The following is a 459542-nucleotide window of genomic DNA, read 5'->3' on the forward strand; positions in this document are numbered from 1 at the left end:
GATGTTCCGGCGGTGTCCTACTCTCCCACACCCTGTCGGGTGCAGTACCATCGGCGCTGACAGGCTTAGCTTCCGGGTTCGGGATGGGTCCGGGCGTTTCCCTGTCGCTATGGCCGCCGTAACTCTGTGAAACTGTCACACGGAACTCGGGGTTTCCGACCGTTCACACTTGTGTGGTGTGTGGTGGGTTGCCGTGTTCTGAAACGTGTGTGTTGTTTCAGATACTGCACAGTGGACGCGTAGCTTCTTTGTTGGTAAGTCCTCGGCCGATTAGTACCAGTCACCTGCACCGATTGCTCGGCTTCCAGTTCTGGCCTATCAACCCGGTGGTCTGCCGGGGGCCTTACCCCCTCGAGGGGGTGAGAAACCTCATCTTGGAACAGGCTTCCCGCTTAGATGCTTTCAGCGGTTATCCCTTCCGAACGTAGCTAACCAGCGGTGCTCCTGGTGGAACAACTGGCACACCAGAGGTTCGTCCGTCCCGGTCCTCTCGTACTAGGGACAGCCTTCCTCAAGTTTCTGACGCGCGCGGCGGATAGAGACCGAACTGTCTCACGACGTTCTAAACCCAGCTCGCGTGCCGCTTTAATGGGCGAACAGCCCAACCCTTGGGACCTACTCCAGCCCCAGGATGCGACGAGCCGACATCGAGGTGCCAAACCATCCCGTCGATATGGACTCTTGGGGAAGATCAGCCTGTTATCCCCGGGGTACCTTTTATCCGTTGAGCGACACCGCTTCCACTTGCCGGTGCCGGATCACTAGTCCCGACTTTCGTCCCTGCTCGACCTGTCAGTCTCACAGTCAAGCTCCCTTGTGCACTTGCACTCGACACCTGATTGCCAACCAGGCTGAGGGAACCTTTGGGCGCCTCCGTTACATTTTGGGAGGCAACCGCCCCAGTTAAACTACCCACCAGGCACTGTCCCTGAACCAGATCATGGTCCGAGGTTAGAGGTCCAATACGATCAGAGTGGTATTTCAACGTTGACTCCACGAATACTGGCGTACCCGCTTCACAGTCTCCCACCTATCCTACACAAACCGTACCGAACACCAATACCAAGCTATAGTGAAGGTCCCGGGGTCTTTTCGTCCTGCCGCGCGTAACGAGCATCTTTACTCGTAATGCAATTTCGCCGAGTCTGTGGTTGAGACAGCAGAGAAGTCGTTACGCCATTCGTGCAGGTCGGAACTTACCCGACAAGGAATTTCGCTACCTTAGGATGGTTATAGTTACCACCGCCGTTTACCGGGGCTTAAATTCTCAGCTTCACCCATTGCTGGGTTGACCGGTCCTCTTAACCTTCCGGCACCGGGCAGGCGTCAGTCCGTATACATCGTCTTACGACTTCGCACGGACCTGTGTTTTTAGTAAACAGTCGCTTCTCTCTGGTCTCTGCGACCCCGACCAGCTCGGGAAGTAAATTCCGTCACCAGCCGTGGTCCCCCTTCTCCCGAAGTTACGGGGGCATTTTGCCGAGTTCCTTAACCACAGTTCTCTCGATCGCCTTGGTATTCTCTACCTGACCACCTGTGTCGGTTTGGGGTACGGGCCATGTATCAACTCACTAGAGGCTTTTCTCGGCAGCATAGGATCACTGAATTCGCCTCAATCGGCTACGCATCACCTCTCAGGCTGATGAGATCCGGATTTGCCTAGATCTCGCCCTACAGGCTTACACCAGTACAACCACTGACTGGCCCAGCTACCTTCCTGCGTCACCCCATCGCTTGCCTACTACCAGCGAAGGTCCCATGCAGCCCCATCAGGTTCCCCGAAGGGAATCCGTCCGGATTTGGATGGTTAGTACCACTGATTCAGCATGGGCGCGGATACACGGGTACGGGAATATCAACCCGTTGTCCATCGACTACGCCTGTCGGCCTCGCCTTAGGTCCCGACTCACCCTGGGCGGATTAACCTGGCCCAGGAACCCTTGGTCATTCGGCGGACGAGTTTCTCACTCGTCTTTCGCTACTCATGCCTGCATTCTCACTCGCGCACCCTCCACACCTGGATCACTCCGGCGCTTCCCTGGGTGCACGACGCTCCCCTACCCACCCACACCACTGCACAACCCCTCGTAAGGGGAAATGGGTGTTGTGTGAGTGCCGCGGCTTCGGCGGTGTACTTGAGCCCCGCTACATTGTCGGCGCAGGATCACTTGACCAGTGAGCTATTACGCACTCTTTCAAGGGTGGCTGCTTCTAAGCCAACCTCCTGGTTGTCTTCGCGACCCCACATCCTTTTCCACTTAGTACACGCTTAGGGGCCTTAGCCGGCGATCTGGGCTGTTTCCCTCTCGACTACGAACCTTATCGCCCGCAGTCTCACTGCCACGCTCTCACACACCGGCATTCGGAGTTTGGCTGATTTCGGTAAGCTTGTGGGCCCCCTAGACCATCCAGTAGCTCTACCTCCGGTGTGAAACACGTGACGCTGCACCTAAATGCATTTCGGGGAGAACCAGCTATCACGGAGTTTGATTGGCCTTTCACCCCTACCCACAACTCATCCCCTCAGTTTTCAACCTAAGTGGGTTCGGGCCTCCACGACGTCTTACCGTCGCTTCACCCTGGCCATGGGTAGATCACTCCGCTTCGGGTCTAGAACATGCGACTCAACCGCCCTATTCGGACTCGCTTTCGCTACGGCTACCCCACACGGGTTAACCTCGCCACATGCCACTAACTCGCAGGCTCATTCTTCAAAAGGCACGCCATCACCCACAGTGGTAAACCACTCGCAGGCTCTGACGGATTGTAAGCGCACGGTTTCAGGTACTATTTCACTCCCCTCCCGGGGTACTTTTCACCTTTCCCTCACGGTACTAGTCCGCTATCGGTCACCAGGGAGTATTCAGGCTTATCGGGTGGTCCCGACAGATTCACAGCAGATTTCACGGGCCCGCTGCTACTCGGGGACACGCATCGACAGTCACCATGTTTTCGTCTACGGGATTCTCACCCTCTACGACAGGCCGTTCCAGACCACTTCGACTAACACCGGTGATTTCTCACTGTCGCCCAGGCCGGCAGACCCGGGACACACGCGCCCCACAACCCCACACACACAACCCCTGCCGGGTCTCACATGTGCATGGTTTAGCCTCTTCCGCTTTCGCTCGCCACTACTCACGGAATCACTATTGTTTTCTCTTCCTGTGGGTACTGAGATGTTTCACTTCCCCACGTTCCCTCCACACGCCCTATATATTCAGGCGCGGGTAACACGACATCACTCGTGCTGGGTTTCCCCATTCGGACACCCTCGGATCTCAGCTCGGTTGGCAGCTCCCCGAGGCATATCGCAGCCTCCCACGTCCTTCATCGGCTCCTGGTGCCAAGGCATCCACCGTACGCTCTTACACACTTACTAACAAAGATGCTCGCGTCCACTGTGCAGTTCTCAAACAACACACAAAACCAAACCCATACCAGCACCAGCCGGCAGAAAAACCCTGCCGCGGTATGACTGAAGTCCAGCCTCGTCGTTTTGTTTCCCTAGAGACAAACACTCACGTGTTCCCTCAGGACCCAACAGTGTGTCGATATATTCACCACGCCCGAGGCAAGAGCCCCGAACATATGCAATGAAACCAGTCAGCGTTCCACCCATGAGCGTCCGCAGTCCCACGATTGGGGACTCAGCGGTCTCTGCCAGGACAACTTCACCTCTGTGAAGCGCCACTGGAGATGTGCTCCTTAGAAAGGAGGTGATCCAGCCGCACCTTCCGGTACGGCTACCTTGTTACGACTTCGTCCCAATCGCCGATCCCACCTTCGACGGCTCCCTCCACAAGGGTTAGGCCACCGGCTTCGGGTGTTACCGACTTTCATGACGTGACGGGCGGTGTGTACAAGGCCCGGGAACGTATTCACCGCAGCGTTGCTGATCTGCGATTACTAGCGACTCCGACTTCACGGGGTCGAGTTGCAGACCCCGATCCGAACTGAGACCGGCTTTAAGGGATTCGCTCCACCTCACGGTATCGCAGCCCTCTGTACCGACCATTGTAGCATGTGTGAAGCCCTGGACATAAGGGGCATGATGACTTGACGTCGTCCCCACCTTCCTCCGAGTTGACCCCGGCAGTCTCCTGCGAGTCCCCGGCATAATCCGCTGGCAACACAGGACAAGGGTTGCGCTCGTTGCGGGACTTAACCCAACATCTCACGACACGAGCTGACGACAGCCATGCACCACCTGTACACCGACCACAAGGGGGGCCGTATCTCTACGGCTTTCCGGTGTATGTCAAACCCAGGTAAGGTTCTTCGCGTTGCATCGAATTAATCCACATGCTCCGCCGCTTGTGCGGGCCCCCGTCAATTCCTTTGAGTTTTAGCCTTGCGGCCGTACTCCCCAGGCGGGGCGCTTAATGCGTTAGCTACGGCACGGATCCCGTGGAAGGAAACCCACACCTAGCGCCCACCGTTTACGGCGTGGACTACCAGGGTATCTAATCCTGTTCGCTCCCCACGCTTTCGCTCCTCAGCGTCAGTTACTGCCCAGAGACCCGCCTTCGCCACCGGTGTTCCTCCTGATATCTGCGCATTTCACCGCTACACCAGGAATTCCAGTCTCCCCTGCAGTACTCAAGTCTGCCCGTATCGCCCGCAAGCTTGGGGTTGAGCCCCAAGTTTTCACGGACGACGCGACAAACCGCCTACGAGCTCTTTACGCCCAGTAATTCCGGACAACGCTCGCACCCTACGTATTACCGCGGCTGCTGGCACGTAGTTGGCCGGTGCTTCTTCTATAGGTACCGTCACTTGCGCTTCGTCCCTACTGAAAGAGGTTTACAACCCGAAGGCCGTCATCCCTCACGCGGCGTCGCTGCATCAGGCTTGCGCCCATTGTGCAATATTCCCCACTGCTGCCTCCCGTAGGAGTCTGGGCCGTGTCTCAGTCCCAGTGTGGCCGGTCGCCCTCTCAGGCCGGCTACCCGTCGTCGCCTTGGTAGGCCATTACCCCACCAACAAGCTGATAGGCCGCGGGCCCATCCTGCACCGATAAATCTTTCCACCACCAACCATGCGATCAGTGGTCATATCCGGTATTAGACCCAGTTTCCCAGGCTTATCCCAGAGTGCAGGGCAGATCACCCACGTGTTACTCACCCGTTCGCCGCTCGTGTACCCCGAAAGGCCTTACCGCTCGACTTGCATGTGTTAAGCACGCCGCCAGCGTTCGTCCTGAGCCAGGATCAAACTCTCCGTTGAAGACTCACAACCACACCCCTACCCACCCGAAAGCAGGACACAGGGCGCAATCAGAGAAACAATCGCGAGTCCGAAAACCCAGCAAAACAAAACGCCAGCTCAAAAATTTGAACTGACAAATATAAACCCCGACCCGCATCACACGGGGGTGCAACCGGCCGGGAACCAAACAAAACAATCATTTGGCACTGACATTCATCGACACACTATTGAGTTCTCAAAGAACACGCACACACCATCACACCCCACCAACAGGGACGATCCGGGGCAACCGCTCCAGACTACCTCAACCCCACCACACCGTCAAAACCAGCAACGGCCAACAATGGAACCAAGATTTCCCGATCCCAACAAGACCGGCACTCGAGCCTACCAGGCGCCACCGTCCAACCTCGTTCACCCACAGCCTCTCAGCCCCGGGTCGGTGTCCGTGTCGCTCTGACTTGGAAAAAGTTACGGCACCACAACCACAGAATCAAATCGCCTGGTCACGGCTCGATACTGCCCTCATTTCCGCAGGTCACCGGCCCGCTTTCGGGCGCCGGATCCGGGTGCGGCGCAAAATCTTTCGGTGTGGCGCCGACCACATTTGCGAAAGCCCAGGTCTGGCAGGTTGACCCGCGTCCGGGCCGGCACCAACCCGCGTTCTCGCACTACTGCGCCTTCTTGGCCGCGCGTACCAGTCCCCCGCCGATGATCAGGCGCTGAATCTCGCTGGTGCCCTCGTACAGCCGAAGCAAGCGCACTTCGCGATAGATCCGCTCCACGGCGACGCCGCGCATGTACCCAGTGCCGCCGTGGACCTGCACTGCCAGGTCGGCGACCCGGCCGGCCATCTCGGTGCAGTACAGCTTGGCCACCGACGGTGCGATCCGTCGGTCTTCACCACTGACGTATTTGCGCGCACTGTCGCGCACCAGCGCCCGCCCTGCCGCCACGCCGACCTGCTGATCGGCGATCATCGCCTGCACGAGTTGGAAATCCCCGATCGGTATTCCGCCCTGTGTGGTGACGGCGGCGTAGGCCACCGATTCGTCGAGCGCCCGTTGCGCGGCGCCGACCGCCAACGCCCCGATATGCACGCGCCCGCGCGCCAGGGCCGTCATCGCCGCGCGGTACCCGGCCTCCTCGGTACCGCCGACAAGCGCGTCCTCGTCGACGACAACGCCGTCGAAGGAGACCTCGGCAGTCCACGCCCCCTCCTGGCCCATCTTCTTGTCCTTGGGGCCCACCGACACGCCGTGCGCATCGGCCGGGACGAGAAATACTGCAATTCCCGTTCCACTTTCGTCGGCCGGGCGGGTGCGCGCGAACACCACGAACAAGTGCGCCGACGGCGCATTGGTGATGAAGCGCTTCGTGCCGGTGATCGTCCACCGACCGTCGGCGAGCGTGGCACGTGTGGTCAGGCCGGCCGGATTCGAACCGGCCTCGGGTTCGGTGAGCGCGAACGAGGCGACCACATCGCCGGCGGCGATCCGCTCCAGCCAACGCGACTTCTGCTCGTCGGTGCCGAAATTCACCAGTACCTGTCCGGCGATTCCGTTATTGGTGCCGAACATCGACCGCAGCGCCAGCGAGGTGTATCCGAACTCCATGGCCAATTCGACGTCCTGGGTCAGATCGAGGCCGAGGCCTCCCCACCGCTGTGGAATCGCGTAGCCGAACAGGCCCATATCCGCGGCGGCCCGGCGCAGATCGTCGGGAATGCGATCCGTTTCGGCGATCTCACCCTCCCGCGGGACCACCTGTTTGCGGATGAATTCGCGCGTCTGGGCGAGAATGTCGGCGAAATCTTCGTCGCCGACCTCGGGTGCGGAATTCGGTTGCACGGCTTACTCCTTCGGTCCGGCGACGACTCCGCCGGAGATCAGATCCGCGACCTCGGCGGCCGGGAGGTCGAGTAGGTCGGTCAGCAGCGCTTCGGTGTCCGCGCCGAGCGCAGGGGCGGGAGTGGCATCGAAGTGCCGCCCGCCGAACATTGCGGGCAACGCAGCGGCGAGGTAGCTGCCGATCCGGGGCTGCTCCAGGTTCGCGAACAGTGGATTGCGTTCGAGCGCACCGCCGGCCACAACTTCGCTGAACGTCGCATATCGCTCGTGCAGGATCGTTGTCTTTGCCAGCGCCGCCGCGACCTCGTCCCCGCCGCGCTCGCGGAACCACGACGCGAAGAGTGCCGTGAGCACTTCCCGGTGGCGGTAGCGGTGCTCTTCGAGCCCGAAGTCCGCACCGAGCGCGGCGGCCAACGCGACCACTGTCTCGCCGGTCCCGGTCAGCTCGACGAGATCGCGAAAATGCCGGTTGGTGAGTGCGACGATCATGAACCGCGCGCCGTCGCGGGTGACGAAGTCGATTCCGTACGTGCCGTAGACGGCGTTGCCCGATGCCTCGCGTCCGCTGCCGTTGATCTGCACCTCGGTGAGATATCCGAGGGCACCCGCGGTGGCGAGAGCGACGTCCTCCAGCGGGAGCGTGATGTGCGCCCCCTCTCCTGTGCGTTCGCGATTCCGCACGGCCGCCGTCACACTCAGCGCCGCGTACAGGCCACAGGCGAGATCCCACGCGGGCAGGACGTGATTGACCGCACCGGAATGGTCGACCGGGCCGGTGAGGTAGGGAAACCCGAGGCCCGCATTGACGGTGTAGTCCACCGCGGTGCCCCCGTCGTGGCGCCCGAGTACCTCCAACGTGATGACGTCGCGCCGCAGCCGAGCGAGCGTTTCGTGGCCGAGCCAGTCGCGCCCGGCCGCATTGGTAACCAGGATCCCGCCTGCGGGTCCGGGAGCGGTGATCAGCCGCTGCAGCAGGCGCTGCGCGTCGGGAGAACGCAGATCGCAGGCCAGCGAACGCTTTCCCCGATTGAGTCCGGTCCAGTAGATGCTCTCGCCGTCGGCCGTCACCGGCCACCGCCGGTAGTCGGCGGCACCACCGAGCGGGTCGACGCGAATCACGTCCGCACCGAGTTGGGAGAGGGTGAGCCCGCACAGCGGTGCCGCCACGAAGCTCGATAGCTCGACGATGCGCAGCCCTGCGAGCGGACGGGAATCGGGTGGTGTCACGGCAAGCTCCTGCGAACTTTGTACGGCAAAATATGGTGCCCTGTTCCTATCAGTTTCAGGAGCTGGTGTCCGACGGCATCGTCTACCGGGTTCCCGAGCGCGGCCGGGTAATCCCGCCACGCCGAGCTCATCCGATCAAGGTGACGACTTTCCGACGGCCCGAGGCTTAGCCTGCTGAAATGTCCACCTCACCGCACAGGCGAAACGAGACCGGAATCCGAGTCGTGGCCGTCATCGTGCTGATTGCCGTCGTGTTGGTTGCCGCGCCCATCCTGGTCGCGCTCATCTTCTGATCACCGAGGAGTTCACGATGGACGAGAAGTATCCGGGCGGCTGGGGTCTCTTCGCGGGACTCATGCTGATTCTGGTCGGCGTATTCAACGGCATTCAGGGCATCGTGGCGCTCACCGCGCCGGAACGGCTGTTCGTCGGCGAGGAGCATCTCGTGCTCCTCGACTTCGATCGCTGGGGCTGGGTATTGCTGTTCTGGGGAGTCATCCTGGTGGTCGCCGGCGGTGCGCTGCTGGCCGCCGCTACCTGGGCGCGCGTATTCGGCGTCACCGTGGCCCTGCTGAACGCGGTCGGGCAACTGACCTGGCTCGGCACTCAACCGTGGTTGTCGTTGCTGCTGATCGCGATCGACATCGGCGTGGTCTGGGGCCTGACCGCGGGATGGCCGGACGAACGCACCGAACGCCGACCGCAGCTCTGAACCGGCGCGCCGTTTCACGCACGGTGAGGTGAATACCACGCATCGGGCCCACGGTTCGATAGGCTCCCTGCCGTAACACGTCTCGGCCCGCCCACCCAGCGGCGCACGTGCGGGTCGTTTTGGCGCCACCGGCGAAGGGGCACGCGTGCTGTCCAGCAACACCGAACGACTGTCCTCGCGCGCACGACGCCCTGTCCGCAATCCCGAGTCGATAGTGCACCGTGCCCGACTGCACCACGCACTCACCGGCGCGCTCACGGGACAGGTTCCGGTTGTCTCGATCTGCGCCCCCGCCGGGTCGGGCAAGACGACACTGCTCGTCGACTGGGCCGATCGGCTCGCGCATACGGCACCGCGTGGACCGTCCCTCGCGTGGGCGACGCTGACCGAGCGGCACAACAGCGCGGCCGCCATTCGCGCGGAGGTGCACGCCGCCGTGTCCGAGGCGATCGGATTCGGCACGGCGGGCGACTCTCACCACTCGGCGGCACTCGAGAATCTCGCGGCAGGTCTACAGGCAATCGACACGCCGATCTGGCTCGTCCTGGACGACACCCATGTGCTGCACGATCCCGGCGCGTTGACCACCCTCGAGCAATACCTGCGTTGGGACCATCCGCAACTGCGGATCGTCCTCGCCGGCCGCTACGAACCACCACTTGCCTTGCAGCGCATGCGCATGGAGCAACGAATCCTCGAGATCGGATACCACGACCTCGCTTTCACGGCCGGCGAAACGGCAGCGATGCTCGCCGAGCACCAAGTGCGGCTGTCGGAGCGCGACCTGGACAAGCTGATGGCGCGGACCGAAGGCTGGGCGGCGGGGGTAAGACTGGCGGGAATGTCGCTGGCCAGCCATCCCGACCCGGCCCGCCTGCTCGCCGACTTCTCCGGTGACCACCGCGCGGTCGCCGATTACCTCATCGACGAGGTGCTCACCGGCCAACCCGAACACGTTCGAGAATTCTTGCTGCGCACGTCCATCGCCGAGGAATTCACCGCCGATCTGGCCGAGCAGTTGACCGGCAACTCCGAGGCACGCCGCATCCTCGGCGAGTTGGAACGCCGAAACTGCCTGATCACGCGCACGGCCGAGGCACCGCCCGCCTATCGGTACCATCCGCTGCTGCGCGATTATCTGCGCGCCGAGGTCGGTCGGATCGGCCGCTCCGCAGTCGAGCAGCTCGAGCACGTCGCGGCGGGGTGGTACGCGCAATTCGGCGACGCGCTGCTCGCCCTCGAACATGCACTGAAAGCGGCTTCTACCGACGATGTGCTCACGGTGCTCGAACAGTCGGGACTGTCGTTGGTCCTCGACGGCCATGGAACTGCGGTCTCCCGTTTCATCGCACGGGCGAGCCGCAATACCAGAGAGCAGCCACTCGTCCAGCTGATCTGTGCCGCCGCAGCGCTGGCAGAGGGGTCGGCCAGCGTCGCGCGGTCCATCCTGGCCGAGTACGACCGCGGTGCGGCGGCGCTGGAATTCGATACCACGCGGACGCAAACACGGCGGCTGGCCACTCTGCGCGCGGCACTCATGCTGCAGTGCACCACGTTCGACGGCGATGCGGTGCCCGATGCCGCGGATACTGCAGCCGCGGCGGCGGGCTCGGGCGACGCGGAACTCGATGCGTTCGCGCTGTTGCAGGCCGGCCTGGCCGAGCACGCGCGCGGCCGGCTCGACGCCGCAGCCGAATTGCTCGAGAGTGCGGTGCAACACGCTCGCATCGCCTCCGGAACACGAATCGTGCAGTCCACGCTCGCGGCCCGCGCGCGCCTGCAGCTCGGTTCGGGGAGTTTGACCACGGCCGAAGCGACCGCCAACGAGATACTGGAAATCGCTCGCCACGAACACAGTCCGGACGGCGACGGCGTCCATACCGCGTGGTTGACGCTGGCGTGGTGCGATTTCCTCCGCGCCGCGGACACCGAAGCGGCGGCCGGCCACGCCCAGTTGACGGCGGACCGGCTACGCACTCACAACCCAGGGCTCGCGCGCGAAGCGGCCCTGCTCGCGCGACTGTGCCGTGTCGATGACGCGCCGGCGGACCGCGCCACGGCGCGGGCCGTGTACGAATCGTTCTGGGCGACGATCGCCGCCCACCCAGCACCGGGATTCCTCGAACTGGCCACGATACCGGTGGTGCATGCCCTGCTGCGGGCCGGTGAGACCGGCCCACTGACCGAATTACTCAGGTGGACAACAGAATCCGCGACTCGAAGTGGCGAGCCGGAGACCGTTCGCGCAATCGTCGACCTGTCCGCAAACCGGCCCTCCCGGGTTCGCGATACGCTCTCCCCGATCATCGCAGGCACCGTCATCTGCGCGTCGTCGGCGACCCTGGTATCTGCGGTCGTGACCGAGGCAATCAACGCGGCGCAACGCAACCACACACCAAGGGCCCACTGGGCACTCACCGAGGCACTGCGTCACGCCGCGGCCGAGCAGGTGGTCCGCCCGTTTGTCGACGCGAGCGGCCCGGTCCGCGCATTGCTGATCGCGGGCACGGGACGGTTCGGACGCGTCGAAGAGTTTGCTGCGCAGGTTCGCTCGGCGCTACCGACCGGCGATCGCGCCAACGAACCCATCGCGCTGACCGTCCGAGAACTCGAACTGCTTCGGGAGCTGCCGTCGTGGCGCACCGCGGATCAGATCGCCGCCGACATGTGCCTGTCGGTCAATACGGTAAAGACCCATCTGCGCGGCATCTACCGCAAGCTCGATGTGACGTCCCGACGGGCCGCGGTCGCTCGCGCGCAGTCGCTCGGTTTGCTCTGAGTCCTACCGCAGTCCCGAACTCCGGCAGAACGATTCACCAACTCCGGGTGATGTGGACGTGCCGGCGCGGTGACATCCTGGTTTGAAGGCCGAAAGCGAAGCCACCCCGAGGAGTCTCGTGTCCGATTCCGCCGCTACGTGGCCGCCAGGAGTTCGGTACGAATTCGTACTCGCCGAAGCTGCCTCCGAGCGGGTGCTCGCCGCGTTCCCCGAATTCCGCACCGCCACCGCCCATGGATCGAACACGGTCCTCTTCGGTCCCGTCGCCGATCCGACCGAACTCCGCGGCCTGCTCGCACGGTTCGACACCCTCGGACTCACCGTGCTGGAAATGCGCAGGCTGCCCGACTGACCAGTGGTCGGTCGGGCAGCCCGATTGCGCGGCTACCGAAATTCAGAGGTCGGGATTCCAGGTGGTCACGGCCCAGATCACCACGATATCGAGGGCAATGATCAGGATTGCCCACAGCGGATACCACGGGATCCAGAGGAAGTTCGCCACGATCGACAGCGACGCGATGACCACTGCCGCGATCCGTGCCCATGCCGCACCGGTGAACAATCCGAGCGCGGCAGCGATCACCAGGATGCCGACGACGATGTGGATCCAACCCCATGCCGTCGTGTCGAACTTGTAGATGTAGTCGATGCCCTTGACGAAGATCTCGTCGGAGGCGACAGCCGAGATACCCTGCAGCACCGACACAAGGCCCACCACGAGCAGGAGGACCCCGGCGACAAGGGAAGTGCCGCCCGCCCAGGCCTGTTTCGTGGAGCCCTGCTTGGTGGAGTCTGGAGCCGGTTGTCCGGTTGTCATGGATATCCTCCTGCACCGTTCACTGTTCGAAACGCCGACAGCTTCGATGATGCGGTGGGCCCGGTCGGCCGGTCCTCATCCCTGGCGGGTGATCTTTGTGCGCCGCCGAATTCCTCAGGCCACCCGGCGGATATCAGCGCCGAGGCCCTGCAGATCCTCGATGAAATGCGGATAGCCCCGGTCGATGTGATAGACGTCATGCACCTCGGTGACCCCGTCGGCGACCAGTGCGGCGAGGACGAGCCCGGCGCCGGCGCGGATGTCGGAGGACCACACCGGCGCACTCGACAGCCGCGGCACCCCCCGGACGACTGCATGGTGGCCGTCGGTCCGGGCGTCCGAGCCGAGGCGGATCATTTCCTCGACGAACCGGAAGCGTGCTTCGAAAACGTTCTCGGTGATCATCGACGTGCCGTCCGCGATTGCCGCGAGTCCGATCGCCATTGGCTGCAGGTCCGTGGGGAACCCAGGATAAGGCAGCGTCGAGAAGTTCACCGCCTTCGGCCGATGCCGCTGCTTCACCCGAAAACCATCCGGCTCGCGATCGATCTCGGCGCCCGTCGTAGCCAGTTTGTCCAGCACGAGCGACAGATGCTTCGGGTTCACCCCCGTGACCCGAACGTCGCCAATCGTCATCACCGCCGCGATCGCCCACGTGGCCGCGACGATTCGATCGCCGATCACACGATGCTCGGTCGGCACGAGCTTCTCCGCACCCTGGATGGTGAGCGTAGAGGTGCCCACGCCACTCAACTCGGCACCCATCTGGATCAGCATGTGGCAGAGGTCGACGATCTCCGGTTCGCGCGCGGCATTGTCGATCACCGTCTCGCCCTCGGCGAGGACGGCGGCCATGAGGATGTTCTCGGTGGCGCCCACCGACGGGAAGTCCAGCCGGATTCGCGCACCCTGCAACTCATCGGCACGAGCGACGACGCAGCCGTGCTCGATTTCGCTGTGGGCGCCGAGCAGGCGCAGGCCGGACTGGTGCATGTCCAATGGACGCGAACCGATCGCGTCACCGCCGGGCAGCGCGACAACCGCGCGACGGCACCGGGCCACCAGCGGACCGAGCACACAGACCGATGCGCGGAACTGGCGAACCGCGGCGAAATCGGCGTGATACTTCGGCTCGGCCGGCGTCGTGATTGCGACGGTGTCGCCGTCGAGGACAACCTCGCAGCCGAGGCCACGCAGCACCTCGGCCATCAGCGGCACGTCCAGGATGTCCGGGCAGTTCGTGATGATGCTCGTCCCCTCGGCCAGTAACGCGGCCGCCATCAACTTGAGCACGCTGTTCTTGGCGCCGCCGACATGGACTGCGCCGGACAGCGGCACCCCGCCCGTCACCAAGAACCGTTCACTCACAATGGCACAGCGTAGTCAGCCGGGTTCGGTGGGGCGAAATGACGGCACATCGGCGCACCCAGCGCGACGGCCCCGCGGCGGTACGGTTGCGGCATGGCCGTGCATCTCACCCGCATCTACACCCGCACCGGAGACGACGGAACCACCGGTCTCAGCGACTTCAGCCGGGTATCGAAGAACGATCCTCGCCTCGTCGCCTACGCCGACTGCGACGAGACGAACGCCGCACTCGGTACCGCGATCGCCCTGGGCAATCCCGAGCCTGCGGTACGCGAAGTGCTGCGACAGATACAGAACGATCTGTTCGACGCGGGTGCCGACCTGTCCACCCCGGTTGTCGAGAATCCGGAGTATCCGCCCCTTCGGGTCCAGCAGGAGTACGTGGACCGGCTCGAGCTTTGGTGCGACGAATTCAACGCGGACCTGCCGAAACTGGACTCGTTCATTCTGCCCGGCGGCACACCACTGGCCGCGCTGTTGCACTCCGCGCGCACGATCTCGCGACGAGCCGAGCGCGCGGCATGGGCTGCCATCGATGCCAGTCCGGAGACCACAAATGCATTGCCGGCGAAATACCTCAACCGACTGTCGGATCTGCTGTTCATCCTGAGCCGCTACGCCAATCCCGAGGGCGACGTGAAGTGGCTGCCGGGTGCCGGCGGAAATGCAGAGAAAAGCGCCGATTGATTGCCGCTCAGCGGCGGTGCCGGATGTGCCGCTCAGCGGCGGTGCCGGATATGCCGCTCAGCGGCGGCGCCCGCGGAGGGATCGGCCCGACGGCCGGGATTCCACCCACGACAGGAACGCGGTGAGCGCACCGCGGTCGAGACCGATTTCGTAGCTGCCATCGGCGTCGCGCACTTCGATGATCGCGACCTCGTCGGTCATCAGATCGTGCTCGGATCCCTCGGGTGAGCGGCGTTCCACCACCACGATGCTGGACCGATGGAGCCTGCTATCCGGACCGAGCCGCAAGCTGGACAGCTTGAAGAACACCAGGGCACCTTCGCCGTAGCGGATCAGGCCATGACGCCAGCCATGCCCCGCCCCATTCGGCAATGTGCGAACGAGCGCCGCGGTCCCGCCCCGCCGCAGCATCACCAGGCGGTAGAGGGAGGCTCCAGCAAAATAGGCGAGCAGCACGACCAGAATGATGAGGAGCACCATTCCGACCCGCACTGCTCGCCTATCTCCTTGCGTGCTGTACCGGCGCTAAACCGTGCGGCCTACGGCGCGCAGCCGCGCGCGGCCCCTGGCACTGACCTTCTCGTCGTCGGACTCGGCGTCACGTGTCGCCCGGTCCACGTCGATCTCGTCGGCAGCCTGCGCATCCTCCGCGAGGATGGTCACGCCTTCCTTGGTGACCGACAGAAAGCCGCCGTCGACCGCGTAGATCAACTGCTCGCCGTCGGTCGTGTCGATCCGCACCGACGCATCCGCAACCAGCTCGGCCATCAGCGGGATGTGATGCGGCAGAATGCCGATCTCACCCTCGACCGTACGGGCGAACACGAACGTCGCCTCGCCCGACCAGATCTTGCGCTCGACCGCGACCAGGTCGACCTTCATCTCAGCCATTCACAAGTCCTTTCGGGGCTGGGCGTCGATCGGCGCTGCGCAGGCTCCGGCTAGAGCTTCGCACCGAGGCTCTCGGCCTTCTGCGCCAAGTCTTCGAGTCCACCGATCATGAAGAACGCCTGCTCGGGCAGGTGATCGAACTCGCCCTTGGTGAGCTTGTCGAACGCCTCGACGGTCTCCTTGACCGGCACGTTGGAACCGGCCTGACCGGTGAACTGCTCGGCAGCGAACATGTTCTGCGACAGGAAGCGCTCGATCCGACGCGCGCGGTTGACCAGCTGCTTGTCCTCTTCGGACAGCTCGTCGATACCGAGGATGGCGATGATGTCCTGCAGGTCCTGGTAGCGCTGCAGGATGCGGATGACTTCCTGCGAAACCCGGTAGTGCTCTTCGCCGACGATGCTCGGCTCGAGGATCGTCGAGGACGATGCCAGCGGGTCGACGGCCGGGAAGATGCCCTTCGAGAACACCGTGCGGGAAAGCTCGGTGGTCGCGTCGAGGTGGGCGAACGTCGCGGCAGGCGCGGGGTCCGTGTAGTCGTCGGCGGGCACGTAAACGGCCTGCATCGAGGTGATCGACTTGCCCTTGGTCGACGTGATGCGCTCCTGGAGCTCACCCATCTCGTCGGCCAGCGTCGGCTGGTAGCCCACGGCCGAAGGCATCCGGCCGAGCAGGGTCGAAACCTCGGAACCGGCCTGGGTGAACCGGAAAATGTTGTCGATGAAGAGCAGCACGTCCTGGTTCTGCTCGTCGCGGAAGTACTCGGCCATCGTGAGAGCCGAGAGGGCGACACGCATGCGCGTGCCCGGCGGCTCGTCCATCTGGCCGAACACCAATGCGGTGTCCTTGAGTACGTTCGCCTCCGCGAGCTCGACCCACAGGTCGTTGCCCTCACGGGTGCGCTCACCGACGCCGGCGAACACCGAAGTACCGCTGAAGTTCTTGGCGATACGGTTGATCATCTCCTGGATGAGCACCGTCTTGCCGACACCGGCACCGCCGAACAGGCCGATCTTGCCGCCGCGCACGTACGGAGTCAGCAGGTCGACGACCTTCAGACCGGTCTCCAACACCTCGGTACGACCCTCGAGCTGATCGAAGGCGGGCGGGCGGCGGTGGATCGACCACTTGTCGAAGTCGTCGCCGTAGCCCGGCTCATCCAGGCAGTGGCCGAGGGCGTTGAACACGTGGCCCTTGACGCCGTCGCCGACCGGCACGGAGATGGCGCTACCGGTATCGGTGACCGGGACGCCGCGGACCAGGCCGTCGGTGGGCTGCATGGAGACGGTGCGCACGAGGTTGTCACCGAGGTGCTGTGCCACCTCGAGGGTCAACGTCTTCGCCATCTCGGGGAAGGTGATCTCGGCGTGCAGCGCGTTGTACAGCTCCGGGATCGAATCGCGGGGGAATTCCACGTCGACGACCGGCCCGGTTACCCGGACCACGCGACCGGCGCGCTCGGTGGAGCCGGCTTGGGTAGTAGCAGCGGGGGCAGTCATCTAGTCGTCACTTCCTGTTGCGGCGAGCGCGTCAACGCCACCGACGATTTCACTGATTTCCTGGGTGATCTGTGCCTGGCGAGCACGGTTCGCTTCCAGCGTGAGGCTGCGAATCAGCTCATCGGCATTATCCGTGGCGGCCTTCATCGCGCGGCGGCGCGCAGCCGATTCGGACGCCGCCGAGTCGAGCAGCGCGGCATAGATGCGGGTTGCGAGATAGCGCGGCAGGAGCGAATCGAACAGCTCCTTCGCCTCCGGCTCGAACTCGAACTCGGCCTTTTCGTCGGTCGTCTCGGTCTCTTCGATCGCAAGCGGGGCGATCCGGTGGGCGACGGCAGTCTGGGTCAGCATCGAGGTGAACTCGGTGAATACGATGTGCAACTCGTCCACGCCGTGCTTCTTGCCCGGGTAGTCGTCGTCCTCGTCGGCCGACCCGACCATGAAGTCCGACACCAGCCGCTCGGCGATCTCGACCGCGTTCGCATAGGTGGGCTGCTCGGAGAAGCCGGTCCACGACTGCGCGACCTCGCGGCCACGGAAGCGATAGAAACCCTGCGCCTTACGGCCGACCGTGTAGATCGTCGGTGTCTTGCCCTGCTCGCGCAGGTGGCCGAACAGCTGCTCGCCGACGCGAAGCGCGTTGGCGTTGTAGCCGCCGCAGAGTCCGCGATCCGAGGTGACCACGAGGACACCTGCGGTGTGCGCGTTCTCCTTCTCGACCAACAGCGGATGATCGAGATCGGCTTCGTCGGCAAGCGTGGTGAGCACCTTCGTCATCTCTTCCGAGTACGGACGCGCTGCTTGGACTCGGGCCTGCGACTTCGAGATGCGCGAAGTCGCGATCATCTCCTGGGCCTTGGTGATCTTCTTGATCGCCCCGGCGGACCGGATTCGCCTTCTGAGTACTCGTAGTTGTGCGGGCATCTACGGCCGTACCCTCAGCTCTCGTCCGACTGCGAACGGCGGACCTTCACCGATTCCTGCGCCGGGCTCTCTTCGAGGGGCTCGACCTCCGGGTCGTTGACGACCGGTGTGCCATCCGAGGTCTCGAAGCCACGCTTGAAGTCGGCCACCGCGGAGTTCAGTGCCTCGGTGTTGTCGTCGCCGAGCTTCTTGGACTCGCGGATCGAGGTGAGAACGTTCTCGTGCCGCGCCTTGACGTACTCGAGGAAGTCCCGCTCGAAGCGAATGACATCGCCAACCGCGATGTCGTCGAGGTGGCCCTTGGTACCGAGGAAGATCGCGACGACCTGTTCCTCGACCGCGTACGGGCTGTACTGCGGCTGCTTGAGCAGCTCGACCAGGCGAGCACCGCGGTCCAGCTGCGCCTTCGAGGCCGCGTCGAGGTCCGAGGCGAACGCGGCGAACGATTCGAGCTCGCGGTACTGCGAGAGCTCGAGTCGCAGCGAGCCGGCGACCTCTTTCATGGCCTTGATCTGCGCGGCGCCACCGACGCGGGAAACCGAGACACCGACGTTGATGGCCGGACGCACGCCCTGGTTGAACAGGTCGGTCTCGAGAAAGCACTGCCCGTCGGTGATCGAGATGACGTTGGTCGGGATGTAGGCCGAGATGTCGTTGGCCTTGGTCTCGATGATCGGCAGACCGGTCATCGAGCCGCCACCGAGTTCGTCGGAGAGCTTCGCGCAACGCTCGAGCAGGCGCGAGTGCAGGTAGAAGACGTCACCCGGGTATGCCTCGCGGCCCGGCGGGCGACGCAGCAGCAGCGAGATGGCGCGGTAGGCCTCGGCCTGCTTGGTCAGGTCGTCGAACACGATGAGGACGTGCTTGCCCTGGTACATCCAGTGCTGGCCGATCGCCGAACCGGTGTAGGGCGCAAGCCACTTGAAGCCGGCCGAGTCGGAGGCCGGGGCGGCGATGATGGTGGTGTACTCGAGCGAACCCGCATCCTCGAGCGCCTGGCGAACGCCGGCGATGGTGGAGCCCTTCTGACCGATCGCGACGTACACGCAGCGAACCTGCTGATCCGGATCCCCGGACTCCCACGCCTTCTTCTGGTTCATGATCGTGTCCACGCAAACCGCGGTCTTGCCGGTCTTGCGGTCACCGATGATGAGCTGACGCTGGCCGCGGCCGATCGGCGTCTGCGAGTCGATCGCCTTGATGCCGGTCTGCAGCGGCTCACTGACACCCTGGCGCTGCACCACGGTCGGGGCCTGCACCTCGAGCGGGCGACGCTCCTCGGCCTTGATCTCACCGAGTCCGTCGAGCGGAGCACCGAGCGGATCCACGACGCGGCCGAGGAACTCGTCGCCAACCGGCACCGAGAGCACCGAGCCGGTGCGCTTGACCTGCTGGCCCTCTTCGATCTTGTCGTACTCGCCGAGGATGACGGCGCCGATGCTGCCCTCATCGAGGTTCAGCGCGACACCGAGGATGCCCCCGGAGAATTCGAGCAGTTCCTGCGTCATCGCCGATGGCAGACCTTCGACGTGCGCGATACCGTCACCGGTATCGGACACGATGCCGATCTCCTCGCGCGACGTCTCGGACGAGAACGACGCGACATACGATTCGATCGCGCCTTGAATCTCTTCGGATGAGATCGTCAACTCCGCCATGGCTCTCGATTTCCTGCTTTCGAAATTGGGTTCGGCTCTGTGTGTTTGGTTGTCCGTTCGGCCGGCGGCCGAGTCGGCTACTCGGGTAGGTGGCTCGCAGCCTTGCTCAGCTTCGCCACGATGGTGCCATCGACGACCTCGTCGCCGATCCGGATCTGTAGACCACCGAGCACCTCGGCGTCGACGTCCACCTGTACCGAGATGGTACGGCCGTAGATTCGGGACAGCACGTGCGACAACCGGTCGTACTGCTGCTCGCTCAGCGGCGCCGCCGCCACGACGTGGGCGACGGATTCGCCACGGCGGGCCGCGGCCAGCTCGGCCAGCACCGGCACGATGTCGACGATGTTCTGACCGTTGAGCAGTCGCGTGGTCTGCCGAAGCAGTTCTGCGGTGTACTGGGTCGGCTTGTCCGCAATCACGCTGTCCAGCAAGCCGATTCGCTTGTCGATCGGCTGGTCGACCTGACTGAGCAACGAGGCGAGGTGCGGGTTGGCATCCAGCGTCCGGCCGAACCGGAACAGCTCGTCCTCGACGTCTTCGATCTTGTCCGCGCGCTCCGCGGCGACGAGGACGGTCAGCCGAGCCATCCGCTCCAGCGCCTCGGGCAGGTCACGGGTGACCGACCAACGCTGCTCGACCGCGGTCCGTGCGACATCGATCGTCGGCTGGCTCGCCTTACCGGTAAGGAGTTGCTCGATCATCGCGACCTTCGGCGCTGAATCGTCTTCGCGCGCCGCGAGATACTTGCGCAGCACGGAATGCTCGACCAGCAGGCCCGCCAGGGAGGCAAGCTCGTCGGCGAACCCGCTCAGCTCGGCGGTGTCGACGTTGCCGACGACGTCGTCGAATCGACGCTGTACAACCTGCATCGAGTCGCGGCTAGCCGCATGCATCAGGAAACCCCACTGTTCTTCGACACTGCCGGATCGGACGAATCCTCCGCGCCAGCCATCGATTCGAGTTCGTCGAGGAATCGGTCCACGCTGGCCGACCGTGCTTCCGGCTCGGACAGCTCGGTGCGGACCCGCTCGCCGGCCTTGGCGACGGCCTCGCTGCCGAGGTCGGCGCGCAACTGCCGGATGAGCTGCTGACGCTGCAGGGTGATCTGCTCGTTGCCCTGTGCCTTGATCCGCTCCACCTCGGCGTCGGCCTGTTCGCGCAGCTGCTCGGAGATGCGCTGTGCATCCGCCCGAGCCTCCTCGCGGATCTTGGCCGCTTCGAGGCGCGCCTTCTCGACCGCGTCGGCGTGCTTGCGCTCCGCCTCGGCGAGCGCCTGGCGTGCCTTTTCGCTCTCGTCGAGCTGCGTCTGCACCGTCTGCTGCTGGTTCGCCATCATCTTGCGGATCGGCGGCGCAGCGAAGCGCCAGAGCACATAGATGACGACGGCGAGCGCGACGAGCTCAGAGATCGTTGTAGCCATTACCGATTACCCCCGCCCGGACTGATCGGCCAGATTCGCCGACGTCGAGGCACCCTCGACACCGAGAACCCGGTTGGCCAACGACTCGGACAGCGGGCCGACGCGTCCCTGCAGCTCTTCGGCCACCTGGCGGCCCTGATCCTGCAGCTCCGTGGATGCACGCTGTGTGATCGCGTCGGATTCCTGCTTGGCCCGATCGCGCATCTCATCGAGCACGGCCTGGCCCTCGGACCGACCCTCCTCGCGAATCCGCGAGGCCTCCGCGCGCGCCCCGCCGAGTTCTTCCTTGAAGGAGGCATCGGCATCGGCGAGCTCACGAGCTGCCTGATGGTTGTCGTCGGTCGTCTTCGAGACACGGTCGTCCCGCTCGCGAAGCACCTCGGCGATCGGCGGCACCACGAACTTCATGATCACGACGAGCACCACCACGAAGATGAGCAACTCGACGAAGAACGTCGCGTTCGGGATGAGGAAGTTACTGGTTTCGCCTTCTTCGGCAGCCAACAGCAGTGCGCTGTTCATCACTGAGAGATGAGGCCCGGCGTCGCGAACACGAAGAGCGCCATGAACGCGAGGTTGATGAAGTAGGCCGCCTCGACCAGACCAACGGTGATGAAGAACGGGGTGAACAGTCGACCCTGAGCCTCCGGCTGGCGTGCGACGCCCGCGATCAGCTGGCTACCGGCCAGACCGTCACCGATGCCGGCACCAATCGCACCGCCGGCCATGATGAGGCCACCGCCGACGAGCGCACCAGCGGTGATGATCCCGTTCACCAGTTCCACATCTGCCATGTCTTTCACTTCCTTCTGTGTTGTGACGAAAAGTTGCTCGAGGAGTCGAGCCGCGAACTGGGGAAACCCCAGCGTGCTTAGTGGGCTTCCTCCAGCTCAGTGGACTGGCTGAAGTAGAGGATCGTCAGTAGGGCGAAGATGAACGCCTGGATCAGACCGACGAAGAGGTCGAAAAGCTTCCACACGGCGTTCGGCGCCCACAGGATGTATGCGGGGAACAGCGCGATCAGCGTGAGCATGATGCCGCCGGCGAACATGTTGCCGAAGAGTCGCAGCGACAGCGAGATCGGCTTGGCGATCTCCTCGATGATGTTCACCGGCGCGAGGAACGCGACGTGTCCCTTGGTCAGCTGCTTGAGGTGCTTGAAGAAGCCGCGCCGACGTGCGCCGGCGGTGTGGTAGGCGACGAACACGAACAACGCGAGCGCATAGACGAAGTTGACGTCCGACGCCGGCGGCGCGATCAAGTGCGTGTCACCGATCGAGATCTCGAACACCGACAACCAGTTCGAGATGAGGATGAAGGTGAACAGCGAGATCGCGAGCGGAAGCACGAACGGAGCGATTTTCAGCCCCATGGCGCTCTCGATCTGACCGCGCATCTGAACGGTCACGGCCTCCCAGAAGAGCTGGACGCCGTTCGGTACGCCAGAGGTGATCTTCGAGCGCAGCACGAACGCGAGTACGAGCACGATCGCGGCGGCGACGAGTGTCGCGTATATCGTGTCGATGTTGAAGGTGAACCCGCCAATGTCGACCTGACTGTGATGGCCGACCTCGATCTGGGCTTCCGCGAGGATGTCGGTCGTTGCGAGGAGGCTGTCAGTCATGGCCGCTGACGAAGTCCTTTCACTACGGGCACAGTGGTGCTGAACACCAAAATGGCTTGGAATGCAGCCAATCCGAAGAAGACCCCGACACCGTCAGGCTGCACGAGGAAAGCTATCACGAGCGCGACCGCGGTAATGACGAGCAACCGCGACGCGGACGACACCGCTATTTGGCCTTTGCTGGGATGGGCTTCGGCCGTCACCTTGGCGACCGAATGCTGCACCAATTTGATGTTCAGCAGGCCCATTGCCATACCGAGGATGATGAATGCGCCGAGGGCTGGACGCCCGATCGACCAAGTAAGGGCAAGGGCGACGATGCCTATGGCCGCGACGATGATCGTCGGCCGCCGCAGGCTCAACGGCACCCGGGGCATCAGTGGTGCCGGCGCTGGCGTAGCCATCTGCCTATTACCTCAATCCTTCAAGAACGTTCGGAACTGCAAGATCGACGACACGACCGCGCCGAGAACGCCGACCCCGAGCCCGATGAGTATGCACAGCGGCGAGGTGTCCAGGCGGTCGTCGAGAAACCAGCCCAGTACCAGGCCGAGCACCACGAAGCCTACTATGTTGGCTCCGACGCCAATCAGCTGCCTCGGACTCGGCGGCACGTTCGACATTGTCGAGCCGTCAGGTCTCGTCGAAGTCGAACGCAGTGGCCACATTCACCGGCTGACTCCTTCGCGGTTGGTTCGTGCCCAATCGCAGTCAGCCCTCAACGCGACCGGCGCTGATCAGCGGGGCAGGGAAAACGTACCACCGCGGCGGGAGCCGCGGTCCACCCTGTCCACGACGCAGTGTAGTAGGTGATCGGACTCGGGTCGACACCGGGTATCCCGGGCGAACCGGACGCTACCATCCACTCTCATTCCGGACGTTCGCGCAGCGACGGAACGGCCGTCACGACGAGCGCAAAAACGAGCCCGCCGGCAAGCATGAGGACCACGATTCGACGGTCCAACAACGCGGTACCGACCGCACCGAAGGCCAGGACGCCGACCCACAAATAGATCAGCAGCACGACGCGACGGTGCGAGTGACCGACCTGCAACAGGCGGTGATGCAGATGCATCTTGTCCGGACTGAACGGGCTGACACCGGCTCTCGTCCGCCGCACGATCGCCAGGAGCAGGTCGAGCACCGGGATGAACATCACCGCGCCGACCAGGAGGAGCGGCGAGAGCAGGCCGAGGATGTCGCGACTGCCGTAGGCGTTCAGCGGAATCCGGCCGGACGCGCTGGTCGAGATCGCCGCAAGCATCAGGCCGATCAGCATGGAGCCCGAGTCGCCCATGAAGATCCGGGCGGGCTGGAAGTTGTGCGGCAGGAAGCCGAGACACGCGCCGGCCAGCGCGGCGGCCATCATCGCGGGCGGGTAAACGCTCACATCGCCGCCCTGCTCGTGCAGCAGTCCCATCGTGAAGGCGCAGATCGCGAGCGCGGAAATCAGGCCGAGCCCCGCCGCGAGTCCGTCGAGTCCGTCGACGAAGTTCATCGCGTTGACCATGACCACCGTGACGCCGACCGTGACCAGACCGGCCTGCAACTGGTCGAGCACGATGGTGCTTCCGCCGCCGATCGGCGAGTACACCACGAACCAGCTGACACCCATGATCACCAACAGACCGGCCGCCGTGACCTGGCCCACGAACTTGGTCAGCGCGTCGAGGCCCCACCGGTCGTCGATGATTCCGACGAGCATGATGACGCCACCCGCGACGAGGGCGGCGGGCACATCACTGGTGAAATCGAATCCGCGCTGCAGCGCGGGCAGCTGACCGGCGAACAGCAGCGCCGCGAGTATTCCGACGTAGATTCCGACGCCGCCCATCCGCGGAATGGGCGTGGTGTGCACGTCCCGATCGCGCGGCACCGCGACCGCACCGAATGCCAGTGCCAGCACACGCACCCCGCCGGTGGCGAGAAACGTCACCACGCTCGCGGTGAACAACACCAACAGCAGCTCCCTGATCGGGACGCCGGCACCACGGTTCTCCTGCGCGACATACAGAACCGACTCCACGGTGCTCACCAGCTCGCGGGCACTTTCACCGCGTGGTACCGGACCGGCAATTCCGGCCGGTGCGACTCGGGGCGCCGGACCTGCACCTACGCCGCTCCGCTCGTCAGAGAAGCTGGATCGACACCGAGCACCTCGGCGACGTCGGCGACCGAGACCGCACCCGCGCGCAGCACCCGCGGCGAATCGCCGGTGAAGTCGACGATGGTCGAAGCGACCGAATGCTCCGCCACGCCGCCGTCGAGATACACAGACACCGACTCACCGAGTTGCGCGCGGGCCTCTTCGACCGTCGTCGCCGGGGCCGAACCGGACACGTTCGCACTCGACACGGCAAGCGGGCCGACCTCACGCAGCAGTTCGAGCGCGACCGGATGCAACGGCATCCGCACCATGACGGTGCCGCGGGTATCACCGAGATCCCAGGACAGCGACGGCGCCTGATGCACGACGAGACTCAGCCCGCCCGGCCAGAATGCGCGGATCAGCTCACGCGCCTCTGGCCGCACCGAGTAGACGAGACCGTCGATGGTGTGCCACGACCCGACCAGCACCGGCACCGGCATGTCCCGCCCGCGGCGCTTCGCGGCAAGCAGAGCCGAGACCGCTCCGCTGTCGAAGGCGTCGGCGCCGATTCCGTACAGCGTGTCGGTGGGGAGCACGACCAGTCGACCGGACTTGAGATTGGCTTTTGCCGAGGACAGGCCGGCCGCGCGGGAAGCGGTGTCCCCGCAGTCGTAAACGGTGCTCACTCCCCCATCCTTACATTTCGGGTCCCACCCTCCGGGCGGCACACCGCTGCCCGCGCGATCGAGCCCGAGTCGCAGGTCGGTCAGTCCGCCGCGCGGCGGGCGGTGACATATCGCGGCTTCCCGGCCAGATCGAGGTGCTCGGTGATATCGACGAACGCACCGTCCTCGGCCAGGAGCGCCGCCACCCCGGCACCGTTGGAGTCGTCGTGCTCGATCGCCAGCCCACCGTCGACGCGCAACCAGCGGCGCAGGTTCGGCGCCATCCCCGCGATCACATCGAGGCCTTCGGCCCCGGCGAACAGCGCCTGCGGTGGATCATATTCGGCCACTTCGGGTTCCAGCTCCGCACCGGCAGGGATATAGGGCGGGTTCGCGACGATCACATCGACACTGCGGGCGAGTTCGGGCAGCAACCCCGGGTCGCAGACATTACCCGTGGTGAGCGTGATCGGCGTATCGCCGGCCTGCGACCGATGGTCGGCATTGCGGCGGGCCCAAGCAAGCGCACGCGGATCGAGCTCCACCGCGTGCACTCCCACATCCGGCCGCGCGTGCGCGACGGCGAGGGCAAGGGCTCCGGATCCGGTGCACAAATCGAGCACAGTCGCGCCGTGCACGGACCGTGCCTCGAGAAACGCCAGCGTCCAGGCCAGCAGCAGTTCGGTTTCCGGACGCGGCACGAAGACTCCGGGCCCTACCTCGATATCGACACTCCCCATCGATGTGATGCCCGTGATGTATTGCAGAGGAATACGTTTCGCGCGTTGATCGATCATTGTGCGATAGGCCTCCAGCATCGCGGGCTCGATGAGCGGAACCAACGCCAGACGAGTCCGCGCAACACCGAGCAGATGTGCTGCAAGCTGCTCCGCGTCGGCCCGCGGACTCCCGACTCCGGCGGCGCGCAGCCGCTCGGTCGCCGCGGCGAGCGCATCCCGCAACGGTTGTCGACTCACGGCTACCAGCGTGTCACACCGGCACAGGGCGATGGGTGACCCTGCGGCCAACGCCGGTGCGCGTCTTCGTCCGATGTCACTCGGCGGCCAGGCGTGCCTCGCGGTCGGCAGCGCCGAGTGCGTCGAGCAGCGCGTCCATGTCGCCATCGAGCACTGCGTCGAGGTTGTGCGCCTTGAAACCGATCCGGTGGTCGGCGATCCGGTTCTCCGGGAAGTTGTAGGTCCGGATGCGCTCGGAGCGGTCGACGGTCCGGATCTGGCTCGCCCGTCCGGCCGACGCTGCGGCGTCAGCCTGCTCCTCCGCGAGCGCCTGCAACCGCGCGGCGAGCACCTGCATGGCACGCGCCTTGTTCTGCAGCTGCGAACGCTCGTTCTGGCAGGTCACCACGATGCCGGTGGGCAAGTGCGTGATCCGCACCGCGGAGTCGGTGGTGTTCACGCCCTGGCCGCCCTTGCCCGACGAGCGGTAGACGTCGATTCGCAGATCGGTTTCGTCGATCTGCACCTGCTCGACTTCTTCGGGTTCCGGGTAGATCAGCACGCCGGCAGCCGAGGTGTGCACTCGCCCCTGCGATTCGGTGACCGGCACCCGCTGCACCCGGTGCACACCGCCCTCGAACTTCAGTCGCGACCACACCCCGTCGCGAACGGCATCCCGGCTCTTGATCGAGATGGTGGCCTCTTTGTAGCCACCGAGATCCGACAGCGTGGCGTCGAGCACCTCCACCTTCCAGCGGCGGCGCTCTGCGTACCGCAGATACATCCGGGCGAGATCCGCGGCGAACAGTGCCGACTCCTCGCCGCCCTCGCCGGATTTGACCTCGAGCACCACGTCGTCGGCGTCGTGCGGATCGCGCGGCGCGAGCAGGTCGGTGAGAGTGTGGTCGAGTTCGTCGACTGCCGATTCCAGATCCGGAACCTCGGCCGCGAAGCCGGCGTCGTCGGCAGCAAGCTCGCGGGCCGCGGCCAGATCGTCACGCGCGGTCTTCAGCTTGTTGTAGGTGGCCATAATCGGCGCCAACTCGGCGAACCTCTTGCCCACCCGGCGCGCGTTCGCCGGGTCGCTGTGCAATGCCGGATCCGACATCTGCTGTTCGAGACCGGCGTGCTCGGCGAGGATGTCGTCGATCGCCGATGGGCGCGTGGTAGCCATATGTTTTCGCTCCGCTGTGGTGCCGTCCGAGTCAATCCCGGCCAAACAAACCGACGCCCGGCCTGCGAGAACAGGACGGGCGTCGGTCGACGAGCTAGGAGTCGGCGGTCTTCTTACCGGCGCGCTTGCCGTAGCGGGCCTCGAAGCGGGCCACGCGACCACCGGTGTCCAGAATCTTCTGCTTGCCGGTGTAGAACGGATGGCACTGCGAGCAAACCTCGACCTGAATGTGGCCGGACTCTTTGGTGCTCCGCGTCTCGAACGTATTCCCGCAACCACACACGACCGTGGTCGCGACATAGTTCGGGTGGATTCCTGCCTTCATGGTGTCCTCTCACATTGGTCGCCGGGTCGCCTCCGCCATTCGGAGACGTGAACCGGAACCGGACTTCGGCCGTTCAGTATGCCAGAGTGCGTGGCCAGGCCACTAATCCAGCGAACGACGTATCGGTCAACACCGCGGCGGGGCGCTGTGTTCCCGCCGCGGCGAAGCGCTGCTTTCGGGTAGCTGCTACTCGTTCGTCGCACCCGGTGCAGTCTTGGTGACCTGCATCAGGAATTCGATGTTGTTGTTGCTCTTCTTCAGTCGGTCGATCAGCAGGTCGATCGCCTGGTGGGAGTCGAGTCCGGACAACACGCGGCGCAACTTGTACACCACCGCGAACTCGTCCGGCGACATCAGCAGTTCGTCCTTGCGGGTGCTGGACAGGTTGACGTCCACCGCGGGGAACACCCGACGCTCGGCGATCTTGCGATCGAGCTTGAGCTCGGCGTTGCCGGTGCCCTTGAACTCCTCGAAGATCACCGTGTCACCGGTCGAACCGGTCTCCACCAGCGCCGACGCGATGATCGTCAGCGATCCGCCGTTCTCGATGTTGCGCGCGGCGCCGAGGAAACGCTTCGGCGGGTAGAGCGCGGTCGAGTCGACACCACCGGAGAGAATCCGGCCCGATGCCGGCGACGAGTTGTTGTACGCGCGGCCGAGGCGGGTAATCGAGTCGAGCAGCACCACGACGTCCTTGCCCGCTTCCACCAGCCGCTTCGCGCGCTCGATTGCGAGTTCGGAGACGGAAGTGTGATCGCTCGGCGGCCGGTCGAAGGTGGAGGCAATGACCTCGCCCTTCACCGAACGCTGCATATCGGTGACCTCTTCGGGACGTTCATCGACCAGCACGACCATCAGGTAGCACTCGGGGTTGTTGGTCGCGATCGCGTTGGCGATGTCCTGAATGATCGTCGTCTTGCCCGCCTTCGGTGGGGAGACGATCAGCGCGCGCTGGCCCTTGCCGATCGGCATTATCAGGTCGATCACGCGGGTCGTCAGCTTGTTCTGCTGGGTCTCGAGGCGCAGTCGCTGGTTCGGGTAGAGCGGCGTCAGCTTGTTGAACTCGGGACGCCGCTTGGCCGCGTCCACATCACCGCCGTTGACGGTGTCGAGTCGCACCAGCGGATCGAACTTCTGCCGCTGGTTGCTCTGCTCACCGTCACGCGCTGCACGCACCGCGCCGGTGATCGCGTCACCACGACGCAGCCCGTTCTTGCGAACGAGGTTCATCGACACGTACACATCGTTCGGGCCGGCCAGGTAGCCGGACGTCCGCACGAATGCGTAGTTGTCGAGCACGTCGAGGATGCCGGCGACCGGCTGCAGGACGTCGTCCTCGCGGATCTCGGGCTCGGCGCCTTCACCACCACGGTCACGTCCACCGCGCCGACGCTCACGGAAGCGGCGTCCGCGACGGCCGCGACCATCTTCGTCGTCGCCACGATTGTCGTTGCGGTTGTCCCGGGGCCCCTGGTTCCGGTCACCCTGATTGCGGTCGCCCTGATTGCGGTCGCCCTGGTCCCGCTGATTGCGGTCACCCTGATTGCGGTCGCCATCGCGCTGGTTGCGGTCGCCCTGGTCTCGCTGGTTGCGGTCACCCTGGTTCCGGTCGCCGTCGCGCTGGTTGCGATCGCCCTGGCTCGATTCGCCCTGGTTACGCTCCCGGCGACGCTCGCTCTGCGAACGGTCGCCGCGATCGGAACGCTCGCCCCGGCCACCTTGGTTCTGGTCGGTGCGGGCGCCATCGGCGCGGTTGTCGGCGCGTTCATCCGCATCCGGACGCGTCGCCGACTCCGGCCGACCCGCCTCGGCCGTGTCGATGCCGGTCAGTTCTTGCTGGGTGCCGGACTGGCCGGCTTCCCGAGTCACGCCGCGGCGGGCGCGACGCCGCGGGGCGCGCTCCTCGGAGCTATCGGCATCGGCGACCGCGGTATCGGCGGTTGCCGTGTCAGCGGCGGGCGCTTCGGTGGCCGGGGCTGCGGCAACCGGCGCGGATGCGGCCGGGGCACGATCGCCACCGGTTTGCTGCGCGTTGATGGCGGCGATCAGATCGCCTTTGCGCATGCCGGAAATGCCCTTGATGCCGAGTTGAGCGGCCAGGGATCGCAGTTCGGGCAGCACCATTGCGGACAACCCCCCACGCGCCGCGGCGGAAGCCCGGCGTCCGGTATTCGGCTGTGAAGAATCGCTCGCCTGGCTCACCGAGGAATCGGCCTCAGAGGTGGCGACAGGCGTCGCGAGCAGGTCCGTATCGGTCACGGAGATCCTTTCCTTCCCTCGCTCACCTTGTGCAAAGTCGAGGGGTCGTTCCGCATTTCAGATCGGTTACTGAAATCGGATGCGCCGCACCTGTCGGTGCCAGTCGATCGGTCCTGTCTCCACCATCGAAGTCGGTGGGAGAGACTCACGTCGTCAGCGCAGGTACCTCGACCGATCGATAGCCGAACGGCCACGGGATATCTGCTTACGAATTGAACCGACGTCTACAGCGCACGATGTGCGGGCGTGTTTCACTTTAGCCCCATTCAGCATGGTCGGCAAGGAACGCCCCCCGGCGGCGCGCCGAAAAGCGTTATCCACAGGGCGCGCCGCAAAACCCCCGCGGCGCCGGTCTGTGCACCTGAACGCCCACGGCGTCAGCGCACCTGCACACCTTCTGCCAATGGCAGATCCAGTGCGGCGAAACCGGCTTCGGTCGCGAGCTCGCGCAGCGACTCCGGCAGCGGCGCCACCAGCAGCGCCAGCACCGTGGGTCCGGCACCGGACACCGTCGCAGCGATTCCCTCGGCGCGCAGCTGTCCAACCAACTTCGTCGTCGCCGGGAGTGCCGGTGCCCGCTGGGATTGATGCAAGCGGTCCTCGGTGGCGGGCAGCAGCAGATCCGGACGCTGGGTGAGCGCAACCACGGCCAAAGCGGCACGGCTCAGGTTGAACGCGGCGTCGCGGTGCGAAACCACCTCCGGCAGCAGGCCCCGGGTGTGCGCGGTCGACGACCGTTCGGTCGGCACGAACGCCACCGTTCGGATCGCGGGGTGCGCGTCGAGACGAACCGCTCGGTAGAGCCGGTCGCCCGTCTCGTCGCCTTCCTCGGTCCACGACACCACGGCACCACCGAGCACGCTGGCCGCGGAGTTGTCCGGGTGCCCTTCGAACTCCGAGGACAGCTGCACCAACTGCTCATCGGTGAGCGCGAGTGCCGGGTCGAGCTTGGCGGCAAGCCCATTCGCTGCCGCGAGCCCGCCGACCACGGCCGACGCGGACGAGCCGAGCCCCCGCGAGTGCGGAATAGCGTTGCGGCACACGACATCGAGTCCATCGGCCCAGACGCCGACCGATTCCAGCCCGCGCTCGACGGCGCGCACGACGAGGTGCGATGGCCCCCAGGGAACGTCCTCGGCCCCCTCCCCCTCGACCCGGATCGTCAGACCCGACGTTGTCGTCGTCACCTCGATCTCGTCGTAGAGCCCGAGCGCCAGACCCAGACTGTCGAAGCCGGGCCCGAGGTTTGCGCTCGATGCCGGCACCCGCGCTGTCACGGTGAGACCGGCCGGCAAGGTCTCGGTCATCTGTTCCCCCCGCATCGCGTCATTCGAGTTCGAGCGCGGCCGCGACGGCGACCGGATCGACCGGAATCGGTTGTACCACGGGCATTCCCAAGAGCGCGGTGTCGGGATCCTTGAGGCCGTTGCCGGTCACCGTGCAGACCACGGTCAGCCCGGAATCGAGCCAGCCCTCCGCACGCGCGGCAAGCAGGCCTGCGACGCTGGCGGCCGACGCCGGTTCGACGAAGACACCTTCTGTCGCTGCGATGAGCCGATAGGCCTCGAGGATCTTCTCGTCCGTCGCGGCCCGGAACGCGCCACCGGACTCCTCCTTGGCCGCGACGGCGCTGTTCCACGACGCCGGAGCACCGATGCGGATCGCTGTCGCGATGGTCTCCGGGTTCTTCACCGGCGCACCGTGCACCAGTGGCGCTGCACCCGCGGCCTGTACGCCGAGCATGCGCGGCTTCACCGTGGTGAGGTGGTCGTCGAAGTACTCCTTGTACCCGCGCCAGTAGGCGGTGATGTTGCCCGCGTTGCCGACCGGCAGCACATGCACATCCGGCGCGCGGCCCAGCGCGTCGCAGATCTCGAACGCGGCGGTCTTCTGACCCTCGATGCGCACCGGATTCACCGAGTTCACCAGACCGATCGTGGGGAACTCCGCGGTCGTCTTGCGTGCCAGCTCGAGACAGTCGTCGAAGTTGCCCTCGACCTGGATGATCTTGGCACCGTGCATGACCGCCTGCGCGAGCTTGCCCATCGCGATCTTGCCCTGCGGGATGAGCACGGCGCAGGTCATGCCTGCGCGGGTCGCGTATGCGGCTGCCGACGCCGAGGTGTTCCCGGTGGACGCGCACAACACCGCCCGCTGACCGCGGGCGCGCGCGTCGGTGACGGCCATCGTCATGCCGCGGTCCTTGAACGAACCGGTCGGGTTGAGGCCCTCGACCTTGAGGTACACCTCGCAGCCGGTGAGCTCGGACAGATGCGTGGCGGGTACCAGCGGTGTTCCGCCCTCGTACAGCGTCACCGGGTCCCAGTCCGGCCCGATGGCGAGCCGGTCGCGATACGCCTCGATCAGCCCCGGCCAGGGCTGGTGCACAGCGGTGCTCATTCTTCGGTGCCTTCCATTCGCAGGACGCTGTTCACAGCGATGACGTCTTCGATTTCCGCCAGCGCCGCAACAGTTTCCGCAAGCGCGGACTCCTTCGCCAGGTGGGTCACCACGATCAACCGGGCGCCTTCACCGGCGCCTTCCTGTCGCACTGTGGAGATGCTGACTTCATGGGCGGCAAACTCGGCCGCGACTCGGGACAGCACGCCCGACCGGTCTTCGACATGCAAGTTGACCAGGTACCGGGTGGGCGTGTCGCCCATCGGCGCGATCGGCAACTTCGCATAGGTGGATTCGCCCGGTCCGCGGCCGCCGTAGAACTTGTTGCGCGCGGCCATGACCAGATCGCCCATCACGGCGGACGCGGTCGGCGCGCCGCCCGCGCCCTGCCCGTAGAACATCAGCCGACCCGCGTTGGCGGCCTCGACGACGACCGCATTGAACGCCCCGTTGACCGAGGCGAGCGGGTGTTCACGGGGAACGAGTGCCGGGTACACACGGACCGAAATCCGTTCCTTGCCTTCGGGGTCCACCACGCGCTCGCAGATCGCGAGCAGCTTCACCGTGCACTGCAGCGCACGCGCGGTGGCCAGATCGTCGGCGGTTACCTTGCTGATCCCCTCGCGGTAGACATCGGCGGCGGTCACCCGGGTATGGAACGCCAGCGACGCCAGGATGGCTGCCTTCGCGGCCGCATCGTAGCCCTGCACATCCGCCGTCGGGTCGGCCTCGGCGTAGCCGAGCCGGGTTGCCTCGCCGAGCATGTCGGCGTAGTCGGCACCAGTATCGTCCATCGCCGAGAGGATGAAGTTGGTTGTCCCGTTGACAATTCCGACGACGCGGTCCACCTGGTCGCCGGCCAATGACTGCATGAGTGGACGCACTACCGGGATCGCACCGGCGACGGCTGCCTCGAAGTAGAGGTCGGCGCGGTTGCGCTCGGCGGCCTCGGCGAGTTCCCCGGTGTAGTCCGCGAGCAGTGCCTTGTTCGCGGTGACAACGGACTTGCTCGCGTTCAGCGCGGCGAGGATCAGCTCACGAGGCGGATCGATTCCGCCGATCACCTCCACCACGATGTCGACATCGTCACGGGCGACGAGCGCTTCCGCATCGGCGGTCAACAACTCGGCGGGCACGCCGCGATCGATTTCGACATTGCGCACCGCGATCCCGCGCAGTACGACCGGCGCGCCGACACGCGAATGCAGGTCGACCGCGTGGTCGCGCAGGATCCGCACGACCTCCGTGCCGACGTTGCCCATGCCGAGGACGGCCACGCCGATCGGTCGGACGGTGTCGGATGGGCCACTTGTCATGCTGGTCACTCGCTTACCTCCAGGCTGAGCAAATCATCGACGTTCTCTCTACGTAGGACCAGTCGCGCCGCGCCGTCCCGGACCGCGACCACGGCGGGTCGCGGCAGCAGGTTGTACCGGCTCGACATCGAATAGCAGTACGCGCCGGTGGCCGCGACGGCGATCAGGTCACCCGGTCCGACATCGGCGGGCATCCAGGTATCGCGGATCACGATATCGCCGCTCTCGCAATGCTTTCCGACGATTCGAGCGACCACCGGTTCGGCCACGCTTTCCCGCGACATCAGGGCGCTGTGGTACTCGGCCTGATACAGCGAGGTGCGGATGTTGTCGCTCATCCCGCCGTCGACACTGACGTACCGGCGGCTGGCATTGGCGCCGAGCCGCACGTCCTTGATCGTGCCGACCTCGTAGAGCGTCACGGTGCCGGGACCCGCGATGGCGCGGCCGGGCTCGACGGCGAGCGTCGGCGTCGGCAGTCCGACGAGGGCCGACTCGTCGGCGACGATCTTGGTCAGTTTGCCCGCCAGCTCGGTCAGCGGTGGCGGGTCGTCGCTGGGCACGTAAGAAATGCCGAGACCACCACCGAGGTCGATCACCGAAACCTGCGAGGTCTTCTCGACGCCGAACTCGGCGACGAGGTCGTGCAGCAGTCCGATCACTCGATGGGCAGCGAGTTCGAAACCGTCCACCTCGAAGATCTGGGACCCGATGTGGCTGTGCAGACCGACCATCCGCAGGTGATCGGTCTCGAACACCCGACGTACTGCTCTCATCGCGTCGCCGCCGGCCAGCGAGAAACCGAACTTCTGGTCCTCGTGGGCGGTGGAGATGAACTCGTGGGTGTGCGCCTCGACGCCGACCGTAACGCGCACCAGCACGTCCTGGACCACGCCTGCCGCGGCGGCGACCTTGTCCAGGCGTTCGATCTCGATCAGCGAATCGAGCACGATATGACCCACCCCGGCACGCACCCCGGCGTCGAGTTCAACAACCGATTTGTTGTTGCCGTGCATAGCAATTCGCTCCGGCGGGAACCCCGCATGCAATGCGATCGCCAGCTCGCCGCCGGAGCAGACATCGAGCGAAAGGCCTTCGTCGGCCACCCAGCGGGCGACCTCACTGCACAGGAACGCCTTCGAGGCGTAGTGCACATGCTCCGCGCTGCCGAACGCGGCGGCCATGTCGCGGCACCGAGACCGGAAATCGTTCTCGTCGATGACGAACAACGGGGTGCCGAATCGCTGCGCAAGCTCGGTCACCGGCACACCTGCGAAGCTGACCACGCCGTCGTCGCCACGGACCGCGCCGCGCGGCCACACATGTTCGTGCAGGTGCGTCATCTCGCTTGGGCTGCGGGGCTTTTCGGGCAGCGTCGGAGCGTGGGCAACCTCGGCGTGCCGGGGACCGGCGGGATGCGCGCTCACATCTGCTCCGGTGCGGTCACGCCGAGCAGGCGCAGGCCGTTGCCGAGGACCTGGCGGGTCGCCTCGCACAGGGCCAGCCGGGCGGTGTGCAGGTCACCCGCCTCCTCGTCGCCCTGCGGCAGAACTCGGTCGGCTCCGTAGAAACGGTGATAGGCGCCGGCGAGCTCTTCGAGGTAACGCGCAATCCGGTGTGGCTCACGCAGATCCGCAGCGGAGGCCAGCACGCGCGGGTATTCCCCGATGGTGCGGATCAGCTCACCGGCGTGGTCGGTGGTGAGCAGCTCCAGCTTCGGATCGGCCGCGGTGACGCCGAGATCGGCGGCATTGCGCGCCAGCGAACACAGCCGGGCGTGGGCGTACTGCACGTAGTAGACGGGGTTTTCGTTGCTCTGGCTGGTCCACAACGCGAGATCGATGTCGATGCTGGTATTCACCGAGCTGCGCACCAGTGCGTAGCGCGCCGCGTCCACCCCGATCGCGTCGACGAGATCCTCGAGTGTGATCACCGTGCCTGCACGCTTGCTCATCTTGACCGGGACGCCCTCGCGCACCAGATTCACCATCTGGCCGATCAGCACCTCGACGGTTGCCGGATCGTCGCCACAGGCCGCCGCGGCGGCCTTCAGGCGACCGATGTAGCCGTGGTGGTCGGCCCCCAACATGTAGATACAGAGGTCGAATCCGCGTGCCCGCTTGTCCTGGAAGTACGCGATGTCACCGGCGACGTAGGCGGAGTTGCCGTCGCTCTTGATCACGACGCGGTCCTGGTCGTCGCCGTACGCGCTGCTCTTGAGCCACCAGGCGCCGTCCTTCTCGTACAGATCCTTCGACGACTTGAGCGCCTCGACCGCGCGGTCCACCGCCCCGGAATCGAACAACGCGCTCTCGTTGTAGTACACGTCGAACTCGGTACCGAAATCGTGCAACGACTGCTTGATCTGACCGAACATCAGCTCGACGCCGGCAGACCGGAACAGCTCGTGCCGCGGCGCCTCGGGCAGGTCGACGGCCCCGGGGTTCGCAGCGACGATCTGGGTCGCGATGTCGGTGATGTAGGCGCCCGCGTAGCCGTCCGCCGGTGTCGGTTCGCCGACGGCGGCCGCGATCAGCGACCGGGCGAAACGGTCGATCTGAGCGCCGTGATCGTTGAAGTAGTACTCCCGGGTGACGTCCGCGCCGCGGGCGGCCAGCACCCGGCCGAGCGCATCGCCGACGGCCGCCCACCGAGTGCCGCCGAGATGGATCGGTCCGGTGGGGTTGGCGGAAACGAACTCCAGGTTGATCTTCGTACCGGCGAGCGTGTCGGAGTAGCCGTAGTGCGGGCCTTCGGCGATCACCTTGGCGACGATCGCGCCCTGCGCAGACGCGGCGAGGCGGATGTTGAGGAAGCCCGGTCCGGCGATCTCGGCAACCTCGATGCCGTCCGCCGCGGTCAGTGCTTCGGCGAGCCAGCCGGCCAGCTCGCGGGGATTGGCACCGGCCTTCTTACCGATCTGCATCGCGATGTTGGACGCGTAGTCGCCGTGCTCGGGGTTGCGCGGGCGCTCGACCTTGAGCTCCGCGGGGAGCACGGACGGGTCCAAGCCGTGTTCGGCCAGCACCTTCGCGGCGGTACCGCGCAGGAGTTCGGCAAGGTCAGCAGGAGTCACGAGTCCTTATCCTATGGTCTGTCCGGGTCGGCTCCGTATCCGGACCGGCCCCGACCTGCGCGGACCTCTCGACGGCACCGTTCAGTTTGTCCTCAGCATCGGTACGTAAAGTAGGGTCGCCCACTGGGCGGAAAGCACCGCCATGTGCTGCGTCGTTCCGCCCCTACGCAGGTTGTCCTACGGCGAAAGAGCAGACGATCGATGCCCAACCGTTCGGATAGTGGTTCCGGAGGCAAGAGTACCGGCGCAAAATCGGCGAAAGCGATCAAAGCGGCGTCCAAGAAGAGTCCCGGCGCCGGCAAGAAAATCGCCAAGCGACGCGAGATTCCCTGGATGACGCTCGGCGCTATCGTCGTCGTCGCCGCGCTGGTCGGTCTGCTCGCCTACAACCTCGTGCCCAAGTACCGCGATCAGGCCGAGGCGGAGAAGTACACGCCGAGCGAGAGCAACCAGGACCCGTCCGCCGACATCGACGGCGTGGTGAAGATCGAATATCCCGCCGCGCTGCACGTCAACGCCAGTCAGCGGGTCGCCTACGATCATTCGCCGCCGTTCGGCGGTCCGCACGACAGTGTCTGGGCGACCTGCACCGGCGTGGTGTATCCGCAGGCAATCCGGACCGAGAATGCGGTACATGCGCTCGAGCACGGCGCCGTCTGGATCACCTACAACCCGGACAAGGTGCAGGGCGGCGATCTCGACGCCTTGAAGGACAAGGTCGACGGCAAGCCGTACTCGCTGATGTCGCCATATCCCGGCCTCGACACCCCGGTCTCCGTGCAGTCCTGGGGCCATCAGCTGAAGGTGGACAGCGCCGACGACAAGCGCATCGGCCACTTCATCGCGGCGCTGCGCCAGAACAAATACACCTACCCAGAGGTAGGCGCGAGCTGCTCCACGATCCCGGGTTCGTTCGATCCGGCCAATCCGCCGCCGTTCGATCCCACTCCGCCCGGGTCCGACGCGGTCCCGATGAATGGCGCCGGCCTGCAGCAGGACCAGACCGAAATGGGCGGTGGACTGCCCAGCGGGCTCGGCGGAGCCGGACTGCCGAGTGACCCCGGTAGCGGCGGTGGTGCGCCGGTCGCACCCGCGCCGTAGAGCGACCGTCTGCGCGCGGTAGGCCCCGTTCGAGGAAGGACGTCATGACCGATTCGGCACCCGAGCCGAGCGCTGCCGTCGATGGCTCGCCGGACGTCGAGCACCGTCCGGCCAAGCGCAGCCAACGCACCGCGCTCACGGTGCTCGGCCTGGTGGCGGCGGTTGCGGTCGGCGTCGCGCTCGGCTTCCTGCTGAAGCTGCCGCTCGGTGACGACACGGTCACCGTTCCGGACTCCGATAGCGTCGACGTCGGGTTCGCGCAGGACATGACCGTGCACCACAGCCAGGCGGTCGAGATGGCCACGATTGCGATCACCCAGTCGCAGGACCCTGCGGTGCGCAACCTCGCCTACGACATCCTCACCACGCAGCAGAACCAGATCGGCCAGATGCAGGGCTGGCTGGCGCTGTGGGACAAGCCCTCGTTGCCATCCGGTGAGCCGATGCAATGGATGGCGCACGATGACGGTCACCAGCACGAGCACGGCGAGAGCGCCACTGAGACAGAGTCGGGCAACGCCTCCGGAACACCGTCGGGTATGGCCATGCCGGATGCCGAGATGGCCGGCGGTGCGAGCGCAAAAATGCCCGGCATGGCGAGCAGCGCCGAGATCGCGTCGCTGCGCCAGAACACCGGTACCGCCTTCGACGTGCAGTTCCTGCAACTCATGCTGCGCCACCATCAGGGTGGGCTGACGATGATGGAGTATGGCGCCGACCACGGCGAAACCAGTGTTGTCCGCGACCTCGCGAACACGATGGTGAAGACGCAGAACAGCGAGTCCGAACTGATGACCCAGATGCTCGCCCAGCGCGGCGCACAGCCGTTGCCGATGAATTAACACCGCTCGACGCCCACGATCAGGGCGGATCGGCGCTCGAGTCGGCCATCATCAGCGTCTCGCCCGGACGGTGGAAGCGATTGATCCGTGGGCGCTGTCGAGGATCGACATGCGGCGGTGGGTGCCAGTGCGTTATGCACCGTGGACCCGTCGTCGTGCGCCACTGATCTGCACTGGGACCGACGAGTTTGTGGTGCGACGGGCAGGCGAAGGTGAGGTTCTCGGTATCGGTGGCACCACCGTCCGCCCATTCGTGGGTGTGGTGGGCCTCGCTCCGATATCCGGGCATATCGCAGCCGGGGAACGAGCAGCCGATGTCTCTGGCGTGCAGCACGATCCGTTGATCCGGCGACGCGATCCGCTTGGACCGTGCCAAGTGCACCACGCGACCCTCGACATCGAAGATCGACAGGTAGTGAAATGCGTGTGCGGCCATGCGGATCAGATCCCGAATCGGGACCAGTGATCCGCCCGCCGTCGCGGCGGGCCCGGCAAGATCCTTCAGTTCCGGCAACGTCGTCGAGACGATCGCCGTGACCGGTAGTCCGCGATGTCGACCCAGCTCCCCCGAGCCGAGCAGCCCGCGGCACATCGCCTTCAACGCATCGTGTTGACGCTGGCCCGCGGTCCGATGGTCGCGGCGCGCAGTGTCCTCGTCGGGTGCGCCGTCCACGATCGGAGATTCGTCCTCGGGGTTGCACATCCCGGGTGCGGCGAGCTTTTCGAAGATCGGCTCGAAATAGGCGCGCAATTCGGGGTCGATACGTCCGGTCAGGTTGCTCATACCGTCCACGCCCTGCTTGCTCAACCAGACGCCACGCTTGCGCGCACGGTCCATCTCATCGAACTCCCTATCCGGGCTCAGATAGGCCGCGAGCCGATCCGCCACCTTGCGCAACTCGTCTGGACGCATCGATTCGGCGCATCCGGCCAAATGCGTCTCGGCCTGCTCGCGCGTGCCCGCGTCGATCACATGCGGCAAGTGTTTCAGGAACGACCGAATCACCTGCACATGCCCATCACCGAGCACACCGCTGCGGACCCCGGCCGCCGTCGCGGCAAGCTCCGGCGCGAGTCGCTCCCCGGTAACCGACACCCGACCCGCCAACTGCTCGGCAGTGTCGAAGCGTCGCTTCGCATCCAGGCGGGTGGTCCGCAGCGCGTCTGCGACGACCTGATGGGTGTGTTCACCACCGAAATCCTCGGCAGTTCGGGAATCGCGAAGGCTCTGCAGCACCTCGTAACCCACGCTCGACTGCCGCCGCCCCGCAGCCTCCAGCCGCCGCAACACCGCCAGCCGCCCGGCACTGGTCATCGCCCTGAAATCGACCTCGGCCAGCACGGATACCGCGGCGTCGAGGCAATCCAACGCCTGAGCAGCATCCGCATTAGCAAGCATGTTCGAAGTGTAACGAGGGCGTACGACATGTTCGGCGCGTCGCCGTAGACCGGTGTCCCAGCGGCACTGAACGGCGATTTTGGCGCGGCGGAACGCATGCGATAGGCTTGCGCCCGCCCAACTGGCACACCGTTTTCCCGGTGCGCCCCCGTAGCTCAGGGGATAGAGCGTCTGCCTCCGGAGCAGAAGGCCGCAGGTTCGAATCCTGCCGGGGGCACCCTCTGACCAGCGGATATAGTGGCTGAGTCGCCGACCGGCAGAATACGGGCACATTCCGTTCCTCTCGATTATCCGAGAAGGAACCACGCCATGAGCACTACAACCGCGCCAGCCACCGGGCAATCGACCTCGGCGAGATGCTGGCGCGCCTCCGCTTCAACACGACCTGCTCTTCGACGTGCTGCCGACGGCTGAGGCCGAGTACCCCAGCAGATTTGAGTAACACGGTGTAACGGAACGTGAAAATTGCAGATTGACTCACTGACGGTCGATGTCACCCGACGCTCGACCGGACGGTCACGGTCTGCCCTCGACCCCTGACGAGGGCAGACCGCCACGGCCTGCCCTCATCCCCTGACAGAGAGGGCAGGCCGTTCCGCGTTCCGTAGAGGCACGCACTTTCGCGTACCCCTACGCGATGAACAATAAACCGATAACCCAGCTGATGCGGTGGCTGGCGACCGAGCCGACTGCCTACGCCGGCGAAGAAGTTACGCCGACGGGCAACCGATCACCGCGCGGCGCTCCGGCATCTCGGCGGCGAGTGCCCGAATCTCGGTTGCTGTCAGCATCCGCGATTCAGCGCGGGTGCGGTGCTTGTGGCGGTACGCGCTCTCGCTCCACCCCGTTACCGGCTCGGGCCAGGACCTGAACGCGCGATAGCTACGGCGCAAACGCATCGTGGTATCGCTGCGAGTGCTAACCATGTCGAGCGCGCAGGCGCGTTATCGTCGGCAATGAGCACCGCCCACAACCGAAGCGAGGATGGCGCATGACCACCGACGAGTTCGCGTACACGGGGTGCGACAACCTGGAGGTGATGGCCGAGGCCGTCAACTACAACAGGTTCCTGCTCGACTGCGTCGACGAGCACGTCGCCTCGCCGGACGTTCGCGTGCTCGACTTCGGCGCCGGCGCCGGAACGTATGCCGACATGCTGGCCGAGCGCGACATCAAACCCGACTGCTTCGAGCCGGACAGGGACTTGCAGCAGTCGCTTCGGTCGAAGGGGTATCGCGTCGTCGATGCCGACGCAATGACCGCCAAAACCGAACAGTACGACGTCATTTACACGCTCAACGTCCTCGAGCACATCAAGAACGACCAGGAGGCATCGGAACATCTCGCAGCACTGCTGCGCCCCGGTGGCACGTTGGTCGTCTATGTACCGGCACTCGAAATGCTCTTCACTGCGATGGACGTCAAGGTCGAGCATTACCGCCGCTACCGGCGCACTCAGCTCAACCGGATTCTCCGCAATGCGGGGCTCGAGATCGTGCACTCCCGGTATTGCGATCCGATCGGTTTCTTCGCCACGTTGGCGTACAAGATCATGGGACGCAGCGACGGCACGATCAACCCTCGGGCCTTGAAGCTCTACGACCGCGCGGTGTTTCCGCTGAGCCGGGCACTGCACCTCGTGACGGGCAAGTTCTTCGGCAAGAACATTCTGGTCGTCGCCACCAAGTCGTAGCTAGCGAACTGCCCTCAACTCCACTCCGGCCACTCGCCCGTGCTCGACTGTGGCCGTCATGTACGTGCACTCCGGCTGTCGCCGACGGTCGGTGGGCGAACCGGGGTTCAGCAACCGCAGTCCCGATGCCGCCGTCGTATCCCACGGAATGTGGCTGTGCCCGAACACAAGTACGTCGGTGTCCGGGTAGGCAGACGCCATCCGTTTCTCCCGCCCCGCGGCGGCACCCGTTTCATGGACGACGGTGAACCGGACACCCGCGAGCGTCGCGTCCGCCCGCTCGGGCAGGCGCGCGCGGATGTCGGGCCCGTCGTTGTTGCCCCAGCACGCCAGCAACCGGGCGGCTCGATCGTCGAGCGCCTCTACCAACTCGACATTCACCCAGTCGCCGGCGTGGATCACCACCTCGGCGCGGTCGACTTCGGTCCACAGCGCCGCGGGCAGGTCACGCGCCCGCTTCGGGACGTGCGTGTCGGACATCAGCAGCAGTCGCACAGTCTCCAGTCTGCCGCTGGGCCCGAACTACCGCTGAATGGCCTTGGTCTCCAGGAACTCCTCCAACCCGAGCACTCCTGCCTCCCGGCCCACACCCGACTGCTTGTACCCGCCAAACGGTGCCGCGACGTTGAACGCGCCGCCGTTCACTTCGATCTGGCCGGCACGCATCCGCCGGGCCACCCGCTCGGCACGCTCCGGGTCACCCGACCACACGCCGCCGGCGAGGCCGTACGGCGTCGCGTTCGCGATCCGCACCGCGTCGTCCTCGTCGCGGTAGCCGATGATCGACAGCACCGGGCCGAAGATCTCCTCCTTCGCGATCGTCATGTCCTCGGTAACACCGGAGAATACGGTGGGACCGACGAAGTACCCCGTCTCGAACCCGGTCTCGCGGCCGTCGAGCACCGCCGTCGCTCCTTCGGCAATGCCCTGCTCGATATAGCCACGGACGCGCTCGAGCTGGTTGGAGTTCACCAGCGGACCGAGCACCGACATCGGGGCAGTCGGGTCCCCGACAACGAAGTTCTTCGCGACCTCCGCGGCGATCGCCGTGGCCTCGTCCATCCTGTCGGCGGGCACGAGCATTCGGGTGAGCGCGGAGCAGGTCTGCCCGGAGTTCAGGTAGCACTTCTGCACGCCGTCGGCGACCGCGGTGGCGAGATCGGCGTCATCGAGAATCACGTTCGCCGACTTGCCGCCGAGTTCGAGCGCGACCTTCTTGATCGTCTCCGACGCGACCGCGGCGACGCGTTTGCCCGCCCGCGTGGAACCGGTGAACGAGACCATGTCCACCTCCGGATGACCGGCGATCGCCTCGCCCACCACTGGGCCGTAGCCGCTGACGAGGTTGAAAACTCCTGCCGGTAACCCGATCTCGTCGAAGATGTCGGCCAGTGCATAGGTGATGAGCGGCGCCACCTCGGTCGGCTTCAGCACCACCGTGCAGCCCGCGGCCAGCGCGCCGCCGACCTTGAGTACCACCTGATGCAGCGGATAGTTCCATGGCGTGATCGCGCCGACGACGCCGATCGGCTCGCGCACGATCTTGGAGTTGCCGATCTCCTGTGCGTCGAAGTTGTAGTTGGCCGCGAGGTCGGCGAAGGCGAACAAGTTCGCCAGCGGCAGGCCGATCTGCACCGGACCCGCGAAGCCCACCGGCATGCCCATGTCCTGCGACACGAGCGCGGCGAGATCCGCCATCCGCTGCTGCACAATCTCGCCGGCCCTGCGCAGGTAATCGCCACGTTCGGCACCGCTGAGGACCGACCACGAGTCGAATGCGGCACGCGCGGCGGTCGCGGCGCGATCGACGTCGCCCGCGGTGCCCTCGGCCACGGTGGCGATGACCTCTTCGGTCGCGGGGTTCACCACCTCGATGCGCCCGCTCCCCTCGGATTCGACCCACTTCCCATCGATGTAGATCTTGGTCCGGTCCAGTACGGCACCCATTTTGGTCACGCCTTCCATTCACCGACTCCGCTGTTGGTCGGCATGAGAGTACGACGGGCGATAGCTCTCACGCGGCAGTTTCGGCACGCCGGTTCCATATTCGGGCCATCATGATCGACATGAAGTTCCGCACCGTCGTCGAACTCGGCGGGAAAACCGCAACCGGCTTCGAAGTGCCCGCGGATGTTGTCGCCGCACTCGGTGATACCAAGCGGCCACCGGTGCAGGTCACCGTCAACGGCCACACCTATCGCAGCACTGTCGCGCCGATGGGCGGGCGGTTCCTCGTTCCGCTCAGTGCGGAGAACCGCACCGCAGCCGGAGTCACCGCGGGCGAGGAAGTCGACGTCGAGATCGAGGCCGATACCGCGCCGCGCGAGGTGACCGTGCCCGATGACCTTGCCGCGGCCCTCGACGCCGAGCCCGCCGCTCGAGCGTTCTTCAACTCGATGTCCTACAGCAACAAGCGTTTTCACGTAATGCAGGTCGAGGGCGCGAAAACCGAGGCGACCCGGACGCGACGGGTCGAGAAGTCGCTGACGATGATGCGCGAGGGTCGCGCACGCTGATTCGCGACAGGACCAACGTCGCTAGCCGTCAGGGCAGACCGGCGCGCGGCACGTCGACGTGGACGGCCCGCAGTTCGGCCTCGCGGGTGTGCATCCGATTCTCTTCGATGAAGTCCGGTGCCGCACAGAGAAACAGCGTGCGCCCGTCCTCGCCGCCGAGCATGCATGCGAACACGCCCGTGCCGACGGCGATTTCCTCGGCGATACTCCCGCCCTCGCGCACGCGCAGCACCCGTCCGCCGAGCGCGTCGGCAACCCATACCGCGCCTTCGGCGTCGAGGCAGCAGCCGTCGGGTGCCACCGCGATCTCGCCCAATGCCTGTTCGAGGTCGGGGGCGCTCGGCACGTCGCCGAAGCTCGCCCACGTGCGCCGGTTCGTCAGCTCACCGCCGGGTCCGATGTCGAACGCTGTCATCCGGTTGGCCAACGTCTCGTCGACGATCAGCACGCCGGCCTCGGTGATCACGCTGCCGTTCGGGAAATGCAGATCCTCCGCGACTCGGTGCACGGCGCCGTCCGGGTCGACGCGCAGCAGGCAGGCCGTTTCCAGTGGTGCGCCGCCGAACAGGTCGAAGCCGAAGTTCCCCACGTAGGCCCGGCCGTCCCGGTCGATCACCATGTCGTTCGGGTAGCCGCCGACGTGCTCGGCCAGGTCGGCGTGCGTGACGAGCGCCCCGTCCGCCTCCCGACGCAGCAACCGATGGTCGCGCATCGACACGACGACGAGCCGACCGTCGGGCAACCAGCCGAGTCCGGACGGCTGTTGGTCGACGGTCGTCTCGAGCCGCACGTCGGTGCCGTCCGGCGCGGCAGAGACAACCTCGTGGGTGTAGAAGTCGGCGAACCAGATCCGCCCGTCGTGCCAGCGGGGACATTCGAGATAGGAGTAGCCGGACAACACGGTCTCGACGGTGCGACTCATGGCGAGCTCCATTCGACCGGGACCCCATCGGCCCGTTCTCGAACGCGAGTCTGCCAGCATCGCCGGGCGAAGATGCCCGATTCGCGAGCGCGATCAGTCCCAGGATTTGCGCCCGAGGTACGCCAGCAGGCGGGTCTGCTCGTCCGCCCGGGCGGGGGGTTCGATCGCGGGACCGCAGACGCCGTCGCGACGCACGTTGTCCCCGAGCGCGTCGGTGAATCCCTTGACGAGCGCGAGGTCCTGCGCCGGGATTCGTTCGTCGGTGCCTGTGGCTTTCGCGATATCCCATCCATGAATAACCAGGTCGAAGGCGTAGAAGGTGGCCAGACTGTCGGCGATCGTGGTCCTACCGAACACGCCCTCGTACTCCTTGCCGCCCTGTGCGGGGTCGTCGAGCACGGCCTGGATCGCAGAACTGGTGTGCTGCCAAGCCGCCACCGGGTCGACCGCGACGTCGGGTCCGGCCGGCAGATCGATCCCGCCCTGCCCGGCCAAGAACTGGCGTTCGGTCTCGATGACGTGGCCGAGCACGTCGCGCGCCGACCAGCCCTCGCACGGCGAAGGGGCGTCCCAGCGCTCGGCAGGTACCGCGCGCACGCGCTCGTCGAGAGTCCGCGCCAGGCGGCGGTACCGGTCCGGATTGGTTTCGGTGTGCGGTGTCGTCGTCATGCTGCCGATTCTTCATCCACCTCGGCGTCGTCGGCTTGAATATTTCGGACATGGGCTCGGTCGGTTTGCGCGGACGCAAACAGTGGTGCACCACCGTGCCAGTCGGGCACCTCGCTCGCGAGCAACTCGGTCGGGGTCTGCTCCGCGAACCGCTTGCACTCCCGCGACAGATGCGATTGGTCGGCGAACCCGCATTCCCAGGCCAGTTCCGCGAGCGGTGTCGACGGATACTGCCTGGCCCGCGCCATGAACCGCTGCAAACGCAGGATCGACCGCAGCATCGCTGGGCCGTAGCCGAATGCGTCGTTGCAGCGACGCTGTAGCTGCCGCTCGGTGAGCGCGGCGGCATCGGCGAGCGCACCGACGGTCCACGAGTTGCGCAGCAGGGCCGAACCGACATGGGTGGCGAGCGGATCGGGATCGCGGCGACGGGCGCTCAACGCGCGGGCCAGCTGCTCGAGCAGGTCGAGTCGCGCCGTCTGATCCGGCGCATCATCGAGCCTGCCGATGGTCGCACGCTGCGCGGCCGAGCCGAACAGGTCGGCGAAATCAACTCGCCTGTTGCGCAATTCGGCGATCGAGGTGTGCAGCAGCGCGGCCGCGGCGCCGGGGCGCAGCCGGATTCCGACGGCGTCGGTGTCCGGCGGCATCGAGAACGTCCACGCAGCAGTTTCCGGGCCGCACACGCGGATCCCCGATCCGACGATGTAGAGCACGTCGAGGCAACCGTCCGGAACGAGGCGGTGCGTGCCCTCGACCGCCGCCGTCCAGCCGCATACGAGCTGCTCGGACAGGTCCGGGGGTGCCGGCGTCGGGGTGTACCACGACATGAACTCGATGGTAGGGGCGGACACCGACACGTGCACCCACCGGCACGGCGCGTGCGTACCTGCGCAGTTCGCCGGGGCGGATTCGGGTAGCGCGCTACTCGTGTCCCGAGGCCCCGGCCGCCGGATCCTCGATGGACGTGCGATCGGCGCACGCCGGCCCAGGAAGGACCACCACGATGCCGCAGAAATATCAGGTCGTCGGGGGCGACACGCTCTGGTCGATCGCTCAGCGGTTCTATGGCGACGGGCGCCTCTACTCCGCCCTCGCGATCATCAATTCGCTACCCAACCCGAACAACATTGTGGTGGGGCAGGAGTTGCTGATTCCGTACATCACCTACCGGCACGAGGTGGTCCCCGGCGATACGAAAGCCGCCATCGCCGCGCGCTACTACGGCGACCCGACGGTGCTCTGGCCGTTCGAACTGGCCAACCATGTCGCACAGCGGGACATCCATCCGGGCGAGCGCCTGCTGATCCCGAACCTCGCCGATGCCGGCCATCACACCATCGTCCCGGGCGAAACCCTGCCCGATCTCGCGCTGCGCTGGTACGGCGAATCGGTGCTGTGGACGCTGATCTCGCTGGCGAACCATCTCGACGACAGCGTCGTCTTCCCCGGCCAGGTGCTCAACAAGCCGCAGCTGAACCGCCGGTATGTCGTACGTCCGGGCGACACCCTCTGGGCACTCGCCGAGCACAACTACGGCTCGCACAACCTCGTGACGACGACGCCGTTCCTGGCCGCCGCCAACCTCATCGGCGACCCGAACCGGATCGACGTCGGGCAGGTGATCTTCTTTCCCGCACTGAGCCTCTGACGGCGTTACGGCCGGCGACCGCCCATCGCCACGGTGATCTCGTCTGCGGCGCGCACCAATGCCGCGCCGCGCTCGGCTATCTCGTCACGGGTGATCACCGCGCCGACGTGCATGGTGATCACCATCGACTGTCGCGAGTCCGCGTCGTAGGTCGGCGCGGCGAGCAGGCTCACCGGGCGCTCGCCGGCGTCCTCGTCGTCGAGCAGCACCCGCTCCCCCAGACTCGATGCCATCTCGCCGAGCAACTCGCGTAGCTCGGACGGAAGATGATGCGCCGCAACGCCTGCCATCGCGGTGTGCAGGCGATGCCCCATCGGTGTGAGTGTCTCCACCAGGTATCCGGTACGCCGGCATTGTGCGACGACCCGCTCGAGCCGCGCACGATCCGGTCGGACCGGCAGCGTCGGTTCGCGATGCAGCCAGCCCTGTAGGTTGCGGTCACTGCCCCACAGCACGTACATCAGTCCGACCGGCGGGGCGAAGGGATAGACCTCGCCGACCTTGGCCGTGGGACGGACGCGCGGCGGGCAGGTGAGTTCGAGGATCGTAATGCGATCACCGATCACGCCCGACGCGGTGCACGTGGTGTCGAATTGCGAGCTCAGCTCATCCAGGTACCGGCGCGCGATCGGACCGACTGCGAAACCCTCCTGCGCTGCTCGTCCCGCCGCAATCAGTGCGGGCCCGAGACCGTAGGTCTTCGCCTCGGCGTTGCGGACGAGATAACCGCCATCCGCGAGCGCGGACACGATGCCAAGGCATGTCGGCTTGCTGATGTCGAGCCGCCGCGCGAGTTCCGAGAGGCCGAACTGCCGCGTCGGGTGCGCGGTCAGGAAATCGAGTACTGCCACCACTCGTTCGGTGGGCGGCGAGCGGCGTGCGCTCGCCGCCTGTGCTGCTACGGGCTCCGACATTGACCACTTCCTGTAACACGTTCTATTCTGGGTTTATCACATTTGCTACCACCACGGTACATATTTGGACCACCCCCAGGAGGCGTCAGTGCTGACCGACCCGCTCGCCGAAGCGATGGCCGAAGCCGAGAAGCTCGTGCAGGCGGCCCCGCATATCCGCACCCAGCAGGATCTGTCCGAGGGCTACCGCTATCTCGCCGGCGGCATCCTCGCCTCGGTGCACGCGCAATGGGCCTGGGACCGCGACCAGCCGTTCTTCGTCACGGGCACCGGCCCGTTCATGAAGATGGGCCTGGACAACCCCGACACCTTGTATTGGGGCACCCGAATCGACGACAGCCACGAGTACGTCGTGCGCGGGATCCGCGGTACCACGGCCGATCTCAGTTTTCAGGTGCTCAGCGGCAACTACACCGCCGACAATGTGCCGGGCAGCGAGAGCGCATTCGACGACCGCGCGTTCGATATCGCCGAGGACGGCAGCTTCGAGATCACGTTCGGCCCGGAGTCGTCCGAAGGTCGGCGCAACTACTTCCAGCTCGCGCCCGGCTCGACGCAGCTCGTGGTCCGCGAGGTCTACAGCGACTGGGATCAGCGTCGCGGCACGATCTCCATCAGCCGCACCGACACCGCCGGCATCCCCCCGGCTCCCCTCACCCCGGAGGACGTCGAAAAGCGTTACGCGCGTTCGGCAAAGGCGTTGGTCGACCGGGTGAAGACCTGGCTGCAGTTCCCGGAGTGGTTCTACCTCAAGTTGCCGGTCAATACGCTGACCGAGCCGCGCCTCACCCCGGGCGGTCTCGCCACCCAGTACTCGTCCGTGGGTCATTTCGAACTTCGCGACGATCAGGCAATCGTGATCAGCGTGCCCCGCGCCGACGTGCCCTACATGGGGTTCCAGCTCGGCAGCCGCTGGTACATCTCGATGGACTACAGCTATCACCAGACTTCGCTCAATCACAATCAGGCGCAGGTCGATCCGGACGGCAACATCCGGATGGTGGTCAGCGCGCGCAACCCCGGCATCACGAACTGGCTCGAAACGAATGGTCACGAGACGGGCATCCTGCAGTTCCGCTGGCAGCGCGTCGATCGCGCGCTCGGCACCGCCGACGGACCGACCGCCGAGGTCGTCGATATCGACGAGGTGGCCAAGCACCTGCCCTACTTCGAAGACAACCGCATCACCGAAGACGAGTTCCGGGCCCGGATTGCGCGCCGCCAGCAGCAAATTGCCGCGCGGATGCTCGGCTGACCCGGCGTACGAGGAGACAAAACAGAATGACCGAACGCACAAATGTGGGCACCGTCGAGGATCTGCACGCCTCGGCAACGAAGATCACCGGGATCACCGACTTCGGCGATCCCGGCTACCAGGAGGGCTTGCAGGTACTGCTCGACTCCTTCGCGCACGATGCCGACCTGACTCCGTTGGGCAGCAGGGTGTTTCGTGCGTTCCTGCGCGGCGCACTGGTCGCCCGCGGGCTCAGCGAGGCGGCCTTCAAGCAGTACCCCCAGCATGCCGAGGTAAAGATCGATCGCCCGATCTTCGTCACCGGCCTCCCCCGGACCGGCACCACCGCGCTGCACCGCCTGCTCACCGCCGACGTGGGGAACCAGGGCCTCGAGCTGTGGCTCACCGAGATGCCGCAGCCGCGCCCGCCGCGCGAGACCTGGGCCGACAACCCGATTTTCGAGCGGATCGACGCCGGGTTCCGGCAGCACCACATCGAGAACCCCGAGTTCATGGGCCTGCACTACATGTCCGCCGCCGAGGTCGAAGAGTGCTGGCAGCTGCTGCGTCAGTCGTCGAAGTCGATCTCCTACGAGACGCTCGCCTACGTGCCGACCTACTCGCAGTGGCTCGACAAGCAGGACTGGACCGACGCGTACGCGCGGCACAAGGCCAACCTGCAGCTGATCGGCCTGAACGACCAGAACCGCCGCTGGGTGCTCAAGAATCCCAGCCACCTCTTCGCGCTCGACGAGCTGATGGCGGTCTACCCGGACGCGCTGATCGTGCAGACCCACCGCGCGCCGCGCACCTGCATGCCGTCGGCCTGCAGCCTTGCCGAACAGGCGAGCAAGGGCTGGTCGAACCGGTTCCAGGGCGACGAGATCGGCAGCACCCAGCTCGAACTCTGGAGCCGCGGCCTGCGCAAGTTCCAGGAATCGCGCACCAAGTACAACCCGGCGCAGTTCATCGACATCGACTACCGCGACTTCGTCAAGGACCCGATCGGCACGTGCGCGGGCATCTACGACAAGTTCGGCATCGAACTCACCGATGACGCGCGCACCGCGATGGACGAGATGCACACCGAAAGCCGCAGCGGCGACCGGAAACCGGTGCACAAGTACACGCTCGAGGAGTACGGGCTCAGCGAAGCGGCTGTCGACGAGGCATTCGCCGACTACAAGTTCGCCTGAGGGACGGCCGTCGGCCCGAGCGGACCGGGCAACGAATCACCCGGAAAGCTACGGGCGGGATGCACCTCGAAGGTGAACACCCCCGCCCGCACTCCCGGGTCGTCGGCCATCAGCGCTGTGGTCTCGTCGACATCGTCGGCGAATATGCCAATCCCGCACACGTCGCTGTCGTCGAGGACGGGGCAGACGATGGCAAGTTTGCCCGCGTCACGCAGCGCGAAGTTACGCCGGCCGTGCTCCCATACGATCGCGTCCGATCCTGCCGATCCGTACTGCGGACCGGCCTTCAGGATCACGACCGAGAAGTCGTGGCTCGTCGCGAGTAGCGCGCGCATCTCGTCGTCGGAGAACGTCCTCATCCGCGGTGCACCTCCGGGTGGCGGCCATACCATGAGCCATGCTCACCAACCGCGACCCGGAGCCGAGATGAGCCCTGCTGCGATGCGTCCCGGCACGGCCTTCGCGTGTCTGGTCTACGCGTTCACGGTCGTGATGCTCGGCACCACCCTACCCACGCCGATGTACGCGCTGTATGCCGAAGAGCTGAACTTTTCGACGCTCGTGACCACGGTCATCTTCGCGACCTACGCCGCCGGCGTGCTGGTCGCGCTGATCGGCTTCGGCCGCTGGTCGGACACCCTGGGCCGCAAGCCACTGCTGCTCGCCGGCGCATTGTTCGCGGTCGCAAGTGCACTCGTGTTCGTCACCGCGGGGCCGGTGTCGCAACTGCTGATCGGCCGGTTCCTTTCCGGCCTGTCCGCGGGCATCTACGCCGGCACCGCGACCGCCGCGGTCATCGAAGCAGCACCCGAATCCTGGCGGGCACGCGCACCGGCGGTCGCAACCGCCGCCAACATGGGCGGCCTCGGCCTCGGCCCACTCCTGGCCGGGATACTCGTGGAGTACGCGGCCTGGCCACTGCACCTGGCGTTCCTGGTGCACATCGTTCTGCTGGTCGTGCTGCTCGCCGGCGTGACGTTCGTGCCGGAGACGGTGAACGTCGTCCCCGGCGCGCGGCCCGCCATGCAACGGCTCGCCGTCCCCGCCGCGATACGACCGCTGTTCATACGCGCGGCAATCGCCGCATTCGCCGGCTTCGCGGTGTTCGGCCTGTTCACCTCGGTCGCGCCCAGCTTTCTCGCGCAGATCATCGGCGTGAGCAACCACGCTGTAGCAGGGTTGATCGTGTTCTCCGTGTTCGCCGCATCAGCGGTCGCCCAGATCGCCGGGCGCGGGCTTGCCACCAACACCGCACTCATAGCGGGTTGCGCGCTGCTCGTCGTCGGCACGCTGGTCATCGCGGCCGCGCTGCTCACCGAATCGCTGCCCGTGTTGGTGGTCGCAGCGCTGGTGGTCGGCGTCGGCCAGGGCATCAGCTTCAGCAAGGGACTCGGCGGAATCGCGGCGGCGACCCCGATCGCACACCGCGCGGAGGTGACCTCGACGTACTTCGTGGTGGCCTATATCGCGATCTCGGTACCGGTGATCGGGGAGGGCTTCGGCGCCGAACAGTGGGGGCTGCGCACAGCGGGGATCGTGTTCACCCTGCTCGTGGCCGCGCTGGCGCTCATCGCGCTGATCGCCACGGTGCTGGCCGCCAGGCGTGCGCACACCGCCGTCGATACATCGGTGGTCGAGTAGCCCGGCACAGTTCGGGGCGCGCGGCAGCACCGCGCGTCGTATTCTCGGTTTCGGTCGGGGGCGCGCCGGGCCTGCACGTGCTTGTCGAGCGGGGGGGCACACCGCGCTTGATTGGTTCGCAAGTCCATTGCAAGCGCACGCTAAGTGGGCGCTAAGCGGTACCCGATTACCTGATGTGGACACGCACCACAACCCACCGAAGGAATCCGATGTCCACCTCCATCGAGGAATTCTCGCCCGCACTCCCCTCCGTCATCGACCAACTTCGGTCGGCCGTCGCCGGCTCGGTGCATGCGCCCGGCACCGGCGGCTACGACCTCGCGGTCGCCCCCTTCAACCTCGCGGCCGTCCATCACCCCGCCGCAGTCGTGGTGGCCTCCAGCGCCGCGGACGTCGCCGCCACCGTTCGGATCGCCCGCCGGGTCGGCAAGAAGATCGCAGTGTTTGCCACCGGGCACGGCGCCGCCGCCGCGACGCCGGACTCGATCATGATCAACACCAGCCTGCTGGACAACGTCGTGATCGACCCACAGGCCAAGCTCGCCACCGTGGGTGCGGGCGTGCGCTGGCAGCGCGTGCTCGACGAGGCCACGCCGCACGGCCTCGCTGCCCTGTGCGGATCGGCGCCGGATGCGGGCGTCGTCGGCGTGACGCTCGGCGGCGGCATGGGACCGATCGCGCGCACCATGGGATTCGCAGCCGACCATGTCATCGAGATCGAGGTCGTGACCGGCGACGGAACGCTGCGCCGGATCAACGCCTCGACCGATCCGGACTTGTTCTTCGCCATCCGTGGCGGCGGCGCAGCGTTCGGCATCGTCACTCAGATCACGTTCCGGCTCTTCGAAATTCAGACCCTGCACGCGGGTGGACTCTTCTTCGACATCGTGGACGCGGCGCGGGTCGTGCACGGGTGGCGCGAATGGGTGCAGCAGATCCCCGAATCGGTGAGTTCCTCGATCGCGATCCTGAATCTTCCTCCGCTGGAGGATCTTCCGGAGCCGCTACGCGGACGCAGCGTCGTGCATGTGCGCTACGCCCACGTCGGTGACGTGGAAAACGACGACGCGCTGGTCACCTACCTGCGCTGCCTCGGGACGCCGATCCTGGACAACCTCACCGAGATCATGTACGCCGATATCGCGGCAATCCACGCGGACCCCACCGACCCACTGCCGGTGATGGAACGCTCGGTGTTGCTGCGCGAACTCCCGGTCGAGGCGGTGGACGAATTTCTCGCGGTCGCCTCGCCGTCCGGCGGTCTGCCTTTGATCCTGACCGAGATCCGCGCGATGGGTGGGGCGATGTCGCGTCAGCCCGAGGTGCCCAATGCGGTCGTGGGACGCGATGCAGCGTTCAACCTGTTCACGCTCGGCCCGGATGTGCCGGACCTGCACGACGTCCTGCCCGGCGCGTTGGAGTCGGTGCTCGGTGCGATGGCGCCGTACGCCACCGGCGCCGCGCTGCCCGGCTTCGCCGGTGAACCCACCGGCGAGCCGGCCAAGCGGGTCATGACCGGCTGGAGTCCGGAGACCCTCACCCGCCTGGTCGCCATCCGCGATCAGTACGACCCCGAGCGGATCTTCGCCGGGGCGGCACGCTGGTAATCCCCTGCGCCCCGCCCGACCGTGTGCGGTTTGCGAGCCCACCCGCTCGCAAACCGCACACTGGGTTGGCGGACCGGGGAAATGGGTACAACGAGCGAAACGCTGGCGCATTCTCCGCGACTCAGTGCACGTTTGTGATGCCATGCAATCCTGACGGTGCGTCGTAAAGTATTTTATTCCAACATTTTTGGAACAATTGCTTGATTTCAGTGCACAGTCGTTTACTGTTGCAGTATGGCCGAACGAGGTGCTCGACCGACCGTGTCCAAGGGACGGCGGCTGGCTCTGCGCGCAATCCGGCACCTGTTCAGCCCACTTCGCCCCGACGATTACCTCGAGATGATCAACCCGCTCTGGACGACCAGAGAACTGCGCGGGCGGGTGGAGCAGGTGATCCCGGAGGGCAGCGACGCGGCAACCGTGCTGATCCGCCCCGCACACGAATGGAGTGGCCACAAACCGGGCCAATACGTCCGGCTCGGCGTGATCATCGATGGCGTCTACCACTGGCGGGCGTACTCGCTGACCTCGGATCCCGAGGCCGCCGACGGACTCATCAGCGTGACGCCGAAACTCGTCGAGAACGGCGTGGTGTCTCCGTACCTGGTCGAGCGCATCGAACCCGGCGCGGTGGTCCGCCTCGGCGAGGTCGAGGGCGTCTTCACGCTGCCCGACGAGCTACCGGACAAACTTCTGTTCATCAGCGCAGGTAGCGGCATCACGCCGATCATGAGCATGCTGCGCAGCCTGCACCACCGGGACGCCGTCCGGGACGTGGTGGTGATCCATTCGGCCCACACACCCGAGCAGGTGCTGTTCTCCGAGACACTGCACGACCTCGACGAGCAGCACCCCGAGTTGCGGCTGCTGCTGCGCATCACGAGCAAGGAAGGCCGGATCGGACCGTCCGATCTCGACGAGGTGTGCCCGGACTGGCGCGAGCGCGACGCGTTCTGCTCCGGGCCGGCCGAGATGCTCGACGACATCGTCGCGCATTGGGAAGCCCACGGCGACGCTGACAAGCTGCACTTGGAACGGTTCCAGCCGATCATCGGCGGCGGCGACGCGGAGGGCGAAGGCGGCACGGTGAGCTTCCTCGACAGCGAGGAGGAGACGCACTGCGACGGCGACACGCCGATTCTCGTGGCGGGCGAAAAAGCCGGCCTGACGCTGCCCTACGGCTGCCGGATCGGGATCTGCCACACCTGTGTCGGGACGCTGAAGTCCGGCCGTTTGCGGGATCTGCGCACCGGCGAGGTGAGTGAGCCGACGGGATCGAGCGTACGCACGTGTATTCACACCGCCGAAGGAAACATCGAGATCGATTTGTAGGAGGCAGCAGTGTCGATCGAGACCGACAAGCGCGACACCGACAAGCGTGACAGTGACCCCCGCAAGACCGACAAGCCCGATATCGACGCCCCGGACATCGACAGTCCCCTCGCTCACCTGAGCAAGGAAAACTTCGACGCGCTCGAGCGCGAGTTCGATGCGATTCACGACGAGGTGTACGGCGACCTCGGCGAACGAGATCGCCGGTACATCACCACGGTGATCTCGGTGCAGCGCCAACTCGCCGTGGCGGGGCGGGCAATCCTGCTCGGCTCCTCCAATCGCGGCGCATGGCTGGCGGGCACGGCATGCCTCGGGATGGCGAAGATCCTGGAGAACATGGAGATCGGCCACAACGTCATGCATGGCCAGTGGGACTGGATGAACGACCCCTACATCCATTCCTCGGTGTGGGACTGGGACACCGCCTCGACGGCCGAGGCATGGAAGCACTCGCACAACTACATCCACCACACCTTCACCAACATCCGCGGCAAGGACAAGGATCTCGGCTACGAGATCATGCGCATCGATCCCAACCAGAAGTGGCAGCCGGTCTATCTGCTGCAGCCGTTCTACAACATCGTGCTCACGGCGTTCTTCGAGTGGGGCGTCGCCGTGCACGACTTGGATATCGAAGCGATCCGCCGCGGCGAGAAGCCGATGAAGGAGGTCCTGAAGGATCTGCGCGGTATCGGTGGGAAGGCGCGGCGCCAGGTCGTCAAGGACTACATCGGCTGGCCGCTGGTCAGTGCGGCGGCCTTCGGTCTGGCACAGGCCGCCTCCGGTGGGCGGCTGCCGCAGCCGGGCTCGTCACGCATTGCCCGCAGGCTGCGGGGGCGCGGCGGTGCGAAGACCTCCGCCGTCGCCGACGCGCTCGACCGTTTCGCACCCGGGATGGAGCGCACCTTCCTCGCCACGCTCGCCGCCGACTTCACCGCGAACATCATCCGCAATGTCTGGGCCCACGCGATCATCTTCTGCGGACACTTTCCCGACCAGGCCTATACGTTCTCCCAGGAGGAAACCGCCGACGAGTCGCGCGGCCAGTGGTACGTGCGCCAATTGGTCGGCGCAGCCAATATCGAGGGCAGCCCGCTGTTCCACGTCATCAGCGGCAACCTCAGCTATCAGGTCGAGCACCACCTCTACCCGGACATGCCGAGCAGCCGATACTCCGAGATCGCGCCCAAGGTCCGCGACATCTGCGAGCGGTACGAACTGCCCTACAACACCGGCCCGTTCGGCAAGCAATGGGGGATGGTCCATCGCACCATCGCGCGACTGGCGTTCCCCGGCGGCAAGCCCCGACCCAAGCCGGGCCCCTACCCCGGCGACCGCTCCCGTTCCGGTGCCGCGGCCCCCAGCGAGGCCGCTCGGTTCCGGCAGCGGGTTCCTGCGGGACACAACGACTCCGGACCCGAACACACTACGGGGGGCGTCGAGGTCGACCCGCCGCCGCGGCAACACTGACCCGCTCCGCCCCCGCGACCGGCAAACATCGCGCAACCGGCGACTAGTCGAGGTCGGAGCACTACACTGCCGCGTTATGAGTGCGCACCGCTATGTGCTTTTCGGTGGCCTCGAGGTCGTGACCGACTCGGGGCCGCTGGCGCTGGGCACTCGCAAGCAGCGGGCTGCCTTGGCGCAGCTGTTGCTTGCCGGCGGGCAGATCGTGGGGATCGGGCGACTGATCGAAGGGATCTGGGGCGAGGACGCCCCCGACCGCGCCGAAGCGTCCGTGCAGTCGTTCATCTCCGGGTTGCGTCGCGCGCTCGAACCCGACCGCGCGCCACGTGCGCAACCGCAACTGCTCGTCACCCGAGGTACCGGGTACGCCGTGCTCGCGCCGCGCGAGAGCGTCGACGTCTGGCACTTCACTGATCTGGTCGAGCGCGGACGGCAACTGCACGACGCCGGCCAACTCACCGAAGCCGGCTCGGTGCTGCGCGACGCGCTCGCCGAATATGCCCCGCTGCTGCCCGAGTTCGACTCCTACCCGTTCCAGGTCGAGGCGGCCGCACACTTCGAGCGCATTCACAGCGCCGCGCTGGAACTGTCCTACGAGATCCGGCTCGACCTCGGCGAGGCGCGCATGCTCGCCGCCGATCTCGAGGCTGGGCTGAACCAGAATCCGCTGCACGAGGGCTTGTGGTACCTGCTCGCAGTCGCACGCTACCGGATGGGCAGGCAGTCCGAGGCGCTCGCCGCACTGGCCGATTGCCGCCGGGTGCTCGCCGACGAGATCGGTGTCGACCCGAGCCCCCGCATCCGTCAGCTCGAGCGCGACATTCTGTCCCAGGCACCGCACCTCGACGGCCAACGGCGCAGCGTGCGTGTTCCCAACGATCCGACGAATCCCTCTGCTGCCGAAGATGTTTCGTCGCCCGAACCAGCCGGGCAGCGCGACGACCGACCTGATCCCGATCCCGCGCTCCTGGCGGCCAACGCCGTGGCCGAACCGACGCATGCATTGATCGGGCGGCTCGACGAACTGGCCATCCTGCACGATGCGGTCGTCACCGCGACCGGGGGCGGAGATGCGATCGTCCTCGTCGAGGGCCCGTCCGGGGCCGGTAAGACGGCCCTGCTCGATGAGGTCACCCGCCGTGCGCACGCGCACGGCCGCATTCGCACCCTGTGGGGCCGCTGCGTGGAAGGCGAAGGGGCGCCGGCGATGTGGCCGTGGGTGCAAATCCTCGGCCAGGCGTTGCCCGACCTCGACGACGACTACCGCGCCGAACTGCTCGACACCGAACTCGGCCGAATGGTCATCTCCGGAGCCACCGTTGTCCCGCCGCCGGTCATTCCCGACGTCAATGCCCGGTTCCGGCTCTTCGATCAGGCTGCCGACCTGCTCGAGGGCGTCGCCGAACACTTCTCGTTGATCATCGTGATGGACGACGTGCAGTGGGCGGACGCGCGATCGCTCGAACTACTCGTTCATATCGCCGCCCGGCGACCCAACCGCGCGATGTTCGTCGGGTCGCTGCGCACCGACGCGAATCTCGAACGCAACGCCCTCAAGCAGGCGCTCGCCGCGCTGAGCAGGCTGCCATCGCACCGACGGCTGCAACTCGGTCCGCTGGCACGCGACGAGGTGGGCGAACTGATCCGGCAGGAGACCGGCATCTGGCCGTCTGCAGATCTCGTGCGCGCCATCGACGACCGTACCGAGGGAAATCCGTTCTATACCCGCGAGCTTGCTCGGCTGCTGCGCGACAGCGGCAAGCTCGACCACGGCGTCGACGTATCGGGCGTCCCATCCGGGGTGCTCGATGTCGTCCGCGGCCGACTCGCCGGCATCAGCGAGACCACCACCGAGCTACTCCAAGTGGGTTCGCTGATCGGCAAGCAAATCGACCTCGAATTGCTTTCCGCAGCAGCGGGTCTCGATATCGAACAGACGCTGGACGGCCTGGAACCTGCCGAGTCGCTGCACGTCGTCGAACCCATCCCGGCGGACCCGTTTGCGGTGCGCTTCACGCACGATCTGATGCGCGAGGCGATCGCCGAGACGGTGCCCGCGGCGCGGGCGCGACGAGTCCACCTGCGCATCGCCGACGCACTCGCCGCCGGGGGCGGCGACGCGGACCGCGTCGAACGCCTCGCGCACCATCTCTGGTCGGCCGGCCCGCTCGCGCCCCGGGAACGCACGGCGCAGGCACTGGTCGACGCCGCCCGTATCGCAATGGCGCGCTTCGCCTACGAAACCGCGGAACGGCAGGCGGAGCTGGGAGCCGAGCTGGCTGCCAAGATCGGGGCGCGCGACCTCGAGCTCGACGGGCTGATCGTGAAGACCGCCGTGGTCAGCATCAGGCAGGGTTACGTCGGCGTACTGCCGGGGATGCTCGAGCACGCCGAGCAGCTCGCCGTGGCGCTCGGCCGCGACCGGGAAGCCGTGGAGATTCTCTACGGGCGCTGGTCCGCGCTATCGCAGCAACTCGACCTCGGCCCGAGCAGTGAGCTCTCCGTCCGGCTCAATGAACGGGCAGCGGGCGCAAGCGACCCGGTTATCCGGCTGTACGCCTTACATGCCGAGGGTGTCACGCACTGGGATCATGGCCGGATCGGCGAATCGTATCGGGCGTTGCTGTTGGCGAACGAGATTCTCGCGCGTGAGATCGAGCCGGAACCCGCCTTGATCGGCACACTGCGCCACGACGTCAAGATCCTCGCCCCCGCATTCCTGGCATATATGACCATGATCCATCTCGGCGTCGAAGCCGGCCGGGCACGCTTCGCGGAACTCGCACGGCGAATGGGCGAGGACCGCTATGCCGTCATCGCATGGAGTGCGTTCGCTGCATCAGCCGCGTCGATGGCAGGTGACGCCGAGAGTGCCGAACGAAGCGGCGCATTTGCGCTCACCGGTGACGCCGCGGCGACCTTCGAATTCCTCGGCACCTATTCGGTATTCCAGTACTGGTGGGCTCGTGCGATGCACGGCGACACCGAAGAGGGCATCGAGCAGATGCGCATCATGCTCGACCGGAATCCGGACCTCCGCCGGACCGGGTACGCCCTCTGGCTCACCTTGTTCGCCGAAGCCCATCTGGTAGCCGGCGCACTCGACGAGGCGGGTGCGGCGCTGGAGCAGGCGGACAAGGCCATCCGCGAAAACGGGCAGCGCTACCCGGAGCCCGTGACGCGGCTGATGCACGCCCGCCTCGCTCACGCACGCGGCCTACCCCGCGAGCAGGTTGCGGAGATACTGCGAGCCGCTCGCGACCTTGCCGCCGCGACCGAATCGACGGTCCCGCTGGATCGCATCACCGCATTCGCCGCCGAGAACGGCTACCGGCTCGACTGAGTAAACAGCCTGCCACCTGGGCGGACCGGACGCTTCAACTGGGTCCCAAACAAACCTCGAGTGGGTCGCAAGCCGTCGTTGGGATTGTCGTACGTGACCGGCCGACGCGAGCCGGAACAGACTCCGACCCAAGGACGCACGATGACCACGCTCGACGAGTTCACCCAGCCGACCGCCGGACAGACCATCGACCCGACCCTCGAAACCCTGCGCTCCCGAGTGACCGGCCAAGTTGTCACCGAGTGCGATCCCGGGTACGACGCCGCGCGGGCCGGCTTCAACCTGCACTTCGACCAGCGTCCCGCCATCATCGTCGTTGCCGCGACTTCACAGGATGTCGCCGAGGGCGTGCGCTTCGCCGCCGACCACGGCCTGCGCGTCACGATCCGCGCCACCGGACACGGCCCGGGCCGCGAGCCGAGCGGCGCAGTCATGATCAACACCTCCGCACTCACCGACGTCCGGATCGACCGCGAGCAGCGGACCGCGACGATCGGCGCCGGCGCCAAGTGGGGTGCGGTCCTCGGCCCCGCTCAGCAACACGGGCTTGCGCCGCTGCTCGGCTCCACCACCGACGTGGGCGCCGTCGGCTACACGCTCGGCGGCGGAATGGGCTGGCTGGCAAGGCAGTACGGGCTGTGCTCGGACTCTGCTCGCACGTTCGAACTGGTAACGCCGGACGGAACGTTGCTGCGCACCAGCGCAACCGAGCATCCCGAGATCTTCTGGGCACTCAAAGGCGGCGGCGCCGGAACGCTCGGCGTGGTGACCTCGATGGAGATCGAGCTGTACCCCGTCGAGACGGTCTACGCCGGGAACCTCTTCTACCCCATCGAGAATGCCCGTGCCGTCATGACCCGGTGGCGCGATTGGGTGCGCGATGCCGATCGCGGGCTCACCTCCTCGGTCGCCATCATGCACTTCCCACCGCTCGAGTTCATTCCCGAGCCGTTCCGCGGGCGCAGTTTCGTCATCGTTCGCGGCTGCTGGTCGGGCGACCCCGATGCGGGAGCCGAGTTGATCGACGGGTGGCGGCAGTGGCGCGCACCGGCGATGGATACCTGGGGTCCGCTGCCGTTCGCCGCCGCGGATGCGATCAGCATGGATCCGACCGACCCGGCGCCGGCGATGGCGACCACGGAATGGTTCGACGCACTGCCGGATGAGGCGATCGACACCATTCTGGCCACGATGATCCCCGAACCGGGTACCCCGCCACTGCTGCTCGCGGCCGAGATCCGGCACGCCGGGGGCGCTATCGCGGAGTATGCGCCCGCCGCCGCGAATGATCTCGGCCGGTCCGGCGAGTTCCTCCTCGCGCTGATCACGATGGTGCCGGAGCCGCAGCTGGGACTCGTCATCGAAGCCGCCATGCGTGACGCGAGGGCGACTCTCGAGCCGTACGTCAACGGCGCGGCGTACCTCAATTTCCTCGAGGGTGAGGAGCGCGCCTCGCGCGCGGTGACGGCGTACAGTCCGGACAACCTGGCCCGGCTGCGCCGGGTGAAGGTGGCCCTCGATCCGGGCAACCGGTTCTGCCACGGTTTCGGAATTATCTGAGCCACAGTAAGACTCGTCTCGACACCGTCGGCGACCTACGGCCGCCGACGGTGCTTTCGGTCTGCACGACGCGGCGATACAGTGATCGTGCACGCCGACGATCAGGAGCCGATCATGACAGCGCAACCCGAGCAGGAACGATCGGTGGAATTCGAACGGCAACGCGAACGTATTCGCGCCTCGTATTTGCGCCCCGCCGAGTCCAGACCAGCATCCTCGGCGCGCGGCTTGCACCACACCGCACTCGTCAGCAGCGACGTCGAAACTACGGTGCGCTTCTATCAGGACCTGCTCGAGTTCCCACTCACCGAACTCATCGAGAACCGCGACTATCCCGGTTCATCACACTTCTTCTTCGATATCGGCAACAACAACCTGCTCGCCTTCTTCGACTTTCCCGGTCTCGATCAGGAGCCCTACCGCGAGGTGCTCGGCGGCCTGCACCACGTGGCGATCAGCGTGGATCCGCGGCGCTGGGAACGGCTGCGCGACAAGCTCACTTCCGCCGGTGTGGAGTTCGTCGAGCACAGTGACGTGTCGCTGTACTTCCGCGACCCGGACGGGGCACGGATCGAACTGATCGCCGACCCACTCGGCGAGATGTACGGTTCGAAGGTGCTCTAGGCGCGGCCGGGTGGGTTTGGTCGGTCGTATCGCTGGGAATGCGGAGACGGCACCCTGTCAGCCCGCAAACGAAAGGATCACCGAGATGGCACTCGAAGACGATGACATCAGCACTTCGGACGGTACGGCCGGCGGCGAAGGTACTGCCGACGGCGGCTCCAACCCGGAAGGCCACGACGGCGGCGCCGACGGCACGGCCGACGCGGGTGAAGGCACTGCCGACGGCGGCTCCAACCCGGAAGGCCACGACGGCGGCGCCGACGGCACGGCAGGCGGTGCGGGCACGGGCGGTGGCGAAGGAACGGCCGATGGCGGCTCCAATCCCGAGGGCCACGACGGCGGCGCGGACGGCACGGCCTGATTCGTGCTCGACCGAGTGGTCTCCGTCGACGCCCAGACATTCGCCCGCGAATTCTGGGGGCGGGCACCGCTGTTGAGTCGCGCGGACGAACTGCCGCGCGACTTCGATGACCTGCTGTCGAGCGACGCGGTCGACGAACTCGTCGCGGAACGAGGTGTCCGAGCGCCATTTCTGCGGATGGCGCGCAACGGCGACGTGCTGGATCGAGGGTGCTTCACCGATTCCGGTGGATTCGGCGCCGAAATGCCCGACCAGGTGGACTCGGCGCGGGTACTCGCCGAGTTCGCCGCGGGTGCAACGATCGTGCTGCAGGGCCTGCATCGCCTCTGGCCACCGATCATCGAGTTCGTCCGGTCGGCGGTCGACGAGATCGGTCATCCCACGCAGACCAACGCCTATGTCACGCCCGCGAGCAACCGCGGTTTCGAGCCGCACTACGACGTGCACGACGTGTTCGTATTGCAGGTGGCGGGCAGCAAGCATTGGCGCGTGCACGCACCGGTGCATGCCGATCCCCTTCCCAATCAACCGTGGACCCAGCATCGCGCGGCGATAGCGGCGCGCAGCGCGGAAGAACCGGCGATCGACACCGAACTCGCACCGGGGGACGCGCTGTATCTGCCGCGCGGCTGGATTCATTCGGCAGATGCGCTGGGCACGACCTCGATCCACCTGACGGTCGGCGTCGGACCCTTCACTCGCTACGACATCGTCCATCGCGTGCTCAGTGCGTTGGCCGAACAACCGGAGCTCCGGGGGTCGTTGCCACTCGGACTCGACCTCGCCGATCGCGACGCGGTTTCCGCCGAGGTTCGCAAGACCCTGCCGGCGATACTCGCCGCGCTGCGGTCCCTGCCGGGCGACGCCGCGATCGCGGACTCGATCGGCAACCGCTTCGCCGAACTGACCCGCCCCGCCGCGGTGCGTCCGCTCGCGACGGTCGAGTCGATCGGCAACTTGACCGACACCGCGACGGTGCACTGGCGACGCGGGCTGCTCGGTTCGCTCGAATCGAACGGCGGGGCCCACGTCGACCTTCGACTACCCGGCAAGACAATCACCTTTCCCGTGGCCTGCCTTCCAGCGCTGGAATCGATCGCAACCCGCCGTCCGGTGACTGCCGCGACCCTGCCCGGGCTCTCGTCCGCCGACGGCCTGGTCCTGCTGCGCCGGCTGTTGCGCGAGGCCGTCGTGGAGGTGGCATGAGCGGGCCCGATCGGCAGTCGTGCACCGACGCCGCGCTCGACCGGCGTGATCCGATGGCGGGCACCGGGTCACGCGGAATGCGGTGGTTCATGGTGGAACTCGAAGGCGGCTGGGGACATTCCGCCTTCATGGACTCCCCCAACGTCATCGATCCTGGCCTCGGCCGGACCGTGGTCAAACGCGCGGAAAAAGCCGGCATGCGGATCGCCGCGATCCGCCGGCCCGGACGCCGATCGTCGACACCGCGCTGGCGGTGGGCGATCGCGGACGCCCGGCCCGGATCGGAGTCGCTGCACTGGGGCGAGGTGGATGACCCACGCGAACTCACCGAAGTGCCATTGGACGGCTCGGCGGGAACCGAATCCGGCGACCCACTGGTCGCCGTGTGTGCGCACGGCAAACACGATCAGTGCTGCGCGGTGCGGGGCCGCAAGGCGGCCGCCCAGATCGCCGAGCGCTATCCCGAATGGACCTGGGAATGCTCACATCTCGGCGGTGACCGCTTCGCGGCGACGATGATCGTGCTGCCGCACGGGCTGTACTACGGTCGCGTCGACGGCGCCGAGGAGCCGGCCGACCTGGTGCGCCTGTTCGTGAACGGCCGCGTGGACGATCGCTTCCTGCGGGGGCGCAGTTCGCTGCCCGAGGTCGTACAGGCTGCCCAGCACCACGCCCGCCGCCGGACCGGCCACGACCGGATCGCCGACTTCGCACCGGTTTCGGTCACGCCCGATGACATCGAGACCGTCGTGGTGCTCGCCGCCCGCGACGGGCAGGTGACCGTGCGGATCGCCGAGGAGATGTCCGAACCACTGCTCACGACGTGCCATGCGCGGGTACCGGGTCGGGTCCGGCAGTTCCGGCTGGTTTCGATCGACGGGGTGTAAGGCCTCGAAAGTCCTTGTCACCACCCGAATAGCGATCTAGGTCACATAATTCGTATTCAGTATGAGAATTAAAATACGCTGCGCTCATGCAGCTCACGCAGTTCACCGATCTCGGGCTCCGGGCCGTTATGCGCCTGGCAGTCTCGCCGGTGAACGAGCGGCCCAGCAGCCGCACGATCGCGGAAGAACTCGCGGTCTCCTATACCCACATGACCAAGGTCATCACCCGCCTCGGCGAACTCGGGATCGTGGACGCCCGCCGCGGCAGAAACGGCGGTCTCGCGATCACCGAGCTCGGTCGCACCGCCACCGTCGGCTGGGTCGTCCGCAAGCTGGAAGGCCTCGACGAGGTCGTCGAGTGCGACGGGGCGAACCCATGCCCCCTGCGGCACGGCTGTTCGCTACGCTCGGCGCTGCGGCTCGCACAGGATGCGTTCTTCGCGTCGCTGGACTCGCTGACCATCGACGACCTTGCCCAACCACCCACCACAAACGTGCTGCTCGCCCTTCCGCGGGTTCGCAGCGAGGTATTGCCCACTCGAACGATTGGAGAATGACATGCTTTCGTCTGCCTCGAAGGAAACCATCCGGGCCACCCTGCCCGCAGTTGGCGCCGCGATCGGCGAGATCACCAACCTGTTCTACCGAAAGCTGTTCGCAGCGCACCCCGAACTCGAGCGCGACCTGTTCAACCGGGGCAACCAGAGCCAAGGCGCGCAGCAGCAGGCACTCGCCGGCGCCGTCGCCGCATTCGCCACGCTGCAACTCGACCCCGACCCGGCCCGGGTACAAACCATCCTATCGCGCATCGCCAACAAGCATGCCTCCCTTGGCGTTACGGCCGACCAGTACGCCGTCGTACACGAACATCTGTTCGCTGCGATCGTGGAGGTCCTCGGCGAGGCAGTGACGCCGGAAGTCGCGGCCGCCTGGGACGAGGTGTACTGGCTGATGGCCGAAACCCTGATCGCAATGGAGAAGGGTCTCTACGACGCCGCGGGTGTCGCCTCCGGTCAGGTCTGGCGAACTGTCCAGGTGCGGGAACGTCGGCACGAGTCGGCCGACTCGGTGTCGTTCGTGCTTACCTCGACCGACGGCAGCGCGCTGCCGCGTTTCGTTCCAGGACAGTATCTTTCGGTGGCAGCTCACCTTCCCGACGGCGCCCGCCAGATCCGGCAGTACAGCCTCTGCTCTGCCCCACTGCTCGGCGACTGGCGGATCACCGTCAAGCGCATCCAACCGACCCCACTCGAGGACGGCTCAATCGCCCCGGCGGGCGAGGTGTCGAACTTCCTTTTCCACAACGTGTTCGAGGGTGATCTGCTCGAGGTCACGACTCCGTTCGGCGACCTCGTGCTGCCCGACGACGACCGGGCGCCGCTGCTGCTGGCGTCCGCCGGAATCGGCCTCACACCGATGATCGGGATGCTGCACCACCTCGTGGCCACCGAAGATCCGCGGCCGGTGGCAGTGCTGCACGCTGACCGATCCCCGAGCGCGCACGCCCATCGTGCCGAACTCAGCGCGCTCGTCGACCGCCTCCCGAGTGGCGTGATGTACCGCTGGTACGAGGATCTCGGTGGGCGCACCGCCGGTGCCGGAATTGCCGGCGGTCGCGCCGATCTCACGGCGATCACCCTGCAGCCGGGCACCCGCGCATACCTCTGCGGCCCGCTGCCCTTCATGATCGGGCTGCGCGAAGCGCTCCTCGACCGCGAGGTCGCCGCGGAGAACATCCATTACGAGGTCTTCGGCCCGGACAACTGGTCCCCGTCGCCGGCCTAGCCGACGAGTCGCACTACAGCAGCGGGAAGCCCTGGCTCTGCAGGGCTTCCCGCTGCTGTGGTCGTATCGGCAAGTCGGCCGGACCCACCGGCCGCTGGGACCGCGCGACTCCGTCACACATCGCCAATCAACCCGCCCTAGCCGTCACCGAACTCGGCGACACTGCTACCGTCGGGTGGCTCGTGCGCCGACTCCGAGGGGCTCGATGAGGTCGTCGAATGCGATGGCGCAAACCCGCGTGCCGGCAGCGCGATTTCACCCGACCCAACGATTGGAGACCGAGATGCTGTCGGCGGCCTCGAAGGACGTCATCCGCGCCACCCTGCCCGCGGTCGGCGCCGCGATCGACAGGATCACCCCGCTGTTCTACCGCAAGTTGTTCGCCGCCCACCCGGAACTCGAGCGTGACCTGTTCAACCGGGGCAACCAGCTCAGGGGCGTGCAACAACAAGCACTCGCCCGATCGATCGCCGTGTTCGCGACACTGCAACTCGATCCCGACCCCGACCAAGTCCACACCGTCCTCTCCCGCATCGCCAACAAGCATGCTTCCCTTGGAATTACGGCCGACCAGTACGCCGTCGTGCACGAGCATCTATTCGCCGCGATCGTGGAGGTGCTCGGCGCAGCGGTGACCCCGGCCGTCGCGGCCGCGTGGGACGAGCTCTACTGGCTGATGGCCGAGACTCTGATCTCGATGGAAAAGGGTCTCTACGCCGCAGCCGGCGTCACCCCTGGCTACGTATGGCGCACGGTGCGGGTGCGCGAACGCCGGCACGAATCGGCGGACTCGGTGTCGTTCGTGCTCACCTCCACCGATGGCGCCCCGCTACCGCACTTCGTTCCGGGACAGTATCTTTCGGTGGCTACCCTCGGCATCGACGGTGCCCGGCAGATTCGGCAGTACAGCCTGTGCTCGCCACCGCGAATCGGTACCTGGCGGATCACAGTCAAGCGGATTCGCGCGACCCTCCATCCCGGCTCGGTCGTCCCGTCGGGCGAGGTATCGAACTTCCTGTATTACAACGTGTTCGAAGGCGATGAGGTCTACGTCACTACACCGTTCGGCGACCTCACCCTGCCGGAGGAAGCTTCCGCGCCACTCTTACTCGCGTCAGCGGGCATTGGTTGCACGCCGATGATCAGCATGCTGCACCATCTCGTGGACACCAAGGACCAGCGCCCCGTTGCCGTGCTACACGCCGACCGCTCCCCGAGCGCCCATGCCCACCGCGCCGAACTCGCCACGCTCGTCGACCAACTCCCCGGCGGTGTGATGTACCGCTGGTACGAGGAACTCGACCGCCGGGCGCCCGGCGGCGGAGTCTACGTCGGCTACGCCAATCTCGCCCCGATCAACCTCGCCCCCGATACCCGCGCCGTTCTGTGCGGCCCGCTGCCGTTCATGATCGGGCTGCGCGATGCGCTGCTCAATCGGAATCTCGCCGCCGAGAACATCCACTACGAGGTGTTCGGCCCGATCAGCTGGCAGACCGCTCCCGTCTAACCCGGCACAGGCGTCAGAGCAGCGGGAAGCCCTGGTTCTGCAGGGCTTCCCGCAGCCGGTGGCGGCCGTTGAGCGTCTCCGGGCCGGCGAGGCGATCGATCACGCGGTCGGTCCAGGAATGCGGCAGGTTCTCCTCGGCGTAGAACTCCGCGATGCGCTGCTCGTAGGTGTCGACGTGGTCGCGCTGGCCCGGCAGTGCATAGGTCTCGTGGTGCAGCACGGCCTGCTGTGGCAGACGCGGTTTCACCCGTCCACCCTCGGCCGGGTCCGGATGACCGACCACAAGGCCGAAAGTGGCGAACACGTGCGGCGGGAGCCCGAGTTCTGCGGCCACCTCCTCCGGCCGGTTGCGCAGCGCCCCGATGTAGACCGTGCCGAGGCCGAGCGATTCCGCCGCCAGCACCGCGTTCTGCGCGGCGAGTGCCGCATCGATGAATCCGACATAGCTCGACTCGAGGTAGTCGGCACCGTCCAACGCGATTCCGCGCTCGTTCGCGAGTTCCCGAATCCGCGCGAAATCGGCTGTCCAGACCAGCAATACGGGCGCCTGGACAATGTGCCGCTGCCCGTTGGCAAGTTCGGCCAGCCGCGCTTTGCGCTCCGGGTCACGCACCGCGACCACGCTCCACACCTGCAGGTTCGACGATGTCGCCGCCGACTGCGCAGCCGAAACCAGCACGCGCAGAGTTTCATCCGAGACGTCGTCGGGGAGGTACTGCCGCACCGACCTGTGCGCGTGGATCAAAGCGAGTGTGTCGTTCCACGCCTGCGGGGCCGGCAGGGTGTCGTCACGGTAGCGGTGATGCAGGGCGTCGATTCGCGTGGCAGCGGTGGTCATAGCACGCTATGCAATCGGATCGTCCGCGTCCGGTCGAGGATTCGGTTCAGCGTGCGCCTTATGCCGCGCCGGTTATCCCACGTCGCCTAGTCCCCAGCGAACGGCCACATACCGAGCCGCTGCTCCGCGCGCGTCTCGTACGGCCGGGCGCCAAGTGCCCGAGCCCGGCGTTGCGCCGACTCGACCTCCGCGCGCGCACCGTCGCGGCCGAGGATGCCGCGCACCGTGCCGCGATAGAGCCCCGACGGGCCGAGGCACACCAGCCCGGGCCACTGCACGATCAACGCATCACCCCAGCCCTCGGTGTGGGGTTCGAGCGCAGCTGTGAACTCGCGCACCGCCTCTCGATGCTCGGGCGCCAGCTGCCCGACCGATAGCAGTGCCTCGATGAGCAGCGGCACCCGGACCGCGAGCCGCGGGCCGTGCAGCCGGCCGGGGAGTCCGATGATGGTCTCCGCCAGGCGCAGGGCACGCTCGTAATCACCTACCTCGGCCGCCGCCATCGCGACCACGAGGGCGAAGTCCTCGTCGAAGTCCTCGGCCATCTGGTCCGCCGCCTCGAGCGACTCGGCCAGCCGCCCGCGATGCCACAATTCGATCGACCGGCTGGTCAGCAACGACACCTCCGCGAGCTGCCGTGCCGCGGCACTCACTGCGCCGAGGCCCTCCGCAAGGCGGGTCATCAGCGCATTGGACTGCTCGTACTCGCCGCGCAGCACCGAGTACATCACCTGCCACCACAGCTGCATGGCCTCGATATCGGTGCCGCCGTCGGCCGCGAGGCGGGCGAACTCCGCCGACAGCCGCCGTACCAGCCGCAGGTCACCGGATTCGAGTGCGCACACGCGGCGCAGATGCAGCGCGGTGGCCCGGGCCTGCGGGTCGGACCCGGCAAGTTCGGCGAGTTCGTCGGCGATCTTCTCCCGGTCCGCCAGCGTGGCCGGTTCCCAGCGGCAAACGAACTCGGCCAGCCGAACTTGTGGCCAGGATCGGGCACCCGGGGCGCTTCGTGCCAGCGCGTCGGCCAGAAGGTCGAGATCTCCGGCGGCGCCGTGGACGGCACGGTCCGCGGCCTCGATCGCAAGGATCTCCGCATTGAGGTCGGTATCGAGGTCGAGGCGATGCGCCAGCGCTTGCGTGCGCAGCGCCGACGACCCGGACTGGACGACGCCGGAACCGGAGAAGTAGCCGCCGACGCCGCGCGGGGATGCGAGTAGCGCGGTTTGGGCCAACCCCGCCCAATCACCTGCCTCGGCGAGCGCGCGGCCGGCGCGATCGAAGTGCTCGGCCGCCACCTCGTAGTCCCCGATCCGGTTGAGTGCCTGTCCGGCAAGGGAATCGAGCTCGACCAGGAGGGCATGATCCGCCGGGTCGGCATGGCGGAACCCGCGCTCGGCGAACTCGGCACAGTCACCGAACGCGCCCCGTCGCAGCGAGTCGCGTGCGGCCGCGGCGCAGGCACGCGCGGCGGCCGAGTCGATCGCGTCGAATGCGGCGGCGCTACGGTGCAGTGCCAGCGCGGCGAGCGCATCGGGCACGAGTTCGACGAGCACGTCCGCGACGCGGCGATGCAGCTCGGCCTTGTGCACCGCGCCAATCCGGTCGAGCACCGCGCCGCGCACGAGATCGTGCACGAACACGATCTCCGATTCGGACACCGACACGAGTTGCGCCGTAGCGAGTTCGCGCAGCCGATCGTCGAAGCCCGGTGCCGCATCGGCGGCCGCCGCAAGTCCGATCGATGCCCGCGCACCGATCACCGCCACGATCTCGGCGAGTGACCCCGCCCCGGCCGAGACCGATTCGAGTTTCGCGGCGGTGACCGCGGCTGTGCCGCCGTCGGATACCGACAGGCCGGCGCGGACCAGGTCGCACAGCTGCCGGGCAAGGTATGGGCTGCCATGGCTCTGTGCGATGAGGTCGTGGCGGACATCGGATCCGACGTCACCGAGTTCGGTGCCGACCAGCTCGCCGATCGAATCTTCCCCCAACGCGCCGAGCTCGATGCCGACGTGGCCGCCCGCCGCGCGCAACGCCTGCACCAGCGAATCCAGCTCCGGTGCAAGCGGGCCCGGGCGGACGGTCAGCATGAGTAACACGGGATGCGCGCGCAGCACTCGGATCGCCGCGGCGACGAGCCGCACCGAGTCCGGGTCGGCCCAGTGCAGATCGTCGATGACCGCGACCACATGCCCGGTTTCCCTGGCGATTTCGGCGAGCAGCGCCGCGAGGTCGCGCGGCGTGGGTGCCGCCGGCACGGTACGCCCGTTCAACGCCGCCTGATCCAGCCATGGCGCCACGGTTTCGAGTGGACCGGTTCGCCCACCGGCGATGCCACCACCGAACAATGCGTTGGCGTTGTGCCGCCGTAGCGCGTCGAGCACCACCGCGGTCTTGCCTACGCCCGCCGGGCCGCGCACGGTGACGACGGTCAACTCGCGTTCGCTGCGCTGCCAGGCGCGGTCGAGCAGTTGTGCGACGTCGTCCCGGCCCACCAGTCCCGACTGTGCCGGCACCCGAGCCGGTACCGGAAGTTCTTGGGGTTCGGCAGCGTTGCGGATTTCGTTCTCAACTCGAACCGTGTCCTGCGCGGGATCGAGGCCGAGTTCGTCGCGTAGGCCGCGGCGCAGCCGGACCAGGACGTCGAGCGCCTCGGCAGTTCGACCACCGTCGCGCAGTGCGAGCGCGAGCAGCCGAGTAACGCCTTCCCGCAACGGATGCCGCTCCCGCGCGTCGGTCAGCACCGTGACGGCCTGGCGGGCGCGGCCGAGCACGATCAGGCCTTCGGCACACATTTCGGTCAGTTCCGAGCGCAGCTCGTCGATCCGGGCCCGCTCCGGGGCGATCTCCGCGATGTCGTCGATCTCGGCGAGGACATCGCCGCGCCAGAGACCGAGCGCTCTTTCCAGTAGTTCGACCGACCGGCCGACTTCGCCGTCCGCGGCGGCGGCCCGGGCGTCCCGCGACAGTGCGTCGAGCAGGTCAAGATCGGTGTTCGCGCCGGCGCACCGCAGGACATATCCGCTCGCGACAGTTTCGATCCGGACTTCGGGGATGTCGCGCAACGCTCGCCGCAGCCGGGACACATAGCCCTGCAGGGTCACGTGGGCGCTGTCCGGCGGATTGCCGCGCCAGAGCAGCTCGCACAGGTACCCCGCACTGCGCGTGGTGCGCTCGGCGGCGAGCAGCACCAGCAGTTCGGCGTGTTTGCGGGCCGGAATCACGATGATCGAGCCATCGGGCCCGCGCACCTGCAGCGGGCCGAGCACCGCGATCGCGGGCGACGCATCGGCTTCGCGTTCGGACCAGTCGCGCACCAGCGTCACACCAGCGCACCCGTCGACTCTTGGCTCATGACCACCACACAAGCACTCCTGCCAACCTCCACCTCCCACATCGCCGTTCCGACGGTCGGTGGCCCATCTCGCGAGACTGTAACGCGGATGTGCGGTTCCGCGCTGAGCATCGGCGGTGCGCTGTGCATCGCCGGCGGCACACTGCACCCGATCGTCGCGGGGAAGGGACACTCGGTCGAGGCGCTGACAAGCCCCGGCACCCCGGTCGCGCAGTCCCTGCTCGGCGTCGGCACCACCCTGCTGATCCTCGGCCTGCCCGGCATGTACGCGTGGATGAAGCCGCGCCTCGGCACGGCCGGATTCATCGGCACCGTGCTTTACCTCATCGGCAACATCACCACCGCTGCGGGGCACCTCGCGATCGAGATTTTCGTCGCGCACCCGCTGGCGACCAATCCAGAGACGGCGCACCTCATCGCCGACAACGACAACATGATCGGGACAACCGCCTTCGCGGTGTTCAACCACGGAGGCGGACTCGTGATGCTGGCCGGCATGGGCTTGCTCGGCGCGAGCATGCTGAAGAATCGAGCAGTACCGACGTGGATCTCGGTGCTCACGCTGATCGGCATGGTCGGGTTCTTCCTGCCGATCCCGGCGACCGAAGGGCTGTCCGGCTTGATCTACGAGGCGCCCCGCGGAATTGCCGTCGCGGCGATTGGTGCGCTCATGATGCGCCGGCCGCGCGGGCTCCGCCGCTGGGCGATGACCCGCTGACCACTCCCCTGTCCATCCGCACCGGGTCGCCTCATGGCGGCCCGGTGCTGTCGTTTCCGGTGGCGCCATCGTCGCCCGCGACAAGGACCTCACTCGGGTGGTGAAAATGGTTGACGCGCGGGCGTTGTCGCGGATCAACGTGGATCGGTGGGTGCCAGCGGGTGTGCGAACGCGGACCAGCGGTCGTATGCCACTGGTCCGCGCCCCGGCCGGCGAGTTTGTGGTGGGCGGGGCAGGCGAAGGTCAGGTTGTCGATGTCGGTGGGGCCGCCGTCTGCCCACTCTCGGATGTGGTGCGCCTCGGCCGGGTAGCCCGGCACGGTGCAGCCGGGGAAGGAGCAGCCGGTGTCGCGGGCGTGCAGCACGATCCGCTGATCCGGGCTTGCGATCCGTTTGGCGCGCCCAAGACACAGCGGGCGGTTGTCGATGTCGTCGAACACCGCGAGATGGTGGTTGGCGTGGGCGGCGAGCCGGATCAAGTTGCGGATGGGGAGAAGGGATCCGCCCGCGGTTGCCGCGGGTCCGGCCTGTTCGGTGAGCTCGCGCAGAGTGGTCGACACGATCACCGTCACCGGTAGACCGCGATGCTGCCCCAACTCGCCGGACGCGAGCAGTCCCCGGCACATGGCCTGCACCGCATCATGCCGGCGCTGCCCCATCGAGCGCGTATCGCGCTGGGCCTCATCCTCGTTCGGCTCACCGTCGACCGCGGGTGAATCGTCCTCGGGGGTGCACATCCCGGGCGCGGCGAGCTTCGCGAACATCGGCTCCAGATAGGCCCGCAACTTCGGATCGATCAGGCCGGTGAGGCTGCTCATCAGATCCGGGCCCTGCTGCCCGAGCCAGATCCCGCGCTTTCGGGCGCGATCGTCGTCGCTGAACTCGCCATCCGGATTCAGATACACCGCGAGCCGGTCGGCAGTCTTCTTCAACTCATCCGGGGGCATATTTGTGGCGAACCCAGCCAGCTGCGCCGCGGCCTGCTCCCGCAGCATCCGTGATCGAAGACATGTTCGAAAATCTATCGCGGCCCACCGACAAGTTTCCTCCCGGCAAGCCCCGGGTATCCCCCGACCACCCCGGCATTAGGAGCCCACCGATGGACCCGATCGTCATTGTCATCATCGTCGTCGCAGTGATCGCCGTTCTCGCGCTGATCGCTGTTGTCGTGCGCAACAACAATCGCAAGCGCCGCGCCATCAAGGCAGATGAGCTGCGCACCAACGCGATGCAGAACGAGGCGAACGCTCGGCAGCGTGAAGCCGACGCCGCAGCGGCAGGAGCCGAGGCCAAGCAGGCGCAGGCCGATGCCGCCGCCAAGTCACTCGAGGCGGACCAGCTCCGGTCCAAGGCCGCACATAGTCGCACCGATGTGGACCAGCAGTTCGCTCGCGCGGACAAGATCGACCCGCGTGTCGATACCCGCCGTGGCCACGCCACCGGTGACCAGGCCGGCCACGCCACCGGTGACCAGGCCGGCCACGCCACCGGTGACCAGACCGGCCACGCCACCGGTGACCAGACCGGCCGCAACGGCGACGTTCAGCACAACCAGCGCGCCTGAGTCGTCGGAACCCCGACATGCCGATATGGCGCGGGTTGGACCGCGCCATATCGGCATGCGCGTCGCGAGCGAGTGACGGGATTCGAACCCGAGACCGACCCGGTTAGCCGGCAGAACCGGTGCCCCCGACGGGCGGTCCCGTGGGCTCCGACACGTTGACCACCGAGGCGTCCGACGAGGAGCCCAGGACACCTGCCGCGCCGCTGTACACGGCGGTGACGCCGTGTGCGCCGACGGTCGCGAAGCTGTGGGTCAGCGTCGCAGTCCCGCCGGTCACCGGGACCGGAGAGCCAATCGCGGTGGTGCCGTCGAAGAACTGGACACTACCGCCGGCCTGACCCGGGGTCACGGTCGCGTTCAGCGCCACGGCCTGGCCCGTGATCGCGGTGGCCGGTGCGTCGAGCGTGATTGTCGTGCGGACCTCGTCCGGCGCCGGGACCGACACCTCGATTGTGCGGGCGGCCGCGGTGGATGCCGCGAAACCCTTGACGCCGTTGAAGGTTGCGGTGATCGATTGCGTGCCCGCCGTGGCGAACTCATGGGCCAGCGTCGCGACGGAACCGGACACGGCGACGGGGTCGCCGATCGCGGTGGTGCCGTCGAAGAACTGGACGGTGCCGCCGGCCGGTGCCGGGTCGACGGTGGCGGCAATGCTGACGGCCACCCCGGTCGTGGCGTGGCTGGGCGTGGTCAGCGTGGTCGTGGTGTCCTGGACGGGGGTGCTCACGGTGACGACGCTCGCCGCAGAGGTGGACCCGGTGACCCCCGATGCACCGAGGTACACGGCGGTCACGGAGTGCGCGCCGTCGGTGTCGAAGATGTGCGGGAGCGTCGCGGTGCCATTGGTCAGCGCGACCGGTGCGCCGAGGTTGGCGTCGCCATCCTTGAACTGGACGGAGCCACCGACCGTGGCCGGGCTCACCGTGGCGGTGAGGTCGACGCTCACGCCGTTGTCCGCGGTCGCGGGGGTCGCGAGCGTGGTCGTGGTGGCCGTGTCCGGGCGGGCGACGACGTTGATCGACGCCAGCGCACCGGCGCCGGAGTTCAGTGCAGCGCCACTGCTGTCACGGGGCGAGCAGCGGGTTGCCGACCAGTAGGACACGCCTGCGACGGGGTCCTTCTCGCGGATCAGCGAGGTGTAGAAGTTCTCGTCCGCTTTGTAGTTTGCGGCGTTGCCTGCGGTGCGGACCTTCGGCTGCACGACGGATCCGACCGGCCCCGCCACGGCCGTCACCTCGATCGCCGGGAGCCGGAAGCTGGTGTCGCCGCTGATGTTGACGACGATGCCGCCCTCGGCGCCGTCGTTGGTGCTCGGCCCGTTCCCGACGGTCTCGTTGCCGCCGGACAGGCGCAGCACCGGGCCGGCCGCGTCTGGGCTGCCGTTCTCGGCGACCCGCACCACGGTCGGCGCCTTGCCCGCGAGGTTCACCGCAGTGCCGGGAACCACGGTGGCGGAGACGAACTGGGCGCCCTCGGGTACCGCGTAATCGAACTTGATCCGCGAGACGCTGGAGCGGTTGCGCAGGTTCTCGCCCTTGCCGGGCAGCGTCTGTGCCTTCGGCTGCAGCCGGTAGGTGAAGGTGTCACCGGTGATCACGGTGGCGGGGGCGTCGACCGTGACGCCGGCGGCGATGGTCTTGTCGGTGGTGTCGAGCAGGCTCTTGAACTTGCCCCAGCAGGCGGCGGTGAAGTCGGTGTTCGTGGTTGCGGCGGAGGCCGGTACGGCGAACAACAGTCCGCCGGTGGCTATCCCGGCGGCCGCGAGGACCGCCACTGCGCGGCGCATGGGCGCGTGCGACATGAGTACTCCTGAATTGGTGGTTCGAGGGTGGTGAGTGGTCGTGCGCCGAACTACAGACCGGCGGAACCGGTGCCGCCGCCGCTCGCCTCGGACGCGGTCACGGCGAAGGGGGCGGACGTGGAAGCCACATAGCCGCCCGCACCGCTGTAGACGGCGGTGATGGAATGGCCACCCTCCGTAGTGAAGGTGTGCGGCAGGATCGCCGCGCCGTTGACCACGGTCACCGGTCCACCGATCTTGTCGGTGCCGTCCATGAACTGGACGGTGCCGCCCGCGGAGGCGGGGGACACGGTGGCGGACAGGTCGACGGACTTGCCGACCGTAGCCGTGGACAGGGCAGTCACCTTGGTGACGGTCGCGATGTCGGACGGCGCCGGGGCGCTGACGTCGACGGTGGCCGAGGCCGACTGCGAGGCCGCGAAGCCGGGCGAGCCCTGGTAGGACGCGGTGATGTTGTGGTGGCCGGCACTGGTGAAGGCGTGTGCCAGGGTGGCAACGCCGCCGACGACGTCGACGGGCCCGCCGATCGGGGTGTTGTCCTCGGCGAACTGGACGGTGCCACCCTCGGGCGCCGGGGAGACCGTCGCGGACAGGGCGACCGCGGACCCGGAGGTCGCGGTAGCGGGCACGGTCAGCGTGGTCGCGGTCGGCACGGTGACCACCGCGGCGGGCGTGACGTTGACGGCCTTGGCCGCGGAAGACGAGGCGAGGAACCCGGTTGCGCCGCTGTACACCGCGGTGACGCCGTGTGCGCCCAGCTCGGTGAACGTGTGCGCGAGGGTCGCAACGCCCGCCGTCACCGGCACGGGTGCACCGATGGTGGTCATGCCGTCGAAGAACTGGACGGTGCCGCCGGCCTGTGCGGGGGCCACGGTGGCCGACAGCGTCACGGACTGGCCCTGGGTCGCGGTCGCCGGCGCGGTCAGCGCGGTGGTAGTGGCTACGTCAACTGGTACCGCGGCGGTCACGTTGACGGTGGCCAGGGGCCCGCCGCCGGCGTTCAGCGTGGCATCGCCCTTTGCGTTCTTGGGGACGCAGCGGGTGGGTGCGTACTGGGTGCCGAGGAGGCTGGCCTTGGCGAGCATCGTGTAGTAGTTCTCGTCGGCGTTCGAGTTGGCGGCGTTGCCACCGACCCGCACCTTTGGGGTGATGGTGCCGGCGGATCCGGCCACGACCGTCACGTCGACGGCGGGCAGCTGGAAGGCGCTGTCACCATTCGCATTGGTGCTGCCGTCGAGGTTCTTCTTGAGCTTCGGCGCGATGATGCCGCCGTCGGAGTTGAGGCTCGAGGTCGGGCTATTCGCGATCACCGCGTTGTTTCCGGACAGGCGCAGGATCGAACCGGCCGGATCGACGCTGCCGGCGTTGTTGACGCGCAGCACGTTGGGGGTGACGCCGCTCAGGTTCGCGCCGGTGTCGGGCACGACGGTGGCGCTGACGAAGGTGGAGTTCGCCGGGATCTCGAAGTCGAATTTGAGTCGCGACAAATTTGTCGTGGTGGCGCCCTGCGCTGTGTCCGGGTAGCTGGACGGCGCGGTCTGAATCCGGTAGGTGAAGGTGTCGCCGGCAGTGACTGTCGCCGGTGCGTCGACAGTGACCGACGTGGCTGTGGGCTGATCCTGGTTGCCGACGATGGGAGCGGTGGCGATACAGAAGTTCGTGAAGCTCACGGTGGCAGCGGAGGCGGGGATGCCGGTGAGGGCAAGCCCCGCGGCTACGGCGACGGCGCCGGTGGCCGCCACTGTGCCGCGAAGGGAACGTCGAGACATGGGTGACAGGGGTCTTTCGTCAGGGGATCGCCGATGTTGAGCGTCTGACCAACACTTGTCGATCGTTTGACCAACAACGGCGTGCGCGGGAGCGCTCCGGGAAACTAGCAGAACCGTAACGGGTGTCACAACATGGTCTAAAACACAAACGTGTCACACCCGGGCCACACGCGCGGGCCCGACTTCGGAATGCGACGACAGCGGGTGCCTTCGGTTGAAGGCACCCGCTGCCGTGTTTATTCAGTCCACGAGATCGGTCCGGTTAGAAGGACGAACCGGTGCCTCCCCCGGTGGTGGAGGCCGACACCGTGATCAGGCGCGCGTCCGAGTTCGACGCGATGAATCCGGTGGTGCCGCTGTACTCCGCGTGGAGGGAGTGGCCGCCGGTGGTGGTGAAGGTGTGCGGCAGGGTCGCCACACCGTTGACCACGGTCACCGGTCCACCGATCGTGTTGGTGCCGTCGAAGAACTGGACGGTACCGCCGGTCGCTTCGGGGGACACGGTGGCCGACAGCGTCACGGACTGGCCCGTGGTCGCGGTCGCCGGCGCGGTCAGCGTGGTGGTGGTGTTGACGTCACCCGGTGCGGGGTCGGTCACGGTGATCACGCTGGCCGCCGAGGTGGAGCCGAGGAATCCGGTGGCGCCGCTGTACACCGCGGTGACGCTGGGTGCGCCCGCTGCGGTGAACGTGTGGGTGAGGACCGCAACGCCCGCGGTCACCGGCGCGGTGCCGATGGAAGCCGCACCGTCGAAGAACTCAACGGTGCCGCCGTCCCCTTCGGGGGACACGGTCGCCGACAGCGTCACGGACTGGCCCGTGGTCGCGGTCGCCGGCGCGTCCAGCGTGGTGGTGGTGGCAACGTTGGCCGCCGACACGTCGATCACGCTGGCCGCCGAGGTGGAGCCGAGGAATCCGGTCCCGCCGCTGTACACCGCGGTGATGCTGTGTGCGCCGTTGTCGGTGAACGTGTGATCGAGGGTGGCAACACCCGCGTTCACCGCCACCGGGGCACCGAGATCGGTCGCGCCGTCCTTGAACTGCACGGTGCCGCCGGCCTCAGCCGGGGACACGGTCGCCGACAGCGACACGGACACGCCGTTGGTCGCGGTCGCCGGCACGGTCAGCGCCGTGGTGGTGGCAACGTTGGCCGCCGACACGTCGATCACACTGGCCGCCGAGGTGGAGCCGAGGAATCCGGTCCCACCGCTGTACACCGCGGTGATGCTGTGTGCGCCATTGTCGGTGAACGTGTGATCGAGGGTGGCAACACCCGCGTTCACCGCCACCGGGGCACCGAGATCGGTCGCGCCGTCCTTGAACTGCACGGTGCCACCGGCCTCAGCCGGGGAAACGGTCGCCGACAGCGACACGGACTGGCCGTTGGTCGCGGTCGCCGGCGCGGTCAGCGCCGTGGTGGTGGCGACGTCAGCCGCCGACACGTCGACCACACTGGCAGCCGAGGTCGAGGCGAGGAATCCGGTCCCGCCGCTGTACACCGCGGTGATGCTGTGCGCGCCCACTCCGGTGAACGTGTGTGCGAGAGTCGCAACACCCGCGGTCACCGGCACGGGAGCACCGAGATCGGTCGCGCCGTCCTTGAACTGCACGGTGCCACCGGCCTGAGCCGGGGAAACCGCGGCGGACAGATCCACCGACAGGCCCTCGGTCGCGGTCGCCGGCGCGGTCAGCGCCGTGGTGGTCGCGACGTCAGCCGCCGACACGTCGACCACACTGGCCGCCGAGGTCGAGGCGAGGAATCCGGTCCCGCCGCTGTACACCGCGGTGATGCTGTGCGCGCCCACTCCGGTGAACGTGTGCGCGAGAGTCGCAACACCCGTGGTCACCGGCACGGGAGCACCGAGATCGGTCGCGCCGTCCTTGAACTGGACGGTGCCGCCGGCCTCAGCCGGGGAAACCGCGGCGGACAGATCCACCGACAGGCCCTCGGTCGCGGTCGCCGGCGCGGTCAGCGCCGTGGTGGTGGCGACGTTAGCCGCCGACACGTCGACCACACTGGCAGCCGAGGTAGAGGTGATGAATCCAGCTGCGCCGCTGTACACCGCGGTGATGCTGTGTGCGCCATTGTCGGTGAACGTGTGATCGAGGGTGGCAACACCCGCGTTCACCGCCACCGGGGCACCGAGATCGGTCGCGCCGTCCTTGAACTGCACGGTGCCACCGGCCTCAGCCGGGGAAACGGTCGCCGACAGCGACACGGACTGGCCGTTGGTCGCGGTCGCCGGCGCGGTCAGCGCGGTGGTGGTGGCAACGTCAGCCGCGGTCACGTTGATCGTGGCCAGGGGGCCAGCACCCGCGTTCAGCGCGCCATTCTTGGTGTCCGAGGGGACGCAACGGGTGGGTGCCCACTGGGTGCCGAGGAGGCTGGCCTTGGCGAGCAGGGTGTACCAGTTCTCGTTGTTGTTGTACAAGGCGGCATTGCCGGTGGTCCGAAGCTTCGGCTGGATGACGCCGGGGGCTCCGGCCACGACCGTGATGTCGACGGCGGGCAGCTGGAACCAGCTGTCACCGGCCGCATTGACGCTGCCGTCGAGGTTCTTCTTGGTCTTCGCCGCGACGATGCCGCCCTCGGAGTTGGTGCTGTTGTTCGCGCCGTTTGCGATAACCGCGTTGTTTCCGGACAGGCGCACGATCGTACCGGCCGGATCGGCGACACCGGAGGTGTTGACGCGCAGCACGTTGGGGGCGACGCCGGTATTGACGTTAACGCCGGTGCCGGGCACGACTGCGGCGCTGACGAAGGTGGAGTTCGCCGGGATCGCGTAGTCGGCCTTGAGTCGTGTGATGTTTGTCGTGGTGGCGCCCGAATCCTTGTCCGGGTAGGCCGACGCCAGGTTCTGAACCCGGTAGGTGAAGGTCTGGCCTGCCTGAACCGCCGCCGGAGCGTCGACAGTGACCGAGTAGGCGGTCGGCTTGTCCACGTTGCCGATGATCGAGGTGGCGGCACAGAAGTCCGTGAAGTTCACGGCGGTAGTGACAGCGGAGGCGGGGGTGCCGGTTAAGGCAAGCCCCGCGGCTACAGCGACGGCGCTGGTGGCCGCCACTGTGCCCCTAAGGGAACGTCGAGACATAGGTAACAGAGTCTTTCGTCAGGGGATAACCGATGTTGAACTTTTGACCAACAGATGTTGAGCATCTGACCAACAACGGCGTGCGCAGGGGCGCACGGGGAACTTAACAGAACCGTAACGCGCGTCACAATAGGGTCTTAAATACGAACAGGTCACACCCAGGTCAGCGCGCTGGCCACACTTCAGAACGCGACCAACCGCATGGTCAAGCGCCTATTCGAGAGTGCTGAGCACGACGCTTGACGTGCGCGGGAGCGCGTCCGGAACATAACAGAGCCGTAACAAGCGTCACAATATGGTCTAAAACACACATGCGTCACACCCAGGCCACGTCGCGGGCCAGACTTCAGAACGCGACGACCAGATGGCCAAGAGCGACCAAATCTGTTGCGGAGATCTCGAGCGCGCGGGCGCGGTGCTGACGGGCGGATTACAGCCGGAAGTCGCGCGCCGAGGCCCTTGGACGACGGCGGCGAGGCCGACCCGACGAGGCCTGGCAGGACTCGGAGATCATCGAAGCGCAGGCGAGGAAGTCGAAGAACGCGCCCCGGCCGACTCGAGTTCGCCCGCCGTTTCGAAATAAGCCGCGCGGCAGCGCCACTGACTCACGGATTCTGCAGCGCTGCAACCGGATACGTTAGCGGCAGACTAGCGGCCATGCAGAAGCGTAGGCGCAGCGACGCCTGCGCCGGTTGGGTGCCGTCACGCCGCCCGCTTTTGCACCGGCTAGACCTCCGCCGCACCGAGCGGGCGGTGCGCAAAGGCAGCATTCTTGGTCGTCCTACGAGTCCGTGACCAGCACATATTCGGTTGTCGCCCGTCCCTGCCAGGGTGGACGTTGCGAGCGAGTGACGGGATTCGAACCCGTGTAACGGCCTTGCAGGCCGGTTGACACAGTTGCTGAAGGTTGCTGACACCCACGATTTGTGCAGGTAAGGGCGCTTCATGTGTAGTTGCTGGCCGTTCGCTGGCGGCAGCGTACCTCCGCCGTACCTCCAGTGGGCGTGGCACGCTGGACTGTCGGTGCGGCGTGGGAGAATTGTGGTGGCATCACGACGAGCTCCGACGGAGGAAGCGTGCGCGCGTACTGGCCGTGGTTGGGCACCACCGTTATCGCGCTGATTGCGATCGCAATCAGCGCACCGCCAGTCCTCACGGCCTGGCCGCGATGGGTCCTGTTAGGGGTCGGCGCGCTGCTACTGGTCGGGGTGCTGCTGTCGTTTCCTTGGCCGACATCCAATGGCCCGCGCCCGGTGCTGGGCGGCGGGGTCAAGCAAGTTCAGCGCGCTGGCAAGAATTCCAAGCTGGTGCAAGGCCGCGATATCACCATCAACGGCGGAATGGGTGATCAGCGGCCATGAAAGACCAACGCCAAGAAGCTGGAGATAGTTCCAATCTGTACCAAGGGCAGAGCGTTGAAGTCCACAACCACGGACCAACCATTCAAGAGGTTCGGGATATTGCAAAGGGAGTGTTTTACGAGAATTACCTAGTCCTCTCTGACCGAGCGATGGCAGAAGTTCGGGATCGTATTAATGAGTTCACTGACCTATTGCTGACAAAGCTATTCACCTCACCTCCGGAAAACGTCGAAGAGTTCGATACGCCACGAATGCTTGCGGCCACATACAAGGCCCAAAAGCAATACGCCGAGTCTGGCGACCGAGAGCTCGCCGAAATACTTGCGGACATTCTTGTTGCAATGTCAGGAGCAGAATCCAGAAGCCTTGAAGACATCATTCTAAATCAGGCAGTCGAGGTGGCTGGTAAGTTGACGCCAAACCAGATCAACGGCGTTGCCACAATCGTTAGCTTGCTGTTGATCGATTTAAAAGAGTACCCCTCGACCGTCACAGCCTTGTTCGATTTCGTTGATGAGCTGGTCAAGCCGTACTATGGTCACATACCAGTAAAATCCGCGGAATACCGGTACATGAGCGCATTGGGCGTAATATCTGAGCTCCCAAGTCCCCTTGACCCCTTTGAGATGCTCACGGCCCATAACCCAGGGTTATTCGTAAAGGGATTTACGCTCGACTCCCTCCCGGCGGAACTAAAGATCTACACGATGCCGCCGCACGACGGTGGCGAATACTTTGAGGAACATCCGGATCATCCAAAATTCTTCAGGGTCAAGCTACCGATAGTGCGACTGATTCGTGAGCGACAACGCGCCAATCGTCTCGATTCACCCCCTTATACTTTCCTGGAACAGTTCGTGACAAGGTACGCATTGGGGTCTCGTCAGATTCGAACCTTGTGCCATCGCCACAAGCCCGAACTCGCGACGTTCCTTGATACGCTGGCGAACTCTCGGGCGGTGGATTTCCGACCAAGTTCCGTCGGAATCGCCATTGGCCACGCGGCAATGAGAAGACGCCTACCGTCGATATCCCTCGACGATCTCCTCCACTAGTCTGCTCAGAATTGGGTTCGCATCAGCCGCGCCACAACGCCACTACATTCTCCACCTGCGGCGGCCAGGGAGCCATTGCACCTAGTGCCGTCATGGCGTCCGTGTGGTCGTCCTCGAACAGGTGCGCGTACACGCCCAGCGTGACATTGGTGTTGGCGTGCCCCATGAACTTGCTGAGAACGAACGGCTGGATGCCCGCTGCGATGCACAGGCTGGCGTAGGTGTGCTGCAGGCTGTGGAAGTCGTGGCCGGTGGGATACCCGCCCCAGAGAGGTTGGCGCGCAACAGAGCCGGGCGGAACACCCCGCCGTAGAAGTTGCGATGCACCACCGGCAGGTCCCAGTCCAGCACCAACCCCACCGACGCCGAGACCATCGCCACTTTTGGCCGGGGCGTGGTCACCAACAGCACGGAGAGTAAGTACGACTTCGTCCAAAGTAGCTTGGCCCCTGCCTATCTCACCGAGGAGAACGTCATCGGCAAGGTAGCACCCGGTACGTTCGGCGGACTGGAAGTACTCGGCAGCTACGGGCCAGCCTGGGTCTGTCCGTCGTTTTACCTGCCACCGGGCTACGTGGCCACCATCGCCACCGACGGACCCAACGCCGCGCTGAACCCGGTCGCGTTCCGACAGCACGTCAACCCGGCTTACCAAGGGCTGCGGATCATTCCGGGCCGCGACCAGCGATATCCACTGCGAGATTCCTTCTTCGCGAGGGGCTTCGGCTGCGGGGTTCGGTACCGGGGTGCCGCGTGCGTGGTCCAGGTGACCGCAGGCACCACCTACACCCCGCCGACCTGGGCGTGGTCGGGATGGGCGTCCCGGCGAATGAGTCCATGCTTGGCAAGGCGAGCGAGTTCCAGCCCGGCCCCGACGCCGGCGAATTTTCGTGGGGTGCGGGCCTGGTGCCGAAGGGTAACGAAGCCCTGCCCCCGGACCAGGGCGGAATGTATTCCGGCAAGTGCCCGCCGCTGACCGAGACCGCAGCCGCAGCCTCCACCGAGCAACGCTATGAGGCTCGCCGTGCCGCCCATCTGACCGCCCTGGATGCCGAACTGGCCGCCCGGCGCGGTGATGTGCTGGACGGCGCGGGTGACGCCCCCATGGCTCCCGTCTGGGTGAAGGTGGCATGGTGAGCGCCCGACGCAGCAGCTACAGGCGAGACCGGCTCGGCCGGTTCGCCGGGCAGACGCTCAAACGCCAGCAGCCGCCCGCCCTCTAGACCTCGAGGGCGTGGCCACCATCCACGCGCTTCCGAGTCCGCGCCCTTCGTCGCACAAGCCCGGCGAGGGGCGCGGTGCTGTTCGGGTGCTGGGCGCTCAGGGTATCCACGCCTATATGTATTTGGTGTACTGCGGGCAATAGGACTTTATCGCGGCGTCTACAAACGCGTCGGCTGCGGCGATGTTGCCAAGTACGCGCATCTCCACAACAGGAGCGCTGTCGAACACATCTGCGATGTAAGCAACCGTCTCCGAATGTATCCGAGTGGGCGGCGTCGTATATTCCAATCCTTCGATGTGACTGCAGACCGCCGCAGCCCCGCTCACAAATCGGCTCGGACTTCCCTGCACATCGATTCCGTTCACCTCCAGCGTGCGAATGAAACCCGCGTCTCCGGTTGGCAGACTGGAAGTCGTTAAGGCCGATCTCGTCGTGGTCCTTGAGCTTGAGGATAAACCGGCGGACGATGATTCGTCACTGCCGCAGCCCGCCGCGAAAACCATCGCAGCAAGTGCTGCCAGGCAGATGGGTCTTGTCGCGGTCCGCATATGCCCGATCCTGTCGGCAATAGCCGGAATGTCCAGACTGTACCCCGACTGCCGGTGCTCTCGTCGCATTCCTGACGACAGCGGCTCCCCCATCCGACATTTAGCCGAGCAGGAACGTCAAACGCATACCGTGCCGCACTGCGGGCCTCGCCCGGCTGTACCTCCGCCTCAGCTATTCAGGCCGTGCGTAGCGGTACGCAAACGGTGCCCGCTAGTGCGCAGAAGGTGGCATCTGCCGCCATCCCACGAGCCTCTGACCAGCACGTATTCGGTTGTGTTCACCGCCCCTGCCAGGGCGGATGTCGCGAGCGAGTGACGGGATTCGAACCCGTGTAAACGGCTTTGCAGGCCGGTGCCTAGCCACTCAGCCACACCCGCAACAGGACCCAATGTCCCAGGCGATTGCGCCCGGCGACAGGCTTGCAATCAGTGTGATCCGAAGTCGTTTCACTCCGGCATGGTGACGATTGCCCGGTTGTCCTTGGGGAAGAACTACAGGTCGTCTTCGGCCAGAACGCAATCCACCGCGATGTTGCGATCGGGTCCGTCCGGACGAGGCGCGCGTCCGCAAAATACCGCGGAAGCCGCCGTTACCGCCGTGACGATGAATTCGGCGCGGAACGTTCGTTTCTGCCGCCGACATGGGAGCGGCGCCACGCCACACGGTCGGGCGGTCGAAGCGACCGACCTGCCCATCCCGACCGGCCCACGTGCGAGAATCGCAGCATGCCGTCGCCCAACCCACTCCCCCTCGATCCGATCGAGGAGGCGCACCGTCAGTGGACCGTTCACGGCTGGGGCGACGTGGCGGACGGGATGGCCGCGGTGACGTCGGTCATGCGCGCGCAGCAGATCATGATGGCCCGGGTCGACGAGGTACTCAAGCCGGCCGGGCTCACGTTTGCGCGCTACGAGTTGCTCATGCTGCTGAGTTTCAGTCGCGCCGGTGCCCTTCCGATGGCGAAAGCCAGTGCGCGGCTCCAGGTTCACCCGACGAGCGTGACCAATGCGGTGGACCGACTGGAGGCCGCACACCTCGTCAAGCGGGTGCCGCATCCCAGCGACCGCCGTGCGACACTGATCGAAATCACCGAGGCGGGTAGAGAACTCGCGGTGAAAGCGACCGAGCAATTGAACGAGCGCGTGTTCGCCGCTCCCGGGCTCGCCGAGGACCGGATCGAGACGCTCGTGCGTGCGTTGGCCGAGCTGCGTCGCGCCGCCGGTGACTTCGACAGCGGCGCGACGCCGACCAAGTGGACGTAGCCGCCCGGATCACTCGTGGCGGAAGCTCGGATCCCGCTTCTCGACGAAGGCGGCCATGCCTTCCTTCTGATCCGCGAGCGCGAACAGTGAGTGGAAAACACGCCGCTCGAAGCGCACACCCTCGGCGAGAGTGGTTTCCAGCGATCGGTTGACGGCTTCCTTGGCGATCATCGCGACCGGCAACGACTTCGAGGCGATCGTCTCGGCGGCCTTCAGCGCCTCGTCGAGCAGCTCGTCCGCCGGCACGACGCGCGAGACCAGCCCCGCGCGCTCGGCCTCCTCGGCGTCCATATTGCGGCCGGTCAGGATCAGGTCCATCGCCTTCGCCTTGCCGACAGCCCGGGTAAGTCGCTGCGAGCCACCGATTCCCGGGATCACGCCCAAGTTGATCTCCGGCTGGCCGAACTTCGCGGTGTCCGCGGCGATGAGGATGTCGCACAGCATCGCCAGCTCACAGCCACCACCGAGCGCGAACCCGGCGACAGCCGCGATAGTGGGCTTGCGCGCCGCGGCGAGCCGGTCCCAGCGGGCGAAGAAATCGGACATGAACACGTCGACGTACGACTTCGGCTGCATCTCCTTGATGTCCGCGCCGGCCGCGAAAGCCCGCTCGGATCCGGTGATCACGATTGCCCCGATCCCCGGATCGGCCTCGAGATCATCGAGCGCGACGATCATCTCGTCGAGCACCTGGGAGTTCAGCGCGTTGAGCGCCTTCGGTCGGTTCAGCGTGATGAGACCTACGCGGCCTCGACGCTCGAGCAGAATCGTTTCGAAATCACTCACTGTGCGGCATCTCCCGATCGTTGACGAATCTCGGTCACGATAGCGGAGAAGTCCTTGCCCGCATTCTCCTGCTTGAACCTGTTGTAGATCTCTGCTGCGTGTAGTCCGAGCTGGCCGTCTACACCGTTGGCCCGCAATGCATTAGCGGCGAGGCCGAGATCCTTGTCCATCAGCGCGGTCGCGAAACCGGGCTGATAGTCGTTGTTCGCCGGGCTGGTCGGCACCGGGCCGGGCACCGGGCAGTAGCTCGTCAGCGACCAGCACTGGGCCGATGCATTGGAGGCGACGTCGAAGAACGCCTGGTTCGTCAGCCCGAGCTTCTCACCGAGCACGAACGCCTCGCTGACCGCGATCATGGAAATGCCGAGCACCATGTTGTTGCAGATCTTCGCGGCCTGGCCGACGCCGTTCTCGCCGCAGTGCACGACCTTGGCACCCATGACGTCGAGCGCCGGCTTGGCCGACTCGAAGTCCGCCGCCGACCCGCCGACCATGAACGCCAGCGTGCCTGCCGAGGCACCGGCAACGCCGCCCGACACCGGCGCATCCACCGCGCGATGCCCCGCCTTGTGCGCAAGGTCCGCCGCGGTCTTGGCGTCCGCGACGTCGATGGTCGAGCTGTCGATGAACAACGTGCCCGGCTTGGCGGCGGCGAGCAGCCCACCGTCGTAGAGGTCGATGACATGCTTACCGCTCGGCAGCATGGTGATGACGATGTCCGCCTCGGCCACCGCGGCATCCGAGCTGGCCGCGATCGTGGCGCCGTCCTTGGCGGCCTGCTCGAGCGCGGCGGGGACCAGGTCGAAGCCGACGACTCGGTAGCCGGCCTTGACCAGATTCGCCGCCATCGGCCCGCCCATATGACCGAGACCGATGAAGCCGACTGTGGTGTCGGCCGGAGCTGCAGTGCTCATAGCTGTCCTTCCCGTCCGTGTCCGAGCTGTCCGTCCCGACCGATGCCCAGCACAGCAGGCGGGCGCAGGCCCAACTCCAATTCGCCGAGATCGGCGAAGAATTCGTCGACTCGCGCATCGGTCACTTCGGCCAGCGAAGCCGGCGACCACTGCGGATTGCGGTCCTTGTCGACTACCTGGGCGCGGATGCCCTCGACCAGGTCGGACCCTTTCAGGCAGGCGAGTGAGACGCGGTACTCGTCGTTGAGCACGTCCTCGATCGATGCTGCGTCCGCCGCGCGGCGCAGCGAGCGCAACGCCACCTTGATCGAGGTCGGTGACTTCGCCAGGATTTGCGCTGCCGCCGCGTTGGCCTCGGGCTCCGGCCGCGCCTGCAACCGCGCAACGATCTCCTCGACGGAGTCACCCGCGTAGCACTCGTCGATCCATTCCCGCTGCGCGAGCAGCGCCGAATCCGGTGCCGACTCGGCGAACCCGCGCACCACCTCGCGAACCTCGCCACCGCGCAGTGCCGCGAGCAGCCCGGGCACCTTCTCGCTGGGTACGTAGTAGTCCGCGAAGCCGAGTGCGATGGCGTCGCCTGCCTTCATCGTGTTGGTGGTGAGGGCGACGTGGGCCCCCGTCTCCCCCGGCGCGTGCGCCAGCAGGTGGGTGCCGCCGACGTCGGGCACGAATCCGATGCCCACCTCGGGCATGCCGATCTTCGACCGCTCGGTGACAATCCGGTGGCTGCCGTGCGCCGAGACGCCAACGCCGCCGCCCATCACAATGCCGTCCATCACCACCACGTACGGCTTCGGATAGCGCGCGATGAGCGCGTTGAGGATGTACTCGTCGCGCCAGAAGTCGCGGGACTCGGTACCACCGTTCTGGGCGTCGTGATAGATGGACACGATGTCACCGCCGGCGCACAGGCCGCGGTCGCCGGTACCGGTGACGACAACGGCGCGAACCGCCTCGTCATCGGACCATGCTTCCAGCGCCGGCGTAATCTCTCGCACCATGGCGTAATTGAGCGCGTTGATGGCCTTCGGCCGGTTGAGGGTGATGAGCCCGAGCCCATCGCGCACCTCGATCAGCACGTCCGCACTCATGCTGCGCTCACCACCGCGCGTGCGATTACCACTCGCATGATCTCGTTGGTTCCTTCCAGAATCTGGTGCACGCGAAGGTCGCGCACGATCTTCTCGAGTCCGTACTCGCTGAGGTAACCGTATCCACCGTGCAACTGCAGCGCCTCGTTGGCAACTTCGAAGCCGGCGTCGGTCGCGAAACGCTTTGCCATGGCGCACAACTCGACCTTGTCGGGAGCATCGAGATCCAGCGCCTCGGCGGCCCGCCAGAGCAGTGTGCGCCCGGCCTCCAACTCGGTGCGCATATCGGCGAGCCGGAACTGCAGCGCCTGCGAATCGAGCAACCGATTGCCGAAGGCCTTGCGCTCGGCGAGGTAGGCAACCGACTTCTCCAGCGCAGTCTGCGCGCCGCCCACCGAGCAGGCGGCGATGTTCAGCCGGCCACCGTTGAGTCCGGCCATGGCAATCCGGAATCCGTTGCCCTCGACGCCGATCAGGTTCTCCGCGGGGATCCGGACGTCTTCGAAGATTACCTGCCGGGTTGGCTGCGCGTTCCAGCCCATCTTCTTCTCGTTGGCGCCGAATGACAGCCCGGGAGTGTCCTTTTCGACGATAAACGTCGAAATCCCCTTGGGACCGGCGTCGCCGGTGCGCGCCATCACGACATACACATCGGACACACCCGCACCCGAGATGAACTGCTTGACCCCGTTGAGCACGTACGAGTCACCGTCGCGCACCGCCTTGGTGCTCAGCGCCGCCGCATCGGACCCCGCGCCGGGCTCGGTGAGGCAATAGCTCGACAGCAGTTCCATGGTGCACAGGCGAGGCACGAAGCGCCGGCGCAGCTCCTCGGAGCCGAACGCGTCGACCATCCAGGTGGCCATGTTGTGGATCGAGATGTAGGCCGAAATCGCCGGGCAGCCGGTGGCCAGCTGTTCGAAGATGCGCACCGCGTCGAGACGTTTCAGTCCGGATCCACCCACGTCCTCGCGAATGTAGATGCCGCCCATGCCCAGACCCGCGGCCTTGCGCAGCACGTCGACCGGGAAGTGCTTGGTCTCATCCCATTCCACCGCGTTGGGCGCGAGGTACTCGTCGGCGAAGTCGCGTGCCGTCTCGACGATCGCACGTTCGTCGTCATTCAGATTGAACATGAGGGTGTTCAGTCCATCGTCGGGATCACGAAGTGGTCGGCGTTCTCTTTGAGACCGGACGGCCAACGCTGCGTGACCGTCTTGGTCTTGGTGTAGAACTTGATCGAATCCGGTCCGTGCTGGTTGAGATCGCCGAAACCGGACGCCTTCCAGCCACCGAAGGTGTGGTACGCGATCGGTACCGGAATCGGGACATTGACGCCGACCATGCCGACCTGCACCCGGGTCGCGAAGTCCCGCGCAGTGTCACCATCGCGGGTGAAGATCGCGACGCCGTTGCCGAACTCGTGCTCGCTCGGCAGTCGCAGCGCCTCCTCGTAGTCGTGCGCGCGCACCACGGTGAGCACCGGGCCGAAGATCTCTTCGGTGTAGATCCGCATGTCCGGTGTCACCTTGTCGAACAGCGTTGCGCCGGTGAAGAATCCGTTTTCCGATCCCTCGAGCTTGAATCCCCGGCCGTCCACGACCAACTCGGCGCCCTCGTCGACACCGATCTGCACGTAGTTGGTGACCCGCTCGACAGCCTCGCGAGTGATCAGGGGACCGAAGTCGGCACCCTTCTCGTCGCTGCGCCCGACATTGAGCTTGTGCACCCGCTCGGTGAGCTTCTCGACGAGCTTGTCGGCGGTCTCCTCGCCGACCGGCACCGCGACCGAGATGGCCATGCAGCGCTCACCGGCCGAGCCGTAGCCCGCGCCGATCAGCTGATCGGCGACATCGTCGAGGTCGGCATCCGGCATGACGATCGCGTGGTTCTTCGCACCGCCGAAGCACTGCGCACGCTTGCCGTTGGCCGTCGCGGTTTCGTAGATGTACTGCGCGATGGGGGTGGAGCCGACGAACCCGACGGCCTTGATCCGCTCGTCGCGTAGCAACGCATCGACGGCCTCCTTGTCGCCGTTGACGACGTTGAACACGCCCGCGGGCAGACCGGCCTCGAGGAACAGCTCGGCGAGCCGCAGCGGCACCGAGGGATCGCGCTCGGAGGGCTTGAGCACGAAGGCGTTGCCGCAGGCCAGCGCAGGTCCGGCCTTCCACAGCGGGATCATCGCGGGGAAGTTGAACGGGGTGATGCCCGCGACCACGCCCAGCGGCTGACGCATCGAGTAGACATCGATGCCGCCACCGGCGCCCTCGGTGTACTCGCCCTTGAGCAGGTGCGGGATACCGGTGGCGAACTCGATGACCTCGAGGCCGCGCTGGATGTCGCCCTTGGCGTCGGGGATGGTCTTGCCGTGCTCGGAGGACAGCAGCGCGGCCAGCGAGTCCATTTCGTCCTGCACCAGGGCCAGGAACCTCATCAGCACCCGCGCGCGTCGCTGCGGGTTGAATGCCGCCCATTCCTTCTGCGCCTCGGCGGCATTGGCGACCACCGCGGCGACCTCGGCAGTGGTGGCCAGCGGGACGTGGGCCTGGACCGCACCGGTGTTCGGGCTGAAGACGTCGCCGAAGCGACCGGACGTGCCCTCGATGTGCTTGCCGCCGACGAAATGCGTCAGTTGTCGAACCATTGCTTCATCCATTCTGTTGAATCACGGCGTGGGTGCGCGGTCATGTGATGCCGCGTCAGATTGGGATGTCTAGCATCCTATAGTTGGACGTCCATCAATGTCTAGGTCGATTGCTCCGGGACCGAACGAGTGAGAGAGTGCGAAGCCATGGTTGTCACCACTGCACGGCAGAAATTCGACGAACTACGCGCCCGGCCCGAGGGAGTCACCCCCGCCGAGCTCGATGACCTGTGGGCGCGCCTCGCGCCGGCCCGAGCCGAGGACATCCTCGGCGAATGGCAGGGCGACGACTTCGCGACCGGCCACAAGCTGCACGACCAGCTGGTGGCCAGCAACTGGTTCGGCAAGACGTTCGTCAGCGCCTTCGATGCCAAGCCGCTGATCTGCCGCGATGCCGACGGCAACCTGTACTCCGACAAGAAGTCCGGCAACGGTGAGGCCACGCTGTGGAACATCGAGTTCCGCGGCGAGGTGACCGCGACGATGGTCTACAACGGCGCGCCGATCTTCGATCACTTCAAGCGCGTCGACGACCGCACGCTGATGGGCATCATGAACGGTAAGCCCGAGTTGGTGCTCGACAACGGGCAGCACTACTACTTCCTGCTCGAGCGGGTGAGTTAGTCCGGCAGCCGGCGGTATACCGCCTGCAGGTCGCGCACTCCGGCGATGACGGCGCGTTCGTCCTCGCCGGTCGCCCGCAGCGCCCTACGCAACAGCACCGGATCCAGGTCCTCCCAGGCAGCTCGAAACTCCGCGACGGGCAGGGCGGGTAGCTCGGTCCGGTCGCCGTAGAGGTCGTCGGGGTCCGGGCCTGCCCGGTCCTCCACCCCGGCGATCAGCGCGTCGAGGTCTACCCCGCGCAGGACGAGCATGTCGAGCGGGCGCTCGTCGAGTCGCTCGGCGGTGAGGAAGGCGACCGCCGCAATGTGTTTGCACGGCCAGCCGGTATCGGGGCAGGTGCAGTCGAAGTCCAGTTCGGCGGCCGAGCGCGGCAACAGCAGCGGACCGAGCGCGGTGGGTAGCGACCCGGACACCGTTTCGGCCAGCATGCCCGGCGCGCCCCGCACGACGTCGACGAGTTCGGCGAGCCGCTCGTCGTCGAAGGTGCGCAGCGTGAGCACCGAGGTGAACGGCCGCGGCTGGCTGCCCTGGACCTCGGCGGTGACCGCGCCAGGCTCGATCCGCATCGCGACGACCTGACCGGCGCGGGCGTAGGTCTTGCCGCGGGTGAGCCGCCCCGGATCGGCGTGCTCCTCGATCGCCTCGACGAATGCGCGACCCCACCAGGTGCGCCCGAAGGCGCCGCGCCGATTGGACGACTCGACGCCACCCCGGACCGGACGGCGCTTGCCGTACTGGCTGAAGTCGCGTGGCGGGCTCATTCGCCCACCGCATCGTCGCCGAGGCGCATCAGATCGCGCAGCGCATCGGTGCTCAGCTCGGTCACCCAGTTCTCCCCCGCCCCGACGACGAGATCGGCAAGTTCCTGCTTGCCACTCAGCATCGCATCGATCCGCTCCTCGATCGTGCCGACGCACACGAGCTTGCGAACCTGCACATCGCGGCGCTGCCCGATTCGGAATGCACGGTCGGTGGCCTGGTTCTCTACCGCCGGGTTCCACCAGCGATCCAGGTGCACAACATGATTCGCGGCCGTCAGGTTGAGGCCGGTACCACCGGCCTTGAGCGAGAGCAACATGATCGGCGGACCCTCCGGTTCGGCGAAGCCGGTGACCATCGCGTCGCGGCGCGCCTTGCTCACGCCGCCGTGCAGGAACGGCACTCTGGTACCGAACCGTTCGGTCAGGTACGGCGCGATCAACTCGCCGAACTCGCGAAACTGGGTAAACAACAACGCCTTCTCACCGTCCGCGAGGACCGACTCGAGCACGTCTTCGACCAGGCCGAGCTTGCCGGATCGGTGTGACCCGCGGCGCAGCACAGGCGACCCGTCGGAAAGGTAATGCGCGGGGTGATTGCATACCTGCTTGAGCCGGGTGAGCGCGGCGAGCACGGCACCTTTGCGGCCGATGCCCTCGGACTCTTCGATCTGGCGCAGCATCTCCTCCACCACGGCCTTGTAGAGCGACGCCTGCTCGGCGGTGAGGTTGGCGCGCACGGTCATCTCGAACTTCTCCGGCAGATCCGAAATCACGTGCGGATCGGTCTTCACTCGGCGCAGCACGAAAGGCGCAGTGGCCGTGCGCAATCGTGCTGTCGCCGTCTCGTCGTGATCGCGCTCGATCGGCACCGCGAAGCGGGCGCGGAAGGACTGGGCACTACCGAGCATCTTCGGATTCGCGAAGTCGAGGATCGACCGCAACTCCTCGAGCCGGTTCTCCACCGGGGTGCCGGTGAGCGCGAGCCGGTGCCGGGCCGGAATCGACCGGACCGCACGCGACTGTGCCGTCGCCGAGTTCTTGACGTGTTGCGCCTCGTCGAGAACGACTCGGTCCCAAGTCAGTTCGCGCAATTGCTCGACGTCGCGGGCCGCAATCGCGTACGTGGTGACCACCAGATCGTGCTGCGCGACGGCGTGGGCCAGTGACCCGCCCTGCCGACGTCCCGGCCCGTGATGCACCAGCACCCGCAGCGAGGGCACGAAACGCTGCGCCTCTCGCTGCCAGTTGCCGACCACCGACATCGGGCAGACCAGCAATGTCGGATTCCCGTTCGCCGTGTTCTTCTCGTGCGCGAGCAGCGCGAGCAGCTGCACGGTCTTGCCCAGGCCCATATCGTCGGCGAGGACAGCGCCCAGGCCAAGGCGGCTCATCGCGGCGAGCCAGTTCAGTCCGCGCAGCTGATACGGCCGCAGTTCCGCATCGAGTTCGGCCGGTACCGGAACTTCGGCGGGCGGTTCCTGCGGATCGAGCAGGCTACGCACCCACCCCGTCGCAGTCACTTCGTCGACCGGCAACGGCGGTGCGTGCGCCGCGGTGAGTTCACCGATCAACTCGCCCAACGTCGTCTCGGTCTTCTCGTCGTGGCCGGCGACATAGCGGGCGGCACGGGCGAGCACGACATGGTCGGCCTGCACCCACTGCCCACGAAGCCGAACCAGGTCGGCCTTCGCGCGCGCGAGCCGCTCCATCTCGTCGTGGGTGAGCACCGAGTCGCCGAGCGCGAGTTCCCAGTCGTAGCCGACGAGTTCGTTCATGCCGACCGACGTGCCACCCTCGGTGGTCACCGCGGGGGTCTGCACCCGCAGCCGGAGCGAGGGCGCGAGGCGGTTCCACGCGCGCGGCAGCAACACGTTCACCCCGGCCTCGCGCAGCGCCATCGCACCGTGCGTGACGAGATCGGTGACAACGGCGGTCGGCAGCAACAGGTCCAGGCTCGCCGAATCGCTGGGAACATCGCGCAGCCGCGGGTACACGGCCATCGCCTCACCAAGCTTGCGGCCCGCGATCCGCAGTAACTCCGCATCGGCGCTGCGCATCGCAATCGGTTGCGGTGCTTCACCTTCGGGCCGAAGGCACACCTCCAGTCGCCAGAACACCGCAGCCGGGTCCGCGTCGTCGTCCACCTCGTCGGGCTCGAGCAGCCGCAGCACCAGTTCGGGTTCGTCGACCGTGAGACTGGTCCGCCACTGCTCGAGGGTCCGGCCCACCGCGTGGCTGCCCACCTCGAGCGGCTCGTGCGTGAACAGCGACTGCGTGAGCGGATGATCGGACCACTCCTGGGCACCGGTCTCGGCCAGCCGCAGCCGCACCACCGGATCGGTCAGCTCCGCAACCAGATCGGCCAGCACCGCGGACGCCGGACCTTGTGCACGCTGCACCGCGGGCATCGCGACTGCCAACTCCGCGAGCCAGGCGCGTTGCCGTTCGCCGCCGAGCAGCCGCCACCGCGTCCACCATTGGCCCTCCGCCCGATGGACCTCCGGGACGACCCGGCCGGCCGCCACCCAGCGTTCTATCCCCCGGGCAACATGGGCGAGATAGCGCAGATCGCCGGACTGCCCGGCGCGGGATCCGCGCTGCAACAACACTTCCGCGGCCGCATGCGGTGCGAGCGCCCGAGCAGGTAGTTCGACGGTTTCCACACCGGCCCCGCCGGGCACCAGAACCTCCACGCGATGCCGGAATCGCGCACGCGTCAGCGCGGCGAACGCCTCGGACAGCGGCGGGCCCTCGATCTCGTCCCGCCACAGCAGCAGGCCCGCCCCCGGCGACCAGAGCCCATGCAGCATCGCACCATCCAACCAGGTGCAGCTACTGCGGCTCCGGCGCCAGCCCGATCGGTCGCACTTCCACGGCGAAGTTCAGCGGCGCGCTGTCCTTGCCGGGAGCGGTCGAAATGTATCCGGCGATCTCGTACACCCGTTCCGGGCTTTCGCAGTCGAGCACCCAGTATCCGGCGAGGAACTCCTTGGACTCGGGAAAGGGGCCGTCGGTGACCAGCACGGCGCCGTCGGGCTGGGCCTGCACCAGCCGTGCGTCCTCCGGCCCGGTCAATCCCTGTGCGTCGACCAGTTCGCCGGACTCCGCCAAGCGTTCGTTGAGGTCGTGCATGAACCGGACATGATCCATCAACTCGTCCGGCGTCAGCGACGACATCGTCTCCGCCATGTCCGCCGCGGTTCCCGTCATCAACAGCATGTACTTCACTTCGGCTCCTCCGGATCGGCGTGCACGGTTCTCCGTGGCTCGTACCAGTGTTCGGCGGCCGGGTCGCCCGCCAGATTCCAGCTCCACGAGATGGTCGGCGTAATTCGCATGTACCAGCCGGGGCCGACGAGGCCGACCCGCTGCACGGCCTCCTCTGCGCGACCGTAGACCCGCAGGCAGCGCGCCGCGAACGGATCGAGCGACAACAACTCGTCGAACACGAGCGAGATCTTCGGGTTGCCCGCCTCGACATTGCGGAACTTGCGGGTGCGGAGCACGTCGTCACCGACGCCGCCCACCCAGAAATACGTGCCGTCGAACTCGAAGGCGAGCGGCACGACGTCTGGTTGTCCATCGGGCCCGACGGTTGCGACCCGGGCCAGCGGCTGCGAGCGCAGGAACGCGATCTCGTCCTCGGTGAACGACATTCGTTCTCCTCTCGGCGCGGAGCCTGCGGAGCGCCCATCGGCACCGTACGGCGCGGAGCCTGCGGAGCGCCCATTGGTATCGCCTCGCGCGGTCCGGTCTCATCCTGCCCGACGCGCCACGCTGCCGGAGTCTGTCGGTGCGAACGGGCACACTGCGTTCGTGCTTCGGGGGATGCTCATGTGGTCGTCGACCATGGTGGCTGCGTGCCTGGTCGCTGGATGCGGGTTGGTCGGCACCGACGTGACGCCCGCGCCGGGCAGCCCCTCCCGTACCCAGGTCGAACAACTCCTCACGGCGGTCGGTGTCATCGCCGCGCGGCCACATCCCGGCGGCTACCAACGCGGGTGCGGCGCGGGCCAAGCGTGCGTTTTCGGACCCACGTGGACCGACGACACCGATGCCCCCGGCGGTCACGACGGCTGCGACACCCGCAACGACGTGTTGGCCGTCCAGCTCACCGCGGTCACGTACCGCGACGGCACCCGAGCCTGCGTGGTCGTCGCCGGCCGGCTGGCCGACCCCTACACCGGACGCAGCGTCGGGTTCGATAAGGCGCGCGCCGGCGATGTGCAGATCGACCACGTGTATCCGCTGGCTGCCGCGTGGGACATGGGTGCCGGGGCCTGGCCGGTCGAGCAGCGTCGGCGCTTCGCCAACGACGTCGCCGCGAACCTGCTCGCAGTCACCGGCTCGGTGAACCAATCGAAGGGTGATCGCACCCCCGCGGACTGGCTCCCACCCAACCCCGCCTACCACTGCTTCTACGCGGGCAAATATCTGACCGTGGCGGTGCGGTACGGACTGCCCGTCACCGCGGGGGACCGGGAGGCGTTGCTGCGGGTGGCTGCGGGGTGCGATCCATGACGGGCGACAGGGAAGGCACGTAGAATGACATCACTTGATGCGCAAATTGATGAATTGGGAGGTGGCGTGCGTACAACTCTCGCGCTCGACGACGACCTCGTTGCCGAGGCCACTCGGTTGACCGGGACCACCGAGAAGACCGCGCTCGTTCGCGAAGCATTGCGCGCGCTCATCGAACGAGAAAGTGCCCGGCGCCTCGCGCGTTTGGGTGGGACGCAACCCGAGGCAGCCGCACCACCTCGCCGCCGGACCGGCGCTTGATACTCGTCGATACGTCGGTCTGGATCGAACACCTGCGATCGGGACTTCCCAGCCTCGTCCACTCGCTCGACGCGGCCGCAGTCCTGGTGCATCCCTGGGTCATTGGCGAACTCGCTCTCGGCAATCTCACGAACCGTATCGAGATACTCGGGCTGCTGCGGAGGTTGCCACAGTCTGCAGAGGCCGAAGCGGACGAGGTCCTGTTCATGATCGAACACGAATCGCTGACTGGCAGTGGGATCGGATATGTCGATGCACAGCTGCTCGCGTCCACCCGACTGACTCCCGGCGCTCGGCTCTGGACACGGGACCGACGATTGGCGGCAGCGGCCGACCGTCTGGGGATGCGTTACGACCGGGACGCAGGTTCACCCTGACAAACCACGACGGCAGCAGCCGCGCACGTTCTAGCGTGGAGACCGTGGACCACTCGCGCAGTATCGACAAGGACACCACCCTGTGCATGTCGCTGGCCGCCCGGCCGAGCAACTTCGGCACGCGGTTTCACAACTATCTGTACAACGAGCTCGGGCTCAACTATCTCTACAAGGCTTTCACCACAACCGATCTCGCCGCGGCAGTCGGCGGCATCCGCGCGCTCGGCATCCGTGGGTGTGCGATTTCGATGCCCTACAAGGAAGACGTCATCGAACTCGTCGATGTTATGCACGACTCCGCCGTGGCGATCGAGTCGGTGAACACCATTGTGAACGAGTCGGGCACACTGCACGCCTACAACACCGACTACCAGGCGGTGGCCGACCTGCTCACCGAGCACGCACTGCCAACCGAGTACTCGTTCGCGATCGCCGGCAGTGGCGGAATGGCGAAGGCGGTCGTCGCCGCACTGCGCGACTCCGGGTTCACTCGCGGCACCGTGGTCGCGCGCAATCGTGAAGCGGGACAGGCACTTGCCGACAAGTACGGCTTCGACTGGGCGCCCGAACTCGCGGACGCGCGGCCCGACCTGCTGCTCAACGCGACCCCGATCGGGATGGAGGGTGGACCGGAGGCCGGCGCGATACCGTTCACGGCGGACGCCGTGGCCGCCGCGTCCGCGGTCTTCGACGTGGTCGCGAAGCCACCCCACACGCCCCTGGTCCACACCGCCGGGCAAGCCGGCAAGACGGTGATCACCGGCGCCGAGGTGATTGCCCTGCAGGCCGCCGAACAGTTCGCCCTCTACACCGGAGTGCGGCCCACGCGCGAGCAGATCGACCGCGCCTCGGAGTACTCGCGCGCCGCGGGCTGAACCCGGTGTCACTCCGGCCCGGTCGCCACCGGCCGATCCGGGTCGTTGGACCACTGCGACCACGAGCCGGGGTACAGCGCCGCGTCGATCCCCGCGACCGCGAGCGCCGCGACCTGATGCGCCGCCGTCACTCCCGACCCGCAGTAGACGGCGACCGGCCGGTCCGCGGCGAGTTCCGAGAATCTCGTGCGCAGTTCCTCGGTCGAGCGAAAACGGCCGTCCTCGGCGAGGTTCGCCGTGGTCGGTGCGCTGCGTGCCCCAGGAATGTGACCGGCGCGCGGATCGACCGGTTCCAGCTCACCGCGGAACCGCTCCGCCGCACGCGCATCGAGCAGCACACCGCGAGTCGGCCAAGCCGCGGCCGCATCGCCGTCGATTACCGGTAGCCCACCGCCACGCAGCGTCACGTCACCCGCCTCGCGGACCACCTCTTCTCCACTCGCCACCGCGGCGCCGCTCGCCTGCCATGCCGTCCAGCCGCCATCGAGAATGCGCACATCGCGCAGCCCGCCCCAACGCAGCAGCCACCAGGCGCGCGCGGCAGAGGTGCCGCCGACCGCGTCGTACACGACTACCGGACTCGCGGCGCGAATCCCCCACCGCCTCGCCGCGGCTTGCAGGTCGCTCGGCGACGGCAATGGGTGCCGCCCCGCTGCAGGCGAAGGCGGCTCTGCCAATTCCGTGTCCAAATCGACGTAGACCGCGCCCGGGATGTGGCCCGCCAGATAGTGGCGCCGTCCATTCGGATCGCCGAGCGCCCAGCGTACATCCAGTACCACGGGGACGGTGGCCGCCGCGCGCAACTCTTCCACGGTGGTCAGCACATCCGAGCGGGACCGATCGTCGTTGTCGCTCATGATAATTCGTTGTGAAGCAGCTCGGCCATGGCGGCGCCGAAGGCAACGAACGTCACCGTCGAGACCGACGTCCGCGTGCCGCGCACGGCGGTGACCGCCTGATGCGCCGCGTCGCCGGCGGGCCACCCGTACACACCGGAGGAAATCAGTGGGAATGCCACGGTCCGTGCGCCGAGCGAATCGGCGACCTCGAGACTGCGGGTGTAAGCCGATCGCAGCAGCGCGGAGCGGTCCTCGCTCTTCGAGTAGACCGGCCCGACCGTATGGATCACCCAACGGGCAGGCAGTCGACCCGCGGTCGTGGCAACCGCATCACCCGTGGGCAGCCCATCTGGATACGTGCTGGCACGCAACTCTCGGCATTCTGCGAGGATGTCCGGCCCCCCGGCCCGGTGGATCGCGCCGTCCACGCCACCCCCGCCGAGCAGGCCGGAGTTCGCCGCGTTGACGATCGCATCGACATTGATTTTGGTGATGTCGCCCTGGACGACTTCGATGTCGGTCACGGCGACCATCATGCCGCGCTGCGCGCACTATCGTCAGGCGAGTGAGCGCCGGATCGGAAACAACCACAGTGCAAGCCGACGACTACCCCCTGCTCTGGCCGGTGCCGACCCGCTGGTCCGACAACGACCACTACGGCCACGTCAACAACGTCGCCTACTACTCGTACTTCGATACCGCGGTGAACGCCTGGTTGATCGAGGCAACCGGAACCGACATCCGCGACCTACCCGCGATCGGCATCGTCGCCGAGACGTCGTGTCGTTACCTGAGCGAACTCAGCTTTCCCGATCGGCTCCGCGTCGGGCTCGCGGTCGAACGCCTCGGCAAGCGCAGCATCGTCTACGCCCTCGCGATCTTCCGCGAAGCAGGCGATGGGTCGCTCACACCTGCCGCCACCGGGCGCTTCGTGCACGTGTACGTCGACCGCGACACTCGTCGACCGGTGGAGCTTCCGGCCGCGATCCGCACGGCCGCGGCCGGCCTCGTTCGAGACTGACGGGTCAGCGATCGCCGACCAGCGCTGCCTGGTACCGGCGCATGCCCGCGAGCCATCGCTCGTAGTCACCGGCCTTGTGCCGGAAGAACTCCCCCACCTCCGGATGCGGCAGGATCAGAAAACGCTCCTCGGCGATCGCGGCCAGCACGTCGTTCGCGACATCGTCGGGTGCGAGCACCGCGCCGGACGACGTGACCGCTCGGGACGCGAGTTCGGCGTCGGCCGAACCGGTGTGGAACCCGGACCGCAACAACGCCGTCTCCACGCCCATCGGGCACAGACAACTCACGGCGATTCCGCGATCCCCATAGGTCACCGAAAGCCATTCCGCGAACCCGACCGCGGCATGCTTGGACACCGCATACGGCGCCGACCCCAGCTGGGTGAGCAGACCGGCGGCGGATGCGGTCGAGACGAAGTAGCCGCCACCGCGTTCGAGCCAGCGTGGCACGACGACGCGGGCGGCCCGTACGTGTGCCATGACGTTGACTCCGAAGGCGGCCGCCCACTGCTCCTCGGTGCTGTCGAGTCCAGGCCCGCCGGTGACACCGGCGTTCGCGAAGTACAGGTTCACCGGGCCGAACTCCGCTTCGGCGCGGTCGACGAGTTCGACGATCACGCGTTCGTCGGACACATCTCCTTCGAAGGCGAGCGCGTGGCCGGAGTGCTGGGCGTCGATCTCGGCGACGACGCTGCGTGCACCGGCGCCGTCGAGGTCGGCGACCACGACGCGCGCCCCGCTGCGGGCCACTCCACGAGCGATGGCTGCGCCGATACCCGCACCCGCACCGGTGACCACGGCGACTTTGCCTGCGATATCCATTCGGCGAGGTTAACGGCTGCCGCACGGGCCGAGAACCCCGATGCCACTCGCGGCGAGATTCTGCCGAACCCTACGGTTTGCCGCTCTTGTCCGCGCGGAACTAGTGGTAGGAAGCAGACATGCAAATCGCCGCCGTCGTCTGCTCCGTCATCCTCGCGTTGATGGCGTTGGCGTACGGCATCCCCGAGGTGCAGGTGCGGGGGCTGGCGTCGAGGTTCCTGCTCAGCCGCGGCCTGGGTCCAATGGTCGTGCGCGGACTCGGTGTCGGAAATCTGATCGCGGTCGTGGGCCTGATGGCGGGGCTGTTCTGGAATCCGGTGGGCATCGCCGCCGCAGCGCTGGTCGTAATGCTGTTCGGTTGGGCCGTCGCGTTCCACTTCATGTATGGCGATTTCGGCAATCCCGACATTCGCAACTGGGCACTGAACACCGCCGGCGGGCTGGGGTTCGCGGTGCTGACCCTTGTTGTGCTGCTCGTCTACCAGTTCTGGTGAGCCGAATCAGCTGCCGCGTTGCTCCTGCGCGAGCCGGGCGAGCAACGGCGTGGTCCGGGGGCCGACCAGCTCACGCATGACCAGACCCATGTTCGTGCGCTCCACGCCCGGGATGCGCAGGATCCGACCCGCGATCCGGTACAGATCGTCGGCGTCGCGGGCGACCACCTTCACGGTCAGATCCGTCGCGCCCGTCATACCGCACACCTCGGTCACCTCCGGAAGCTCGGCGAGTTCGGCGACCACCGAGTCGAGCCGGTGCTGATCGACAATCGTCGCCACGTAGGCCGAGAGCGGGTAACCGAGCGCGCGCGGGTCGACACGGCGATCGAACGAGCCGAGGACCCCGGCACTCTCCCATCTGGCCAGCCGCGCCTGCACCGTGTTCCTGGCCAGACCGAGTCGCTGCGCGAGTTCGACACCCGTCGAACGCGGGTTCTCGCTCAGCAGCATCAGCAGTCGGGCATCCGTCGCGTCCAAACTGGTCATATGACGCAGTATGACACCGAACCGTAACCAATATGCGGGCATTCTGCGCAACTCGCGGACTTCGACTTGCGCAGTCCGCATTCTCGTGGATCCTGTGAAGTACGACACACCAGTCGCGCACGCTCAACTGCCGAGCGCGCCCACAAGGCACGCTTTTCGCAGCGAAGGAGGTCGCCATGCCGGACGCCCATGCTCATCCCGTGCAATTGGTCCAGCCCGACGGCCGGCGCGTTCTCGACCGCGAGTACGCCGCGCTCGTCGCCGATATCGGGCCGACGGACCTTCGAGCCATCTACGACGACCTGGTGGTGTCGCGGCGCATCGACGCCGAGGCCACGGCGCTGCAGCGGCAGGGCCAGCTCGGCCTCTGGGCACCGTTTCTCGGCCAGGAGGCTGCGCAGGTTGGCTCCGCGTGGGCGCTGAACCCCGACGACTACGTGTTCCCGAGCTATCGCGAGACGGCGGTGGCGTATTGCCGAGGCGTCGATCCCATCGCGTTGCCGCGCATGTGGCGCGGTGTCGGCCACTCCGGCTGGGATCCCGCGACGGTCAACCTCGCCACCCCGGCAGTGGTTGTCGGTGCGCAGGCACTGCACGCGACCGGTTACGCCTTCGGCGCCAAGATGGACGGCGCCGAGATCGCGACGGTCGCCTACTTCGGCGACGGCGCGACCAGTCAGGGCGATATCGCCGAGGCACTCGTGTTCGCGAGCAGTTGGTCGGCACCGGTCGTGTTCTTCTGCCAGAACAATCAGTGGGCGATCAGTGCTCCCGTGTCGATCCAGAGTTCGTCGCCGATCGCGAGTCGTGCTGCGGGATACGGTATTCCGTCCATTCAGGTGGACGGGAACGACGTACTGGGTGTACTCGCGGTGACCCGCCAGGCGGTCCGGCGTGCCCGGGACGGCGGTGGGCCGTCGTTCATCGAGGCGATCACCTACCGGATGGGCCCACACACGACCGCCGACGACCCGACCCGCTATCGCTCGTCGGCCGAACTCGAACTGTGGCGAACGCGCGACCCGATCGACCGGCTGCGCAGGTTGCTCGATCGCGAAGGCCATCTCGACGAAGACTTCCTCGCCCTGGTCGCCGCCCATGCCGACGAAGTTGCCGCGCGACTGCGAGCCGCGACGATCGACATGCCAAGTCCGGCACCACAAACCATGCTCGACCACGTTTACGCCACACCGCATCGACTGCTCGACGCCGAGCGAGAAGTGTTCGCCGATTCTCTTGCCGGGGAGGCCCAGTGATGCTCACAATGGCTGCCGCGCTCAACGCGGGACTACGCAAAGCGATGGAGACCGACCCGAAGGTCCTGATCATGGGTGAGGACGTCGGCACGCTCGGCGGCGTGTTCCGGGTGACCGACACGCTGCAGAAGGATTTCGGCGCCAACCGAGTGCTCGACACGCCGCTGGCCGAATCCGGGATCATCGGCACGGCATTCGGTCTGGCGCTGCGCGGATACCGCCCGGTCTGCGAAATCCAGTTCGACGGTTTCGTCTACCCGGCGTTCGACCAGATCGTCTCCCAAGTTGCCAAGATTCATTACCGCACACAGGGAAAGGTCAAGGCGCCGCTCACCATTCGAATCCCGTTCGGTGGCGGAATCGGCTCCGTCGAGCACCACTCGGAATCCCCCGAAGCCTACTTCGCACACACCGCGGGACTGCGGGTCGTGGCGCCGAGCAACCCCGCCGACGCGTATCAGATGATCCAGCAGGCGATCACGCTCGAGGATCCGGTGATCTTCTTCGAACCCAAGCGGCGCTATTGGGACAAGGCCGAAGTCGACCTCGACGCCGCGCCGGACCTCGCCCTCGACCGCGCCCGCGTCGTCGTGCCGGGCACCGACGCGACGATCGCCTGCTACGGCACCATGGTCGCGACGGCCACGGCCGCGGCAAAAATCGCTGCCGATGAAGGCCATTCGCTGGAGGTGATCGACCTGCGCTCGCTGGCGCCGATCGACTTCGACACCATCGAGACCTCTGTTCGCAAGACCGGTCGACTCGTGGTCGTGCACGAGGCGGCGGGGTACGTCGGGCTCGGCGCGGAGATCGCCGCGCGCATCGGGGAACGCTGCTTCTACCAGCTCGAGGCGCCCGTGCTGCGGGTATGCGGCTTCGACATCCCCTATCCGCCCGCGAAACTCGAGGAACACCACCTGCCCGACCCGGACCGGATCCTGGCCGCGGTCGACCGCACCCTGGCAGCTTAGGGGCCCGGATGACGACGCAGGAATTCTGTCTGCCCGATCTCGGCGAAGGGCTCACCGATGCGGAACTCGTCTCCTGGGCGATCGCGCCCGGCGATGTTGTCACGCTGAACCAGAACGTCGCCGAGGTGGAGACCGCGAAGGCGCTCGTCGAACTGCCGTCCCCGTTCGCGGGCACGGTGACCGAACTGCTCGCCGAGCCGGGCGACACCGTCGCCGTCGGCGCTCCCCTACTACGAATCACCACCGACACACCGGCCGGCACAACTCCGCCCGCGGCGGCCGAATCTGCACCGAATACCACCGCGCGGCAGGCGGTTCTCGTCGGCTACGGGCCCTCCGATGCACCGGTGTCGCGACGCCGGCGCCCGCCTGCGGAGCCCGCTGCCGCAACGACGAATGGCACGGCGGCCCCCGCCCGACCCGACGCCGTGCCGGCAGCACGCAAACGCGCCCGCGAACTCGGCATCGACCTGACCGAGGTGATCGGCACCGGCGCGTCCGGCGCGATCACGTTCAACGACGTCGAGGCGCACACCGACCTCGCTCCGAGCGAACCGTCCGCGCGCGAGACGCGGATCCCGATTGCGGGGGTGCGCAAGCGGACCGCGGCGGCAATGGCGTTGAGCGCGCGGACCATTCCGCAGGTCACCGAGTTCGTGACCTGCGATGTCAGCGCGTCGGTCGAGCTGCTCGACCGGCTTCGCACGACCGCGGCATTCGACGGCGTGAAGCTCACTCCACTTGCACTGGTGGCGAAGACGGTGATCGCCGCCCTCGCCGACCACCCGACGCTGAACTCCCGCTGGGACGAGGACAGCCAGGAGATCGTGCTGCACCACTTCGTCAACCTCGGCATCGCCGTCGCCTCCCCGCGCGGCCTGCTCGTGCCGAAACTCGCCGACGCGGGGCGACACAGGCTTCCCGACCTCGCTGCCGAGCTGACCCGGACCATCGAGGTCGCCCGCTCGGGCGCCGCGACACCCGCCGACCTCACCGGCGCCACGTTCACCCTCACCAATGTCGGCAGCTACGGAATCGACACCGGCACGCCGATGGTCAATCCAGGTGAGGCAGCGATCCTGTGCCTCGGCACGTTCGCGAAGCGACCGTGGGTGCTGCCCGGAACCGACGACGTCGTCGCACGCTGGGTCACTACGCTCGGCCTGTCATTCGACCATCGCTTGGTGGACGGCGAGCAGGCCTCGAAGTTCCTCGCCGATGTCGCGGCCATGCTGACCGACCCGGGACTGTTGCTGACGCGTCTCTGACGGCTCGGCGGGCGCCGACTAGCTTGGACAAGCGTGACTGCTCCCGTCGTGGCACCCGATCTGCGCGCGGCCCGCGCCGGCGTATTCGGGATCTTCGGGCTCAACGGTTTCATGCTGGCGATGTGGGTCGTGCACATCCCGGTGATCAGCGAGCGTGCCGACGTATCGAAGGCGACGCTGGGCATGCTGCTGCTGTTCCTGGCGGGCGGCGCATTGATCGGCATGCAACTCTCGGGGCCGCTCGCGGATCGATTCGGCAGCCGAACCATCGTGGGCGTCGCCGCGGTCACCCTGTGTGCGACCGTGCTCGGGCCCGGCTTCGCCACCAATGCAGTCGCGCTCGGTGCGGCGCTGGTCGCGTTCGGGTTCGCCAACGGCGCGCTCGATGTGTCGATGAACGCGCAGGCCGTGCACGTCGAGCAGCGCTATGGCCGGCCGATTCTCTCCGCCTTCCATGCCTTGTTCTCCTGTGGCGGGCTGGCCGGCTCACTGTGCGGTGCGGCGACGCTCGCACTCGGCTGGGATGTGCGCGCGACGTTGTTGGTCGCTGCGACGGTGGGTTTCGCGGTCACCGCCGGGTGCACATCCCGCATGCTCGGCCATGTTCCCGAGCGCCACACCGATACCGCCGCGCCCACCCGCGGCTCGCGGATGATTCTCGTCCTCGGGCTGATCGCGTTCGCGCTGCTGATGTCGGAGGGCGTCGCAACCGACTGGAGCACACTGCAGGTCAAGGAGCATCTGGGCACCAGTGATGCCACTGCCGCGCTGGCGTTCGGCGCGTTCTCGGTGATGATGACCGTCGGCAGGTTCGGCGCCGATCGGGTCAGCGCAGCAATCGGCCCGATGCGGGTGGTGCGCTACGGAACCCTGATCGCCGCCGTGGGGATCACCATGGTGATGCTGTCGGTGTGGCCCGCGCTGACCCTCGCGGGATGGGCGCTGTTCGGCCTCGGCCTGTCCGGCGGAGTCCCGCAGATCTTCACCGCAGCGGGCAACCTGTCCGGCAGCCCGGGCACCAATATGTCCCGGGTCTTCACCATGGGCTACCTCGGCCTGCTCGCCGGTCCGGCGATCATCGGCTGGCTGACCAAACTCGTCCCGCTGACCTCGGCGCTGGTGGTACCACTCGTCGCCGTGTTGCTCACCGCGATCTTCGCGCGGGTGGTGGAGCAACCGAACGCATAGTTGTTCCGGCGAAATCGGCCTTGCGAGCCGGAACAACTATGCGGTGGGCGGGGGTTAGAGCGCCTTGAGTTCCTCGGTGACCGCGCCGACGGACTTCTTGGCGTCGCCGAACAGCATGCTGGTGTGATCGGCGTAGAACAGCGGGTTGTCGATACCGGCGAATCCGGAGTTCATCGAACGCTTGAGCACGATTACCGACCTGGCCTGATCGACGTTGAGGACCGGCATGCCGTAAATCGGCGAAGACGCGTCTTCCCGCGCGGACGGGTTGGTGACGTCGTTGGCGCCGATCACCAGGGCGACATCGGTGCGATTGAACTCGCCGTTGATGTCGTCCATTTCCTTCATCACGTCGTATTCGACGTCGGCTTCGGCGAGCAGCACGTTCATGTGGCCCGGCATGCGCCCGGCGACCGGATGAATCGCGTACTTCACCTCGACACCCTTGGCCTCTAGTAGCGACGCCATCTCCTTGACGGCATGCTGTGCCTGCGCGACGGCCATGCCGTAGCCGGGCACCACGATCACCTGGTTGGCGTAAGCCATCTGGATGGCCGCGTCCGCCGCGGAGGTCGCCTTGGCTTGGCGCTGTTCGCCGGCGCCTGCGGCCACCGCAACGCTGCCGCCGCCGAACCCGCCGGCGACGATCGCGGGAATCGAGCGGTTCATCGCCTTGGCCATGAGGTTGGTGAGAATCGTGCCGGACGCGCCGACAATCATGCCGGCCACGATCATCGCGGTGTTGTTCAACGCAAGACCCGCTGCGGCCGCAGACAACCCGGTCAGTGCGTTGAGCAGGGAGATCACCACGGGCATATCGGCGCCGCCGATGGGCAGCACCACCATCAGCCCGAGCACGCCGGCGCCGACCAGCAGGATCACCATCCACCACGGATCCACCCCGCCCTCGGACGCGCCGAGGCCGATCAGCACAGCCGCGCCAACCGCGACGATCAGCAACAGCAGGTTCACGGGCTGCTGCAACCGGCCGAGCCCGATCGGCCGGCCCGGCAGGATTTCCTGCAACTTGCCGAACGCCACCAGCGAACCCCAGAACGAGATCGAACCGATGATCGCGGCGAACAGTGATCCGACGATGATGTGCGCGGTCGGTTCCTCGCCGTGCTTGAAGTTCGAGAAGCCGCTGGTGTCAAGGAATTCCGCCCACGCGATGAGCGCGACCGTGCCACCACCGACACCGTTGAACAGCGCCACCAGCTGCGGCATCGCCGTCATCTTCGTGTATCTGGCCGGCGGAATGCCAAGCGCGACACCGACGACCAGGCCGAGCGCGATCAAAATCCACTGACTGGTGTCCCGGATCGCGATCAGCGTCGCGATCACGGCGATCGCCATGCCCACCGCGGCGATCTGGTTGCCGCGCACCGCGGTCTTCGGACCGGTCAGGCCCATCAGACCGTAGATGAACATCGAGAACGCGACGATATAGAGAATGTTGACCAAGTAGTCCATCAGCGCGAGCCCTCCTCGGCAGCAGCGTCACCCTTGGCAGCCGAGGTGTCAGCAGCAGGAGCCTTGGCGGGTTCTTCCTTCTTCGACTTGAACATGCCGAGCATGCGATCGGTGACCACGAATCCACCGATCACGTTCAGGGTGCCGAAGATCAGCGCGACGAACAGGATGATCTGGATCCCTACCGACGGGTCCTCCATCCGGCCCAACGTCACGAGTGCGCCGAGCACCACGATGCCGTGGATGGCGTTCGTGCCCGACATCAGTGGCGTATGCAGGGTATTGGGCACCTTGGAAATCACGGCGAACCCGACGAACCCGGACAACACCAGGATCGCGATGTTCGCGAGAAGTTCGTCATACATCGGAATCAGTTCCCCTCTCGGGTGACACAGGAATCGGCGAGCACCTGATCGGAGAAATCGGGGGCGAGCTTGCCGTCCACCAACATCAGCTCGAGCAATGCCGAGATGTTCTTCGCGTACAGCTCCGAGGCATGCTCGGGCATCGTCGCGGGCAGGTTCAGCGGCGAGCAGATGGTCACGTCGTGCTTGACGACCGTCCGGCCCGGCTCGGTGAGCTCGCAGTTGCCGCCGGTCTCACCGGCGAGGTCGACGATCACACTGCCCGGCTTCATGCCCTCCACTGCCGCTGCGGTCACCAGCCGCGGCGCGGGTCGGCCCGGCACGAGTGCGGTGGTGATGACGACGTCGAACTTCTTGATCGCATCCTCGAGCGCCTGCTGCTGCTGCGCGCGTTCGTCTTCGGTGAGTTCGCGCGCATAGCCGCCCTCACCCGCGGCGTCGATACCGAGATCGAGCCACTGCGCGCCGACCGAACGCACCTGATCGGCCACCTCCGGTCGCACGTCATACCCGGTCGGACGGCCACCGAGCCGCTTCGCGGTCGCCAACGCCTGCAGGCCGGCGACACCGACGCCGAGCACCAGCACAGTCGCCGGCTTCACCGTCCCCGCCGCGGTGGTGAGCATCGGGAAGAAGCGCGTCGACTCCGACGCCGCCAGCAGAACCGCCTTGTACCCGGCGACGTTCGCCTGCGAGGACAGCGCATCCATCACCTGTGCGCGCGAGATCCGCGGAATCGCCTCCACCGCGAACGCCTGCACGCCCGCCGACTTCAGGGCACCGATCTTGGTGTCGGCGTTGCGCGGCGCGAGAAACCCGATCAGCGTCTGACCGCCCGAGAGCCGGGCGGTCTCCTCCTGCGTCGGTGGCGCCACCTTCACCACCACATCCGCCGACCACGCATCACCGATACTCGCCCCCGCCGCGGTGAACAGCTCGTCGGGAATCAACGCCCCCACACCCGCCCCGGACTCGACGACCACGTCGACCCCCTTGCCGACCAGGCCCGACACGATCTTGGGCACGAGGGCAACGCGACGCTCACCATCGGCGGTCTCGCGCACTACCCCGACACTCGGACGGTTCACAATCACACCTTCCAACACCGGATCGGTTGTCTCCACAGCTTTCGACTTCCCCTGGTTTCGCGGTACTAAGTTGTCCACCCCTCAAAGTCATAGACCCTACTATGAGAGTTGCGTTTCTCACAGAGCGTGGCGCGAGGCCGAGAGCCTAACCCAGATCTCCCACCGATGGTGCGCCGAAGTTACGCTCCCGTAGGTGACAGGTGGTGTACCCGAAGTCTTACGCACCCTCGCCCGGTCCGCGCGCCGGCCGGTCGTCCTGACCGGTGCCGGGATGTCGGCGGAGAGCGGCGTACCGACCTTCCGGGATGCGCAAACCGGCCTGTGGGAGCGGTTCGATGCCGCGTCGCTGGCCAGCCCGGATGCCTGGAACACAGACCCCGCAGTGGTGTGGGCGTGGTACCAGTGGCGGGCGGGGCTCGTTCGCCGCGCCCAGCCCAACGCCGGGCACCGCGCGCTCGCCGAATGGGGCGAACGGACCGACCTACGCATCGTGACGCAGAACGTGGACGACCTCCACGAACGAGCGGGCAGCGTGGTCGCCGCGCATCTGCACGGCAGCCTGTTCGAGCCCAGATGCAGCGTCTGCGGTACGCCGGCCGGTCCCATCGAGCCGCTGACCGAGCCGGTCGAACGCCTCGATCCCCCGCCGTGCGCACGATGCGGCGGCCCGATCCGCCCTGGCGCGGTGTGGTTCGGCGAACCAATGCCGACCGGACCGCTCGACGTAGCGTTCGACTGCGCGAGAACCTGCGATCTGATGCTCGTCATCGGCACCTCGGGTGTCGTTCACCCCGCCGCCGGACTACCCGTGCTGGCCCGCGAGTCCGGCGCGACCGTTGTCGAGATCAACCCCGATCCCACCGGGATCAGCCACGCGGTGGATCACGTCTGGCGCACCACCGCCGGGATCGGGCTCCCAGCGCTCCTTACCGACTGACGCCACGACCGAACGCGAGCTCGCGCAGCCGGACCCAGTCCCAGACCGGCGGCAACGTCCTCGGGCCCGGACGATCGCGGGGCACCCGGACCCGGAGCGCACCGGGCTGGATCCGGCAGTGCACCGGTGTCGGCAGGGTCACCGCCTCACCGTCGATACCGACCGCAACCTCCGGGGCGTCGGATTCGACGCTGACTTCGTTCGCGTGGAGCCGCACCAGCCCGCGGGTGCGCACCCGCCGGAACAACGCGACGGCCTCACCCGCGCTGCGCACGGAGACCGTCACCACACCGAGCGTGCCGTCGTCCATTCGGCTGCGCCGCCCCAGTCCTGCCAGATCGTCGGTCCGATACGTTCCGTTGCTCACCAGCACGGCCTGCGGGTGCTCGATCGTGCGGCCGTCGATCCGGGCCACCAGCGCGCCGCCGCGCCGCCGGTCGAGCACGTCCGGCAGCTGACGCAGCACGGTCTTCATCTTGTCGTCCCGGTAGGCGGGGTTGCGCACGATTTCCGCGTACGCGCCGAACGAGGCGTTGTTCACGAACGGATGCCCACCCACGTTGCCGAGATCCACCCGGAGGTCGACGCCGTCGCGCAACGCCGAGAGCGCCTGCACCGGATCGTCACGGTCGAGGCCCAGGTCGAGGGCGAAGTGATTTCGGGTGCCCGCGGCGATCACCAAGAAAGGCAGACCATGAGCCGCCGCGACTGCGGCGACGGCGGCTTGCGTTCCGTCGCCGCCCGCAGCGCCGAGCAGATCGGCGCCACGCGCAACCGCCCGTTCGGCGAGCGCCGTCACGTCCACGCGCCCCGGGCCCTCGAGCAGCACCACCCGCGCACCCATCGCTTCCGCCCGTCGGACGAGGTCGAAGCGGCCGACCTTGCCGCCACCGGAGTTTGGATTCATCAGCAGAACCGGACGCTCCGGCGGGGTGGCGGGGAACTCCGGCGAGGGCGGTACGCGGCGGTCGCGGGCCAGCGCGGCACGCGCGCACCACCCGCCGCCGCCGAGCAGCGCCACCACCGGCAGCACGACCCAGAGCAGTCCGTTCGCGATCACGGCCACCAGCACCCCGAGCGGAACCAGGACGGCAACGGCCAACGCGATCCAGCGGACGGTGGCGCGATTGACGAGAAACTCGTACAGCGCGGCGATGGTGAGTACCGCACCGGCGAGACAGACCAGCAGCAGGGCGACGGCCACGAAGAGCCCGGCGATCAAGAGCAACACGATGGCGAGCAGCACCGCCGCCACCGCGCCACGAGCAAGCCAACGCGCTCGCGGGTCCACCTCGGACGCGACCTGCTCGGTGGACACCACGTCGACCTCCCTCTGCCGGCTGTCATTCCCTGACGTCGCCGCCGCGCCTAGGGTTACCCCGTGAGTTCCTGCATCTTCTGCGAGATCGTGTGCGGCGACGCTCCGGCCAACAGAGTGTACGAGGACGACGAGCTACTTGCGTTTCTCGACATACGCCCGATCACGCAGGGCCACATGTTGGTTGTCCCGAAGTCACACTCGACCGAACTCGCCGATCTCGATGCGGACGCCGGCGCGCGGATGTTCCGGCTCGGCCACCGGCTTGCGCTCGCGCTGCGCCGCAGCGACCTCGCCGCCGACGGCGCCAACCTCGTGCTCAACGACGGCACCGCGGCTTTCCAAACCGTCGGCCACGTGCACCTGCACGTCGTGCCACGTCGGCACGGCGACAAACTGCGCTTCGCGACCGGCCTGATCTTGCGCCGCAGCAAGGAGCCCGAGGCGACCGCGCTGGCCATCCGCGCCGGCCTCGACCGGTTCGAAACCGAAGGAAGCTGAGATGAGCCGCCGCCCGACCAGCGTCGATTTTCATTTCGACCCGATGTGCCCATTCGCCTTTCACGCCTCCATCTGGATTCGCGAAGTGCGCGCACGGACGGGTCTCGACATCGGCTGGCGGTTCTTCAGTTTGGAGGAGATCAATCGGGTCGACGGCAAGAAGCACCCGTGGGAGCGAGACTGGTCCTACGGCTGGTCGCTGATGCGGATCGGAGCGTTGCTGCGGCGCACCGATATGGCCCTGCTCGACCGTTGGTATGCGCTGATCGGCACCGAACTGCATCTGCGCGGCGGTAAACCACACGATCCCGAGGTGGCGCGCGCGCTCCTCGACGAACTCGGGGTCGGCGCGGCGCGCCTCGACGAGGCGCTGGCCGATCCGACCACCCACGACGACGTTCTCGCCGATCACCGCCGCGTGACCGAGGGCGGCGGGTTCGGTGTGCCGACGCTGTTCTTTGCGGACGGCCAGAAGTTCTTCGGGCCGGTGCTGGTAAACCCACCCACCGGCGATGCCGCGGTGCGCCTGTGGGACTTGGTGATCGGACTGCTGGAGTTCCCGAATGTGTACGAGATCCAGCGGCCCAAAGGCGAGTCCGAGACAGCCGATATCGGCGCAGCACTGCAGCCCTATCTCGCGGGCCGGGACTGGGTCAGCATCGACCGCGGCCGGGTGATCGACCTGTCCGGCATGGGGCAGCTCAGTTCACCGCAGCCCGCGACGCCGCCTGCGTAGTCCGGAAGCGCTGCTGATACTTCGACGGTGAGATGCCAAGCCGCGCAATGAAAGTCCGGCGCAGCGCCTCCGTGCTGCCGAAGCCTGCGGCGGCGGCGACCGCGGTGACACTCGCGCCGGCCTCGAGCTGGATCCGGGCCATGTCGAAGCGCAGCGCGCCGACGTACTCCGCGGGCGAGGTATCGAGCTCGTCGCGGAACAGCCGGGTGAGGTGGCGAACGCTGACGTTTGCCTCCTTGGCGAGTTCGCCGACCGAATAGGGCCGGGCCGGATCGGCCTCGATCAGGTCGGTGATCTGCCGGACGATCCGGGTGCGCGGGGCCGGCGCGCGCAACGAGGCAGAGAACTGCGACTGACCGCCGGACCGGTGCATATAGACGAGAAGCAGCTGCGCGACCTGGCGGGCGACATCCGCGCCGTGGTCCTCCTCCACCAGCGACAGCGCCAGATCGATGCCCGCCGCGACACCCGCCGACGTGTAGACCCGCCCGTCCCGGACGAAGATCGAATCGGGCTGCACCAGCACCTCGGGAAACCGGCGCGCGAGATCCTTGGTGAACTTCCAGTGCGTGGTGGCGCGGTGGCCGTCGAGTTCACCGAGTATCGCGAGCACGAAAGCACCGCTGCAGATCGAGACCAGCCGCCGGGTGCGACCGGCGAGCCCGCGGGCGGCGTCGAGCAGCGCACCCCGGGCGAAGATCTCCGGCGGTTGCTCGCTGCCCGGCACGATCACCGTGTCGAATACGCCGGCGTCCGCCGCGGCCGCATGCACCGAGACCTTCCCGCCGACCGAAGTCGCGACGTCCCCGCCGTCCGCGGACAGCAGGACGATCTCGTAGCCGCCCACCGCCTGGTTCGCTTCCACGAACACCTCGGCCGGACCGACATAGTCCAGCATCTTCACCCCGTCGAACAGCAGGATGCCGATGCGGCGACGTTGCGCGGTGACGATGGATGCCCGATTCACAACGCTCATCCTGCGCTACCCGCGCACACGCGCGCGCCGTGAAGCCCCCTGCCCCGGCGCGAGGATGTCCGCAATCGTGGGAAACGTGTCCGCTCCGGCGGGTCCGCAACGGCGGCGAATCGTCGATAGTCGAGGTCGAGCGCCTGCTCGTACCCCCGACCTTCAGGAGTTCCAATGCCCTACATCACCACTTCCGACGGAACGCAGATCTATTACACCGATTGGGGGACGGGGCAACCCGTCGTGCTCAGTCACGGTTGGCCGCTGAGTTCGGATGCCTGGGCGGTCGAGCTCAAGCTGCTCGCCGACAACGGCTACCGCGCCATCGCGCACGATCGCCGCGGTCACGGCCGGTCGTCGCAGCCGTGGTCGGGGAACGACATGGATACCTATGCCGCCGATCTCGCCACCCTCGTCGATGCCCTCGATCTGCACGATCTCAATCTCATCGGGCACTCCACCGGCGGTGGCGAGGTCGTTCGCTACGCCGCGCAGCACGGCGCGGGACGGGTGTCGAAGGTCGTCACCGCCGGTGCCGTGCCGCCGGTGATGGTGAAGTCCGAAGCCAACCCGGAGGGCACGCCGATCGAGGCGTTCGACGGTATTCGCGCCGGTGTGCTGAAGGACCGGTCGCAGTTCTATCAGGACCTGTCCGTCCCGTTCTTCGGCGCGAATCGCGAGGGCGCGGACGTGTCGCAGGGACTGCGTGACGACTTCTGGCGCCAGGGCATGCTGGCCGGCCTCGCCGGGGCCTACGACTGCATCAAGGCGTTCTCGGAGACCGATTTCACCGACGACCTGCGCGCACTCGATGTCCCGATCATGATCGCGCACGGCGACGACGATCAGATCGTGCCGATCGCCGATGCCGCGCACAAGTCGATCGAACTGGTCAAGCACGGGACGCTGAAGGTGTACCCGGGCGCCCCGCACGGTATCCACGGCGCCTATCAGAAGGCACTCGGCCAGGACATCCTCGCGTTCTTCGCCGAGTGACCGGCACCACCGAGGGATGACGATGCGCGCCTCCCCGACCGTCGTGCTGGTGCACGGCGAGCGCACCGACGCCGCGAGCTGGGCGGCCGTGACGAGACTCCTGCTCGAACGCGGCCACCGGGTTCTCGCGCCGGCGGTGGGCAACCGCAGCCTTGCCCACGACGCGGCCCGGATCCGCGGGATCGCCGAACGGATCGGTGGGCCCGTGCTGCTGGCCGGGCATTCCTACGGCAGCGCGGTCATCACGGTGGCCGGGGAGGCCGCCAACGTCGTCGGGCTCGTCTACGTGGCCGGCTTCGTCCCGGAGGTGGGCGAGACCATCGGCGACCTGATCGACGGGTTCCCCGAGACCGAGCTGACCGTGGAACTACTCGGTACGGCGTCGGCCGACCCGGCTACGGCCGCGGCGTGGCGCAGCACAGCGGCGTGGGGCATCGTGTCGAGCGCCGACCGGACAATCAATCCGGATGTGCAGCGCTTCGGCTACAAAAGGGCCGGTATCACCGACATCGTCGAACTCGACGCGCCGCATCTCGTGCCGCAGACCCACCCCGAGCAGGTCGCGAAGGTCATCACCGACGCGCTCGCCGAACTCACGTGATGAGCGACGCGAGGTCCCGATCGACACCGGGTTTACAGTGAGCCCATGACCGCGCAAGACACGCCGTTGCTCGACCAGAAGCTCGTCACGAATGCACTGCTTGCGCAGTGGGATGTCACCGACAGCATCGTTTCCGGGCTCGACGCCCACGGCTGGCGCACACCGACCCCCTTGCCGGGCTGGACTGTGCAGGACGTGGTCTCGCACATCATCGGCACCGAGTCGATGCTGCTCGGCATCGATCCGCCGAAGGCCGAACTCGACGCGCCGGTTGCGCACGTGCGCAACGAGATCGGCGGTTTCAACGAGCTGTGGGTGGAGGGACTGCGCGACCGATCCGGCGAACAGATGCTCGCGCAGTTCCGCGACGTCACCGGGCAGCGGCGCCGAATCCTCACCGAGCTCACCGCCGAACAGTGGGCGGCGCCGTCCTGGTCACCGATCGGGCAGACCAGCTACGGCAGGTTCATGCGGATCCGACTGTTCGACTGCTGGATGCACGAGCTCGACATCAGGGACGGACTGCGGCGCTCGGGTGAAGAGGGCGATCAGCGCGCCGAACTCGCGTTCCCGGAGATCGAGGCCTCCATCGGCTTCATCGTCGGCAAGCTCGGCAAGGCGCCCGACGGCGCCCGGGTGACCCTCGAACTCACCGGCCCGTTGGCGCAGACGATTCACGTCGCGGTCGATGGTCGCGCCAAGCGTGTTCGCGAACTCGACGGCCCGGCCACCACGACGCTGACCCTGGATTCGCGGCTGTTCGTTCGCCTCGTAGGCGGTCGCACGACGTTCGACGAGCACCGCGACGAGATCGGCCTCGACGGGGACGCAGAGCTCGCCGAGCAGCTCGCGCGGCGTCTGGCCTTCACGATCTGATCGCGTGCAGCTGTTCCTGGCGAGCTACCGCTTCGGCGCGCACCGCGACCGGTTCCTCGCCCTGGCCGGTGACCGTAGGCGCATCGCGGTGATCGCAAATGCGTGCGACAGCTGGGGTGAGGCAGCGCGAGGGTCCGCGCTGACCAGCGACCTCGCCCCACTGCGCAGACTTGGTTTCGACGCGCACGAGATCGACCTGCGGGACTTCGTCGGGGGCGCGGACGACCTGCGCACGGCGTTGACCGACGCTGGGCTCGTGTGGGTGCGCGGCGGCAACACCTTCGTGCTGCGCGCGCAGCTCGCCCGCACCGGTGGCGATCGACTACTGCCGCAGCTGATTTCGCAGGGAACCATCGGCTATGCCGGCTACAGTGCGGGGGCGTGTGTGCTGACGCCGTCGCTGCGCGGTCTCGACGCAGTCGACGACCCGACCGAGGTGGAACCGACCTGCGGTGTCGAACCGATCTGGACGGGCCTCGGACTTGTCGCGCAAGCGATTGTGCCGCACTGTGATTCGGATCCAGACTCGGCGGCGGTGGCCCAGCGGTACCGCCGCGACGGTGTCGCGCACTGGGCGCTCACCGACGATCAGGTCATCGTCGTCGATGGCGGATCGCCCCAATTACTTTGATATATGGAATTTCGGCTCACACTATGAGCGACAGTGGAGCGAGGCGGTCGAGCGCCGCCCACGACGTGCGGCAGCGTCGCGAAGTCATCTCGTCTGCCTCGGCGAGCAGGATGTCGAGCAGGGCCCGCGGGTTGGCGCGCCAAGCCGAGCCGAGATCGCGCACCACATCCTCGGACACAAGTCCGCTCGCTCCGAGCGCCCGCAACCAGACGTCGATCTCGCCTCGGTGCAGTGCCTGAATGGTTGCGTAGTCCGGGCCGCCGTTATGACACTCGCCGCAGAACATCGCCACCGCAATATCGCGGGGATTCGTGCGCTTCGTCGTGGCCACACCACACCTCCCGTCGGTCTTCGGGCCACCTATGAATCGAGTGGGTAGTGGCGCAGACGGTAATCCCGCCAGAGGCCGATTCCGGCGTCGTCCGGGCGGCGATCTGGTAACAGAGTGACGAGAGTGGCCAATGGGACCATCGCGGAAACCCCCTCGAACTTCGCGAATCGTCGGCCCACACCCCGCGTAACGTGACGCTCGTGAGCCTCACGGAACTGATCGCGCAACTCCCCGACGGATCGGTGCTGACCGACCCCGAGGTCACCGAAAGCTACCGACACGACTGGGCCCGCGACCCCAACGCGGGCAAACCGCTCGCGGTGGTCCGGGCGACCAACACCGCGGACGTGCAAGCCGTAGTGCGCTGGGCGAGTGCCAACGCGGTGCCCGTCGTGCCGCGCGGCGCGGGATCGGGACTGTCCGGCGGTGCCACCGCGGTGGACGGCGGAATCGTGTTGAGCACCGAACGAATGCGCGAGATCACGGTCGATCCGGTGACCCGTACCGCCGTCGTCGGACCGGGACTGCTCAATGCCGAGGTCAAACAAGCCGTCGCAGAGCACGGACTGTGGTACCCGCCGGATCCCTCGTCATTCGAGATCTGTTCGATCGGCGGCAATACCGCCACCAACGCGGGTGGGCTCTGCTGCGTGAAGTACGGCGTCACCACCGACTACGTGCTCGGCATGCAGGTGGTGCTCGCCGACGGCACCGCGGTGCGACTCGGCGGGCCGCGCCTCAAGGACGCAGCGGGGCTGTCGCTGACCAAGCTGTTCGTCGGCAGCGAGGGCACGCTCGGCATCATCACCGAGATCACGTTGCGACTCATCCCCGCCCAGCCGCAACAAACCACCGTGGTCGCAACCTTCGCGACCCTCGAGGAATCCGCCGCCGCGATCCTCGCGATCACCCGGCTGCTGCGGCCTTCGATGCTCGAATTCATGGACAAGGTAGCGATCAACGCCGTCGAGGACGAGCTGCGGATGGGCCTCGACCGCGATGCCGAGGCTCTCGTGATCGCACGCTCGGACGCGCCCGGGCCCTACGCTGCGGCCGAGGCCGAGACGATGGCGCAGGCCTGCCGGGACAACGGCGCGGTCGAGGTGTTCCACACCGATGACCCCGAAGACGGCGAAGCCTTCTGCGCGGCAAGACGTTTCGCGATACCGGCGGTCGAACTCAAAGGCGCGCTGCTGCTCGAGGACGTCGGCGTACCGGTCCCGCAGCTCGCGGCACTCGTTCGCGGTATCGCGAACATCGCGGCCGAACGCGACGTGATGGTGTCGGTGATCGCACACGCCGGTGACGGCAACACCCATCCGCTGATCGTCTACAACCCCGACGATGCGGAAATGACCGACCGCGCGCATGTCGCGTTCGGCGAGATCATGAGCCTCGCGATCGGCCTCGGCGGCACCATCACCGGCGAACACGGCGTCGGCCGGCTGAAAAAGGCCTGGCTACCGGACTATCTCGGTCCCGAGGTGATGGACCTGACGAAGCGCATCAAACAGGCGCTCGACCCGCAGGGCATTCTCAACCCGGGCGCGATCCTGTAGGAACAATCCGCTCGCACGAGTCGTTGCACGCCGTATGGCGACCACGATCGAACACAACGAAGCCAAGAGCCGCTACGAGATCTTCTTCGACGGCGAACTCGCGGGGTATGCCGAGTACGCCGAACGGGGCGGAGTGCGGGATTTCAACCACACGCTGACGCTGCCGCAGTTTCGTGGGCACGGCGTGGCGGCCCAGGTGGTCGAGCATGCGCTCACCGACACCCGCGCGGTGGGTTCGAAGGTGCGGGCCAGTTGCTGGTACGTCGACGAATACATCGCCACGCATCGCGAGTTCGCCGATCTCGTGGGGTGAGCGCCAACCCCGTTGAACGAGGGCCCCTTCCGGGGAGCACGACTAAGGGAATGCGGTGACCCGATCGCCCCAGGCCTCGCGCAGTTCGTGATCGGGGTCGTCGGCCAGGGTGTCGGTCGAGTCGATCAACAGCGTCGCCCGCTTGGACTCGTCGTAGGGCGCCCAGTGTTTGGATGCGTCGAGGGCGGCCGGTACACCGTGTGCCGCAAAGGCCAGCCACCGGCGCTGAATCCGTCCGGCGACCTCCATGGCCGACTTCTTCCCGCCGAGCCAGAACGTCGGATCTCGCTCGATAGTGCCGAAATTGCCGAACACGTAGGGCAATTCCATCGCGTGGCCGGCACCGACCCGCGCCGCCTTGAGCATCGGGGTCGCATAGTCGAATCGGTAGAGCCAGGTCGGGGCAATTCGGCTGTGGCCCTCGGCAATCCACACACTCGGCATCCGGAACCCGGCATCGGTCGCCAGCGCCATCGCGCCGCGGCTCTTACCGATATGCGGGTAGGCCGCGACGATCTGCGCGACCCGGTCCGGCGGTAGGTCCGGGTGTTCGGCGGCAAGTTGGCGCAACATCTCGCTCACCGTGGAAGGCGTGACCGGAATCAGCGTGGAGCGCAGCATCCGGAACAGTGTCGTCTCGTCCTTGTTGGTGCCGATGATGAGCGGCACCGGGTGCGCGAGCCCCTTGCGGAACGCCGACACCGGGTACCGCGGAATCAGCTCGCCGTCCACGACGGGTGCGATCGCGAGGGTGCCGGGCACGGTGGTGGCGACCTTGTCGATCAGCCGGTTGGTGGCCTCCGCGATCCGCCCGGCCGGCATCTCGTACAGGTCGGCCGCCATCCTCGGGGTCAGGCCGAGCAGGTCGAGGAACAGGCTCGCCACATTCGCCGCCCGCTCGGGCCCGTACACCGACGTCGCGGGCGGGCTCTGCGCGATGGCCCGGTGGAACAGCCCCTCGGTGGCCGGGATGGTGAGCAGCGTCGTCACCGAGGCGCCGCCGGAGGACTCCCCGAAAATCGTCACCTTGTCGGGGTCACCGCCGAAGGAGGCGATGTTGTCGCGCACCCACTCGAGCGCGGCGATCTGATCGCGCAGCCCGAGATTGGAATCGAACTGCGCGTCATCCGAGGACATGGACGAGAAGTCGATGAACCCGAACGCACCGAGCCGGTAGTTGATCGTGACCACCACGACGTCCCCGAGTGCGGCGAGCCGGCGACCGTCGTAGATTGTCTGCGCCCCGGTGCCCAGGCAGTACGCGCCGCCGTGGATCCACACCATGACCGGCAGCGGGCGCGTCGACGAGCTATCGGGCGCGACGGCATATGCGGGTGCGAAGACGTTGAGCCAGAGACAGTCCGGACCTTCGTGCAGACCGTCTGCGACCGGCACGAAATTGTTCAGGCTCTGTGGGGCGATTTCACCGAACTTCGTGCAATCTCTGATCTGTGTCCACGGCTCGGGCGGGCGGGGTGCGCGGAACCGGCCGGGCCCCGCGATCGAGGCCGCGTACGGAATGCTGCGCCAGATCGAGGTCGAATCCTCGCGCACGCCGCGAACCGGCCCGCAGGTTGTCTCGACCACCGGTCCCGCGCCGATGACCGGTTCGACCGCAGTGTCGGTGACCGGTGCGGCCGGGGTGTCGAATTCGTCCATTCCCGGCTCCCTTCCGTTGCCGACACTAGCGCCGCCGCGCACGGCTGCTAGTGTCGGCTCTCTGACACGGGGTGCGCCGCGACTGCGGAGCTGAGATAAGACCCGCGAACCTGATGCAGGTAATGCTGACGAAGGGATGTCACGGTGAACGCTTGTGATGATCGATATACGGACCGGATGTGGGCCGAGACCGAACGACTGCGCAAGTCGATCGACGAACTCGAGTTCCTCCGCCGCCTCGGTGACGGCACGCTCCCACTCGACGTCTTCCGCACCTATATCGAGCAGGATGCGCTGTACCTGGCGGGCTACGCGAAGGCGTTGGCCCTGCTCGCGGCCCGCTGCCCCGACCCGGTGACGGGGGGATTCTGGGCGCGGTGCGCCGCGACGGCGGCGACGGTGGAGTTGTCGCTGCACGAAGGCTTACTAACCGGTGGCACCCTGCCCGAACCGGTGGGGCCCGTGACACACTCCCCCGCCTGCCTCGGCTACGTCTCGTACCTGATCGCTGCCGCCGCGACCGAGCCGTACCCGGTCGCCGCGGCGGCGGTGCTGCCTTGCTTCTGGATCTACGCCGATGTCGGGCGCAGGCTAGCGGCCAGCGCCAAGGACGTGCTCGCCGGCGATCCGTCGCATCCGTACGCCCAGTGGGTCGCGGCCTACGACGCCCCGGAGTTCCAGGAAGAGGTCGTCGCCGCCTGCGCCGCAGTCGACCGGGCCGCGCAAGATGCGACCGAGTCGGAGCGGGCGGCGATGCTCGACGCGTTCGTCATCGCGTCCCGCTACGAGTTGATGTTCTGGGACACCGCGCTGCACCCGACACCGTGGCCCGCAGCATGAACCGGACCCGACAGGACCGCACCCGACGCCGCGGCGCCCTGCTGGTGGTCGCCGCACTGCTGACGAGCGTCCTCGCGGCATGCGGGAACAACTCGACCGACCCGAACACCATCCGCTTCGCGCTGGACTGGACGCCGAACACGAACCACACCGGACTGTTCGTCGCGTTGCAGGAGGGCTACTTCGCCGACGCCGGCCTCGACGTGCAGGTGCTGCCGTACAACAACACCTCCCCCGACACCCTGATCGATTCGGGCAACGCCGAGGCCGGCATCAGCTTCCAATCGAGCTCCACCTTCGCCAAGGCCGCAGGTGCCGATATCGTCTCCGTCCTTGCGCCGCTGCAACATTGGGCGACCGGCATCGGGGTGCGCGCGGACCGCGCCGACATCGCGAGCCCACGCGACCTCGACGGCAAGACCTACGCGGGATTCGGCGATGCCGGTGAAGTCGAGACCCTGAAACAGGTGATCCGCAACGACGGCGGCACCGGCGAGTTCCGCAACGTCACGCTCGGCACCTCCGCCTACGAGGCCGTCTATTCCGGGCAGGCCGATTTCACCGTGCCCTACATCGCGTGGGAGGCCATCGAGGCGCAGCACAACGGCACGCCGTTCAAGATCTTCGATTACACCGACTACGGATTTCCCGACGCGTACGCGATCGTGGTGAACGCGGGCAACCCGTGGCTCACCGAACATCCCGAGCAGGCCCGCAAGTTCGTGCAGGCGCTGCAGAAGGGATACCAGCTTGCCGCCGACGACCCGGCGCGTGGCGCGCAGGATCTCATCGACGCCAACCCGGGTGCGTTCACCGACGAGGCAATGGTGCGCGAGAGCCAGGACATGCTCGCCGCGAAATACATGAAGGACGAGAATGGCCGGGTCGGCACCCAGACGCTGGACCGCTGGACCGGTTACTCGCGGCTGCTCTACGAACACGGTTTGCTCGTCGACGAATCGGGCAAACCACTGACCGCCGAACCGGATTGGTCGACCTACTTCACCGATGACTATCTCGACCGCACCTGACGCCCCGACGCGCTCGCGCCTGGCAACGATCGCGCCCGCGCTGATCTGCGCGGCGGTGATCGTGATGGCGTGGCAGGTGTACGTGATGGTCAGCGGCGTCAGTCCGCGGGTGCTGCCCGCGCCGAGCCGGGTGATCGAACAGGGCTGGGCGCATCGCGAGGCGATCGCGACCAACGCCACCGCGACACTCTGGGTGACCGTCGTCGGCTTCGCCATTTCGCTTGTGCTGTCCTTTGCCGTGGCGATCGCCATCGACTTCTCCGGGTTGCTGCGCCGCGCGCTGGTGCCGATGTTCGTTGTGTCGCAGACCCTGCCGATCATCGCGATTGCGCCGCTGCTGATCATCTGGTTCGGATTCGGGTTGCTGCCCAAGGTGATCGTCGTCGTACTCAGCACGTTCTTCCCGATGGCGATCGGGCTGATCGAGGGGTTCGCCGCCACCGATCGAGACGCCGGCGCGCTGCTGCGCAGCATGGGCGCGTCACGATGGAGTGAATTCCGTTATGTGCGACTGCCCTCGGCGATGCCGCGGTTCTTCACCGCGCTGCGGATCGGCATCACCTACGCCGTCGTCGCCGCCGTGTTCGCCGAATATGCCGGGGCCAGCGAGGGGCTCGGCATCTACATGGCGCAGCAGAAGAACACGTTCCGCACCGACCTGGTGCTCGCCGCGGTGGTGGTGACCGCGGCAGTCACCATCGTGCTGTTCGCCTCGACCTATGCGGTGGAGCGGATCGTTGCGCCCTGGATCGAGCAGGAACGCAGGTCGCAGTGAGCGACGTCGCGAACCAGGGGCGGCTGCCCGAGGTCGGCATCGAACTTGCGGGCGTGCGCAAATCGTTCGCGATGCGCAACGGCGCACGTCCGGTGCTCGACGGGATTTCGTTCACCGTCGCGCCCGGTGAGTTCGTCGCGATCATCGGCCCGAGCGGGTGCGGTAAGAGCACGGTGTTCAACCTGCTCGCCGGCCTCGATTCGGCCGATGACGGACTGTTGCGGATCGGCGGTGACGAGCCGACGAGCGACCGCAAGCACGCCGGTGGGCACTGCGCCTACATGCCCCAGAAGGACCTGCTGTTCCCCTGGCGGACCGTCCTGGACAACACCGCGTTGGGACTCGTCGTGGCCGGGGTGCCGAAAACCGAAGCGCGGCAACGGGCGCGCGAACTGTTCCCCGCCTTCGGCCTGTCCGGTTTCGAGGATGCCCGGCCGTTCCAGCTCTCCGGCGGGATGCGCCAGCGTGCCGCGATGCTGCGCACCGTGGTGCAGGATCGTCCCGTGCTGCTGCTCGACGAGCCGTTCGGCGCCCTCGATTCGTTGACCCGCACCGAGATGCAGAACTGGCTGCAGGACGTGTGGCAGCGCTACCGGCGCACTGTCCTGATGATCACCCACGACATCCGCGAGGCCATCTACCTCGCCGACCGGGTCATCGTGCTGTCCGCGCGCCCGGCCCGGGTGCGGCGCGAGGTTGCCGTACCACTGCCCCGTCCGCGCGAATTGTCGATGCTCACCGCCCCGCAGTTCACCGCCCTCGAGCAGCAATTGATCGAGGTGCTGCACGAGGAATCCCGGCGCGCGCTCGCCGAACAGGAGTCCGGGCCGCGCAACTGAGCGCCGCGGCCCATCGACGCGGAACCTGCCGGATCAGTGCTTGCGGTCCACGTGCCCGAGATCGCGTTCGGGAAGTGCGACGTCGCGCACTCGTTGTTTCAGCACGGCGATGTCGGGAAAGCCGCCTTCGGACTTGCGATCCCACACCTGCTGCTCGTCGACTGTGACCCGGAAGACGCCACCGGCCCCGGGGACGAGTGCCACCTCGCCGAGTTCGGTTCCGAAGGTGTTCAACAGTTCCTGCGCCATCCACCCCGCGCGCAACAGCCAGCGGCACTGCGTGCAGTATTCGATCGCGACGCGTGCCGTGCCGTGCTCGGGAAGATCACTCATGCACACACGCTAGCCGTCCACTCGGCGCGCGCGCTGTTCCAGATAGCGCCGCTCCGGGGCGCTCGTGGTCCGTCGCGCCGCATCACGGTAAGCGGCTGCCGCGGCAGCGCCGTCGCCGTTCATCTCGAGCAGATGCGCGCGCACCGCCCGCAACCGGTGGTGCTCGGCGAGCCGCTGGTCGTCGTCCAGCGTTGCCAGTAGTTTCAGGCCGGCCTGCGGACCGCGCACCATCGCGACCGCGACCGCGCGGTTCAGCGTGACCATCGGTCCCGGCGAAAGGCGCTCCAGCACGCCGTAGAGCGCTTCGATTTGCGCCCAATCGGTTTCTCCCGCGGTCGGCGCCTCGTCGTGCAGGGCGGCGATCGCGGCCTGGATCTGATACGGGCCGGCCACACCACTGCGCAGCGCCTCGGTGACCAGCGCGACGCCCTCGACAACCACGTCGGCGTGCCACCGGCCGCGATCCTGCTCGTCGAGCGGCACGAGCGAACCATCGGGGCGCACGCGCGCATCGCGGCGTGCGTCGGTGAGCAGCATCAGGGCCAGCAGCCCGGCAACCTCGCCGCTGTCCGGCAGCAGCGCGCGCACGGTGCGCGTCAACCTGATCGCCTCACCGGTGAGGTCGGACCGCTGCAGTTCGTCCCCCGACGTCGCGGTGTAGCCCTCGTTGAAGATCAGGTAGAGCACATGCAGAACCGCGGTAAGCCGGACCGGTAGCTCGTCGGCGGTCGGCATGGTGAACTGCGCGCCGCTGCGGCGCACCTTCTGCTTGGCTCGGCTGATCCGTTGCGCCATCGTCGATTCCGGTGCCATGAACGCCGCGGCAATTTCGTCGGTGGCCAACCCGCCCACCGCGCGCAGCGTCAGCGCGACCTGGGACGACGGGGTCAGTGCCGGATGACAGCACAGGAACAGCAGGGTCAGCGTGTCATCGCCGGCAGTCTCGTTCTCATCCGCGGCCGGCGCACTCGCCCGGGCCGAGGGATCCATTGTGGCCGCGCCGACCTCGCGCGCCCGCCGGGCGGACTCGCTGCGGAACTGATCGGTGAGCCGCCGCGACGCGACGGTGATGAGCCAGGCGCGCGGATTGTCCGGCAGTCCCTGATCGGGCCACTGCTGTGCGGCCGCGAGCAGGGCTTCCTGCACGGCGTCCTCCGCCGCGTCGAAATGGCCGTACCGACGAACGAGCGCACCGAGGACACCGGGCGCGAGTTCGCGCAGGAGCTCCTCGGTACGCGGCGGGAACGTCACGGCCCGAGGGTACCTATTCCTCCAGCACCGACAGGATGTTTCCCGCCGGGTCGGTGAACCAGGCCAACGCCGGGCCGTGCGGAGCGCGCGATATCCCGTTCTCGTCCTGATCGAACCCGTCGTATCGCAGGAATTCAATTCCGCGCGAGGCCAATTCGCGCACGGCAGCGTCGACATCGGGCACCGGGAAGTTGAGCACGGTGAACGTTGCCGGGACGTGGTGTTCGCCCTTGGGGTAGATCAGCACCCGCCCGCCGTCGGCGATGGTGAGCGCGAGCAGGCCCATCTCGTGGTCGGCCACGGGCAGGCCGAGGGTGTCGCCATAGAAGGTCTTGGCAGTGGCGAGGTCGTCGACCGAGAAGCCGCCGAATGCCTTGGTGTGGTCGAGCATGTCGTGTCTCCTTCGTTCTCGTGATGCGATCGCATCCGCGAGGTCGAAACCACGATCCGCGTTCTCGACATTACTCGGGCGGTCATCCGGCGAGCTCGAGTTCGGACAGTTCGTCGGCGACGACCAGATCCACCTCTTCGGGGGTCAGTCCGCACAGCAGGTGTGTCAGCAACATCGATCTCACCTCCTTCGCCTTTCCTGTGGTCTCATCAATACGTCGAATTCGCGGCGTCGATTTCGACATCCTCGTGACACCGAAAGTGCCGAACAACAAACGAGGAGGCTGTCATGAAGTACGTGATCCTGATCTACAGCAATCCGGACTCGTGGAATTCGCTGACTCCGGAGCAGCAAGAGGCGGTCGGGCAGGGACATGCCGACCTGGCCGCGGAGCTGACCGCGTCGGGCAAATATCTGGCCGGTACCGGGCTCGACGACCACAAACTCACCACCACGGTGCGGGTCCGCCGCGGCGAGGTGACCACCACGGACGGCCCGTTCGCAGAGGCGAAGGAGCATCTGGCCGGGTTCTACCTGATCGACTGCGCCGACCACGATGAAGCGGTGGCCATCGCCGCGCGGATGCCGGACGCGGCGATCGACTTCGTCCTGGTTCGTCCGGCGCTGCACTGAAGGTAAATTCCACCGTTCCCCAATCCCACCAGATGACCGGCACGAAATGCGTACGGTCTGTCCATGCGCTTGCGCTTCGTGCTGATCGTGCTGGCAATCGTCGCGCCAATCCTGATGTCCGTCGCCGCGCCGGCGGCGGCGGACACCGGGTTCGGCCACGCCGGTCGATGGATCACCGATTCGCAGGGCCGGGTCATCGTGCCGCACGGGGTCAACATGGTGAACAAGCACGCCCCCTACACCCCCGAAGCGGTCGGATTCGACGCCGACGATGCGGAGTTTCTCGCGGCAAACGGGTTCGACACCGTCCGGGTCGGGCTGATCTGGAAGGCGATCGAACCGGAGCCGGGGCGCTACGACGACGAATACCTGGCGAGCATCCGTCGCACCGTGGAAACCCTTGCCGCGCATGGCATCACCAGCTTGATCGACATGCACCAGGACCAGTTCAACGAGCGCTTCCAGGGCGAGTTCGCACCGGACTGGGCGGTGCTCGACGACGGACTGCCCGCACAACCACGGCTCGGCTTCCCGGTGAACATGTTCGTGCAGCCCGGGTTGTGGCGGGCATACGAGAACTTCCTCGGCAATGCGCCCGGGCCGGGCGGCGTCGGTATTGCGGACCGGTTCGCCGCCGCGTGGGCACACAGCGCGGCGTACTTCCGTGGCACCGACGGCGTGCTCGGGTACGACCTGCTCAACGAGCCGTGGCCGGGCGCGAGTTACCCGACGTGCCTGTTACCGGGCGGCTGTGTGGACGACGACAAGCTGACCGCGCTGTTTCGCAAACTGACCGACGCCGTCCGCAGCGCCGACCCGACGACGATGGTCTTCGTCGAACCGGTGCCGACCAGCGTGGCACCGACGCGGATCGGCGGCATGGACGACCCGAATGCCGGGCTGTCTTTCCACTATTACTGCGTGTGGGCAGCGGTGACCGGCGCCGGCTGCGACCAGTTGGCCGAGCAGGTATTCGGGTCCGCGGAGGCCTACTCGCAACGCACCGGCGCCGCGTTGCTGCTCACCGAGTTCGGCGCCACCGACGACCTGCGTCAGATCGACGCGGTGGTCGACCGCGCAGCGGCACACGGCACCGGCTGGCAGTACTGGGCGTACTGCGGCTGTGCCGACCCGACGACGACCGATCAGGGTGCGCAGGGCTTGGTTGGTGATCCCTTCGTGCCGCCCACCGTCGCCAACGTCGACGCCGGCAAGCTGTTCGCTTTGGCCGTACCGCATCCGAAAGCGGTGGCCGGAGTGCCAGTCTCGTCGCAGCTGGACCGTGCAACCGGCGCATACGAGCTGACCTATCGCACCGCCCGAGCCGATGGCGCGGGCGATTTCGCCCCCGGGTCGGTATCGACCGTGACGATTCCGCGGGTGCGCTACCCCGCCGGCTACGCCGTCGAGGTGCACGGCGCGAGCGTCGACTCCCCGCCCGACGCCGGTGTGCTCGACCTGCGGTCGCTGCCGGGGGCGGGCGAGGTGACGGTGCGGGTCACACCGCGCCGAGACACGCCACAGGGACCGTGAACGGGCCCTGACTAGGCTTGCCCCATGCTCGTCACGCCCGAGTACGGCCACTCCTCGCTCGCGGATCTCGTGCCGTCGGTGCTGGCGATCCTCGGTGTACCCGGCGAGTCGGACCGGATCGGACTCGACCTGCCCGGCGTCAAGCGGGTCGCGATTCTGCTGATCGACGGGATGGGCGCAAACCTGGTCGCGACGCGCAGCGAGTACGCACCGTTCCTCACCGAACTGCCCGCCACAACCCTGACCGCGGGCTTCCCGAGCACCACCGCCGCGAGCCTGGGTTCCCTCGGTACCGGCGTCCCCGCCGGTGAGCACGGCATCGTCGGGTACCTGCTCGCGGTGCCCGGCCACGAGCGGCTGATGAACCCGTTGAAGTGGCGGTTGCAGGGTGCGGGCCCGAAGGTGAACCTGCTCGACGAACTCGTTCCCGAACAGTTCCAGCCGGTGGGCACGGCGTTCGAGCGCGCCGCCGCCGATGGTGTGGCGGTCACCCAGGTGGGGCCGATGTACCAGGACGGTTCGGGCCTGACGCGCGCCGCGCTGCGCGGCGCGGATTTCCGGGCGAACTTCTCGGCCGGCGATCTGGTGGATGCGGTGACGACCGCGCTGAGCGCGGGCGATCGCAGCCTGGTCTACGCCTATCACGGCGACTTGGATATGATCGGTCACGTCCGCGGTCCGGAGTCCGCCGCGTGGGCGCTCGAACTCTCCCAGATCGATCTGATGGCGCGGATGATCGCCGAACGGCTGCCCGCGGACGCCGCGCTGCTGATCACCGCCGATCACGGCATGGTGACCGTGGCGGATCCGATCGACTTCGACCGTGAGCCGAGCTTGCAGGCCGGTGTGCGAACGCTGGGCGGGGAGCCGCGCGCCCGCCACGTCTACACCGTGCCGGGCGCGGCCGACGATGTACTCGCGGCATGGTGCGCACAACTCGGCGACGACTTCCTGGTCCAGTCACGCGCGGACGCGATCGCCGCCGGGTGGTTCGGCCCGGTCGTCTCGCCACGGATCGTGGAGCGCATCGGCGACGTCATCGCCGCACCGACGTCGGCCCGCGCGGTCATCCGCTCCGGAGTCGAACCGCTGCAGTCCCGCCTGATCGGTCATCACGGTTCGCTGACGGCGGCCGAGATGCTCATCCCGCTGTACACGGCGAGCTGAGCGAGTGAGCCTGCTCGAATTCGTCCTGCTCGTCGTCGCGGGGTTCTTGTCCGGCGTGATCGGTTTCGTCACCGGTCTCGCCTCGCTGGTTTCCTATCCGGCGCTGCTTGCGGTCGGCGTGCCACCGGTCGCAGCGAACGTGACGAACACGGTGGCCCTCGTTGCGGTTGGTATCGGGTCCACCGCCAACTCCGCCGGCGAACTGTTCAGCCGGGGCAGGCAGCTTGCGTGGTGGTGTGTGCTGGCCGGGATCGGCGGCGGGGTGGGTGCGCTGATCCTGCTCACCGCACCGGCGGAGTCGTTCGAGGCGGCGGTGCCGTTCCTCGTGCTCATCGCGGCGGCGGCGCTACTCGCGCAGCCACGGTTACGCGCCCTCGTCGGACGGGCAAATCTGCCGTTGTTGCTGCCGATCGGGATCCTGGTGATCGCGGTGTACGGCGGCTACTTCGGTGCCGGCGCGGGCGTCATGTTCATCGCGCTGTTTCTCATCGCCACCAGCGAAGGCATCTGGCAGGCGACCGTGGTGAAGAGCCTGCTGCTCGGCATCGCCAATCTCGTCGCGGCCATCGGGTTCGCCGTGTTCGGTCCGGTCGATTGGCTCGCCACCCTCGCACTCGCGATCGGCATGCTGGCCGGTGGTTGGTGCGGCCCGCCGGTGGTCAAGGTGCTGCCGCCGAATCTGTTGCGGATCGGGGTGGCGATCGCGGCGATCGGCCTCGCGGTGTGGCTGTTCATCGGCTGACTTGCCGCTTCCAGCGCGTCGGGTTGTGCAGCTCACATTTCCGTGACGCAGAGTAACGGCAATGTTGCCAAACTGATATAAACGTCGGTGCTAGCTCTGAGCTAGCACCCTGTCCGCACCCGAACAACGAGAACCAGCGGGGATCCAATGACGAGACAAAGACGGGTAGTGACGGCGTTCGCCGCCGCATGCGCCCTTGCCATCGGCGGCGCGTCCACCGCTTCTGCGGAAGACGTGCCCTCCCTCGATCAGGTGTTCAACCCCTTCGTGCTCAGCACCTTCGCCCAGGCCAATATCGCGCCGCCGGAGAACTGGCTCCCACGCCAACCCGTCAACGACCCCTGGTACCAGGCGCCCACGCTCGATGCCAATGCGAAACCCGGCACGCTGCTCAAAGCGCGACCGTCGACGCTGCAGGTGTACGGCGTGCAGCCCGGGAAGGTCCGGGCCTGGCAGCTGATGTACGTCACCACCGACTTCGACGGTTCGAAGACCGTCAGCACCGGAATCCTGATGATTCCGCAGGACGGTACGAAGCGCGAAGACCGCAAGCTGGTCGGCTACTCGGAGGCCAACGACAGCCTCGCTCCGGGATGCATGCCCAGCACGCAGTGGACCGGCGGCGACCAGATGGACCCGTCGTTGTTCTCGGCGCTGCCGCCGGTGGCGCAGATGTTCGGCAACGGCTGGGCCGTGATGATGAGTGACACCGCCAACGATGGTGCGCCCGGCGCGAAGGGCTTCTCGGTCAGCCAGTTCTCCGGTCCCGCAACGCTCGATGGCCTGCGGGCCGCAATCGCGCTGTCCGACGCCGATCTGCCCGCCGACATCCCGATCGGGCTGTACGGCATCGCGGGCGGCGGTGTCGCAGCCGGCGTGGCGGCCGAAAAGCAGGCCACCTACGCACCGGAGCTCAACGTCGTCGGTACCGTCCTGCAGGCGATGGTGGTCGACGCCGCGACCTTCGAGCGCAAGGCTGACGGTGGTATCGGCTCGGGCTTCGTGTTCGCGAACTCGCTCGGCTACGCCGCGAAGTACCCGGAGATCGACCTCGACAAGGAGCTGACTCCGCTCGGCAAGGCGATGGCGTCGGTCTTCCAGCAGAGCTGCCAGCAGCTCTACCTCGGTGTGCCGTTCGTACCGCTCTCCGCGCTCTATACCAATGGCCGCCCGGCCGACAATCCTGCGTTCGAGCGCGCCTACCGGGAGAACCGGATGGGTCAGCTCGCGCCCAAGGCGCCCGTGCTGATGACGTCGAGCCGCGACGACTTCCTCGTGCCCTACACCGACGTCGAAGAGCTCATCGCGCGTTACCGCGCCGGCGGCACCGCCGTCACGGTCGACCCGAGCCACCTCGGCGTGCTCGACCTGCTCAACCCCTACCACGTCGGTGCGGACCTGCTCGGCATGCAGAACGTGGAATGGCTCGACACGAAGTTCAAGGAGACCCGATGAAGGTCCGAATGATCGCCGCGACCCTGGCCGTGGCGGCGACCGCCGCAACCACTGCGCTGCTCGCCCCGGCCGGAGCGTCCGCGTCGCCGGCTCTGGACACCTATCTCGACGCACCGCGCACCAACGAGACCGCGATGCACGTCGGTGGTGTCAACCCCGAATTCTCCACCGACCCGGTCGAATTGCGCACACTGCTCGACGAGGCACGCGCCGAGGGCATCGCACCGAAACGGTATGCCGCTCTGCTGCACCAGTATTGGCTGGCGGTGGCGACCCGGAACGCGAATCTCGATCTGAACAAATGGGATCCGCAGCTCGGCCTGGCCGCCAACGTCGGGAACATGCAGAACACGTTCGCCTACTACCAGAAGCTGCAGCGCGATCACCCGGACTTCCTCTGGACCGGACAGGGCGGCATGGCCGGGCCCTCGTTCGGTGCGGGGATCATGGACGTCGACATGGGACGCGCCGTGCTCGGCGTGCGCCAGGTGCGCGACGCCGTTGCGGGCATCGTCGGAACGCTCGACCACGCCGCCGCGCCGGCGACCGCGAAGCTGAACGACGACGTCCGCGCGGTGCTCGAGGTAGGCCAGTCGATCACCGCCGAGGACATCTCGCACTTCCAGGTCGAGGTCATCGGGATGAGCAAGCACATCTTCGCCGACCTGATTCCGCAGCACGAGGCGTTCCTCGCCGGCGGCATGACCGCGATCGACGAGTATTACGACGCCGGGCTGATCGACGACTCGGCGCACGACGCATGGCGCAAGCTCACGGCCGGCGGCCCGCAGAACGTGTTCGAGGGCAACCGGGAACTGCTGCACCGCGAACAGTTCCAGACGATCGGTGATCAGTGGGACACGGCCCGCAACAACAAGGGTTCGGTCGGTCGTGCGCTGACCTACTTAAGCACCGTCGCCGCCGATCCCGCGATCCCGGGACTCATCCCGCCGCGCGAGTACAAGCCGCTCACTCTTACTGCGGCGGATCTCGACGTCACCGATCCCGCGGTCGCCGCCTGGCACATGCAGACGCCGCTACCGGCGTTCAACTGGTCCGATCGTGACGACCGGTGGGAGTACATCATGGACAAGATGCTGCCGACCTACCGCGCGCTGAAGCAGAACAATCCCGCCCTGTGGATGGCGACGCTGAGTAAGCCGATCGACCAGCAGTTCCTCGAGCAGCGGGCCCTGATCCGGCTGCCGCAGATGATCACCTCGATGGCACGGGTGACCAAGCCGTACGTCGGCTGATCGCGCTGGCTGACCGAAAGCGCCGGGGCGCACCGCGATTGTGGTGCGCCCCGGCGCTTCTTTGTCACCAGGGCAGGGGAATCCACTGGCCGAAGAACCAGAAGCCGTGCGGCGCAGCGCCGAACTGCGGGTGCTGATCGTGGTTGTTCCGGTTGCTGTCCCAATTGTTGTTGTCGCGGTTGTTGTTGTCGCGGTTGTTGTCCCAGTTGTTGGTGTCACGTTGCTGATCCTGCTGCCAGGTGGGCTGCGGATCCTGATTGTGGGTGGGCTCCGCGCTTGCGACTCCGGCACCGACTCCGAGCGCGGCGAGGGCGATTCCACCGGTGGCGGCGGTCTTCACGAGCATCGACTTCATTTCTGCTCCTTTTCTTGGATACTGCACCGGAACTCGCGTTCCGGTACATCCACCAGCATCACCAGCCGCCCTGGCGACAACCTCCGGCGCACCTGCCAGTCTGCTGTGTGTCGAGAATCCGGCGCGCGAGCGCGCATCCGTCACCGGGTCGCCGACGCCCACAGGGCCGGGTGCGGCTTCGCCCAGGGCATCGCTTTGCGCACATCGTCGGGATTGCGGCCCAGCAGGACCGCGTAGCGCGCCGCGACCGCCGCGGTCCGGCTCTTACCCTCGACGCAATGCACCAGGACCCGCTTGCCCGCGCGGCGCAGGTCGTTGATGGTGCGCGCGGCATCGTCGAGCACGAAGTCGAGGTTGGCGTTGCGGTCGACACCGCCGTCAACGAGCCAGAACTCGATGTGCTCGGCGCGAATCGGCGTGGTGCCCACGCGACAGAGGCTCAGCACCGCGTCCACCGGTTCCGTGCTGTAATGCGCCGCGCCCGAGAGCACGACACCGTCGTCATGCGGGTGGACCGCCTTGTGATCGGTGCGGTAACCCTGGTAGTCGATGATGTCGGCCTGCGGCCAGCCCAGCTCGTCCCGGCCGCTGTCGAAGGCGATGCGAACGGCCAAGCGCGCCAGGTCGTTCGACCGCAGCCCGGGGTAGCCGTGCATGATCCGGCGCCAACGCGCCGGGATCGCGGATACGCCCCAGCGCGCGCCGAGCAGACCGCCGGCGATGGCCGCTGTCGTGTCGGTGTCCGCGCCGGCCCGCACGCACAGTTCCAGCGCCTGCTGCAGGTGCCGGGGACTCGACGCGTCGGCGTTGGTGATCGCCCACCACGCGGTCTGCAGGGCGTGTACTACCCAACCGTTGTTCGAGAAGTTCTCCGGCGCACCGTGTTCGGCCTCGTCGAGCAGGTGGTTCCACCGTCCAGGGTCGGACGAGAGCGTCACCGCCTTGCGAACACCGTCGAACGAACCGTGCAGCACGGCGTACCGAATGGCCGCGGACCAGATCCGGCAGGCGTCAACCGCCTCGCCTGCGGGGTGGGTGAGTTCGCTGACCGCGGCTGCCGCGTCGACACAGCCCTGCAGATCGTCGAGGTAGGCGAGCGCAACCGGAGCGGTACGCATCAGCGAGCCGTTGCCCTGCTTGTGCTCGCCGAGATTCTTGGCATGCCAAACCATGTCGACGGCGGTGCGGGACCGGTGCGACAACACGGCCCTGGTCTGATTGCCGATGTCGGCGGGGTCCGAGTCGTACCACCGGAGGAATTCGGCGGCGACCGCGTCGAGTCCTTCGCTCGTGCCGAGATCCGCACTCTCGGCCAGGGCGCGTGCGACGCCGATCGTCATCGACGTGTCGTCGGTCCACTCGCCGGGGGCCCAGCGGAAGTGCCCGCCGCCCACCATGTCGATCACCGCGTTCTTGCTCGGCTTGGTGAACTCGTAGCCCGCGCCGAGCGCATCACCTGCCGCCGTACCAACCAGCACACCCGCCACCCGATCGCACTGCACCGCCGAAAGCCGCATATCCATCTCCTTAGATCATCTTTACTTTAAGTTAGCGCATTCTCACGCTAAGGGCAACCCGGTTCGTCGGCGCCCACTTTTCGGCGCTAGGCGCGGGATCCCGCGCGATTGGTGAAAAAGTGGGCGGGGAGTTCCATCTCCCAACAGCTGCGGCTCACCGCGCTGCCTCCCGCACCGCAGCGACAAGCTCCTCCAGATACACCGCAACGCCATCGGCATCGTTGGCCGGCAGCACCCGGTCGGCGAGCGCCTGCACCTCCGGCAACGCGTTCGCCGGACACAGCGCGGTGCCCGCCCAGGCGAGCATCGCGGCATCGTTGACCGCATCGCCGAGCGCGGCCACCTCGTGGGCTTGGATGCCATGCTGGGCGCACAGCGCCGCGAGCGCGCTCGCCTTGGACACGCCTGCCGCGACGAGTTCGACGTAGGGCGCGCCGGAATGGGTGAGCTCGACCCCGGTGATCCGAATCCCGTCGAGCGCCCGATAGAGATCGATGCCGACCACGTCGGGGTGGCGCGCCACGATCTTGACCACCGGCTCGTCCAACCGTGCCGGTTGCTGTTGGGACAGCTCCATCGTGGCGGGGTCGCGGTGATGGTCGGAGAAGACCGACAGCGCGGCGTAGCCGGGTTCGGCGACGAAATGGGTCGGACCCACCGACGCGAACGTCAGGCCCCCAATCGCGTCTTTGAGCTGCGCGATCGCGGACCGGCCGGTCGTGTCGTCGATGGCCGTGACACGCACGATCCGGGGCGTCCCGTCCGCGAGGTCGATGATCACCGCGCCGTTCGCGCAGATGGCGGTGCCGCGGAAACCGCTCTGCTGCGCGAACTCGTGCACCGAGTGCCGTGCGCGGGCGGTGGCCCAGACCAAATCCATGCCGACCGCGTTCGCGGCCTGCATAGCGGCGGCGGTTCGGGCCGAGATCGTCCGATCCGGACGCAGCAACGTGCCGTCGAGGTCGGTCGCGACGAGCCTGATCGGGGCCACACCTTGCGATGATGCCAGCCCCGCAGCGTCGGATGGGGTCGGTCTACGGTGGAGAGGGTGAGTACACAACAAGTCCCCACCATCACGCTGAACAACGGAACGACGATCCCGCAGCTCGGACTCGGGGTCTGGCAGGCCGAGGACGACGAAACCGAGGCCATCGTCCGATATGCGCTGGCCGACGCCGGCTACCGGCACATCGACACCGCCGCCGCCTACGGCAACGAGGCCGGTGTCGGCCGTGGCATCGCGTCATCGGGCGTGCCGCGCGAGGACATCTTCGTCACGACGAAGTTGTGGAACGCCGACCAGGGTTTCGATCCGGCACTGCGCGCGTTCGACACGAGCCTGGACAAGCTCGGGCTCGACTATGTCGACCTGTACCTCATCCACTGGCCGCTACAGAACAACGAGCGCCTGCTACGCACCTGGGACGCACTCGAAAAGATCGCCGAGTCCGGCCGGGCCAAGGCGATCGGTGTGTGCAACTTCGAACCGCAGCACCTGCAGGTACTCGTCGACCGCGGCGGTTCGCTGCCGGCCGTCGACCAGGTCGAGTTGCATCCGAACCTCCCCCAGCAGGCAATTCGCGCCGCAGCGGCCGAGCATGGCATCGCGGTCGAATCGTGGAGCCCGCTCGGTGGCACCAGCGGGTCGGGCTGGGGCCGGCACTCGAAACCGAACACCCTGCTCACCGACCCGGTGCTGCAGTCGATCGGCGAGCGGCACGGAAAGTCCGTGGCGCAGGTGATCATTCGCTGGCACCTGCAGAACGCCCTCATCGTGATCCCGAAATCGGTACACGAGGAACGGGTCGCGCAGAACATCGACGTGTTCGACTTCGAGCTCAGCGCAACAGATCTCGCCGAGATCGCCAAACTGGACGACGGCTCCCGGGTCGGTTTCCATCCGGACGAGATGAACCTCGGTGCGCCCGAATAACTCAGTTCCGCGCTAATATGGTCGGTCATGGCACGCTGGCGAGACGAACACGGCAAAGCCCTGACCGACTACGAGCGGCCGTCGGTCGCCGTCGACACCGCTGTGCTGACCGTCGATGGCGACCGGCTCGCGGTACTGGTGGTGCCGGGCCGCGGCACCCGGCCGATGCTGCCCGGCACATTCCTGCACCCCGGCGAACGACTGCGCGATGCCGCACGCCGAGCTTTGGCCGGCAAGGCCGGGTTGCACGACGTTGCGTTCGCCCAGCTCGAAATGTTCGACGATCCGAAGCGTGACCACCGGGGCTGGGTGCTGTCGATGGCGCATGCCGCGGCGGTGCCGCGCGACCGGTTGCCCGCCGACGCGTTGCTCGTCCCGATTTTCGAAGGCAGCGCGCGCGAACGGCTCGAGTACGACCACGACGCGATGGTGCGCCTCGCCGTGGCCAAACTGCGCCGCCAGTACGCCGAGCACGTCGATCCGGCACGGTTTCTCGGCGAGACATTCACGGTGCTCGAGCTGCGCCGCCTCTACGAGACGGTGTTCGGCCGGACCTTTCCGAAGGACACCTTCCGCAGACACGTGCTCGACGGCCTCGAGAACACGGGTGCGATGTCGGTGGTCGGCGGCGGGCGGCCGGCGGAATTGTTCCGCCGCAGCGGTGTTCCCCTGCCGTCGGCCGCGGTCGCCGCGTTCGATCACAACCCCGGCTGACCCGCCCGGCGCGCGTCCCCGAACCCGGCGCCCGGGCGACGTACGCTGCGCATATGGTCGCGGTGCGGGCGTCGCTGCTGATCGCTTTCGGTGCGATCGCACTGGTCTCGTGCGGCAGCGGGGTCGACGACGTCGCGACATCCGGACCCGTCCTGGCCCCGAGTGCGGATGCCGCGACGGCGACCGCGCCGCCCATCACCTCGCCGGCACCCACCACCGAGGTCACCGAAACGAGCGCGGACCCGGACGAGTTCCGTGGGCCCCAGCCCGGATCCTTCTACTTCGTCACCGCCACCTCGAAGTTCGAATGCGGCATTCTCGCCCAGGTGGAGGCGATCGCCGGCTGCCACGGCGAGCTACCGTCGAGTGCTCCCCCGGTGCCGAGCAGCGGTGCGCCGAGCAAGACCACCGCACCCAACGCGATCAAGGTCTCCGGCGACACGGCAGGAAAGTTCTACAGCGCAGGTGACCCGCAGTTCCACCGTTTCGAGGGCACGGCGCAGGTGCTGCCGTACGGGGAGACGCTCGTCGCCGGTGGATTCACCTGTTCGGTCGACGAAACCAGCGGCGTCACCTGCGAATCGAAGGCGGGCCACGGGTTCACCGTCTCCGACAGTGCCTACGACGTGTGGTGAGACGCGTCAGCGAGTACCGATGGTTTTCGCCAGGTCGACGAGCGAACTGCGCGCGGCCGCCAGACTCGCCTCACCCTGCGCTGCGAGGGGCGCGAGCGGTGCAACCCGGTTGGCGAGGGTGAGCTCGGCCGTCACCACGAACACGTCCATGCCGAGCGCAACCCCGAGCACTTCACGCAACGGGGGAATGACGAAGTCGGTTCCCTCACCGGGGGTTCCGGGCGCGTAGGTGTTCCCCCGGCTGGACACGACCACGATCGGCTTGCCGGCGAAAGGCTGCGTCGGGCCGTCGAGCGGCATGGTCGTACCGAGCACGCAGATGTGGTCGAGCCAGGCTTTGAGCGTGGACGGGATGCCCCAGTTGTACATCGGCGCACCCACCACCACGGCATCGGCGGAGAGCACCTCGTCGATCAACTGCTGCTGCAGCGCTTCGGCTTCCGGAGCTACCTCCTCCCCCGGCACCCGCAGCCGCGGCGCCCAGTGCTGGGCGTTGGTCTCCAGATGCGGCAACTGATTGGCGTGCAGATCCCGGTAGATCACCGAATGGTCGGGACTGATCGCGTGCCAGGAATCGGCGAAAAGCGCGGTGAGCGCGCGGCTTGTCGAACCGGTGCGGTCGGCCGACGAATCCAGGTGCAGCAGTTGGGACAATCCATACTCCTCATGATCGGCGCGGAACAAGACCTGCCGTGGACCTCCAGTATCGCCCCTACCCGTCGACGATCGCCGCCAATGGCCGCGCGCCGCTCGCGAAATCACCAGATGGACTGGTGTCTGGACGCATGGTCAGCCATGATGTGCACGACGACAGGAGACACGAACATGATGGACATCCAGCAGATCAGCGATCAACTCGAGATCACGGCGTTGCTGCACCGCTACTGCCGGGCGGTCGACAGCCGGGATCTCGACCTGTGGCTCACGGTATTTACCGAGGATGCCCACGTGGACTACACGGCCGCTCCCGCCGGCGCGGCGGGCACCCGCGACGAGATCGCCGAGTGGCTGCGCACGAGCCTGGCGTTGTTGCCGATGTCGCAGCACTTCGTCACCAACATCGAGATCGACCTCGACGGCGACGCCGCTACCGTGCGGGCGATGTTCTACAACCCGCTGCAACTGCCCGGTGTCGAGGGGCCCAGCTTCTGCGGCGGCTGCTACCACCATCAGGTGGTCCGCACGCCCGACGGCTGGCGCAGCCGCGACCTACGCGAAGAGATGGTCTGGTTCGACAACAACCCGTTCGCAGCGGCCTGACGAAGGTCGCGGCCGGGCCGGCGCTACACGTCGACGATGGCCTCCAACGGCCGAATTCGCGACGCGCGCACCGCGGGCCACAGCGCCGCCAGCACGCCGACCACAGCCGAACCGATCAGCATCGCGACGACCTGACCCCACGGCACCGCGATCACTTCGAGGCCTTGATCGCGCAGGGTCCGGATGAACCCGGAGCCGAGCCCGAGACCGAGCAGCACGCCGACGAGCGCACCGAACACGGCAATGAGCATGGACTCCAGATAGATCGTGCGTCGAACCTGCTTGCGGTGCATACCGACCGCGCGGAGCATGCCGATCTCGCGGCGCCGCTCCACCACCGATAGCGCGAGTGTGTTGACGATGCCCAGGATCGCGATCACGACCGCCAGCGCGAGCAGACCGTAGAGCACGGCGAGCAGGGTATCGATCTGCGCTGCCTGCGCACCCTTGAACTCCTCTCGGTCCTGCACCTGCACGATCACAAACGGGTCGGTGGCCTGCTCCAGCGGCCCGCGCAGGGTCTCCGGGTCGACATCGGGTGCCGCATTGACCATGACCAGGAAGTCCGAGCGCAGGCTCTCCGGCGTGATCTGCTGGTACGCCTGCTCGGAGACCACCCAGCTGCCGAGCAGTCCGGTGGTCTTGTAGATGCCGCTCACCTGGACCGGGACGTCTTCCCCGTCGTTGCTGGTGAGCGTCACGGTATCCCCGAGCCGCCAGCCCTTCGCGTCGGATTCGGTGTCCGAGACCAGCATTCCGTTGTCCGGCAGGGTCGCGCTGCCGTCGAGAATGTCGATGTCGAACACGTCTTCGATCGGGCCGCTCACCGCGACGCCGTTGCCCGCCGATTTGTCGCCCACCTTCGCGAGCACGAAATGAACGGACACCGCTTCCGCGACACCCGGCACCGCACGCACGGCGGGGGCCGCACCGACCGGGACACCCATCATCTGCGGCCCCTGCAGCACATAGTCGGACTTCACGCCGTTGTCGATGATCTGGTCGACGCTGGCCTTCGCCGACGACCCGAAGATCCCGATCACCGAGACGAGCATCAGGCCGAGCGTCAACGCGAAAGCCGTTGCCGCGGTGCGACGCGGGTTGCGGACCGCGTTGGTGCTCGCGAGCCGGCCGACCGTGCCGAACGGGCGGGCGAAGATGGCACCGAGGCCGCCGACAACCGGACGAGACAGCCAGGGTGCACCGAGCAGCACCGCGAAGATCAGGGCCAGCGCACCGACGCCGACGGTCGCGGCCGCCCCACCGCCGGTCGAGGACGCCCCGAGCACGACGGCGACGACCCCGAGGACGCCGAGCACTGCGGCGATGATGGTGCGCACCCGCAGCGACTCGCCGACCGAGACGAACTCCTCGCGCATCGCTTCCACCGGAGGGGTTTTCGCGGCTCGCCGGGCGGGCGCGTACGCGCTGAGCACCGTCACCACGACACCGACCACGAGGGCGACCACCACCGTGCGTGGCGACAACTGCAGCGTGCCGGACGGCAGCCCGAGATCGAAGGCGTTGAGCAGCTGGCGAAGTCCGTAGGCGAGCCCGACGCCCGCCGCGAGCCCGATGACGCTGCCGATCAATCCGATGATCAACGCCTCGAGCACGACCGAACGCCCGACCTGTTTTCGGCTTGCGCCGACCGCGCGCAGCAACGCCAGTTCGCGCAGCCGCTGCGCCACGATCATCGAGAAGGTGTTGTAGATGATGAAGGTGCCGACGAGCAACGCGATCGCGCCGAACGCGAGCAGGAAATAGTTGATGAAGCTGAGCGCCTGCTGAATCTGGTCGAGCTGTTCGTCGCGTACCTCGGTACCGGTCTGCACCTTCAGATCCGGAAATTCCTGCGCCACCCGATCGCGCAGTTCCTCCTGCGCTACGCCGTCGGCGGCCACATCGAAGTAGGCGACGTGCTCACCATCGGTGAACAGTTGGCGGGCCTGGTCGGAGACGAACTGGACGCCGATGAAACCGCCGGTGTCCGACGGGATCGAGTAGATGCCGGCGACTTTGACGTCGATCGTGCCGCGCGCTGGGACGAGGACCTTCGTCGGATCGCCGACGGCGAGCCCGGCACGTTCGGCCGCACCGACATTGATCGCGACCTCGCCCGGCACCGCCGGCGGGGAGCCCTCGACGAACTTGGCGGGCTCCTCGATCGCCTGACCCGGCGGCAGATACGACTCGCCGATGCTGGGCGCACCGCCGGTCTGCACCGGGTCGCCCTCTTTGTCGAGCAGCACGACCTGGCCCGAGGTCCCCGGCGCGACCGCGCGGACGCCGTCGATGGTGGCGAGTTGCGCACCGACGGTGAACGGCACCCCGCTCGACAACTCCTCCTCGGTGCTCACGCGCACGTCGACGCCCTTGGCGACCTCGTCGAAGATCCCGTCGAAGGTGTGTTTGAGGGTGTCGGTGAAGACGAACGATCCGGCGACGAACGCGGTACCGAGCACGACAGACAGCACCGTCAGAACGAGCCGCAGTTTGTGCGCGGCGAGATTGCGCAACGACACCTTGCGCATGGGAGAACCGACGATCGAGGCCATCAGTTCGTCTCCAGAGACTTCATCTTGTCCAGCACAGCTTCGGCGGTCGGCTCGCGCAGTTCGTCCACGATTCGGCCGTCGGCGAGGAACACGACCCGGTCGGCATAGCTCGCGGCGCGCGGATCATGGGTCACGATCACGACCGTCTGGCCGAACTCGTCGACCGCTGCGCGCAGAATCGACATCACCTCGCCCGACGACCGTGAGTCCAGGTTTCCGGTCGGCTCGTCGCCGAAGATGATCTCCGGCTTGCCTGCGAGCGCACGCGCGCAGGCGACGCGTTGCTGCTGCCCGCCGGACAGTTCGGCGGGGCGGTGGTGCAACCGGTCGGAAAGCCCGAGCCGGCCGACGACGTTGTCGAGCCACTCGCGGTCCACCTTGCGACCCGCAATATCGAGCGGCAGCGTGATGTTCTCCAGCGCGGTCAGCGTCGGGACCAGGTTGAATGCCTGAAACACGAACCCGATGCGGTCGCGGCGCAGCTGCGTCATCAGCTTGTCGGACAGCCCGGTCAGGTCGGTCTCACCGATGCGCACCGAGCCCTCGGTCGCGTTGTCCAGGCCGGCGAGGCAGTGCATCAAGGTGGACTTACCCGACCCGGATGGCCCCATGATCGCGGTGAACTCGCCACGGGTGAAGCCGATCGATACGCCGTCCAGTGCGCGGACCCGGGTGTCCCCCGACCCGTAGACCTTGGTCAGGTCGACGGCGCGAGCGGCGGTCGTCTCCGTGGTGGCGGTATCTCCGGTTTCGCTGCCGATGGCCTGCGACGTCATGACTGCCTTTCGTGTCCCAAATCCGTATGCCGCCGCACTACATCGCGGCGCGCGACGCGCCGGCGAGCGGCACTGTCCGATTCATCCTTGTCGAGGCGACCTCGGCCGCGCCATCCGGGAGGACCCTGAATTTCGGTTCGGGGTTCGGCCCTGTCGGGACCGCTCGTTAGGCTGCGAACATGCGGATTGGAGCACACGCACGTAACGACGGCGACCCGATCGGTTTCGGTGAGAAGCTCGGCGCCGACTTGATCCAGATGTTCGTCATCGACCCGCAGGGGTGGGAGAAGCCGAAGCCGCACCCGAAGGCCGAGCAGATTCTCGCCAGCCCGATCGACGTGGTCGTGCACTCCTCGTACCAGATCAACGTGGCCAGCCTGAACAACCGGCTCCGGATGCCGTCCCGACAGGCGGTGGACCTGCAGGCAAAGGCGGCCGCGGAGCTGGGCGCGTTCGGTCTGGTCGTGCACGGCGGTCACGTCCGCAAGCAGGAGGAAGTCGCCACCGGCATCGAGAACTGGCGCAAACTGTTCGAACGGCAGGAGGACAAAGGCGGCTTCGCGGTCCCGATCCTGATCGAAAACACCGCGGGCGGCGACCATGCCATGGCCCGCTACTTCGACTCGATCGCCAAGCTGTGGGACGCGGTCGGCGATTACGGCGCCGGATTCTGCCTGGACACGTGCCACGCCTGGGCCGGCGGCGAGGAACTGGTCGGCGTCGTCGACCGGATCAAGTCGATCACCGGCCGGATCGATCTCGTGCACCTGAACAGCTCCCGCGATGAGTTCGATTCCGCCCGCGACCGGCACGCCAACTTCGCCGACGGCACGATCGACCCCGAGTTGCTGGCCGAGGTGTGCCGAACGGCGGGCGCACCGGTGATTCTGGAGACGCCCGAAGGTGGTGTCGCCGACGACCTGGCGTACCTGCGCGAACACGTGAGCTGAACGAGAGGGAATCATGACGTACGCGTTCGAGCCGCGCGCAACGCTGCGTGACGTCACGTTGCGGGACGGGTTGCAGCTGACCGGCAAGGTGCTCCCGACCGACCGGAAGGTCGAGATCGCGCGGACGCTGCTATCGGCCGGAGTCGCCGAGTTGGAGATCGGTTCGATGGCCCGGCCGGATTTGGTGCCGCCGATGGCGAACACGCTCGAACTCATCGCCGAGCTGACGCCCGAGGAACTCGAGCGGTGCTGGATCTGGGTGGCCACGCCGCGGCACGTCGAACGCGCCCTCGCCGCCGGGGCCCGCAACTTCCAGTACTGCTTCTCGGTCTCGGACGCGCACAACGAGGCGAACATCGGGCGCAACACCGAAGCGAGCGTCGCGGCGATGCCGGTGGCCGTGCAGCTCGCCAGGGACGCGGACGCACGGATTCAGCTATGCCTGGCAACGTCGTTCACCTGCCCGTTCGAGGGACAGATCGACCCGCAGCGGGTCATGGACATCGTCGGTGACGACCGCACCGACGGCGCCTGCGACATCGTCATCGCCGACACTCTCGGGCAGGCCGTTCCCGCGCAGGTGTCGTCGTTGATCGGCGCGGTGCACGCACGGAACCCGGAGCACCGCATAGTCTTTCACGGGCACGACACCTGGGGCCTCGGCGTCGCGAACAGCCTCGCCGCGATCGCGGCGGGCGCCTCGGTGGTCGACGGCTCCCTTGGCGGACTCGGCGGCTGCCCCTTCGCCCCCGGCGCGAGCGGCAACACCTCGACCGAGGACCTGCTGTTCGCGACCCGCCCGGACTGGTTCACCCCGGACACGCTGGAATCGTTGGTCGTGTTGACCGAGCAGACACTCACCGAACTGGATGAACCGAATCGGTCGAAGGCCGTGCAGGGGGCGCGTTCGAAGGCGAACGCCTTCGAGTGGGTGCTCGAGCGCGGCTAGGTCTACGCCGCTTTCGCGAGCAGCTTCTGCAGCTCGGTAATGACGACCTCGCGTGCAGCGGGAATCAGCTCGACGCGGTCGCCCGGTCGCACCAGGTAGCGGCCGTCGTCGGTGACGTCGACCCACGAGAGTGACCGTTCGACGGGCGGAGCGTGCGATTCGAGTTGTAACTCCGCCAACAGGTATCCGACACCCGTTTTCGGTTGACGCAGCACGCGCCGGATGTGTTTCGATTCCGTCGCGGTTGTTGGCGAGGTCAGCATGCTGGGCTCGCGCTGCACTTCGTCGAACGGCGCCGCCCGGCGTTGTTCGCGCCCGGTTGGGCGTTCGGGCAGCTGGGTAACGAACTGCGCCACCAACTCCGCACGCTTGCCCAACCACAGGCTCAGCTCACCCGGCTCGCCGGCGGACTGGCCGACCACCGTCGCGGTCGGACCCGAGGCGGCGCCGAGGATGCGCACCCTTGCCGGCCCGTCGGTGCCGAAAGCGGTCAGCCGGATGGGCGCGCGCGCGAGCAAGCCGAGCGCAACCTGCAATTCCGCATCGACGGTTCCCGCACGCCACGGCGCCAACTCCCGAAGATGTTCGGCCCGTTCATCTTCCGTGCGCGCCGACGGGCGCACACTCAGCGGATACGGCATCCGGTCTGCGTCGGCCACCTCCCACGCGTAGACGAACTGATCGGGCGTGAAGGTCCAGTTCACGCCTCGTCCCACACGCCGATCACCGGCGGCGCGATCGGATCGATGTGACCGATCAACTCGCTGCCGTTCTCCGCCGTGATCAGATACGCGGGCGTCTCGTGCTCCTTGTCGCCCTCGCCCTTTCCACGCTGTCCTGCCGGGACCATGCCCGCCGGCGGCATCGCTTTGGCCGCGGCCGCGACGCTCTGGCCGGGCCGCATGGTCTCGCTGCCGGCGGCGGCACCGGCCATCGCACCACCGAGCGCACCGACGCCCAGGCCGGTCATCCCCTCGGTACCCTCGCGTTTCTTGTCGTCACGTCGCGCTCCCGTGCCGCCGAGGAAGCCTCCGCCCGAGCTGCCCGAACCGGAGCCGCTGCCGTGACCGCCGGCTAGGCCGCTGCCCGAGGTCGAGCCGTCCGCGGCCGAGTTTGCCGGGGAGGTAAGGGAATTCGGGTTGGTTCCGGCGCTCGCCGCGCGGGTCGCGTCCGGGGTACTTCCCGCGCCCGTCGCGTCGGTGCCGCCCTGACCGCTCGTGGCATCGTTACCGGCAATGGCGTCGGTTGCGCCCTGGTCGCCCGACGGTGTCTCGCCCGAACCGCCGTTCGATCCGCCGGAACCACCGAAACCGCCTGTGCTGCCGTTGGTTCCGGTCAGAGTGCCATTGATTCCGCCGGACCACGTACTGCTATCGCCGCTCGAGGTGAGGGCGCCCGGCGCCACGAATGCGGGCACCGCGTCCCCGACCGGCTTCAAAGTCGGCACGTAGATGCTGTTCATCACCCGAATCGCTTCTTGGCGAGCAGCTTCCGCACGTTCAGCCTGCTGCTTCGTGTTCGATGCAGTGTCACCACTGATGATCGCGAGGACCGTGTCCGCGGGAGTCGGCTCGGGCTCGGGCGGCGGAACCGCGGTCTTGATCGCGGAGACCGCGTAGCCCGCCTGGTCGAGACGGGAAGTGACCGAGCCCATCACCTCTTGCGCTGTGTGGGAGGTCTTGGAGACGTCGGTCAGCGCGTTGCCGAACGCGTCGGCCGCCGTGCCGCTCCAGCCGCCTTTCATGGTGCCGGAGATTTGGAGGAGCGCGGCGAAGATGGAGGCGGAGAGTTTGGTGCTGGTGTCGTGCCAGCGATCGGCGGCAGTGTGCAAATTGCCTGGGTCCATCCTCCGAACATGGTTGAAGATCTCTGCGTGGGAGAATGATTCGAACGCTTCGAGCGTCGCGACGTAATCTGGATCGACCGCGGCGGTATGCTCTCCCGCACGCGTATCGGCGACTTTCTCGGCGTTAGCCTGATCCGCACTGGACCGAGCCGCTCGGAGCACTTCTGGCGGAATGAACGGAAGCGATTCGGTCATTTCAGTTTCCTCCCGGCAGCGATGGTTCGATTGCGGTGGCAATTCGCACGGTCTCGGTGCACAAGTCCAAAACCTGTCCATCGGTCGTTCTATCGTTCAAAAGTAGGCCGTCGATGTAGACGTGGCCGAATCCCGTACGCATCACGACGGGGCAGGTCGAATCACCAGTGCGGCTAAGCCCATAGAAGGCGTCCCGACCGTTGATCGAAGTCTCCGTTATTGACGGTCGATCAGGCCGACGCAACTGACGATCATCCGCCAATTCCTCATCGTAGGTACCGTTCCTGGCGAAGATGCTCGCAGCCAACTCGTCACCATCGACGGAGCAGCCAATCGATGAAGTCACGTCACCGACTAGGTCTTTGCGTTCGAGCGTTGCAGGGTCGAGACCCGCATCACGCAGGACCGCGGGATCAATATCGAGGCACGGATCAAACGGGATCGGCGGCTGGCCCGACCCCAATTCCGGCTCAGCGAGCTTTGACGGCACGGCCGACGATGCGACAAGCGTTGATGTCTCCTCGACCGACTCCCCTTCCGTGCCGCAAGCGACCAAGATCGCCGCACCCGACAAGACGAGTCCGATGCCAACAAGGCGAACCTTCACTTAACGCCCTCGCCCACGGTGTCGATGGCGCCCCCCGTAGCCACGTCCTGATTGGCATATGCGGCACCGGCGGCACGTACGCTGCCCGCGAGTTGTTTGATCTGGGCGACGAACTGACCGAGGTGTTCGCGAGCTTGACCGACTTTCCCTTCGAATCCAGCCTGGAGCTGATCTCCGGAACCAAACGTCCCGAACCCCTGCGGGTGAGCGGCATCCGCAACATCTACTTCGCTCTTGCCCACAGAAGCGGCGAGGTCATCCAAGATCCCCGCGATCTTCTCCGCGACCCCGTCCTCGATCCGCAGCTCCCCACTGCCGACCCCGGCCTGGAACGCCGCCAGCCCGCCTTGCGCCTCGCCGGTCATCCTGAACCCCCGCTTCCGTGGTTGACGGCTTCAGATAGTAGGACGCAGCCGTACCCGCGCGGGTTCCGCCCTTTTACAAATTCGGGCGCTGCCGCCACCAATTCGTGTTGTCCTCGTAGGCCTTCGCGGCGTTGAGCACGCGCACGTCGGCGTGCCGCGGCCCGACGAATTGCAGGCCGACGGGCAGACCGGTGGCGGTGAAGCCGCAGGGGACGGTGATGGCGGGCTGCTGGGTCAGGTTGAACGGGTAGGTGAACGGCGTCCAGCCGGTCCACCACTTCGCGCTCGACCCTTCCGGCACGTCGCGACCGGCCTCGAAAGCCACGATCGGCATCGTCGGGGTCACCAACAGGTCGTATTGCTCATGAAAGGCGCCCATCTGCACGCCGAGGTTCATCCGGCGCGCGGTCGCCTCCAGATAGTCCTGCGCGCTGTAGGAGCGACCCTGTTCGCATGCTTTCGCGAGTTCGGGATCGAGTTCGGCGCGTTGGCCGTCGGTGAGGTGTTCGGTGGCCTTCGCCGCGCCCGCGAACCACAGGCATTCGAATGCCCACACCGGGTCGTCGAAACCGGGATCCACCGTTTCGATCTGTGCGCCGAGTTCGCCGAGCACCTCCACGGCCCGGGCGACGAGGTCTGCGACCTCCGGATCGACTGCGACGTGGCCGAGGTCGGCGCTGAACGCCACTCGCAGACCGGTGAGTGGGGTGTCGAGCGCGAACCGGAACGGCGCGGTCGGCGTCGCCAGCGCGGACCAGTCCCGCGAATCCGGTCCAGTGACGACGTCGAGCATCAACGCCGTGTCTGCGACGGTGCGCGTCATCGGACCGACATGCGCGAGTGTGCCGAACGGGCTCGGCGGATAGATCGGCACCGTTCCGTACGTCGCTTTGAACCCGACGACACCGCAGAAGCTGCCCGGGATGCGCACCGAGCCGCCGCCGTCGGTGCCGACCGCGAGCGGTCCCATGCCCGCCGCGACCGCCGCCGCGCCACCACCACTCGACCCGCCGCTGGTGCGCGCCGGATTCCACGGGTTCCGGGTGATCCCGGTTAGCGGGTTGTCGGTCACGCCCTTCCAGCCCAGTTCGGGCGTGGTGGTCTTGCCGACCAGCACGGCGCCCCCTTCGCGCAGCCGCGCGACCGCAGGCGAATCAACCGGCCAATCCTGATTCGGGTCGACGCTCTTCGAGCCACGTTGGGTCGGCCATCCGCGAGTGAGCAGCAGGTCCTTGATGGAGGTGGGAACCCCGTCGAGGGGGCTCGCCGGCTGCCCGGTGCGCCAGCGCCGCTCCGATTCGCGCGCGGCGGGCAGGGCCGCCTCGGCGTCGGCGAGTGTGAAGGCGTTGAGGACCTGGTCGCCCTTGCCGATTCGATCGAGTACCGACTCGGTCGCCTCGACCGGCGAAACATCGCCGTGCCGGTAACCGGCGACGAGTTCGGTGGCGGTCCAGTCGGCAAGGTCCGCGGGTCGCTGATCGGGCACGGTCGTCACCCTTCCGGATAGTAGATTGTCAACAATCTAGCGGCGGCACGCGTTGACGTCCAGCTAGGCCTCCGACCTGCTCTTTCTACCGGAGCATCACCCGAGGCCGACGTCCCGAACGGGAACATCGTCCCCGTCAGCCATGCATGTCCGACAACACTGCGGACCGCCACGCGAAATCGCGAAAAAATGTGCGCGCGTTGTCTGGCGCGGCCGGGGTTGTAGGCCGCACACTGAGGCCACGGCACGACGACGGCGCGTAGCTCGACTCCAGGATTTACGCGGACGAAACGCCCCGGAGCCGATCGATCTACATATCAGCTTCACAATCGAACGTGATGGTTCGACGTCGCACCAGGATCGTAGATTGTTGACAATCCTGCCAGGGGGTGAACCGATGAGCGTGACCACAGACCAGACCTATCTCGGGGTCATAGTTCCCTACGATTTCGCGCTGGACCGTGAGATCTGGAAGTGGACACCCAAGCGGGTTTCCCTCCTTGTCACCCGGACTCCGCAGCTCGGTCTTCCCTCGACGGTCGCGATGGCCGAGTCGATCAGTGACGAATCGACCATCCGCAACGCCACCAAGCAGTTGCTCACCACCGAGCCCGCCGCCGTGGTTTACCTGTGCACGTCCGGCAGCTTCATCCGCGGCGCCGCCTGGGAGCGGTACATGCACGAGGTGATGGGCGAATCCGGCGCACCGGCGACGGTGACCACGGCCGGCGCGCTGGTGAACGCGTGCCATGCGCTCGGCGTCCGACGCCTGGCGCTGGCAACGCCCTACCTCGACAGCGTCACCGACCGGCTGCGCGCCTTCCTCGATCAGAGCAATGTCGGGGTGGTCAACAGCATCGGACTCGGCCACGCCGAGCGGATCTGGCAGGTTCCCGAGCAGCACGTGCGCGAATTGGTGCTGGCCAGCGACCATCCCGACGCGGATGCCGTCTTCATCAGCTGTACCAACCTGCGCACCTACGGGCTCATCCGCGAGCTCGAAGCCGAACTCGGCAAGCCCGTGCTCACGGCGAACCAGGTGTCGATCTGGGCCGCACTGCGTGCTGCCGGGATCAAACAACCCGACATCAAGCAGCGGCTCTTCCTCGACACCTGGCATCGCCGTCGCCGGAGTCCGTCAAAGGCCACCCTCGCGGCGCTCGAATCGCAGCGACTCGCCCTCCATACCGCGTAACCACAGATCCTGCGCGGCCTCGGCAATCTCGTCGAGGCCGCGCACGATCGTCGCGAACACATTGCCCGGCACGAACCCGAAATCCGGGTTGAGCAGCAGATTATTGCGCTCGTAGAACAGCGCCAGGTCAATTTTCGGTGCCGCGTCGCCGCCATAGCCGTGCGACTTCGGCGTCAGCTGCCACGGCTCGAAGGTGAAGTACATGACATCACCCGGAATCGGCGTGATGGTCGGGTTCTCCGGGCCCGGCTCCTCGGGCGCGAACGCGTCGACGAGCGTGTAGATCTCGTTGCGCGCGTACTTCGCGTGGAAGACCCCGGCCTCCTGCGGCAGCGCGCCCCAGACGGCCGCGCAGGTGCGCGGTGCGAGATCGTCGTGCAGCTCCGCCACACACGTCACGCCACGCTTGGTCAACGAAATATCGATGTATCGGGTCACGGACGGCCCCTTTCCAAGTTCGCGGTTCTCCTGCAAAGTGTAGATTGTTGACAATCATACGGATTCGTTACGAAGGAGGCGCATGAGCACCCACGAGCCCACGATCGGAATCCTTTACCCCGGGTTCTCCGCCGAGGACGACTACCCGCGGTTCGAGGCGCTGCTCGGCGGTGACGTCACACTGCCCGTGCAGCACACGCTGATGAACGAGGACGCACACCGACTCGACGCCCTGCTCGACTGGGGCCGGCCGGAGACCCTCGCCGCGGGTGCCGATGCGTTGCGCGACAAGCAGATCGATGCTGTCTTGTGGGCGTGCACCAGCGGCAGCTTCGCCTACGGCTGGGATGGTGCACACGAGCAGGCGAGCGGGCTCGCCGAGCATGCGGGCGTGCCGGCGTCCAGCACGTCGCTGGCGTTCGTGCACGCGCTGCGCGCGCTCGAGCTGAAGACCGTGGCCGTCGCCGCGACCTATCCTGCCGATGTGGCAGCGCTTTTCGTCGATTTCCTCAACGCCGGCGGTATCGAAGTGGCGAAGGTCAGCAGCCACGAAATCATCACCGCCGCCGAGGTCGGCACACTCACCGCGGACCGACTGCTCGACATCACCGTCGCGGGCGACGACCCAGCGGCACAGGCGGTGCTGCTGCCGGACACCGCGTTTCACACCGCGGCTCACCTCGAACTGCTCGAGCAGCGACTCGGCAAACCGGTCCTCACCGCCAATCAGGTGACGGTATGGAAATCGCTACGACTCGTCGGGGCCCCGGTGCACCGTGTCGGGCTCGGGCGGCTGTTCCGGGACGCCGTCGGGGTCTGACCGGCCCTTCGTCGCACACTTCCCGACGCCGCGCACACGTTGCAGCACACGGAACCCTATGCGGGACAACAGGAAGTGTGCGGAGCTCAGTGGACGTAGCCGCTGTGCTTGTCGACGATGTTGAGCGGCTGCTCCCCCGCGGCGTAGCGCTCGAAGTTGCGCACGAACAGCCGCTCCAGCCGCTCCCGCCAGCCGGTCGCGTCCCCGCTCATATGCGGTGAGACGAGGACGTTGTCCAACTCCCAGAGCGGATGATCGGCCGGTAGCGGCTCCTCGTCGAAGACATCGAGTGCGGCGCCGGCAATCGTCCCGCCCCGCAGCGCGGTCACGAGATCGTCGGTGACGACCAGTTCGCCGCGGCCGACGTTGATCAGGCGCGCCGACGACGGCAGGGCCGCGAGCACCTTCGCGTCGACCATGCCGCGCGTCGCGTCGGTCAACGGCGCCAACAGGATCAAGTAGTCGACGTCGGGCGCGAGGTCCGCCAGATCCGCACTCTCGTGCACGACCCCGAAGTCCGGATCGTCGGCGCGGCCGCGGCGACCCGCACCGGTGACGTCGCAGCCCACCGCACGGAGCAGTCGGGCCGTCTCCCGGCCGATCGCACCGGTGCCGACCACCAGCGCCCGCTTTCCCTCGATAGTCTCGGTCTCGCGGTGCTGCCAGACTCGGTCGCGCTGAAATCGCGCCGAGGCCGGCATGTCCTTGGCGAACGCGAGCATGCTCGCCAACACGAACTCCGCGATCGGCCGGTCGAATATCCCGCGCGAATTGGTCACCAGCACATCGGATTCGACCAACTCGTCGAACAACAGCGTGTCGACGCCGGCAGCTGCGACGTGCACCCATCGCAAAGCATCGGCAGCATTCCACGCCTCCTGCAGCGCCGCCGAGAAGAAGTCCCAGACGAGCAGGACGTCGGCTCCAACCAACTGTTCGTGCAGCGTCTCCGTCGTGGCGTAGCGGATCTCGGCCGGCAATTCGTCCAGGGCCACGGGTCGGTGGTCGGCATGCAGAACTGCGATGACGGGTCGGCTCATAGGCTCGGCTGCCCCGCCAGTTCGCGCTGTGCCATCAGCATCGTCAGGTCCTCGACGGCGGTGCGCAGGTGCGTGTGGATCGCCTCGGCAAGCACATCCCACGGCCCGGTCGCCAGCAGATCCACCAGATACTGATGCTCCTCGGCCAGCGCCTCCGGCCGGTGATAGGCATTCTCCAAGTGCACCATGCAGATTCGTGCCTCCGCGGCCAGCGTCGAATAGATCCGTACCATCCGCGAGTTGCCGGTCGCCTCGACCAGGGTGGCGTGGAACTTCAGGTCCTGCTTGGCCAGGTTCTTCCAGTCCCCCGCCGCGATCAGGTCGGGCATCGTCGCAACGACGCGCGCCAGCCGGGTAATCGCGGACTCGCGCAGCGCCGGATTCCCCTCCAAAACGGTTCGGGCCGCAGCCAGTTCGATCGCCTCCCGAGCCGCGTAAATCTCCGTCACGTCACCCGGCGTCAGCTCGACGACGAACACGCCGCGGTTGCGGTGGCTGACGAGCAGGCCCTCCTGCGCGAGTCGTTGCAGCGCCTCGCGCACAGGGCCACGCGAAATCGCCAGTTGCTCGGCAAGATTGGCTTCCGACAGCTGCTCGCCCGGCGCGTACGAGCCGTCCAGGATCCGTTCGCGCAGCCGGTCGGCGATCACCACCGAGGTCTGCTGCGCGTTCAGCGGAGTGAGGCGTCGGGTCATAGCAGTCTCCTAGCTCCGCGGAATGGCGAGATACTTGTACTCGAGGAACTCGTCGATCCCGATTCGGCCGCCCTCGCGCCCGAGGCCGGACTGCTTCACACCGCCGAACGGTGCGGCCGGGTTCGACACCAGCCCGGCGTTGAGACCGACCATGCCAACCTCGAGCTGCTCGCTGAGGGAGAACGCGCGATCGACATCCTGGGTGTAGACGTACCCGACCAGCCCCCACTCGGTGTCGTTGGCGGCCTGCACCGCATCCTCTTCATCGTCGAACACCGTGATCGCGGCCACCGGCCCGAAGATCTCGGTGCTCATCAACTCCGCGTCCGGACCGACGTCGGTGAGCACGGTCGGCGGGTAGAAGTAGCCCGCACCCTCGACTGCCGTACCGCCGGTGACCACCCTGGCACCCCGATCGCGCGCATCCGCCACGAGTCGTGCCACCTTCTCCAGGCCCGCCCGATCGATGAGTGGCCCGATGTCCGTACCGTCCGCGGCGCCGTCGCCGACGGTCAGTGACGTCATCCGGTCGGCCAGTTTGGTCGCGAATTCCTCTGCGACACTGCGGTGCACGAAGAACCGATTGGCCGCGGTGCACGTCTCGCCCATGTTGCGCAGCTTGGCGATCATCGCTCCCTCGACCGCGCGGTCGATGTCGGCGTCCGCGCACACCAGGAACGGAGCGTTGCCGCCGAGTTCCATCGAGGTCCGCATCACTGTCGTCGCCGCCTGCGTCAGCAGCAGCTTGCCGACGTCCGTCGATCCGGTGAAGCTGAGCTTGCGCGCGATGCCACCTTCGAGCCAATGCCGCACGACCGCACCAGGATTGCTGGTCGGCACTACGTTCAGGACGCCCGCGGGCAAACCGGCCTCCTCCAGGATCCCGGCGAGCGCCAGCGCGGTGAGAGGAGTCTGCTCGGCGGGTTTGAACACCATCGTGCAGCCGGCCGCGATGGCCGGGCCGATCTTGCGGGTGCCCATCGCGAGCGGGAAGTTCCACGGCGTCACCAGGACACACGGGCCGACCGGCTCGCGGGTGACGATGATCCGGTTCTTGCCGTCGCCGGTGGTGGTGTGGTCACCGCCGATCCGGACCGCCTCCTCGGAGAACCAGCGGAAGAATTCGGCGCCATAGGCAACTTCGCCCCGCGCCTCGGCGAGTGGTTTGCCCATCTCCGCCGTCATGATCGCGGCGAGTTCGTCGGTGCGGTCGAGGATCAACTCGTAGGCACGCCGCAGAATCTCGCTGCGTTCGCGCGGTGCGGTGCGCGCCCAGTCACGCTGCACGGCGGCAGCAGCACGGATCGCCCGCTCGGCGTCGGCGACCGAACCGTCCGCGACCTCGGCGACGGGTTGCTCGGTCGCCGGGTTGATGACGGTGAAAGTGGCGCCGGATTCTGCGGGCGCCCACTTGCCGTCGATGTAGAGCTCGGTGGCGATACGGCTCTCGGTCACGGTTGGTCCTCCTGGCGATCGGGGTCGAGCAATTCGGCTAGATGCAATGATTCCCTGCCGAGCTGATCCACCTGCATTCGGCAGCTGAATCCGTCGGCCAAGACGGTCGAATCGGGTGGGCCGTCCCGCAATGCCGGCGCGAGTCCCTGCTCGGCGACCTGCATACTCAGCCCGTAGTGGTCGGCCTCGAAGCCGAAGTTGCCCGCGACGCCGCAACATCCGGTGGCCTCGGCAACCTCGATCACGCCGATGCCGGCGAGCGCGCGACGCTGCGTCGTGTTACCGAACGTGGCGTACTCGTGGCAGTGTGTTTGCACCGTCACCCGTTCGGGCAGCGGCACCGACGGCTGCCAGCCCGATGCGGTGAGCTCGCCGATCGCGGCCGAGAAGCTGCGAATGCGCTCGGCCACGCGCCGCGCCGCCGCGCTGTGCACCAGTTCGGGCAGATCCTTGCGCAGGGCCGCGGCGCAACTGGGCTCGATCACGATGATCGGCGCGGTGCCGCCATCGTCGAGGCGTTCAACGGTCTTCTGCAGCACTTTGCGCGCCCGCCGCAGCTGACCGGTCGAGATCCAGGTCAGCCCGCAGCAGGCGTCGGTGCGGCACTCCACGCGCCGGCCGGCGTCGGCAAGCACGCGCTGGGCGGCACCGGCGACGTGCGGGCGGAAGGCCGCGGTAAACGTGTCGACCAGCAGCACGGCGTCGGGGTTCGGCTCGGAGGGCCGCAGTTCCGCCCGCAACCGGCGCCGCGACGCGAAGTCGGGCAACGTCCGCTCGGTGGTGAGTCCGGCCAGGCGCATGCCGGTCGGTGCGATCGCACTGCGGGCCAGCCGGTTCACCAGCGGCGCGGTCCAACCCGCTATTTTCGCCCACACCGGCAGCCAGCCCAGGCTGTAGTGCGACATCGGCCGGCGGCGACGGCGGTAGTAGTGATCGAAGAACTCGGACTTGTACGTCGCCATGTCCACGCCGGTCGGACAGTCGGTGGAACAGGCCTTGCACGACAGGCACAGGTCGAGCGACTCACGGACCTCGTCGGAGCGCCACCCCGCCTCGACGGTCGGCGCGTTACGGATCATCTCCTGCAGCACGCGAGCACGCCCACGGGTGGAGTCCTTCTCGTCGCGCGTGGCGCGGAAACTAGGGCACATCACCCCGCCGCTACTCGACCGGCACCGGCCGACGCCGACGCAGCCCTGCGCGGCGTGCAGCAGGGGTGCGACACCGTGGCCGGAACCGAGATCGAATGTCGTCGACCAGTCGCGGTTATCGGTATGCGCGAGCGCCAGATCCGCCATGGTCGGCGCCGGATCCACGATGCTGCCGGGATTGAGCAACGCCTGCGGATCCCACAGCTGCTTGAACTTGGCGAACGCCGACATCACCGACGGCGAGTACATCAGTGGCAGCACCTGCGAGCGGGCGCGGCCGTCACCATGCTCACCCGAAACCGAACCGCCGAACTGCACGCACAACCGTGCGGCCCGATCGAGGAAGGCGGCCATCACTTCCCGGCCTTCCTCGGTGCGCTGGTCGAAATCGATACGCACGTGCATGCAGCCGGCGCCGAAATGTCCGTACATGACACCGGTGAGCCCGAATTCGTCGAGCAGGACGCGCAACTCGACAAGGTAGTCGGCGAGCCGATCCGGCGCGACCGCGGAATCCTCCCAGCCGGGCCATGATTCGCCACCACCCGCGAGTCGTGAGGCCAGGCCCGCCCCGTCCTCGCGCACGCGCCAGAGCGAGGCCCGCTCGGCGGCGTCGTGCACGACCCGGCCGTCCACGAGCCGGCCCGCACCGCGCAACCGATCGAGCAGTTCGGCACCCTTCGCGCGCACCTCTTCCGGGTCCGGCCCGTCGAGATCGACGTAGAGCCAGGCCTGTCCCTCGGGCAGCCCGACCACGGAGTCGTCGCCGCGGCGAAATCGCATCGTCTCCACGATCGCGGCGTCGATGCCCTCGACCGCGGCCGGTTCGTATTCGAGGATGGTCATGACATCGCGTGCGGCGTCCACCACGTCGCGGTAGCCGAGGCTGAGCAACATCGCCGCCGGCGGCACCGGCACGAGCGCGACCTTCGCGGCCACGATGACCGCGCAGGTGCCCTCACTACCGACCAGCGCACGAGCGACATCGAAACCGTTCTCCGGCAAGAGGTTCGCAAGATGATAGCCGGATACCTGGCGCGGAATTCGGCCCAGTTCGACCCGGAACTGGGCGAGGTACTCGTCGGTGAGTTCGCGCATCGCATCCGAGATCGCCGCTGCCTGCGCGACCGCGCGCACATCGTCCGGGTCGGCGGCGTGCAGTCCGGTGCGTGTCGCGATGAGCCGATACCCGTCCGTGGTCACCAGGTGCAGCGCGAGCACGTGATCGGAGGTGCGTCCGTAGCGCACCGAGTGGTTGCCGCAGGCATCGTTGCCGATTGCCCCGCCCACCGTCGCCCGGGATTTGCTCGACGGGTCGGGGGCAAAGGTCAACCGGCCGTCCGACGCGGCCGCGACGGCGGCCTGAAGGTCGGTGAGAACGATGCCGGGTTGTACTGTCGCGGTGGAGTTCTCGACGTCGATGTCGAGCACTCGGTTCATGTACCGGGAGAAGTCGATCACCACTCCTGTCCCGACCGCGTTCCCGGCCATCGAGGTGCCGCCGCCACGCGAGGTGATCGGCACGCTGTCCCCGACGCAGGCCGTCACGATCGCGGCGACCTCGTCGACATCACGCGGGAAGGCGACGGCGGACGGCGAGACGCGGTAATTCGATGCGTCGTAGGAATACTCGGCGCGGCGGCGTGGTCCGTCGTCGAGGAGGGGCGCTCCGCGGGCTCCGCGCCGGAGGTGGATCGCGCCCCCGGCAAGTTCGCCGAGCAGCGGGGTATCAACCACCCAGACCCACCTTCAGTGCCGCGGCAAGCCGCTGTACGCCGTCGGCGATCTCGTCCGCGCGCACGATCAGTGCAGGCACCACGCGGACCACATTGCCGTAGCCGCCGCAGGTGAGCAGCAGCAGATCCTGGTCCACGGCGGCCTGTTGCACCGCCACCGCCGCAGCGGGGTCGGGCTCGCCCTCGGCCGTGGTGAACTCGAGTGCCTGCATGAGTCCGAGACCACGCACATCACCGATCTGCGGATGCTGGGCCTGCAGTTCCTGCAGCGCGGCCCCGAGCTGATCGCCACGCACCCGCGCGTTCTCGACCAGACCTTCCTCGCGCACCACGTCGAGGGTCGCGACCGCCGCCGCCGCCGCGACCGCGTTACCGCCGTACGTGCCGCCCTGCGAGCCGGGCCAGGCCTTGGACATGAGCTCGCTCGACGCGGCGATCGCGGAGATGGGGAATCCGCTCGCGAGCCCCTTCGCCGTGATGATGATGTCCGGGGTGGCGGTGGAATACTCGTGCCCCCAGAACTTTCCGGTGCGACCGACACCGGCCTGCACCTCGTCGATGATCAGCACGATGCCATGCCGGTCGGCGCGCTCGCGCAGTCCGTCGAGGAAGCGCGGCGGCGTCGGCAGGTAGCCACCGTCACCGAGCACCGGCTCGATGATGAATGCCGCGGTATCGGGCACGCTCGACACCGTCTGCAGGAGGTAGTCGAGCTCGCGCAGCGCGAAGTCCACGGCGGTGTCGACGTCCCAGCCGTAGCGGTACGCGTAGGGAAACGGCGCGAGATGCACACCGGCCATCAGCGGCGCGAACCCGCTGCGGAACTTGGTGCCTGCGCTGGTGAGCGACGCGGCGGCAACGGTGCGGCCGTGGAAACCGCCATGGAAGGCGATGATGTTCGGCCGCCCGGTTGCCATGCGCGCGAGCCGGATCGAGGCCTCGACCGCCTCGGAGCCGGAGGTCGCATAGAAGACACTGTCCAGCCCTCGGGGCAGGACCTCGCCGAGCTTGTCGGTGAGTTCGAGCAGTGGACGGTGCAGCACGGTCGTGTACTGCGCGTGGATGATCGAGCCCGCCTGGGCGCGCGCTGCCTCGACCACCTTGGGATGGCAGTGACCGGTACTGGTCACACCGATGCCGGTGGTGAAATCGAGGTAGCGGCGTCCGTCGGTGCCGAAGATCCAGCTGCCTTCGGCGTGATCGACGACCACCGGAGTGGCCTGCTTGAGGATCGGGCTCAGCGTCGTCATGCACCAATGGTTGGGCCTGACCGACAGATTGTCAACAATTTACAACTAGCGCGGGAGCGAAGGCGCTCCCACCAGGGTCCTGGACGGATTTCAGCCGGCAGAGGTGCCGGCCATAGCCCGCACAGGAGCCTCGACCGGTTCGAGCCGGCCCTGCTCCTCGGCCCGCATCTTGAGCAGGATGAGTCCGGAGACGGACGCAACGATGAGACACAGCACCGCCGGAACCACCTGCAGCCAGGCAATTCCGATCCCGGCCCCGATGAGACCGGCGACAAAAGCACACCACCCGATGGACTTCGAAACGACAGATGCCATTGGACTGAACTTCCTCACGAAAGGTGGTAGGGATTCTCAGTAGTTAACTTGCGTCACACAGGTTACGAGGAGTCCCACCTGACACCATGCCGCGACACGCGCCATCACCTGCGCCGATACCAATCCGATACCGACGTGTCCGGGGTGGAGAAAGCCGGCTACAACTCGACGCGCGCGTAGTCCGACAGCCGAGCGCTGAGCACCTGCACATGCTCGCGCGCACCACCGAAAGTCTGCTCGATCGCGGTCAACCGCGCGACGTAATGCGACACCGGGTATTCGGCGGTGATGCCGATACCGCCGTGCAGCTGCACCGCCTCCTGCCCGATGTGCCTGGCCGAGCGCGCGACCTGCAGCTTTGCCCGTGAGGCGATGACCGTATCGATCCGGTCGTCCTCGATGGACATCGTGAGGTATGTGCTCATGCTGCGGGCCATCTCCAGCGAGACGTACATGTCCGCCGCGCGCTGCGTCAGCGTCTGGAACTTCGCGAGCGGGACACCGAACTGCTTGCGGGCCTTGAGGTATTCGGCAGTCAGCCGCAACGCCTCGTCCATCGCGCCGACCGCTTCCGCGCACAGGGCGTCCTGGGCACGCACCACCGCCGCCTCGATGTGCGTCGCCGCATCCGTTGCCTCGCCGAGCGGCTCGGCCGGTGCGGAGCTGAAATCGAGCTGGGCGCCGCGCAGCCCGTCGTAGGTGCGGTAGCCGGTACGTGCCACACCATCGGCCGCGGGATCGAGCAGAAACAGCCCGGTCCCACCGTCGGGCAGCTTTGCGCTGACCACCAGTTGATCCGCGCAATCACCGTGCGGCACAGGGTTTTTGCTGCCGGTCAGCCGCCAGCCCGACTCGTCGTGCGAGGCGACGGTGGCGAGATCGGTGTCGGGCCACCGCGAACCGGGCTCGGCGTGCGCGAAACCCAGCAGCGAAGCGCCCTCGGCGACCTGCGGCAGAATCTTCGCGCACTGCTCCGCGCTGCCCGCCGCCTCGATCAGCCAGCCGGGCAGCAGCACCGCGTCCAGCAACGGCTCCGGCGCGAGCCGGCGGCCGATCTCGGTCAGCACGGCTGCGGTCTCGACGGGGCCGGCCCCCATGCCGCCGTTCTCCTCGGTGAAACTCAGCCCGAGCAGACCGGTCTCGGCGAGCTGACGCCACACGTCCCGGCTCCACCCGAGTTCGGTCTCGATGACCTTGTTGCGCTTCTCCGCGTCGTAGCTGCGCCCGAGCAGTTCGCGCGCCGTATCGCGCAGCAGCGCCTGTTCTTCGGTGAGTTGAAAGTCCATGGCGCGCCTCACAATCCCAGAATCGTCGAGGCAATGATGGTGCGCTGCACCTCGTTCGATCCGCCGTAGATGGACACCTTGCGGTAGTTCAGGTAGGACGGCGCGGTGCGCTGCGCCCAGTCCGGGGACGCGACACCCGGGCCTGCCCGATAGGGCAGTGCGTCCGGCCCGGCAACCTCGAGCAGCAGCTCCGTGGCGGCCTGCTGCAGTTCGCTACCGCGCAGCTTCAGCACCGACGACACCGGATTCGGCGCACCGTCGGCCGACCCGGACACCACGCGCAGCTGGGTAACTTCGAGGGCGAGCAGTTCGTTCTCGATCTCGGCGAGGCGCGCAGCGAACAACGGATCGTCGAGCAGCGTGCCGCCACCCACCTTGGTCGCCGCGGCGCGCTCCTTCACGACACCGAGCTTCACCTTGGTTCGACCGACACCGGCGATACCGGTGCGCTCGTTGCCGAGCAGGAACTTGGCGTAGCTCCAACCGCGGTTCTCCTCGCCGACGAGGTGATCGGCGGGCACCCGGACGTTCTCGAAGAACACCTCATTGACCTCGTAGCTGCCGTCGATCAGTTTGATCGGGCGCACGGTCAGGCCCGGCGTGTCCATCTCGATGAGCAGCATCGAGATGCCGGCCTGGCGCTTCGGCGCAGTCGGGTCGGTGCGCACCAGACAGAAGATCCAGTCCGCGTGCTGGGCCAGCGTCGTCCAGGTCTTCTGCCCGTTGACGACGTACTCGTCGCCGTCGCGCACCGCGGTCGTGCGCAGCGAGGCCAGATCCGAACCGGCCTCGGGCTCGGAAAAGCCCTGGCACCACCAGATGTCGAGGTTCGCGGTCGGCGGCAGGAAGCGCTCTTTCATCTCCTGCGAGCCGAACTCCGCGATGACCGGGCCGATCATGTTCGCGTTGAAGGTCAGCGGCTCCGGGACGCAGGCCAGCTGCATCTCGTCGAGCCAGATGTGCCGCTGCGTCGGGGTCCAGTCCTGTCCGCCCCACGCGACGGGCCAGTTCGGCACCGCAAGCCCCTTGGCGTTGAGAGTCCGCTGGGTGCTGATGAAATCCTCGCGGCGCAACTCGACGCCGTTGCCAACCCGTTCCCGAACATCGGCAGGGATCTCGGTGGTGAAGAAAGATCGAAGCTCATCGCGAAACGCGCGTTCCTCGTCCGTTAGCGCCAGTTTCATAGCTGATTCCTCGCGGCTTTGGGAGTTTCTCTTCGCAACGTACTCCACCCCCAGCTGTGCTTGGGCGCCGCCGTCTCGCCGGCCACTCGGCTACGCTCATCGGTCAATATGAGCGATCACTGCGCGCCGCGATGACCTACTTCGCGCTGGTGCGGCACGGCGAGACGGACTGGAACCGGCACGGCCGGCTGCAGGGCTCCTCGGACGTCCCACTCAACGACACCGGCCGCGCACAGGCGCGCGAGGCGGCACATCGGCTCGCGGCGAGCGACTGGGACGTGCTGGTGAGTTCACCGCTGTCGCGCGCGTCCGAAACCGCCGACCTGATCGGCGCCGAACTCGGCCTCACTCGCTCCGCGAGCTATCCGGACTTGCGTGAACGCCACTACGGCGAGGCCGAGGGCCTGACCGACTACGAGGCGTATTACGAATGGCCGCACGGGCTTTATCCCGGGCTGGAGCCGCGGATCGAGGTCGCTCGGCGCGGGCTTCGCACGCTGTCCGAGCTGCACACCGAGCACCCCGACTCGGCCGTGATCGTGGTCGCGCACGGCGGTGTCATCCGCGCGATCCTCGACGTGCTGTTGCAGACTCGCCGTTCCCCGCGCATCCTCAACGCCGGAGTCAGCACGGTCGGCGTGGACGACGACGGCTGGCAAGTGCGCAGCATCAACGGCATCGATATCCCGAGTATGGACATCTGAATCCTGGAGGCGTCGTGCGCATCGAGGCGAAACTGGCCGAACTCGGTTTGACGCTCCCCGCGGCTCCCGAGCCACCGCCCGGGTTTCAGTTCGCCTTCGAATGGGCGCGGGTGCGGGGCAGTCGCGTGTATCTGTCCGGACACTCGGCCCAGCAGCCGGACGGATCGTTCGCGGGCCCGTTCGGGCGGGTACCGACCGAAGTGAGCGTCGACGACGCCATCGACGCGGCGCGGGCCGCGGCGTTGTCCATGCTCGGCACACTGGCCCGCACCCTCGGCGACCTGGACCGGGTCAGCGCGTGGCTGACCGTATCCGGCGCGGTGCAGGCCGCGCCGGGATTTCCGCAGACCACGGTGATCCTGAACGGGTTCTCCGATCTCGTAACCCAGGTGTTCGGCGCACAGGTCGGCGCGCACGCCCGCACCGCGCTCGGACATTCCGCGCTGCCGATGAACAACGCCGTGGTGATCTCCGCCGAGGTCGAGATCGACGGCTGAGCGCGCACAGGCGAGTAACATACGCAACATGCGTAACATCGGCATGCTGGTCGTCATCGCCGCGGCGGCCCTCATTTCGTCGGCGTGCAACGAGGGCGGCACGTCCACACCGGCGGCTACCGCCGGCACTGCCACCACCACCACGACCGAACCAATCCCTGCCGACAATGCCGACAAGTCCGCGGAGCACACGACCGACGCCGACCTGACCGTGCGTGACCTGCGCATCGGGCGTCAGGACGGCTTCGACCGGGTGGTCTACGAATTCGGCGGCACCGGCACGCCCGGCTACCGGGCCAGCTACGTCCACAGCGCCGTGCAGGACGGCAGCGGCAAACCGATCGAGGTGCCCGGCGAATCGATTTTGCAAGTGTCCATCACCGGCACGTCCTATCCGTTCGACAGTGGCATCGAGCCGTATTCCGGCGCCAACCCGCTCGCCGAACCGAGCGCCGAGGTGGTGAACGCGGCCTACCTCGGTGCCGTCTACGAAGGCGTCACCCGATCGGTCATCGGGGTGCGGGGCGCGAAGCCCGCATACCGGATCAGCACGCTGTCGAACCCGACCCGACTCGTCGTCGATATCGCCGGGTGAAACTGCCCGAGTTGCGGCACCGACCTGCTGGTAGGTTCGCGTCAACCCGACCCCGGGGAGCGAGGAGCGAATTTTGAGCGTCACCACTACCGCCCGCCGTGCCGCGGCGGCCGCCGTCCTGACCGCGGCCGCCGTCACTCTCGGTGTCACCGCACCGGCATCCGCCGCCCCAGCCGTCGATCGCAGCCTGCCGACACAGGTGCGCGATGGCCTCGACCAGCTGCGCACCGACGCGGGTGATTCGCTGCAAGCCCGGCTCGCGGTGAGTGCGATCGAAACCGGCGCCCGCACCAAGGTGTCCGGCACCTACGCACAGTTCGCCTACATGGCACCGACCTTCGGCTGCTCCGCCGGCGTGACGTTGACCGCGGCCAGCGGCGCCGGCGGCGCGGTGGGCGCCAACACCGGGGCGGGTCAGATCCGTTTCCAGGCCGCCCCCGCCTACACCGGATACGCCATAGGCTCGGGGCTCAACGTGGCCTGGCTCAACGTGAACACCGGGGCGAGCGGGGTGACACCGCTGGACGGCGTGACCGAATACAACCTGCCGTCGCTGGCCAGGGTCGTCGACTCGGGCCCCGGAAACATCGTGGCCGCACTGTGGGGCACGGTGACCTATCCGGCCGCCACCTGTTTCGTCGCGCCGACCGTCGGACTGTTCAACGTCGAGCCGGCACCCCCGCCGCCACCGGCGTAATCACGGCACCGCCAGCGGCTCACTGATCCCGGTCGCGGTACTTCTTCTTCGGCTTACCCGCGCCACCACCGCTGCCTTGGTGTCCGGGCGCGCCCGAATCGCGCTGTAGCTGAATCAACTGGCCGCTGATCCGGGTGCGGCGCAACGCCTCCAGCGTCTCGCGCGAGAGGTCGGCCGGCAGTTCGACGAGGCTGTGATCGGGCCGGATGCTGATATGCCCGAAATCGCTGCGCCGCAGTCCACCCTCGTTCGCGATGGCACCGACGATCGCACCCGGCACCACGCGATGGCGCTTGCCGACGCTGATCCGGTAGGTGGCGAACTCGACTCCGCCCTTGCCGCGCGGCGGACCGCTATCGCGGTTGTCCTCGCGCCGCTCGCGGCGGTGGTCGTCGTGCCGTTCGCGGCGCTCGCCCTCGAACTTGCGCACCGGGCGTTCGCGCCGTTCCCGCTCCTGCACGGGCGGCTCCGGATCCATCAGGATGTTCTCGCCATCGCGCGACTGCACCGCCAGCGCGGCGGCGATATCCGCGAGCGGGATGTCGTGCTCGCGCTCGTAGTCCTCGACCAGTTTGCGGAACAACCCGAGATGCTGAGACGAGAGCGACTCGGTGATCGAATCGGCGAATTTCACCACGCGCTGTGCGTTGACGTCTTCGACCGACGGCAATTGCATCTCTTGGAGCGGATGCCGGGTGGCCCGCTCGATCGACTTCAGCAGATGCCGCTCGCGGGGCGCAACGAACAACAGCGCCTCGCCGGCGCGCCCGGCCCGGCCGGTGCGACCGATCCGGTGCACGTACGACTCGGTGTCGTGCGGGATGTCGTAGTTCACCACGTGCGAAATGCGATCCACGTCGAGTCCGCGGGCCGCGACGTCGGTGGCAACGAGGATGTCGAGCGACCCCGACTTCAGCTGCCCGATGGTCCGTTCCCGCTGCGCCTGCACGATGTCGCCGTTGATCGCGGCCGCGGAGAATCCCCGCGCGCGCAACTTCTCGGCCAAGTCCTCGGTGGCCTGCTTGGTCCGGACGAAGATGATCATCGCCTCGAACTGCTCGACCTCGAGCACCCGGGTGAGCGCGTCCAGCTTGCGCTGATGCGACACCAGCACCCAGCGCTGCGAGATGTTCGCCGCCGTCGTGGTTTTCGACTTGACGGTGATCTCGACCGGGTCGTGCAGGTACTGCTTGGAGATCTTGCGGATCGCGGGCGGCATGGTCGCCGAGAACAGCGCGACCTGCTTGGTGTCCGGGGTGTCGGCGAGGATGCGCTCGACGTCCTCCTGGAACCCCATTTTGAGCATCTCGTCGGCCTCGTCGAGCACGAGATAGTCGAGCTTGCTCAGATTGAGACTGCCCTTCTCCAAGTGGTCGATCACACGGCCGGGGGTGCCCACCACCACATGAGCGCCGCGGCGTAGGCCGTGCAGCTGCACACCGTAGGCCTGGCCGCCGTAGATCGGCAGGACGTGCAGCTCGGGGATGTGCGCGGAGTAGCGGCCGAACGCCTCGGCGACCTGGATCGCGAGCTCGCGCGTGGGCGCAAGCACAAGTGCGCGCGGCTCACGCGCGCTGACGTCGAGCCGCATCAGGATCGGCAGCGCGAACGCCGCCGTCTTGCCGGTGCCGGTCTGCGCCAGTCCGACCACGTCATCGCCCGCAAGCAGCGGCGGAATCGTGGCGGCCTGAATCGGAGACGGCGATTCGTAGCCGACATCGGAGATCGCCGCGAGGACCGGCCCGCTGATCCCCAGATCGGCGAACGTCAGAACCTGCGGATCGGAACCGGTGTCCGAACCCGCATCGCCCGACTGATCGTTGCCCTCATTGGTGCTCATTGACCTGGAGTTTAATGCGTCCCCACGGCCCCGCCGACGTTTGGTGGCAATTCGGTATGCCCGCCGCGCGCGTGGATGAATCCGTCCCGCCACGGACGCCGTTGTGCCCTAACGTGAATGCGTGTCCACGCAGCCCGACATCCGCGTCCCGATCGCCGTCGCCCAATTCGCCCCGCGCACCGACAAGGACGCCAATCTCGCCGAGATACGTCGGCTGACGACCGAAGCCGCCGGGGACGGCGCACGGCTCGTCGTCGCCCCGGAGTACTCGATGTTCACCGGCCGGAAGTTGGATGCCGCCGCGGTGGCCGCCGCCGAACCGCTCGACGGTCCATTCGTGACCGGGTTGTCGGCGATTGCGCAAGAACTGGCGGTGTATCTCGTCGCCGGGATGAACGAGTCGGTACCGGGCGAGGACCGGTTCTCGAACACGCTGGTCGCGCTCGCGCCGGACGGATCGCTGATCACGGTCTACCGCAAACTGCATCTCTACGACGCATTCGGATTCACCGAGTCCGACGTGGTGCGACCGGGCGACATCGTCGAGCCGGCGACATTCCCGATCGACGGCATCGTCGTCGGCCTGCAGACCTGCTACGACGTGCGTTTCCCCGAGGTCACCCGGCGGCTGGTGGACGCCGGCGCCGGGGTGGTGGCGCTGCCGGCGCAGTGGATTCCCGGCCCACTCAAGGAAGACCACTGGGCGACATTGGTGCGCGCGCGGGCGATCGAGAACACGGTCTATATCGCCGCCGCGGACCAGAGCGCCCCCTCGGGTGCGGGCGGCAGCATCATCGTCGACCCGATGGGGGTGCCGATGGCCGCTCTCGGTGAGCGCACCGGCACCGTGACCGCGACCGTCTCGTCGCACCGACTCGACGAGGTGCGGCTGCGCAACCCCGCACTCGAACTGCGTCGGTTGCGTTGATCCACCGCGCAGTCGTGGGTCGCGGCGGCGAGTAATCTCGGAGCCCGATGGTCTATGCGAATCGTGTCGCTGCCGGTCGAGCACTGGCGAAGTCACTCGGCCATCTGCGCTTGGCCAATCCCCTCGTCCTCGGGTTGCCGCGCGGCGGCGTTCCGGTGGCCGCCGCCGTCGCCGATGCGCTCGACGGCGAACTCGACATCCTGCTCGTCCGAAAGCTCGGCGTGCCATGGCAACCCGAACTCGCCATGGGGGCGATCGGTGAGGGGGGCGCGAAGGTGCTGAACAGCGACGTCCTCGCCACCACCAAAGTCAGCGCCGAGCAGCTCGCCGTGGTGGAGCGGCACGAACGCGCCGAACTCGCCCGTCGCGCCACGGTGCTGCGCGGCGGGCGGGAACGTACCGCGCTGCGTGGCCGCACGGTGGTGATCGTCGACGACGGTATGGCAACGGGCGCAACCGCAGCCGCGGCCTGCCGGGTCGCGCGCACCGAGGGCGCCGCGCGAGTGGTGGTCGCAGTTCCGGTGGCGGCCCCGGAGTCGATGCGCCGCCTCGGTGCCACGGCCGACGAAGTGGTGTGCCCGTCCGTCCCCGCCGATCTCGGTGGCGTCGGGGCCGCGTACGCCGACTTCCATCAGCTCTCCGACAGGGAGGTGACCGACCTGCTGCACTGGTGAAAGACGCAAAAACGGACGTTGTGGTCATCGCAACACCCCCGCTATGTAGGCTGATCCGAGGTAGCGAGACGCTCGTGTACCGATCAGTAACCCCGTGGAGGGAGCCCCAAGATGCGCGAATTCGAAGTGCCGGCGTCGTTCACGATTCCCGCGGACGTATCGATGGCCGACACCGTGTTTCGGTACGCGGCGGAATCCCCGTCGTTCGTGCCGTTCAAGGTACCGAGCGGGGGCGGGGCGTGGTCGGATGTGACCGCGGCCCAGTTCGCCGCCGATGTTGCGGGCGTCGCGAAGGGGCTGATGGCTTCCGGCATCGAATTCGATGACCGCGTAGCCATTTTGGCCGCCACCCGCTACGAGTGGGTCGTTCTCGACTACGCCATCTGGACCGCCGGCGCCTGCGCGGTCGCGATCTACGAGACGTCGTCGAGCGAGCAAGCCAAATGGATACTCGAAGACTCCGGCACCAAACTGCTTGTGCTCGAAGCACCCAAGCATCGGGCGACGATCGACGAGATCGGCGACGGGCTGCCGGATCTGAAGGAAACCCTGCAGATCGAGCCATCCGCCGAAAAGCCGGGTGCGATCGCCGAACTCACCGAGCGCGGCAGGAACGTCTCCGACGAAGATCTGCATGCCCGCCGCAACCAGGTGGGCGCGGGCTCCCCGGCCACGCTGATCTACACCTCCGGCACCACCGGCAGGCCGAAGGGCGTCGAACTGACGCACTCGAACCTCTACGCGGAGGCCATCGGCGCCACGAAGGCGCTGCATGACGCGCTCGCGGAGGGCAAGCGGACGTTGATGTTCCTCCCGCTCGCACACGTCTTCGCGCGCGCGATCTCGGTCGGCGCTTTCGAGGCGAAGGTGACGGTCGGCCATACCGCGGACTGGACCACGCTGGTCGAGCAGTTCGCCGTGTTCAAACCGCACTTCGTGCTGTCCGTGCCGCGCGTGTTCGAGAAGGTCTACAACAGCGCGAAACAGAGCGCGCAGGACGGCGGCAAGGGCCGGATCTTCGATCTCGCCGCGTCGACCGCGATCGAGTGGAGTAAGGCTCAGGACACGGGCGGGTCCGGACTGCTGCTCAACGCCAAGCACTGGCTGTTCGACAAGCTGGTCTACGGCAAGATCCGCGCCGCGCTCGGCGGCGAATGCGACCGTGCGGTGTCGGGTGGCGGTCCGCTCGGTGAACGGCTCGGACACTTCTTCCGCGGGATCGGACTGCCCATCTACGAGGGCTACGGACTCACCGAAACCACGGCGGCCGTGTCTGTGAATACCACCGACCATATGCGCGTGGGCAGCGTCGGGCGTCCGCTCGACGGCCACGCAGTCAAAGTCGCCCAGGACGGCGAGCTGCTGGTCAAGGGCCCGGTCGTGTTTTCCGGCTACTGGCACAACGATGACGCCACCGCCGAGTCGTTCGACGGCGAATGGTTCAAGACCGGCGACCTGGGGCAGATCGACGAGGACGGCTTCGTCTCGATTACCGGCCGCAAGAAGGAAATCATCGTCACCGCCGCGGGCAAGAATGTCTCCCCCGCCACCCTCGAGGACAAGCTGCGCGCACACAGCCTGATCAGTCAGGCGATGGTGGTCGGCGATGCCCGCCCGTTCATCGGCGTACTCATCACCCTGGACCGCGAGGCCCTGCCCGGCTGGCAGGAGCGCAACGGCGTCGCCGCCGATGCTCCGATCAGCGAGCTGGCCAAGAATCCGGCGCTCGTCGCCGAGATCGAGAAGGAGGTCGCCAACGCGAACAAGGCGGTCTCCAAGGCGGAGCAGATCAAGAAGGTCCGCATCCTCGAAGCCGACTGGACGCTCGAGACCGGCGAGCTGACCCCGAAGATGTCGCTCAAGCGCGCCGTCGTGCTCAAGCAGTACGAGAGCGACGTAAACGCGATCTACAGCTGACGGGTGAACGCCCGCGTCAGGCGGCCGGGCCGCCGGCCTTGGCGCGGGCCAACGTCTTCTTGAAGATCACGAACGGCAGCAGCAGGTGCGCGACCAGCGACACCACCCACACGATCACGGTGGCCAGCACCCAGGTACCCAGGCCGTCGATCGACAAGCTGTCGGTCACCAGCGTGGTCACGATCAACGCGATGAGGGTCGAGACCAGGGCCGTGCTGCCGAGCAGCGCCGGCGCCCGGGTGACCGCGGTCTGCCGGATCAGCGGCTGGAACAAGATGTCTGCGCCGGTGAACAAGACGAGCGCGATCAGAAAGCCCTCGGCAGTCATCGACATGCCCGACAAGGTCAGGTCACCGACAATCAGCCCGAGCGCGTTGGCAATCAGCCCCACGACCAATACTGCGAGCAATCGCAACATGTGCCACAGCGTATCCGTCGCGACCCGGTTCGGTGCGGCATCGCATCAACCGAGCGGTGGCCCCAGAATCCACTCCGCGACATCGGCGCTCACCCTCGCCTGGACCGGCTCGTGCAGCAGGTCGTGGCCCGCATCGGAGTACTCCCGCAACTCGATTGCGGGGTCGGATGCCACCCAGCTCCGGACCGCGTCGATGGGTGCCAACCGGTCGTCGACACCGTGCACGACGAGCGTGGGCAGCGTCGGCGTCGCGACGTCACCGCCGGTCACGCCTTTCGGCGTACCGCACAGCACCAGTCCCGACACCGGCGTGGCGGCGGGTGCGTGCAACGCGGCCAGCGCGGTCGCGGCGCCGAGCGAATGACCGAAGACGAACACTGGAAGCTCGCCGTGCTGGGCGGCAGCCAGCCCGATCAGCCGCTGCGCGTTTTCACCCAGGTCCGCCAGCGGCGCGGCCACGCCCTCGGCGCCCTCGGAGAGCCCGTGGCCGACATGGTCGATCGCCCATACCTCGATGCCGGATCGTCCCATCGCCCGGCCGAACCGGTGATAGTCGCTGCTGCTCTGCCGGATACCGTGCAGCAGCACGACCAGCGCGCGCGGGTCGTGCACCGTCCAGACGCGGTAGTGCACGCGTCCGCTGACGCCGTCCAGGAATGGCACCGTCACATTCTCGCGCACCCTGTCGGTACCGCCACCTACAGTGAACGACGGCCGAAACAGGGAGGGGCGCGCAGTGTTTCTGCTCGACGACACGGTGGTGTACAGCGCGAGCGATTTGGCGCAGGCTTCGCAATGCGAGTTCGGTTTGCTGCGCACGCTCGACGGCAGACTCGGCCGCAGCGCCGCCACCGAGCAGGCGCCCGACCCGATGTTCGAACGCACCGCCGCCCTCGGGCACGCGCACGAGATTCGCAAGCTCGGCGAGTTCCGCGCCCGCTTCGGCGCGGGCGTGGTCGAGATGTCCCGGCCGGCGCCGAGCCGCGACGCACTCGCGGAGGCGAACCGGGCCACCCTCGCACATGTGCACGCGGGCGCCGATGTCATCTATCAGGGCTGCTTCTTCGACGGTCGCTTCCTCGGTTTCTGCGACTTCCTCGTCCGCGACGGCGAGCGCTACGGCGTCTATGACACCAAGCTCGCCCGGCACGCAAAGGTGCCGGCGCTGCTGCAGCTCGCCGCGTACGCGGAAGCATTGGCGGCCAACGGAATCGAGCCCGCTCCGCAGGTCCGCTTGCTGCTCGGCGACGGTACCGAGTCGGCGAGCGTACTCGCCGAAATCGCGCCCGTGCATGCGGCGCGGCGACGCCGCCTGATCGAGATCATCGACGCGAAACAGGCCGATCCCGAACCCGTCCGCTGGTCCGATACCCGCTACCAGGCCTGCGGCTGGTGCGATGCGTGCGCACCCGAAGTCGAGGCGAGCCGCGACCTGCTGCTTGTCGCCGGAATCCGGGCGACCGCACGGGAGCGGCTCATCACCGCCGGAATCGTCACCATCGATGCCCTCGCGACCGCCACCGGTCCGGTGCCGGACCTGGCCGACCGCACCTTCGCGACGTTGCAAGGGCAGGCCGAGATTCAGTTGCGCGCCGAATCCACGGGAGCGGCCGTCTACGAGGTCTTCGCCCCGGATGCGCTCGCCGCGCTGCCCCCGGCCGATCCGGGTGACATCTTTTTCGATTTCGAGGGCGATCCGCTCTGGTCGGAAGGAGGCTCCCCGGACTGGGGACTCGAGTACCTGTTCGGCGTGGTCGAATCCGACCCGGTGGGCACCGCGATGTTCCGGCCGTTCTGGGCACACGACCGGCGCGGCGAACGCGCGGCCCTGCTCGCGTTCCTCGACTACGTCACCGAACGCAGGCGCCGACACCCGAAGATGCACATCTATCACTACGCGGCGTACGAGAAATCGGCGTTGCTCCGACTGGCCGGTCGGCATGGCGTCGGGGAGGAAATCGTCGACGACCTGCTGCGCGGCAACGTCCTGATCGATCTCTACCCGATCGTGCGGGCCTGCCTGCGGGTCGGCGAGCGTTCCTACAGCATCAAGAAACTCGAGCCGCTGTATATGGGTGACCAGCTGCGCGCCGGCGATGTCACCAACGCCGCCGACTCCGTCGTGGCCTACGCCAACTACTGCGACGCACGTGATTCGGGCCGTCGCGACGCCGCCGCGGAAATCCTGCGCGGCATCGCCGACTACAACGAATACGACTGCGTCTCCACGTTGCGGTTGCGCGATTGGCTGCTCGGGCACGCCGAATCTGCGGGGGTGACACCGCGTCCGGTCGGCTCGTTCGACGCGACCGAGGAGGAACAGGGCCCGCTGGAACGAGCATTGCGCGAGTACGCGGGAGACGCGTTGCCGGGCGACCGCGGCCCGGACCAGTCCGCGGCTGCCCTGCTGGCCGCGGCCCTCGGATACCACCGTCGAGAGGCGAAACCGTTCTGGTGGGCACATTTCGAGCGGCTGTCACACCCGGTGGACGAGTGGTCCGACACCAAAGACGTGCTGGTAGCCGAAATGGTTGTGGTGCAGAGGGACTGGTACCGCGAAGGTCGGAAGAACCCACGCCGCGAACTCGCCGTCACCGGGCGGTTCGATACCGGCAGCAACGCACGCGGCGACGTGAAGCTGCTCTACGACCCGCCGGCACCGGCGGGCCTCGCCGGTGCCGAGACCGACCTCACCCGGCGCGTCACCAGCCGGGCCGCGGTGGTCTCCACCGAACTCGACGCCGACTACGCCGACGTCGTCGTGGTCACCGAGGTACTGCCGCGCGGCGTCGAGAGCTACTCACAGCTCCCGATGGCAATCGCGCCGGGAGATCCGATCCAGGCGGGCAGCCTCGAAGCGGCAATCGAGTTCGCGGCCCAACAGACATGCGACAGCCTCCCGACCCTGCCCGCCTGCGCGGCCGTCGACATCCTGCGCAGGCGTCCGCCACGGACCCGCAGCGGTACTCGATCCCCCGTGGTTGTCGGCACCGACTACGCGCGCGCGATCACCGACGCGGTCCTCGACCTCGACGACTCCTATATCGCCGTGCAGGGCCCGCCCGGCACCGGCAAGACCTACACCGGCGCACGAGTCGTCGCGGAACTCGTCGCCAAGCACGGCTGGAAGATCGGGGTGGTCGGCCAATCCCACTCGGTCATCGAGAACTTCCTCGACGGAGTGGTCGATGCCGGTGTCCCGGCGGCGTCCGTCGCCAAGAACACCGCGTCGCCCGGCCACGCGTGGACGGCGATCGAGAAGTACGGGCATGCCGAGTTCCTCGACAACGCCGGCACTGCCGGGTGCGTGATCGGCGGCACCGCCTGGGATTTCACCAACGAGAAGCGGGTAGAGCGTGGCTGTCTCGACCTGCTGGTCATCGACGAGGCCGGTCAGTTCGCGCTGGCGAACACGATCGCGGTCGGCGTGAGCGCGCGAAACCTGTTGCTGCTCGGCGACCCGCAGCAGCTGCCGCAGGTCAGCCAGGGCACCCATCCCGAGCCCGTGGATGCCTCCGCGCTCGGCTGGCTCGCCGCCGGGCACGGCACGATCCCCGCGGACCGCGGCTACTTCCTCGAACACACCTGGCGGATGCATCCGGCCGTGTGCGAACCGGTTTCGCTGCTGTCCTACGAGGGCAGGCTGCACTCGCACGAGGCCGAAACCACCGCACGCGACCTGCACGGCGTCGCGCCGGGGCTGTGCACCGTGCTCGTCGACCACCGCGGCAACGCCACCGAGTCCATCGAGGAAGCCGACGAAATCGTGCGCCGCGCACGGGCGCTGCTGGGGACGCCGTGGACGTGCAAGGGGGCGACCGCAGCACTGGACCAAACCGGGATTCTCGTCGTGGCGCCGTACAACGCGCAGGTGCAGCTGATCCGTGCCCGGCTTGCCGCAGCCGGGCTCGACGACGTCATGGTCGGCACGGTGGACAAGTTCCAGGGCCGCCAAGCTCCGGTGGTGATCGTCTCGATGACCGCATCCGCGATCGAGGACATTCCGCGCGGGATGGGATTCCTGTTGTCGCGCAACCGGCTCAACGTCGCCGTATCGCGCGCGATGTGGCAGGCGATTCTGGTGCGCTCGCGGCTGCTCACCGAGTACCTGCCGCCGACCCCACAGGGATTATCGGATCTCGGTGCGTTCATGCGACTGTGCGGCGACCGAACCGAGTCGGGAGCGGACCGCTAGCCGAAGCACTGCCCTTCGCCTCGGTAGGTCGGCACCGTCGTGCGTCTGCCGTCGGCCTCGACGAGGTGCACGCGGTCGAACCGTTCGCACAGTTCGCCGGCCTTCGCGTGCCGGAACCACACCCGGTCCCCGATCGCGAGCTCGCCGGCCTTGCCCCCGGTCAGCGGCGTCTGCACCTCGCCCGCGCCCTCGCTGGCGATCAGCTTCATCCCCGGCGGCCAGGCCGGTTGCGGCACACGCGAATCCCCCGCCGGACCGGAGGCGATGTACCCACCGGAGAACGCCGTCGCAATACCCGGCGCCGGCCGACGCAGCACGGAGGTGGCGAAGTACATCGCCGGATGCGGGGTGAAGCTGCGGTAGTCGTCGAACAGCGTCGGCACGTACAGCCCCGAACCGGCAGTCACCTCGGTGACGACCTCGTCGGCGACACTCACCTCGATCGAGCCCGAGCCACCGCTGTTCACGATCTCGAGCGGGCCGGCCACGTTCTGCACTGCGGCGACAACGGCCCCGCGGCGGCGCAACATGTCCCGCGCCGAGGCCCATTTCAATCGCCGGACCGCGAACCGGGTGTCGGGCAGGCCGGCAATCTGCGCCTCGTAGGTCATCACGCCGACGACGTCGAAACCGCGTTGCAGCGCCGCAGCGGCCAGTGCCGCGGCCTGCGCCGGGGTGCGCAGCGGCGAGCGGCGTACGCCGAGATGCACCGGGCCGACCCGCAGCGACGCGTCCACGTCGAGACACACCCGCGGACGCAGTTCCGGGTTCCCGACGGAGCCGCGGATCACGCCGAGCTGGTCGATGTCGTCGACCATCAGTACGATCGCAGCGACGAGTTCGGGGGCAGCGGCGTAGTCGCGCAGCGCGGCCCGATCCGTCGTCGGGTAGCCCATCAAGATGTCGGTATGCCCATTGCCGGCCAGCCAGATGGCTTCGCGCAGCGAATAACTCATGATGCCGCGGAACCCGCCCGCGCCGGCGAGCGTCAAGGCACGCTGCGGCGTGAGCGCTTCGTCGAGCACTGTGCGGCAGCGCACCGACTTGCTCGCCAACCGGATCGGGACCGAGCCGGCCCGGCGGATCAGGTCCGCCGCGTTGGCCCGGAGGGTGGGCATGTCGATCGCTGCCAGCGGCGGATCGAGGTCCGCCGTCGCCCGAGTCAACCGCTCGATCACGGCGGTCGCCGAACGACTGCGGGCCTTGCGCATCGACGTCACGGTTCCAGTAAAGCCTTCCTCACCACGGACCCACCCCGACCCGTGCAGTCAATCACCTAATTGGACGGTCGACCAGTTGTAACATCTCACCCGGCGCTACCCTGGCCGAATGCGGATGATGGGCCTGCGCGCCCTGAGCGGCGTCGTGTCGGCGCTCGTGATCCTCGGTGTCGCCGAACTACTCGCGGCCGGATTCGGTGCGGACAGTTCGCCCGTGCAGGCACTCGGTTCCGCCATCATCGACCGCACACCCACCGCGGTCCGCGAAAGTGTCATCGATATTTTCGGCACGAACGACAAAGCGTTCCTGTACGCGTGCATGACCGTCGTCGCGATCGTTCTGGCCGCGCTCGCCGGGATCCTCGAACGGCAGCAGCGGCCCATCGGGTCGGTGCTGTTCGCAGTCTTCAGCGTGCTCGCGGCCGTGGCCGCGCTCACCCGCGCCGACGCGACGTGGACCGCCGCGTTACCGGCACTCGTCGGGGCGGTGGCCGGGATCGCGAGCTTGCGCGCCCTCGTGCGGCGGCTGGATGCACCGCAACAACCAGCCGCGGCCTCCGTCGCGAACCGTCGCGAATTCCTCGGACTCGCCGCCGGTCTCTGCGCCGCCGCACTGCTCACCGGCGCGGCGGGGCGGTGGATCGGGTCCCGGGTACGTGATGTGAGCGGGAACCGGGCGACGGTCGTGCTGCCCGCGGCAACCGACCCGGCCCCGCCCATCCCCCCGGCTGCCGACCTGCGTGTCCCCGGACTGTCGAGCTACGTCACCGAAAACAGCGAGTTCTACCGAATCGACACCGCGTTCACCGTGCCGCAGCTGTCGACCGACGAGTGGTCGCTGCGCATACACGGCATGGTCGACCGCGAAGTGACGCTGACCTACGCAGACCTCACGGCACGTCCGGCCGTCGAACGAGCGGTCACGCTGACGTGTGTCTCCAATCCGATCGGCGGCGATCTCGTCGGCAACGCCACGTGGCTCGGCTACCCGATCGCGGACCTGCTCGCCGAAGCCGGACCGCATCCCGACGCGGACATGGTGCTCTCTCGCAGCATCGACAACTTCACGGCGGGCAGCCCGCTCGAGGTGCTCACCGACGGACGTGACGCGCTGCTGGCGATCGGCATGAACGGTGAGCCGCTGCCCATCGAACACGGCTATCCGGCACGGCTCGTGGTGCCCGGCCTGTACGGCTATGTCTCGGCGACGAAATGGGTGGTCGAACTCGAGGTCACCCGATTCGACCGGGTCCAGGCCTATTGGACCGAACGCGGCTGGTCCGAGCGCGGCCCGATCAAGACCGCATCCCGCATCGACACCCCGCACTCCTCGGCGAAGCTGCCCGCCGGGCAGGTCGCTGTCGCCGGCGTGGCCTGGGCGCAGCATCGGGGCATCTCGGCGGTCGAGGTTCAGGTCGACGATGGCGACTGGCATCCCGCACGACTGTCGGAGCAGTACTCCGGCGACACCTGGCGACAGTGGGTCTACGACTGGGACGCAACCCCCGGTCCGCACACCGTTCGGGCGCGCGCCACCGACGGCACGGGGGCGGTGCAGACCGCGGAGACCGCCGACGTGATCCCGGACGGCGCGACGGGTCTACCCGCAATATTCGTTCACGTGCAGGACTGACCGGCTCCCCGCGCTCGGCGGACCGTAGTCCGGTCCGGTTAGTGTCGAAGCCGTGACGACGAACATGACGGCGGCCGACGCCGCGGGGAACACCGAACCGGCCGACGCAGTGGACGAAGCGAAGGCCGAGGCGGGCCAATTCCGGCTCGCCGGCGCCTGGAACTTCCGCGATCTCGGCGGGCTGAGCACCACCGACGGCGCCACCATTGCACCTGGGATCCTGTTCCGGTCCTCGCACCTCGCGGGGCTCGAACCCGCCGGGCAACGCACACTGCTCGAGCTCGGCGTCACCGACGTCTTCGACCTGCGCGGGCCGCGTGAGATCGCGCACGACGGGTCGGACCACCTGCCCGACGGCGTCACGCTGAACGTGCGCTCGTTCCGTGGCGACGAAAGCGGCATCCCCAGCGACAGGCTCGCGCCGCACGAGACCGCGCCGCGTCGCACCGTCGAGAATGCGCGCAAGTACATGGAGGAGGCCTACGCGAAGCTGCCGACGCTCGACGGCGCCGCGGTGGCGATTGCCGACGCCGCCCGCCGCATCGCCGACGGCGGCGGTGGCGTGCTGTTCCACTGCGCCGCAGGCAAGGACCGCGCGGGCTGGCTCGCGATCTCGCTGCTGACCGCGGTCGGGGTCACCGAGGACGACGTACTCACCGACTACCTGCGCAGCAACGACGCGATCGAACCGCTGCGCACGTCGCTGCTCGGACGATACGGGGACAAATTCGACCTGTCCGACGAGATTCTCGGCGTGACCGAGGACTACTACCGAATCGGCATGCGCACCGTCGCCGACTCCTACGGCACCTTCACCGAGTACCTGGACGCGATCGGTGTCGACGAAGGCCTCCGGGTCCGATTGCGCGAACGCGTCCTGACCTGATCGGGCCGGCTCAGGCCGTCAGGCGGACGAATCCGTTCCGGTCGATCTCGACCTGATCGCCAGTGTGAAACCAGTTGCCGGTGAAGCTCTGCGCCGTCGCTTCCGGGTTGTTCCAGTAGCCACGTGTGACGTTCGGCCCGCGGCAAAGCAACTCGCCCACACCGTGCTCGGCGTCCGGGCCGAGCAGCGCGAGTTCGGTACCGCCGAACGGGGCTCCGACGAATCCGGGCCGATCGTCCGGACACAAGCCGGACAGCGCAAGCCCGATTCCGCTGGTCTCGGTGGCACCCCAGACCGACCACTGCGACGCGGCCGGGAACACCCGGCCGACACGCTGCGCTTGGGCGGCGGTCAGCGCACCGCCGGAGCAGCACACCGTCGTCACCCGTGCGTCGGTGGGCACCCGGTCGGTGCACAGATCCCGCAGGACATCCGCCGTCGTCGCCACCACGTCGACCTGTTCCTGGCGTAGCGCGCGAACGAGCGCGTCCGCACCGAACTCCGACGGGATCACCACCGTTCCGCCCACCGCGAGCGTGGGCAGCAACTGGTCGACGCAGCCACTGGCGTGCGCGAGCGGCACCATCATCAGGTTCCGCATCCCGGTGTTGACGAGACCGAGCGTGTCGACGACCGATTCGATGGTCGAGAGCAGGTTCTCGTTGGACAACTCGACGCCTTTGGGCCGGCCGTGCGTGCCGTTCGTGTAGCAGAGCAGCGCGACCTCGCCGAGGCTCGCACCGTCGTCGATGAACGCGGTGGCGTCGGGCATGTCGTCGTCGAGCACGAAGTCGACCGCGCTGTCGTCGAGGACGTAGGCCGCATCGCCGCAGCCGGGGCGGTCGTTCACCGGTACCGGTACCGCTCCGCTGAGCAGCGCCCCAAGGAACGCCTGCACCCAGCGCGCGCCGTTATCGAGCCGGATGCCGACGCGGTCGCCGTACCCGATGCCGCGGGAGTTGAGTCCGCCCGCAATCCGCGCGGCCGAACCCCAGAGTTCGCGGTAGGTGAGGCTGGGCCCGCCGATCTCGACGACGGCGACCCGGTTCGCATACCGGTGCACGCGGACGTCGAGCAACTCGGTAAGTGCGGGACTGAGATCGCCATAGCGCAGCACCCCGTCCGGGCCGCGGGTGACCGAGCCATTGCGCGACGCACCGAGCAGCGGGTACTCGACTGGCACCGGCGAAGTGAGACCACGGGCCAACAGCGACATCGAACCTCCAAGCGCGGGGCCCGCGGAGCGCTCATTTGTCCGTGGGGCTGACACGTTGATGTCCGACTATATGGCGTCCATCACATTTCGTCTCGCTGGATTTGGCGTGAAGTTCGCTCGTGTTGGCGTCGCGCCGGCCTCAGCGCCCGGTGTAGCTCGCCTTGCCCGGCCCGACCTCGAGGAAGCTGCGCACCGCGCCGCGCAGGTCGTCGGTATCGAACAGCGCGCCGGACACCTCCGGAGTCACCGAGTCGGCGTGCGCCACTCCACCGGATCGCCACGCACCGATGATCTGTTTGGTCGCGTCGTGCGCGCGGGTCGGCCCGTCCGCGAGCTTGGTGACCAGTGCCAGGGCGGCCGCGTCGACGTCCTCGTGAACCGCGTTCACCACGCCCCACTCGCACATCGTCCGGGCGTCGTAGAGATCTGCGGTCATCACCAGTTCGCGGGCCCGGCCCGAGCCGGCCCGTTCGGCCAGCCGCTGCGGGCCACCCATCGACGGGGTCAGTCCGACCACCGTCTCGACGAGACCGAACTTCGCGCCGGGCGCGGCGAGGATGATGTCGCAGCCGAGCGCGATCTCGAACGCCGCGGTGAGGGTGAGCGCGTGTGCGGCGAACACCACCGGGCACGGCAGCGCCTCGATCCGATGGATGAGCCGGGCGAACAGGTCGCGCCAGAGGTCCGCACCGTCCTCGGTGGACATGCCGTCGAAGTGATGCACGTCGACGCCACCGGAGACGACCCGGCCCTCGGCACGGATCAGCACCGCCCGTGGCGGGCTCGCCACCAAGTCGGCCACATCGGTGGCGATCGCCTCGAACATCGCGGGGTCGAACAGGTTCAACGGCGGATGGGCGATGGTGATCGTCGCGATGGTCGCGCCTGCAGCGGTAGTCGATCGTTCCAGTCGGGTGCGGCTCGAATCGGGCATCAGCCGATCGTATTGGGGGCCACCGCCGCTTCTTCGGCGGGCCGACCGGTCCCCGGTGCCGGCTTCGCCGGGCGGACGAAGAACAGCGACGCGACCACGCCGATGACCAGGATTGCGGCCGGCAGCAACAGCGATTCGCTCAGCGCGGTGCTGAAGGCCTCCTTGACGGGCTCCGGCACCGGCCCGGACAGCGAACCCTCCCCGGCACCACCCCCGAGTCCCTGTGCGGCCATGCGCGCGGTGATCAGTGCGCCGACACCGGCGCTGCCGAGTACCGACCCGACCTGTCGCGTGGTGTTGTAGACGCCCGCGCCCGCGCCCGCCTGGTGCATCGGCAGGTTGTGCGTCGCGGTGGCGCCGAGCGGCGCCCAGATGCAGGCGTTCGCCAGACCGATGAACGCGGCCGGAAGCATCAACTGCCACGCCGGCGTGTCGACATTCATCACGGCGGTGAACCACAGCAGGGAGAGTGCGAACAACGTGAAGCCGAAGGTCGGAATGATTCGCGGGTGGGTGCGATCCACCAGGCGTCCGACCAACGGCGCGAAAATACCGGTGACGACCGCCATTGGCGCGAAGACCAGCGCGGACTTGGTTGGCGAGTAGCCGTGCACGGCCTGCAGATAGAAGAAGGTCGGCAGCATCATGGCGGTGACGGCCGCGCCCATCGCGCTGATTCCGACGTTCGCCAGCGAGAAGTTGCGGTCGCGGAACAATTCGAGCGGCAGCAGTGGCTCACCGCGGCTGCGTGACTGGTAGTAGACAAAGACGCCGAGCAGGATCACGCCGGCCGCGATCGTCAGCCAGATCCGGCCGGACCAGTCGTAGGTGCTGCCCTCCTGGATGCCGAACACGAGCAGGAACATGCCGAGCGCGCTCAGGATGACGCCGGGGATGTCGAACTTGTGCTCGTTCGTCGGCAGGGCGGGCACGAAACGTACGGCGAGGACGAATGCGACGATGCCGACCGGCACGTTGACGAGGAAGATCCACTCCCAGCCGAGGCTGTCGACGAGGACGCCGCCCAGGATCGGTCCGACCAACGTGGCGATGCCGGCCACCGCGCCCCAGGCGCCCATGGCTGCGCCGCGCTTGTCCGGCGGGAAGATGCGGGTGATGACGGCCATCGTCTGCGGCGTCATCAGCGAGGCGCCGAGGCCCTGCACCGCGCGAGCGGCGATGAGTGTCTCGATATTCGGTGACAGCGCGCACCACAGCGAGGCGGCGGTGAAGACCGTCAGCCCGACCAGGTAGACGTTCTTCGGGCCGTACTTGTCGCCGAGCCGTCCGGTCACCAGCAGCGGCGCGGCGAAGGCCAGCAGGTAGGCACTGGTCACCCAAACCACGCTGTTGACGTCGGCCTGCAGATCGGTGAGGATCGCCGGGTTTGCCACCGCGACGATCGTCATATCCAGCAGGATCATGAAGAATCCCACGCAAAGCGCCCCGAGCGCGATCCATGGGTTGCGTTCGGTTGTCACGAGTTGACCCTCGACTTCTCTTTGCTGCCATCCGGCAGTTCGGATGGATTGATGAATGGCGGCGTGCCGGGCCATGGGAGATCACCGTTGCCGATCTCTTCGACGAGGTTGCGCAGGAACTGGTCCTCCGCCTCGGCCTGGGTGCGCAAATAGCCGATCACGATCCAGAACACACGCGGCACTGCGCGACTCTCGGCTCCCGCGGTGAGAGCGTCGTACTCCGCGATATCGGCTTCGATTGATTCGATGCGGCGTCGGAGCTGCCGCGTCACGTCCTCGGCGGTCAGGTTGTGCGCCTCGGCGAGCGCCACGGGAAACAGCGGATACTCCCGTTCGGCGGTGCCAAGAATTTCACCGACGCGCGATGTGAGCGCGGCCCTGCCGACCGCGGTGATCTCGTAGGTGGTGCGTTCCGGGCGGTTGCCCGCCCGGTCGGTGCCGCAGGCGCGCAGCAGTTTCGCGTCCTCCAGCCGACCGACGGTGTGATACAGCGAGCCGGGCCGAACCTTGACGATCCGGTCCTCGTGCCGCTGCTGCAGCACCTGCACCATCTCGTAGGGGTGCATCGGGCGCTCGAAGAGCAATGCGAGCACGGCAATACCCAGCGGGCCGAGCGCTCTGCGTCCCGGTTTCATCGCCGCACCTCCCCTCGACACGCAACCTACGACTCGGCACCGACATAGTCCGCGCCAATTAGTCCACATGGAATATACGGCGTGGAAGTCGCGGGTTCAACGGTCCATGTAGCGGCTATCCAGGAGGCATGGCCGCAAAATCTGCCAACGGAGAAGCCGAGCAAGCCACGTTCACGCGCGACACCCGGTACATCAACACCCGCATCACCGAGGACGGCCGCGCCGGATACCCGGTCGAACCGGATCGGTATCGGCTGATCGCCGCGCGCGCCTGCCCGTGGGCGAACCGCGCGCTCATCGTGCGCCGGCTGCTCGGTCTCGAGGACGTCATTTCGCTCGGCCTGTGCGGGCCGACCCATGACGAGCGCAGCTGGACGTTCGATCTCGATCCCGACGGCGTCGACCCGGTACTGCAGATTCCACGGCTGCGCGACGCCTACCTGGCGCGCGACCCCGACTTTTCGCTCGGCATCACGGTGCCCGCGATCGTCGATGTGCCAACCGGCCAGGTCGTCACCAACGACATCTTCTCGCTCACCGTCGACCTGTCCACCGAATGGGCGAAGTACCACCGCGAGGGCGCGCCGCAGCTCTATCCCGAGGCGCTGCGCGCCGAGATCGACGAGGTCGCGGAGCTTATCTACAACGACGTCAACAACGGGGTCTACCGCTGCGGGTTCTCCGGATCCCAGCGGGCATACGACCTCGCCTATGACCGGCTGTTCGCGCGGCTCGACTGGCTCACCGAGCAGCTCTCCGCCCGGCGGTACCTGGTCGGCACCACCATCACCGAGGCCGACGTGCGGCTGTTCACCACACTCGTTCGCTTCGACGCCGTCTACCACGGGCACTTCAAGTGCAACCGGCACAAACTCACCGAGATGCCGGTCCTGTGGGCCTACGCGCGCGATCTGTTCCAGACCCCAGGCTTCGGCGACACCATCGACTTCGGGCAGATCAAACGCCACTACTACGTCGTGCACACCGACCTGAACCCGAAGCAGATCGTGCCGAAGGGCCCCGACCCGACCGGCTGGCTCTCCCCGCACGGCCGGGACGAACTCGGCGGGTTGCCGTTCGGCAACGGCACACCACCGCCAACGCCGGCGCCCGACGAGACCGTCCCGCCGCTGCACGCGCTCTCGTTCTGACGCGCTACTCCCCCGCGTAACTACCGAAGGACCAGAACACGCCCTCCGGATCGCGGCAGACGAAATCGCGCCCACCGTAATCCTCGTCGCGCGGCTCGCGGACGATCTGTGCGCCGCCGGCGACCGCGCGGCGGTAAAGCTCGTCCACGTCGTCGGTCACGATGTAGATCGAGCCGACACCGGGCGGCAGGTCGCGCAACGCGCTCTCCTCGCGCACCGAGCCGAGCATCAGTCCGCCGCCGCCGGGCCAGTCGAGTTGGGCATGCTCCACGACGTCGCCCTCGCCGTAGACGGCAGTCTCGACGAAGCCGAACACGTCGACGAGGAAGCGGATGGCGGCGCGTGCGTTGCGGTAGGTCAGGGTCGGCCAGATGACCGTCGCGACTCGCGCACCGGTCCCAGCCGTTCTCGTTGATTCGGTCGTATTCGTCATGGCAGCAAGTCTTCGCCGGCTGCCGGTCCGCTTGCTTGGACAAATGCGAACTCGTTCGCCCGCCACGCCGACGGTGACATCCCGGCCAGCTCCCGCCATTCCCGCGCCATATGCGCCTGGTCGTAATAGCCGCAGGTCGCGGCGACTTCGGCGAGCGACGGGATTGCCGGACGGCGTAGGTGGTTGTGCGCGACCGAGAATCGCGCGATCCGCGCGGACTCCTTCGGGGTCACGCCGAACTCCGCACTGAATCGGCCGACCAGATGCCTGCGGCTCCAGCCGAGTTCGGCGGCGACATCCGCGACGCGGGTGCGTCCCCCGCTGCCAACGAGCAACCGCCATGCGCCGACCAGCGGCGCGCCGATGCCAATCTCGCCGCGGCGGCCGATTTCGCCGGCCAGCCTGCGAGTGAGCACGTCGTCGAGAATCCCGAACCGGGCGTCCCACGATTCGGTCGCGGCCAGTCGCTCGCGCAACTCGCTTCCATCGCCACCGATCACCGCGTCGAGATCCACGATCCACGCGCCCAACTCGGCGGCCGGGACGCCGAGCAGCGCACGCGCGCCCAGCGGGGTCAGCGACAACTGGACGCCGTGCTGATTGCCGTCGTGCACGATCGTGACCGGCGCGGACGTGATACCGCTGGCCAGCGCTTCGAAGCGTCCGCTCGATTGCTGCGGATGCGAGGGGGTGCCGATCTCGAGCGCATCGCCGATGGTGATGACGACGGTCAGGTGCGGCGAGGGCATGCCCACGTGGGTGCCCGGCGGATACCCGGCGAGCCGGTAGCCGTCGTAGGTGCGTAGATACGGCCGCAATACCGGGGCGGGCTCGCGCCGAGCTCCCGCCGAATTGGAGCTCACGATTTCAGGGTAGGCAGTGTGCGACGCCCGCGCGATCGGGTTCCAGCTGCCGGGGACCACGGAACCCGGACGGATCCGCGAACGTTGGACAGGACATCGATACCGGGACAAACCGGACGCGACGAAGGGACGAACAGATGGCGCCGTCGAAATTGGATCGCACCGTGGTGTCGCTGCTCGACAACGGCGCCAAGCTGCAGTCTCCCGCGATCGATCGGTACGTCGGTCGGCTGCGCCGCGCCCATCCCGACGACACACCCGGGCAGATCATCGATCGCCTGGAGAAGACCTTTCTCAATTCGGTGACCGGTTCGGGCGCCGCAGTGGGGGCCACCGCCGCGGTCCCGGGCGTCGGAACCGTCGCCACCCTGGCCGCAGCGGGCGCCGAGGTGGTGTTCTTCCTCGAGGCCTCGGCGGTGATGACGCTTGCGGTGGCGTCGGTGTACGGGATCCATCCGGCCGATCACGAGCAACGGCGCGCGCTCGTGCTCGCCGTCGCACTCGGCGAGAGCGGCACCGCCATCATGGCCCGCAGCACCGGACGATCCGCGAAGAGCTGGGTTTCGATGATCGGTACGCGCATTCCGGGACTCGAGAAGACGAACCGAAAACTGTTGCACCGCTACGTCACCCAGTACGCCGCCAAGCGCAGCGCGTTGCTACTGGGCAAGGTGGTGCCCGCCGGTATCGGCGCGGTCATCGGCAGCTTCGGCAACCGGGCGATCGGCAAGCGCACCATCGCGCACGCGCGCGCGGCGTTCGGCCCGGCTCCCACGGCATGGCCGGTCGGCGCGGGTGGCAATGTCATCGACCTCCGACCTGCGATCGAAGCGTGACCCAGCCGATCTGGTCATGTGACCAATGTCTCTGCTAGTGTTTCGCCTCACATGTTGACGGCTCCGTCAGGCGCCGACACGAAGCAAGGCGGAGTGCAATGGCGCATGATTCGCCCCCGTTGGGGCTGCACGTGGAGACCTACGGCAAGGGTCGGCATACCCTGCTGCTGATCCACGGTTTCTCGGACAATCTGTCCACCTGGCAGCGTGTGATCCCCGAACTCGCCAGGGAGTACCGCGTCATCGCCGTGGACCTGCCCGGCTTCGGCCGGGCGAGTGCCGCGTGGCCGGATCCGCTCATCCCCGGCTATGTCGCACTGCTGCGTGAACTGCTCGTCTCGCAGCGCCGGGGTCCGGTGACGGTGATCGGAAACTCGCTCGGCGCGGTGACCGCGCTGGCCCTGGCGACCGAACACCCCGAACTCGTGTATCGCGTCGTCCTCGCAGACATGCCCGGGATCGACGGCATCCCGCGCTACTGGAACATGATCGGCAATCGCAATACCGAACGCGCGCTCCGGCTCCTCTCCCTGCCGGTGCCCGCCCCCGTGTTGCAGCAGGTGATGGAACACGGCTACAGCCTGGCTGGGATGCGCCATCCGCGGCAGCCCGGCAGCAACGAGATCCGCCGCGCCTTCGGCACGCACTACGCGGACAAGTCACGCACCATGTCGCTGCTCCCGATCGCCCGCCAGCTGTTCGCCGAACTGCAGACCATGCCGATTCGCCGCATGGTGCGCGAATTGACCGTGCCGGTACTGCTGCTGTGGGGCCAGCACGACATCCTCACCCCGTCGAACAAGGCGCGCAGTTTCGTGAACGGGCCCGCTCGCCGGGTCGTGGTGATCCCCGATTGCGGGCACTGCCCGCAGTGCGATCGGCCCGACGAGTTCCTTGCCACGGTGCGGCCTTTCGTCGAACAGCCCTTCCTGCTCGCGGGCTGAGTCGGGCTTCCGCCGCACGCGCGGTGCCGGCCAGTAGGCTCGTGGCGATCCGAATACCGGAGACCCACGACCCCGATAGTTGGGCGGAGCCGACGATGAGTTCCCCGTTCGCCCGGCCGGGCGGCATCGACCTGCGGGTAGTCGACCTCACCAAGGAGTTCGGTCGAATCCGGGCGGTCGACGATCTCAGCTTCTCGGTGCCCGCCGGTGCGGTCACCGCGTTCCTCGGCCCGAACGGCGCGGGTAAGACAACGACGTTGCGGATGATGCTCGGCCTCGTCCGGCCGACTGCAGGGGTGGCGCTGTTCGGCGGCAGTCCCTACGCGGCCCTGCCGGAACCCGCGCGAACAGTGGGCGCGGTTCTCGACACCGTCGGCCTGCATCCCGGCCGCACCGCGCTCGGCCACCTCGAGGTGTTCGGCGCGGCGGTCGGTGTTGCCCGCGGGCAGTCCGCACGGATGCTGGCCATGGTCGGACTCGAGCGATCCGCCCGGATGAAGGTGCGCACGTTCTCGCTCGGCATGCGACAACGGCTGGCACTGGCGACCGCGCTGCTCGGCGAGCCGCGCGTCCTCGTTCTCGACGAACCGGCGAACGGCCTCGATCCGGAGGGCACTGCCTGGCTGCGCGAGTTCCTCCGGTCGTTCGCTTCCCGTGGCGGAACGGTGCTGACGTCGAGCCACATCCTGCGCGAGGTGGAACACAGCGCCGACAATCTCGTCGTCGTCAATCGGGGCGCGCTGGTCTACGAGGGATCGCTGGAGTCGCTGCGCCGGCACAACCAAGGCCGGGTGTTGGTGGCGAGCGCGTCCCCGGCACGGCTGGCCACCGCGCTCGCCGCGAACGGCTATATCGATGCGCAGGTGCAGCCCGACGGCAGGCTCGCGGTCGCCGGATGCACCGAAGCCGAGGTCGGTGCGGTCGCGAATGCAGCCGGGGTCGAGATTTTCGGCATGGTCGCCGAGCAGGTCGACCTCGAGCAGATCTTCCTGGCCATGACGGCCACTCCCCCGCCCGGAGGTGGCCTGCGTTGAACACCGGACTGCTCGTCTCCGAGGCCCGCAAGGTCACCACCCTGAACTTCTGGTGGGCGCTGCCGATCGCACCGGTCGCGGTCGGCATGTTCGCCAGCGCGATCTACGCCGGCCTCGCCGACGCGCTCGACCCGTACGACGATTCGGGGCTGTCCACCGGCGCGGCATCCATCGGTCTCTACTTCGCGCTGGCGTGGGTGATCCTGTTCGCGGGCATCTTCGGTGCGGTCAATGCGGGCACCGACTTCCGGCACAAGACGCTGACACCGACCTTCCTCATCGCGCCGCGTCGCGACGGCGTGGTCGCGAGCAAATACGTCGTCACCATCGTCGTCGCGCTCGGTTACGGCCTACTCGCCGAGGCGACGAGCCTGATCTGCATGTCCGTGTTCGGCGGCGGCCGCGTGGAATGGTCTCCGACGCTGCTGGCCGTGGTCGCAGCCGGCGCGTTGGCCGCGGTGTGTTGGTCACTGATCGGCGCCGGGCTCGGGCTGCTGCTCGGTTCCCCGATCGGCGCCGCGCTCGCACTGGTCGCGTGGTATCTCGTCGGCGAGCTGACGGTGTCGACGATCGCGGCCGGGTTGGGTTTCCAACGCCTCGGTGGTCTGCTCCCCGGCGGGGCGACCCTGTCCACGGTGGCGGTCGGTTCGCTCGACAACTCCGACGTCTTCGTGTCCTGGCCGGTGGCGCCCGCCGTGTTGCTGGCGTGGACGGCGCTGTTCACCGGCGCCGGTTGGTGGGTCGTCCGGCAGCGCGATATCACCTGAACCCGCTGCCGCGTTGTCGTCGGCGAGGACGACCGTGTCGGGTTGTCGTCGGCGACGACGACCTTGTCGGGAGCGGGTACTAACGTGGCGAGCAAATGAAAGGCCACCCCGATTACCGCCCGGAGGGCTGGATTCGCCGGCTGTGGCAGCAGTGTTGGTCGCAGCGCGGCGTGACCATCGGGGCGCTCACGGCCACCACGATCGCGGCGCTCGTCGAGATCGCGGGACCGCTGCTGACCAAGAACGCGGTCGATTCCGCCAGCGCGGGCGCCCTCGACCGCATCGCCCCGATCGCGCTCGCGCTGGTCGCGCTTGCGCTGGTCCGGTTCGGCTGCCAGTACAGCCGTCGCATGCTCGCGGGCAAGTTGTCGCTCGGCGTGCAGCACGATATGCGGCTGGAACTGCTCGGCTCGTTGCAGCGCCTCGACGGCCGTGGCCAGGACCAGATCCGCACCGGACAGGTCGTCTCCCGTTCGATCACCGACCTGCAGCTCGTCCAGGGATTGCTCGCGATGGTGCCGCTGTCCGCGGGCGCGTTGCTGCAGTTCGTGCTCGCCCTGGTGGTGATGACGCTGCTGTCGCCGCTGCTCACGCTCGTCGCGCTACTGATCGTGCCCGCCGTGATCGTGGTCGTCTATGTCGTGCGGCCCAAGCTGTTCGCGGCGACGTGGTCGGCGCAGCAACGCGCGGCCGATCTCGCGCAGCACGTCGAGGAAACCGTCACCGGCGTGCGGGTGGTGAAGGGTTTCGGCCAGGAGGCCCGCGCGGTCACGACGTTGGAGCGGCATGGTCGGCAGCTGTACGCCGAGCGGATGCGCGCGGCACACATCAACTCGCGGCTGACTCCGGTGCTCACCAGCCTGCCGCAGTTGGGGCTGGTTGGGGTGATCGCGCTCGGCGGCTGGCTCGCCATGGAAGGTTCGATCAGCGTCGGTACCTTCCTCGCGTTCGCCTCCTATGTCGCGACCATGACGGCGACGGCCCGCACGATCTCCTCGGTCGTGATCATGGCGCAGCTCTCGCGCGCGGCGGTCGAGCGCGTCTACGACGTGATCGACACCAGGCCCGAGGTGGCCGACCCAGCCACACCGATCGACCTGCCCGACGGTCGGCTGGGCGTGCACATCGACAATGTCGCCTTCGGCTTCGACACCGACCGTGGCCGGGACGTCCTTCGAGGGCTCGATCTGGACATCGCGCCGGGCGAAACCGTCGCGATAGTCGGCCGCGCGGGGTCGGGCAAGACGGCGCTCTCCCTACTGCTGCCCCGCTTCTACGCGCCGCAGACCGGCCGGATCGCGCTCACCGATGGGGACGGCACTGTCGTCGATGTCGCGCAAGCGCGGGCCGACGACCTACGCGGCGCGATCGGCCTGGTCTTCGACGAGCCGTTCCTGTTCTCCGACACCGTCGCAGCGAACATTGCGCTCGGCCGTCCCGACGCCACTGCCGAGGAGATCCGGCGGGCCGCGAAGCTGGCCGCCGCCGATCAGTTCATCGCCGAGTTGTCCGACGGCTACGACACGGTGGTGGGTGAACGGGGGCTGACCCTGTCCGGCGGTCAGCGGCAGCGGATTGCGCTCGCGCGCGCGTTGCTCGTCGAGCCGCGCATCCTGATCCTGGACGACGCCACCTCCGCGGTGGACGCCGAGACGGAGGCGGCAATCTTCGACGCGCTCGGCTGGACCGGTGCGGGAACCGGCGGACGAACGACCCTGATCCTCGCGCATCGTCGGTCGACGCTCGCCCTCGCCGATCGCGTCGCCGTGCTGGACGAGGGCCGGATCTCCGACATCGGCACGGTCGACGAACTCGACGTCCGATGTCCGCTCTTCCAGACCCTGATGTCGACCGGCGACGGCGCCGATCCGATCGGTCCCGACCCGACCGAAGACGTCGATGCCGCAATCTCCTCGCCGCTGTGGCCCGACGTACCGGACGCCGAGGACGTGCCTCGTGACGGCGCAGGCGAGCAAGCCGCGAGCAGTGCAGGCGCGGGTCGCGGTGGGGGTGGTCCGATGTCGGGCGCGCTGGGCGCCATGGCAGCCACGCCCGAACTGCGTGCCGCGGTCGACGCGTTGCCACCGGCCACCGAGGATCCCGCGCTCGACACCGACGGACTGCGCACACCCGATCCGGGATTTCGGCTCGCTCGCCTACTGCGCCCGGTCCGTGGCCTGCTCGCTGTGGTGATCGTGTGTCTGGCGCTGGATTCGGTGATCGGCATCGCGTTCCCCGCCGTGGTGCAGCGCGCTATCGATCACGGTGTGGTGCCCAACGACCCGAGCGGGCTGTGGTCCGCCGTCGCCGTCGGTGTCGTACTGGTCGTGGTGGACTGGGCGCTGCTCACCCGGATGACGGTGCTCACCGCGCGCGCCGGCGAGCGCGTGCTGTTCGCCCTGCGGGTGCGCTCGTACGCGCATCTGCAGCGGCTCGGCCTCGATTACTACGAGCGGGAACTGTCCGGCCGGATCATGACGCGGATGACCACGGACGTCGACGCGCTGTCGACGTTCCTGCAGACCGGCCTGTCCACGGCGGTGGTCAGCGTGCTGACCGTGGCCGGGGTCTCGGTGGCGTTGCTCATCACCGACGTTGCGCTCGGCGTCGTCGCGCTCGCGGTGGTGCCGCCTCTGCTCGTCGCGACGTTCCTGTTCCGCCGGGTGTCCTCGGTCGCCTATGCGGTGTCGCGCGAACGGGTGTCGATCGTGAACGCCGACTTCCAGGAAAACATCGCTGGGCTGCGCGCCGCGCAGGCCTACCGCCGCGAGGCCGGCGCCGCACGCCGGTTCGCCGAGCGCGCCGAAAGCTACCGCAGCGCCCGGATGCGCTCGCAGCGCGCGATCTCGATCTACTTCCCGCTCGTCGCCCTGCTGTCCGATCTCGCGCTCGCCGCGGTGATCTACGTCGGCGCGAGTCAGGTGGCCGAAGGTACGACGACGCCGGGTGTGCTCGTCGCGTTCGTGCTCTACCTCGGTCTGCTGTTCGGTCCCATCCAGCAGCTCTCCCAGGTGTTCGACGGTTATCAGCAGGCCCGGGTCGGTTTGACCAGAATCGGCGATCTACTCGCCACCCGCAGCTCCATCGAGTCCACCGGATCGGGCGCGCACGGCGACGCGGTGCCGATCATCGGCCATCTGCGCGGCGAAGTCAGCCTCGATCACGTCGACTTCCGCTACGCGGGCGCATCGTCGGATGCGCTGTCCGACGTTGCGCTCGACATCCCGGCGGGTTCGACGGTCGCGCTGGTCGGGCGCACAGGCGCGGGCAAGTCGACCGTGGTCAAGCTCCTCGCCCGGTTTTACGACCCCACCGACGGCACGGTCCGGATGGACGGCGTCGACCTGCGCCGCTTCGAACTCGCCAAGTACCGCGGCCGGCTCGGCGTGGTCCCGCAGGAGGCGCACCTGTTCACCGGCGATGTGGCAAGCAACATCGCCTACGGCCGTCCGGAGGCGAGCCGGGCGCAGATCGAGGCCGCGGCCCGCGCGGTCGGTGCGCTGGAGACCATCGCGGCGCTGCCGCTCGGGATGCGGCAGCCGATCGGCGAGCGCGGCCAGGGACTGTCCGCCGGTCAGCGCCAGCTCGTCGCGCTGGCCCGCGCCGAGCTCGTCGACCCGGACCTGCTGCTGCTCGACGAGGCGACCGCGACGCTCGACCCGGCGACCGAGCGCAGAGTGCTCGACGCCGGCCGCGCGCTCACGACCCGCCGGACGGCTGTCGTTGTCGCGCACCGCCTCGTGACAGCGGCCACAGCCGACCTCGTCGTGGTGGTTGATCACGGTAGGATCATCGAGGTCGGCGAGCACGCGACGCTGCTGCGCGCCGAAGGTCACTACGCCCGGCTGTGGGGGGCCGCGCAGGGCCGAAGCGGAATAATCTCCTACCCGGATGAGTCTTAACCCTGGGGTGCGGAAGAGCTGTGTGCACGCTGCAATGTCGCGGCGTGTGTCGACTACGCAATCGCCAATGGCGGCGGGGAATGCGGGCGTGGGCAAGCGGAGAGGATTAGCCTCGAAGACACAGGCTCCACACCTTCGAGAGCTTGTGTAGAAGAGAAAGAGGCGAACGTCTGCCGTGAGCAGCTCCACAACGCAGTTCGGTCAGAACCAATGGCTGGTCGACGAGATGTACCAGCGGTTCAAAGAGGATCCCTCATCAGTCGACGCGAGCTGGCACGAGTTCCTCGCGGACTACACGCCAGAACCCGCCGAGGGCGGTAACGGCGAGGCGACAGGATCAGCCTCGACCCCAGCCAAGTCCGGTAACGGCACACCCGCCGCGAAGCCCAAGCAGGCACCCGCCGAGCCGAAGGCAAAGCAAGAAGCGCCCAAACAGCAGCCGGCCAAGCAGGAGGCGCCCAAGCAGGCGCCCGCCAAGCAGGAAGCTGCCAAGCGGGAGGCACCGAAGCAGCAGCCCGCCAAGGAACAAGCACGCGCCGCCGCATCGACCACCCGGCGGCCGCAGACCACTCCCGCGCCTTCCTCCAACGCCGCGAAGACCTCGGGCGGGGCGAAGCCGACCAAGGACTCCCAGCCCAAGGGCGAGACGAGCCAGGTGCTGCGTGGTGCTGCCGCAGCGGTCGCCAAGAACATGTCGGCGTCGCTGACGATCCCGACCGCGACCAGCGTGCGCGCGATCCCGGCCAAGCTGATGATCGACAACCGGCTCGTCATCAACAACCATCTCGCCCGCACCCGTGGCGGCAAGATCAGCTTCACCCATCTGCTCGGCTACGCGATCGTGCAGGGCGTCAAGAAGTTCCCGAACATGAACCGGCACTTCGCCGAGATCGACGGGAAGCCCAACGCGATCACGCCCGCCCACACCAACCTCGGGCTCGCGATCGACCTGCCCGGCAAGGACGGCAGCCGCACTCTCGTCGTCGCCGCGATCAAGGGCTGCGACGAGATGACCTTCGGCCAGTTCCATGCCGCCTACGAGGACGTCGTCCGGCGCGCCCGCGACGGCAAGCTCACGGCCGATGACTTCACCGGCGTGACCATCTCGCTGACCAATCCCGGCACGATCGGCACCGTGCACTCGGTGCCTCGGCTCATGCCGGGCCAGGGTGCGATCGTCGGCGCCGGCGCCATGGAGTACCCGGTCGAGTACCAGGGCGCGAGCGACGAGAAGATCGCCGAGATGGGCGTCGGCAAGCTGATGACGCTGACCTCCACCTACGATCACCGCATCATCCAGGGTGCCGAGTCCGGCGATTTCCTGCGCACGCTGCACAACCTGCTCATCAGCGACGAGTTCTACGACGAGATCTTCCATCAGATGGGGATTCCGTACGAGCCCGTGCGGTGGCGCAAGGACATTCACCTGCGCGGCATCGACAAGAGCACCCGGGTGCTCGAACTCATTGCCGCCTACCGCAACCGCGGCCACCTGATGGCCGACAGCGATCCGCTGCGGCTGGTCAAGGACAAGTTCCGCAGCCACCCCGATCTCGACGTCACGACCCACCAGTTGACGCTCTGGGACCTCGATCGCGAGTTCAACGTCGCCGGTTTCCACGGCGAAGAGCGGATGAAGCTGCGCGATGTGCTGTCCGTGCTGCGCGATGCGTACTGCCGCCATGCCGGCGTCGAGTACATGCACATCCTCGAGCCCGAGCAGTTGCGCTGGCTGCAGGACCGTGTCGAGCAGAAGCATGTCAAACCGACTGTGGCGCAACAGAAGTACATCCTGAGCCGGCTCAACGCGGCGGAGGCCTTCGAGACGTTCCTGCAGACCAAGTACGTCGGCCAGAAGCGCTTCTCGCTCGAGGGCGCAGAAGCCGTCATCCCGATGATGGACGCGGTGATCGACAGCAGCGCCGAGTACAAGCTCGACGAGGTCATCATCGCCATGCCGCACCGCGGCCGGCTCAACGTGCTCGCCAACATCGTCGGCAAGCCGTATTCGACGATCTTCACCGAGTTCGAGGGCAACATGAACCCCTCGGCCGCGCACGGCTCCGGTGACGTGAAGTACCACCTCGGTGCCGAGGGCACCTACATCCAGATGTTCGGCGACAACGACATCAAGGTCTCGCTCACCGCGAACCCCTCACACCTCGAGGCGGTCGACCCGGTGCTGGAGGGCCTGGTGCGCGCCAAGCAGGACCTGCTCGACAAGGGCGACGGCGAGGACGGCTTCTCCGTCGTGCCGCTGATGCTGCACGGCGACGCGGCCTTCGCCGGCCAGGGCGTCGTCGCGGAGACGTTCAACCTGTCCATGCTGCGCGGCTACCGGACCGGCGGCACGATCCACATCGTGGTGAACAACCAGGTCGGCTTCACCACCGCCCCGGAGTACTCGCGGTCGAGCGAGTACTGCACCGATATCGCCAAGATGATCGGCGCGCCGATCTTCCACGTCAACGGTGACGATCCGGAGGCGTGCGTCTGGGTGGCGCAGCTGGCGGTCGACTTCCGCCAGCGGTTCCACAAGGACGTCGTGATCGACATGATCTGCTACCGGCGCCGCGGCCACAACGAGGGCGACGACCCGTCGATGACGCAGCCACATATGTACGACGTCATCGACACCAAGCGCAGCGTCCGAAAGAGCTACACCGAGAGCCTGATCGGCCGTGGCGATATCTCGCTCAAAGAAGCCGAAGATGCACTGCGCGACTACCAGGGCCAGTTGGAGCGGGTCTTCAACGAGGTGCGCGAACTGGAGAAGTACCCGCCGGAGCCGAGCGAATCCGTCGAGCTGGATCAGCAGATCCCGCACAAGCTCGTCACCGCGGTGGACAAGTCCGTGCTGCACCGGATCGGCGACGCGTTCCTGAACGTGCCCGAGGGCTTCAGCGTGCATCCGCGCGTCAAGCCGGTGCTCGACAAGCGCCGGGAGATGGCATACGAGGGCAAGGTCGACTGGGCGTTTGCCGAGTTGCTCGCGCTCGGTTCGCTGATCGACGAGGGTCGCTCGGTACGGCTCACCGGACAGGACACCCGGCGCGGCACGTTCAGCCAGCGCCACTCGGTGCTGATCGACCGCCGGACCGGGGCGGAGTACACCCCGTTGCACAACATCGGCAGCGACAATCCCGGCCGCTTCGCGGTGCACGACTCGCTGCTGAGCGAGTTCGCCGCGGTCGGCTTCGAATACGGCTATTCGCTTGGCAATCCGGACGCGCTGGTGCTGTGGGAGGCGCAGTTCGGCGACTTCGTCAACGGCGCGCAGTCGATCATCGACGAGTTCATTTCCTCCGGTGAGGCCAAGTGGGGCCAGCTGTCGCAGGTCGTCATGCTGCTCCCCCACGGCCACGAGGGCCAGGGTCCCGACCACACGTCGGGCCGGATCGAACGCTGGCTGCAGCTGTGCGCCGAGGGCTCGATGACGGTGGCGGTGCCCTCGACACCGGCGAACTACTTCCATCTGCTGCGTAGGCATGCCCGTGACGGCATCCGGCGTCCGCTGGTGGTGTTCACGCCGAAGTCGATGCTGCGCAACAAGGCCGCGGTCAGCAACGTCGAGGACTTCACCGACGGCAAGTTCCACTCGGTGTTCGACGAGCCGACCTACGAGACCGGCGACGGCGACCGAAGCAAGGTCAAGCGGATCCTGCTCACGAGCGGCAAGGTGTACTACGAGCTGCTCGCGCGCAAGCAGAAGGAGCACCGCGACGACGTCGCGATTGTGCGGATCGAGCAGCTCTACCCGATCCCTGAGTATCGGCTCGCCGAGGCGATCGACCGGTTCCCCAATGTCAACGACATCCGCTGGGTGCAGGAAGAACCGGCCAACCAGGGTGCGTGGCCGTGCTTCGGCCTGATGCTGCCGGAGAAGCTGCCGGAGCGACTGTCCGGTATCCGTCGCATCTCGCGCCGCGCCATGTCCGCGCCGTCCTCGGGTTCGAGCAAGGTGCATGCCGTGGAGCAGCAGGAGATCCTCGACGAGGCCTTCTCGCCGACGCAGTGAGTCTGAATCGGCGTTCACTTCGGGCAGCAACGGCATGACTTTCATCACATTTTGATTCCCGGTTCGCGCATCCCAGGGTGCGCGGACTTGGGGATCGCCTACGCGGCTGTACCGCATTGGCGGTGTTGCCCGCGCACTGCCATACCCGCAGGTCAAGCCGCGTTAATCACGCAGCTTGCGGCCGGGACTGTCCCAGGCAACTCGGCGCGGCAGCGTTCCACGTCACCGTTCACCGAAGTACTCAGAGGCTTCTACGTAACGGGGAACGACCGTAACGCGAATGAACTGTTACAGTGCCGCGACGGTCGGGGACTGAGCACGTTTCACGAACACAACATCTAAGGACCAACATGCGCATCAAGCCTTGTCGCGACGGCATCGGCATCGGATTTCTTCCCATCATTCTCGCCCTCGGCCTCGACCTCGGCAGCTCCAATCTCGGCAGCTCCGATCTCGGTAGCTCCAACTTCGGCAACGGCTACAACCCCTCCTGACGTACCTTCGGTGAGACCGGGCCGGCTTCGTAAGCACGGTTCGGCCGTTCCCGGATTCGAGCAGCACGCCGTGGAGCATCAGGAGTTCCTCGGCGAGGCCTTGTCATCGAACAACTGAATTGACGTCTCTGCCACCCGTCCGGCTCGACTGCGTCTATGCGCATCATTCGAGCCGGACGTTTGGTATCTGGACCTCCCGGTGATCGCCGAACTCAGCGCGGTCGGGCTCGATTTCGAGTCCCCTGCGCTGTTTGGGCATGAGCCCGGCCGACCGGGGGTTGTTTCCTGCGCTCCGCGGGCGATGCACAGCCTGTTCCAGCGCCGCGAGGATATGCCCGCCCCGCGATACCGATCCAGGCGCTCAACGAGCTCGCACGCGGCAAGTCGTTCCTGCCCTACATCGCCGACCGTTTGATCGGCGTCGGCCGCTGGCTTCTGCACGAGCCCGAAGCCGCGCTGTCGTTCCAGTCCCGTCCGGCGCTCCTCGCGGTGCTCGGCGACCCTTCCGCCGAAGGTTCTCGAGTGATCATCGCCACACATTCGCCGCTCCTCGCGGCCTGTCCCGGGGCGGCGATATGGGAAATCGGCGAAACCGGTATCGAAGCGCGCAACTGGACGAGCTGGAAATTGTGGAGAACTGGCGATCCTTCATGGGTGATCCGAATCGTTTCCTGCGTTACATGTGAGCGTCATCACATGCACCGTTGACAGCTGATTCGCAGATAACGCGAAGGTAGCGAACGCAATTCAATTGTTATGGTCGAATTTGTCGGTGGTCGAGCAACATTCAGCCCGCCGACACGAAATTAGAAGAACAGAAAGGACATTCATATGATTCCCGTCATCATCGATGCAGGTAGCGGTGCGCTGAACGTCGGCCTTGACACGCTGGCGGCAGCTTTCCACGGCGTGCTGAACACCCTCTTCACCGGGTCGTTCGGCGGCTGATCTCGGTTTTCCGAGTGAGTTGAAAACGTCTGCCCGGGTCGCGTTCGCGGCCCGGGCAGACGTTTGTCCAGAGCGCTCTGCAGATCACGAGGAAATATCAGCTGGCGCGGACCACTTTTGGTTGCGCATATCTCGGAATGTAGCGGCCGAGTAGGCCGGCACCCGCCCCGGACAATGCGGACACGGTAAATATCGCGAGCGGCAACGTGCCCACGGCGACGACGAACGCGATCGATAGTGGTCCGAGCAGAAATCCCGCGTCATGGGTGAGGCGCCACGCGGCGAGGAACTCGGCGCGGCCGGTGGCGGGCGCTACGTCCGCCCCGAGCGTCATGATCACCCCGTTGCCGAATCCATTCCCGATCCCCAGCACCAGCGCCACCGCCGTGAACCCCACCAGGTCGGTGGTGAACGGCACCGCGAAATACCCGATCGCGAGCACGATGATCGAGGGTAACGCGACGAATGCGCGGCCGAACCGGTCCATCAGATGCCCGGCCGGATACGAACACGCGACGTCGAGCGCCGCGCCCACCCCGAAGATCAGGCTGGCAGTGGCCGGAGACAGCCCCAGATGGTGCGCCCACAGCGGTAGCACCGCCTCCCGGGAAGCGCGCGCCACGCCGAGCAGCAACGAGCCGGCACCGAGCGTGCCGAGCAGTCGGCGGTGTTCGGCGAATACCGTCCGCAGCGAATGCGGCTGCGCCTGTGCGCGGGCGCCCTCCGGGTCCGGCAGCCGCGCCATCAACACGCCCGCCGTGACGACCGCAACGAACTGCACCATGAATCCGCCGCGCACGCCGAGTCCCCAGATGGCGAGCGAACCGAGCAGCGGGCCGAGGAAGAAGCCGAACCGCATCGCACCACCGAACAGCGACATCGCTCGCGCCCGCCACGCGAACGGTACGGCGAGCGACAGGTAGTTCTGCCGCGCGAGTCCCCACACCGAGTTGGCCAGACCGACGGCGAGGATGCCAGCGCACAGCCACAACACGGTCGGGGCGAGGATGCAGATCAGCACGCCGATCGCGGCGATGCTGCTGGCCACGATGATCGATCGGCGCTCCCCCAGCCGCGCCACCACCTGACCGGCCTGCAGGTCACCGAGCACCTGCCCGAGTCCGACCAGCGCTACGGTCAGCCCGGCCACCGCGACGCCGGCGCCGAGGTCGAGAGCAGCGAGGGTCATTACCGGCGCGGCGGCGCCCATCCCGATGCCGTATGCCGCGGCGGGGATATACACCGTCGACGCCAGCGCGGTCAGTGGATTCGAGGCCGACGGGGCATCGGTAGGCAACGGGACTTGTCTCCTGCTCGGTTACACGGGTCGTCCGGGTCACCGCAGTTTCCGCGACATCGTTGCGTCGGCGAAAGGGTTCGGCGCGGGGTGATCGGATTGCGCGGGGTTTCAGCACGCGGCCGGCAGACGAAACTAGCCGAACGGCTATTTTTCGGACGCAACCCGTGCGATCCTCTCCGGCATGCGGATCCCGAAAAGCAACACGAAGATTTCACTCACGGCTCGCGCGCTCCGGTTGGGCGTGCTTGTCGCCGCCGCGTCGGCAGCCATCCTTCCGAGCGGTATCGCTGCGACAGCCCACGCCGATCCCGCGCCACTTCCGGTGCCCAATCAGTTCCTCCTCGACGCGACCCGCAGCGCATTACAGGCTCCGACCGCCAGCCCGCCGGGAACCAACGACTGGTCGTGCAAGCCCTCGGCTTCCCATCCCGAACCGGTGATTCTCGTCCACGGTCTCTTCGCCAACCGCAATAACAACTGGCAGACCTACGGACCGCTGCTGGCCAACAATGGGTACTGCGTATTTGCCCTCACCTACGGCTCACCCGATGGAAACCCGGATGCGCTGCTCGGCGGCCTGGCGCCGATGGAAAGCAGCGCTGCCACACTGGATGCATTTGTCGACCGGGTACGGCAGGCGACCGGAGCGCCGAAGATCGCACTCCTCGGACATTCCGAGGGCGCCACGATGCCCTACTGGTACATCAAGTTCGGCGGTGGCGCGGCGAAGGTCTCCAAAATGATCGGACTCGCCCCCGTCGTCCACGGAACCAGCGGCCAGGAACTCCCGGCCGGCATCGACACCCGCTCCCTCGGCGCGTCGGCGGTATTCCAATTCGCCGCCAACTCCCCGTTCATCCGGCAATTGAACGAGGGCCCGATCACCGTGCCCGGCGTCGTCTACACCCAGATCGTCACCCGTTACGACGAACTCGTCCGCCCGTACACCGCGGGCATCATCAACGAACCCGGCTCGACGAACTACACCGTTCAAGACCTGTGCCCGCAGGACTTCGCCGACCATCTGTCCATCAATTCCGACCCCGCTACCGCACGAGTGGTTCTCAACGCCCTCGACCCGGCACACCCGCAACCGGTCGCATGCACGTTGGTGTTACCGGCAATCGGAGTTCCGCCGAGCGGTTTGGGCGGCTGACGCGGGCCCGACGGCAGCGCTTACGTCAACCTAGGGCGAGACGGTGGCCGCTGCCCAGCCGTAGTCGGCCTTACCGGCCGGTGTCCGCTTGACCTCGTCCACGAATGCGACCGTGCGCGGGATCTTGTAGCCGGCAAGAGATTTGCGGCAGTGATCCTGGACGTCTTCGAGCGTGAGTCCGGGCAATTCCGGATAGGTCGCGATAACCGCCGCCACCTGTTGGCCCATGCGCTCGTCGTGGATCGGAACGACGAGCGCATCTGCGATCGCCGGATGTGCATGAAGTGCAGCCTCAACCTCTTCGGCAAAAACCTTCTCGCCGCCGGTGTTGATACATTGCGAGCCGCGTCCGAGGAAGACGATGGAGCCGTCGGCTTCGATCTTGCCCATGTCGCCGAGAACCGACATTCGGACGCCGTCTGCGCGAGTCGGGAACGTTCGGGCGGTCTTTTCCTCGTCCTTGTAGTAACCGAGTGGGACATTACCGACCCGCGCGATGTATCCGATCTCGGCCGAACCGGGCGGGATCTCGTTCAGGGCCTCGTCGACCAGGATCATGTTGGGGGAAGGCGGCATTCGGAGGGTGCCCAGTTCGTCGATCGTGAACGCGCCGTCGTTACCCGATTCCGAGGCGCCGAAGTTGTCGCGCAGCAGCAGGTCCGGCTTCACGGCCAGCATGCGGTCGCGAACGCTGGTCGACCAGAGCGCGCCTCCCGAGGTGATCGAGAACAGCGAGCCGAAGTCGACTTCGCCTTGGCGCCGTTCCATCTCGTCGACCAGCGGGAGTCCCATCCCGTCGCCGACGATCAGAATGACCTGCACCGATTCCGTTTCGATCGCTTCGACGACCTTTGCCGGTGCGAAATCGCGATGGAGGACAACGCGAGCTCCGAGAGTGAAGAAGGTGAACAGCGAGTACAGCGCGGCGCCGTGCATCAGCGGTGCGGCGATGAGGAACGCCAGTTCCGGGAACTCCTTCGCTGCCGCCGCGATCTCGTCCAAACTCTGCCTGGGTTCATCACCGTAGGGATTTCCACCGGACAAGGGCTTGCGAAAGAAGTCGTCGTGTCGCCACATGACGCCCTTCGGGTAACCCGTGGTGCCACCGGTGTAGAGCACGTAGAGGTCATCGCCGGTACGGGCGGCAAAATCCGCGACAGCCGGCAGCTCACGCGCGCGGAAGAAGGACGTCATTGCTACCCCGCGCGCCTCGGCGGCCGCTCGAAGGCCGTCGGTGGTGTCACCGACCACGATCACCGTCCGGAGCGTCGCGCACCGGTCGAGGATTGTTGCCAGCACATTCTGATGCTCGGCAAGTTCGACCACGACAGCAACCGAGTCGGCGTTGGTGAAGATGTATTCGAGTTCGGCAGGCGTGTACCGATAGTTCACGTTGATCGGCACGGCGCGGATCTTGATCAGGCCCAGGATGCTCGTGACGTGCTCGACACTGTTCTTCAGGAACAGGGCGACGTGATCGCCCGCCGATACGCCGGCCTCGGCGAGCATCGCCGCGGTCTTGTTCGCCGCTGCATCCAGCGCGGCGTAGGAGATGTTCTCGCCTTCGTAGGTCAGCGCGATGCGGTCGGGCACTGCGGACGCAACTGCTTCGAAGATGTCCGCGAGGTTGAACTGCATCGGATTCCTTTCGTCGCCTGCGCGATGCCGAGAAGATCGCCTCAACCTAGAACAGGTTCCACCTGTCCGAAAGACTTCGAACCCGATCGGCTCGGTGTGGCGCGTCAGGCCAGCAGCTGGGCCGCGACGTCCGGGGTCAGCGCGACGGCGGGCAGCGCCCGGAAGTTGAGCTCGATCAGTTCTTCGCGCGAGATCTGCCTGCCGCGCAGCCAGCTGATCGTGGTCTCCTCGAGGAATGCGATCCAGCCGCGCACCGCCAGTTCGAGCTGCGCCCGGTTCGCCACGTCGACCGGCAGGTTGCCCACCACACGCGCGGCGTTGGTGGCGCGGTTCGCCTCGAAGACCGCGACGAACTCCGGGTCCGCGCTGGCCGGGCCGCGCAGCTGCGAGATGTAGGCCTCGCGGTGCTCGGCGACATAATCGACGTAGCGCTCGATCGAATCCCGCAGCATGTCGAACGGCGCCAGCTCGCGATTCGGCTCGGTCGCCTCGAGCAGTTCCTCGCTGGCCAGCCGGACGATCGCGAGGTGGAAGTCACGCTTGGTGGAGAAGTAGTGGAACAGCAGTCCCTTGGAGATGCCCGCCTGCTTGGCGATCTCGTCGACCGACAGCGCTTCGAGCCCGCGCGTGGAGAGCATCTCGACGCCGAGGCGGATCAACTGCGCGCGGCGTTCCTCGGGACTGAGGCGCACTCGTTTGACGTCCATCGATCGCCACTCTAACTGAACTATGGTCAATAGCTATTGACTCCTACTCAGCAGTTCTCTAATCTGCGTTACATGAGTCTTCCAGTTACAGATAACTCGGCGGCCACCGACTCCGTGCCACACCACGTGCGCACGCTGATCATCGGCAGCGGCTTCGCCGGTCTCGGCGCCGCCATCCGGCTGCGCCAGGACGGCCGCAACGACTTCCTCGTCCTGGAGCGGTCGAACGAGGTGGGCGGCACCTGGCGCGACAACACCTACCCCGGTGCCGCCTGCGACGTGCCGTCGCATCTGTACTCCTACTCGTTCGCGCTGAACCCGGACTGGTCGCGCTCGTTCTCCGCGCAGGGTGAGATCCAGAGCTACATCGTCTCGGTCGCCGACAAGTACGGCGTGCGCGAGAAGCACGTCTTCGGCTGCGACGTCACCGGCGCCCGCTGGAACGCCGACCGCGCGCACTGGGAGGTGGACACGAACCTCGGGTCCTACACCGCCGACTTCGTGATCAGCGCCGTCGGCGCACTGTGCGAGCCCGCACTGCCCGATATCAAAGGCATCGAGTCGTTCACCGGCGAGATCTTCCACTCCGCGCAGTGGAACCACGCGTCGGACCTGCGCGGCAAGCGCGTCGCCGTGATCGGCACCGGCGCATCGGCCATCCAGATCGTGCCCGCCATCGCGCCCGAGGTTGCCCACCTCGATGTGTACCAGCGCACCGCACCGTGGCTGCTCCCGCGCATGGATCGCGCCTACACCGCGCCCGAGCGCTTCGCATTCAAGTACCTCCCCGGGTTCCAGCGGCTGTCGCGCGCCGGGATCTACGCGATGCGCGAGGCCCAGGTGGTCGGCCTGGCGAAGAACCCGAAGTTCATGAAGCCGCTCGAACTGATCGCACGTGCCAAGCTGCGCGCCGAGGTGCGTGACGCCGACCTTCGCGCGAAGGTGACGCCGAACTTCCAAATCGGCTGCAAGCGGATGCTCATCTCGAACAACTACTATCCGGCGCTGGGTCGCGACAACGTCGACCTGGTGACCGACGGTATCGCCGAGATCCGCGAGAACGCGGTCGCCAGCGTGGACGGCACGGTCCGTGAGGTCGACGCCATCGTCGTGGCAACCGGCTTCCACGTCACCGACTCGCCCACCTTCGAGACCATCACCGGCCGCGACGGACGCACGCTCGCAGCAACTTTCGAAGAGATCGGCCAGCAGGGCTACAAGGGCACGACGGTCGCGAACTTCCCGAACATGTTCTTCCTGGTCGGGCCGAACACGGGCCTGGGCCACACTTCGATGGTGTACATGATCGAGTCGCAGATCAACTACGTGGCCGATGCGATGCGCACCATCGACCGGAGCGGCCTGCGCACCGTCGAGGTCCGCCGCGACGCGCAGGACGCCTACAACCGCGATCTGCAGGATCGGCTGTCCGCGAGCGTCTGGATGAACGGCGGCTGCGCAAGCTGGTATCTGGACAAGCATGGCAACAACACCACGCTGTGGCCGGGGTTTACCTTCGAATTCCGAAGCCTGACAAAGAATTTCGACCTTTCCGCCTATGACACCAGCAACGTCGCGCGGGGCGCCGATATCATCGAACTCGCCGACGAGAAGAAGACCGACGAAAAGAAGGTGGCAGCTCGATGAGCACGTTCGCAGGCAAGGTCGTCGTCATCACCGGCGCCGGGTCCGGTATCGGTCGAGCGCTCGCGGTCAACCTCGCGGGTAGGGGCGCCAAGCTCGCGCTCTCCGATATCGACACCGAAGGTCTCGCCGAAACCGTGCGCAGCTGCGAAGCACTCGGCGTCGAGGTCAAGTCGAACCGGCTCAACGTTGCCGAGCGCGAGGCCGTGCTGATCTACGCCGACGAAGTGGTCGCTCATTTCGGCAAGGTCAACCAGATCTACAACAACGCCGGCATCGCGCATCACGGTGACGTCGAAAAGTCCGAGTTCAAGGACATCGAGCGGATCATGGACGTCGACTTCTGGGGCGTCGTGAACGGCACCAAGGCATTCCTGCCGCACTTGATCGCCTCCGGCGACGGCCATGTCGTGAACATCTCCAGCCTGTTCGGACTCATCGCCATCCCCGGTCAAAGCGCTTACAACGCAGCGAAGTTCGCGGTGCGCGGCTTCACCGAGGCGCTGCGCCAGGAGATGCTGGTCAACAAGCACCCGGTGCAGGTGACGTGCGTGCATCCCGGCGGCATCAAGACCGCCGTGGCCCGCAACGCCACGGTCAACGATGGCGACGATCAGCAATCGTTCGCGGAGTTCTTCGACCGCAAGCTCGCGATCCACACCCCCGAGTACGCGGCCGAGACAATCGTGCAGGCCGTCGAGAAGGGGCGCGGCCGGGTGCTGATCGGTTACGAGGCCAAGGCGCTCGACTTGCTGGTCCGGCTCACCGGTTCCGGGTACCAGCGACTTGTCGCGATGACAACTTCGCGGATCATGCCCAAGCAGGTGCGCTAGGCTCCGCCGAATGCGGACAGTTCAGTTGCCACTGCCCCTCGCCCGGGCGATGGCCCGCGCCAGTCTCGGCACGATCCTCACTACGCGGCTTTCCTGGGCTCAGCAGCGCGCATTGCTCGACCTTGTGGCGAAGGTGGTCCCGCTGCCACCGAACACGACCGTCGAGCCGCTCGTCCTGGGCGGACGGCCGGCGGAACGTGTCACGGTCGGCACGCCGGACCGGGCAACCGCGGTGCTGCACCTGCACAGCGGCGGGTACACGACGGCGTCGCCGGTCACGCATCGCTCGTTCGCCGCGCTGATCGCCCGCGACACCGGCTCGGCGGTCTACCTGCTCGACTACCGGCTGGCACCCGAGCATCCGTACCCCGCTGCGATCGACGACGGGGTCGCCGCATTCGCAGGGCTGGTCGACGACATCGGGTATGCACCGGAACGTATTGCGATAACGGGCGATTCGGCCGGGGGTGGCCTCTCGCTCGCGACCGCCCGCCGACTGCTCGACGAGCGCGGCATCCGTCCCGCCGCGCTCGGTCTGCTCTCCCCCTGGGTCGATCCGGACACGGTGCTGCCCGCCACGCGCGACACGGTGCTCAACGTGAACTGGTTGCGCGCCTGTGCGCGTGCGTACCGCGGTTCCGCCGAGACGACCGACCCCGGCTACGCCCCGCTGCACAACGACCTGTCCGGTCTGCCGCCGACGCTGATCCAGATCGGCACCACCGAGTTGTTCCATCCTCAGGCCAAGCGGCTCGATGCGAAGATCCGGGCGGCCGGTGGCGAGGTGGTACTGCAAGAGTTCCCGGAACTCTGGCACTGCGCCCAGGTCCAGGCGGTCTCGATCGCCGCGGCGGCCGACGCGGTCGCCCAGCTCGCTACGTTCCTGCGCGCGCGGCTACAGCCCGTGGACGCCGAGCCAGGTACCGGCGACCTCGGCTGACGGGGCACCGTCTGCGACCGCCTCGGCCATCTCGGTCAGGCCGGCGGTGGTCAGCTCGCCGGCGACGACGTTGAGCCGCTGAATCTGCGCCTGCGTGAGTTCACCGGTGCGGAACGCCGGCAGCACATTCTCGGCGCGCCCGGCTTCGCCCGCGGCCCCGGCAGGCACATCCCCGCTCGCTGCATCGCCGCTCTCTGCGACCCATTGCGCCTGTGCGTAGTCGGACACCGAAATACCTTCCGGGAGTGAACGGTTGAGTTCGACGTAGACATCGTCGGGATCGGTTGCCGCCGCATTCGGGGCGAGGTGGATCAGATATGCGCCGGACTGTTCGGGCACGAGCGTGACGCGGCCGCCGTCGAGTGCGGTGAGGTAGTCCGTGCGCGCACCCAGATTCAGATCGGTGCGCACGTCGGCGCCGTCGTGCGCCAGTGCCCCCGCGTAGATCTGGGCGACGAGTTCGCTGCGCGCCGAGTCCCCCGAGCCGACCACGATCAACCGGTTTTCCGGCACCGCGGACACCGTATCGACGGAATCGCAGGCCGCGCATGCGAACGCGGCGACGCAAGCAAGCGGGACCGTCGCCCATCGCAGTCGCGCGGACCGATTCACGCGCACACTCACCTCTCTCGTCGTTGCCGCGGGCTATGGTAACCGAGACCGGGATCGACCTCCCATGCCGGAAGGGACGGGCATGAAGACCTCCGCACGCCGGTGGCTCGCCGCAGTCACAGTGACCGTTGCACTTACCGCCGTGGCATGTGGCGACGAGGAAGATCCGTTGAGTAGCGGCGACGGCAGCTCGACCGAGGCAAACAGCCTCGTGATCGGCTCGGCGAACTTTCCCGAGTCCGAGACCGTCGCCGACGTCTATGCGGAAGCACTGCGCGCCAACGGCTTCGACGTCTCCACCAAGCTCAACCTGGGCAGCCGTGAGGTCTATATCCCGGCGCTGATGGACGGCTCGATCGACCTGATCCCGGACTACACCGGAAATCTGCTGCTGTACCTGGACAACGACGCCACCGCGAAGTCTGCCGACGAGGTGACGGCCGCCCTCACCGGCACCACTCAACTCGTGCACCCGGAGCTGGCACTCGGCACGCCGGCGCCCGGAGAGGACAAGGACGCGGTGGTGGTAACCCGCGAGACGGCCGATAAGTGGCAGCTCGAGTCGATCGCCGACCTCGCGCCGCACTCCGCGGAGATCACGTTCGGCGCTCCGGCCGAGTTCGGGTCGCGTCCGGTCGGGCTGCCCGGGCTCGCGGCGAACTACGGGGTGAACGTCTCCCCCGCGAACTTCGTCCCGATCGCGGACGGCGGCGGCCCGGCCACCGTGGAGGCGCTGCGATCCGGTCGGATCAACGCGGCCGACATCTTCACCACCTCGCCGGCACTAGAGCAGAACAACTTCGTGGTGCTCGCCGACCCGCTCAACAATTTCCCGGCGCAGAACGTGGTGCCCGTGATGCGCAGCGCCAAGCAGTCGGACAAGTTGCGCGCCGTGCTCGACGCCGTCTCGGCCAAACTGACCACCGATGCCCTGATCTCGCTGAACGAGAACGTCTCCGGCGACGCGAAGATCGAACCGGAACAGGCCGCCAAGGATTGGGTAGCCGAGCAGGGGCTCGACCAGCCGATCGGGTAACTGCACCGAGAAGGGGCCGGGGTTGATCGAGTTCGACGGGGTCACCAAGACCTATCCGGACGGCACCACCGCGGTACACGACCTCGACCTGCGGATTGCCGAGGGCACGTTCACCGTCTTCGTCGGGCCGTCCGGCTGCGGCAAGACCACCGCGATGCGCATGATCAACGCGATGATCGCGCCTACCTCCGGGGTCGTTCGGGTGGCGGGACGCGACGTGGCGAAGACCGACGCGGTCGCGTTGCGCCGCGGTATCGGCTACGTCATCCAGAGCGCCGGCCTGTTGCCGCATCGCACGGTGCTCGACAACGTCGCGACCGTGCCGGTGCTGCTCGGTACCTCGCGGCGGACCGCGCGGCGCGACGCGTTCGATGTGCTCGAGCGCGTCGGCCTCGACCCCGCGCTTGCGAACCGGTACCCGGCACAGTTGTCCGGCGGGCAGCAGCAACGGGTCGGGGTGGCGCGGGCGCTCGCCGCGGACCCGCCGATCCTGTTGATGGACGAGCCATTCAGCGCGGTCGACCCGGTGGTCCGCGCGGATCTGCAGGCCGAAATGCAGCGTCTGCAGGCGCAATTGCACAAAACCATCGTGTTCGTCACCCACGACATCGACGAGGCGATCCGGCTCGGCGACCGGCTCGCGGTGTTCGGTCGCGGCGGCGTGGTCCAGCAATACGCCCCGCCCGACGTCGTACTGGCCGCGCCGGCAACCGATTTCGTGGCCGGCTTCGTCGGCCGCGACCGTGGCTATCGCAGCCTGTCCTTCCGCACCGGCGACGAGGTGGCGCTGCACGACCTGCCGACCGTGCGCACAGCCGACGTCGCGGCGCTCGGCCTCGACGAGGGCGAATGGCGGCTCGTCGTCACCGAGTCCGGTGCGCCGCAGGGTTGGATCGATGCACGCGGAGTCGCAGCGGTCCGGTCCGGTTCCGCGCTCGCCGACAGTACGGCGGCGGGCGGGTCGCTGTTTCCGCGCGGCGGCGATCTGCGGCAGGCGCTCGATGCCGCGATCTCCGCACCGTCCGGGATCGGCGTCGCGGTCGACGACGACGGCCGGGTGATCGGCGCGGTGCATGCCGAGGACGTGCTCGACCAACTCGCCCGGCAGCGTCGCGCCGATACCGCACGCCACAATTCGGGTAGTCGCGATGGCACCGGCCCGCAACGGGATTCGGCACCATGAGGTACCTGATCGAGAACTTCGGGCATGTCGTCGAGTTGGCGCGCACGCACCTCTACCTCGCGCTCGTGCCACTGCTGGTCGGGCTGCTCATCGCCATCCCCGCCGGCGCGCTGATCCGCCCGGTCCCCTGGCTGCGGCGCGGCACGCTCACCATCGCCGCCATCGCATTCACCATCCCGTCGCTGGCACTGTTCGTGACGCTGCCGAGCCTGCTCGGCCTGCGCGTCCTCGATCCGCTCAATGTGGTGATCGCCCTGTCGATCTACGCGACCGCGCTGCTGGTGCGGGCGGTTCCGGAAGCCCTCGACGCGGTCCCCGCCGACGTCATCGATTCGGCCACCGCGATGGGCTTCACCACCCTGCGGCGCACCCTCACCGTCGAATTGCCACTCGCCACACCGGTACTCATGGCGAGCATCCGGGTTGTCGCGGTCACCAACATCTCGCTCGTCTCGGTGGGTTCGGTCATCGGGATCGGCGGGCTCGGGCAGCTATTCACCCAGGGCTACCAACGCGACTACCCGCAGGAGATCCTGGCCGGAGTCATCGCGATCGTGGTGCTCGCGCTGGCCATCGACCTGGCGCTGTACCTGGCCGGGCGCGCGCTGACGCCCTGGGCGCGCCTGCCCTCGACTAGGTCGGCGCGCCGGTCGATTCGCGGCAGCCTGCCGGTGGTCCGCACATGAGCCTGTTCGCCGACGCCTGGGCGTTCATCGCGGACCCGGCGAACTGGTCCGGCCCCACCGGAATCGCGCATCGCATCGCCGAACACCTCTGGTACAGCCTGCTCGCGGTGGCCGGTGCGGCGGCGATCGCCGTACCGCTCGGCGCGGTGATCGGCCATACCCGTCGCGGTGCCGTCGTGCTCGTCGGCGTCGTCAACGCGCTGCGGTCGCTCCCGACGCTCGGCCTGCTCACCTTCCTGGTGCTGCTGCTCGGACTCGGGCTGATCCCGCCACTCGTCGCGCTCGTGGTGCTCGGCATTCCGCCGCTGCTCGCCGGCACGTACGCCGGCATCGTCAACGTGGACGACGCCGTCGTCGACGCCGCGCGGTCGATGGGCATGACGCAGTGGCAGGTGTTGAGCCGGGTGGAGTTGCCGAACGCGCGACCGCTGCTGCTCGGTGGATTGCGCAGCGCCACCCTGCAGGTGATCGCGACGGCCACCGTCGCCGCGTACGTGAACCTCGGCGGCCTCGGCCGCTACATTTTCGACGGGCTCGCGCTCTACCGCTACGACCTGGTGCTGGTCGGGGCCATCCTGGTCGCGGTGCTCGCGCTCGTCGTCGACGGACTACTCGCGCTCGTGGTGTGGGTGTCGGCACCCGGCAGCCACCGGTTGCGGCGGACACCGCGTTGGGTGTCCGCCGAGATCAGCCGACGCACGGCGCTGCCAACCGCTTAGGTTGTGTGCCGACCGGCCTGCCGCATCAGGCGACGCCGTCCGCGCGCGCCGCGGCCGCGACGGCCTCGGCCACGGCGGGGGCGACCCGCGGGTCGAGCGGGCTCGGCACGATCTTCTCCGGGCCGAGTTCGTCGGCGACGACCGACAGGATCGCCTTCGCGGCGGCGATCTTCATGTTCTCGGTGATGCGACGCGCACCCGCGTCGAGCGCACCCTTGAACACGCCGGGGAAGGCGAGCACGTTGTTGATCTGGTTCGGGAAGTCGCTGCGGCCGGTCGCGACGATCGCGGCATGTTTCTTCGCGTCCTCGGGCAGGATCTCCGGGTCCGGGTTCGACAGCGCGAACACGATCGAGTTCGGGGCCATCGAGGCGATGAGCTCCTCGGGGATCTTTCCGGCAGACACACCGAGGAACACGTCGGCGCCGTCGAGTGCCTCGGCCGCTCCGCCGTGCACGCCGCGCGGGTTGGTCCGCGCCGCGAGATCAATCTTGACCGCGTTGAGATCCTCGCGCGCCGACGAGACGACGCCCTTCGAGTCGAGCACCACGACGTCGTTCACGCCCGCGGCGAGCAGGATGTTGGCGCACGCGACACCGGCAGCGCCGGCGCCGGAGATGACCACTTTCAAGGGCTCGATGTCGCGATCGAGCACCCGGACGGCGCCGTGCAGAGCGGCGAGCACCACGATCGCGGTGCCGTGCTGATCGTCGTGCATGACCGGGCAATCGAGCGCGTCGACGACCCGGCGCTCGATCTCGAAGCAGCGCGGGGCCGAGATGTCCTCGAGGTTGACCGCGCCGAAGCTCGGGCGCAGCCGGATCAAGGTCTCGACGATCTCGTCGACATCTTTGGTGTCGAGCACGAGCGGGATCGAGTTGAGCCCGGCGAACTTCTTGAACAGCGCCGACTTGCCCTCCATCACCGGGAGCGAGGCGCGCGGGCCGATATCACCGAGGCCGAGCACCGCGGAACCGTCGCTGACCACCACGACGAGCCGGTCGGTCCAGGTGTAGCGCTTGGCCAGTGTCGCATCGGTTGCGATGGCACGGCTGACCTGCGCGACACCGGGGGTGTAGGCGATGGAGAGGTCCCGTTGAGTCTCGAGCGGCGACGTCAGCTCGACCGAGAGCTTGCCGCCGATATGGCCATCGAAGATGTCCTCATCGGTGATCGCGGAGACAGTGGGGGTGTGGTTCATCGCTTCGGTCACAACCAATAGGTTTGCACCTCGCGCCCACCCCGAACACACCCGGGTGGAGAATCACTGCGACCCGGTCCGGATTGTGAGCACCGCCATCAATCGTTTGCGCTGTTCACCGGCCCGGTCAGCCCCACCACTGTGTCCAAAACAACAGCCCGGTAGTGACCAGTACGACCAGGCACGCAACGAACGCGGCCAGGCCACGCTTGCGATCGGCGTAGATCTGCGCTGCAACGGCGACAATCGCGGCGATGACGTGTCCGCCGATCGACACGCCGCCGGGACCGGCGAGTCCGTGATCGTCGCCGAAGACCGCGCTGCCGATCACGACCAGGGTCAGCACGACGAGACCGCCCGCGAGCAAGCCGGTGAACGCACGCAATATCCGCATCCGATCAGCGCTCGCCGTCGGACCGGGTCGCCCCGGCGACGAGCACCGAGACACCGGTCGCTCGCGCGGCCAGCGCCTCGAATGCCTCGGGATCGGTGCTGCATTCCCCGAGTCGCAGGGCCTTGTTGTCGCCGTGGTAATCCGACGATCCGGTGCCGATCAGGTCGAGGCTTGCGGCCAGATGTGCGAGCAGCGCGCGATCGTCGTCGTTGTGGTCGGGATGGAAGATCTCGAGGCCACCGAGACCAAGCTCGGCGAGTTCCTCGATGTGGTCGAGTGCCAGCAGCCGGCCACGCATCCGCGCCCTGGCATGCGCGATCACACTGACACCACCGGCCGCGGCGATCATGGCCACCGCATCGTCGAGCGGCGCGTCGAGCTTCGGCACGTAGTACTTGCTCTTGCGGGAGAGCAGGTCCTCGAAAGCCTGCCCCACGGAGTCGACCACGCCGGCCGCAACGAGCGCGGCGGCCAGGTGCGGGCGGCCCGCCGAGGTGCCGACTCGGGCGAGCACGGCGTCCGGGTCGATCGGGTAGTCCGCCGCGATCTTGACCGCCATCGACCGCAACCGCCCGATCCGCTCCTCGCGTTGCCGGATCCGCTCGGCAGCGAACGTGGCATCGGCGGGGTCGAACAGGTAGGCCAGCAGGTGCACCGGGACCGGGTCGCCGTCCTCGCCGCGCCCCTCGCACGACATCTCCATGCCCCGGACCAGGCGGAATCCGGCGGGCGCGCGATCGAGGGCAGCTGTCGCCTCGTCCCAGCCCGCGGTGGTGTCGTGGTCGGTGATGGCCACCACGTCGAGGCCTGCGGCCACCGCGTTGGCGACGAGTTCGGCCGGAGTGTCCGTCCCGTCCGAAGCGTCCGAATGGGTGTGGAGATCGATGCGCACGGGGTCCATCCTGTCAGTCCCGCGACCGGAGAACGCGCTGCGCGTTCGGGCGTACGATGCGCTCGTGCCATCTCTTCCCGCACTGCCGTCGATCCGCACTCAGGGCCGCCCCGCGGGTGCGCCGCCGCGCGTTCGCGTGCCCGCGTCCGAGGCCGTGGTCGACTGTGCGGTGTACCGCGACGGGCACCGGCTGCGCGGCAGATACAGCCACGCGGCCGCGCTGGACGAGGTCCGCGAGCATGGGACCGGTTTCGCCTGGGTCGGCCTGCACGAGCCCGACGAGAACCAAATGGCGGTGATCGCGGAGACCTACGGGCTGCACGAACTCACCGTCGAGGACGCCGTGCACGCGCATCAGCGGCCCAAGCTCGAACGCTACGACGACCTGCTGTTCATGGTGTTGCGGACGGTCAAGTACGTCGAGCACGACCTGCGCGAGCCGAGCGAAATCGTCGAAACCGGCGAGATCATGATCTTCATGGGGCCGGACTTCGTGGTGACGGTCCGGCACGGCGACCACACGCAACTCGCCGGTGTGCGCCGCCGGCTCGAGGCGGACCCGGATCAGCTCGAATTCGGACCGTCGGCCGTGCTGCACGCCATTGCCGACCACGTCGTCGATACCTATCTCAACGTCACCACCGAGCTCGAACGCGACGTCGACGAGATGGAGGAAGAGGTCTTCACTCCCGGCGGCGACGTCCCGATCGACGCGATCTACCAGCTCAAGCGCGAGATCGTGGAGCTGCGGCGGTCGGTCACGCCGCTGGCGGTGCCGCTGCAGTCGCTCGCCCGCGGTGCAGCCGGTTCGATCCCCAAGGAGGTCCGGCGCTACCTGCGTGACGTAAGCGACCACCACGCCACGGTGTCGGAGCGGATCACCGAGTTCGACGAAGCCCTCAGCGCGCTCGTCGACACCGCGATCGCGAAGATCGCAATGCGGCAGAACACCGATATGCGCAAGATCTCGGCATGGGTCGCGATCGCGGCCGTGCCGACGATGGTCGCGGGCATCTACGGGATGAACTTCGACAACATGCCCGAACTGCACTGGACCTACGGCTACCCGTTCATCGGCGGGATCGTCGCGGTCATCTGCGCTGGGCTGTTCTTCACGTTCCGCCGCAACCACTGGTTGTAGCCACCCGCCGCAATTCGGATAAGGATCGCCGCGACGGCGGGTCAGAGCGAGGCCGCCGACCGCTCCGGGTCGTACGGATCGATCCCGGCCTCGCGCCACGCTTCGCGCAGCGCGTCCGCGCCACGCAGCCGGATCCAGGCTGCCTCGGTCGCGGACAGCGGCGCGGCCTCGAGGAATTGCACCGGCTCGGCGGGTGGGTCGAGCGGCAGGTCGGCGATCTCGCCGACGCCGAGCAGGACGGCGCTGAACGGCGAATCGTGCCAGAGCGGTTCGCCGAGATCCATCAACCGGTCGACCCCGAGCACGACGCCTTCGACGGCGGGCGATGCGGCCAGCACCGCGAGAGTGCGGTGGATTCCGGACGCCGTGCCCGCCCCGCCGCGCAGCCGCACCAGCACCTCGGCGCGCGGGCCGCGCACCGGGTCGGTGACAAACTCGTTCGGATCGGCCATCGGGTATCGCGAACAGCCGACCGTGGCGTAGGTGACCAGGTCGTTGTCGTCCGGGCCGAACCGCAGCACCTCGACCGGTTCGAGGCCGACGAACGTCACCGAGGCCGCGGACGGATGCTCGTCGTGCAGCGCCGTGCACAGATGGGCGCGCACACTGGCCACGACGTCGGTCACCGTTCCATTCTGCATCCGACGATCCGGCGGTCGGCGACCACCACCGAGGTGGCGGCGGATAGCCTTGCCGCCGAACGACTCTCGCTCAGATCGCCAACCGGGCGAGCAGGTTGCGGGCATGTTCGGCGGACTTCGGGTCACACAACACGTCGTAGCGTCCGGCGACCAGCTGCATCGTCGAGGCGAAATCGCGCTGACCGCGGGTGGCAGCGTAGGGAATCGAGGTCGAGATCACACCGAAGACGACACCACCGACGATGCCGACCAACAGCGGCCCGAGCAGGCCGCCGGTGAAGATACCGAGTAGCAGACCGAGGAACACGCCCAGCCAGGCGCCCGAAACCACACCGCCGCCAAGGACTTTCGACCAGGTGAGCCGTCCGAGCACCCGCTCGACCTGCATCAGGTCCACCCCGACAATCGTCACGTCCTGGACCGAGAACTGCTGGTCGGCCAGGAAGTCCACCGCGCGTTGCGCTTCGGCGTAGGTGGGATACGAACCGACCGGCCAGCCCGACGGCGGCGTCGGCAAACCTCGATCCTGGCGGTTCGCTGGTCCGAGTGGATTCGTCATTCCCCCATTGTGCCCCGCTACGGCGGATTGCATTCAGTCCGCGGGTGGGGTGAACGTCTGGGTGCGGGCCAATCCGGCTGCTCGCCCCTTGGCCGCGATGACCCGCGCCATCTTCGCGCTGGCCTCGTCGATCATCTCATCGCCGAGCATCACCGCACCGCGCGCGCCGCCCGCCACGGAGGTGTGGAACTCATAGGCATCGAGGATGAGTTCGGCGTGGTCATAGTCGGATTGACGTGGTCTGAAGATCTCGTTGGCGGCGTCGATCTGACTCGGATGCAGCACCCATTTACCGTCGAAACCGAGCGCCGCCGTGCGGCCCGCCGCTCGCCGGAACGCGTCCACGTCCCGAATCTGGAGGTACGGACCGTCGATGGCCTGCAACCCGTGCGCCCGGGCGGCCAGCAGGATCGTCATCAGGATGTGGTGGTAGGCGTCGCCGGTGTCATACCCCTCCGGCTGCTCCCCCACCACCAGGGTGCGCATGTTGATGCTGGCCATGAAGTCGGCCGGCCCGAACACGAGAGTCTGCACTCGCGGGCCGGCGGTGGCGATCTCGTCGATATTGCGCAGGCCGAGGGCATTCTCGATCTGCGGTTCGATCCCGATCCTCCCGACGGGCAGCCCGTCGGCCTTCTCCAGTTGGGTGAGCAGCAGATCGAGCGCGATGACCTGTGCCGCCGAGGTGACCTTCGGCAGCAGGATCGCGTCGATATTGGCGCCGGCGCCCTGCACCACGGCGATCACGTCCGCGTAGGTCCATTCGGTGGTCCAGTCGTTGACCCGCACCACCCGAATCTGGTCGCCCCAGCCGGGCGAGTTCAGTCCGGCGATCACGTTGGCCCGCGCATCGGCCTTCGCCGCCGGCGCCACCGCGTCCTCCAGATCGAGAAAGACCGCGTCTGCGGGCAGCCCTTTGGCCTTCTCGATCATCTTCGTACTGCTCCCGGGCACGGCGAGCACGGAACGTCGCGGCCGCATGACACTCCCTCCAGATGAGTCCGAACAAGGATCGACGCTTTAGCCTTGCAAGCATGGCAGCGACGAAGGTGTTCGCCGCCAGGCTCGCCGGCCTGGTGGTGCTAGGCCCAGACGGCGAGTCTATCGGCCGGGTGCGCGACGTTGTCATAGCCATCCGGCTCAACCGTCTGCAGCCACGCGTCCTCGGCCTGGTCGTCGAACTTCCCACGCGTAAAAGGATTTTCGTCCCCATGCTGCGGGTCACCGCCATCGAACCCGGTTCCATCACGCTGAACACCGGCAACGTGAGTCTGCGCCGGTTCGCCCGGCGCCCGGGCGAGATCCTCGTACTCGCACAGGTTCTCGATTCGCGGGTGCAGGTCGACGATCCGGAACTCGAGCAACTGTCCGGAATTGACGTCGTGGTGGTCGATCTCGGTATCGAGCAGCAGCGCACACGCGACTGGGTGGTTTCCCGGATCGCGGTTCGCGCACCTCAACGCAGGCTCGGTCGCCGCTCGGCGATGCACGTCGTGGACTGGCAGCACGTGCACGGCCTCACCCACCACGAGCTGTCGCTGCCCGGACAGGGCGTCGGACAGCTTTTGCAGCAGTTCGACGGGCTGCGTCCCGCCGACGTCGCGAACGCACTGCGCGAACTGCCGGAGAAGCGCCGCATCGAGGTCGCGCTCGCCCTCGACGACGAGCGGCTCGCCGACGTCGTGCAGGAGCTTCCCGACGACGACCAGATCGAACTGCTCGGCAAGCTCGAAGCAGGCCGGGCCGCCGACGTGCTCGAGGCCATGGACCCCGACGATGCGGCCGACCTGCTCGGCGAGTTGCCGGAGAACGAGGCCGAGTCCCTGCTGCGGCTGATGGATCCGCAGGAGTCCGAGCCGGTGCGACGGCTGCTCGAGCACTCCCCGGACACCGCCGGCGGGCTGATGACGCCGGAGCCGGTGGTGCTGTCCCCCGCTACCACAGTCGCGGAGGCGCTGGCCCGGGTCCGCAACCCGGACCTGACCCCGGCGGTCGCGACGCTGGTCTTCGTGGTCCGACCGCCCACGGCAACGCCGACCGGGCGGTACCTCGGCTGTGTGCACCTGCAGCAGCTGCTGCGCGAGCCGCCGGCGTCCTTGGTCGGCGGTGTCCTGGACACCGATCTGCCCAAACTCGACCCCGAGGACTCGCTCGCCGCGGTGACCAGGTACTTCGCCACGTACAACCTGGTCTGCGGCCCGGTGGTGGACGACGAAGAGCACCTCCTCGGCGCGGTCACCGTCGACGACGTCCTCGATCACCTGCTTCCCGAGGACTGGCGCGAACAGGAGGGTGTCGATGAGTGAGAAGTCCACCCAGATCGCCCGGCAGCGCCTCGACACGCCGCGCGAGCCGCGGTTCCGCGTGCACTTCGACGCCGACGCCGTAGGGCGGGTCGGCGAGACCGTCGCACACTTCCTCGGCACCGGGCGCTACCTCGCGATTCAAACCACGATCGTCATTTTCTGGATTGCCCTCAACCTGTTCGCCATCCGACTGCAATGGGACCCGTACCCGTTCATCCTGCTGAACCTCGCGTTCTCCACCCAGGCCGCTTACGCCGCGCCGCTGATCCTGCTCGCGCAGAATCGGCAGGAGAACCGCGACCGCGTCGCGCTGGAAGAGGACCGGATGCGCTCGGCGCAGACGAAAGCGGACACCGAGTTCCTCGCGCGCGAACTCGCCGCGCTGCGCATCGCGCTCGGCGAGGTCACCACGCGCGACTACCTGCGACGTGAACTCGAGGATCTGCGCGACGCTCTGCTCTCACCGGAGGAGGACGAACCGGACAGCGAGACCGCGAAAAGTGCGGCCACACGCGGTGGCGGCAAGCCGAAATCGGCGCGCCGATCGGGTTGATTCCGGCGCGGCGCCGTGATGGTTGGGCCGATACCGTATCGAGCGTTGTCACCACTATGTAATGTTGGACACGTTAACCAGGGTGACCTCCGCGTCGAATTCGAGACCAGTTGAACTGCGACCCGACGGCTCGAAGGTCACCGAAGGGTCTACCGGGGTGGGTGTTTGCCGTAATGCGTTGGACAGGCCCGATAACGGTCTCGGCATTGATCGCCGCAGGACTGGTCACGGCGAGCTCATCCGCCGGGCTGTCGGCGAGCAGCACCGAGCCTTCGACACCCGAGAAACCCGAGGTCGCGACCCTTGCTGCGGCCGAATCGCCCACGATCGACGCGGTGCCGGTCGGCACCATCGGGCTCATCCCGGCCTCCCCGAAGCCGGCCCGCACATTGCGCGCCTACACACCGGAGCCGCAGACTCCGTTCGCCGGCGCATTGCCGCTGCACGACGTCGCCATCCCGTCGGTGTTCGGTCCGCTCGGCATTCCCGAGATCGTGCTTGCCGCCTATCGCAACGCCGAACTCGCGCTCGCGACGTCGGAGCCGAACTGTGGGATCAGCTGGAACCTGCTCGCCGGTATCGGCCGGATCGAGTCCGGCCACGCCGGTGGCGGGCGCACCGATGCCGCGGGCACCACGACCACGCGCATTCTGGGTCCCATCCTGGACGGCCGGCTCGCCGGGAACGCGATCATCCACGACACCGACGGCGGCGCGATCGACGGCGACAAGGAACACGACCGCGCGGTCGGGCCGATGCAGTTCATCCCGAGCACCTGGAAAGCCTGGGCGTCGGACGGCAACGCCGACGGCACGGCCGACCCCAACAACGTCTTCGACGCCACCCTGTCCGCGGGCAAGTACCTGTGCGCAGGCGGGCTCAACCTGCGCGACCCGCAGCAGGAAGTGCGCGCCGTGCTGCGCTACAACAACTCGGTCGCGTACGCGGCGGACGTGCTGAGCTGGTCGGCCGCCTACCGGACCGGCGGCGCACCGACCGAAGTCGCCCTCTCCCCCGATCTCGTGCCGCCCGGCGCGTCGCCGATCGACATGGCCTCGCTGCTGCAGGCGGACGCGACGACCACGACCACCACCACGACGACGACGACCACCACGACCACCACGACGACGCCGACGCCGACCGAACAGATGGTCACCATCCCCGGGCTGCCGCCGATCCCGTGCGGCATCTTCTGTCCGCCGCCCCCGCCTGCCCCGCCGAGCCAGGCACCGGCGCCGACCGAACCCGCCGCGCCCGGTCAGCCGGCGGTGCCCGCCGCGGCCGCGGCACCGACGACCACCACCACGACCACACCCCCGCCTCCGCCGCCGATCGGTGCGCCGCTGCTGCCGCCGCTGCAGTTCGGCGCAGGCATCCTGCAGATCCCTCAGCTGTTCCCCGCTGCGCCCGGTTCTCCCGAAACCCGCTGATTTCGAACTGATTTCCCGCACCCGGCCGCCGAACGTCGCCACCGAGCCGCATGAACGGAACCGTTCAGTCGATCTGATCGACTGAACGGTTCCGTTCAGTCGATGGGCGGGCAGTGTCGGTCCGCGCAGGTCATCGGGGCGTGGTCACGGCGGCATAACAGCGGTGTTTCGAATCAGGTACCTTCGTTTTCGATCTTGTTATCGAAAGCAAGCCCCTGCGTGGGGCGACTGGAGGAATCTGTGGGACGCCATCGGAAGAAATCGAATCCGACCGGTCGGCACCACACCATCATCGCCCTCTCCGCGCTCGTTCCGGGAGGGCTGATTTCGGCCGCGGCGACCGCCGGCGCCGACGTCCACGGCACGCACCTTGCGGCACAGGCAGCACGGGAACCCGCCGTCGCCGACACTCCTGCCGCACCGCCGGTCGTGCCCGCCGAAGCGAACGCCCCGGTGGCGCCCGTCGCTGCCCCGCCGCCACCGCCACCCCCGCCGGAGCCTGCCCTCCCGGCGAGCCTGGCCGCGGGACCGCTCGGCGTTCCCGCGATCAATCTGGCCGCCTACAAGAACGCCGAACGCCTGCTCGCCGAGCAGGACCCCGCCTGCGGCATGCCATGGACGCTGCTCGCCGGGATCGGACGGGTGGAGTCGACCCACGCGAATGACGGCCGCGCGGGGCCGGACGGCACGCTGAACCCGCCGCTGTACGGACCGGTGCTCGACGGCAGCCTGTCCGGCAACAACGTCATCAGCGACACCGACGGCGGCGCGTTGGACGGCATCGCCGGCTACGACCGCGCGGTCGGCCCGATGCAGTTCCTGCCCGAAACCTGGCACCGCTACGGCGCGGACGGCAACGGCGACGGGAGGGCCGATCCACAGAACCTGTTCGACGCGGCTCTGACGACCGGCCGCTACCTCTGCGACGGCGGGCTGGATATGCGCGATCTCAGCCAGCAGACCCGGGCGATTCTGCGCTACAACAATTCGATGGCCTACGTGGCCAACGTGATGGCGTGGTCGGTCGGGTACGGGTCGGGCATCGCGCCGAGTTCCGACGAGTTGCCACGGATTTGACCCGCACGTAGGGCGGATCCGAGCGGCGGGGCGCACTCCGTAGGATCGTGACCATGCCTGTTATTACGGAATCCGACGTTCGCGCTGCCCTCGCGCGGGTGAACGACCCGGAGATCCGCAAGCCGATCACCGAGCTCGGCATGATCAAGAGCGTCCGGGTCGGCGACGACGCCAGCGTCGATGTCGAGGTCTACCTGACCACCGCGGCCTGCCCGATGCGCACCGAGATCACCGACCGGGTCAGCAAGGCTGTCGCCGATGTGCCCGGGGCGGGGCAGGTGCGCGTGGAACTCGACGTGATGAACGACGAGCAGCGCACCGAACTGCGCAAATCGCTGCGCGGCGACAGCGCGGAGCCGGTGATCCCCTTCGCTCAGCCCGGATCGCTCACGCGCGTCTACGCCGTCGCATCCGGCAAGGGCGGCGTCGGGAAGTCCAGTGTCACAGTCAATCTCGCCGCCGCGATGGCGGCACGGGGCCTGTCGGTCGGCCTGCTCGACGCCGATATCTACGGCCATTCCATTCCGCGCATGCTCGGCACCGATGCCCGCCCGACCCAGGTTGAGCGAATGATCATGCCGCCGGTCGCGCACAACGTGAAGATGATCTCGATCGCACAGTTCACCAAGGGAAATACGCCGGTGGTCTGGCGCGGCCCGATGCTGCACCGCGCCCTGCAGCAGTTCCTCGCCGACGTGTTCTGGGGCGATCTCGACGTGCTGCTGCTCGACCTGCCGCCCGGCACCGGCGACATCGCCATCTCGATCGCCCAGCTGATTCCGAACGCGGAGATCCTCGTCGTCACCACCCCGCAGCAGGCGGCCGCCGAGGTCGCCGAGCGGGCCGGCGCGATTGCGCTGCAGACCCGGCAGCGCATTGTCGGCGTGGTGGAGAACATGTCCTGGATGGACCTGCCCGACGGCACCCGGATGGATGTCTTCGGCAGCGGCGGTGGTGCGGCGGTAGCCGAACGCCTCAGCCGCGCGGTCGGCGCAGACGTTCCGCTGCTCGGCCAGATCCCGCTCGAACAGGCGGTCCGCGAAGGGGGCGACGACGGTATGCCGATCGTGCTCAGCGCGCCGGAGTCCCCCGCCGCGAAGGCACTGCAGGCGATCTCCGAGAAACTCGCGGTGCGCCAACGCGGCCTCGCGGGCATGTCGCTGTCGATCGACACCACCCGGCACGGCTGACTCGCTCCCCGCCTGCGCAGCGCGGCGCCGCTAGGCTGGAACGATCGACGGCATATTCCGCAGCGGCGCTCGAGGCGCCCGTCGCGAGGAGAATCCGTGCAGCTCAGAGACCGGGTGGTCCTTGTCACCGGAGCGTCCACCGGAATCGGACGTGCCATTGCGTCGCAAAGCGCCGCGCGCGGCGCACACGTGCTCGTGCACGGCCGTGACCACAACCGCACCCACCGTGTCGCCGCCGAAATCGGCGGATTTCCGCTGGTCGGCGACCTTTCCCGCAGCGAGGACCTGACCCGGCTGCGCACCGCGGCCCTCGACCGCTTCGGCCGGGTCGATGTCCTGGTCAACAACGCAGGCGTCGGTTGGGCGGGACCGCTGACATCGATGACGCCCGCGCAGTTGCGTCAGGTCATCGAGGTCGATCTGCTCGCGGCACTGGAATTGAGCCGCGCACTGCTGCCCGCGATGGTGGCGCGAGGCGAGGGCGCGATCTGCTTCGTCTCCTCGATCGCGGGGCGCACCGGGGTCGCGGGTGAGGCGGTGTATTCGGCGGCCAAGGCCGGCATCGACATGTTTGCCGAGAGCCTGCGCGCCGAGACCACCGGCACCGGTGTGCACGTAGGGGTCGTGGTGCCGGGCGTCGTGCGCACGGGATTCTTCGACACCCGCGGTCGCCCGTACACCCGCAGCCGACCGCGCCCCGTACCGCCCGACGACGTGGCCGCCGCAGTGCTGCGGACCGTGACTACCGGTCGGGCCGAGGCATGGGTACCCGGCTGGCTTCGGATCGCGCCCGCTGTGCGCGCGCTCGCGCCCGGTCCGTACCGCTGGTTGAGCACGCGGTTCGGTGAGCAGGTCCGGGTCGAGCCCGAACCGACCAGCACGGACTCGGACGCATCGTGATCATCGTCCTCGCTCTCGGACTCGGCGCAGCGTTCCTGTTTGCGCTCGCCGCCTGGTACCAGCAACGCGCGGCCCGCTCCGCCGTGCACAGCGATCTCACCTCCGGCCGCGAGATCCCCCGCGCGACAGCCTTGATTCGGGTGTTGCTGCGCAGCCGCACCTGGCTGATCGGCTGGGTGATCAATCTGTGCGGGTTTCTGACCCAGGCGATCGCGCTGCACTTCGGCTCGGTCGCCGCGGTGCAGCCACTGATGTCGACGCAGTTGCTGTTCGCCCTGCCGTTGTCGGCGGCCGAGCAGCGGCGCTGGCCGACGCGGCGGGACTGGTGTGCGGGCGTCCTGGTGTGCGGCGGTCTGGTCCTGCTGCTCACCGTCGGCGACGCCGCACCGCTGTCCGGCGATCCGCACCGGAACCGGGTGCTGCTGGCAACGGTGAGCGCGATCGGACTGATCGCGGTGCTGCTCGCGCTGAGCCGGCGCGCCTCGCTGCGCACCGCGAGCATGCTCATCGCGGTCGGTGCCGGAGTGTGCTTCGCGATGAGCGCAGTTTTCATGAAGCTAACGATCGACGACCTCGTCAACGCGGGCGTGACGGCGACCGCCGTCGACTGGCCGGGCTACGCGTTGGCGGGTTCGACGCTGGCCGGCCTGCTGCTCGAACAGCAGGCTTTCGCGAGCGGCACACTGCCATCCGCGGTCGCGGCGATGAGCGTGACCAACCCGGTTGTCAGCCTCACCATCGGCCTGATGGCATTCGATGTGCCCGCTCCGACTGCCCCCGGCGCACTGGCCGCTATCGCCGCGTCGGGGGTGCTCATCGCGCTGGGTATCACCGGTTTGGCGAACTCGCCGAGCATGCAGGCGATGTACGGATCCGGTGCGGCGGCAACACCGTCGGGAAGGGTACCCCCGCAGGGCATGAGCAGCAGAAATACCGCGGCCGCACCGAAGCGATAGGAGACTTTGCCGCTCGAACCTGGCATATTGGGCGGCATGCCATTCGACGTGAAGACCGCCGATGTTGTGCCTGCCGGCGGTTCCGTCGAGGTTGCCACCCTGGAATCAGGCGGCGCGCGAGAGGCTCCTGCAAGCGCCCAGCAACATGACAGCAACCACATGGTCATCGACCTCGGCAAGGTGCGGCCGACGATTCTGCGCGGCCTGCGCCTACTCGTCGAGACCGTGGTCATTCCCACGCTGCTGCTCTACGCATGCACCATGACGGTCGGCGCGGTGTGGGGCTTGATCGCCGTCCTCGGCTGGTGCGCGTTCACCGTCGGCTTGCGATTCCTCACCCGGCAGCAGGTGCCGGGCACCTTGCTGCTCGCGGTCGGGATGATCGTCGGACGCACCCTGGTGTCGCTCGCGTTCTCCAGCGTGTACGTCTACCTTTTCCAGCCCATCGTCGGCTCGCTGTTCATGGCCGCGCTATTTCTCGGCAGCGCCGCGATCGGCCGCCCGGTGACGATGCGGCTCGCGCAGGACTTTGTGTCGCTACCCGCGCGGTTGTTCCACGACAAGCGGGTGCGCCGGATGTTCACCGAGGTGGCGCTGCTGTGGGGCGCGTCCCGGCTGATCGACGCCGGACTCGGCTTCGGCATGCTGCACTTCGGCGGCGTCGATGCCGGCCTGCTCTCCCGTGGCACGCTGAGCGCGTTGCTCACCGTCGCCACCGTCGCGGTCTGCGCCGCCTGGGGCTGGAACAAGCTGCGCCGGATGCCGGGCCTCACCTTCCGAATGGCGTGACCCCCCAAAAGGCGTGACCGCCGGGGCCAACGCGCCTCGTTGTGTTATTACCGAAGGGTGATCGTCGCTTCCGACGCACCGCACACCCGCCCGAACCTGTGGCGCGAACTCGCCGCCGGGCTGGCGGTCTTCGGCGTATACCTGGTGGTCGATTTCCTCGGTGGACCGGCGCGCCACGCAGCGGCCGATCGCAACGCCGAGTACCTCATCGACATCGAGCGCTGGCTGCACATCGACAACGAGCGGTCCCTCAACGAGTGGCTGACCCCGCACGAGTTGCTCACCACGCTCGCCAACTACGAGTACGCCGTCACCTACATCGCCAGCGCGTTCCTGCTGCTGGCCTGGCTGTACTGGCGCCATCCGGCCGACTACCGGCGGGCCCGCAGCTCGTTCATCGTGCTCAATCTGCTCGCCATCGCCTGCTTCGTGTTGTACCCGGTCACCCCGCCGCGGCTGCTGCCGGAGCTCGGCTACGTCGACACCGTGCTGCAGGGTGGCACCGTCGGTTCGTGGGGGACGCCGCTGGTGAGCAACGCCAACCAGCTCGCCGCCATGCCGTCGCTACATATCGCCTGGGCGCTGTGGGTCAGCGTGGTGCTGGCCCGGCTCGCGCAGGGACTCTTCGTGCAGTCCGTCAGCGCGGTGCACGTCGCGGTCACCGTGTTCGTCATCGTCGCCACCGCCAATCACTACTGGGTGGACGCCATCGCCGCCATCCCGTTCATCTGGGCGAGTGTCGCGGTCGTGGACTGGCATCGCACCAGAGTCACCCCCGCCACCGTGCCCGCCGCCGACGCATTCTTCCTGCACGTCGAAACCGACAATGCGCCGCAGCACGTCGGAGGCATGGTCGTACTCGACACCTCCGGCCCCGGCGTGCCGAGCCTCGACGAGGTGCGCGCGCTGATTCGCGACGAACTCGGCAACCTGCCGCGCTTCCGGCAGCGCATCCTGGCGGCCACCCGCTGGCGACGTGCACGCTGGGTGGACGCCGACCCGATCGACTGGAAATGGCACGTATGCGAACGTCTCGCGCCCGTTGCGCCAGGCGGCCCGGTCGACGGGGTCGACGGGGTCGACGCTGCGGCCGCCGCACTCGGCCGCGCGGTCGCGGACCTCGCTGCGCAGCGGTTGCCCCTGGACCGCCCGCCGTGGCGGATGGTCCTGGTTCGCGAGATCACGCCGGGTCGCACGGGGCTGGCGTTCCTGGTGCATCACAGCGTGGCCGACGGGATCGGCACGGTCGTGCAGGCACTGCAGTTGCTGCGTCCGCGCATCGCCCTGCCCGACGCCGACCCGCCGCCGCCGAGCCGGGTCCGCAAGGCCGCGGCGATCGGTGCGGGCCTTGCGCAGTTGGCGACCGACGGCAGCCCGGCGAAGCGCCTCACCCAGGCATCGGGGGGTCGCGAGTTCGCGACCACGAGGCTGGCCATGCCGACGGTGCGAGCAGTCGCCCACGCACACCATGCGCGGGTGACCGACCTGGTGCTCGGCCTGGTCGGCACCGCGATCGTGCGCATCCACCCGGAGTTCGCCGCCGCGGCAGGTGGCCGGCTGCGCGTCTCGGTGCCGATCATGTTGCGCGAACCGGGTTCCGCGGCCGAGGGCAACGTCACCGCGGCGGTGCTAATCGACATTCCGCTCGGCGAGATGAGTACGGCGGCGCGCATCGCCGAAATCCGCACCCGCAGTGACCGCTTGCGCACCCCCACCCGCGCACTCGCCTCGCGCTTCGTGATGAGCACGGTGCTCGGCGTCTGTCCGGTGCCGGCTCAGCGCTGGTTCGCGCGAACTGTCTACGGCCCGGCGATCTTTCAATCGATCGTGTCCAACATGCCCGGTCCGGACACCGACCTGAGCTTCTGCGACGTCCCGCTCGAGTACGTGGTGCCGATCCTGCCACTGGCCCCGGGGGTGCCGCTCGCGCTGGGCGCGCTGAGCTGGCATGGCCAACTCGGCCTCGGCCTGGCCGGCGATCCCGCCGTGCTGCGCGCCCGCCCACTTTTGGACGAGATCGCCCACGTACTCGACGAACTCGCCACCGACGCAGCCCTCGCCCCGCAGGAAACGAGTCAGTCCTCCTCGGAGGTTCCCCATTCGAGCGCGAGCAGCATCTGGGCACGCGCCCGCGGTGAATCGAGCGCACCACCGAAATGAGTGCGTAACTGCGTCAGTCGATATCGAACGGTCTGCGGATGCACGAAAAGTTCGTCGGCCACCGCAGACCGATCACCCATGTGGCGCAGCCAGGCGACGAGTGTCTCGGTGAGCCGTTCCCGCGTCGCCGGCGCCAGATCGGCCAGCGGGGCGAGCACCTGACGACGCAGCGCATTGATCGGCCGCGGGTCACGGTGCACGATCAGCGTGTCGAGATTCTCGTTGACGAAAATGGGATCGCCGGCGAGCAGCCCACGCCGCTGCAGGTCCATCGCCACCTGCGGCAGCCGCGTGCTCGCCGGTAGCACCGCGAGTGGGACAACGGGCCCGACAACGGCTTTCGCACCGCGCAGCACCTCGGCGAGGCGGGCGCGACGGTCCCGACCCAACGGACCCGGCACGATCGCGCCGTACAGGATGGGGGTGCGGATCGGCAGGCACAGCGCATCGAGCCGATCCACCACCGTCCGCGCCGCCCCGTCCGACTGGTCGACGAGGACGACGCACCCCTCGCCCGGTAGCTCCCAACGCGCCCGCTCCGCGGCGTTGCTCACCGCGACGCTGTCGGAACGGCCGGACAGCAACAGGTCCGACAGTTCGCGTCGGAAGCGTTCCCGCTCGGCCACCGCCTCGGACTGCTCGAGCACATATCCGTTCGCCGACGCCGAGGACAACTGGTCGACGAACACGAACACCGCCTCCGCCAGTGCCGCGAGCACCTCCGACGAGAGGCGCATTTCCAGCGCGATCGTCGACACTTCTCGCCAGGCCGCTCGTGCACCGACCTGATACGCGGTGAGCAGCACGGTGAGGTCGCGACCGTGCCGCCATTGCAGGCGGCCGATCTGCTCGAAAACCAGCTGCACCGTCGACTCGGTGGCGAGTGGTTCCGGCTCCTGATGGTCGAGGCCACGCGAAGCCATCTCGATGAGGCGGTGCACGAACAGTCCCGACGCCTCGGCGACGTCCACGCCGTTGTCGTCGAGAAAGCGCGCATAGTCGGGCCAGTCCATCCGGAGTAGATCGCCGACCTGATCGAGCAAACTCGGCAACCGGGTAGCGAGCGCCCGTTCGAGTCGTTCGAGGTCTGGAGCACTCCGTAACGCACCCCTCCCTGGGTGCTCCGCAGGCTCCGCACCTGGGTCTTCCATTTGTCAGGAATAGCACGATTTGCCGCGGCGTGTCGGCCTCGTTTATCACCAGAGGATAAAAATAGACGCCGAGAACTACCAATCGAAGTGCAGATTTGGCGTCACGTGCCAGGAAACAATGATGATCATGTGCGCGATGCACTTCGCATCGGAATCGAATTCGATGCACGCCGAGGAGAGCGCCGAGAACTTTCCGGTCGCTCTTCGGTTGTTGCCCGGTGGTATCCGAAGGGACCTGCACGCCCTCTACGCGGTCGCGCGAACCATCGACAATCTCGGCGACGAGACACTCGGTGGACAGGCCGCGCGCGATCGGGTCGCGGCGCTCACCGAGTTCCGCAGCGACCTGCGCGGGATTTGGGGCGGCGCCCCACCGCGGCATCCGGTACTGCGCGATCTCGTCCCCACCGTCCGCGCCCACGACCTGACCGTGCAGCCGTTCGAGCAACTCATCGAGGCGAATCTCGTCGACCAGCGGGTGACGCGGTACGACACCTTCGCCGATCTGATCGGCTACTGCCGGCTCTCCGCCGATCCGGTCGGGCGCCTCGTACTCGCGGTGTTCGGGTGCGAATCCTCCACCGTCGCCGAACTATCCGACCGGGTATGCCGCGCTCTGCAGCTCGTCGAGCACTGGGCCGATGTCGCCGAGGACCGTGCGGCCGGACGCATTTACCTACCCGGCCAGGACATGGCCCAATTCGGGGTTACCGAGTCCGATCTCGACCGCCCGCATGCGAGTGCCGCCCTGCGCGAACTGATGCGGTTCGAAATCGATCGTGCTGCAGCACTATTGGAGTCCGGAGCCCCGATCGTCGGGCACCTGCACGGCTGGGCGCGGGTCGCCGTCGCCGGCTACGTCGCCGGGGGCAGGGCCGCCGTACACGCGCTGCGCCGCACCGGCGGGGACGTGCTCGGGTGCACCGCGACGACGAGCAAGCCACGAACCGCTGCCATTGCGCTGCGCCTGCTGGTCGCTCCCACACGCCACGCGAGGTCCGACGAAGGAGGCGGCACTTGACCACACTCGACGACGCCTACCGGACCTGCGCGCAGATCACCCGTACCGAGGCGAAGAACTTCTACTACGGCATCCGGCTGCTGCCTGCGCCCAAACGCTCCGCGCTGTGCGCGGTGTACGCCCTCGCCCGGCGTATCGACGACATCGGCGACGGCGATCTGCCGCCGGCACGCAAGGTTGCCGAACTCGCCAAGGTCCGTAAGTCGCTCGAGGATATCGACCGCGCCGCCGACCCGGTATTGGTCGCGGTTGCCGATGCCGCGCAACGATTTCCGGTGCCGATCGGCGCATTCGAGGAGCTGATCGACGGCGTACAGATGGATCTCGACGGCGCCGACTACGCCGATTTCGCCGCGCTCGTCGTGTACTGCCGACGCGTCGCCGGCTCGGTCGGCCGGCTGTGCCTGGCCATCTTCGGCGGCGACGTCGGCGCCGGGCGCTGCGGTCAAGGCCTCGACCCGCGGACGAGCACCTACGCCGATCAGCTCGGTATCGCGCTGCAACAGACCAACATCCTGCGCGACGTGCGCGAAGACCTACTCAACGGCCGGATCTACCTTCCCCGCGACGAACTCGACGCGTTCGGCGTCGAACTCGCCGTCGACGACAGTGGCGAACTCGTGGACCCCGATGCCCGGCTCGCCGCCCTGCTTCGACACTGCACTGCCCGTGCCGAGGACTGGCACGCGCTCGGCATGCGCCTGGTGCCCCATCTCGATAAGCGCAGCGCCGCATGCACTCTGGCGATGGCCGGGATCTACCGGCAGCTGCTGACCCGGATCACCGCCGACCCGACCTGTGTGTACCGCGAACGGATGTCGCTCTCCGGTGTGGAGAAGGCCCGCGTGGCCACCGCTGCACTCGCGCGGGCGGCGCGATGAGCGAGCATCGGGTGGCCGTGATCGGTGGCGGTCTGGCCGGGATCACCGCGGCACTGCGGTGCGCGGACGCCGGGGCGGCCGTGACCCTCTATGAGGCACGCGGTTTTCTCGGCGGGCTCACCTTCTCGTTCCAGCGCGGCGATCTCTGGGTGGACAACGGGCAGCATGTCTTTCTGCGCTGCTGCACCTCGTATCTGGCGCTGCTCGATCGGCTCGGGGTGACCGGCTCGATCGCGCTACAACCGCGGCTCGACATCGCGGTGCGCAGCCCGGGCGCGGCAGGACGGCTGCGGCGCAACGGGTTACCCGCTCCGCTGCACCTGTCCGGGTCGCTGCTGCGCTATCCGTGGCTGTCCCACACCGAACGGATCCGGTTCGCCCGCGCAGCGTTGGCCCTGCGCGCGGTCGATCGTGACGACGCGCGCACGGACCGGCGCAGCTTCGGGGCCTGGTTGCGCGCACACGGGCAGAGCGAACGCGCGATCGCCACACTGTGGGACCTCGTCGGTATCGCGACACTCAACGCCCGCGCCGACGATGCCTCGTTGGCGTTGGCCGCGACGGTATTCCAGATCGGCATGCTGAACGCCAACTCGGCCGGCGATATCGGCTGGTCGATTGTGCCGCTGCAGCAGTTGCACGGTACCTCCGCGGCCACCGCGCTCACCCGCGCGGGTGCGCAGGTCCGGTTGCGCGCCAAGGTGACCGAACTGGGCGCCAGTGGCGCCGGCTGGACCGTCTCCACCGCCGCCGGATCCGACGGCTTCGACGATGTCGTGCTCGCTGTGCCGCCGCCCGTCGCCGAGCACATCGCACCGCCCGGCGCCATCGCGCTACCCACGGGCTGGGCCGAACAACTCGGATCGACCCCGATCGTGAATGTTCATGTGGTCGTAGACCGTCCGGTGCTGCACAGCCCGTTCCTCGCCGGCGTGGACAGCCCCGTGCAGTGGGTGTTCGATCGAACGCCGCAGTCGGGTCTTGCCCAAGGGCAATACCTGGCGATCTCGCTGTCGGCCGCCGACGACGTCATCGACGTGGCGACCGCCGACCTGCGTGCGCGTTTTCTGCCTGCGCTGGCAGAACTGTTGCCCGGCTTCGCGGCCGCACGCGAGGTCGACTTCTTCGTCACCAGGCAGCGCACCGCAACATTCCGGTCCGCGCCGGGAAATGCCCGGTACCGGCCGCCGCCGGCGACCGCATTCTGCGGGCTCTACCTCGCCGGCGCGTGGACCGACACCGGTTGGCCCGCAACGATGGAAGGCACTGTGCGCAGCGGTGATGCTGCTGCGGCCGCTGTCCTCGACAGTGCCCGGGCCAGGGCGGCGAAGGAGGTCGCGTGACCGCAACGGTGGATACCCTCGGTTCCGGGCGCGAGCTCGTTTCCGCGGCGCTGCGCGACGCGGTCGCCCGCCTGGACCCGGCGATGCGGCTCGTCGTCGCCTACCACCTTGGCTGGTGCGATCCGCATGGTAATCCGCTCGACGGCAACGGCGGCAAGGCCGTTCGCCCCACCATGGCGCTGCTCGCCGCCCAGGCCTGTGGCGCCCCGGCGGCCGACGCACTGCCCGGTGCGGTCGCGGTCGAACTGGTGCACAACTTCTCGCTCGTGCACGACGACCTGATGGACCGCGACACCGAGCGTAGGCACCGCACGACCGTGTGGGCCGTGTGGGACGACGCGACCGCGGTGCTGGCCGGCGACGTCATGCTGTCGCTGGCGCACGAAGTGCTGCTGGATTGCGATTCGCCCTACGCGATCCAGGCAGGTCGTGTGATCACCACGGCCACCCGCGAGCTCATCCGCGGTCAGGCTCAGGACATGGCCTTCGAGCAGCGCGACGATGTGCGCCTGCCCGAATGCGTGGACATGGCGCTCGGCAAGACCGGTGCGCTGCTTGCGGCGAGCGCCGAGGTCGGTGCAGTGCTCGCGGGCGCCACACCCACGACGGCCGCCGCGATGTCGGACTACGGCCGCCATGTCGGCCTCGCGTTCCAGCTCGTCGACGACGTCCTCGGCATCTGGGGCCGCCCGGAAACTACCGGCAAGCCGGTGTTCTCGGACCTGCGCGCGCACAAGAAGTCGCTGCCGATCACCTGGACCGTCGAGCGCGGCGACGGCGCGGGACGTCGGCTCGCCGCCTGGCTGGTCGGCGCGCCGGACGAAACCACGCCGGAGACGGAGTTGCGCGCGATCGCCGGTCTCGTCGAGGACGCGGGCGCGCGCGACTGGGCGCTCGCGCAGGCACGGCGCCGCATCGGTCTGGCCGAACGCGCGCTCGACTCGGTCCCACTACAAGACGCACCCTGCGCAGCGCTGCGCGATCTGGCCCGCTTCATCCTCGACAGGGAGGCATGAATGACGCAGACCGCCGATCGCACCGACACCACTCCCGCAACAGCAGCCGCGGTCCTGCAGGCGGCCGTGGCACTGCTTCGCTCCCAGCAGCACGAAACCGGTTGGTGGAAGGGCGCGCTCGATACGAACGTCACGATGGACGCCGAGGATCTGCTGATGCGCGAATTCCTCGGCATCTCGACCCCGGCGATCACCATTCCGGCGGCCCGCTGGATTCGGTCGCAGCAGCGGGCGGACGGAACGTGGGCCACCTTCCACGGTGGCCCGGGCGAGCTGTCCACCACCATCGAGGCCTGGGTGGCGTTGCGGCTGGCCGGCGACGAGCCGGACGCGCCGCACATGCGCGCCGCGGCCGAATTCGTTCGCGCCGAGGGCGGTGTCGAGGCGAGTCGGGTATTCACCCGAATCTGGTTGGCGCTGTTCGGCCTCTGGTCCTGGGACGACTGCCCGAACATGCCGCCGGAGATCATGTTCCTGCCGTCCTGGGCACCGCTGAACATCTACGACTGGGGCTGCTGGGCGCGGCAGACCATCGTCCCGTTGACCATCGTCGGCACGCTGCGCCCCGAGCGCCCGCTGGGTTTCGGCATCGATGAGCTGCGCGCCGGAACCCGATCCAACGACACGCCACCGGTGTTATCCGCCATGGGCGTGTTCGCGCGGCTGGACACCGCCCTGCACAGCTACGGCAGGCACGCGTTCGGACCTGCTCGCAGGCTCGCGATGCGCCGTGCCACGGAATGGATTCTGGCCCGGCAGGAGTCCGACGGCGGCTGGGGCGGAATCCAACCACCATGGGTGTATTCGCTTCTTGCGCTGCACCTGATGGGATATCCGCTCGATCATCCGGCGATGCGGGCCGGCCTCGACGGGCTGGAGACGTTCGTGCTCTACGAGGATTCCCCGGATGGTCCGACCCGACGGTTGGAGGCCTGCCAGTCACCGGTATGGGACACCGCGCTCTCGCTCGCCGCGCTGCTCGATGCCGGTGTTGCGCCGGATGATCCCGCGGTACTGCGCGCCGCGGACTGGCTGCTCGCCGAACAGGTCACCAGCGCGGGCGGCGACTGGCAGGTGCGCCGACCGGACCTGCCGCCGGGCGGCTGGGCATTCGAGTTCGCCAACGACACCTACCCCGACACCGACGACACCGCCGAGATCGTGCTGAGCTTGCGCCGGGTTGCGCACCCGGCGCCCGGCAGGCTCGCCGCCGCGCTCGACCGCGCGGTGGAGTGGACCGCGGGCATGCAGTCGCGCGATGGCGGCTGGGGCGCGTTCGATGCCGACAACACCAGCAGGGTGCCCACCATGCTGCCGTTCTGCGATTTCGGCGCGGTAATCGATCCGCCGTCGGCCGATGTCACCGCCCATGTGGTGGAAATGCTCGCCCGCGAGGGCGACCGATATTCCGCGCGCGTACAGCGCGGGGTGCAGTGGCTGCTCGACAATCAGGAGCCGGACGGCTCCTGGTTCGGCCGCTGGGGCGCCAACTACATCTACGGCACCGGCGCGGCGGTGCCCGCACTCATCGAGGCGGGTGTCGACCCCGGCTCGTCGGCCATCCGATCGGCGGTGCGCTGGCTGACCGAACACCAGAATCCGGACGGCGGCTGGGGCGAGGACCTGCGGTCCTACCGCGACCCGGACATGTGGGCCGGGCGCGGCGAATCGACACCGTCGCAGACCGCGTGGGCGCTGATCGCGCTGGTTGCCGCAAGTGCCGACCCATCTGCGGTACGTGCCGGCATCGAATACCTGATTGTGACGCAACGTATCGATGGCGGCTGGGCCGAGGACAGTTTCACCGGCACGGGGTTTCCGGGCGATTTCTATATCAATTACCACATGTACCGGCTGGTGTTCCCGATCTGGGCGCTCGGCCGTTACCTCGGGTGCCGACCATGACGGCCTACGCAGCGGCCACGGTCTGCACCCCGCTACGCAGCGAATACGCGGCGCTGCGCGGCCGGGTCGCGGTGCCGGTGCGCCGGACCGGCCGTGGCCCCGATCGGCGATTGCCTGCGGCCGGCCCGGTGCTCGTCGCGGGGGTCGCGGGTGCGCTCGGCACCACACTGCGTCCCGGCGATGTCGTTGTCGCCAGCGAGTTGCGCACCCGGACCGACACACTGATCAGCCCCGCTGCGGTGCTGCTCGCGGCGGAGTTGCGCCGACTCGGTCTGCCCACCCATCTCGGGCCACTGCTCTCGACGGACCGGGTGGTGGACGGCAAGGCACGCTCGGCAGCCGCGGCAACCGGTGCCATCGCCGTCGATACCGAATCTGCCTTCCTCGCCGCACAGGCACCGGCCGGTCAGACCGTCGCGCTGCGCACCATCGTCGACACTCCCGAGTCGCCACTCTTGCGGCCGGGAACGGCGTGGCGCGGATACTCCGCGCTGCGGATGCTGCGGGCGGCCGCACCGGCGATCGACGCCTGGGCCGCAGCCACCGGCGAGCGCGAACTGCTGCTCGCGGGTCCGCGTTCGTTCTGCGCGGGGGTGGAACGGGCCGTCGAGATCGTCGAGCGTGCCTTGGCGCAGTCCACGGGGCCGGTCTATGTGCGCCGCCAGATCGTGCACAACCGCCACGTCATCGACGACCTGCGTGGCCGCGGCGCGATCTTCGTCGACGAGGTCGACCAGATTCCGGCGGGCTCGGTTGCGGTGCTCGCCGCGCACGGCGTGGCACCGTCGGTGCGCCGGGCCGCCGCGGCTCGCTCGCTGCGCGTGATCGATGCGACGTGTCCCCTGGTCGCGAAGGTGCATTCCGAGGTTCGGCGCTTCGCCGCGAAGGGCAACACCGTGCTGCTGATCGGCCACGACGACCACGAGGAAGTGGTCGGAACCCGCGGCGAGGCGCAGGACAACGTGATCGTGGTACCCGATCCTGCTGCTGCCGAACAGGTTTCGGTGCCCGATCCGGACAAGGTCTCCTACGTCATGCAAACCACCTTGGCGGCGGACGAGGCCGAACGAACCGCCGAGGTCTTGCGCGCGCGGTTCCCGATGGTCGACGTTCCCACCAGCGACGATATCTGTTACGCCACCACCAACCGGCAACAGGCAGTACGTGCGGTCGCGCGGGAGGCCGACCTGGTACTCGTGCTCGGTTCGCAGAATTCGTCGAATTCGCACCGGCTCGCCGAAGTCGCCGCCCGCTGCGGCGTTCCGGCCCACCTGGTCGACGATGCCGGCCAGGTCCAGCTGTCGTGGCTGGCCGGCGCGCGCCGGGTCGGCATCACCGCGGGCGCGTCGGCGCCACCGCAACTGGTGGACGAACTTGTCGCGTGCCTGTCCGGGCTCGGCACCACAGCCGTCCGCGACGTCACCGTCGTCAACGAGGACATCCGATTCACACTCCCGAGAGAGGTGAGCTGATATGGCAATGCCCCTGCACCTGTCCCTGCGGCTGGGCGGCTATCTGTTCAAGCAGAAGCTGTTGCGCAAGGAGAAGTTCCCGATCCTCGTCGAGCTCGAACCGCTGTTCGCCTGCAATCTCGCCTGTGCCGGCTGCGGCAAGATTGCCCATCCCGCGTCGGTCCTCAAGCAGCGCATGCCGGTCGACCAGGCCGTCGGCGCCGTGCTGGAGACCGGCGCACCGATGGTCTCCATCGCCGGTGGAGAACCGTTGATGCACAAGCAGATCGACGAGATCGTCGAGCAACTGCTCGCCAAGCACAAGATCGTGTTCCTGTGCACGAACGCGGTACTGCTGCCCAAGCACCTGCACCGGTTCTCCCCACACCGCAATTTCGCCTGGATCGTGCATATCGACGGACTACGCGAACGTCACGACGCGTCGGTCTGCAAGGACGGCGTGTTCGACCAGGCCGTGGCCGCAATCAAGGAAGCCAAGGCGGCAGGGTTCCGGGTGATGACCAACACCACGTTCTTCGACACCGACAGTCCGCAGGACGTCATCGACGTGCTCGACTATCTCAATGACGAACTGGGCGTGGACAATATGCAGATCTCGCCCGGGTATGCCTATGAGCGGGCGCCCGATCAGGAGCACTGGCTCGGGCCCGAACAGACCAAGGCGCTGTTCGCGAAGGCGTTCTCCGGGGGTCGGCGAAAGAAGTGGCGGCTCAACCACTCCCCGATCTTCCTGGATTTCCTCGAGGGCAAGGTCGATCTCGACTGCACGGCGTGGGCGATCCCCTCGTACTCGATCAAGGGCTGGCAGCGGCCGTGTTATCTGCTCGACGACGGATACGTCGACACCTACCAGGAACTGCTGGACGGCACCGATTGGGACGCGTTCGGCCGCGGCAAGGACGAACGCTGCGCGAACTGCATGGCGCACTGCGGATACGAGCCGACCGCGGTGGTCGCCACGCTCGGTTCGTTGAAGGAGACGATCCGGGCCGCGGTCGGATCATGATGATCATGATGGTGTTGGAATCATGACGGCGGCGCCCGAGCTGCGGCCGGCCTCGAACGCGGCGGTGCTCGACGCTCTGCGCAGCCCGGACGACCTGCGCGATCTTCCGGCCGCGGCGCTGCCCGCGCTCGCCGCCCAGATCCGCGACCGGCTGGTCGATGAGGTCACCCGCAACGGTGGCCATCTCGGACCGAACCTGGGCGTGGTCGAGCTGACCATCGCGCTGCACCGATGTTTCCGTTCACCGCACGACGCGATCGTCTGGGACACCGGGCACCAGTCCTATGTGCACAAAATGCTCACCGGCCGCCAGCACGATTTCGGTGGGTTGCGCACCGCGGGTGGACTTTCCGGCTATCCGTCGCGCGCGGAGAGTCCCCACGACGTGATGGAGAACTCGCACGCGTCCACCGCGCTCTCCTACGCGGACGGGCTGGCCAAGGGGTTCGCGCTCGCCGGCACCGATCGACGGGCCGTCGCCGTGGTCGGTGACGGCGCACTGACCGGCGGGATGTGCTGGGAGGCGCTGAACAACATCGGGCACAGTCGTCGTCCGGTCGTGGTGGCGCTCAACGACAACGGCCGCTCCTACGAGCCGACCGCGGGGGTGATCGCGAGCCATCTCGCCGCGCTGCGTTCGGGTTCCGGCGCCGGAAATCTGTTCGAGTTGTTGGGCTTCCAGTACCTGGGCCCGGTCGACGGGCATGACATTGCCGCGCTGGAACGAGCACTGCACGCGGCGCGCGCACTCGACGTCCCGGTCGTGGTGCACTGTGTCACCGCGAAGGGCGCCGGGCATGCGCCTGCGCTGGCCGACGAGGCCGACCGGCTGCACGCCGTTCGCCCCGCACCGGTGCCGGGCGCGACCAAACCCGGTGCGGCGCCATCCTGGACGGAGGTATTCGGCAGCGAACTCGTCGCACTGGGCCGCCGCGATCCGCGACTGGTGGCGATCACCGGGGCGATGCTGCGTCCGACCGGGCTGTTCGAATTCGCCCAAGAGTTTCCCGACCGGGTCTTCGACGTCGGTATCGCCGAACAACACGCGGTCACCTCGGCGGCGGGCCTCGCGATCGCCGGTATGCATCCGGTCGTCGCGCTCTATTCGACGTTCCTCAACCGAGCGTTCGACCAGGTCCTGCTGGACGTGGCATTGCACCGACTGCCGGTGACCTTCGCCCTGGACCGCTCCGGCGTGACCGGGGTCGACGGGCCGTCGCACCACGGCATGTGGGATGTCTCGATGCTCGGCCAGGTGCCCGGGATGCGGGTGGCCGCGCCGCGCGACGCGCGGCAGTTGCGTGCGTTGCTCGCGGAGGCGGTCGGCGATGACAGCGGACCGACCGCGGTGCGATACCCCACCGGCCGAGCGCCGCGCGACCTCCCGGCCTACGGCCGTCTCGGCTCCGCCGATGTGCTCACTCCTGGCAACGGCGAGCCGGACGTACTGCTCGTTCCGGTGGGAGCACTCGCCGAGGGGACCGTGGCGGCGGCGGAACTGCTCGCGGCGGACGGGATCCGCGCGAACGTCGTGGACCCGCGCTGGATCCTTCCCGTCGACCCGGCGCTGGTATTCGCCGCCGCGCGCTATCGCCTCGTGGTGACGATCGAGGACAACGCGGTGGCCGGCGGGTTCGGCGACTCGTTCGCCCGGGTGTGGCGCGCTGCCGCACAACCGGCCACGCTGCTCACCCTCGGCCTCACGCCCGGTTTCGTCTCCGCCAGACCACGATCGGACATCCATCGGCTACACCGGCTCGACGCGGAGGGAATCGCGGCTGTGGTGCGCGCACATCGCGCGTCTGGCCGAGCGCGCGAATCGGTTGCGGTCCGCCGCTACCTACGCTGAGCCTCGCTCAGCTCGGGGCTTCGTCACCACTGTCGACCGGTAGTTGGTGGTCACGCTCACCGGCGTGGCCGGGCACATCCTCGTCCGCACGTTCGTCCTCGACGCGTTGTTCGAGGTCGTCCAGGACGTTTTCCAGCCCGCTCGGGTCCGAGAAGTAGACCGGTTCACCGCGTCGGCCACTTCGGCTCGAATCACTCATGGTTCCTTCGTACCCGAACTCGGGCCGGCGATACCGCTCAGGTGGCGTCGGGATCGATCGGCGGGGCCTCGTTTGCGGAAAGTGGCTGCTGCCGTCGGGCCGGCTGCTGCGGTGCGCCCGCGGACTCGGCTGCGGCATCGAATTTCTTGTTGTCGAACTTCCCGGTGAAGATCGAGTCGTCACCGTCGAGCAGGTGTTTGGTTATCGCCGAACGCGGCGTCATACCGCGCATCTTGTTGATTTCGGACAGCGGCTCGCGCAGTTGGTCGAACTCGGGACCGAGCTCCTGTTTGAGCTGGTCGGTTGCACCGCTGGCGTAGTCGCGCACCTGCCGCAGCGTGCGCGAAGTCCACTGCACCGCACCGGGCAGCCGCTCCGGGCCGAGGATCACAAGGGCAGCGACGAGCAGCACCACCATCTCGCCCCAGCCTATGTTGCCGAACACTCAGCCAGGATACCTGTGCTGCGCCGCCAACCCGTCGCCAAGGGCTGTTGACATCACAGCTAGTCCGATGTGAGCGTCACTTGGACCTCGACCGGGCGACCGTCGCGGATCAACGTGACCGGCACGGTCGCACCGATGTCCTGCATCTGCGTCGCGACGACGAGTTCGTCGGAATTGGTGACCTCGCGGTCGCCGACCTTGACGATGACGTCGCCCTCCACGATGCCGGCCTGCTGAGCCGGGCTGCCCGCTCGCACATTGGCCACCTCCGCGCCGCTGGTCGCGTCATTCACGACCGACCGCGAACTGATGCCCATCTCGGGGTGATGCATCTCGCCGTCCCGGATCAGCGCCTGTGCCACCTTGGTGACCACGTCGGCGGGGATCGCGAAGCCGAGGCCGACCGAGCCGCCGCTCTCGCTGCGGATCGCGCTGTTGATGCCGATGACATGCCCGTCGTAGTCGACCAGCGGGCCACCGGAGTTGCCCGGGTTGATCGCGGCATCGGTTTGCACCGCGTCGATCACCGCGTCGGTGTCGGTGCCTTCGCCGGACAGTCGCACCGGGCGGTTGAGCGCACTGACGATGCCGGAGGTGACGGTCTTGCTCAGCCCGAGCGGGGAGCCGACCGCAACGACGTCCTGGCCGACCTGGATGTCCTCGGACTTGCCGAGTTGCGCGACGGTGAGGTTGTCCACGTCGACCTTCACCACCGCGAGGTCGGTCTTGATGTCGCGACCGACGATCCGGCCGGGCACCTTCGTGCCGTCGGAGAAAACCACCTGCAGCGTCGAATTCGCGGGATCGCTCGCGGCCATCGAAATAACGTGGTTGTTGGTGACGATGAAGCCCTGGCCGTCGATCACGACACCGGAACCGGTGGAGGCGTTGTCGCCGAGCGTGGACTGGATCGACACCACCGCAGGCAGCACGGCCTCGGCGACCGCGGCGACCGTACTGCGTGGATTGTCACCGGCTTCGACCTGCGACAGCGACACGTTGCGTGAGGTGAGATTCTCCCCGGTTTCGGCGGTCAGCCGGCCGACGAGCCCGCCGACGACCCCGATCAGCAGTGCAACCGCGGCCAGGGTGACGAGCGCTCGCGGTGCGACGCGGGAACCGAACAGCACTTCGCGAACATCGAGCTTCTTTGCCGGCACGGTCGCGGAGGTGCTGGGCTCGGTCAGCGCGGGCGGCCCGAGGCGCGCACCGGCCGACGGATCACGCCAGGGATCGTCCGGAGCGGCGTCGGTCTCGGTGTCGAGTCCGGCGTCGGGATCGCGCTGAATCGTGTCGGTCTCGCCCGCGGGCCGGCCGAACGCCTCGGCGAGCACCGGATCCGGACGACCGACGGTGAGCGCCGGGTCGTTCTGGACACGGGGACCGCCGGACGCGAACGGACCGGCATGTCCGTCGGGGCGGCCGAAAACCTGTTCGGTGCGCGGGTCGACCTGCGGCCGATACACCGGGCGCGGACCGAGCACGGGCGCGTCGGAGGGCCGCAGCGCACTCGCGCGCGAAGCATCATCCGTCGTCGGAGAATTCGCATTCCGGTCGCCCGAGGTGGACGACCCGCCCGGTTCCGAGGTCACTCGGCCGACTCTACTTGCGCCGGCGCAGGGTCCAACGCTTGCTCCCGCCGTCGACACGCGGATCGGGTGCGCACGCGGGAAATTCGCCGAGCGGAATCCGGCTCAGCAAGCCGAACAGCGAGTTGGGCATGGTGATGTCGTCGCCCGCGCAGTGCCGCAGCTCTCGACTGGCCTGCCGCTGGGCTTCGACCTCGGCGGCACACTCGGGGCACATCGCAAGATGGTTCGCGGCGCGCATGTAGGCGTTCATGCGCAGTTCGCCGTCGACGTAGGCGGCAATCGCTTCACTGGCGAGATGGTCGGTCGAGCCGAAGCGCCGTCCGTCGTGCGGATCGAAAGGGGAGGGCGACCAGCCGCGAAACTCGCCGTGGGTCATCGATTCCTCCTTCGTTCTCATCGCTGGGTCACACCCGTTCGATGCGTTGCCAGATGCGCACGGATGGCCTGCCTGCCGCGGTGGATCCGACTCCGCACAGTACCCAGCTTCACTCCCAGTGTGGCACCGATCTCCTCGTAGGACAGTCCCTCGATGTCACACAACACGACCGCGGCGCGAAATTCCGGCGCAAGCGAATCGAGTGCGGACTGCAGGTCGGGCGCCAAGCGGGCGTCGTGGTACGCCTGCTCCGGGCTGGGCCCGTCGGACGGCACCCGGTCGTAGTCCTCTGGCAGCGCCTCCATCCGGATGCGGTTGCGCCTGCGCACCATGTCCAGGAAGAGGTTGGTGGTGATGCGGTGCAGCCAGCCCTCGAAAGTGCCGGGCTGATAGTTCGACAGCGAGCGAAACACCCGAATGAAGGTCTCCTGGGTGATGTCCTCGGCGTCCTGGGCGTTGCCCGACAGCCGGTACGCCAGCCGGTACACCCGGTCGCCGTGTTCGCGGACCAGTTCCTCCCAGGACGGCATCGCGGCCTTGCCCTCGGTGGCGTCGAAGGCGGCGGTCCCGCTCAATGGCGCGTCGGCGTCGTCGTCCGCCTGCTCGAAACGCGCATCACCATCGCTTGGATCGACATCGTCGCGTGCCGCGGCGCGCAGCGCATCATCGGCCGCGACCGCACGCAAGGTGCCTTCGGGCCGGTCAACGGTATCGCGCACAACATCGATCATTCGGATGGTGAATACCTCCTCGTAGGGACCGCACGTCACGGCGAACGCGTACCCTGCAAAACCCCCCGGAAGTCCGGTTTGTTCCCGGTCCGCGCGCCGACTGCGCGACGTGATCGCGATCGAAACGCTCTTGCGTGAGGATCACTCTCGTCGCTCTCCCTGAGGGCGGCCGTATGTGCAACCTGAGGTATCGCTGAGAAAATTCGCCGCGACCTGCCGCGATTCTCGTCGCGCCTCTGCGAGCTGCGCCGACATGGGCGATAGCCTCGGCAGTGTGGCCACGAACGCGGAGAAGACGCTGAGCTACGTCGAAGAGTCCGTCATCGAGGACGAGGTGCTGGTCGCGGCGCGGGAACGCGCTGTGGACCTCGGTGCCCAACCGGTGTCGCCTGCGGTGGGCGCGGTACTGAGCATGTTCGCTCAGCTGCTCGACGCCAAGACCGTGGTCGAGGTCGGCACCGGGGCAGGCGTGAGCGGGCTGTGGCTGCTCGACGGCATGCGCGAGGACGGCACCCTCACCACGATCGATGCCGAACCCGAGCATCAGCGCGCCGCCAAGGAGGCGTTCAAGGCCGGCGGTATCCCCGGCACCAGAACCCGACTGATCAACGGCCGCGCGCTCGACGTGCTCCCACGGCTTGCCGACGGGTCCTACGACCTGGTCTTCGTCGACGCGACGCCCACCGACCACCCGCTCTACGTCGAGCAGGGCGTGCGCCTGCTGCGCCCCGGCGGGCTGATCGTTTTCCACAATGCCCTGCTCGGTGGCAAGGTCCCCGACTCCTCGGCGCGCGATGCCGCCACCCTGGCCGTGCGCGCCGCCGCGCGCGCGATCGCCGAAGACGATCAGCTCACCAAGGTGCTCGTCCCGCTCGGCGACGGGCTGCTCTGCGCCTCGCGCGGCTGACCGCACACCCCCAATTTCCCCGACTGAACGGAACCGTTCAGTCGATCTGATCGACTGAACGGTTCCGTTCAGTCGATGCTTTGGGCCTTGCGCAGGAGCTGAACACACGTTTAGCATATTGAACATGCGTTCAAACGACGCCGATCTGTCCACCAAGGCACGGATCAGGGACGCGGCCATCGAGGCCTTCGGCACCAACGGGTTCGCCACCGGGGTGCGCGCGATCTCGACGGCCGCCGGCGTCTCGCCCGGGTTGGTCATCCACCATTTCGGCTCCAAGGACGGCCTGCGCGTCGCCTGCGACGAGCGGGTGCTCGAGATCATCCGCGACCAGAAGCTCGCGAATCTGCGCGAGCCGGGGGTGGGCCGGATGCTCACCACGCTCATCGACGTGGAGGAATACGCTCCCGTCGTCGCCTACATGGTGCGCAGCTTCACCGCCGGTGGACCGCTCGCACAGTCACTGTTCACGCATATGGTCGACGACGCCGAGCAGTATCTGGCCGAAGGCGTCGAGGCGGGCGTGCTGCGGCCGAGCCTCGATCCCCATGCGCGAGCGCACTACCTCACCCTGGCCAACGTCGGCGCCATGATTCTCGATCTGCAACTGCGCACCCAACCCGACGAGGCGATCGACTTCCGCGACGCGGTCCGGCGGGTCTCCGACGCGGTCGCGCTGCCCGCCCTCGAGCTGTACACCCAGGGCCTGCTCACCGATTCCACGATGCTCGGCGGCTATCTGGCCGCGCGGGCGGCGAACTCCTGACGGGAGGCGTTATGGCCACGGTCATCGAAGCGACCGGTCTGAGCAAGAAGTTCGGCACCGCGCTCGCACTCGACAAACTCGACCTGCACGTCGAGGCCGGTGAAGTACACGGCTTCCTCGGCCCGAACGGCGCGGGCAAATCGACCACGATCCGGGTCCTGCTCGGCACCTTGCGAGCGAGCGGAGGTGATGTCCGGGTGCTCGGCGGCGACCCGTGGCACGACGCCGTCGCGCTGCACCGTGCCATCGCCTATGTGCCGGGCGATGTCACGCTGTGGCCATCGCTGACCGGCGGCGAGACCATCGACCTGCTCGGCCGGATGCGCGGCGGGATCGACACGAAGCGCCGAGACGAACTCATCGAGCGGTTCGACCTCGATCCCCGCAAACGCAACCGCGCCTATTCGAAAGGCAACCGGCAGAAGGTTGCCCTGGTGTCGGCGCTGTCCGCGCCGGCGCGACTGCTGCTGCTCGACGAGCCGACCTCGGGACTCGATCCGTTGATGGAGCAGGTCTTTCGCGAATGCGTCGCCGAGGCCCGCGAGCGTGGTGCGACCGTGCTGCTGTCGAGCCACATCCTCTCCGAGGTCGAGACGCTGTGCGAGCGCGTGACGATCATCCGTGCCGGACGCACCATCGAGAGCGGCTCGCTGGCCTCCATGCGCCATCTGAGCCGCACCGCGATCACCGCCGAATTGACCGGTGACCCAGGTGATCTGGGCCGACTTCCGGGCGTCTCCGATGTGCGCATCGAGGATCACACTCTGCATTGTCAGGTGGATGCCGATCATCTCGGCGAGCTGATCCGGATACTCGGCGACGCCGGGGTACGCAGCCTGGTCAGCAACCCGCCGACCCTGGAAGAACTCTTCCTGCGGCACTACCGCGTCGATCCCGCGGGGGTGGCGGTATGACCATCACCCTGGCGCGACCGGCGCAGGCACCCGTCACTGCGGGTGATTTCACCGGGACGCTCGGCATGCTCCGGTTGTTCCTACGCCGCGACCGAATTGTCTTGCCGCTGTGGGTCTTACTGCTCTCGCTTCCGCTCGCGTCGGTCTACGTCGACAGCATCGCGAGCCTATATCCGGACGAGTCCGACCGCGCCGGATTCGCCGCCTCGATCCTGTCGAGCCCGGCTCAGCTGGCGTTGTACGGGCCGCTGTACAACACCAGTCTCGGTGCGACCGGGATCTGGAAAGCCGGGATGTTCCACACCCTGATCGGTGTCGCGGTCATCCTCACGGTCATCCGGCATACCCGCGCCGAGGAGGAGACCGGCCGGGCCGAGTTGATCGACTCCACCGCGGTCGGCCGGTATGCAAGCCTGACCGCCGCGTTGTTGCTCGGCTTCGGCGCGTCGATGGCGACCGGCCTGATCGGCGCTCTCGGTTTGTTCACCACCGATGTGCCGAAGTCGGGTTCGCTCGCTTTCGGCCTCGCGCTGGCCGGCAGCGGGCTGGTCTACACGGCGGTGGCCGCGGTCGCCGCACAGCTCAGCGCGAACGCCCGCACCAGCCGCGGGATCGCGTTCGCCGTGCTCGGCGCCGCGTACGCGCTGCGCGCCATCGGCGATGCAGGCGGCAGCGCTGCGCTGACCTGGCTTGCGCCCCAAGGATGGTCGTTGCAGGTCCGACCGTATGCCGGTGACCGATGGCCGGTCCTGCTGCTGCACATCGTCGGCACGGTCGCCCTCACCGCGCTGGCCTACGGCTTGCTGCGCCGCCGCGATCTCGGTGCCGGGCTGATCACCGAGCGGCCCGGCTCTGCCTCGGCGCCACGGTGGCTGCGCGGCAGTTTCGGCTTGGCCTGGCGGCTGCAGCGCGGCAGCCTGCTGGCCTGGACGATCGGCCTCGCCGGCTACGCGGTGGTGATCGGCTCGGTGGTGCACGGCATCGCCGACGAACTCGGCGGCGGCGATGCCATTCGCGACATCGTCACCCGAATGGGCGGGACCGCCTCGCTGGAGGATGCCTTCATCCGACTCGCCTTCACCATGCTCGGGATCGGCGCAGGCGCCTATGCGATTTCGGCCGCGCTACGCCTGCACGCCGAGGCGGACGCCGGTCACGCGGAGCCCATCCTGTCCGCTGCGGTTGGCAGAATACGCTGGGCAGCAAGCCATCTGGTGTTCGCTCTGCTCGGCCCGGTGCTGTTGATGACGGTCGCCGCCTGCGCGTGCGGGCTGACCTACGGCATCGCGGCCGGCGACATCGCCGGCAAGCTGACCGACGCGTTCGGCGCGGCGATGCTGCAACTTCCGTCCATCTGGCTGCTCGCCGGGACCGCGCTCGCCTTATTCGGCGCGCTCCCCCGCTTCGCACCGGCCGCGTGGGGGGTCCTGTCGGCGTTCATCGCGTTGTATCTGCTCGGGTCGATCTCCGGGATCCCGCATTGGGTGCTCGACCTGGTCCCGTTCGCGCACACCCCCGTCATCCCCGGCGGCACGTTCGACGCCGCCGCGATGCTCTGGCTGCTCGTCATCGACGCCGCCCTGATCACGTTCGGGCTGTTCGCCTTTCGACGACGGGATCTCTGAGCCGGGCCGCGACTAGATCCATACGCCCTTGCCGATGGCGACGACACCGCCGGTGCTGACCGCGAAGCGCTGCCGGTCCCGCTCGAGGTCGACGCCGATGATTTCGCCGTCGTTGACGACGACGTTCTTGTCGAGGATCGACTTGCGCACCACCGCGCCCCGCCCGATCCGCACGCCCGGCATGATCACGCTGCCCTCGACGGTCGCGCCTTCCTCGATGTAGACGTTGCTCGACAGCACCGAGTTCCGCACGGTTGCGGCGGACAGGATGCACCCGGCACCGACCACGGACTCCTGCGCGAGACCGCCCTGTACGAACTTCGCGGGCGGAAAGTTCTCCGCCTCGCCACGGATCGGCCAGCGCCGGTTGTAGAGATTGAACACCGGATGTACCGACACCAGGTCCATGTGCGCGTCGTAGAAGGCGTCGATGGTGCCGACGTCGCGCCAGTACCCGCGGTCACGATCGGTGGCGCCCGGCACGACGTTGTCCTTGAAGTCGTAGACCGCCGCCTCGCCCTTCTCCACCAGCTGCGGAATGATGTCGCCGCCCATGTCGTGGTCGGAGTCGGTGTTCTCCGAGTCCGCGCGGATCGAGTCGACGAGCACCTTCGTGGTGAAGACGTAGTTGCCCATCGACGCGAAGGTCATGTTCGGGTCGTCCGGCGTGCCGGGCGGATGCGCGGGCTTCTCCAGGAACTGCGTGATCCGCCCGGACTCGTCGCTGTCGATGCAGCCGAACGCGCTGGCCTCCCGGCGCGGCACCCGGATTCCGGCGACGGTCACGCCGGCACCGGAGTCGATGTGCTGCTGCACCATCTGCTCCGGGTCCATCCGGTACACGTGATCCGCGCCGAACACCACGATGTACTCGGGGTCCTCGTCGTAGATCAGGTTCAGCGACTGCAGGATCGCGTCGGCGCTACCGGTGTACCAGCGCGGGCCGAGCCGCTGCTGCGCAGGCACCGGGGTGATGTACTCGCCGCCGAAGCCGGACAGCCGCCAGGTCTGCGAGATATGCCGGTCCAGAGAGTGCGACTTGTACTGAGTGAGCACGCAGATTCGCAGATATCCGGCGTTGACCAGATTGCTGAGCACGAAGTCGATCAACCGGTATGCACCGCCGAACGGGACGGCCGGCTTAGCCCGGTCCGCCGTCAGGGGGAACAGACGCTTCCCGGCACCCCCGGCGAGCACTATCCCGAGCACATGCGGCTGGCTCCTCACACGTGCAAACCTATCGGCACGGCGTGGACCTCGCTAGCGATATGGACAGCGTTTTGCAATCGAATGGCTCACCTCCGCAAAGCGGAACTGTCGCCCGGAGCCGCCAAGCGGACTACGTTTGATTCGTGCGAGTGGCGATGATGACGCGCGAGTATCCGCCCGAGGTCTATGGCGGCGCCGGAGTGCACGTGACGGAGCTCGTCGCGCAGCTGCGCAGCCTTTGCGACGTCGACGTGCACTGTATGGGTCAACAACGCGAAGGCGCGGTCGTGCACACCCCCGATCCGGAACTGGCCAATGCCAACTCGGCGTTGCAGATCCTCTCGGCCGAGCTGCGCATGGCCAACGCGGCCGCAGGTGTCGACGTCGTGCACTCGCACACCTGGTACGCAGGACTGGCCGGGCATCTGTCGGCGGCGTTGTACGACGTGCCGCACGTCCTCACCGCCCATTCACTCGAACCGCGCCGGCCCTGGAAGGCCGAACAACTCGGCGGCGGCTACCGGGTGTCGTCCTGGTCGGAACGCACCGCCGTGGAGAACGCCGCTGCGGTGATCGCGGTGAGCGAAGGAATGCGGCTCGACGTGCTCGACGCATACCCGGCGCTCGATCCCGCCCGCGTGCACGTCGTGCACAACGGCATCGACACGCAGGCGTGGCACGGCGGTCCGCCCGCCGACGGGCAGCGGCAGGTGCTCGACGAACTCGGCGTGCGCCGGGATGCCCCCATCGCGGCCTTCGTCGGCCGGATCACGCGACAGAAAGGCGTGCAGCATCTCCTCGCTGCGGCAAGGGAATTCGACCCCGACATCGCCCTGGTGTTCTGCGCGGGTGCACCGGACACGCCCGAGATCGAGGCCGAGGTGCGCGCCGGAGTCGCCGAGTTGGCGCAACTGCGCGACAACGTCTACTGGGTGCGGGAAATGCTTCCGACCGAGCAGATCCGCGAAATAGTTTCCGCTGCAGATGTTTTCATCTGCCCGTCGGTGTACGAGCCGCTCGGCATCGTGAATCTCGAGGCGATGGCCGCGGAGACCGCGGTGGTCGCCTCCGATGTCGGCGGCATCCCCGAGGTCGTCGAGGACGGCGTCACCGGCGCGCTGGTGCATTACGACCCGGCCGACACCGATGCCTACGAGCACGCGCTCGCGCGAGCCGTGAACGAGGTCGCCGGGGACCGCGAGCGGGCCGCCACGATGGGTCGCGCCGGGCGTGCCCGCGCGATCGAGGACTTCTCCTGGGCCGAGATTGCCCGGCAGACCGTGGCGATCTATTCCGACGTGGTCGCCAAGCACGGCTGATCCACCGCACGGTAGCGAGTGACGAGCACCGAAGCGGTGACCTGCGAGGTTTCGCCGAGCGACTCGATCAGCCCGGACCGACGGCTCGGATCACCGTGATGGGCCGAGGGCCCCATTCCGACCAGCGTGGCGACCTCGTTGCGGCGCAGTGTCATCGGGAACTCGACTGCTCGCCGGCCGATCTGCTCGAAGCGCCCGGCAAGTGACTCGTCGAGCCGGCGCTCCTTGTGCTCGTCCACTCGGACCATCTCGAGCGGTTCGATCAGCTCGCCGAGATGGCGGGCCGTCGGGGTCACGACGACGAACATTGCGCCGGGCGCGAGCACCCGGGCGATCTCGGCGGCATTGCGCGGCGCGAAAACCGAAAGCACGACGGAGACGGCGCCGTCGCGGACCGGCAGTCCCTGCCACGCGTCGGCGACCACGGCGGCCGCCCGCGGGTGTGCCCGGGCGAGCCGACGGGCGGCGGGCTTGGACACGTCGAGCCCGACGCCGATGCCGTCGGGCGCCGCATCGAGCACCCGGTTGAGGTAATAGCCGGTACCCGCCCCGATATCGAGCACCCGGACCGGTGTACCGGCGTACTCCACGACCAGCTCGGCAAGTGCCGCCGCGATCGGCTCGTAGTGCCCGGCGGCGAGAAATCGCTGCCGCGCGTCGACCATTGCGACCGTGTCGCCGACCATCGGGGTGGAGCGCCCGGTGAGCAACGCGACGTAGCCCTGCTTCGCGATGTCGAAACTGTGTCCACGCGCGCACAGCAGGCGCTGCTCCTGCGCAGTCAGCGACTCGGAGCACACCGGGCAACGCAGCAGATCGACCGCCGACGACAAGGCAACGGTCACAACGCCGCCGTGGACAAAAAAGAGCCCCGTATCCCGCGGCGCGGTCTACGGGGCTCGCCGGCGGGATCTCCGCTAGCTGGTGACACCCTTGAGTTCATCGCCCAGAGCCGCGGCTTCCTCGGGGGTCAGTTCGACGACCAGACGTCCTCCACCCTCGAGTGGAACCCGCATGACGATCCCCCGACCTTCCTTGGTTGCCTCGAGGGGACCATCCCCAGTGCGGGGCTTCATGGCCGCCATCCTCAACTCCCTCCGGATCTGCGTCGGTAATTCGACGCCTTTCGATTCCTCATCGGCCCGTCCCAGGACGAGCCTCGACCAACCATTCTTCCCTATCCCAACAAAGCGCGGGTATCGAGTCCATAATGTCGCCGCGCCGAGCGGTTAAGGTCCGGCCCCCGCGCTCGCGGCGACGCCAGTATCGACCCAGCAATCGACCAGGTGGTCGTTCACGATCCCAGTGGCCTGCATCAGCGCGTAAGCCGTGGTCGGACCCACGAATGCGAAGCCACGACGCCGCAACTCCTTGGCCATCGCTACCGACTCGGGAGTGGTCGCGGGGACGTCTGCGGGTTCACCCGGACGCCGATGCGAGGCCGGCGCGAACGACCACAACAGGGTGGCGAGGTCGGTGTCGAGATCGAGCACCGCACGCGCATTGTTCACCGCCGCGCGGACCTTGGCCCGGTTGCGCACGATGCCGGCATCGGCGAGCAGACGCTGCTCGTCCGATTCGCCGAAGCGGGCCACGGTCTCGACGTCGAAACCGGCGAACGCGGCGCGGAACGCCGGGCGCTTGCGCAGGATGGTCAGCCACGAGAGACCCGACTGAAAGGCCTCGAGACAGATCCGCTCGAACAGCGCGTCACGCCCGTGCACCGGCCTGCCCCACTCGGTGTCGTGGTAGTCGAGGTTCAGCTGCGCCGACAGCGCCCACGGGCAACGAACCCGGTCGTCGGTCATCGCGACGGTCACGACCGGCGTTCCGGTGCCGGCTCGGCGGAAAGCTCCTGTACCTGGGCCCGCAGCGCGTCGATCTCCGCCGCGAGCCGATCCAACGCCCAGTCGACCTCACCGGACTTGTAGCCACGCAGCGTCTGCTGAAAACGCAGCGCGCGCACGTCGGTCCCGGTGACGTTCTCGGCGGGTAGCACGGTGGCGGTCGTGCCGCGCGGCAGCGGACCGAGTTCCTCGGACCGGCCGAAGACCACGCTGGCCAGCGCGAAGAGGGCCGCCGCGACGACAGCGACGATCAGTACGTACAGCAGCATCGTCAGCATGGCGTCGATCCTGCCAGCTACCGCCGACAGCCGAACCGCGACAGGACCGGGATCAGCTGCGCAGCGTGTTCATCGGCGGGCGGTCGGACAGCGACACGTCGGTGCTGGCCGGGACGAACGACCCCTGTTCGATCGGGAACTGCGTCAGCGGGGCGCCGGAGTCCGGCACGCCACAGCGACCCAGGATCGTGCCGACGATCTGCCTGCTCATCGCACCGAGCTCGTTCAGCGGCCGGTTGCGATGTTTGCGCACCCCGAGGTTGACCTGCCCGATCGCAGACAACCCGAGCCGGTCGTAGGTGTCGAGCAACAGGCCGATCTCCACCCCGTAGCCGGGCGCGAACGGCACCGCACTCAGCAGTTCTCGGGTGCCGGCGTACTCGCCGCCGAGCGGCTGCAGGACGCTGGATAGGTCCGGCCGCAGCGCGGCAAGCATCGGGCGGGCGACCAGCTCGGTCACCCGGCCGCCGCCGTTCGCGTCCTCGTTTCCACCGACCTTCAGCGGGCGCCGGTAATAGCCCTTCACCAGGTGGATTCCCTCGGCGGTGAGCAGCGGGCCGAGCAGGTTCGGCACGAACGAGGGATCCGGATCGATCAGGTCGGCGTCTATGAAGGCGACCAGGTCGCCGCTCGTCGCCGCGAGCGAGCGCCACAGCACCTCGCCCTTGCCCGGTACCGGAGCCAGCTCCGGCACCGCCTCCTCCCGGTTGACCACCGTGGCGCCGGCCGCGCTCGCCCGGGCCGCCGTCGCGTCGATGGAGCCGGAGTCGAGGACGACCAGCTCGTCGACCAGGCTGCCGAGCAGCGGGCGGATCGTCTCGATCACGCCGGCCACCGTCGATTCTTCGTTCAACGCGGGGAGCACCACCGAGACGGTGCGTCCCTTCTTTGCTGCCACCAATTCCCGGATTTTCCAGGACGGTGCATCCCAGGTGTTCGCCTCGGCCCAGTAGCGGTGTGCTGGGCGGTTCTCGATGTCGGTAACGGTCATGCCAAACCTCGCAGGGTGTGTGCCGGCCTGCGGGCACCGATGATCGCAGCGACCATATCGACAACGCGGCGCGTCTGAGCCACTTCGTGCACGCGGAAGACCCGCGCGCCACCCGCGGCCGCCATCGCCGTCGCTGCCAAGGTGCCCTCCAACCGCTCGTCGAGTGCTACCCCAAGAGTCTCCCCGATAAAGTCTTTGTTGCTCAGGGCCATAAGGACTGGCCACCCGGTGTTTACAAGAACGTCCACTCGCCGCAACAACTCGAGCCCGTGATAGGTGTTTTTCCCGAAATCGTGCGTCGGGTCGATGAGAATTGCGTCCTTCGGCACACCGAGTTCGCACGCCCGTTCGGCGGCTGAGACAACCTCGGCGAGCACCTGGGCGACCACGTCGTCATAGCGCACCCGATGTGGTCGGGTGCGCGGCACCGCGCCACCGGTGTGGCTGCAGACGATGCCCGCTCCATGTTCGGCCGCGACCACGACCAGGTCCGGGTCCGCACCCGCCCAGGTGTCGTTGATCAGGTCCGCGCCCTCGGCGACGGCCCGGCGAGCGACCTCACCGCGCCAGGTATCGACGCTGATCAGGAGGTCGGGATACTTCGCCCGGATCGCCGCCACGAACGGCACCACGCGACGCGCTTCCTCGGCCGCGTCGACCACGTCGCCCGGACCCGCCTTCACACCCCCGATGTCGACCAGATCGGCGCCCTCGCCGACCGCACGGTCCACCGCGGCCATCGCCGCCGCATCGCTGAAGGTGGCGCCACGGTCGTAGAACGAGTCCGGCGTGCGATTGACGATCGCCATCACCAGCGCGCGATCCGTCGCGACGGGCTTGCCGCACAGCGTGCCGGCAGCGGATACCGAGAACATGCTCCCCATGGAAGCACGCCGCCGGCTTTACCCGGACCTCAGCTCGGCGCTGCCCGAGCGTCAGCCCTTCGGCAGCTTGCCCGCGGCGACCTCGTCGGCGTAGCCCTCGTAGGCCTCGACATAGCCGTCTGCCCGCCCCTTCAGCACATACAGTTCGGAGTCGTCGTCCTGCTCGAATCCCTGTTTACGCAACTCGACCTTCTTGCTCTTGAACGTCGAGGTCTGCTCCAGTGAATCGACGACCCGGATGAACAGCGGGACCGCGTACTCGGGCAGCGCATCGAACAGCTGCGAGGCCACTGCCGCGCCGTCGAACTTCTCGCTCTCGTGCAGGGTCACCGCCGCCATGCCCGCCTTGCCGTCCGCGCCCTCGACCGCGACGCCGTAGACAACCGCCTCGTCGACCGAGTCGACCTTGCCGAAGGCGGACTCCACCTCGGTGGTGGCGACGTTCTCACCCTTCCAGCGGTACGTGTCACCGAGCCGGTCGACGAACGCGACGTGGAACCAACCCTGCCTGCGCACCAGGTCGCCGGTGTCGAACCAGCAGTCGCCCTCGTCGAATCCGTCGCGCACGAGCTTCGATTCGGTGGCCTCGTCGTCGGTGTACCCGTCGAACGGTGTCCGGTCGGTGACTTTGGCCAGCAGCAACCCGACCTCGCCTCGATCGACCCGGCGGAGCTTGCCGTCGTCGCCGCGGCGCGGCTTGCCGCTCTCCTCGTCGTACTCGACGACGGCGTGCGGCAGCGGACACAGCCCGGCGGTGCGGTCCACATTCAGCGCGTTGACGAACGCGATGTTCGCCTCGCTCGCTCCGTAGAACTCCACCACCCGGCTGATCCCGAAGCGCTGTTTGAACTCGTCCCAGATGTCGGCGCGCAGCCCATTGCCCACCATGAGCCGCACGCCATTGTTGCGGTCCGATTCCCGCGGCGGCTGATTGAGCAAATACCGGCACAGCTCGCCGATGTAGACGAAGCCCGTTGCACCGTCGCGCTCGGCGTCGTCCCAGAACTTCGTCGCCGAGAACTTGCGCCCGAGCGCGAATGTCGCGCCGCCCGCAAGCACCGACGAGAGGGCCACCGTCAATGCGTTGTTGTGATAGAGCGGCAGGCAGCAATACAGCACGTCCTTGCCGTCCAGTCGCGTTGCGAGACTGCCCAGCCCGGACATGCTCTGCAGCCAGCGGCCGTGTGTCATGACGCTGGCCTTCGGCATCCCCGTGGTGCCGGAGGTAAAGATCAGGAAGGCCCGGTCGCGGCCGAGTATCTGGGCGCACACCGTGGGGTCGTCGGTCGACGCGTGCCCGGCCGCGGCCTCGATCTCGGCGGTGTCCACCTCGTTGCCGGGTTCGCGGTCCAGGGATTCCAGCGCATCGCGGCACTCTTCGCCGTAGATGAGCAGCCGCGCCTCGAGCAGTTCGATGCTGTGCTCGAGCACCTCACCGCGCTGATTGTGGTTGAGCAGTCCGGCGGTCGCGCCCAGCTTCACGATCGCGAGCACCAACAGCAACGTCTCGGGCCGGTTGTGCCGGAGCACGCCGACCACGTCGCCACGCTCGACGCCCCGGTCGGCGAGCACATGCGCGAGCTGATTCACCTTCGCGTTCGCCTCGCCGTAGCTGAACGCCTCGCCCTCGAAGCGCAGGAAATCGCGCTCCGGATGCCGGTGCGCGGCCCGCTGAAACTCCAGCCCGACCGACCACTTGCTGTCCCGGCCCTTCAGCAACCCGAGCGCGCCGACGGCCATCCCGGGCAAATCGGGTATCACCGCCGGCAGGCGCTTCGCGATGTCGAGCACTCCGACGGTGTGCGAGCTCATTCTCGGTTTCCTCCTGGTCCGGCGGCGACGGCGCACGCGTCCAGCGCGGTGGCGACGTCGGACGTCCGGATCAGGCGCTGCAACGCCCGGTCCCCGACGAAGCGACGCTCCCGCAAACCGTCGAGCCAGTCGAGCAGTCCGCGGTAATGCTCGAACGGGTCGAGCAGCACCACCGGCTTCGCGTGCATACCCAAGTACCCAGCGGTCCAGGTTTCAAAAAGTTCCTCGAGCGTGCCGATCCCGCCGGGCAGCGTGATGAACGCGTCCGCGCGGTCCTCCATGATCTGCTTGCGCTGGCGCATCGTGTCGGTGACGACGAGTTCGTCCGCCAGGGTGTCGGCGACCTCGCGGTGCACGAGCTGTTTGGGGATAACGCCGACGGTGTGCGCGCCAGCGGCTCGTGCCGCGTCGGCGAGCGCACCCATCATCGAGACGTTGCCGCCGCCGGAAACGAGCTGCCAGCCGCGGCGGCCGATCTCGGTGCCGAGTGCGGCTGCGAGGTCGAGACATTCGCGGTCGTCGGTGCCCGACGCGCAATACACACAGATCGACAGCGAAGCCACACGGTCAGGGTAGTCGGATCACGCGCTGAGGTAGCCGCGCAGCACCTGCTCGGCGGCCACGATCCGGTCGATGCGGACATGCTCGTCGCGCTTGTGGGCGAAGTTCGGGTCGCCCGGTCCGTAGTTCACCGCGGGGATGCCGAGCGCGGCGAAGCGCGCCACGTCCGTCCAGCCGTACTTTGCCCGCACCTCACCGCCGGCCGCGGCGATCAGGTCCGCGGCGGCGGGCGCGCCGAGCCCCGGCAACGCCCCCGCTGCCGCGTCGGTGCGCTCGAGTTCGACGTCGAGGCCGTCGAGCACCTCGCGGACGTGTTCGGTCGCCGCCTCGATCGTGCGGTCCGGCGCGAACCGGAAGTTGACGTCGAGTTCGGCGACATCGGGCACAACGTTGCCTGCTACGCCGCCGTCGATCCGGACCGCGGACAGGCCTTCGCGATAGACGCAGCCGTCGATGTCCACCTGGCGCGGCGCGTACTCGGCCAGCCGGGTGAGCACCGGAGCCAGACGATGAATCGCGTTGTCGCCCAGCCACGATCGCGCCGAGTGCGCCCTGGTGCCGTGTGCGCGCACCCGCATACGCAGCGTGCCCTGACAACCCGCCTCGATCCACCCATCGGAGGGCTCACCGAGCACCGCGACGTCACCACGCAACCACTCCGGCAGTTCGCGCTCGATCCGGCCGAGACCGTTGAACTCGGCCGCGATCTCCTCGCAGTCGTAGAAGATCAGCGTCAGGTCGTGCGCCGGGTCGGTGATGGTGGCGGCCAGGTGCAGGAACACCGCGTCGCCGGACTTCATGTCCGCGGTGCCGCAGCCGTACATCACGTCGACGCCGTCGAGGCTCGCGCGCCGACTCGGCACGTTGTCCGCGATCGGCACCGTATCGAGATGCCCGGCGAGAATCACCCGGCTCGGCCGGCCCAGGTTGGTGCGGGCGAGCACCGCGTCCCCGTTGCGGAGCACCTCGAACACGGGCGCCTGGGCGCGCAGCGCAGATTCCACGACATCCGCGATCTCGGCCTCGTCGCGCGACTCGCTTGCGATGTCGACCAACGCGGCGGTCAGCGCAACCGGGTCGGCGTGCAGATCGAGTGTGTTCACGCCGCCCACCCTATTCACCACCCCCGACCGCCGCGGTGGCCTCCTCGATGATCGCGCGCATGGCACGCTCCGCCCCCGCGGCGTCCCGGCGCCGGATCGCCCGCGCCACCTCGTCGTGCAGTTCGATGGCCACCGGGTTCGGTGTCGCCGGCATCATTCCGTGATGGGTGCGGCCGGTCAGCACCTCGGCGACGACGTCGTAGAGCGCGCGCAACATCTCGTTTCCGCTCGCGTCGAGCAGCGTGCGGTGAAAGATCTTGTCCGCGAGCAGGTATGCCTCCAAATCACCGGCTCTGGCGTGCACCGACATGTCCGAGACGGCGGCGGCCATGATTCGGCCTTGATGCGCGTCGGCGCGGTCGGCCGCCAGCGCCGCGGCAACCGGCTCGAATCCGCGCCGCAACTCGGTGAGCGAGAGGAGTTGCTCGGCACGGTCACCGTCCTCGAGTCGCCAACGGATCACCCTCGGGTCGAACACGTTCCACTTCGCGCGGGGCTGGATCGTGATCCCCACCCGGCGCCGCGAGGCGGCCAGGCCCATCGACTCCAGCACCCGGACCGCCTCGCGGGCGACACTGCGTGAGACCGAGTACTGGGCACCGATGCCGTCGAGCGTGATCACCTGCCCGGCGACGAGTCGACCGGAGACGATTCCGCTGCCGAGTCCGTCCACGACGCTGCCGTGTAGTTCACCAACGTTTGCAGGCACTACCACGCAATCATCATGTCATCATCGCGACTATCTGGATAAAGAAATGATGAATATCCGCTAACTACTTGCAAAAGTATGACTTTATTGGTCATGATGTGACGGCAGACACACTCATGAAGGAGCGTTGCGATGCAAGACCTCGTCGTTATGGGGGTATCCGGGTCCGGCAAATCAACGGTCGGAGCCGCGCTCGCGCAGCGGTTGCGCGTGCCGTTCGCCGACGCCGACGACTTCCACCCACCGGCCAACATCGCGAAAATGACCGCAGGTCACGCCCTCGACGACGAGGATCGACGGCCATGGCTCGACGCGCTCGGCAACTGGCTCGCGTCGCACCCCGACGGCGCCGTGCTGAGCTGTTCGGCTCTCAAACGCGCGTACCGGGACCGGCTGCGCGACTTCTGTCCCGATCTGGAGTTCGTGCATCTGCATGGCGAGCGCGCGGTGATCGAGCGCCGCCAATCCAGCCGCCCGGGGCATTTCATGCCCGCTTCCCTGCTCGACTCGCAGTTCGCCACCCTCGAGCCGCTCGCTGCCGATGAGCGCGGGCTGCTCGTCGACGTCGATCAGAGCGTCGACACCATCGTCACCGCGTACCTGGCCGAAACCGGCACCACCCCGGACACTCGACAGCCTAGGGAGAACTGATGTCCACCGTGTCCACGCTCGCGGCCACCGAGATGGTCGAACCGGTCGCGGCCGGCTGGCAGCTGATCACCGCGGCATTGGCGGGCATCGCAGTCATCGTCGTGCTGATCACCGTCGCCAAGCTGCACCCGTTCCTCGCGCTGATCTTCGGCGCGCTGACCGTCGGAATCATTGCGGGCGAGAACATTCAGAAGGTCCTGGCGTCATTCGCGACCGGCTTCGGCGCGACCGCGGCGGGCGTTGGCATCCTTATCGCGCTCGGCGCAATGTTCGCCAAGTTGCTCGCCGACTCCGGCGGCGCCGACCAGATCGTCGACACGATCATCGGGCACGCCTCGGTCCGCGCTCTGCCGTGGGCGATGGCGCTGGTCGGCGCCATCATCGGTCTGCCGATGTTCTTCGAGATCGGCCTGGTCCTGCTGATGCCGGTGATCTATCTGGTGGCGCGGCGGGCGCAGGTCTCCATCATCACGATCGGCATTCCGACGCTGGCCGGCCTGTCCGTCATGCACGGCCTGGTGCCGCCGCACCCCGGGCCGCTGATCGCCATCGACGCACTCGGCGCCGACCTCGGCGTGACGCTGGCACTCGGTGTACTGGTCGCGGTGCCGACCCTGATCATCGCCGGGCCGCTGTTCGGCAAGGTTGCCGGCCGGTGGGTGGACGTACCGCCCCCGCACACGTTCGATACGGACGATTTCGCCACCGAACTGAAGCGCCGCCCCTCGTTCCGCGTCACGATGTTCAGCGTTCTGCTCCCGGTCGTGCTGATGATGGGCAAAGCGCTGGTCGACATCTTCATCAAAGATGAGGACGATCTCGTCCGGCAGACCTTCGATGTGCTCGGTACCCCACTGGTTGCGCTGCTGATCTCCGTGATCGTCGCGATGTTCACCCTCGGCCGCGGCTCCGGCATGACCCGGCCGGAGATCTCCAAGTGCGTGGAGAACGCACTGCCGGCGATCGCCGGGATCCTGCTCATCGTTGCCGCGGGCGGCGGGTTCAAGCAGGTGCTGATCGACACGGGCATCGGAACACTGCTCGCGGACTGGGCCAAGGGCGCGAATATCTCAGTCATCCTGCTGGCCTGGGTACTCGCGGCGCTGATCCGCCTCGCCACCGGGTCGGCGACCGTCGCGACCATCACCGCCTCGTCGCTGATGGTCGGCCTGGTCGAAGGTCTGAGCACAGGTGAGACCTCGCTGGTGGTGCTCGCCGTCGGCGCAGGATCGCTGTTCTTCTCCCATGTCAACGACGCCGGTTTCTGGCTGGTGAAGGAATTCTTCGGCCTCTCGGTCGGCCAGACGATCAAGACCTGGTCGATCATGGAGACGATCCTGTCGGTCTGCGGCCTGATCTTCGTATTGCTACTCGGCCTGGTGATCTGACCCGGCCTGGATCGCCGCCCCCGTCTGCAGTGGTCAGCGAGTCAGTGATCCCAGATCTTGCCGTACGTGGTCACCGAATCCCCCCGGGGCGTCGTCACGGTGAGAAATGGACGGATGCTGATCATGCCCATCACTCCGGAGATCGAGCCGTGCACTCCTTGGATCGCGATGGTCCCCGCGGGACCGGCGACCTCAGCAGCGGCGACGTCGACCGTCTGGATGCCCGGTCCGTAGCCGACACTGAACGAATAGCCCGCGGTCGGAAGCAGATTCTTGAACTGGATTCCCGGTAGGTTCTGGTCGGTGTCGCCACCCGGGGTCGTGTAGTTCGTGCTCAGCGTGCCGGTCGGCGAAAACGGATACCCGACCTGATAGCCGAGCGTGAACACGCCGGTGAAGGTCTCGGCGCCGGGGCCGCTGACGGCATAGCCAGCGAGACCGTCATGGAACCACTCTCGCGAGAGCGGGTTGCGGTCGAGCGGTGGCACGAACTGGAAGCTGGTGTCCGACAATTGCACTTCGATGCGCAGACCCGATGGCGTCACCAACGACGACGTGTTGTCGACCGCGGCACCGGCGGCCCCGGTGCCGAAGACCATCGCCGCGGCAACCCCAAGGACGAGGGCCACCACTGATACGACCCGACGAACGGATGCCTGCGAAGCCCTACTTGTCATGACGTGACCACCTAGATTTCCCGCGCTCATGCGCGTGCGCGACCTGAGGTCGGCGGACCGGATACCGACAGCGAATTTCACGAGAGCAAGGCCCGGTCGGGTACGTCGATCGGCGCCTGACGTGAGCGTATTGCGTTAGGGGTCCCTAACAACGCGAAATGACCGATGTTGCAGAGAATTAGCGGTGTCGTCCGTGCGGCTACGGCGTGGCCGTTCGCGCTCCCGGGTCGAATCCACCCGGAATTTCGTACACCGCACCGTCGAAGCCCGCCCGGAACAACCGGCCCTGCCCGAACCCACCGGTTCCGCGCCCGTAGCTCAGCACGCTCGACAACGGCAATCCGCTTGCGAGCACGCAGAATTGGTTCGGCGCATCGATGCGGATGACCTGGCCGCCGGCATTGGTCGGCACGATCGGGCGGTCCTGCGAATCGAGTGTCAGCCCGTCGGGCGCGGCGAAGACGTCCGTGCCGCCGAAGGTCAACAGCGACTCCGGTGCACCGGGATTCGCCGTCGGGATCCGGCTGACCCCCGGGTTGACGAACGTCCGGGAAACGTAGAGGTAGCGGTCGTCCGCGCCGAGTACCGCACCGTTCGCACTGGGGAACCTGCCCCAGTCGGCCTGCACTACTCCGTTCGGATACACCCGACCGATCAGCTGACCGAAATCGTTGGTGGCGTATATCGTTCCGTCCCGGGCCACGTCCATCCCGTTGGCCGCGCTGAGCCCGGTGACGAACGGCGTGAGATTGCCGGTGGCAACGTCGAGTTTCGCGATCGACGCCTGCCGCAATGTGTCGCCGAGCAGCACCCGCGGATCCGCGCCGTAGCCGACCAGCAGCGTGCCGTCCGGTGCCCAGGCGAGTGCGCCTGCGCCGGTTCCACCCGGGACCGTAGCTATCGGGACCGCTGCGGCGCCGGGTGCGTCGACCCGGTAGACGCGCCCAGTGAAGAGGTCGGTCGTGTACAGCCGACCGCTCGGATCGATGGTCAGCCCTTCCAGTGCGGCACCGGGCACGCGGGCCACCAACACCGGCGGCTGCCCGGCGCCGGGGCAGATCGGTGCCGCGGCGACCGTCGGTGCGGAGATGACCGTCGCCGCGGCGGCCGCGAGCGCCCCGCAGCAGAGCGAGACGATCGACCGGAGACCTACCCTCGATGTGCGCATTCCGCCATTCTCGGCTTTCGCGCAGCCCCGGGTGAGCAAACAACCGAAGAGCATGCCCAAGTAATCTCTACTGGCGTGAGCGCAACGGGAGCAACAGCAGTCGGCATCGCCAACTTTTCGACGGATGGCACGGTCCTCGATACGTGGTACCCGAGCCCTGAGCTCGGCAGTTTCTCCGCTTCGGAGACGACGCAGCTCGACGATCCGCCGGCCGAGCTGGCCGCGCTCGTCGGAGACGACGAGGCCAGGGGTGTGCGGCAGGTGGCGGTACGCACCACAATCGCCGACCTCGCGGCGCCGCCGATCGACGCCCACGACGCCTACCTGCGGCTACACCTGCTCTCGCACCGGCTCATCCGCCCGCACGGCGCGAACCTCGACGGCATCTTCGGGCTGCTGGCCAATGTGGTGTGGACCAACCACGGTCCCGCGGCGGTCGACGGCTTCGAGCAGGTGCGTGCCCGGCTGCGCGCGCGGGGACAGGTGACCGTCTACGGCGTCGACAAGTTCCCCCGCATGGTCGACTACGTCCTGCCCAGCGGAGTCCGCATCGCCGACGCCGACCGGGTGCGACTCGGCGCCCACCTGGCCGCCGGCACCACCGTCATGCACGAGGGATTCGTCAACTACAACGCCGGGACCCTGGGCAACTCGATGATCGAGGGCCGGATCTCGGCCGGCGTGGTGGTCGACGACGGCAGCGACATCGGGGGTGGCGCCTCGACCATGGGCACCCTGTCCGGCGGTGGCAAGCAGGTCATTTCGGTCGGCAAGCGCTGCCTGCTCGGCGCGAACGCCGGCCTCGGCATCTCCCTCGGCGACGACTGCGTGCTCGAAGCCGGCCTCTATCTCACCGCCGGGACCAAGGTCACCGGGCCGGACGGGACCGTCGTCAAGGCGGCCACGCTGAACGGCCAGAGCAACATCCTGTTCCGACGTAACTCGGTGTCCGGCGCGGTCGAGGTCGTGCCATGGAAAGGCACCGGCATCGAGCTGAACGCCGCGCTGCACAAGAACGACTGACCGCGCCCGTCTACACGTTTTTCATTGCGGCCGGCGCGGCGAGCAGTTTGCCGCCCGCTCGCACCCACTCGCCGACCACTCGCGGTGCATCGCGCACGGGGTTGTAGACGTCCTCCTGCTCGGCGAACAGGCCATTGCCCGCATAGACCACGCGGGACCAATTCGGGAAGGCGAATTCGACCCCTGCCTCGGTCGGGTGGTCGAGGATGTTGTCCACACCGAAGACGACGGCATCGTTCGAATCGTCGAATGCGCGCCAGGTCTGGGCAATTCGCATATGCGGGAACGGCGCCATGACCTCGCGGATCCAGGACCGAACCGCTTCGCGACCGTGGAACGTGCCGTAGGCGTGCTCGATGTAGACCACGTCGGGGGTGAAGAGATCGGCGAATCCCGACCAGTCCCCCGAACGCGAACAATCCGCCACTACGTCGTCGTAGTGGCGGATTGCCGCAAGTACTTCTGTGTGCTCGAAGCGGCCCACCGGTGCTCCTCGTTCGACTCGGCTATCACTGGAACGTGTTCCAATAATAGCCGCGCCGATCGCGCGTCCGGGACTAGACGGCCCAGGCCTTGCCGTAGGTCGTCACGCTGTCGCCGCGACTACTGGTGACGGTGACGTACGGCCTAACGTTGGTCTGCCCGAGGACGCCGGTGACGGTGCCATGGAAGCCGGCGATCCGGATCGAACCCTCCGCACCCGAGATCGCACCCGAGGCTACCTCGACGGTCTGGACGCCCGGACCGAATCCAGTGGAGATCTCCACGCCCAGGGTGGGGATCAGGTTCCCGAGGGTGGGTCCGGAATTGGTGCCGACGCTGATGCCGAGCGACGGCGTGCTGTAGGAGAACTTCAGCTGACCGCTCAGCGTGGCCGGGTAGCCGACCTGGTACCCGATGGCAACCTTGCCGGAGAAGTCCTTGGTGTCGCCACCGCCAACCCGGAAGCCCGCGACGCCGCTGTGGGTCCATTCACGGGTGAGCGGATTGCCGTCGAGCGGAGCCATGAACTGGATGTTCGTGTCGGACTGACGGGCCTCGATCGACAGTCCGTCGGCGGTGACGATCTCCGTCGCGTTGTCGAGGGCGGCGTTCGCCGTCCCTGCCCCGAGGATCAGCGCCGCCCCGGTCGACGCCGCGATCGCCAGAGCGATCGACTGAGCAGCAATCCGCTTGCGGAGCTGAGGGCGAAAACGTGCCATTACGTGTGTCCAATCCTGTGCCGCCGACATGTGCTGGGCCCCCGATCGGCATGACCCATACTACTCGCGCTTTCCGGTGTAGCAATCATCCTGCAAACCTTGGATATGGTCGCGTTTGAGACTGTCCCGTGACACGGATTGCGAGCCCCCGCGTTTCGGTAGGAAAGCACTGCCGACCAAACCCGCGATGAGAGTATCGGCTAACCCCACGCCAAGCAATTGTTTCGCACACCCTGCGCGTGTCTCAATTACCCGAGAAACCCACTGCGTCCAGCGCATACACGGAAAGGGTGAATTTTCAACTGCTAGGTCATCGCCCGCTGCGTGTTTGCTGTTACACCACGTGGCGAACAGTGTTTCGTCCGGACGAGCGGGCCGGGGACCAAGCCAGTGTCGGGGTCGGCGACCGCAAACGGGGCCTCGATCGATACCGGATCGAGACCCCGGCGCACCGCCGCGCAGCGACCCCGCGAACTGCCGGCCGGCGCCGCCGAGGGGACGGTTCTGCAACCATCCAGCGCACTCACGAGCGCGGGCCGGCTACTGCGCGGCGCGACCGAGTCTCTTCTTCTGGACTTTGCCCATCGCGTTGCGCGGCAACTCGTCGACCACGATCACCTCGCGGGGGCGTTTGTGCACCGACAGCTGCGTCGCGACGTGCTCGATCAACTGCTCCGGCGCGACGTCCGCGGCGGGCCTGAGCACGACGAATGCGACGACCCGCTGGCCGAGGTCGGGATCGGGAGCGCCGATCACGGCCACCTCGGCAACCTGCGGGTGGCCGAGCAGCGCCGTCTCCACCTCTCCCGCCCCGATTCGGTAGCCGCCGGACTTGATGAGGTCCGTCGACTCGCGACCGACAATGCGGTGGAATCCGTCGGCGTCGATCGCGGCGACGTCACCGGTCTTGAACCAGCCGTCCTCGGTCCACACGTCCGCGGTCGCCTCGGCGCGGCCCAGATAACCGTCGAACAGCATCGGCCCACGCACCTGCAATCCGCCGATGCTCTCCCCGTCGTGGGCTACATCGCCGCCGTGCTCGTCGCGCAGCCGCGTCGCCACGCCTGCCACCGGTACGCCGACCCAGCCCGGGCGCCGCTCCCCGTCGGCACGGGTGGACACGGTGATCATCGTTTCGCTCATGCCGTAGCGCTCCACGGGTGCGTGCCCGGTCAGCTCGGCGATCCGCTCGAACACCGGCACGGGCAGCGGTGCGCTACCGGACACCAGCAGCCGAGCCGAACTCAGCGCTCGCGCCGACTCCGGATCCTCGGCGATTCGCGACCACACGGTGGGCACACCGAAATACATCGATCCGCCCGCCCGGGCGTAGGCCTGCGGGGTCGGCTTTCCGGTATGGACGAGCGGGCTGCCGACCCGCAGCGGCCCGAGCAGGCCGAGAATCAGCCCGTGCACGTGGAACAGGGGAAGACCGTGCACCAGCACATCGTTGGCCGTCCATGCCCACGCCTCGGCGAGGGCGTCGAGACCTGCCATGATCGCCGACCGGCGCAGCACCACTCCCTTCGGCGGCCCGGTCGTGCCGGAGGTGTACAGCACGAACGCCGCAGCCTCGGGCGCCGGCTCCGGATAGCTGTGCCAGGAGCGCGCATGCAGCCGCACCGGGATCACCGGCAGCTCGACGCCGCACTCGCCGGGGGCGACGCCGAGCCAGGCCTGAGCACCGGAATCGCGCAGGATGTGCGCGAGTTCGGCAGTACCGGAATCGGGCGGCACCGGGACCGCAGTCACCCCCGCGATCAGGCAACCGATCACCGCGAGCACCGTGGTCGGGGTGGGCGCAGCGAGGATCGCGACCCGATCGGCCCGGGCGACCCGCTCGGCCACCGAGGTTGCCGCACCGATGAGGTCGCTGCGCGAGAACGTCGTATCGGCGATCGTGACCGCGTCCGGAATGTCGGCGCCCTGGGCGACGGCGTGCGGATTCAGGGAACTGAGGAGCACGCCGAAACGGTACCGCCGGCTCGGTGCGGCGCGCGCGTGAGCCCGCTCAGGAGCGGGTGGCCAGCGAACGCACGAAGAAGCGCAGGTTCGAGGGGCGCTCCGCGAGCCTGCGCATGAAGTAGCCGTACCACTGGCTGCCGTAGGGCACGTACACGCGCATGGTGTGGCCCGCGTCGGCGAGGCGAGTCTGTTCGATGTCGCGGATGCCGTACAACATCTGATGTTCGAAATCGGTTGATTTGCGCCGGGTTTCGCGGGCGAGCCGGCCCGCCTCGGCGATCATCGACGGATCGTGCGAGGCGACCATCGGGTAGCCGCCGCCCCGCATCAGCACGCCGAGGCAGCGCCGGTAGGAATCGTCCACCTCCGCGCGGTCGGTGAACGCCACCGACTCCGGTTCTGCATAGGCGCCCTTGCACAGCCGGATCCGCGATCCCGGCCCGGACAGTTCCCGGCAGTCGTCCTCGGCGCGTCGCAGGTAGGCCTGCAGCACTGTGCCGAGCCAGGGGAACTGCGAACGCAGTTCGCGCACGATCCCCAGGGTGGTGTCGGTGGTGGTGTGGTCCTCGGCGTCCACGGTCACCCAGACGCTCGACTCCTGCGCTTGCGTACAGATCTTCCAGGCGTTCTCCAGCGCGATCTTCGGCCCGTCCGTCGGCAGGGCGGCGCCGAGCGCGGACAGTTTCACCGACACCTCGGTCGGCATCACACCGCGCTCGTTCGCCGTTCGAGCACCGAGCGCGGTGATCAATGCGAGGTACTCGGTGACCGTCGAATCCGCGGCCGCGCGGTCGGTTGTATCCTCGCCGAGGAAGTCGACACTCACAACGCGGTCGCTTGCCAGCAACTCGGAGACCACCTCGAGCACCTGCGGCCGTGCCGCACCGGCGATGAACCGCTCGACGATGCGCCTGCTGACCGGGGCGCGGGTGACGGCCCGTTCCATTCGCGGCGAACGGGCCGCGGCGAGGATCGCCGGACGAAGCGGGTTGGACAGACGACTCACAGGTCGCCACCCATATGCGGGTACCGGTAGTCGGTCGGCGGCACGAAGGTCTCCTTGATCGTGCGCGCCGACGTCCAGCGCAACAGATTCAGCGGCGATCCCGCTTTGTCATTGGTGCCCGACGCCCGCGCGCCACCGAATGGCTGCTGCCCCACCACCGCACCGGTCGGCTTGTCGTTGACGTAGAAGTTGCCCGCCGCGAACCGCAGTGCGGACGCGGCCTCGGCTACCGCCGCTCGGTCCTGCGCGACCACCGCACCGGTCAGGGCGTACGGCGCGGCAGATTCGACCTCGCCGAGCACATCGGCGAATGCGCCGGGGTCGGCGTCGTCGTAGACGTGTACCGACAGGATCGGACCGAAGTACTCCGTGGCGAACGCTTCGTCGCGTGGGTCCTGCGCGAGCAGCACTGTCGGGCGCACGAACCAGCCGTCCGTATCGTCGTACTTCCCACCGACCGGGATCTCGACACCCGGTGCGCCGCGGGCCCGTTCGATCGCGGCGACGTTCTTGTCGTAGGCCCGCCGGTCGATCACTGCGCCGCCGAAGTTGGTCAGGTCTGCGACATCGCCATAGCCGAGTTCGTCTGCCTGCGCCAAGAATTCGTCGCCCATTCGCCGCCACACCGAGCGCGGAATGTAGGCGCGCGATGCGGCCGAACACTTCTGGCCCTGGTACTCGAAGGCGCCGCGAATGAGTGCGGTGCGCAGCACGTCCGGATCCGCGGACGAGTGTGCGACGACGAAGTCCTTGCCGCCCGTCTCACCGACCAGCCGCGGATAACCGCGGTAGCGTTCGATATTGGCCCCGACCTCGCGCCAGAGGTACTGAAAGGTCTTGGTGGACCCGGTGAAATGGATGCCGGCCAGGTGCGGATCGGCCAGCGCGACCTCGGACAGTTGCGCCCCGTCACCGGTGACGAGGTTGATCACGCCGGGCGGCAGCCCTGCTTCCTCGAGCAGCCGCATGGTCAGGTACGCCGCGAGCGTCTGCGTCGGCGAGGGTTTCCACACCACCGTGTTGCCCATCAACGCGGGCGCGGTCGGCAGGTTGCCTGCGATCGCACTGAAGTTGAACGGCGTGATCGCGTAGACGAATCCCTCGAGCGGTCGGTATTCCAGCCGATTCCACACGCCCGGCGAAGAATTCGGTTGCTGAGCGAGAATGTTTCGCGCGAAAGCGACGTTGAACCGCCAGAAGTCGACGAGTTCGCAGGGCGCGTCGATCTCGGCCTGCGCCACGCTCTTGGACTGGCCGAGCATCGTGGCGGCGGCAATCGTTTCGCGCCACGATCCGGACAGCAGATCAGCTGCGCGCAGCAGAATCGCAGCCCGATCGTCGAAGGACATCGCCCGCCATTCACCGGCCGCGGCCAGCGCGGCGTCGATCGCGGCGCGCGCCTCCTCGTGGGTGGTCTGCGAGTAGCTGCCCAGCACGGTGCGGTGTGCGTGCGGTTCGACGATCTGGGCTCGCTCGCCGGTGCCGCGGCGATGCTCGCCGCCGATGACCAGGGGTACGTCGATGGGCTCGGCTTCGAGCTCTTTCAGCTTCGCGGTGATCCTGGCCCGCTCCGGACTGCCCGGCGCGTAACCGTGCACCGGCTCGTTGGTGGGTTCCGGAACCGATGTGATCGCATCCATGGCGCCCTCCGTATTTTCGGGTCGCTCCGCAGGCTCCGCTCCTGCTTCACTCGCCAGGTTAGCGCCAGATCGGCCGCGCGGCGCCGCACGTGCCGAGGCGAAACCGCGCGAACATCACGCCAGACGCAGCGCGGCTTCCTCGATCCGCTCATCGGTCGCGGTGAGCGCGACCCGCACGTACTCGGCACCGCCGGGGCCGTAGAAATCACCGGGTGCGACGAGGATTCCGCGCGCGGCCAGCCAGTCGAGCGTGTCGCGGCAAGGCTCGCCGCGGGTGGCCCACAGGTAGAGACCGGCCTCGGAATGATCGACAGTGAATCCGGCACCGAGCAGCGCGGCGAGCAGTCGCTCGCGCCGGGCGCGGTAGCGCTCGCGCTGCTCGTTCTCGTGCTCGTCGTCGTTCAGCGCGGCGGTCATCGCGGCCTGCACCGGGAACGGCAGCATCATGCCCGCGTGCTTGCGCACGGCGAGCAGTTCGCGGACGAGGGCCGGGTCGCCGGTGACGAAGCCGGCGCGGTAACCGGCGAGGTTCGACGTCTTGGACAGCGAATGCACCGCAAGCAGATTTGTGTGGTCGCCGCCGCACACCTCGGGATCGAGGATCGAGGGGGCAAAAGGAGCGGAGCCTGCGGAGCGACCCGAAGGCGCCCCCTCCCAGACCAGGCCCAGATAGCACTCGTCGGAGGCGACAATGGCGCCACGCTCGCGGGCGAAGTCCACCACCTTGCGCAGATGGTCCACGCCGAGCACCCGACCGGTCGGGTTGGACGGCGAATTCACATAGATCAGCGCGGGCGACTGCGGACCGAGTCGGGTCAGCCCGTCCGCGCGCACCACCTCCGCACCGACAAGCAGCGCACCCACCTCGTAGGTGGGGTAGGCCAACTCGGGGATGACGACCAGGTCGCTTGGACCCAACCCGAGCTGATGCGGCAACGCCGCGATCAGTTCCTTGGTCCCTATCGCCGGCAGCACCGCGTCATCGGCGATGCCGCCGATGCCGTAGCGCCGCAACAGCGCCTTCGCAGCCGCCTGACGCAGTTCCGGCGTGCCCGCCGTGAGCGGGTAGCCGGGAGCGTCGGAAGCGGCGCTGAGTGCGTTGCGAATCACCGGCGCCACGGGGTCCACCGGGGTCCCGACCGAGAGGTCGACGATGCCACCGGAATGTCCGGCCGCGGTCGCCTTCGCCGCGGCGATGGTGTCCCAGGGGAAATCGGGAAGCCGTGCCGACACCGGCCGACGGCTGATCCGATTGGTCAAATCAGTCCTCACCCATGGGCGGGAGTTCCTTGATGAACGCCGGGTCGTGATCGACCTTGCCCAGCTTGGCTGCGCCGCCCGGGGAGCCCAGGTCGTCGAAGAAGTCGGCGTTGGCGCTGACGTACCCGTTCCACTGGTCCGGCGCGTCATCCTCGTAGAAGATCGCCTCGACAGGGCAAACCGGTTCGCACGCACCGCAATCCACGCACTCGTCGGGGTGGATGTACAGCATCCTGCCGCCCTCGTAGATGCAGTCGACAGGGCATTCCTCGATGCATGCCTTGTCCATCACGTCCACGCATGGCTCAGCGATAATGTACGTCACTGCCGTCCCTCGTTTCCCTTACCACTCGATGTCACCTGCGAGTGCGACGCGCCGATCGGCGTATCGCGTCGCTCGATGCAAGAGTATCGCCCTGCCGATCGAACGCATTCCAATAAGCCTGCCCTTACCACACCCACCGGTCCGGCAACGCTCGTTCGTGTGCCGATCCGCTCACGCCGCCGGGCTGCCCTCACGCTGCGCGTACTTGGTCGTGCGCTCCCGGGCGGGCCGGTCTATCCCCTCGGCGATCGCGCGCAACTCGGCGACCGTCTTCGCCGAACCGTGCTGCGACCCGGCCATGCGCGAGATGGTCTCCTCCATCAGGGTGCCGCCGAGATCGTTCGCGCCGCCCTCGAGCATCACCTGGCTGCCCGTGACGCCGAGCTTCACCCAGCTGGTCTGCACGTTGTGGATACGGCCGTGCAGCATGATCCGGGCAAGGGCATGCACCGCGCGATTGTCCCGATTCGTCGGCCCCGGCCGGGCCGCGCCCGCGAGGTAAAGAGGCGCGGACTGATGCACGAACGGCAGCGGAACGAACTCCGTGAACCCACCGGTCTCGTCCTGGATCCCGCGCAGCACCCGCAAATGGCCTACCCAGTGTTTCGGGTTGTCGACGTGGCCGTACATCATCGTCGAGCTCGAGCGCAGCCCCACTTGATGCGCGGTGGTGACCACCTCGACCCAGCTCGCCGTCGGCAGCTTGCCCTTGGTGAGCACCCAGCGCACCTCGTCGTCGAGGATCTCCGCGGCAGTGCCCGGGATGGTGTCCAGCCCGGCCTCACGCAGCTCGATCAGCCAGTCCCGGATGCTCTGCCCCGAGCGCGCAGCGCCGTTGACGATCTCCATCGGGCTGAACGCGTGCACGTGCATGGACGGCACCCGCTTCTTCACCGCCCGCACCAGATCGGCGTAGCCCGACGCCGGCAGCTCGGGGTCGATCCCGCCCTGCATGCACACCTCGGTGGCGCCGTCGACGTACGCCTCCCAGGCACGGTCGGCGACGTCGTCGGTGGACAGCGTGTACGCGTCCGCGTCGCCCTTGCGCTGCGCGAACGCGCAGAACCGGCAGCCGGTGTAGCAGATGTTGGTGAAGTTGATGTTCCGGTTCACCACGTAGGTGATCTCGTCACCTACCGTCTCCCGGCGCAGGTCGTTGGCCAATGCGGTCATCGCCTCGAGCCCCGGACCATCCGCAGTTGCCAGCGCAAGGTACTCGGAATCGGTGCAACCGGCCGGGTCCTGCTCGGCCGAGCGCAGCGCGGCCAGCACGTCGGTGTCCACCCGCACCGGCGCGCTCAACGACAACACCTGCTCGCGCACGGTTTCCCAGTCGCCGAACGCGCTGCCGAGGTCGCTGCGCGTCTCGGTATTGCGCCCATCGGTGTCGATCGCGGCGTGCAGGTCGGTGCGGCCGGCCGACTCCCACGACTCGTCGGGTTCCTGCCACGGCAATCCCACCGGGGTCACATCGGTACGCGCGAGTCCGGTCGCCGGATCGGCGAGGGCGGCGACGTGGCGGGCGATCCTCGGGTCGATCCACGGCGAGCCCGCCAGGACGTATTCCGGCTGTGCGGCGGTGCGTTCGGTGAGCGTGTAGCCGGCATCCGCGGTGATCTCGGCGAGCGTGTCCAGGTTCGGCCAGGGCCGTTCCGGGTTGACGTGGTCGGGCGTGAGCGGCGAAACACCACCCCAGTCGTCGACACCCGCCTCGACCAGCTCGCGGCATTCGGTCGCCGACACCAGGTTCGGTGGCGCCTGAATCCGCATCCGCGGCCCGAGCAACAGGCGGGCCACCGCGATGGTGGCGCGGAACTCCTCGATACCCGCGTTCGGGGCGTGCCGCATCACGGTGTCGTCCTTGGCCAGGAAGTTCTGCACAATCACTTCTTGAATGTGCCCGAATGCCTTGTGCGACTTGCGGATCGCCATGATCGACTCGGCCCGCTCGCGCACCGTCTCGCCGATGCCGACCAGGATCCCGGTGGTGAACGGCACGGACAATCGGCCCGCGTCGGTGAGGGTGCGCAGCCGCACGGCCGGGTCCTTGTCCGGGCTGCCGTAGTGGCATTCGCCGCGATCGGTGAACAGCCGGGTCGACGTGGTTTCGAGCATCATGCCCATCGACGGCGCGACCGGCTTGAGCCGCGACATCTCCTCCCAGCTGAGCACGCCGGGATTGAGATGGGGCAGCAACCCGGTCTCTTCCAGCACCCGGATGGACATCGCGCGCACGTAGTCCAGCGTGGAGTCGTAGCCACGCTCGTCGAGCCACTGCTTGGCCTCGGGCCAGCGGTCCTCGGGGCGGTCACCGAGGGTGAACAGTGCCTCCTTGCAGCCCAGCTCCGCGCCCCGGCGGGCGATATCGAGCACCTCGTCCGGTTCGAGGTAGGCGCCGCGCCCCTCGGCCCGCAGCTTGCCCGGCACGGTGACGAACGTGCAGTAGTGGCATTTGTCCCGGCACAGCCGGGTGAGCGGGATGAACACCTTGCGCGAATAGCTGACCGTCTTCGGCCGGCCCGCGGATTCCAGCCCCACGTCGCGCACCCGTGCCGCCGAACGACACAGGTCGGCGAGGTCGTCGCCGCGGGCGGTCAGCAGCACCTCGGCCTCGTCGACGTTGAGCGTGGCGCCGTCGCGAGCGCGGCGCAGCACCCGTCGCATCGCCGACGACGTCGGCACCGGACGCGCCGCCGAGGATGTCGGCACAGGCGCGAGTTTGGCGGGCACAGTCGGATCCGGCAGCAGGGTCACGACGTCGATCATGCGCCACCCCGGACCCGGCCTGCCACCGTGGGGGCTGACGTGCTGGTCGTGGACGGTTCGGCGGTGTTCGGGGAGCATGGCGACATGTCGCGCGTGACGATGGTCGACCCGGCCTGGCGGCCCAGCCACAAAGCGCGCTGGTTGTGGGCGATCAATGCCGCGCTGCTCTGGCTCGTCGTACTCGTCGCGCAGGTGGTGTGGGCAGTCGCCGACGGTTCGATCGCCCGCTGGCACGCGGTGGCCCTCGTGGCAACGCTGGTCGCCGGCGCCGTGCACATCGGGGTGGTACCCGCCTGGCGCTACGCGGTGCACCGCTGGGAGATCAGCGAGAACGCCGTCTACACCAGGACCGGCTGGTTCAACCAGGAGCGCCGGATCGCACCGATCTCGCGAGTGCAGACCGTGGACACCGAGCGCGGACCGATCGACCGGCTGCTCGGGCTGGCCACCGTCACGGTCACCACGGCCTCGGCCGCGGGCGCGGTGAAGATCACCGCGCTCGATCTCGATGTCGCCGAGCGGACCGTCGCACGGCTCACCGCGATCGCCGGCGGCACCGGCGAGGACGCGACGTGACGATCTCGGTGCCACCGCCCGAGCAGGGCGCGGCGGCGCAGGCCCACGAGGAGGTGTTGCCCTGGCGGCGGCTCGACCGGCGCATGCTGCTCGTCCATCCGGTGCACGAGGCGGTGCGGCTCGCGCCTGCCCTCCTCGCGGCCGTGCTGCTGGGCAGCCGAAGCGACAACCATGTGTGGGGCCTGCTCGGTCTGGCCGTCGTGGTCGGCCTCGCGATCGCCCGCTGGTTCACCACGACCTACCGGATCGGGCCGGTGCACATCGAACTGCGCACCGGACTGTTCCAGCGCAAGTTGCTCTCGGTACCGCGCTCGCGGATCCGATCGGTGGACGTCGAGTCGACGCTGCTGCACCGAGCGCTCGGTCTCGCGGTGGTGCATGTCGGCACGGGTCGGCAGGAGCGCAAGGACACCGGTTTCCGGCTCAACGCGCTCGATGCTCGCGGCGTGCCGCAATTGCGGGCGGCGCTGCTGCGCACGGCACCGGCGGAAACCGCACCCGACGAAGCACCGGTTCGGCCGGCTCCACCGGTTGGCATCGAGATCGCGCACTTCTCCCCCGGTTGGGTCCGCTACGCGCCGCTTTCGCTGACCGGGCTGGCCATCGTCGCGCCGGTCGCGGGGCTGCTGGCGCAGTACGGCGCGGTCGAATGGGTAGCCGAATCGGGCGCGGTCACCGGCGGGGTTCATGCCGCGGAACGGCTCGGCGTGCTGGTCGCGGTGGTGATCGGAATTGCGCTACTGCTCGCCCTGACCAGTGCGGCCGCGTGCGCGTCCTATCTGCTGCGCTGGGGCGGGTTGCGCGTCGTGGACGACGGCGCCACCCTGCACTGCGAAAGCGGCGTGCTGACCACGCGGGCCGTCACACTCGATCGCAACCGGCTGCGCGGCGCGACCGTCGCCGAACCCCTGCTCCTGCGCGCGGTCGGTGGCGGCGAAGTCGAGGCAATCATGACCGGGAGCCGACGGCAGCAGAAGGTGCTTCCGCAGTCGCCGCGCGGCGAGGTCGATCGGGTGATGAATCATCTGCTCGGCTCGGCGGCGCAGTACTCGGTCGGGCTGCGCACGCACGGGCCTGCCGCGGCGCGCCGACGGGTTACGCGGGCGGTGCTGCCGGTGTTGCTCGGCGCCCTCGGCCTCGCGATCGCGCAGCTTGCCGGCGCACCGATTCCGTGGCCGGCATGGCTCGCCGTGGCGGTACTCGCGACGGCAGCACTCGCGCTGGCCTGGGACCGCTACCGCGGCCTCGGCCACGCGGTACTGGAAACCGAACCGAACTGGCTGATCACCCGCAGCGGCTCGCTCGACCGCGAACGGCACTGCATCGAGGCAGACGGCATCGTGGGCTGGACGGTGCGGCAGAGCTTCTTTCAGCGCCGTGCGGGCTTGGCGACGGTTTCGGCGGCCACTGCGGCCGGCGCCGGCCGCTACGACGTGGCGGACTTGCCGGCCGGGCAGGCTTGGGATCTGGTTGAGCAGGCGCAGCCGGGCGCGGGCGATCGCTGGGCCGTCCACAGCGCGCGCACAATGGTTGAGTGACCGCCGCAGGCATCGACAGCATCACCGCGCTCGACGCTGCAGTCACCCAGTGCCGCGCCTGCCCGCGCCTGGTCGCCTGGCGAGAGCAGGTCGCCCACGACAAGCGCGCGGCCTACCGCGACGAAACATATTGGGGCAGGCCAGTTCCCGGATTCGGGCCGCCGGACGCGCGGCTCTTGATCGTCGGGCTGGCACCGGCCGCGCACGGCGCCAACCGCACCGGGCGAATGTTCACCGGCGATCGCAGTGGCGACGTACTCTATGCCGCGCTGCATGCGGTCGGCCTGGCGAGCCAACCGACGGCCACCCGACTCGACGACGGCCTCGAACTCTTCGGCACCCGGATCACCGCGCCGGTGCACTGCGCACCGCCGGACAACAAGCCGACCCCTGCCGAGCGCGACCGTTGCCGCAGCTGGCTGGAGACCGAACTACCGCTGCTCGCACCGACATTGCGGGCGATCGTCGTGCTCGGCGGCTTCGGCTGGCAGGCGCTGTTACCGGTCCTGGCCGCAAGCGGATGGGCGGTGCCGCGGCCACGGCCCAAGTTCGGTCACGGCGCGCATGTCACGCTGTCCGGCCGCGAAAACCCGCTGGAACTCTTCGGCTGCTACCACGTCAGTCAGCAGAACACCTTCACCGGACGGCTGACGCCGGCAATGCTGGAGCAGGTGCTTGCGACTGCTGCCACGGCAGCAGGACTTCAGCGGGCGACCGGCGCGGCCATGTCACGAAAGATCAGATAACCGGCCGGCACCAAACCCAACGCGAGCAGCAGCAACGACTGCCACGACTGGATCAGCAGCACATCGCCCCCCGGGCCGCCCAACGCGCACAGCAGGAAACCCGCGCCCCAGCCGACGAGCGGCCACCCGGCGCGGCGCGTCGGTCCGGTGATCGTGCGCGCGATCAGAACCAGCACCACGTTGGCCAGCCCGGAGATCAGCGCGCTGATCGGAAACGCGACCGCACCGAGATAGGTCGGCAGAAACAGCACACCGAGGACCGCGCTGAGGAAACCGTCGAATACGAGCACACCGAGCGTGACCCGGTCCAGCAGAGGCGTCACCGGGCCGGCTCCGCAATACCGGCGAACAGGTCGGTCTCCCGACCCGCCGCGTCCACCGGTCCGAGTTGCCCGCTCACCAGTACGAACTGCTCCTCGCGCAGGATCGGCGCAATGATGTTGTTGGACAAGGCATATTCGGTGCCCGAATGGGCGACCGTCACTTGCGTGGCGTGCGCCCGCAGCGCGTTCGACTTCGCCAGGTAGACCTCCGACACATCGATCGCCGTGGTGACCACCGCAGGATCGACGGTCCAGATCTCCCCCGGCTCGGGCCGCCGCCAGCCCCGCGGTACCTCGGTGATGCCGGCCTGCGCGGCCGCGAGCGCGGCCGCGTCGGTGACCGTCCAGTAGAACTTCGCCGGATCCCACGGCGCACCACGATCCGGGTCTTCGTCACTGCCGGCGAGCGCCAGGGCGTCGGTGCAGATCCGGTGTGCCCGAATGTGATCGGGGTGGCCATAACCGCCCACCTCGTCGTAACAGACCACGACGTGCGGGCGCAGTTCCCGGATCACCGCCACGAGCTCGCCGACGACCTCGTCCGCATCGGCGTTGACAAACGCCCGCGGGTTCGCCGCTGCCGGTGTCCCCGCCATGCCGGAGTCGCGCCAGCGTCCCGCGCCGCCGAGGAAACGCGGTCCGGCCGCCCCGAGTGCGGCCAGCGCGCGGGTCAATTCGAGGACGCGGTAGCCGCCGAGTTGGTCGGCCGCATCGGCGGTCAGGCCGGCCCACTGCGCACCGATCACCTCGCCTTCCTCGCCGAGCGTGCAGGTCAGCACGGTCACCTCGACACCGGCCGCGGCGTAGCGGGCGATCGTGCCGCCGGTGGTGATGGTCTCGTCGTCGGGGTGCGCGTGGACGAGCAGCATGCGCCGCGCGACCGTGCCATCGTTCGGTGGTATCGGGTCCACGCTCATCTCTGTGTCCGGCTCATCTCGGTACAAGGTTCATCTCGGTACAAGGTTCATCTCGGTACAGGGTTCATCTCGGAACAAGGCTCCATCCGGTCGCGTCGCTGAAGATGCCGGTCTGAATCGGCCCGACCAGCGACACGCCGATGACCCCCGGGCCGGCGGCGACAACACTGGTGTCCTGCAGCACCGGCAGCACCGTCGCCAGCCGCCACAAAGCCGGTTCGGCAGCCGCAATCAGCATGGGCACGTCACCGAGCCCGCGCAGTGCCGCGTCGATGCCGATCTGCAGGCCCGGATCGCAGACCCCGGACAGGTTGCTCGGCGCCCGCGTGGACTGTCCGGCGGGAACGGGTGGTGTCGGCGTCGACGCGCTCGGAGCCGGCTTCGGCGTCGGTGAGCCGTCCGCCGGCGCGCGCCCATCGGTCTCATCGGACGCCGGCAGCGGGCAGCCGAACCGCGATGCCAGCGCGGTCGCCGGGTCGGAGCCGGCCCGCACCCAGCCGACCACCGCGTCGATGTCGCCGTCGAGCAAATCGCTGCCGTAGAGATCGTCGGGCGCAATCTGGCGCACCGTCGCGTCGACGCCCGCGGTGCGCCACTGGTCGGCGACCGTATTCGCCACCGCAACGGCGGTCTCGTCGTTCTGCGGCGCGCCGATCCGCACCGCGAGACGCCGACCGGCGATGGTCAGCGGGGCCGAGGTCGGTACCGCGGTCGGCGCTGCCGCGGTCGACATCGGCGGCGCCGCCGCGGTCGACATCGGCGGCGCCGCCGCGGTGGAACCGGATGGCGGTACCGCCGGATCGGGCCGGTAACCCGCCTGCGCGAGCAGGTCGTAGGCGGCCGCACCCTCCGGCCACGGCGGCACGGTCGCGACGTAGCCCGGATCCGAGGGCGCGAGCACCTGGCCACGCGCGGGCCGCGCCTCGTTCGCGGTGTCGGCGCCGACGACGGTGAGCAAGTCGGGGTCGAGCAGGCCGAACAGCGCGGTGCGCACTCGTTGGTCGGCGAACGCTCCGGTGCGCCCGTTGAAGGCCACCTGCAGCACGCGCGGCTGGAAGACGATGCCGGTGCGCACGCCGGGGATCGCCGATAATTGCGCCTTGGTTCCGGAGGCGCCGTGCACCTCGGCGACCTGCGCGTCGTTCGACCGCATCGAATCGGCGAGCTGCGCCGATGACCCACCGCGCCGCATCAGAATCTGGTCGGGCGTGGCCGGCTGATCCCAGAACCGGTCGTTGCGTTCGAGCAGGATCTCGTCGCGGCCACGGTCCACGGACTTGATATGAAACCGGCTGCCGGACACCGCGATCGTGTCGCCGAGTCCGCGTTCGAATCCGCCGGGGGCGTCCTTCACCAGATGGGAGGGCACCAGGTCGGTGAACAGTTCGCGCCAGGCCGGGTAGGGCGCGGCCATCGTGACGGTCACGGTCTTGCCCCCACCGGAGGAACCGACATCGGCGATCAGGTCGTAACCCGCGGGATCCACCACGCCCGGGGTGCTGGTCATCTGCTGCCACAGATAGCGGAAGTCCTCCGCCGCAATCGGCGCACCGTCCGACCACTGGGCGTCCTGGCGCAGCTGATAGGTGATCGTGAACGGTTCCTGGTTGGTGACCTCGGCCGAGGTCACCACCGAACTGTCCGGCACCCAGCCGGTCCCGCCCTCCGGCGTGGCGACCGGGCGGAACGGGCTCGGCAGCACCAGAGTCGCGACCGCGGCCGAGGCGGGCGACAGATTTGCGAGCAGATGCGGGTTGAAGCCCTCACCGATGTCGTCGATCCCCACCACGACGGTGTTGCGGTCGGCGGTCGTGGTCGGGGTCTTCGGCGTTTCGGTGCTCTCGATCGGTGGTGGCGGGTTCGCGGTGCACGACGTCACGGCCAGTACCGCGCACGCCACGGCAAAGATCGCTCCCACACCGCGTCGCGTCGAACCGCCTACCACCGAGAGATGCCCTTTCCGCCCGCGACGCTACAGCGCGGCGCGGTCACGTGCCTTGGACCGCGACCGCTCCCGGGCCCGGTCGGTAGCCGACAGGTGCACCTTGCGTACGCGCACGACCTCCGGAGTGACCTCGACACACTCGTCGCCGGCACAGAACTCCATCGCGCCTTCGAGTTCCAGCTTGATGGGCTTGGCGAGCGTCTCCATCACGTCGGCGGAGGACTGACGCATGTTGGTCAGCTTCTTCTCGCGGGTGACGTTGATGTCGAGGTCCTCCTGGCGGGGGTTGATGCCCACCACCATGCCCTCGTAGGTGTCGGCGCCGGGCTCGACGAAGAAGGTGCCGCGGTCGGCGAGCTGGATCATCGCGAACGGTGTGACGCTGCCGGTGCGGTCCGAGACGAGCGAGCCGGTGTGGCGGGCGCGGATCTCGCCCGCCCACGGCGCGTAACCGTGGAACACGGCGTTGGCAATGCCGGTGCCGCGGGTCTCGGTGAGGAAGTCGGTGCGGAAACCGATCAGGCCGCGCGACGGAACGATGAACTCCATCCGTACCCAGCCCGCGCCGTGGTTGGCCATCTGCACCATCTTGCCCTTGCGGCCGGCGAGGAGCTGGGTGATGGCCCCGAGGAACTCCTCGGGGGAGTCGATGGTGAGCTCCTCGTAAGGCTCGTGCACCTTGCCGTCGACCTCGCGGGTGACCACCTGCGGCTTACCGACGGTCAGCTCGAAGCCCTCGCGACGCATCTGCTCCACGAGAATGGCGAGCGCGAGCTCACCACGGCCCTGTACCTCCCAGGCGTCGGGTCGGCCGATGTCGAGGACCTTGAGCGAGACGTTGCCGACCAGCTCCTGATCGAGACGGGACTTCACCATGCGCGCCGTCAGCTTGTGTCCCTTAACCCGGCCGACGAGCGGCGAGGTGTTGGTGCCGATGGTCACCGAGATGGCCGGCTGGTCGACGGTGATCCGCCGCAACGGGACCGGGTTGTCGAGATCGGCGAGCGTGTCGCCGATCATGATGTCGGGGAAACCGGCGACGGCGACGATGTCACCGGCCACGGCCTTCTCGGCGGGGTGGCGCTCGACGCCGGTGGTGGCGAGCAGTTCGGTGATCTTGGCCTTGGTGACGACGGGTTCGCCGTCGACCTCGCGGCACCAGGAGACCGTCTGTCCCTTGGTCAGCTCGCCGTTATGGATGCGGACCAGCGCAATCCGACCGAGGAAGGTGGAGGCGTCCAGGTTGGTCACATGCGCCTGCAGCGGCGCATCGACGTTCCCCTTCGGCGCAGGCACGTAGTTCAGCAGCACGTCGAACAGGTCGTCGAGATTCTCGGCATCCGGTGCGTGACCATCCGCGGGCGCGACTTTGGACGCTTTGCCCTCACGACCGGAGGCATACAGGACGGGGAGGTCGAGGGCGAGTTCCGCGGCCTCGGCGGCCTCGTCGTCCAGATCGGAGGCCAGATCGAGCAGCAGATCGTGGCTTTCCGAGACGACCTCCTCGATACGGGCGTCGGGACGGTCGGTCTTGTTGACCACGAGGATCACCGGCAGCGACGACGCGAGCGCCTTGCGCAGCACGAAGCGGGTCTGCGGCAGCGGACCCTCGGAGGCGTCCACGAGCAGCACGACGCCGTCGACCATGGACAGGCCGCGCTCCACCTCGCCGCCGAAGTCGGCGTGGCCGGGAGTGTCGATCACGTTGATGACGGTGATCGAACCGTCCGGGTTGTGCCGGTGCACAGCGGTGTTCTTCGCGAGGATGGTGATGCCCTTCTCGCGTTCCAGGTCACCGGAGTCCATCACCCGGTCCACCAACTCGGCCCGCTCGGCGAAGGCACCGGACTGCCGCAGCATGGCGTCGACGAGCGTGGTCTTGCCGTGGTCGACGTGCGCGACGATGGCGACGTTGCGGAATGTCCGCAACATCGTGGTTTCTGGGCTCGACACGCTGTGCTCCTGGTTGTCCTGCCGCACGACAACGACCGATTCGGCCCCTCGCCCGCGCGACGACTTGCGGCGACCGCAGCTGCGAAACGCCCGATTCCGGCCGCAAGGGTTTACACCGCAGCCACGAATACCCTACCGCCCGGTGCACGTCGCTCGTGCCGCCGCGCGCCAAAAGACCTGGTCGTTCGATATCGGGTGACGTTCATCACCGCATCGACAGACGGCATGGCATATCGGATCGGGCCCACCGATGGCTAACATGCGGCCAACCATCCCCAACGAAGGGCGCGGCACACATGGGTAAGGCCGACGCGGCGAAAGTCGCCTCGCTGAAACCGAAGAAGAAGTGCTGCCGCAGTCGCAAACGCTGTGTGCGCTGCCCGGTGGTGATCAAGCGGATGCAGCGGGCCCAGGACGACGGCCTGCAGGGGAAGCATCTGCGCAAGGCGCTTCGTGCGGCGCGCGAGCGGTAGCGGCGGCGGCGACTCGGCCGGCGCAAGCGCCGGCGGCGAGTTCGGCCAGCAGATCGTCGAGCCAGCGCCGGTCGTTGGGCACCAGGTCGATCGCGGTCAGCTCGGCCGCGTCCACCCAGCGCAGTTCGGCATGATCCAGTGCGGCCGGCTCGCCGGATTCCAACCGCGCCAGGTACGCGCGCAGCACCATATCGCCAGGTAGCGGCACGTCGACGCCGATCCGGTCACCCGCGTTGGCTTCGACGCCGAGTTCCTCGCGCAACTCGCGCCGCAGCGACTGCGCAGGCGTTTCGCCCGGTTCCACTTTTCCGCCGGGCAGTTCCCACATTCCGGCGAGTTCGGGCGGCCGGGTGCGCTGCGCCAGCAATAGCCGGCCATTGCGGAAAATGGCCGCCGCCACCACTTCCTGCATGACTAACATCATGCGGTATGGCGACACTTCTCACCGACGCCGAACTACAGACCCGACTCGCCAACCTCCCGGACTGGACCCGCGACGGCGACGCGATCTCTCGGACCGTCGAATTGCCGAGTTTTCCGGATGCGATCGAGTTCGTTCGCCGGGTCGGCGAAGCGGCCGAGGAGGCCAACCATCACCCCGATATCGACATTCGGTGGCGGAAGGTCACACTGACGCTGTCCACGCACTCGGAAGGCGGGCTTACCGAAGCGGACGTGTCGATGGCGCGACAGATCGATCTGCTGACCTCCGATCGGTAGCGGCACGGCGCTCGTCGCGCACCCGGTAGCCGATCAGCAGGCCGTAGAAGGCGAGCACGCCGATCGCGTCCACCGCGCCGAGCCAGGCGAGCAACCCCGGACGCGAGACCAGCCAGATCGAGTCCTGGAAGAAGCTCAGCACCCACGCGACACCGACCAGCGACGTGACCAGCCAATACCCGGCGACGACGCGCGCACCCATCCGGTCGCCGTACGGGCCGTGCAACAACCAGATCGCCATCGGCACGATCCACACCCAGTGATGCGACCAGGAGATCGGCGAGAGCATCAGGCCGAACAGTTGCACCACGATGAGCGTGCCGAGTCGGTCGTCCCGGGCGAGTGATCGCCAGGCCAGCACGGCAAGCAGTGCGAGCACCGCCAGGCCTGCGACCAGCAGCGCGCCGGTTTCGACGTCGTGCCCGACCAACCGGCTGAGCGCGCCGCGCAGCGACTGGTTCCAGACCGAGCCGACCGGCCCGATCCGCGACGCGTCACCGAGCAGCGTGCCGAAATACTCGTGCGCCTGTTTGCCGGCGACGAGGTAGCTGAGGCCGATGGTTGCGGCGAAGACCACCGCAGACCAGACGACCGTCGCCCAGCGGCGCTGGGCGACGAAATAGAGCCCGGATACCGCAGGGGTCAGCTTGATCCCGGCCACGACGCCGATGAGCAGTCCGGACAGCCACCAACGGGTGCTTGCCACCGCGACCATCACGCCGAGCACGAGAAAGACGTTCACCTGGCCGTAGTCCAGTGTGGTTCGCACCGGTTCGGTCCACATGCCGACCGCGGTCCACAGCATCGCGTAAGAGCGCGACTGCGGCTGCGCGCCGCGTTCGCCGAGCACGAGGTTCAGGCTGATCCGCACGACCGCGTAGAGCGCGGCCACCGACGCCAGCGTCCACACGACGCCGACCACCTCGATCGGCAGGAAGTGCAGCGGATAGAAGACCAGCGCGGCGAACGGCGGGTAGGTGAACGGCAACGGAAAATCGGGTGTGACCTCGGCGTAGGTGAAGTCGTAGAGATCCCCGTCGGACAGCGTGGCCGAGCCGTCGACGTAGACGTGCAGATCGACGAGGTTGAAGCCGCTCGGCAGCAGGAACATCCAGAGCAGCCGCGCGAGGACCGCGAGACCGAGGAGCACCGGGGCAAGTCGAAGCATTCTGCTCACGACGGGCGTGCTCACGACAGGGGGCTCACGAACGGGGTCCTCGTGCTCGGCTACGGGAGGCAATCGGGTCGCAACGAGACTAACGTTCGGCATCGGACGACACCGGCGCAGGGCGAATGCGTAGTAACAATTGCATCACTAGTCACATGAGTCACACGCGTAACACGATACGCTCGGAAAGCGTTCCCCTGTATGTGTCGCCGCCGACCGAACCAGGCTTGCGCGCGAAACCGACCGGCTGTACTTGTTCGCGCTTCGTTACATATAGAGTGTCGTCGCGAGTCGGTAACAGTCCGTTATGGCCGGTTGCCCGAGATACGGAGGATGGGACAGAGTGCATCGCACCCGAGAGATGCGGCGAGCTGCCGTTGCAGTAGCGCTGACCGCTTGCGCCACCCTCGGCACCGCCACCGCCGCGGTCGCCGCCCCGGCGCAGCCGGCACCGGCGCCTACTGCCGTACCGGGCCTGCCGCTCGACGTTGCGGCGTTATTCCATCCCGCGGTGCAGGCCGGCGTCCCGGTCGACGCGCTGGCAGCCCTCGCGCCCGCCATCATCGGCGCGGTCGTCGGCCCGGCGGATTCGAAGGAGCCGACGGCTCCCACCGACGCGGCCGCGCTGAGCAAGCCACACGAGGTTGCCGCCGGCGACCCGCAGGAGCAGCTGCTCGCGCAGGCACGCACCCTGATCGAGAACGCACCGCTGCCACCCGAGATCAAGTCGACGCTCGAGCGCGTCATCACCTTCCTCGATGGCAGCGGCGGCGGCGGACCGGAGATTCCCAAGAACGGCCCCGTCATCGCGCAGTTCCTCTACCCGACCGTCGGGCAAGACTGCATCTCCGGTGGTGGCGACTCGATCGGTGCGGCACTCGCCGTGCCCGGCCCCGCCGCGCTCCCGCCGCCGGGACCGAAAGAGCACCAGACCGGCTTCGTGTTCACCGCACTCGGCACCGCGGTGCCGGCGGCCACGCAGGCGAAGCCACTCACGGTGACCTGGCTGAACCTCGACACCCGCAAGACGGCGACTCAGGACCTCACCGACAAGGCCCAGATCAACCACCCCGACGGCCCGGCAACGCTGAGCACGGTCGCCGACACCGGCGCGGGTCGCGTGATCGCGGTCGTCTCCGGTTCGCTGACCACGCAGGCGGAGGGCGAGGCACCGCTCACGTGCGAGTTCCTGCCGACGATCGGCTTGTTCACCGTCGCCTGATCCGGGCAAATGTCGCTGCCTGATCACGCGATGTGGTAGACCCGGCTGGTGGCGACTGACAGCCGGTCCATCCGTTCGCGGCACGCACATCGGTCGATTCTGTCGATCCGCTCCGAGAGATCAATCCTGTCGATCGGCTCGGCGTACTCGATTCTGTCAATCGGTAGCGTCGGATCGATTCTCTCGGTCGGCTCGGCGTACTCGTTCGGTTCGGTGATCTCGAGCGCGTCATTCGCCAGCCTCGGTTCGGCACTGTCCGGGCTCTCGCGGTGGTCGATGCTCGCCTGGCGCGGTAACCACAGCGCACCCGAACCCCGACCGGATCTCCATGTGGTCGCCGATGAACCCGACCTGCGCGGTTCGATCACCCACCACACGCAGACCTGACGGGCTGCGCGTGACAGCCCGGGTCAGTCCAGCTCGACGGTGAGGTAGTGCTGCAGCACAGGTCCCACCAGCCGGGCCACTTCCGCTATGGACAGTGATGCGAGCGGTTCCACAGCCATCACATAGCGCGCCATCAGCACGCCCACCACCTGACTGGCCAGCAGCTCGGCGCGCAGCTCCGCCCGATCGCCGCCGAGCAGTTCGGCGATGGGCCGCAGGCTATCGCGCATGACGACGTCGCGGAACTTCGCCGTTGCCGCCGGCTCGTTCACCGTGGCGCGATAGAAGGCGAGCCAGCGTTCGCGAATCATCGGATCCTCGAAACTGCCGAGTACCTGCTCAGCCAGCCGCTCTCCCAAGGTTTCCGGGGCACCCGCCGCGAGGACCTCCCGCAACGTGTCCGCGGGCCGCACCGGCAGTTCGACCGCGGCCTGGAAAAGTTGCTGCTTGGTCGGGAACCAGTGCGTCACCATCTTCGGATCGACATGCGCCTCGACTGCCACGCCGCGGACACTGGTTCGGTCGTAACCACGCTCGGCGAACTGCCGCCGCGCAGCATCGAGAATCGCGGTGCGCGTCGTACCGACGCCGGGCCGTCGTCCGCGCTGCGCGCTTGTCCGACCGGACGACGCGTCCTCTGGATGCTTGACCATTCCTCGCTCGAAGTCGTTGAATTCCCTATACGTCGAATTTTCGTGCCAGTCTAGCCAGGAGGCAGCAGTGCGAGCGATGATCCTCAAAGAGTTTCTGGAGTTGCGGCGCGACAAGCGCACGCTGGCCATGCTGATCGCGTTGCCGATCGTGCTGCTGATCATCTTCGGCTACGCGGCGAACTTCACCATTACCGATATCAGCACACACGTGGTCGGGCCACAGGCAGAAGCTGTCGGGCGGGCCCTGCCCCCGCTGTTCGACGTCACCGAGATCGATCCGACTGCCACCGGACAGGATGCCCAGGATCAGGTGCGCGACAACGAGGCGAACGTCGTGATCGACACCGGCACAACGCCTCCGACGGCCTACATCGACGGGTCGGACCTGTTCACCGCGCAGACCGCGAGTGCCGCACTCGGCCGGGTGGGCGATCGGGTGACGGTGGACATCCTCTACAACCCGGACCTCACCACGTCCTGGGTGATGGTGCCCGCGCTCGTCGGACTCATCCTCACCTTCATCGGCACCATCGTCACCAGCCTCGGCCTGGTGCGCGAACGACAATCGGGCACGCTGGAGCAGTTGGCGGTCATGCCATTTCGGCCCTCGGATGTGATCGTCGGCAAGATCGCACCGTACTTCATTCTCGCCGCGCTCGACATGGTGGTGGTGACGCTGCTCGGAGTCTGGATCTTCGGCGTGCCGTTCAACGGCAGTCCGCTCGTTTTCGGAGTGGGCGCGGCGATCTTCCTCTTCGTCGTGCTCGGCGTCGGGGTGTTCATCTCGACCGTGTCGCAGACTCAGGGGCAGGCGATCCAAACCGCGATCTTGTTCGTCATGCCGCAGATCCTGCTGTCCGGCTTCATCTTCCCGCTGTCGGCGATGCCCGCGGCCATCCGCTGGATCGGCTATTGCCTGCCCTTGACGTACTTCGTGCAGATCGCGCAGGGCGTGATGCTGCGCGCGGCGCCGATCGCCTCGCTGTGGGTGCCGTTCGTCGTGATCACGGGCATGGCCATCGTGGTGTTCACCGCTGCGGTGCTGCGGTTCCGCCGCGATCTCGCCCCGCGGCAACGCCGCGAACAGCCCGCCCCGGAGCAGGCGCCGGCATGACCGAGTCGCATTGGGGTGTAGCGGGTCTCACCGTCACGTACGGATCGGTTACCGCTCTCGACGAGGTGACGCTGGATATCCCCGACGGTGCGGTCGCCGCGGTTGTTGGCGGCGACGGGGCGGGCAAGACAACCCTGCTGCGCACGATCGCCGGTGCTCTCGTGCCGGCGAGGGGGCGCGTGCTCGCCCCGCCGTTGCCCGAGGTCGGCTTCATGCCAACAGCTTCCGGAGTTTGGCGCGAACTCACCGTGGACGAGAACATCTCCTTCGTCGCGGCTGCATACGGTATCCGGGGCGGCGCACTCGGACGCCGCCGGGACGACCTGCTCGAGCAGACCGGTCTGGCGCGGGCGCACCAAAGGCTCGCGGGCCAGTTGTCGGGCGGCATGCGGCAGAAACTCGCGTTCGGTCTGGCCATGCTGCACCAGCCCCGACTCCTGGTCCTCGACGAGCCGAGTACGGGCGTCGATCCGGTCAGTCGCGTCGACCTGTGGCGGATGATTTCCCAGGCCGCCGCGCAGGGGGCCGCGGTTGTGATGGCGACGACCTACCTCGACGAGGCCGAACGTTCGTCGTCGGTATTGGTGCTCGACGGTGGCCGGACCCTACTGGCCGGTGCGCCCGAAGAGGTCGTCGCAGACGCGCCCGGTGTTGTCGTGCAAACCTCCCGCCCGACGGTGCGCGAGCACGCATGGCGCCGCGGCCGGCAATACCACGAGTGGGTACCGGAAGGCGCCGTGGCCGAAGGCGATCCGGTACCCCGAGATCTCGAGGACGCCGTGATCAGCGCCGCGCTCGCCAAGGAGGCCGCTCATGCCTGATCCGCTGGTCTCCGTGCAACGCGTCACCCGCCGCTTCGGCGACTTCACCGCCGTCGAGGACGCCTCGCTGACGGTCGACGCGGGCGAGATCGTCGGCCTGCTCGGCGCCAATGGTGCGGGCAAGACCACCGTCATCCGCATGATGCTCGGATTGCTCGCGCCGACGTGGGGGATCCTCCGGTTGTTCGGTGAGCAGCCTTCGCGCGATACCCGGCAACGACTCGGATATGTCGCGCAGGGTCTCGGCCTCTACGACGACCTGACCGTCGCCGAAAACCTCGAGTTCCTCGCGAAGGCGTACGACACGCCCGTTCCGGCACTGCCCGCCGCGCTCGAAGCCGACCGGGGCTCGCTCGTGGGGGCGATCGGGCTGGGGCGGCAACGCCAGCTCGCGTTTACCGCGGCACTCGCGCATCACCCAGAACTGCTCGTGCTCGACGAGCCCACCTCCGGGGTGGATCCGCTCGCCCGCGCGCGGCTCTGGGACGTCATCCATGAGCAGGCCGAAGCCGGCGTCGCCGTGCTCGTCACCACGCACTACATGCAGGAGGCACAGCAGTGCGACCGGCTGGTGATGATGTCGCGCGGCCGCACGGTCGCTGCCGGCAAGGAGGCCGACATCATCGGGGATACCACCGCCGTCGCCGTGCACACCGACCGGTGGCAGGACACCTTCGCGGCGCTGAATGCGGCGGGGATGCCGGTCACCCTTGCCGGGAAGCGCGTGCGGGTCGCGAATGTGGGAGCGGCCGAGGTCCGCTCGGCCCTTTCGGCTGCAGACGTGACCGCAACGGTCGAGGACGTGCCGGCCACCCTGGAGGAGGCGATGACGGCCCTCGACCGAGGGATCAGAGCCCAGGCGTGAACCCGGACTGCACGAATTGCGAGGCCAGTTCGTAGGCCGTCGCGCCGACCCAATAGGCGAGGTTCAGCAGTAGCTGTTGCACGATGTCCTCCCTTGTTTGCGATTGACGTATTCGGTTGGGTACCAGCTGGTTCGGCCCCCACCATCGCGGCTAGGCCAGAGACCACTGTCCGTAGTCGGGCTGCAGGATCGCATTGAGGTCGACCCCCACGCCGTCCACCTCGTCGTCGTCGATGGCGAATTGGTGTAGGTGCGCAGCCGGATTGACGTACCCCTCCGGCGTGCCCCAGTCGTGCTGCCAATACCAGCGGCCGAGCCCAGCGGTATGAGCCAGATCGATCGTCGGTGAGTTCGCGTAGACGCCGGTGTTCTCGACACCGACCACCGACTGCCAGCCGAGCAGGTAGGGCGCGATCATCGTGGCGAACTCGACGGCGTTCGGGTTGTCGTCGATCGAGGCGTAAATCGGACTGTTCTCCGGCCCGCCGGCCGCGAGATGCAGGCCGAGACCCCGTTCCGCGTGCCGCTTGCCCGCCTCGAGTCCGCCACGCCAGTCCGCGGTCGGCCCCTTGCCGAACTGGTAGCAGGACACGATCTCGAGACCCGCGGCGGTGAGCGCTTCGACCTCGTCGTTGCGCAGCGGTTTGCCGACCATCCATTCCGCGCCGGGGCGACGGTCGGAAACGTATCGGATCACCCCGGTATGCCCGGCCGCGGCGATGGCCTCGGCCGAGGGAATCCCGCCCGCATAGTCGAGAAGCGTGCCGAGTCCGTCTGCGCGGGCGACCGAGACCCTGCTCGCGAGCCCGGCGAACCCGATGGCGGCGGTGCCGACCGCCGTCAGCCGAAATAGATCGCGACGCGAAACCTGCACGTGATGCCCCTCCTGCGCAGCGGGCGAAACCGGACAATCGAGGGAAGTCACCGGCGCGCCTTCCCCATCTTTCACAGGCGCGCCGGTAACATTTTGGGGTTTCGCCATTCCACCACAAACAACATTGGTTACGCCAGACTCATTGGCAACTTACGACACTGTTGTTTCATCGGTTACCAGCCCCACCGGCCGCGAGTACGGTGAAATTCGTCCCCGAAGCGCGGGAATCGTTGACGGATGGGGCTGTTTGGCCATGAGCAAAGAACAGTGGTGGGTCATCGCGCCGGAGAGCGGGTTCGCGTTCGAGCAGCGCGCGAACGGCGATCTCGTGGTGTTCGAGCGGTCCGGAACCGAGGAACACGTGCTGCACGGCTACGAATGGATGCATCGCACGGACCAGGGCGACATCAAGGTGCATGGCGAGGGGCCACCACCGTTCGGCGTGTGGCAGACCTGCTGACCGCGACTGCATAGTTCTTCCGGCACTCTGCCCGGTGTCGGCCGGAAGAACTATGCCGCCGCCGCGCGGCGCTACGCGTTCCAGTCCGGATCGGTGCCGTAGATCTCGCGGTATTCCTTGACGTAAGCCCGCTTGCCGATCAGCCGCCACATCAGCCGGGCGATCAGCGGCATGTTCGCCAGGAACTTCTTGCGGTCCTCGGGCGAGACACCCTGCAGGATGAAGCCGAGGAAGACGAGCTGGCGGTCCTTTGGGATGCCGGCGCGACCGCGCTCCCCCATCGCCTCCCACTCCTCGACGCTCATCACCGTCTCCACGACCGGCAGAATGTGCCGCTCCTCCTCGCCCATGTGCTCGTCCAGCCGGGCCGACAGCTCGGTGAGCGTCTTCGCGAGGTCCTCGCGGACGCCCCAGTCGGCGGTCTCGGCGAACCGTGCCGCCTGGGCTTGGGCCCGTTCGTTGAGCTCGGCGATGCGCTCGTGCTGCTCCTCCATACGCAGGATGAGCTCACTATCGGTAGGCGCGCGATCGAGCAGCAGCGGCCACATCATCTCGTCCTCGGTGGTGTGGTGGTGATGCAGTCCGCTGGACATCTCCTCGACGAAGGAGACGATCCGCTGTGCGCGCTCGCCATCGCCATCGGCGACGCCGCGCACCAGGCCGGGCAGCGCGTTGAAGTGGCGGCGGAACGTGTTGTGCACGATCACCATTTCGCCGGTGTCCGGACGGGTGGCGGTGTCGGTGGTGAGTGTCATGGCATTGCTCCTTGCTGGGCTGGTGGGTGAACTCGCAATCGAGCGTCGCCCGCCGAACTTGTCGTCCACTTGCAGCGCACTAGTAGCCGACTCGCCTTAGGCTGAATCGGTCATGATTCGCTTCCGGGTTCTCGGCTCGCTGACGGCAACCGTCGATCCGGGCGGTCACGGCCCGATGCGTCTCGACGGCGCCCGGTCGGGTCCCGATGCGATCGATCTGGGTGGTCGCCGACAACGCGGCGTCCTCGCGCTGTTACTGGTCGCGCGGGGTGACGTCGTCTCGGTCGATCGGCTGATCGAGGATCTGTGGCAAGGCGAACCGCCACCGCGCGCGCTCGGCGCCCTGCAGGCGTACGTCTCGAATCTGCGCCGCCTGCTGGAGCCCGACCGCGCGCCGCGCGCTCCCGCATCGGTACTGATCAGCAGTCCGCCGGGGTATGCGATCCGGCTCGACACCGAGAGCGTCGACGCGTGGCGATTCGAGGCCGAGCTGAGGGCTGCGCCCGGGCAATCCGACCCGCGGCTCCGCCGCAGAGCTATCGAGGACGCACTCACACTGTGGAATGGATCGGCCTACGCGGAATTCGCAACCGAGCCGTGGGCGCAACCCGAGGCGACGCGACTAGAGGATCTACGGCTGTCGGCGCGGGAAATGCTCGCCGCAGCCGCGCTCGATGCCCGCGACCCGGCCGCCGCGGCCGCCGAAGCGCAGGCGCTCACCCGCGAGCATCCGCTGCGTGAGGAGGGCTGGCGCCTGCTTGCCCTGGCCCGATATGCGCTGGGGCGCCAGGCCGATGCACTCGCGGCGCTGCGCCAGGCTCGCGAGCTACTCGCCGACGAGCTCGGGATCGATCCGGGGCCGGCGCTCGTGCAACTGGAGAGCGACCTGCTCGCCCAACGGATCCCGGTCGCCGGCCCGCCCGCTGCCGAGCCGACGCCACCGGCCATAGCAGCGCCGGAAGGACCGACCGAACAGGCCCATTCGGTACTGCACGATGAGCCCGCCGCTGTCGCGGTAGATGGATTCGTCGGTCGCGACGAGGAACTGCAGCAGTTGCACCGCGCCGCGGACACAGCTCCTGCCCGGTCCCGGGTTGTCCTGCTCAGCGGTGAGGCCGGCAGTGGAAAGTCATTGCTGCTCAATCGGTTCCGCCGCGATTTGGAATCCGCGGGTTGGTTGGTCACCGTCGGCCGCTGCCCCGAAACGGAGGGTGCACCACCCGCGTGGGCGTGGGTCGAGGCGCTGCGTTCACTCACCGTGACGGTGGATCCCGGCGAGAACGGCGAAGCGCTGGCACCGTTGCTCGATGACAACCTGGTCGCGGCCGCCGACACCGATGCGTCCTACGGACGGTTCATGCTGCATCGCGCGGTCGCCCGGTACCTCGCCGATGTGACCCGGCGGCGGCCGTTGGCGATCCTGCTCGATGACGTCCACCGCGGCGATGCGGAAACCCTTGCGCTGCTGAGCAGCATCGTCGATAACACCGCGGTGCTCGCGGTGTTGGCCTACCGCCCCGACGAGGTGAGCCCCAGACTCGAGGGCGCGCTGGCCGCGATTGCGAAGGCGACGCAGGCGCGTATCAAACTCGCCGGGCTTGCTCCCGATGCCGCCGCATCGTTGCTGGCCTCCGCATCGGGCACCGCGCCGGACGCGCAGACCGTCGCGGCCCTGCTCGAACGCACCGGCGGTAACCCCTTCTACCTACGCGAGAGCGCGCGCCTGCTGGGCAGCGAGGGCGAGCTCGTCGCCACCTCCGAAGTTCCCGAGGGCGTGCGAGATGTGCTGCGCAGGCGGTTCTCCCGGCTGCCGGAGATCTCGGTGGCCGCGCTGCGCATGGCGGCGGTGATCGGGCGGCAGGCCGACGTCGAGGTGTTGTTGCAGGCCAGCGAGGCCGACGAGGACTCGGTGCTCGATGCGATCGAGGCCGGTGTGGTCGCCGGCCTGCTCGACGAACCGGATCCGGGGACGGTCCGTTTCACCCACGCACTCGTGCGAGACACGCTCTACCAGGACATTTCCCGGTTACGCCGATCGCGATGGCATCTGCGGGTGGCCGAGGCGATCGAAGCGCTGCGCCCCGGCGATGTCGCGGCACTCGCCCACCACTTCGGTGAATCGCTGTCCGCGGGTACCGCCCGCCGGGCCGCCGACGCGGCGCTCGCCGCCGCGGATCAGGCCGAGCGCCGGTTCGCCCACGACGCCGCGGCGGACTTCTTCCGCCGTGCGCTCACCGCGCTGGACCGCCTGCCCGAGGGCGACCATTCCGGCGAACTCGTCGCCGTGCTTGCGCGGTTGAGCGGCACGGAGATCCTGGCCGGCGATGCCATGTCGGCCCGCGAATCGCGGGACCGCGCGATCGACATCGCCAGTGCGGCCGGGCGCGACGATCTGCTGATTGCCGCCCTCACCTGTTGGGACACCCCGACGCCGTGGGTCAACCGGGCGTATGGCGATGTGGACGAGCGGGTCGTCGAACACATCGAGCACTCCCTTGCGGTTCCCGACCTTGCCGAGTCGACCCGAGTTCGGCTCCTGATTGCGCTGGTCGCGGAGGTGTCCGGCGAGCGCAACGACCGTGCCTATGAAGCCGCGATGGAGGCGGTCGACGTGGCGCGGCGCGGCACCGATCAATTGCTTCTGGGACTCGCACTTTCCGCCCGAATATCGGTGTTCGAGGTACCGGGCGCGGAGCCGGAACGCGAGCGGTATGTGACCGAGCTGACCGCGCTCGGTGAAGGGGCCGGCCTGCCGGCGTTTGCATTGATGGGCCATTTTGCGGCCATGCAGATCGCCGCGACGGCGCTGGATTTCGCCGGCGTGGAACGCGAGCTCGCGCAGACCGAGCGGCTCGCCGACCGGTTCCAGTGGCGGCAGGCACAGGCGATCAATCGGATGTCACGGGGTTTTCTCTATCACCTGCGCGGTGACCTCGACCTGGCGCGCGAATCCTTCCTCGACGTGCATGAGCAGATGAAGCGCGATGGCGCGATGCTTGCCGATGGCATATTGCTGATGGCGATGTTCTCGCTGATGTCCACCGAGGGCCGCCTCGCGGAGATGGCCCCGCTGGTCGAGGCCTACGCGGCGGCGCCCGATGCCATCGCGGATGCGGTCGCGCTGACGCGGCACGCAGCGGGCGACGGCGAGCGGGCGCGGCGACTGTACGACGGCCCGACACCGATCCGCCCCGACTATTTGCGTTCCCTGATGCTCACGATCCGCGGCATGACCGTGGTCGCACTCGAGCTCACCGAACATGCCACCGCGGTGTATCGCGACCTGTTGACCTATCGCGGCCAGATTGGCGGCGCGGTATCCGCGGCGTTCGCGATGGGTCCGGTGGACACCGTGCTCGGCGACCTCGCGCGCCTGCTGGACGATCCCGACACCGCAAAAGAGCACTACGCGGTGGCCTTGGCTGTCGCAACACGCTGCGGCTGTCCGCAATGGATCGCGGCTGTAAACGACCGCCTCCAGGATTGATCAACCCAGCTCGACTCGGCTCCTGACGAACCACAAGTCGGTCACAAGTACCCAACGCGACCCTTTCGAGGACACCACACCACTGCGTCCTGAAGAGGCCATCATGAGAGCGTTCCTGTATCGGGTCGGCGAAACCAGCGCCGCTCATCCCTGGCGGGTGATCGGCACCTGGGTTGCCATCCTCGTCGCCGCGTTCGGTATCGCCGGCGTCATCGGTGGTACGCCGCACGACAACTACAACGTCCCCGGGCTGTCCTCGCAGTCCGGTATCGATCTGCTGCGCGCACACTTTCCGGAGTTCTCCGGCACCGATGCCCGCGTCGTCGTGCACTCGGACGACGGCCCGGTGGCTGCAACCGAACTCACCGAACTGCAGCAGCGGCTCGCCGACGTCGAGGGCGTCAGCCACGTATCCCCACCGCGGATCTCCGAAGATGGCGACACCGCGCTGATCGGGCTCAATTACGACATTCCAGTGACCGATTTCCAGGGCACCGAGGGCATCGATGCACTGCGCGCGGCCACCGCAGCCGCGGAACAGTCCGGGTTGCAGGTCGAACTCGGCGGCGAGGTTCCCGAGAACGTCGGCACACCGAGCGGCACCGCCGAGGCCATTGGCATCGTCGTGGCATTGGTCATTTTGCTGTTCGTGTTCGGCACGATCGTCGCCGCCGGCCTGCCACTGCTGGTCGCGCTCATCGGCGTCGGTGTCGGCATGGCCCTGATCACGATCATGGCCGGTTTCACCGATATCAGCGTCAACGCGCCGAGCGTGGCCATGATGGTCGGCGTGGGTGTCGGCATCGACTACGCGCTACTGCTGGTCACCCGCTTCGCCGACGCACTGCGTCCCTCGGGCGGCGTGGGAGGTCCCGACGTCGTGCGCCGGGCCGCCGGAGTCGCCACCAGCACCGCCGGAGTCTCGGTGATCTTCGCCGGCACGACCGTGCTGATCTCGCTGTTCGGTTTGCGGATTGCCGGCCTGGCCGTGTACTCCTCGTTCGGCTACGCGACATTCGCGATGGTTACCGCCGTCATGCTCGCGTCCATCACGCTGGTCCCCGCGGTGTGCGGGCTCGCCGGGTTCCGGATTTTCGGCCGCAACATGCGTCGGCTCGCGCCGCGCAAGTCCCGGCACAACCGGCCACCGGTCACCGAGCGCTGGGCGCGTCGGGTCGGCAACCGCCCGCTGCCGTATGCCGTTGCCGCACTGGCACTGTTGCTCCTGCTTGCCGCCCCCGTCCTGCAGATGCGGACCTGGCCGCAGGACGCGGGCAGCCAGCCGACCTCGAACACGACGCGGCTCGCCTACGACCTCGTCGCCGCCGAGTTCGGACCGGGTGCGAACGGCCCGTTCCTGGTCGCAGTCGATCTCGAAGCCAACCCGGCCGCCGCCCTGCCGACGCTGGCCAACAGGCTGGCCGCCGACCCGGGCGTCGCCGCGGTCTCCCCGGCATTGATCGCCCCCGACGGCGCCGCGGCCGTACTGGAAGTGGTGCCCAGCACCGGGCCCGCCGATGCGGCCACCACCGACACCATGGACCGGCTTCGTGCGCAGCTGCCCACCGACAGCTACCTGACCGGTATGACGCCGGTCCTCGACGAGATCTCCGACCGGCTCGCACATCGCCTGTGGCTGGCCATCGCAGTGGTCGTCGGACTGGCGGTGCTGCTGCTGACCGTCGCGTTCCGGGCACCGGTCGTCGCGATCAAGGCCGCGCTGATGAACCTGCTCGCCGTCGCCGCGACCTACGGCGTCATGGTTGCCGTCTTCCAATGGGGTTGGGGTGCAGGCCTGCTCGGCCTGCCGCACGCCGTGCCGGTGTCGAGTTGGGTGCCGCTGCTGATCTTCACCATCCTGTTCGGGCTGTCCATGGACTACGAGGTGTTCCTGCTCTCGCGCGTCCGGGAATACTGGCTGAAATCCGGCGATGCCCGGGAAAGCGTGACCCGCGGACTGTCGTCCACGGCGCGGGTCATCACCGGAGCGGGCGCGATCATGGTCGCCGTCTTCGCCGGTTACGCACTGGATTCCGAGCTGACCATCAAGATGATCGGCGTCGGGCTTGCGACCGCCGTGCTGCTCGATGTGACCGTGGTGCGGATGATCCTGGTGCCGGCCACGATGGCACTGCTCGGCCGAGCGAACTGGTGGCTGCCGAGTTGGCTGGATCGCATCCTGCCGAATCTCGATATCGATGGCAATACAGCGCCCGATGCTCCGGCTCGAGCGCCGAAGGAGGAACCGGTTCCGGCAAAGGTGTAATCGGCACGCACGGTACGGCGGTCGCGGGCAATCAGCTCGCGGCCGCCGTGCTGTGGCGCAGGTACGTGAGCACGCGGTGCGGATGCCCACAGTAGATCGGCACCCACTTTCGAGTAGTGCACTACTCGCGCACCCGCCCGCGCTGTCGCCGAAACTCGTGACGAACTGCAGTCCGCCACAAGGGCCCAACGCCGCGCTCTCCAGGACACCACTTCACCTGCCTTCGGAGGACACCATGAGAGCGCTCCTTTATCGGGTCGGCGAAACCAGCGCCGCCCATCCCTGGCGGGTGATCGGCACCTGGGTCGCCATCCTCGTCGCCGCGTTCGGTATCGCCGGCGTCATCGGCGGCACCCCACACGACGACTACAACGTCCCCGGGCTGTCCTCGCAATCGGGAATCGACCTGCTACGCGCCCACTTCCCCGAGTTCTCCGGCACCGATGCTCGGGTGCTCGTGCACTCCGACAACGGCCGGATTCCGGCCGCGCAGCTCACGGAGTTGCAGCAACGGCTCACCGGTGTCGAGGGCGTCAGCCGGGTAGCCCCGCCACGAATATCCGCCGATGGCGACACCGCCCTCATCGCACTCAATTACGACATTCCCGTGACGGATTTCCAGGGCAAGGAAGGCATCGACGCGCTGCGCAACGCCACCGCGCGTGCCGAGGCAGCCGGCCTTCAGGTCGAACTCGGCGGCGGGGTGCCCGAGAATGTTGGCACTCCGAACGGTACCGCCGAGGCCATCGGCATCGTGGTGGCGCTGGCGATCCTGCTGTTCGTCTTCGGCTCGGTGGTCGCCGCCGGACTGCCACTGCTGGTCGCGATGATCGGCGTCGGTGTCGGCATGGCACTGATCACGATCATGGCCGGCTTCACCGAGATCAGCGTGAACGCGCCGAGCGTCGCCATGATGGTCGGCATCGGCGTCGGTATCGACTACGCGCTACTGCTGGTCACCCGCTTCGCCGACACGCTGCGTCCCTCGGGCGGCGTTGGCGGTCCCGCCGTCGTGCACCGCGCCGCTGGCGTCGCCACCAGCACCGCCGGAGTCTCGGTGATCTTCGCCGGCACGACCGTGCTGATCTCGCTGTTCGGTCTGCGGATGGCCGGGCTCGCGACCTACTCCTCGTTCGGCTACGCGACATTCGCGATGGTTTTCGCCATCATGCTCGCTTCGCTCACGCTGGTCCCGGCGGTCTGCGGGTTGGCCGGGTTCCGGATTTTCGGCCGCAACATGCGCCGGCTCATGCCGCGCAAGTCGCGCCGCAACCTCCCCCCGGTCACCGAACGATGGGCCCGCCGAGTCGGCAACCGGCCACTGCCGTATGCCGTTGCCGCGCTGGCACTGTTGCTGCTGCTCGCCGCCCCGGTCCTGCAGATGCGGACCTGGCCGCAGGATGCGGGCAGCCAGCCCACCTCGAACACGACGCGGCTCGCCTACGACCTCACCGCCACCGAGTTCGGACCCGGCGCAAACGGCCCGTTCCTGGTCGTAGTCGATCTCGAAGCCAACCCGGCCGCATCGCTGCCGGCGCTGGCCAATCGGCTCGCCGCCGACCCGGGCGTCGCCGCAGTCTCCCCGATACTGATCGCCCCCGACGGCGCCGCCGCCGTGCTGGAGGTGGAGCCCAGCACCGGACCCGCCGATGCGGCCACCCCCGGAACCATGGACCGGCTTCGTGCGCAGCTGCCCGCCGACAGCTACCTCACCGGTTGGACGCCGACCCTCGACGAGGTTTCCGACCGGTTGGCGCATCGCCTGTGGCTGGCCATCGCAGTGGTCGTCGGATTGGCAGTGCTGCTGCTGACCGTCGCGTTCCGGGCACCGGTCGTCGCGATCAAGGCGGCACTGCTGAATCTGCTCGCCGTTGCCGCCACCTACGGCGTGATGGTCGCGATCTTCCAATGGGGTTGGGGCGCAGGTCTACTCGGCCTGCCGCACGCGGTGCCGGTGTCAAGCTACGTGCCGCTGCTGATCTTCACCATCCTGTTCGGTCTGTCCATGGACTACGAGGTGTTCCTGCTCTCACGAGTCCGGGAATTCTGGCTGAAATCCGGCGACGCCCGGGAAAGCGTCACTCGTGGCCTGTCGTCCACCGCACGGGTCATCACCGGAGCGGGCGCGATCATGGTCGCCGTCTTCGCCGGTTACGCACTGGATTCCGAGCTGACCATCAAGATGGTCGGTGTCGGCCTCGCAGTCGCGGTCCTGCTCGATGTGACCGTGGTGCGGATGATCCTCGTGCCCGCCAGCATGGCCTTATTGGGCCGGTTCAACTGGTGGATTCCCGGCTGGCTCGACCACATCCTGCCGAATCTCGACATCGACGGCGAGCACCTCGAGTTGGAGCCGGCGCGAGCCACTGTCGAGCGGGAGCCCGAACCTGCACGAGTATGAGGTGAGCGCAGGAGGTGAGCGCAGTGGCCGCGTTCGGGCGCCGACTGTCAGCCAGTCGCGGCAGTGCCGCGGTGCAACTGCTGCAGCGCGCGGTGCTGCAGGACTTGGACCTCGCCTCTGCGCATCCCCAGTGCCGCCGCAGTGTCGGGCGCGGAGAGCTTCTCGATGACACGCAACCACAGCACCGCCGCCGTCGCAGGCCCGCTCGAGCGCATCACGATGGACAGCGGAGTCGTCGGTTCCGGATTCGCGAGCCGAACGTCGTCTTCGGCGAATCCGCCGAACGCCCGATGCAGACAGCCCAGCAGTGCCAGGGACTCCGGGGTGGCCAGACCGTTTTCGCTGATCACGGCGGTAACAGCGTGCGGGTGGAGGTCCCGGGCGAGCGAGTCCGCGCGGTCCCAGCCCTGCGGCCCACGCCCCAGGAGCGCGCGGCAGTACCGGACCACGACGGGCCAGCACGCGGCACTCACAGCACGCGCCTGCACATCGGACATGACTTGGCCCCAACTTCCGAGGCGATCTCGGACCCAGCTGGACGTTGACCAGCGGTTAGCGAGCTGCGCTCGAATCCCGACTCGATTTGACCCTGCCGACCCCGCGTCGGCGACGAAACGAGTATAGCTGCACAAACCGCCCAAAAGGTGATTCAAATGGCAAATAGCCATAGATTCGCTGCAGGTCACAAAACGACAGGCAATCGACCGTCACTGGGCACGTCGATCGAAGCCGAGCGTGCGTTCCCACACCCGATTGACGGTCGCGATGACCGTCTCGTCGTCGTATTCGAAGCCGTCCTGATCAACCGCGGCCGCGAGCGCCATCCGCTGCGTCATGAAGGTCAATGCGTGCGCCGTGTACGTCGCGTCGAGATCGGGGTGGACGATCCCCTCGGACTGCCACCGGACGATCGCCTCGGCCACCCGGTCCAGGTTCTGCCCGAGCAGCGAGAGCTGCTGCGCGCGGATCTCCGCGCTGTCTTCGCTCGCTTGCGGGACCAGACTGATCAAACGGGCGTTGCGCCGATATCCCTGGATGTAGGCCCGGTTCGTCTCCCGCAGGTGCTGCACGGGATCGCGCCGACCATCCATATCGGCGTAGCCGACCGAATCCGCCATGTCATACACGACTTCCGCGATCAGCTCCCGGAAGATCTCCTGCTTCGAGCGGTAATAGTTGTACAGCGTGCCGGTGGAGACGCCCGCCTCGGTGGTGATATCGGCAAGCTTGCAATTGAAATATCCGTCGCGCTCGAAGATCACCCGGGCAGCCTCGAGCAACCGCCCCCTGGTGCGCTCGCGCCGCGGATCCTTCCTGGTCCGCCGCGAGCCTGTCGACACGGTCGCCGGCTCCGCGGCGTCTGTCGTCACCGTCGCCGGCTCCGCACCGCCGAGCACGTCGGGAGTGGACTCGTCCGGTCCGGGGTCACTAGTCACGGGTGGGCCCATATCTCCAGCGTCGGTCGGCTACTGCCATCGCGCACATCGCAACACATGGCCACCAACCGCGACAAGGGAAAGCAAATCTTGACGTCAGTCTCAATTCGCGCCTAACCTCTCGGTGACTCACATCACATCAGTGCACACAGTGTGCTCGACCACACTCCGAAGGGGAGTGGATTGGATGCGACGACGCCCGGCGATACGGACGAAAAGGGCGGCGAGAGAAGTTCTTGACGCAACTCTCACCCTTCGCTAACTTGACGTGACTCAGGTCACATCAGTGACGCGAGTCGCCGGTCGCTCCCGCGAACGGAGTCCACGAAAACTCACGAGCGACGCGCGATCGGGTGCGCCTCGCCCCGTCGGAAAGGTGCACGATGCGCACGAGATCGGGACGAATTCTCGCGGCGTTGGCCGCGTCGGCAATGCTCGTCCTCGCCGCCGGATGCAGTAGTGACGACGATTCCGGATCGTCGGACACCTCGTCGGCGGCACAAGCGTCCGGGACCAAGGCCACCGGTACACCGGTGAAGATCGGACTGTTCGATCCGTCGGCAGGCCCAATCACCAACCCCGGGGTCGCGGTCGGCGCCGACGCCGCCGTCGACTACATCAACAACACCCTCGGTGGGCTCAACGGTCAGCCGATCGAGCTGGTGCCATGCGCTGTGGACGGCACCTCGCCGGAGTCCACCATCGGCTGCGCGAACCAATTCGTCCAGGGCGGCGTGGTCGCCACCGTCGATGGCTACAACACCACCTCGAGCGCGGCGCTGCCGATCCTCCAATCGGCGGGAATCCCGATGATTGGGCAGATCCCATTCGATTCGGTCACCGGCGCACGCCCGGACAACCGGGTGTATTTCGCCGCGCCGCAGGCCTCCTTCCTCATCGGCGCGCTCCAGTCCTTCCAGGCGCAGGGCAAGAAGTCGGTCACACTGGTCGTCGCAGACCTCCCCGCGACGCACCAGACGGTCGACGCCATCCTCGGGCCGGTCGGTCAGCAGATGGGCATCACTGTGACCGGTCAGTATTACGCGCCGGCCAACCCGAACTTCACTGCCGTCGCGTCGGCGATCAAGAACACCAACCCGGATGTCGGCGGTCTGATGGCCTCGCCGGATGAAGCCACCTGCACGAAGCTCGCGCAGTCGCTGGATTCGGTGGGCTACGAAGGCACCAAGTTCATGGCGGCCTGCACCGATTTCATCGAGACACTGGGGGCGAAAGCCGCAGGCGCCGAGATGTATTCGCCGATCTGGCTACCACAGGCCAAGGATTCCGCACCGCAGCTCGCGCAGGAGCAGCTCGACCTCGCCACGGGCTACATCGAGGATGCCGGCGACACCGCGGACTTCTACACCTACAGCACGTTCGGAACCTTCGTGAACATTGCCAACGCACTGAACACCGCCAAGTCCGAACTGACCGGCCCGGCGATCCTGGCGACGCTCAAGGGACTCACCGACTTCCAGAGTTTCCTCGGTCCGGTGGTGAGCTGCAACAAGCCGACCTCACCGAACTGCACCACCCAGATGCTGATGTACGAGGTGGGCGATGACCAGACGATCACGCCGATCGGCGAGGGCTACATCACCCCGAACCCGCAAATCATGGCGATGATTCCGGGCGCGACGTAATCCAATCCCAAAGGGCGTGGGCCGCTGCGGATTCGCGGCGGCCCACGCGGGTTTTGACACTGCGGATGGACAACTGAGAGAGGCGTGATGGGAGAGTTCCTGCAGTTCGTTTCGCTCGGCCTCGCGGCCGGCGCCGTCTACGCCGTCTTCGCGTCGTCGCTCGTTGGGATCTACGCCGCGACCGGCATCATCAACTTCGCGCAGGGTTCCATCGCGCTCTGGGCCGCCTACGTCGTCGCGGCGCTGCGCCACGATGGAACCTTCGTACTGCCGATCGGCAGCATCTCCCTCGGCAGCAAGGCCAACCCGACGGCGATGGGCCTCGCGGTCTTGCTCGGCGTGCTCAGCTCGACAGTCATCGCCTTGCTCGCGCACTACCTGGTCTTCCGGCCGCTGCGTCAAGCGCCCGTGCTGGGGCAGGTGGTGGCGTCGGTCGGCCTGATGCTGTTCCTGCAGTCGCTCGTCATGCTCCGCTTCGACAAGAACCTGATCGCCAAGCCGATCCTGCCAACCGAGTCTGTGGAGTTTCTCGACGCACGCATCAACATCAGCGACCTGATCATGGCGGGGGTTGCGATCGCACTCACCGCAATCATGTGGGCGTACTTCAAGTTCACACGATTCGGCGTAGCCACGCGGGCCGGTGCCGAGGACGAACAGGCGGCCCGCCTCACCGGCTACTCTCCCGACCGGCTCGCGGCCATCGTCTGGGCCCTCACCGGCGCCTCCTCGGCATTGGTCGTGGTGCTCGGTGCACCGACGATCGGCCTCGACGCGACCAGCTACGCCTTCTATGTGGTGCCCGCCCTGGCTGTCGCCCTGGTCGGCCGGCTCACCTCGTTTGGTATCGCCTGCGCAGCCGGCCTTGTGCTCGGATCCTTTCAGGCCGTGCTGATCTGGCTGGCCACCAAGACGTGGTGGCCGGAGTGGGCGCAGGCCGGCCTCGGCGAGGCCATTCCATTCGTCGTGGTGATCGTCGCGCTGTTCATCCTCGGCGGCCGCATCCCATCGCGTGGCTCGCTCGACGCGGTCCGCATGCCGGCCGTCTACATTCCGCGGATGCGCCCGATCCCGCTGGTTGGGGCATTCGGTCTCGCGGTTGCCGCGATTCTGCTGACCTCCGGCAGTTGGCGCTTCGGCGTCGTCACCTCGATCATCCTGACGTTGATCGCGCTGTCGCTGGTGCTGCTCACCGGATACCTGGGCCAGATCTCGCTGGCCAGCATGGCCTTTGCCGGTGTCGCCGGGTTCGCGCTGTCCAAACTCACCATCGATTGGAGCGTGCCGTTCCCGTTCAGCATCCTGCTCTCGGCGCTCATCGCGACCTCGTTCGGGATCGTGGTCGGCATCCCCGCACTGCGGATCCGCGGCGCCCAACTCGCGGTGGTGACATTGGCCGCGGCGCTGGCCATTCAGGGCTTCGTACTCAACAACCCCGCACTAACGCCGTTCGAGGGCAACCTGATCGAGGATGCGAGCTTCCTCGGCATCGATCTCGGCGTGCGTGAGGGCAGCAACCTGACCACGGTCCCGTTCTCGATAATGGTGCTCGTCGTGGTCGCCATCCTGACCTTCGCGGTGATGCGCATGATGTCCGGCGCCACCGGCCGGGCGTTTCTCGCGGTGCGCTCCAACGAACGTGCCGCCGCGGCAGCCGGTATCAATGTCGCGACGACGAAGCTGCTCGGCTTCGCGGTGTCGGCGTTCCTCGCCGGCGTCGGCGGTTGCCTGATCGGCTACAGCCGCGGGCAGATCTCGGCTGCATCGTTCACGGTCGTCACGGGCCTTGTCCTACTGGCCCTGACCTACGTCGGCGGCATCACCAGTGTCACCGGCGCCGTCATCGCCGGTCTCGTGGGTCCGCTCGGCGTCGGCTATGTATTCCTCACCGACACCTTGGATCTCGGCGAGTATTACCAGCTGATCGCCGCAGCCGGGCTGCTCATTGCAGCCGTGCTCAACCCGCTCGGCATCGCGGGCGGCACACGCGACGCCTACGAGCGCTTCGTTGCTTCGCGGCGGGGGCGCGACCCGGATGACACAGCGCCCGAACCGAACCCGCCGACCACCCGGACCCCGGAGGTAAGCAATGCCGGCTGATCTCGCACCGCCACCCGACCCCGTGGCAGCACCGGCAATCGATTCCGCGCAGCCCCTGCTCGACGCTCGTGCGCTATCGGTCCGCTATGGCGGCGTACTCGCCAACGACAACATCACCCTGTCCGTCGCGGCGGGTGAGGTGGTGGGTCTGATCGGACCGAACGGCGCCGGTAAAACGACCTTCGTCGACGCGGTCACCGGGTTCACCAAGGCACGGGGCGAAGTGTCGCTCGCGGGCGAGCGCATCGACGGGGCCGCACCGCATCGCCGACGCAAGGCCGGCCTGGCCCGTACGTGGCAGGCCGGCGAACTGTTCACCGACCTCACCGTGGCGCAGAACCTCGCCGTCGCCGTGCAACGTACCGGTGTGTGGACGATGTTCCGCGACATCTTTGTCGGCACACCGCCGCCCACGGATCAGATCGCGCAGGCACTCGATCTCGTCGGGCTTTCGTCAGTGGCCGACCGGCACCCGGACAAGTTGGCACTCGGTCAGCAGAAACTCGTTGGCGTGGCGCGCGCACTGGTTGGCGGCACCCGGATGGTGTTGCTCGATGAGCCCGCCGCAGGTCTGGATACCCACGAGAGCCGCCAGTTCGGCGGCGAGTTGCGTCGGGTCGCGGCGACCGGCGTCGGCGTGCTGCTCATCGACCACGACATGACCCTGGTACTCGATGCGTGCGACCGGATCTACGTGCTCGACTTCGGCAAGATCATCGCTTCGGGCACGCCGAGCGAGGTCCGCACCGACCCGGTGGTGATCGCGGCGTATCTCGGTGCGGCCGAGGAGCTTTCCGCCGCCCCAACCGACGGTGAGGAGCAGCTCCGATGACCGTGACCGAAACCGCGACCGCCGCACTGGAAGTCGACGGCGTGACCGCGGGGTACGGCGGTGTCCCCGCGATCCGCGACATGAATGTGTCGGTGCGCCCCGGGGAGATTCTCGCGCTGCTCGGCCCGAACGGCGCGGGCAAGACCACCACACTGCTCACCTGCGTCGGTGCGCTGGTGCCGATGAGCGGAAGCGTGCGCGCACTCGGCAGCCCGATCGACAAGCGCATCGAACGAAACGCCCGCCGCGGCGTGACGCTCGTGCCGGACAACCGGGGCGTCTTCCACAAGCTCACCGTCGCGGACAACCTGCGCCTGGCGCGGCGCAAGGGCCGCACCTCGCTCGACACCACCCTCGACCACTTCCCCAAGCTGCGCAGTCTGATGAACCGCCGCTGCGGGCTGCTTTCGGGTGGTGAACAGCAGATGCTGGCACTGGCCAAGGCGCTGCTCACCGACCCCAAGGTGCTGCTGGTCGACGAGATGAGTCTCGGCCTGGCGCCGATCGCGGTGCAGGGTCTGTTGCCCACGCTGCGGGCCATCGCCGACGACCACAACATGGCCATCGTGCTCGTCGAGCAGCACATCGACCTCGCCCTCTCGATCGCCGACAGTGCGATGGTGCTGCACCACGGCCGGGTCGCCCTGAGCAGCAGCGCCGCCGACCTGCGGCAGAATCGGGAGTCGGTGGAGGCGGCCTACTTCGGATTGCCCGCGAAGTAGCCTTTCGACCATGACCACTCTCGCCGACCTCGTCGGACAGATCGGCTCCGGCGCCGTCGAGGTGCTCGACCTCACCGCACCACTGAGCGCCGCCACGCCGATCCTGCATCTCCCCGAGCCGTTCGGGAACACGATCTCCGCCTCGCTGGAGCCGATCAGCGACTTCGACGACGACGGGCCGATGTGGAGCTGGAACAACCTGCACACCGGCGAACACACCGGCACCCACCTCGACGCGCCGACGCACTGGATCACCGGCCGCGACGGCAGCAGCGTCGACACCATCCCGCCGGAGCGGCTGATCGGTCCCGCCGTCGTCGTCGACGTGGTCGCCGAGGTCGAGCAGAACCCGGACTTTCTGCTCGAGCCCGAGCATCTCGAGGCGTGGCAGCGCGAGCACGGCCCGATTCCCGCCGGCGCGTGGCTGATCCTGCGCACCGGTTGGGGTGCACGGTCGCGCGATGCGGAGCGATTCGCCAACGCCGACGAGAACGGACCGCACACGCCCGGCCCCTCGGTGGCAGCGGCGCGCTGGCTCGCCGAGACCAGTCCGATCACCGGGTTCGGGGTGGAAACCGTCGGCATCGATGCGGGGTCCGCAGCCGGCTTCGACCCGATCTTCCCTGCGCACTACTTCCTGCTCGGCAACGACAAATATGGATTGACCCAATTGCAGAACGTCGACAAGCTACCACCCCGCGGTGCCGTCCTCGTCGTTGCGCCGTTGCCCATCGTGGGCGGAACCGGCAGCCCGGCACGGGTTTTCGCGCTCATCGAACGGGACTGACGCCATGCTGGTCAGCGATTTCGTCGGCCGCACACTCGCGAACCTCGGTGTCGGCCATGCCTTCGGCGTGGTCGGCAGCGGTAATTTCGAGGTGACCAACGCGCTGCGCGCCGCGGGTGTGCCGTACCTGGCCGCCCGCCACGAGGCGGGCGCCGCGACGATGGCCGACGCGTACGCACGCATGTCGGACACCGTTGCCGTCCTCACCACGCATCAGGGCTGCGGGTTGACGAACGCGCTGACCGGAATCACCGAGGCCGCGAAGAGCCGCACACCCCTGATCGCGCTCACCGCGGACACCGCAGGTTCGGCGGTACGGTCGAACTTCCGGGTCGATCAGGACGCGCTCGCCAGCGCGGTTGGCGCCGTCCCGGAACGGATCCACTCCGCCGCGACCGTGCTCGACGACACGCTGCGCGCGTACCGCACCGCGGCCAACGAGCGCCGCACGGTGGTGCTGAACCTCCCCCTCGACGTGGCGGCGATGCCCGTTCCCGACGAACTCGCGGCCGCCACAGCCCGGCACCTGCCTACCGCCCGGCCGATCCGCCCGGCCGGCGAGGCCGTCGAGGAACTGGCCGGACTACTCAACCGCAGCGCACGACCGGTTTTCGTGGCCGGCCGCGGCGCACGTCACGCCGGATCCGAACTGCGCGAACTCGCGCAGCGCTGCGGCGCCCTGCTCGCGACCTCCGCCGTGGCGAACGGACTGTTCACCGGTGATCCGTTCGGGATCGGCATCTCCGGCGGGTTCGCCACACCGCTTGCTGCGGAGCTGATTTCGCGGGCCGATGTGATCGTCGGTTGGGGCTGCACGCTGAATATGTGGACGATGCGACACGGCACGCTGATCGGGCGCGACGCGCTCGTGGCACAGGTCGACGTCGAGGATGCGGCGCTGGGCGCCAACCGCCCCATCGACCTCGGTGTGCTCGGCGATGTCGGCGAAACCGCGCGCGAGCTGTCGGCCTACCTCCCGGCGGCCGTGCCGGGCTATCGCAGCGACAGCGTGCGCGAGCGCATCGCAGCCGAAGGGCATTGGACCGACGTCGCGTTCGACGACCTGTCCACGCCCGACCGGATCGATCCGAGACTGCTCACCCGCGAGTTGGACGAGCTACTGCCGGCGCAGCGCGTGGTCGCCGTCGATTCCGGCAACTTCATGGGCTATCCGAGCGGCTATCTCGCGGTGCCCGACGAATTCGGGTTCTGCTTCACGCAGGCGTTTCAGTCGATCGGGCTCGGGCTGTTCACCGCGGTCGGTGCGGCACTCGCGCGGCCGGACCGGCTCGCGGTCGCCGCGGTCGGTGACGGCGGCTTCCTGATGAGCATCGCCGAGTTGGAAACCGTTGTCCGAATCGGGCTGCCGATGCTGATCGTGGTCTATAACGATCAGGCCTACGGCGCGGAGATCCACCACTTCGGCGCGGATACCGACCTGGGTGCGGTCACCTTTCCCGATACCGATATCGCCGCCATCGCCCGCGGTTACGGCGCCGCCGGGGCGACGGTCCGCACGGTCGCCGATCTCGCCGCGGTGCGGGACTGGCGCTCCGCCGGCCCCACCGGGCCGCTCGTCATCGACGCCAAGATCGCCAACGACGGCGGATCCTGGTGGCTGGCAGAGGCGTTCCGGGGCCACTGAAATTCGGGGTCACTGAAATTCGGGGGCACTGAGTTTCGGTGTCACTGAAATTCGGGGCCGCTGACCTTCCCGGAGTCGACGGACGCGGCCGCGCGCAACTGTTCGCTCAACAGTTCGGCGTAGCGATCGAGATCGGTCACCGCGGTGCTGGTGATGATCGACACGGTGACCGTGTCCCCGATGCCGTGCACACCGTGGGTGAGCGCCATCGCGGGCGACAATGCCGGGAATCCGGCCGTGAAGCGCACCCGCCCGCCACCGAACTCCAGGTCGTCCGCACCGCGGAACACGCTCGACACCACGGTGTTTCCGGCGACCGTCGGTGGTGGCGTGTGCAGCGGCAACGACCTGACGTCGCGCCACATCGCGGGCGCGGGAAGGACCGAGGTGACCTGCTTGGCCCGCACGAACAGCGGGTTCACCATTCGTTCCCGCAGCTTCGCAAGCGAGGTCCCGATCGCCTCCGCCCGCCGGTCCGAATCGGGCTCGTCGGGATACAACTCGACGCCGACATTGCCGAAATTGTTGCGCGCCGGGTTGGTCGGATCGTAGGGACGCGAGACCGTGACCTCCGCACCGAGCCGTTCCGGTCGCACGCCGGTGGCCGCCTCCAGGTAGCGGGAGAGCGCGGCGGAGATGGCATCGAGCACCGCCACGGTGACCGTGACACCGGGCTTGCGCAGCCCGGCAGCCGGTACCACCACCATCCGTACCGATCGGGTGGGACCGGGGTCGACATTGACCACCGTCGGCTCCTGCGCCGGATACGGTGCGGGCAACTCTCCCGCCGCGGTCGCGCGGTCGAGTTCCTGCTCGGCGCGATAGGTCTGCACCCCCGAAACGAGCCCGGCGCCGAACCGCCACGGCAACTGCGCAATCCCGAGTGCCAGCAGCGCTGCGGCGGGCACCGGCCAGACTCGCATCGGCAGGTCGGGCGGATCCGCCGGGCCGAAGATCGCTCTGGCGAGCGCGGTCGACCAGACGCCGTCGGCGAGCGCATGCGATACCTGGAGCACCGCGACAAGCGCGCGTTCGTCGCCGCAGTTGGGTGCACCACGGACGGCGCGGAACACGTGCAGGCGCCATGGCGTGATGCGGGCGTCCAGCGGTACCTCGAGCAGTTCGCCGAGCGCCTCCTGCACGCCGGCCCACGACCGATCGGCGAGCGTGTGCACGAGGACCTGATCGTCGGTGAACTCGCGGCGCACCCAGTACGGGTAATCGAGGTGGCTCGGCACGTCGTGGATCCGCAGTTGCAAATCGGCGATGCGCGCGGTGCGCTCGGCGATGAAGGCCCGTAGCTCGGCAGGCTCCGCGTCACCACCGGCGAACGCATACAGCAGGTATTGATCGTTGTGCAGCCGGCGCCCGAGCCAGTACATCTGGGCGTCGCGAGGTGCCAGCCGTCCCACCACCGGAACCGGTGCCAGCAGCGAGAGCAGGCGCAGCGGGTTCAGCTCCACAGTGCCGCCACGAGCACGTTGACGATGGCGAGCACGCCTACGGCGTGCACCAGGTTGACCACGCCGTCACCGCGCTTCTCGCGGGCGCGTTCCACCTCGGCGAGCGCGACGACGACGAATGAGATCACCAGTTTCACCGCGATCTTGGCGTGGTTGTAATCCTTGTCGAGCGACCCTTCGCCGAGCCCGACGAGGATGAGACCGGTCACGAGCTGCAATCGAGCGCCCCACACCACGAGCTCGGAGATCTGCGGGGCCCGCAGCACCGCGGCGTAGCCGCCGACCAGCGCGGCCATACCGAGCAGATGCGCCGCGACGACGATGTTGTAGACGACGGTCATGCACAGACTGTATCCACCTCGCCGCTACAAGCCCGGCAGTCCGTCCAGACTCACCCTGTTGCGATCCGCGCGGTACTCCGCCAGGCCCTCGGCGCCCTTCTTCTCCGCCCACAGGTCGAGCACGTCGCGGTCTTGGACGTAGTCCATCCGCGGTACCGCGTAACCGCAGGAATCCGACACCCGTGCCACGTCGACAACGATGATCGCTCGCGCTCCGGCTCGCTCCGGAAAGTGCTCCGCCAGCTTCGGATACTCCCCGTCCTCGAGCGCGACGACGCGCCCCCTGCCGTGCAGCCGGACAATGTTCGGCCTGCCCTCGAAGGCCATGAACATCAAAACGATGCGCCCGTTCTCCCGGACATGCGCGATCGTCTCGACACCGCTCCCGGTGAGGTCGAGATAGCCGACGGTGTGCTCATCGAACACGGCGAACGTGCCGGACCCACCCTTTGGCGAGACATTCAGCAAACCGTCGGCACCGAGTGGGGCCGTGGCCACGACAAACAGCGGCTGCTGCCGCAACCAGTCCGCGAGCTTCGGCTCGATCCCCTCGTAGACCTTCCCCATCGCCCGAGTCTACGACCGCCCTCAACCGGCGAACGCACGCAGGAACAGCGCCTCGGCCACCGCAAGTTTCTCGATCTCGGTGGGGTCGACACTCTCGTTCGGCGCGTGGATGAGGCAGCGCGGTTCCTCCACCCCGATCAGCGCGATCTCTGCTTTCGGCATGACGCCGGCGAAGACGTTGCACAGCGGAATCGATCCGCCCTGCCCGACGCTGCCGAGGTCGGCGCCGTACGCCTCCTCCATCGCGGTACGCAGCGCCGCGTAACCCGGGCCATCGGTCGCCGCTCGGAACGGAGAGCCGACCGCCTCGGGCTCCACCGTCACGCGCGCCTGCCACGGCGCCCTGGCTTTCAGGTGTGCCGCGAGCGCATCCTGGGCCCGTTGCGGATCCATTCCGGGCGGCACCCGCAGGTTCAGCCGGGCCGAGGCGCGCGGCGCGATGGCGGCCGCCGAGCCGACCACCGGCGGGCAGTCGATACCGAGGATGGTCAGCGCCGGACGTGCCCACACCGTGTCGGCCACCGACCCGGTCCCGGCGAGTGCGACCCCGTCGAGCACGCCGGCATCGGTCCGGAACTGATCTTCGGGATAGTCCACCCCCGTCCAGGACTGATCCGACTCGAGTCCGTCGATGACGGTGTTGCCGGCATCGTCGCGCAGGCCGGCGAGGATATGGACAAGGGCCGCGAGCGCGTCCGGCGCCGGACCGCCGAACATGCCCGAGTGCACTTCACCGGCGAGCGTCTCGACATGCACAACGACGTTCGCGATCCCGCGCAGCGTCGTGGTCACCGTCGGCCGGCCCACCGCCGCATTACCGGTATCGACGACGAGCACCATATCGGCGTCGAAGAGTTCCGGACGAGCCTGCACGAGCTCCTCGAGCCCGCCGGTGCCCATTTCCTCGGTGCCCTCGGCCACCACCCTGATGCCGAGCGGGAACGGCGCGCCGAGCGCGCGCAGCGCCAGCAGATGCATGACGATGTTGCCCTTGCAGTCCGCAGCGCCGCGGCCGTACCAGCGTCCATCACGTTCAGTCAACTCGAATGGGTGACTGTGCCAGAGCTTTTCGTTGCCCGGCGGTTGAACATCGTAGTGGCAGTACAGCAACACGGTCGGCGAGCCGGCCGGCCCGGGCTGGTGGCCGACCACGGCGTTCGAGCCGTCCGGGGTCTCGACGAGATCGACCGCGCCGATACCGGCGGAGTGGAACGCGTCGCGCACCCACTCCGCGGCGCGCTGGCACTCCTCGGGCGGGAACTGCCGCGGATCGGCTACCGACCGCATCGCGACCAGCGTGGCCAACTCGGATTTCGCGGTCGGCATCAGTTCGGCGACCGCCGCTCGAATATCTCCTGCCACGTCGCCTCCTATGCGTGGGCCCGCGCCTCCTCGGTGTCCTTGTGCTGCACGACTGGCGGTCCAGATTCGGGAGTATTCCACCGCGCCGGGGCGGCTCACCGACGAAAACTGACAATTTCACCGATCCGTGACCGCATCTTTTCGTGCTCGCGGGTAGTGCCCATTTGCGAGAGCCGAGACGTAACGTGAGGCAGGCAACGAGAGCAATCGGCATGCACCGCGACCACAGGAGTGACAATGACTGTCGCGCAAGCCCGGGCGGATGAACCCGCCGCCGGCATCGAGTATCTGCGAACCGATCCCGACCTGCCACCGGTGGGCGTCGTGGACCGCAATCCGATCACCCCGGCCAAACGCGCGATCTTCGCCGTGATTGCGCTGCTCGGCGCAGTCGCGTGGGTAGTGATCGCGGTGGTCCGGGGCGAACACGTCAGCGCGGTGTGGTTTGTCGTGGCCGCACTGTGCACGTACGTGATCGCATTCCGGTTCTATGCGCGATTCATCGAGTACCGGATCGTCAAGCCGCGCGACGATGTCGCCACTACCGCCGAGATCATGGAAAACGGCAAGGACTACATGCCGATGGACCGGCGGGTCCTCTACGGCCACCACTTCGCCGCGATCGCGGGCGCTGGACCGCTGGTCGGCCCGGTGCTCGCCGCACAGATGGGGTACCTGCCGGGCACGATCTGGATCATCGTCGGCGTCGTGTTTGCCGGTGGGGTGCAGGACTATCTGGTGTTGTGGGCCTCGAACAAACGACACGGCCGCAGCCTGGGACAGATGGCCAAGGAGGAACTTGGCCCGATCGGCGGCACTGCCGCGATCATCGCCGTGCTGGTCATCATGGTCATCCTGCTCGCGGTACTCGCACTGGTGGTCGTGAACGCGCTTGCGGAGAGCCCGTGGGGCGTGTTCTCCCTCGCCATGACGATTCCAATCGCCCTGTTCATGGGCGTGTACATGCGTTATCTGCGGCCCGGAGCCGTGGCCGAGGTTTCGCTGATCGGTGTCGCGCTGCTGCTGCTGGCCATCGTCGCGGGTGGCTGGGTGGACGACACCGCCTGGGGCCAGGACTGGTTCGGCCTTTCCCGGGTCACCATCGCCTGGCTGCTCATCGGCTACGGCTTCGCCGCCTCCGTCCTGCCGGTGTGGTTGCTGCTCGCCCCACGTGACTACCTGTCCACCTTCATGAAGGTCGGGACGATCGCGCTGCTGGCGGTCGGAATCCTCGTTGCGCGTCCAGCGATGGAGATGCCCGCCGTCACCGAGTTCGCCCGTGCCGGTAACGGTCCCGCGTTCGCCGGTTCGCTGTTCCCGTTCCTTTTCATCACCATCGCCTGTGGTGCGCTGTCCGGGTTCCACGCCCTGATTGCTTCCGGCACAACGCCGAAGCTGCTGGCCAAAGAATCGCAGACAAAGATGATCGGCTACGGGGCGATGCTCACCGAGTCGTTCGTCGCGATCATGGCGCTGATCACCGCCTGCATCCTCGACCCGCATCTGTACTTCGCGATGAACGCACCGGCAGCAGTCACCGGCGGAACCGCCGAGACGGCCGCGCAATACGTCAACGGCCTACCGATTCCCGGCAGCCCGATCAGCGCGGCGGAACTGAGTCGGGCCGCCACGGATGTCGGCGAGGAGTCGATCGTTTCCCGCACCGGTGGCGCGCCGACGCTGGCCGTCGGCATGTCCGAGGTGATGCACGGGTTCATCGGCGGGGAAAGTCTGAAAGCGTTCTGGTACCACTTCGCGATCATGTTCGAGGCCCTGTTCATCCTCACCACCGTGGACGCCGGCACCCGGGTCGCCCGGTTCATGCTGTCGGATTCGCTGGGGAACTTGGGTGGTCCAGCGCGCAAGTTCAAGGATCCGTCCTGGCGGGTCGGTGCCTGGATCTGCACGCTCGTGGTCTGCGCGGCGTGGGGGTCGATCCTGCTGATGGGTGTGACCGATCCGCTCGGCGGCATCAACACCCTGTTCCCGCTGTTCGGTATCGCCAATCAGCTGCTCGCCGCGATCGCCTTGACGGTGATCCTGACGATCCTGGTGAAAAAGGGCATGGTGAAGTGGGCGTGGATTCCCGGCATTCCGCTGGTCTGGGACCTCGTGGTGACGATGACCGCGTCCTGGCAGAAGATTTTCTCCGGTGATCGCGCGGTTGGCTACTGGTCCCAGCACAACGCGTTCAAGGAGGCCAAGGACGCAGGCAAGACCGCGTTCGGCAACGCCAAGACGCCGGAAGCGATCGACGCGGTCATCCGAAACACGTTCATCCAGGGCACGCTCTCGATCGTGTTCGCGGTCCTGGTGCTGATCGTCACGGCGGCCGGGGCCTGGGTGTGCCTGCGCGCCATTCGGTCCGGCGGAGCGTCCACCACCGAAGCACCCGAACAACCGTCGAAGATCTTCGCTCCGCGAAGTTTCATTGCCACCCCGGCGGAACGTGCAGTGGAGAAGCAATGGGACGAGTTGTTTGCCAGCGGCGCGATCCGACCGGCCGGCGCCGCCCATGCCCGAGCGGAGCATCATGGCTGAGGGCGCGATTCGGGTTCCGTTGCGTGGCATAGCGAATGCAGCGCGCGGGGTCTGGTGGTGGTTCACCTCGGTGCTCGGCGATCACGACTACGAGCGGTTCGTCGCGCATATGCACGCCCGCCATCCGGGTGAGCCGATTCCCAGCGAACGGGAGTTCTGGCGCAGCCGGTATGCCGCGGCGGAGGCCAACCCCGCAGCACGCTGCTGCTGACCGGAAAGGTTTCTACTGTGCCGAGTAAGAAGCGTTCCTGGAAAGAACTTTCACCGCGTGCGCGGGTTCGGATCGTCATCGCGGCTGCGGTGCAGTTCGCCCTGACCGCGGCGGCGCTCGCGGATCTGCGACGGCGAGATCCCGTGCAGGTACGCGGCTCGCGTCGGGTCTGGGCCGCCGTCTCATTCGTGAACTTCGTCGGACCGATCGCCTACTTCGCGTTCGGAATTCGGCGCGACGGTGTCTGATGTGCCGCGCTTCGGCGCGACGGTGTCTGATGTGCCCCGCGCTTCGGCGCGGACTGCCTGACTTGCAGCGCCGGTGGCGCCCGTGTGCACGGGCGCCACCGGCGCGTCAGGGGTTCGGAACTCTAGTAGTAGTGCGCGCGCCCACCCACGGCGCGTCCCATCGACCCGAGCAGCAACAGCACCAGGCCGACAACCAGAGCGATGATTCCAAGTATCCAGAGGATCTGGATACCGAAGATGAATCCCAGCACCATCAGGATGATTCCAGCGACTATCACGATCGACTCCGCTCTTGTATTCGGTTGTTACTTACTCGGTTCGGGAAGTGCGCAGTCCGTTACCTTGGGGTTGACCCCGAGGTAATTGAGCGGACCGGCGACCACGGTCAGCGCGACCGTTCCCGCTCCTGCACAGTTCATCGGCGTGTTCTCGAAATAGTCACGCTGCCAGGCAGCAAACGCGCCGATGACCAGCCATACGACGACCAGAATTCCCAGTAGACGACCGGTGCCCGCGCGCCGCAATCGAACTCCGCTGCGTGTCCGCTGCATTCGTATCTCTCCTCCTCGAAACCGTGCCGTCGTCGGCAAACCCCGGATACCCGAAATCCCGTCGGCCAAACCCGTTTCGTTCCCCCGTCGCTCAGCTTCGTCGACCCCGCGCAGGTGTCATCGGCGGCACAGGGGGAACATGCTCGGTATGGGACTCACAGTGGCAGTGACCGGACCAACCGGTGAGATTGGCGTCTCGGCGGTTGCGGCATTGGAGAACGAGCCGTCGGTGCAGCGCATCCTGGGCATGGCACGACGGCCGTTCGACCCGGCGGCGCATGGTTGGCGCAAGACCAGCTATCGCCGAGGCGACATTCTCGATCGCGCGGCGGTCGATGATCTCGTCGCGGAAGCAGACGTCGTCGTGCACCTTGCCTTTGTCGTGCTCGGCTCCCGTGCGGAGAGCGAGCGGGTCAACCTCGCCGGCACTCGCAACGTCTTCGAGGCGACATCGGCGGCGCAGCGCCCGAAGCGACTGGTGTACACGTCCTCGGTGGCCGCCTACGGTTATCACGCCGACAATCCGGTGCCGCTCACCGAGGACGTGCCGACCCGCGGTTCGGACGAGCACTACTACTCGCAGCAGAAGGCCGCGTGCGAGGCGGCGCTGCACGACGTGACAGGAGACGACACCGACCTCGAGGTGTACCTACTGCGGCCGTGCATCGTGGCCGGACCACGCGCGACTGCGCTGGCCGACGCGATGCCCTGGAACAAACTTCCGGCGACACTGCAATCGGTGACCCGTGCGGTGCCGATCCTGAAGCCGCTCGTGCCCGACCCCGGCCGGACTCTGCAACTGGTGCACCACGACGATGTCGCGAACGCTATCGCCCTCGCCGCAACCACGACCACCGCGCCGTCCGGCGCCTACAACATCGCCGGCGACGGCGACGTGAGCTTCGGCGAAGTCGTCTCGGCCCTCGGCGGCCGGCCCGTGCCGGTACCCGAGATCTCGGTAGCCGCCGCGTCCGCGATGTTGGCGCGCTTACCATTCGTGCCCAGCACGGCCGAATGGTTGCACATCGGTCGGACCTCGATGGTCATGGACATCGACAGAGCGCACGATGTACTCGGCTGGCGAGCGAAGTACACCGCGCGACAGACGCTCGATGATCTGGCCGGCGCTCGGTGACACAACAAAATCGCCCCGGTCGGCTGCTGCCGACCGGGGCGATTTGTGATGAACCGGGTGTTGCTCAGGCCCCGAGCGCCGGGCCCAGGGTGCCGAACCAGGCTTCGTGGAGCCGGTCCTGCCAGTAGTTCCACCAGTGGATGCCGTTGGCCGTGATGTGCACCTGCACCTTGGCGCCGGCGAGCTGGGCGGCCGGGACGAAGGTCTGACTGCTGATACCCGCAGCAGTCTCGAGCGGAACGAGCTGCACGAAGCGCACCGGATCGAACTGGCCGCTAACCGGGTTGACCGAGGGCTCGCTCAGCGGCGATCCCTCGCCGGCGGACACGTACACCGATTTGCCGCGCAGCGCGCCGACATTGAGCAGCGGGTCGTTGCGGATCCACGACGGCGACGGCCAGAAACCCCACATGTTCAGCGGGTTGCCACCCATCTCGGCGACCGAGGCCTGGATACCCTGGGCGAAGCCGGGCGAGCTGGCCGTCGGGTAGCCGCTGAACGAGGCGACGCCCTTGTAGAAGTCCGGGCGGTGGATCGCCAGGTTCAGCGCGGACGTGCCGCTCATCGACAGGCCGGCGATCGCGTTGTTCACGCCGTCGCTACCGAACTGCGATGCCATCACCGGCGGCAGCTCCCTGGTCAGGAAGGTCTCCCACTTCACCCGGCCGAGCTTCGGGTCGTCCCGCTCCCAGTCCGAGTAGAAGCTGCCCCCGCCACCGAACGGGATGGCGACGTTGACGTGCTTGTCGGCGAAGAACCGCTGGACGTCGGTGTTGATCAGCCAACCGTTGTCGTTCTCGGGGGCGCGCAGGCCGTCGAGAAGGTACAAGGTTGGCGCGGGTCCACCACCGGCAGCCTTGAGGACCTTCACCGGAATGTCCTTGTTCATCGCGTTGGAGTGCACGTACACCAGCGCGGTGTCCGCCTGCGCGACGCCGGTTCCGGTGAAGGTGACAGCGAAAGCTGCCGCGAGGAGCGCTACCACGGCCACTGCAAGTGACCTCACGCGACGAATCATCATTCGATATGTCCTTTGGCTTTCCCGAATCAACCGGCCGAACGGAGAATAACAGGGCCATAACGCACACGTTCAATTCGATGCTGTACCGATGCGGAAACTTCACTGTCCCACACCATTCGTCCAATTTCAGCTGTTCGCTCGTCTCGCGGAGCAAAAGCACAGGTCAGCGGGCATCCCGGAAAACCGGCTCGCGCCCCGCCTTGCGGGCCAGGGTGGCTTCCTCGAAGTTGTCGGTGAGCAATCGCACCAGCAGTTGACCGAGACCTTCGGCGTGCATATGGGCCTCGAGCGACGATGCGTCGAGCCCGGACCACAGCGTGCGTTTGGTCAGCTCGATACCGGGCCGGGAAAATTTCGTCATGCGCTCGGCGAGATCCAGGCACTCGGTGAGCAGGTCCGCGGCGGGGACGCGGCGCGAGACCAGCCCGATCCGCTCCGCCTCCTCGGCGCCGACGTCACGGCCGGTCAGCATGATCTCGAAGGCCCGAGACGTGCCGATCGCACGCGGCAGCAGGTAGGACAACCCCAACTCGCTCGCGGTCAGCCCGTTGTTGATCCCCGCGGCGCGGAAGTAGGCGGCGTCGGAGGCCACCCGTACGTCGGTGGCCAGCGCCAGGCACAGCCCGCCGCCGATCGCGGCCCCGTTGATTGCGCTGATCACCGGCTGATGCAGCCGACGCAACGTCAGCACGACGGTATCGAGCATCTCCATCGCTCGTAGCGCGATGGAAGTCTGGGTGAGGCCGTCGATACCGCCCGGGCTACCTGCGGAGGTCTGGTCGGCGCCCGAGGAGAAGCCACGCCCGGCCCCGGTCAGCACGACCGCACGGATGTCGTTGTCGTTGCTGATCGACTCCAGGGCCTCGCGCAGCGGCACCATGACGTCGAACGCCATCGCGTTCATCCGCTCGGGCCGGTTCAGCGTCACCAGCGCGATGTGCGGACGCGGATGCTCGACGACGACGTAGTTCATCCGGCCCACTCTAGAACACGTTCTAGTCGCGGACGAGGCTTGTCGACGGCCGAGGGCGCGTCGTCACCGCCCCCGCTGCGAGGCCGCCGCGTGCTTGCCGAGATCCGCGAGGGTCAGCAGCCGCGTCGGTGACCTGTCGATGATCTGCCGGGTCGTGACGCCCAGATTCGCGTCGACGTGCAGCAGCTCGCCGCTGCCCAATGGTCGCCAATCCGGGTGCTCGTCCATCCGCTCGCTGGCCAGAACCACCGCCGGGTGCTCGGCGAGCGCGGCGGAGCGCGCCCGGACGGTGCCCGCGGGGCTGGCATGTTCGAGGTGCCGATCGCCGTGCATGCCACCACTTGCACGCTCGAGCACGAACAGGTCGTGGGTGTCGGGGTAGCGCAGCGCCCACAGTTCGTCGGCAGTGGTGAGGATCAGGTTGATCGCGTAGATCGGCAGCACGTCGGCCACCCAGCGCGCCGCCGCCTCGATACCCGCCGCCACGTCACCGCCGTGTTCGTCGACTCGCTTGGTGATCAGCGCGAAGAAACGCTCGGAATCGGTGTCTCCCGAGACAAGTTCGCGATAGTCCCCCAATTCCGCCTCCAGTGCGGCGAGGTCGCCGATCACGCCGTTGTGCGCGAAGATCCGGCCGCGCTGTTCGAACGGGTGGGTGTTCTCCGGCCGCAACCCGCCGGTCGACGCGTATCGGATGTGCGCGAGAAAAGTCGCCGAGCGCCGCTCCTTCGCCTCTTCGGCGAACTCGCGATCCGCGAAGGCCGCGAGCGGCTGTTTCTCGACCACCGGCGTGCCGTCGTCGGCGAAGGTGCCCAGTCCGGTGCCGTCCGGCTCGCGGCGGCTCTGCGCGGCAAGGCTGTCCGAAGCATCCAGCAACCAGAACGTGGCGTGCACCCGCTCGGGCGATGCCGAGAGACCGAAGAGTCGACACATCGAGGAATGTCCTTCCGGCAGCCGGCGCGACCGCGTTGCATGAGCAGCACGGCCGCGTAGACCAGCAGCTCATGGTTCATCTTGATCGAGAGCAGCACCTCCGACGACGATGCGACGAGTCAGCGATCCACCCGCCGGCGGTACGGCTCGCGCCCCTTCGGCTGCACGGGGGGCCTGCGGTACGGAATCCGCTCTATCGGCAGGGTCACCGGATGGTCCTCGAGCAGGAACGGCTGACCGTGGTGTTCGAGTTCGATCGGATCGCCGGACAGCAGCCGGTAGGTCGCGCTGTCGTGGCTGATCGCGACGACGATCTTGCTGTCCCGGATCACCATGCGGAAGGACATATAGGTCAGCTTTTCGAACAGTCGGGGCGCGAAGGTGATCTTGCCACCGTAGTCGCGCATTCCGCCGAATCCCGCGACGCAGTCCATCCACGCGCCGGCCAGGGCCGCGATGTGCAGGCCGCTGCTGACGTTGTCGTGCAGGTCGTGCAGGTCGGTGAAGACGGTCTCCACCAGGTAGTCGAACGCGAGGTCGAGGTACCCCACCTCCGCGGCGACGACCGCCTGACAGCACGCCGAGAGCGACGAGTCGCGCACGGTGAGCGGCTCGTAGTAGTCGAAGTTGCGGACCTTTTGTTCGGGTGTGAAGGCGTCCCCGCGCAGGTACATCGCCAGCACGAGGTCGGCCTGCTTGACCACCTGCTTGCGGTAGAGGTCGTAGTAGGGATAGTGAAGTAGCAGCGGGTACTTGCCGACCGACGCGTCGAAGTCCCACCTGGCCTGCAGGGTGAAGGATTCGGACTGTTGGTGAACGCCGAGTTCCTCGTCGAAGGGAATCGACATCCGGTCCGCACAGCTCTGCCAGCGGGCCATCTCCTCCACGTCGACGCCGTGCTCCCCCGCCACTTCCGGCCGCCGTTTGCACACCGCGACCGCATCGCGAAGATTTTGCTGCGCAACGAGATTGGTGAAGACGTTGTTGTTGACCACGGCCGTGTACTCGTCCGGCCCGGTGACCCCGTCGATCCGGAAGTTGCCGCTGACATCGAAGTGCCCGAGGCCGGACCACAGACGTGCGGTTTCGACGAGAAGTTCCACCCCGCACTCGGTTTCGAACTCCTCGTCGCCGGTCGCGGCTAGGTAGCGCGCGGTGGCGTTGGCGATGTCCGCGGTGATGTGCACGGCGGCCGTGCCCGCGGGCCAGTAGCCCGAGCACTCGTCACCGTTGATCGAGCGCCACGGCACCATCGCACCGGTCTGACCGAGTTCGAGCGCGCGCCGCTTGGCCTTGCCGAGCGTGGCGTGCCGCCACCGCAGCACCTCCGCGGCGGCGGCCGGCATCGTGTACGTCAGCATCGGAAGCACGAAAGTCTCGGTGTCCCAGAAGGTATGGCCGTCATAGCCCGGCCCGGTCAGCCCCTTCGCCGGAATCGCGCGCGCCTGCCCACGTGCGCCCGCCTGCAAGACGTGGAAGATCGCGAAGCGCAGTGCCTGCTGCAGCTCGGCGTCTCCGTCGATCTCGATGTCGGCGTCGAGCCAGAAGTCGTCGAGGAACTCGCGCTGCTCGTGCGCCAGCGCGTCCCAGCCGGTGCGCATCGCCATCGCCAGCGCCGCATCGACCTGCGACCGCAACGCAGGGACCGATCGCCGCGCGGACCACCCGTACCCGACGTACTTGACCAGCGTGATGCGCTCGCCCTTGGGCACATGCGCGGCAACGGTCAGGCGGGCGAGGTCGCCGTCGGCACGGATGAATTGGTCCGCGGAGTTCGGGCAGTCGACCTCGTGGTCCATCCCGGCGGCGACGCGGATATTCGAATTGCGGGTGTGGTGCACCAGAACGGCCCAATTGTTGCGGCACATCGCGTAATCGGAGATGAGTGGCGATTCCAGTGCGGCGGCAAGCCGCGGGTCGTCGCCCGGCGCCGGGACGGGTTCGTTGGCCAGCAGATCGGACTGCAGGACCATCTCCATGTCCTCGCCGACCGCCTCGACCTCGTACTTGATCGCCGCGACCGTCCGCTTGGTGAACGAGACCAGCCGCTCGGAGGTGACCTGCACGGCGCGCCCGGTCGGGGACGTCCACAACGTGCGGCGGCGCAAGGTGCCCGACCGGAAGTCGAGCACGCGGTCGTGTTCGATGACCCGGCCGTAGCGCATGTCCATCGGTTCGTCTTCGAGGAGCAGTCTGATGATCTTGCCGTCGGTCACGTTCACCACGGTCTGCCCGGATTCGGGATAGCCGTATCCGCTTTCGGCATAGGGCAGTCCGCGGAACTCGAAGAAGCCGTTCAGGTAGGTCCCCGGCAGCACCACCGGTTCACCCTCGTCCAGGGTGCCGCGCAATCCGATGTGGCCGTTGGACAACGCAAGTAGCGATTCGGAGCGCTGCAGGCCGTCGTCCGGGACACCTCGCACCCGCAATGCCCACGGGTCGACCTCGAACCACGCGCTCGGCCCCGAGGTCATCGATCGAGCAATTCCGCGAGGTCGGTCACCACTACGTCGGCGCCGGCCGACCGCATCGCCGCGGCGTGCTCGGCGTTCCCCACCCGATCGACACCGACCACGTAGCCGAACCCGCCGGCCTTACCCGCCTCCAGTCCCGAGATGGCATCCTCGAAAACCGTCGCCTCGTCGGGCGCCACCCCGAACGCCTCGGCGCCGGCGAGATACGCGTCCGGAGCGGGCTTTCCGGGCATCCCGGCCGCGGCGATGTCCCGGCCGTCGATCCGCGCCCGGACGAATCTCGACAGGTCGGCGGCGTCGAGCACATCGGCGCCGTTCTTCGACGACGTGACCACACCGATCTGCAGTCCCGCCTTCTCGACCGCCTCGAGGTAACGGACCGAGCCTGGGTACGGTTCCACCTCGCCGCGCGCCACGCAGGCCAGGAACTCGTCGTTCTTTCCGGTGCCGATCGCCTCGACCGTCTGCTCGTCGACCTCGATCCGGCGCGAGCGCAGAAACGTCCGGACGCCGTCGAGCCGGGCCCGGCCGTCCACGTAGCTCAGGTAGTCCTGCTCCGTGAACGGTTCGAACCGGTCGGGATCGCGTTGTCGCAGAAAGGTGTCGAACGCCTGCTTCCACGCTCTGCGGTGCAGCACCGCTGTACTGGTCAGGACACCGTCCAGGTCGAAGAGCACGACCCGGATCGAGTCCGGCAGGCCCAACATGGGGCTGACGCTACCCGCAGCGCGGTGATCTTTCGTGCCGAATCGACGCGCTAAGGGTGCATCGCATCAAGCCGTTGCGTTGGCGTGATCCCGCTCGACGGAGTATTCCCCGGATTCCTGCCCGGCCTGCGCTTTCGCCTTCACGACCGGAATGAACAGGACGATCGCGACCGTCGCGAACGCCGCGACGGCACCGACGACGAAGCACAGCCGGAAGGCCGACTCGGTCGGGACGACCGCAGACCCGAACGGGATCGTGGACCGGGTCAGCAGCGCCGCCATGACGGCCGAGGCCGTGGTGGTGCCGACCGAGCGCATGAGCGAGTTGAGCCCGACCGCCGCACCGGCCTCGTTCATCGGCACCGACGACATGATGAGGGTGGGCATCGCCGCGTAGCCGATCCCGACGCCGGCCGAGCTGATCAGTGAGGCGAGTGCCAACTGCCACGGCGCGTGCATCAGCAGCGTCGCCGCGAGATACCCGGTGCCGAGCACTGTCGCACCGATCATCAGCGTGTACTTGGCGCCGATGCCGTTGATGAGGCGGCTCGAGACGGGCGCGAACACCAGCATCATCAGGCCACCCGGGGCCATCCAGAGCCCGGCGGCGAGCAGCGACTGCCCGAGCCCATATCCGGTCGCTGCCGGCATCTCCAGCAACTGCGGGATGATCAGTGCCTGCGCCATCATGCCGAAGCCGACCGTCAGACCGGCCAGATTGGTCAGCAGCACCGCGGGCCGCGCGGTGGTGCGCAGATCGACCAGCGGATCGGTCACCCGCAGCTCATACCAGCCCCACAGCAACAGGACCACGATGCCGCCGATCAGCAGGCCGAGCGTCTTGCCGTCGCTCCACCCCCAGGCATTGCCCTTGGTGATCGCGACGAGCGCGCTCACCAAGCCGATCGCGAGGCCGATGACACCGCCGAGATCGAGCCGACCGCCATTCTCGTCGTGCACATGCGGAAGCAGCGTCAGGACGGCGATCATCACCACGAGACCTGCACCGGCGGCGAACCAGAACAGCCCGTGCCAGTTGAAGTTCTGCGCGATCCAGGCCGACAGCGGAAGGCCGATGGCACCGCCCACGCCGAGGGTGGCGCTCATGGCCGCGATGGCGGTGGAGGTGAGGCGCGGCGGCGTGATCTCGCGAATCAGGCTGATGCCGACCGGAATGAAGCCCATCGCGAAGCCCTGAACCACCCGACCCGCAATGACGATGGGAAGGATCGACGACACTGCACAGATCAGCGAGCCGACCACCAACAGCGCCGCACTGACCGCGAGCACCCGCTGCTTGCCGTACATGTCGCCGAGGCGTCCCGAGACCGGCATCGCCACCGCGGCACCGAGCAGCGTCGCGGTGACCACCCACGACGCGTTGCCCACCGAGGTGTTGAGCAGGTGCGGCAACTCCGGCTGAATCGGGATCACCAGCGTCTGCGACAACGCTGCCATCATGCCGCCGAAGCACAGCACGATGATCGGCACAATCGCCGTCCCGAAACCCGTCTCCTCGACGGCAGCGACGTTCGGTGACGCCGGAGAATTCGTTGCGCGGTCCATCTCCCACCCTTCTTCGATAGTATGTAGCATACATATAGTTGTATGACGCACAAATCCAATGGATCCGATGCCCGATTCGGTAGATTTGTGCCGTCGTCCGACCCGGGGAGGCGTTCGAGTGGAAAGCCACACACCGTGGCCTACGGCCTTGCACGGCGAACTTGCCGAGGAACTTCGGAAGGTCACACGGCGCAAGCTCGATCTGCAGGATGGACAGCTCGAGACGTCGGCCTTTTCGATCCTGTGGATCCTCTCCGACGGGAAGCCGCGCACATTGCGTGAACTGGCCGACGAACTGTCGCTCGAACAGTCCACGGTCAACCGCCAGGTGAACAGCGCGATCCGGCACGGCTATCTCGAACGATTCGAGGTCGACGGCAGCATCAGCCGGATGATCAGACCGACCGAGCGCGGCGAGGCGGCCTTCGAGCACGACGGTCTGCAGCGGGCCGAGCGCCTGAACACGGTCTTCGCCGAGTTGCCGCACGCGACCCTCGACGCGCTGGTCTGGAGCCTGCGGGAATTCAACGACGCCTACGACGGCGTGCTCGAACGGCAGAAGCGCACCCCGCCGGGTCGGCGGACCACCGCCTGAGCGGGACTCCGCCGCGACCGCCACGTAGGGTACTTGCCGTACGCAACTATCTACTAAGGAGCGGTTGTGGCGCCGCAGCGTCTCCGGACCCCGTATTGGGTGACCTTCATCGTGCTCGCCGTGGCAACCGCGTCGTTCGCGCTGATGCAGTCGATGACCGTCCCGGTGATTCCGAGCATCGAAGCGCAGATGCACACCGATCAGACCACGGTCACCTGGGTGCTGACCGCGTACCTGCTCTCCGCATCGGTCTTCACGCCGATCATCGGGCGAATCGGCGACGCCGTCGGCAAGGAGCGCATGCTCGTCTTCTCGTTGGCGATGCTGTGCGCCGGATCGGTATTCGCCGCCTTGTCCACCAGCATCGGCCTGCTCATCGCCGCCCGTGTCGTACAGGGCGTCGGCGGCGGCGTAATGCCGTTGTCGTTCGGCATCATTCGCGACGAGTTCCCACACCACAAAGTGGCGGGCGCGGTCAGCGTGGTGTCCTCGCTGACCGCGGTCGGGTTCGGCGCCGGCATCGTCGCGGGCGGACCGATCGTGCACGGACTCGGCTACGCGTGGCTATTCTGGCTACCCGCGATCGTCACCGCACTCGCCGGACTGGCCGCACTCGTCTTCGTGCCCGAATCACCGGTACGCACACCCGGACGGATACCTGTGCTCCCGGCGCTGCTGCTGTCCGGCTGGCTGATCTGCCTGCTGCTCGCGCTCAGCCGCGCACCGCATTGGGGCTGGTCCTCTCCCAAGGTGATCGCCCTGGTCGCCCTCGCGGTCGTCATCGCCATCGCCTGGGTACTCGTCGAAACGCACGCAAAGGTCCCGCTGGTCGATATGCGGATGATGCGACTGCGCGGCGTCTGGACGACAAATCTCGTCGCATTGCTGGTCGGCGTCGGCATGTACGCCGCGTTCGGCTTCCTGCCGCAGTTCATTCAGACACCGACGCACGCCGGCTACGGATTCGGCGCCAGCGTCACCGAGTCCGGGCTGGTGATGCTGCCGATGGCAATCGCCTCATTCATCACCGGCCTCATCGCCGCGCCGCTTGCCGTACGAATCGGCCCGAAGGTGGTTGTCGTACTCGGCTGCTCGCTGGGCTCGGTCGCGATGTTCTCGATGGCGTTCTTCCACGACGAGGTGTGGCAGGTGGCCGCCGTCAGCGGGCTCGCCGGCTTCGGCGTCGGACTGACCTTCGCCTGCCTCGCCGGCCTGATCATCGCGTCGGTACCGCCCGAGCAGACGGGCGTGGCGAGCGGAATGAATGCCAATATCCGCACGATCGGCGGGTCGATCGGATCGGCGGTCATGTCGAGCATCGTTGCCGCCAAGCTGCTCCCGGACGGGTTGCCTGCCGAATCCGGGTATACCGCGGGCTTCGTCTTCCTCGGCGCCGTGTTCGTCGTCGCCGCCTTTGCCGGACTGACCATCCCGGCGTTGTCCGAGCAGGAGGTCGAGGATCGGCTGGAAGCCGAACCCACCTCGGTGGTCGGCGCGGGCGCCACACGCTTTTCACGCTGATCGCGCATCCACGCACTCGGTAGCATTGCGTCGTGACGTCGGTCTTCGAATTCGCCGGCAGCTACTGGTGGCTGGTCTTCCCCATCGGTGGCGTGGTCGGCGGCTGGGCGAGCCGAGTTGCTCGCTACAACGAGAAGCGCCGCCAGGACAAGATCGAGCTCGAAAGAGTTCGCGCGAGTGCCAAAACCGAGCAGCTGAAACTGACCCGGGCCACCAACGCCCAGATCCACAAGTCGCTCGCCGCGCACGACGCGCTCAACCAGCGGTGGTTCGACTACGAGGTCGATCTCGCGACCATCATCGACTATCCACTGATGACCGATCTTCGCGAGCCGCTGACGCTGCAATTCCATCGCGCGAAGCTGGCCGCGGACGACCTGCGCCCGGACGACCCGGGCGAGCTGTTCGATATCGACCGCTACACCGAGTACCGCGACGCGGTCCACGCCTACTCGCTCGCCTTCGACACTGCGGAACGAGAAGCGAAGCGCCGCAAGCAGTCCCATTTCAATCCGATCGAGCGTGCGGCACTGGAACGGGCACGCAAGCTGGTCATGGTCGCGATGGACGAGGCGGCCACCCCTGCGGAGCGGCAGTCCGCCTACCGCAAGGCCAGGCGCGAACTGGACGGGCTCATTGCACTGCCCGAAGTCTCGACGATGCGACTGGAACAGCGCATCGCGGGAGCGCTGGAATCGGCGCCACACACGCACACCGAGTGAGACATGCAGGTAGATGTCTCCCGTCTAACGTTGGGCCGATCGGGCGTTTCGCTCGCTCGTAGTGAGGGTTTGCTCGATATGTGAGTAACTCATTTTTGCGCCGGACGAAACCTGTCGCACCCCGTCGGTAGGCTTCGAATATGAGTTCGAAGCCGGAGGCTGCGGAGGTGCTGGAGGCACTCCGTACTGCGGTGTCCGCTGTCTCGGAATTGGACTTCGGGGGCATGTCGAACGAGGACCGTCTCAGGGTGCTGCGCGAACTCGAGAGTGTCACTCGCACGCAAGCGAGTATCGCGCACGAGGTGTTGTACCTCTTCGCGCAGCAGCGCGTTCCGGGGGAGTTCGGTGGCGAGCATTCGCATCAAGTGGTCGCGGATGCGTTGCGGATCAACCGGACTGACGCGAAGCGGCGGTTCAATACTGCCGAGGACCTCGCATCACGACGCTCGTTCACCGGCGAGCCGTTGGAGCCGGAGCTGCCCGCCACCGCCACCGCTGTGCGCGAGGGGGTGCTCGGTGACGGGCATGTGCAGGTGATCCGCTCCTTCCTGCAGCACCTCCCGGCGGCGGTCGATGCGGGGACACGGGAGCAGGCCGAGGCGCAGCTCGCCGGCTTCGCGGCGACGATGCGCCCGGACGAATTGAAGAAGATCGCGGACCGGCTTGCGGCGTATCTGAACCCCGATGGCGAGTTCTCCGATGATGATCGCGCCCGGCAGCGTGGGATCTGGCTCGGTAGGCAGGGCCCGGATTTGATGAGCAGCATCAACGGCCTGATCGATCCGGAGTTGCGGGCCTATCTGGAACCGATCTTCGCGAAGCTCGCCGCACCGGGAATGTGCAACCCGGACGACGAGGCACCCACTGTTGACGGTGAACCGAACGAGGATGAGGTCAAGCGCGATACCCGCTCGATGGGGCAGCGGCAGCACGACGCGGTGAAAGCGATGTGCCGCAGCCTGCTCGCGTCCCGCGAGTTGGGGCAGCACCGCGGGCTGCCGGTAACGGTGATCCTGTCGACCACGCTGCGTGAGCTCATCGACCTCGCTGGACCGGCGGCGACCGCGGGTGGGGCACTACTCCCGATGCCCGACCTGATCCGCCTCGCCGCCCACGCCCAGCACTACCTCACGGTCTTCGACGACGTCGACGGTCGCCCGCTCTATTTGGGCAGGAGCAAACGCATCGCAAGCCCGGATCAGCGGACCGTGCTGCACGCCCGCGACGTCGGGTGCAGCTTCCCGGGCTGCAACGTGCCGGGCTACCTGGCCGAGGCCCACCACGTCCGCGAATGGGCAGATGGTGGCCCGACCGATATCGACAACCTGACCTCAGTCTGCCCCCAGCACCACAAGCTCGCCGGCCGGAGCCCGGACCAGTGGTACACGTCCGCTGGTCCGCGCTCCCGTACCCGATGGCACCCGCCCGTACACGTCGACCCCCGACAACGCCCACGCATCAATCACTTTCACCACCCTGCCGAAGTCCTCGTCAGCGAGACGACCGATGACCCGCCCTGAGTGATCGGGTGGTCACATCCTCGCGTTTTGCCCGTGACCGGCCGTCGCGTCCCCTAGCGTGGTGACAACGACCTGTCCGGTGCGGGAGAGGAAAACGCGGTGCCGCGAATCGTCTACAACCACCACTCGGAGATTCACTTTCGCGCCAACGAGCTGATGGTCTATGTCCAGCTCGCGGCTCAGGCTCGTTTCCGAGCCGGGCAGGGCTTCTTCTTCACCGCGGGCGGCAAACACGACAACGAAGACGAACGCCGCACCGCGCGGTGGTTCCACCCGTCGATCCCGCTCGAGTTCTACTACGACGACGAGCCGCAGTTCGAGATCGAACAGGAGACCGTCGACGCGTTCATCTCGCGATCGCGATCCGAATTCGGCTTGAATCTTGCACCCGAAGACGCGTGGGTCTTCGCACGGCCGTCGGAGAAGGACGAGGACGAGTCCGACGAGGACCAGTCCGGCGACGAGGACCAGTCCGGCGACGAGAACGACAGCGGCGACAAGAACGACAGCGGCGACGAGGACGAAGCCGAGGACCGCGACTGACGCCGGCCCGCAGCTACTCGATCAGACCTTCGCTCTTCAGCCAGTCGTACGCGACGTCGGAAGGGTCCTCCCCGTCGATATCGACGCGACCGTTGAGCTCCTGCATCAGATCATCAGTGAGCCGTTCGGAGACCGGGCCGAGCAGATCCGCAATTTGCGGGTAGCGCTCGATGATTTCGCCGCGCACGACTGCCGAGCCGCTGTAGGGCAGGAAGAACTTCTTGTCGTCGTCGAGGACGACAAGGTTCAGGTTTTTGATCCGGCCGTCGGTGGTGTAGACCATGCCGAAATTGCACGGATCACTGTTCGCCGTAGAGGTGTAGACCACACCGGCATCCATGCGGGTCACCTGGTTCGCAGGAACCCCGTTCGGGGTGTTGTACGGGATGCCGTACGTCTCGAGCATGGGCAGGAAACCATCGGCGCGGCTGAAGAATTCGTCATCGACGCAGAACGTCCGCTCGGCAACCGGAAGCGCGGCGACGTCGGACAACGTCTTCACCTGCAGGCGTTCGGCCGTCGGCGTCGAGGCGCCGAACGCGTAGGTGTTGTTGAAGTTGGCCGGCGGCAGCCACTCCAGGTTGTGCTCGGCCTTCTCGATGTCGTGTACCCGCTGCCAGAGCTCTTGCGGATCCGAGATCGTCTCGGTCTGGTTGTGGTAGTTGACCCAACCGGTTCCGGTGTACTCCCACAGAATGTCGGCGTCGCCGCTTAGCTGGGCCTGTCGAGACGAGGCGGAGCCAGGCGCCCCGGTCATGTCGGTGATATTGGCGCCCGCTGCGGCCAGGTAGGTAGCGGTGATCTTGCCGAGCAGGATGCCCTCGGTGAAGCTCTTGGACGTGACCACCAGGTCCGCACCGTCCAACGGCTGGTCTCCGCCGGGCAGGCTCGCTTCGCGGAAGGTTCCCGACGAGCTCACCAAACCGCAGCCGGACAGCAATGCCACGACCGCAACAAGTGCGGAAAGAATGGTGACCAGCCGTGCTCGGGACGACCTCATGAGATGCCGCGTGGGGTCGCGGCCAGCTCGAACAGCCTGCCGAGCCAGTCGATGATCATCGCCAGCAGCGCGACCAGGATTGCGCCGGAGATGAGCAGCTTGGGCAGGAACAGCGTGACCCCGGTCGTGATCAGCGTGCCGAGACTGGTCGCGCCGATGAAGGTGCTCAGCGTTGCGGTGCCGACCAGGATGACGAGTGCGGTCCGCACACCGTTGAGGATCACCGGCACAGCGAGCGGAAGCTCTACCTGGAGCAGCGTCCGCGTGGCCGAGTAGCCGATGCCGCGCGATGCCTCGATCGTGCGCTGATCCACTTGCCGAATTCCGGTGATCGTGTTCTGCAGGATCGGCAGTATCGCGTACACGACGAGACCGACAACCGCAGTGCGGAATCCGGTGCCCAACCAGAAGGTGAACAGGACGAGCAGGCCGACGGCAGGCGCGGCCTGGCCGACGTTGGCGATATTGACCACGATGTTCTCGTACCGCTTCAACGACTTGCGGGTCAGCGCGATGCCCAACGGAATCGCGATGACGATCACGAACGCGGCGGCCGTCAGGGCGAGCTTGATGTGGTCGAGGATCGTAATTCGCAGGTTGTCCCAGCCCAGTGATGCCGACTCGGTCGGGGTCAACGTCGTTGTCGTGTACCAGCTGAAGTACCCGACGCCAACGACCACGATGATGAGCGGTTCGAACCACACATCCATCGGCAGCCGGCGCAGTCGTGTCATCACTGCGTGCCCGATCCATCGTCGGCGGTGCCGACATTCGATTCCTCGTCTACGACGACGTGCGCTTCGTCGCGGACGACCACATGGGGTTCGTCCTCGGCCGCCACCACCGGCGTCGGCGACGAATCGGATCCGTCGATGTAGCTCTCGTACGAGATCTTGCGTTCCTCGGCGCGCACATCGGCCAGCTTGGATTGAATCGTCTGCGTTACCGAGCCGATGCCGATTGAACCGATCACCGCGCCACGACCATCGGTCACCAGCGCAGCACCCTGGCTCGCGGCGAGCATGGCATCGAGCGCGTCGTTCAGGGTCGAGGACTGAGCGACGACTGCCATCCGACGATCGAGGTAGTCGGAGACGACCGGTTTCGTCGCCACCTCCGCCACCGACGGCCACGACCGCGGCCGTCCGGCCTCGTCGACGACGACCACCCACGTTTGCCCGGACGCCCGCGCACGGTCGATCACGCCCTGGGACGACTCGCCGATCCGCGCGGTGAGCACGTTGTCGTAATCGACGTCCTTCACACGGGTGACGGTCAAATACGCCAGCTTGGCCCCCGACCCGACGAACTCCTCCACGAAGGGCGTCGCAGGGTCGGTGAGGATCTCCTCCGGTGTCGCGTACTGCTGAACGTGCCCCCCCTCGGACAGGATAAGAACCTTGTCGCCGAGCTTGGTGGCCTCCTCGAAATCGTGCGTGACGAACACGATGGTCTTACCCAGCTCGTGTTGAATCGCGATCAAGCTGTCCTGCAGCCGAACCCGGGTGATGGGATCGACCGCGCCGAACGGCTCGTCCATGAGCAGGACGGGCGGATCGGCTGCGAGCGCACGGGCCACCCCGATGCGCTGCTGCTGTCCACCGGACATGTCCTTGGGCAGTCGGTCGGCGAAGATCTTCGGGTCGAGACCGACGAGATCGAGCAGGTACTCGGTCCGATCGGCGATCCGCTTCTTGTCCCAGCCGAGCACCCGCGGGATGGCACCGACGTTTTTGGCAACCGACCAGTGCGGGAACAACCCACCGGACTGAATGACGTACCCGATCGACTGCCGCAGCTTGTTCGAATCTTCTCGGGTGACGTCGCGTCCGCCGATGAAGATCCGGCCCTCGGTCGGCTCGATCAGCCTGTTGATCATCTTGAGGGTGGTCGTCTTGCCGCAGCCGGACGGGCCGACGAACGCGACGACATCACCTGCGGTGATCTCGAGATCGAGCCGCGCGACCGCCGGTTTGTCCTGGCCCTTGAAGTGCTTGACGACGCCGTCCAGCTTGATGGACGCGCCGGTGACATTGCGATCCGGTGCGGTCGGGGCGGGCCGGCTGGTCACATCGTCGGTCATTGGAGTCCCTTTGCGATGGTGAAGCGTCCGAGCAGGACGAGGAGCGCGTCGAACACCAGCGCGATAATGACGATGAGGACCGTTCCGGTCACCGTCATTTCGAGGGCATTCGCGCCACCGAGCCGGGACAGTCCGTTGAAGATCAGCGAGCCGAGGCCCGGACCGAGCACGTAGGCGACGATGGCGGCGACGCCGACGATCATCTGCGTGGAGATCCTGATGCCGATGAGTATTACCGGCCAGGCGATCGGAAATTCGACGGTCAGCAGAATGCGCCAGCGCGACAACCCGATGCCTTGCGCGGATTCGATGACCGACGCGGGCACGGAGCGCAACCCGACGATCGTGTTGCCGATCACCGGCATCGTTGCGAAGAACGCCAACATGATGAATGACGGGACCACCCCAAGCCCGAACGGGACGAGCAGAATCGCCAGCAGGGCCAGCGACGGAATCGTCAGTGCAACGCGACTCGACGTCAGGGTGAGCGCGGACACGAACGGGAGCCGATAGACCGCCACCGAGATGAGAAGTGCCGCGACGGTACCGACAAAGACCGTTTGAAACGCAAGGGACGCGTGTTGATACGTCAGGAACGCCAGCGTCTCGCCCCGCCCCTGAAGGTAATTCCACAGGTCCACTGGATTCCCATCATCAGCCACTACGGCCGGCAACTGTCTGGTGAGGTCAATATCCGCGTTGAAGGTGACAGTAACCCCCACTGCGCGCTCGGGCAGGGAAACCCGCGCGGTCGGCGAGTTGCGGGCTACGCCACGGCGGTCAGGGAACCAGTTGTGGAGTACGACTCGGCATTGCCCGCGATCACAGTGCTCGGCACGCCGTCGACGCCGACCGGGATGTCACCGGCCAGGGTGATGCGGGTGAGCTTGCGGTGTTCGGTGCCGTCGTAGTCATCGACGGCGTAGTGCTGCGTGGCGAGGTTGTCCCAGATGGCGACGTCGCCCAGTTCCCAGTTCCAGCGGACGGTGTTCTCCAGCCGCGTCACCCGGTCCTGGAACAGCCGGAACAGCGCGCGCGACTCGCCGCTGGACAGGCCGACGATCTCCTTGACGAAGCAGCCGAGCAGCAGCGCCCGTTCGCCGGTTTCCGGGTGCACGTGCACCACGGGGTGTTCGGTTTCGAAGTACCTGGACTCGAACTCGCGGCGGTACGCAACGGTGCCATCGTCCGGGCGCTGCACGGATTCGGCGGCGTAGTCGTAGGTGTTGCTGTGCCGGGCACGCAGGTTCTCGGCCAGCAGCTTGAGCGGCTCCGGCAGCACGTTGTACGCCTCGACGGTGGAGGCCCACGTGGTCGAGCCGCCGTAGGTGGGCAATGTGACCGCGCGCAGAATCGACGCCCGCGGGACACGATCGACGAAGGTGACGTCGGTGTGCCAGACGTTGGACCGGCCGCCGTGGCGAGAGTCGATGGCCAGGCTCTTCGCGCCCGCCGAGCTGAGTGTCGGGTGCGGGGTGGTCGGGTTGCCCAGCAGCTGGGCGAACTCGTACTGTCCGTCCTCGGTCAGGTGCTGCTGATCGCGGAAGAAGATCACCTTGTGCTCGTTGAGCGCCGCGCGGATGGTCGCCACCGTCGCTTTGTCCAGGTCACCGCCGAGCCTGACCCCGCGGATCTGTGCGCCGATGTGGCTACCGAGCTTTGCCACCTGCGCGGCGGTCGGCGGGTAAGCGGTGTCAACGACGGACATGGCGGGGCCTTTCGTTCGAACCGGACGATCGGCTCAGACGCAACCACCCACTGCTCGACCTGGCCAGGTTTACAGTCAGCCGGATCGAAACGAATGGAGAAATCGACGTGATCCTCGACGACGAGCCGTTGCTCGCCTCCCCCCACCTCCATGTCGACGGAACGTGGGTGGCGCCGGTCGACGGCGGAACACGCGAGATCCGCAATCCTGCCGACGGCACGGTCATCGCCAAGGTCGACGAGGCCGGTTCCGTGGATGTGGCAAGGGCGGTTGCCGCTGCCCGGCGCGCGTTCGATGCCGGTCTTTGGTCGACGCGTCCGAAGGAAGAACGGGCCGGTTTGCTGGTTCGCGTCGCCGAACTGCTGGGCGCGCACCGCAACGACGTCGCCCGTATCGAGACACTCGACACCGGGAAGACACTGCGTGAGAGCTATATCGATATCGACGATGTCATCGCGGTGTTCCGGTACTACGCAGACCTGGTCGCCAGGGAAACCGACCGGCTGATCGACACCGGGAACCCGGCGGTGATCAGCCGCGTCGTGCACGAACCGGCCGGTGTGTGTGCGCTTATCGCGCCATGGAACTATCCGCTGCTGCAGATGTCGTGGAAGATCGCTCCGGCACTGGCGGCGGGCGCCACGACGGTGGTCAAGCCGAGCGAGGTCACACCGCTGAGCACGATCGCGCTGACCCGGTTGATCGAGCGGGCCGGGGTGCCGGCCGGGGTCGTGAATCTGGTGCAGGGCGACGGCGCCGTGGTGGGGGCCGCGCTGACCGGCGCATCGGATGTCGACTTGATCTCGTTCACCGGCGGAGCGTCGACCGGGGTGGCCATCGCAAGACAGGCCGCCGAGCACGTCACCCGGGTCGCGTTGGAACTGGGCGGCAAGAATCCGCATATCGTGTTCGCCGACGCGGACCACGACAGCGCCGTCGATGCGGTGCTCACCGGCGTCTTCCTACACTCCGGGCAGGTGTGCTCGGCCGGGACCCGGCTGATCGTGCACGAATCCATCGCCGACGACTTCGTCGCGGAGCTCGCTCGTCGCGCCGCCGGGATCCGCGTCGGACCCGGCATGGATCCGTCGAGCCAGACCGGTCCGCTGGTGTCGGAGGAGCACCGCGCGAAGGTGGAAGGGTATGTGGCGCTGGGTATTGCGGAGGGTGCCGAACTGGTTGCCGGTGGGCGGCATCCGAACGATCCGCGGCTCGCGAGCGGAAGCTATTACCTGCCGACCATTTTCGACCGCTGCCGGCGCGACATGCGGATCGTGCAGGAGGAAACGTTCGGCCCGATTCTCACGGTGGAACGCTTCGCCACCGAGGCCGAGGCGATCGCATTGGGCAACGACACGTCCTACGGTCTGGCGGCCGGCGTCCGAACCGGCGACCCGGACCGCGGGGAACGGGTCGTGCGGGCGCTGCGACACGGAACCGTGTGGCTCAACGACTTCGGGCCCTACACTCCCGCCGCGGAATGGGGTGGCTTCGGCCGTTCCGGCACCGGTAGGGAACTCGGACCCAGCGGTTTGGCCGAATATCAGGAGAGCAAACACATCTGGCACAACACCACACCGGCCGTGGGCGGCTGGTTCTCGGCGGGCCCGACCACTCCGGAGCGTTGATGTCCTACCTGTTGCTCACCTGCGCCATCCTGGTGGAGGTGCTCGCCACCAGCATGCTCAAGAGCACGGACGGGTTCACCCGACTCTGGCCGACCGTCGGGTGCCTGGTCGGGTATGCGGTGGCGATCTGGCTACTCGCGCAGTCAATTTCGCACGGCATGCAGGTCAGCATCGGCTATGCAGTGTGGTCTGCGTTGGGCACCACGCTGATCGTGATTATCGGCGTGCTATTTCTCGACGAGCCGATCACGTTGCCGAAGGTTGTGGGGGTCGTGCTGGTGATTGCCGGGGTGGTCACGCTGAATCTGGCAGCCGCGCACTAGCGGCTGTCGAAGAGACCCCAATGACCGGTCGGAACACGCTTAGCCGGTACTATTTCGTCGGCGTCGGGGTGGGCGAGGGCACCAGGTTCAAGCCCTCGTAGATCTCGTCGAGGACGGTGGGCAGCAGCGCTTGTGCTGTGGTCTTGCCCTCCGGCGACAGCGTCAGATTCGTCCAAATGACCAGCGTCACATCGTTATCCGGGTCGTAGCCCATGAACGAGTTGAAGCCGGGAAGCTCGCCACCATGGTAGAACATCGCGGCTTCCGGACCGAACCGCTGATACGAGATCCCGTACCCGTACTGCTGCCCGTCGGGGTTGTCGGGGTCCTCGGCTTGACGGCTATCAACCCACTGCTGCTGGTAATCGGCGTCGAAGACCTTGCCGCCTACCAACGCTTTCATCCAGGTGGCGAGATCATCGGCCACTGAAATCGCGCCTCCTGCCGCGTAGGCATAGGACGGGTTCTGGTTGGTGTAGTCGTTCGGCTGCAACGTACCGGCCGCTGCGGCGGCCTGGATGTCGGCGGGATACGGATCGTCGGCGAGTGCGTAATACGTTCCGCCGTACATGTAGCCGTGCGAGTAGGGGGCCGGAATGGACGTGTCGGTGGGCGCGAGAAGCGACGTCTGCGTGAGGCCGACCGGGCCATACAGTCGGTCTTGGAGTTGCTCAGCAAGCGGCCGGCCGCCGGCGGCCTCGGCGACGAGACCCAGCAGTGCATAGTTGGTGTTGTTGTACTCGTATTCAGCGTCTGGTGCGAAATTCGGTGGATGCCGGAAGGAAATATCCAGTACCTCCTGCGGCGTCCAGACCCTGCCCGGGTCGGCATCCATGGCGGCGGAGAGGGCGGGGTCCATCGTGTAGTTGTAGAGTCCGCTACGCATTTTCAAAAGATTTGCGACGGTGATATTTTCCCCATTGGGAACATCCGGGACATATTTCGACACCGGATCATCGAACTTCAGTTTGCCGTCCTGGGCGAGCAACACATTCAGCGCCGCAGTCATGGTCTTGGTGTTCGAGGCGATCCGGAAGTGCGTGTTTGCCGCGGGCGGTATCTGCGCGCCGATCTCGGTGGTGCCGACCGTTGCAACGACTTGCCCCTGCGGCGAGTGCACCAGCACCAACGCCCCGGGCACTTTCAACTCGTCGGCCGCGGCCGCGACCACCGATTGAAAGGCCTGCGGATCGATGGTCTTCAGTGCGGACTCGGCCGATACGGAGCTGGTCGCAGATACCGAAGCGGATGCGCTGGCCGACTCGTCGTCGGACGAGCAGCTCGTAAGCAGGAGGGCAACGGACGCCACCAGTCCCGCGATGTGCACGTAGCGGACTCTGATTTTAGGTGTGGCCGGTACGTCCTGCATGTGGGAGACGATCATCGTCAATCACTGCCTTGGATATGGGGTTCACGTATCCGCGCCGATCGGCGAGTGAACTCTGCTTCGGCGTCGCACGCGTGGTTCAACCGTAGCGGGAGCCCGCTGCGGTAGTACAGGACCTCGCTCCGATTTCAGGATTCGCCGAACAGCGATGTTGCCGGCGAGCGACGACGAGTCGAGTTACACCGTCCCGCGGGCCGCCCACGCGGTAGCCGTCACCGTGAACGGTCCGCTCCCCAACCGCTCGCGAGCTACTGATTCGAGCCGGGCGCGCGCGTCGCCATCAAGTCGCTGGACATGCTCACCAGCTGGGCCGACACCGAATGTGTACGGCTCCCACCACTCTTCGAAGGTCGGATGCACGACATCGACCGAGATGGCGTCCTCGTGCACATCGTGCAGCCCGGCAGCCTCGAGGATGTCGGTCAGGTGCCCCCGGTGCGCCCCGGACAGCAGCGCTTCATCCGTCGCCTCGGGGCTGTCCACGTGCACCGCATCCCAGAACGGCGCCAGTGCGCCGGTCGGCCCATCCCACACACAGGCTGCGACGACACCGCCGGGCCTCGTCACCCGTGCCATGTGTCCAATGCCACGGACCGGGTTCGACATGAAGTGCACCACCAACTGCGCGAGCGCAGCGTCGAAAGCGTCTGCATCGTAAGGCAATTCCTCAGCAGTGCCCAGACGCACATCGATGTCCGGAAACCTGGCCCGGATCGCGTCGATGAACGGTGGTGAAGGATCGATCGCCGCGACCTCTGCTCCGGTCGACAACAAATACGCGGTCAGCGCACCCGGGCCGCAGCCCACGTCGAGCACCTTTCTGCCCGCTCCGACTCCGGCGAATCCCGAAAAGACCGGCGCAAGGGGGTCCGCGTAGCGGCCCATATAGCGCGTATAGGCGTCCGGCGGTACGACGAAGCTCACCAGCAAATTCTACGTCGCGAAAGCTATTGAGCCACGACGGCCATGGGTCGATACTTGGATCGTGATCAGCGTTGAGCGGTCTCTCGAGATTGCCCGACCTGCCGCTCAGGTGTTCGCGTTCGTCGCCGACCAAACCAACGCCCCGCGCTGGCAGGCTGGCGTGCACCACGTGACACGAATAGGTGACCTACCACTCGGAGTCGGTACCGAGCACGAGTTTCAACGCCGGTTCGCCGGCCGCGTCATCAAGTCACGCAGCCGCTTCGCCGAATACGACGAGGGTCGGCACGTCGCCTTCGAATTCGACGACGGCACGATTTCCGGACGTGGCTCCTACGACGTGATCGATTTGCCAGGTACCGGCGCACGACTCGTGTCGCGGCTCGATATGAAGACAGCAAGGTGGTTACGACTACTCGAGCCGCTGCTCCGACGGGTTCTGATTCACGACATCGACCGCGATGACCGCAAACTCGAGCGGTTGTTCGAGGCGTCCGCGAAGTAGGCCCTGCTGTCGGCAGGGCTCCTCGGAGTTTCGATCCACCCGCACAACGCCGCGATCCTCCGCACACCCCGCCCCAGCCCCGTCCGGACGATCGAGCCGGACCGGAGATTCGTTGTCGCCATATGGACTCGACGAACTGACGTCACCGGAGATCGCGTCGCAACACAAAGTTAGCCAAACGTAACGATCGGGCGGCGCGACCGAATTCATTGCGGGTCGACAGGATTGGATGCCGATGCGTTTCCTACCCGTCACCCGATCGGTGTGGCGATCACTCCCGACGGCACGCACGCCTACGTCACCGCCTTTTAGCCTCGACACGGTGTCGGTGATCGACACCGCCACCAACACGGTCACCGGCACCCCCATCCCCGTCGGCGACCGGCCGGGAATTGTGGCGATCAGCCCCGACGGCACCCGCGCCTACGTCACCAACGCTGCGTCGAACACGGTGTCGGTGATCTCGATAACCAAGCCGAACCCGCAGCCGCCGACCTTCGGAAGCAGCGGAAGCAGCGGAAGCAGCTAATCGCGGACGCGCGCTACTACGGCCCACTCCCGATCCGGGGGTGGGCCGTTCTCGCGTAGCGAGCTATGTAGCGCGGCGAGCTTCGACAGCCCGCTACACGTTGAACCGGAACTCCACCACATCCCCGTCCACCATCACGTAGTCCTTGCCCTCCATGCGCACCTTGCCCGCCGCCTTCGCTGCGGCCATGGACCCGGTCTCGACCAGGTCTGCAAAGGACACCACTTCGGCCTTGATGAAGCCGCGCTCGAAGTCGGTGTGGATGACGCCGGCAGCCTTGGGTGCGGTGTCGCCCTGATGAATTGTCCAGGCGCGGGCCTCTTTCGGGCCGGCGGTGAGATAAGTCTGCAGACCGAGGGTGTGGAAGCCGGCGCGGGCGAGGCCGTGCAGGCCGGGCTCGGTCTGTCCGATGCTCTCCAGCAGCTCGGCGGCCGATTCGGCGTCGAGCTCGAGCAGTTCGGCTTCCACCTTCGCGTCGAGGAACACCGCGTCCGCGGGCGCCACCGATGCCGTCAGCTCGGCCACCTTCGCCTCGTCCGTCAGCACCGACTCGTCGGCATTGAACACGTACAGGAACGGCTTGATGGTCAGCAGCGACAGTTCGCGCAGCGATTCGAGGTCGAGCGAATCCTTGACCGCGAACAGCGTCTTGCCGCTGTCGAGCACCTCCTGCGCCGCCTTGGCCGCATCGGCGATCGGCTTGCGATCCTTCTTGACCTTCGCTTCCTTCTCCAGCCGCGGCAGCGCCTTCTCCAGGGTCTGCATGTCCGCGAGGATCAGCTCGGTCTCGATCACCTCGATGTCGGCGCCCGGATCGACGCGGCCGTCGACGTGGATCACGTCGTCGTCGGAGAACACCCGCACCACCTGGCAGATCGCGTCGGCCTCGCGGATGTTGGCGAGGAACTTGTTGCCCAGGCCCGCACCCTCGGACGCGCCCTTGACGATGCCGGCGATGTCCACGAACGACACCACTGCCGGGACGATGCGCTCGGAGGAGAAGATTTCGGCGAGCTTCTCGAGCCGCGGATCGGGCAGCGGCACCACCCCGACGTTCGGCTCGATCGTCGCGAACGGATAGTTCGCGGCGAGCACGTCGTTGTTGGTCAGGGCATTGAAAAGGGTGGACTTGCCGACGTTGGGCAGGCCGACGATCCCGAGGGTAAGGCTCACGGTATTGAGATTCTACGGGCACGGGGTTCGGTCACCGACGACGATGGTCCTGTGACGGATTGGGACGGCACCGCCTACGGAAATATCAGCGAACTTCAGCGGGCGATGGCGGCGGAGTCGCTGGCCATGCTCAGCCTCGACGGCACCGAACGCGTGCTCGACGTCGGGTGCGGCGACGGTTACGTGACCGCGCAGATCGCCGACCGCGTGCCGGGCGGCGAGGTCCTCGGGATCGACCCCAGCTCACGAATGATCATCGCCGCACGCTCGCACAACGCACCGCCGACACCACGGCTGCGCTTCGAGAGTGGCGACGTCACGACCATGACGTTCGACGCCGAGTTCGACGTCGTCGTCTCGTTCAACGCGCTGCACTGGGTCCGCGACCAGGCGGCTGCGTTTCACCGCATCGCAGCCGCCCTCCGGCCCGACGGCCGCGCGCTCGTCGTGTACGTGTGCGCCGGACCACGCCGCACCATCGAGCAGGTCGGTATGTCGGTGACGGCGGATCCGCGCTGGTCGGCTGCGTTCGACGAGTTCGAGGCGCCGTTCGAGCACCCCGATCCCGCCGACTTCGACGACATCGTGAAGGCCGCCGGCCTGCAAATTCTCGACCGGAAGGTGGTCGACCGCACCTGGGAGTTCGGTTCGCGCGAAGCGTTCGCCCGCTGGTGCCGGGTCGGCTACGCGGACTGGACGGCACGACTCCCCCGCCATGAAGTCGACGAGTTCATCGCCGCGGTGGTGACGGAATACGAGCGCATCATCGGCCGGCCGGGCACGCTTGCGTTCATGCAACTGCGGGCCTCATTGCAACGCGCGTGAGCGGCGCACCGCGCCCCTACGCTGAGCGGGTGCGCCTGTTGATTGCCAACCGCGGCGAGATCGCGCTGCGGATCATCCGAACCGCCCGCGAGTTGGACCTCGAGACCGTCGCTATCTACAGCGAGGACGACGCGGACAGTCCGCACGTCCGGGCCGCAGACGAGGCGATCGCGCTGTCGGGGGTCGGCGCAACCGCCTACCTCGACATCGCCGCGGTGTGCGACGCCGTCAAACGCTGCGGCGCGGATCTGGTGCATCCCGGTTACGGCTTTCTGAGCGAGAACGCCGCGTTCGCCCGCGCTGTCACCGACGCCGGCGCCATCTTCGTCGGGCCCGGCCCGGACCACCTCGAACTGTTCGGCGACAAGGCCGCGGCCCGGCGCTGCGCCGTCGCGGCCGAGGTGCCCGTGCTACCCGCCACCGACGCCCCCGCCACGGTCGCCGACATTCGGGCCTTCTTCGCCGCACATCCCGACGGGATCATGGTCAAGGCACTCGCGGGCGGTGGTGGGCGCGGACTGCGCGCGGTTCGCACGGCGGATGCGGTGGAGGCGGCGGTCCGCGCCTGCGCAACCGAGGCGCACGCGGCGTTCGGCAGTGACGCAGTATTCGCGGAGGCCCTCGTGCGCCGCGCGCGCCATATCGAGGTGCAGATCGCGTCCGACGGTAGTACCGCGATAGCGATCGGCGATCGCGACTGCAGCGTGCAACGGCGCAATCAAAAGGTCATCGAGATCGCACCCGCCCCACACCTCGACCGGGATCTGCGCCGCGCGATGCACGACGCCGCGATCAACGTGTGCGCGAGCACGCGCTACCGCGGGCTCGCCACCGTCGAATTCCTGGTCACCGATACCGGCTTCACCTTCCTCGAAGTGAACCCGCGCCTGCAGGTCGAGCACACCGTCACCGAGGCCGTGACCGGTATCGACCTCGTCGCCGTTGGGTTGCGAATCGCTTTGGGCGACGAGCTCACTGCCCTCGAACTCCCCCGCCACACCGCGCGCGGCACCGCCGTTCAGGCACGGGTGAACATGGAGACGATGTCGGCGGACGGTTCGGTCATAGCCACCACCGGCACGCTGCAGGCGTTCACCCCGCCGACCGGTCCGGGCGTGCGGGTCGACACGTTCGGCCGGGTCGGCCTGTCGCCGAGCCCGCGCTTCGACTCGTTACTCGCCAAGGTGATCGTGCACACCCCGGCAGAGTCCTTGGCGACCGCGGCACGCAAGGCCGATGCCGCGCTGGCGGAGTTCGTGATCGACGGCGTGCCAACCAACTTGGAGTTCCTTCGCGCGATCCTGCAGGACGACGAGTTTCGAGCCGGCGGTGTCGACACCCGCTTTCTCGACCGACGCGCCGCGGATTTCGCCGCGACGGTGCCGCACGCCGAGCCGATGGAGCACGCGGTCGACCTGCGGCCGGGCGAGCACGCGCTGCGGGCGTCGATGGCGGGCACTGTTTTCGAGATCGCCGACGAGGGTGCCGAGTTGGCCGCGAACGCGCCGGTCGTGGTGCTCGAAGCGATGAAGATGCAGCATGTGCTGACCGTCGATGCTGCTGCCCGTGTGCTGCGGGTGCTGGTCGTACCGGGACAGGTGGTGCGTCCCGGTGAACCGCTCGCGCTCTACACAATGACCGGCGCCGACACCGAAACCGATTCGGCACAAGCCGATCTCGACACAATACGGCCGGATCTCGCCGAGATCCTGCACCGCCATGACGTGACGCTCGACAAGGCCCGCCCGGATGCGGTGGCGAAAGTCCATGCGCGCGGGCGTCGTACGGCGAGGGAGAACATCGCCGACCTCGTCGACGAGGGCAGCTTCGTGGAATACGGGCCGCTGGCGATCGCCGCGCAGCGCGCTCGGCGCACCGAGGAAGATCTCATTGCGAACACCCCGGCGGACGGGTTGGTGTGCGGCGTGGCGACGGTCGGCGCCGCCGAGTTCGGCGCAGGTGCCGAGGTCGCGGTGTTGTCCTACGACTATTCGGTGCTGGCGGGTACCCAGGGTGCGCGCAACCACGCCAAGACCGACCGTATTCTGGAACTCGCTGCCCGCAAACGTGTTCCGCTGGTCTTCTTCCCCGAGGGCGGCGGCGGGCGGCCCGGCGACACGGATATCCCACCGGGCGCCTCCCTGGACGTGCCGACGTTCCGGGCGATGGCGGCGCTGCAAGGGCGCGTACCCACCGTCGCGATCGTCTCCGGCCGCTGCTTCGCCGGCAATGCCGCGCTTGCGGGCGTCTGCGATGTGCTCATCGCGACCAGGGACGCGAACATCGGCATGGGTGGCCCCGCGATGATCTCCGGCGGTGGCCTCGGCGAATACCGCCCCGAGGAAATCGGACCCATCGATGTCCAGCGCAGCAACGGCGTAGTGCATGTCGTCGCGTCCGACGAGGCGCACGCGGTCGCCCTCGCCAAGCAGTACCTGTCCTACTTCCAGGGCAGCCGCACGAACTGGGACGCACCCGACCCTCGGCTGGCACGACACGTGGTACCGGAAAATCGCCTGCGTGCCTACGACGTTCGCCGAGCCATCGAAGCGATCGCCGATGTCGGCTCGGTACTCGAATTGCGCCGGGACTACGGCGTGGGCATCGTCACCGCGCTGGTTCGGGTGGCGGGTGCGCCGTTCGGGATGGTCGCCAACAGCAGTCACCATCTCGGCGGCGCGATCGACGCCGAGGCGGCCGACAAGATGGCCGACTTCGTGCAGTTGTGTGAATCGTTCCGGCTGCCGATCGTGGCCCTGTGCGACACACCGGGATTCATGGTCGGCCCGGAGACCGAACGCACCGCTGCCGTGCGGCGGTTCGGCCGGATGTTCGTTACCGGCGCCAGGATCACCGTCCCCTACGGCATGGTGATCCTGCGCAAGGCCTACGGACTCGGCGCGATGGCCATGGCCGCGGGTTCGTTACGCGCACCGGACTTCACGATCGCGTGGCCCACCGGTGAGATCGGCGCGATGGGCCTCGAAGGCGCGGTACGGCTCGGCTTCCGCAAGGAACTCGACGCCAAGACCGATCATGCCGAGCGCGCGCAACTCTTCGACCAACTCGTCGAGCTCGCCTACCAGCACGGCAAGGCGCTCAACGCGGCAACGAACTTCGAACTCGACGACGTCATCGACCCCGCGGACACGAGGACCTGGATCCAGCGACTCACCACTGCACCGCGCTGACTCCGCCCGACTATCCCGCTGCCGCAATGGCGTTCGCGGGCACTTCGCGCCGCGACAGCACATCGAGTTGGTAGGAGACGATGGCGAGGGTGAACAGGCCGATCGCCATGCTCGACAGCGCACCGAAGCCTTCGGCCGCGAAATCCACCAGGGCGTTGAGCAGGGTGAAGATCAACGCAGCGGCACGCAACCAGCGCAACGGCCAGTCCCGGTCGGTTCGCTTGCGTGCGAACATCGCCGGGCACGCCAACGCGAAAGTCAGTATCGCGCTGACCATCAGGATGAAGGTCGAAATGCTCCAGCCCTCGAAATGCACGTCGACGTCGTCGTCGTTGTAGTAATCGCCGAACGCAATTGCCGACACGGCTCCGACCACGCTCAAGAACGACACGATGACCATCGTCCAGCCCACGACGGGGATCCAGCGCGGGCTGCGGAAGAAATCGGGAATCAGCCGCGGCACGAACTGTTGTAGCGCATACAAGCGCGCCGAAGTCGGCGTCGCCGCGACGATGAGCGCCCGGATGTGCTCCACCGCGGCATCGTCGGCGCCGGTCTCGGCGGCACGGTCGAGCAGCAGCAACGCGATGCGCCGCCGGTGCGGTGCCAGTCCGCGCGCGACCCCGTCGGCGGCGATACCCATCGCGCTCGCGAGGTACTCCCGCGCGCTCGGCGGCCGGACCGTGCGCAGGATGCGCGACCCCACCAGCACGACAAGCACCAGCACATACATGATCTCGGCGGACGGCCCGAAGAAGTAGTCGTTGTCTTTCGTGACGAACTTGCCGACCTCGTCGAGAAACAGCCCGAATCCGATGCCGCCGAGTACCACGCTCAGGATGCGGGCGCCGAAGCCGAGGGCAAGCCAGCCGATCAGCAGCGCGAGCATCATCATTGCTCCGCCGTAGAGCGCGTGCGCGATATGCAACGTGCCACCACCGACCTGCGGATAGCCGGTGATTTCGAGGTAGAGCCGGGTGAGCAGGATCGTCGCTATCGCGATGATCATGAACGATTCGGCCAGACTGGAACCGATGACGTTGCGGGTGATCAGGCCTTTGCCGTTGCCAGCGCGCGCGACCATCGAGTTCTCCTCTAATCGCTGCTCGAACCCCTCGAGTCAAGCACAGCGGCCCACGTCGGCGACGCGATTCGCGATGGCCGATTTCCGCTAGCGCCGGGCCGCTCGGTTCTGCACAGTGGACTCATGACCACAGTCACCGCGCCGCAGACGAGCGAGCGGACTCTCGATTTCGACCGCTGCTATGGCGCGGCGTCGGCGCGGGATGCGCGGTTCGACGGACAGTTCGTCATCGCGGTGCGCACCACCGGCATCTACTGCCGTCCGTCGTGCCCGGCGATCACGCCCAAGCCGCGCAACGTCTCGTTTCTGCCCACCGCGGCGGCCGCTCAGCGGGCCGGGTACCGCGCCTGCCGTCGCTGCCTACCCGACGCGGCACCGGGTTCACCCGACTGGAATGTCCGGTCGGACCTCTCGGCCCGCGCAATGCGGTTGATCGTCGACGGTGTCATCGACCGCGAAGGCGTCGCGGGACTTGCTGCGGCACTGGGCTATTCCCCCCGGCAATTGACCCGCGCACTCACCGAGGAACTCGGCGCAGGCCCGCTCGCGTTGGCCCGCGCGCATCGCGCCCAGACCGCGCGGCTGCTCATCCAGCGCACCCGGCTGCCGATGTCGGACGTCGCATTCGCGGCCGGGTTTGCCAGTATCAGGCAGTTCAACGACACCGTGCGCGAGGTGTTCGCGGCAACGCCGACCATGCTGCGCGCGGACGCTGCCCGCTTCACCGATTCCGCCCCGGCGGTCGGCACCATCGCGCTGCGGCTGCCCTACCGTGAGCCGCTCGACCACTCTTGGCTCGAGTGGTTCCTGCGCGCCCACGCCGTGCCCGGCATCGAAGACTGGACGGATGGGCGGTTCGTGCGCGGCCTGCGGCTGCCTCGCGACCACGGTGTCGCCCGGCTCGAGCTTCGGGCCGGGTACGTGCACGCGGAACTGTCGCTCGCCGATATGCGCGACCTCGCCCCAGCCGTCGCCAAGCTTCGGCACCTGCTCGATCTCGACGCCGACCCGGCGGCGATCGACGCCGCCCTCCGGAGCGATCCCAGGCTTGCCGACGCCGTCGCCGCGACGCCCGGTATCCGGGTGCCCGGCAATCTCGACGGCCCCGAGCTGCTGATCCGGACCATGATCGGCCAGCAGATCTCGCTCGCTGCGGCGTCCGCGCACACCGCCCGACTCGTTGCCGAACTCGGCGACCCCGTCGACGGTGGCGAAGTCACCCAGCTGTTCCCTACGCCGGCCGCGATTGCCGAGCACGGCGCACAGGTGTTGACCGGTCCGCGACGCCGCGTGCAGTCGGTGGTCGCCGCCGCGGAGGCGATTGCGGACGGGCGACTGCGGCTGCACGCCGGGCGCAGCGCGGCGGAGTTGCGGGCCGATCTGCTCGCCCTCGACGGGGTCGGTCCCTGGACCGCGGACTACGTCGTGATGCGACTGCTTGCCGATCCGGATGTCCTGCTCGGCTCGGATCTGGTGGTGCGCCGGGGAGCCGGCGAACTCGGGCTGGCGCTCGATGATTCCGCGCACTGGGCGCCCTGGCGCTCGTACGTATCCATGCACCTATGGCGGGCCGCGCTGGCTCGCCGCGAAGCGAGGAGGTCGACCCAATGAACGTCAGGCACGCAACGCAGGAGACCCCGGTCGGTCCGTTCACGACGATGGTCGACGACGACGGCGTCGTACTCGCGTCCGGTTGGACCGCCGATCCCGAGACCCTGCGCACACTGATCCATCCGACGCTGCGTCCGACGGAGTCGGCGGCTCGCACCGAACTCGGCGAGATCACCCGGGCGGTCGCGGCGTATCACGGTGGCGATCTCACCGCCGTCGATGTCATCCCGGTCGCGCAGCGGTCCGGGGAGTTTCTCGAGCATGCGTGGCGGGTGCTGCGCAAGGTGCCGCCCGGAACCACGGTCACCTACCGAGCGTTCGGCGAGCTCGCCGGTCGACCGGCCGCGACCCGGGCGGCGGCGTCGGCGTGCGCACGCAATGCTGCGGCACTGTTCGTTCCGTGCCATCGTGTGATCCGCACCGACGGCGGTATGGGTGGGTTCCGTTGGGGTACAGACGTCAAGCGCTGGTTGATCGCACACGAAGAATGAGACGCTGATCGCGTGGACCGGAGGGATGCTGCGTGACCGAGGACGAACCACAGCCAGTGGGCACGACGGATTCCACCGGCACGGACCGCGGTGTTGTGATCGGCCGCGGCCTGTGGTGGGTGGCCAAGTGGTCGCTGTGCATCGTCGCGATTGCTGCGGGCGCATGGGTACTCGGACACGTGCTGGCGGTGCTGTGGGTGGTCGTGCTGCCCGTGCTGCTCGCGGTCGTCGTCGCGACCGTGTTGTGGCCGCCGACGAATTTCCTCACCAGAGTCGGATTGCGGCCCGGCGCCGCGGCGGGATTGACGCTGTTCGGCTTCTTCGCGGTGGTGGGCGGCATCATCGCGCTGATCGTGCCGTCGGTGGTCGATCAGATACCGGACCTTGCCGACAAGTCGACCGACGGCGTGAACAAGGTCCGCGACTGGGTGCAGGGTCCGCCACTGAACGTCGAAGACGAGCAGATCGGCTCCGCGGTCGATGCCATCGTCTCCCGACTGCAAACCAGCGCGGACAAGATCGCCAGCGGTGTCTTCTCCGGGGTGAGCACCGCGACGTCGGTGTTGATCACAGTGTTCCTGGTGCTGGTGCTGTCGTTCTTCTTCATCAAGGACGGGCCGCGATTCCTGCCGTGGGTGCACGGGGTGACCGGCTCGCGTGGCGGTCGGCACATCGAGGCGGTGATGATCCGGTCCTGGTTCACCCTCGGCGGGTTCATCCGGACGCAGGCGCTGGTGAGCCTGATCGACGCGGTGTTCATCGGCGTGGGCCTGGTGATCCTCGGTGTACCGCTCGCCCTTGTCCTCGCGGTGATCACATTCTTCGGTGGTTTCATCCCGATGGTCGGCGCGTTCGTGGCCGGTGCGCTGGCCGTCCTGGTCGCGCTGGTAGCCAACGGCCTCACCACGGCCTTGATCGTGCTCGGGATCATCATTGCGGTGCAGCAGATCGAGGGGAACCTGCTGCAACCGATGCTGCAGAGTCGCACGATGAAGCTGCACCCGGTGATCGTGTTGCTGGCCGTCACCGCGGGTGGCTCGCTCTACGGCATCCCCGGCGCATTCCTGGCCGTCCCGGTCGCGGCGGTCGCGGCGGTGGTCATCCGCTACATCAGCGAACAGATCGACCTCCTCGCGCCGCCGGCGAACCCACCGGAAGAACCTATCCGGCAGTCGCTGCAAGACGAGAGCCTGCCCGACCCCGAATAACGTGCAGCCGGCTGGGTATTCGCTGCCGCATCTCGTCGACATGGCTGACGATGCCCACCACCCGGCCACCGGCGCGTAGTTCGTCGAGCACCCCCATCACGGCGTCGAGCGTCTCGCTGTCCAGCGTCCCGAATCCTTCGTCGATGAACATGGTGTCGAGCACCCGCCCGCCGCTCTGCTCGGCGACCGTGTCCGACAGGCCGAGCGCGAGTGCGAGCGAGGCCAGGAACGTCTCGCCCCCGGACAGCGACTTCGCCGGGCGGACCTCGCCGGTGTAGTCGTCGCGCACGTCCAGACCGAGTCCGCCTCGTTTGCCGCGCGGTCCGGCGGCATCGGTGTGCACGAATTCGTAACGCCCACCCGACATTCGGCGCAGCCGCGCCGATCCCGCCAGCGCGACCTCCTCCAGCCGGGCAGCGAGAACATAGGAGCGCAGCGACATGCGGCGGGTGTTCTCGCCACGACCGGCCACCAGATCGGCGACTGCGGCCAACTCGTCCTGCTGCTTGCGTAGCGGCGTGAACTTCTCCACCGCCGTCCAGAACTGGGTGACGAGTTGTTCGAGCTGACGCGCCCGGCGTTGCGCCGCCGCATGTTCCGATACGGCCAGCGTGTGCGCCCGCGCCGCGTCCGAGGCTCGCGCCGCGACCGCGGCGACGTCGATGCCGAGTGTGTCGTCGAGGGCGACGATGTCGGGTTCGGCCAGCACGGCCACCGCATGCGCACGGCGGTCACCGGCCGCGGCGATCGATGCCTCCGTGCGCTCGATCCATTCGGTCGCACGCTGTGCCGCACGTACCTCGCTCGCGTCCGCGAAACCCGCCTCGCGCAACAACGTCTGTGCACGCCGCTCCAGTTCGTGCGCGGCGTTGGCCGCGGCGTGCGCCTCCGCGCGCGCCCGGCGCAACTCACTCGCCGCGGTGACAAGTGCATCGATCCGGGCGTGCCGGTGGCGCACCGTCTCGTCGGTGCCTGCCGCGGCACGCAGCCGCTCACCGAGTTCGGCGATCCGGGCGGCGAGAGTCTGCCGCCGCTCGCGCAAGACACCGGCACGTCGCTCGAGCTGGTGCAGCTCGCGCGCGAGTTCGGCTTCGCGACAGCACAATTCGTTGAGCTGCGTGGCAAGCCGGTCCGCTTCGCGTCCGCCCTTCTTCGCCTGCGCGAGCGCTGCACCGGCCGCCTCGAGACGAGCGGCCAGCTCGCCCGCATCGCCGTCGCCGCCCCGGGCGACGCATGCTTCGATCCGGATGCGCAGCCCGGACACGACAGCACCTGCCTCGTCCCGCCGCTCGGCCGCGCGACGCTCGGCCTGTACCGCTGCCTGCTCCTGCGCGTCGGTCACCGTCGAGTCGGTCGGGGCGGCGGGTGCCGGATGCTCGGTGGCACCGCACACCTGACACGGTTCACCATCGATGAGACCCGCGGCGAGCTCCGCCGCCATCCCGGACAGGCGACGCTCACGCAGGTCGAGCTCGTGCTCGCGGGCATCACTGTGTGCCACACGGGCGCGCTCGAAATTCCCCTGCGCAGAAGCTAGTTCGCTGCGCAGACCGGCCAGTTCGACCGCGGCCGCGGCCACGTCCTTGGCCCGGTTACGCTCGGCGGTGCGTGCCGGGAGCGCGGCGGCACACTCTCGCGCCGTCCGTAATTCCGCTTCGGCCGCGTCGATCTGCGCCGGCATCGCGGTACGCGCCGTCCTGGCGGCCTCGATCCCCGCATCGGTCTGCTCCACATCCGCGCAGCACTGTTCGTGTTCGGCAGCAAGCGCGTCCGCGGTGTCGGCGACCTCGACAAGATCGCCGAGTCGGCCCAACTCGACGGTCCACGCACGGATCTCGTCGTCCAGGTGCGTACCCGCAGTGGGGTCGACGCCGGCAGCTGGGTTCACGAAGGCCCCCAGCGCATCCACCACCGCGCGGCCACCGTCGATCGCGGCGAGCCGGTCGGCGCATAGCTTGGCAATGTCTGCCGCGTTGTCGGCTCGGTGCTGCGCGTCCGTGGCTTCGGTGACAGCCGCAGCGGCGGGAACGGCGCGGTGGGCACGGGCCGCCTCGGCAGCGCACGCCACGCGTTCCGCCAGACTCGTTTCGAGATCGGCGAGTTGCTCGCGCGCGACGGCACGTCGGCGGCGCAGCTCCGCGACCCGCCGAGCGTCGTCGAGTTCGGCGGTCGCGACGTCCGCCGCGCCGCGGGAGTGTTCGACCGCCTCGTGTGTGGCCACGAGTTCGCCGCGGACAGTGGCGAGTAGGTCCGTCGCCCAGACGTATTGCTCCTCCGGCTCCGTGGTCGGCGGCGGTCCGTCGACCTCCGCGGTGACGTTCACCTGGGCAATCAGCCGACCGATCTCGTCGTGATGCGCGGCGAGGGCAGCCGCACCCGCGCGGCGCCGGTCGGCGAGCCACTCCTCGGCGGTACCGAATCGTTCGGTGTCGAACAATCGCTCCAGTAGCAGCTCGCGGTCGTCGTTGTCGGTGCGCAGGAACCGCGCAAAATCGCCCTGTGGCAGGAGTACGACCTGAAAGAACTGATCGGCGCTCATGCCGAGCAGCCGATTCACCTCGTCGCCGACATCGCTGATCCGCGAAAGGTGCTGCCCGTCACCGTCGAGCCAGGTCAGCCGCGCCTTCGCGGGGCGGGTGCGCATCCCCGAGCCGTCCCGCTTGGGGCGAGCGAATTCCGGGCTACGGGTGAGCCGAACGCGGCGCCCGCCGATCGTCGCCTCGAGGGACACCGTCGGCACGGTGTCGACGCCAGCGTGGTCGGAGCGCAGCCGCTTCGCTTCCCGGCGTGCGCCCGGCACCGTGCCGTAGAGGGCGTAGGAGATCGCGTCCAGCACAGTGGTCTTACCCGCTCCCGTCTGCCCGTGCAGCAGAAACAGTCCGTCGGCACCCAGCTCGTCGAAATCGACGTTGGCGGTCTCGGCGAACGGGCCGAACGCGGTTATCTCGAGTGTGTGCAGCCTCACGCGGACGCCGCCCACTCGGCGACGAGCTCGGCGTCGGACGTGCTGTCGGGGCGCTCGCGGACCGCTGTGTTGTCGGGGCGTTCCCGGACCGCGGCGGCGAGAGCCTGCTCCACCCAGCCGAGTTCGTCCTGCGTCGGCTCAGCGTGCACGTCGGTGAGGAAGTTACGGGCGATCTCGACATCGCTTCGGCCCTCGACCCGCTCACGATAGGCGAGATCGGGACGCCCCGAGGGGGGCTGCCATTCGATATGCACCGCGAGCGGAAACCGCGCCTGCAGCCGCCGCATCGCCTCCACCGGGCGCACGTCGTCGATGAGAACCGCTGCGACGTAGTGGTCCTCGGCGGCAGCGAGATCCGCACGAGTCAGCAGTTCGTCGAGAGTTCCGGTAAGCCGGCTGAGCCCACGGACCAACGGCAGCGCGCACCGTTGTACGCTGCGCAGGCCGGATTCGTCTAAATCGATGAGCCACACAGCCTTTCGATGCGAACTTTCACCGAACGAGTAGGGCAGCGGAGAACCGGAGTAGCGGATCGCCTCGGTGACCTGCTGCGGCGAATGCAGATGGCCCAGGGCGACGTAATCGATACCGTCGAAACACGCTGCGGGAACGGTCTCGACACCACCGACGGAGATCGACCGCTCCGATCCCGCCGCGGCGGCACCGGACACGAACGCATGCGCGAGCACGACCGAACGGACGCCGTCGCGCGCCGCGATATCGGCGCGCACCCGCGCCATCGCGGCGTCGACGATCTCGGCGTGCGAACGCGCCTGCGGAACACCGAGTTCGGCACGGGTGAGCTCGGGCTCGAGGTACGGCAGTCCGTAGAACGCGACCTCGCCATGCTCGTCGGGCAGCAGCACCGGACGGTCGACATCGGCGACCGTGGTGAACAGATGCAGGCCGCCTGCGGCGGCGAACCGGGCGCCGGCACCGAGCCGAGCAGGCGAGTCGTGGTTGCCCGAGGTCGCGACGATCACCGCACCCGCGGCGCGGATCGCCTCGAAACCCTTGTTGCAGACGACGATGGCGTCCGCACCCGGGATCGACCGGTCATAGACATCACCGGGTAGCACGACGACGTCGACGTCGTGCGCGGCCACCAGCTCCGCGATCGCGCGGAGCGTGGCGGCCTGATCGGCGAGCAGGTCGACACCGTGGAAGGTACGACCGATGTGCCAATCGGAGGTGTGCAAAATCCGCATGACACCGACGGTAGGAGATGACACCGACAAGTCCGTTGCGCCTCGGCGCGTTTCGCCTTACCAATCGCGAAGCGATGATGATCCGCGACCAATCGCGAAGCGATGATGATCCGCACTGCAAATCACGAACCTGTCGGAGGTGTCGGGCATTCTGCTCGACATGACCGCAGCAACCGGGTTCGCCCTACTCGTCGCCATGGCCGTCGGGGTCGTCGTCGGCTGGCTGCTGCACGCCGCCCGCACGGGCGATCGCACCGCACGCGCGGAAGCGCAGCTGGCCGCGATGGCGGACAACGAACGGCTGCTTCGTCAGGCGCTCGGTGCGGCAAGCGAGGATTCGGCCCGGCGGCATTCCGGTGCGATCGGCGACCAGGTGGAGGCCTTGGTCGGCCCGCTGCGGGCGGCGGTCGGGGCACTCACCGAACAGGTGGAGGACGTCGAACGAACCCGGATGCAGGCGTATGCCGGGCTGCGCGAGCAAGTCGCCGGAATGCACCGCACCTCGCAGCAGCTGACCGACCAGACCGGCCAGCTCGTCACTGCCCTGCGGGCGCCGCAGATCCGGGGCCGGTGGGGCGAGCTGCAGCTCGAGCGGGTGGTCGAGCTGGCCGGCATGACCCGGCACTGCGACTTCGACACGCAGGTCGTCGGCGACGGTGTGCGTCCGGATCTGGTGGTGCGCCTCGCGGGCGGCAAGCAGATCGTGGTGGACGCGAAGGTTCCCTTCACCGGGTATCTGGACGCCGCGCAGGCCCGCACCACCGCCGAGCGTGACGAACATCTCGCCCGGCACGCACGGCAACTGCGCGCTCATATCGATCAGCTCGCGGCCAAGGCGTACTGGGCGGCGTTCGAGCCCTCCCCCGAGTTCGTCGTGCTCTTCCTTCCCGGCGATCCGTTCCTGGACGCCGCGCTCACCACCGAGCCCGGCCTGCTCGACTACGCCTTCGGCAAGAATGTGATCCTGACCACCCCGACGACATTGATCGCGTTGCTGCGCACCGTCGCGCACACCTGGCGCCAGGAGGCAATTACCCGCGAGGCAGCCACCATCCAGCAGCTCGGGCGTGAGCTGTACGCCCGGCTCGGTACCGCGGGCAGGCACCTCGACCGGCTGGGGTCGCAACTCGGCAAAGCGGTCGACTCGTACAACCACACCGTTGCCTCGATGGAATCTCGGGTGATGGTCACCGCACGCAGGCTCAACGAAATGGAGCTGTTCGAGGGCGATGTCGAGCCGATCAAGCAGATCGATTCGTGGCCGCGAGCAGTCGGCTTTGCCGATCCTCGCGGTAGCGACGGACACGCCAACGACGTATTTCGAAGTTGAGCCGTTAATGTCGTGGGGTGTCTTCCTCGCAACGTGCGCGCTCCGGAGTGCCGGCTTCGCAGCGGTCGATACTCCAGAATGTGCCGGGCGTGCCGGCGTTCGGCGCGGTTCTCATCGCGGCCGGCGCCACTTTCCTCGGCGTCTTGATCTGCGCCTCGGGAGGAAACGAGCTCACTCGAACGTTCTCGGTGTTCTACCTGGGCGGTTGCGTCCTCGCGACGGCCGCGGTGCGCTACAAGGGCCTGTTCACCGCTGTCGTGCAGCCGCCGCTGGTGCTCTTCCTGGCGGTGCCGCTGGCCTACCAATTCATGACCGAGGATGCCGGCACGTCACCCAAGGACATCGCGCTCAACGCGGCCATCCCGTTGGTCAACCGCTTTCCGTTGATGCTGTTCACCACGCTCGCGACGCTTGCGCTCGCCGCGTACCGGGTGTACCTCAAGCGCAGCGGCCCTGCGGTGGCCGCCGAGCGGCGTTCCCGCAGCACGCCGCCCGCGCGGCCGACTCCGCCCGCTCCGCAGAAGGCGCCCGCTCCGCAGAAGGCGCCCCGGCCCACGACGGGCACCGGAGCCAGGGGAACGACGAGCGCCGGAGCCAGCGGCGTGCCGCCCGTTCGCAAGCGACCGGCTCGTCCGGTTCCGCCGGCCGGTCAGCCCGCCAGAGCGCAACAACATCAGCCACCGCCGCATCGGCCCGCCCCGTCGGCGCAGTACGTGCCCGCACCGAGCGCTCGATTGCCGCAGGACGTCCCGGCGCACCCGATGCCGCAGGTCCGCTACCGGGACCGCGAGGGCCTGCCCAACGAAGCCTGAACCCGCTAGCTGCGGGCGGCGCGCAATTCGCGCGGCAAGGCGAAGACGAGCGTTTCGTTCGCCGTGGTCACCGGCTGCACATCGGCGAACCCGTGCTCGGCGAGCAGGTCGATCACCCCGCGCACGAGCACCTCGGGCACCGAGGCACCGGAGGTGATGCCGACGGTCTGCACGCCGTCGAGCCAGGCCGTATCCACTTCGCGGGCGTAATCCACCAGGTAGGACGCCTTCGCTCCGGCGCCGAGGGCGACCTCGACAAGCCGGACGGAGTTCGAAGAATTGCGCGATCCGACGACGATCACGAGGTCGCATTCGGGGGCCATCGCCTTGACGGCCACCTGCCGGTTCTGGGTCGCATAGCAGATGTCGTCGCTCGGCGGATCCTGCAACAACGGGAAGCGCTGCCGCAGCCGGGCCACGGTCTCCATCGTCTCGTCCACGCTGAGCGTGGTCTGCGACAGCCAGATCACTTTCGATTCGTCGCGCACCGAGACCGAGTCGACCGACTCCGGCCCATCCACGAGCTGCACGTGCTCGGGCGCCTCGCCCGCCGTGCCCTCGACCTCCTCGTGGCCTTCGTGGCCGATCAGCAGGATGTCGTAGTCGTCGCGCGCGAACCGCTTCGCCTCCTGGTGCACCTTCGTCACCAGCGGGCAGGTCGCGTCGATCGTGCGCAGCCGACGGTCCGCGGCGGCGCTATGCACGGCCGGGGAGACCCCGTGCGCGGAGAAGACCAGCAACGATCCCTCCGGCACCTCGTCGGTCTCGCCGACGAAGATCACGCCCCGCTCGCTGAGCGTCTCGACCACATGGCGGTTGTGCACGATCTCTTTGCGCACGTAAATCGGTGCGCCGTGCCGCTCGAGCGCCTTCTCGACGGTCTCGACCGCCCGGTCGACCCCGGCGCAGTAACCCCGGGGCTCGGCCAGCAGCACCCGCTTACCACCCGCAGTCGTCGGAACGGCGCTCGCGGACTGCACGATGCCGACGTTGAGGGGAACAGCAGAAGACATGCCTTCAGGATACGGGTCGTGCCCCAATCAGCCCCGAATCCGAACCTCGGCGGGCGCCCGAACGGTCGCGAATCGGCTGCCCAACTACCAATGGCGCAGACAATCGGGCAATCTATGCCATATGATCCGTCCTCCCTATTTGGCCCGTGTCGCTACCGGTGCCGCCGTGTACGTGATCGAAGAGTCCCGCAAACTGCCCTCGACTGCCGTCACATTTCCGATGACGGCGCTGAGCCAGGTGCTGCAGAGTGCGATGCACTTGCAGCAGTTCGTCACCAGTCTCGCTATCAAGGGCGACGAAGTGCTGAGCCAGTGGACGGGCGAGCGGCACGAGATACCCGAGTGGGCGACGTTCGACGAGGACGAGGCGTCCATCGACCTGCCCGAAAACGGCGAGACCGCCGGGGGACGCTTCGCCCTCTATTCGATGCCGCCGGTCGCGCCGGCCGAAGATCCGAACGTCTCGGAACTGCCGAACGGGCGGGTCGAGGAACCCGAGATCGCCCAGTACCTCGACTACGGCTCGCTGACCTTGGCCCAGCTGCGCGCGCGACTGCGCTCACTGTCGGTCGAAGAGCTCACCACACTGCTCGATTACGAGGCCCGGACGCTGGCCCGCGCGCCGTTCCAGACCATGCTCGAGAATCGGATCGCCTCCGCGAAGGCCAAGTGACCCGCGAGTCCCCGCGCACCGCCGCAGCACCGGATTCACCGCGTTCCGCGGTAGCACCAGAGTCACCGCGAGCAAGGACCGCGAACTCTGCCGCGCAGCCCTGGCCGGTGCGGACCGTGTCGAACAAGGTCGCCCAGTGGATCGAGCGACTCGGCAGCGTCTGGGTCGAGGGCCAGGTCACCCAGATCAACATCCGGCCCGGTACGCGAACGGCGTTCCTCGTCCTGCGCGATCCGGTCGCAGACATGTCGCTGTCGGTCACCTGCAGCCCCGACCTTGTCCGCGATGCACCGGTGCCGCTGCGCGAGGGCACCCGCGTCATCGTCTACGGCAAGATGTCCTACTTCCCCGGCCGGGGTTCGCTTTCGTTGCGGATCACCGAGATTCGCGCGGTCGGCATCGGCGAACTGCTCGCCAGGATCGAACGGCTGCGCGGCCTGCTCGCTGCCGAGGGACTGTTCGACGCACGGCTCAAGCGCCCCATTCCGTTCCTGCCCGGCACCGTCGGCCTGATCACCGGGCGGGCCAGCGCCGCCGAACACGACGTTCTGGAGGTCGCCCGAAATCGTTGGCCCGCAGTACAATTCAAGGTTCGAAACACCGCGGTGCAGGGACCCACGGCGGTGTCGCAGATCCTGTCCGCACTCACCGAGCTCGATCGCGACCCGCGGGTGGACGTGATCGTCCTCGCCCGCGGTGGCGGCAGCGTCGAAGACCTGCTGCCGTTCTCCGACGAGGCGCTGTGCCGAGCCATCTCCGCCTGCACCACCCCCGTGATCAGCGCGATCGGGCACGAACCCGACTCCCCGCTGTGCGACCACGTCGCCGACCTGCGTGCCGCGACACCGACCGACGCGGCAAAACGAGTGGTGCCCGACGCCGCCGCCGAGGAGGCCAGGGTGCGCGAGCTGCGCGACCGGGCCGCCGCGGCACTGCGCGGTTGGGTGCAGCGCGAGGCGCACCTGCTCGCAGCAATGCGCAGCAGGCCCGTCCTGGCCGACCCGCTCGGGCAACTGCGTCACCGCGACGAGGAGATCGAGCGGCTACGCGGCACGGCCCGCCGCGACCTGCACCGGTCGATCGAGGTGGAGCAGACCACCACCCGCCACCTGCGGGAGCGGCTGGCCACCCTCGGTCCGGCGGCGACGCTCGCACGTGGCTACGCCGTGGTCCAGCGGGTCGGGATCGAGGAACCGCACGTGGTGCGCTCGGTTGCCGACGCCCCACCCGGGGCGCAACTGCGGATCCGGGTCGCCGATGGCGCCGTGACCGCCGCTTCGCTGGGACCCGACAAACCGGGACCCGAAAAACTGGGACCCAACAACCGTGGGAGTCGATGAGCTGTGCCCGACCCATCCGAACTCGACGTATCCGAACTCGGCTACGAACAGGCCCGCGACGAACTCGCCGACGTGGTCCGCACACTCGAACAGGGCGGCCTCGACCTCGACGCATCGCTCGCGCTGTGGGAGCGCGGTGAAGCGCTCGCGCAGCGCTGCGAGGAGCATCTCGCCGGCGCCAGGGCCAGGATCGAACGCGCACTCGGCACCGCCGAGACCGACGACGAATCCGACGACGAGCGGTAGCAGCCGACGTCGTCGGCCCGCTAGCGTGAGCTGGTGGCCGAACCTCGTGCCAGCGCACCGATCTTGTTCGGAGCGCGTTCCGACAACACCGACCTGCTGCCGTGGTCGTGGGCGCGCAACCGGCTGCGGACCGCACCGACCTACTGGCTGGCGAGCACCAAACCCGATGGACGGCCGCACTGCAGGCCGGTCTGGGGCGTTTGGCTCGATGAACAGTTCTGGTTCAGCACCGGCTCGCTCGCTCGGCACAATCTGGCAGGCAACGACGCGGTGACCGTCCACCTCGACGACGGCGATGCCGCGCTGATCGTGGAGGGCCGGGCACACCGCGTCCGCGATCGTGGCGAGCTACAGCAGATGTGTGACGCCTACAGCCCGAAGTACGACTGGCCGATGGCACCGGAAGGCGACGAGGTCCGCGACCGCGACGGCACGGGCGGACCGGTGTTCGTGGTGCACGGCGAGGTCGCGTTCGGCTGGCGCACGGGGTTCACCCAGCAGACCCGCTGGACGTTCGAGAGCCCGGCGCGCTAGCGGTCGAGCGGGGGTGCTTCCGACACCGCATCCGCAAGTTCGGTGAAGTCCTCGGTGCTGCCGGAGCCCCGAATCAGCACGCGCACCCCACCGAGGTCGGTGGCCCAGGCCGGCTCGCTGCCCTGCTCCGCGTAGACCACCCAGGTCCGGCCGTCGATCTGCTCGGCACCGGATGCGGCGCGCTTGCCGACCATCGCCGGCACCAGCGCCTCCTCGGTCGCGTCGGTCTGACTCAGCTGGACGTAGCGGCCGTCGTCGGTGATGTAGCCGACCGTGCTCACCTCGCCGCCGCCCTCTTCGGTGATCGTGGTGCGGCCACCCGAGTTGGGCTTCCAGCTGTCCGGGACATGCGGGTTGCGGATCGGGAAAGACAGTGTCGAGGCGTCGGACACGAGCGCAGCATCGATGTCGAAGTCCGGCACCGGCCCCTGCTTCGCACCGAACGGCGCCACGCTGCACATGCTTGCCGCACCGGCGAACGCCAGGCAGATCAGCACGAGCGGGAGCAAGGAAAGCGCCATGTCCCGTTGGTTGTGCAGGATCCGCGGTTTGTCGTTAGCCACGCGTCCAGTATCGCGTACGCCGCGTCCGGACCCACGAACGGCCGGTTCCAGCGCTGATGAGACAATCACCCCAGATCATCCGCGCCGTTGCGTGACGCACTCAGGAGGCCCTGCGCATGACGACCACCAGCACCCCCCGCCGCCGCGAGGCACCTGACCGCAACCTGGCGATGGAGCTGGTTCGAGTCACCGAGGCGGGTGCGATGTCCGCCGGCCGCTGGGTCGGTCGCGGCGACAAGGAGGGCGGCGACGGCGCAGCCGTGGACGCCATCCGGCAACTGGTGTCCAGCGTCTCGATGAACGGCATCGTCGTCATCGGCGAGGGCGAGAAGGACGAAGCGCCGATGCTCTACAACGGCGAACTCGTCGGCAATGGCGACGGCCCGGACTGCGACTTCGCGGTCGACCCGGTCGACGGCACCACGCTGATGGCCAAGGGCATGCCCAACGCCATCACCGTGCTCGCGGTCGCCGAGCGCGGCGCGATGTTCGACCCCTCCGCCGTCTTCTACATGGAGAAGCTCGCGGTCGGCCCGGACGCCGCGGACGCCATCGACATCACCGCGCCGGCTGCCGAGAATGTCCGCCGCGTCGCGAAGGCAAAAAAAGAGCTGGTCTCCGACCTGACGGTCTGCATCCTCGATCGCCCCCGGCACGCCCAACTGATCGAGGAGGTCCGCGGCACCGGCGCGCGGATCCGGCTCATCAGCGACGGCGACGTGGCAGGCGCGATCGCCGCAGCCCGCCCCGGCGCCGGCACCGACATGCTGATCGGCATCGGTGGCACCCCCGAGGGCATCATCGCCGCCTGCGCGATGCGCTGTATGGGCGGTGCGCTGCAGGGCAGGCTCGCCCCGAAGGATGACGACGAGCGCCAGAAGGCCATCGACGCCGGCCACGACCTGGACCGGGTGCTGCTGACCGAGGACCTCGTCGCCGGTGAGAACGTCTTTTTCGCCGCGACCGGCGTCACCGACGGCGACCTGCTGCGCGGCGTGCGATACAGCGGTGGCGGCGCGACCACGCAGTCCATCGTGATGCGCTCGAAGTCCGGCACGGTCCGGATGATCGACGCCTACCATCGCCTGACGAAGCTGCGCGAGTTCTCCTCGGTCGACTTCCTCGGCGACGAGTCCGCCGCGCCGCCGATGCCCTGACCCGAGCGACCCCACACAGCCCTAACTCCCTAGGACGCGAGAACCTTGCCCGAATTCGCTTACACCGACCTACTTCCGACCGGACCGGACACCACGAACTACCGGCTGGTGACGTCGGAGGGAGTGCGCACCGTCGAGGCGGCGGGCCGCACCTTCTTGAAGGTGGAACCGGAGGCGCTGAGCAAGCTCGCCGCCGAGGCGATTCACGATATTCAGCACTACCTGCGGCCAACCCATCTCGCGCAGCTGCGCCGGATCCTCGACGATCCGGAGGCGTCGGCGAACGACAAGTTCGTCGCGCTCGACCTGCTGAAGAACGCGAATATCGCCGCGGCCGGTGTCCTGCCGATGTGCCAGGACACCGGGACCGCGATCGTGATGGGCAAGCGCGGGCAGAACGTGCTCACCGAGGGCGGTGACGAGGTCGCGCTGTCGCAGGGCATCTACGACGCCTACACCAAACTCAATCTGCGCTACTCCCAGATGGCCCCGCTGACCATGTGGGAGGAGAAGAACACCGGCTCGAACCTGCCGGCGCAGATCGAGCTGTACGCCACCGATGGGGACGCCTACAAGTTTCTGTTCATGGCGAAGGGTGGCGGCTCGGCGAACAAGTCGTTCCTGTTCCAGAAGACCAAAGCGGTGCTGAACGAGAAGGCGATGCTGCGGTTCCTCGAGACCGAGATCCGCGGACTCGGCACGTCGGCCTGCCCGCCGTACCACCTCGCGATCGTGGTCGGCGGCACCAGCGCGGAGCACGCGCTGAAGACGGCGAAGTACGCCTCTGCGCACTACCTCGACGAGTTGCCCACCGAGGGGTCGCCGACCGGGCACGGATTCCGTGACCTCGACCTCGAGCAGAAGGTCTTCGAGCTGACCCAGACGATCGGCATCGGCGCGCAGTTCGGCGGCAAGTACTTCTGCCACGACGTGCGCGTGATCCGGCTGCCGCGGCACGGTGCGTCCTGCCCGGTCGCGATCGCAGTGTCCTGCTCGGCGGACCGCCAGGCGGTCGCGAAGATCACCGCCGAGGGCGTGTTTCTCGAGCAGCTCGAGCGTGACCCCGCGCAGTTCCTGCCGGAGACCACCGACGAGCACCTCGACGACAACGTGGTGAAGATCGACCTCGACCGGTCGATGGACGAGATCCGCGCCGAGCTCACGAAATACCCAGTGAAGACCCGGCTTTCGCTCACCGGAACGCTCGTGGTGGCGCGCGATATCGCGCACGCCAAGATCCAGGAACTGCTCGACGGCGGCGGTGAGATGCCGGAGTACCTGAAGAATCATCCGGTGTACTACGCCGGGCCGGCGAAGACCCCGGACGGCTACGCGTCGGGTTCGTTCGGCCCCACCACGGCGGGACGCATGGACTCCTACGTGGAGACGTTCCAGGCCGCGGGCGGCTCGTTGGTGATGCTGGCCAAGGGCAACCGCAGCCAGCAGGTCACCGACGCGTGCGCGAAGTACGGCGGCTTCTACCTCGGCTCGATCGGTGGCCCCGCGGCTCGCCTCGCGCTGGACTGCATCAAGAAGGTGGAGGTACTCGAGTACCCCGAACTCGGCATGGAGGCGGTCTGGCGCATCGAGGTCGAGGACTTCCCCGCCTTCATCGTCGTGGACGACAAGGGCAACGATTTCTTCGCCAACCCCACCGAGGAATCCGTGGTGTTCCGGAGCATCCCAGTTCGCAGCTGAACAACACTAGTCTCGGGTGTATGAGCGATCCCGAGCAGCAGTACCGCATCGAACACGACACCATGGGCGAGGTCCGCGTCCCGGTCGACGCGCTGTGGCGTGCGCAGACGCAGCGCGCGGTGGAGAACTTCCCGATCAGCGGCCGCCCGCTCGAACGCACCCAGATCCGCGCGATGGGCCAGCTCAAGGCCGCATGCGCGCAGGTGAACAAGGATCTCGGCCTGCTCGACGCCGAAAAGGCGGACGCGATCATCGCTGCGGCGAACGAGATCGCCGCGGGGCGGCACGATGACCAGTTCCCGATCGATGTGTTTCAGACCGGCTCCGGCACCAGTTCGAACATGAACGCCAACGAGGTGATCGCCTCGATCGCCAAGCTGGGCGGCGTCGACGTGCACCCCAACGACCACGTGAACATGTCGCAGTCCTCGAATGACACGTTCCCCACCGCCACGCACCTCGCGGCTACCGAAGCCGCAGTCACCGATCTCGTCCCTGCGCTGGGCCATCTGCGACTCGCGTTGCTGGACAAGGCTTCCCAGTGGAAGGACGTGGTGAAGTCCGGCCGCACCCATCTGATGGACGCGGTACCGGTCACGCTCGGTCAGGAGTTCGGCGGATACGCCCGGCAGATCGAGGCCGGGATGGAACGCGTAACGGCCACCCTGCCCCGCCTCGGTGAACTGCCGATCGGCGGCACCGCGGTCGGTACCGGGCTCAACGCGCCGGATGGGTTCGGCGAGAAGGTCGTTGCGGAGCTGGTGAAGTCGACCGGGATCGACGCGCTCACCGAGGCGAAGGACCATTTCGAGGCGCAGGCAGCGCGCGACGGTCTGGTCGAGGCTTCCGGTGCATTGCGCACCATTGCGGTGTCGTTGACCAAGATCGCCAACGACATTCGTTGGATGGGGTCCGGCCCACTCACCGGGCTGGCCGAACTGCAACTGCCCGACCTGCAGCCGGGCAGCTCGATCATGCCGGGCAAGGTCAATCCCGTTCTGCCCGAAGCGGTGACACAGGTCGCGGCCCAGGTGATCGGGAACGACGCGGCGCTCGCCTTCGGTGGGGCGTCGGGCGCTTTCGAGCTCAACGTCTACATTCCGATGATGGCGCGCAACCTGCTCGAGTCGTTCAAGTTGCTGGCCAACGTCTCTCGGCTGTTCGCCGACCGGTGCATCATCGGACTGGTGGCCGACGTCGACCGGTTGCGCAGGCTCGCCGAGTCCTCACCGTCCATCGTCACCCCGCTGAACTCGGCCATCGGCTACGAGGAGGCCGCCGCGGTGGCGAAGCAGGCGCTGAAGGAGAAGAAGACGATTAGGCAGACCGTGGTCGACCGCGGACTGATCGGCGAAAAGCTGTCCGAGGAGGAACTCGACCGCCGACTCGACGTACTGGGCATGGCCAAGGTGAAGTAGTCGGCGTTATCGTCGGCTGCACATCCGGATCAGGGGAGGATCATCCACATGAGCGAGGCAACCGAACTTCACGTCGATGCCGTGAGCACCGTCCGCAACTTCCTTAAGCTGCTCGAACTCGGCGACGTCGACGGCGCGTTCGCCCTGGTCGATCCCGACATCGAGTGGCGCAACACGACGCTGCCCACCGTCCGTGGCGCCGACCGCGCGCGCAAGGCGTTCCGTTCGATGGATCGCTACGACATGTCGTTCGCGGTCGAGATCCACCACATCGCCGGCGAAGGCGGTACGGGAGAACGCGACGTCGTGCTGACCGAGCGCACCGACTACCTCGGCAAGGGCACGTTCAAGGTCGGCTTCTGGGTGTGCGGCACGTTCGAGTTGCGGCGCGGCAAGATCGTGCTCTGGCACGACCATTTCAGCTGGATCGACCTGTTGCGCGGCACCTCGGTCGGCGCGCTGAGCGCGCTCCGACGCCGCTAGCCGGGGTCGATCAGGAAACGACGCCGCCGAGCACGTCCGCGAACTCGGGGCGGTCGGCGATCTCCCACTGCCGCAGCAGCGGCGCAAAGACCAGCTCCGCCTCGCGGCGCGGGTCGTAGATGCCGGCTTCGGCCAGTTCGTCGACCGTATCCCGGCCGAGCAGCGCCAGCTCGGGCGTCGCGAAGTTGCGTACCCGGTCGGCGATCGCGGCCACGGTCTGCTCATGGGCGACCTTCAGGCCGGCGTCGACGAGATTCACGTACACCTGGCGCTGCATCTCGTCGTCGACGGCGATGCGATTGCAGATCGCGGCAATGACCGGATTTTTGGTGTAGGCAGCGAGGCTGCGGTGCCGCAGCGCCGCGGCGGTCTCGTCGAACGCGCAGTTCACCAGCAATTCCAGCAGGTGCAGCGGCGGGCGGTCGAAGCCCTCGGTCATGAAGCGCATGCGACGCCGCTCGAGTTCCACCGGGTCGACAGCTCGGGTCACCATCAGGAAGTCGCGCAACACGATCGCGTGCCGGTGCTCTTCTGCTGTCCAGCGGTTGACCCAGCGCCACCACTGCCCGATGTACATATTTCGGGCGATCTCGCGATGGTAGGACGGCCCATTGTCGGCGACGAGCACACTCACGGTCAGTGCGACCTTCTCCACCTCGTCGAGGTGCGACTGGTTCGGCGACCAGTCCTCGCCGCCGAGGAAGGCGAAGTTCCGTCCCTCGTCCCACGCGATGAAATCCTGCGGTTGCCAGATATCCGCCTCGGCGACATGGCGGCGGTAGTTCAGCTCGATCTCGAACGCGAGTGCCTCGAGGAGTTCTGCGTCGGTATGGTTCTGCACCCGATCACGGTAGCCGTCCGGCTCGGCGGGCGGAATGGCAATTCCGGGCGAGATCAGCGAATCGCGATAACCGCACCGATCGGCAGCAGCCAGCGGATGATCTGCAGCAGCGGCCCCCGGTCCAGCGCGACGCAACCGAGCGTAGGCGTGCCGTCGGTGAGATGCATGAAGAAGGCCGCACCCCCACCGGGCACCCGACCCGGGTTCACGCCCATCACCACCGAGTACTCGTACTGCGGGATCGCGAGACGTTCACTGGCGGATTCGTCGAACGCGCAACGCCCCGGTGCGCAAACCTGATGGGTGTTGAACAACGGACTGCGCGGGTCGCCGACCCACCAATCGTTGCCGCCCACCTGGCGATACGGCAGTAGCCCACCGGGTGGCGGTGCGGTGCCGAACACCGGCCCAAGGGAGAAGACACCGGCCGGTGTGGCCGGAATGCCGTCCCGCGCGGCCGGCGCGATTCCGCGTGATCCGATCCAGCCCGGCACCGGCCCGATCACCTGCTGCCAACCGGTGAGGGAACGCTGCCACGCGGACACGGTCGCCCGGCTACCGCCTGTGTTCTCCACGGAGACGACCTGCACAGCGGCACCGACCTGACTGTCGAACCACGGCGGCGCCGAGGACTGAGCCGCGGCGGGTGTCACCGCGGCGGCCCCGGTCATCCCTGCGACGGCGAGGGCAAGACCGAGCCTGGTGAGCACAGCAGTGAGACGCATGGTTCTCATGGTGCGACTCGGGAACGGCACCGCGCCGGGCGAGTGCGCGGGCCGTGTCCGAATCGAGACCCAACAGCGCGCGTCAGGAGTTGGGACCGAACTCCTCCAGCATCTCGGTGACCAGCGCGGCGATCGGTGAACGCTCGCTGCGGGTGAGGGTGACGTGCGCGAACAGCGGATGGCCCTTGAGCTTCTCGATCACCGCCGCCACACCGTCGTGTCGGCCGACCCGCAAGTTGTCGCGCTGCGCCACGTCGTGCGTGAGCACCACCCGTGAACCGGTGCCGAGCCGGCTGAGCACGGTGAGCAGGACGTTGCGCTCGAGCGACTGCGCCTCGTCCACGATGACGAACGAGTCGTGCAGCGAACGTCCGCGAATGTGGGTGAGCGGCAACACTTCCAGCATCCCGCGGCTGATGACCTCCTCCATCACCTCGGGACTGGCGAGACCGTCGAGGGTGTCGAAGACGGCCTGCGCCCACGGTCCCATCTTTTCGCTCTCGCTACCCGGCAGATAGCCGAGCTCCTGTCCGCCAACGGCATACAGCGGCCGAAACACCACAACCTTGCGCTGGGTGCGGCGTTCCAGCACCGCCTCGAGGCCGGCGGTCAGCGCCAGCGCCGACTTGCCGGTACCGGCCTTGCCGCCGAGCGAGACGATGCCAATGCTCTCGTCGAGCAGCAGGTCGAGCGCGATCCGCTGCTCGGCCGAGCGACCGTGCAGCCCGAACGCCTCCCGTTCGCCACGCACGAGTTGCACGCGCTTGTCCGGGGTGACTCGACCCAGTCCGCTCGACGAGCTACCGAGCAACCGAATTCCGGTGTGACAGGGCAACTCCCGTGCCTCGTCGATGTCCACCACGCCCTCGGCGTAGAGCTGATCGACCACGGAGGTCGACACGTCGAGTTCGGCCATCCCGGTCCAGCCCGACGGCACCACGTCGTGCGCGTGGTACTCGTCGGCGGGCAGACCGACCGCGCCGGCCTTGACGCGCAGCGGAATATCCTTGCTCACCAACGTGACATCGCGTCCGTCGGCGGCAAGGTTCAAGGCGCAGGCCAGGATTCGGGAATCGTTTGTGTCGGTGCGGAACCCGATCGGCAACACGGTCGGGTCGGTGTGATTGAGCTCGACCTGCAGCGTTCCACCCGCCGTCCCGATCGGCACGGGTCGGTCGAGCCGGCCGTATTCGAGCCGGAGGTCGTCGAGCATACGCAGTGCCTCGCGGGCGAACCAGCCCAGTTCGTGGTGGTGGCGTTTGCCTTCCAGTTCACCGATGACGACCAGCGGCAAGATCACCTCGTGCTCGGCGAATCTCACCACGGCCCAGGGATCGGAGAGCAGTACCGACGTGTCGAGCACATAGGTCTTGATCCCCGCTGCCGGGGCATCCCCGGTGCGTCCGTCGGTCTCGGGAACGGAGCGTGTTGCAGTCACGTGAGGCTCCTACGCCTGCGCGGCACCCGCACAAACTCACTCGCTGGACCGGTCCGTCCTGTTGTGCCCGAGGGCACGAGGGCCGGGTGCCGGCCCCCTCGCACTGAATAGCTCAGTCACGATCAAGACCTCCCGCACAGGCGGCTTCCCCGCTACCTGTACTGCGAACGGTAATACCAAACCGGTCGCTCGGCCCGTCGAGGCAAACGCGTGTCGGTGAACAACTTATTAACGGGCGCCACGCGCGCCACAGCGGCGGGCGTCTCAGCCGAGCAGGTTCCAGTCCTCGAGGCCGGCGTAGAGCGGGTACTGCCGAGCCAGTGCGGTGACCCGGCCGCGCAACGTCTCGACGTCGGAAGCGCCGGTCAATGTGGTGGCGATGATGTCGGCGACCTCGGTGAACGCGGCGTCGTCGAAGCCACGGGTGGCGAGCGCAGGCGTGCCGATGCGCAGGCCGGAGGTGACCATCGGCGGGCGCGGGTCGAACGGCACCGCGTTGCGGTTCACCGTGATGCCGACCTCGTGCAGCGCGTCCTCGCCCTGCTGACCGTCGAGTTCGGAATTGCGCAGATCGACCAGGACCAGATGCACGTCGGTCCCGCCGGTGAGCACCGTGATGCCCTTGCCCGCGACATCCGCGGCGCCGAGACGCTCGGCGAGAATCTTCGCTCCCGACAGCGTCCGCTCCTGCCGGCCCTTGAACTCGTCGGTACCGGCGACCTTGAGCGAAACGGCCTTGGCGGCGATCGCGTGCATGAGCGGACCGCCCTGCTGGCCCGGGAAGACCGCCGAGTTGAGCTTCTTGGCGAACTCCTGCTTGGCCAGGATGATGCCCGAGCGCGGGCCGCCGAGCGTCTTGTGCACGGTCGAGGACACGACATCGGCGTGCGGCACGGGCGAGGGATGCAGCCCGGCGGCGACCAGCCCGGCGAAATGCGCCATGTCGACCCACAGGTACGCGCCGACCTCGTCGGCGATCTCGCGGAATGCGGCGAAGTCGAGGTGGCGCGGGTAGGCCGACCAGCCCGCGACGATCACCTTCGGGCGCGCCTCGAGGGCGATCTTGCGCACCTCGTCCATGTCGATGCGGTGATCTTCCTTGCTCACGCCGTAGGCGTGCACCTCGTACAGCTTGCCGGAGAAGTTCAGCCGCATGCCGTGCGTGAGGTGGCCGCCGTGGGCGAGGTCGAGACCGAGCAGCTTCTCGCCCGGGTTCATCAATGCCATCAGCACCGCGGCGTTGGCCTGCGCGCCGGAATGCGGCTGCACATTGGCGAATTCGGCGCCGAACAGCCCCTTGGCGCGCTCGCGAGCGAGGTTTTCGACGACGTCGACGTGTTCGCAACCGCCGTAGTAGCGCCGACCGGGATAGCCCTCGGCGTACTTGTTGGTGAGCACGCTGCCCTGTGCCTGCAACACCGCGCGCGGGACAAAGTTCTCCGACGCGATCATCTCGAGGGTGTCGCGCTCACGGGCGAGTTCGCCCGCCATCGCGGCAGCAACCTCGGGATCGAGCTCACCGAGCGACTGGGAATTGACTGAGGCCGTCGTCTGCGTCACGCGGACAGTGTATTGGGCGCAGGTCAGTGGCTTGCACGGGGATCGGCGCTCAGCAGCGCAAGCAGGTTCGCCTCGGCGTCGTCGAGAGGTTGCGTGGACTTGCGAGCCCGCGCGACCACGATCGCGCCCTCGACCGAACTGATCACGAAACTCGCCGTCGACCGTGCCCGCTCGGCCGGCAGACCGTCCTCGGCCAGGGCCTCGGCGAGCCGATCGATCCAGGCGGTGAATGCACCCGCGGCGGCGGCTTGGACCGGCGGATCCGACTCGGCCAGCGCCGCGCCCATGAGCGGGCACCCGGTCGCGTACGAGCGGCTCTGCAGCGTCCGCCGCCAGTAGCCGATCATCGATCGAATCCAGTCGGCGGGACCACCGGTGCCGACGATCTTGTCGATGATGCCCGCCATCCGTTCGCCGGCCACCTCCGTCGCGGCCACGACGAGCTCGCTCTTTCCGGACGGAAAATGCTGGTAGAGCGAGTTGCGCGAGGTGTTCGTCCGGTCGAGCAACTCGGCCAGGCCCGCGCCGTGCACGCCCTGCTCGCGGACCAGCGCGATCGTGCCGTCGATCAACCGTTCGCGCGGTCCGGCAACCTCGCTCATGGGCTCCTCCTGACGCTGGGCTTACATAGGAACACGACTTGCGTGAACCGATCGGTCCATGTTCAATTGTGGCAGATGTGGACCGATCGGTTCAAGGAAAGGACCCAACTCATGACCAGTTCCGAAACGGTCGATCTCGCCGCGATGTCCGGACTCGAGGTGTTGCGCACCGCGATGACGATGGCGGACCGCCCACCCTTCATCGGCGATCTACTCGGCATCGAGCTCGACGAGATCGAACACGGCAAGGTGGTGTTCGGGCTGACGACCCGACCCGAGTTCGCCAACCCGCTGGGCACGACGCACGGCGGCATCTGCGCCACGCTGCTCGACTCGGTGATGGGCTGCTCGGTGCACACCACGCTCGAGGCGGGCGTCGGCTACACAACCCTGGAATTGAAGGTCAACTACATCCGAGCCGTGCCGACAAACGGTCGTCGGCTCACCGCGACCGGCACCACGATCCATGTCGGGCGCACCACCGCGACCGCCGAGGGCCGGGTCGTCGACGATCAGGGACGCCTCGTCGCCCACGGCACCACCACGTGCGCGATCTTCCGCTGAGCGGAGCGGAATCCGGCAGGCGGCTAGTTCGGTGAGCTCATCCGCCGGACCGCGCCCGGGGTGAGCGGCTCGTCGAGCAGCCGGCGAAACCGCTCCGACCGCTCATCGATATCGCCGGACCCGTCGAGCCAGCCGCCGAGCAGCCGGTAGCCCTCGACGTAGGTGCTGATGTAGGCCCGCCACAACGGCGAGGACAGGAACCGCAACTGCTGCCGTGCCCGCTCCGGGGTCGCCAGCGACCAGTGCTGGATGAACTCGGCAACCTCGTCGACGCTGCGCCCCCGGTCGTGCAGCAGCAGCGCAGCGTCTTGTCGCACGCCGAGCAATTTCGCCGAGGCGGCCGAAAGCGCTTCGGCGCGTTCCCCGTCGAAGCGCAGACCGAGATCGGCGTAGATCTCCTGCGCCCACTTACCCCAGTGGGTTGGCACGATCGATTTCAGCGCCAGGTCGGCCAGCCCTTCGGCCATCAGGCACTGCGGCGTGTTCACCAGGAACAACTGCTGCTCGAGCTGGCCGTCCCCGACGAGACCGGCCTCCTTGCGGCAGTGCTCGGTGTGATGGCCCGGGTAGGACTCGTGCGCGATCAGGTGCGGCAGGTTCGCCATGTGTTGCTTGAGGTCGGAATTGATCGCGACCCGCGAGCGGAAGTCGCCGAGGTAGTAATTGAACCCCGACCAGGGCTTGTCACCGACCACCTCGTACTCGACCCGTTCCGTGTCGGGCAGCGGGTACTTCGCGCGGACCAGATCGCGCAGCGCGCTGGAGAACGCGTCGACGCACTCGGACAGCCGCTCCGGCGGGATCTCGTCCGCTTTGCGCTGGGCCTGCACCCGTTCGGCGAGCGTGTCACCGGTGCCGGTCGCCAGCACCTCGTCCATCAGCCGGTGCGCCTCGCGATACTCGGCCTCGTCACCGACCTCGATCCGGACGTCGAAGTAGGCCTGCACCTCATCGACGAAGCCGATCTCGTCACCTGCGAACTTGCGCGCCGAGCACTCCAGCGCACGCAGGTGGACATCGAGAAACTCCGCGCGCGGCGCCGCCAACCCACTCGATGCCACCTCGTCGCGCAGTTTCGCCGCCCGGCGGGCGAGTTCGCGCGGCTGCGGCGCGGGCGCGTTCTGCACGGCGTGACGCAGCTGCGGGTCGCCCGTATAGGCGTCGACGAAACCCTCCTCGAGCCGGTCGAACGCCAGCCCAAGCTGCAGGTATTCGCGAACCAGAACATCGGAATCCATGCCCGCGACCCTATCGCCACCTCGCAGTGGTGAGCATCCGCACAACGGCAGGAGCGACCCTGATCACGCGCGCCGGGACGGTACCGAGCACAATCCGACTATGCGACAGGTCCCGACCGGTACCGAGCGCGCGGAGCATCGGGTATGCGTATGCCGCGGGTGAGTGAACCGAGCCCCTACGTCGAATTCGACCGCAAGCAGTGGCGTGAGCTGCGCCGGTCGACGCCGCTGGTGCTCACCGAGGAAGAACTCATCGGCCTGCGCGGCCTCGGCGAACAGATCGACCTCGAGGAAGTCGCCGAGGTCTATCTCCCGCTGGCCCGACTCATCCACCTCCAGGTCGCGGCCCGGCAGCGACTGTTCGCCGCCACCGCCACCTTCCTCGGCGAGTCACATCCGGACCAGCAGGTGCCGTTCGTCATCGGTGTCGCCGGCAGCGTCGCCGTCGGCAAATCCACCACCGCCCGTGTGCTGCAAGCACTACTGGCGCGGTGGGAGCACCACCCCCGGGTCGATCTCGTCACCACCGACGGCTTCCTCTACCCCACGTCGGAGCTGCAGCGCCGCGGCATCATGCACCGCAAGGGATTTCCGGAGAGCTACAACCGCCGCAAGCTGCTGCGCTTCGTCACCGAGGTGAAATCCGGTGCCGCCGAGGTTGTCGCGCCGGTCTACTCGCACATCTCCTACGACATCGTGCCCGGGCAGTACCACCTGATCCGGCAGCCGGACATCCTGATCATCGAGGGGTTGAACGTGCTGCAGACCGGCCCGCGGTTGATGGTGTCGGATCTGTTCGACTTCTCGATCTACGTCGACGCCAGGATCGAGGACATCGAGAAGTGGTACGTGCGCCGCTTTCTCGCGCTGCGGGGGACGTCGTTCGCCGATCCGCAGGCGCATTTCCACCATTACGCCGGGCTGTCCGACGACGCGGCCACGATTGCCGCAGAAGAACTGTGGCACAACATCAATCGGCCCAACCTGGTCGAGAACATCCTGCCGACCCGGCCACGCGCAACGCTGGTGCTGCGCAAGGACGCCGATCACGCGATCAATCGGCTGCGGCTGCGGAAGTTGTAGCGATACCGGAAGCGTCATCCGGGGCGGATGGTGCCGACCAGGCCCGGTCGATCTGATCGATCACGTCGATCGTGCGGGCCGCCTCGATATGCGGCTTGTGGATCTCCTTGGCGATGTAGCGCGCGACGAACCGTTTGATCTCGTCGTCCACGCTGCCGAGCGCGCGCAGCACCGAGCCACGCAACGTCTCCGCGCGCACGTCGATGTGCACGTCGCGGACGTCGGGCTCGTCCACGTCGATGAGCACCCGCAGCGGCTCCGCGGCACGCACCGTCAGCCGTAGCGCGACATCCCCGTCGACGTCGAATCGCTGCTTGTCCACCGACAGGTCGATAAGCAGGTGCAGCCGGATCGGGATCGACAGATCGAAGCTGATGGTCTCGCCGTCGTCGCGGACCAACGTCGGCGAACCCACGTGCACTCGCGCCGAGACCTTGACCAGTCGGCCCGGACCCGCGCCGATCGGGCCGAAGTCGAACGAACTACCGGCCAGTTGACCGAATGCCGCCGCGACGCGTTCGGGTGAGACGGCCAGTTCGAAGAACCGGCGGCCGAAACTCTCGTAGGAGATGTAGCCCGCATCGTCGCGGTGATTCGGTTGCGCCACATGGCGAAGGCTACGCCAGTGTCGGATTGGTGTGATCTCCCTACACCCGGCCGGTTGCGTCAGGCGCCGAAGCGCCGGTGCCGGGCGGCGTAGTCGCGCAGCGCCCGCAGGAAGTCCACGCGGCGGAACTCGGGCCAGTAGGCCTCGGTGAACCAGATCTCGGAGTACGCGCTCTGCCACAGCAGGAACCCGGAAAGCCGCTGTTCGCCCGAGGTCCGGATGACCAGGTCCGGATCCGGTTGCCCGCCGGTGTAGAGGTGCGCGTCGATCCCGTCGACGGTGATCTGCTGCACCAACTCGTCACCGCTGCAGCCGCCTGCAATCCGCTCGGCGAGCAGGGATTGCACCGCGTCGGCGATCTCCTGGCGTCCGCCGTAGCCGACCGCGACGTTGACATGCGTCCCGGTCCGCCCGGCGGTGCGGTCCGAAGCCTCCTTGAGCCGACGCGCCGACTCGGCGGGTAACAGGTCGAGCGCGCCGACGATCTTGACGCTCCAGTTGTTTTCCGGGCCGCTGATCTCCTCGACGACGTCGGTGATGATCTCGAGCAGCGAGTCGAGCTCGGACGGGTCGCGACGCAGGTTCTCGGTGGACAGCAGGTAGATGGTGGCCATCTCGATACCCGCCTGATCGCACCAGGACAGCAGTTCGGCGATTTTCAGCGCGCCCATCCGGTGCCCGTGGCTGACGTCGGTGAAGCCGTTCTCCCTGGCCCATCGGCGATTGCCGTCGCACATCACCGCCACGTGACGAGGGTGCTGCAGGCCGTCGAGCTGCCGAAGCAGGCGGCGCTCGTAGAGCTGGTAGAGCAACCCCCGCGCCTTCACCGCTGCGGCATCCCGGATCGCATCAACACGGATCTAGACCCTACGCCGACCGGATCCGCGGCCGTGCGACACATGGGCGCGCGTGCCGTTTCGGCGGTCGGTGCCTGGGTAATCCCGGCACAACCCACCCGCCTGGAGGACGCCTCATGCCGACGACAACCCATGACACCACCGCGTCGCCCGACGATGTCTGGGCCGTGCTGTCCGACGGATGGGTGTTCCCGCTCTGGGTGGTCGGCGCGGCACGCATCCGCGCCGTGGACGCCGACTGGCCGAACGAGGGCAGCCGCATCCACCATTCGGTCGGTCTGTGGCCGCTCCTACTCAACGACGAAACCCGTTCCCTCAGTTGCCATCCAGGCCGAGAACTGCGACTGGAGGCGCGGGCGCTGCCGCTCGGCCGGGCCGAGGTGCTGATCCGGTTGCACGACCTGCCGCGAGGCTGCCGCATCGAGATCATCGAACATTTCGTCAGCGTCCCACTGCGCGCGATTCCGCCCGCGGCCCAGCATGTCGCGGTGCATCCGCGCAACGTCGAGTCGCTGCGCCGGCTCGCGTTTCTCGCGGAGCGGTCCACCGGTGCCTGACACCGTCGACGCCGTGGTGATCGGCGCCGGCCCGAACGGACTGGTCGCGGCCGCGACGCTGGCCGATGCCGGCTGGGACGTGCTGGTGCTCGAGGCACAGTCCGAACCGGGTGGCGCGGTGCGCAGTGCCGAACTCTTCCCGGGGTACTGCTCCGATCTGTTCAGCGCGTTCTATCCGCTCGCGGTGGCGTCCCCGGTCCTGCGACGGCTCGACCTGGAAAGCCATGGTCTGCGATGGTCACGCGCACCGGTGGTGCTCGGTCACCCCCACGGCCCCGATGACGACGATGCCGTGCTGCTGCACCCCGACCCGGAACACACGGCCCGCGAACTTCGACGCCGCGACCCCCGCGACGGCGACGCCTGGCTACGGACGGTGGAGCGGTGGCGCACGCTGCGCGAGCCTCTACTGGCGGCGCTGCTCGACCCGTTCCCGCCGATCAAGGCAGGGCTCCGGCTCGCGCGCGCGACCGGGCGCAGCGAGATGTTGGACCTGGTTCGCTTTCTGATGCTGCCCGCCGGCCGGATGGCGCAGGAGCTGTTCGCGAGCGAAGCGGCTCGGCTGCTGATCCTCGGCAACGCGATGCACGCCGATGCTCCGCTCGATGCCGGTGGCAGCGGGGTGATGGGTTACCTGTTGACGATGCTCGCCCAGGACGGCGGATACCCGGTGCCGGTCGGCGGTGCGGGCGCACTGACCGCGGCGCTCGTGAGCCGCGCGGAAGCCGCGGGCGCCCAGGTGCGCTGCGCGACGCAGGTAGCGGCGATCGAGACCCGCTCGGGTGTTGCAACCGGCGTGCGAACCGCGGGCGGTGAGCTGATCTCGGCCCGGCGAGCGGTGATCGCCGACGTCTCCGCGCCGGCGCTCTACGACACGCTGCTGCGCGACGAGGACGTGCCGAGCGCCATCCGGTCGAAATTGCACACCTTCGAATGGGACACACCGACGGTCAAGGTGAACTACGCGCTGTCGCGTGCGATCCCGTGGCGTTCCGCCGGACTGACCGGCGCCGGAACGGTGCACCTCGGCGCCGACGAGCACGGCCTGCTGCGCTGGAACACCGACCTGAACACCGGTGTGCTGCCCGAATCGCCGTTCATGCTGTTCGGGCAGATGACCACTGCGGATCCGTCGCGCTCACCGGCGGGCACCGAAAGTGCCTGGGCCTACACCCATCTGCCGCGGGGCATTCATGACGACGACCACGCGGACGAGCTCGCGGCCCGGGTGGACCGGGTGCTCGAGGCGCATGCCCCCGGATTTCTCGACACCATCGTCGGCCGTTCGGTCCAGCGGCCGAGCGACCTCGAGGCCGCGAACGCGAACCTGCACGGCGGTGCCGTCAACGGCGGCACCTCGCAACTGCACCAGCAGCTCGTCTTTCGCCCCTTGCCGGGCCTCGCCGGTCCCGAAACGCCGGTGGCGAAACTGTATCTGGGCAGTTCAGCGGCGCACCCCGGTGGCGGCGTACACGGCGCCTGCGGCTTCGCGGCGGCGCATGCGGCCCTGGGTGGCGGGGCGCGGCGACGTACGCGGCGGGCACTGATGCGGTGGGTCGCCGGCGGCTGAGAGTGCGCTCGGCCAGTAGGCGACGGATAACCTACGGTACCGTAGGTTATCCCTCGACCCAGGAGCCGCTTTGACCGTTCTCGGCCTCGACGATCTGCCCGTCAAACCGCGCCTGCGGGGGTGGATCCACACCTGGGCCTTCGCGATTTCGGTGCTCACCGGGGTGGTGCTGGTCGTCACCGCAGTCGTGGTGGACTCCGCGGCGGCCGGCTGGGCGACGGGTGTCTACTCGCTGACGGTGTGCGGTGTCTTCGGGGTCAGCGCTGTGTATCACCGGGTGCACTGGCACAACCCGCGGCACCGGATCTGGATGAAGCGGGCGGATCACTCGATGATCTTCCTATTCATCGCAGGTAGCTACACACCGTTCGCGGTGCTCGGCCTGCCCCGCGAGACCGGTGTCGTGCTGCTCGCCGTGGTGTGGTCCGGCGCGGCGGCGGGCGTCGCGCTGAAGATGCTGTGGCCCGGCGCCCCGCGCTGGGTGGGCGTCCCGCTCTACCTGCTACTCGGCTGGGCCGTGCTGCCGGTGGCCGGCGAGCTGACCCATCAGGTGGGCGTCGCACCCATGGTGCTGTTGCTGATTGGTGGGCTGCTCTACAGCGGTGGGGCGATCCTGTACGCGACGCGCTGGCCCGACGTCTGGCCGCACACGTTCGGCCATCACGAGTTCTTCCATGCGGCGACGGTGCTGGCCGCGCTGTGCCACTACGCGGCCGTGTGGCTGGTCGTCCTGGGCTGACCCACGCGCGGAGTCAGCGGGCGAGCGCGGCGCGTAATTCCGCGACCGTCAGCACCGGCCGATCGCACACGAAACCGCGGCATACATACGCCGCGGCGGCCCCGGCGACCGGCGGCCGGTCGGCCAGCAACGGGGTCGAGTCCGCGGACCCGCCGACGATCACCGCTCCACCCGGTGCCGCGCTGCGCGCCTCGTCGAGCAGTTCGCTATCGCCGTTCGTCGCGCCTTCGGCGAGCGACACCGCCACCTGAATCGGTCCGCGCACGGCCGCCTCGGCGACGGTGAGCCAGTGCCCGGCCGACCGAGACGCCCGCGCGAGCACGACCGCGGCGCGGCGCAGCGTCACCTCGGCCAGTTCGCCATAGCGTCCCGCCGTCTCGGGGCCGGCGAGGCAGGACGCGGTGAGCAGCGCCTCGGCCAGTGCGGCAGCACCCGAAGGGGTCGCACCGTCGATCGGGTCACGAGGACGCGCGATGAGCACCTCGGCGTCGTCGGCGGTGTCGAACCAGGCACCCGGTTCTCCGTCGTCGGCGAAATGTGCGATGGCGGCGTCGAGCAATTCCTGCGCCCGCACGAGCCAGTCCGGCGCGCCGGTGGCCTGGTGCAGGGCGAGCAGTCCGGTCACGAACCACGCATAGTCCTCCAGCACACCCTCGGCACTGCCGACCACACCGCCGAGCGAGGCGCGCCGGACGCGCCCGTCGATCACGTGCACGTCGAGCAGGTGCTCGGCGCACCGCGCCGCGGCGCGCACCCACTCGTAGTGCCCGAGCGCCGCACCGGCCTCGGCGAGCGCGGTGATGGCCATGCCGTTCCACGCCGCGATCACCTTGTCGTCGCGCGCGGGCTGCGGCCGCCGGTCCCTTGCCACGCGCAGCGCCGTCCGGACCCGAGCGAACTGTTCGATGTCGGTCGGGTCGATCGGCAGTTGCAGCACCGAGGTGCCGTGCTCGAACGTGCCTGCGGCGGTGACCGCGAACACTTCGATCGCCCACGCGCCGTCATCGGGACCCAGCTCGGCAATCAACTCCGCGGGCGTCCACACGTAGGTCGCACCCTCGACCCCTTCGGCGTCCGGATCGACGATCGTGTCGGCGTCCAAGGCCGAAGCGTAGGCGCCCGCGTCGGTGACGAGGTCGGTGAACAGGAACTGCGCGATCTCCTCCGCGACGCGGTGCGCGAGCAGCGATCCGCCACGCCGGGCGAGGTGACCGTAGGCGCGTAGTAGCTGCGCGTTGTCGTAGAGCATCTTCTCGAAATGCGGGACCACCCAGCGGGTGTCGACCGCGTAGCGGGCGAACCCACCGGCGAGCTGGTCATAGATACCGCCACGAGCCATCGCCTCGGCGGTCCGCTCGACCGCGGCCAGCGTCTCGGTCGCGCCGGTGCGTTCGTAGCTGCGCAGCAACCCTTCGAGCAACGCCGACGGCGGGAACTTGGGTGCACCGCCGAAGCCGCCGTAGCTACGGTCCTCGTCGCGCAACACCGCGGCGACGGCATGGTCGAGCAACTCGGGGCCGATCGCGACGTCCACCGCTGGCAGCTCCCCCGCCCCCTGCCGCAGCGCCTCCACCACGCCGGCGGCCGCCTCGTGCACGTCGTCGCGCCGCGTCTGCCAGGTCTGTGCGATCGCCTCGATGAGCTGGGTGAACGACGGCATGCCGCCACGCGGAGTCTTCGGGTAGTACGTGCCGCAGTAGAACGGTTCGGCGGTCGGCGTGAGGAAGCACGTCATCGGCCAGCCGCCCTGGCCGGTCATCGCGACGGTCGCGTTCATGTACAGCGCGTCGATGTCCGGGCGTTCCTCCCGATCCACCTTGATGCAGACGAAATTCTCGTTCATCACCCGCGCGGTCGACTCGTCCTCGAACGACTCGTGCGCCATGACGTGGCACCAGTGACAGGCGGCGTACCCGACCGAGAGCAGGATCGGGACGTCGCGTTCGCGGGCCCAGGCCAGCGCGTCCTCGCTCCATTCCTGCCAGTGCACCGGGTTGCCGGCGTGCTGGCGCAGGTAGGGGCTCGTCGCGGCGGCGAGGGCGTTCGCGTTACGCAGAGTCGCCCCTCTCGCGGTTGCGTTCGGTTGCGTCGTTCGGACCTGCGTTGTGCTCGGCGGTCTCGGTTCCCGCCGCACCGCGGTCGGTCCCCTCGTCGGCGGCCTGGTCCGGCTCGGGATGCTCGGGCTCGAAGGTGTCCGGCAGCTTACGCAGCTGCTTGTTCATCGAACGGATCAGCAGCACCAGCCCGACGAGCAGGAACAACACGATCACGAGTCCGATCGGCGACGCCTTGCCGAACTCCGGTCCGGTCGGGTTCTGGGCCAACAGAATCGGAGATTGGGCGAGGACCTCGGCGATCATTGCACGCCGTTCGCGTCGATTCCGGCGAACAGGTCGTTCTCCGGGATCGCCGTGTGCACCCGGGTGTGCGCGAGTTCGAACTCCTCGGTCGGCCAGACCCGCACCTGCATGTCCATCGGGATCGCGAAGAAGGCGCCGTTCGGGTCGATCTGCGTCGCGTGCGCACGCAGCGCCTCGGCCCGGGCCGTGAAGTACTTGCCGCACTCGATCTGCGTGGTCACCCGCGCCATGATGTCGCCGTGCTCGGGCCGCCACCGATCCAGCCACTCCTGCATGGGGAACGGCTCGCCGTTTCGATCGAACTCTTCCTTGAGGAGCTCGAGCCGGCGCCGAATGAAGCCGTGGGTGTAGTAGATCTTCAGCGGCTCCCAGGGCTCGCCCGCGTCGGGGAACAGCGCCGGATTGCCCGCCGCCTCCCAGGCCGCCATCGACACCTCATGGCACCGGATGTGGTCCGGGTGCGGATAACCGCCGTTCTCGTCGTAGGTGATCATCACGTGCGGGCGAAACTCGCGCACCACCCGGACCAACGCCTCGGTCGCGATATCGAGCGGAACCAGCGCGAACGAGTCCTCGGGCAACGGTGGCAGCGGATCGCCTTCGGGCAGGCCGGAGTCGATGAAGCCGAGCCAGCGCTGCTGCACACCGAGCGCCCGCGCGGCCGCGGCCATCTCCTCGCGCCGGACCTCGATCATCCGGTCGGCGATACCGGGCAGGTCCATGGCCGGATTGAGCACCGATCCGCGCTCGCCACCGGTGAGGGTGACGACGAGGACGTCGTGCCCTTCATCCGCATAGCGGGCCATCGTGCCCGCGCCCTTGCTCGACTCGTCGTCGGGATGGGCGTGCACTGCCATGAGCCGTAGTCCGCTCACGTTTTCGTTCACCTCAGCTTTGTTTCTCTGCGCCGCGCCCGGCCGAAACTGCGGCGCATCTGCTCCCTATAGTTCCACTCGTTCACCTCGTCCATCAGCCTCACCCCCGTCACCTCGACGACCGGAGCTTTCATGACGCACGTCGGTCCCGCCGATCGCTACCCCTCCTCGGGTGGTCGACGACGTTCCTCGCGTGCGGTGATCGTGTTGCTCGGCGTGCTCGTCGTGGCGCTCGGACTCGGGATCGCCTATATCGGCTACCGCGAGTTCGGGGTGCAGGAAATCGAGGGCAAGCAGGTGTCGTTCGAAGTTGTCGACGATTCGACGCTGACCCTCGAACTCACGGTGACGAGGGAGGACCCGAGCAGGCCCGCGGTCTGCATCGTGCGGGCACGCTCCAAGGCAGGCGACGAGACCGGCCGACGCGAGATCTACGTGGCGCCCTCGCCCAGCGGAACGGTGCATTTCGATACGACGATCCGCACCACTCGCCCGCCCGTCATCGGCGAAGTTTACGGCTGCTCGTTCGACGTTCCTGCCTATCTCACAACCAGCTGATACGCCGCCGCGCAAGCCCAGCGGGGCGAGGATTTCCTGTGAGATCGGCAACTCGTGGTAGTATCGGCCGATACACGGTTCCGGGCAATCGGAGCCGTGTTTGCTGCATTGGCGGCAAATGCGTACCGGCACCGGCTTGTCATTTCGCGCGGTTTCGCCCCCCCAGGAGGCGGCCGCGCTGTGAACGAGCACTGCATGGGCGGGCAAGAACGTCTGCCGCCTCGAGACGATATAGGAGCATTCGAGATGACCGAGACCCAGGTGACCTGGCTGACTCCGGAATCGCACGACCGGCTCAAGGATGAGCTCGACCAGCTCATCGCCAATCGTCCGGTCATCGCCGCGGAGATCAACGAGCGACGTGAAGAAGGCGACCTCAAGGAGAACGGCGGCTACCACGCAGCGCGCGAGGAGCAGGGCCAGCAGGAGGCGCGAATTCGGCAGCTGCAGGAGTTGCTGAACAACGCGAAGGTCGGCGAGGCGCCGACCCAGTCCGGTGTCGCGCTGCCCGGCTCCGTGGTCAAGGTGTACTACGACGGTGACGAGGCAGACACCGAGACATTCCTCATCGCGACCCGTGAAGAAGGCCTGCGCGAGTCCAAGCTCGAGGTGTACTCGCCGAACTCGCCGCTGGGCGGGGCGCTCATCGACGCGAAGGTCGGCGAGACCCGCGAATACACGCTGCCCAACGGCAACACCATGAAGGTCACGCTGGTCAGCGCGGAGCCCTACCACAGCTGACATCGACTGAGAAACGCCCCGGACCGCTGGTCCGGGGCGTTTTTCGTTACCGCTGGGTGGCCTTCAGGCCAGTGCCTGCTCGAGATCCCCGACCAGGTCGGCTGCGTCCTCGATGCCCACCGAAAGGCGGACCAGGTCATCGGGCACCTCGAGCTCGGAGCCCGCGGTGGAGGCGTGCGTCATCGCGCCCGGGTGCTCGATCAGCGACTCGACACCACCGAGCGACTCGGCGAGGATGAACACCTCGGTGCGGGCGCACAGGTCGCGCGCCGCGCCGGCACCGTCGGCCAGCCGCACCGAGATCATCCCGCCGAACCGGCGCATCTGCTTCGCGGCGACGGCGTGGCCGGGATGCTCGGTGAGTCCCGGGTAGATCACCTGGGAGACCTTGGGATGACCGGTCAGGAACTCGACGACGGCCTCGGCATTGTCGCTGTGGCGGTCCATCCGCAGCGCCAGCGTCTTGATCCCGCGCAATGTCAGGTACGCGTCGAACGGGCCGGGCACCGCGCCCGCGCCGTTCTGCAGGAACGCGAACGCGGTATCGAGTTCTTCGTCGTCGGTGACCAGCGCGCCGCCGATGACATCCGAGTGCCCGCCGATGTACTTCGTCGTCGAGTGCAGCACCACATCGGCGCCGAGCAGCAACGGTTGCTGCAGGTACGGCGATGCGAAGGTGTTGTCCACCACCAGCTTTGCGCCGCTGCCGTGCGCGACATCGGCCAACGCCGCGATGTCACCGATATTGAGCAGCGGGTTTGTCGGCGTCTCCGCCCAGACCAGCTTGGTGTTCGGGCGCAGCTGCGCGCGAACCGCGTCGATATCGGAGATCGGAGCGACCGAGTATTCGATTCCCCACTGCGTGAAGACCTTGTCGATCAGCCGGAATGTACCGCCGTAGGCATCGTTCGGGATCACCAGGTGGTCGCCGGGTCGCAGCGCTGCACGCAGCAAGCAATCCGTCGCGGCCATCCCGGAACCGAACGCGCGACCGAAGGTGCCCGACTCGATGGCGGCGAGGTTCGCCTCCAGTACCCGACGGGTCGGGTTGCCGGTGCGGCCGTACTCGAACCCGTCGCGCAGGCCGCCCACGCCGTCCTGGGCGAAGGTCGAACTCGCGTAGATCGGCACGTTCACGGCGCCGGTCTGTGCGTCCGGGTCGAAGCCGGCGTGCACTGCGCGGGTCGAGAATCCTTGCCAGGATTCGCGGTTGGCCTTGCTGCGCTGCTCGCTCATGGCCGCCAGCATATGCCCCGGCAAACGCCGCCAATTCGCCCGGTGCACACGCCGTCCCACCGAAAATTCTCCCACCTACCGCGAGTTGGATCGATACAGCCGCTAACCTTCTTTCGTCGAGCGTCGTACGAGAGGGAACGTCATGCATCTGCCGAATTGGGCGTCGCGAACGTCGGTTCTGCGCGGTCTGACCGTGCTGTTCGTGGTCATCGCCGGACTGTTCGGCGCCATCGCGCCGGCGAATGCGGCACCGACGTTCACCACCGAGCTCGGCCAGGTGCAGACGTTGGCCAACGGCGCCATCATCTGCGGCGGCAGTCTGCGAGTGTGGGCATCGACCAACCCCGACTGGGGCGATCAAGCCATCCTGAACGTGCAGTCGGGCCCGCTGGCCGGCATCTCCGGCGGCTCGTCGTTGACCCCGATATGCAGCGTGGGCGTCAAGGTGGCGTGGCGCAACGTCACTACCGGTAAGACCGGCGAATGGAACTTCGTCCTGGTCGGCGGCTTTTACGGCAGCATCCAGTACGCGCTGTTCCAGCCGACCGGACGCGGACACGTCGTCACCGACGTCACTACGAGTTCGCCGAACCTGCCCGGTCACGGCGAATTCAACGTCTGACGAAACGCTCCTCAGCGCGGGTTAGCTGCTCGCGCTGAGGAACCCGAGCAGGTCGTGCCGGGTGATCACGCCGACCGGCTTGCCGTCGTCGACGACCATCAGGGCATCGGTGTCACCGAGTTCCTTGGTCGCCGCCGACACCAACTCCCCCGCACCGATCAACGGGAACGGCGGGCTCATGTGCTTGGCGACCGGGTCGGCGAGGTGGGCACGCCCCTCGAACACGGCGCTGAGCAGATCGCGCTCGCTCACACTGCCCTGGACCTCGCCCGCCATGATCGGCGGCTCGGCGCCGACCACCGGCATCTGGGAGACGCCGTACTCCCGCAGGATCTCGATGGCGTCGCGCAGCGTCTCGGACGGGTGGGTGTGCACCAGGTCCGGTAGATCGCCGGACTTTCCGCGCAACACATCACCCACCGTCGGCTCGTCGGTCTTGCCGTCCAGGCGCGAGCGCAGGAATCCGTAGGAGCGCATCCAGTCGTCGTTGAAGATCTTCGACAGGTAGCCGCGGCCGCCGTCCGGCAGCAGGACCACGACCAGCGCGTCCGGGCCTTCGCGTTCGGCAACCTCGAGCGCGGCGACGACTGCCATACCGCACGAGCCGCCGACGAGCAGGCCCTCCTCGCGGGCGAGGCGGCGGGTCATCTCGAACGAATCGGCGTCGGAGACCGCGATGATCTCGTCCGGAATGGCGGGGTCGTAGGCGCTCGGCCAGAAGTCCTCACCGACGCCCTCCACGAGATACGGCCGACCGGTGCCACCCGAGTAGACCGACCCCTCCGGGTCCGCGCCGACGACCTTGACCTTTCCGCCCGACACCTCCTTGAGGTAACGGCCGGCGCCGGTGATGGTCCCGCCGGTGCCGACGCCCGCCACGAAATGCGTCACCTTGCCGTCGGTATCGCGCCAGATCTCCGGCCCGGTCGTCTCGTAGTGGCTCTCCGGCCCGCCCGGGTTGGAGTACTGATCCGGCTTCCACGCGCCGTCGATCTCGCGGACCAGTCGGTCGGAAACGTTGTAGTAGCTGTCGGGGTGTTCCGGGGGCACCGCGGTCGGGCACACCACGACCTCGGCGCCGTACGCCTTGAGCACGTTGCGTTTGTCCTCGCCGACCTTGTCGGGGCAGACGAACACGCACTTGTAGCCACGCTGCTGAGCGACGAGCGCAAGCCCGATGCCGGTGTTACCGGACGTCGGCTCCACGATCGTGCCGCCGGGACGCAGCGCGCCGGACGCCTCCGCGGCGTCGACCATCTTCACCGCGATGCGGTCCTTCGAGCTACCGCCCGGGTTGAGGTACTCCACCTTGGCAGCCACCACGCCCGAGTTCGGCCGCACCACCGAAGAGAGCTTGACGAGCGGGGTGTTTCCGATGAGGTCGACGACATGATCAGCAATGTGCATGCCTTCATCGTCCCAGAACCCGCAGCCGGCGACTGCGTCCGGGCGGAGGAAAATCCACGCCGACACCGGCCCGGCGCAACGACTAGATTCGATTCTGGCCGGGCAGCACGTGTGAAGTGAGATCGAAGGGGTGAGGCCGATGACGCCCCGCTGGCGGACGGCGGCAATGACAGGTGCCGCGACGGTGGTGGCAGGTTCGGGAGCAGGGACGGCGTCCTGGGCGGCATACAAGCACCTGATGAGTCAGGCGGCCGCGGCGCGCGGTGTGATCGGACGCAATACGGCCAAGCCGCCCGAAGCCGATGGGATCTACACCCAGGGTGGCGGCCCGCCCGAACCCGCAGGTGCACCGTTCGACCTGCATCTGATGATCTTCGGCGACTCCACGGCCGCCGGCCTCGGCTGTGTGACCGCCGAGGAAGTACCCGGCGTGCGGATAGCGCGCGGGCTCGCCGAGGAGACCGGACGCCGAATCCGGTTGAGCACCAAGGCGATTTCCGGTGCCACGTCGAAGGGGCTCGCGGGGCAGGTGGACGCGATGTTCATCACCGGCGCGACCCCGGATGCGGCGGTGATCCTGGTCGGCGCCAACGACGTGACGAAGAAGCATTCGATTGCCGCGTCCGCCGGTCGGCTCGGCGACGCGGTGGGCCGACTGCATCACGCGGGCAGCGTTGTGGTCGTCGGCACCTGTCCCGACCTCGGTGTGGTCACCGCGATTCCGCAGCCGCTGCGCACCGTCGTGCGCAATTGGGGGCTGCGCCTTGCCCGTGCCCAGACGGAGGCGACGCGGGCTGCGGGTGGCCATCCGGTGGCGCTCGCGGATCTGCTCGCTCCCGAGTTTCTCGCGGCGCCGGACCGGTTCTTCTCCGCCGATCAATTCCATCCGTCTGCTGCGGGCTACGAACTCGCCGCCATGCAACTGTTGCCGGTTCTCGCCGCGGCGCTCGGTGAGTGGCACGGCGGCCCGGTTCCGGACGGACCGCGGTTGTCCGAGGCGGCCGAGCGACGCCGCACGAGCGCACGCACGATCGAGGCGCTGAACCGGTTCCTGCGCCGGCACGACGACACCGCGTCGGCGCAGACGGTCCTCGCGGTCGCCGATGCCGGACGGCACCGCAGCGGGTCGGCACGCGCGACGTAGTCTGACCACCGACCCCCCGTTGCTTTCGAAAGCACGAAGATTTCACACAGTTTCCGCAGAGGAGTATCGCCATGCCAGAGGCCGTAATCGTTTCCGCTGTGCGCTCGCCGATCGGCCGCGCCGGCAAGGGATCGCTCAAGGACGTCCGCCCCGATGATCTGGCCGCCCAGATGGTCGCCGCGGCCCTGGCGAAAGTGCCCGAGCTCGACCCCGCCGAGATCGATGACCTGATCCTGGGCTGCGGGCAGCCGGGCGGGCAGGCCGGCTTCAACATCGCCAAGGTCGTCGCCACCACGCTCGGCTACGACTTCGTGCCCGGTGTGACCGTGAACCGCTACTGCTCGTCCTCGCTGCAGACCACCCGGATGGCGATGCACGCGATCCGCGCCGGCGAGGGTGACGTGTTCATCTCGGCCGGCGTCGAGTCGGTGTCCAGCTTCCCCACCGGCAATGCCGACGGCTGGCCCAACACCCACAACGCGCGCTACGCCGATGCCGAGGCCCGCACCGCGACGACCGCGCAGGGCGGCGTCGACTGGCACGACCCCCGCGAGGACGGCGTGCTGCCCGATATCTACATCGCCATGGGCCAGACGGCCGAGAACGTCGCGTCCTTCTCCGGCATCTCCCGTGAGGACCAGGACCACTGGGGTGTGCGCAGCCAGAACCGCGCCGAGGACGCGATCAAGCGCGGCTTCTTCGAAAAGGAGATCACCCCGGTCACCCTCGCCGACGGCACCACCGTCACCACCGACGACGGCCCCCGCGCAGGGACCACCTACGAGAAGATCAGCCAGCTCAAGCCGGTCTTCCGCCCGGACGGCACCGTCACCGCCGGCAACGCGTGTCCGCTGAACGACGGCGCCGCAGCCCTGGTGATCATGTCCGACACCAAGGCCAAGGCACTCGGGCTGACCCCACTCGCGCGCGTCATCTCGACCGCCGCGACCGGCCTGTCCCCCGAAATCATGGGCCTGGGCCCGATCGAGGCGGTCAAGAAGGCGCTCGGCTACGCGAACTTGTCGATCTCCGACATCGACCTGTTCGAGATCAACGAGGCGTTCGCGGTGCAGGTGCTCGGCTCGGCCCGTGCGTTGAACATCGACGAGGACAAGCTGAACATCTCCGGCGGCGCGATCGCGCTCGGCCACCCGTTCGGCATGACCGGCGCCCGGATCACCAACACCCTGCTCAACAACCTGCGCGAGCAGGACAAGAGCATCGGCGTCGAAACCATGTGTGTCGGCGGTGGCCAGGGCATGGCGATGGTGCTCGAGCGCCTGAGCTGAATCTGGTTCCGTCGAGGGGGCGGTTGTCGGGTGAAGATCTCGCGATCTCGTCCGTTAACCGCCCCTTCGCCGTACCTGTGGATGGATCTCGGCGCGATTTGCCGAGACGCGTCATGCTCGCCCGATGGGGGCACGACCGTTTCGCGGATCCGACGCGCGACTGCGCGGTGAGCTGACCGAGCACCAACTGAGCCACGACTACACCCGCATCTACCGCGACGTCTATATCGCGAGGGGCGCGGAGATCGACGCGAAGGTGCGAGCCCTGGCCGCGTGGGAGTTTGCCGGTCCGGACGCGGTGCTGACCGGGTTGTCGGCTGCCGCACTGCACGGGGCGAAGTGGATCGATCCGTCTCGGCCTGCCGAACTGGTCAAACCATGCCACTTCGCCTCGCCCACGGGCCTCGTGGTTCGCCACTACGCGATTGCGCGGGACGAGATCCTTCGCCGCGCCGGAATCCGCCTCACTACCGAGGTCCGCACCGCGTTCGACCTGGGCCGCCTTGGCAACGGCGACGACGCGATCGTCCACCTCGACGCGTTGTGCAACGCGACCGGCCTGAAGCCGCTCGAGATCGCTGCGCTACTCGATCGGCATCGTGGCATGCGCGGGGTCGCGCGATTGCGCCGCAGCTTGCCGCTCGTCGACGGCGGCGCCGAATCGCCACCCGAGACCCGCACCCGCCTGGCGCTGGTTCGCGCCGGTCTGTCGCCGCCCGTAACCCAGGTCGTGGTCACCGACGAGCGGGGCCGATTCGTTGCTCGGGCGGACATGGGGTGGCCGAAGTGGCGCGTCCTCGTCGAGTATCAGGGCGAACAACATTGGACCGATCGTCGGCAGCGAGCCGGCGACATCGAGCGGTACGCCCGGCTCGAAGCATTGGGCTGGCGGGTCGTGCACGTCGGCGCAGAGTTGCTCGCCGATCGGCCTGCCGAACTCGTCGGTCGGGTGCGCACCATGCTTCGTGCCGCTGGATACGCCGACGGGGCGGTTGTCGGGTGAAGATCTCGTGACCTCCTCCGAGAACCGCCCCGTCGGGCAGTGCTTACTAGTCGCTCTGGAAGTAGCTCAGTAGCCGCAGGATCTCGACGTAGAGCCAGACCAGGGTCACCGTCAGACCGAGCGCGACGCTCCAGGCCGCCTTCTCCGGCGCGCGAGCACGGATGAGCTTGTCGGCCGCGTCGAAGTCGAGCAGGAAGCTGAACGCGGCAAGCCCGATGCAGACCAGGCTGAAGATGATCGCGACCGCACCACCATCACGCAGCCCGAGCCCGCCGTCGATGAAGAAGCTGGCGACCAGGTTGCCGAGCGCGAGGACGACGACACCGATCAGACCACCGATGATCATCCGCGTCAGGCGCGGGGTCACCCGGATCGCCCCGGTCTTGTAGACCACGAGCATGCCGAAGAACACGCCGAACGTGCCGAGCACCGCCTGAATGATCAGTTCACCGCCGCCGCTCCCACCGAACTCCACGTTGGTGAACATGAACGACAGCGCGCCGAGGAACACACCTTCGGCGGCGGCATAGCCGAGCACCAGCGCCGGGTTGTCCATCTTGCGGCCGAAGGTCGCGACGAGCACAAGCACCAGGCCGACGAGTCCGCCAACGATGACGAACGGGGTCGCCAGGTCGAGGTTCTGGTGCACGAGGACGTAGGAAACGATCGCGGTGATCGTGAGCAGGGCGAGGGTGATGCCGGTCTTCGTCACCACGTCGTCGATCGTCATGGATCGCGACTCGGGCGGAGCCTCGTACGACTGCGGCGGGTACTCGCCGTAGCCGGGCCCGGATCCGTATTGCTGCGTGACCTGGCCCGCGCCGGCGGCGCCGGAGCCGAACGTCGCGTACCCGCCACTGTCCTTGGGCAGGTTGCGGAACACCGGATTGGTGGTCGTGCGCACCGTGCACATCCCTTCTCGTCGAGGCTTATCGATTACGAGGCGCTGAGTCCCGTTTCGTACCGTCAACGTCCGAGCTTCGGGGCTGGTTCCCGTCATCTCCGTCGCTTCGGACAATTCGGACTCTACCCGCTCGGCGGTTGCGCCTCTCGCAGGTAACCGTAGCTTGGCGACGTGTAGTGCGCGTCGGGAAGGGGAATGCGGCGCACATGTCCGAGAGCCATACGTCCGAGAGCGCTGCCAACGCCGACCAACCCGTCGACGACGTGGTCGAGGAGTTGCTCGATCCGAGCGAGAGTCTCGATTCCGACGAACTGGGTTCCGAGGGCGACGACGTCTACGACGCGCCGGAGGCCTGGAGCGAGGCCGACGAGTTCGGCACCACTGCCCGGGAAGCCGCAGCGGGCGAGAGCGTCGGGCAGAAACTCGCCCGCGAGGTACCCGACGTCGACGAGTCCGGTTAGGACCGACGCACGGATCGGGTGACGGTGAATTTTCGGTTGCGGCCCAACTGCTCGGTCGGGCCGATCACCCGTTGCAGGGTGCCGCGGTAGCGCAGATGGGAGTTGTACACCGTCCACAGTTCGCCGCCGGGCCGCAACGCCCGCGCCGCGCCGTCGAAGAGCTTCTCGGCGACTCCGGCGTATACGCTCGCCCCCGCGTGAAACGGCGGGTTGCACAGCACAACATCCGCGCTGCCGGCCGGGAACTCGGCGAGTGCATCGTCGCGGACGACGGTGACCCGGTCACCGACACCGTTGGCCTGCGCCGTTGCTCGCGCCGAAGCCACCGCACCTGCCGATCGATCGGTCGCAGTGACCGCGATCGCCGGTCGCGCTTTGGCCACACCGACCGCGAGAATTCCTGTGCCACAACCTAAATCAACCGCATGCCGCGCATCGGACGGTAGCTGCGGAAGGAATTCGAGCAGGAATCGGGTACCGATATCGAGCCTCGTGCCGGCGAACACGGCTCCGAAGGCGACCACGGAGATCCCCAGTTCCGGTACGCGGGCGTGCACCGGGAACGGCGCGGCACCGGACGGACGCGGCTCGGTGACGACGAGCACCCGGGACTTTTGCCGCCCGCGCGTCGGGCGGACCGCGGCGAAGCTGTCCGCGAGCACGTCGTTCATCGCCACCGTCAGGTGCTTGTCCCGTCCCCCGGCATACACCGTCACCGCGGGATCGGCCCAGCGCGCAATCGCGTCCGCGAGTTCGCGCAATTCGTCGAGCCCGCGCGGCAAGCGCATCAGCACGGTGCGGGCACCGGTCAGCAAGTCCGGCCCGAGGGGACAGCGCCGGTAGCGGTCCGAGAGGTGTGCACCAGCCGCGTTGCGGTCGAGCGCCCGCTCGCCGGTCAGCAGATCGCAAAACGTCCGGATCCCGCGTGCGCCGGCCGCCGCGGCACCGAGGGTGAGGGCACCGTAGTTGTCGCCGACCACGGCAACCGTGTCCGGCTCCGCGTTGGCGAGCGCGCCGGTCGCGGTGTCCAGGATCAGTCGATCGGCCGCGTCGACGGCGAACAGGTTGTCGGCCTCGACATCGGGAAATCGGCGCAGGCCGGCGAAGATGTCATCCGGCCCGGCGTCGTTGCGAACTTGCTCGTCGGACATGGCAGCGACGGTGCTAGGCGCGGACGTTGAGCCCGACCCGCTGGAACTCCTTGAGGTCGGAGTATCCGGACTTCGCCATCGACCGGCGCAGACCGCCCACGATATTCAGCGCGCCGAACGGGTCGTCGGACGGGCCGCAGAGGACCGCTTCCAGGCTCGGGCGCTGCTCGGCAGGCGCAATCGGCAGCATCGAACCACGCGGCATCGACGGGTGCGCCGCGACCGAGGGCCAGTACCAGCCCCGACCGGGCGCCTCGGCGGCGAGCGCGAGCGGCGGACCGAGCACGGCGGCGTCGGCACCGCAGGCGATGGCCTTCGCGAGCTGCCCCGAGGTCCCGATATCGCCGTCGGCGATCACGTGCACGTACCGGCCGCCGGTCTCGTCGAGATAATCGCGCCGCGCGGCGGCGGCGTCGGCGATCGCGGTGGCCATCGGGATGCCGATGCCGAGCACCTCGCCGGTGGTGGTCGCGCCGGCCATCGAGCCGTAGCCGACGATGACGCCGGCCGCGCCGGTCCGCATCAAGTGCAGTGCGGTGCGGTGGTCGCTCACGCCGCCGGCCACGACCGGCACGTCGAGTTCGGCGATGAACGTCTTCAGGTTGAGCGGTTCGTCGCCACCGCGCCCCACGTGTTCGGCAGAGATGATCGTGCCGTGCACCACGAGTAGGTCTATTCCCGCCTGCACCAGCACCGGCGTCAGCGCGCGCGAGTTCTGCGGGCTCACCCGCACCGCGGTGGTCACGCCCGCGGCGCGCACCTTCGCGACGACCTCGGCGAGCAGGTCGGGTTGAACGGGCGCGCTGTGCAGCTTTTGCAGCAGCTTGATCGGTGCGTCCGGATCTTCGTCGGTCTCGGCCGAATCGACGAGCTCGGCCAGTTTGGATTCGACATCGGCGTGCCGGGCCCACAGGCCCTCACCGTTGATCACTCCCAGGCCACCACGACGGCCGAGCTCGATCGCGAAGTCGGGCGAGCCGAGCGCGTCGGTGGGGTGCGACAGAATCGGAATGTCGAAGCGGTAGGCATCGAGCTGCCACGACACGGACACATCCTTGGACGAGCGTGTGCGGCGCGACGGGACGATGTCCACATCGTCGAGTTCATAGGTACGCCGAGCCGTGCGGCCCATGCCGATTTCGACGAGGTCGCGCACGCGCGTCCTTTCTGTTGCGCCGCGACGACGCGGCTGACTCGCTGGGTGAAGACTGGAATGAAGCTACCGCTCGCGGGCGGCGTAGTTGGGCGCTTCCACCGTCATCGTGATGTCGTGCGGATGGCTTTCCTTCAACCCGGCCGCGGTGATCTGCACGAACTGCGCCTGCTGCAGATCGGTGATCGTGGTCGAACCGGTGTAGCCCATCGCTGCCCGCAGACCGCCGGTCAGCTGATGAATAACCTCACCGAGCGGGCCGCGGAACGGCACGCGGCCCTCGATACCCTCGGGGACCAACTTGTCCTCGGCGAGCACGTCGTCCTGGAAGTAGCGGTCCTTCGAGAACGACTTGCCCTGGCCGCGGCCCTGCATCGCGCCGAGCGAGCCCATACCGCGGTAGCTCTTGAACTGCTTGCCGTTGACCAGGATCAGCTCACCCGGCGACTCGGCGGTACCGGCAAGCAGCGAGCCCAACATCGCGGTCGACGCGCCGGCGGCGAGTGCCTTGGCGATATCCCCGGAGAACTGCAGGCCACCGTCGGCGATGACCGGCACACCGGCCGGCCCGCACACGGCGACGGCCTCGAGGATCGCGGTGATCTGCGGCGCGCCGACACCGGCGACCACGCGGGTGGTGCAGATCGAGCCGGGGCCGACACCGACCTTCACGGCGTCCGCGCCCGCTTCGACCAGGGCCGCTGCACCCGCCCGGGTAGCGACGTTGCCGCCGACCACCTGGACGCGATCACCGACCTCGGCCTTGGCCTTGCTGACCATCTCCAGCACCTGCACCTGGTGGCCGTGCGCGGTGTCGACAACGAGTACGTCCACCCCGGCGTCGACGAGCGACATCGCCCGCGACCACGCGTCCGGTCCGACGCCGACGGCGGCACCGACGAGGAGCCGCCCGTCGCGGTCCTTGGTCGCGTACGGGTGCTGCTCGGTCTTGACGAAGTCCTTGACCGTGATGAGCCCGCGCAGATGGCCCTTGCCGTCGACGATCGGCAGCTTCTCGATCTTGTGCCGACGCAGCAGTCCGAGTGCCGCCTCGGCCGTGACGCCCTCACGCGCGGTGATCAGCGGTGCTTTCGTCATCACCTCGGCGACGCGGCGATTCTCGTCGACCTCGAAGCGCATGTCCCGGTTCGTGATGATGCCGACGAGGGCCCCCGTCTCATCGGTGACCGGCAGGCCGGAGATCCGGAAGCGGGCGCACATCGCGTCCACCTCGGCCAGCGTGTCGGTGGGCTTGCAGGTGACCGGATCGGTGACCATCCCGGCCTCCGAGCGCTTCACGGTCTCCACCTGGGCGGCCTGCTCGAGCGCAGGAAGGTTGCGATGCAGGACACCCATCCCGCCGGCACGTGCCATGGCAATCGCCATTCGCGCCTCGGTCACCGTGTCCATCGCCGAGCTCACCAGCGGCACCCGCAGGCTGATCTCGCGGGTCAATCGGCTCGAGGTGTCCACCGCACTGGGGATCAGGTCCGACGCGGCGGGCAGCAGCAACACGTCGTCGAAGGTCAGTCCGAGCATCGCGATCTTGTTCGGATCGTCACCGCCGGTGTGGACGCGCGGCGCCGCAGCCGCGTGCGCCGCCAGCGTGTTCGACGACGCGTTCCCGGCTCCGGCGGTTGTGCTCATCGGGATCGGGCCCTCCTGTGCGGGACAGCCGACGGCCACCAGGGTCCGTCGAGAATGTGATTGCTGGTCGCATGGCCGGGAAAAACAAAGGCACTTCCGCGGATGCTTGCTCCATGGTATCGGCTCCCGGGCCGTGCTGAGGCCACGGAGCGACCGGTGCGGGCGCAAACATGCGCGCCGCCGGCGACCGCTGGCGAAGAACAGCCCCACCTGCGTACCGTTGTGGTGTGCGAGACCATCTGCCACCCGGCCTGCCACCCGATCCGTTCGCGGGCGATCCCGCCGACCCGTCGGCCGCGCTCGATGCTATCGAGCCTGGTGAACCGCTGAGCCCGCAGGAACGACTTGCGGTCGAGGAAGACCTCGCCGATCTTGCGGTTTACGAAGCGTTGCTCGGCCATCGCGGGATCCGCGGCCTCGTGGTTTGCTGCGAGGACTGCAAGCAGGATCACTACCACGATTGGGACATGCTGCGGGCCAACCTGCTTCAACTGCTGGTCGATGGCACGGTCCGGCCGCACGAGCCCGCTTACGACCCCGTGCCCGACGCCTACGTCACGTGGGACTACTGCCGCGGTTACGCCGACGCCTCGATGAACGAAGCGCTGCACGGCGACAGCTTCGACAACTAGCGGGAGCACCACCTCGCCAGACAGCGAAAAGGCTCGGCGGGACAACGTCCTGCCGAGCCTTTTCGCTGAGTTCAGTTCGAGTTGGTTCCGCTCGGATGCGTCGGCTCCGGATCATCCGGAGTCGGCTTGGCCGATGTGGTCGGCGCCACCGAGGTTGTCGGCGCCACCGAGGTTGTCGGCGCCACCGAGGTTGTCGGGTCGACCGACGAGCCGTACGGCGCGACATCCGCACGTGCCGTAGTGAGCGGCGGCATCTCGATGACCGACGAATCGGGCGGGGGCGGCACCAGCATGGCGGTCGTGTCGGAGTTGGTATCGACCGGCGGCAGATCGATCGTCGTGAGCGGCGCCTCTTGCGTGATCGTCACGGGCGGCGGGACCGTAGTCGTGCTCGGCGGCAGCGGTGTCACCGGTTCGATCGGCTCGATGGGAGCGACGGTCGACGGCACCGTGGTGTCCGGCACCAGCAGAATGGTCTCCGACGGTGGCGGTGGCACGACGGTGGCTTCTTCGCTCGGCAGCACCAGTGGTGGTACCACCGGCCACTCCGACGGCACGCCCTCCGGCAGCAGCGGTGGCAGCGGGAGCTGCGTGGTGTAGGTGATCACGGCCTTCTCGAGGCGAACGCGAAGCGTCTCGAGCCGAGCGCGCAGATTGTCCTTGTGCGTACCGCTACCCACATCCTCCGTGCGGCTGGACGCACGCTCGAGCAGCACCATCGCGCCGGTTACGTCCCCCTTGGCGATCAGTTGTTCGGCAGCATCGAGGTCGGACGAACTGTCCATCCGCGCCATTGTGGAATCGGCCTGCCGGCTGAACACCGCCTCCTTGACCTTCCAGAGCGGGTCGCCGGGACTGGCGTTGTAACTGATCGCTGTGGTCAGACCGCCGATAACCGCGGCAACGGCGGCGGCGACGGCGACGGGACGCAGGATCTGCATCCGACGACGACCGGCACGCTCCGCTGCGACGGCGTCGAATTCCTTTTCCACCGCGGCCAGCACGGCGATATCCAGCTCCGGTTCGTCCGGGATCGGTACAGCCGTCAACTCCGAACGCCACGAGGCCAGCAGCATGGCGAGTTGATACTCGTCTGCGCTATTCGTGGCGACCGGGCCATCCCCCGCGATGGCGTCGATGAGGGCATCGTCGTGCCGCACTGCGGCGATATCGACTGGCCCTTCGTCGGCCATCTCGTCCAACGGGTCGAGTCGGCCGCCGACGTCCAGCGGTTCGCCGTTTCGCGATCCGCCGGCGCCTCGCGCCTTGTCCCTACCCATGCATTTCACCCGCCCTCGCTACTTGCGCCTTCAGCTTCGCCAGTGCGCGGTGCTGTGCTACCCGCACTGCACCCGCCGTACTGCCGGTTGCCACTGCCGTCTCCTCCGCCGACAGCCCGACGACCAGGCGCAGGACCAAGATCTCCCGGTGTTTCGCCGGCAGAGTCTCGAGCAACGCACCCACCTCTCGCGACGACTCGAAGTCGAGTACTCGCTGTTCAGGCCCGTAATCGTCAGTTATGACATCCGGTACATCGGCCATCGCGTCGGCTTTGTTACGGGACGCATTTCTGTGCGCGTCAGCAACTTTGTGTTGCGCAATGCCGTAAACGAACGCCATGAAAGGCCGGCCCTGATCCTGATATCGCGGCAGGGCAGTCATTACCGCGAGACATACCTCTTGAGCAACGTCATCGGCCGACATATTTCCACGATCGGACCCACCCACGCGGGTCCGGCAATAGCGCACTACCAGCGGCCGAACCATAGCGAGAACACGACCGAGGGCATCGCGATCCCCCTTCGCGGCAAGACGCACCGCCGCGTCGAGATCCTCGCTCGCGTTCGACATCCTCTACGAATCCCTGGCATCGCGCGGCACGACCCCCGACCCGGGTGTGCTTCCGCCCAACGACGGAACGTACCAACCATAGCTAGCTCTGCGATAGCTGCGCACTGCGGGCGTGAGAATCGAAGCCACAAACTCCCTCGAGCGACAATTGTCACACGCCGACTAAGTCCGCCGTAGCGTTCCGCCGCGTCGACCGAGTTCCGCTGCGCACATACGCACCGATTCGTCGATCTCGCCCTTTTCGTCGGGGTCGACCACCGCGGCAAGCAGCATCGAAGCGGCCCACTCCAGCGGAAGCAGTCCGGCCGCGCGGCACTGCCGCGCGACGTCCGCCGCGGCGGTCCTGGTCGCCGCGACATCACCGGCCACGCACATCGCCGCCGCAGACAACAGGGCCGACTTCACCCGATGCCGCTGCGACCCGAATTCCGCGGCCAGCCGTACCGCTGCCGCGCTCGCCCGCGTCGCCCTCGGGGCGTCCCCGCTCGCCATGGCGAGTTCGGCCGACACCCATGCGTGACGGAGGGAGATCCGGGCGTCGGGCGAGTTCACTTGTGCCGCGAGTTCGTCGGCGCACCGGTCGAGCAAGCGCGCGGCGAGCGCGAGCCTGCCCACACCCAGCGCGTCCGCAGCCAGCCCGATGAGCGCGTCGCCGAGCGCGTCGAGCCGGAGCGGCACCTCGGGATCACCTGGCACCAAGGCCAGCGCTGCGCCGTCCAGTTCGGCCGCGTGCCGATGCCAGCCGAGCTGACGCGACCACGATGCTTCGGTGCTGAGCGCCAGCGAACGCAGTATCGGTGGTGGGATGGACGGCTCCGCCGTGGCCGGTTCATCCCCTGCGCTGTTTCGCGCGGACAGCCGGCGGGCCCGGCACAGTTCGGCCCGGCCGCGCGCGTAGTAGCCGCGGCCACCGAGCGCGACCGCCCGCCACCACGACTGCTGGGCGGTCTCGGGTGGCGGCAGCCGCGAGTCGCCCACGCCGTCCCCGAAGGCCGCCGTCGCCAGGCCGCATCGCTCGCTGTGCACGTCGCCGACTCTAGAGCGCGTGCTCGGGAGCTCTCCGTGCCGCCGCCGCAAGATTTATCGGCATTCAGATTGTTTCTTTCGTGTTAATCCGAGCGGAGTGCGTCACAAAGGCGCCCAAGCAAGCATCTCGAGTCGCCCATCCCGGGCCGCGTCGTTAACATTTCCGAAATCGTATCCGGAACGTCGGCGCGGCTCCCGATCTCGCGAGCGATGCCGGTCGCCTACTCGCACCGACCCGTGCGAACCCGAATCTATCACTAGCACAACAGATTTCGATTCGATCCGAAAAACGGTTGCTGCGCGCCGGCCGTGATCGGTTCCCGGATCCGCAAAAAAGTAAACCGAAATTAGGTTAATTCTTGGTGCGCGGGATATGGAAATCGCCACTTGGAAAACTATTGACGCGATTTCGACGCGGGCCATAACGTAACTCATCGCCGCCGTGGGCACCGCCTCGGCGGCGCCCGCGAACCGGGATAACAAGGGATAGCAACACCTGCTGTCTCGCCATCCGCTCGACCGACGAGCTCGCACCGTAGGAGTTCACATGCCACAGCCGACTCATCTTCCCGGCCCGAACGCCGACCTGTGGGACTGGCAAATGCGCGGCTTGTGCCGCGGGGTCGACTCGTCAGTGTTCTTTCATCCCGACGGGGAGCGTGGTCGCGCACGCGCCCAGCGCGAGCTGCGGGCGAAGGAGATCTGCCGACGCTGCCCGGTGCTCGCCCAGTGCCGCTCGCACGCGCTGAACGTGTCCGAGCCGTACGGCATCTGGGGTGGCATGTCCGAGGCCGAGCGGGAAGTGCACGCTCGCCGGACCCGGCGCCGCATCCCGGCGGCCTGACCCACGGGAGCCCCTGGATCCCAGCGGATCCAGGGGTTTTCGCGTTCCAAGGCGGCGTCATCGCCAACGACAGGCGAGCGGACTGCATCCGGCGCAAAATGGACGCCATGATCAAATCCGGCAAACCCGGCAACGGTCTCGTCGACCCCGCGACGGCAGCGTCCGACGGCGCCGTGGCCGGGTCGGTCGCCACTGTGGCCGGCACCGCGGTCGCCGGCTCGGCAGCCACCGTCGCCAGCACCGCGGTCGCCGGATCGGCAGCGACTGTGGCCAGCGCCGGCGTGGTCTACTCGGCGGCCACGGTCGCCAGCACCGCGGTGGCCGGATCGATCAGCACAGCAGGCAGCGCAGCAGTCGCCGGAAGCATCGGCACCGCAATGTCACTTGCGGTCGCCGGAAGTATCGCCTGCGTGGCGTGCGTGCTCTGTAAGCGTTGTATGGCGTGCCTGGGCTGCGTAGGTTGCACAAACTGCGTCGGCTGCGTGGGGTGTTACAACTGCTCGGGCGTGCGCTTTGCGGTGGGGCTCAGCAACGTGCATGCCTGAACCCGCACCATCGGCCGGCCAACAAGCAGCAGATCCCCGTGCCGCGCAAACGAAAACACCCTCGGCAGTGGCGCCGAGGGTGTTTCGTCCAGCCGTGTCTAGTGTGCGTGGCCGTGCCCGTGAGCCGGCTCTTCTTCGGCCGGCTTTTCCACGATGGCGCTCTCGGTGGTGAGCACCATCCGCGCGACCGAGGCCGCATTGACCACAGCCGAGCGGGTGACCTTCACCGGGTCGATCACGCCGTCGGCAATCAGATCGCCGTAGGCGAGCGTCGCCGCGTTGAAGCCGATCTTCGGATTGTCGGCCACCTTCGAGGTAACCACCGCACCGTCGAGCCCGGCGTTCGCCGCGATCCAGAACAGCGGCGCCGACAGTGCCAGGCGAACGACCTCGACGCCGAGCGCCTCGTCCCCGCTCAGCGAGTCGCGCAACGACACCAGCTCCTTGGCCGCGTGCACGAGTGCCGTGCCGCCACCGGGCACGATGCCCTCCTCGACGGCCGCCTTGGCGGCGCTGACCGCGTCTTCGACGCGGAACTTGCGCTCCTTGAGTGCGGTCTCGGTGGCCGCGCCAACCCGGATCACCGCAACGCCGCCGGACAGCTTGGCCAGCCGCTCCTCGAGCTTCTCCCGGTCCCAGTCGGAATCGGTGCGCGCGATATCGGCCCGCAGCTGGTCGACACGGCTCGCGACGGCCTCGGCCGTGCCGCCACCTTCGACGATGGTGGTCTCGTCCTTGGTGACGACGATCCGCCGGGCAGAGCCGAGCAGGTCGAGACCGGCCTCACGAAGGGTGATGCCAATGTCGGGGTTGATCACGGTGCCGCCGGTCACGACCGCGAGGTCGTCGAGGAACGCCTTGCGGCGATCACCGAAGAACGGCGCCTTGACAGCGACGGCCTTGATCGTCTTGCGGATCGAGTTGACCACCAGGGTGGACAGCGCCTCGCCCTCGACGTCTTCGGCGATGATCAGCACCGGCTTGCCGCTCTCGGCGATCTGCTCGAGCAGCGGAAGCAGATCGGGCAGCGAGCCGATCTTGTCGCGGTGCAGCAGCACCAGGGTGTCCTCCAGCACCGCTTCCTGGCTGTCCAGGTCGGTGACGAAGTACGGCGACAGGTAGCCCTTGTCGAACTGCACACCCTCGGTGACGACCAGCTCGGTCAGCAGCGTCGAGGACTCCTCGACGGTGACGACGCCATCCTTGCCGACGGTGGTCAGCGCCTTGCCGACCATCTCGCCGATCACTTCGTCGCGCGAGGACACGGTCGCGACCTGCGCGATCGCACGCTCACCCTCGACCGGGGTGGCGGCGGCCAGCAGCGCATCGGACACCTTGTCGGCGGCCTTCGCGATGCCGGAACCGAGGCTCATCGGGTTCGCACCCGCGGCGATGTTCTTCAAGCCGGCACGCACCAGGGCCTGCGCCAGCACGGTCGCGGTGGTGGTGCCGTCGCCGGCAACATCGTTGGTCTTGGTGGCGACGCTCTTCACCAGCTGCGCGCCGAGGTTCTCGAACGGATCCTCGAGCTCGATCTCGCGGGCGATGGTGACGCCGTCGTTGGTCACGGTCGGGCCGCCGAACGCCTTGGCAAGCACGACGTGCCGACCGCGCGGGCCGAGGGTCACCCGGACCGCGTCGGCGAGCTTGTCGACGCCCCGTTCCAGAGCCCGGCGAGCGTTCTCGTCGAACTCGATTAGTTTGGCCATATCTTCTTGCTTCTCCTGTTTCGGATTGTGCGGCGCCTGCGGCCCTCGTGCGGTGCCGCGTCGGTGGGCAGCGCACGGAAGAGACTGAGCCGGAACGCACTCCGCCCCGGGACCGAGGTTTCGGGCGCCGGGGCGGGGTGCAAGGTCCGGCCCTCGTCGAGCGCCGGTGAGATGCGGCTGTCTACTTGGTGACGACGGCCAGCACGTCGCGCGCCGAGAGAATCAGGTACTCCTCGCCGGAGTACTTGATCTCGGTGCCGCCGTACTTGCTGTAGATGACGGTGTCGCCCTCCTGGACGTCCAGCGGAATACGCTTCTCGCCATCTTCGTCCCACCGGCCGGGGCCAACTGCGACGACGGTGCCCTCCTGGGGCTTCTCCTTCGCCGTGTCGGGAATGACCAGGCCGGAGGCGGTCGTCGTCTCGGCCTCGTTGGCCTGGACGAGGATCTTGTCCTCGAGCGGCTTGATGTTCACGCTCGCCACGATGAGCCCTCCACTTTCAGTGGTTATCGAGTCCTGGGGGTTGGTCCCAGCGACTTGTCGTTCCATCAGGATTTCGGCTCTGTGTGCAGTCCCGTCGTCGCGGGTGCCGAGGCTGCCGCAGTGCCGACTAGCACTCTATACATGCGAGTGCCAGCACTCAAGCCTTCGCAGCGCAAGTTCGCCGACAGCGCACATCGGCCGCGCTCGATTCGGCACGGCCTTTCACAGGTCCATGGTCGCGTGCACGCGGCCGGAGTCGATCGCCGCGCACAGCGCCGCGTGATCCGTGGCGCTGCGGTCGGCATAGTCAACCGCGAAATCGACGATCGCATCGTCGAACGCGGTGCCGTTGCCGAGGTAGCCCGCGACCGCGAACCGGTCCCCTGCTCGCGCGTGCGCCTGGGCGAGAGTGCGGCCACACACCCGGGCATAGAGCTGCAGCCCACGTTCGGGCATGGTCGCGATATCGACCGACCATTTGCCGTCGCGCAACTGCCGAACATAGAAGTCCCGCACGACACCATCGGGTGCAGGCCCGCGCACCCAGCCGAGAAAGATGTCGCTTGCGCCCTGCATCAGGCGCTGGCCGTTCACCACGCGCTCGCCCTGATGCACGATCGCCGGGCCGCCCGAATAGACCGCCAGCACCGACGGCTGCGCCTCCTTGATCTGTAGGAACAGCGGATCCATCGAGTCGGCGCCCTGCAGCAGCGCAATCCAGCAACGGGTCCCTACGCTGCCGACGCCGACGACCTTTCGGGCAAATTGGGTGAGTGTGAATCGGTCGAACAACACCCGGCGGTCCCAGGACAGCGTCTGCGCGTACTCGCGCATCCGTTCCTCGAGCAGACCCCGCCCGATCGCGAGCCGTTCCCCGTGAAAGAGTTCCTCGACCGGCACGATCAGCGGCGGCATGCTGACGATCCGATGCGTTCCGTTCTCGACCACGGTTAGTTTGCCGAGAATTTGCTCGCTCGACCGGCCGCGCGCCTTGCGGACCGCAGTGTCGATGCGTTTGCGCAGCACACCGTCGAGCGGTACACCGATCTCGCGCAGATCCGCCTCGACATCGATATGGGCGTACCAGACGTCGAGATTCCCCTGTCCGGCCGCGTCGATCATCGTCTGCCGATACGCACCAGCCGCCTCCCTGGCGAAGGCCGCACCGGTCTCGACACCGAAATCGCGATCGAGCGCCCCGACCACGAGGCTGGCGGCGAGCCGCTTCACGTCCCACTCGAACGGCCCCGGATAGGTCTCGTCGAAGTCGTTGACGTCGAAGGTGAGTTTGCGTTCCGGGGTCGCATACACCCCGAAGTTGCTCATATGCGCGTCGCCGCACAGCTGTACCCGCAGTCCGGTGGACGGTGAGCGGGCCAAATCGTCGGCCATCACCAGCGCGGCACCGCGGAAGAACGCGAACGCCGATTGCGCCATCCGGCCGTACCGGATCGGCACCAGGTCGGGAACGCGGGTGCGCGCCTGCGATTCGAGCAGGCCGACCGGATCGGGCCGGTCCAGCGAGGAGCGCACGGCGAGGGCGGATCTGGGCACCCGACCACGTTCGGCCTTGCCGCGCTTGCGGCCCGCTTTTCGGGCCGATTCCGTCGACACGCGCAGACTCGTCATATTCGCCTCGCATCCGCCGTCACCCTGCGTTTTCATTGTGGTCCTTCAGGTCTGGCTCGCGGGCCGACCGGCGATTCGTTTTCCATCCAGCGACAGATTAGGTAACGTTCAGATAACGGATTACGAGTTATCCTCGGAACCGGCAATAACGCCGGTCCCCAGAGCGGTATCACCGATCAAGGGCGGGAGGTGCGAGCACATGCGGACGTCATTGGGCGTATCCGTCGGCAGTGAAGTTGTCTACTCAGCTCTCCTCACCACGCCCGCAGACGGCGCCCAGTCGTTCGAGTACCGCACGATCACGGCCGACGAAGCCAACGTCGACCTCGGCGAGTTGGTCGCCTCCTCGATCGAGCTGATGACCACTCAGGTTCGGCAAACCACGGTCGAACCGTCCGGAATCGCCGTCGCCTATCGCAACGAGGACCAGACCAGGTCGATCCGGTCGGCAGCGGGCCCCCGACGCCGCGATCTGCAGCTCGTTCCAGAGCCCGCCGCAGCGCTGGCGTATCTGCACTACACCGGCGAGGTGGCGCAATTCGAGACCGTCGCGATCGCCGATCTCGGCGCATCCGGACTCACCGTCACCATCGTGGATCAGGTGGACGGCACGGTGCTCGATTCGCATCGCAGCACCGAAGTAGGCGGCAACGCAGTCGACGACGCGCTCTACCGCCATGTCGCCAGCCATCGGCTGCCCGCGGGAAGCCGACCGAGCCGTACCGAATCGATGTCGCGGGTGCGCACCGCCAAGGAACATCTGACCAACCACGACACCACCACCGTCGAGTACGCACCCGGCAGGCACCGCAACCTGACTCGCGCCGACCTCGAGCGCGTGATCGCGCCGTTGGTCGCCTCGGCGTCGGCGTTCGTGACCACGACCATCGATGCGGCGCCGCGCCGGCCCGATGGGCTCGTTCTCATCGGCGGTGGAGCGAACATGCCGGCTTTGGTGAGCGGGCTCACCAAAGCCTTCGCCATCCCGGTGCTGCGGCCCACCGAGCCCGAAACCGTGCTTGCCAAAGGTGCCGCACTGGTCGCCGATTCGGTGCAGCCAATGGTGTATCCGGTGGTTCGCATGCCCGTCGACGCACCGATCGGCACCTTTACCCGGGTTGCCGGCGCCATAGCGGGTGCTCTCGTGGTGATCGGGCTGATCATCGGCTACGGCGTGCAATCGCTGACCGTCTCCAACGGCGACGAGAACGTGTCGCCGGCGGCCACCCTCGACCGTGCCGACGAGGGCGCGCTGGTGAACATGACCCCGTCGAGCGCTGTGCCCGCTCCCCCGCTGCCGACCTACGAGTACTCCGAGCCGAGCCCGGCTGCACCGACCTACGACTACGGCGAGCTCGAAGCGCTCACCACTGCGGCACCCGTGCCGCGTCCGCTGCCCGAGACGCCCCGCGCCGCGCCGCAATCCGGACCACCGTCGCCAACCACGACGAACCCGTCGACGATGACACCGAGCCCGTCCGCGCCGACGACGGCGCCACAGCTGCACCCGGCGCCGGATCTGACCGCGATTCCGTGGCCAACAGTGCCGGAATGGCTCGACAACAACCAGAATCCCGACACCGGCACACCGGACCCGCGTGCGCCCGAGCGGTCGCGGCAACAGCCCGATCAGCGGCCGTCACCGACCACGACAAACCCGGCCCCGCCACCGCCGCCACCATTGCGGCCGGGCACCGGCTCGGCCGGCTGAGCGGGCCGCTCAAGCCACCTGACTGATCGCCACCGGCAAACCGGGATTCGACGCGACATCGAGCGGCGAGGGCTGTGCACCGCCCGCGACGATGTGGGCACCGAGCGCGGCGATCATGACGCCGTTGTCCGTACACAACCGCGGTTTCGGCACGCGAAGCGTGAGACCAGCTGCAGCACAACGCTCTTCGGCCAGTGAGCGGATACGGGAATTCGCCGTCGCGCCGCCGCCGAGCACGATCGTGTCCACCCCGACATCGGTCGCGGCCCGCACCGCCTTCATGGTCAGCACGTCGGCGACCGACTCCTGAAAGCTCGCCGCCACATCGGCGATCGACACCGGCTCGCCGGCCCGATCCCGCGCTTCGACATACCGGGCCACCGCGGTCTTCACCCCGGAGAAGGAGAAGTCGTGGCGGGCGTCACGCGGTCCGGTCATGCCGCGCGGAAACGCAATCGCGGCCGAATCACCTTCGGCTGCAGCAGCATCGAGCGCAGGACCACCGGGGAAGCCGAGTCCGAGCAGTCGCGCCACCTTGTCGAACGCCTCGCCGGCGGCGTCGTCGACCGTGCTGCCCAGCTCGGTGATCGGCTTGCCGAGATCATCGACATGCAGCAGGTGGGTGTGGCCGCCGGAGACCAGCAGCGCCACACAGGCGGGCATCGGACCGTGCTCGATCGTGTCGACGGCGACATGCCCGCCGAGGTGATTCACCGCGTAGAACGGGACATCCCAGGCCGCCGCATAGGCTTTGGCCGCAGCGACCCCGACGAGCAGCGCGCCGGCGAGGCCGGGACCGATCGTGACGGCAAGCGCATCCGGTTTGCGGATACCTGCCGTGGCCAGCGCGCGCCGCATGGTCGGCCGGATCGCTTCCAGGTGTGCACGCGACGCGATTTCCGGCACCACGCCGCCGAACCGGGCATGCTGATCGACACTGGACGCGACCTCGTCCGCGAGCAGCTCGCAGGTGCCCCCCGAACGCCCGACACCATCGCGCCAGCGTACGATCCCGACACCGGTTTCGTCGCAAGAGCTTTCGATGCCCATCACGATCATGGCGCGGAGTTCCCTTCCTCGTGGTGCGCGCCGACGGTGGCCGGTGCGGGCCGGCGCATCGTGTACGCGTCGGCGCCGCTGGGCTGGTAATAGCGCTTGCGCACACCGAGCAGGTCGAATCCGAACTTACGGTACAACGCGATCGCGGGCTCATTGTCGGTGCGGACCTCGAGGAACACCGGGCCACCGTGCCGGTCGGCCTCCGCGAGCATCGCCGACAGCAGCGCGGTACCCGCCCCCGCGCGGTGTACGGCTGGGTCGACGGCGATGGTGTGCACCTCGGACTCGGGATCGGATGCGCTGCCGAGTAGGGCGATTCCCGCGTATCCCACAAGTTCTTCGGCCACCGAACGCGCGGCGAAGTAGTGCGTGTGCGGGCTGGACAACTCGGCGCGGAAGGCGATCGCGGTCCACGGGTCGTCCCCGGCGAACAGTGCGTTCTCGAGTTCCACGCAGCGTGCGATGTCGGCGTCGGTCAGCGCCTCGACCCGAATCGTCATCGTGCGACGACCGCCCGCTCGACGGCATCTGGTCGCCGAAGATACAGCGGGACAAGTGCTTCCGGCTCGGCCTTGGCCAGTAGCAGCTCCCGTGCGGCGTGCACGAGGCCGACCGGCGACGGCGTCTCCACCGGCTGCACGGGCAGATCGAAGAAGTCGACGTGCGACGGAGATCCCGCGATCACCTGCGCCGCACCGATATCGAGGTCGGCCGGCTTACAGACACCAGGACCCTCGATGCGTCGACCCCCGAAGTAGCGCGCCCAGTACACCTCTCGCCGGCGCGCATCGGTGACCACAAGCAGCTCCCCCGCACTCGGATCGGTGGCGGTGCCGACGTCGTGCGCGATCGCGTCGAGGCTGCACACCCCGTGCACCGGAACCTCGATGGCGTCACCGAACGCCGCGGCGGTGGCCATGCCGACGCGCAGACCGGTGAACGGTCCGGGGCCGGCCCCGACCACCACGGCGTCGAGATCGTCGGGCTTGCGACCGATCTCGGCGAGGCATTCGAGGATGTGGGGGGTGAGCAACTCGGCATGAGCGCGCGAATCGACGGTCACCCGGGTCGCCAACGGCTCGATCGCCGTCCGGCTCAGGTCCACGATTCCTGCGGTCACGGCGGGAGTGGAGGTGTCGAGGGCGAGGACAAGCATGATGGTGCAACGATACCCGCTGGTCAGCACGCCGCCGGCGGCCGGGCATTCCCTAGCTGCGCGTCACCCAGTCCCAGCTGATCGTGCGCACCTCGGAATCGGGTTCGCGCCGCAGCCGTACCTGGAGATGGCGGGTGGCGAGATGCTCGACCAACCCGCTGCCCCACTCCACCACCACGACGGCATCGTGCAGGTCGGTGTCGAGGTCGAGGGCATCGAGATCATCGAGCGCGCCCGGCCCGTCCCCGAGCCGGTAGGCATCGACGTGCACCATCGCGACGGGCGGCCCGTCGACCCGATCTCCCGCGGGATGCAGTCGGGCGATGATGAACGTCGGCGAACTGACCCGGCCCTGGACGCCGAGGCCGGCCGCGATTCCGCGCGTTAGTGCCGTCTTGCCCGCGCCGAGCGGTCCGTCGAGCACCACCAGATCGCCGGCACGCAGCTCGCGGGCCAGTTCGCGGCCCAACTCCTCGGTGTCGGCGACGGTCGCCGGCCTGCGCTCAGCCAACGGAGCGGCCGAGTTCGCTGCGCGGCACTGCGGCCATCGCCTCCGCGTTGCGGAACGGGATGCTCGGATCGCGGCGGGTGGCTGCCCGGCGAGCGCTCACGCTAGTTCTCCACCGTGCGTGTACGTGCGCACGGTGCGACCGCGGATACCGGTCACCACCTCGTAGTGGATGGTGTTCAGCGTGTCCGCCCAGTCCTGCGCGATCGGCTCGCCTGCTGCACCGGAACCGAAGAAGATCGCGGAATCGCCCTCGCGCACCGTGGGGGGCAACGGGCCGAGATCGACGACCACCTGATCCATACACACCCGGCCGATCGACGGGCGTCGCACGCCACCGAGCAGCACCTCGAACCGTCCACCGAGCGCGCGGGGGATGCCGTCCGCGTAGCCGAGCGGCAGCAGCGCGACGTGTGTGTCGTGCGGTGCAATCCACTCGTGCCCATAGGAGACGCCCTCGCCCGCCGCGACCTCCTTGACCAGCGCGACCCGGCCACGCAGCGTCATCGCGGGCCGCAAGCCGAGTTGGCCCCGCTCCGGGATCGGCGAGAGTCCGTAGATGGCGATGCCTGGGCGCACCATGTCGAAGGCCAGGTCCGGCCTGGTCAGCGTGGCGGCAGAGTTGGACAGGTGCACCAGTTCCGGGGTCAGCCCGATCCGCTTCGCCGCGGTGATCGCGTCGACGAACCGGTCCCGCTGTACCTCGACGATGGGATGGTCGGGTTCGTCGGCGTGCGCCAGGTGGGAGAAGATCGCCCGGAACCGCACCGCCCGCTCGGCTTCCAGTTTGGCCAGCTCGTCGAGCAGCACCGGGTACTCGTGTGGCGAGGCGCCGTTGCGGTTGAGGCCGGTGTCCACCTTCACCGACACCGTCGCCGTCCGTCCGCGTGCCCGCGCGGCGGCACCAACCGCGCGCAGGTGGGCTGCCGACGAAACGCCGATCTCGACATCCGCGTCGATCGCGGCGGCGAAATCGGCGTCGGAGGTGTTCAGCCAGCTCAAGATCGGGGCCTCGATGCCGGCAGCGCGCAGTTCGATGGCTTCCGCGATGGTGGTGACACCGAGTTCCCGTGCGCCCGCAGCGAGCGCGGTGCGCGCTACGGCCACCGCGCCATGGTTGTAGGCGTCGGCCTTCACCACCGCCATCACGGCCGCAGTACCGGCATGCTCGCGCAACACCTCGACGTTCGCAGCGATGGCGTCGAGATCGATCACTGCCTCGGCTTGCGCGGCGACGGGCTCCTCCGCCGGTACCGAGGTGAGTTCGATCGGATCTGTCATCACAACCCGTAATCCTGCCACCGGACCGCGCGACGAACCGCCGCGGGCGGCAGCTCAGCGTGCCGCAGCCTGCTGCCGAAGCACCGCGATTGCCGCCCTGACCTGTGCGAGAAGAGTTCCGGCCGAGATCGGCGCGGTGCCGGACCCGGCGCTGGATGCGGCGAGGTTTGCGGCCAGCGCGTGCGCGCGCGCACCAGCCGCGGCCGCCGTACGCGAGTCGATTCCCGTGGACAGCAAGGCTCCGATGATCCCGGACAACACGTCCCCGGCGCCTGCGGTCGCGGCCCACGACCCGCCGGCCTCGCTGACCAGCGTCGGACCGTCGGGGCTCGCGATCAGCGTCGCACGGCCCTTGAGCAGCACCGTGACACCCCAATCGGCGGCGAATGTCCGCACGGCGCCAACCCGGTCCACGCCGGGCTCGGTGCCGGTCAACCGGGCGAACTCGCCGGCGTGCGGCGTCAGCACGGTCGGGGCACTGCGGTTGCGCACCAACTCGGGGTGCCGCGCGAGCACCGTCAACCCGTCGGCGTCGACGAGCACCGGCAGCTCGCTATCGAGAACGGCGCGCAGCGTATCGAGTGCGGCATCGTCGGTGCCCGAGCCGGGCCCGTAGATCCACGCCTGGACCCGGCCGGTGTCGGCGACGCTGCCGGTCGCGACCACCTCCGGGCTGTGCGCGAGCACCTGTTCGGCGCCGGATCCGGCGTAACGCACCATGCCCGAGGTGGCGGCGACCGCGGCACCGGTGCACAGCACCGCCGCGCCGGGATAGGCGGCGCTGCCCGCGCTGATGCCGACCACGCCCTGGCTGTACTTGTCGTCGATCGCGTCCGGAACCGGCCACAGGGCGCCGACCTCGGCCGGCTCCAGCGCCTGCAGGCTCGCCGGCGGGGGTGCGAGCCCGATCGGGACGAACTCGACCCGGCCGCAGTACGGCGCGGCCAGTGCGTGCACCGGCTTGAGCGCGCCGAATCCGACGGTCACCGCCGCGCGCACCGCGGGCCCGGACACCGCACCCGTGTCGGGGTCCACCCCGCTGGGCAGATCCGCCGCAACGATAGGGGCGTGCACACCGGCGACGATGCGCGCCGCGTCCGGACGCAGGGGCCCGGTGCCGGAGATTCCGACGATGCCGTCGATCACCAGGTCCGCTTCCGCCAATGCCGCGTCGAGATCCACCGATCCCAGGTCGGCAAGGGCTCGTCCGCCCGAATTGCGCAGTGCGGCAAGCCCTTCCGAGTGCGCACGTTCGGGCTTCAGCAGTAGCGCCGTCACCGCCACACCGCGGCGGCGCAATATCGAACCGGCCCACAGCGCGTCGCCGCCGTTGTCGCCCGACCCGACCAGCAGACAGACCCGCCGCCCAGCCACCCCACCGGTCCGGGCGCGCAACTCTGCCGCGCACACCCGCGCGAGACCGTAGGCGGCGCGGTACATCGGGACGCCCGCGGCGACCTGCTCGAACAACACCGCCTCGGCCGCACGCACCTCGTCCGCGGTGTAATAGTCGCGCATGGCGTACCTCCAGGTGGGCACATCGTGCTCGTGGACTGCTGCGAGACTACGCTCGCCTGATGCAAAAACGCTTTCGTCTCGTCATCACCGGAATCGCCGTGGTCACAGCACTTTCGGCGTGCAGTAGCGAGGAGTCCGCGACCAACGCGGAAGCCACCTCGACGACCTCCACCTCATCCGCGACCGCCGTCGACGGCTCGCCGGTGCCCACCTCGGCGGCAGCCGACGAGGTCGCCGAGACCGTCGAGGTGAAGGACATGGCATTCGAGCCGGCCACCGTGACGATCGACGCAGGCGAGGTCGTGAAGTGGGAGTTCAAGGACGGCGGCGTGCCGCATGCGGTGCAGGGGCTCGGCGACAGCGGGATGGAATTGAGTAGCCCGATCCTCAAATCCGGTAGCTACAGCCACGGGTTCGCCACGCCGGGAACCTACGACTACATCTGCCCGCTGCACCCCGAGATGCGCGCCACCGTCATCGTCCGCTGAGCTGCGCTACTCGCTACTCGACGGTCACCGACTTGGCGAGGTTGCGCGGCTTGTCCACGTCGTAGCCCCGCGCCTGGGCGATCTCGGCGGCAAAGATCTGCAGCGGCACCGTCGAGAGCAGCGGCTGCAACAGCGTGGGCGCCGACGGGATTTCGATCAGGTCGTCGGCAAACGGACGCACCGTGTCGTCGCCCTCCTCGGCGATGACGATCGTCCGCGCACCGCGCGCCTGGATCTCGCGGATATTGCTGAGCAGCTTCGAGTGCAGCACCGCGCGCCCCTTCGGCGACGGCATCACCACGATGACCGGCAGCCCGTCCTCGATCAGCGCGATCGGGCCGTGCTTGAGCTCACCCGCGGCGAAGCCCTCGGCGTGCATGTAGGCGAGTTCCTTCAGCTTGAGCGCACCCTCGAGCGCCACCGGGTAGCCGACGTGCCTACCCAGGAACAGCACGGTCGGCGAATCCGCCAGCTCCCGTGCGAGCGCCCGAACCGCGGGCGCCGTGTCGAGCACCTGCTGCACCAACTCGGGCATCGACTCGAGTTCGGCGTACTCGCGCGCCACCTCGTCCGGGTACTTCGTGCCGCGCGCCTGCGCCAGCGCGAGGCCGACGAGGTAGTTCGCGGCAACCTGCGCGAGGAACGCCTTGGTCGAGGCGACACCGATCTCCGGTCCCGCCCGGGTGTAGAGCACCGCGTCCGCCTCGCGCGGAATCTGGGCACCGTTGGTATTGCACACCGCGAGCACGCGGGCCTTCTGTGTCTTCGCGTGCCGCACCGCTTCGAGGGTGTCCGCGGTTTCGCCGGACTGAGAGATCGCCACCACCAGCGTGGACCGGTCCAAGACCGGGTCGCGGTAGCGGAATTCGCTGGCGAGCTCCACCTCCACCGGGAGCCGGGTCCAATGCTCGATCGCGTACTTGGCCAGCAGCCCGGAGTGGTAGGCCGAACCGCATGCCACCACGAAGACCTTGTCGACCTCGCGGAGCTCCTGATCGTTGAGCCGCTGCTCGTCCAGCACGATCCGGCCGTTGGCGAAGTGCCCGATCAGCGTGTCCCGCACCGCGGCGGGCTGCTCCTCGATCTCCTTGAGCATGAAATAGTCGTGGCCGCCCTTCTCGGCGGCGGCGAGATCCCAGTCGATCCGGAACGGCCGCGACGGGACCTCGGTGTTCCCGTCGAAGTCGGTGATCGCGTAGTCGCTGTCGGTGATCACGACCATCTGGTCCTGACCGAGTTCCACCGCGTCGCGGGTGTGCTCGATGAACGCGGCGACATCGGATGCGACGAACATCTCGCCCTCACCAACGCCGACGACCAGCGGAGTGGAGCGCCGCGCGGCGACGATCTTGCCCGGATGATCGCCGTGGGTGAAGACAAGAGTGAAGGCACCCTCCAGCCGGCGCAGCACGGCGGCGGCACTGGCGACGAAATCGCCGGCGGTCGGGCCGTCCGCGTACGCGCGGGCGACCAGGTGGACGGCCACCTCGGTGTCGGTATCGCTGTGGAACTCGACTCCGACATCTTCGAGCTCACGCCGCAGCGGCGCGAAGTTCTCGATGATGCCGTTGTGCACGACGGCCACTTTGCTGGTGGCGTCCCGGTGCGGGTGGGCGTTGCGGTCCGTCGGTGCGCCGTGGGTGGCCCACCGCGTGTGACCCATACCGGCCGTCCCGGGGAACGCGCCCTCGCCGAGGTCGGCCAGTTCGGCCTCCAGATTGTGCAGGCGACCTGCCTTACGTTCGACCGCCGTCGCGCCGACCCCGTCGAGAATCGCGATGCCTGCCGAGTCGTATCCCCGATAGTCCATTCGACGCAGCGCCTCGACGACCACGCCGAGGGCAGGCCGATGGCCGACGTAACCCACGATTCCGCACATGGCTCTCCAGGGTACTTGGGGGTGAATTTCGCGCGAATCGACATCCGTGGCGGGCGCGTGTCGCATCCGAAGTCGGATCGGCCAGGGGATCCGTTACGGTCGACACCGTGTCGGCATCCGTGAAGTCACTGCTCAACAAGCTGTCCAGTCGCGGCCCGCATCGGGTGTTGCGCGGCGACTTGGCGTTTGCCGGGCAGCCCGGCGTGGTGTTCACCCCGGAAGAGGGTCTCGGGCTGCCCGCCGTCGCGTTCGGGCACGGCTGGCTGACCGCGGTCGACAACTACCGCACGCTGCTCGAGCACCTCGCGTCCTGGGGCATCGTCGCCGCCGCGCCGAACACCGAGCGCGGACCGGTTCCCTCGCACCTGGGTCTGGCGGCCGACCTTTCCACGACGCTGGACATCTGCCGCGAGGTCCGCCTCGGCAACGGCAAGATCAGCGTTCACCCGGACAAGCTCGCGCTGGCCGGGCACGGCATGGGCGCCGGAGCCGCCGTGCTCGCGGCCACTCGGCGCAGCGATATCGCCGCGGTCGCGGCGCTGTTTCCCGCACCGACCGCACCTCCGGCCGAATTGGCGGCCGCGAAGGTGGACGCGCCGGGGCTGATCGTCGGCGGGGCGCTCGACCTGCGCGCGAGCGACTCGAATGCCACCGCGCTCGCCGCGGCATGGCGTGGACCGGCGGTGCTGCGCTCGGTACACAAGGCTCGGCACAACGGGATCGTGGAGGGCCGACGGGTGCTCGCCGCGCTCGGCGCGGGGAAGCACGAGACCGGCACGGCCCGCGTCACGCGCGCGCTGCTGACCGGATTCCTGCTGCACGTGCTCGACGACGACAACGCCTATTCGGCTTTCGTCGACGCCGATGAGCACTTCCCGAAGACCACGACGGTTGATCCGCATGCCCCCGTCGAACCGGAGAAGACGTCGCGGGTGAGCCAGGTGCGCGCGGTCATCGGACGCTGAGCGCAGCTCACATTGGTTGCTGAGCGCAGCTCACATCGGACGCTGAGCGCAGCTCAGCTGAGCCAGCTCTGTGGCGGTTCCGGCTCCGCCTCGGGCCGGTCGAGCTGCGGAGCCGGTGTCGTCGCGGTACCCGGCTGAGCCACCACCGGCGGTGCGCATGGCCCCTCGCGCGGCAGCCGGGACAACCACGCTGCCCTTGCCGCAGCCGCGCGCCCGATCGCATCGATCCGTTCGACGATTCGGTCGGTCACCATCCGATGATCGGCCGCGATTCGCTCGATCTCGAAGCGTGCGGTCACAACGGTCCGGCCTCGCCCAGTGCGACGTCGGGTTTTCGGTCGCGTGGGTCGTCGTCGGTGCCGGCGAGCTGTGGTTGACCACCGCGTCCCGGCTCCTGACCTCGCTCCGGTGGTTCCTGTGGTTCCGGTGACGAATCCAACTGCCCCACATCGGGTTCGGCCGGCGTCGCGTCGACCGCGATCGCGGGCTCGTTGCGCGACTGCGGCCCCTGCGCCGACGGGCCTGCCGTCCGGTCGGCCGACTCGGGTCGGTCACCGGTATCCCCGTGCGGCGTGCCGCCGGGGTCTGCTGCTCCGCCGGGCGGCATCCGAGTTTCGGGCGAGAACGTGTCGGGCGACGCCGCCTGCGGACTCGGGCGCTCCTCATCTCCCGGCGGATCCGGCGCTGTGGACGGGTCCTCGGACCGTTCGATCAGGCCGGCCCCGATCTCCACGGCCAATTCGCCCGCACCGGCGACGAGCCGGCCCACCCCGGACAACACGGCCGATGCCAGACCCGCGGCCTCCGCGTCCACCGACGTCAGCGCCTGGTTCAGCACGCGCACGGTCCCGCCGATCGCGTCGTCGGCGGCGCGGCAGATGTCGTCGAACACTTCGAGCGACTCGCGCACATGCGGCATGAATACCTGTTCGAGCCATGTGTTGGTGTGCTCGTCGCGCTCGCCGTCGGACTGGTCGATCATCCGGGCGACGTCGTCGGGCGAGTGACCATCGATGGTGGCGGGAAAGGCCCCAAGTGCCTCGGCGCGGTGGCGCAGCACGCTCCCGAGGGCGGTCTGCGCCGCGTCGATCGCGTCGACCACTACACGGACCGACGTCAGGGCACGATCCGCGTGATCGAGATTGCGCAACACCGCCTCCTGCGCACGTTCGGCCGTCGGGCCACGCCAGTAGTCGGGTAGCGCGTGCACCAGGCGGGCCTGTTCCTGCCACTGCGCGTCCGCCTCGGTGAGCACATGCCGCAACACCGCCGCGTCCTCACCGAGGACGGTCGGATCGGCCGCGGACTGCTCGTCTTGTCGCGCCAGGACCTCTGCAATGGTCCGGTCGGTCGGCGCCACCCGGGCCGCGAGCGGCAGGAACCCGGCGAAATATTCCAATTCCGGGCCGCTCACAGCGCGTCTCCCAGCGCCGCGGCGGCGGCCGCATCTCCCAGCGCCGCGGCGGTGGCATCGTCGACCTCGGTGACGCGATCGACGACGGCGTTCAGTTCGGCCGCGATCACAGCCGTCGACTCCGCCCAACCGGCCAGGGCACGCGCGATCGGGCCATACCCGGACAGGCCGTCAACAGCGCCGGGCGTGCGCTGTTCGACCATCCGCGCGCATGCGCCGAGCACCGCGGCCGACCGATCGTGCGCTGCCGCGAGCGCGCGCAACGCACCGGGATCGAGGTTCACCTCCCCGCTCGTCATCGCCCCCCTCCCGCAGTTCGAGACTCTCCTCTCCCAAGCTAGGACGCAGCGCGGCGAGGTCCGGTTCCGGGCTGGGCGGAACACCCGCGCCACGCCCGGTGTTGTCTTGTGTCGTGACTGTTCCACTTTCCGTTCTCGACCTCGCACCCGTCGGAACCGGTACCTCCATCGGCACCGCGTTGCGCAACTCGATCGCCCTCGCCGAACAGGTGGAAGCGCTCGGCTATCACCGTTTCTGGCTCGCCGAGCACCACTCGATGCCTGGTATCGCCAGTGCCGCCCCGGCGGTGATGATCGGCCAGGTCGCCGCGGCCACCGAACGGATCCGAGTCGGCTCGGGCGGGGTCATGCTGCCCAACCACGCACCGCTGGTCGTCGCCGAACAGTTCGGCACCCTGGATGCGCTGTTCCCCGGCCGGATCGACCTGGGCATCGGTCGTGCGCCCGGCACAGACCAAGTCACCGCGCACGCACTGCGCCGCGGGAACGTCGGCGCGGATGATTTCCCGCAGGAACTCGCGCAGCTGCGCGCCTTCGTCGCGGACGATTTCCCCGCCGACCATCCGTACGCGGCGATCACCGCGGTCCCCGGCCTCGGCGCGGGCTTCGCGATGTGGCTGCTCGGGTCGAGTACCTATAGCGCGCAGGTCGCGGGGCTGCTCGGTTTGCCATTCGCCTTCGCCCGGCACTTCTCGCCCGCCCAGACCATGCCTGCGCTGCAGGCGTATCGCGCCACGTTCAAACCCTCGACTGTGCTCGACGAGCCGTACGCGATGGTGACCGTCTCGGTGGTCGCTGCCGACGACGACGAGCACGCCCGGTATCTCGCTGCCCCGCAGAAGCTGGCGATGGCGCGGCTGCGCGCGGGCAACCCCGGCCGATATCCGACGCCCGAGGAAGCGGCGGCGAATCCGTTGACTCCGGAACAGGAACGGCTACTCGGCGGTATGTCGGCCGGCGCGATCGTCGGTTCACCCGACACGGTGCGCCGGGAATTGGCGGAACTGCAGGCCGAGACGGCAGCGGACGAAATCATGGTCTCGACCGTCACCCACGCCCTGGCGGACCGGCTGCGCTCCTACCGCATCGTCGCCGAAGTGGCACCGGAAGCGCTTGCCAACCAAGCAAGTTCGCGAGTCTGATTAGACGGCGGCGACACGCGCGGCGAGCCGATCGGCGAGTTGCTGCGCGAGCTCGATCTCGGCGGCCTCCACCATCACGCGGACGAGTTGCTCGGTTCCGCTGGGGCGCAATAGCACCCGGCCGGTGTCACCGAGTCGCCGCTCCGCTTCGGCAACCGCGTCGGCCACCGTCTGGGCGGCAGCGACCGCCGCCTTGTCCGAGACCGGAACGTTGACCAGCACCTGCGGCAACGTCTGCATGACGGCGGCGAGATCGGCCAACGGCCTACCCGTGTTCGCCATCCGCCGCATCAGCTGCAACGCGGTGAGAATGCCGTCCCCGGTGGTCCCGGCCGAAGGAAACACCACGTGCCCGGATTGTTCACCCCCGAGACTGTAACCGCCACTGCGCAATTCATCGAGCACGTAGCGGTCACCGACCGCAGTGGTCCGCACTTCGATTTCGGCCGCACGCATCGCTATGTGCAGCCCCAGATTGCTCATCACGGTCGCGACGAGGGTTCGCTGGACGAGTTCGCCGTCCTCGGCCATCGCGAGCGCCAGAATCGCCATGATCGCGTCACCGTCGACGACCGCGCCCGAGGCATCGACCGCGAGGCAGCGGTCCGCGTCGCCGTCGTGCGCGATACCGATATCGGCGTCGTTGTCGACGACCGCCTTCTGCACCTGCTCGAGGTGGGTCGAACCGCACCGATCGTTGATGTTGAGCCCGTCCGGCTCGGCGTTGATCGCGATCACGTCCGCCCCGGCGGCTCGATAGGCGGCGGGGCCGACGACCGACGCGGCGCCGTGCGCACAGTCCACGACCAGGGTGATTCCCGTCAGGTCGGGCACCCCGGTGCGCGCGAGGTGATCGAGGTAGTGCCGTGGCGCCTCGTCGTCGCTGCGGACCCGGCCGATGGCGGCACCCGTCGGTCCCTGCACGGTCGCGTCGGCCATCGCGGCCTCGATGCGGTCCTCGATGGCATCGTCGAGTTTGTGTCCGCCCGCGGCGAAGATCTTGATGCCGTTGTCCGGCATGGGATTGTGCGACGCGGAGATCATCACGCCGAGGCAGGCGCCGTAGCGCGCGGTCAGGTAGGCGACGGCGGGCGTGGGTAGCACGCCGACGGTGACGACGTCGACGCCTGCGGAGGTCAGTCCGGCGACGACGGCGGCCTCGAGCATCTCACCGCTTGCCCTGGGGTCGCGGCCGACGACCGCGATCGAATGTTCGATGTCGTGCCGGGACAGTACCCGGGCGGCGGCGGCCCCGATGCGCATCGCCAGCTCCGGCGTGAGCGACGCGTTCGCCAGCCCGCGGACTCCATCCGTACCGAACAACCGACCCATGAACGACCTCCCGGGGCAGAAACGACGAGCAGGCGCCCGAATGAGTATCGGACGCCTGCTCGCGGGAATTACTTTCGCGTCAGCGCTTGCTGTACTGCGGCGCCTTACGGGCCTTCTTCAGGCCGTACTTCTTGCGCTCCGTGGCACGCGGGTCACGGGTGAGGAACCCGGCACGCTTGAGCGCGGGACGATCCTCGGCAGTCACCTCGATGAGCGCGCGCGCGATCGCCAGGCGCAGCGCGCCGGCCTGACCGGACGGGCCGCCGCCGTGCAGGCGGGCGTGCACATCGAAGATCTCGGTGCGCTCGACGGTCACCAGCGGGGCCTTGACCAGCTGCTGGTGCACCTTGTTCGGGAAGTAGTCCTCGAGGGTGCGGCCGTTCAGCGTGAACTGACCGGTGCCCGGCATCAGGCGGATGCGGACGACCGCCTCCTTGCGACGGCCGACGGTCTGCACCGGGCGGTCGATGAGGACGGGGTGGGGCGCGGCGATGGTCTCCTCGGGCGCGGCTTCGGCCACGTACTCCTCGGTGACGACTTCGACAGCGGCCTCTTCGGCGGGCTCGGTCACATTTTCCTCCGGCGCGGTCACTGGGCCACCTGCTTGATCTCGAACGGCACCGGCTGTTGCGCGGTGTGGGGATGGGTCGGGCCCGCGTAGACCTTCAGCTTGCCGCTGATCGCGCGACCGAGCTTATTCTTCGGGATCATGCCGACGACGGCCTTCTCCACGAGACGGTCGGGACGGGTCTCGAGCACCTGGCCGACAGAGCGCGACTTGAGCCCACCCGGGTAGCCGGAGTGTTGGTGCAGGAACTTGTTGTCCCGCTTGTTGCCGCTGATGGCAACCTTCTCCGCGTTGATGATGATGACGTAATCGCCACCGTCGACGTTCGGTGCGTAGGTCGGCTTGGTCTTGCCACGCAGCAGATTCGCTGCCTGGACGGCGAGACGGCCGAGGACTACGTCAGTGGCATCGATGACGTACCACTGACGGGTGACGTCTCCAGCCTTCGGGCTGTACGTAGGCACAGTGCTTCCCTGTCTGTTGTCGGTGTTGCCAGCCAAGCGAGCGATCGAGGTGATCCCGGCGGCCGGGTTAGACCCGGGCCTCGTGTTACGACGGACACGAAAGAATGCCCGGCGTACCGCACGCCAACCGGCAACGATACCGGTCGCGGCGTTGCGCGGTCAAAACGAGCGGGCGGTCGAGCTCCCGGCGCGCTGCGTACCCAGTGCTGCGGCGAGCTGCTCGACGCCCCAGTCCAGCTCGGCACCCTCGATCACCAGCGGCGGAGCGATTCGGTTCGTGCCCTCGTGCGCATCCTTGGCCGGTACGCCGCGGGCGAGCAAACCGCACGCAGATCACGCGCGAGCACGTAGATGTCCGGCACGACGCCTGCGTGGTCGCAGTTGTGCGCGCTATGGGCTTCGGCGGCTGCCAGTGCCGTGGCCATCGCATCGCGGACCGCAGTCATCGCAATTCCACCCCGGCGGAGCCGCGCGAACCGCCTGCGGCAGAGCCGCGCAATTCCATTGTGGCGCATTTGATTCCACCACCAGACTTGCGAAACTCGGCGAAATCCACTGGTACCGGCTGGAATCCGATGTCCCGTAGTTGATCGGCGAGGCCCGTCGCCTGCGCGGCCAGCACCACGTGGTAGCCGTCGCTGACGAGATTCAGCCCGAGCCACGCCGTGTCGGCCTCGTCGGCAATGACCGCGTTCGGAAATCTCTCGCGCAACAGCGTCAGGCTGTCCGGGGCGAACGCCTTCGGCAGGTACGCGATAGTGGCGTCGTCGAGTACACCGAGCGCCGTGTTGAGGTGGTAGTAGGTCGGATCGATCAAATTCAGGGTGAGCACTTCCCTACCCAGCCGTGCGCCGACCTCGGCATGCGCGCGCGGGTCCGACCGAAAACCGGTGCCGGCGAGGATCGTCGAACCGACGACGAGGAAATCGCCCTCCCCTTCGTTGACGAACTCGGGTGCCGCGGCCTCCGGATGCCCGTTGGCCCGCAACCAATTCAGCACATGACCGGCCTCGGCAGCGCGGTGCGGCGAACGGTACCGCGCGCCCACAGCGACGCCGTCGACGACGAGGCCGCTATCGGTGACAAAAACCATATCGGGCAGGCCCGCGACGGGTTCGACGATCGACACGTCATGGCCGAGCGATCGGTAGGTGCGCACCAGGTCCAGCCACTGATGCATGGCCAGTTCCGTGTCGACCCGCACAGCGGGGTCCATCCAGTCGTTGATCGCGTAGACCACGTCGAAGTAGGTCGGTGGGCACATCAGGTAGGCGCGCTTCGTGGCGCGGCGTAGGGCAGAACGCGGCGACGGCGACGGCTCCGGGGCGGTCAGGGTCATGGTCGGCCCCTCTCGTACAGCGGTGCATCCAGTATGGAAACTCCGAGTGGGATCGAGCAATCACACCAGCTGCGTGTCCGCGTCGCATCCTGGACGAATTCGCACCGGCCCGCGCCAAAGCCCCACCTCGACGCGGTCGGTAGGCGCAGGATTGCAGGTAGTGCACCCGAAGGGGGTGGCGATGGCAATCGATCTGACCGTCGAACTCGACGACCGACCCGGCGAACTGGCCCGCCTCGGCGACATGCTCGGTAAGTCCGGGGTGAACATCGCCGGTTTCTGCGCCGTCACCCGCGGCGGCGGCATCGCCGAGGTCCACCTTCTGGTCGACGACGCGGGCCCCGCCTTCGCAGCGCTGCAGGACGCCGGGATCCAGATCACCGAGGAGCAGGAAGTCATCGTCCATGACGTGGACGACCGTCCCGGCGCGCTCGGCGACGTCGCCCACCGTCTCGGCGACGCGGGGGTGAGCATCACCACCGCCTACCTCGCGACCAACACCCGCCTGGTGCTTGCCGCCGACAATCTCGGCGAGGCCCGCGACGCGCTGTTCTGACTCGCGCTCGTTCGGCTCGCGCACGTTCGACTCGATTGCCGGCGCACCTTGCGAACCCACCGGTAGCGGAGCATCGTCGAGAGCGACTGGTGGCGCCACCGGGGCGCCGCCCCGACCGGAGGGAATTCCCGTGTTCGCACGTTCCACCACAGTCGTCGCGCATCCGGATTCCATCGACGCCGGTATCCGGCACGTTCAGAACGAAGTCATGCCCATGCTGGCGGACCTGCCGGGCTGCGTCGGCTTGTCCATGCTTGTCGACCGGCAGTCCCGTCGCTGCATCGTCACCAGTTCGTGGCAGTCCGAGTCGGACATGCGTGCCACCGAGGCGCAGCTCCATGCGGTCCGCACGCGTGCCGCCGAGGCGCTCGGCGGGCGTCCACAGGTTGACGAATGGGAGATCGCCGCGTTGCATCGCAACCATCGGTCGCAGCACGGCGCGTGTGTGCGGAGCACCTGGTTCCGCGTCGACCCGCCGAAGCTCGATCGGGCGGTGGACGTATTCAAACTGGCGTCGTTGCCCGAACTCGAAGCGCTGGAAGGCTTTTGCAGCGCCAGCCTGATGATCGACCGGGAATCCGGCATCGCGGTGTCCTCGGTGACCTACGACAGCTTCTCGGCAATGGAGCGCACGCGCAGCGCCGCAGGCACGATCCGGGAGGCCGGTACCGCGGAAGCTGGTGCGGACGTGCTCGAGGTGTGCGAGTTCGACCTGACCCTCGCCCACCTGCACGTGCCCGAACTGGTTTGAGATCGACTACGGCTACCTGTTCTTCGCGGTCACCCGGCGGTTCTCCTTCTTGATCGCCGAGACCAACTCGGCCTTCCTCATGGTCGAACGCCCGGAGATGTCGAGCTTCTTGGCGACCTCCATGAGGTGCTTCTTGCTCGCGTTCGCGTTCACACCCTCGGCGGTCTTGCCCTTCGCATTGGGCCCGCCGCTGCGGGCGCGCTCGTCGGAAGGCCCCTTCTTGGGCTTGCGCTCCCAGTGATCGCCGACCTTCTCGTACTTCCGCTTGAGCGTCGCGTAGGCGACCCGGTGCGCGCGTTCGCCCTCGCCGTACTCGTCGGCCGCGGCGTCGTGCGCCTTCGCGAAGGTCCGCTGCGCCTTCGGTTTGGATTTCTTCAGCGTGCTCGGCAGTTCGCTCTTGCGTACCTTGCCGCTTTTCTTCGCCATCTTCGGCATGTCGGTCCTTTCGTTCCGTGTCACTTCTCGTTCCGTGTCACTTCCGCGCCGGTGTCGACGCTTGGACATAGTCGAGCAACAATTCGAGCGCCGCATCAATCGTTCGATCCACGATTTCCTCCGGCTCGCCGTCGAAGTTGGCCAGGATCGCTTCGTTACCTTCCGGTCCGGTGACCGCGAGCCACACGGTGCCGGGTTTTGCGTCCTCCTGGCTCTGCGGCCCGGCCTCCCCGGTCACGGCGACCGAATAGTCGGCACCGAGCAACCTGGCGGCGTTGGCGGCGAGGTACTGCGCACACGCTTTGCTCACCACCGGGCAGTCCGGGATCGACAGCAGCGAGCGCTTGACTTCCTCCGCATACGCGACGATCCCGCCGCGATACCACGTGCCGGCCTCGGGTGCGGCCGCCAACGTCGCCGAGATCCGGCCACCGGTCAAGGATTCGGCGACTCCCACGGTTCGACCGGACTCGACCATGAACCGCGCAACGGTGTGCGCACGTTCGGTGCGCTGCTGATCACTCACGAAGGCGCGGTACCCGCCTGCGACCCCGCAGAAACGGATCTGCGGCGTCGTCGCGGCACAACCGCCTGGGCAGGGCACGTTTCGACCGCAGGCATCGGGGTATCACCGAGCCATGTCGCCGATCGCCACTCCGTCTTTGCCCCGCTCGCGCGGCCCGTTGTCGCATGCGCTGATCTCGACAATCGCCGGTGAGGCGCCGCATGCCCAGACTTTCCCCGTGCCGCACCCGGTCATTGCCGATCCGCTCGGCGCGGACGCGCAGCTGGCCCTGTATATCTGCTACGAGCTGCACTACCACGGGTTTTCCGGCGTCGATGATGGCTGGGAATGGGACCCGGGGCTGCTCGCCTTCCGGCACGAGCTCGAGGATCAGTTCCTCGCCACGCTGCGCGGGCAGACCTCCGGCGCCAACGACGCCACGGCGGCGCTGGACCGACTCGCGGTGGAACCGCAGCAGGGGTCCGGGCTGTCGGATTACCTGTCCGAGCGCGGGACCTGGGTGCAGATGCGTGAGTTCTTCGCGCACCGCTCGCTCTACCACCTCAAGGAAGGCGACCCGCATGCCTGGGTGATCCCGCGCCTTTCCGGTGCAGCGAAGGCAGCGCTGGTCGCGGTGGAGTTCGACGAATACGGCGGCGGACGGGTCGAGCGCATGCACTCGACGCTGTTCGCCAACCTGCTGCGCGAGGCCGGCATGAGCTCGCGCTACCTCGCCTACCTCGATTGCGTCCCGCCGGAATCGCTCGCGACGGTGAACTTCATGTCGCTGTGCGGACTGCACCGCAACCTGCGCGCCGCGCTGGTGGGACTGTTCGCCGCCACCGAAATCACCACTGCGCCCAGCGCTCGTCGCATCGTCGCCGGACTGACCCGGCTCGGCGCTCCACGGGCGTGCCGGCACTTCTACACCGAGCACATCGAGGCCGACGCCGTGCACGAGCAGATTCTTCGACATGACATCGTGGCGCAGATGATCCAAGACGACCCGAAATGCGAGGGCGACATCGTCTTTGGGATCGAGGCATCCGAGCTTCTCGAGCAGCGCCTGGCACGGTTCGTGCTCGACAAGTGGAATCGCGAACTCAGTTCGCTGATGCCCGTCGCGGGCGGCTGATCAAGCGCCCGCCTGCGGCTGCCCGGAACCGTCGGCCGACCGACACTTGCGCCGATGGCTGGTGTCGCAGAGCGGATAGGTTCGGCTGCGCCGGCAGACGCACAGCGCGACGACGAAGCGGTCCGAGGACACCACCGACCCGTCGGGGAGCTCGATGTCGACCGGACCGTCGATCAGCACGGGGCCAGCCTTGACGGGTCGCACCCGCCGCCCGGTCGGTTCGGCACTATCTCGGTTGGGGGCCATGGAACCCCAAGTACCCGCCGGACCAGCACTGAAACCCGGCCCCGATTCCTTCGTCAGCGGTCGGACGGGCCCGGGGTTTGTCGCGTCCGCGTGCGGGCACCCATTCATCGTGACTTCCGCGTAGCCAGAGCAGCGAAACCACACGGAAAAGGAGTTCGATCACATGAGTCGTCACCAGTCCCTGCAGGACCACACCGTCGCCATCCTCGCGACCGATGGGGTGGAGCAGGTGGAACTCACCGCGCCACGATCGGCAGTCGAAGCTGCCGGCGCGCGAACCGTGTTGGTGTCCTTGGAATCCGGCGAGATTCAAGCGATGAACAAAGACACGGAGAAAGCAGACAGCTTTCCGGTCGACCGGACGGTAACCGAGGTCTCGATCGAGGACTTCGACGCGCTGATTCTGCCCGGCGGCACCACCAATCCGGACAAGCTTCGTCAGAACGCCGACGCGGTCCGGTTCGTGCGGGAGTTCGTGCATGCGCGCAAACCGGTCGGCGTGATCTGCCATGGACCGTGGACGCTCGTCGAAGCCGACGTCGTGCGCGGGCGCACGTTGACCGCGTATCCCAGTGTGCGCACCGATATTCGCAATGCGGGCGGCACCGTCGTCGATGAGGAGGTCGTGGTCGACGGCCCGCTGGTATCCAGCCGGAACCCGCACGACCTCCCTGCGTTCTGCGCGAAGATCGTCGAAGTGTTCGCGAAGGCACCAGTGCGCAGCTGAGCAAGCGCCTTCGGACATGGAAGTGCCCCGGCGGCTCTCCCTTCCGCCGGGGCACGTCTGGGGCGAGCTGGACGCGAGGTCCGCGCGTCGCCACAGGTCTCCTACGCGCCTCTCGGCGCGTGCAAGATCGTAGTTCAGGTCAGGCGGTCATCAGACCCAGGACGCCGCGTTCTTGTCCTCGGTACCCTGCATGTCCACGGTGCCGTCCTCGACGACCTTCGCGATCGTGTTCAGCACCTGGATCAGGTCGTTGTGGGCGCCGTCCCATTGCTGCTGAACCTGAAGGTAGGAATCACGCGCCTTGCCGTCCTCCCACGCGCTGGCGAGACGAGAGACGTAACCCTTCAGCTCGTCGTGAGTCTCGTTCAGCTTGCCGGCGTTGGAGTGGATGTCACTGGCCAGGGCCAGCATCTCCGGGAAGTTGTACTTCATGAATCGCTCCTTGGGTGTGGGTCGCCGGGCGACTAGAGGATGGTCGGGATGTCCAGCTGGCCCGAGGCACCGGCCGAGTGGATAGCGTCCTGGTTCGCCTGCTCGGTGCTGTCGTAGCCCTTGCCGTTCGCGCGAATCTGCTGCGAGATCGTGTCGAGCGACTGATGCAGGCGCTTCGACGCATCGTCGTAGCGGGTCATCAGACTCTGGAACTGGACACTCGCGCCGCCCTCCCAGAAGTTGCCCGCAGCGCCTTCGCACCGCGACTTCAGGCTACGGATGAGCCCGTCGAGCTGGCCGTTCACGGTCTCGACATGGTTGGCCGCGGCTTCCATCGCGGCGACATCGGTAGTGACTCCCACCCTTGACTCCTATCATTCCGGTGCCGGCGCCCAGCAGGACGTCGCCGATTTCCATCCCTACATCTGATTGGACGCGGCACACCACCCGATCGGTTCCCCCGATTGCAAGGAAGTTTTCCGGGCCGACTCACAGCGGTGCCGACTCACAGCGGTGGCATCCATGCGAACTGAACCAGCTCACTGCCGTTGCGGTTGACATAGGTGCCGCGTCCGGGCGGCATGGCGCTCGCCCGCACATTGCCCACCAGCGCACCCTCGTCGCGGCTGCCGCTCATCACGACGCCCGGCGTCACCAGGTCTCGTAGCCTGGCGATCACCGGTTCGTACAGCGCGCGCGCCGCACCACCCGATCGCCTGGCGATGATCAGGTGGAACCCGAGATCCTTCGCGTGCGGCAGGTACTCGGCGAGTGGGGCGAGCGGATTGCCGGAGGACGTCGCCACCAAGTCGTAGTCGTCCACCACGAGGAAGACGTCCGGTCCCGCCCACCAGGAGCGTTCGCGGAGCTTTCGCTGATCGACGTCGGGACCGGGCATGCGCTCGCGCAGGATGTCGACCAACCCGCCGATCACCGGGGTGAGCTGGTCCGCGGAAGCGACGTACTTGACCACGTGCGGGGTTTCGATCGCCCCGAGCATCGTGCGGCGGTAGTCGGCGATGATCAGCCGCGCCTGCATGTCCGTGTTCGAGGACACGATGCCTTCGCAAATGCCGCGCAGCAGCGTCGACTTGCCGCATTCGGTGTCGCCGAAGATCAGCAGGTGCGGCTGCTCGTCGAAGTTCAGATAGATCGGCGAGAGCTCGGACTCGTTGAGGCCGACCGGGATCTGCATGCACTTGCGGGTCCGGTCCACCCAGGACGGCCATGCCCGGGCCGTCGCGACCATATCGTCGCGGGTGAGGCGGTCCGGCAGCATGCGCACCTGTGGCGCCTTGACCCCGCGGTCGCGCGCGGCGATCGTGGCGACGGCCGACACGACACCCGCGGTCAGGTTCGCGGGGTTGCCGTCGCCGTCGAGTCGCGGCAGCGCGGTCAACAGGTGCAGGCCCTCCTTGGTCATACCGCGGCCCGGCCGTCCCTCGGGGACCAGCATGGCGAACTTGCGGCCGAGATCGGAGTCCGAGGGATCACCGAGGCGCAGCTCGATGCGGCTGCCGAGCTGATCCTTCATGGCCGGGCGCACCTCGCCCCAGCGGGCCGCAGCGATGACGACGTGCACGCCATAGGACAGGCCTTGGACGGCGAGGTTGATGATGGTCTGCTCGAGCGCCTCGAAATCCTGCCGGATACTGCCGTAGCCGTCGATGACGAGGAACGCGTCGCCGAACGGATCGTCCGCGAGCCCCGTCTGGTCGCCGGCCTCGTCACCCTCGGCGCGGAGCCGGCGGAAGTCCGCCATGGACTCGATGCCGAGCCGGCGGAACGTCTCCTCGCGCCGCCGCACGATCGTGGTCATCTCGGCGACCGTGCGACGCACCCGGTCCGAATCGAGGCGGCCGGCAACCGAGCCGACATGCGGCAGCCCGGCCAGGCCGGCCAGCGTGCCGCCACCGAAATCGAGGCAGTAGAACTGCACCTGACGCGGCGAATGCGTTGCCGCCATCGACATGATCAGGCTGCGCAGCGCAGTGGACTTGCCGGACTGCGGACCACCGACGATCGCGACATTGCCCTTGGCGCCGGACAGGTCGACGAACATCGGATCCCGACGTTGGTCGTACGGGCGGTCGATCAATCCGATCGGCGTGCGCAGGGTCGCCATGCCGGTCCGGAATTCGGTGAGCACCGAGCCGGGGACCAACTGGTCGATGCTCGGCGCGACGTCGAGCGGGTCGAGCCAGATCTTGTGCGCCGGACGGCCGTGGCCGCGCACCCGGTCGACGACCACCTGCAGGGTGGACGAACGTGTGTTCTCGGGCTCGGGCTCCGGACTGTCGGTCGGCTCGGGCGCAGGCAGCAGGAGCCGGTCCATCGCCACTGCGTGTGCGGGGAATTCCCGTGGCCGCGCGTCGACCTCCGTCTCGCCGATGCGGGAGACGCTGCGCGCGCCCCGGACCCCCACGTACGGCGCGGAGACGTAGGCGGCTTGGAAACGCTGGATCTGCGAGGCGTCGGACTTCAGGTAACCGGCGCCGGGGCTGGCCGGCAGGTGGTACGCATCCGGCACACCGAGCACGGCGCGAGACTCGTTGGCGGAGAACGTCTTCAAACCGATCCGGTACGACAGGTGGCTGTCCAGCCCGCGTAGCTTGCCCTCGTCGAGTCGCTGGCTGGCCAGCAGCAGGTGCATCTGCAACGAACGGCCGAGGCGGCCGATCGCGACGAACAACTCCGCGAACTCGGGCTGCTGGGCGAGTAGCTCGGAAAACTCGTCGATGACCACGAACAGCGCAGGCAGCGGATCGAGTTCGGCACCCGCGGCGCGCGCCTTCTCGTAATCACCGACGTTGGCGAAGTTGCCGGCGGCACGCAGCAATTCCTGGCGGCGATTCATCTCACCGGCGAGCGCGTCGCGCATCCGGTCGACGAGCGCGGCCTCTTCCTCGAGGTTGGTGATCACCGCGGAGACGTGCGGTGCGGTGTCGAGGCCCAGGAAGGTCGCGCCGCCCTTGAAGTCGACGAGCACGAAATTCAACTGGTCCGGCGAGTGAGTCGCCAACATGCCGAGCACCAGTGTCCGCAGGAATTCGGATTTACCGGAACCGGTTGCGCCGATGCACAACCCGTGCGGGCCCATCCCGTTCTCGGCGGCCTCCTTGATGTCCAGCTCGACCGGAACACCATCGGGTCCAAGGCCGATCGGCACGCGCAACCGCTCCCGGCCGTGCCGTGGACGCCAGGCATGTTCCGGGTTGAACGAGCCGACATCGCCGATCCCGATCAGATTGGTCCAGTTGGTGAGATCGTCGCCGGCGTCGGTCACCCGATCCTCGATGTGTGCGGCGGCGACGCGGAACGGCGCAAGCCGGCGGGCCAGCTGCTGTGCCTCCTGCACGCCGATCCGATCGGCCTGCGCGATCTTCTCCAGCCCTGCCGCACTGCGGGCGAACAGCTCACCATTCTCGATCACCAACGGGAGTCCACGCGCGGTGAGCCGCGGTGCGTATCCGCACAGATCGAACATGGTCACCGAATCGACGCCGCCGGCACTGACCAGATCGCCCTCGCCGTCGGTGTCGAGAATGCCGCCGTCGACGACGACGACGAGCTGCGCCACACCGGCCTGCGCAGGTGCGGTGCGGGCGAACTTGTTGCGGGTCAACAACAGGCTGCGCAACGCGGAATCCAGCTCGAGGATCGAGCCGTAGAACATGCGCTGCGAGCCGACGCCGTCCTGGGAGTCGGGGTGCTGCGCATGCGGCAGCCACTTGACCCACTCCCACTGATCGGCGGTATCCGGCCCGCACACCACGGCAACCTGCAGCTGATCGGGGCCGTGGAACATGCACATCTGGGCGAGCATCGAGCGGACCAACGCCCGCGCGTCCGTTCGGTCGCCGTCGAAGCCGATCGCGGCGAAACCGCGCAGCGAGACGGCAAGCGGCATCTCGACAACCGAGTGCGCGCGCACGAAGCGGCGCAGCGCAACGGCGGCAACGGGTTCGAGTTCCTCGACCGGTCCGGTCTCCGGCGCAATCAGCCTGGTGGCGAGACCTTGCGGGCCCACGCCGATCCGCACGTGGCAGTAATCGGGGTCGCCGACGCGGCGCTCCCACATCCGTCGGGTGCCGACCAGCGTCCAGATCGGCCCCGGTGCGGGATGACTCCAGCTCAGCGCGGCGTGCTGGCGTTCCCGCGTGTCGTGCACGTCGTCGCGCAACTGGTCCAGATAACGCAGGTAGTCCTTGCGGTCCTCGTTCGCCTCGGCCGGCCGCGGCGCACCGCTGCGCCCCTGGCCGGCGAACATGCCGACCATCGAAAACACCATCATCGCCGGGAACATCAGGCTCATCGGATTCGCGCCGAAACCACCGGAGGTGAACAGCATCGCCATCATGCCGACCATCGCGACAACCATGACGACCGGCAACAGCTTGGAGAGCAGGTTTCCCGGTACGACCCGGGGGATCTCGGGCGGCGGCTGCAGCGTCACTTCCCCGCCCGGCGTACGCGGCATTTCACGACGCGCCTTGCGCTGAAATCGCACAGTGCTCATGCGAGAACTCCCCCTGATAGACCTGCCCCGGGACGACAATCTACCTTGCTGCTCCGACAGAGCTTGAATTCGTCTCGTCCTCGGCTACCGCGCGCGTGCGCCAGGATCAGCCGTCCGGAGTGATGACCAGGCTGCGCACCACCTTCTCGCAGACCGGCTCGATCACCTGCCAACCGTCGATCGGGTTCTGACAACCGATGCTGACCTGCAGTTCCTGCTCGACCACGACGTGCCAGCGGACCTCGGATGCCGCACTCGGCGTCTCCCGGTAGGACACCCCGGGACGCCCCGCGAACACAACGTCGCGCTGCAGATCGCCGAACGGTCCGTCGGTTCCGCGTTCGGCGATCTTGTCCGCAAGTGCGGACGCGACCTCGTCGTAGCCGAGGCCCGGGTCGATCGCATTCTGGATGACGATGATCCGTTCAGGCGTGCCGTCGGCGGGCACCAACTCCAGCCTGCCGGGCCGCTGCGGATCCACAGGGCGGGCCGTCCAGCCCGGCGGCGCGACGAACTCCACCCGGCCGTTCTCGAACGCCACGTCGCCGGCGGGTGGCGGAACCGGGCTCGACACAACCGAATTCGCCGACGCTGTCGCTTGCTCGTCGCCGAGCGATTCGACACCGAGCCACCACCAGAGCCCGCCCCCGGCGGCCGCTCCGAGCAGTACCGCGCCAAGCACCAGAGGCCGCATCCGGCTTCGCTGGATCTCCCCTTCCGGATGATCGGCTGCCGGCGGACAAATCTCGCGCGGCGACAACACCCGCGCGCGACCCGCGCGGGGACCCGAACGCGCCAGCGCGGCGAGCAACGGTTCGAGGGCGGCCGGGTTCTCGTCCGCGACGACGACCACCTCGTCCACCGCGCGGCCCGTGGCCACCCGCTCCGCCATGGCGACGATGGTGGCGAGCGGTTCGACGGGTGTCGGCTCGGCCGGGTCACGCACCCGCAGATCGTCGGCGCCGACGGTCGGTTCGCGCTCACAGGCGACGACTTCGGCCCCGTCCAGTGCGGGGTTGACATAACTCACCGTGGTGGCGAGCCGCTCGAGTTCGACGACAACGAGTCGGACCCCGCGCGCCACGCCGCCGGTCTCGTCGACCGCGACCGCCGCGGCGACCCCTGCGGGCATCATCGCCACCACCGCCCCTCGCCCGCCGAGCAGGTCGGCAAGTCGGTCGCGACGAGGTCCGGCCCAATGCGAAGGGAAGCAGGCGACGATCCGTGCCGCCGACAGCCGGTCGACCAGATCGCCGATGGCAGTGGCGCCGGAATCGGCAGTTGCCGACCCCTCGCCTTCGGCGTCGGTCGCCTGTGGGCCGCCTTCGGCGTCGGTCGCCCGTGGGCCGCCTTCGGCGTCGGTCAGGACGCCGTCGCGCCACACCCGCGCCCACACCGCGTCGGTGCCGACGCACAGCGAAGCGACCACGGTCATGGCCTGGACCCCCTGAATCAACTAATCCCCGCGGCCAATCTACCTCGTCCTACCTGCTGGTCAGCCGCGATGCGGGGCGTGCCGTACAGTGGCGGGGAATTTTCGCTGCCGGACGCGGGTCAGGGGCCCCGGGTCACCAATCAATGCTGGGGGGAAAGCAGTGACGCACGCGAGTTTGTCGACGCAGGACCATACATCGCACGCCGCGGTCAGGGCGCCGGAGCTGTGTCGGCTGACCATCGTCGCGCAGCGCACGCAGGTCGATCTGGCGCTGCCCGCGGAAGTTCCGGTCGCGCTGCTGATTCCCGGCATCGTCGATCTGATCGCCGCCCACGGACGCAGCAACGAGTTCGACGACGTCGTCGAACAGAGCGAACCGTCCGAGTGGGTACTCGCGCGGGTCGGCCAGTCCCCGCTGTCGGCGACGCTGAGCCTGAACGAGCACGGTGTGCGCGACGGTGAGTTGCTCATGCTCGAAAGCGCGCAGCACGGCGCGCCCCAGCCGCTCTTCGACGACATCATGTACAGCGTCGCCGCCGCCGGTGCCGACAGCTACCGCCGCTGGACCCCGGGTTCCGCGCGCCTGATGGGTTCCATTGCGGCAGTGATCGCGACGGTGGCCGGCTGCTTCGCGCTGATGTGGGACGCGCAGGCGGCCGACGACGTCATCGGCGCGGTTGTCGCCGTGGTGCTGACGGTGCTGTTCGTGACCGCGGGCTCGGTGGTCGGGCGGGTGTATCACGACGCCGAGAGCGCGCTGGTGCTCTGCGGTTGCGCTCTACCGACGGCCGCTACCGCGGGCTTCCTCCTGGTACCCGGCCAGGTTTCGTGGGCGCACGCGCTGATGGGGACGGCGCTGACCGGTGCCACCGCCGTCGTCGCACTACGCATGAGCACGGCCGGGCTGCGCGTGTTCACGGCGACGACAACCATGGCGGCGCTGCTCATTCCTGCCGAACTCGTCGGCACCCTGACCAGCCAGTCGGTGCAGGCCATTGCCGCGGTACTCGCCGGCGTCGCGCTCGCGACAATCGCTCTCGCACCACGGATCTCGATGATGCTGGCCAAGCTGCCGCTGCCGGGTGTGCCCTCACCGGGCGCCGAACCGGGCGACGACGACGCAGCCGCGGCGCTGTCGTTCACCGCACTGCGCGAACGGGCCGCGAACGCACGACGATTCATGTCCGGGATCATCATCGGCGCGACGATCCTCACCGCCTGTGCCGCCATCGTGACGGCGGAAACCGGTGGCGGCCGGGTCGATTGGCCCGCAACGGCGCTCGCCGCAACCTGCGCTGCCGTGTTGATGTTCCGAGGCCGCACCTACGCAGGCGCCGAGCAGGCGTTCACGTTGATCGCGGGCGGCTTCGCAATCCTGGTTGGGCTGCTGATCGGCGCCGGCGTCACCGCGGAGGCTCCGTTGGCGGTGTTCGGTGCCGCGATGGGGGTGGCGCTGTTTGCGCTGCTGCTCGGCATCGTGGCACCGAACGAGACGTTCTCGCCGCCGCTGCGCCGCGCCGCCGAGATTGCCGAATATGCTTGTGCCGCAGCCGTTATTCCGTTGGTCTGTTGGGTCGCCGAACTCTACGCCCTCGTCCGCGGGCTGTGAGTACCGCCCGCACGACGGCCCGGCTGGCCACCGCCTCGACCGTCGTCCTGATGTGCTCGGCGCTCGGTTCGGTGAGCGCGTTCGCCGGCGGTCCCCCGGTGGTGGATCCGAGCCGGTTGCCGGCCAACGTCAGCCCCGCCCCGCCGGACAAGACCGAACAGAAGACCGCCTGCTGGGAGACGGTGCGAACGGGCTCGGACAGCTCGGCCGGGAAGCGTGACCTCGACGTCTCGTCGGCGTGGGCGTTCGGCAAGGGCGCCGGTCAGACCGTCGCCGTCATCGACACCGGGGTTGCCCGCCATCCGCGGCTGCCCGGCCTCGTCGGCGCAGGCGACTACGTGAGCACCACCGATGGCACCGATGACTGCGATGCACACGGCACGATCGTCGCGGGCATCATCGCGGCCGGTCCAGCCGAGGGCGATGGTTTCTCCGGAGTTGCGCCGCAGGCGCGGATCGTCAGCATCCGCCAGTCGAGCAGCCATTGGCAGGTGGCCGGGCGATCGAAGCAGCAACAACCGGAGGATGTTGCCGACGGCTACGGCAACACCAGCACCATGGCCGCCGCGATCCGGCGTGCCGCCGATCTTGGTGCGACCGTTATCAATATCTCCGAGGTCGCCTGTTCGACATCCGCCATGAACGACGCGTCGCTCGGCGCCGCGGTCCAGTATGCCGCGCTGCAAAGGAATGTCGTCGTCGTCGCGGCGGCCGGCAATAACGACCGATGCCAGGCGGGCAATCCCGGCCCGGATCCGTTGCACCCGGACGCCGACCCGTGGGCGAAAGTCACCACGATCGTCTCGCCCGCCTGGTACGACGACTATGTCCTCACCGTCGGGTCGGTGAATGCCGACGGCGCCCCATCCGAGTTCACCGTCCCCGGTCCGTGGGTGGACGTGGCCGCGCCCGGTGAGCAGATCGTCTCCCTCGACCCGCGCAGTCCCGGGTTGACCAACGCCAAGGTCGACGACAAGGGTGCGACGGAATCGTTCTCCGGTACCAGCTTTGCCGCGCCGTTCGTCGCGGGCACGGCCGCGCTCGTGCGCGCCCGGTTCCCGCAACTGTCCGCCCGCGAAGTCATCGAGCGCATCGAGGCCACCGCGCATGCACCGGCCGAGGGCTGGAACTCGAGGGTCGGATTCGGCGTGGTCGATCCATACGCGGCGGTCACCGCCGATGTCGCGGGTGCGCCGGTGTCCAAGCAGCCCACACGTGCCGCCGCGATCGCAATACCCATCCCGGCCGCGCCTCCCGCGCCCGACCGTCGCGGACGCAACACCGCGCTGATCGGCACGGCGGTGGTCGGTGTCCTGTTGGTCATCGGCATGCTCGCATCGTTCCCGATGCGTCGCCGCGTTCGTGCGCAGAGCACCGGGACCCGGCGCTCCGGTTAACCTGCCGCGCCGAGTCCCGCCTACGAGCCGGACGACGGCAATGCTGCGGGCGCGGCGTCCGGCCGCACACCGTCGTGCGCCACCAGCGCCTCATCCCGGCCGAGAGTCGGCCCGGGCGAGAGCAATCCGACGATCGGCCACGGCGCCGGTTCGGGCTGCCCGGTCAGGCCGAGCAGCTCGGCAGCCTTGGCATCGGCCACGCCGTAGCGCACGCCGGTGTCCGACACATAAAACAGTGCGTCCTTGCGTGCACTGGTCGGTGCGATGCCCGTCGTCTGCAGGAACGCACCCGACCCCGGAGCGAAGTACGCCTTGTCGGCCTTCGTGCCGGAGCCGTCGGCCTGCGCGAGCGCCACCATCCTGGCGTTGTCCGCCATCGGCAGGCCGCGCCCGGCCAGCACGCTGATCTGGGCGTGCACGACACCGCCGGCGGAATCCGCACCGTCGGCCTCGCCGGCGATCGGCGACCAGGACAGGCAGCCGACCGGCTTGTCGGCGGGGTTCACCACCGTAGGCGCGGTCTGCGGGAAGTTGGCAACGTCGAGTTGCGTCACGACCGGCGCCCGGCTCAGCACGTCCGGCGCGATCTTGGTGATCTCGGTGGTGCCCTGCGAATCCGCGGAGCGGATGATGTCGCCGGTAGCGGCGCTGATCTGCTGCAACCCGTCCCGCAGCACCACGTAGTACTGGGTGGACTCGCCGCGTGGGATCTGTACGACCGCGCCGATCCGCAGACCCGAAATCGGGTACGACGGTGGCGATCCCGCGCCTTCGATCTTCGGTGGCGCAATCGCGGGGACCTCGGGTATCGCATTCAGTAGGCCGGCGCTCGCGGGCCGTGGGTCGACCGAGCCCAACGCGAGCGCTGCAGTGACGGCGCGGTCGTCGAGGTTGATCTTGGCGCGTTTGCCGTCGTAAACGAGATAGGTGTCAGGCCCCGACTCCAGCAGCAGCGCTTCCCCGGTGGACAGCGGCGCTGCGCGCTCGCCCGAGGAATCGAGGGAACCGATCAGCACCGAATTGCTTGCGCTCGACCCGCCTGCCGTGTCGCAGACGGTCCAGGTCCGGCCTGCGCCCTTCGAGTCGAACGGCAATGCCGAAGGCGCACCCGGAATTCCGACCAGCGGCCCGCGCGGTCGCCCGGTGATGGCGGAGTCCTTGACGATGGCGGGTTTCGACGCGTCACCGACCGCGAGTCGCGCGGAGGCGAGGTTCATCACCGGGTGGACGGTGTCGCCGAGCACGACGAACATCGCGCCGGAATCCTTACCAACCACGATCTTGTTGTCACCGATCCGATCCTGCGGGCGCAGCAGAGCGAGCACACCGCATGCCGCGAGACCGAGGCAGGCCAGAACCACGCCGACCGTCAGCGCGCGCGACTGCGAACGCATCGGATCGTGCAGCATTCGGACGTCGCGCCGGACGAGCGCATGCTCCATCCGCCGCACCAAAAATCGGTAGCCACTGACTTGCCATCGAGTCGTAGGCTGTGCTGGCATTGTTCCTCCCCCGGTCAGCACGCACTCGACCCGACAGCGTACAGTGTCGACGAATTGCGATTGCACCGGCCGCCGAGACGGGGGCCGGCCATCGAGCACTCGGGGGGAAATCGAATGCCGGATCGCCGTGGCAGTCGTCCGCGTCCAGTGTGGGACCGGATCACCGGCGCCGACGTACTTGCCGCACAATCGATCGCCGTCGTCGCGGGGGTCGGGGCAGCGGCGGCCAGCGTCTGCGTCCTGATCGCCGTCGGCATCTCGGTGGCCGTCGCGCTCATCCTGCTCATCCCGATAGCCAGGAATTCGCTGTTCGGCTGGTTGCGTATCGCCCGCCGCTACCGCGACCACAGCGAGTACCCCCTCGGGCAAACCGTCGACTTCCGCTCACCCGATGGTCGTTCACTCGGGCTGTACTGGGACGGCAGCCGGGTGGTCGCGGTCGTCGAGGTGCTCGCCCCGGTCGGCGGTCTGACGTCGATCTCGCGCGCGGATTTCGATGCCACCCACCTACTTCCGGTCGCCGACCTCGCGCGCAACCTTGACCAGCACGACATCCAGCTCGCCGGTATCGACATCGTCAGCCACGGCTATCGCAGCCGGTCCGGAACCCCGGCCGGTGGCGTCTACGAGCAGCTGATCGGCCCACTTCCGGCCACCGCGGTCCGAACGGTCTGGCTCGCAATCTGTTTCGATGCGCTGGCTTGCCCCGACGCGGTGGAACGACGCGGCGGCGGCGCGGAGGGCGCGTCCAGGGCAATCACGATCGCGACGCGCCGGATCGTCCGAGCCCTCGACGAGGTCGGTTGTCGCTCACGTGTACTCACCGCACCCGAGATCCGCGAGGCGGTATTGCAGATCACCGGTGGCACCGATCCGCGACGGCTGATGCAATCGTGGAAGTTCGCTCAGCTCGGCGAGAACGTGAACATCGGCTCGGCCATCCAGCCCAACGCATTGAGCTCGGAACTGCTCGCGCGGCTGTGGGTCGCCCCGTCCCGCGGTACTACGACGGTGGTGCGGTTGCGTCCCGGCAGCACACCCGAATCGGTATCGGTGGGTGCCGCATGGCGATTGACCTCCCGTGCGCTGCCCGAGCTGCCGAAGACGGCCGGTGTGGTGACGATGAGCGGCCGACATCGCGATGCCGTGCTCGCGCACCTCCCGATCGCCGTCGCCGATCTCGAGGATGTCGTGCCGCGTGGCGATATGGCGATCGCGAAGCTCGACCGGCTGCGGCTACCCACCGCCGGATGCGGTCAGCTGGTCGGCTCCGACGCACAGGGCAATGGCATCGCGACGCGACTCGTCGGCACCGGCGTCTCCACGGTGTATCTGGCGGGCGAGCTGTATCTGGCGCAGCAGGTGGTGTTCCGCGCGTTGGCGATCGGCGCGCGCGTCCTCGTGCGCACGGACCGCCCGCACGACTGGGAACCGATGGTGACCGCCGTCGCGAGCCCGGACAAGTTCCGTGTCGTCACCGAAACCCAGTATTCCGATGCCGGTTTCAACGCCACGATGATCGACGGCGTGGTGGCACCGCCGCCGCACGCCGGCGTCACGACGATGTATCTGACCTCGGATCCGTCGCAGTGGCCGGGCCGGCGCGCCGACGTCTCGCTGCATCAGCCGGGTGCGGTCGGCAGCCGGGTAATGCTGGAAAGCAGCGGCAAGAGTGTCGAACTGAACCTTGTCTCGATTCCGCGCGAAACCTCCTTCATCGGCCGGCCACGCGCGCCGCGCCGTCGCCCCGAACCGACGTATGCGAGCTGAGCGGCGGCCACTAACCCGGATAGGGATTGCTCGCCCGAGCCGCCCGCAGCAGGCCGCCCCACCACGCCAGCTGCCCGAGCATGCGCGTGGACGCGTCGATCGCCGCGCCGTCGGTTGTCTCACCGTTCTCGTCGAATCGTTTGCGCGCGCGATGAAAGCTGACCTGCTCGCGCACCGACACCATGTGCACCTCGGCAACCACCTGGCGCAATTGTTCGGTGGCGCGTAGCCCACCGGACAGCCCGCCATAGGAGACGAACCCGATTGGCTTGGCCCGCCATTCGTACTTCGCACTGTCGATCGCCGTCTTCAGCGCACCCGGATAGCCGTGGTTGTACTCGGACGTGACGACGGCAAACGCGTCGGCGGCGGCGAGCCGTTCGCGGAATGCGCTCGTCTCGTCCGTCTCGGAAAGGTCGTCGGGTAGTTGGGCATCGAGCAGGTCGAGGATGCCGACGTCGAACCGGCCGTCGTTTTCGGCGCGACGAATGAACCAGTCGGCGACGACCGGCGCGAACCTTCCCGCACGGACGCTCCCGACGATCACCTCGAGGCGCAGCAACCCGGATCCACTCACAACCCCAAACGTACCGGCGCGCCGTTGCCCGATTACTCTGAATCGGATACTCTATTCAGAGTAATAAGGAGGTGCCTTGGCCGGCCGCGCACGAAACCGGCGGTCCAACCCGCTGGCGCTCGCCGTTCTCGTGCTGCTCTACGAGCAGGAGATGCATCCGTATCAGATGTCGCAGACCCTGCGTGAACGCCACAAGGACGACTCGGTACGACTGAATTTCGGTTCGCTCTACGCGGTGGTCGAGGCACTCGCCAAGCAGGACCTCATCCGCGCCATGGGCGCCGAGCGGGAGGGCAACCGCCCTGCTAGGACGGTCTATGCGCTCACGGATGCCGGCACCACCGAAGTCCTCTCCTGGATGCGGGATCTCGTCGCGACGCCGGTGAAGGAGTATCCGCAGTTCATGGCTGCGCTGTCCTTTCTCGCCGTGCTTGCGCCGGACGAGGCCGGCGAACTCCTGCGCACCAGGTGTGACCATCTCCGCCAACGGATAGCGTTGCTGGACAACGATATTGCTGCTACCGCCGGCATGCTGCCGGAATTGTTCGTGATCGAGACGCACTACGAAGCCGCGATGGTGCGGGCGGAACTCGCATTCGCCGAGTCGCTCGCCGGCCGGATCGACACGGGCGCCCTCGGCGGCACCGCCGGTTGGCAGCAGCTGCACGACCGGCTTGCCGAACTGGGCGTTACCCGGATCGCGGATGCCGACATCGAATCCATCGCCGAGGAAATGGGGGTATCGATCACGCCACCCCAATAGCCACCAACAGCGACGGCCCGGGTGCGCCAACACCCGAGCCGCCACCGGATCCGAACCGACCGACGCGAGCGCCGATACGTTTCGTCTGCACAACCAATGTATCGCCAGCGCGCACGGTCGGGTTCACCTATCCAGTTCACTATCAAGTAGGGACACCCGATGACTCGATCCCCCATGGCCGAGGCCGTTGCCGCCGTCGACCTGACCAAGACCTATCCGGGCGGGCGCAGTGCGGCAGAAATCACCGCCCTGAACCACCTGAGTTTCGCCATCCCGGCGGGCACCGTGTACGGCCTGCTCGGCCCCAATGGCGCAGGCAAATCCACCTTGACCAAGATCTGCACGACCCTGAGCAGCGCGACGTCCGGCGTCGCCCGGGTGGCCGGCTTCGACGTGCGCACCGAGGCCGACCGGGTGCGCCGCTGCATCGGTTACGTCTCACAGGGCACCGGCGCCGATCAGCGCCAAACACCGCGGGAGAACCTCGTGCTCGCTGCCCGGTTGCGCGGTGTCACGCGGGCCGACGCGCAGGACCGCGCGGCGGCCATGCTCGACCGGTTCGATCTGACCGCCACCGCGGACCGCAAACTCATCACCCTCTCCGGCGGTATGCGGCGCAAACTCGATGTCGCGATCGCGATGGTGCACTCGCCGTCGGTCCTGTTCCTCGACGAGCCGACCACCGGCCTCGATCCCGAGTCCCGCGCGCAGATGTGGGCCGAGATCCGCAGTCTCGCCGCCGAGCACTCGCTGACGGTTGTGTTGACCACGCACTACCTCGAAGAGGCCGATCAGCTCGCGGATCGGCTGCTGATCATCGATCACGGCAGCGCGGTCGTGGAAGGGACACCGTCGGAGCTGAAGGCAGGCCTCGACGGTGACACCATCACCGTCGAACTGATCGCACCCGATGTCGACGCGGTGCGCTCGGTCGCGGAATCCGTTGGTGCGCTGCGCCATATCGTAGTTGAGGCCCATGGCCCGACCGGTCGCCTGTTCGCTCGGGCCGACGATCCCCCGGCGATCATCGGCCGAATCATCTCCGCTCTGGACCAGGCCGGGATCGCCTTCGGTGCGGTGTCGGTCGCGCGGCCGTCACTCGACGACGTCTACTTGCGTTACGCGGGGCGGGCCTACCGTGCCGATGCGACCACCGAGGCGGTGGCAGCATGAGTGCGACAATCGCCGCGGCGCGCACCGACGCGGATCGCGCCGCGAGCTGGCCGGTCGCGTTCACGCTGCTGTTCGTGCGCTGGATGCGCGGCAGCGTCCGCGAGTCGTGGGGCTTCTTCATCGGGCTGCTGCAGCCGGTCGTGTGGATCGTGTTGTTCGGCCAGGTCTTCGAATCCATCGGCGCCATACCGGGATTCGGTGACGAAAACTACATCACATTCCTGGTGCCGGGGATTCTGATGATGACAGTGCTGTTCTCCGGGGCCTGGGCAGGCACCGGCTACATCGAGGACATCGACAGCGGCGTGATGAACCAGGTGCTGACGGCGCCGGTGCGCCGAAGCGCGCTGCTCGCCGGGCAGCTCGCCCAACTGCTCGTGGTCGGACTCGCGCAGTCGCTGATCGTGCTTGTGATCGGGTGGCTCACCGGCGCACGCTATCCCGGCGGTATCGAAGGAATCGTGCTCGCATTGGTCGCGGCGACCCTACTCGCCGCGATCTTCTGCTCGTGCTCGAACGCAGTTGCCCTGACCGCGCGCAGCCAGGTCGCACTGATCGGCATCTCGCAGATGATCGTGCTACCCGCGACCTTCCTGTCCACCGCAATGATGAACCCGGATCTGATGCCCGGCTGGGCGCAGGCGGTTTCACGGTACAACCCGGTGTCCTGGGCGGTCGACATCGGCCGCGCCGGGCTCGCCGGAACGCACGATTGGACCGAAATCGCCTGGCGCATGGGGCTGCTGACGGTGCTGGCAGCCCTCGCATTCGGCTGGGCGATCTCGGCGTTCCGCAGCTATCAACGCACTCAGTAGGAACACTGTCGGTGCGCCTTCGGTGCGGTGTTCAGCCGACGCCCTTCGGGGCCCGCTGCGTCATGAAGCCGAACATGTACCCGGCGACGCGGCGCATCTGAATCTCCTCGGCGCCCTCGGTGATCCGGTAGCGACGGTGATGGCGATAGATGTGCTCGAACGGCTTGTATCGCGAGTAACCGAGCCCGCCGTGGATCTGCATCGCCCGGTCGGCGGCCTCGCAGCAGAGCCGGTTGGACCAGTAGTTGCACATCGACACCTGCTCCGACTGCGAAAACGCGCCGTCGCGATCCATCAGCCACGCCGTCTTCTGCACCATCGTGCGCAGCATCTCGCACTGGGTCTTGAGCTCGACGAGCTGAAACTGGATGGCCTGGTTGGCGGCCAGCGGCTTACCGAACGGCTTGCGCGTCTTGGCATACTCGATCGACTGGTCGATGCAATATTCGGCGGCACCGAGACTCGAAGCGGCCTGCCGAATCCGGTTCTCGTTGAAGAAGTGCTGGACCACGCCGAGACCACGTCCCTCCCCGCCGAAGATCGCCGAATCCGGCACCCGTACCTGATTCAGCGAGACGCGGGCGTGGTCGGTGGGCATGTTGAAGGTCCACAGGTATTCCTCGATCTTCAGTCCGCGGGTATCCATCGGCACGAGAAAAGCAGTGATGCCCTTGGCATCTCCCTGTTTGCCGGAGGTGCGCGCAAAAATCAGGTCGGCTGCGGCGGCGTGTACGCCGGTGTTCCAAGTCTTCTCGCCGGTGATTACCCACTCGTCACCATCGCGGACGGCGGTGGTCTCCATATGTGTGGCGTCCGAGCCGTGGTCGGGTTCGGTGATGCCAAACGAGAAGAACCGGTCGCCCGCCGCGATATCGTCCACCCACTCGGCCTTCTGCGCCGCGGTGCCGTACTCGAGCATCAGCAGCAACGCGACGTTGTTGCCGACCACCGCATGCTCGTTCTGCAGGTCGCAATGCAGACCGAGGCCCTTGCGCGCGAGATGTTCCCGAATGACCGCCATGTCCAGATTGGTGCCGCCGCGGCCGCCGAACTCGGGCGGGAATGGGTATCGGAAATGGCCGGCCGCATCGGCGAGGCGACGCGCCTGCCCGAGCAGGTCCTCCCACTCCCTGGTCGGAATACCGTCGTTGTCCCAGTCGGTTCGCGCGTCCTCGCGGCGATGGTCGAAGAACCGGATGTTGTCGTCGGCCTGCTCGAGCGGTTTGATCTCGCGCTCGATGAACTCGTCCAGTTCGGCGAGGTATTCGACCAGTTTGGTGGGCAGTTCGAAATCCATCTGCACTCCTTCGTGCCGTGTTTCGATCAGAATCAGTTGGGCCGCAACAACATCAATAGGTCCCATTCGATCTCGGGTACCCGCCGGCCACTGGCGGCCATGACGATGTTCGAAGCGGTGCCGTCCAGGTGTGCAGCGGCCTGGGTGGCCAGTCCGGCGCCCCACCACACCGTGCAGAGCACCTTCCACCACTCGTAACGTTGTTCGTCGAAGGTGCCACCGGCGCCCTCGTAGCCGCGCACCAACGCGTCGCGTCCGGCGAATCCTCCTATTTCGCAGGCATCTTCACGGAAACGCCACATGCGCAGCGCGGGCCAGGCGACGTCGCGCATCGGGTCACCGAAGCGCTGCGCACCCTCCCAGTCGAGGACGGCGCGCAGCCCGTCCGGTCCGACGATGAGATTCCCGTTGCGCATGTCGGTGTGCAGCACGGCCCGCCGGTGCGGAACGGTCGGCAGGTTGCGTTCCAGCCAGCGCAGTGCCAAGGAAAACACCGGGCGGTCGGCGAGCAATCGGTCGACCTGTTCGGAAACGGCGGCCAGTTCGGTCTCGGCCGGATTGGCCCGTGGATCACCCGGCAGTTCGGCCGGGGCGGCCGCGGGGTCGACGGAGTGCAGCCGGGCCATCGACTCGCCGAGTTGTTCGGCGACGCGCTCGCCGATTCCCTCGGCCGCGACCGTGCGCAGCACCCGGCGCGGCACCGTCTCCCCGTCCACCCGCTCGGAAAGCAGGAACGAACCACCGACATATGCGGCGTCGGTGCACACCGCGTGCACCTTCGGTACGCGCACCCCGGCAGCGCGGGCGAGTTCGCGCACCCGGGCCTCGACCTGAGTCGGCGCCTGCTCGATCGCAGCGGGCGTGATCGTCGCAACCAGCGCGAGTGTCCGGTCGCCGTCGTGCGCATCGAGCAGCACGTTGCTGCGCCGCGCCCCCGCGGACACCGGCACCACGTTGTCGACCGTGATCGCGCGGCCCTCGGTGTCGCTGAGGAACCGGGCGAGTCCGGCCGCGAGGTCGGCGGGCGCGCTCATCGCCCCTCCCACCCGTCGTAGCCGGGTTTCGCGATTGCCAAGTCGTCGCGCGACACCGCAACCAGGGCGGACCACGCGGCGGCTTCGAGGTCCTCGGTCCCGCCGGAGCGCAGGAGGGCCGCAAGCTGGGCGGGGTCTTCGACACCGGCCGCCACGGCGAGCGCCGCACGCTCGCGCTCGGCGGCGCCCGGGCCCAGCTGCTGCTCGCGTTCCAGGATGCGGGCGATATTCGCGCCCACGCGCGCCTGGTGCTGCAACGCCGGCGGCAACGCCGGCAGCAGCACATCGTCGAGCAGGTCTGCCAGCGCGGTCAGCAACTCTGCCGCCGTCGGTCGGTACTGCATGGCGGCGACCATACAACCGTAGTGAGGTCTATGTCACCGCCCGGGCCGGGCCTATGTCACCGCCCGGGCCGGGCCTATGTCACCGCCCGGGCCGGGCCTATGTCACCGCCCGGACCGGGAAGTGCAGCGGCTCACTGCCTGCGTCGGGCAGAGCGATACGATGCGGTAACAGGTGTTATCAGTCAGGAGAATCATGCCCGTCGACCGGATGCTCCCCACCGAGGAAGCACGCGACCTGATCGAACTCACCCGTGCCATCGCCGACAAGGTGCTCGAGCCGAATGTCGTTGCGTACGAGAAGAACGAAACATTTCCCGCGGAAGCATTCACCGCGCTCGGGCACGCCGGGCTGCTGAGCCTGCCGTACCCGGAGGAATTCGGCGGCGGCGGGCAGCCCTACGAGGTGTACCTGCAGGTGCTCGAGGAGATCGCCGCCCGCTGGGCAGCGGTTGCGGTGGCAACGAGCGTGCACAGCCTGTCCTGCAACGCCCTCTATGCGTTCGGTACCGACGAACAGAAGGCGAAATGGCTGCCGGAGATGCTCGGCGGCGAACTGATCGGCGCCTACAGCCTCTCCGAGCCGCAGGCCGGCTCCGATGCCGCGGCGCTGACCTGCAAGGCAACTGCCGCGGACGGCGGATACCGAATCAATGGCGCCAAGGCCTGGATCACCAATGGCGGTCGCGCCGACTTCTACACCCTGTTCGCCCGCACCGGCGAAGGTTCCCGCGGGATCTCCTGCTTTCTCGTGCCCCGGGAAACCGAGGGCCTGAGCTTCGGCAAGCCGGAGGAGAAGATGGGCCTGCGCGCGGTGCCGACCACCTCCGCTGCCTACGACGAGGCGTTCGTGCCCGCCGAAAGGCGGCTCGGCGACGAGGGCCAAGGATTGCCGATCGCGTTCAGCGCACTCGACTCCGGCCGGCTCGGCATCGCCGCCGTGGCCGTCGGCATCGCGCAGCGCGCGCTCGACGATGCGGTGGCCTACGCGAAACAACGCCATACCTTCGGACGGCCGATCATCGATCATCAGGGCCTCGGCTTCCTGCTCGCGGACATGGCCGCGGCCGTCGACTCGGCCCGCGCGACCTACCTCGACGCGGCGCGCCGCCGCGACGCCGGACTCCCCTACTCGCGCAATGCCAGCGTCGCCAAGCTCATCGCCACCGACGCCGCGATGAAGGTGACCACCGATGCCGTCCAGGTGTTCGGCGGCTACGGCTACACGCAGGATTTCCCGGTCGAGCGGTACATGCGCGAGGCCAAGATCACCCAGATCTTCGAGGGCACCAACCAGATTCAGCGCTTGGTGATCGCTCGCCAGCTCGCGAATTGAGCTTGGTTATCGCTCGCCGGCTTGCCCAGTAGGCAACAACATGCGCCTGCCGGCCAGCAGCGCGACCGCGACCAGCAGCCACACGACTGCGACGGCGACGACTAGGCCCGCCGGGTAGTTACGATCGAGCACGCTGGGATTGCCCGGCATCGCACCTCCGCGGGTGAGCACCGGCAGCGAAACCAGGCAAAGCGCGACCGTGCATACCGCACCGCAGGCGACCGGTGCCCACCAACGCGACGGCAGGACACGGCGCGCACCGAGTCCGAGGGCGGCGCAGACCGGCGCAAAGACGCCGTCGTGCAGCAGTATTCCGGCCGCGAACCAGAAAACGATCGAGCGGAACGCCTCGGTCCCGCTGTCCCACAACAGCGTTGCGCCGTACCAGACCGACAGGGCGCCCAGGGCGATCAGGACGATGCGGACGAGACGCAGGATCATGTGCCGAGCACCTCGATCCGGGCAAGCCACTTGGTCTGCAGCACACCGGGGCGGTTCGGCGCGACCAGCCGACACGGGTAGCCGTGGTCGAGATCGAGCGCCGCGCCGTTCAGGCCGAGCGCGACCACGGTGGAGCCGTCTGCCACGTGTCGCGCCGGCAACACCGAAACACCATAGATGCCCGAGGTTTCCAACGAGGTGAACCGGACGTCGGCGTCGGCCTCGGCCCCGGCCGCCGCGAGCAGGTCGCGCAGCCGCACCCCGGTCCACCTTCCGGACGCGCTCCAGCCCTCGACGCAGGCGATCGGCAGCTCCACCGTCACCTGCGGCAGGGCCAGCAGCTGGCCACGGGTGAACCGCCTCGTCCCCGCTCCCGACACTGTGAGCGTGTATCCGGGATCCGTTGCGGCCGAATGCACGTCGGCCGCGTCGGCGGTCCGGTTGATCGGGACACCTTGCGGGCCTTCGCCGCTGCGTGGGGCGAGCACTGCGATCCGGCGCAGGTAGGGCACCGTCTGACCGGCGACACTCAGCGCCGCGACCGCGCTCGCCAGACCCGCCGCGATCAGTATTGCGCGCCGGGACACACGTGGGCCGCCGGTGTCGGGCGTCTCCTGCTCGAGCGGTCGGGACAACGCATCGCGAATCACCGGCAGTTTCACCGCGATGTGTACGGCGAGCGCACCGAGCGCCACCCACGCCATCGCGTAGTGCGTGGTGGTGAAGAAGAATTTCCACGGATAGAACTGCGCGATGTTGACCGTTCCGGTGACCAGTTGAAAGATCACGGCCCCCACCAGAACCGCGATCGAGCCACGTTCCAGTACCCGGACCGGCGAACCGATCAGCGGCCGCGCGAACAACCGCGGATATACCGCCCACAACTTCACCAGCAGCAGCGGGATCGCCGCAACACCGGTGATGACGTGCAATCCCTGAGTGACGCGGTACAACCACACTGGATGAGCAGGCCAGACGAACCACTCCGGTGGATGCTGGATCCAGTGGCTGAGCAGTCCGGTGACGAAGCAGATCGCCACCGCGACCCCGAGTACGAGACCGACCCTGCTTGCGACCTCGGGACCTCGCGCCGTACTCACCGCGCGCACCCGATCGAGATGGCCTGCGGTTTCATCGCTCGGCTCCCGATGGCCCTGCCGAGAGTCGATGCGCGAGCAGGCCGACCGCGGGCACAAACCTGCCTGCGCCGCCCAGTGCCGCAACCCGGATCGCATCGTCGGGATAGTCGACGTCGACGAGTTCGGGCAGCAGCCTGGTGCGCAGACCGAACCGGCGCAGCCTCGCCAGCGTTGCCGCGCCGGTCCGATCGGTCGACATCGGCACCTCCCGGAGCCAATCGGCCGATACCCCTGCCCGTAGCCCCAGGGCCCACCAGCCACCGTCGGCGGCAGGACCGAGCACGGCATCCACCTCCGGGCCGGTCAACGCGGCGGCGCAGTTCCCCAGCAGGCCCGGGGTGAGCTGCGGGGTATCCATGCCGATCTGCAGCACCGGAAGTCCGTACATCGCGGCGGCATCGGCGTGCGCGGCAGCGAGCCGCTCGGCGAATGTCACTCCGCGCTGCGCGACAACGTCGAACGACCCGAGTGCACGGCCGATCGCGTCGCGACACTGCGCCGCTGCGAGGTCTCCGGTCAGCGCGACGACACGGTGCCGGACCGGGGTCTGCGCCGCGGCGGCGAGGGTGTCGAGCAGCGCGGCGGCGGCGAGGTCCGCCGCTTCCGCGGGCGACAGTGGCGGGACGAGGCGGGTCTTCGCGAAGCCCGGGACCGGCGCCTTCGCGACGACGAGCAATGTCGCGTGCACTTGGTCGACCGTCTGCCCGGGACTCACCGGACCGCCCAGAAGTCGCGCACGGCGCGCGCGGTGCCGAGCCAGGATCCGGACACCTTGGACTTGCCGTGACTGCGCGGACGGTAGCTGATGTCTCGCTCGATCACCGTCCACCCCGCGCCGGCCGCGCGCACCAGTAGATCCAGCGGATAACCGAACCTCGGATGCAGCGGACCGAGTTCGAGCAGGGCCGCGCGCCGGGCCACCCGCATCGCCCCGACGTCGTGCACCGCAAGCCCGTACCGACGGCGTAACCGCAACGCCAGCAGCCGATTACCCACACGCGCATGCATCGGCCAGGCACCTGCGCCACGGCCAATTCGCCGCCCGACCACGAGGTCCGCACCGCCGAGCGCCGAGACGAGTCGGGGCAGCTCGGCGGGATCCATCGACCCGTCACCGTCCAGCACGCCGACTACTCCATCGGGTGCCGCGTACACGCCGGCCTGCACGGCAGCGCCGTACCCGCGCCGCGGTTCGTGCACGACGGTCGCGCCGTTCGCTTCCGCGACAGCGGCCGTACCGTCGCGCGACCCGTTGTCGACCACGAGCGCGCGGTATCCGGGCGGCACCGCGGCGAGCACACCCGGCAGTGCCGCGGCCTCGTCGAGGCACGGAATCACCACCGTCACCGCCTGCTCCGGTAACCCATCGGAAGGCACAGGAGCAACGCTATCGCCGGCGAACCGCCCGCGACGCGTTCCGAGGGATGACGAAACAATGACGTGACGGGCGGCAGCCGCCCCGACCGGGGAGGCCCGCCGAGCCGGCGACCTATCGTGGGGTCCGTGAAGACCGTGCGGTTAATGCGGCCCGTCGCCGCGTCCCAGCGGGTGCGATGGGACTTGCTGGGGGCGGGCCTCGGCGCCGTGCTCGTCACCGTCGCAGTGGTCGTGCCGATCGTCGCCGACCAGACCTGGCGCGACACGCTCTATGCGGGCGCCGCCCCGATCTTCGGCGAGCGGCTGGCGCACGCCGGCTGGGGGACGGTACCCGCGATCGCGATCGCGGGTATGGCGGCCTGGTACGGGCCCGGGCTCGCGCGTCGGCTGACGTGGCCGGCAATGCTGGTGACGACGTGGGCGACGGCGCTCGCCTGGGCGTTCGCACTGGCGATGGTCGACGGCTGGCAGCGTGGCGTCACCCGCCCGCTCGCCGAACCCGGCGAGTACCTCGAAGCAGTGCCGCAGGTGTCCGGGATTCACGCTCTGCTGCAGTCCTTTTCGGATCGCATATTGGATTTCCAGCCCGACTCGTGGGCCACCCACGTCGCGGGGCATCCGCCCGGGGCGCTGCTGGTGTTCGTCGCGCTCGAGCGGATCGGCCTCGGCGGCCCGACGTGGGCAGCGGTCGTCACCGTCCTGGCGGGCACCAGTGCCGCGGTCGCGGTGCTGATCGCCGTGCGCGCATTGTCCGGAACGGCCCGGGCGCGGGCCGCGGCGCCATTTCTCTCGGTCGCCCCGACGGCGGTGTGGATCGCGGTGTCCGCCGACGCGGTGTTCACCGCGGTGACGGCATGGGCGCTCGCCCTGCTGGCCGTGTCGGCGCGCGGCCGCGGAACCGGCGCCCTGGTCGCCGGGGCCTGCGCCGGGGTCTTGTTCGGCTTCGGCAGCTACCTCAATTACGGCATGGTGCTGATGGCGATTCCCGCGATGACGGTCCTGATCGCGGGCCGCTCGGCGCGACCGCTACTGCCGGCGCTGGCGGGCGCGGTCGCGGTTGCGGCGGCATTCACGGCGAGCGGCTTCTGGTGGCTCGACGGCTATCACCTGGTCGTCGAGCGGTACTACCAGGGGATCGCCGCCGAGCGTCCGTTCGGCTATTGGGGCTGGGCGAACCTCGCCGCCGCCGTGTGCGCGACTGGACTGGCGGTGCCCGCGTCGCTGCATCGCAGCCTGTCCGTTCGCCGCCTGCGTGCGCGGTACGGCGCGAGCCTGCTCGTCGCTGGGGCGCTGCTGGCGATCGTCGTGGCCGATCTCAGCGCCCTCAGCAAAGCCGAGACCGAGCGGATCTGGCTGCCCTTCACAACCTGGCTGCTCGTCTCCGCAGCTTTCCTCCCCCGTCGCCACCACCGCGCATGGCTCGCGCTGCAGGCGGCGGGGACCCTGGTGCTGGTCCACCTCGTGCTGACGAACTGGTGACCAACACGATCACACCCGTGGCGGATCACCGCCGGCGTGGGCACGCAGCGGCGCAAAGGCGAACTGCCGCAGACCCTCCGCCGGCGCGATCGCGGCGGTGAACCCGAGTAACTCGGTGGCGCGGCGCGGGTTCGCAACGATGTGGCGAACATCGCCCGCCCGATACCGGCCCGTGACGACGGGCGCGGGACCACCCCGCGCCTCGGCGAGCGTCGCGGCGACCTCGCCGACCGTAATCGGCCGGCCGGAACACACGTTGAGCGCCACGAAACCCGGCAGGACACGCTCGACGGCCGCGACATTGGCCCGTGCGACATCATGAACGTGCACGAAATCCCTTGTCTGCCTGCCGTCTTCGAATACCTGGGGCGGCTCACCGGCTTCGAGCGCGGACCGGAATATCGCTGCGACGCCGGAATAGGGCGTGTCCCTTGGCATCCGGTCGCCATACACGTTGTGGTAACGCAACGCCATCACGCTGCCACCGGTCGCCGCCGCCCAGGCCAGCGCGTAATGCTCCTGCGCGACCTTGCTCGCCGCGTAGGTACTGCGCGGCCGCAACGGCGCGTCCTCGTCAACCAGCAGCCAGCGCAGCGCCGTTCCGCTCGCCGGACAGCGCGGATCGAACTCACCGCGGTCCAGATCCGCGGTACGCCGTGCTGGTGCGACGACCTCGCCGAGCACGTCGCTGCGATAACGCCCGTCGCCGTAGACCACCATCGACGACGCGAGCACCAGTCGCGCACAACCCTTCCGGGCCATGGCGGCGAGCAGGGTCGCAGTGCCGAGGTCGTTGTGGCTGGCGTAGGCGGGCGCGTCCTGCTGGCTGACGCCTGCACCCACTATCGCCGCCTGGTGACATACCACGTCGATGCCGTTCAGCGCCTGGTCGAGGCCCGCCGCGTCGCGGACGTCGAGCCTGCCGACATCCGCAGGCGGATCGACCGGCCCGTGCGCCGAGTCGAGCATCGCGTCGGTACCGACGACCTCGTGGCCGGCCTCGACCAACGCGGTGCAGATGTGGCTGCCGATAAATCCGGCGGCGCCCGTGACCAGTACCCGCATCGCAGATCAGGGCAACTCGAAGGGCAGCGAAACGCCGTCGTGCGCGCGACAGTGCGCACACGTGTCGCCGTCCGGCACTTCCGAAATTGTCTTGCGCAAAAGATCTTTGAACGGCCCGATATTGCGCTCGAATTCGGCGAAGACGTCCACCGCGCGCACACCCGTGCCCGCGTCGATGCCGGCGTCGAGATCGGTCACGAGTGCGACCGCGGCATAACACATCTCGAGTTCGCGGGCGAGGACCGCCTCGGGGTGGCCGGTCATATTGACCAACTGCCATCCCTGAGCTGCGAACCACTGGCTCTCGGCCCTGGTGGAGAACCGGGGACCCTCCACGACGACCATCGTGGCACCGTCGACGGTACCGGGTTGGGTTGCTGCGGTGCGCAATTGCGGACAGTAGGGATCGGCGAAGCCGACGTGAATGCCGTGCCCGTCGAAATAGGTTTGCGGCCGGCCCGAGGTCCGATCCACGAGTTGGTCGGGCACCACCACGGCGCCGGGACCGAGTTCGGGACTGAGGCTGCCGACCGCGCAGGGGCCGAAGACGCGGCGCACGCCGAGCGTGCGCAAGGCCCACATGTTCGCCTGGTAGGGCACGGTATGCGGCGAGAATTCGTGCTTCTTCCCGTGCCGCGGCAGGAAGGCCACGGTGTGTGCACCGATCGTGCCGATGGTGATGGGCGCACTGGGTGAGCCGTACGGCGTTTCGACCTCGACCTCGACGGCGTCCGAGCCGAAGAAGTCGTAGAGCCCGCTGCCGCCGACGAGCCCGATGCGGGGTGTGCTGCCGCTGGAATCCGATGCCATGGGCTGATTCTCCCCGAGGCGACCGGCGGCGCGCAGCGGCACCGGGGCGAGACTAGTACGACGCGGGGAGGGACAGCCGCTTCAGCGCGTATTCGGCGATCGTCACGAGCCCGGCCTTGGCGGACTCGCGCCTACGCGCATCGATCGAGAGCATCGGCACGTCCGCCGAAATCGCGAGCGCCTGACGAATGTCCTCGAGCGGGTACTTCGGCGCGTCGTCGAAGTCGTTGACCGCAACGAGGAAGGGCAGTCCACGCGACTCGAAGAAGTCGACCGCGGCGAAGCTCTCGTCCAGGCGCCGGGTGTCGACCAGCACAATGGCACCGATCGCACCGCGGATGAGGTCGTCCCACATGAACCAGAAGCGCTGCTGACCCGGCGTGCCGAACAGGTAGAGCACCAGATCGTCGCTCAGGCTGATGCGGCCGAAGTCCATGGCGACCGTGGTCGAGGACTTCTTCGGAACCGCCGACAGGACGTCGACGCCTTCACTGACGTTCGTGACCAGTGCCTCGGTCCGCAGCGGGACGATCTCGGACACCGCGCCGACGAGCGTCGTCTTACCGACGCCGAAGCCGCCTGCGATGACGATCTTGGCCGACGTGGGTCGGCCGGCCGCCTTAGATACCCCGGAGTCCACTCAGAACCCTTTCGATGAGCTCGCGGCGCTCTGCGTCGCTTGCGTCTTCCTGCAATGTCGCCTGAATTCGGACATGTCCGGCCTCGACGAGGTCTGCGACGAGCACTCTCGCCACGCCGACCGGTACGCCCACGTGCACGGCGATCTCGGCGACCGAGGGCGAGTTCGAACTCAGCGAGAGGATCGATCGTGCTTCGTTGCTGAGCTCGCCGAGGTCGAGATCGAGCGCCTCGGCAAGCGGTTGGATAAGTGCTTCGAGCGCGATGTCGACAGCCGGAACCGTCCGACCGGAGGTCAGCGAGTACGGCCGTACAAGGCTCGGCTCACGAGCCGCGCCGCCACGTACAGGTTGGTCCATCGCGAACTTCTTTACATTCCCAGGGACACGCGCGGAGTGGCCTGAACCGACGGACCGACCCGGTCGACGAGCAGGGCCATCTCGTAGCCGACCTGACCGATATCGCACGAGTTGTTCGTCAGCACGGCGAGGTAGGAGCCATCGCCGACAGCCATCAGCAACAGGTAACCGTGGTCCATCTCGATTACCGACTGCAGCACCGAGCCACCCTCGAACAGGCTCGCTACCCCGACGGCGAGGCTGGCCAGCCCCGAGGTGACCGCGGACAGCTGCTCCGCGCGGTCGAGCGGTAGATGCGCGCTCGCGGCCATCAGCAGGCCGTCCGCGGACACCAACACGGTGTGCGAAACACCGTTCACCTGCTCGGCGAAGTTGGATACCAGCCAATCCAGCCGGCGCCCATCGCCCGTTACGTGCTCAGTACTCATGCCTGCTCGTCTCCCGTCGTGCTCGTCGTTCGCTGTGCCCGCCCGTCACGCACGCCGGCCTGGTGCCGACTCAAGCTGTTCCGGATCGCGTCGGGGTTGCGCCGCGCAGGGCTGTTCGGTGTTGCCGGCGCGGACCGTTCGACGCCACCCGGGACCAATCGTCGGCCCGGGTGCCGCCGCGGCAGGCCCTGTTCGGTGCGCTCGTCCACTGGCTCCTCGAAAATGCGGCGCGCTGCGTTCCAGCCAGCATCGGCCGGGGACTCCCAGCTTTGCGATGCACCCGACTCCGTGGCGGGATCGACCAGCCAGGCCGACATCATCTCGTCGAAGATCGGCGGATTGTCGAGGTTTTCGTCGACCGGCGGTTCGAGCCGCGACTGGAAGAACGATGCGGTCTTTGCCGACCGGATGCTGTGCCGATTGAGTTCCGGCTGCGCCCCGGCCGTCGGCCTTGCCGGTGCGCCCGTGGTCGGCCGCGCCGACGGTGCGCCCGTGGTCGGCCTTGCCGACGGGGTGAACGACTCCGGTCGGGCGGCAGGAGCGCCGCCGAACTCGGCGCCCGGAGTGCGCTGTGGCAATCCGGGGGCCGCACTCGGCTGGCGCTGCGGCAGGCCAGGCGTCGAGCTCGGCTCTCGCTGGGGCAGTCCGGTCCCGGTGACCGGCTGCGCACGCTGTGGCAGCTCCGTAGAACCCGGTGCCCGCTGCGGCAGACCGGGCGTAGAACCCGGCGCGCGCTGCGGCAGACCGGGCGTCGAGCTCGGCTCTCGCTGGGGCAGTCCGGTCCCGGTGACCGGCTGCGCACGCTGTGGCAGCTCCGTAGAACCCGGTGCCCGCTGCGGCAGACCGGGCGTCGAGCCCGGCGCGCGCTGGGGCAGGCCTGCCTCGGTCGTGACCGGCCGCTGCGGCAGAGCCGGCGGGGCAGGCGTGGCCGGCGCGGTATCCGAGGTCCGCAGCGGCAGGGCAGGCGTCGCGGCGCGCGACTGTCCGATCGCGGCCGACGTGCCGTTGCTGCCACCATCGCGAGGTGCGACCGGAGTCATCGGGCGGCCCGCAGACATGGGCGACAGCGCGGGCCTGCTGCCCGCACCGGAATCGTCGATGAGGCGCTTCGGGAAGTAGACCATCACCGTCAGACCGGGATCGGCAGCGCTTTCGAACGTCGCACGCAAACGCACCTTCAGGCCGTGGCGCTCCGCGAGGCGGCCCACCACGAACAGTCCCATGCGACGCGCGGTCTCCGGACCGACCTCGGCCGGGCGGGCAAGCCGGTCGTTCATCTCCGCCATCTCGGCGGGCGGGATACCGACACCGCGGTCGGAGACCTCGATCACGAGGCCGCCGTCCTGCGAGCGGGCGAAGCTGAACGTCACGTCGCTGGCCGGCGGCGAGGCGCGCACCGCGTTGTCGAGCAGCTCCGAGAGCAGGTGCACGATGTCGCTCGCCGCTGAGCCGGCGATCGCCAAATCGGGCGTCGCGCCGAGCTTCACCCGGCGGTAGTCCTCGACCTCGGACACGGCCGCACGCAGCACGTCGACCACGGCGACCGGCGCGGTGCGACCCTTGCGCGCCGCGGTACCGGCGAGAATCAGCAGGTTGTCGCCGTTGCGGCGCATACGGGTCGCGAGGTGGTCGAGGCGGAACAACCGCTCGAGCAGGCGCGGGTCCTTCTCCTCGTACTCCATGTTCTCGATGAGCGAGAGCTGATGGTCGACGAGGGTCTTGCTTCGTCGGGCGAGGGTCTCGAACATCTCATTGACCTGCAGGCGCAGATCGGCCTGTTCACCGGCGAGGCGCAGCGCCTGGCCGTGAATCTCCTCGACCGCGCGCGCGAGCTGACCGATCTCCTCGGTCGTCTGCACCGGAATCGGTGCGCGCGCCACGTCCGCGGCGTGCTCGCCCTGCTTGATTCGATCGACCTCGGCCGGCAGATCGCGTTCGGCGATATCGATCGCACCCTTGCGCAGCCGACCGATCGGCGCGACGAGCGAGCGCGAAATCAGGATGGCGAGCGCGATCGCGATGAGCAGACCGCCCAACACGATTCCGGCATCCCGGATCGCGCGGTCGCGTGCGGTATCGGCAAGCTCGCTGACACCGGTGGTGATCGTCCTGGCGGCGTTTTGGATCAGCGTGGTGTAGGTACCGAGGCTGTCGAGCAACGACTCGCGCGTTTCGAACAGCGGCCATACTCCGGTGTCCCGGCCCTGCGCGAGCAGGCCGAGACGGTTTTCGATGCCCTTGTAGAGGTCCGCGATGCGGCGGTCATCCTCCGGGTAGTAACGCTCGAGCAAATCGACCATGGCGGATTCGGCGGTGATCGCCTGCTCTTCGTTCCGGTCGCCGCCACCGGTCGGATTCCGCAGAATCGCGACCCCGCCGACCACCTCATCGAAAAGTCGGCGCTGGGCGCCGAGCGCGGCGATCAGCTGGTTCTTGGCGGCCGTCACAGTCGAGTCTTCGACCGCCTGCAGCGCCAGTTCGACGATGTCGAGTGTGTCGCCCTGAATCCGGTGCGCCCTGGCAGCCTGCTCGGCCAGCGCCGTCGTTGTCGTCGGGCCTTCGGACAGCACCGTCTGCGCGGTGTCTATCTCGTCCTTGAGTGCGTTCGACAGATCGGTGCCGAGATCGCCGCGGTCGTAGATCTCCTGTGCGGTCGCAATCGCTCCCGCGAGATGGTCCAACTCGCCCTCGGCGACGGTCGCGGTCGCCTGTCCGCCCATCACCGTGTTGGTGATCGCTTCGAGAGAGATGGCCGCGGTGACCACGTCGACGTTCCCGGCCGCTTCGTTCAGCCGATTCGAGGTTTGGATCTCGTCGGAAATGCGCAATCCACCCAGCAGCAGCGCCACGATCAACGGAACTGCGAGAACGGCGCCGACCTTCCAACGGAGACGCCATTGCTCCGGGTTCCAAGCGCGCACGCCGGACCGCGACCCGTCCGTCATCTCCAACTCACTTCCCAACCCTGCGCGCGCGCCCGGGCAGGCACGCGCGGAAGAACCATCGACGTACTCCTCCGCGTCCTACTCAGCAAATAACGAGCAAGACACTGGCCGGTAGGATCGCAGATCACGAGGTAATAACACAACCTGGGCCAATTGTATCGATTTGTGATCGTAGAGTGGGCGCCGGTTACTCCACAGTATTTGGAGTGACTTGGATCATATCCGGCAATATCAGTCGCCGCCGCAGCAGCTCCGCTCGATTTCGGATTCCCCACGCAACGAACGAGTTTCGGCATTTCGCGCGGCGAGCAGCGAATACTCCGGGTAATCGACGGCGACCAGACTGAGCCCGTGCGCCGGCGCGACCGGCACACTGCTCGACCGCACCCGCTCATCGAGTAGACCGCCGACCCAGTCGACGGTTCGGCGGCCCTCGCCGACGGCAAGGACGGCACCGACGAGGCTGCGCACCATCGACCAGCAAAACGCGTCGGCGCTGACCCGGGCGGTAAGCCGCTCCCCGGACAGGTCCCAATCGAATCGTTGCAATTCGCGTACCGTCGTTGCGCCCTCGCGTCGGCGGCAGAACGCAGCGAAGTCGTGCAGCCCGAGCAGCGATCGCGACGCGGCCCTGGTGGCGTCGAGATCGACCGGGCGGTTCCACGCGACCACACTGCGCGCAGCGAGCGGCGGCACGCCCGATTCGGCTGTGCCCAAGCGGTAGACGTAATGGCGACGCAGCGCGGAGAATCTCGCGTCGAATTCCGGCGGCGCCTGCGTGATCCGCGTAATGCGGATGTCCGAAGGCAGAAAGCGCGCCATTCGTCGCACCAGTTTCGGCAGGTCGGCCGGTGCATCGGCCAGATCGAGATGGGCCACTTGACCTTCCGCGTGGACCCCGGCGTCGGTCCGTCCGGCCACGGTCAGCTGTACCGGCTCGCGCAGCACCGTGCCGAGCGCGTCCTCGAGCACGCCGCAGACCGTGCGCAGGCCCGGCTGACGCGCCCAGCCGCGAAAGTCGGTGCCGTCGTAGGCGATATCGAGCCGCAGCCTGGTGAAACGAACGGGCCCGCCGTCCCCGGAGGGTACGGCGGGCCCATCAGCGTGTGACACGTCAGGACTCTTTGTTGTCCTTGGCGTCGACGTCGACCTCGACATCATCGGCACTGTCGGCGACCTCTTCGGACGCGGCGACCGCACTCGACTCGTCGGTCACGGCCTCGGCGACCGCGTCGGCGTTGGCAACCTCGGCCTCGGTGGCCTCGGCCTCGACCTCGGCGACGACGTTCTCCGGCTCGGCCGTCACTGCAGCCTCGGCCCGAGCCTTCTTCGACGCCGCGGCACGGGTGGCGCGGGACGCCTCCGAGCTGGCGGTCTTCTCGCGAACGAGCTCGATGATCGCCATCGGCGCGTTGTCACCCTTGCGAGGCACCGTCTTGATGATGCGGGTGTAGCCGCCATCGCGATCGGCGAACGACGGGCCGATCTCCGCGAACAGGGTGTGCACGACATCCTTGTTGCGGATGACCTTCAGCACCTCACGACGATGCGCGAGGGTGCCGACCTTGGCGTGGGTGACGAGCTTCTCCGCGTAGGGGCGAAGACGCTTGGCCTTGGTCTCGGTGGTGGTGATCCGGCCGTGCTCGAAGAGGGCGGTGGCAAGGTTCGCCAGGATCGCCTTCTGGTGGCTGGCCGACCCGCCGAGACGGGCACCCTTGGTGGGCTTGGGCATTGTTTGTTTCTCCTATTAGGGATCGAACAGCTCGCGGGAGCTCAGAGCTGTTCGGTCTCGGCGTAATCCTGGTCGGTACCTTCGGCCTCGGTGAACGCACCACCATCGGTGTCGCTCCAGGTGCCGGTGGCGGCGTCGTAGCCGGCAACGCTCGACGGGTCGAATGTTGCGGGGCTGTCCTTGAGCGCGAGGCCCAGCGAGTGCAGCTTGACCTTGACCTCGTCGATCGACTTCTGCCCGAAGTTGCGGATGTCCAACAGATCGGACTCGGTGCGTGCGACGAGCTCACCGACGGTGTGCACGCCCTCCCGCTTGAGGCAGTTGTAGGAACGAACGGTGAGGTCGAGATCCTCGATCGGCAAGCCGAACGATGCGATGTGGTCTGCCTCGGCAGGCGACGGACCGATCTCGATTCCTTCGGCCTCGACATTGAGCTCGCGCGCGAGACCGAACAGCTCCACCAGGGTCTTACCGGCCGAAGCCAGCGCGTCCCGAGCGGTGATGGAGTTCTTGGTCTCGACGTCGAGGATCAGCTTGTCGAAGTCGGTGCGCTGCTCGACACGGGTGGCCTCGACCTTGTAGGTCACCTTGAGCACCGGCGAGTAGATCGAGTCGACCGGGATCCGGCCGATCTCGGCGCCGCTCGCCTTGTTCTGCACCGCCGGCACGTAGCCGCGGCCGCGCTCGACGACAAGCTCGATCTCGAGCTTGCCCTTGTCGTTCAGGGTCGCGATGTGCAAGTCCGGGTTGTGCACCGTGACACCGGCCGGCGGCACGATGTCAGCCGCGGTGACGGCGCCGGGGCCCTGCTTACGCACGTACATCGTGACCGGCTCATCCTCTTCCGAGGACACGACGAGGCCCTTGAGGTTCAGGATGATGTCGGTGACGTCTTCCTTGACCCCGGGCACGGTGGTGAACTCGTGCAGCACGCCGTCGATGCGGATGCTGGTGACAGCCGCGCCGGGAATCGACGAGAGCAGGGTGCGCCGGAGCGAGTTGCCCAGCGTGTAGCCGAAGCCGGGCTCGAGCGGCTCGATCACGAACTTCGAGCGGTCGTCGGCGAGGACTTCTTCGGTCAGGGTGGGTCGCTGCGAAATCAGCATGGTTGTTTCTTCCTCCTACGGACGCCCACTATTTGACGCCCACGTGTGGGGATGCGGACGCTGCCTGCCCGAAGGCAGGCAGCGACAACGCTTTTACTTCGAGTAGTACTCGACGATGAGCTGTTCGGACAGCGGCACATCGATCTGCGCGCGCTCCGGCTCCTGGTGGACCAGAATGCGCAGCCGGCCGGGGATGACCTGCAGCCAACCCGGAACGGGACGATCGCCGACGGTCTCGCGGGCAACCTGGAACGGCAGCGTCGGCAGCGACTTCTCCTTGACATCGATGATGTCGTACTGGGAGACGCGGTAGCTGGGGACGTCGACCTTCCTGTTGTTCACCAGGAAGTGGCCATGGCTGACCAGCTGGCGAGCCTGCCGCCGGGTACGGGCCAGTCCGGCCCGGTAGACGACGTTGTCGAGACGGGTCTCGAGCAGGCGGAGCAGGTTCTCGCCGGTCTTACCCTTGAGGCGGTTCGCCTCCTTGTAGTACAGGCTGAACTGCTTCTCCATGACGCCGTAGGTGAAGCGGGCCTTCTGCTTCTCCTGCAGCTGGAGCAGGTACTCGCTCTCCTTGATCCGCGCCCGGCCATGCTGGCCGGGCGGGTAGGGACGACGCTCGAACGCTTGGTCTCCGCCGACGAGGTCGACGCGCAGACGACGCGACTTGCGGGTGATGGGTCCGGTATAACGAGCCATTTTTCTCTTCCTTCCCGCTAGACGCGACGACGCTTGGGCGGACGGCAGCCGTTGTGCGGCTGGGGGGTGACATCGGAAATGGTGCCGACCTCGAGCCCGGCGGCCTGCAGCGAACGGATCGCGGTCTCGCGGCCGGAGCCGGGACCCTTCACGAAAACGTCGACCTTCTTGACGCCGTGCTCCTGCGCCTTGCGGGCAGCGTTCTCGGCGGCGAGCTGCGCGGCGAACGGAGTCGACTTGCGCGAACCCTTGAAACCGACGTGACCGGACGACGCCCACGAGATGACGTTGCCGTTCGGGTCGGTGATCGACACGATCGTGTTGTTGAACGTGCTCTTGATGTGCGCGTTGCCGTGCGGGATGTTCTTCTTTTCCCTGCGACGCGACTTCTGGGTCTTCTTGGGACCTGAGGCCCGTGTCTTCGGAGGCATTACTTCTTCTTCCCTGCGACGGTGCGCTTCGGACCCTTACGGGTGCGCGCGTTGGTCTTGGTGCGCTGCCCGCGGACAGGCAGACCACGACGGTGGCGCAGGCCCTGGTAGCAGCCGATCTCGATCTTGCGACGGATGTCGGCCTGTACCTCGCGGCGCAGGTCGCCTTCCACCTTGAGCTCGGAGCCCTCGATGTAGTCACGCAGCTTGGTCAGGTCGTCGTCGGACAGATCCTTGCTGCGGAGATCCGGGCTGACACCCGTCGCGTCGAGAATCTCGTGCGAGCGGGTACGGCCGATGCCGTAGATGTAGGTCAGTGCGATCTCCATGCGCTTCTCGCGCGGGAGGTCGACACCCATGAGACGTGCCATGTGGCGATTCCTTGTCTTCGCGGAGGTCTGCTCCCAGTCCGTCCCCACCTCTGTCGGGGGCCCCGGCCTCCGTGCCGGGGGTGGGCTCGTGCTCGAATGCGCGGGCTGGTGTTGGGAGGTCTTCTTTTTGTTGCCAATCCGATCGTCGATCGGTGCGTGGCGCTCTGCGCCGCCGGGCGTCAGCCCTGGCGCTGCTTGTGACGCAGGTTGTCGCAGATCACCATGACTCGGCCATTACGCCGGATCACCTTGCACTTCTCGCAGATCGGCTTGACGCTCGGCTGAACCTTCACGTCCGTCCAATCCCCCTCGGGCTTCGCTCGAGGGCATCAATGCAGCCCGCGCGTCAGCGCGGACCATTTCCTTTGCGGGGCGGAGGCCCCGCGGGGGGTACTTGGGGGGCGGAGCCCCCCAAGGGTCTACTTGTAGCGGTAGACGATGCGTCCGCGCGACAGGTCGTAGGGCGAAAGCTCGACGACCACACGGTCTTCGGGAAGGATGCGAATGTAGTGCTGACGCATCTTTCCGCTGATGTGCGCGAGAACCTTGTGACCGTTCTCCAGCTCGATGCGAAACATCGCATTGGGCAGCGGTTCGACAACCCGCCCTTCGACCTCGATGGCCCCGTCCTTCTTCGCCATATCCTCCGCGATCCCGGCCATTCGGCCTGGTTACTTGTTCACACCGTCGGTTACCGTGGTGCAGACCGGGCCGGTTTTCACCGCGCTCGTTCGGTTTCCCAGGTCCGGGCACGCAGACAACCGGCGCGCAGAGCGCACCGTTGCCCGAGTCTACCGGGAGTTTCCCACCAGGCCAAATGACGCCGACCGGCGTGGAATCCCAGCCGGCATACCTGCCCCGTCGGCACGGGTGGCAGCATCGGTCGACATGCGCGTCCTCGTCCAGCGCGTCCGATCGGCCGCCGTCACCGTCGATGATGCGGTCGTGGGCGAGATAGCGCCCGCTACCGGCCAGGGCCTGCTCGCGCTCGTCGGCGCCACCCACACCGACACGCCGCAGATCGCGGCTGCACTCGCACGAAAGCTGTGGGGGCTGCGAATCCTGGACGGCGAGCGCGCGGCCGCCGATGTGGACGCACCGATCCTGGTGGTCAGTCAGTTCACGCTCTACGCCGATACCGCGAAGGGCAGGCGACCGTCCTGGTCGAAAGCCGCACCTGGGCCGGTCGCCGAGCCGCTGGTCGATCACTTCGCCGACAGCCTGCGTGCCCTCGGCGCCACGGTCGCCACCGGGAAGTTCGGCGCGCACATGCAGGTGAGTCTGGTCAATGACGGCCCGGTGACCGTCCTGCTGGAATCGTGAACCGCATGCCTGGAATCAATCCCTTCCGCATCGCCGCAACCGAGGACGAACTCGCCGATTTGCGGACGCGACTGAATCGGACGCGTTGGCCGGAGGCCGAATGCGTCGACGATTGGAGCCAAGGCATTCCGCTGGCCTACACCCGAGAGCTG

General features: G+C 67.6%; 437 protein-coding genes, 3 tRNA genes, 3 rRNA genes, 1 pseudogene and 1 riboswitch (1 of these 445 running past the window's edge). Of the genes and pseudogenes, 202 read left to right on the plus strand and 242 right to left on the minus strand.

Features of this window, described 5'->3' with window-relative positions:
* Positions 1 to 4: 4 nt before the first annotated feature.
* From rrf to OG921_RS10190, 5 genes are all read right to left on the minus strand, one after another.
* A 5S ribosomal RNA gene (rrf, locus tag OG921_RS10170) occupies positions 5 to 121 on the minus strand.
* A gap of 129 nt (positions 122 to 250) precedes the next feature.
* A 23S ribosomal RNA gene (locus tag OG921_RS10175) occupies positions 251 to 3382 on the minus strand.
* A gap of 330 nt (positions 3383 to 3712) precedes the next feature.
* A 16S ribosomal RNA gene (locus OG921_RS10180) occupies positions 3713 to 5229 on the minus strand.
* The 16S, 23S and 5S rRNA genes sit together here, the layout of an rRNA operon.
* Before the next feature lie 653 nt (positions 5230 to 5882).
* On the minus strand, positions 5883 to 7061 hold the full coding sequence (locus tag OG921_RS10185) for an acyl-CoA dehydrogenase family protein (protein WP_266112307.1): 1179 nt from the start codon (positions 7059 to 7061) through the stop codon (positions 5883 to 5885).
* 3 nt (positions 7062 to 7064) lie between these two features.
* Entirely contained in the window at positions 7065 to 8288 is a 1224-nt protein-coding gene (locus tag OG921_RS10190) for a CoA transferase (protein ID WP_266112308.1), read from the minus strand.
* A gap of 310 nt (positions 8289 to 8598) precedes the next feature.
* Here OG921_RS10190 and OG921_RS10195 point away from each other — a divergent pair, with 310 nt between their 5' ends.
* The 3 genes from OG921_RS10195 to OG921_RS10205 all read left to right on the plus strand — a co-directional run bounded on the left by OG921_RS10195 (position 8599) and on the right by OG921_RS10205 (position 12131).
* Positions 8599 to 9000, plus strand: coding sequence for a hypothetical protein (locus OG921_RS10195; protein ID WP_266112309.1), 402 nt, complete (start codon positions 8599 to 8601; stop codon positions 8998 to 9000).
* A 145-nt stretch (positions 9001 to 9145) separates the two neighbouring features.
* A complete protein-coding gene (locus OG921_RS10200) occupies positions 9146 to 11779 on the plus strand; it encodes a LuxR C-terminal-related transcriptional regulator (RefSeq protein WP_266112310.1) in 2634 nt (877 codons plus the stop codon).
* A 118-nt stretch (positions 11780 to 11897) separates the two neighbouring features.
* Positions 11898 to 12131, plus strand: a complete 234-nt coding sequence (locus OG921_RS10205) for a hypothetical protein (protein ID WP_266112311.1) — start codon at positions 11898 to 11900, stop codon at positions 12129 to 12131.
* Between the two features lie 42 nt (positions 12132 to 12173).
* Here the strand turns inward: OG921_RS10205 and OG921_RS10210 are convergent, their stop codons facing one another.
* Positions 12174 to 12596 carry a hypothetical protein gene (locus OG921_RS10210; RefSeq protein ID WP_266112312.1) on the minus strand — a complete coding sequence of 141 codons (423 nt, stop codon included), beginning with the start codon at positions 12594 to 12596 and terminating at the stop codon, positions 12174 to 12176.
* 114 nt (positions 12597 to 12710) lie between these two features.
* A complete protein-coding gene (murA, locus tag OG921_RS10215; RefSeq protein ID WP_266112313.1) occupies positions 12711 to 13964 on the minus strand; it encodes a UDP-N-acetylglucosamine 1-carboxyvinyltransferase in 1254 nt (417 codons plus the stop codon).
* 93 nt (positions 13965 to 14057) lie between these two features.
* Between murA and OG921_RS10220 the strand changes: the two genes are divergently transcribed.
* The gene (locus OG921_RS10220) at positions 14058 to 14651 is read left to right on the plus strand and encodes a cob(I)yrinic acid a,c-diamide adenosyltransferase (protein WP_266112314.1); all 594 of its coding nucleotides are present in this window, start codon (positions 14058 to 14060) and stop codon (positions 14649 to 14651) included.
* A 57-nt stretch (positions 14652 to 14708) separates the two neighbouring features.
* Here the strand turns inward: OG921_RS10220 and OG921_RS10225 are convergent, their stop codons facing one another.
* From OG921_RS10225 to argS, 23 genes are all read right to left on the minus strand, one after another.
* Positions 14709 to 15131 carry a DUF2550 domain-containing protein gene (locus tag OG921_RS10225; RefSeq protein ID WP_266112779.1) on the minus strand — a complete coding sequence of 141 codons (423 nt, stop codon included), beginning with the start codon at positions 15129 to 15131 and terminating at the stop codon, positions 14709 to 14711.
* A gap of 45 nt (positions 15132 to 15176) precedes the next feature.
* On the minus strand, positions 15177 to 15542 hold the full coding sequence (locus OG921_RS10230) for a F0F1 ATP synthase subunit epsilon (protein WP_266112315.1): 366 nt from the start codon (positions 15540 to 15542) through the stop codon (positions 15177 to 15179).
* 50 nt (positions 15543 to 15592) lie between these two features.
* Positions 15593 to 17041, minus strand: a complete 1449-nt coding sequence (atpD, locus tag OG921_RS10235; RefSeq protein WP_266112316.1) for a F0F1 ATP synthase subunit beta — start codon at positions 17039 to 17041, stop codon at positions 15593 to 15595.
* Positions 17042 to 17965, minus strand: coding sequence for a F0F1 ATP synthase subunit gamma (locus OG921_RS10240; RefSeq protein ID WP_266112317.1), 924 nt, complete (start codon positions 17963 to 17965; stop codon positions 17042 to 17044).
* A 14-nt stretch (positions 17966 to 17979) separates the two neighbouring features.
* Positions 17980 to 19623: a F0F1 ATP synthase subunit alpha gene (atpA, locus tag OG921_RS10245; RefSeq protein ID WP_266112318.1), complete on the minus strand. Its 1644-nt coding sequence runs from the start codon at positions 19621 to 19623 to the stop codon at positions 17980 to 17982.
* Between the two features lie 77 nt (positions 19624 to 19700).
* Positions 19701 to 20495, minus strand: a complete 795-nt coding sequence (locus OG921_RS10250; protein ID WP_266112319.1) for a F0F1 ATP synthase subunit delta — start codon at positions 20493 to 20495, stop codon at positions 19701 to 19703.
* Between the two features lie 23 nt (positions 20496 to 20518).
* Positions 20519 to 21046 (minus strand): hypothetical protein, encoded by a 528-nt coding sequence (locus OG921_RS10255; protein WP_266112320.1) that lies wholly within the window; start codon positions 21044 to 21046, stop codon positions 20519 to 20521.
* Between the two features lie 6 nt (positions 21047 to 21052).
* Positions 21053 to 21568 carry a F0F1 ATP synthase subunit B gene (locus tag OG921_RS10260; protein ID WP_266112321.1) on the minus strand — a complete coding sequence of 172 codons (516 nt, stop codon included), beginning with the start codon at positions 21566 to 21568 and terminating at the stop codon, positions 21053 to 21055.
* The gene (locus tag OG921_RS10265) at positions 21568 to 21840 is read right to left on the minus strand and encodes a F0F1 ATP synthase subunit C (protein WP_266112322.1); all 273 of its coding nucleotides are present in this window, start codon (positions 21838 to 21840) and stop codon (positions 21568 to 21570) included. The genes OG921_RS10260 and OG921_RS10265 overlap by 1 nt, the downstream gene beginning before the upstream one ends.
* Before the next feature lie 77 nt (positions 21841 to 21917).
* Entirely contained in the window at positions 21918 to 22670 is a 753-nt protein-coding gene (gene atpB, locus OG921_RS10270) for a F0F1 ATP synthase subunit A (protein ID WP_266112323.1), read from the minus strand.
* The gene (locus OG921_RS10275; RefSeq protein WP_266112324.1) at positions 22667 to 23047 is read right to left on the minus strand and encodes an ATP synthase subunit I; all 381 of its coding nucleotides are present in this window, start codon (positions 23045 to 23047) and stop codon (positions 22667 to 22669) included. Before OG921_RS10275 ends, atpB begins: the two co-directional genes overlap by 4 nt.
* A gap of 39 nt (positions 23048 to 23086) precedes the next feature.
* Complete coding sequence (locus OG921_RS10280) at positions 23087 to 23338, minus strand: AtpZ/AtpI family protein (RefSeq protein WP_323182735.1); 252 nt, start codon at positions 23336 to 23338, stop codon at positions 23087 to 23089.
* A 200-nt stretch (positions 23339 to 23538) separates the two neighbouring features.
* Complete coding sequence (locus OG921_RS10285; RefSeq protein ID WP_323182736.1) at positions 23539 to 24696, minus strand: MraY family glycosyltransferase; 1158 nt, start codon at positions 24694 to 24696, stop codon at positions 23539 to 23541.
* Positions 24697 to 24782: 86 nt separating this feature from the next.
* Complete coding sequence (locus OG921_RS10290; protein ID WP_266112327.1) at positions 24783 to 25445, minus strand: L-threonylcarbamoyladenylate synthase; 663 nt, start codon at positions 25443 to 25445, stop codon at positions 24783 to 24785.
* An 80-nt stretch (positions 25446 to 25525) separates the two neighbouring features.
* Positions 25526 to 26401, minus strand: a complete 876-nt coding sequence (gene prmC / locus OG921_RS10295) for a peptide chain release factor N(5)-glutamine methyltransferase (protein WP_266112328.1) — start codon at positions 26399 to 26401, stop codon at positions 25526 to 25528.
* 76 nt (positions 26402 to 26477) lie between these two features.
* Positions 26478 to 27554, minus strand: a complete 1077-nt coding sequence (gene prfA / locus OG921_RS10300) for a peptide chain release factor 1 (protein WP_266112329.1) — start codon at positions 27552 to 27554, stop codon at positions 26478 to 26480.
* Between the two features lie 94 nt (positions 27555 to 27648).
* Complete coding sequence (gene rpmE, locus OG921_RS10305; RefSeq protein WP_266112330.1) at positions 27649 to 27879, minus strand: 50S ribosomal protein L31; 231 nt, start codon at positions 27877 to 27879, stop codon at positions 27649 to 27651.
* Between the two features lie 186 nt (positions 27880 to 28065).
* A complete protein-coding gene (gene rho, locus OG921_RS10310) occupies positions 28066 to 30138 on the minus strand; it encodes a transcription termination factor Rho (protein ID WP_266112331.1) in 2073 nt (690 codons plus the stop codon).
* A gap of 377 nt (positions 30139 to 30515) precedes the next feature.
* Positions 30516 to 31445, minus strand: a complete 930-nt coding sequence (gene thrB / locus OG921_RS10315; RefSeq protein WP_266112333.1) for a homoserine kinase — start codon at positions 31443 to 31445, stop codon at positions 30516 to 30518.
* A 19-nt stretch (positions 31446 to 31464) separates the two neighbouring features.
* Positions 31465 to 32538, minus strand: a complete 1074-nt coding sequence (thrC, locus tag OG921_RS10320) for a threonine synthase (RefSeq protein WP_266112334.1) — start codon at positions 32536 to 32538, stop codon at positions 31465 to 31467.
* Positions 32535 to 33854, minus strand: a complete 1320-nt coding sequence (locus OG921_RS10325) for a homoserine dehydrogenase (protein WP_266112780.1) — start codon at positions 33852 to 33854, stop codon at positions 32535 to 32537. Before OG921_RS10325 ends, thrC begins: the two co-directional genes overlap by 4 nt.
* Before the next feature lie 5 nt (positions 33855 to 33859).
* Complete coding sequence (gene lysA, locus OG921_RS10330) at positions 33860 to 35281, minus strand: diaminopimelate decarboxylase (RefSeq protein ID WP_266112335.1); 1422 nt, start codon at positions 35279 to 35281, stop codon at positions 33860 to 33862.
* Positions 35278 to 36930: an arginine--tRNA ligase gene (gene argS, locus OG921_RS10335; RefSeq protein WP_266112336.1), complete on the minus strand. Its 1653-nt coding sequence runs from the start codon at positions 36928 to 36930 to the stop codon at positions 35278 to 35280. Before argS ends, lysA begins: the two co-directional genes overlap by 4 nt.
* Before the next feature lie 201 nt (positions 36931 to 37131).
* On the opposite strand from argS, the gene OG921_RS10340 reads away from it, so the two are divergent.
* Together OG921_RS10340 and OG921_RS10345 are read left to right on the plus strand one after the other, a co-directional pair.
* On the plus strand, positions 37132 to 38031 hold the full coding sequence (locus OG921_RS10340; protein ID WP_266112337.1) for a DUF3105 domain-containing protein: 900 nt from the start codon (positions 37132 to 37134) through the stop codon (positions 38029 to 38031).
* A gap of 44 nt (positions 38032 to 38075) precedes the next feature.
* A complete protein-coding gene (locus OG921_RS10345; protein ID WP_266112338.1) occupies positions 38076 to 38873 on the plus strand; it encodes a DUF305 domain-containing protein in 798 nt (265 codons plus the stop codon).
* Positions 38874 to 38892: 19 nt separating this feature from the next.
* On the opposite strand, the gene OG921_RS10350 is transcribed toward OG921_RS10345, so the two are convergent.
* A complete protein-coding gene (locus OG921_RS10350; protein ID WP_266112339.1) occupies positions 38893 to 40272 on the minus strand; it encodes an HNH endonuclease signature motif containing protein in 1380 nt (459 codons plus the stop codon).
* Positions 40273 to 40416: 144 nt separating this feature from the next.
* Here OG921_RS10350 and OG921_RS10355 point away from each other — a divergent pair.
* Positions 40417 to 40489: transfer RNA gene (locus OG921_RS10355), tRNA-Arg, on the plus strand.
* 774 nt (positions 40490 to 41263) lie between these two features.
* Positions 41264 to 41965 carry a bifunctional 2-polyprenyl-6-hydroxyphenol methylase/3-demethylubiquinol 3-O-methyltransferase UbiG gene (locus OG921_RS10360; RefSeq protein ID WP_266112340.1) on the plus strand — a complete coding sequence of 234 codons (702 nt, stop codon included), beginning with the start codon at positions 41264 to 41266 and terminating at the stop codon, positions 41963 to 41965.
* Here OG921_RS10360 and OG921_RS10365 read toward each other — a convergent pair whose 3' ends face one another.
* Positions 41966 to 42460: a metallophosphoesterase gene (locus OG921_RS10365; protein WP_266112341.1), complete on the minus strand. Its 495-nt coding sequence runs from the start codon at positions 42458 to 42460 to the stop codon at positions 41966 to 41968. It abuts the gene before it with no gap.
* Between the two features lie 27 nt (positions 42461 to 42487).
* Positions 42488 to 43912, minus strand: a complete 1425-nt coding sequence (locus OG921_RS10370; RefSeq protein ID WP_266112342.1) for an aldehyde dehydrogenase family protein — start codon at positions 43910 to 43912, stop codon at positions 42488 to 42490.
* A 119-nt stretch (positions 43913 to 44031) separates the two neighbouring features.
* Between OG921_RS10370 and OG921_RS10375 the strand changes: the two genes are divergently transcribed.
* Complete coding sequence (locus OG921_RS10375; RefSeq protein ID WP_266112343.1) at positions 44032 to 44481, plus strand: YdeI/OmpD-associated family protein; 450 nt, start codon at positions 44032 to 44034, stop codon at positions 44479 to 44481.
* 28 nt (positions 44482 to 44509) lie between these two features.
* Here the strand turns inward: OG921_RS10375 and OG921_RS10380 are convergent, their stop codons facing one another.
* From OG921_RS10380 to OG921_RS10390, 3 genes are all read right to left on the minus strand, one after another.
* Positions 44510 to 45403, minus strand: coding sequence for an SMP-30/gluconolactonase/LRE family protein (locus OG921_RS10380; RefSeq protein WP_266112344.1), 894 nt, complete (start codon positions 45401 to 45403; stop codon positions 44510 to 44512).
* Between the two features lie 93 nt (positions 45404 to 45496).
* The gene (locus OG921_RS10385; protein WP_266112345.1) at positions 45497 to 46072 is read right to left on the minus strand and encodes a TIGR03086 family metal-binding protein; all 576 of its coding nucleotides are present in this window, start codon (positions 46070 to 46072) and stop codon (positions 45497 to 45499) included.
* Positions 46069 to 46902 carry a helix-turn-helix domain-containing protein gene (locus OG921_RS10390; RefSeq protein ID WP_266112346.1) on the minus strand — a complete coding sequence of 278 codons (834 nt, stop codon included), beginning with the start codon at positions 46900 to 46902 and terminating at the stop codon, positions 46069 to 46071. Before OG921_RS10390 ends, OG921_RS10385 begins: the two co-directional genes overlap by 4 nt.
* A gap of 176 nt (positions 46903 to 47078) precedes the next feature.
* On the opposite strand from OG921_RS10390, the gene OG921_RS10395 reads away from it, so the two are divergent.
* Entirely contained in the window at positions 47079 to 47723 is a 645-nt protein-coding gene (locus OG921_RS10395) for a LysM peptidoglycan-binding domain-containing protein (RefSeq protein WP_266112347.1), read from the plus strand.
* Between the two features lie 5 nt (positions 47724 to 47728).
* Here OG921_RS10395 and OG921_RS10400 read toward each other — a convergent pair whose 3' ends face one another.
* Positions 47729 to 48637 carry an IclR family transcriptional regulator gene (locus OG921_RS10400; protein ID WP_266112348.1) on the minus strand — a complete coding sequence of 303 codons (909 nt, stop codon included), beginning with the start codon at positions 48635 to 48637 and terminating at the stop codon, positions 47729 to 47731.
* Positions 48638 to 48725: 88 nt separating this feature from the next.
* Here OG921_RS10400 and OG921_RS10405 point away from each other — a divergent pair, with 88 nt between their 5' ends.
* Together OG921_RS10405 and OG921_RS10410 are read left to right on the plus strand one after the other, a co-directional pair.
* Complete coding sequence (locus OG921_RS10405; protein WP_266112349.1) at positions 48726 to 49892, plus strand: hypothetical protein; 1167 nt, start codon at positions 48726 to 48728, stop codon at positions 49890 to 49892.
* Positions 49893 to 49918: 26 nt separating this feature from the next.
* Positions 49919 to 51067: a sulfotransferase gene (locus OG921_RS10410; RefSeq protein ID WP_266112350.1), complete on the plus strand. Its 1149-nt coding sequence runs from the start codon at positions 49919 to 49921 to the stop codon at positions 51065 to 51067.
* Here OG921_RS10410 and OG921_RS10415 read toward each other — a convergent pair.
* On the minus strand, positions 51052 to 51426 hold the full coding sequence (locus tag OG921_RS10415) for a hypothetical protein (protein WP_266112352.1): 375 nt from the start codon (positions 51424 to 51426) through the stop codon (positions 51052 to 51054). The two genes, OG921_RS10410 and OG921_RS10415, sit on opposite strands and share 16 nt — an antisense overlap.
* A 67-nt stretch (positions 51427 to 51493) precedes the next feature.
* Here OG921_RS10415 and OG921_RS10420 point away from each other — a divergent pair, with 67 nt between their 5' ends.
* The 13 genes from OG921_RS10420 (at position 51494) to OG921_RS10480 (ending at position 68390) form a co-directional block, all read left to right on the plus strand.
* A complete protein-coding gene (locus OG921_RS10420) occupies positions 51494 to 52708 on the plus strand; it encodes an MFS transporter (protein WP_266112353.1) in 1215 nt (404 codons plus the stop codon).
* Positions 52709 to 52917: 209 nt separating this feature from the next.
* Positions 52918 to 54315, plus strand: coding sequence for an FAD-binding oxidoreductase (locus OG921_RS10425; RefSeq protein WP_266112354.1), 1398 nt, complete (start codon positions 52918 to 52920; stop codon positions 54313 to 54315).
* Positions 54316 to 54549: 234 nt separating this feature from the next.
* Positions 54550 to 55647 (plus strand): ferredoxin reductase, encoded by a 1098-nt coding sequence (locus OG921_RS10430; RefSeq protein WP_266112355.1) that lies wholly within the window; start codon positions 54550 to 54552, stop codon positions 55645 to 55647.
* Positions 55648 to 55728: 81 nt separating this feature from the next.
* Positions 55729 to 57120 carry an acyl-CoA desaturase gene (locus OG921_RS10435; protein ID WP_266112781.1) on the plus strand — a complete coding sequence of 464 codons (1392 nt, stop codon included), beginning with the start codon at positions 55729 to 55731 and terminating at the stop codon, positions 57118 to 57120.
* Positions 57121 to 57196: 76 nt separating this feature from the next.
* Positions 57197 to 60460, plus strand: coding sequence for a BTAD domain-containing putative transcriptional regulator (locus tag OG921_RS10440; RefSeq protein WP_266112356.1), 3264 nt, complete (start codon positions 57197 to 57199; stop codon positions 60458 to 60460).
* A gap of 141 nt (positions 60461 to 60601) precedes the next feature.
* Positions 60602 to 62020, plus strand: a complete 1419-nt coding sequence (locus OG921_RS10445; protein ID WP_266112357.1) for an FAD-binding oxidoreductase — start codon at positions 60602 to 60604, stop codon at positions 62018 to 62020.
* 114 nt (positions 62021 to 62134) lie between these two features.
* Complete coding sequence (locus OG921_RS10450; protein WP_266112358.1) at positions 62135 to 62644, plus strand: VOC family protein; 510 nt, start codon at positions 62135 to 62137, stop codon at positions 62642 to 62644.
* A gap of 85 nt (positions 62645 to 62729) precedes the next feature.
* Positions 62730 to 63005: a BatC protein gene (locus tag OG921_RS10455; protein ID WP_266112359.1), complete on the plus strand. Its 276-nt coding sequence runs from the start codon at positions 62730 to 62732 to the stop codon at positions 63003 to 63005.
* A gap of 3 nt (positions 63006 to 63008) precedes the next feature.
* Positions 63009 to 64211: a cupin domain-containing protein gene (locus OG921_RS10460; RefSeq protein ID WP_266112360.1), complete on the plus strand. Its 1203-nt coding sequence runs from the start codon at positions 63009 to 63011 to the stop codon at positions 64209 to 64211.
* Positions 64208 to 65098 (plus strand): sucrase ferredoxin, encoded by an 891-nt coding sequence (locus tag OG921_RS10465; RefSeq protein ID WP_266112361.1) that lies wholly within the window; start codon positions 64208 to 64210, stop codon positions 65096 to 65098. The genes OG921_RS10460 and OG921_RS10465 overlap by 4 nt, the downstream gene beginning before the upstream one ends.
* A gap of 86 nt (positions 65099 to 65184) precedes the next feature.
* Positions 65185 to 65655, plus strand: a complete 471-nt coding sequence (locus tag OG921_RS10470; protein WP_266112362.1) for an Rrf2 family transcriptional regulator — start codon at positions 65185 to 65187, stop codon at positions 65653 to 65655.
* A gap of 1 nt (position 65656) precedes the next feature.
* Positions 65657 to 66883: a globin domain-containing protein gene (locus OG921_RS10475; protein WP_266112363.1), complete on the plus strand. Its 1227-nt coding sequence runs from the start codon at positions 65657 to 65659 to the stop codon at positions 66881 to 66883.
* Between the two features lie 283 nt (positions 66884 to 67166).
* Positions 67167 to 68390 carry a globin domain-containing protein gene (locus OG921_RS10480; RefSeq protein WP_266112782.1) on the plus strand — a complete coding sequence of 408 codons (1224 nt, stop codon included), beginning with the start codon at positions 67167 to 67169 and terminating at the stop codon, positions 68388 to 68390.
* Positions 68391 to 68403: 13 nt separating this feature from the next.
* Here OG921_RS10480 and OG921_RS10485 read toward each other — a convergent pair whose 3' ends face one another.
* Together OG921_RS10485 and OG921_RS10490 are read right to left on the minus strand one after the other, a co-directional pair.
* The gene (locus tag OG921_RS10485; protein WP_266112364.1) at positions 68404 to 69228 is read right to left on the minus strand and encodes an NADPH-dependent oxidoreductase; all 825 of its coding nucleotides are present in this window, start codon (positions 69226 to 69228) and stop codon (positions 68404 to 68406) included.
* 86 nt (positions 69229 to 69314) lie between these two features.
* Positions 69315 to 72554 carry a BTAD domain-containing putative transcriptional regulator gene (locus OG921_RS10490; protein ID WP_266112365.1) on the minus strand — a complete coding sequence of 1080 codons (3240 nt, stop codon included), beginning with the start codon at positions 72552 to 72554 and terminating at the stop codon, positions 69315 to 69317.
* A 27-nt stretch (positions 72555 to 72581) separates the two neighbouring features.
* On the opposite strand from OG921_RS10490, the gene OG921_RS10495 reads away from it, so the two are divergent.
* The gene (locus OG921_RS10495) at positions 72582 to 73301 is read left to right on the plus strand and encodes a hypothetical protein (RefSeq protein WP_266112366.1); all 720 of its coding nucleotides are present in this window, start codon (positions 72582 to 72584) and stop codon (positions 73299 to 73301) included.
* A gap of 31 nt (positions 73302 to 73332) precedes the next feature.
* Here OG921_RS10495 and OG921_RS10500 read toward each other — a convergent pair whose 3' ends face one another.
* Positions 73333 to 74295 (minus strand): HNH endonuclease signature motif containing protein, encoded by a 963-nt coding sequence (locus tag OG921_RS10500; RefSeq protein WP_266112367.1) that lies wholly within the window; start codon positions 74293 to 74295, stop codon positions 73333 to 73335.
* 104 nt (positions 74296 to 74399) lie between these two features.
* Here OG921_RS10500 and OG921_RS10505 point away from each other — a divergent pair, with 104 nt between their 5' ends.
* Positions 74400 to 74864, plus strand: a complete 465-nt coding sequence (locus tag OG921_RS10505; protein WP_266112368.1) for a hypothetical protein — start codon at positions 74400 to 74402, stop codon at positions 74862 to 74864.
* A gap of 103 nt (positions 74865 to 74967) precedes the next feature.
* Here the strand turns inward: OG921_RS10505 and OG921_RS10510 are convergent, their stop codons facing one another.
* The 4 genes from OG921_RS10510 to OG921_RS10525 form a co-directional block, all read right to left on the minus strand.
* Positions 74968 to 76665, minus strand: a complete 1698-nt coding sequence (locus OG921_RS10510) for an Ig-like domain-containing protein (protein ID WP_266112369.1) — start codon at positions 76663 to 76665, stop codon at positions 74968 to 74970.
* A 50-nt stretch (positions 76666 to 76715) separates the two neighbouring features.
* Positions 76716 to 78434: an Ig-like domain-containing protein gene (locus OG921_RS10515; RefSeq protein ID WP_266112370.1), complete on the minus strand. Its 1719-nt coding sequence runs from the start codon at positions 78432 to 78434 to the stop codon at positions 76716 to 76718.
* Positions 78435 to 78696: 262 nt separating this feature from the next.
* Entirely contained in the window at positions 78697 to 81420 is a 2724-nt protein-coding gene (locus OG921_RS10520) for an Ig-like domain-containing protein (protein WP_266112371.1), read from the minus strand.
* A gap of 948 nt (positions 81421 to 82368) precedes the next feature.
* Positions 82369 to 82446 (minus strand) — tRNA-OTHER (locus OG921_RS10525).
* Between the two features lie 155 nt (positions 82447 to 82601).
* On the opposite strand from OG921_RS10525, the gene OG921_RS10530 reads away from it, so the two are divergent.
* The gene (locus OG921_RS10530) at positions 82602 to 82886 is read left to right on the plus strand and encodes a hypothetical protein (RefSeq protein WP_266112372.1); all 285 of its coding nucleotides are present in this window, start codon (positions 82602 to 82604) and stop codon (positions 82884 to 82886) included.
* Positions 82883 to 83941: an LPO_1073/Vpar_1526 family protein gene (locus OG921_RS10535; RefSeq protein ID WP_266112374.1), complete on the plus strand. Its 1059-nt coding sequence runs from the start codon at positions 82883 to 82885 to the stop codon at positions 83939 to 83941. Before OG921_RS10530 ends, OG921_RS10535 begins: the two co-directional genes overlap by 4 nt.
* Before the next feature lie 22 nt (positions 83942 to 83963).
* On the opposite strand, the gene OG921_RS10540 is transcribed toward OG921_RS10535, so the two are convergent.
* Positions 83964 to 84377 carry a hypothetical protein gene (locus OG921_RS10540; RefSeq protein ID WP_266112817.1) on the minus strand — a complete coding sequence of 138 codons (414 nt, stop codon included), beginning with the start codon at positions 84375 to 84377 and terminating at the stop codon, positions 83964 to 83966.
* Between the two features lie 317 nt (positions 84378 to 84694).
* Between OG921_RS10540 and OG921_RS10550 the strand changes: the two genes are divergently transcribed.
* The gene (locus tag OG921_RS10550) at positions 84695 to 85078 is read left to right on the plus strand and encodes a hypothetical protein (RefSeq protein ID WP_266112818.1); all 384 of its coding nucleotides are present in this window, start codon (positions 84695 to 84697) and stop codon (positions 85076 to 85078) included.
* A 198-nt stretch (positions 85079 to 85276) separates the two neighbouring features.
* Here OG921_RS10550 and OG921_RS26685 read toward each other — a convergent pair whose 3' ends face one another.
* Both OG921_RS26685 and OG921_RS10555 read right to left on the minus strand, forming a co-directional pair.
* Positions 85277 to 85807 (minus strand): DUF732 domain-containing protein, encoded by a 531-nt coding sequence (locus tag OG921_RS26685; RefSeq protein ID WP_353962095.1) that lies wholly within the window; start codon positions 85805 to 85807, stop codon positions 85277 to 85279.
* Positions 85808 to 86021: 214 nt separating this feature from the next.
* Positions 86022 to 86092: transfer RNA gene (locus tag OG921_RS10555), tRNA-Cys, on the minus strand.
* A gap of 348 nt (positions 86093 to 86440) precedes the next feature.
* Between OG921_RS10555 and OG921_RS10560 the strand changes: the two genes are divergently transcribed.
* A complete protein-coding gene (locus OG921_RS10560) occupies positions 86441 to 86977 on the plus strand; it encodes a MarR family winged helix-turn-helix transcriptional regulator (RefSeq protein ID WP_266112375.1) in 537 nt (178 codons plus the stop codon).
* A 9-nt stretch (positions 86978 to 86986) separates the two neighbouring features.
* Here OG921_RS10560 and OG921_RS10565 read toward each other — a convergent pair whose 3' ends face one another.
* The 5 genes from OG921_RS10565 to OG921_RS10585 are packed head-to-tail and all read right to left on the minus strand — an operon-like array spanning position 86987 to position 92418.
* Complete coding sequence (locus OG921_RS10565) at positions 86987 to 87763, minus strand: enoyl-CoA hydratase (RefSeq protein ID WP_266112376.1); 777 nt, start codon at positions 87761 to 87763, stop codon at positions 86987 to 86989.
* Positions 87760 to 88677, minus strand: coding sequence for a 3-hydroxyisobutyrate dehydrogenase (gene mmsB / locus OG921_RS10570; protein ID WP_266112378.1), 918 nt, complete (start codon positions 88675 to 88677; stop codon positions 87760 to 87762). Before mmsB ends, OG921_RS10565 begins: the two co-directional genes overlap by 4 nt.
* Positions 88674 to 89771: an enoyl-CoA hydratase/isomerase family protein gene (locus OG921_RS10575; protein ID WP_266112379.1), complete on the minus strand. Its 1098-nt coding sequence runs from the start codon at positions 89769 to 89771 to the stop codon at positions 88674 to 88676. The genes mmsB and OG921_RS10575 overlap by 4 nt, the downstream gene beginning before the upstream one ends.
* On the minus strand, positions 89768 to 90907 hold the full coding sequence (locus OG921_RS10580) for an isobutyryl-CoA dehydrogenase (protein ID WP_266112380.1): 1140 nt from the start codon (positions 90905 to 90907) through the stop codon (positions 89768 to 89770). Before OG921_RS10580 ends, OG921_RS10575 begins: the two co-directional genes overlap by 4 nt.
* 8 nt (positions 90908 to 90915) lie before the next feature.
* Entirely contained in the window at positions 90916 to 92418 is a 1503-nt protein-coding gene (locus OG921_RS10585) for a CoA-acylating methylmalonate-semialdehyde dehydrogenase (protein ID WP_266112382.1), read from the minus strand.
* A gap of 147 nt (positions 92419 to 92565) precedes the next feature.
* Here OG921_RS10585 and OG921_RS10590 point away from each other — a divergent pair, with 147 nt between their 5' ends.
* Entirely contained in the window at positions 92566 to 93042 is a 477-nt protein-coding gene (locus OG921_RS10590; RefSeq protein ID WP_266112383.1) for a DUF4334 domain-containing protein, read from the plus strand.
* Here OG921_RS10590 and OG921_RS10595 read toward each other — a convergent pair.
* The 4 genes from OG921_RS10595 to OG921_RS10610 are packed head-to-tail and all read right to left on the minus strand — an operon-like array spanning position 93039 to position 97459.
* Complete coding sequence (locus OG921_RS10595; protein WP_266112384.1) at positions 93039 to 93803, minus strand: SWIM zinc finger family protein; 765 nt, start codon at positions 93801 to 93803, stop codon at positions 93039 to 93041. The two genes, OG921_RS10590 and OG921_RS10595, sit on opposite strands and share 4 nt — an antisense overlap.
* Positions 93800 to 96613: a DEAD/DEAH box helicase gene (locus OG921_RS10600; RefSeq protein WP_266112385.1), complete on the minus strand. Its 2814-nt coding sequence runs from the start codon at positions 96611 to 96613 to the stop codon at positions 93800 to 93802. The genes OG921_RS10595 and OG921_RS10600 overlap by 4 nt, the downstream gene beginning before the upstream one ends.
* 22 nt (positions 96614 to 96635) lie before the next feature.
* Positions 96636 to 97022 carry a YciI family protein gene (locus tag OG921_RS10605; RefSeq protein ID WP_266112783.1) on the minus strand — a complete coding sequence of 129 codons (387 nt, stop codon included), beginning with the start codon at positions 97020 to 97022 and terminating at the stop codon, positions 96636 to 96638.
* A gap of 5 nt (positions 97023 to 97027) precedes the next feature.
* Positions 97028 to 97459, minus strand: coding sequence for a PPOX class F420-dependent oxidoreductase (locus tag OG921_RS10610; RefSeq protein WP_266112386.1), 432 nt, complete (start codon positions 97457 to 97459; stop codon positions 97028 to 97030).
* 172 nt (positions 97460 to 97631) lie between these two features.
* Between OG921_RS10610 and OG921_RS10615 the strand changes: the two genes are divergently transcribed.
* The 4 genes from OG921_RS10615 to OG921_RS10630 all read left to right on the plus strand — a co-directional run bounded on the left by OG921_RS10615 (position 97632) and on the right by OG921_RS10630 (position 99837).
* Positions 97632 to 98324 (plus strand): HNH endonuclease family protein, encoded by a 693-nt coding sequence (locus tag OG921_RS10615; protein WP_266112784.1) that lies wholly within the window; start codon positions 97632 to 97634, stop codon positions 98322 to 98324.
* Positions 98325 to 98390: 66 nt separating this feature from the next.
* Positions 98391 to 98585 carry a type II toxin-antitoxin system VapB family antitoxin gene (locus OG921_RS10620; RefSeq protein ID WP_266112387.1) on the plus strand — a complete coding sequence of 65 codons (195 nt, stop codon included), beginning with the start codon at positions 98391 to 98393 and terminating at the stop codon, positions 98583 to 98585.
* Complete coding sequence (locus OG921_RS10625; RefSeq protein WP_266112388.1) at positions 98582 to 98962, plus strand: type II toxin-antitoxin system VapC family toxin; 381 nt, start codon at positions 98582 to 98584, stop codon at positions 98960 to 98962. The genes OG921_RS10620 and OG921_RS10625 overlap by 4 nt, the downstream gene beginning before the upstream one ends.
* Before the next feature lie 44 nt (positions 98963 to 99006).
* Entirely contained in the window at positions 99007 to 99837 is an 831-nt protein-coding gene (locus tag OG921_RS10630) for a shikimate 5-dehydrogenase (RefSeq protein ID WP_266112389.1), read from the plus strand.
* A gap of 8 nt (positions 99838 to 99845) precedes the next feature.
* Here the strand turns inward: OG921_RS10630 and OG921_RS10635 are convergent, their stop codons facing one another.
* Entirely contained in the window at positions 99846 to 100694 is an 849-nt protein-coding gene (locus OG921_RS10635; protein WP_266112390.1) for a sulfurtransferase, read from the minus strand.
* Positions 100691 to 101200: an O-acetyl-ADP-ribose deacetylase gene (locus OG921_RS10640; RefSeq protein WP_266112391.1), complete on the minus strand. Its 510-nt coding sequence runs from the start codon at positions 101198 to 101200 to the stop codon at positions 100691 to 100693. Before OG921_RS10640 ends, OG921_RS10635 begins: the two co-directional genes overlap by 4 nt.
* A gap of 41 nt (positions 101201 to 101241) precedes the next feature.
* Here OG921_RS10640 and OG921_RS10645 point away from each other — a divergent pair, with 41 nt between their 5' ends.
* On the plus strand, positions 101242 to 101697 hold the full coding sequence (locus tag OG921_RS10645; RefSeq protein WP_266112392.1) for a thioesterase family protein: 456 nt from the start codon (positions 101242 to 101244) through the stop codon (positions 101695 to 101697).
* Between the two features lie 4 nt (positions 101698 to 101701).
* Here the strand turns inward: OG921_RS10645 and OG921_RS10650 are convergent, their stop codons facing one another.
* The gene (locus tag OG921_RS10650) at positions 101702 to 102520 is read right to left on the minus strand and encodes an SDR family oxidoreductase (RefSeq protein ID WP_266112393.1); all 819 of its coding nucleotides are present in this window, start codon (positions 102518 to 102520) and stop codon (positions 101702 to 101704) included.
* A 119-nt stretch (positions 102521 to 102639) separates the two neighbouring features.
* On the opposite strand from OG921_RS10650, the gene OG921_RS10655 reads away from it, so the two are divergent.
* The gene (locus tag OG921_RS10655; RefSeq protein ID WP_266112394.1) at positions 102640 to 103014 is read left to right on the plus strand and encodes a DoxX family protein; all 375 of its coding nucleotides are present in this window, start codon (positions 102640 to 102642) and stop codon (positions 103012 to 103014) included.
* Positions 103015 to 103020: 6 nt separating this feature from the next.
* Here the strand turns inward: OG921_RS10655 and OG921_RS10660 are convergent, their stop codons facing one another.
* On the minus strand, positions 103021 to 103503 hold the full coding sequence (locus tag OG921_RS10660; protein ID WP_266112395.1) for an Lrp/AsnC family transcriptional regulator: 483 nt from the start codon (positions 103501 to 103503) through the stop codon (positions 103021 to 103023).
* A 176-nt stretch (positions 103504 to 103679) separates the two neighbouring features.
* Here OG921_RS10660 and pdhA point away from each other — a divergent pair, with 176 nt between their 5' ends.
* From pdhA to OG921_RS10680, 4 genes are read left to right on the plus strand one after another with little or no spacing between them, the layout of a single operon-like run.
* Positions 103680 to 104759 (plus strand): pyruvate dehydrogenase (acetyl-transferring) E1 component subunit alpha, encoded by a 1080-nt coding sequence (pdhA, locus tag OG921_RS10665; protein ID WP_266112397.1) that lies wholly within the window; start codon positions 103680 to 103682, stop codon positions 104757 to 104759.
* Positions 104759 to 105730: an alpha-ketoacid dehydrogenase subunit beta gene (locus tag OG921_RS10670; protein ID WP_266112785.1), complete on the plus strand. Its 972-nt coding sequence runs from the start codon at positions 104759 to 104761 to the stop codon at positions 105728 to 105730. Before pdhA ends, OG921_RS10670 begins: the two co-directional genes overlap by 1 nt.
* An 8-nt stretch (positions 105731 to 105738) precedes the next feature.
* Positions 105739 to 106998, plus strand: a complete 1260-nt coding sequence (locus OG921_RS10675; protein ID WP_266112399.1) for a dihydrolipoamide acetyltransferase family protein — start codon at positions 105739 to 105741, stop codon at positions 106996 to 106998.
* Positions 106999 to 107046: 48 nt separating this feature from the next.
* Positions 107047 to 108186: an MFS transporter gene (locus tag OG921_RS10680; protein WP_266112786.1), complete on the plus strand. Its 1140-nt coding sequence runs from the start codon at positions 107047 to 107049 to the stop codon at positions 108184 to 108186.
* 54 nt (positions 108187 to 108240) lie between these two features.
* On the opposite strand, the gene OG921_RS10685 is transcribed toward OG921_RS10680, so the two are convergent.
* From OG921_RS10685 to OG921_RS10695, 3 genes are read right to left on the minus strand one after another with little or no spacing between them, the layout of a single operon-like run.
* Positions 108241 to 109659, minus strand: coding sequence for an NAD(P)(+) transhydrogenase (Re/Si-specific) subunit beta (locus OG921_RS10685; protein ID WP_266112400.1), 1419 nt, complete (start codon positions 109657 to 109659; stop codon positions 108241 to 108243).
* Positions 109659 to 110024, minus strand: a complete 366-nt coding sequence (locus tag OG921_RS10690; RefSeq protein WP_266112401.1) for an NAD(P) transhydrogenase subunit alpha — start codon at positions 110022 to 110024, stop codon at positions 109659 to 109661. The genes OG921_RS10685 and OG921_RS10690 overlap by 1 nt, the downstream gene beginning before the upstream one ends.
* A 5-nt stretch (positions 110025 to 110029) precedes the next feature.
* Positions 110030 to 111115 carry a Re/Si-specific NAD(P)(+) transhydrogenase subunit alpha gene (locus tag OG921_RS10695; protein WP_266112787.1) on the minus strand — a complete coding sequence of 362 codons (1086 nt, stop codon included), beginning with the start codon at positions 111113 to 111115 and terminating at the stop codon, positions 110030 to 110032.
* Positions 111116 to 111305: 190 nt separating this feature from the next.
* Here OG921_RS10695 and OG921_RS10700 point away from each other — a divergent pair, with 190 nt between their 5' ends.
* The gene (locus tag OG921_RS10700) at positions 111306 to 112049 is read left to right on the plus strand and encodes an NAD-dependent deacylase (RefSeq protein ID WP_266112402.1); all 744 of its coding nucleotides are present in this window, start codon (positions 111306 to 111308) and stop codon (positions 112047 to 112049) included.
* Here OG921_RS10700 and OG921_RS10705 read toward each other — a convergent pair.
* Positions 112039 to 113370 (minus strand): diacylglycerol kinase family protein, encoded by a 1332-nt coding sequence (locus tag OG921_RS10705; protein ID WP_266112403.1) that lies wholly within the window; start codon positions 113368 to 113370, stop codon positions 112039 to 112041. The two genes, OG921_RS10700 and OG921_RS10705, sit on opposite strands and share 11 nt — an antisense overlap.
* Positions 113371 to 113430: 60 nt before the next feature.
* Between OG921_RS10705 and OG921_RS10710 the strand changes: the two genes are divergently transcribed.
* Together OG921_RS10710 and OG921_RS10715 are read left to right on the plus strand one after the other, a co-directional pair.
* Positions 113431 to 113868, plus strand: a complete 438-nt coding sequence (locus OG921_RS10710) for an HIT family protein (protein ID WP_266112404.1) — start codon at positions 113431 to 113433, stop codon at positions 113866 to 113868.
* Between the two features lies 1 nt (position 113869).
* Positions 113870 to 114604 (plus strand): DsbA family protein, encoded by a 735-nt coding sequence (locus tag OG921_RS10715; protein ID WP_266112405.1) that lies wholly within the window; start codon positions 113870 to 113872, stop codon positions 114602 to 114604.
* Here the strand turns inward: OG921_RS10715 and OG921_RS10720 are convergent.
* Entirely contained in the window at positions 114570 to 115580 is a 1011-nt protein-coding gene (locus OG921_RS10720) for a GlxA family transcriptional regulator (protein ID WP_266112406.1), read from the minus strand. The genes OG921_RS10715 and OG921_RS10720 overlap by 35 nt on opposite strands.
* A gap of 165 nt (positions 115581 to 115745) precedes the next feature.
* Here OG921_RS10720 and OG921_RS10725 point away from each other — a divergent pair, with 165 nt between their 5' ends.
* Genes OG921_RS10725 through OG921_RS10740 form a run of 4 tightly spaced genes read left to right on the plus strand, consistent with a single transcriptional unit; the run spans position 115746 to position 118675 of the window.
* Positions 115746 to 116567, plus strand: a complete 822-nt coding sequence (locus OG921_RS10725; RefSeq protein ID WP_266112407.1) for an alpha/beta fold hydrolase — start codon at positions 115746 to 115748, stop codon at positions 116565 to 116567.
* Between the two features lie 22 nt (positions 116568 to 116589).
* Complete coding sequence (locus OG921_RS10730) at positions 116590 to 117168, plus strand: alpha/beta fold hydrolase (RefSeq protein ID WP_266112408.1); 579 nt, start codon at positions 116590 to 116592, stop codon at positions 117166 to 117168.
* 45 nt (positions 117169 to 117213) lie between these two features.
* Positions 117214 to 118044 carry a maleylpyruvate isomerase family mycothiol-dependent enzyme gene (locus OG921_RS10735; RefSeq protein WP_266112409.1) on the plus strand — a complete coding sequence of 277 codons (831 nt, stop codon included), beginning with the start codon at positions 117214 to 117216 and terminating at the stop codon, positions 118042 to 118044.
* 4 nt (positions 118045 to 118048) lie between these two features.
* Entirely contained in the window at positions 118049 to 118675 is a 627-nt protein-coding gene (locus tag OG921_RS10740) for a Type 1 glutamine amidotransferase-like domain-containing protein (protein WP_266112410.1), read from the plus strand.
* A gap of 16 nt (positions 118676 to 118691) precedes the next feature.
* On the opposite strand, the gene OG921_RS10745 is transcribed toward OG921_RS10740, so the two are convergent.
* Complete coding sequence (locus OG921_RS10745) at positions 118692 to 119006, minus strand: hypothetical protein (RefSeq protein ID WP_266112411.1); 315 nt, start codon at positions 119004 to 119006, stop codon at positions 118692 to 118694.
* 191 nt (positions 119007 to 119197) lie between these two features.
* Here OG921_RS10745 and OG921_RS10750 point away from each other — a divergent pair, with 191 nt between their 5' ends.
* Positions 119198 to 120565 (plus strand): FAD-binding oxidoreductase, encoded by a 1368-nt coding sequence (locus tag OG921_RS10750; RefSeq protein WP_266112412.1) that lies wholly within the window; start codon positions 119198 to 119200, stop codon positions 120563 to 120565.
* Positions 120566 to 120599: 34 nt separating this feature from the next.
* On the plus strand, positions 120600 to 120878 hold the full coding sequence (locus OG921_RS10755; RefSeq protein WP_266112413.1) for a GNAT family N-acetyltransferase: 279 nt from the start codon (positions 120600 to 120602) through the stop codon (positions 120876 to 120878).
* Between the two features lie 42 nt (positions 120879 to 120920).
* Here the strand turns inward: OG921_RS10755 and OG921_RS10760 are convergent, their stop codons facing one another.
* The gene (locus OG921_RS10760; RefSeq protein ID WP_266112414.1) at positions 120921 to 122537 is read right to left on the minus strand and encodes a carboxylesterase/lipase family protein; all 1617 of its coding nucleotides are present in this window, start codon (positions 122535 to 122537) and stop codon (positions 120921 to 120923) included.
* Positions 122538 to 122594: 57 nt separating this feature from the next.
* A riboswitch (TPP riboswitch) is annotated at positions 122595 to 122691 on the plus strand.
* A 23-nt stretch (positions 122692 to 122714) separates the two neighbouring features.
* On the opposite strand from OG921_RS10760, the gene OG921_RS10765 reads away from it, so the two are divergent.
* The 4 genes from OG921_RS10765 to OG921_RS10780 all read left to right on the plus strand — a co-directional run bounded on the left by OG921_RS10765 (position 122715) and on the right by OG921_RS10780 (position 126022).
* Positions 122715 to 123377 carry a TenA family protein gene (locus OG921_RS10765; RefSeq protein ID WP_266112415.1) on the plus strand — a complete coding sequence of 221 codons (663 nt, stop codon included), beginning with the start codon at positions 122715 to 122717 and terminating at the stop codon, positions 123375 to 123377.
* Positions 123374 to 124408, plus strand: a complete 1035-nt coding sequence (locus OG921_RS10770; protein ID WP_266112416.1) for an ABC transporter substrate-binding protein — start codon at positions 123374 to 123376, stop codon at positions 124406 to 124408. The genes OG921_RS10765 and OG921_RS10770 overlap by 4 nt, the downstream gene beginning before the upstream one ends.
* Complete coding sequence (locus tag OG921_RS10775; protein ID WP_266112417.1) at positions 124386 to 125183, plus strand: ABC transporter permease; 798 nt, start codon at positions 124386 to 124388, stop codon at positions 125181 to 125183. The genes OG921_RS10770 and OG921_RS10775 overlap by 23 nt, the downstream gene beginning before the upstream one ends.
* A gap of 71 nt (positions 125184 to 125254) precedes the next feature.
* A complete protein-coding gene (locus tag OG921_RS10780; RefSeq protein ID WP_266112788.1) occupies positions 125255 to 126022 on the plus strand; it encodes an ABC transporter ATP-binding protein in 768 nt (255 codons plus the stop codon).
* A 33-nt stretch (positions 126023 to 126055) separates the two neighbouring features.
* Here OG921_RS10780 and OG921_RS10785 read toward each other — a convergent pair whose 3' ends face one another.
* From OG921_RS10785 to OG921_RS10795, 3 genes are read right to left on the minus strand one after another with little or no spacing between them, the layout of a single operon-like run.
* A complete protein-coding gene (locus OG921_RS10785; RefSeq protein ID WP_266112418.1) occupies positions 126056 to 126355 on the minus strand; it encodes a SelT/SelW/SelH family protein in 300 nt (99 codons plus the stop codon).
* 9 nt (positions 126356 to 126364) lie between these two features.
* The gene (locus OG921_RS10790; protein ID WP_266112419.1) at positions 126365 to 127606 is read right to left on the minus strand and encodes an RNA polymerase sigma factor; all 1242 of its coding nucleotides are present in this window, start codon (positions 127604 to 127606) and stop codon (positions 126365 to 126367) included.
* 13 nt (positions 127607 to 127619) lie between these two features.
* Entirely contained in the window at positions 127620 to 127997 is a 378-nt protein-coding gene (locus OG921_RS10795; RefSeq protein ID WP_266112420.1) for a VOC family protein, read from the minus strand.
* Between the two features lie 288 nt (positions 127998 to 128285).
* Here OG921_RS10795 and OG921_RS10800 point away from each other — a divergent pair, with 288 nt between their 5' ends.
* The 6 genes from OG921_RS10800 (at position 128286) to OG921_RS10825 (ending at position 134783) form a co-directional block, all read left to right on the plus strand.
* The gene (locus OG921_RS10800; protein ID WP_266112421.1) at positions 128286 to 128630 is read left to right on the plus strand and encodes a YciI family protein; all 345 of its coding nucleotides are present in this window, start codon (positions 128286 to 128288) and stop codon (positions 128628 to 128630) included.
* A 63-nt stretch (positions 128631 to 128693) separates the two neighbouring features.
* Positions 128694 to 130163, plus strand: coding sequence for a cellulase family glycosylhydrolase (locus OG921_RS10805; protein ID WP_266112422.1), 1470 nt, complete (start codon positions 128694 to 128696; stop codon positions 130161 to 130163).
* Between the two features lie 24 nt (positions 130164 to 130187).
* Positions 130188 to 131330, plus strand: a complete 1143-nt coding sequence (locus tag OG921_RS10810) for an alkaline phosphatase family protein (RefSeq protein ID WP_266112423.1) — start codon at positions 130188 to 130190, stop codon at positions 131328 to 131330.
* A 4-nt stretch (positions 131331 to 131334) separates the two neighbouring features.
* Complete coding sequence (locus OG921_RS10815) at positions 131335 to 132072, plus strand: sulfite exporter TauE/SafE family protein (RefSeq protein ID WP_266112424.1); 738 nt, start codon at positions 131335 to 131337, stop codon at positions 132070 to 132072.
* Between the two features lie 147 nt (positions 132073 to 132219).
* Positions 132220 to 133527: a lipase family protein gene (locus OG921_RS10820; RefSeq protein ID WP_266112425.1), complete on the plus strand. Its 1308-nt coding sequence runs from the start codon at positions 132220 to 132222 to the stop codon at positions 133525 to 133527.
* The gene (locus OG921_RS10825; RefSeq protein ID WP_266112426.1) at positions 133524 to 134783 is read left to right on the plus strand and encodes a Tat pathway signal protein; all 1260 of its coding nucleotides are present in this window, start codon (positions 133524 to 133526) and stop codon (positions 134781 to 134783) included. Before OG921_RS10820 ends, OG921_RS10825 begins: the two co-directional genes overlap by 4 nt.
* A gap of 64 nt (positions 134784 to 134847) precedes the next feature.
* Here OG921_RS10825 and OG921_RS10830 read toward each other — a convergent pair whose 3' ends face one another.
* The 3 genes from OG921_RS10830 to OG921_RS10840 form a co-directional block, all read right to left on the minus strand.
* Positions 134848 to 135138 (minus strand): hypothetical protein, encoded by a 291-nt coding sequence (locus tag OG921_RS10830; RefSeq protein WP_266112427.1) that lies wholly within the window; start codon positions 135136 to 135138, stop codon positions 134848 to 134850.
* 140 nt (positions 135139 to 135278) lie between these two features.
* The gene (locus OG921_RS10835; RefSeq protein WP_266112428.1) at positions 135279 to 136655 is read right to left on the minus strand and encodes an ADP-ribosylglycohydrolase family protein; all 1377 of its coding nucleotides are present in this window, start codon (positions 136653 to 136655) and stop codon (positions 135279 to 135281) included.
* Positions 136656 to 136809: 154 nt separating this feature from the next.
* Positions 136810 to 137646, minus strand: a complete 837-nt coding sequence (locus tag OG921_RS10840; protein WP_266112429.1) for an HAD family hydrolase — start codon at positions 137644 to 137646, stop codon at positions 136810 to 136812.
* Positions 137647 to 137703: 57 nt separating this feature from the next.
* Here OG921_RS10840 and OG921_RS10845 point away from each other — a divergent pair, with 57 nt between their 5' ends.
* From OG921_RS10845 to OG921_RS10855, 3 genes are read left to right on the plus strand one after another with little or no spacing between them, the layout of a single operon-like run.
* Positions 137704 to 138588, plus strand: a complete 885-nt coding sequence (locus OG921_RS10845) for an aldo/keto reductase (RefSeq protein WP_266112430.1) — start codon at positions 137704 to 137706, stop codon at positions 138586 to 138588.
* Positions 138589 to 138615: 27 nt separating this feature from the next.
* The gene (locus OG921_RS10850; protein WP_266112431.1) at positions 138616 to 139302 is read left to right on the plus strand and encodes an NUDIX hydrolase; all 687 of its coding nucleotides are present in this window, start codon (positions 138616 to 138618) and stop codon (positions 139300 to 139302) included.
* A 53-nt stretch (positions 139303 to 139355) separates the two neighbouring features.
* Complete coding sequence (locus OG921_RS10855) at positions 139356 to 139937, plus strand: hypothetical protein (protein WP_266112432.1); 582 nt, start codon at positions 139356 to 139358, stop codon at positions 139935 to 139937.
* A gap of 6 nt (positions 139938 to 139943) precedes the next feature.
* Here the strand turns inward: OG921_RS10855 and OG921_RS10860 are convergent, their stop codons facing one another.
* A complete protein-coding gene (locus OG921_RS10860; RefSeq protein ID WP_266112433.1) occupies positions 139944 to 140591 on the minus strand; it encodes an FMN-dependent NADH-azoreductase in 648 nt (215 codons plus the stop codon).
* A gap of 174 nt (positions 140592 to 140765) precedes the next feature.
* Here OG921_RS10860 and OG921_RS10865 point away from each other — a divergent pair, with 174 nt between their 5' ends.
* Positions 140766 to 141197: a nuclear transport factor 2 family protein gene (locus OG921_RS10865; protein WP_266112789.1), complete on the plus strand. Its 432-nt coding sequence runs from the start codon at positions 140766 to 140768 to the stop codon at positions 141195 to 141197.
* A 23-nt stretch (positions 141198 to 141220) separates the two neighbouring features.
* On the opposite strand, the gene OG921_RS10870 is transcribed toward OG921_RS10865, so the two are convergent.
* Both OG921_RS10870 and OG921_RS10875 read right to left on the minus strand, forming a co-directional pair.
* Positions 141221 to 143755, minus strand: a complete 2535-nt coding sequence (locus OG921_RS10870; RefSeq protein WP_266112434.1) for an ABC transporter permease — start codon at positions 143753 to 143755, stop codon at positions 141221 to 141223.
* Positions 143755 to 144531: an ABC transporter ATP-binding protein gene (locus tag OG921_RS10875; protein ID WP_266112435.1), complete on the minus strand. Its 777-nt coding sequence runs from the start codon at positions 144529 to 144531 to the stop codon at positions 143755 to 143757. Before OG921_RS10875 ends, OG921_RS10870 begins: the two co-directional genes overlap by 1 nt.
* A gap of 179 nt (positions 144532 to 144710) precedes the next feature.
* On the opposite strand from OG921_RS10875, the gene OG921_RS10880 reads away from it, so the two are divergent.
* Positions 144711 to 145481, plus strand: coding sequence for a deoxyribonuclease IV (locus OG921_RS10880; RefSeq protein ID WP_266112436.1), 771 nt, complete (start codon positions 144711 to 144713; stop codon positions 145479 to 145481).
* A gap of 13 nt (positions 145482 to 145494) precedes the next feature.
* Entirely contained in the window at positions 145495 to 146430 is a 936-nt protein-coding gene (locus OG921_RS10885) for a hydroxymethylglutaryl-CoA lyase (RefSeq protein WP_266112437.1), read from the plus strand.
* 2 nt (positions 146431 to 146432) lie between these two features.
* Here the strand turns inward: OG921_RS10885 and OG921_RS10890 are convergent, their stop codons facing one another.
* The 5 genes from OG921_RS10890 to OG921_RS10910 all read right to left on the minus strand — a co-directional run bounded on the left by OG921_RS10890 (position 146433) and on the right by OG921_RS10910 (position 150938).
* The gene (locus OG921_RS10890) at positions 146433 to 147134 is read right to left on the minus strand and encodes an ESX secretion-associated protein EspG (RefSeq protein WP_266112438.1); all 702 of its coding nucleotides are present in this window, start codon (positions 147132 to 147134) and stop codon (positions 146433 to 146435) included.
* A complete protein-coding gene (locus tag OG921_RS10895) occupies positions 147131 to 148276 on the minus strand; it encodes a WXG100 family type VII secretion target (RefSeq protein WP_266112439.1) in 1146 nt (381 codons plus the stop codon). Before OG921_RS10895 ends, OG921_RS10890 begins: the two co-directional genes overlap by 4 nt.
* A 196-nt stretch (positions 148277 to 148472) precedes the next feature.
* Entirely contained in the window at positions 148473 to 149078 is a 606-nt protein-coding gene (locus OG921_RS10900; protein ID WP_266112440.1) for a DUF3558 domain-containing protein, read from the minus strand.
* On the minus strand, positions 149075 to 149443 hold the full coding sequence (locus tag OG921_RS10905) for a hypothetical protein (RefSeq protein ID WP_266112442.1): 369 nt from the start codon (positions 149441 to 149443) through the stop codon (positions 149075 to 149077). The genes OG921_RS10900 and OG921_RS10905 overlap by 4 nt, the downstream gene beginning before the upstream one ends.
* A 73-nt stretch (positions 149444 to 149516) precedes the next feature.
* A complete protein-coding gene (locus OG921_RS10910) occupies positions 149517 to 150938 on the minus strand; it encodes an amidase (protein ID WP_266112443.1) in 1422 nt (473 codons plus the stop codon).
* Positions 150939 to 151326: 388 nt separating this feature from the next.
* Between OG921_RS10910 and OG921_RS10915 the strand changes: the two genes are divergently transcribed.
* Positions 151327 to 152124 (plus strand): Asp/Glu/hydantoin racemase, encoded by a 798-nt coding sequence (locus OG921_RS10915; RefSeq protein WP_266112444.1) that lies wholly within the window; start codon positions 151327 to 151329, stop codon positions 152122 to 152124.
* On the opposite strand, the gene OG921_RS10920 is transcribed toward OG921_RS10915, so the two are convergent.
* Positions 152068 to 152562, minus strand: coding sequence for a DUF3830 family protein (locus tag OG921_RS10920; protein WP_266112445.1), 495 nt, complete (start codon positions 152560 to 152562; stop codon positions 152068 to 152070). The two genes, OG921_RS10915 and OG921_RS10920, sit on opposite strands and share 57 nt — an antisense overlap.
* Before the next feature lie 82 nt (positions 152563 to 152644).
* Here OG921_RS10920 and OG921_RS10925 point away from each other — a divergent pair, with 82 nt between their 5' ends.
* Positions 152645 to 153382 carry a maleate cis-trans isomerase gene (locus OG921_RS10925; RefSeq protein ID WP_266112446.1) on the plus strand — a complete coding sequence of 246 codons (738 nt, stop codon included), beginning with the start codon at positions 152645 to 152647 and terminating at the stop codon, positions 153380 to 153382.
* An 86-nt stretch (positions 153383 to 153468) separates the two neighbouring features.
* Here the strand turns inward: OG921_RS10925 and OG921_RS10930 are convergent, their stop codons facing one another.
* From OG921_RS10930 to OG921_RS10965, 8 genes are all read right to left on the minus strand, one after another.
* On the minus strand, positions 153469 to 154422 hold the full coding sequence (locus OG921_RS10930) for a D-2-hydroxyacid dehydrogenase (protein ID WP_266112447.1): 954 nt from the start codon (positions 154420 to 154422) through the stop codon (positions 153469 to 153471).
* The gene (locus OG921_RS10935) at positions 154419 to 155117 is read right to left on the minus strand and encodes a GntR family transcriptional regulator (protein WP_266112448.1); all 699 of its coding nucleotides are present in this window, start codon (positions 155115 to 155117) and stop codon (positions 154419 to 154421) included. Before OG921_RS10935 ends, OG921_RS10930 begins: the two co-directional genes overlap by 4 nt.
* Before the next feature lie 9 nt (positions 155118 to 155126).
* Complete coding sequence (locus OG921_RS10940; RefSeq protein WP_266112449.1) at positions 155127 to 156572, minus strand: NAD-dependent succinate-semialdehyde dehydrogenase; 1446 nt, start codon at positions 156570 to 156572, stop codon at positions 155127 to 155129.
* Complete coding sequence (locus tag OG921_RS10945) at positions 156569 to 159418, minus strand: FAD-binding and (Fe-S)-binding domain-containing protein (protein WP_266112790.1); 2850 nt, start codon at positions 159416 to 159418, stop codon at positions 156569 to 156571. The genes OG921_RS10940 and OG921_RS10945 overlap by 4 nt, the downstream gene beginning before the upstream one ends.
* A 34-nt stretch (positions 159419 to 159452) precedes the next feature.
* Positions 159453 to 160709, minus strand: coding sequence for an aspartate aminotransferase family protein (locus OG921_RS10950; protein ID WP_266112450.1), 1257 nt, complete (start codon positions 160707 to 160709; stop codon positions 159453 to 159455).
* A gap of 90 nt (positions 160710 to 160799) precedes the next feature.
* Positions 160800 to 161024, minus strand: coding sequence for a hypothetical protein (locus OG921_RS10955; protein WP_266112451.1), 225 nt, complete (start codon positions 161022 to 161024; stop codon positions 160800 to 160802).
* 158 nt (positions 161025 to 161182) lie between these two features.
* Positions 161183 to 162310, minus strand: a complete 1128-nt coding sequence (locus tag OG921_RS10960) for an acyl-CoA dehydrogenase family protein (protein WP_266112452.1) — start codon at positions 162308 to 162310, stop codon at positions 161183 to 161185.
* A gap of 8 nt (positions 162311 to 162318) precedes the next feature.
* A complete protein-coding gene (locus OG921_RS10965) occupies positions 162319 to 163494 on the minus strand; it encodes an acyl-CoA dehydrogenase family protein (RefSeq protein WP_266112454.1) in 1176 nt (391 codons plus the stop codon).
* Between the two features lie 131 nt (positions 163495 to 163625).
* Here OG921_RS10965 and OG921_RS10970 point away from each other — a divergent pair, with 131 nt between their 5' ends.
* The 4 genes from OG921_RS10970 (at position 163626) to OG921_RS10985 (ending at position 165987) form a co-directional block, all read left to right on the plus strand.
* The gene (locus OG921_RS10970; protein ID WP_266112455.1) at positions 163626 to 164198 is read left to right on the plus strand and encodes a histidine phosphatase family protein; all 573 of its coding nucleotides are present in this window, start codon (positions 163626 to 163628) and stop codon (positions 164196 to 164198) included.
* Positions 164199 to 164212: 14 nt separating this feature from the next.
* Positions 164213 to 164695: a RidA family protein gene (locus tag OG921_RS10975; RefSeq protein ID WP_266112456.1), complete on the plus strand. Its 483-nt coding sequence runs from the start codon at positions 164213 to 164215 to the stop codon at positions 164693 to 164695.
* 28 nt (positions 164696 to 164723) lie between these two features.
* Positions 164724 to 165290 (plus strand): hypothetical protein, encoded by a 567-nt coding sequence (locus OG921_RS10980; protein WP_266112457.1) that lies wholly within the window; start codon positions 164724 to 164726, stop codon positions 165288 to 165290.
* 73 nt (positions 165291 to 165363) lie between these two features.
* Positions 165364 to 165987, plus strand: coding sequence for a hypothetical protein (locus OG921_RS10985; protein ID WP_266112458.1), 624 nt, complete (start codon positions 165364 to 165366; stop codon positions 165985 to 165987).
* Positions 165988 to 166006: 19 nt separating this feature from the next.
* Here the strand turns inward: OG921_RS10985 and OG921_RS10990 are convergent, their stop codons facing one another.
* A complete protein-coding gene (locus OG921_RS10990) occupies positions 166007 to 167827 on the minus strand; it encodes a DEAD/DEAH box helicase (protein ID WP_266112459.1) in 1821 nt (606 codons plus the stop codon).
* A 121-nt stretch (positions 167828 to 167948) separates the two neighbouring features.
* On the opposite strand from OG921_RS10990, the gene OG921_RS10995 reads away from it, so the two are divergent.
* The 3 genes from OG921_RS10995 (at position 167949) to OG921_RS11005 (ending at position 171346) form a co-directional block, all read left to right on the plus strand.
* Complete coding sequence (locus OG921_RS10995; protein WP_266112460.1) at positions 167949 to 168755, plus strand: carbon-nitrogen hydrolase family protein; 807 nt, start codon at positions 167949 to 167951, stop codon at positions 168753 to 168755.
* A gap of 47 nt (positions 168756 to 168802) precedes the next feature.
* Positions 168803 to 169429: a phosphoribosyltransferase gene (locus OG921_RS11000; RefSeq protein WP_266112461.1), complete on the plus strand. Its 627-nt coding sequence runs from the start codon at positions 168803 to 168805 to the stop codon at positions 169427 to 169429.
* A gap of 111 nt (positions 169430 to 169540) precedes the next feature.
* The gene (locus OG921_RS11005) at positions 169541 to 171346 is read left to right on the plus strand and encodes a long-chain fatty acid--CoA ligase (RefSeq protein ID WP_266112462.1); all 1806 of its coding nucleotides are present in this window, start codon (positions 169541 to 169543) and stop codon (positions 171344 to 171346) included.
* Between the two features lie 16 nt (positions 171347 to 171362).
* On the opposite strand, the gene OG921_RS11010 is transcribed toward OG921_RS11005, so the two are convergent.
* Both OG921_RS11010 and OG921_RS11015 read right to left on the minus strand, forming a co-directional pair.
* Positions 171363 to 171764 carry a hypothetical protein gene (locus tag OG921_RS11010; RefSeq protein ID WP_266112463.1) on the minus strand — a complete coding sequence of 134 codons (402 nt, stop codon included), beginning with the start codon at positions 171762 to 171764 and terminating at the stop codon, positions 171363 to 171365.
* Positions 171765 to 171809: 45 nt separating this feature from the next.
* The gene (locus tag OG921_RS11015) at positions 171810 to 172427 is read right to left on the minus strand and encodes an alpha/beta hydrolase (protein ID WP_266112464.1); all 618 of its coding nucleotides are present in this window, start codon (positions 172425 to 172427) and stop codon (positions 171810 to 171812) included.
* A 73-nt stretch (positions 172428 to 172500) separates the two neighbouring features.
* Here OG921_RS11015 and OG921_RS11020 point away from each other — a divergent pair, with 73 nt between their 5' ends.
* Entirely contained in the window at positions 172501 to 175959 is a 3459-nt protein-coding gene (locus OG921_RS11020) for a bifunctional RecB family nuclease/DEAD/DEAH box helicase (protein ID WP_266112465.1), read from the plus strand.
* On the opposite strand, the gene OG921_RS11025 is transcribed toward OG921_RS11020, so the two are convergent.
* Complete coding sequence (locus OG921_RS11025; RefSeq protein WP_266112791.1) at positions 175956 to 177170, minus strand: alanine racemase; 1215 nt, start codon at positions 177168 to 177170, stop codon at positions 175956 to 175958. The genes OG921_RS11020 and OG921_RS11025 overlap by 4 nt on opposite strands.
* Before the next feature lie 118 nt (positions 177171 to 177288).
* Between OG921_RS11025 and OG921_RS11030 the strand changes: the two genes are divergently transcribed.
* Positions 177289 to 178812: a molybdopterin-dependent oxidoreductase gene (locus OG921_RS11030; RefSeq protein WP_266112466.1), complete on the plus strand. Its 1524-nt coding sequence runs from the start codon at positions 177289 to 177291 to the stop codon at positions 178810 to 178812.
* A 52-nt stretch (positions 178813 to 178864) separates the two neighbouring features.
* On the plus strand, positions 178865 to 179698 hold the full coding sequence (locus OG921_RS11035; protein WP_266112468.1) for a tyrosine-protein phosphatase: 834 nt from the start codon (positions 178865 to 178867) through the stop codon (positions 179696 to 179698).
* A gap of 10 nt (positions 179699 to 179708) precedes the next feature.
* On the opposite strand, the gene OG921_RS11040 is transcribed toward OG921_RS11035, so the two are convergent.
* The 4 genes from OG921_RS11040 to OG921_RS11055 all read right to left on the minus strand — a co-directional run bounded on the left by OG921_RS11040 (position 179709) and on the right by OG921_RS11055 (position 183964).
* Entirely contained in the window at positions 179709 to 180914 is a 1206-nt protein-coding gene (locus OG921_RS11040) for a class I adenylate-forming enzyme family protein (RefSeq protein WP_266112469.1), read from the minus strand.
* A gap of 139 nt (positions 180915 to 181053) precedes the next feature.
* The gene (locus OG921_RS11045) at positions 181054 to 181848 is read right to left on the minus strand and encodes an enoyl-CoA hydratase/isomerase family protein (RefSeq protein WP_266112470.1); all 795 of its coding nucleotides are present in this window, start codon (positions 181846 to 181848) and stop codon (positions 181054 to 181056) included.
* Positions 181848 to 183329: a DHA2 family efflux MFS transporter permease subunit gene (locus tag OG921_RS11050; RefSeq protein ID WP_266112471.1), complete on the minus strand. Its 1482-nt coding sequence runs from the start codon at positions 183327 to 183329 to the stop codon at positions 181848 to 181850. The genes OG921_RS11045 and OG921_RS11050 overlap by 1 nt, the downstream gene beginning before the upstream one ends.
* Positions 183326 to 183964: a PadR family transcriptional regulator gene (locus tag OG921_RS11055; RefSeq protein WP_266112472.1), complete on the minus strand. Its 639-nt coding sequence runs from the start codon at positions 183962 to 183964 to the stop codon at positions 183326 to 183328. The genes OG921_RS11050 and OG921_RS11055 overlap by 4 nt, the downstream gene beginning before the upstream one ends.
* A gap of 128 nt (positions 183965 to 184092) precedes the next feature.
* Here OG921_RS11055 and OG921_RS11060 point away from each other — a divergent pair, with 128 nt between their 5' ends.
* Positions 184093 to 185115, plus strand: a complete 1023-nt coding sequence (locus OG921_RS11060; RefSeq protein WP_266112473.1) for a glutathione S-transferase family protein — start codon at positions 184093 to 184095, stop codon at positions 185113 to 185115.
* Positions 185116 to 185119: 4 nt separating this feature from the next.
* On the opposite strand, the gene OG921_RS11065 is transcribed toward OG921_RS11060, so the two are convergent.
* Positions 185120 to 185548: a VOC family protein gene (locus OG921_RS11065; protein WP_266112474.1), complete on the minus strand. Its 429-nt coding sequence runs from the start codon at positions 185546 to 185548 to the stop codon at positions 185120 to 185122.
* On the minus strand, positions 185545 to 186411 hold the full coding sequence (locus OG921_RS11070; RefSeq protein ID WP_266112476.1) for a helix-turn-helix transcriptional regulator: 867 nt from the start codon (positions 186409 to 186411) through the stop codon (positions 185545 to 185547). The genes OG921_RS11065 and OG921_RS11070 overlap by 4 nt, the downstream gene beginning before the upstream one ends.
* A gap of 137 nt (positions 186412 to 186548) precedes the next feature.
* On the opposite strand from OG921_RS11070, the gene OG921_RS11075 reads away from it, so the two are divergent.
* From OG921_RS11075 to OG921_RS11110, 8 genes are all read left to right on the plus strand, one after another.
* Positions 186549 to 187247 (plus strand): hypothetical protein, encoded by a 699-nt coding sequence (locus tag OG921_RS11075; RefSeq protein ID WP_266112477.1) that lies wholly within the window; start codon positions 186549 to 186551, stop codon positions 187245 to 187247.
* Between the two features lie 98 nt (positions 187248 to 187345).
* Positions 187346 to 188191: an alpha/beta fold hydrolase gene (locus tag OG921_RS11080; protein WP_266112478.1), complete on the plus strand. Its 846-nt coding sequence runs from the start codon at positions 187346 to 187348 to the stop codon at positions 188189 to 188191.
* 95 nt (positions 188192 to 188286) lie between these two features.
* The gene (locus OG921_RS11085) at positions 188287 to 189225 is read left to right on the plus strand and encodes an ABC transporter ATP-binding protein (protein WP_266112479.1); all 939 of its coding nucleotides are present in this window, start codon (positions 188287 to 188289) and stop codon (positions 189223 to 189225) included.
* Entirely contained in the window at positions 189222 to 189992 is a 771-nt protein-coding gene (locus OG921_RS11090) for a hypothetical protein (protein ID WP_266112480.1), read from the plus strand. The genes OG921_RS11085 and OG921_RS11090 overlap by 4 nt, the downstream gene beginning before the upstream one ends.
* Before the next feature lie 95 nt (positions 189993 to 190087).
* Entirely contained in the window at positions 190088 to 193894 is a 3807-nt protein-coding gene (locus OG921_RS11095) for an ABC transporter ATP-binding protein (RefSeq protein ID WP_266112481.1), read from the plus strand.
* Positions 193895 to 194069: 175 nt separating this feature from the next.
* Positions 194070 to 197912 (plus strand): multifunctional oxoglutarate decarboxylase/oxoglutarate dehydrogenase thiamine pyrophosphate-binding subunit/dihydrolipoyllysine-residue succinyltransferase subunit, encoded by a 3843-nt coding sequence (locus OG921_RS11100; RefSeq protein ID WP_266112482.1) that lies wholly within the window; start codon positions 194070 to 194072, stop codon positions 197910 to 197912.
* A 350-nt stretch (positions 197913 to 198262) separates the two neighbouring features.
* Entirely contained in the window at positions 198263 to 198406 is a 144-nt protein-coding gene (locus OG921_RS11105; RefSeq protein WP_266112483.1) for a hypothetical protein, read from the plus strand.
* Between the two features lie 411 nt (positions 198407 to 198817).
* On the plus strand, positions 198818 to 199114 hold the full coding sequence (locus tag OG921_RS11110; protein ID WP_266112484.1) for a hypothetical protein: 297 nt from the start codon (positions 198818 to 198820) through the stop codon (positions 199112 to 199114).
* 337 nt (positions 199115 to 199451) lie between these two features.
* Here the strand turns inward: OG921_RS11110 and OG921_RS11115 are convergent, their stop codons facing one another.
* Positions 199452 to 200651, minus strand: a complete 1200-nt coding sequence (locus tag OG921_RS11115) for an MFS transporter (RefSeq protein WP_266112485.1) — start codon at positions 200649 to 200651, stop codon at positions 199452 to 199454.
* Between the two features lie 184 nt (positions 200652 to 200835).
* Between OG921_RS11115 and OG921_RS11120 the strand changes: the two genes are divergently transcribed.
* On the plus strand, positions 200836 to 201810 hold the full coding sequence (locus tag OG921_RS11120; protein WP_266112486.1) for a triacylglycerol lipase: 975 nt from the start codon (positions 200836 to 200838) through the stop codon (positions 201808 to 201810).
* Between the two features lie 30 nt (positions 201811 to 201840).
* Here the strand turns inward: OG921_RS11120 and OG921_RS11125 are convergent, their stop codons facing one another.
* Together OG921_RS11125 and OG921_RS11130 are read right to left on the minus strand one after the other, a co-directional pair.
* Positions 201841 to 203448: an AMP-binding protein gene (locus OG921_RS11125; RefSeq protein ID WP_266112487.1), complete on the minus strand. Its 1608-nt coding sequence runs from the start codon at positions 203446 to 203448 to the stop codon at positions 201841 to 201843.
* Between the two features lie 104 nt (positions 203449 to 203552).
* Positions 203553 to 204155, minus strand: a complete 603-nt coding sequence (locus OG921_RS11130) for a TetR/AcrR family transcriptional regulator (RefSeq protein ID WP_266112488.1) — start codon at positions 204153 to 204155, stop codon at positions 203553 to 203555.
* Between the two features lie 72 nt (positions 204156 to 204227).
* On the opposite strand from OG921_RS11130, the gene OG921_RS11135 reads away from it, so the two are divergent.
* The 3 genes from OG921_RS11135 to OG921_RS11145 are packed head-to-tail and all read left to right on the plus strand — an operon-like array spanning position 204228 to position 207572.
* Positions 204228 to 205802 carry an NAD(P)/FAD-dependent oxidoreductase gene (locus tag OG921_RS11135; RefSeq protein ID WP_266112489.1) on the plus strand — a complete coding sequence of 525 codons (1575 nt, stop codon included), beginning with the start codon at positions 204228 to 204230 and terminating at the stop codon, positions 205800 to 205802.
* Entirely contained in the window at positions 205799 to 206632 is an 834-nt protein-coding gene (locus tag OG921_RS11140; protein WP_266112490.1) for an SDR family oxidoreductase, read from the plus strand. Before OG921_RS11135 ends, OG921_RS11140 begins: the two co-directional genes overlap by 4 nt.
* Before the next feature lie 10 nt (positions 206633 to 206642).
* A complete protein-coding gene (locus tag OG921_RS11145) occupies positions 206643 to 207572 on the plus strand; it encodes an alpha/beta hydrolase (RefSeq protein ID WP_266112491.1) in 930 nt (309 codons plus the stop codon).
* Here OG921_RS11145 and OG921_RS11150 read toward each other — a convergent pair.
* Positions 207528 to 208085 (minus strand): glycine betaine ABC transporter substrate-binding protein, encoded by a 558-nt coding sequence (locus OG921_RS11150; protein WP_266112492.1) that lies wholly within the window; start codon positions 208083 to 208085, stop codon positions 207528 to 207530. The two genes, OG921_RS11145 and OG921_RS11150, sit on opposite strands and share 45 nt — an antisense overlap.
* Positions 208086 to 208266: 181 nt before the next feature.
* On the opposite strand from OG921_RS11150, the gene OG921_RS11155 reads away from it, so the two are divergent.
* Genes OG921_RS11155 through OG921_RS11170 form a run of 4 tightly spaced genes read left to right on the plus strand, consistent with a single transcriptional unit; the run spans position 208267 to position 211808 of the window.
* Entirely contained in the window at positions 208267 to 209220 is a 954-nt protein-coding gene (locus OG921_RS11155) for an ABC transporter substrate-binding protein (protein WP_266112493.1), read from the plus strand.
* 22 nt (positions 209221 to 209242) lie between these two features.
* Positions 209243 to 210403: an ABC transporter ATP-binding protein gene (locus OG921_RS11160; protein WP_266112495.1), complete on the plus strand. Its 1161-nt coding sequence runs from the start codon at positions 209243 to 209245 to the stop codon at positions 210401 to 210403.
* Positions 210400 to 211089, plus strand: a complete 690-nt coding sequence (locus tag OG921_RS11165) for an ABC transporter permease (protein ID WP_266112496.1) — start codon at positions 210400 to 210402, stop codon at positions 211087 to 211089. The genes OG921_RS11160 and OG921_RS11165 overlap by 4 nt, the downstream gene beginning before the upstream one ends.
* Positions 211086 to 211808: an ABC transporter permease gene (locus OG921_RS11170; protein ID WP_266112497.1), complete on the plus strand. Its 723-nt coding sequence runs from the start codon at positions 211086 to 211088 to the stop codon at positions 211806 to 211808. Before OG921_RS11165 ends, OG921_RS11170 begins: the two co-directional genes overlap by 4 nt.
* 25 nt (positions 211809 to 211833) lie before the next feature.
* On the opposite strand, the gene OG921_RS11175 is transcribed toward OG921_RS11170, so the two are convergent.
* The 3 genes from OG921_RS11175 to OG921_RS11185 all read right to left on the minus strand — a co-directional run bounded on the left by OG921_RS11175 (position 211834) and on the right by OG921_RS11185 (position 214295).
* Positions 211834 to 213009 carry an NADP-dependent malic enzyme gene (locus OG921_RS11175; RefSeq protein ID WP_266112792.1) on the minus strand — a complete coding sequence of 392 codons (1176 nt, stop codon included), beginning with the start codon at positions 213007 to 213009 and terminating at the stop codon, positions 211834 to 211836.
* Positions 213010 to 213136: 127 nt separating this feature from the next.
* Positions 213137 to 213403, minus strand: a complete 267-nt coding sequence (locus OG921_RS11180) for a hypothetical protein (RefSeq protein ID WP_266112498.1) — start codon at positions 213401 to 213403, stop codon at positions 213137 to 213139.
* 4 nt (positions 213404 to 213407) lie between these two features.
* Positions 213408 to 214295 carry a PHP domain-containing protein gene (locus OG921_RS11185; protein WP_266112499.1) on the minus strand — a complete coding sequence of 296 codons (888 nt, stop codon included), beginning with the start codon at positions 214293 to 214295 and terminating at the stop codon, positions 213408 to 213410.
* Positions 214296 to 214359: 64 nt separating this feature from the next.
* Between OG921_RS11185 and OG921_RS11190 the strand changes: the two genes are divergently transcribed.
* Complete coding sequence (locus OG921_RS11190; RefSeq protein WP_266112500.1) at positions 214360 to 215436, plus strand: magnesium and cobalt transport protein CorA; 1077 nt, start codon at positions 214360 to 214362, stop codon at positions 215434 to 215436.
* 41 nt (positions 215437 to 215477) lie between these two features.
* Here OG921_RS11190 and OG921_RS11195 read toward each other — a convergent pair whose 3' ends face one another.
* The 3 genes from OG921_RS11195 to OG921_RS11205 all read right to left on the minus strand — a co-directional run bounded on the left by OG921_RS11195 (position 215478) and on the right by OG921_RS11205 (position 217617).
* Positions 215478 to 216062 (minus strand): suppressor of fused domain protein, encoded by a 585-nt coding sequence (locus tag OG921_RS11195; protein WP_266112501.1) that lies wholly within the window; start codon positions 216060 to 216062, stop codon positions 215478 to 215480.
* Between the two features lie 85 nt (positions 216063 to 216147).
* The gene (locus OG921_RS11200; RefSeq protein ID WP_266112502.1) at positions 216148 to 216636 is read right to left on the minus strand and encodes a general stress protein; all 489 of its coding nucleotides are present in this window, start codon (positions 216634 to 216636) and stop codon (positions 216148 to 216150) included.
* 33 nt (positions 216637 to 216669) lie between these two features.
* The gene (locus OG921_RS11205) at positions 216670 to 217617 is read right to left on the minus strand and encodes a CoA ester lyase (protein WP_266112503.1); all 948 of its coding nucleotides are present in this window, start codon (positions 217615 to 217617) and stop codon (positions 216670 to 216672) included.
* A gap of 53 nt (positions 217618 to 217670) precedes the next feature.
* Here OG921_RS11205 and OG921_RS11210 point away from each other — a divergent pair, with 53 nt between their 5' ends.
* The 9 genes from OG921_RS11210 to OG921_RS11250 all read left to right on the plus strand — a co-directional run bounded on the left by OG921_RS11210 (position 217671) and on the right by OG921_RS11250 (position 227997).
* Positions 217671 to 218942: a CBS domain-containing protein gene (locus tag OG921_RS11210; RefSeq protein WP_266112504.1), complete on the plus strand. Its 1272-nt coding sequence runs from the start codon at positions 217671 to 217673 to the stop codon at positions 218940 to 218942.
* Positions 218935 to 219495, plus strand: a complete 561-nt coding sequence (locus OG921_RS11215; protein ID WP_266112506.1) for a DUF1003 domain-containing protein — start codon at positions 218935 to 218937, stop codon at positions 219493 to 219495. Before OG921_RS11210 ends, OG921_RS11215 begins: the two co-directional genes overlap by 8 nt.
* 206 nt (positions 219496 to 219701) lie before the next feature.
* Complete coding sequence (locus tag OG921_RS11220; RefSeq protein ID WP_266112507.1) at positions 219702 to 220925, plus strand: lytic transglycosylase domain-containing protein; 1224 nt, start codon at positions 219702 to 219704, stop codon at positions 220923 to 220925.
* Between the two features lie 240 nt (positions 220926 to 221165).
* Positions 221166 to 222002: a lytic transglycosylase domain-containing protein gene (locus OG921_RS11225; RefSeq protein ID WP_266112508.1), complete on the plus strand. Its 837-nt coding sequence runs from the start codon at positions 221166 to 221168 to the stop codon at positions 222000 to 222002.
* Positions 222003 to 222055: 53 nt separating this feature from the next.
* Positions 222056 to 223192, plus strand: a complete 1137-nt coding sequence (locus OG921_RS11230) for an Mrp/NBP35 family ATP-binding protein (RefSeq protein ID WP_266112509.1) — start codon at positions 222056 to 222058, stop codon at positions 223190 to 223192.
* Positions 223193 to 223288: 96 nt separating this feature from the next.
* A complete protein-coding gene (locus tag OG921_RS11235; protein WP_266112510.1) occupies positions 223289 to 224092 on the plus strand; it encodes an SDR family oxidoreductase in 804 nt (267 codons plus the stop codon).
* On the plus strand, positions 224089 to 225048 hold the full coding sequence (locus tag OG921_RS11240) for a DMT family transporter (protein WP_266112511.1): 960 nt from the start codon (positions 224089 to 224091) through the stop codon (positions 225046 to 225048). The genes OG921_RS11235 and OG921_RS11240 overlap by 4 nt, the downstream gene beginning before the upstream one ends.
* Before the next feature lie 36 nt (positions 225049 to 225084).
* On the plus strand, positions 225085 to 225837 hold the full coding sequence (locus OG921_RS11245; RefSeq protein ID WP_266112512.1) for a VC0807 family protein: 753 nt from the start codon (positions 225085 to 225087) through the stop codon (positions 225835 to 225837).
* Positions 225838 to 225894: 57 nt separating this feature from the next.
* Positions 225895 to 227997: a phosphatase PAP2 family protein gene (locus tag OG921_RS11250; RefSeq protein ID WP_266112513.1), complete on the plus strand. Its 2103-nt coding sequence runs from the start codon at positions 225895 to 225897 to the stop codon at positions 227995 to 227997.
* Here OG921_RS11250 and OG921_RS11255 read toward each other — a convergent pair.
* Positions 227913 to 229049, minus strand: a complete 1137-nt coding sequence (locus OG921_RS11255; protein WP_266112514.1) for a CdaR family transcriptional regulator — start codon at positions 229047 to 229049, stop codon at positions 227913 to 227915. The two genes, OG921_RS11250 and OG921_RS11255, sit on opposite strands and share 85 nt — an antisense overlap.
* Before the next feature lie 235 nt (positions 229050 to 229284).
* Between OG921_RS11255 and hpnC the strand changes: the two genes are divergently transcribed.
* Genes hpnC through OG921_RS11295 form a run of 8 tightly spaced genes read left to right on the plus strand, consistent with a single transcriptional unit; the run spans position 229285 to position 239641 of the window.
* Positions 229285 to 230169 carry a squalene synthase HpnC gene (gene hpnC / locus OG921_RS11260; RefSeq protein ID WP_266112515.1) on the plus strand — a complete coding sequence of 295 codons (885 nt, stop codon included), beginning with the start codon at positions 229285 to 229287 and terminating at the stop codon, positions 230167 to 230169.
* The gene (gene hpnD, locus OG921_RS11265; RefSeq protein ID WP_266112517.1) at positions 230166 to 231050 is read left to right on the plus strand and encodes a presqualene diphosphate synthase HpnD; all 885 of its coding nucleotides are present in this window, start codon (positions 230166 to 230168) and stop codon (positions 231048 to 231050) included. The genes hpnC and hpnD overlap by 4 nt, the downstream gene beginning before the upstream one ends.
* Entirely contained in the window at positions 231047 to 232393 is a 1347-nt protein-coding gene (gene hpnE, locus OG921_RS11270; RefSeq protein ID WP_266112519.1) for a hydroxysqualene dehydroxylase HpnE, read from the plus strand. The genes hpnD and hpnE overlap by 4 nt, the downstream gene beginning before the upstream one ends.
* Positions 232390 to 233409, plus strand: coding sequence for a polyprenyl synthetase family protein (locus OG921_RS11275; RefSeq protein WP_323182741.1), 1020 nt, complete (start codon positions 232390 to 232392; stop codon positions 233407 to 233409). Before hpnE ends, OG921_RS11275 begins: the two co-directional genes overlap by 4 nt.
* The gene (gene shc, locus OG921_RS11280; RefSeq protein ID WP_266112520.1) at positions 233410 to 235314 is read left to right on the plus strand and encodes a squalene--hopene cyclase; all 1905 of its coding nucleotides are present in this window, start codon (positions 233410 to 233412) and stop codon (positions 235312 to 235314) included.
* Positions 235311 to 236786: a 4-hydroxy-3-methylbut-2-enyl diphosphate reductase gene (gene ispH / locus OG921_RS11285; RefSeq protein WP_323182742.1), complete on the plus strand. Its 1476-nt coding sequence runs from the start codon at positions 235311 to 235313 to the stop codon at positions 236784 to 236786. Before shc ends, ispH begins: the two co-directional genes overlap by 4 nt.
* 1 nt (position 236787) lies before the next feature.
* Positions 236788 to 237792, plus strand: a complete 1005-nt coding sequence (gene hpnH / locus OG921_RS11290; protein WP_266112521.1) for an adenosyl-hopene transferase HpnH — start codon at positions 236788 to 236790, stop codon at positions 237790 to 237792.
* A gap of 22 nt (positions 237793 to 237814) precedes the next feature.
* A complete protein-coding gene (locus OG921_RS11295; RefSeq protein WP_266112522.1) occupies positions 237815 to 239641 on the plus strand; it encodes a 1-deoxy-D-xylulose-5-phosphate synthase in 1827 nt (608 codons plus the stop codon).
* Positions 239642 to 239648: 7 nt separating this feature from the next.
* On the opposite strand, the gene OG921_RS11300 is transcribed toward OG921_RS11295, so the two are convergent.
* From OG921_RS11300 to sigE, 5 genes are read right to left on the minus strand one after another with little or no spacing between them, the layout of a single operon-like run.
* A complete protein-coding gene (locus OG921_RS11300; protein WP_266112523.1) occupies positions 239649 to 239840 on the minus strand; it encodes a hypothetical protein in 192 nt (63 codons plus the stop codon).
* A 37-nt stretch (positions 239841 to 239877) separates the two neighbouring features.
* Complete coding sequence (gene tatB / locus OG921_RS11305; protein WP_266112524.1) at positions 239878 to 240285, minus strand: Sec-independent protein translocase protein TatB; 408 nt, start codon at positions 240283 to 240285, stop codon at positions 239878 to 239880.
* A gap of 59 nt (positions 240286 to 240344) precedes the next feature.
* Positions 240345 to 241877, minus strand: a complete 1533-nt coding sequence (locus OG921_RS11310; protein WP_323182744.1) for a trypsin-like peptidase domain-containing protein — start codon at positions 241875 to 241877, stop codon at positions 240345 to 240347.
* Between the two features lie 10 nt (positions 241878 to 241887).
* Positions 241888 to 242253, minus strand: coding sequence for an anti-sigma factor (locus tag OG921_RS11315; protein WP_266112525.1), 366 nt, complete (start codon positions 242251 to 242253; stop codon positions 241888 to 241890).
* A gap of 17 nt (positions 242254 to 242270) precedes the next feature.
* Positions 242271 to 242912: an RNA polymerase sigma factor SigE gene (gene sigE, locus OG921_RS11320; protein WP_266112795.1), complete on the minus strand. Its 642-nt coding sequence runs from the start codon at positions 242910 to 242912 to the stop codon at positions 242271 to 242273.
* A gap of 325 nt (positions 242913 to 243237) precedes the next feature.
* Between sigE and OG921_RS11325 the strand changes: the two genes are divergently transcribed.
* From OG921_RS11325 to OG921_RS11340, 4 genes are all read left to right on the plus strand, one after another.
* Positions 243238 to 243891, plus strand: coding sequence for an O-methyltransferase (locus tag OG921_RS11325; protein WP_266112526.1), 654 nt, complete (start codon positions 243238 to 243240; stop codon positions 243889 to 243891).
* Between the two features lie 124 nt (positions 243892 to 244015).
* Complete coding sequence (locus tag OG921_RS11330) at positions 244016 to 244657, plus strand: TetR/AcrR family transcriptional regulator (RefSeq protein ID WP_266112527.1); 642 nt, start codon at positions 244016 to 244018, stop codon at positions 244655 to 244657.
* Between the two features lie 11 nt (positions 244658 to 244668).
* On the plus strand, positions 244669 to 245571 hold the full coding sequence (locus tag OG921_RS11335) for an ABC transporter ATP-binding protein (protein ID WP_266112528.1): 903 nt from the start codon (positions 244669 to 244671) through the stop codon (positions 245569 to 245571).
* Entirely contained in the window at positions 245568 to 247196 is a 1629-nt protein-coding gene (locus tag OG921_RS11340; RefSeq protein WP_266112529.1) for an ABC transporter permease, read from the plus strand. Before OG921_RS11335 ends, OG921_RS11340 begins: the two co-directional genes overlap by 4 nt.
* Positions 247197 to 247208: 12 nt before the next feature.
* On the opposite strand, the gene glgC is transcribed toward OG921_RS11340, so the two are convergent.
* Positions 247209 to 248423, minus strand: a complete 1215-nt coding sequence (gene glgC, locus OG921_RS11345; RefSeq protein WP_266112530.1) for a glucose-1-phosphate adenylyltransferase — start codon at positions 248421 to 248423, stop codon at positions 247209 to 247211.
* A gap of 125 nt (positions 248424 to 248548) precedes the next feature.
* On the opposite strand from glgC, the gene glgA reads away from it, so the two are divergent.
* Positions 248549 to 249724 (plus strand): glycogen synthase, encoded by a 1176-nt coding sequence (gene glgA / locus OG921_RS11350; protein ID WP_266112531.1) that lies wholly within the window; start codon positions 248549 to 248551, stop codon positions 249722 to 249724.
* Here the strand turns inward: glgA and OG921_RS11355 are convergent.
* From OG921_RS11355 to OG921_RS11400, 10 genes are all read right to left on the minus strand, one after another.
* The gene (locus OG921_RS11355) at positions 249694 to 250569 is read right to left on the minus strand and encodes a putative RNA methyltransferase (protein WP_266112532.1); all 876 of its coding nucleotides are present in this window, start codon (positions 250567 to 250569) and stop codon (positions 249694 to 249696) included. The two genes, glgA and OG921_RS11355, sit on opposite strands and share 31 nt — an antisense overlap.
* 72 nt (positions 250570 to 250641) lie before the next feature.
* The gene (locus OG921_RS11360) at positions 250642 to 250809 is read right to left on the minus strand and encodes a DUF3117 domain-containing protein (protein WP_003931055.1); all 168 of its coding nucleotides are present in this window, start codon (positions 250807 to 250809) and stop codon (positions 250642 to 250644) included.
* 144 nt (positions 250810 to 250953) lie between these two features.
* Positions 250954 to 251532, minus strand: a complete 579-nt coding sequence (locus OG921_RS11365) for a DNA-3-methyladenine glycosylase I (RefSeq protein WP_266112796.1) — start codon at positions 251530 to 251532, stop codon at positions 250954 to 250956.
* An 8-nt stretch (positions 251533 to 251540) separates the two neighbouring features.
* Positions 251541 to 251849: a DivIVA domain-containing protein gene (locus tag OG921_RS11370; RefSeq protein WP_266112536.1), complete on the minus strand. Its 309-nt coding sequence runs from the start codon at positions 251847 to 251849 to the stop codon at positions 251541 to 251543.
* A gap of 52 nt (positions 251850 to 251901) precedes the next feature.
* Positions 251902 to 252840: a glucosyl-3-phosphoglycerate synthase gene (locus OG921_RS11375; RefSeq protein WP_266112537.1), complete on the minus strand. Its 939-nt coding sequence runs from the start codon at positions 252838 to 252840 to the stop codon at positions 251902 to 251904.
* The gene (gene folP / locus OG921_RS11380; protein WP_266112538.1) at positions 252837 to 253715 is read right to left on the minus strand and encodes a dihydropteroate synthase; all 879 of its coding nucleotides are present in this window, start codon (positions 253713 to 253715) and stop codon (positions 252837 to 252839) included. The genes OG921_RS11375 and folP overlap by 4 nt, the downstream gene beginning before the upstream one ends.
* Positions 253716 to 253775: 60 nt before the next feature.
* Positions 253776 to 255536, minus strand: coding sequence for a long-chain-acyl-CoA synthetase (locus OG921_RS11385; protein WP_266112539.1), 1761 nt, complete (start codon positions 255534 to 255536; stop codon positions 253776 to 253778).
* Positions 255533 to 256099, minus strand: a complete 567-nt coding sequence (locus OG921_RS11390; protein WP_266112540.1) for a TIGR00730 family Rossman fold protein — start codon at positions 256097 to 256099, stop codon at positions 255533 to 255535. Before OG921_RS11390 ends, OG921_RS11385 begins: the two co-directional genes overlap by 4 nt.
* An 18-nt stretch (positions 256100 to 256117) precedes the next feature.
* Positions 256118 to 257200 (minus strand): succinyl-diaminopimelate desuccinylase, encoded by a 1083-nt coding sequence (gene dapE / locus OG921_RS11395; protein WP_266112541.1) that lies wholly within the window; start codon positions 257198 to 257200, stop codon positions 256118 to 256120.
* A 10-nt stretch (positions 257201 to 257210) separates the two neighbouring features.
* Positions 257211 to 257915 carry a FadR/GntR family transcriptional regulator gene (locus OG921_RS11400; RefSeq protein ID WP_266112542.1) on the minus strand — a complete coding sequence of 235 codons (705 nt, stop codon included), beginning with the start codon at positions 257913 to 257915 and terminating at the stop codon, positions 257211 to 257213.
* A 126-nt stretch (positions 257916 to 258041) separates the two neighbouring features.
* Here OG921_RS11400 and OG921_RS11405 point away from each other — a divergent pair, with 126 nt between their 5' ends.
* Complete coding sequence (locus OG921_RS11405) at positions 258042 to 258560, plus strand: gluconokinase (protein WP_266112543.1); 519 nt, start codon at positions 258042 to 258044, stop codon at positions 258558 to 258560.
* The gene (locus OG921_RS11410) at positions 258557 to 259948 is read left to right on the plus strand and encodes a GntP family permease (protein WP_266112797.1); all 1392 of its coding nucleotides are present in this window, start codon (positions 258557 to 258559) and stop codon (positions 259946 to 259948) included. The genes OG921_RS11405 and OG921_RS11410 overlap by 4 nt, the downstream gene beginning before the upstream one ends.
* A 41-nt stretch (positions 259949 to 259989) precedes the next feature.
* On the opposite strand, the gene OG921_RS11415 is transcribed toward OG921_RS11410, so the two are convergent.
* Together OG921_RS11415 and OG921_RS11420 are read right to left on the minus strand one after the other, a co-directional pair.
* Complete coding sequence (locus OG921_RS11415; protein WP_266112544.1) at positions 259990 to 260625, minus strand: MspA family porin; 636 nt, start codon at positions 260623 to 260625, stop codon at positions 259990 to 259992.
* Positions 260626 to 260824: 199 nt separating this feature from the next.
* Positions 260825 to 261793, minus strand: coding sequence for an SMP-30/gluconolactonase/LRE family protein (locus OG921_RS11420; protein ID WP_266112545.1), 969 nt, complete (start codon positions 261791 to 261793; stop codon positions 260825 to 260827).
* Positions 261794 to 261868: 75 nt separating this feature from the next.
* Between OG921_RS11420 and dapD the strand changes: the two genes are divergently transcribed.
* The gene (gene dapD / locus OG921_RS11425) at positions 261869 to 262816 is read left to right on the plus strand and encodes a 2,3,4,5-tetrahydropyridine-2,6-dicarboxylate N-succinyltransferase (protein WP_266112546.1); all 948 of its coding nucleotides are present in this window, start codon (positions 261869 to 261871) and stop codon (positions 262814 to 262816) included.
* A 10-nt stretch (positions 262817 to 262826) separates the two neighbouring features.
* On the opposite strand, the gene OG921_RS11430 is transcribed toward dapD, so the two are convergent.
* The 8 genes from OG921_RS11430 to OG921_RS11465 form a co-directional block, all read right to left on the minus strand.
* Positions 262827 to 263300, minus strand: coding sequence for a nuclear transport factor 2 family protein (locus OG921_RS11430; protein ID WP_266112547.1), 474 nt, complete (start codon positions 263298 to 263300; stop codon positions 262827 to 262829).
* A gap of 73 nt (positions 263301 to 263373) precedes the next feature.
* Entirely contained in the window at positions 263374 to 264018 is a 645-nt protein-coding gene (locus OG921_RS11435; RefSeq protein ID WP_266112548.1) for an MspA family porin, read from the minus strand.
* Positions 264019 to 264558: 540 nt separating this feature from the next.
* Complete coding sequence (locus tag OG921_RS11440; protein WP_266112549.1) at positions 264559 to 265983, minus strand: acyl-CoA synthetase; 1425 nt, start codon at positions 265981 to 265983, stop codon at positions 264559 to 264561.
* 46 nt (positions 265984 to 266029) lie between these two features.
* Positions 266030 to 266929 carry a proline dehydrogenase family protein gene (locus tag OG921_RS11445; RefSeq protein WP_266112798.1) on the minus strand — a complete coding sequence of 300 codons (900 nt, stop codon included), beginning with the start codon at positions 266927 to 266929 and terminating at the stop codon, positions 266030 to 266032.
* A 56-nt stretch (positions 266930 to 266985) separates the two neighbouring features.
* Positions 266986 to 268629, minus strand: a complete 1644-nt coding sequence (gene pruA, locus OG921_RS11450) for an L-glutamate gamma-semialdehyde dehydrogenase (RefSeq protein ID WP_266112550.1) — start codon at positions 268627 to 268629, stop codon at positions 266986 to 266988.
* 114 nt (positions 268630 to 268743) lie between these two features.
* Complete coding sequence (dapC, locus tag OG921_RS11455) at positions 268744 to 269877, minus strand: succinyldiaminopimelate transaminase (protein WP_266112799.1); 1134 nt, start codon at positions 269875 to 269877, stop codon at positions 268744 to 268746.
* Positions 269878 to 269890: 13 nt separating this feature from the next.
* A complete protein-coding gene (gene fdxA, locus OG921_RS11460) occupies positions 269891 to 270214 on the minus strand; it encodes a ferredoxin (protein ID WP_266112552.1) in 324 nt (107 codons plus the stop codon).
* A 171-nt stretch (positions 270215 to 270385) separates the two neighbouring features.
* Positions 270386 to 272980: a bifunctional FO biosynthesis protein CofGH gene (locus OG921_RS11465; RefSeq protein WP_266112553.1), complete on the minus strand. Its 2595-nt coding sequence runs from the start codon at positions 272978 to 272980 to the stop codon at positions 270386 to 270388.
* Between the two features lie 84 nt (positions 272981 to 273064).
* Between OG921_RS11465 and OG921_RS11470 the strand changes: the two genes are divergently transcribed.
* The 3 genes from OG921_RS11470 to OG921_RS11480 all read left to right on the plus strand — a co-directional run bounded on the left by OG921_RS11470 (position 273065) and on the right by OG921_RS11480 (position 275840).
* Complete coding sequence (locus tag OG921_RS11470; RefSeq protein WP_266112800.1) at positions 273065 to 273556, plus strand: PH domain-containing protein; 492 nt, start codon at positions 273065 to 273067, stop codon at positions 273554 to 273556.
* Between the two features lie 83 nt (positions 273557 to 273639).
* Positions 273640 to 275094 carry a PH domain-containing protein gene (locus OG921_RS11475; protein ID WP_266112801.1) on the plus strand — a complete coding sequence of 485 codons (1455 nt, stop codon included), beginning with the start codon at positions 273640 to 273642 and terminating at the stop codon, positions 275092 to 275094.
* Positions 275091 to 275840, plus strand: coding sequence for a uracil-DNA glycosylase (locus tag OG921_RS11480; protein WP_266112554.1), 750 nt, complete (start codon positions 275091 to 275093; stop codon positions 275838 to 275840). The genes OG921_RS11475 and OG921_RS11480 overlap by 4 nt, the downstream gene beginning before the upstream one ends.
* On the opposite strand, the gene OG921_RS11485 is transcribed toward OG921_RS11480, so the two are convergent.
* From OG921_RS11485 to OG921_RS11505, 5 genes and pseudogenes are all read right to left on the minus strand, one after another.
* On the minus strand, positions 275798 to 276163 hold the full coding sequence (locus OG921_RS11485; RefSeq protein ID WP_266112555.1) for a hypothetical protein: 366 nt from the start codon (positions 276161 to 276163) through the stop codon (positions 275798 to 275800). The genes OG921_RS11480 and OG921_RS11485 overlap by 43 nt on opposite strands.
* Positions 276160 to 277080: an N-acetyl-1-D-myo-inositol-2-amino-2-deoxy-alpha-D-glucopyranoside deacetylase gene (mshB, locus tag OG921_RS11490; protein WP_266112556.1), complete on the minus strand. Its 921-nt coding sequence runs from the start codon at positions 277078 to 277080 to the stop codon at positions 276160 to 276162. Before mshB ends, OG921_RS11485 begins: the two co-directional genes overlap by 4 nt.
* 64 nt (positions 277081 to 277144) lie before the next feature.
* Entirely contained in the window at positions 277145 to 278998 is a 1854-nt protein-coding gene (locus OG921_RS11495) for an ABC transporter family substrate-binding protein (protein WP_266112557.1), read from the minus strand.
* A 54-nt stretch (positions 278999 to 279052) separates the two neighbouring features.
* Positions 279053 to 280957: a translational GTPase TypA gene (gene typA, locus OG921_RS11500; protein WP_266112802.1), complete on the minus strand. Its 1905-nt coding sequence runs from the start codon at positions 280955 to 280957 to the stop codon at positions 279053 to 279055.
* A gap of 543 nt (positions 280958 to 281500) precedes the next feature.
* Positions 281501 to 281872, minus strand: a pseudogene (locus OG921_RS11505) ((deoxy)nucleoside triphosphate pyrophosphohydrolase); the annotation flags it as partial.
* An 8-nt stretch (positions 281873 to 281880) separates the two neighbouring features.
* Here OG921_RS11505 and OG921_RS11510 point away from each other — a divergent pair.
* Complete coding sequence (locus OG921_RS11510) at positions 281881 to 282171, plus strand: 4a-hydroxytetrahydrobiopterin dehydratase (RefSeq protein ID WP_266112558.1); 291 nt, start codon at positions 281881 to 281883, stop codon at positions 282169 to 282171.
* On the opposite strand, the gene OG921_RS11515 is transcribed toward OG921_RS11510, so the two are convergent.
* A complete protein-coding gene (locus OG921_RS11515; protein WP_266112559.1) occupies positions 282113 to 283363 on the minus strand; it encodes a mannosyltransferase in 1251 nt (416 codons plus the stop codon). The two genes, OG921_RS11510 and OG921_RS11515, sit on opposite strands and share 59 nt — an antisense overlap.
* A 319-nt stretch (positions 283364 to 283682) precedes the next feature.
* Between OG921_RS11515 and OG921_RS11520 the strand changes: the two genes are divergently transcribed.
* Positions 283683 to 284561 carry a hypothetical protein gene (locus OG921_RS11520; protein WP_266112560.1) on the plus strand — a complete coding sequence of 293 codons (879 nt, stop codon included), beginning with the start codon at positions 283683 to 283685 and terminating at the stop codon, positions 284559 to 284561.
* 48 nt (positions 284562 to 284609) lie between these two features.
* On the plus strand, positions 284610 to 284948 hold the full coding sequence (locus OG921_RS11525) for a hypothetical protein (RefSeq protein WP_266112561.1): 339 nt from the start codon (positions 284610 to 284612) through the stop codon (positions 284946 to 284948).
* Positions 284949 to 284971: 23 nt separating this feature from the next.
* Here the strand turns inward: OG921_RS11525 and OG921_RS11530 are convergent, their stop codons facing one another.
* Entirely contained in the window at positions 284972 to 285730 is a 759-nt protein-coding gene (locus tag OG921_RS11530; RefSeq protein ID WP_266112562.1) for a TetR family transcriptional regulator, read from the minus strand.
* Between OG921_RS11530 and OG921_RS11535 the strand changes: the two genes are divergently transcribed.
* Genes OG921_RS11535 through OG921_RS11545 form a run of 3 tightly spaced genes read left to right on the plus strand, consistent with a single transcriptional unit; the run spans position 285669 to position 288401 of the window.
* Complete coding sequence (locus OG921_RS11535) at positions 285669 to 286715, plus strand: ABC transporter permease (RefSeq protein WP_266112564.1); 1047 nt, start codon at positions 285669 to 285671, stop codon at positions 286713 to 286715. The two genes, OG921_RS11530 and OG921_RS11535, sit on opposite strands and share 62 nt — an antisense overlap.
* Positions 286712 to 287536 (plus strand): ABC transporter ATP-binding protein, encoded by an 825-nt coding sequence (locus OG921_RS11540; RefSeq protein ID WP_266112565.1) that lies wholly within the window; start codon positions 286712 to 286714, stop codon positions 287534 to 287536. The genes OG921_RS11535 and OG921_RS11540 overlap by 4 nt, the downstream gene beginning before the upstream one ends.
* Positions 287529 to 288401, plus strand: a complete 873-nt coding sequence (locus OG921_RS11545; protein ID WP_266112566.1) for an ABC transporter ATP-binding protein — start codon at positions 287529 to 287531, stop codon at positions 288399 to 288401. Before OG921_RS11540 ends, OG921_RS11545 begins: the two co-directional genes overlap by 8 nt.
* A gap of 151 nt (positions 288402 to 288552) precedes the next feature.
* Here the strand turns inward: OG921_RS11545 and OG921_RS11550 are convergent, their stop codons facing one another.
* Positions 288553 to 289275 carry a DUF1906 domain-containing protein gene (locus tag OG921_RS11550; RefSeq protein WP_266112803.1) on the minus strand — a complete coding sequence of 241 codons (723 nt, stop codon included), beginning with the start codon at positions 289273 to 289275 and terminating at the stop codon, positions 288553 to 288555.
* Positions 289276 to 289528: 253 nt separating this feature from the next.
* On the opposite strand from OG921_RS11550, the gene OG921_RS11555 reads away from it, so the two are divergent.
* On the plus strand, positions 289529 to 289735 hold the full coding sequence (locus OG921_RS11555; protein WP_266112567.1) for a maltose regulon activator MalT: 207 nt from the start codon (positions 289529 to 289531) through the stop codon (positions 289733 to 289735).
* 71 nt (positions 289736 to 289806) lie between these two features.
* Here OG921_RS11555 and OG921_RS11560 read toward each other — a convergent pair whose 3' ends face one another.
* Positions 289807 to 290490 (minus strand): hemerythrin domain-containing protein, encoded by a 684-nt coding sequence (locus OG921_RS11560; RefSeq protein ID WP_266112568.1) that lies wholly within the window; start codon positions 290488 to 290490, stop codon positions 289807 to 289809.
* 112 nt (positions 290491 to 290602) lie between these two features.
* On the opposite strand from OG921_RS11560, the gene OG921_RS11565 reads away from it, so the two are divergent.
* The 3 genes from OG921_RS11565 (at position 290603) to OG921_RS11575 (ending at position 298644) form a co-directional block, all read left to right on the plus strand.
* Complete coding sequence (locus tag OG921_RS11565) at positions 290603 to 293977, plus strand: BTAD domain-containing putative transcriptional regulator (RefSeq protein WP_266112569.1); 3375 nt, start codon at positions 290603 to 290605, stop codon at positions 293975 to 293977.
* Between the two features lie 103 nt (positions 293978 to 294080).
* Positions 294081 to 296243, plus strand: coding sequence for an MMPL family transporter (locus OG921_RS11570; RefSeq protein WP_266112570.1), 2163 nt, complete (start codon positions 294081 to 294083; stop codon positions 296241 to 296243).
* A 235-nt stretch (positions 296244 to 296478) separates the two neighbouring features.
* Positions 296479 to 298644, plus strand: a complete 2166-nt coding sequence (locus OG921_RS11575; protein ID WP_266112571.1) for an MMPL family transporter — start codon at positions 296479 to 296481, stop codon at positions 298642 to 298644.
* A gap of 47 nt (positions 298645 to 298691) precedes the next feature.
* Here OG921_RS11575 and OG921_RS11580 read toward each other — a convergent pair whose 3' ends face one another.
* On the minus strand, positions 298692 to 299141 hold the full coding sequence (locus OG921_RS11580) for a hypothetical protein (RefSeq protein WP_266112572.1): 450 nt from the start codon (positions 299139 to 299141) through the stop codon (positions 298692 to 298694).
* Positions 299142 to 299351: 210 nt separating this feature from the next.
* Positions 299352 to 300080, minus strand: a complete 729-nt coding sequence (locus tag OG921_RS11585; protein WP_266112573.1) for a TetR/AcrR family transcriptional regulator — start codon at positions 300078 to 300080, stop codon at positions 299352 to 299354.
* A 383-nt stretch (positions 300081 to 300463) separates the two neighbouring features.
* Between OG921_RS11585 and OG921_RS11590 the strand changes: the two genes are divergently transcribed.
* From OG921_RS11590 to OG921_RS11615, 6 genes are all read left to right on the plus strand, one after another.
* Positions 300464 to 301726: an ABC transporter substrate-binding protein gene (locus OG921_RS11590; RefSeq protein ID WP_266112574.1), complete on the plus strand. Its 1263-nt coding sequence runs from the start codon at positions 300464 to 300466 to the stop codon at positions 301724 to 301726.
* Between the two features lie 87 nt (positions 301727 to 301813).
* A complete protein-coding gene (locus OG921_RS11595; protein WP_266112575.1) occupies positions 301814 to 303826 on the plus strand; it encodes an ABC transporter permease in 2013 nt (670 codons plus the stop codon).
* Positions 303816 to 304658: an ABC transporter ATP-binding protein gene (locus OG921_RS11600; protein WP_266112576.1), complete on the plus strand. Its 843-nt coding sequence runs from the start codon at positions 303816 to 303818 to the stop codon at positions 304656 to 304658. The genes OG921_RS11595 and OG921_RS11600 overlap by 11 nt, the downstream gene beginning before the upstream one ends.
* A complete protein-coding gene (locus OG921_RS11605; protein ID WP_266112577.1) occupies positions 304655 to 305380 on the plus strand; it encodes an ABC transporter ATP-binding protein in 726 nt (241 codons plus the stop codon). Before OG921_RS11600 ends, OG921_RS11605 begins: the two co-directional genes overlap by 4 nt.
* A gap of 10 nt (positions 305381 to 305390) precedes the next feature.
* Positions 305391 to 306167: a cyclase family protein gene (locus OG921_RS11610; protein ID WP_266112578.1), complete on the plus strand. Its 777-nt coding sequence runs from the start codon at positions 305391 to 305393 to the stop codon at positions 306165 to 306167.
* Positions 306168 to 306171: 4 nt separating this feature from the next.
* Complete coding sequence (locus OG921_RS11615) at positions 306172 to 307812, plus strand: thiamine pyrophosphate-binding protein (protein ID WP_266112579.1); 1641 nt, start codon at positions 306172 to 306174, stop codon at positions 307810 to 307812.
* Between the two features lie 41 nt (positions 307813 to 307853).
* On the opposite strand, the gene OG921_RS11620 is transcribed toward OG921_RS11615, so the two are convergent.
* Genes OG921_RS11620 through OG921_RS11635 form a run of 4 tightly spaced genes read right to left on the minus strand, consistent with a single transcriptional unit; the run spans position 307854 to position 311545 of the window.
* Entirely contained in the window at positions 307854 to 309275 is a 1422-nt protein-coding gene (locus OG921_RS11620; protein WP_266112580.1) for a wax ester/triacylglycerol synthase domain-containing protein, read from the minus strand.
* A complete protein-coding gene (locus tag OG921_RS11625) occupies positions 309266 to 309616 on the minus strand; it encodes a hypothetical protein (protein ID WP_266112581.1) in 351 nt (116 codons plus the stop codon). Before OG921_RS11625 ends, OG921_RS11620 begins: the two co-directional genes overlap by 10 nt.
* A gap of 24 nt (positions 309617 to 309640) precedes the next feature.
* Entirely contained in the window at positions 309641 to 310183 is a 543-nt protein-coding gene (locus OG921_RS11630) for a pyridoxamine 5'-phosphate oxidase family protein (RefSeq protein WP_266112582.1), read from the minus strand.
* 21 nt (positions 310184 to 310204) lie between these two features.
* Positions 310205 to 311545: a dipeptidase gene (locus OG921_RS11635; RefSeq protein ID WP_266112583.1), complete on the minus strand. Its 1341-nt coding sequence runs from the start codon at positions 311543 to 311545 to the stop codon at positions 310205 to 310207.
* A 237-nt stretch (positions 311546 to 311782) separates the two neighbouring features.
* Between OG921_RS11635 and OG921_RS11640 the strand changes: the two genes are divergently transcribed.
* Genes OG921_RS11640 through OG921_RS11650 form a run of 3 tightly spaced genes read left to right on the plus strand, consistent with a single transcriptional unit; the run spans position 311783 to position 314545 of the window.
* Positions 311783 to 314086, plus strand: coding sequence for a carbon starvation CstA family protein (locus OG921_RS11640; RefSeq protein ID WP_266112584.1), 2304 nt, complete (start codon positions 311783 to 311785; stop codon positions 314084 to 314086).
* The gene (locus OG921_RS11645; protein WP_266112586.1) at positions 314079 to 314297 is read left to right on the plus strand and encodes a YbdD/YjiX family protein; all 219 of its coding nucleotides are present in this window, start codon (positions 314079 to 314081) and stop codon (positions 314295 to 314297) included. The genes OG921_RS11640 and OG921_RS11645 overlap by 8 nt, the downstream gene beginning before the upstream one ends.
* 17 nt (positions 314298 to 314314) lie before the next feature.
* Entirely contained in the window at positions 314315 to 314545 is a 231-nt protein-coding gene (locus tag OG921_RS11650; protein ID WP_266112587.1) for a PLDc N-terminal domain-containing protein, read from the plus strand.
* A gap of 122 nt (positions 314546 to 314667) precedes the next feature.
* On the opposite strand, the gene OG921_RS11655 is transcribed toward OG921_RS11650, so the two are convergent.
* Positions 314668 to 314823 (minus strand): DUF6131 family protein, encoded by a 156-nt coding sequence (locus tag OG921_RS11655; RefSeq protein WP_266112588.1) that lies wholly within the window; start codon positions 314821 to 314823, stop codon positions 314668 to 314670.
* A 27-nt stretch (positions 314824 to 314850) separates the two neighbouring features.
* Positions 314851 to 315096, minus strand: a complete 246-nt coding sequence (locus OG921_RS11660; protein ID WP_266112590.1) for a hypothetical protein — start codon at positions 315094 to 315096, stop codon at positions 314851 to 314853.
* Positions 315097 to 315244: 148 nt separating this feature from the next.
* On the opposite strand from OG921_RS11660, the gene OG921_RS11665 reads away from it, so the two are divergent.
* Positions 315245 to 316231: an NAD-dependent epimerase/dehydratase family protein gene (locus tag OG921_RS11665; protein ID WP_266112591.1), complete on the plus strand. Its 987-nt coding sequence runs from the start codon at positions 315245 to 315247 to the stop codon at positions 316229 to 316231.
* Between the two features lie 64 nt (positions 316232 to 316295).
* Here the strand turns inward: OG921_RS11665 and OG921_RS11670 are convergent, their stop codons facing one another.
* The 6 genes from OG921_RS11670 to OG921_RS11695 all read right to left on the minus strand — a co-directional run bounded on the left by OG921_RS11670 (position 316296) and on the right by OG921_RS11695 (position 323905).
* Entirely contained in the window at positions 316296 to 317252 is a 957-nt protein-coding gene (locus OG921_RS11670; RefSeq protein WP_266112592.1) for an alpha/beta hydrolase family protein, read from the minus strand.
* Between the two features lie 163 nt (positions 317253 to 317415).
* Positions 317416 to 318225 carry an enoyl-CoA hydratase gene (locus OG921_RS11675; protein WP_266112594.1) on the minus strand — a complete coding sequence of 270 codons (810 nt, stop codon included), beginning with the start codon at positions 318223 to 318225 and terminating at the stop codon, positions 317416 to 317418.
* 63 nt (positions 318226 to 318288) lie between these two features.
* A complete protein-coding gene (locus tag OG921_RS11680; protein ID WP_266112595.1) occupies positions 318289 to 319158 on the minus strand; it encodes a class II glutamine amidotransferase in 870 nt (289 codons plus the stop codon).
* A gap of 119 nt (positions 319159 to 319277) precedes the next feature.
* Complete coding sequence (locus tag OG921_RS11685) at positions 319278 to 321632, minus strand: glycoside hydrolase family 65 protein (protein WP_266112596.1); 2355 nt, start codon at positions 321630 to 321632, stop codon at positions 319278 to 319280.
* A complete protein-coding gene (locus OG921_RS11690; protein WP_266112597.1) occupies positions 321629 to 322339 on the minus strand; it encodes an HAD family phosphatase in 711 nt (236 codons plus the stop codon). The genes OG921_RS11685 and OG921_RS11690 overlap by 4 nt, the downstream gene beginning before the upstream one ends.
* A 66-nt stretch (positions 322340 to 322405) precedes the next feature.
* Entirely contained in the window at positions 322406 to 323905 is a 1500-nt protein-coding gene (locus OG921_RS11695; protein ID WP_266112598.1) for an MFS transporter, read from the minus strand.
* A gap of 67 nt (positions 323906 to 323972) precedes the next feature.
* On the opposite strand from OG921_RS11695, the gene OG921_RS11700 reads away from it, so the two are divergent.
* The 5 genes from OG921_RS11700 (at position 323973) to OG921_RS11720 (ending at position 328806) form a co-directional block, all read left to right on the plus strand.
* Complete coding sequence (locus OG921_RS11700; RefSeq protein ID WP_266112599.1) at positions 323973 to 324500, plus strand: MarR family winged helix-turn-helix transcriptional regulator; 528 nt, start codon at positions 323973 to 323975, stop codon at positions 324498 to 324500.
* Between the two features lie 66 nt (positions 324501 to 324566).
* Positions 324567 to 326021: an MFS transporter gene (locus OG921_RS11705; RefSeq protein ID WP_266112600.1), complete on the plus strand. Its 1455-nt coding sequence runs from the start codon at positions 324567 to 324569 to the stop codon at positions 326019 to 326021.
* Positions 326022 to 326053: 32 nt separating this feature from the next.
* Positions 326054 to 326743, plus strand: a complete 690-nt coding sequence (locus OG921_RS11710) for a hypothetical protein (RefSeq protein ID WP_266112601.1) — start codon at positions 326054 to 326056, stop codon at positions 326741 to 326743.
* Positions 326744 to 326883: 140 nt separating this feature from the next.
* Positions 326884 to 328263: an HNH endonuclease signature motif containing protein gene (locus OG921_RS11715; RefSeq protein WP_266112602.1), complete on the plus strand. Its 1380-nt coding sequence runs from the start codon at positions 326884 to 326886 to the stop codon at positions 328261 to 328263.
* Between the two features lie 99 nt (positions 328264 to 328362).
* Positions 328363 to 328806: a hypothetical protein gene (locus tag OG921_RS11720; RefSeq protein ID WP_266112603.1), complete on the plus strand. Its 444-nt coding sequence runs from the start codon at positions 328363 to 328365 to the stop codon at positions 328804 to 328806.
* Between the two features lie 13 nt (positions 328807 to 328819).
* Here the strand turns inward: OG921_RS11720 and OG921_RS11725 are convergent, their stop codons facing one another.
* The 5 genes from OG921_RS11725 to OG921_RS11745 form a co-directional block, all read right to left on the minus strand.
* Positions 328820 to 329806 (minus strand): glycine betaine ABC transporter substrate-binding protein, encoded by a 987-nt coding sequence (locus OG921_RS11725; RefSeq protein WP_266112604.1) that lies wholly within the window; start codon positions 329804 to 329806, stop codon positions 328820 to 328822.
* On the minus strand, positions 329803 to 330540 hold the full coding sequence (locus tag OG921_RS11730) for an ABC transporter permease (RefSeq protein WP_266112605.1): 738 nt from the start codon (positions 330538 to 330540) through the stop codon (positions 329803 to 329805). Before OG921_RS11730 ends, OG921_RS11725 begins: the two co-directional genes overlap by 4 nt.
* The gene (locus OG921_RS11735; RefSeq protein ID WP_266112606.1) at positions 330540 to 331889 is read right to left on the minus strand and encodes an ABC transporter ATP-binding protein; all 1350 of its coding nucleotides are present in this window, start codon (positions 331887 to 331889) and stop codon (positions 330540 to 330542) included. Before OG921_RS11735 ends, OG921_RS11730 begins: the two co-directional genes overlap by 1 nt.
* Positions 331886 to 332530, minus strand: a complete 645-nt coding sequence (locus OG921_RS11740) for an ABC transporter permease (protein WP_266112607.1) — start codon at positions 332528 to 332530, stop codon at positions 331886 to 331888. The genes OG921_RS11735 and OG921_RS11740 overlap by 4 nt, the downstream gene beginning before the upstream one ends.
* Before the next feature lie 125 nt (positions 332531 to 332655).
* Entirely contained in the window at positions 332656 to 333597 is a 942-nt protein-coding gene (locus OG921_RS11745; protein ID WP_266112608.1) for a TauD/TfdA family dioxygenase, read from the minus strand.
* Between the two features lie 128 nt (positions 333598 to 333725).
* Between OG921_RS11745 and OG921_RS11750 the strand changes: the two genes are divergently transcribed.
* Both OG921_RS11750 and OG921_RS11755 read left to right on the plus strand, forming a co-directional pair.
* A complete protein-coding gene (locus OG921_RS11750; RefSeq protein WP_266112804.1) occupies positions 333726 to 335225 on the plus strand; it encodes an aldehyde dehydrogenase family protein in 1500 nt (499 codons plus the stop codon).
* Positions 335225 to 335548, plus strand: a complete 324-nt coding sequence (locus tag OG921_RS11755; protein ID WP_266112609.1) for a multidrug efflux SMR transporter — start codon at positions 335225 to 335227, stop codon at positions 335546 to 335548. Before OG921_RS11750 ends, OG921_RS11755 begins: the two co-directional genes overlap by 1 nt.
* Positions 335549 to 335597: 49 nt before the next feature.
* Here the strand turns inward: OG921_RS11755 and OG921_RS11760 are convergent, their stop codons facing one another.
* Positions 335598 to 336917 carry a serine hydrolase gene (locus tag OG921_RS11760; RefSeq protein ID WP_266112610.1) on the minus strand — a complete coding sequence of 440 codons (1320 nt, stop codon included), beginning with the start codon at positions 336915 to 336917 and terminating at the stop codon, positions 335598 to 335600.
* Between the two features lie 195 nt (positions 336918 to 337112).
* The gene (locus OG921_RS11765) at positions 337113 to 337859 is read right to left on the minus strand and encodes a class I SAM-dependent methyltransferase (protein WP_266112611.1); all 747 of its coding nucleotides are present in this window, start codon (positions 337857 to 337859) and stop codon (positions 337113 to 337115) included.
* Between the two features lie 61 nt (positions 337860 to 337920).
* Here OG921_RS11765 and OG921_RS11770 point away from each other — a divergent pair, with 61 nt between their 5' ends.
* Both OG921_RS11770 and OG921_RS11775 read left to right on the plus strand, forming a co-directional pair.
* On the plus strand, positions 337921 to 338364 hold the full coding sequence (locus OG921_RS11770) for an SRPBCC family protein (RefSeq protein WP_266112613.1): 444 nt from the start codon (positions 337921 to 337923) through the stop codon (positions 338362 to 338364).
* A gap of 322 nt (positions 338365 to 338686) precedes the next feature.
* Positions 338687 to 338893: a hypothetical protein gene (locus OG921_RS11775; RefSeq protein ID WP_323182748.1), complete on the plus strand. Its 207-nt coding sequence runs from the start codon at positions 338687 to 338689 to the stop codon at positions 338891 to 338893.
* A 93-nt stretch (positions 338894 to 338986) separates the two neighbouring features.
* On the opposite strand, the gene ychF is transcribed toward OG921_RS11775, so the two are convergent.
* On the minus strand, positions 338987 to 340066 hold the full coding sequence (gene ychF, locus OG921_RS11780) for a redox-regulated ATPase YchF (protein WP_266112614.1): 1080 nt from the start codon (positions 340064 to 340066) through the stop codon (positions 338987 to 338989).
* 51 nt (positions 340067 to 340117) lie between these two features.
* Here ychF and OG921_RS11785 point away from each other — a divergent pair, with 51 nt between their 5' ends.
* On the plus strand, positions 340118 to 340891 hold the full coding sequence (locus OG921_RS11785) for a trans-aconitate 2-methyltransferase (RefSeq protein ID WP_266112615.1): 774 nt from the start codon (positions 340118 to 340120) through the stop codon (positions 340889 to 340891).
* A 29-nt stretch (positions 340892 to 340920) separates the two neighbouring features.
* The gene (locus tag OG921_RS11790; RefSeq protein WP_266112616.1) at positions 340921 to 344082 is read left to right on the plus strand and encodes a carboxyl transferase domain-containing protein; all 3162 of its coding nucleotides are present in this window, start codon (positions 340921 to 340923) and stop codon (positions 344080 to 344082) included.
* Positions 344083 to 344092: 10 nt separating this feature from the next.
* Here the strand turns inward: OG921_RS11790 and OG921_RS11795 are convergent, their stop codons facing one another.
* A complete protein-coding gene (locus tag OG921_RS11795) occupies positions 344093 to 345166 on the minus strand; it encodes a hypothetical protein (protein ID WP_266112618.1) in 1074 nt (357 codons plus the stop codon).
* 123 nt (positions 345167 to 345289) lie between these two features.
* Here OG921_RS11795 and OG921_RS11800 point away from each other — a divergent pair, with 123 nt between their 5' ends.
* From OG921_RS11800 to OG921_RS11810, 3 genes are read left to right on the plus strand one after another with little or no spacing between them, the layout of a single operon-like run.
* Positions 345290 to 346777: an AlkA N-terminal domain-containing protein gene (locus OG921_RS11800; RefSeq protein ID WP_266112619.1), complete on the plus strand. Its 1488-nt coding sequence runs from the start codon at positions 345290 to 345292 to the stop codon at positions 346775 to 346777.
* A complete protein-coding gene (locus OG921_RS11805) occupies positions 346774 to 347268 on the plus strand; it encodes a methylated-DNA--[protein]-cysteine S-methyltransferase (RefSeq protein ID WP_266112620.1) in 495 nt (164 codons plus the stop codon). The genes OG921_RS11800 and OG921_RS11805 overlap by 4 nt, the downstream gene beginning before the upstream one ends.
* 32 nt (positions 347269 to 347300) lie before the next feature.
* Positions 347301 to 348476, plus strand: coding sequence for an AI-2E family transporter (locus tag OG921_RS11810; RefSeq protein ID WP_266112621.1), 1176 nt, complete (start codon positions 347301 to 347303; stop codon positions 348474 to 348476).
* On the opposite strand, the gene OG921_RS11815 is transcribed toward OG921_RS11810, so the two are convergent.
* Together OG921_RS11815 and OG921_RS11820 are read right to left on the minus strand one after the other, a co-directional pair.
* A complete protein-coding gene (locus OG921_RS11815) occupies positions 348430 to 351441 on the minus strand; it encodes an SMC family ATPase (protein ID WP_266112622.1) in 3012 nt (1003 codons plus the stop codon). The two genes, OG921_RS11810 and OG921_RS11815, sit on opposite strands and share 47 nt — an antisense overlap.
* A complete protein-coding gene (locus OG921_RS11820) occupies positions 351438 to 352649 on the minus strand; it encodes an exonuclease SbcCD subunit D (protein WP_266112623.1) in 1212 nt (403 codons plus the stop codon). The genes OG921_RS11815 and OG921_RS11820 overlap by 4 nt, the downstream gene beginning before the upstream one ends.
* 160 nt (positions 352650 to 352809) lie before the next feature.
* On the opposite strand from OG921_RS11820, the gene OG921_RS11825 reads away from it, so the two are divergent.
* On the plus strand, positions 352810 to 353979 hold the full coding sequence (locus OG921_RS11825; protein ID WP_266112624.1) for a DNA recombination protein RmuC: 1170 nt from the start codon (positions 352810 to 352812) through the stop codon (positions 353977 to 353979).
* 80 nt (positions 353980 to 354059) lie between these two features.
* Positions 354060 to 354791, plus strand: coding sequence for a DUF6542 domain-containing protein (locus OG921_RS11830; RefSeq protein ID WP_266112625.1), 732 nt, complete (start codon positions 354060 to 354062; stop codon positions 354789 to 354791).
* A gap of 5 nt (positions 354792 to 354796) precedes the next feature.
* On the opposite strand, the gene OG921_RS11835 is transcribed toward OG921_RS11830, so the two are convergent.
* Positions 354797 to 355804: a 4-hydroxy-3-methylbut-2-enyl diphosphate reductase gene (locus tag OG921_RS11835; protein ID WP_266112626.1), complete on the minus strand. Its 1008-nt coding sequence runs from the start codon at positions 355802 to 355804 to the stop codon at positions 354797 to 354799.
* 121 nt (positions 355805 to 355925) lie between these two features.
* Between OG921_RS11835 and OG921_RS11840 the strand changes: the two genes are divergently transcribed.
* The 4 genes from OG921_RS11840 (at position 355926) to OG921_RS11855 (ending at position 358597) form a co-directional block, all read left to right on the plus strand.
* Positions 355926 to 356477 (plus strand): lipid droplet-associated protein, encoded by a 552-nt coding sequence (locus tag OG921_RS11840; protein WP_266112627.1) that lies wholly within the window; start codon positions 355926 to 355928, stop codon positions 356475 to 356477.
* Between the two features lie 107 nt (positions 356478 to 356584).
* On the plus strand, positions 356585 to 357817 hold the full coding sequence (xseA, locus tag OG921_RS11845; protein WP_266112628.1) for an exodeoxyribonuclease VII large subunit: 1233 nt from the start codon (positions 356585 to 356587) through the stop codon (positions 357815 to 357817).
* A 3-nt stretch (positions 357818 to 357820) separates the two neighbouring features.
* On the plus strand, positions 357821 to 358063 hold the full coding sequence (locus OG921_RS11850) for an exodeoxyribonuclease VII small subunit (RefSeq protein ID WP_266112629.1): 243 nt from the start codon (positions 357821 to 357823) through the stop codon (positions 358061 to 358063).
* A gap of 33 nt (positions 358064 to 358096) precedes the next feature.
* Positions 358097 to 358597: a pyridoxamine 5'-phosphate oxidase family protein gene (locus tag OG921_RS11855; RefSeq protein WP_266112630.1), complete on the plus strand. Its 501-nt coding sequence runs from the start codon at positions 358097 to 358099 to the stop codon at positions 358595 to 358597.
* Here the strand turns inward: OG921_RS11855 and OG921_RS11860 are convergent.
* Positions 358594 to 359160, minus strand: coding sequence for a DUF4245 domain-containing protein (locus tag OG921_RS11860; protein ID WP_266112631.1), 567 nt, complete (start codon positions 359158 to 359160; stop codon positions 358594 to 358596). The genes OG921_RS11855 and OG921_RS11860 overlap by 4 nt on opposite strands.
* A 116-nt stretch (positions 359161 to 359276) precedes the next feature.
* Between OG921_RS11860 and glpX the strand changes: the two genes are divergently transcribed.
* The 4 genes from glpX to OG921_RS11880 are packed head-to-tail and all read left to right on the plus strand — an operon-like array spanning position 359277 to position 363916.
* The gene (gene glpX / locus OG921_RS11865) at positions 359277 to 360317 is read left to right on the plus strand and encodes a class II fructose-bisphosphatase (protein ID WP_266112632.1); all 1041 of its coding nucleotides are present in this window, start codon (positions 359277 to 359279) and stop codon (positions 360315 to 360317) included.
* Positions 360318 to 360362: 45 nt separating this feature from the next.
* On the plus strand, positions 360363 to 362015 hold the full coding sequence (locus tag OG921_RS11870; RefSeq protein ID WP_266112634.1) for a fumarate hydratase: 1653 nt from the start codon (positions 360363 to 360365) through the stop codon (positions 362013 to 362015).
* 20 nt (positions 362016 to 362035) lie between these two features.
* Positions 362036 to 363433, plus strand: coding sequence for a class II fumarate hydratase (locus tag OG921_RS11875; protein ID WP_266112635.1), 1398 nt, complete (start codon positions 362036 to 362038; stop codon positions 363431 to 363433).
* Positions 363434 to 363481: 48 nt separating this feature from the next.
* Positions 363482 to 363916 (plus strand): limonene-1,2-epoxide hydrolase family protein, encoded by a 435-nt coding sequence (locus OG921_RS11880; RefSeq protein ID WP_266112636.1) that lies wholly within the window; start codon positions 363482 to 363484, stop codon positions 363914 to 363916.
* A gap of 10 nt (positions 363917 to 363926) precedes the next feature.
* Here OG921_RS11880 and OG921_RS11885 read toward each other — a convergent pair whose 3' ends face one another.
* The 5 genes from OG921_RS11885 to OG921_RS11905 all read right to left on the minus strand — a co-directional run bounded on the left by OG921_RS11885 (position 363927) and on the right by OG921_RS11905 (position 369082).
* Positions 363927 to 364757 (minus strand): acyl-ACP desaturase, encoded by an 831-nt coding sequence (locus OG921_RS11885; protein WP_266112637.1) that lies wholly within the window; start codon positions 364755 to 364757, stop codon positions 363927 to 363929.
* Positions 364758 to 364810: 53 nt separating this feature from the next.
* Positions 364811 to 365482, minus strand: coding sequence for a L,D-transpeptidase (locus OG921_RS11890; RefSeq protein WP_266112639.1), 672 nt, complete (start codon positions 365480 to 365482; stop codon positions 364811 to 364813).
* A gap of 82 nt (positions 365483 to 365564) precedes the next feature.
* On the minus strand, positions 365565 to 366857 hold the full coding sequence (locus tag OG921_RS11895; RefSeq protein ID WP_266112805.1) for a PhoH family protein: 1293 nt from the start codon (positions 366855 to 366857) through the stop codon (positions 365565 to 365567).
* Between the two features lie 327 nt (positions 366858 to 367184).
* Positions 367185 to 368480 (minus strand): serine hydroxymethyltransferase, encoded by a 1296-nt coding sequence (gene glyA, locus OG921_RS11900; protein ID WP_266112640.1) that lies wholly within the window; start codon positions 368478 to 368480, stop codon positions 367185 to 367187.
* A 23-nt stretch (positions 368481 to 368503) separates the two neighbouring features.
* Complete coding sequence (locus OG921_RS11905) at positions 368504 to 369082, minus strand: TetR/AcrR family transcriptional regulator (RefSeq protein WP_266112641.1); 579 nt, start codon at positions 369080 to 369082, stop codon at positions 368504 to 368506.
* A 111-nt stretch (positions 369083 to 369193) separates the two neighbouring features.
* On the opposite strand from OG921_RS11905, the gene OG921_RS11910 reads away from it, so the two are divergent.
* The gene (locus tag OG921_RS11910) at positions 369194 to 369646 is read left to right on the plus strand and encodes a PaaI family thioesterase (protein WP_266112642.1); all 453 of its coding nucleotides are present in this window, start codon (positions 369194 to 369196) and stop codon (positions 369644 to 369646) included.
* 23 nt (positions 369647 to 369669) lie between these two features.
* On the opposite strand, the gene OG921_RS11915 is transcribed toward OG921_RS11910, so the two are convergent.
* Positions 369670 to 370884 (minus strand): DUF885 domain-containing protein, encoded by a 1215-nt coding sequence (locus OG921_RS11915; protein WP_266112643.1) that lies wholly within the window; start codon positions 370882 to 370884, stop codon positions 369670 to 369672.
* Positions 370885 to 371034: 150 nt separating this feature from the next.
* On the opposite strand from OG921_RS11915, the gene coaA reads away from it, so the two are divergent.
* Positions 371035 to 371967: a type I pantothenate kinase gene (gene coaA / locus OG921_RS11920; protein WP_266112806.1), complete on the plus strand. Its 933-nt coding sequence runs from the start codon at positions 371035 to 371037 to the stop codon at positions 371965 to 371967.
* Here the strand turns inward: coaA and OG921_RS11925 are convergent.
* Both OG921_RS11925 and OG921_RS11930 read right to left on the minus strand, forming a co-directional pair.
* On the minus strand, positions 371939 to 372574 hold the full coding sequence (locus tag OG921_RS11925; protein ID WP_266112644.1) for a hypothetical protein: 636 nt from the start codon (positions 372572 to 372574) through the stop codon (positions 371939 to 371941). The genes coaA and OG921_RS11925 overlap by 29 nt on opposite strands.
* A gap of 59 nt (positions 372575 to 372633) precedes the next feature.
* Positions 372634 to 373401 carry an isoprenyl transferase gene (locus tag OG921_RS11930; RefSeq protein ID WP_266112645.1) on the minus strand — a complete coding sequence of 256 codons (768 nt, stop codon included), beginning with the start codon at positions 373399 to 373401 and terminating at the stop codon, positions 372634 to 372636.
* 146 nt (positions 373402 to 373547) lie between these two features.
* Between OG921_RS11930 and OG921_RS11935 the strand changes: the two genes are divergently transcribed.
* From OG921_RS11935 to OG921_RS11945, 3 genes are all read left to right on the plus strand, one after another.
* Complete coding sequence (locus OG921_RS11935) at positions 373548 to 373988, plus strand: SRPBCC family protein (RefSeq protein WP_266112646.1); 441 nt, start codon at positions 373548 to 373550, stop codon at positions 373986 to 373988.
* The gene (locus tag OG921_RS11940; RefSeq protein ID WP_266112648.1) at positions 373981 to 375558 is read left to right on the plus strand and encodes an NAD(P)/FAD-dependent oxidoreductase; all 1578 of its coding nucleotides are present in this window, start codon (positions 373981 to 373983) and stop codon (positions 375556 to 375558) included. The genes OG921_RS11935 and OG921_RS11940 overlap by 8 nt, the downstream gene beginning before the upstream one ends.
* A 70-nt stretch (positions 375559 to 375628) precedes the next feature.
* The gene (locus tag OG921_RS11945) at positions 375629 to 376297 is read left to right on the plus strand and encodes a hemolysin III family protein (RefSeq protein ID WP_266112649.1); all 669 of its coding nucleotides are present in this window, start codon (positions 375629 to 375631) and stop codon (positions 376295 to 376297) included.
* A gap of 13 nt (positions 376298 to 376310) precedes the next feature.
* On the opposite strand, the gene OG921_RS11950 is transcribed toward OG921_RS11945, so the two are convergent.
* The 3 genes from OG921_RS11950 to mca are packed head-to-tail and all read right to left on the minus strand — an operon-like array spanning position 376311 to position 379532.
* A complete protein-coding gene (locus tag OG921_RS11950) occupies positions 376311 to 378353 on the minus strand; it encodes a thioredoxin domain-containing protein (RefSeq protein WP_266112807.1) in 2043 nt (680 codons plus the stop codon).
* Complete coding sequence (locus OG921_RS11955) at positions 378346 to 378657, minus strand: hypothetical protein (RefSeq protein ID WP_266112651.1); 312 nt, start codon at positions 378655 to 378657, stop codon at positions 378346 to 378348. Before OG921_RS11955 ends, OG921_RS11950 begins: the two co-directional genes overlap by 8 nt.
* Entirely contained in the window at positions 378654 to 379532 is an 879-nt protein-coding gene (gene mca, locus OG921_RS11960) for a mycothiol conjugate amidase Mca (RefSeq protein ID WP_266112652.1), read from the minus strand. The genes OG921_RS11955 and mca overlap by 4 nt, the downstream gene beginning before the upstream one ends.
* Before the next feature lie 132 nt (positions 379533 to 379664).
* Here mca and OG921_RS11965 point away from each other — a divergent pair, with 132 nt between their 5' ends.
* Together OG921_RS11965 and greA are read left to right on the plus strand one after the other, a co-directional pair.
* A complete protein-coding gene (locus OG921_RS11965; protein ID WP_266112653.1) occupies positions 379665 to 380090 on the plus strand; it encodes a DUF4307 domain-containing protein in 426 nt (141 codons plus the stop codon).
* A gap of 246 nt (positions 380091 to 380336) precedes the next feature.
* Positions 380337 to 380831 (plus strand): transcription elongation factor GreA, encoded by a 495-nt coding sequence (greA, locus tag OG921_RS11970; protein ID WP_266112654.1) that lies wholly within the window; start codon positions 380337 to 380339, stop codon positions 380829 to 380831.
* 63 nt (positions 380832 to 380894) lie between these two features.
* Here the strand turns inward: greA and OG921_RS11975 are convergent, their stop codons facing one another.
* Positions 380895 to 382067, minus strand: coding sequence for a cystathionine gamma-synthase (locus OG921_RS11975; RefSeq protein WP_266112655.1), 1173 nt, complete (start codon positions 382065 to 382067; stop codon positions 380895 to 380897).
* 142 nt (positions 382068 to 382209) lie between these two features.
* Between OG921_RS11975 and OG921_RS11980 the strand changes: the two genes are divergently transcribed.
* Positions 382210 to 382689 carry a hypothetical protein gene (locus OG921_RS11980; protein ID WP_266112656.1) on the plus strand — a complete coding sequence of 160 codons (480 nt, stop codon included), beginning with the start codon at positions 382210 to 382212 and terminating at the stop codon, positions 382687 to 382689.
* Between the two features lie 21 nt (positions 382690 to 382710).
* On the opposite strand, the gene OG921_RS11985 is transcribed toward OG921_RS11980, so the two are convergent.
* The gene (locus OG921_RS11985; RefSeq protein WP_266112657.1) at positions 382711 to 384096 is read right to left on the minus strand and encodes a cystathionine beta-synthase; all 1386 of its coding nucleotides are present in this window, start codon (positions 384094 to 384096) and stop codon (positions 382711 to 382713) included.
* A 139-nt stretch (positions 384097 to 384235) separates the two neighbouring features.
* Here OG921_RS11985 and OG921_RS11990 point away from each other — a divergent pair, with 139 nt between their 5' ends.
* From OG921_RS11990 to OG921_RS12000, 3 genes are all read left to right on the plus strand, one after another.
* Positions 384236 to 385240 carry an SGNH/GDSL hydrolase family protein gene (locus tag OG921_RS11990; protein ID WP_266112658.1) on the plus strand — a complete coding sequence of 335 codons (1005 nt, stop codon included), beginning with the start codon at positions 384236 to 384238 and terminating at the stop codon, positions 385238 to 385240.
* Between the two features lie 71 nt (positions 385241 to 385311).
* On the plus strand, positions 385312 to 386529 hold the full coding sequence (locus tag OG921_RS11995; protein WP_266112659.1) for an acetyl-CoA C-acetyltransferase: 1218 nt from the start codon (positions 385312 to 385314) through the stop codon (positions 386527 to 386529).
* A gap of 124 nt (positions 386530 to 386653) precedes the next feature.
* Complete coding sequence (locus OG921_RS12000) at positions 386654 to 387532, plus strand: hypothetical protein (RefSeq protein WP_266112660.1); 879 nt, start codon at positions 386654 to 386656, stop codon at positions 387530 to 387532.
* A gap of 46 nt (positions 387533 to 387578) precedes the next feature.
* Here OG921_RS12000 and OG921_RS12005 read toward each other — a convergent pair whose 3' ends face one another.
* Positions 387579 to 388436: a Bax inhibitor-1/YccA family protein gene (locus tag OG921_RS12005; protein WP_266112661.1), complete on the minus strand. Its 858-nt coding sequence runs from the start codon at positions 388434 to 388436 to the stop codon at positions 387579 to 387581.
* Between the two features lie 206 nt (positions 388437 to 388642).
* Between OG921_RS12005 and OG921_RS12010 the strand changes: the two genes are divergently transcribed.
* Positions 388643 to 388897, plus strand: coding sequence for a hypothetical protein (locus tag OG921_RS12010; RefSeq protein WP_266112662.1), 255 nt, complete (start codon positions 388643 to 388645; stop codon positions 388895 to 388897).
* Here OG921_RS12010 and OG921_RS12015 read toward each other — a convergent pair.
* From OG921_RS12015 to guaB, 3 genes are all read right to left on the minus strand, one after another.
* Entirely contained in the window at positions 388894 to 390048 is a 1155-nt protein-coding gene (locus tag OG921_RS12015; protein ID WP_266112663.1) for a class I SAM-dependent methyltransferase, read from the minus strand. The two genes, OG921_RS12010 and OG921_RS12015, sit on opposite strands and share 4 nt — an antisense overlap.
* Before the next feature lie 13 nt (positions 390049 to 390061).
* Positions 390062 to 391204, minus strand: a complete 1143-nt coding sequence (locus OG921_RS12020) for a GuaB3 family IMP dehydrogenase-related protein (RefSeq protein WP_266112664.1) — start codon at positions 391202 to 391204, stop codon at positions 390062 to 390064.
* A 63-nt stretch (positions 391205 to 391267) separates the two neighbouring features.
* Positions 391268 to 392740: an IMP dehydrogenase gene (guaB, locus tag OG921_RS12025; RefSeq protein WP_266112808.1), complete on the minus strand. Its 1473-nt coding sequence runs from the start codon at positions 392738 to 392740 to the stop codon at positions 391268 to 391270.
* Positions 392741 to 393075: 335 nt separating this feature from the next.
* Here guaB and OG921_RS12030 point away from each other — a divergent pair, with 335 nt between their 5' ends.
* Positions 393076 to 393480 (plus strand): DUF5319 domain-containing protein, encoded by a 405-nt coding sequence (locus tag OG921_RS12030; protein WP_266112666.1) that lies wholly within the window; start codon positions 393076 to 393078, stop codon positions 393478 to 393480.
* A 71-nt stretch (positions 393481 to 393551) separates the two neighbouring features.
* On the opposite strand, the gene OG921_RS12035 is transcribed toward OG921_RS12030, so the two are convergent.
* The 3 genes from OG921_RS12035 to OG921_RS12045 all read right to left on the minus strand — a co-directional run bounded on the left by OG921_RS12035 (position 393552) and on the right by OG921_RS12045 (position 396357).
* Positions 393552 to 394760, minus strand: a complete 1209-nt coding sequence (locus tag OG921_RS12035; protein WP_266112667.1) for an anti-sigma-D factor RsdA — start codon at positions 394758 to 394760, stop codon at positions 393552 to 393554.
* Positions 394753 to 395331, minus strand: a complete 579-nt coding sequence (locus OG921_RS12040; RefSeq protein ID WP_266112668.1) for a sigma-70 family RNA polymerase sigma factor — start codon at positions 395329 to 395331, stop codon at positions 394753 to 394755. Before OG921_RS12040 ends, OG921_RS12035 begins: the two co-directional genes overlap by 8 nt.
* Positions 395332 to 395493: 162 nt before the next feature.
* Complete coding sequence (locus OG921_RS12045; RefSeq protein WP_266112669.1) at positions 395494 to 396357, minus strand: hypothetical protein; 864 nt, start codon at positions 396355 to 396357, stop codon at positions 395494 to 395496.
* 547 nt (positions 396358 to 396904) lie between these two features.
* Between OG921_RS12045 and OG921_RS12050 the strand changes: the two genes are divergently transcribed.
* Positions 396905 to 397201 carry a WhiB family transcriptional regulator gene (locus OG921_RS12050; protein WP_266112670.1) on the plus strand — a complete coding sequence of 99 codons (297 nt, stop codon included), beginning with the start codon at positions 396905 to 396907 and terminating at the stop codon, positions 397199 to 397201.
* A gap of 98 nt (positions 397202 to 397299) precedes the next feature.
* Complete coding sequence (locus OG921_RS12055) at positions 397300 to 397746, plus strand: hypothetical protein (RefSeq protein WP_266112671.1); 447 nt, start codon at positions 397300 to 397302, stop codon at positions 397744 to 397746.
* 98 nt (positions 397747 to 397844) lie between these two features.
* Here the strand turns inward: OG921_RS12055 and groL are convergent, their stop codons facing one another.
* The 3 genes from groL to OG921_RS12070 form a co-directional block, all read right to left on the minus strand.
* On the minus strand, positions 397845 to 399455 hold the full coding sequence (gene groL, locus OG921_RS12060) for a chaperonin GroEL (protein WP_266112672.1): 1611 nt from the start codon (positions 399453 to 399455) through the stop codon (positions 397845 to 397847).
* 181 nt (positions 399456 to 399636) lie between these two features.
* A complete protein-coding gene (gene groES, locus OG921_RS12065) occupies positions 399637 to 399939 on the minus strand; it encodes a co-chaperone GroES (protein ID WP_266112673.1) in 303 nt (100 codons plus the stop codon).
* Between the two features lie 222 nt (positions 399940 to 400161).
* Entirely contained in the window at positions 400162 to 401568 is a 1407-nt protein-coding gene (locus OG921_RS12070; RefSeq protein ID WP_266112809.1) for a DUF2252 domain-containing protein, read from the minus strand.
* Between the two features lie 199 nt (positions 401569 to 401767).
* Between OG921_RS12070 and OG921_RS12075 the strand changes: the two genes are divergently transcribed.
* Positions 401768 to 403279 (plus strand): Hsp70 family protein, encoded by a 1512-nt coding sequence (locus tag OG921_RS12075; protein WP_266112674.1) that lies wholly within the window; start codon positions 401768 to 401770, stop codon positions 403277 to 403279.
* Between the two features lie 9 nt (positions 403280 to 403288).
* Here OG921_RS12075 and tsaD read toward each other — a convergent pair whose 3' ends face one another.
* The 6 genes from tsaD to OG921_RS12105 all read right to left on the minus strand — a co-directional run bounded on the left by tsaD (position 403289) and on the right by OG921_RS12105 (position 408801).
* Positions 403289 to 404338 carry a tRNA (adenosine(37)-N6)-threonylcarbamoyltransferase complex transferase subunit TsaD gene (tsaD, locus tag OG921_RS12080; RefSeq protein ID WP_266112676.1) on the minus strand — a complete coding sequence of 350 codons (1050 nt, stop codon included), beginning with the start codon at positions 404336 to 404338 and terminating at the stop codon, positions 403289 to 403291.
* Positions 404335 to 404838, minus strand: a complete 504-nt coding sequence (gene rimI, locus OG921_RS12085; RefSeq protein ID WP_266112677.1) for a ribosomal protein S18-alanine N-acetyltransferase — start codon at positions 404836 to 404838, stop codon at positions 404335 to 404337. Before rimI ends, tsaD begins: the two co-directional genes overlap by 4 nt.
* Positions 404835 to 405494 carry a tRNA (adenosine(37)-N6)-threonylcarbamoyltransferase complex dimerization subunit type 1 TsaB gene (gene tsaB, locus OG921_RS12090; protein WP_266112679.1) on the minus strand — a complete coding sequence of 220 codons (660 nt, stop codon included), beginning with the start codon at positions 405492 to 405494 and terminating at the stop codon, positions 404835 to 404837. Before tsaB ends, rimI begins: the two co-directional genes overlap by 4 nt.
* A gap of 52 nt (positions 405495 to 405546) precedes the next feature.
* Positions 405547 to 406005, minus strand: a complete 459-nt coding sequence (gene tsaE, locus OG921_RS12095) for a tRNA (adenosine(37)-N6)-threonylcarbamoyltransferase complex ATPase subunit type 1 TsaE (protein WP_266112680.1) — start codon at positions 406003 to 406005, stop codon at positions 405547 to 405549.
* Positions 406006 to 406101: 96 nt separating this feature from the next.
* The gene (alr, locus tag OG921_RS12100; protein ID WP_266112681.1) at positions 406102 to 407283 is read right to left on the minus strand and encodes an alanine racemase; all 1182 of its coding nucleotides are present in this window, start codon (positions 407281 to 407283) and stop codon (positions 406102 to 406104) included.
* Positions 407284 to 407337: 54 nt separating this feature from the next.
* Positions 407338 to 408801, minus strand: a complete 1464-nt coding sequence (locus OG921_RS12105; protein WP_266112682.1) for an NAD(P)H-hydrate dehydratase — start codon at positions 408799 to 408801, stop codon at positions 407338 to 407340.
* Between the two features lie 59 nt (positions 408802 to 408860).
* On the opposite strand from OG921_RS12105, the gene OG921_RS12110 reads away from it, so the two are divergent.
* Positions 408861 to 409289 (plus strand): cupredoxin domain-containing protein, encoded by a 429-nt coding sequence (locus tag OG921_RS12110; RefSeq protein ID WP_266112683.1) that lies wholly within the window; start codon positions 408861 to 408863, stop codon positions 409287 to 409289.
* A 13-nt stretch (positions 409290 to 409302) separates the two neighbouring features.
* Here the strand turns inward: OG921_RS12110 and glmS are convergent, their stop codons facing one another.
* Positions 409303 to 411168, minus strand: a complete 1866-nt coding sequence (gene glmS / locus OG921_RS12115; protein ID WP_266112684.1) for a glutamine--fructose-6-phosphate transaminase (isomerizing) — start codon at positions 411166 to 411168, stop codon at positions 409303 to 409305.
* Positions 411169 to 411275: 107 nt separating this feature from the next.
* Between glmS and OG921_RS12120 the strand changes: the two genes are divergently transcribed.
* Positions 411276 to 412133 carry a dienelactone hydrolase family protein gene (locus OG921_RS12120; RefSeq protein ID WP_266112685.1) on the plus strand — a complete coding sequence of 286 codons (858 nt, stop codon included), beginning with the start codon at positions 411276 to 411278 and terminating at the stop codon, positions 412131 to 412133.
* A 53-nt stretch (positions 412134 to 412186) separates the two neighbouring features.
* Here the strand turns inward: OG921_RS12120 and OG921_RS12125 are convergent, their stop codons facing one another.
* Genes OG921_RS12125 through OG921_RS12135 form a run of 3 tightly spaced genes read right to left on the minus strand, consistent with a single transcriptional unit; the run spans position 412187 to position 413846 of the window.
* A complete protein-coding gene (locus OG921_RS12125) occupies positions 412187 to 412432 on the minus strand; it encodes a hypothetical protein (RefSeq protein WP_266112686.1) in 246 nt (81 codons plus the stop codon).
* The gene (locus tag OG921_RS12130) at positions 412429 to 413547 is read right to left on the minus strand and encodes a hypothetical protein (protein ID WP_266112687.1); all 1119 of its coding nucleotides are present in this window, start codon (positions 413545 to 413547) and stop codon (positions 412429 to 412431) included. The genes OG921_RS12125 and OG921_RS12130 overlap by 4 nt, the downstream gene beginning before the upstream one ends.
* The gene (locus tag OG921_RS12135) at positions 413544 to 413846 is read right to left on the minus strand and encodes a hypothetical protein (RefSeq protein ID WP_266112688.1); all 303 of its coding nucleotides are present in this window, start codon (positions 413844 to 413846) and stop codon (positions 413544 to 413546) included. The genes OG921_RS12130 and OG921_RS12135 overlap by 4 nt, the downstream gene beginning before the upstream one ends.
* Before the next feature lie 113 nt (positions 413847 to 413959).
* Here OG921_RS12135 and OG921_RS12140 point away from each other — a divergent pair, with 113 nt between their 5' ends.
* The gene (locus tag OG921_RS12140) at positions 413960 to 414988 is read left to right on the plus strand and encodes an LLM class flavin-dependent oxidoreductase (RefSeq protein ID WP_266112689.1); all 1029 of its coding nucleotides are present in this window, start codon (positions 413960 to 413962) and stop codon (positions 414986 to 414988) included.
* On the opposite strand, the gene glmM is transcribed toward OG921_RS12140, so the two are convergent.
* The 5 genes from glmM to ddaH all read right to left on the minus strand — a co-directional run bounded on the left by glmM (position 414989) and on the right by ddaH (position 418691).
* Positions 414989 to 416320: a phosphoglucosamine mutase gene (glmM, locus tag OG921_RS12145; protein ID WP_266112690.1), complete on the minus strand. Its 1332-nt coding sequence runs from the start codon at positions 416318 to 416320 to the stop codon at positions 414989 to 414991.
* Positions 416321 to 416399: 79 nt separating this feature from the next.
* On the minus strand, positions 416400 to 416912 hold the full coding sequence (gene rpsI, locus OG921_RS12150) for a 30S ribosomal protein S9 (RefSeq protein WP_266112692.1): 513 nt from the start codon (positions 416910 to 416912) through the stop codon (positions 416400 to 416402).
* On the minus strand, positions 416909 to 417352 hold the full coding sequence (gene rplM / locus OG921_RS12155) for a 50S ribosomal protein L13 (RefSeq protein WP_266112693.1): 444 nt from the start codon (positions 417350 to 417352) through the stop codon (positions 416909 to 416911). Before rplM ends, rpsI begins: the two co-directional genes overlap by 4 nt.
* 159 nt (positions 417353 to 417511) lie before the next feature.
* Complete coding sequence (locus OG921_RS12160; RefSeq protein ID WP_266112694.1) at positions 417512 to 417673, minus strand: hypothetical protein; 162 nt, start codon at positions 417671 to 417673, stop codon at positions 417512 to 417514.
* 121 nt (positions 417674 to 417794) lie between these two features.
* The gene (gene ddaH / locus OG921_RS12165; protein ID WP_266112695.1) at positions 417795 to 418691 is read right to left on the minus strand and encodes a dimethylargininase; all 897 of its coding nucleotides are present in this window, start codon (positions 418689 to 418691) and stop codon (positions 417795 to 417797) included.
* A 181-nt stretch (positions 418692 to 418872) separates the two neighbouring features.
* Between ddaH and OG921_RS12170 the strand changes: the two genes are divergently transcribed.
* Entirely contained in the window at positions 418873 to 419247 is a 375-nt protein-coding gene (locus OG921_RS12170) for an amino acid-binding protein (protein ID WP_266112696.1), read from the plus strand.
* Between the two features lie 124 nt (positions 419248 to 419371).
* Positions 419372 to 419998 carry a hypothetical protein gene (locus OG921_RS12175; RefSeq protein WP_266112810.1) on the plus strand — a complete coding sequence of 209 codons (627 nt, stop codon included), beginning with the start codon at positions 419372 to 419374 and terminating at the stop codon, positions 419996 to 419998.
* Between the two features lie 12 nt (positions 419999 to 420010).
* Here OG921_RS12175 and OG921_RS12180 read toward each other — a convergent pair whose 3' ends face one another.
* Positions 420011 to 420433: a ChaB family protein gene (locus OG921_RS12180; RefSeq protein WP_266112811.1), complete on the minus strand. Its 423-nt coding sequence runs from the start codon at positions 420431 to 420433 to the stop codon at positions 420011 to 420013.
* A gap of 37 nt (positions 420434 to 420470) precedes the next feature.
* Positions 420471 to 420959, minus strand: coding sequence for a CinA family protein (locus OG921_RS12185; RefSeq protein ID WP_266112697.1), 489 nt, complete (start codon positions 420957 to 420959; stop codon positions 420471 to 420473).
* A 112-nt stretch (positions 420960 to 421071) separates the two neighbouring features.
* On the opposite strand from OG921_RS12185, the gene OG921_RS12190 reads away from it, so the two are divergent.
* Complete coding sequence (locus OG921_RS12190; RefSeq protein ID WP_266112698.1) at positions 421072 to 422073, plus strand: iron-containing redox enzyme family protein; 1002 nt, start codon at positions 421072 to 421074, stop codon at positions 422071 to 422073.
* Here the strand turns inward: OG921_RS12190 and OG921_RS12195 are convergent, their stop codons facing one another.
* On the minus strand, positions 422074 to 422319 hold the full coding sequence (locus OG921_RS12195; RefSeq protein WP_266112700.1) for a CDGSH iron-sulfur domain-containing protein: 246 nt from the start codon (positions 422317 to 422319) through the stop codon (positions 422074 to 422076). It lies immediately after the preceding gene.
* Positions 422320 to 422482: 163 nt separating this feature from the next.
* Here OG921_RS12195 and OG921_RS12200 point away from each other — a divergent pair, with 163 nt between their 5' ends.
* Positions 422483 to 423046: a type 1 glutamine amidotransferase domain-containing protein gene (locus tag OG921_RS12200; protein WP_266112701.1), complete on the plus strand. Its 564-nt coding sequence runs from the start codon at positions 422483 to 422485 to the stop codon at positions 423044 to 423046.
* Positions 423047 to 423196: 150 nt separating this feature from the next.
* Here the strand turns inward: OG921_RS12200 and OG921_RS12205 are convergent, their stop codons facing one another.
* From OG921_RS12205 to OG921_RS12220, 4 genes are all read right to left on the minus strand, one after another.
* The gene (locus tag OG921_RS12205; protein WP_266112703.1) at positions 423197 to 423478 is read right to left on the minus strand and encodes a WXG100 family type VII secretion target; all 282 of its coding nucleotides are present in this window, start codon (positions 423476 to 423478) and stop codon (positions 423197 to 423199) included.
* A 32-nt stretch (positions 423479 to 423510) separates the two neighbouring features.
* Positions 423511 to 423840 carry a WXG100 family type VII secretion target gene (locus OG921_RS12210; RefSeq protein WP_266112704.1) on the minus strand — a complete coding sequence of 110 codons (330 nt, stop codon included), beginning with the start codon at positions 423838 to 423840 and terminating at the stop codon, positions 423511 to 423513.
* A gap of 143 nt (positions 423841 to 423983) precedes the next feature.
* A complete protein-coding gene (eccCa, locus tag OG921_RS12215) occupies positions 423984 to 427997 on the minus strand; it encodes a type VII secretion protein EccCa (protein WP_266112705.1) in 4014 nt (1337 codons plus the stop codon).
* A 106-nt stretch (positions 427998 to 428103) separates the two neighbouring features.
* Positions 428104 to 429432, minus strand: coding sequence for a type VII secretion-associated protein (locus OG921_RS12220; RefSeq protein WP_266112706.1), 1329 nt, complete (start codon positions 429430 to 429432; stop codon positions 428104 to 428106).
* A gap of 160 nt (positions 429433 to 429592) precedes the next feature.
* Between OG921_RS12220 and eccD the strand changes: the two genes are divergently transcribed.
* Positions 429593 to 431041 carry a type VII secretion integral membrane protein EccD gene (gene eccD / locus OG921_RS12225; RefSeq protein WP_266112708.1) on the plus strand — a complete coding sequence of 483 codons (1449 nt, stop codon included), beginning with the start codon at positions 429593 to 429595 and terminating at the stop codon, positions 431039 to 431041.
* 50 nt (positions 431042 to 431091) lie between these two features.
* Positions 431092 to 432438: a type VII secretion-associated serine protease mycosin gene (mycP, locus tag OG921_RS12230; RefSeq protein ID WP_266112812.1), complete on the plus strand. Its 1347-nt coding sequence runs from the start codon at positions 431092 to 431094 to the stop codon at positions 432436 to 432438.
* A 20-nt stretch (positions 432439 to 432458) separates the two neighbouring features.
* On the opposite strand, the gene eccB is transcribed toward mycP, so the two are convergent.
* On the minus strand, positions 432459 to 433940 hold the full coding sequence (eccB, locus tag OG921_RS12235; RefSeq protein ID WP_266112709.1) for a type VII secretion protein EccB: 1482 nt from the start codon (positions 433938 to 433940) through the stop codon (positions 432459 to 432461).
* A 114-nt stretch (positions 433941 to 434054) separates the two neighbouring features.
* Here eccB and eccE point away from each other — a divergent pair, with 114 nt between their 5' ends.
* Positions 434055 to 435710, plus strand: coding sequence for a type VII secretion protein EccE (gene eccE, locus OG921_RS12240; protein ID WP_266112710.1), 1656 nt, complete (start codon positions 434055 to 434057; stop codon positions 435708 to 435710).
* A 10-nt stretch (positions 435711 to 435720) separates the two neighbouring features.
* Here eccE and OG921_RS12245 read toward each other — a convergent pair whose 3' ends face one another.
* Complete coding sequence (locus OG921_RS12245; protein ID WP_266112711.1) at positions 435721 to 436287, minus strand: NADPH-dependent FMN reductase; 567 nt, start codon at positions 436285 to 436287, stop codon at positions 435721 to 435723.
* A gap of 76 nt (positions 436288 to 436363) precedes the next feature.
* Between OG921_RS12245 and OG921_RS12250 the strand changes: the two genes are divergently transcribed.
* The 3 genes from OG921_RS12250 (at position 436364) to OG921_RS12260 (ending at position 439038) form a co-directional block, all read left to right on the plus strand.
* Positions 436364 to 437050 carry a PadR family transcriptional regulator gene (locus OG921_RS12250; RefSeq protein WP_266112712.1) on the plus strand — a complete coding sequence of 229 codons (687 nt, stop codon included), beginning with the start codon at positions 436364 to 436366 and terminating at the stop codon, positions 437048 to 437050.
* A gap of 159 nt (positions 437051 to 437209) precedes the next feature.
* Positions 437210 to 438223: an ABC transporter ATP-binding protein gene (locus OG921_RS12255; RefSeq protein WP_266112713.1), complete on the plus strand. Its 1014-nt coding sequence runs from the start codon at positions 437210 to 437212 to the stop codon at positions 438221 to 438223.
* Positions 438220 to 439038: an ABC transporter permease gene (locus tag OG921_RS12260; RefSeq protein WP_266112714.1), complete on the plus strand. Its 819-nt coding sequence runs from the start codon at positions 438220 to 438222 to the stop codon at positions 439036 to 439038. The genes OG921_RS12255 and OG921_RS12260 overlap by 4 nt, the downstream gene beginning before the upstream one ends.
* 31 nt (positions 439039 to 439069) lie before the next feature.
* Here the strand turns inward: OG921_RS12260 and OG921_RS12265 are convergent, their stop codons facing one another.
* The 3 genes from OG921_RS12265 to OG921_RS12275 are packed head-to-tail and all read right to left on the minus strand — an operon-like array spanning position 439070 to position 441713.
* On the minus strand, positions 439070 to 440335 hold the full coding sequence (locus OG921_RS12265) for an acyl-CoA dehydrogenase family protein (RefSeq protein ID WP_266112715.1): 1266 nt from the start codon (positions 440333 to 440335) through the stop codon (positions 439070 to 439072).
* Between the two features lie 32 nt (positions 440336 to 440367).
* A complete protein-coding gene (locus OG921_RS12270; protein WP_266112716.1) occupies positions 440368 to 441369 on the minus strand; it encodes a phosphotransferase family protein in 1002 nt (333 codons plus the stop codon).
* Complete coding sequence (locus OG921_RS12275) at positions 441366 to 441713, minus strand: DUF6285 domain-containing protein (protein WP_266112717.1); 348 nt, start codon at positions 441711 to 441713, stop codon at positions 441366 to 441368. The genes OG921_RS12270 and OG921_RS12275 overlap by 4 nt, the downstream gene beginning before the upstream one ends.
* A gap of 193 nt (positions 441714 to 441906) precedes the next feature.
* Between OG921_RS12275 and OG921_RS12280 the strand changes: the two genes are divergently transcribed.
* The gene (locus tag OG921_RS12280) at positions 441907 to 443046 is read left to right on the plus strand and encodes an acyl-CoA dehydrogenase family protein (protein WP_266112718.1); all 1140 of its coding nucleotides are present in this window, start codon (positions 441907 to 441909) and stop codon (positions 443044 to 443046) included.
* Between the two features lie 6 nt (positions 443047 to 443052).
* Here OG921_RS12280 and OG921_RS12285 read toward each other — a convergent pair whose 3' ends face one another.
* The 4 genes from OG921_RS12285 to OG921_RS12300 are packed head-to-tail and all read right to left on the minus strand — an operon-like array spanning position 443053 to position 446003.
* On the minus strand, positions 443053 to 443487 hold the full coding sequence (locus OG921_RS12285; protein ID WP_266112719.1) for a hypothetical protein: 435 nt from the start codon (positions 443485 to 443487) through the stop codon (positions 443053 to 443055).
* On the minus strand, positions 443484 to 444596 hold the full coding sequence (locus OG921_RS12290; RefSeq protein ID WP_266112813.1) for a molybdopterin-dependent oxidoreductase: 1113 nt from the start codon (positions 444594 to 444596) through the stop codon (positions 443484 to 443486). The genes OG921_RS12285 and OG921_RS12290 overlap by 4 nt, the downstream gene beginning before the upstream one ends.
* Before the next feature lie 22 nt (positions 444597 to 444618).
* On the minus strand, positions 444619 to 445341 hold the full coding sequence (locus OG921_RS12295; RefSeq protein WP_266112720.1) for a DUF2064 domain-containing protein: 723 nt from the start codon (positions 445339 to 445341) through the stop codon (positions 444619 to 444621).
* The gene (locus OG921_RS12300) at positions 445338 to 446003 is read right to left on the minus strand and encodes a glycosyltransferase family 2 protein (RefSeq protein ID WP_266112721.1); all 666 of its coding nucleotides are present in this window, start codon (positions 446001 to 446003) and stop codon (positions 445338 to 445340) included. Before OG921_RS12300 ends, OG921_RS12295 begins: the two co-directional genes overlap by 4 nt.
* Before the next feature lie 126 nt (positions 446004 to 446129).
* Between OG921_RS12300 and OG921_RS12305 the strand changes: the two genes are divergently transcribed.
* The gene (locus OG921_RS12305; RefSeq protein ID WP_266112722.1) at positions 446130 to 447482 is read left to right on the plus strand and encodes a hypothetical protein; all 1353 of its coding nucleotides are present in this window, start codon (positions 446130 to 446132) and stop codon (positions 447480 to 447482) included.
* A gap of 9 nt (positions 447483 to 447491) precedes the next feature.
* On the opposite strand, the gene OG921_RS12310 is transcribed toward OG921_RS12305, so the two are convergent.
* The 14 genes from OG921_RS12310 to infA form a co-directional block, all read right to left on the minus strand.
* Complete coding sequence (locus tag OG921_RS12310; protein ID WP_266112723.1) at positions 447492 to 448547, minus strand: NAD-dependent epimerase/dehydratase family protein; 1056 nt, start codon at positions 448545 to 448547, stop codon at positions 447492 to 447494.
* Between the two features lie 6 nt (positions 448548 to 448553).
* The gene (locus OG921_RS12315) at positions 448554 to 449357 is read right to left on the minus strand and encodes an S-methyl-5'-thioadenosine phosphorylase (RefSeq protein WP_266112724.1); all 804 of its coding nucleotides are present in this window, start codon (positions 449355 to 449357) and stop codon (positions 448554 to 448556) included.
* Positions 449358 to 449409: 52 nt separating this feature from the next.
* The gene (locus OG921_RS12320) at positions 449410 to 449997 is read right to left on the minus strand and encodes an ATP/GTP-binding protein (RefSeq protein WP_266112725.1); all 588 of its coding nucleotides are present in this window, start codon (positions 449995 to 449997) and stop codon (positions 449410 to 449412) included.
* Positions 449978 to 450355: a DUF742 domain-containing protein gene (locus OG921_RS12325; RefSeq protein WP_266112726.1), complete on the minus strand. Its 378-nt coding sequence runs from the start codon at positions 450353 to 450355 to the stop codon at positions 449978 to 449980. The genes OG921_RS12320 and OG921_RS12325 overlap by 20 nt, the downstream gene beginning before the upstream one ends.
* 11 nt (positions 450356 to 450366) lie before the next feature.
* Entirely contained in the window at positions 450367 to 450783 is a 417-nt protein-coding gene (locus OG921_RS12330; RefSeq protein WP_266112727.1) for a roadblock/LC7 domain-containing protein, read from the minus strand.
* A complete protein-coding gene (locus tag OG921_RS12335; protein WP_266112728.1) occupies positions 450780 to 453728 on the minus strand; it encodes an ATP-binding protein in 2949 nt (982 codons plus the stop codon). Before OG921_RS12335 ends, OG921_RS12330 begins: the two co-directional genes overlap by 4 nt.
* A 231-nt stretch (positions 453729 to 453959) precedes the next feature.
* The gene (gene truA, locus OG921_RS12340) at positions 453960 to 454886 is read right to left on the minus strand and encodes a tRNA pseudouridine(38-40) synthase TruA (RefSeq protein WP_266112729.1); all 927 of its coding nucleotides are present in this window, start codon (positions 454884 to 454886) and stop codon (positions 453960 to 453962) included.
* On the minus strand, positions 454843 to 455460 hold the full coding sequence (gene rplQ, locus OG921_RS12345; protein WP_266112730.1) for a 50S ribosomal protein L17: 618 nt from the start codon (positions 455458 to 455460) through the stop codon (positions 454843 to 454845). Before rplQ ends, truA begins: the two co-directional genes overlap by 44 nt.
* 41 nt (positions 455461 to 455501) lie before the next feature.
* Positions 455502 to 456566 (minus strand): DNA-directed RNA polymerase subunit alpha, encoded by a 1065-nt coding sequence (locus OG921_RS12350; protein WP_266112731.1) that lies wholly within the window; start codon positions 456564 to 456566, stop codon positions 455502 to 455504.
* Between the two features lie 93 nt (positions 456567 to 456659).
* The gene (gene rpsD / locus OG921_RS12355; RefSeq protein WP_266112732.1) at positions 456660 to 457265 is read right to left on the minus strand and encodes a 30S ribosomal protein S4; all 606 of its coding nucleotides are present in this window, start codon (positions 457263 to 457265) and stop codon (positions 456660 to 456662) included.
* Between the two features lie 17 nt (positions 457266 to 457282).
* A complete protein-coding gene (rpsK, locus tag OG921_RS12360; protein WP_266112733.1) occupies positions 457283 to 457696 on the minus strand; it encodes a 30S ribosomal protein S11 in 414 nt (137 codons plus the stop codon).
* Positions 457696 to 458067 carry a 30S ribosomal protein S13 gene (gene rpsM / locus OG921_RS12365; protein ID WP_266112734.1) on the minus strand — a complete coding sequence of 124 codons (372 nt, stop codon included), beginning with the start codon at positions 458065 to 458067 and terminating at the stop codon, positions 457696 to 457698. The genes rpsK and rpsM overlap by 1 nt, the downstream gene beginning before the upstream one ends.
* A 179-nt stretch (positions 458068 to 458246) precedes the next feature.
* Positions 458247 to 458360 (minus strand): 50S ribosomal protein L36, encoded by a 114-nt coding sequence (gene rpmJ / locus OG921_RS12370; protein ID WP_040515091.1) that lies wholly within the window; start codon positions 458358 to 458360, stop codon positions 458247 to 458249.
* Positions 458361 to 458486: 126 nt separating this feature from the next.
* Positions 458487 to 458708: a translation initiation factor IF-1 gene (infA, locus tag OG921_RS12375; RefSeq protein WP_003418601.1), complete on the minus strand. Its 222-nt coding sequence runs from the start codon at positions 458706 to 458708 to the stop codon at positions 458487 to 458489.
* Between the two features lie 247 nt (positions 458709 to 458955).
* Between infA and dtd the strand changes: the two genes are divergently transcribed.
* Together dtd and OG921_RS12385 are read left to right on the plus strand one after the other, a co-directional pair.
* Positions 458956 to 459390, plus strand: a complete 435-nt coding sequence (gene dtd / locus OG921_RS12380) for a D-aminoacyl-tRNA deacylase (protein WP_266112735.1) — start codon at positions 458956 to 458958, stop codon at positions 459388 to 459390.
* A 5-nt stretch (positions 459391 to 459395) separates the two neighbouring features.
* A protein-coding gene (locus OG921_RS12385) for an epoxide hydrolase family protein (protein WP_266112736.1) crosses the window boundary here: on the plus strand, positions 459396 to 459542 show its start. Its footprint extends 960 nt past the window's final position; 147 of the gene's 1107 nt are visible here — the first part of the coding sequence; the start codon lies at positions 459396 to 459398; its stop codon lies off the right edge, out of view.

Origin of the sequence: Aldersonia sp. NBC_00410 (genome assembly GCF_026342035.1) — a bacterium.
Lineage (GTDB): Bacteria > Actinomycetota > Actinomycetes > Mycobacteriales > Mycobacteriaceae > Aldersonia.

What these genes read in the sequence shown, in the direction of transcription:
- OG921_RS10195 (WP_266112309.1), top strand. Translation starts at nt 8,599, where the DNA reads ATGGACGAGAAGTATCCGGGCGGCTGGGGTCTCTTCGCGGGACTCATG.
- OG921_RS10210 (WP_266112312.1), bottom strand. Translation starts at nt 12,596, where the DNA reads ATGACAACCGGACAACCGGCTCCAGACTCCACCAAGCAGGGCTCCACG.
- OG921_RS10220 (WP_266112314.1), top strand. Translation starts at nt 14,058, where the DNA reads ATGGCCGTGCATCTCACCCGCATCTACACCCGCACCGGAGACGACGGA.
- OG921_RS10225 (WP_266112779.1), bottom strand. Translation starts at nt 15,131, where the DNA reads ATGGTGCTCCTCATCATTCTGGTCGTGCTGCTCGCCTATTTTGCTGGA.
- OG921_RS10230 (WP_266112315.1), bottom strand. Translation starts at nt 15,542, where the DNA reads ATGGCTGAGATGAAGGTCGACCTGGTCGCGGTCGAGCGCAAGATCTGG.
- atpD (WP_266112316.1), bottom strand. Translation starts at nt 17,041, where the DNA reads ATGACTGCCCCCGCTGCTACTACCCAAGCCGGCTCCACCGAGCGCGCC.
- OG921_RS10240 (WP_266112317.1), bottom strand. Translation starts at nt 17,965, where the DNA reads ATGCCCGCACAACTACGAGTACTCAGAAGGCGAATCCGGTCCGCCGGG.
- atpA (WP_266112318.1), bottom strand. Translation starts at nt 19,623, where the DNA reads ATGGCGGAGTTGACGATCTCATCCGAAGAGATTCAAGGCGCGATCGAA.
- OG921_RS10250 (WP_266112319.1), bottom strand. Translation starts at nt 20,495, where the DNA reads ATGCAGGTTGTACAGCGTCGATTCGACGACGTCGTCGGCAACGTCGAC.
- OG921_RS10255 (WP_266112320.1), bottom strand. Translation starts at nt 21,046, where the DNA reads ATGGCTACAACGATCTCTGAGCTCGTCGCGCTCGCCGTCGTCATCTAT.
- OG921_RS10260 (WP_266112321.1), bottom strand. Translation starts at nt 21,568, where the DNA reads ATGAACAGCGCACTGCTGTTGGCTGCCGAAGAAGGCGAAACCAGTAAC.
- OG921_RS10265 (WP_266112322.1), bottom strand. Translation starts at nt 21,840, where the DNA reads ATGGCAGATGTGGAACTGGTGAACGGGATCATCACCGCTGGTGCGCTC.
- atpB (WP_266112323.1), bottom strand. Translation starts at nt 22,670, where the DNA reads ATGACTGACAGCCTCCTCGCAACGACCGACATCCTCGCGGAAGCCCAG.
- OG921_RS10275 (WP_266112324.1), bottom strand. Translation starts at nt 23,047, where the DNA reads ATGCCCCGGGTGCCGTTGAGCCTGCGGCGGCCGACGATCATCGTCGCG.
- OG921_RS10280 (WP_323182735.1), bottom strand. Translation starts at nt 23,338, where the DNA reads ATGTGGCCACTGCGTTCGACTTCGACGAGACCTGACGGCTCGACAATG.
- prfA (WP_266112329.1), bottom strand. Translation starts at nt 27,554, where the DNA reads ATGGCTACCACGCGCCCATCGGCGATCGACGACATCCTCGCCGAGCAC.
- rpmE (WP_266112330.1), bottom strand. Translation starts at nt 27,879, where the DNA reads ATGAAGGCAGGAATCCACCCGAACTATGTCGCGACCACGGTCGTGTGT.
- thrB (WP_266112333.1), bottom strand. Translation starts at nt 31,445, where the DNA reads ATGACCGAGACCTTGCCGGCCGGTCTCACCGTGACAGCGCGGGTGCCG.
- thrC (WP_266112334.1), bottom strand. Translation starts at nt 32,538, where the DNA reads ATGAGCACCGCTGTGCACCAGCCCTGGCCGGGGCTGATCGAGGCGTAT.
- OG921_RS10325 (WP_266112780.1), bottom strand. Translation starts at nt 33,854, where the DNA reads ATGACAAGTGGCCCATCCGACACCGTCCGACCGATCGGCGTGGCCGTC.
- OG921_RS10340 (WP_266112337.1), top strand. Translation starts at nt 37,132, where the DNA reads ATGCCCAACCGTTCGGATAGTGGTTCCGGAGGCAAGAGTACCGGCGCA.
- OG921_RS10345 (WP_266112338.1), top strand. Translation starts at nt 38,076, where the DNA reads ATGACCGATTCGGCACCCGAGCCGAGCGCTGCCGTCGATGGCTCGCCG.
- OG921_RS10350 (WP_266112339.1), bottom strand. Translation starts at nt 40,272, where the DNA reads ATGCTTGCTAATGCGGATGCTGCTCAGGCGTTGGATTGCCTCGACGCC.
- OG921_RS10360 (WP_266112340.1), top strand. Translation starts at nt 41,264, where the DNA reads ATGACCACCGACGAGTTCGCGTACACGGGGTGCGACAACCTGGAGGTG.
- OG921_RS10370 (WP_266112342.1), bottom strand. Translation starts at nt 43,912, where the DNA reads ATGGGTGCCGTACTGGACCGGACCAAGATCTACATCGATGGGAAGTGG.
- OG921_RS10375 (WP_266112343.1), top strand. Translation starts at nt 44,032, where the DNA reads ATGAAGTTCCGCACCGTCGTCGAACTCGGCGGGAAAACCGCAACCGGC.
- OG921_RS10380 (WP_266112344.1), bottom strand. Translation starts at nt 45,403, where the DNA reads ATGAGTCGCACCGTCGAGACCGTGTTGTCCGGCTACTCCTATCTCGAA.
- OG921_RS10385 (WP_266112345.1), bottom strand. Translation starts at nt 46,072, where the DNA reads ATGACGACGACACCGCACACCGAAACCAATCCGGACCGGTACCGCCGC.
- OG921_RS10390 (WP_266112346.1), bottom strand. Translation starts at nt 46,902, where the DNA reads ATGTCGTGGTACACCCCGACGCCGGCACCCCCGGACCTGTCCGAGCAG.
- OG921_RS10395 (WP_266112347.1), top strand. Translation starts at nt 47,079, where the DNA reads ATGCCGCAGAAATATCAGGTCGTCGGGGGCGACACGCTCTGGTCGATC.
- OG921_RS10400 (WP_266112348.1), bottom strand. Translation starts at nt 48,637, where the DNA reads ATGTCGGAGCCCGTAGCAGCACAGGCGGCGAGCGCACGCCGCTCGCCG.
- OG921_RS10410 (WP_266112350.1), top strand. Translation starts at nt 49,919, where the DNA reads ATGACCGAACGCACAAATGTGGGCACCGTCGAGGATCTGCACGCCTCG.
- OG921_RS10415 (WP_266112352.1), bottom strand. Translation starts at nt 51,426, where the DNA reads ATGAGGACGTTCTCCGACGACGAGATGCGCGCGCTACTCGCGACGAGC.
- OG921_RS10420 (WP_266112353.1), top strand. Translation starts at nt 51,494, where the DNA reads ATGAGCCCTGCTGCGATGCGTCCCGGCACGGCCTTCGCGTGTCTGGTC.
- OG921_RS10425 (WP_266112354.1), top strand. Translation starts at nt 52,918, where the DNA reads ATGTCCACCTCCATCGAGGAATTCTCGCCCGCACTCCCCTCCGTCATC.
- OG921_RS10430 (WP_266112355.1), top strand. Translation starts at nt 54,550, where the DNA reads ATGGCCGAACGAGGTGCTCGACCGACCGTGTCCAAGGGACGGCGGCTG.
- OG921_RS10440 (WP_266112356.1), top strand. Translation starts at nt 57,197, where the DNA reads ATGAGTGCGCACCGCTATGTGCTTTTCGGTGGCCTCGAGGTCGTGACC.
- OG921_RS10445 (WP_266112357.1), top strand. Translation starts at nt 60,602, where the DNA reads ATGACCACGCTCGACGAGTTCACCCAGCCGACCGCCGGACAGACCATC.
- OG921_RS10450 (WP_266112358.1), top strand. Translation starts at nt 62,135, where the DNA reads ATGACAGCGCAACCCGAGCAGGAACGATCGGTGGAATTCGAACGGCAA.
- OG921_RS10455 (WP_266112359.1), top strand. Translation starts at nt 62,730, where the DNA reads ATGGCACTCGAAGACGATGACATCAGCACTTCGGACGGTACGGCCGGC.
- OG921_RS10465 (WP_266112361.1), top strand. Translation starts at nt 64,208, where the DNA reads ATGAGCGGGCCCGATCGGCAGTCGTGCACCGACGCCGCGCTCGACCGG.
- OG921_RS10470 (WP_266112362.1), top strand. Translation starts at nt 65,185, where the DNA reads ATGCAGCTCACGCAGTTCACCGATCTCGGGCTCCGGGCCGTTATGCGC.
- OG921_RS10475 (WP_266112363.1), top strand. Translation starts at nt 65,657, where the DNA reads ATGCTTTCGTCTGCCTCGAAGGAAACCATCCGGGCCACCCTGCCCGCA.
- OG921_RS10480 (WP_266112782.1), top strand. Translation starts at nt 67,167, where the DNA reads ATGCTGTCGGCGGCCTCGAAGGACGTCATCCGCGCCACCCTGCCCGCG.
- OG921_RS10485 (WP_266112364.1), bottom strand. Translation starts at nt 69,228, where the DNA reads ATGACCACCGCTGCCACGCGAATCGACGCCCTGCATCACCGCTACCGT.
- OG921_RS10495 (WP_266112366.1), top strand. Translation starts at nt 72,582, where the DNA reads ATGACCACCACACAAGCACTCCTGCCAACCTCCACCTCCCACATCGCC.
- OG921_RS10500 (WP_266112367.1), bottom strand. Translation starts at nt 74,295, where the DNA reads ATGCTGCGGGAGCAGGCCGCGGCGCAGCTGGCTGGGTTCGCCACAAAT.
- OG921_RS10505 (WP_266112368.1), top strand. Translation starts at nt 74,400, where the DNA reads ATGGACCCGATCGTCATTGTCATCATCGTCGTCGCAGTGATCGCCGTT.
- OG921_RS10510 (WP_266112369.1), bottom strand. Translation starts at nt 76,665, where the DNA reads ATGTCGCACGCGCCCATGCGCCGCGCAGTGGCGGTCCTCGCGGCCGCC.
- OG921_RS10515 (WP_266112370.1), bottom strand. Translation starts at nt 78,434, where the DNA reads ATGTCTCGACGTTCCCTTCGCGGCACAGTGGCGGCCACCGGCGCCGTC.
- OG921_RS10535 (WP_266112374.1), top strand. Translation starts at nt 82,883, where the DNA reads ATGAAAGACCAACGCCAAGAAGCTGGAGATAGTTCCAATCTGTACCAA.
- OG921_RS26685 (WP_353962095.1), bottom strand. Translation starts at nt 85,807, where the DNA reads ATGGGGGAGCCGCTGTCGTCAGGAATGCGACGAGAGCACCGGCAGTCG.
- OG921_RS10560 (WP_266112375.1), top strand. Translation starts at nt 86,441, where the DNA reads ATGCCGTCGCCCAACCCACTCCCCCTCGATCCGATCGAGGAGGCGCAC.
- mmsB (WP_266112378.1), bottom strand. Translation starts at nt 88,677, where the DNA reads ATGAGCACTGCAGCTCCGGCCGACACCACAGTCGGCTTCATCGGTCTC.
- OG921_RS10575 (WP_266112379.1), bottom strand. Translation starts at nt 89,771, where the DNA reads ATGAGTGCGGACGTGCTGATCGAGGTGCGCGATGGGCTCGGGCTCATC.
- OG921_RS10580 (WP_266112380.1), bottom strand. Translation starts at nt 90,907, where the DNA reads ATGTTCAATCTGAATGACGACGAACGTGCGATCGTCGAGACGGCACGC.
- OG921_RS10585 (WP_266112382.1), bottom strand. Translation starts at nt 92,418, where the DNA reads ATGGTTCGACAACTGACGCATTTCGTCGGCGGCAAGCACATCGAGGGC.
- OG921_RS10590 (WP_266112383.1), top strand. Translation starts at nt 92,566, where the DNA reads ATGGTTGTCACCACTGCACGGCAGAAATTCGACGAACTACGCGCCCGG.
- OG921_RS10595 (WP_266112384.1), bottom strand. Translation starts at nt 93,803, where the DNA reads ATGAGCCCGCCACGCGACTTCAGCCAGTACGGCAAGCGCCGTCCGGTC.
- OG921_RS10600 (WP_266112385.1), bottom strand. Translation starts at nt 96,613, where the DNA reads ATGCTGCATGGGCTCTGGTCGCCGGGGGCGGGCCTGCTGCTGTGGCGG.
- OG921_RS10605 (WP_266112783.1), bottom strand. Translation starts at nt 97,022, where the DNA reads ATGCTGTTGATGACGGGAACCGCGGCGGACATGGCGGAGACGATGTCG.
- OG921_RS10610 (WP_266112386.1), bottom strand. Translation starts at nt 97,459, where the DNA reads ATGTCGTTCACCGAGGACGAGATCGCGTTCCTGCGCTCGCAGCCGCTG.
- OG921_RS10615 (WP_266112784.1), top strand. Translation starts at nt 97,632, where the DNA reads ATGCTCATGTGGTCGTCGACCATGGTGGCTGCGTGCCTGGTCGCTGGA.
- OG921_RS10635 (WP_266112390.1), bottom strand. Translation starts at nt 100,694, where the DNA reads ATGAGCGACAACGACGATCGGTCCCGCTCGGATGTGCTGACCACCGTG.
- OG921_RS10650 (WP_266112393.1), bottom strand. Translation starts at nt 102,520, where the DNA reads ATGGATATCGCAGGCAAAGTCGCCGTGGTCACCGGTGCGGGTGCGGGT.
- OG921_RS10655 (WP_266112394.1), top strand. Translation starts at nt 102,640, where the DNA reads ATGCAAATCGCCGCCGTCGTCTGCTCCGTCATCCTCGCGTTGATGGCG.
- OG921_RS10660 (WP_266112395.1), bottom strand. Translation starts at nt 103,503, where the DNA reads ATGACCAGTTTGGACGCGACGGATGCCCGACTGCTGATGCTGCTGAGC.
- pdhA (WP_266112397.1), top strand. Translation starts at nt 103,680, where the DNA reads ATGCCGGACGCCCATGCTCATCCCGTGCAATTGGTCCAGCCCGACGGC.
- OG921_RS10670 (WP_266112785.1), top strand. Translation starts at nt 104,759, where the DNA reads ATGCTCACAATGGCTGCCGCGCTCAACGCGGGACTACGCAAAGCGATG.
- OG921_RS10675 (WP_266112399.1), top strand. Translation starts at nt 105,739, where the DNA reads ATGACGACGCAGGAATTCTGTCTGCCCGATCTCGGCGAAGGGCTCACC.
- OG921_RS10685 (WP_266112400.1), bottom strand. Translation starts at nt 109,659, where the DNA reads ATGGACTACTTGGTCAACATTCTCTATATCGTCGCGTTCTCGATGTTC.
- OG921_RS10690 (WP_266112401.1), bottom strand. Translation starts at nt 110,024, where the DNA reads ATGTATGACGAACTTCTCGCGAACATCGCGATCCTGGTGTTGTCCGGG.
- OG921_RS10715 (WP_266112405.1), top strand. Translation starts at nt 113,870, where the DNA reads ATGAGCCGCCGCCCGACCAGCGTCGATTTTCATTTCGACCCGATGTGC.
- OG921_RS10720 (WP_266112406.1), bottom strand. Translation starts at nt 115,580, where the DNA reads ATGAGCGTTGTGAATCGGGCATCCATCGTCACCGCGCAACGTCGCCGC.
- OG921_RS10725 (WP_266112407.1), top strand. Translation starts at nt 115,746, where the DNA reads ATGCCCTACATCACCACTTCCGACGGAACGCAGATCTATTACACCGAT.
- OG921_RS10730 (WP_266112408.1), top strand. Translation starts at nt 116,590, where the DNA reads ATGCGCGCCTCCCCGACCGTCGTGCTGGTGCACGGCGAGCGCACCGAC.
- OG921_RS10735 (WP_266112409.1), top strand. Translation starts at nt 117,214, where the DNA reads ATGACCGCGCAAGACACGCCGTTGCTCGACCAGAAGCTCGTCACGAAT.
- OG921_RS10755 (WP_266112413.1), top strand. Translation starts at nt 120,600, where the DNA reads ATGGCGACCACGATCGAACACAACGAAGCCAAGAGCCGCTACGAGATC.
- OG921_RS10760 (WP_266112414.1), bottom strand. Translation starts at nt 122,537, where the DNA reads ATGGACGAATTCGACACCCCGGCCGCACCGGTCACCGACACTGCGGTC.
- OG921_RS10765 (WP_266112415.1), top strand. Translation starts at nt 122,715, where the DNA reads ATGTGGGCCGAGACCGAACGACTGCGCAAGTCGATCGACGAACTCGAG.
- OG921_RS10770 (WP_266112416.1), top strand. Translation starts at nt 123,374, where the DNA reads ATGAACCGGACCCGACAGGACCGCACCCGACGCCGCGGCGCCCTGCTG.
- OG921_RS10775 (WP_266112417.1), top strand. Translation starts at nt 124,386, where the DNA reads ATGACTATCTCGACCGCACCTGACGCCCCGACGCGCTCGCGCCTGGCA.
- OG921_RS10780 (WP_266112788.1), top strand. Translation starts at nt 125,255, where the DNA reads ATGCGCAACGGCGCACGTCCGGTGCTCGACGGGATTTCGTTCACCGTC.
- OG921_RS10785 (WP_266112418.1), bottom strand. Translation starts at nt 126,355, where the DNA reads ATGAGTGATCTTCCCGAGCACGGCACGGCACGCGTCGCGATCGAATAC.
- OG921_RS10795 (WP_266112420.1), bottom strand. Translation starts at nt 127,997, where the DNA reads ATGCTCGACCACACCAAGGCATTCGGCGGCTTCTCGGTCGACGACCTC.
- OG921_RS10800 (WP_266112421.1), top strand. Translation starts at nt 128,286, where the DNA reads ATGAAGTACGTGATCCTGATCTACAGCAATCCGGACTCGTGGAATTCG.
- OG921_RS10805 (WP_266112422.1), top strand. Translation starts at nt 128,694, where the DNA reads ATGCGCTTGCGCTTCGTGCTGATCGTGCTGGCAATCGTCGCGCCAATC.
- OG921_RS10810 (WP_266112423.1), top strand. Translation starts at nt 130,188, where the DNA reads ATGCTCGTCACGCCCGAGTACGGCCACTCCTCGCTCGCGGATCTCGTG.
- OG921_RS10820 (WP_266112425.1), top strand. Translation starts at nt 132,220, where the DNA reads ATGACGAGACAAAGACGGGTAGTGACGGCGTTCGCCGCCGCATGCGCC.
- OG921_RS10825 (WP_266112426.1), top strand. Translation starts at nt 133,524, where the DNA reads ATGAAGGTCCGAATGATCGCCGCGACCCTGGCCGTGGCGGCGACCGCC.
- OG921_RS10830 (WP_266112427.1), bottom strand. Translation starts at nt 135,138, where the DNA reads ATGAAGTCGATGCTCGTGAAGACCGCCGCCACCGGTGGAATCGCCCTC.
- OG921_RS10835 (WP_266112428.1), bottom strand. Translation starts at nt 136,655, where the DNA reads ATGCGGCTTTCGGCGGTGCAGTGCGATCGGGTGGCGGGTGTGCTGGTT.
- OG921_RS10850 (WP_266112431.1), top strand. Translation starts at nt 138,616, where the DNA reads ATGGCACGCTGGCGAGACGAACACGGCAAAGCCCTGACCGACTACGAG.
- OG921_RS10855 (WP_266112432.1), top strand. Translation starts at nt 139,356, where the DNA reads ATGGTCGCGGTGCGGGCGTCGCTGCTGATCGCTTTCGGTGCGATCGCA.
- OG921_RS10865 (WP_266112789.1), top strand. Translation starts at nt 140,766, where the DNA reads ATGGACATCCAGCAGATCAGCGATCAACTCGAGATCACGGCGTTGCTG.
- OG921_RS10870 (WP_266112434.1), bottom strand. Translation starts at nt 143,755, where the DNA reads ATGGCCTCGATCGTCGGTTCTCCCATGCGCAAGGTGTCGTTGCGCAAT.
- OG921_RS10875 (WP_266112435.1), bottom strand. Translation starts at nt 144,531, where the DNA reads ATGACGTCGCAGGCCATCGGCAGCGAAACCGGAGATACCGCCACCACG.
- OG921_RS10880 (WP_266112436.1), top strand. Translation starts at nt 144,711, where the DNA reads ATGCGGATTGGAGCACACGCACGTAACGACGGCGACCCGATCGGTTTC.
- OG921_RS10885 (WP_266112437.1), top strand. Translation starts at nt 145,495, where the DNA reads ATGACGTACGCGTTCGAGCCGCGCGCAACGCTGCGTGACGTCACGTTG.
- OG921_RS10895 (WP_266112439.1), bottom strand. Translation starts at nt 148,276, where the DNA reads ATGGACCCAGGCAATTTGCACACTGCCGCCGATCGCTGGCACGACACC.
- OG921_RS10905 (WP_266112442.1), bottom strand. Translation starts at nt 149,443, where the DNA reads ATGACCGGCGAGGCGCAAGGCGGGCTGGCGGCGTTCCAGGCCGGGGTC.
- OG921_RS10915 (WP_266112444.1), top strand. Translation starts at nt 151,327, where the DNA reads ATGAGCGTGACCACAGACCAGACCTATCTCGGGGTCATAGTTCCCTAC.
- OG921_RS10925 (WP_266112446.1), top strand. Translation starts at nt 152,645, where the DNA reads ATGAGCACCCACGAGCCCACGATCGGAATCCTTTACCCCGGGTTCTCC.
- OG921_RS10930 (WP_266112447.1), bottom strand. Translation starts at nt 154,422, where the DNA reads ATGAGCCGACCCGTCATCGCAGTTCTGCATGCCGACCACCGACCCGTG.
- OG921_RS10935 (WP_266112448.1), bottom strand. Translation starts at nt 155,117, where the DNA reads ATGACCCGACGCCTCACTCCGCTGAACGCGCAGCAGACCTCGGTGGTG.
- OG921_RS10950 (WP_266112450.1), bottom strand. Translation starts at nt 160,709, where the DNA reads ATGACGACGCTGAGCCCGATCCTCAAGCAGGCCACTCCGGTGGTCGTC.
- OG921_RS10955 (WP_266112451.1), bottom strand. Translation starts at nt 161,024, where the DNA reads ATGGCATCTGTCGTTTCGAAGTCCATCGGGTGGTGTGCTTTTGTCGCC.
- OG921_RS10960 (WP_266112452.1), bottom strand. Translation starts at nt 162,310, where the DNA reads ATGGACTTTCAACTCACCGAAGAACAGGCGCTGCTGCGCGATACGGCG.
- OG921_RS10965 (WP_266112454.1), bottom strand. Translation starts at nt 163,494, where the DNA reads ATGAAACTGGCGCTAACGGACGAGGAACGCGCGTTTCGCGATGAGCTT.
- OG921_RS10970 (WP_266112455.1), top strand. Translation starts at nt 163,626, where the DNA reads ATGACCTACTTCGCGCTGGTGCGGCACGGCGAGACGGACTGGAACCGG.
- OG921_RS10980 (WP_266112457.1), top strand. Translation starts at nt 164,724, where the DNA reads ATGCGTAACATCGGCATGCTGGTCGTCATCGCCGCGGCGGCCCTCATT.
- OG921_RS10990 (WP_266112459.1), bottom strand. Translation starts at nt 167,827, where the DNA reads ATGAGCACCAATGAGGGCAACGATCAGTCGGGCGATGCGGGTTCGGAC.
- OG921_RS11000 (WP_266112461.1), top strand. Translation starts at nt 168,803, where the DNA reads ATGGTCTATGCGAATCGTGTCGCTGCCGGTCGAGCACTGGCGAAGTCA.
- OG921_RS11005 (WP_266112462.1), top strand. Translation starts at nt 169,541, where the DNA reads ATGCGCGAATTCGAAGTGCCGGCGTCGTTCACGATTCCCGCGGACGTA.
- OG921_RS11010 (WP_266112463.1), bottom strand. Translation starts at nt 171,764, where the DNA reads ATGTTGCGATTGCTCGCAGTATTGGTCGTGGGGCTGATTGCCAACGCG.
- OG921_RS11025 (WP_266112791.1), bottom strand. Translation starts at nt 177,170, where the DNA reads ATGCGCAAGGCCCGCAGTCGTTCGGCGACCGCCGTGATCGAGCGGTTG.
- OG921_RS11030 (WP_266112466.1), top strand. Translation starts at nt 177,289, where the DNA reads ATGCGGATGATGGGCCTGCGCGCCCTGAGCGGCGTCGTGTCGGCGCTC.
- OG921_RS11040 (WP_266112469.1), bottom strand. Translation starts at nt 180,914, where the DNA reads ATGTCGCTGTTGGCCCGTGGTCTCACTTCGCCGGTGCCAGTCGAGTAC.
- OG921_RS11045 (WP_266112470.1), bottom strand. Translation starts at nt 181,848, where the DNA reads ATGCCCGATTCGAGCCGCACCCGACTGGAACGATCGACTACCGCTGCA.
- OG921_RS11055 (WP_266112472.1), bottom strand. Translation starts at nt 183,964, where the DNA reads ATGAAACCGGGACGCAGAGCGCTCGGCCCGCTGGGTATTGCCGTGCTC.
- OG921_RS11060 (WP_266112473.1), top strand. Translation starts at nt 184,093, where the DNA reads ATGGCCGCAAAATCTGCCAACGGAGAAGCCGAGCAAGCCACGTTCACG.
- OG921_RS11065 (WP_266112474.1), bottom strand. Translation starts at nt 185,548, where the DNA reads ATGACGAATACGACCGAATCAACGAGAACGGCTGGGACCGGTGCGCGA.
- OG921_RS11075 (WP_266112477.1), top strand. Translation starts at nt 186,549, where the DNA reads ATGGCGCCGTCGAAATTGGATCGCACCGTGGTGTCGCTGCTCGACAAC.
- OG921_RS11080 (WP_266112478.1), top strand. Translation starts at nt 187,346, where the DNA reads ATGGCGCATGATTCGCCCCCGTTGGGGCTGCACGTGGAGACCTACGGC.
- OG921_RS11085 (WP_266112479.1), top strand. Translation starts at nt 188,287, where the DNA reads ATGAGTTCCCCGTTCGCCCGGCCGGGCGGCATCGACCTGCGGGTAGTC.
- OG921_RS11095 (WP_266112481.1), top strand. Translation starts at nt 190,088, where the DNA reads ATGAAAGGCCACCCCGATTACCGCCCGGAGGGCTGGATTCGCCGGCTG.
- OG921_RS11105 (WP_266112483.1), top strand. Translation starts at nt 198,263, where the DNA reads ATGCGCATCAAGCCTTGTCGCGACGGCATCGGCATCGGATTTCTTCCC.
- OG921_RS11120 (WP_266112486.1), top strand. Translation starts at nt 200,836, where the DNA reads ATGCGGATCCCGAAAAGCAACACGAAGATTTCACTCACGGCTCGCGCG.
- OG921_RS11125 (WP_266112487.1), bottom strand. Translation starts at nt 203,448, where the DNA reads ATGCAGTTCAACCTCGCGGACATCTTCGAAGCAGTTGCGTCCGCAGTG.
- OG921_RS11130 (WP_266112488.1), bottom strand. Translation starts at nt 204,155, where the DNA reads ATGGACGTCAAACGAGTGCGCCTCAGTCCCGAGGAACGCCGCGCGCAG.
- OG921_RS11135 (WP_266112489.1), top strand. Translation starts at nt 204,228, where the DNA reads ATGAGTCTTCCAGTTACAGATAACTCGGCGGCCACCGACTCCGTGCCA.
- OG921_RS11140 (WP_266112490.1), top strand. Translation starts at nt 205,799, where the DNA reads ATGAGCACGTTCGCAGGCAAGGTCGTCGTCATCACCGGCGCCGGGTCC.
- OG921_RS11145 (WP_266112491.1), top strand. Translation starts at nt 206,643, where the DNA reads ATGCGGACAGTTCAGTTGCCACTGCCCCTCGCCCGGGCGATGGCCCGC.
- OG921_RS11155 (WP_266112493.1), top strand. Translation starts at nt 208,267, where the DNA reads ATGAAGACCTCCGCACGCCGGTGGCTCGCCGCAGTCACAGTGACCGTT.
- OG921_RS11165 (WP_266112496.1), top strand. Translation starts at nt 210,400, where the DNA reads ATGAGGTACCTGATCGAGAACTTCGGGCATGTCGTCGAGTTGGCGCGC.
- OG921_RS11170 (WP_266112497.1), top strand. Translation starts at nt 211,086, where the DNA reads ATGAGCCTGTTCGCCGACGCCTGGGCGTTCATCGCGGACCCGGCGAAC.
- OG921_RS11175 (WP_266112792.1), bottom strand. Translation starts at nt 213,009, where the DNA reads ATGAACCACACCCCCACTGTCTCCGCGATCACCGATGAGGACATCTTC.
- OG921_RS11180 (WP_266112498.1), bottom strand. Translation starts at nt 213,403, where the DNA reads ATGCGGATATTGCGTGCGTTCACCGGCTTGCTCGCGGGCGGTCTCGTC.
- OG921_RS11200 (WP_266112502.1), bottom strand. Translation starts at nt 216,636, where the DNA reads ATGACGAATCCACTCGGACCAGCGAACCGCCAGGATCGAGGTTTGCCG.
- OG921_RS11205 (WP_266112503.1), bottom strand. Translation starts at nt 217,617, where the DNA reads ATGCGGCCGCGACGTTCCGTGCTCGCCGTGCCCGGGAGCAGTACGAAG.
- OG921_RS11210 (WP_266112504.1), top strand. Translation starts at nt 217,671, where the DNA reads ATGGCAGCGACGAAGGTGTTCGCCGCCAGGCTCGCCGGCCTGGTGGTG.
- OG921_RS11215 (WP_266112506.1), top strand. Translation starts at nt 218,935, where the DNA reads ATGAGTGAGAAGTCCACCCAGATCGCCCGGCAGCGCCTCGACACGCCG.
- OG921_RS11230 (WP_266112509.1), top strand. Translation starts at nt 222,056, where the DNA reads ATGCCTGTTATTACGGAATCCGACGTTCGCGCTGCCCTCGCGCGGGTG.
- OG921_RS11245 (WP_266112512.1), top strand. Translation starts at nt 225,085, where the DNA reads ATGCCATTCGACGTGAAGACCGCCGATGTTGTGCCTGCCGGCGGTTCC.
- hpnC (WP_266112515.1), top strand. Translation starts at nt 229,285, where the DNA reads ATGCACTTCGCATCGGAATCGAATTCGATGCACGCCGAGGAGAGCGCC.
- hpnE (WP_266112519.1), top strand. Translation starts at nt 231,047, where the DNA reads ATGAGCGAGCATCGGGTGGCCGTGATCGGTGGCGGTCTGGCCGGGATC.
- shc (WP_266112520.1), top strand. Translation starts at nt 233,410, where the DNA reads ATGACGCAGACCGCCGATCGCACCGACACCACTCCCGCAACAGCAGCC.
- ispH (WP_323182742.1), top strand. Translation starts at nt 235,311, where the DNA reads ATGACGGCCTACGCAGCGGCCACGGTCTGCACCCCGCTACGCAGCGAA.
- hpnH (WP_266112521.1), top strand. Translation starts at nt 236,788, where the DNA reads ATGGCAATGCCCCTGCACCTGTCCCTGCGGCTGGGCGGCTATCTGTTC.
- OG921_RS11295 (WP_266112522.1), top strand. Translation starts at nt 237,815, where the DNA reads ATGACGGCGGCGCCCGAGCTGCGGCCGGCCTCGAACGCGGCGGTGCTC.
- OG921_RS11300 (WP_266112523.1), bottom strand. Translation starts at nt 239,840, where the DNA reads ATGAGTGATTCGAGCCGAAGTGGCCGACGCGGTGAACCGGTCTACTTC.
- OG921_RS11315 (WP_266112525.1), bottom strand. Translation starts at nt 242,253, where the DNA reads ATGACCCACGGCGAGTTTCGCGGCTGGTCGCCCTCCCCTTTCGATCCG.
- OG921_RS11325 (WP_266112526.1), top strand. Translation starts at nt 243,238, where the DNA reads ATGGGCGATAGCCTCGGCAGTGTGGCCACGAACGCGGAGAAGACGCTG.
- OG921_RS11330 (WP_266112527.1), top strand. Translation starts at nt 244,016, where the DNA reads ATGCGTTCAAACGACGCCGATCTGTCCACCAAGGCACGGATCAGGGAC.
- OG921_RS11335 (WP_266112528.1), top strand. Translation starts at nt 244,669, where the DNA reads ATGGCCACGGTCATCGAAGCGACCGGTCTGAGCAAGAAGTTCGGCACC.
- OG921_RS11340 (WP_266112529.1), top strand. Translation starts at nt 245,568, where the DNA reads ATGACCATCACCCTGGCGCGACCGGCGCAGGCACCCGTCACTGCGGGT.
- OG921_RS11360 (WP_003931055.1), bottom strand. Translation starts at nt 250,809, where the DNA reads ATGGCGGCCATGAAGCCCCGCACTGGGGATGGTCCCCTCGAGGCAACC.
- OG921_RS11365 (WP_266112796.1), bottom strand. Translation starts at nt 251,532, where the DNA reads ATGACCGACGACCGGGTTCGTTGCCCGTGGGCGCTGTCGGCGCAGCTG.
- OG921_RS11370 (WP_266112536.1), bottom strand. Translation starts at nt 251,849, where the DNA reads ATGCTGACGATGCTGCTGTACGTACTGATCGTCGCTGTCGTCGCGGCG.
- OG921_RS11375 (WP_266112537.1), bottom strand. Translation starts at nt 252,840, where the DNA reads ATGACCGTTACCGACATCGAGAACCGCCCAGCACACCGCTACTGGGCC.
- folP (WP_266112538.1), bottom strand. Translation starts at nt 253,715, where the DNA reads ATGTTCTCGGTATCCGCTGCCGGCACGCTGTGCGGCAAGCCCGTCGCG.
- OG921_RS11385 (WP_266112539.1), bottom strand. Translation starts at nt 255,536, where the DNA reads ATGAGCTCGCACACCGTCGGAGTGCTCGACATCGCGAAGCGCCTGCCG.
- OG921_RS11405 (WP_266112543.1), top strand. Translation starts at nt 258,042, where the DNA reads ATGCAAGACCTCGTCGTTATGGGGGTATCCGGGTCCGGCAAATCAACG.
- OG921_RS11415 (WP_266112544.1), bottom strand. Translation starts at nt 260,625, where the DNA reads ATGACAAGTAGGGCTTCGCAGGCATCCGTTCGTCGGGTCGTATCAGTG.
- OG921_RS11420 (WP_266112545.1), bottom strand. Translation starts at nt 261,793, where the DNA reads ATGCGCACATCGAGGGTAGGTCTCCGGTCGATCGTCTCGCTCTGCTGC.
- OG921_RS11435 (WP_266112548.1), bottom strand. Translation starts at nt 264,018, where the DNA reads ATGGCACGTTTTCGCCCTCAGCTCCGCAAGCGGATTGCTGCTCAGTCG.
- OG921_RS11445 (WP_266112798.1), bottom strand. Translation starts at nt 266,929, where the DNA reads ATGGAACGGGCCGTCACCCGCGCCCCGGTCAGCAGGCGCATCGTCGAG.
- pruA (WP_266112550.1), bottom strand. Translation starts at nt 268,629, where the DNA reads ATGGATGCGATCACATCGGTTCCGGAACCCACCAACGAGCCGGTGCAC.
- OG921_RS11465 (WP_266112553.1), bottom strand. Translation starts at nt 272,980, where the DNA reads ATGATCGACGTCGTGACCCTGCTGCCGGATCCGACTGTGCCCGCCAAA.
- OG921_RS11470 (WP_266112800.1), top strand. Translation starts at nt 273,065, where the DNA reads ATGTCGCGCGTGACGATGGTCGACCCGGCCTGGCGGCCCAGCCACAAA.
- OG921_RS11475 (WP_266112801.1), top strand. Translation starts at nt 273,640, where the DNA reads ATGCTGCTCGTCCATCCGGTGCACGAGGCGGTGCGGCTCGCGCCTGCC.
- mshB (WP_266112556.1), bottom strand. Translation starts at nt 277,080, where the DNA reads ATGAGCGTGGACCCGATACCACCGAACGATGGCACGGTCGCGCGGCGC.
- typA (WP_266112802.1), bottom strand. Translation starts at nt 280,957, where the DNA reads ATGTTGCGGACATTCCGCAACGTCGCCATCGTCGCGCACGTCGACCAC.
- OG921_RS11510 (WP_266112558.1), top strand. Translation starts at nt 281,881, where the DNA reads ATGGCGACACTTCTCACCGACGCCGAACTACAGACCCGACTCGCCAAC.
- OG921_RS11530 (WP_266112562.1), bottom strand. Translation starts at nt 285,730, where the DNA reads ATGGCCAGCGTGCGCTTGTCGCGCCGCAACTCCAGAAACTCTTTGAGG.
- OG921_RS11540 (WP_266112565.1), top strand. Translation starts at nt 286,712, where the DNA reads ATGACCGAGTCGCATTGGGGTGTAGCGGGTCTCACCGTCACGTACGGA.
- OG921_RS11545 (WP_266112566.1), top strand. Translation starts at nt 287,529, where the DNA reads ATGCCTGATCCGCTGGTCTCCGTGCAACGCGTCACCCGCCGCTTCGGC.
- OG921_RS11555 (WP_266112567.1), top strand. Translation starts at nt 289,529, where the DNA reads ATGAGCAAAGAACAGTGGTGGGTCATCGCGCCGGAGAGCGGGTTCGCG.
- OG921_RS11560 (WP_266112568.1), bottom strand. Translation starts at nt 290,490, where the DNA reads ATGACACTCACCACCGACACCGCCACCCGTCCGGACACCGGCGAAATG.
- OG921_RS11565 (WP_266112569.1), top strand. Translation starts at nt 290,603, where the DNA reads ATGATTCGCTTCCGGGTTCTCGGCTCGCTGACGGCAACCGTCGATCCG.
- OG921_RS11570 (WP_266112570.1), top strand. Translation starts at nt 294,081, where the DNA reads ATGAGAGCGTTCCTGTATCGGGTCGGCGAAACCAGCGCCGCTCATCCC.
- OG921_RS11575 (WP_266112571.1), top strand. Translation starts at nt 296,479, where the DNA reads ATGAGAGCGCTCCTTTATCGGGTCGGCGAAACCAGCGCCGCCCATCCC.
- OG921_RS11580 (WP_266112572.1), bottom strand. Translation starts at nt 299,141, where the DNA reads ATGTCCGATGTGCAGGCGCGTGCTGTGAGTGCCGCGTGCTGGCCCGTC.
- OG921_RS11590 (WP_266112574.1), top strand. Translation starts at nt 300,464, where the DNA reads ATGCGCACGAGATCGGGACGAATTCTCGCGGCGTTGGCCGCGTCGGCA.
- OG921_RS11595 (WP_266112575.1), top strand. Translation starts at nt 301,814, where the DNA reads ATGGGAGAGTTCCTGCAGTTCGTTTCGCTCGGCCTCGCGGCCGGCGCC.
- OG921_RS11600 (WP_266112576.1), top strand. Translation starts at nt 303,816, where the DNA reads ATGCCGGCTGATCTCGCACCGCCACCCGACCCCGTGGCAGCACCGGCA.
- OG921_RS11605 (WP_266112577.1), top strand. Translation starts at nt 304,655, where the DNA reads ATGACCGTGACCGAAACCGCGACCGCCGCACTGGAAGTCGACGGCGTG.
- OG921_RS11610 (WP_266112578.1), top strand. Translation starts at nt 305,391, where the DNA reads ATGACCACTCTCGCCGACCTCGTCGGACAGATCGGCTCCGGCGCCGTC.
- OG921_RS11615 (WP_266112579.1), top strand. Translation starts at nt 306,172, where the DNA reads ATGCTGGTCAGCGATTTCGTCGGCCGCACACTCGCGAACCTCGGTGTC.
- OG921_RS11625 (WP_266112581.1), bottom strand. Translation starts at nt 309,616, where the DNA reads ATGACCGTCGTCTACAACATCGTCGTCGCGGCGCATCTGCTCGGTATG.
- OG921_RS11630 (WP_266112582.1), bottom strand. Translation starts at nt 310,183, where the DNA reads ATGGGGAAGGTCTACGAGGGGATCGAGCCGAAGCTCGCGGACTGGTTG.
- OG921_RS11640 (WP_266112584.1), top strand. Translation starts at nt 311,783, where the DNA reads ATGACTGTCGCGCAAGCCCGGGCGGATGAACCCGCCGCCGGCATCGAG.
- OG921_RS11645 (WP_266112586.1), top strand. Translation starts at nt 314,079, where the DNA reads ATGGCTGAGGGCGCGATTCGGGTTCCGTTGCGTGGCATAGCGAATGCA.
- OG921_RS11660 (WP_266112590.1), bottom strand. Translation starts at nt 315,096, where the DNA reads ATGCAGCGGACACGCAGCGGAGTTCGATTGCGGCGCGCGGGCACCGGT.
- OG921_RS11665 (WP_266112591.1), top strand. Translation starts at nt 315,245, where the DNA reads ATGGGACTCACAGTGGCAGTGACCGGACCAACCGGTGAGATTGGCGTC.
- OG921_RS11670 (WP_266112592.1), bottom strand. Translation starts at nt 317,252, where the DNA reads ATGATGATTCGTCGCGTGAGGTCACTTGCAGTGGCCGTGGTAGCGCTC.
- OG921_RS11675 (WP_266112594.1), bottom strand. Translation starts at nt 318,225, where the DNA reads ATGAACTACGTCGTCGTCGAGCATCCGCGTCCGCACATCGCGCTGGTG.
- OG921_RS11680 (WP_266112595.1), bottom strand. Translation starts at nt 319,158, where the DNA reads ATGTGTCGACTCTTCGGTCTCTCGGCATCGCCCGAGCGGGTGCACGCC.
- OG921_RS11685 (WP_266112596.1), bottom strand. Translation starts at nt 321,632, where the DNA reads ATGACCTCGGGGCCGAGCGCGTGGTTCGAGGTCGACCCGTGGGCATTG.
- OG921_RS11690 (WP_266112597.1), bottom strand. Translation starts at nt 322,339, where the DNA reads ATGTTGGGCCTGCCGGACTCGATCCGGGTCGTGCTCTTCGACCTGGAC.
- OG921_RS11695 (WP_266112598.1), bottom strand. Translation starts at nt 323,905, where the DNA reads ATGGACCGCGCAACGAATTCTCCGGCGTCACCGAACGTCGCTGCCGTC.
- OG921_RS11700 (WP_266112599.1), top strand. Translation starts at nt 323,973, where the DNA reads ATGCCCGATTCGGTAGATTTGTGCCGTCGTCCGACCCGGGGAGGCGTT.
- OG921_RS11715 (WP_266112602.1), top strand. Translation starts at nt 326,884, where the DNA reads ATGAGTTCGAAGCCGGAGGCTGCGGAGGTGCTGGAGGCACTCCGTACT.
- OG921_RS11725 (WP_266112604.1), bottom strand. Translation starts at nt 329,806, where the DNA reads ATGAGGTCGTCCCGAGCACGGCTGGTCACCATTCTTTCCGCACTTGTT.
- OG921_RS11730 (WP_266112605.1), bottom strand. Translation starts at nt 330,540, where the DNA reads ATGACACGACTGCGCCGGCTGCCGATGGATGTGTGGTTCGAACCGCTC.
- OG921_RS11735 (WP_266112606.1), bottom strand. Translation starts at nt 331,889, where the DNA reads ATGACCGACGATGTGACCAGCCGGCCCGCCCCGACCGCACCGGATCGC.
- OG921_RS11745 (WP_266112608.1), bottom strand. Translation starts at nt 333,597, where the DNA reads ATGTCCGTCGTTGACACCGCTTACCCGCCGACCGCCGCGCAGGTGGCA.
- OG921_RS11755 (WP_266112609.1), top strand. Translation starts at nt 335,225, where the DNA reads ATGTCCTACCTGTTGCTCACCTGCGCCATCCTGGTGGAGGTGCTCGCC.
- OG921_RS11760 (WP_266112610.1), bottom strand. Translation starts at nt 336,917, where the DNA reads ATGCAGGACGTACCGGCCACACCTAAAATCAGAGTCCGCTACGTGCAC.
- OG921_RS11795 (WP_266112618.1), bottom strand. Translation starts at nt 345,166, where the DNA reads ATGGTCGCGCGCGCTGGCAACGGCAAAGGCCTGATCACCCGCAACGTC.
- OG921_RS11800 (WP_266112619.1), top strand. Translation starts at nt 345,290, where the DNA reads ATGACCACAGTCACCGCGCCGCAGACGAGCGAGCGGACTCTCGATTTC.
- OG921_RS11805 (WP_266112620.1), top strand. Translation starts at nt 346,774, where the DNA reads ATGAACGTCAGGCACGCAACGCAGGAGACCCCGGTCGGTCCGTTCACG.
- OG921_RS11820 (WP_266112623.1), bottom strand. Translation starts at nt 352,649, where the DNA reads ATGCGGATTTTGCACACCTCCGATTGGCACATCGGTCGTACCTTCCAC.
- OG921_RS11825 (WP_266112624.1), top strand. Translation starts at nt 352,810, where the DNA reads ATGACCGCAGCAACCGGGTTCGCCCTACTCGTCGCCATGGCCGTCGGG.
- OG921_RS11835 (WP_266112626.1), bottom strand. Translation starts at nt 355,804, where the DNA reads ATGTCTTCTGCTGTTCCCCTCAACGTCGGCATCGTGCAGTCCGCGAGC.
- OG921_RS11840 (WP_266112627.1), top strand. Translation starts at nt 355,926, where the DNA reads ATGATCCGTCCTCCCTATTTGGCCCGTGTCGCTACCGGTGCCGCCGTG.
- glpX (WP_266112632.1), top strand. Translation starts at nt 359,277, where the DNA reads ATGACGACCACCAGCACCCCCCGCCGCCGCGAGGCACCTGACCGCAAC.
- OG921_RS11875 (WP_266112635.1), top strand. Translation starts at nt 362,036, where the DNA reads ATGAGCGATCCCGAGCAGCAGTACCGCATCGAACACGACACCATGGGC.
- OG921_RS11880 (WP_266112636.1), top strand. Translation starts at nt 363,482, where the DNA reads ATGAGCGAGGCAACCGAACTTCACGTCGATGCCGTGAGCACCGTCCGC.
- OG921_RS11890 (WP_266112639.1), bottom strand. Translation starts at nt 365,482, where the DNA reads ATGCGTCTCACTGCTGTGCTCACCAGGCTCGGTCTTGCCCTCGCCGTC.
- OG921_RS11905 (WP_266112641.1), bottom strand. Translation starts at nt 369,082, where the DNA reads ATGAGCGAGGTTGCCGGACCGCGCGAACGGTTGATCGACGGCACGATC.
- OG921_RS11910 (WP_266112642.1), top strand. Translation starts at nt 369,194, where the DNA reads ATGACCAGTTCCGAAACGGTCGATCTCGCCGCGATGTCCGGACTCGAG.
- OG921_RS11915 (WP_266112643.1), bottom strand. Translation starts at nt 370,884, where the DNA reads ATGGATTCCGATGTTCTGGTTCGCGAATACCTGCAGCTTGGGCTGGCG.
- coaA (WP_266112806.1), top strand. Translation starts at nt 371,035, where the DNA reads ATGCCGCGGGTGAGTGAACCGAGCCCCTACGTCGAATTCGACCGCAAG.
- OG921_RS11935 (WP_266112646.1), top strand. Translation starts at nt 373,548, where the DNA reads ATGCCGACGACAACCCATGACACCACCGCGTCGCCCGACGATGTCTGG.
- OG921_RS11955 (WP_266112651.1), bottom strand. Translation starts at nt 378,657, where the DNA reads ATGATCGCCGAGGTCCTCGCCCAATCTCCGATTCTGTTGGCCCAGAAC.
- OG921_RS11965 (WP_266112653.1), top strand. Translation starts at nt 379,665, where the DNA reads ATGACGCACGTCGGTCCCGCCGATCGCTACCCCTCCTCGGGTGGTCGA.
- greA (WP_266112654.1), top strand. Translation starts at nt 380,337, where the DNA reads ATGACCGAGACCCAGGTGACCTGGCTGACTCCGGAATCGCACGACCGG.
- OG921_RS11975 (WP_266112655.1), bottom strand. Translation starts at nt 382,067, where the DNA reads ATGAGCGAGCAGCGCAGCAAGGCCAACCGCGAATCCTGGCAAGGATTC.
- OG921_RS11980 (WP_266112656.1), top strand. Translation starts at nt 382,210, where the DNA reads ATGCATCTGCCGAATTGGGCGTCGCGAACGTCGGTTCTGCGCGGTCTG.
- OG921_RS11985 (WP_266112657.1), bottom strand. Translation starts at nt 384,096, where the DNA reads ATGCACATTGCTGATCATGTCGTCGACCTCATCGGAAACACCCCGCTC.
- OG921_RS11990 (WP_266112658.1), top strand. Translation starts at nt 384,236, where the DNA reads ATGACGCCCCGCTGGCGGACGGCGGCAATGACAGGTGCCGCGACGGTG.
- OG921_RS11995 (WP_266112659.1), top strand. Translation starts at nt 385,312, where the DNA reads ATGCCAGAGGCCGTAATCGTTTCCGCTGTGCGCTCGCCGATCGGCCGC.
- OG921_RS12000 (WP_266112660.1), top strand. Translation starts at nt 386,654, where the DNA reads ATGGGGGCACGACCGTTTCGCGGATCCGACGCGCGACTGCGCGGTGAG.
- OG921_RS12010 (WP_266112662.1), top strand. Translation starts at nt 388,643, where the DNA reads ATGTCCGAGAGCCATACGTCCGAGAGCGCTGCCAACGCCGACCAACCC.
- OG921_RS12015 (WP_266112663.1), bottom strand. Translation starts at nt 390,048, where the DNA reads ATGTCCGACGAGCAAGTTCGCAACGACGCCGGGCCGGATGACATCTTC.
- guaB (WP_266112808.1), bottom strand. Translation starts at nt 392,740, where the DNA reads ATGCTCGGACTGACCTTCGACGACGTGTTGCTGCTGCCCGCCGCGTCG.
- OG921_RS12035 (WP_266112667.1), bottom strand. Translation starts at nt 394,760, where the DNA reads ATGGGTAGGGACAAGGCGCGAGGCGCCGGCGGATCGCGAAACGGCGAA.
- OG921_RS12040 (WP_266112668.1), bottom strand. Translation starts at nt 395,331, where the DNA reads ATGTCGAACGCGAGCGAGGATCTCGACGCGGCGGTGCGTCTTGCCGCG.
- OG921_RS12050 (WP_266112670.1), top strand. Translation starts at nt 396,905, where the DNA reads ATGCCACAGCCGACTCATCTTCCCGGCCCGAACGCCGACCTGTGGGAC.
- OG921_RS12055 (WP_266112671.1), top strand. Translation starts at nt 397,300, where the DNA reads ATGGACGCCATGATCAAATCCGGCAAACCCGGCAACGGTCTCGTCGAC.
- groL (WP_266112672.1), bottom strand. Translation starts at nt 399,455, where the DNA reads ATGGCCAAACTAATCGAGTTCGACGAGAACGCTCGCCGGGCTCTGGAA.
- OG921_RS12070 (WP_266112809.1), bottom strand. Translation starts at nt 401,568, where the DNA reads ATGACGAGTCTGCGCGTGTCGACGGAATCGGCCCGAAAAGCGGGCCGC.
- OG921_RS12075 (WP_266112674.1), top strand. Translation starts at nt 401,768, where the DNA reads ATGCGGACGTCATTGGGCGTATCCGTCGGCAGTGAAGTTGTCTACTCA.
- tsaD (WP_266112676.1), bottom strand. Translation starts at nt 404,338, where the DNA reads ATGATCGTGATGGGCATCGAAAGCTCTTGCGACGAAACCGGTGTCGGG.
- rimI (WP_266112677.1), bottom strand. Translation starts at nt 404,838, where the DNA reads ATGACGATTCGGGTCGAGGCGCTGACCGACGCCGACATCGCACGCTGC.
- tsaB (WP_266112679.1), bottom strand. Translation starts at nt 405,494, where the DNA reads ATGCTTGTCCTCGCCCTCGACACCTCCACTCCCGCCGTGACCGCAGGA.
- alr (WP_266112681.1), bottom strand. Translation starts at nt 407,283, where the DNA reads ATGACAGATCCGATCGAACTCACCTCGGTACCGGCGGAGGAGCCCGTC.
- OG921_RS12105 (WP_266112682.1), bottom strand. Translation starts at nt 408,801, where the DNA reads ATGCGCGACTATTACACCGCGGACGAGGTGCGTGCGGCCGAGGCGGTG.
- OG921_RS12110 (WP_266112683.1), top strand. Translation starts at nt 408,861, where the DNA reads ATGCAAAAACGCTTTCGTCTCGTCATCACCGGAATCGCCGTGGTCACA.
- glmS (WP_266112684.1), bottom strand. Translation starts at nt 411,168, where the DNA reads ATGTGCGGAATCGTGGGTTACGTCGGCCATCGGCCTGCCCTCGGCGTG.
- OG921_RS12135 (WP_266112688.1), bottom strand. Translation starts at nt 413,846, where the DNA reads ATGACGAGCGGGGAGGTGAACCTCGATCCCGGTGCGTTGCGCGCGCTC.
- glmM (WP_266112690.1), bottom strand. Translation starts at nt 416,320, where the DNA reads ATGGGTCGGTTGTTCGGTACGGATGGAGTCCGCGGGCTGGCGAACGCG.
- ddaH (WP_266112695.1), bottom strand. Translation starts at nt 418,691, where the DNA reads ATGACCCTGACCGCCCCGGAGCCGTCGCCGTCGCCGCGTTCTGCCCTA.
- OG921_RS12170 (WP_266112696.1), top strand. Translation starts at nt 418,873, where the DNA reads ATGGCAATCGATCTGACCGTCGAACTCGACGACCGACCCGGCGAACTG.
- OG921_RS12180 (WP_266112811.1), bottom strand. Translation starts at nt 420,433, where the DNA reads ATGCCGAAGATGGCGAAGAAAAGCGGCAAGGTACGCAAGAGCGAACTG.
- OG921_RS12190 (WP_266112698.1), top strand. Translation starts at nt 421,072, where the DNA reads ATGTCGCCGATCGCCACTCCGTCTTTGCCCCGCTCGCGCGGCCCGTTG.
- OG921_RS12195 (WP_266112700.1), bottom strand. Translation starts at nt 422,319, where the DNA reads ATGGCCCCCAACCGAGATAGTGCCGAACCGACCGGGCGGCGGGTGCGA.
- OG921_RS12200 (WP_266112701.1), top strand. Translation starts at nt 422,483, where the DNA reads ATGAGTCGTCACCAGTCCCTGCAGGACCACACCGTCGCCATCCTCGCG.
- OG921_RS12205 (WP_266112703.1), bottom strand. Translation starts at nt 423,478, where the DNA reads ATGAAGTACAACTTCCCGGAGATGCTGGCCCTGGCCAGTGACATCCAC.
- eccCa (WP_266112705.1), bottom strand. Translation starts at nt 427,997, where the DNA reads ATGAGCACTGTGCGATTTCAGCGCAAGGCGCGTCGTGAAATGCCGCGT.
- OG921_RS12220 (WP_266112706.1), bottom strand. Translation starts at nt 429,432, where the DNA reads ATGACCGTGGTCGCTTCGCTGTGCGTCGGCACCGACGCGGTGTGGGCG.
- mycP (WP_266112812.1), top strand. Translation starts at nt 431,092, where the DNA reads ATGTGCTCGGCGCTCGGTTCGGTGAGCGCGTTCGCCGGCGGTCCCCCG.
- eccB (WP_266112709.1), bottom strand. Translation starts at nt 433,940, where the DNA reads ATGCCAGCACAGCCTACGACTCGATGGCAAGTCAGTGGCTACCGATTT.
- eccE (WP_266112710.1), top strand. Translation starts at nt 434,055, where the DNA reads ATGCCGGATCGCCGTGGCAGTCGTCCGCGTCCAGTGTGGGACCGGATC.
- OG921_RS12255 (WP_266112713.1), top strand. Translation starts at nt 437,210, where the DNA reads ATGACTCGATCCCCCATGGCCGAGGCCGTTGCCGCCGTCGACCTGACC.
- OG921_RS12260 (WP_266112714.1), top strand. Translation starts at nt 438,220, where the DNA reads ATGAGTGCGACAATCGCCGCGGCGCGCACCGACGCGGATCGCGCCGCG.
- OG921_RS12265 (WP_266112715.1), bottom strand. Translation starts at nt 440,335, where the DNA reads ATGGATTTCGAACTGCCCACCAAACTGGTCGAATACCTCGCCGAACTG.
- OG921_RS12270 (WP_266112716.1), bottom strand. Translation starts at nt 441,369, where the DNA reads ATGAGCGCGCCCGCCGACCTCGCGGCCGGACTCGCCCGGTTCCTCAGC.
- OG921_RS12275 (WP_266112717.1), bottom strand. Translation starts at nt 441,713, where the DNA reads ATGCAGTACCGACCGACGGCGGCAGAGTTGCTGACCGCGCTGGCAGAC.
- OG921_RS12280 (WP_266112718.1), top strand. Translation starts at nt 441,907, where the DNA reads ATGCCCGTCGACCGGATGCTCCCCACCGAGGAAGCACGCGACCTGATC.
- OG921_RS12285 (WP_266112719.1), bottom strand. Translation starts at nt 443,487, where the DNA reads ATGATCCTGCGTCTCGTCCGCATCGTCCTGATCGCCCTGGGCGCCCTG.
- OG921_RS12310 (WP_266112723.1), bottom strand. Translation starts at nt 448,547, where the DNA reads ATGCGGGTACTGGTCACGGGCGCCGCCGGATTTATCGGCAGCCACATC.
- OG921_RS12315 (WP_266112724.1), bottom strand. Translation starts at nt 449,357, where the DNA reads ATGGCATCGGATTCCAGCGGCAGCACACCCCGCATCGGGCTCGTCGGC.
- OG921_RS12325 (WP_266112726.1), bottom strand. Translation starts at nt 450,355, where the DNA reads ATGGACCAACCTGTACGTGGCGGCGCGGCTCGTGAGCCGAGCCTTGTA.
- OG921_RS12330 (WP_266112727.1), bottom strand. Translation starts at nt 450,783, where the DNA reads ATGAGTACTGAGCACGTAACGGGCGATGGGCGCCGGCTGGATTGGCTG.
- OG921_RS12335 (WP_266112728.1), bottom strand. Translation starts at nt 453,728, where the DNA reads ATGACGGACGGGTCGCGGTCCGGCGTGCGCGCTTGGAACCCGGAGCAA.
- truA (WP_266112729.1), bottom strand. Translation starts at nt 454,886, where the DNA reads ATGTCGAGGTCGACGTCGACGCCAAGGACAACAAAGAGTCCTGACGTG.
- rplQ (WP_266112730.1), bottom strand. Translation starts at nt 455,460, where the DNA reads ATGCCCAAGCCCACCAAGGGTGCCCGTCTCGGCGGGTCGGCCAGCCAC.
- OG921_RS12350 (WP_266112731.1), bottom strand. Translation starts at nt 456,566, where the DNA reads ATGCTGATTTCGCAGCGACCCACCCTGACCGAAGAAGTCCTCGCCGAC.
- rpsD (WP_266112732.1), bottom strand. Translation starts at nt 457,265, where the DNA reads ATGGCTCGTTATACCGGACCCATCACCCGCAAGTCGCGTCGTCTGCGC.
- rpsK (WP_266112733.1), bottom strand. Translation starts at nt 457,696, where the DNA reads ATGCCTCCGAAGACACGGGCCTCAGGTCCCAAGAAGACCCAGAAGTCG.
- rpsM (WP_266112734.1), bottom strand. Translation starts at nt 458,067, where the DNA reads ATGGCACGTCTCATGGGTGTCGACCTCCCGCGCGAGAAGCGCATGGAG.
- infA (WP_003418601.1), bottom strand. Translation starts at nt 458,708, where the DNA reads ATGGCGAAGAAGGACGGGGCCATCGAGGTCGAAGGGCGGGTTGTCGAA.
- dtd (WP_266112735.1), top strand. Translation starts at nt 458,956, where the DNA reads ATGCGCGTCCTCGTCCAGCGCGTCCGATCGGCCGCCGTCACCGTCGAT.